The organism is Nostoc sp. PCC 7524, assembly GCF_000316645.1.
In the GTDB taxonomy this organism is placed as follows: domain Bacteria; phylum Cyanobacteriota; class Cyanobacteriia; order Cyanobacteriales; family Nostocaceae; genus Trichormus.
Map to the genome: position 1 here is coordinate 2541200 of NC_019684.1, position 461373 is coordinate 3002572.

General features: G+C 41.3%; 380 protein-coding genes, 2 tRNA genes, 1 other RNA gene, 5 pseudogenes and 2 CRISPR repeat arrays (2 of these 390 only partly in view). Of the genes and pseudogenes, 194 read left to right on the forward strand and 194 right to left on the reverse strand.

Translation table 11 applies throughout. The features are described 5' to 3' along the window. Nucleotides 1–72 carry the 3' end of a protochlorophyllide reductase gene (locus NOS7524_RS10075; RefSeq protein WP_015138372.1) on the forward strand. It extends 912 nt beyond the left edge of the window, so the window shows 72 of its 984 coding nt (coding positions 913–984); the start codon falls outside the window, past its left edge; its stop codon occupies nt 70–72. Between the two features lie 422 nt (nt 73–494). Here the strand turns inward: NOS7524_RS10075 and NOS7524_RS10085 are convergent, their stop codons facing one another. The 5 genes from NOS7524_RS10085 to NOS7524_RS10105 all read right to left on the reverse strand — a co-directional run bounded on the left by NOS7524_RS10085 (nt 495) and on the right by NOS7524_RS10105 (nt 7099). Continuing rightward, complete coding sequence (locus tag NOS7524_RS10085) at nt 495–1106, reverse strand: TetR/AcrR family transcriptional regulator (RefSeq protein ID WP_041555672.1); 612 nt, start codon at nt 1104–1106, stop codon at nt 495–497. Nucleotides 1107–1449: 343 nt separating this feature from the next. Continuing rightward, complete coding sequence (locus tag NOS7524_RS10090; RefSeq protein WP_015138375.1) at nt 1450–1935, reverse strand: GNAT family N-acetyltransferase; 486 nt, start codon at nt 1933–1935, stop codon at nt 1450–1452. An 81-nt stretch (nt 1936–2016) separates the two neighbouring features. After that, nucleotides 2017–4647 carry a trans-splicing intein-formed DNA polymerase III subunit alpha N-terminal partner DnaE-N gene (locus NOS7524_RS10095; protein ID WP_015138376.1) on the reverse strand — a complete coding sequence of 877 codons (2631 nt, stop codon included), beginning with the start codon at nt 4645–4647 and terminating at the stop codon, nt 2017–2019. A 223-nt stretch (nt 4648–4870) separates the two neighbouring features. After that, on the reverse strand, nt 4871–5050 hold the full coding sequence (locus NOS7524_RS10100; RefSeq protein WP_015138377.1) for a hypothetical protein: 180 nt from the start codon (nt 5048–5050) through the stop codon (nt 4871–4873). A gap of 654 nt (nt 5051–5704) precedes the next feature. Further along, a complete protein-coding gene (locus NOS7524_RS10105) occupies nt 5705–7099 on the reverse strand; it encodes a tyrosine phenol-lyase (RefSeq protein WP_041555268.1) in 1395 nt (464 codons plus the stop codon). Nucleotides 7100–7489: 390 nt separating this feature from the next. On the opposite strand from NOS7524_RS10105, the gene NOS7524_RS29945 reads away from it, so the two are divergent. After that, nucleotides 7490–7630, forward strand: a complete 141-nt coding sequence (locus NOS7524_RS29945) for a hypothetical protein (protein WP_015138379.1) — start codon at nt 7490–7492, stop codon at nt 7628–7630. Between the two features lie 3 nt (nt 7631–7633). Here NOS7524_RS29945 and NOS7524_RS10110 read toward each other — a convergent pair whose 3' ends face one another. After that, the gene (locus tag NOS7524_RS10110; RefSeq protein WP_015138380.1) at nt 7634–8770 is read right to left on the reverse strand and encodes a hypothetical protein; all 1137 of its coding nucleotides are present in this window, start codon (nt 8768–8770) and stop codon (nt 7634–7636) included. A gap of 281 nt (nt 8771–9051) precedes the next feature. Then, entirely contained in the window at nt 9052–9549 is a 498-nt protein-coding gene (locus NOS7524_RS10115; protein ID WP_015138381.1) for a hypothetical protein, read from the reverse strand. Nucleotides 9550–10033: 484 nt separating this feature from the next. On the opposite strand from NOS7524_RS10115, the gene NOS7524_RS10120 reads away from it, so the two are divergent. Further along, nucleotides 10034–11284, forward strand: coding sequence for a glycoside hydrolase family 10 protein (locus NOS7524_RS10120; protein ID WP_015138382.1), 1251 nt, complete (start codon nt 10034–10036; stop codon nt 11282–11284). A 73-nt stretch (nt 11285–11357) separates the two neighbouring features. Here the strand turns inward: NOS7524_RS10120 and NOS7524_RS10125 are convergent, their stop codons facing one another. The 4 genes from NOS7524_RS10125 to NOS7524_RS10135 form a co-directional block, all read right to left on the reverse strand. Continuing rightward, the gene (locus NOS7524_RS10125; RefSeq protein WP_015138383.1) at nt 11358–12836 is read right to left on the reverse strand and encodes a site-2 protease family protein; all 1479 of its coding nucleotides are present in this window, start codon (nt 12834–12836) and stop codon (nt 11358–11360) included. A 46-nt stretch (nt 12837–12882) separates the two neighbouring features. Continuing rightward, nucleotides 12883–13068, reverse strand: coding sequence for a hypothetical protein (locus NOS7524_RS29950; protein WP_085999909.1), 186 nt, complete (start codon nt 13066–13068; stop codon nt 12883–12885). 17 nt (nt 13069–13085) lie between these two features. Continuing rightward, nucleotides 13086–14012: an N-acetylmuramic acid 6-phosphate etherase gene (murQ, locus tag NOS7524_RS10130; RefSeq protein ID WP_015138384.1), complete on the reverse strand. Its 927-nt coding sequence runs from the start codon at nt 14010–14012 to the stop codon at nt 13086–13088. Between the two features lie 89 nt (nt 14013–14101). Beyond that, nucleotides 14102–14530 carry a DUF3110 domain-containing protein gene (locus NOS7524_RS10135; RefSeq protein ID WP_041555269.1) on the reverse strand — a complete coding sequence of 143 codons (429 nt, stop codon included), beginning with the start codon at nt 14528–14530 and terminating at the stop codon, nt 14102–14104. Between the two features lie 333 nt (nt 14531–14863). On the opposite strand from NOS7524_RS10135, the gene NOS7524_RS10140 reads away from it, so the two are divergent. Beyond that, complete coding sequence (locus tag NOS7524_RS10140; protein WP_015138386.1) at nt 14864–20965, forward strand: translocation/assembly module TamB domain-containing protein; 6102 nt, start codon at nt 14864–14866, stop codon at nt 20963–20965. A gap of 196 nt (nt 20966–21161) precedes the next feature. On the opposite strand, the gene NOS7524_RS10145 is transcribed toward NOS7524_RS10140, so the two are convergent. Next, a complete protein-coding gene (locus NOS7524_RS10145; RefSeq protein ID WP_015138387.1) occupies nt 21162–21695 on the reverse strand; it encodes a GAF domain-containing protein in 534 nt (177 codons plus the stop codon). A gap of 103 nt (nt 21696–21798) precedes the next feature. Beyond that, nucleotides 21799–23217 (reverse strand): 1-acyl-sn-glycerol-3-phosphate acyltransferase, encoded by a 1419-nt coding sequence (locus tag NOS7524_RS10150; protein WP_015138388.1) that lies wholly within the window; start codon nt 23215–23217, stop codon nt 21799–21801. Nucleotides 23218–23433: 216 nt separating this feature from the next. On the opposite strand from NOS7524_RS10150, the gene NOS7524_RS10155 reads away from it, so the two are divergent. After that, nucleotides 23434–24078, forward strand: a complete 645-nt coding sequence (locus tag NOS7524_RS10155) for a class I SAM-dependent methyltransferase (RefSeq protein ID WP_015138389.1) — start codon at nt 23434–23436, stop codon at nt 24076–24078. A 9-nt stretch (nt 24079–24087) separates the two neighbouring features. On the opposite strand, the gene NOS7524_RS10160 is transcribed toward NOS7524_RS10155, so the two are convergent. Continuing rightward, nucleotides 24088–24160, reverse strand: a tRNA-Ala gene (locus tag NOS7524_RS10160). 72 nt (nt 24161–24232) lie between these two features. Between NOS7524_RS10160 and trhO the strand changes: the two genes are divergently transcribed. Continuing rightward, the gene (gene trhO, locus NOS7524_RS10165) at nt 24233–25150 is read left to right on the forward strand and encodes an oxygen-dependent tRNA uridine(34) hydroxylase TrhO (RefSeq protein ID WP_015138390.1); all 918 of its coding nucleotides are present in this window, start codon (nt 24233–24235) and stop codon (nt 25148–25150) included. 7 nt (nt 25151–25157) lie between these two features. Here the strand turns inward: trhO and NOS7524_RS10170 are convergent, their stop codons facing one another. Further along, a complete protein-coding gene (locus NOS7524_RS10170) occupies nt 25158–25820 on the reverse strand; it encodes a class I SAM-dependent methyltransferase (protein WP_015138391.1) in 663 nt (220 codons plus the stop codon). A 41-nt stretch (nt 25821–25861) separates the two neighbouring features. Between NOS7524_RS10170 and NOS7524_RS10175 the strand changes: the two genes are divergently transcribed. The 3 genes from NOS7524_RS10175 to NOS7524_RS10185 all read left to right on the forward strand — a co-directional run bounded on the left by NOS7524_RS10175 (nt 25862) and on the right by NOS7524_RS10185 (nt 28218). Further along, nucleotides 25862–26296 carry a CoA-binding protein gene (locus NOS7524_RS10175; protein WP_015138392.1) on the forward strand — a complete coding sequence of 145 codons (435 nt, stop codon included), beginning with the start codon at nt 25862–25864 and terminating at the stop codon, nt 26294–26296. A 627-nt stretch (nt 26297–26923) separates the two neighbouring features. Further along, complete coding sequence (locus tag NOS7524_RS10180; RefSeq protein WP_015138394.1) at nt 26924–27781, forward strand: SDR family oxidoreductase; 858 nt, start codon at nt 26924–26926, stop codon at nt 27779–27781. Nucleotides 27782–27960: 179 nt separating this feature from the next. Beyond that, a complete protein-coding gene (locus tag NOS7524_RS10185) occupies nt 27961–28218 on the forward strand; it encodes a hypothetical protein (protein WP_015138395.1) in 258 nt (85 codons plus the stop codon). Here the strand turns inward: NOS7524_RS10185 and mgtE are convergent. Beyond that, entirely contained in the window at nt 28207–29607 is a 1401-nt protein-coding gene (mgtE, locus tag NOS7524_RS10190) for a magnesium transporter (RefSeq protein ID WP_015138396.1), read from the reverse strand. The two genes, NOS7524_RS10185 and mgtE, sit on opposite strands and share 12 nt — an antisense overlap. 1056 nt (nt 29608–30663) lie before the next feature. Here mgtE and NOS7524_RS10195 point away from each other — a divergent pair. Beyond that, on the forward strand, nt 30664–31260 hold the full coding sequence (locus NOS7524_RS10195; protein ID WP_041555270.1) for a hypothetical protein: 597 nt from the start codon (nt 30664–30666) through the stop codon (nt 31258–31260). A 115-nt stretch (nt 31261–31375) separates the two neighbouring features. Here NOS7524_RS10195 and NOS7524_RS10200 read toward each other — a convergent pair whose 3' ends face one another. From NOS7524_RS10200 to NOS7524_RS10210, 3 genes are all read right to left on the reverse strand, one after another. After that, complete coding sequence (locus NOS7524_RS10200; RefSeq protein ID WP_015138400.1) at nt 31376–32926, reverse strand: mercuric reductase; 1551 nt, start codon at nt 32924–32926, stop codon at nt 31376–31378. A 147-nt stretch (nt 32927–33073) separates the two neighbouring features. Next, on the reverse strand, nt 33074–33832 hold the full coding sequence (locus tag NOS7524_RS10205) for a TVP38/TMEM64 family protein (protein ID WP_015138401.1): 759 nt from the start codon (nt 33830–33832) through the stop codon (nt 33074–33076). A gap of 23 nt (nt 33833–33855) precedes the next feature. After that, nucleotides 33856–34608, reverse strand: a complete 753-nt coding sequence (locus NOS7524_RS10210) for a TVP38/TMEM64 family protein (protein WP_041555674.1) — start codon at nt 34606–34608, stop codon at nt 33856–33858. A gap of 153 nt (nt 34609–34761) precedes the next feature. Between NOS7524_RS10210 and NOS7524_RS30635 the strand changes: the two are divergent. Continuing rightward, a pseudogene (locus tag NOS7524_RS30635) lies at nt 34762–34926 on the forward strand (6-pyruvoyl tetrahydropterin synthase); the annotation flags it as partial. A gap of 51 nt (nt 34927–34977) precedes the next feature. On the opposite strand, the gene NOS7524_RS10215 reads toward NOS7524_RS30635, so the two are convergent. The 4 genes from NOS7524_RS10215 to NOS7524_RS10230 form a co-directional block, all read right to left on the reverse strand. Further along, nucleotides 34978–39495 (reverse strand): beta strand repeat-containing protein, encoded by a 4518-nt coding sequence (locus NOS7524_RS10215; protein ID WP_015138403.1) that lies wholly within the window; start codon nt 39493–39495, stop codon nt 34978–34980. A gap of 200 nt (nt 39496–39695) precedes the next feature. Next, on the reverse strand, nt 39696–42050 hold the full coding sequence (locus NOS7524_RS10220; protein ID WP_015138404.1) for a PhoX family protein: 2355 nt from the start codon (nt 42048–42050) through the stop codon (nt 39696–39698). A 411-nt stretch (nt 42051–42461) separates the two neighbouring features. Further along, entirely contained in the window at nt 42462–43871 is a 1410-nt protein-coding gene (locus tag NOS7524_RS10225; RefSeq protein WP_015138405.1) for an LCP family protein, read from the reverse strand. A gap of 327 nt (nt 43872–44198) precedes the next feature. Then, nucleotides 44199–44612, reverse strand: coding sequence for a hypothetical protein (locus NOS7524_RS10230; protein ID WP_015138406.1), 414 nt, complete (start codon nt 44610–44612; stop codon nt 44199–44201). Nucleotides 44613–44722: 110 nt separating this feature from the next. On the opposite strand from NOS7524_RS10230, the gene NOS7524_RS10235 reads away from it, so the two are divergent. Then, nucleotides 44723–45904, forward strand: coding sequence for an AI-2E family transporter (locus NOS7524_RS10235; RefSeq protein WP_015138407.1), 1182 nt, complete (start codon nt 44723–44725; stop codon nt 45902–45904). Nucleotides 45905–46208: 304 nt separating this feature from the next. Here NOS7524_RS10235 and NOS7524_RS10240 read toward each other — a convergent pair whose 3' ends face one another. After that, the gene (locus tag NOS7524_RS10240; RefSeq protein ID WP_015138408.1) at nt 46209–47537 is read right to left on the reverse strand and encodes a serpin family protein; all 1329 of its coding nucleotides are present in this window, start codon (nt 47535–47537) and stop codon (nt 46209–46211) included. Nucleotides 47538–48087: 550 nt separating this feature from the next. Here NOS7524_RS10240 and NOS7524_RS10245 point away from each other — a divergent pair. From NOS7524_RS10245 to NOS7524_RS10305, 14 genes are all read left to right on the forward strand, one after another. Further along, entirely contained in the window at nt 48088–49980 is a 1893-nt protein-coding gene (locus NOS7524_RS10245; protein WP_015138409.1) for a hybrid sensor histidine kinase/response regulator, read from the forward strand. 124 nt (nt 49981–50104) lie between these two features. Continuing rightward, the gene (locus NOS7524_RS10250) at nt 50105–51016 is read left to right on the forward strand and encodes a DUF1338 domain-containing protein (RefSeq protein ID WP_041555675.1); all 912 of its coding nucleotides are present in this window, start codon (nt 50105–50107) and stop codon (nt 51014–51016) included. Between the two features lie 161 nt (nt 51017–51177). Further along, nucleotides 51178–51342, forward strand: coding sequence for a hypothetical protein (locus NOS7524_RS29955; RefSeq protein ID WP_015138411.1), 165 nt, complete (start codon nt 51178–51180; stop codon nt 51340–51342). A gap of 172 nt (nt 51343–51514) precedes the next feature. Continuing rightward, nucleotides 51515–52879 carry a beta-propeller domain-containing protein gene (locus tag NOS7524_RS10255; protein WP_171815365.1) on the forward strand — a complete coding sequence of 455 codons (1365 nt, stop codon included), beginning with the start codon at nt 51515–51517 and terminating at the stop codon, nt 52877–52879. Nucleotides 52880–53316: 437 nt separating this feature from the next. Beyond that, the gene (gene ppsA, locus NOS7524_RS10260) at nt 53317–55821 is read left to right on the forward strand and encodes a phosphoenolpyruvate synthase (protein WP_015138413.1); all 2505 of its coding nucleotides are present in this window, start codon (nt 53317–53319) and stop codon (nt 55819–55821) included. 377 nt (nt 55822–56198) lie between these two features. Further along, nucleotides 56199–59782: a CRISPR direct-repeat array (repeat unit 37 nt; unit sequence ATTGCAATTTCAACTAATCCCTATTAGGGATTGAAAC). A 195-nt stretch (nt 59783–59977) separates the two neighbouring features. Then, complete coding sequence (locus tag NOS7524_RS10265; protein ID WP_015138414.1) at nt 59978–60592, forward strand: Uma2 family endonuclease; 615 nt, start codon at nt 59978–59980, stop codon at nt 60590–60592. 278 nt (nt 60593–60870) lie between these two features. Then, the gene (locus NOS7524_RS10270; RefSeq protein ID WP_015138415.1) at nt 60871–61179 is read left to right on the forward strand and encodes an RNA recognition motif domain-containing protein; all 309 of its coding nucleotides are present in this window, start codon (nt 60871–60873) and stop codon (nt 61177–61179) included. A gap of 115 nt (nt 61180–61294) precedes the next feature. Beyond that, nucleotides 61295–61483 carry a 30S ribosomal protein S21 gene (rpsU, locus tag NOS7524_RS10275; protein ID WP_015138416.1) on the forward strand — a complete coding sequence of 63 codons (189 nt, stop codon included), beginning with the start codon at nt 61295–61297 and terminating at the stop codon, nt 61481–61483. A gap of 393 nt (nt 61484–61876) precedes the next feature. Beyond that, complete coding sequence (locus tag NOS7524_RS10280) at nt 61877–62059, forward strand: hypothetical protein (protein WP_015138418.1); 183 nt, start codon at nt 61877–61879, stop codon at nt 62057–62059. A 92-nt stretch (nt 62060–62151) separates the two neighbouring features. Further along, nucleotides 62152–62547, forward strand: coding sequence for an MGMT family protein (locus tag NOS7524_RS10285; RefSeq protein WP_015138419.1), 396 nt, complete (start codon nt 62152–62154; stop codon nt 62545–62547). A 234-nt stretch (nt 62548–62781) separates the two neighbouring features. After that, the gene (locus tag NOS7524_RS10290; protein ID WP_015138420.1) at nt 62782–64641 is read left to right on the forward strand and encodes an NAD(P)H-quinone oxidoreductase subunit F; all 1860 of its coding nucleotides are present in this window, start codon (nt 62782–62784) and stop codon (nt 64639–64641) included. 142 nt (nt 64642–64783) lie between these two features. Then, nucleotides 64784–66283: an NADH-quinone oxidoreductase subunit M gene (locus tag NOS7524_RS10295; RefSeq protein WP_015138421.1), complete on the forward strand. Its 1500-nt coding sequence runs from the start codon at nt 64784–64786 to the stop codon at nt 66281–66283. 126 nt (nt 66284–66409) lie between these two features. Then, nucleotides 66410–67732, forward strand: coding sequence for a CO2 hydration protein (locus NOS7524_RS10300; RefSeq protein WP_015138422.1), 1323 nt, complete (start codon nt 66410–66412; stop codon nt 67730–67732). A 240-nt stretch (nt 67733–67972) separates the two neighbouring features. Beyond that, nucleotides 67973–70231, forward strand: coding sequence for a hypothetical protein (locus tag NOS7524_RS10305; protein ID WP_015138423.1), 2259 nt, complete (start codon nt 67973–67975; stop codon nt 70229–70231). A 45-nt stretch (nt 70232–70276) separates the two neighbouring features. On the opposite strand, the gene NOS7524_RS10310 is transcribed toward NOS7524_RS10305, so the two are convergent. From NOS7524_RS10310 to NOS7524_RS10335, 6 genes are all read right to left on the reverse strand, one after another. Then, a complete protein-coding gene (locus NOS7524_RS10310) occupies nt 70277–71269 on the reverse strand; it encodes a glycosyltransferase (RefSeq protein ID WP_015138424.1) in 993 nt (330 codons plus the stop codon). A gap of 124 nt (nt 71270–71393) precedes the next feature. Then, entirely contained in the window at nt 71394–72284 is an 891-nt protein-coding gene (locus tag NOS7524_RS10315; protein WP_015138425.1) for a glycosyltransferase family 2 protein, read from the reverse strand. Between the two features lie 15 nt (nt 72285–72299). Beyond that, entirely contained in the window at nt 72300–73577 is a 1278-nt protein-coding gene (locus tag NOS7524_RS10320; protein ID WP_015138426.1) for an ABC transporter ATP-binding protein, read from the reverse strand. 2 nt (nt 73578–73579) lie between these two features. Next, nucleotides 73580–74452 (reverse strand): ABC transporter permease, encoded by an 873-nt coding sequence (locus tag NOS7524_RS10325; protein ID WP_015138427.1) that lies wholly within the window; start codon nt 74450–74452, stop codon nt 73580–73582. A gap of 87 nt (nt 74453–74539) precedes the next feature. After that, the gene (locus NOS7524_RS10330; RefSeq protein WP_015138428.1) at nt 74540–75565 is read right to left on the reverse strand and encodes a glycosyltransferase family 2 protein; all 1026 of its coding nucleotides are present in this window, start codon (nt 75563–75565) and stop codon (nt 74540–74542) included. Nucleotides 75566–75645: 80 nt separating this feature from the next. Beyond that, nucleotides 75646–76950 carry a glycosyltransferase gene (locus NOS7524_RS10335; protein WP_015138429.1) on the reverse strand — a complete coding sequence of 435 codons (1305 nt, stop codon included), beginning with the start codon at nt 76948–76950 and terminating at the stop codon, nt 75646–75648. A gap of 431 nt (nt 76951–77381) precedes the next feature. Here NOS7524_RS10335 and NOS7524_RS10340 point away from each other — a divergent pair, with 431 nt between their 5' ends. Continuing rightward, a complete protein-coding gene (locus NOS7524_RS10340; RefSeq protein WP_015138430.1) occupies nt 77382–78926 on the forward strand; it encodes a flavin-dependent dehydrogenase in 1545 nt (514 codons plus the stop codon). 74 nt (nt 78927–79000) lie between these two features. Here the strand turns inward: NOS7524_RS10340 and NOS7524_RS10345 are convergent, their stop codons facing one another. Further along, nucleotides 79001–79351 carry a Rieske (2Fe-2S) protein gene (locus NOS7524_RS10345; RefSeq protein WP_015138431.1) on the reverse strand — a complete coding sequence of 117 codons (351 nt, stop codon included), beginning with the start codon at nt 79349–79351 and terminating at the stop codon, nt 79001–79003. A gap of 419 nt (nt 79352–79770) precedes the next feature. On the opposite strand from NOS7524_RS10345, the gene NOS7524_RS10350 reads away from it, so the two are divergent. Further along, nucleotides 79771–82362, forward strand: coding sequence for an adenylate/guanylate cyclase domain-containing protein (locus NOS7524_RS10350; RefSeq protein ID WP_015138432.1), 2592 nt, complete (start codon nt 79771–79773; stop codon nt 82360–82362). Nucleotides 82363–82373: 11 nt separating this feature from the next. On the opposite strand, the gene NOS7524_RS10355 is transcribed toward NOS7524_RS10350, so the two are convergent. Both NOS7524_RS10355 and NOS7524_RS10360 read right to left on the reverse strand, forming a co-directional pair. Beyond that, the gene (locus NOS7524_RS10355) at nt 82374–83048 is read right to left on the reverse strand and encodes a hypothetical protein (RefSeq protein WP_015138433.1); all 675 of its coding nucleotides are present in this window, start codon (nt 83046–83048) and stop codon (nt 82374–82376) included. A gap of 754 nt (nt 83049–83802) precedes the next feature. After that, complete coding sequence (locus NOS7524_RS10360; RefSeq protein WP_015138434.1) at nt 83803–84375, reverse strand: DUF2808 domain-containing protein; 573 nt, start codon at nt 84373–84375, stop codon at nt 83803–83805. Nucleotides 84376–84585: 210 nt separating this feature from the next. On the opposite strand from NOS7524_RS10360, the gene NOS7524_RS10365 reads away from it, so the two are divergent. Both NOS7524_RS10365 and NOS7524_RS10370 read left to right on the forward strand, forming a co-directional pair. Then, nucleotides 84586–85074 (forward strand): DUF4149 domain-containing protein, encoded by a 489-nt coding sequence (locus NOS7524_RS10365; protein ID WP_015138435.1) that lies wholly within the window; start codon nt 84586–84588, stop codon nt 85072–85074. 23 nt (nt 85075–85097) lie between these two features. Beyond that, on the forward strand, nt 85098–85733 hold the full coding sequence (locus NOS7524_RS10370) for a hypothetical protein (protein ID WP_015138436.1): 636 nt from the start codon (nt 85098–85100) through the stop codon (nt 85731–85733). Here NOS7524_RS10370 and NOS7524_RS10375 read toward each other — a convergent pair. Genes NOS7524_RS10375 through NOS7524_RS10385 form a run of 3 tightly spaced genes read right to left on the reverse strand, consistent with a single transcriptional unit; the run spans nt 85720 to nt 87031 of the window. After that, nucleotides 85720–86244, reverse strand: coding sequence for a GNAT family N-acetyltransferase (locus NOS7524_RS10375; protein WP_015138437.1), 525 nt, complete (start codon nt 86242–86244; stop codon nt 85720–85722). The two genes, NOS7524_RS10370 and NOS7524_RS10375, sit on opposite strands and share 14 nt — an antisense overlap. A 23-nt stretch (nt 86245–86267) precedes the next feature. Beyond that, complete coding sequence (locus tag NOS7524_RS10380; RefSeq protein WP_015138438.1) at nt 86268–86561, reverse strand: TMEM165/GDT1 family protein; 294 nt, start codon at nt 86559–86561, stop codon at nt 86268–86270. Nucleotides 86562–86611: 50 nt separating this feature from the next. Further along, on the reverse strand, nt 86612–87031 hold the full coding sequence (locus NOS7524_RS10385; RefSeq protein WP_015138439.1) for a TMEM165/GDT1 family protein: 420 nt from the start codon (nt 87029–87031) through the stop codon (nt 86612–86614). Nucleotides 87032–87181: 150 nt separating this feature from the next. Here NOS7524_RS10385 and NOS7524_RS10390 point away from each other — a divergent pair, with 150 nt between their 5' ends. Genes NOS7524_RS10390 through NOS7524_RS10400 form a run of 3 tightly spaced genes read left to right on the forward strand, consistent with a single transcriptional unit; the run spans nt 87182 to nt 88316 of the window. Next, nucleotides 87182–87436, forward strand: a complete 255-nt coding sequence (locus NOS7524_RS10390) for a YlcI/YnfO family protein (RefSeq protein WP_015138440.1) — start codon at nt 87182–87184, stop codon at nt 87434–87436. After that, a complete protein-coding gene (locus tag NOS7524_RS10395; RefSeq protein WP_015138441.1) occupies nt 87429–87860 on the forward strand; it encodes a type II toxin-antitoxin system VapC family toxin in 432 nt (143 codons plus the stop codon). The genes NOS7524_RS10390 and NOS7524_RS10395 overlap by 8 nt, the downstream gene beginning before the upstream one ends. 12 nt (nt 87861–87872) lie before the next feature. Then, entirely contained in the window at nt 87873–88316 is a 444-nt protein-coding gene (locus NOS7524_RS10400; RefSeq protein ID WP_015138442.1) for a hypothetical protein, read from the forward strand. 31 nt (nt 88317–88347) lie between these two features. Here NOS7524_RS10400 and NOS7524_RS10405 read toward each other — a convergent pair whose 3' ends face one another. After that, the gene (locus NOS7524_RS10405; RefSeq protein ID WP_015138443.1) at nt 88348–88698 is read right to left on the reverse strand and encodes a YkgJ family cysteine cluster protein; all 351 of its coding nucleotides are present in this window, start codon (nt 88696–88698) and stop codon (nt 88348–88350) included. 126 nt (nt 88699–88824) lie between these two features. On the opposite strand from NOS7524_RS10405, the gene psb30 reads away from it, so the two are divergent. Further along, nucleotides 88825–88947: a photosystem II reaction center protein Ycf12/Psb30 gene (gene psb30 / locus NOS7524_RS10410; protein WP_015138444.1), complete on the forward strand. Its 123-nt coding sequence runs from the start codon at nt 88825–88827 to the stop codon at nt 88945–88947. 44 nt (nt 88948–88991) lie between these two features. Here psb30 and NOS7524_RS10415 read toward each other — a convergent pair whose 3' ends face one another. After that, nucleotides 88992–91148: a single-stranded-DNA-specific exonuclease RecJ gene (locus NOS7524_RS10415; protein ID WP_015138445.1), complete on the reverse strand. Its 2157-nt coding sequence runs from the start codon at nt 91146–91148 to the stop codon at nt 88992–88994. Between the two features lie 43 nt (nt 91149–91191). Next, complete coding sequence (locus NOS7524_RS10420; RefSeq protein WP_015138446.1) at nt 91192–91617, reverse strand: hypothetical protein; 426 nt, start codon at nt 91615–91617, stop codon at nt 91192–91194. Between the two features lie 260 nt (nt 91618–91877). Between NOS7524_RS10420 and NOS7524_RS10425 the strand changes: the two genes are divergently transcribed. The 14 genes from NOS7524_RS10425 (at nt 91878) to NOS7524_RS10480 (ending at nt 109262) form a co-directional block, all read left to right on the forward strand. After that, entirely contained in the window at nt 91878–92903 is a 1026-nt protein-coding gene (locus NOS7524_RS10425; protein ID WP_015138447.1) for a helix-turn-helix domain-containing protein, read from the forward strand. A gap of 84 nt (nt 92904–92987) precedes the next feature. After that, a complete protein-coding gene (locus NOS7524_RS30640; protein ID WP_235622418.1) occupies nt 92988–93125 on the forward strand; it encodes a hypothetical protein in 138 nt (45 codons plus the stop codon). Nucleotides 93126–93131: 6 nt separating this feature from the next. Next, nucleotides 93132–93245: a methyltransferase domain-containing protein gene (locus NOS7524_RS30645; protein ID WP_268742005.1), complete on the forward strand. Its 114-nt coding sequence runs from the start codon at nt 93132–93134 to the stop codon at nt 93243–93245. Between the two features lie 184 nt (nt 93246–93429). After that, complete coding sequence (locus tag NOS7524_RS10430) at nt 93430–94413, forward strand: helix-turn-helix domain-containing protein (protein WP_015138448.1); 984 nt, start codon at nt 93430–93432, stop codon at nt 94411–94413. A gap of 161 nt (nt 94414–94574) precedes the next feature. After that, entirely contained in the window at nt 94575–97142 is a 2568-nt protein-coding gene (locus NOS7524_RS10435) for a TonB-dependent siderophore receptor (RefSeq protein ID WP_015138449.1), read from the forward strand. An 82-nt stretch (nt 97143–97224) separates the two neighbouring features. After that, nucleotides 97225–98217 carry an ABC transporter substrate-binding protein gene (locus tag NOS7524_RS10440; RefSeq protein ID WP_015138450.1) on the forward strand — a complete coding sequence of 331 codons (993 nt, stop codon included), beginning with the start codon at nt 97225–97227 and terminating at the stop codon, nt 98215–98217. Nucleotides 98218–98571: 354 nt separating this feature from the next. Beyond that, complete coding sequence (locus tag NOS7524_RS10445; RefSeq protein ID WP_015138451.1) at nt 98572–98964, forward strand: DUF1636 family protein; 393 nt, start codon at nt 98572–98574, stop codon at nt 98962–98964. A 140-nt stretch (nt 98965–99104) separates the two neighbouring features. Further along, nucleotides 99105–100100, forward strand: a complete 996-nt coding sequence (locus NOS7524_RS10450; RefSeq protein ID WP_015138452.1) for a helix-turn-helix transcriptional regulator — start codon at nt 99105–99107, stop codon at nt 100098–100100. A gap of 176 nt (nt 100101–100276) precedes the next feature. After that, nucleotides 100277–101842 (forward strand): TonB-dependent receptor plug domain-containing protein, encoded by a 1566-nt coding sequence (locus tag NOS7524_RS10455; RefSeq protein ID WP_015138453.1) that lies wholly within the window; start codon nt 100277–100279, stop codon nt 101840–101842. Then, nucleotides 101839–102870, forward strand: a complete 1032-nt coding sequence (locus tag NOS7524_RS10460) for an iron-siderophore ABC transporter substrate-binding protein (RefSeq protein ID WP_015138454.1) — start codon at nt 101839–101841, stop codon at nt 102868–102870. The genes NOS7524_RS10455 and NOS7524_RS10460 overlap by 4 nt, the downstream gene beginning before the upstream one ends. 211 nt (nt 102871–103081) lie before the next feature. Continuing rightward, a complete protein-coding gene (locus NOS7524_RS10465; protein ID WP_015138455.1) occupies nt 103082–105715 on the forward strand; it encodes a TonB-dependent receptor domain-containing protein in 2634 nt (877 codons plus the stop codon). A gap of 82 nt (nt 105716–105797) precedes the next feature. Continuing rightward, complete coding sequence (locus tag NOS7524_RS10470; RefSeq protein ID WP_015138456.1) at nt 105798–106778, forward strand: iron-siderophore ABC transporter substrate-binding protein; 981 nt, start codon at nt 105798–105800, stop codon at nt 106776–106778. 211 nt (nt 106779–106989) lie between these two features. After that, nucleotides 106990–108285, forward strand: coding sequence for an MFS transporter (locus NOS7524_RS10475; RefSeq protein WP_015138457.1), 1296 nt, complete (start codon nt 106990–106992; stop codon nt 108283–108285). Nucleotides 108286–108512: 227 nt separating this feature from the next. Next, nucleotides 108513–109262 carry a helix-turn-helix transcriptional regulator gene (locus NOS7524_RS10480; RefSeq protein WP_015138458.1) on the forward strand — a complete coding sequence of 250 codons (750 nt, stop codon included), beginning with the start codon at nt 108513–108515 and terminating at the stop codon, nt 109260–109262. A gap of 10 nt (nt 109263–109272) precedes the next feature. Here the strand turns inward: NOS7524_RS10480 and NOS7524_RS10485 are convergent, their stop codons facing one another. Next, nucleotides 109273–109944, reverse strand: coding sequence for an iron-siderophore ABC transporter substrate-binding protein (locus NOS7524_RS10485; RefSeq protein ID WP_083882594.1), 672 nt, complete (start codon nt 109942–109944; stop codon nt 109273–109275). A gap of 62 nt (nt 109945–110006) precedes the next feature. Here NOS7524_RS10485 and tnpC point away from each other — a divergent pair, with 62 nt between their 5' ends. Beyond that, nucleotides 110007–111479, forward strand: coding sequence for an IS66 family transposase (gene tnpC / locus NOS7524_RS10490; RefSeq protein ID WP_015138459.1), 1473 nt, complete (start codon nt 110007–110009; stop codon nt 111477–111479). On the opposite strand, the gene NOS7524_RS10495 is transcribed toward tnpC, so the two are convergent. The 5 genes from NOS7524_RS10495 to def all read right to left on the reverse strand — a co-directional run bounded on the left by NOS7524_RS10495 (nt 111462) and on the right by def (nt 117294). Next, complete coding sequence (locus NOS7524_RS10495) at nt 111462–112259, reverse strand: helix-turn-helix transcriptional regulator (protein WP_015138460.1); 798 nt, start codon at nt 112257–112259, stop codon at nt 111462–111464. The genes tnpC and NOS7524_RS10495 overlap by 18 nt on opposite strands. Before the next feature lie 808 nt (nt 112260–113067). After that, nucleotides 113068–115383, reverse strand: coding sequence for a single-stranded-DNA-specific exonuclease RecJ (gene recJ, locus NOS7524_RS10505; protein ID WP_015138461.1), 2316 nt, complete (start codon nt 115381–115383; stop codon nt 113068–113070). Between the two features lie 161 nt (nt 115384–115544). Continuing rightward, nucleotides 115545–116348, reverse strand: a complete 804-nt coding sequence (locus NOS7524_RS10510) for a PD-(D/E)XK nuclease family protein (RefSeq protein ID WP_015138462.1) — start codon at nt 116346–116348, stop codon at nt 115545–115547. Nucleotides 116349–116514: 166 nt separating this feature from the next. Then, on the reverse strand, nt 116515–116718 hold the full coding sequence (locus NOS7524_RS28510) for a hypothetical protein (protein ID WP_015138463.1): 204 nt from the start codon (nt 116716–116718) through the stop codon (nt 116515–116517). A gap of 12 nt (nt 116719–116730) precedes the next feature. Then, entirely contained in the window at nt 116731–117294 is a 564-nt protein-coding gene (gene def, locus NOS7524_RS10515; RefSeq protein WP_015138464.1) for a peptide deformylase, read from the reverse strand. Nucleotides 117295–117511: 217 nt separating this feature from the next. Between def and NOS7524_RS10520 the strand changes: the two genes are divergently transcribed. The 5 genes from NOS7524_RS10520 to NOS7524_RS10540 all read left to right on the forward strand — a co-directional run bounded on the left by NOS7524_RS10520 (nt 117512) and on the right by NOS7524_RS10540 (nt 120759). Continuing rightward, a complete protein-coding gene (locus NOS7524_RS10520; protein WP_015138465.1) occupies nt 117512–118417 on the forward strand; it encodes a cell division protein FtsX in 906 nt (301 codons plus the stop codon). 117 nt (nt 118418–118534) lie between these two features. Further along, entirely contained in the window at nt 118535–119353 is an 819-nt protein-coding gene (locus NOS7524_RS10525) for a DUF3598 family protein (protein ID WP_015138466.1), read from the forward strand. A 77-nt stretch (nt 119354–119430) separates the two neighbouring features. Further along, the gene (locus NOS7524_RS10530) at nt 119431–119811 is read left to right on the forward strand and encodes a hypothetical protein (protein WP_015138467.1); all 381 of its coding nucleotides are present in this window, start codon (nt 119431–119433) and stop codon (nt 119809–119811) included. A 283-nt stretch (nt 119812–120094) separates the two neighbouring features. Then, nucleotides 120095–120385 carry a hypothetical protein gene (locus NOS7524_RS10535; RefSeq protein ID WP_015138468.1) on the forward strand — a complete coding sequence of 97 codons (291 nt, stop codon included), beginning with the start codon at nt 120095–120097 and terminating at the stop codon, nt 120383–120385. 38 nt (nt 120386–120423) lie between these two features. Next, entirely contained in the window at nt 120424–120759 is a 336-nt protein-coding gene (locus NOS7524_RS10540; RefSeq protein ID WP_235622419.1) for a type II toxin-antitoxin system VapC family toxin, read from the forward strand. Between the two features lie 298 nt (nt 120760–121057). Here NOS7524_RS10540 and NOS7524_RS10545 read toward each other — a convergent pair whose 3' ends face one another. Next, nucleotides 121058–122695 (reverse strand): IS1634 family transposase, encoded by a 1638-nt coding sequence (locus NOS7524_RS10545; protein WP_083882648.1) that lies wholly within the window; start codon nt 122693–122695, stop codon nt 121058–121060. A 442-nt stretch (nt 122696–123137) separates the two neighbouring features. Next, nucleotides 123138–123713, reverse strand: a complete 576-nt coding sequence (aat, locus tag NOS7524_RS10550; protein WP_015138471.1) for a leucyl/phenylalanyl-tRNA--protein transferase — start codon at nt 123711–123713, stop codon at nt 123138–123140. Nucleotides 123714–123817: 104 nt separating this feature from the next. Between aat and NOS7524_RS10555 the strand changes: the two genes are divergently transcribed. Then, on the forward strand, nt 123818–124147 hold the full coding sequence (locus NOS7524_RS10555) for a hypothetical protein (RefSeq protein ID WP_015138472.1): 330 nt from the start codon (nt 123818–123820) through the stop codon (nt 124145–124147). A gap of 55 nt (nt 124148–124202) precedes the next feature. On the opposite strand, the gene rpsN is transcribed toward NOS7524_RS10555, so the two are convergent. The 8 genes from rpsN to NOS7524_RS10600 all read right to left on the reverse strand — a co-directional run bounded on the left by rpsN (nt 124203) and on the right by NOS7524_RS10600 (nt 129728). Continuing rightward, nucleotides 124203–124505 carry a 30S ribosomal protein S14 gene (gene rpsN, locus NOS7524_RS10560; protein ID WP_015138473.1) on the reverse strand — a complete coding sequence of 101 codons (303 nt, stop codon included), beginning with the start codon at nt 124503–124505 and terminating at the stop codon, nt 124203–124205. A 248-nt stretch (nt 124506–124753) separates the two neighbouring features. Then, nucleotides 124754–125437, reverse strand: coding sequence for an endonuclease III (gene nth, locus NOS7524_RS10570; protein ID WP_015138474.1), 684 nt, complete (start codon nt 125435–125437; stop codon nt 124754–124756). Beyond that, entirely contained in the window at nt 125413–126510 is a 1098-nt protein-coding gene (rseP, locus tag NOS7524_RS10575) for an RIP metalloprotease RseP (protein WP_015138475.1), read from the reverse strand. The genes nth and rseP overlap by 25 nt, the downstream gene beginning before the upstream one ends. 68 nt (nt 126511–126578) lie before the next feature. Then, nucleotides 126579–126824, reverse strand: coding sequence for a hypothetical protein (locus NOS7524_RS10580; protein ID WP_015138476.1), 246 nt, complete (start codon nt 126822–126824; stop codon nt 126579–126581). Between the two features lie 33 nt (nt 126825–126857). Beyond that, nucleotides 126858–127208, reverse strand: coding sequence for a Txe/YoeB family addiction module toxin (locus NOS7524_RS10585; protein WP_235622420.1), 351 nt, complete (start codon nt 127206–127208; stop codon nt 126858–126860). After that, nucleotides 127184–127423, reverse strand: coding sequence for a type II toxin-antitoxin system Phd/YefM family antitoxin (locus NOS7524_RS10590; protein ID WP_015138478.1), 240 nt, complete (start codon nt 127421–127423; stop codon nt 127184–127186). Before NOS7524_RS10590 ends, NOS7524_RS10585 begins: the two co-directional genes overlap by 25 nt. Nucleotides 127424–127713: 290 nt before the next feature. Continuing rightward, nucleotides 127714–128994 (reverse strand): serine--tRNA ligase, encoded by a 1281-nt coding sequence (gene serS, locus NOS7524_RS10595; RefSeq protein WP_015138479.1) that lies wholly within the window; start codon nt 128992–128994, stop codon nt 127714–127716. 152 nt (nt 128995–129146) lie between these two features. Beyond that, complete coding sequence (locus NOS7524_RS10600) at nt 129147–129728, reverse strand: DUF3611 family protein (protein WP_015138480.1); 582 nt, start codon at nt 129726–129728, stop codon at nt 129147–129149. 588 nt (nt 129729–130316) lie between these two features. On the opposite strand from NOS7524_RS10600, the gene NOS7524_RS10605 reads away from it, so the two are divergent. Both NOS7524_RS10605 and NOS7524_RS10610 read left to right on the forward strand, forming a co-directional pair. After that, a complete protein-coding gene (locus tag NOS7524_RS10605; RefSeq protein ID WP_015138481.1) occupies nt 130317–130664 on the forward strand; it encodes a PadR family transcriptional regulator in 348 nt (115 codons plus the stop codon). A 52-nt stretch (nt 130665–130716) separates the two neighbouring features. Further along, nucleotides 130717–131244 carry a cofactor assembly of complex C subunit B gene (locus NOS7524_RS10610; RefSeq protein WP_015138482.1) on the forward strand — a complete coding sequence of 176 codons (528 nt, stop codon included), beginning with the start codon at nt 130717–130719 and terminating at the stop codon, nt 131242–131244. 417 nt (nt 131245–131661) lie between these two features. Here the strand turns inward: NOS7524_RS10610 and NOS7524_RS10615 are convergent, their stop codons facing one another. After that, nucleotides 131662–131979, reverse strand: coding sequence for a DUF3155 domain-containing protein (locus NOS7524_RS10615; RefSeq protein ID WP_015138483.1), 318 nt, complete (start codon nt 131977–131979; stop codon nt 131662–131664). A gap of 280 nt (nt 131980–132259) precedes the next feature. Here NOS7524_RS10615 and NOS7524_RS10620 point away from each other — a divergent pair, with 280 nt between their 5' ends. Beyond that, on the forward strand, nt 132260–133591 hold the full coding sequence (locus NOS7524_RS10620; RefSeq protein WP_015138484.1) for a sensor histidine kinase: 1332 nt from the start codon (nt 132260–132262) through the stop codon (nt 133589–133591). A 92-nt stretch (nt 133592–133683) separates the two neighbouring features. Here NOS7524_RS10620 and NOS7524_RS10625 read toward each other — a convergent pair whose 3' ends face one another. Next, nucleotides 133684–134925, reverse strand: coding sequence for an S-layer homology domain-containing protein (locus NOS7524_RS10625; RefSeq protein ID WP_015138485.1), 1242 nt, complete (start codon nt 134923–134925; stop codon nt 133684–133686). A gap of 335 nt (nt 134926–135260) precedes the next feature. Beyond that, nucleotides 135261–135959, reverse strand: coding sequence for a hypothetical protein (locus NOS7524_RS10630; protein ID WP_015138486.1), 699 nt, complete (start codon nt 135957–135959; stop codon nt 135261–135263). Nucleotides 135960–136405: 446 nt separating this feature from the next. Between NOS7524_RS10630 and sbcC the strand changes: the two genes are divergently transcribed. Beyond that, complete coding sequence (gene sbcC, locus NOS7524_RS10635) at nt 136406–139432, forward strand: exonuclease subunit SbcC (protein WP_015138487.1); 3027 nt, start codon at nt 136406–136408, stop codon at nt 139430–139432. A gap of 173 nt (nt 139433–139605) precedes the next feature. On the opposite strand, the gene NOS7524_RS10640 is transcribed toward sbcC, so the two are convergent. The 4 genes from NOS7524_RS10640 to NOS7524_RS10655 all read right to left on the reverse strand — a co-directional run bounded on the left by NOS7524_RS10640 (nt 139606) and on the right by NOS7524_RS10655 (nt 144614). Beyond that, a complete protein-coding gene (locus NOS7524_RS10640; RefSeq protein WP_015138488.1) occupies nt 139606–141183 on the reverse strand; it encodes a peptidoglycan-binding domain-containing protein in 1578 nt (525 codons plus the stop codon). A gap of 531 nt (nt 141184–141714) precedes the next feature. Beyond that, nucleotides 141715–142242: an SH3 domain-containing protein gene (locus NOS7524_RS10645; protein ID WP_015138489.1), complete on the reverse strand. Its 528-nt coding sequence runs from the start codon at nt 142240–142242 to the stop codon at nt 141715–141717. An 87-nt stretch (nt 142243–142329) separates the two neighbouring features. Continuing rightward, entirely contained in the window at nt 142330–143841 is a 1512-nt protein-coding gene (locus NOS7524_RS10650; protein ID WP_015138490.1) for an AAA family ATPase, read from the reverse strand. Continuing rightward, nucleotides 143838–144614 carry a DUF4058 family protein gene (locus NOS7524_RS10655; RefSeq protein ID WP_015138491.1) on the reverse strand — a complete coding sequence of 259 codons (777 nt, stop codon included), beginning with the start codon at nt 144612–144614 and terminating at the stop codon, nt 143838–143840. The genes NOS7524_RS10650 and NOS7524_RS10655 overlap by 4 nt, the downstream gene beginning before the upstream one ends. Nucleotides 144615–144666: 52 nt before the next feature. On the opposite strand from NOS7524_RS10655, the gene NOS7524_RS10660 reads away from it, so the two are divergent. Next, the gene (locus tag NOS7524_RS10660; RefSeq protein WP_015138492.1) at nt 144667–144852 is read left to right on the forward strand and encodes a DDE transposase family protein; all 186 of its coding nucleotides are present in this window, start codon (nt 144667–144669) and stop codon (nt 144850–144852) included. Nucleotides 144853–144854: 2 nt separating this feature from the next. Here NOS7524_RS10660 and ctpC read toward each other — a convergent pair whose 3' ends face one another. From ctpC to ispG, 3 genes are read right to left on the reverse strand one after another with little or no spacing between them, the layout of a single operon-like run. Further along, on the reverse strand, nt 144855–146156 hold the full coding sequence (ctpC, locus tag NOS7524_RS10665; protein WP_015138493.1) for a carboxyl-terminal processing protease CtpC: 1302 nt from the start codon (nt 146154–146156) through the stop codon (nt 144855–144857). Between the two features lie 47 nt (nt 146157–146203). Beyond that, entirely contained in the window at nt 146204–146473 is a 270-nt protein-coding gene (locus NOS7524_RS29380; RefSeq protein WP_041555272.1) for a hypothetical protein, read from the reverse strand. Further along, complete coding sequence (gene ispG / locus NOS7524_RS10675; protein WP_041555687.1) at nt 146458–147684, reverse strand: (E)-4-hydroxy-3-methylbut-2-enyl-diphosphate synthase; 1227 nt, start codon at nt 147682–147684, stop codon at nt 146458–146460. Before ispG ends, NOS7524_RS29380 begins: the two co-directional genes overlap by 16 nt. 108 nt (nt 147685–147792) lie before the next feature. Between ispG and NOS7524_RS30940 the strand changes: the two genes are divergently transcribed. Continuing rightward, nucleotides 147793–147915: a hypothetical protein gene (locus NOS7524_RS30940; protein ID WP_268741992.1), complete on the forward strand. Its 123-nt coding sequence runs from the start codon at nt 147793–147795 to the stop codon at nt 147913–147915. On the opposite strand, the gene NOS7524_RS10680 is transcribed toward NOS7524_RS30940, so the two are convergent. Then, nucleotides 147896–148144 carry a hypothetical protein gene (locus tag NOS7524_RS10680; RefSeq protein ID WP_041555273.1) on the reverse strand — a complete coding sequence of 83 codons (249 nt, stop codon included), beginning with the start codon at nt 148142–148144 and terminating at the stop codon, nt 147896–147898. The genes NOS7524_RS30940 and NOS7524_RS10680 overlap by 20 nt on opposite strands. A 253-nt stretch (nt 148145–148397) precedes the next feature. Continuing rightward, nucleotides 148398–148616, reverse strand: a complete 219-nt coding sequence (locus NOS7524_RS10685; RefSeq protein WP_235622421.1) for a hypothetical protein — start codon at nt 148614–148616, stop codon at nt 148398–148400. A gap of 224 nt (nt 148617–148840) precedes the next feature. On the opposite strand from NOS7524_RS10685, the gene NOS7524_RS10690 reads away from it, so the two are divergent. After that, on the forward strand, nt 148841–149497 hold the full coding sequence (locus tag NOS7524_RS10690) for a glutathione S-transferase family protein (RefSeq protein ID WP_015138495.1): 657 nt from the start codon (nt 148841–148843) through the stop codon (nt 149495–149497). 11 nt (nt 149498–149508) lie between these two features. Here NOS7524_RS10690 and NOS7524_RS10695 read toward each other — a convergent pair whose 3' ends face one another. The 8 genes and pseudogenes from NOS7524_RS10695 to NOS7524_RS10725 form a co-directional block, all read right to left on the reverse strand. Continuing rightward, nucleotides 149509–149934, reverse strand: coding sequence for a type II toxin-antitoxin system VapC family toxin (locus tag NOS7524_RS10695; protein WP_015138496.1), 426 nt, complete (start codon nt 149932–149934; stop codon nt 149509–149511). Further along, nucleotides 149924–150160, reverse strand: coding sequence for a hypothetical protein (locus NOS7524_RS10700; protein WP_015138497.1), 237 nt, complete (start codon nt 150158–150160; stop codon nt 149924–149926). The genes NOS7524_RS10695 and NOS7524_RS10700 overlap by 11 nt, the downstream gene beginning before the upstream one ends. A gap of 64 nt (nt 150161–150224) precedes the next feature. Then, nucleotides 150225–151016, reverse strand: coding sequence for a Uma2 family endonuclease (locus NOS7524_RS10705; RefSeq protein ID WP_015138498.1), 792 nt, complete (start codon nt 151014–151016; stop codon nt 150225–150227). A 150-nt stretch (nt 151017–151166) separates the two neighbouring features. Then, a complete protein-coding gene (ade, locus tag NOS7524_RS10710; protein ID WP_015138499.1) occupies nt 151167–152801 on the reverse strand; it encodes an adenine deaminase in 1635 nt (544 codons plus the stop codon). 250 nt (nt 152802–153051) lie between these two features. Continuing rightward, nucleotides 153052–153363: pseudogene (locus NOS7524_RS31090) on the reverse strand (tetratricopeptide repeat protein); the annotation flags it as partial. Then, nucleotides 153318–153518, reverse strand: coding sequence for a pentapeptide repeat-containing protein (locus tag NOS7524_RS10715; protein ID WP_051039192.1), 201 nt, complete (start codon nt 153516–153518; stop codon nt 153318–153320). The pseudogene NOS7524_RS31090 and the gene NOS7524_RS10715, both read right to left, overlap by 46 nt. A 557-nt stretch (nt 153519–154075) precedes the next feature. Beyond that, nucleotides 154076–155713: an IS1634 family transposase gene (locus NOS7524_RS10720; RefSeq protein WP_083882639.1), complete on the reverse strand. Its 1638-nt coding sequence runs from the start codon at nt 155711–155713 to the stop codon at nt 154076–154078. A gap of 1229 nt (nt 155714–156942) precedes the next feature. Next, a complete protein-coding gene (locus NOS7524_RS10725) occupies nt 156943–158532 on the reverse strand; it encodes a hypothetical protein (protein WP_015138502.1) in 1590 nt (529 codons plus the stop codon). A gap of 257 nt (nt 158533–158789) precedes the next feature. On the opposite strand from NOS7524_RS10725, the gene NOS7524_RS10730 reads away from it, so the two are divergent. Further along, entirely contained in the window at nt 158790–160409 is a 1620-nt protein-coding gene (locus NOS7524_RS10730) for an ArnT family glycosyltransferase (RefSeq protein ID WP_015138503.1), read from the forward strand. A gap of 192 nt (nt 160410–160601) precedes the next feature. Here NOS7524_RS10730 and NOS7524_RS28535 read toward each other — a convergent pair whose 3' ends face one another. Further along, entirely contained in the window at nt 160602–160988 is a 387-nt protein-coding gene (locus tag NOS7524_RS28535) for a hypothetical protein (RefSeq protein WP_015138504.1), read from the reverse strand. Nucleotides 160989–161467: 479 nt separating this feature from the next. On the opposite strand from NOS7524_RS28535, the gene NOS7524_RS10735 reads away from it, so the two are divergent. Then, complete coding sequence (locus NOS7524_RS10735; RefSeq protein ID WP_015138505.1) at nt 161468–163345, forward strand: chloride channel protein; 1878 nt, start codon at nt 161468–161470, stop codon at nt 163343–163345. Between the two features lie 115 nt (nt 163346–163460). Here the strand turns inward: NOS7524_RS10735 and NOS7524_RS10740 are convergent, their stop codons facing one another. Next, the gene (locus NOS7524_RS10740) at nt 163461–163874 is read right to left on the reverse strand and encodes an AbrB family transcriptional regulator (protein ID WP_015138506.1); all 414 of its coding nucleotides are present in this window, start codon (nt 163872–163874) and stop codon (nt 163461–163463) included. A 492-nt stretch (nt 163875–164366) separates the two neighbouring features. Here NOS7524_RS10740 and NOS7524_RS10745 point away from each other — a divergent pair, with 492 nt between their 5' ends. The 3 genes from NOS7524_RS10745 (at nt 164367) to pyrR (ending at nt 166500) form a co-directional block, all read left to right on the forward strand. Then, a complete protein-coding gene (locus NOS7524_RS10745) occupies nt 164367–164810 on the forward strand; it encodes an Rrf2 family transcriptional regulator (RefSeq protein ID WP_015138507.1) in 444 nt (147 codons plus the stop codon). A 72-nt stretch (nt 164811–164882) separates the two neighbouring features. Further along, complete coding sequence (gene cbiB, locus NOS7524_RS10750; protein WP_015138508.1) at nt 164883–165842, forward strand: adenosylcobinamide-phosphate synthase CbiB; 960 nt, start codon at nt 164883–164885, stop codon at nt 165840–165842. Between the two features lie 115 nt (nt 165843–165957). Next, nucleotides 165958–166500 (forward strand): bifunctional pyr operon transcriptional regulator/uracil phosphoribosyltransferase PyrR, encoded by a 543-nt coding sequence (gene pyrR, locus NOS7524_RS10755; RefSeq protein WP_015138509.1) that lies wholly within the window; start codon nt 165958–165960, stop codon nt 166498–166500. A gap of 185 nt (nt 166501–166685) precedes the next feature. Here the strand turns inward: pyrR and NOS7524_RS10760 are convergent, their stop codons facing one another. Both NOS7524_RS10760 and NOS7524_RS10765 read right to left on the reverse strand, forming a co-directional pair. Continuing rightward, nucleotides 166686–170417: a HEAT repeat domain-containing protein gene (locus NOS7524_RS10760; protein WP_015138510.1), complete on the reverse strand. Its 3732-nt coding sequence runs from the start codon at nt 170415–170417 to the stop codon at nt 166686–166688. Between the two features lie 150 nt (nt 170418–170567). Continuing rightward, nucleotides 170568–170864, reverse strand: coding sequence for a TIGR03792 family protein (locus tag NOS7524_RS10765; protein ID WP_015138511.1), 297 nt, complete (start codon nt 170862–170864; stop codon nt 170568–170570). Nucleotides 170865–170999: 135 nt separating this feature from the next. Between NOS7524_RS10765 and NOS7524_RS10770 the strand changes: the two genes are divergently transcribed. The 4 genes from NOS7524_RS10770 (at nt 171000) to NOS7524_RS10780 (ending at nt 172855) form a co-directional block, all read left to right on the forward strand. Continuing rightward, nucleotides 171000–171323 (forward strand): phasin family protein, encoded by a 324-nt coding sequence (locus tag NOS7524_RS10770; RefSeq protein WP_015138512.1) that lies wholly within the window; start codon nt 171000–171002, stop codon nt 171321–171323. 79 nt (nt 171324–171402) lie between these two features. Beyond that, entirely contained in the window at nt 171403–171927 is a 525-nt protein-coding gene (locus NOS7524_RS10775; RefSeq protein WP_015138513.1) for an FKBP-type peptidyl-prolyl cis-trans isomerase, read from the forward strand. Nucleotides 171928–171963: 36 nt separating this feature from the next. Next, the gene (locus tag NOS7524_RS29390; RefSeq protein WP_144050858.1) at nt 171964–172143 is read left to right on the forward strand and encodes a hypothetical protein; all 180 of its coding nucleotides are present in this window, start codon (nt 171964–171966) and stop codon (nt 172141–172143) included. Next, nucleotides 172136–172855, forward strand: coding sequence for a class I SAM-dependent methyltransferase (locus NOS7524_RS10780; protein ID WP_015138514.1), 720 nt, complete (start codon nt 172136–172138; stop codon nt 172853–172855). Before NOS7524_RS29390 ends, NOS7524_RS10780 begins: the two co-directional genes overlap by 8 nt. Nucleotides 172856–172862: 7 nt before the next feature. Here the strand turns inward: NOS7524_RS10780 and NOS7524_RS10785 are convergent, their stop codons facing one another. From NOS7524_RS10785 to gloB, 3 genes are all read right to left on the reverse strand, one after another. Then, nucleotides 172863–175505: a replicative DNA helicase gene (locus NOS7524_RS10785; RefSeq protein ID WP_015138515.1), complete on the reverse strand. Its 2643-nt coding sequence runs from the start codon at nt 175503–175505 to the stop codon at nt 172863–172865. A gap of 140 nt (nt 175506–175645) precedes the next feature. After that, nucleotides 175646–176104, reverse strand: a complete 459-nt coding sequence (rplI, locus tag NOS7524_RS10790) for a 50S ribosomal protein L9 (RefSeq protein WP_041555691.1) — start codon at nt 176102–176104, stop codon at nt 175646–175648. A gap of 260 nt (nt 176105–176364) precedes the next feature. Continuing rightward, nucleotides 176365–177138, reverse strand: coding sequence for a hydroxyacylglutathione hydrolase (gene gloB / locus NOS7524_RS10795; RefSeq protein ID WP_015138517.1), 774 nt, complete (start codon nt 177136–177138; stop codon nt 176365–176367). Between the two features lie 414 nt (nt 177139–177552). Between gloB and NOS7524_RS10800 the strand changes: the two genes are divergently transcribed. The 10 genes from NOS7524_RS10800 (at nt 177553) to NOS7524_RS10845 (ending at nt 188549) form a co-directional block, all read left to right on the forward strand. After that, entirely contained in the window at nt 177553–177783 is a 231-nt protein-coding gene (locus NOS7524_RS10800; protein ID WP_041555692.1) for a hypothetical protein, read from the forward strand. A 216-nt stretch (nt 177784–177999) separates the two neighbouring features. After that, complete coding sequence (locus tag NOS7524_RS10805; protein ID WP_015138519.1) at nt 178000–179034, forward strand: glycosyltransferase family 2 protein; 1035 nt, start codon at nt 178000–178002, stop codon at nt 179032–179034. Between the two features lie 47 nt (nt 179035–179081). Then, nucleotides 179082–180140, forward strand: coding sequence for a glycosyltransferase (locus NOS7524_RS10810; protein WP_015138520.1), 1059 nt, complete (start codon nt 179082–179084; stop codon nt 180138–180140). Between the two features lie 33 nt (nt 180141–180173). Further along, entirely contained in the window at nt 180174–181037 is an 864-nt protein-coding gene (locus NOS7524_RS10815) for a glycosyltransferase (protein WP_015138521.1), read from the forward strand. 4 nt (nt 181038–181041) lie between these two features. After that, entirely contained in the window at nt 181042–182193 is a 1152-nt protein-coding gene (locus NOS7524_RS10820; RefSeq protein ID WP_015138522.1) for a glycosyltransferase family 4 protein, read from the forward strand. 178 nt (nt 182194–182371) lie between these two features. Continuing rightward, nucleotides 182372–184618, forward strand: a complete 2247-nt coding sequence (locus NOS7524_RS10825) for an ATP-binding cassette domain-containing protein (protein WP_015138523.1) — start codon at nt 182372–182374, stop codon at nt 184616–184618. Nucleotides 184619–184664: 46 nt separating this feature from the next. Continuing rightward, nucleotides 184665–185639 (forward strand): glycosyltransferase family 10 domain-containing protein, encoded by a 975-nt coding sequence (locus NOS7524_RS10830; RefSeq protein ID WP_015138524.1) that lies wholly within the window; start codon nt 184665–184667, stop codon nt 185637–185639. Between the two features lie 39 nt (nt 185640–185678). Beyond that, a complete protein-coding gene (locus NOS7524_RS10835) occupies nt 185679–186680 on the forward strand; it encodes an Npun_R2821/Npun_R2822 family protein (protein WP_015138525.1) in 1002 nt (333 codons plus the stop codon). 78 nt (nt 186681–186758) lie between these two features. Further along, the gene (locus NOS7524_RS10840; RefSeq protein WP_015138526.1) at nt 186759–187604 is read left to right on the forward strand and encodes a glycosyltransferase family 2 protein; all 846 of its coding nucleotides are present in this window, start codon (nt 186759–186761) and stop codon (nt 187602–187604) included. A gap of 18 nt (nt 187605–187622) precedes the next feature. Further along, nucleotides 187623–188549, forward strand: coding sequence for an Npun_R2821/Npun_R2822 family protein (locus NOS7524_RS10845; protein WP_015138527.1), 927 nt, complete (start codon nt 187623–187625; stop codon nt 188547–188549). Between the two features lie 71 nt (nt 188550–188620). Here the strand turns inward: NOS7524_RS10845 and NOS7524_RS10850 are convergent, their stop codons facing one another. After that, nucleotides 188621–188992, reverse strand: a complete 372-nt coding sequence (locus NOS7524_RS10850) for a hypothetical protein (RefSeq protein WP_015138528.1) — start codon at nt 188990–188992, stop codon at nt 188621–188623. 59 nt (nt 188993–189051) lie between these two features. Next, nucleotides 189052–190776, reverse strand: a complete 1725-nt coding sequence (locus tag NOS7524_RS10855; protein ID WP_015138529.1) for an ABC1 kinase family protein — start codon at nt 190774–190776, stop codon at nt 189052–189054. Nucleotides 190777–191131: 355 nt separating this feature from the next. Here NOS7524_RS10855 and NOS7524_RS10860 point away from each other — a divergent pair, with 355 nt between their 5' ends. Continuing rightward, entirely contained in the window at nt 191132–192157 is a 1026-nt protein-coding gene (locus NOS7524_RS10860; RefSeq protein WP_235622422.1) for a hypothetical protein, read from the forward strand. Nucleotides 192158–192227: 70 nt separating this feature from the next. Here NOS7524_RS10860 and NOS7524_RS10865 read toward each other — a convergent pair whose 3' ends face one another. Then, a complete protein-coding gene (locus NOS7524_RS10865) occupies nt 192228–194828 on the reverse strand; it encodes a M1 family metallopeptidase (RefSeq protein ID WP_015138531.1) in 2601 nt (866 codons plus the stop codon). A 587-nt stretch (nt 194829–195415) separates the two neighbouring features. Between NOS7524_RS10865 and NOS7524_RS10870 the strand changes: the two genes are divergently transcribed. Beyond that, nucleotides 195416–197107 carry a DUF3352 domain-containing protein gene (locus tag NOS7524_RS10870; RefSeq protein ID WP_015138532.1) on the forward strand — a complete coding sequence of 564 codons (1692 nt, stop codon included), beginning with the start codon at nt 195416–195418 and terminating at the stop codon, nt 197105–197107. Nucleotides 197108–197175: 68 nt separating this feature from the next. Here the strand turns inward: NOS7524_RS10870 and NOS7524_RS10875 are convergent, their stop codons facing one another. Next, entirely contained in the window at nt 197176–197862 is a 687-nt protein-coding gene (locus NOS7524_RS10875) for a hypothetical protein (protein WP_015138533.1), read from the reverse strand. Nucleotides 197863–197990: 128 nt separating this feature from the next. Then, nucleotides 197991–200075 (reverse strand): DUF1565 domain-containing protein, encoded by a 2085-nt coding sequence (locus NOS7524_RS10880; RefSeq protein WP_015138534.1) that lies wholly within the window; start codon nt 200073–200075, stop codon nt 197991–197993. Nucleotides 200076–200557: 482 nt separating this feature from the next. On the opposite strand from NOS7524_RS10880, the gene NOS7524_RS10885 reads away from it, so the two are divergent. From NOS7524_RS10885 to purU, 5 genes are all read left to right on the forward strand, one after another. Further along, complete coding sequence (locus NOS7524_RS10885; RefSeq protein WP_015138535.1) at nt 200558–201553, forward strand: ABC transporter ATP-binding protein; 996 nt, start codon at nt 200558–200560, stop codon at nt 201551–201553. After that, entirely contained in the window at nt 201554–202366 is an 813-nt protein-coding gene (locus NOS7524_RS10890; RefSeq protein ID WP_015138536.1) for an ABC transporter permease, read from the forward strand. A gap of 98 nt (nt 202367–202464) precedes the next feature. Then, nucleotides 202465–204267 (forward strand): GldG family protein, encoded by a 1803-nt coding sequence (locus NOS7524_RS10895; protein ID WP_015138537.1) that lies wholly within the window; start codon nt 202465–202467, stop codon nt 204265–204267. A gap of 77 nt (nt 204268–204344) precedes the next feature. Further along, nucleotides 204345–204983, forward strand: a complete 639-nt coding sequence (locus NOS7524_RS10900) for a DUF4340 domain-containing protein (protein ID WP_041555694.1) — start codon at nt 204345–204347, stop codon at nt 204981–204983. Between the two features lie 64 nt (nt 204984–205047). Next, nucleotides 205048–205902, forward strand: coding sequence for a formyltetrahydrofolate deformylase (gene purU / locus NOS7524_RS10905; protein ID WP_015138539.1), 855 nt, complete (start codon nt 205048–205050; stop codon nt 205900–205902). 20 nt (nt 205903–205922) lie between these two features. Here the strand turns inward: purU and moaC are convergent, their stop codons facing one another. Next, on the reverse strand, nt 205923–206426 hold the full coding sequence (moaC, locus tag NOS7524_RS10910; protein WP_015138540.1) for a cyclic pyranopterin monophosphate synthase MoaC: 504 nt from the start codon (nt 206424–206426) through the stop codon (nt 205923–205925). A gap of 37 nt (nt 206427–206463) precedes the next feature. Between moaC and NOS7524_RS10915 the strand changes: the two genes are divergently transcribed. Continuing rightward, nucleotides 206464–206537 (forward strand) — tRNA-Arg (locus NOS7524_RS10915). A gap of 43 nt (nt 206538–206580) precedes the next feature. Here NOS7524_RS10915 and NOS7524_RS10920 read toward each other — a convergent pair. The 3 genes from NOS7524_RS10920 to NOS7524_RS10930 all read right to left on the reverse strand — a co-directional run bounded on the left by NOS7524_RS10920 (nt 206581) and on the right by NOS7524_RS10930 (nt 209845). Further along, nucleotides 206581–207816, reverse strand: coding sequence for an MFS transporter (locus NOS7524_RS10920; RefSeq protein ID WP_015138541.1), 1236 nt, complete (start codon nt 207814–207816; stop codon nt 206581–206583). Between the two features lie 154 nt (nt 207817–207970). Next, the gene (locus tag NOS7524_RS10925) at nt 207971–208981 is read right to left on the reverse strand and encodes a glycosyltransferase family 2 protein (RefSeq protein ID WP_015138542.1); all 1011 of its coding nucleotides are present in this window, start codon (nt 208979–208981) and stop codon (nt 207971–207973) included. A gap of 162 nt (nt 208982–209143) precedes the next feature. After that, a complete protein-coding gene (locus NOS7524_RS10930) occupies nt 209144–209845 on the reverse strand; it encodes a C40 family peptidase (RefSeq protein WP_015138543.1) in 702 nt (233 codons plus the stop codon). A gap of 22 nt (nt 209846–209867) precedes the next feature. Between NOS7524_RS10930 and NOS7524_RS10935 the strand changes: the two genes are divergently transcribed. Next, on the forward strand, nt 209868–210806 hold the full coding sequence (locus NOS7524_RS10935) for a serine hydrolase (RefSeq protein WP_015138544.1): 939 nt from the start codon (nt 209868–209870) through the stop codon (nt 210804–210806). A 140-nt stretch (nt 210807–210946) separates the two neighbouring features. On the opposite strand, the gene NOS7524_RS10940 is transcribed toward NOS7524_RS10935, so the two are convergent. Next, nucleotides 210947–212164, reverse strand: coding sequence for an HhoA/HhoB/HtrA family serine endopeptidase (locus NOS7524_RS10940; protein WP_015138545.1), 1218 nt, complete (start codon nt 212162–212164; stop codon nt 210947–210949). Nucleotides 212165–212760: 596 nt separating this feature from the next. Here NOS7524_RS10940 and NOS7524_RS10945 point away from each other — a divergent pair. Continuing rightward, entirely contained in the window at nt 212761–213171 is a 411-nt protein-coding gene (locus tag NOS7524_RS10945) for a metal-sensing transcriptional repressor (protein ID WP_015138546.1), read from the forward strand. Between the two features lie 26 nt (nt 213172–213197). On the opposite strand, the gene NOS7524_RS10950 is transcribed toward NOS7524_RS10945, so the two are convergent. Next, complete coding sequence (locus NOS7524_RS10950) at nt 213198–213743, reverse strand: dihydrofolate reductase family protein (protein ID WP_015138547.1); 546 nt, start codon at nt 213741–213743, stop codon at nt 213198–213200. Nucleotides 213744–213844: 101 nt separating this feature from the next. Between NOS7524_RS10950 and menH the strand changes: the two genes are divergently transcribed. Beyond that, nucleotides 213845–214663, forward strand: coding sequence for a 2-succinyl-6-hydroxy-2,4-cyclohexadiene-1-carboxylate synthase (gene menH / locus NOS7524_RS10955; protein ID WP_015138548.1), 819 nt, complete (start codon nt 213845–213847; stop codon nt 214661–214663). A 78-nt stretch (nt 214664–214741) separates the two neighbouring features. On the opposite strand, the gene NOS7524_RS10960 is transcribed toward menH, so the two are convergent. Together NOS7524_RS10960 and NOS7524_RS10965 are read right to left on the reverse strand one after the other, a co-directional pair. Further along, the gene (locus NOS7524_RS10960) at nt 214742–215431 is read right to left on the reverse strand and encodes a glycoside hydrolase family 24 protein (RefSeq protein ID WP_015138549.1); all 690 of its coding nucleotides are present in this window, start codon (nt 215429–215431) and stop codon (nt 214742–214744) included. Between the two features lie 184 nt (nt 215432–215615). Then, nucleotides 215616–216272: an NAD(P)H-binding protein gene (locus NOS7524_RS10965; protein WP_015138550.1), complete on the reverse strand. Its 657-nt coding sequence runs from the start codon at nt 216270–216272 to the stop codon at nt 215616–215618. 180 nt (nt 216273–216452) lie between these two features. On the opposite strand from NOS7524_RS10965, the gene NOS7524_RS10970 reads away from it, so the two are divergent. After that, complete coding sequence (locus NOS7524_RS10970) at nt 216453–217109, forward strand: DUF1997 domain-containing protein (protein WP_015138551.1); 657 nt, start codon at nt 216453–216455, stop codon at nt 217107–217109. A 70-nt stretch (nt 217110–217179) separates the two neighbouring features. Here NOS7524_RS10970 and NOS7524_RS10975 read toward each other — a convergent pair whose 3' ends face one another. After that, the gene (locus NOS7524_RS10975; RefSeq protein WP_015138552.1) at nt 217180–217650 is read right to left on the reverse strand and encodes a DUF4079 domain-containing protein; all 471 of its coding nucleotides are present in this window, start codon (nt 217648–217650) and stop codon (nt 217180–217182) included. Nucleotides 217651–217836: 186 nt separating this feature from the next. Here NOS7524_RS10975 and NOS7524_RS10980 point away from each other — a divergent pair, with 186 nt between their 5' ends. The 3 genes from NOS7524_RS10980 to NOS7524_RS10990 all read left to right on the forward strand — a co-directional run bounded on the left by NOS7524_RS10980 (nt 217837) and on the right by NOS7524_RS10990 (nt 220678). Further along, nucleotides 217837–219120 (forward strand): ankyrin repeat domain-containing protein, encoded by a 1284-nt coding sequence (locus tag NOS7524_RS10980; protein WP_015138553.1) that lies wholly within the window; start codon nt 217837–217839, stop codon nt 219118–219120. Between the two features lie 583 nt (nt 219121–219703). Beyond that, on the forward strand, nt 219704–220135 hold the full coding sequence (locus tag NOS7524_RS10985) for a cobalamin biosynthesis protein (protein WP_015138554.1): 432 nt from the start codon (nt 219704–219706) through the stop codon (nt 220133–220135). A gap of 291 nt (nt 220136–220426) precedes the next feature. Beyond that, entirely contained in the window at nt 220427–220678 is a 252-nt protein-coding gene (locus NOS7524_RS10990; RefSeq protein WP_015138555.1) for a hypothetical protein, read from the forward strand. Here NOS7524_RS10990 and NOS7524_RS10995 read toward each other — a convergent pair. The 7 genes from NOS7524_RS10995 to NOS7524_RS11020 form a co-directional block, all read right to left on the reverse strand. Then, entirely contained in the window at nt 220650–221003 is a 354-nt protein-coding gene (locus NOS7524_RS10995; RefSeq protein WP_015138556.1) for a phage holin family protein, read from the reverse strand. The genes NOS7524_RS10990 and NOS7524_RS10995 overlap by 29 nt on opposite strands. Nucleotides 221004–221090: 87 nt before the next feature. Continuing rightward, a complete protein-coding gene (locus tag NOS7524_RS11000; protein ID WP_041555695.1) occupies nt 221091–222032 on the reverse strand; it encodes a peptidoglycan-binding domain-containing protein in 942 nt (313 codons plus the stop codon). Nucleotides 222033–222094: 62 nt separating this feature from the next. Beyond that, entirely contained in the window at nt 222095–223384 is a 1290-nt protein-coding gene (locus NOS7524_RS11005) for a M16 family metallopeptidase (protein WP_015138558.1), read from the reverse strand. A 195-nt stretch (nt 223385–223579) separates the two neighbouring features. Beyond that, on the reverse strand, nt 223580–224848 hold the full coding sequence (locus NOS7524_RS11010; RefSeq protein ID WP_015138560.1) for a M16 family metallopeptidase: 1269 nt from the start codon (nt 224846–224848) through the stop codon (nt 223580–223582). A gap of 284 nt (nt 224849–225132) precedes the next feature. After that, nucleotides 225133–225316, reverse strand: a non-coding RNA gene (ssrS, locus tag NOS7524_RS28025) — 6S RNA. A gap of 169 nt (nt 225317–225485) precedes the next feature. Continuing rightward, on the reverse strand, nt 225486–226634 hold the full coding sequence (locus NOS7524_RS11015; RefSeq protein ID WP_015138561.1) for a 5-(carboxyamino)imidazole ribonucleotide synthase: 1149 nt from the start codon (nt 226632–226634) through the stop codon (nt 225486–225488). Then, nucleotides 226634–227146, reverse strand: coding sequence for a pentapeptide repeat-containing protein (locus tag NOS7524_RS11020; protein WP_015138562.1), 513 nt, complete (start codon nt 227144–227146; stop codon nt 226634–226636). Before NOS7524_RS11020 ends, NOS7524_RS11015 begins: the two co-directional genes overlap by 1 nt. A 532-nt stretch (nt 227147–227678) precedes the next feature. Here NOS7524_RS11020 and NOS7524_RS11025 point away from each other — a divergent pair. From NOS7524_RS11025 to NOS7524_RS11050, 6 genes are all read left to right on the forward strand, one after another. After that, entirely contained in the window at nt 227679–228002 is a 324-nt protein-coding gene (locus tag NOS7524_RS11025; protein ID WP_015138563.1) for a hypothetical protein, read from the forward strand. 884 nt (nt 228003–228886) lie between these two features. Further along, on the forward strand, nt 228887–230128 hold the full coding sequence (locus tag NOS7524_RS11030) for a response regulator (protein ID WP_015138564.1): 1242 nt from the start codon (nt 228887–228889) through the stop codon (nt 230126–230128). Between the two features lie 319 nt (nt 230129–230447). After that, complete coding sequence (locus NOS7524_RS11035) at nt 230448–230810, forward strand: response regulator transcription factor (RefSeq protein ID WP_015138565.1); 363 nt, start codon at nt 230448–230450, stop codon at nt 230808–230810. Between the two features lie 50 nt (nt 230811–230860). Then, a complete protein-coding gene (locus tag NOS7524_RS11040; protein WP_041555697.1) occupies nt 230861–231334 on the forward strand; it encodes a chemotaxis protein CheW in 474 nt (157 codons plus the stop codon). Nucleotides 231335–231407: 73 nt separating this feature from the next. Continuing rightward, entirely contained in the window at nt 231408–234719 is a 3312-nt protein-coding gene (locus NOS7524_RS11045) for a GAF domain-containing protein (protein ID WP_015138567.1), read from the forward strand. A 128-nt stretch (nt 234720–234847) separates the two neighbouring features. Continuing rightward, entirely contained in the window at nt 234848–238423 is a 3576-nt protein-coding gene (locus NOS7524_RS11050; protein ID WP_015138568.1) for a hybrid sensor histidine kinase/response regulator, read from the forward strand. 158 nt (nt 238424–238581) lie between these two features. Here the strand turns inward: NOS7524_RS11050 and NOS7524_RS11055 are convergent, their stop codons facing one another. Genes NOS7524_RS11055 through NOS7524_RS11065 form a run of 3 tightly spaced genes read right to left on the reverse strand, consistent with a single transcriptional unit; the run spans nt 238582 to nt 241342 of the window. Then, complete coding sequence (locus tag NOS7524_RS11055; RefSeq protein WP_015138569.1) at nt 238582–239688, reverse strand: precorrin-8X methylmutase; 1107 nt, start codon at nt 239686–239688, stop codon at nt 238582–238584. Between the two features lie 3 nt (nt 239689–239691). Next, a complete protein-coding gene (locus NOS7524_RS11060; protein ID WP_015138570.1) occupies nt 239692–240237 on the reverse strand; it encodes a hypothetical protein in 546 nt (181 codons plus the stop codon). Beyond that, entirely contained in the window at nt 240224–241342 is a 1119-nt protein-coding gene (locus NOS7524_RS11065; RefSeq protein WP_015138571.1) for an AAA family ATPase, read from the reverse strand. Before NOS7524_RS11065 ends, NOS7524_RS11060 begins: the two co-directional genes overlap by 14 nt. 133 nt (nt 241343–241475) lie before the next feature. Between NOS7524_RS11065 and NOS7524_RS11070 the strand changes: the two genes are divergently transcribed. The 3 genes from NOS7524_RS11070 (at nt 241476) to nifV (ending at nt 245777) form a co-directional block, all read left to right on the forward strand. Beyond that, nucleotides 241476–243401 (forward strand): heavy metal translocating P-type ATPase, encoded by a 1926-nt coding sequence (locus NOS7524_RS11070; RefSeq protein WP_015138572.1) that lies wholly within the window; start codon nt 241476–241478, stop codon nt 243399–243401. Nucleotides 243402–243742: 341 nt separating this feature from the next. After that, entirely contained in the window at nt 243743–244216 is a 474-nt protein-coding gene (locus tag NOS7524_RS11075; RefSeq protein WP_041555698.1) for a phosphate-starvation-inducible PsiE family protein, read from the forward strand. A gap of 430 nt (nt 244217–244646) precedes the next feature. After that, on the forward strand, nt 244647–245777 hold the full coding sequence (nifV, locus tag NOS7524_RS11080) for a homocitrate synthase (RefSeq protein ID WP_015138574.1): 1131 nt from the start codon (nt 244647–244649) through the stop codon (nt 245775–245777). 124 nt (nt 245778–245901) lie between these two features. On the opposite strand, the gene NOS7524_RS11085 is transcribed toward nifV, so the two are convergent. Next, entirely contained in the window at nt 245902–246741 is an 840-nt protein-coding gene (locus NOS7524_RS11085; RefSeq protein WP_015138575.1) for a DUF6920 family protein, read from the reverse strand. Nucleotides 246742–246920: 179 nt separating this feature from the next. Between NOS7524_RS11085 and NOS7524_RS11090 the strand changes: the two genes are divergently transcribed. From NOS7524_RS11090 to NOS7524_RS11100, 3 genes are all read left to right on the forward strand, one after another. Continuing rightward, entirely contained in the window at nt 246921–247289 is a 369-nt protein-coding gene (locus tag NOS7524_RS11090; protein WP_015138576.1) for a four-helix bundle copper-binding protein, read from the forward strand. 166 nt (nt 247290–247455) lie between these two features. Then, nucleotides 247456–248499 (forward strand): histidinol-phosphate transaminase, encoded by a 1044-nt coding sequence (gene hisC / locus NOS7524_RS11095; protein WP_015138577.1) that lies wholly within the window; start codon nt 247456–247458, stop codon nt 248497–248499. 107 nt (nt 248500–248606) lie between these two features. Continuing rightward, a complete protein-coding gene (locus NOS7524_RS11100) occupies nt 248607–248939 on the forward strand; it encodes a hypothetical protein (protein ID WP_015138578.1) in 333 nt (110 codons plus the stop codon). Between the two features lie 339 nt (nt 248940–249278). Here NOS7524_RS11100 and NOS7524_RS11105 read toward each other — a convergent pair whose 3' ends face one another. Further along, nucleotides 249279–249656 carry a KGG domain-containing protein gene (locus tag NOS7524_RS11105; RefSeq protein ID WP_015138579.1) on the reverse strand — a complete coding sequence of 126 codons (378 nt, stop codon included), beginning with the start codon at nt 249654–249656 and terminating at the stop codon, nt 249279–249281. A gap of 406 nt (nt 249657–250062) precedes the next feature. Here NOS7524_RS11105 and ligA point away from each other — a divergent pair, with 406 nt between their 5' ends. Then, on the forward strand, nt 250063–252099 hold the full coding sequence (gene ligA / locus NOS7524_RS11110; protein WP_015138580.1) for an NAD-dependent DNA ligase LigA: 2037 nt from the start codon (nt 250063–250065) through the stop codon (nt 252097–252099). A 442-nt stretch (nt 252100–252541) separates the two neighbouring features. Here the strand turns inward: ligA and argJ are convergent, their stop codons facing one another. Then, nucleotides 252542–253783, reverse strand: coding sequence for a bifunctional ornithine acetyltransferase/N-acetylglutamate synthase (gene argJ / locus NOS7524_RS11115; RefSeq protein ID WP_015138581.1), 1242 nt, complete (start codon nt 253781–253783; stop codon nt 252542–252544). Nucleotides 253784–254575: 792 nt separating this feature from the next. Beyond that, nucleotides 254576–255370 (reverse strand): hypothetical protein, encoded by a 795-nt coding sequence (locus NOS7524_RS11120; RefSeq protein WP_015138582.1) that lies wholly within the window; start codon nt 255368–255370, stop codon nt 254576–254578. 522 nt (nt 255371–255892) lie between these two features. On the opposite strand from NOS7524_RS11120, the gene petJ (NOS7524_RS11125) reads away from it, so the two are divergent. The 4 genes from petJ (NOS7524_RS11125) to NOS7524_RS11140 all read left to right on the forward strand — a co-directional run bounded on the left by petJ (NOS7524_RS11125) (nt 255893) and on the right by NOS7524_RS11140 (nt 259208). Further along, nucleotides 255893–256225 (forward strand): cytochrome c6 PetJ, encoded by a 333-nt coding sequence (gene petJ / locus NOS7524_RS11125; RefSeq protein WP_015138583.1) that lies wholly within the window; start codon nt 255893–255895, stop codon nt 256223–256225. A 24-nt stretch (nt 256226–256249) separates the two neighbouring features. Then, nucleotides 256250–257269 carry an aldo/keto reductase gene (locus NOS7524_RS11130; protein WP_015138584.1) on the forward strand — a complete coding sequence of 340 codons (1020 nt, stop codon included), beginning with the start codon at nt 256250–256252 and terminating at the stop codon, nt 257267–257269. Nucleotides 257270–257332: 63 nt separating this feature from the next. Continuing rightward, nucleotides 257333–258253 carry a class I SAM-dependent methyltransferase gene (locus tag NOS7524_RS11135; RefSeq protein ID WP_015138585.1) on the forward strand — a complete coding sequence of 307 codons (921 nt, stop codon included), beginning with the start codon at nt 257333–257335 and terminating at the stop codon, nt 258251–258253. Further along, nucleotides 258246–259208: a PrsW family glutamic-type intramembrane protease gene (locus NOS7524_RS11140; RefSeq protein WP_015138586.1), complete on the forward strand. Its 963-nt coding sequence runs from the start codon at nt 258246–258248 to the stop codon at nt 259206–259208. Before NOS7524_RS11135 ends, NOS7524_RS11140 begins: the two co-directional genes overlap by 8 nt. A 269-nt stretch (nt 259209–259477) precedes the next feature. Here NOS7524_RS11140 and NOS7524_RS11145 read toward each other — a convergent pair whose 3' ends face one another. Further along, entirely contained in the window at nt 259478–259678 is a 201-nt protein-coding gene (locus tag NOS7524_RS11145) for a hypothetical protein (RefSeq protein ID WP_015138587.1), read from the reverse strand. A gap of 308 nt (nt 259679–259986) precedes the next feature. Here NOS7524_RS11145 and NOS7524_RS11150 point away from each other — a divergent pair, with 308 nt between their 5' ends. Beyond that, on the forward strand, nt 259987–260475 hold the full coding sequence (locus tag NOS7524_RS11150) for a DUF1392 family protein (protein WP_015138588.1): 489 nt from the start codon (nt 259987–259989) through the stop codon (nt 260473–260475). 71 nt (nt 260476–260546) lie between these two features. Here NOS7524_RS11150 and NOS7524_RS11155 read toward each other — a convergent pair whose 3' ends face one another. Beyond that, nucleotides 260547–260981 (reverse strand): hypothetical protein, encoded by a 435-nt coding sequence (locus NOS7524_RS11155; protein WP_015138589.1) that lies wholly within the window; start codon nt 260979–260981, stop codon nt 260547–260549. Nucleotides 260982–261244: 263 nt separating this feature from the next. Here NOS7524_RS11155 and NOS7524_RS11160 point away from each other — a divergent pair, with 263 nt between their 5' ends. Continuing rightward, complete coding sequence (locus NOS7524_RS11160) at nt 261245–261604, forward strand: VOC family protein (RefSeq protein ID WP_015138590.1); 360 nt, start codon at nt 261245–261247, stop codon at nt 261602–261604. 89 nt (nt 261605–261693) lie between these two features. After that, the gene (locus tag NOS7524_RS11165; protein ID WP_015138591.1) at nt 261694–262098 is read left to right on the forward strand and encodes an NIL domain-containing protein; all 405 of its coding nucleotides are present in this window, start codon (nt 261694–261696) and stop codon (nt 262096–262098) included. Here the strand turns inward: NOS7524_RS11165 and NOS7524_RS11170 are convergent. Then, nucleotides 262095–263162 (reverse strand): DUF3616 domain-containing protein, encoded by a 1068-nt coding sequence (locus NOS7524_RS11170; RefSeq protein ID WP_015138592.1) that lies wholly within the window; start codon nt 263160–263162, stop codon nt 262095–262097. The two genes, NOS7524_RS11165 and NOS7524_RS11170, sit on opposite strands and share 4 nt — an antisense overlap. A 427-nt stretch (nt 263163–263589) precedes the next feature. On the opposite strand from NOS7524_RS11170, the gene NOS7524_RS11175 reads away from it, so the two are divergent. Continuing rightward, nucleotides 263590–264558, forward strand: coding sequence for a CHAD domain-containing protein (locus NOS7524_RS11175; protein ID WP_015138593.1), 969 nt, complete (start codon nt 263590–263592; stop codon nt 264556–264558). 58 nt (nt 264559–264616) lie between these two features. Here the strand turns inward: NOS7524_RS11175 and NOS7524_RS11180 are convergent, their stop codons facing one another. After that, nucleotides 264617–265219, reverse strand: a complete 603-nt coding sequence (locus NOS7524_RS11180) for a helix-turn-helix domain-containing protein (RefSeq protein WP_015138594.1) — start codon at nt 265217–265219, stop codon at nt 264617–264619. A 547-nt stretch (nt 265220–265766) separates the two neighbouring features. After that, nucleotides 265767–265991: a hypothetical protein gene (locus tag NOS7524_RS11185; RefSeq protein WP_144050860.1), complete on the reverse strand. Its 225-nt coding sequence runs from the start codon at nt 265989–265991 to the stop codon at nt 265767–265769. Nucleotides 265992–266751: 760 nt separating this feature from the next. Here NOS7524_RS11185 and NOS7524_RS11190 point away from each other — a divergent pair. Beyond that, nucleotides 266752–267336, forward strand: coding sequence for a hypothetical protein (locus NOS7524_RS11190; protein ID WP_015138596.1), 585 nt, complete (start codon nt 266752–266754; stop codon nt 267334–267336). A 139-nt stretch (nt 267337–267475) separates the two neighbouring features. On the opposite strand, the gene NOS7524_RS11195 is transcribed toward NOS7524_RS11190, so the two are convergent. Together NOS7524_RS11195 and NOS7524_RS11200 are read right to left on the reverse strand one after the other, a co-directional pair. Then, nucleotides 267476–268417, reverse strand: a complete 942-nt coding sequence (locus NOS7524_RS11195; protein ID WP_015138597.1) for an N-acetylmuramoyl-L-alanine amidase — start codon at nt 268415–268417, stop codon at nt 267476–267478. Nucleotides 268418–268876: 459 nt separating this feature from the next. Next, on the reverse strand, nt 268877–269716 hold the full coding sequence (locus NOS7524_RS11200; protein ID WP_015138598.1) for a prephenate/arogenate dehydrogenase: 840 nt from the start codon (nt 269714–269716) through the stop codon (nt 268877–268879). 136 nt (nt 269717–269852) lie between these two features. Between NOS7524_RS11200 and NOS7524_RS11205 the strand changes: the two genes are divergently transcribed. From NOS7524_RS11205 to NOS7524_RS11240, 8 genes are all read left to right on the forward strand, one after another. Further along, nucleotides 269853–270275: a hypothetical protein gene (locus tag NOS7524_RS11205; RefSeq protein ID WP_015138599.1), complete on the forward strand. Its 423-nt coding sequence runs from the start codon at nt 269853–269855 to the stop codon at nt 270273–270275. Between the two features lie 41 nt (nt 270276–270316). Next, nucleotides 270317–272824 carry a tetratricopeptide repeat protein gene (locus tag NOS7524_RS11210; RefSeq protein ID WP_015138600.1) on the forward strand — a complete coding sequence of 836 codons (2508 nt, stop codon included), beginning with the start codon at nt 270317–270319 and terminating at the stop codon, nt 272822–272824. A 445-nt stretch (nt 272825–273269) separates the two neighbouring features. After that, entirely contained in the window at nt 273270–273494 is a 225-nt protein-coding gene (locus tag NOS7524_RS11215; RefSeq protein ID WP_015138601.1) for a hypothetical protein, read from the forward strand. An 8-nt stretch (nt 273495–273502) separates the two neighbouring features. Continuing rightward, entirely contained in the window at nt 273503–273922 is a 420-nt protein-coding gene (locus tag NOS7524_RS11220; RefSeq protein WP_015138602.1) for a PIN domain-containing protein, read from the forward strand. A gap of 21 nt (nt 273923–273943) precedes the next feature. Further along, nucleotides 273944–274315 carry a hypothetical protein gene (locus NOS7524_RS11225; RefSeq protein ID WP_015138603.1) on the forward strand — a complete coding sequence of 124 codons (372 nt, stop codon included), beginning with the start codon at nt 273944–273946 and terminating at the stop codon, nt 274313–274315. A 58-nt stretch (nt 274316–274373) separates the two neighbouring features. Beyond that, nucleotides 274374–274562 carry a hypothetical protein gene (locus NOS7524_RS11230; RefSeq protein WP_015138604.1) on the forward strand — a complete coding sequence of 63 codons (189 nt, stop codon included), beginning with the start codon at nt 274374–274376 and terminating at the stop codon, nt 274560–274562. 58 nt (nt 274563–274620) lie between these two features. Next, nucleotides 274621–274869 (forward strand): type II toxin-antitoxin system VapB15 family antitoxin, encoded by a 249-nt coding sequence (vap15, locus tag NOS7524_RS11235; protein WP_015138605.1) that lies wholly within the window; start codon nt 274621–274623, stop codon nt 274867–274869. Nucleotides 274870–274909: 40 nt separating this feature from the next. After that, a complete protein-coding gene (locus NOS7524_RS11240; protein ID WP_015138606.1) occupies nt 274910–275287 on the forward strand; it encodes a DUF433 domain-containing protein in 378 nt (125 codons plus the stop codon). Nucleotides 275288–275303: 16 nt separating this feature from the next. On the opposite strand, the gene NOS7524_RS11245 is transcribed toward NOS7524_RS11240, so the two are convergent. After that, complete coding sequence (locus tag NOS7524_RS11245; RefSeq protein ID WP_015138607.1) at nt 275304–275678, reverse strand: hypothetical protein; 375 nt, start codon at nt 275676–275678, stop codon at nt 275304–275306. A gap of 207 nt (nt 275679–275885) precedes the next feature. After that, entirely contained in the window at nt 275886–279443 is a 3558-nt protein-coding gene (nifJ, locus tag NOS7524_RS11250) for a pyruvate:ferredoxin (flavodoxin) oxidoreductase (RefSeq protein WP_015138608.1), read from the reverse strand. Between the two features lie 577 nt (nt 279444–280020). Here nifJ and NOS7524_RS11255 point away from each other — a divergent pair. Continuing rightward, nucleotides 280021–280831 (forward strand): annotated as a pseudogene (locus tag NOS7524_RS11255) (IS5 family transposase). Between the two features lie 110 nt (nt 280832–280941). On the opposite strand, the gene NOS7524_RS11260 reads toward NOS7524_RS11255, so the two are convergent. Continuing rightward, nucleotides 280942–281391, reverse strand: coding sequence for an Hsp20/alpha crystallin family protein (locus tag NOS7524_RS11260; protein WP_015138609.1), 450 nt, complete (start codon nt 281389–281391; stop codon nt 280942–280944). Between the two features lie 467 nt (nt 281392–281858). On the opposite strand from NOS7524_RS11260, the gene NOS7524_RS11265 reads away from it, so the two are divergent. Both NOS7524_RS11265 and NOS7524_RS11270 read left to right on the forward strand, forming a co-directional pair. Next, nucleotides 281859–282179 (forward strand): DMT family transporter, encoded by a 321-nt coding sequence (locus tag NOS7524_RS11265; RefSeq protein WP_015138610.1) that lies wholly within the window; start codon nt 281859–281861, stop codon nt 282177–282179. A gap of 676 nt (nt 282180–282855) precedes the next feature. Continuing rightward, nucleotides 282856–287991 (forward strand): nSTAND1 domain-containing NTPase, encoded by a 5136-nt coding sequence (locus NOS7524_RS11270; RefSeq protein WP_015138611.1) that lies wholly within the window; start codon nt 282856–282858, stop codon nt 287989–287991. 143 nt (nt 287992–288134) lie between these two features. Here NOS7524_RS11270 and NOS7524_RS11275 read toward each other — a convergent pair whose 3' ends face one another. Both NOS7524_RS11275 and NOS7524_RS11280 read right to left on the reverse strand, forming a co-directional pair. After that, nucleotides 288135–288905, reverse strand: coding sequence for a hypothetical protein (locus NOS7524_RS11275; RefSeq protein WP_015138612.1), 771 nt, complete (start codon nt 288903–288905; stop codon nt 288135–288137). Nucleotides 288906–288988: 83 nt separating this feature from the next. Then, nucleotides 288989–294760, reverse strand: a complete 5772-nt coding sequence (locus NOS7524_RS11280) for a choice-of-anchor L domain-containing protein (RefSeq protein ID WP_235622424.1) — start codon at nt 294758–294760, stop codon at nt 288989–288991. On the opposite strand from NOS7524_RS11280, the gene NOS7524_RS11285 reads away from it, so the two are divergent. Continuing rightward, nucleotides 294668–295357, forward strand: a complete 690-nt coding sequence (locus NOS7524_RS11285) for an IS1 family transposase (protein ID WP_144050861.1) — start codon at nt 294668–294670, stop codon at nt 295355–295357. The genes NOS7524_RS11280 and NOS7524_RS11285 overlap by 93 nt on opposite strands. On the opposite strand, the gene NOS7524_RS27795 is transcribed toward NOS7524_RS11285, so the two are convergent. Then, complete coding sequence (locus tag NOS7524_RS27795; protein WP_015138615.1) at nt 295354–296736, reverse strand: hypothetical protein; 1383 nt, start codon at nt 296734–296736, stop codon at nt 295354–295356. The two genes, NOS7524_RS11285 and NOS7524_RS27795, sit on opposite strands and share 4 nt — an antisense overlap. 251 nt (nt 296737–296987) lie before the next feature. Here NOS7524_RS27795 and NOS7524_RS11295 point away from each other — a divergent pair, with 251 nt between their 5' ends. Both NOS7524_RS11295 and NOS7524_RS11300 read left to right on the forward strand, forming a co-directional pair. Then, complete coding sequence (locus NOS7524_RS11295) at nt 296988–300524, forward strand: eIF2A-related protein (RefSeq protein WP_235622425.1); 3537 nt, start codon at nt 296988–296990, stop codon at nt 300522–300524. A 496-nt stretch (nt 300525–301020) separates the two neighbouring features. Next, on the forward strand, nt 301021–301650 hold the full coding sequence (locus NOS7524_RS11300) for a TMEM165/GDT1 family protein (RefSeq protein WP_015138617.1): 630 nt from the start codon (nt 301021–301023) through the stop codon (nt 301648–301650). A gap of 117 nt (nt 301651–301767) precedes the next feature. On the opposite strand, the gene NOS7524_RS11305 is transcribed toward NOS7524_RS11300, so the two are convergent. After that, nucleotides 301768–302640, reverse strand: coding sequence for a tetratricopeptide repeat protein (locus NOS7524_RS11305; RefSeq protein ID WP_015138618.1), 873 nt, complete (start codon nt 302638–302640; stop codon nt 301768–301770). Between the two features lie 374 nt (nt 302641–303014). Here NOS7524_RS11305 and NOS7524_RS11310 point away from each other — a divergent pair, with 374 nt between their 5' ends. Then, nucleotides 303015–304079, forward strand: coding sequence for a hypothetical protein (locus tag NOS7524_RS11310; RefSeq protein ID WP_015138619.1), 1065 nt, complete (start codon nt 303015–303017; stop codon nt 304077–304079). A gap of 143 nt (nt 304080–304222) precedes the next feature. On the opposite strand, the gene NOS7524_RS11315 is transcribed toward NOS7524_RS11310, so the two are convergent. From NOS7524_RS11315 to NOS7524_RS11325, 3 genes are all read right to left on the reverse strand, one after another. Next, nucleotides 304223–305392, reverse strand: coding sequence for a homocysteine biosynthesis protein (locus NOS7524_RS11315; protein WP_015138620.1), 1170 nt, complete (start codon nt 305390–305392; stop codon nt 304223–304225). 23 nt (nt 305393–305415) lie between these two features. Then, nucleotides 305416–306279, reverse strand: coding sequence for a DUF4351 domain-containing protein (locus NOS7524_RS11320; protein ID WP_015138621.1), 864 nt, complete (start codon nt 306277–306279; stop codon nt 305416–305418). A 66-nt stretch (nt 306280–306345) separates the two neighbouring features. Beyond that, nucleotides 306346–307863: a phenylacetate--CoA ligase family protein gene (locus NOS7524_RS11325; RefSeq protein WP_041555702.1), complete on the reverse strand. Its 1518-nt coding sequence runs from the start codon at nt 307861–307863 to the stop codon at nt 306346–306348. Between the two features lie 139 nt (nt 307864–308002). Between NOS7524_RS11325 and NOS7524_RS11330 the strand changes: the two genes are divergently transcribed. Together NOS7524_RS11330 and NOS7524_RS11335 are read left to right on the forward strand one after the other, a co-directional pair. Continuing rightward, nucleotides 308003–309697 (forward strand): serine/threonine-protein kinase, encoded by a 1695-nt coding sequence (locus tag NOS7524_RS11330; RefSeq protein WP_015138623.1) that lies wholly within the window; start codon nt 308003–308005, stop codon nt 309695–309697. A 157-nt stretch (nt 309698–309854) separates the two neighbouring features. After that, on the forward strand, nt 309855–311981 hold the full coding sequence (locus NOS7524_RS11335; RefSeq protein ID WP_015138624.1) for a serine/threonine-protein kinase: 2127 nt from the start codon (nt 309855–309857) through the stop codon (nt 311979–311981). 179 nt (nt 311982–312160) lie between these two features. Here NOS7524_RS11335 and NOS7524_RS11340 read toward each other — a convergent pair whose 3' ends face one another. Next, nucleotides 312161–312619, reverse strand: coding sequence for a BON domain-containing protein (locus NOS7524_RS11340; protein ID WP_015138625.1), 459 nt, complete (start codon nt 312617–312619; stop codon nt 312161–312163). Between the two features lie 517 nt (nt 312620–313136). On the opposite strand from NOS7524_RS11340, the gene NOS7524_RS11345 reads away from it, so the two are divergent. After that, nucleotides 313137–314582: a sensor histidine kinase gene (locus tag NOS7524_RS11345; protein ID WP_015138626.1), complete on the forward strand. Its 1446-nt coding sequence runs from the start codon at nt 313137–313139 to the stop codon at nt 314580–314582. 61 nt (nt 314583–314643) lie between these two features. Here NOS7524_RS11345 and NOS7524_RS11350 read toward each other — a convergent pair whose 3' ends face one another. The 3 genes from NOS7524_RS11350 to NOS7524_RS11360 all read right to left on the reverse strand — a co-directional run bounded on the left by NOS7524_RS11350 (nt 314644) and on the right by NOS7524_RS11360 (nt 317151). Next, a complete protein-coding gene (locus NOS7524_RS11350) occupies nt 314644–315228 on the reverse strand; it encodes a retropepsin-like aspartic protease family protein (protein ID WP_015138627.1) in 585 nt (194 codons plus the stop codon). A gap of 305 nt (nt 315229–315533) precedes the next feature. Then, entirely contained in the window at nt 315534–316307 is a 774-nt protein-coding gene (locus NOS7524_RS11355; protein ID WP_015138628.1) for a nucleoside phosphorylase, read from the reverse strand. 106 nt (nt 316308–316413) lie between these two features. Next, entirely contained in the window at nt 316414–317151 is a 738-nt protein-coding gene (locus tag NOS7524_RS11360; protein ID WP_041555276.1) for a phycocyanobilin:ferredoxin oxidoreductase, read from the reverse strand. 339 nt (nt 317152–317490) lie between these two features. Between NOS7524_RS11360 and NOS7524_RS11365 the strand changes: the two genes are divergently transcribed. The 4 genes from NOS7524_RS11365 to NOS7524_RS11380 all read left to right on the forward strand — a co-directional run bounded on the left by NOS7524_RS11365 (nt 317491) and on the right by NOS7524_RS11380 (nt 319577). Continuing rightward, nucleotides 317491–317898: a DUF2267 domain-containing protein gene (locus NOS7524_RS11365; RefSeq protein ID WP_015138630.1), complete on the forward strand. Its 408-nt coding sequence runs from the start codon at nt 317491–317493 to the stop codon at nt 317896–317898. Between the two features lie 33 nt (nt 317899–317931). After that, complete coding sequence (locus tag NOS7524_RS11370; protein ID WP_015138631.1) at nt 317932–318597, forward strand: phosphoribosyltransferase; 666 nt, start codon at nt 317932–317934, stop codon at nt 318595–318597. Between the two features lie 133 nt (nt 318598–318730). Further along, nucleotides 318731–319360, forward strand: a complete 630-nt coding sequence (locus NOS7524_RS11375; protein WP_015138632.1) for an HPF/RaiA family ribosome-associated protein — start codon at nt 318731–318733, stop codon at nt 319358–319360. A 4-nt stretch (nt 319361–319364) separates the two neighbouring features. After that, on the forward strand, nt 319365–319577 hold the full coding sequence (locus tag NOS7524_RS11380; RefSeq protein ID WP_015138633.1) for a hypothetical protein: 213 nt from the start codon (nt 319365–319367) through the stop codon (nt 319575–319577). An 86-nt stretch (nt 319578–319663) separates the two neighbouring features. On the opposite strand, the gene NOS7524_RS11385 is transcribed toward NOS7524_RS11380, so the two are convergent. The 4 genes from NOS7524_RS11385 to rpe form a co-directional block, all read right to left on the reverse strand. Continuing rightward, nucleotides 319664–320929, reverse strand: a complete 1266-nt coding sequence (locus NOS7524_RS11385; protein ID WP_015116159.1) for an IS701 family transposase — start codon at nt 320927–320929, stop codon at nt 319664–319666. A gap of 79 nt (nt 320930–321008) precedes the next feature. Then, nucleotides 321009–321515 (reverse strand): hypothetical protein, encoded by a 507-nt coding sequence (locus NOS7524_RS11390; protein WP_015138634.1) that lies wholly within the window; start codon nt 321513–321515, stop codon nt 321009–321011. A gap of 270 nt (nt 321516–321785) precedes the next feature. Further along, nucleotides 321786–321989, reverse strand: coding sequence for a ChaB family protein (locus tag NOS7524_RS11395; RefSeq protein WP_015138635.1), 204 nt, complete (start codon nt 321987–321989; stop codon nt 321786–321788). Between the two features lie 446 nt (nt 321990–322435). Next, nucleotides 322436–323143: a ribulose-phosphate 3-epimerase gene (rpe, locus tag NOS7524_RS11400; RefSeq protein WP_015138636.1), complete on the reverse strand. Its 708-nt coding sequence runs from the start codon at nt 323141–323143 to the stop codon at nt 322436–322438. A gap of 205 nt (nt 323144–323348) precedes the next feature. Here rpe and NOS7524_RS11405 point away from each other — a divergent pair, with 205 nt between their 5' ends. From NOS7524_RS11405 to NOS7524_RS11415, 3 genes are all read left to right on the forward strand, one after another. Beyond that, nucleotides 323349–324944 (forward strand): S8 family serine peptidase, encoded by a 1596-nt coding sequence (locus tag NOS7524_RS11405; protein ID WP_015138637.1) that lies wholly within the window; start codon nt 323349–323351, stop codon nt 324942–324944. A 551-nt stretch (nt 324945–325495) separates the two neighbouring features. After that, nucleotides 325496–326959 carry an AAA family ATPase gene (locus tag NOS7524_RS11410; protein WP_015138638.1) on the forward strand — a complete coding sequence of 488 codons (1464 nt, stop codon included), beginning with the start codon at nt 325496–325498 and terminating at the stop codon, nt 326957–326959. Between the two features lie 153 nt (nt 326960–327112). Beyond that, a complete protein-coding gene (locus NOS7524_RS11415) occupies nt 327113–327439 on the forward strand; it encodes a hypothetical protein (protein ID WP_015138639.1) in 327 nt (108 codons plus the stop codon). 67 nt (nt 327440–327506) lie between these two features. Here the strand turns inward: NOS7524_RS11415 and NOS7524_RS11420 are convergent, their stop codons facing one another. Further along, nucleotides 327507–327857 (reverse strand): four helix bundle protein, encoded by a 351-nt coding sequence (locus NOS7524_RS11420; RefSeq protein ID WP_015137800.1) that lies wholly within the window; start codon nt 327855–327857, stop codon nt 327507–327509. 32 nt (nt 327858–327889) lie between these two features. Continuing rightward, entirely contained in the window at nt 327890–329596 is a 1707-nt protein-coding gene (locus NOS7524_RS11425; protein WP_015137799.1) for an ISL3 family transposase, read from the reverse strand. A gap of 168 nt (nt 329597–329764) precedes the next feature. On the opposite strand from NOS7524_RS11425, the gene NOS7524_RS11430 reads away from it, so the two are divergent. After that, nucleotides 329765–330025: a PEP-CTERM sorting domain-containing protein gene (locus NOS7524_RS11430; RefSeq protein WP_041555278.1), complete on the forward strand. Its 261-nt coding sequence runs from the start codon at nt 329765–329767 to the stop codon at nt 330023–330025. 228 nt (nt 330026–330253) lie between these two features. On the opposite strand, the gene NOS7524_RS11435 is transcribed toward NOS7524_RS11430, so the two are convergent. From NOS7524_RS11435 to NOS7524_RS11445, 3 genes are all read right to left on the reverse strand, one after another. Continuing rightward, nucleotides 330254–330472: an addiction module protein gene (locus NOS7524_RS11435; RefSeq protein ID WP_015138640.1), complete on the reverse strand. Its 219-nt coding sequence runs from the start codon at nt 330470–330472 to the stop codon at nt 330254–330256. Between the two features lie 138 nt (nt 330473–330610). Continuing rightward, nucleotides 330611–332122, reverse strand: a complete 1512-nt coding sequence (gene ilvA, locus NOS7524_RS11440; RefSeq protein WP_015138641.1) for a threonine ammonia-lyase, biosynthetic — start codon at nt 332120–332122, stop codon at nt 330611–330613. A 143-nt stretch (nt 332123–332265) separates the two neighbouring features. After that, entirely contained in the window at nt 332266–333285 is a 1020-nt protein-coding gene (locus NOS7524_RS11445) for a DUF1350 family protein (protein ID WP_015138642.1), read from the reverse strand. Nucleotides 333286–333652: 367 nt separating this feature from the next. On the opposite strand from NOS7524_RS11445, the gene NOS7524_RS11450 reads away from it, so the two are divergent. The 6 genes from NOS7524_RS11450 to NOS7524_RS11475 all read left to right on the forward strand — a co-directional run bounded on the left by NOS7524_RS11450 (nt 333653) and on the right by NOS7524_RS11475 (nt 344723). Then, nucleotides 333653–335566 carry a GTPase family protein gene (locus tag NOS7524_RS11450; RefSeq protein ID WP_015138643.1) on the forward strand — a complete coding sequence of 638 codons (1914 nt, stop codon included), beginning with the start codon at nt 333653–333655 and terminating at the stop codon, nt 335564–335566. Nucleotides 335567–335836: 270 nt separating this feature from the next. Beyond that, the gene (locus NOS7524_RS11455) at nt 335837–336766 is read left to right on the forward strand and encodes an RnfABCDGE type electron transport complex subunit D (RefSeq protein WP_015138645.1); all 930 of its coding nucleotides are present in this window, start codon (nt 335837–335839) and stop codon (nt 336764–336766) included. Between the two features lie 27 nt (nt 336767–336793). Next, the gene (locus NOS7524_RS11460) at nt 336794–338173 is read left to right on the forward strand and encodes a DUF2330 domain-containing protein (RefSeq protein WP_015138646.1); all 1380 of its coding nucleotides are present in this window, start codon (nt 336794–336796) and stop codon (nt 338171–338173) included. A gap of 203 nt (nt 338174–338376) precedes the next feature. After that, a complete protein-coding gene (locus NOS7524_RS11465) occupies nt 338377–339027 on the forward strand; it encodes a hypothetical protein (protein WP_015138647.1) in 651 nt (216 codons plus the stop codon). Nucleotides 339028–339565: 538 nt separating this feature from the next. Continuing rightward, the gene (locus NOS7524_RS11470; RefSeq protein WP_235622426.1) at nt 339566–342052 is read left to right on the forward strand and encodes a two-partner secretion domain-containing protein; all 2487 of its coding nucleotides are present in this window, start codon (nt 339566–339568) and stop codon (nt 342050–342052) included. Further along, the gene (locus NOS7524_RS11475; protein ID WP_015138649.1) at nt 342039–344723 is read left to right on the forward strand and encodes a CHAT domain-containing protein; all 2685 of its coding nucleotides are present in this window, start codon (nt 342039–342041) and stop codon (nt 344721–344723) included. The genes NOS7524_RS11470 and NOS7524_RS11475 overlap by 14 nt, the downstream gene beginning before the upstream one ends. Nucleotides 344724–344728: 5 nt before the next feature. On the opposite strand, the gene NOS7524_RS11480 is transcribed toward NOS7524_RS11475, so the two are convergent. From NOS7524_RS11480 to NOS7524_RS11490, 4 genes are all read right to left on the reverse strand, one after another. Further along, entirely contained in the window at nt 344729–346789 is a 2061-nt protein-coding gene (locus NOS7524_RS11480) for a ribonuclease catalytic domain-containing protein (RefSeq protein WP_041555706.1), read from the reverse strand. Between the two features lie 219 nt (nt 346790–347008). Continuing rightward, nucleotides 347009–347224 carry a 30S ribosomal protein S18 gene (gene rpsR / locus NOS7524_RS11485; RefSeq protein ID WP_015138651.1) on the reverse strand — a complete coding sequence of 72 codons (216 nt, stop codon included), beginning with the start codon at nt 347222–347224 and terminating at the stop codon, nt 347009–347011. A 2-nt stretch (nt 347225–347226) separates the two neighbouring features. Further along, entirely contained in the window at nt 347227–347421 is a 195-nt protein-coding gene (gene rpmG / locus NOS7524_RS28560; protein ID WP_015138652.1) for a 50S ribosomal protein L33, read from the reverse strand. A gap of 43 nt (nt 347422–347464) precedes the next feature. Next, entirely contained in the window at nt 347465–348022 is a 558-nt protein-coding gene (locus NOS7524_RS11490) for an RDD family protein (protein WP_015138653.1), read from the reverse strand. Nucleotides 348023–348283: 261 nt separating this feature from the next. On the opposite strand from NOS7524_RS11490, the gene NOS7524_RS11495 reads away from it, so the two are divergent. From NOS7524_RS11495 to aroF, 4 genes are all read left to right on the forward strand, one after another. Further along, nucleotides 348284–349558: a molybdopterin molybdotransferase MoeA gene (locus tag NOS7524_RS11495; protein ID WP_015138654.1), complete on the forward strand. Its 1275-nt coding sequence runs from the start codon at nt 348284–348286 to the stop codon at nt 349556–349558. Between the two features lie 61 nt (nt 349559–349619). After that, a complete protein-coding gene (gene rpsO, locus NOS7524_RS11500; RefSeq protein ID WP_041555707.1) occupies nt 349620–349889 on the forward strand; it encodes a 30S ribosomal protein S15 in 270 nt (89 codons plus the stop codon). 12 nt (nt 349890–349901) lie between these two features. Continuing rightward, nucleotides 349902–350372 carry a PAM68 family protein gene (locus NOS7524_RS11505; protein WP_015138656.1) on the forward strand — a complete coding sequence of 157 codons (471 nt, stop codon included), beginning with the start codon at nt 349902–349904 and terminating at the stop codon, nt 350370–350372. A 270-nt stretch (nt 350373–350642) separates the two neighbouring features. Next, on the forward strand, nt 350643–351701 hold the full coding sequence (gene aroF, locus NOS7524_RS11510) for a 3-deoxy-7-phosphoheptulonate synthase (RefSeq protein ID WP_015138657.1): 1059 nt from the start codon (nt 350643–350645) through the stop codon (nt 351699–351701). Between the two features lie 72 nt (nt 351702–351773). On the opposite strand, the gene NOS7524_RS11515 is transcribed toward aroF, so the two are convergent. The 3 genes from NOS7524_RS11515 to NOS7524_RS11525 form a co-directional block, all read right to left on the reverse strand. After that, nucleotides 351774–352370: a hypothetical protein gene (locus NOS7524_RS11515; protein WP_015138658.1), complete on the reverse strand. Its 597-nt coding sequence runs from the start codon at nt 352368–352370 to the stop codon at nt 351774–351776. 212 nt (nt 352371–352582) lie between these two features. Continuing rightward, nucleotides 352583–353437, reverse strand: coding sequence for a helix-turn-helix domain-containing protein (locus tag NOS7524_RS11520; protein WP_015138659.1), 855 nt, complete (start codon nt 353435–353437; stop codon nt 352583–352585). Nucleotides 353438–353552: 115 nt separating this feature from the next. After that, nucleotides 353553–354176: a class I SAM-dependent methyltransferase gene (locus NOS7524_RS11525; protein WP_015138660.1), complete on the reverse strand. Its 624-nt coding sequence runs from the start codon at nt 354174–354176 to the stop codon at nt 353553–353555. A gap of 94 nt (nt 354177–354270) precedes the next feature. Between NOS7524_RS11525 and hemH the strand changes: the two genes are divergently transcribed. Both hemH and NOS7524_RS11535 read left to right on the forward strand, forming a co-directional pair. Next, nucleotides 354271–355437, forward strand: a complete 1167-nt coding sequence (gene hemH, locus NOS7524_RS11530; protein ID WP_015138661.1) for a ferrochelatase — start codon at nt 354271–354273, stop codon at nt 355435–355437. Nucleotides 355438–355700: 263 nt separating this feature from the next. Next, complete coding sequence (locus NOS7524_RS11535; protein WP_015138662.1) at nt 355701–356324, forward strand: hypothetical protein; 624 nt, start codon at nt 355701–355703, stop codon at nt 356322–356324. Between the two features lie 80 nt (nt 356325–356404). Here the strand turns inward: NOS7524_RS11535 and NOS7524_RS11540 are convergent, their stop codons facing one another. From NOS7524_RS11540 to NOS7524_RS11560, 5 genes are all read right to left on the reverse strand, one after another. Then, complete coding sequence (locus tag NOS7524_RS11540) at nt 356405–356968, reverse strand: DUF4126 domain-containing protein (protein WP_041555280.1); 564 nt, start codon at nt 356966–356968, stop codon at nt 356405–356407. 539 nt (nt 356969–357507) lie between these two features. Further along, nucleotides 357508–358803 (reverse strand): adenylosuccinate lyase, encoded by a 1296-nt coding sequence (gene purB / locus NOS7524_RS11545; RefSeq protein ID WP_041555281.1) that lies wholly within the window; start codon nt 358801–358803, stop codon nt 357508–357510. A gap of 51 nt (nt 358804–358854) precedes the next feature. Next, on the reverse strand, nt 358855–359388 hold the full coding sequence (locus NOS7524_RS11550; RefSeq protein ID WP_015138665.1) for a DUF421 domain-containing protein: 534 nt from the start codon (nt 359386–359388) through the stop codon (nt 358855–358857). A gap of 40 nt (nt 359389–359428) precedes the next feature. Continuing rightward, a complete protein-coding gene (locus NOS7524_RS11555) occupies nt 359429–360331 on the reverse strand; it encodes a YihY/virulence factor BrkB family protein (protein ID WP_015138666.1) in 903 nt (300 codons plus the stop codon). 315 nt (nt 360332–360646) lie between these two features. Beyond that, complete coding sequence (locus tag NOS7524_RS11560; protein ID WP_015138667.1) at nt 360647–360883, reverse strand: hypothetical protein; 237 nt, start codon at nt 360881–360883, stop codon at nt 360647–360649. An 873-nt stretch (nt 360884–361756) separates the two neighbouring features. On the opposite strand from NOS7524_RS11560, the gene NOS7524_RS11565 reads away from it, so the two are divergent. The 5 genes from NOS7524_RS11565 (at nt 361757) to NOS7524_RS11585 (ending at nt 366637) form a co-directional block, all read left to right on the forward strand. After that, nucleotides 361757–362758, forward strand: coding sequence for an ATP-grasp enzyme, D-alanine-D-alanine ligase (locus tag NOS7524_RS11565; protein ID WP_015138669.1), 1002 nt, complete (start codon nt 361757–361759; stop codon nt 362756–362758). A gap of 169 nt (nt 362759–362927) precedes the next feature. Next, on the forward strand, nt 362928–363977 hold the full coding sequence (gene fni / locus NOS7524_RS11570) for a type 2 isopentenyl-diphosphate Delta-isomerase (RefSeq protein ID WP_015138670.1): 1050 nt from the start codon (nt 362928–362930) through the stop codon (nt 363975–363977). 112 nt (nt 363978–364089) lie between these two features. Further along, nucleotides 364090–365925, forward strand: coding sequence for a signal peptide peptidase SppA (gene sppA / locus NOS7524_RS11575; protein WP_015138671.1), 1836 nt, complete (start codon nt 364090–364092; stop codon nt 365923–365925). 211 nt (nt 365926–366136) lie between these two features. Then, nucleotides 366137–366349, forward strand: a complete 213-nt coding sequence (locus NOS7524_RS11580; RefSeq protein ID WP_015138672.1) for a chlorophyll a/b-binding protein — start codon at nt 366137–366139, stop codon at nt 366347–366349. A gap of 48 nt (nt 366350–366397) precedes the next feature. Next, on the forward strand, nt 366398–366637 hold the full coding sequence (locus tag NOS7524_RS11585; RefSeq protein WP_015138673.1) for a hypothetical protein: 240 nt from the start codon (nt 366398–366400) through the stop codon (nt 366635–366637). A gap of 154 nt (nt 366638–366791) precedes the next feature. Here NOS7524_RS11585 and NOS7524_RS11590 read toward each other — a convergent pair whose 3' ends face one another. Then, the gene (locus tag NOS7524_RS11590; protein WP_015138674.1) at nt 366792–369953 is read right to left on the reverse strand and encodes a DUF4912 domain-containing protein; all 3162 of its coding nucleotides are present in this window, start codon (nt 369951–369953) and stop codon (nt 366792–366794) included. Nucleotides 369954–370830: 877 nt separating this feature from the next. Continuing rightward, entirely contained in the window at nt 370831–371367 is a 537-nt protein-coding gene (locus NOS7524_RS11595) for a hypothetical protein (RefSeq protein ID WP_015138675.1), read from the reverse strand. A 469-nt stretch (nt 371368–371836) separates the two neighbouring features. Here NOS7524_RS11595 and NOS7524_RS11600 point away from each other — a divergent pair, with 469 nt between their 5' ends. Continuing rightward, the gene (locus tag NOS7524_RS11600) at nt 371837–373825 is read left to right on the forward strand and encodes a S8 family serine peptidase (RefSeq protein WP_015138676.1); all 1989 of its coding nucleotides are present in this window, start codon (nt 371837–371839) and stop codon (nt 373823–373825) included. Between the two features lie 289 nt (nt 373826–374114). Beyond that, nucleotides 374115–377733: direct repeats of the CRISPR family, unit length 37 nt; unit sequence ATTGCAATTAACACTAATCCCTATTAGGGATTGAAAC. Nucleotides 377734–377858: 125 nt separating this feature from the next. Here NOS7524_RS11600 and NOS7524_RS11605 read toward each other — a convergent pair. Together NOS7524_RS11605 and NOS7524_RS11610 are read right to left on the reverse strand one after the other, a co-directional pair. Further along, the gene (locus tag NOS7524_RS11605; protein ID WP_015138677.1) at nt 377859–379355 is read right to left on the reverse strand and encodes an aldehyde dehydrogenase family protein; all 1497 of its coding nucleotides are present in this window, start codon (nt 379353–379355) and stop codon (nt 377859–377861) included. Between the two features lie 111 nt (nt 379356–379466). Beyond that, nucleotides 379467–380171, reverse strand: a complete 705-nt coding sequence (locus tag NOS7524_RS11610; protein ID WP_015138678.1) for a cyclase family protein — start codon at nt 380169–380171, stop codon at nt 379467–379469. Nucleotides 380172–380864: 693 nt separating this feature from the next. Between NOS7524_RS11610 and NOS7524_RS11615 the strand changes: the two genes are divergently transcribed. Then, on the forward strand, nt 380865–381056 hold the full coding sequence (locus tag NOS7524_RS11615; RefSeq protein WP_015138679.1) for a hypothetical protein: 192 nt from the start codon (nt 380865–380867) through the stop codon (nt 381054–381056). A 327-nt stretch (nt 381057–381383) separates the two neighbouring features. Here the strand turns inward: NOS7524_RS11615 and NOS7524_RS11620 are convergent, their stop codons facing one another. From NOS7524_RS11620 to NOS7524_RS29960, 3 genes are all read right to left on the reverse strand, one after another. Beyond that, nucleotides 381384–381785 carry a hypothetical protein gene (locus NOS7524_RS11620; RefSeq protein WP_015138680.1) on the reverse strand — a complete coding sequence of 134 codons (402 nt, stop codon included), beginning with the start codon at nt 381783–381785 and terminating at the stop codon, nt 381384–381386. 274 nt (nt 381786–382059) lie between these two features. After that, the gene (locus NOS7524_RS11625; protein ID WP_015138681.1) at nt 382060–382329 is read right to left on the reverse strand and encodes a YciI family protein; all 270 of its coding nucleotides are present in this window, start codon (nt 382327–382329) and stop codon (nt 382060–382062) included. A 468-nt stretch (nt 382330–382797) separates the two neighbouring features. Further along, nucleotides 382798–382956, reverse strand: coding sequence for a hypothetical protein (locus NOS7524_RS29960; RefSeq protein ID WP_171815366.1), 159 nt, complete (start codon nt 382954–382956; stop codon nt 382798–382800). A 73-nt stretch (nt 382957–383029) separates the two neighbouring features. Between NOS7524_RS29960 and NOS7524_RS29410 the strand changes: the two genes are divergently transcribed. Further along, a complete protein-coding gene (locus NOS7524_RS29410; protein WP_041555283.1) occupies nt 383030–383299 on the forward strand; it encodes a hypothetical protein in 270 nt (89 codons plus the stop codon). A gap of 24 nt (nt 383300–383323) precedes the next feature. Here NOS7524_RS29410 and pheT read toward each other — a convergent pair whose 3' ends face one another. The 3 genes from pheT to NOS7524_RS11645 all read right to left on the reverse strand — a co-directional run bounded on the left by pheT (nt 383324) and on the right by NOS7524_RS11645 (nt 386561). Then, the gene (gene pheT, locus NOS7524_RS11635) at nt 383324–385768 is read right to left on the reverse strand and encodes a phenylalanine--tRNA ligase subunit beta (RefSeq protein ID WP_015138682.1); all 2445 of its coding nucleotides are present in this window, start codon (nt 385766–385768) and stop codon (nt 383324–383326) included. Nucleotides 385769–385932: 164 nt separating this feature from the next. Further along, nucleotides 385933–386322: a type II toxin-antitoxin system VapC family toxin gene (locus NOS7524_RS11640; protein WP_015138683.1), complete on the reverse strand. Its 390-nt coding sequence runs from the start codon at nt 386320–386322 to the stop codon at nt 385933–385935. Next, entirely contained in the window at nt 386319–386561 is a 243-nt protein-coding gene (locus tag NOS7524_RS11645; RefSeq protein ID WP_015138684.1) for a hypothetical protein, read from the reverse strand. Before NOS7524_RS11645 ends, NOS7524_RS11640 begins: the two co-directional genes overlap by 4 nt. Before the next feature lie 250 nt (nt 386562–386811). Here NOS7524_RS11645 and NOS7524_RS11650 point away from each other — a divergent pair, with 250 nt between their 5' ends. Together NOS7524_RS11650 and NOS7524_RS11655 are read left to right on the forward strand one after the other, a co-directional pair. Next, nucleotides 386812–387462: a hypothetical protein gene (locus NOS7524_RS11650; RefSeq protein ID WP_041555284.1), complete on the forward strand. Its 651-nt coding sequence runs from the start codon at nt 386812–386814 to the stop codon at nt 387460–387462. 131 nt (nt 387463–387593) lie between these two features. Then, on the forward strand, nt 387594–388103 hold the full coding sequence (locus tag NOS7524_RS11655; RefSeq protein ID WP_015138686.1) for a GNAT family N-acetyltransferase: 510 nt from the start codon (nt 387594–387596) through the stop codon (nt 388101–388103). 199 nt (nt 388104–388302) lie between these two features. Here the strand turns inward: NOS7524_RS11655 and NOS7524_RS11660 are convergent, their stop codons facing one another. Continuing rightward, the gene (locus NOS7524_RS11660) at nt 388303–389280 is read right to left on the reverse strand and encodes a DUF1517 domain-containing protein (protein ID WP_015138687.1); all 978 of its coding nucleotides are present in this window, start codon (nt 389278–389280) and stop codon (nt 388303–388305) included. A gap of 1208 nt (nt 389281–390488) precedes the next feature. On the opposite strand from NOS7524_RS11660, the gene NOS7524_RS11665 reads away from it, so the two are divergent. Next, nucleotides 390489–391706 (forward strand): glycosyltransferase family 4 protein, encoded by a 1218-nt coding sequence (locus NOS7524_RS11665; protein ID WP_015138688.1) that lies wholly within the window; start codon nt 390489–390491, stop codon nt 391704–391706. Between the two features lie 88 nt (nt 391707–391794). Here NOS7524_RS11665 and thiS read toward each other — a convergent pair whose 3' ends face one another. Together thiS and NOS7524_RS11675 are read right to left on the reverse strand one after the other, a co-directional pair. Next, nucleotides 391795–392007: a sulfur carrier protein ThiS gene (gene thiS, locus NOS7524_RS11670; protein WP_015138689.1), complete on the reverse strand. Its 213-nt coding sequence runs from the start codon at nt 392005–392007 to the stop codon at nt 391795–391797. Nucleotides 392008–392025: 18 nt separating this feature from the next. Then, nucleotides 392026–393138 carry a thiamine phosphate synthase gene (locus NOS7524_RS11675; protein WP_041555708.1) on the reverse strand — a complete coding sequence of 371 codons (1113 nt, stop codon included), beginning with the start codon at nt 393136–393138 and terminating at the stop codon, nt 392026–392028. A gap of 475 nt (nt 393139–393613) precedes the next feature. On the opposite strand from NOS7524_RS11675, the gene NOS7524_RS11680 reads away from it, so the two are divergent. Further along, nucleotides 393614–395419 carry a DUF1565 domain-containing protein gene (locus NOS7524_RS11680; protein ID WP_083882601.1) on the forward strand — a complete coding sequence of 602 codons (1806 nt, stop codon included), beginning with the start codon at nt 393614–393616 and terminating at the stop codon, nt 395417–395419. 75 nt (nt 395420–395494) lie between these two features. On the opposite strand, the gene NOS7524_RS11685 is transcribed toward NOS7524_RS11680, so the two are convergent. Then, a complete protein-coding gene (locus tag NOS7524_RS11685) occupies nt 395495–396697 on the reverse strand; it encodes a DUF4336 domain-containing protein (RefSeq protein WP_041555709.1) in 1203 nt (400 codons plus the stop codon). 139 nt (nt 396698–396836) lie between these two features. On the opposite strand from NOS7524_RS11685, the gene NOS7524_RS11690 reads away from it, so the two are divergent. After that, nucleotides 396837–397529, forward strand: coding sequence for a hypothetical protein (locus NOS7524_RS11690; RefSeq protein ID WP_015138693.1), 693 nt, complete (start codon nt 396837–396839; stop codon nt 397527–397529). Between the two features lie 82 nt (nt 397530–397611). Here the strand turns inward: NOS7524_RS11690 and NOS7524_RS11695 are convergent, their stop codons facing one another. Together NOS7524_RS11695 and NOS7524_RS11700 are read right to left on the reverse strand one after the other, a co-directional pair. Then, the gene (locus NOS7524_RS11695) at nt 397612–398628 is read right to left on the reverse strand and encodes a GGDEF domain-containing protein (protein ID WP_015138694.1); all 1017 of its coding nucleotides are present in this window, start codon (nt 398626–398628) and stop codon (nt 397612–397614) included. A gap of 793 nt (nt 398629–399421) precedes the next feature. Next, on the reverse strand, nt 399422–399622 hold the full coding sequence (locus NOS7524_RS11700; protein ID WP_015138695.1) for a heavy-metal-associated domain-containing protein: 201 nt from the start codon (nt 399620–399622) through the stop codon (nt 399422–399424). Nucleotides 399623–399959: 337 nt separating this feature from the next. Here NOS7524_RS11700 and alaS point away from each other — a divergent pair, with 337 nt between their 5' ends. Further along, nucleotides 399960–402602, forward strand: coding sequence for an alanine--tRNA ligase (gene alaS / locus NOS7524_RS11705; RefSeq protein WP_015138696.1), 2643 nt, complete (start codon nt 399960–399962; stop codon nt 402600–402602). Between the two features lie 63 nt (nt 402603–402665). Here the strand turns inward: alaS and NOS7524_RS30445 are convergent, their stop codons facing one another. After that, nucleotides 402666–403370, reverse strand: coding sequence for a hypothetical protein (locus tag NOS7524_RS30445; RefSeq protein ID WP_015138697.1), 705 nt, complete (start codon nt 403368–403370; stop codon nt 402666–402668). Nucleotides 403371–403710: 340 nt separating this feature from the next. Here NOS7524_RS30445 and NOS7524_RS29420 point away from each other — a divergent pair, with 340 nt between their 5' ends. Beyond that, nucleotides 403711–404781, forward strand: a complete 1071-nt coding sequence (locus NOS7524_RS29420) for an IS630 family transposase (RefSeq protein ID WP_015138698.1) — start codon at nt 403711–403713, stop codon at nt 404779–404781. Between the two features lie 298 nt (nt 404782–405079). On the opposite strand, the gene leuS is transcribed toward NOS7524_RS29420, so the two are convergent. Next, nucleotides 405080–407701: a leucine--tRNA ligase gene (leuS, locus tag NOS7524_RS11725; RefSeq protein WP_041555712.1), complete on the reverse strand. Its 2622-nt coding sequence runs from the start codon at nt 407699–407701 to the stop codon at nt 405080–405082. Between the two features lie 88 nt (nt 407702–407789). Here leuS and NOS7524_RS11730 point away from each other — a divergent pair, with 88 nt between their 5' ends. Further along, nucleotides 407790–408236, forward strand: coding sequence for a gamma-glutamylcyclotransferase family protein (locus NOS7524_RS11730; protein ID WP_015138700.1), 447 nt, complete (start codon nt 407790–407792; stop codon nt 408234–408236). A gap of 152 nt (nt 408237–408388) precedes the next feature. Here the strand turns inward: NOS7524_RS11730 and NOS7524_RS11735 are convergent, their stop codons facing one another. The 3 genes from NOS7524_RS11735 to NOS7524_RS29970 all read right to left on the reverse strand — a co-directional run bounded on the left by NOS7524_RS11735 (nt 408389) and on the right by NOS7524_RS29970 (nt 410718). Then, on the reverse strand, nt 408389–409000 hold the full coding sequence (locus NOS7524_RS11735; RefSeq protein ID WP_015138701.1) for an anti-sigma factor family protein: 612 nt from the start codon (nt 408998–409000) through the stop codon (nt 408389–408391). A gap of 158 nt (nt 409001–409158) precedes the next feature. Then, nucleotides 409159–409815 (reverse strand): sigma-70 family RNA polymerase sigma factor, encoded by a 657-nt coding sequence (locus tag NOS7524_RS11740; RefSeq protein WP_041555285.1) that lies wholly within the window; start codon nt 409813–409815, stop codon nt 409159–409161. 750 nt (nt 409816–410565) lie between these two features. Beyond that, complete coding sequence (locus tag NOS7524_RS29970; protein ID WP_171815367.1) at nt 410566–410718, reverse strand: hypothetical protein; 153 nt, start codon at nt 410716–410718, stop codon at nt 410566–410568. A 272-nt stretch (nt 410719–410990) separates the two neighbouring features. Between NOS7524_RS29970 and NOS7524_RS11745 the strand changes: the two genes are divergently transcribed. Next, nucleotides 410991–411806: a L,D-transpeptidase gene (locus tag NOS7524_RS11745; RefSeq protein ID WP_015138704.1), complete on the forward strand. Its 816-nt coding sequence runs from the start codon at nt 410991–410993 to the stop codon at nt 411804–411806. Between the two features lie 227 nt (nt 411807–412033). On the opposite strand, the gene NOS7524_RS11750 is transcribed toward NOS7524_RS11745, so the two are convergent. The 3 genes from NOS7524_RS11750 to NOS7524_RS11760 form a co-directional block, all read right to left on the reverse strand. Continuing rightward, nucleotides 412034–412573: a late competence development ComFB family protein gene (locus NOS7524_RS11750; protein WP_015138705.1), complete on the reverse strand. Its 540-nt coding sequence runs from the start codon at nt 412571–412573 to the stop codon at nt 412034–412036. A 122-nt stretch (nt 412574–412695) separates the two neighbouring features. Next, a complete protein-coding gene (locus NOS7524_RS11755) occupies nt 412696–413634 on the reverse strand; it encodes a M23 family metallopeptidase (protein ID WP_015138706.1) in 939 nt (312 codons plus the stop codon). A 532-nt stretch (nt 413635–414166) separates the two neighbouring features. Further along, the gene (locus NOS7524_RS11760) at nt 414167–415186 is read right to left on the reverse strand and encodes a S66 peptidase family protein (protein WP_015138707.1); all 1020 of its coding nucleotides are present in this window, start codon (nt 415184–415186) and stop codon (nt 414167–414169) included. Nucleotides 415187–415361: 175 nt separating this feature from the next. Between NOS7524_RS11760 and NOS7524_RS11765 the strand changes: the two genes are divergently transcribed. Further along, on the forward strand, nt 415362–417686 hold the full coding sequence (locus tag NOS7524_RS11765; protein ID WP_015138708.1) for an alpha-glucosidase: 2325 nt from the start codon (nt 415362–415364) through the stop codon (nt 417684–417686). Here NOS7524_RS11765 and NOS7524_RS11770 read toward each other — a convergent pair. Next, the gene (locus NOS7524_RS11770; RefSeq protein WP_015138709.1) at nt 417672–417968 is read right to left on the reverse strand and encodes a hypothetical protein; all 297 of its coding nucleotides are present in this window, start codon (nt 417966–417968) and stop codon (nt 417672–417674) included. The two genes, NOS7524_RS11765 and NOS7524_RS11770, sit on opposite strands and share 15 nt — an antisense overlap. A 436-nt stretch (nt 417969–418404) precedes the next feature. Between NOS7524_RS11770 and NOS7524_RS11775 the strand changes: the two genes are divergently transcribed. Next, nucleotides 418405–419661 carry an RNA-guided endonuclease InsQ/TnpB family protein gene (locus tag NOS7524_RS11775; RefSeq protein ID WP_015138710.1) on the forward strand — a complete coding sequence of 419 codons (1257 nt, stop codon included), beginning with the start codon at nt 418405–418407 and terminating at the stop codon, nt 419659–419661. A 39-nt stretch (nt 419662–419700) separates the two neighbouring features. Here NOS7524_RS11775 and NOS7524_RS11780 read toward each other — a convergent pair whose 3' ends face one another. From NOS7524_RS11780 to NOS7524_RS11795, 4 genes are all read right to left on the reverse strand, one after another. Next, nucleotides 419701–419949, reverse strand: a complete 249-nt coding sequence (locus tag NOS7524_RS11780) for a hypothetical protein (RefSeq protein WP_015138711.1) — start codon at nt 419947–419949, stop codon at nt 419701–419703. Between the two features lie 528 nt (nt 419950–420477). Further along, a complete protein-coding gene (gene petJ / locus NOS7524_RS11785) occupies nt 420478–420810 on the reverse strand; it encodes a cytochrome c6 PetJ (RefSeq protein WP_015138712.1) in 333 nt (110 codons plus the stop codon). Nucleotides 420811–420909: 99 nt separating this feature from the next. Further along, the gene (locus NOS7524_RS11790) at nt 420910–421407 is read right to left on the reverse strand and encodes a GNAT family N-acetyltransferase (RefSeq protein ID WP_015138713.1); all 498 of its coding nucleotides are present in this window, start codon (nt 421405–421407) and stop codon (nt 420910–420912) included. Between the two features lie 126 nt (nt 421408–421533). After that, on the reverse strand, nt 421534–422700 hold the full coding sequence (locus tag NOS7524_RS11795; protein WP_015138714.1) for an RpoD/SigA family RNA polymerase sigma factor: 1167 nt from the start codon (nt 422698–422700) through the stop codon (nt 421534–421536). A gap of 1043 nt (nt 422701–423743) precedes the next feature. On the opposite strand from NOS7524_RS11795, the gene priA reads away from it, so the two are divergent. The 4 genes from priA (at nt 423744) to kdpC (ending at nt 431452) form a co-directional block, all read left to right on the forward strand. Further along, entirely contained in the window at nt 423744–426356 is a 2613-nt protein-coding gene (gene priA, locus NOS7524_RS11800) for a primosomal protein N' (RefSeq protein ID WP_015138715.1), read from the forward strand. A 341-nt stretch (nt 426357–426697) separates the two neighbouring features. Next, a complete protein-coding gene (kdpA, locus tag NOS7524_RS11805; protein ID WP_015138716.1) occupies nt 426698–428380 on the forward strand; it encodes a potassium-transporting ATPase subunit KdpA in 1683 nt (560 codons plus the stop codon). Nucleotides 428381–428475: 95 nt separating this feature from the next. After that, nucleotides 428476–430581: a potassium-transporting ATPase subunit KdpB gene (kdpB, locus tag NOS7524_RS11810; RefSeq protein WP_041555286.1), complete on the forward strand. Its 2106-nt coding sequence runs from the start codon at nt 428476–428478 to the stop codon at nt 430579–430581. A 271-nt stretch (nt 430582–430852) separates the two neighbouring features. Further along, nucleotides 430853–431452: a K(+)-transporting ATPase subunit C gene (gene kdpC, locus NOS7524_RS11815; protein ID WP_015138718.1), complete on the forward strand. Its 600-nt coding sequence runs from the start codon at nt 430853–430855 to the stop codon at nt 431450–431452. A 109-nt stretch (nt 431453–431561) separates the two neighbouring features. Here kdpC and NOS7524_RS11820 read toward each other — a convergent pair whose 3' ends face one another. Further along, entirely contained in the window at nt 431562–432275 is a 714-nt protein-coding gene (locus NOS7524_RS11820) for an ROK family protein (RefSeq protein ID WP_015138719.1), read from the reverse strand. A gap of 213 nt (nt 432276–432488) precedes the next feature. Between NOS7524_RS11820 and NOS7524_RS11825 the strand changes: the two genes are divergently transcribed. Then, a complete protein-coding gene (locus NOS7524_RS11825) occupies nt 432489–433286 on the forward strand; it encodes a creatininase family protein (RefSeq protein ID WP_015138720.1) in 798 nt (265 codons plus the stop codon). 60 nt (nt 433287–433346) lie between these two features. Here the strand turns inward: NOS7524_RS11825 and NOS7524_RS11830 are convergent. From NOS7524_RS11830 to NOS7524_RS11845, 3 genes and pseudogenes are all read right to left on the reverse strand, one after another. Further along, a pseudogene (locus NOS7524_RS11830) lies at nt 433347–433655 on the reverse strand (DUF4351 domain-containing protein); the annotation flags it as partial. A gap of 117 nt (nt 433656–433772) precedes the next feature. Further along, nucleotides 433773–436751: a calcium-binding protein gene (locus tag NOS7524_RS31095; protein WP_015138722.1), complete on the reverse strand. Its 2979-nt coding sequence runs from the start codon at nt 436749–436751 to the stop codon at nt 433773–433775. A 575-nt stretch (nt 436752–437326) separates the two neighbouring features. Continuing rightward, entirely contained in the window at nt 437327–438154 is an 828-nt protein-coding gene (locus NOS7524_RS11845; protein WP_015138723.1) for a sulfotransferase family protein, read from the reverse strand. Nucleotides 438155–438486: 332 nt separating this feature from the next. On the opposite strand from NOS7524_RS11845, the gene cysC reads away from it, so the two are divergent. Next, complete coding sequence (cysC, locus tag NOS7524_RS11850) at nt 438487–439068, forward strand: adenylyl-sulfate kinase (RefSeq protein ID WP_015138724.1); 582 nt, start codon at nt 438487–438489, stop codon at nt 439066–439068. Between the two features lie 598 nt (nt 439069–439666). Next, nucleotides 439667–440170 (forward strand): 2TM domain-containing protein, encoded by a 504-nt coding sequence (locus NOS7524_RS11855; protein WP_015138725.1) that lies wholly within the window; start codon nt 439667–439669, stop codon nt 440168–440170. 191 nt (nt 440171–440361) lie between these two features. Here NOS7524_RS11855 and NOS7524_RS11860 read toward each other — a convergent pair whose 3' ends face one another. Then, nucleotides 440362–441546: an MFS transporter gene (locus NOS7524_RS11860; protein ID WP_015138726.1), complete on the reverse strand. Its 1185-nt coding sequence runs from the start codon at nt 441544–441546 to the stop codon at nt 440362–440364. Nucleotides 441547–441728: 182 nt separating this feature from the next. After that, a complete protein-coding gene (modB, locus tag NOS7524_RS11865) occupies nt 441729–443543 on the reverse strand; it encodes a molybdate ABC transporter permease subunit (RefSeq protein ID WP_015138727.1) in 1815 nt (604 codons plus the stop codon). Between the two features lie 511 nt (nt 443544–444054). Between modB and NOS7524_RS11875 the strand changes: the two genes are divergently transcribed. After that, nucleotides 444055–444354 carry an RNA recognition motif domain-containing protein gene (locus NOS7524_RS11875; protein WP_015138728.1) on the forward strand — a complete coding sequence of 100 codons (300 nt, stop codon included), beginning with the start codon at nt 444055–444057 and terminating at the stop codon, nt 444352–444354. A 220-nt stretch (nt 444355–444574) separates the two neighbouring features. On the opposite strand, the gene NOS7524_RS11880 is transcribed toward NOS7524_RS11875, so the two are convergent. Further along, nucleotides 444575–444952, reverse strand: coding sequence for a DUF760 domain-containing protein (locus NOS7524_RS11880; protein WP_015138729.1), 378 nt, complete (start codon nt 444950–444952; stop codon nt 444575–444577). Between the two features lie 191 nt (nt 444953–445143). Then, on the reverse strand, nt 445144–445593 hold the full coding sequence (locus tag NOS7524_RS11885; protein WP_015138730.1) for a TOBE domain-containing protein: 450 nt from the start codon (nt 445591–445593) through the stop codon (nt 445144–445146). Nucleotides 445594–445691: 98 nt separating this feature from the next. Here NOS7524_RS11885 and modA point away from each other — a divergent pair, with 98 nt between their 5' ends. The 5 genes from modA to NOS7524_RS11905 all read left to right on the forward strand — a co-directional run bounded on the left by modA (nt 445692) and on the right by NOS7524_RS11905 (nt 449290). Next, entirely contained in the window at nt 445692–446489 is a 798-nt protein-coding gene (gene modA, locus NOS7524_RS11890; RefSeq protein ID WP_015138731.1) for a molybdate ABC transporter substrate-binding protein, read from the forward strand. A 56-nt stretch (nt 446490–446545) separates the two neighbouring features. Next, a complete protein-coding gene (locus NOS7524_RS29980; RefSeq protein WP_171815368.1) occupies nt 446546–446698 on the forward strand; it encodes a hypothetical protein in 153 nt (50 codons plus the stop codon). 197 nt (nt 446699–446895) lie between these two features. Further along, nucleotides 446896–447357 carry a VOC family protein gene (locus NOS7524_RS11895; protein ID WP_015138732.1) on the forward strand — a complete coding sequence of 154 codons (462 nt, stop codon included), beginning with the start codon at nt 446896–446898 and terminating at the stop codon, nt 447355–447357. A gap of 7 nt (nt 447358–447364) precedes the next feature. Continuing rightward, nucleotides 447365–447643 carry a hypothetical protein gene (locus tag NOS7524_RS11900; protein ID WP_015138733.1) on the forward strand — a complete coding sequence of 93 codons (279 nt, stop codon included), beginning with the start codon at nt 447365–447367 and terminating at the stop codon, nt 447641–447643. A 963-nt stretch (nt 447644–448606) separates the two neighbouring features. Further along, the gene (locus tag NOS7524_RS11905; protein ID WP_171815369.1) at nt 448607–449290 is read left to right on the forward strand and encodes a PEP-CTERM sorting domain-containing protein; all 684 of its coding nucleotides are present in this window, start codon (nt 448607–448609) and stop codon (nt 449288–449290) included. 557 nt (nt 449291–449847) lie between these two features. Here NOS7524_RS11905 and NOS7524_RS11910 read toward each other — a convergent pair. Next, a pseudogene (locus NOS7524_RS11910) lies at nt 449848–449991 on the reverse strand (IS4 family transposase); the annotation flags it as partial. 128 nt (nt 449992–450119) lie between these two features. Then, nucleotides 450120–450332, reverse strand: a complete 213-nt coding sequence (locus NOS7524_RS11915; protein ID WP_041555289.1) for a hypothetical protein — start codon at nt 450330–450332, stop codon at nt 450120–450122. Nucleotides 450333–450481: 149 nt separating this feature from the next. Here NOS7524_RS11915 and NOS7524_RS11920 point away from each other — a divergent pair, with 149 nt between their 5' ends. Both NOS7524_RS11920 and NOS7524_RS11925 read left to right on the forward strand, forming a co-directional pair. Beyond that, entirely contained in the window at nt 450482–453010 is a 2529-nt protein-coding gene (locus tag NOS7524_RS11920) for a mannose-1-phosphate guanyltransferase (protein WP_015138735.1), read from the forward strand. Nucleotides 453011–453191: 181 nt separating this feature from the next. Then, a complete protein-coding gene (locus tag NOS7524_RS11925; protein WP_041555290.1) occupies nt 453192–454136 on the forward strand; it encodes a hypothetical protein in 945 nt (314 codons plus the stop codon). A 124-nt stretch (nt 454137–454260) separates the two neighbouring features. Here the strand turns inward: NOS7524_RS11925 and NOS7524_RS11930 are convergent, their stop codons facing one another. After that, on the reverse strand, nt 454261–455544 hold the full coding sequence (locus tag NOS7524_RS11930; protein WP_015138737.1) for an ABC transporter ATP-binding protein: 1284 nt from the start codon (nt 455542–455544) through the stop codon (nt 454261–454263). A 125-nt stretch (nt 455545–455669) separates the two neighbouring features. Here NOS7524_RS11930 and NOS7524_RS11935 point away from each other — a divergent pair, with 125 nt between their 5' ends. Then, complete coding sequence (locus NOS7524_RS11935) at nt 455670–456881, forward strand: FAD-dependent oxidoreductase (RefSeq protein WP_015138738.1); 1212 nt, start codon at nt 455670–455672, stop codon at nt 456879–456881. Between the two features lie 56 nt (nt 456882–456937). Here NOS7524_RS11935 and NOS7524_RS11940 read toward each other — a convergent pair whose 3' ends face one another. Continuing rightward, nucleotides 456938–457768, reverse strand: coding sequence for a tetratricopeptide repeat protein (locus NOS7524_RS11940; protein WP_015138739.1), 831 nt, complete (start codon nt 457766–457768; stop codon nt 456938–456940). A 325-nt stretch (nt 457769–458093) separates the two neighbouring features. On the opposite strand from NOS7524_RS11940, the gene NOS7524_RS11945 reads away from it, so the two are divergent. Beyond that, on the forward strand, nt 458094–459047 hold the full coding sequence (locus tag NOS7524_RS11945) for an IS630 family transposase (protein ID WP_015137436.1): 954 nt from the start codon (nt 458094–458096) through the stop codon (nt 459045–459047). A 111-nt stretch (nt 459048–459158) separates the two neighbouring features. Next, a complete protein-coding gene (locus tag NOS7524_RS11950) occupies nt 459159–460085 on the forward strand; it encodes a GNAT family N-acetyltransferase (RefSeq protein WP_015138740.1) in 927 nt (308 codons plus the stop codon). 130 nt (nt 460086–460215) lie between these two features. On the opposite strand, the gene NOS7524_RS29985 is transcribed toward NOS7524_RS11950, so the two are convergent. Further along, nucleotides 460216–460386 (reverse strand): hypothetical protein, encoded by a 171-nt coding sequence (locus tag NOS7524_RS29985; RefSeq protein WP_015138741.1) that lies wholly within the window; start codon nt 460384–460386, stop codon nt 460216–460218. Between the two features lie 520 nt (nt 460387–460906). On the opposite strand from NOS7524_RS29985, the gene NOS7524_RS11955 reads away from it, so the two are divergent. Then, nucleotides 460907–461373, forward strand: the 5' portion of a protein-coding gene (locus tag NOS7524_RS11955) for a single-stranded DNA-binding protein (RefSeq protein ID WP_015138742.1). It continues 67 nt past the right edge of the window; 467 of the gene's 534 nt are visible here — the first part of the coding sequence; the start codon lies at nt 460907–460909; its stop codon lies beyond the right edge, outside the window.

Genomic DNA, 461373 nt, shown 5'->3' on the forward strand with positions numbered 1-461373 from the left:
AAGCGGATGTGGGATTTGAGCGAAGGCTTAGTTGGACTGACACCCGTTAGTTCACAAGCGGTTGCCAGATAGATATACGCCGGTAAAACCCCAAGCGCGGCTAACCATTAAATCTGAACTTTGAGAAAAAACTTAGGGCTGACGATTGAGGAGGTGTCAATCGAAGGCAGAAGGCAGGAGGCAGGAGGCAGAAGGAGGAAAAAGCCACCCACAAGGGGGAGCCAGTCTCGTGGGCGGGTTTCCCGACTTGAGAGAACTGGCGTTGAGCCACTGCGGTGGTGAGGTGGCGCGGTCTTGGGGGTTTCCCCCATGTTGGCGTTAGCCTTCCCGCAGGGTGCGACCACCGAAAGGGTTCCCCGGCATATAGCAAGTGGCGTTGGGGCTTGAACCCAACAAGCAGTTTTCTTCTCTTCTGCCCTCTGCCCTCTGCCCTCTGCCTTTCTTTTGTCACAATCCCTCAATCGTCCCCGCTTAATACCCCCACTCCCCACTCCCTATTCCCCACTCCCCCTTTCAATTCCCCTGACAAAAACCTCTACACAAGTTTCGATATATTCCTCACTGCTATAGCTGTTTTGCTTGAGTTTGGCATTACGGCAAAGCATCCCTGCTAGCAGCATTCCTTTAAACATATCAATGGCTGGTGCTGGATTGATGTCAGTTCTGACAGTTCCTCGCCTCTGGCATGATTCCAGATAAGCCACCAGTTTCTCCTCCAAAGGCTTGACAGCCTCTTCTATAACTTGCTTGGCTGCTTCAGGATGACGTTTGGCTTCGCCAATAAAGTTACGAATTAAGTCTTCTTGGGCTTCCAGCATCGTATTGTACATCTGGGCATAGTGCTTTAAGTCAGTTCTTAAATCCTGTGTCCATGCTTCTGGATGGGCTAGGGCTTCTGTTTGCAGTGCTAAAGCATTTTCAATTACTGCTTTTAAAAGTTGTTCTTTGCTAGCGAAGTGACGAAATAAAGTCACCTCATTCACACCAGCAACACGGGCTATTTCACGGGTAGTTGCTCCTTGAACACCAAAACGGGCAAATACCTGTGAAGCAGCTTCTATCAAACGTGTGCGAGTGAGAGCAGCCGAACGGACAGTTTTAATCATTATTTGATTTTTAGGACTTGTTTGCATTATGGATTTTTTTTAAAGAAGCAATTAATGATTTTCTTAAAATTTGGTTAAATCAAAGTTTGATGTATATCAGAAATATTAACCTTAATTACTGTGTGAGACACTATCGATACTAAAAATACAATATGGTTTTAACGCAAAGGAGCGTGGTGAACCAGCGTTGTAGGAGGGTTTCCCTCCGTAGACGACTGGTGTTAGCGCGGCGTTAGCGACGCTAGGAGCGTCACCCAAAGGGAGGTTCACGCAGAGTAAGGCAGATAGGGGTTTTATGAGAGGTTTGAGTGTCGCATTTGTCTGAAACATGATTGCACTTTCTCTATCCTAATTCTTTGCTCATCTCCATTACTGGTACTACTAACCCACTGCCTAAGTGATGCGGTACTCTTTTGATGGAAGTAAAACCCAGTCTTAAATAGAAACCTTCTGCATAAAGGCTAGCGGTTGTTACTACTCTCTCTACGCCTTGTGTAGTAGCTGTGTGGCAAAAATGCTCAACTAAAGTACGTCCAATTCCTTGCCCTTGATAATGAGGATGGACATATAGGGCAATTAATTCATCAACGATATAACTAGCAAATCCTGTAATCATGTCATGCTCTACTGCCACCCAAACAGTGTCTAATTTCAGATTTTTCAAGATATTAGCCCCATCTGGCTTATCGCGGTAATTGCGCCAAGCTAAGAGTTCTTCGCGGGTGTACCAAGTTGTTGGGAGAGCTTTAATCGCCGCTATATGGATTGCACTTATCGCCCATGCGTCTGTTGCTTGTGCAGTTCGCAGAGATATTTGCTTAGAACTCATGGTTTTTCTTCCTTGTCTCCCTTGTCTCCCTTGTCTCCCCTGCTTACACAGCGATAAAATATGTTTTTAATTGGCAGTCCTTTACTCCGGTAATCCCTGCACTTGTAACAAATCTAATTCACAGGCAAAAATTTCATCAATCGGCAACATTTGCCCATCTTGAGTCATAAATTTATGGTCTTTTGTTGCCCTAATTATTGAACCATCTTCTAAGCAATATTCAAATATTTCTTGTTGTCCGCGATTATGCCATTGAGCTATGGGCTGGGTGTAAACAATGCCATTACTAGCAACACTAAAAACTGTGCATTCAATACCTTTTTCCACAATCTCGCCGATGGGTAAAAAGCCATATTCCACTGTTAAAATTTCTGTGTCATAACTTAAACAATACTCAGCAAACTTCAACATATCATCAAATAGCTTCTCAGCTACCTGCTTTTTCACACCATTCTTAGTTGCACCATCAATAAACTTTTCTTGCTGCTTCTGCATCTCTGATACTTTCTTTTTACCCATAGCACGGCGTAACAAGTCAGCTTGACCTAATGAATAACCAGCCATATCTTGAGCAATTTTCATGATTTGCTCTTGATAAACCATGATGCCGTAGGTTTCATTTAAGATAGGTTCTAAAATCTGGCTTTCATAATCAATATTTTCTCGTCCATGTTTCCGGTTAATAAACTTAGGAATCAATCCGGCATCTAAGGGGCCTGGTCGATAAAGTGCCAAAATAGAAGAAATATCTTCAATGTTAGAGGGCTTTAAATCTCGCACTATCTGCTTCATCCCTGAAGATTCTAATTGAAATATCCCTTCTAATTCACCAGATTCTAAAAGTTCGTAAGTCTTTTGGACATCTTTGGGGAGAGTTTTATATTCACCTTTAGCTAAGATTTTTTGGGCTTTGCGTTCTTGGTTGGTAATTTCATAGGGGTCTATTGTAAAACCATGATTTTCTTGAATTAAATCAATGGTTTTCTGAATCATGGTTAAGTTCTTCAGACCCAAAAAGTCCATTTTCAACAAACCCATTGATTCTAAGTCTTCCATGAAATACTGGGTAATTACAGACCCATCATTATTTCTTTGCAAGGGAACAATTTCATCTAATGGTTCGGCAGAAATAACTACCCCGGCGGCATGAACCCCAAAGGTTTTGTTAGTACCTTCAATTCGCATAGCCATGTCAATCCAATGGCGAACTTTAGGGTCATTATCATATCTTTCTTTAAACTCTGGCTCTGGGGTTTCATTGGAAATCATCACTTTGAGTTTAGTTGGTTTCCCCCGCACCACAGGAATTAATTTCGCCATTTTATCGGCTTCCCCATAGGGAATATTTAATACTCTGGCGACATCTTTTAATACTGCTTTAGAAGTTAGACGGTTAAAGGTGATAATTTGTGCTACTCTCTCTTTACCGTATTTCTCTGTGACATAATCAATAACTTTATCCCGTTGTTCAATACAGAAATCTGTATCGATATCAGGCATGGATTTACGTTCGGGGTTTAAGAATCGCTCAAATAGTAACCCGTGATGCACTGGATCAATATTAGTAATTCCCATTGTGTAAGCGACTAATGAACCAGCCGCAGAACCCCGACCTGGCCCGACAGGAATGTTATTATCTCTAGCAAATTTGATGTAGTCCCACACAACTAAAAAGTAGGTGGAAAAACCCATCTGTTGCAACATTTTTAGTTCATATTCCAGCCTTTCTTTATAGACTTGATCTACTTCGCTGCGCGATTTACGATTTAATTTTTCTAACAGTCCTTGCCAAGCAACTTCTTCGACGTAAGTATCAGCAGTGTGACCAGCAGGAATGGGGTAATTGGGAATGCGAGGCTCACCCATAATTTGGTAAGGCTCAACTTTATCGGCAACTTCTTCAGTGGTAGCTATGGCTTCAGCAATGACATCATCGGGTAAATGATCACGAAATAACAGCCTCATTTCATCGCCAGATTTGAGATATTCTGTGCCGCTATAACGCATCCGGTTATCTTCAATAATCAGCTTGCCTGTTTGAATGCAAAGCAAAGCATCATGTGCTTCCACATCAAAACAAGAAATAAAATGAGAGTCGTTTGTAGCTATAAACTTAATATCTAACTCACGGGCAATTTTGACGATTTCAACATTAACAATGCGGTCTTCTTGAGAACCGTGGTCTTGAATTTCTAAATAAAAATCATCGCCAAAAACATTTTTATACCACTGGGCAACTTTGCGAGCAGCATCTGGTCTACCGCTCATAATTGCTTGGGGAATTTCTCCCCCTAAACAAGCACTGGTGACAATTAACCCTTCATGATACTTTTGTAATAATTCTTTATTAATACAAGGACGAGAAAAAATACCTTTACCTTGTACACCTTTGAGGTGAGAAATTGTAGTTAATTTAACTAAATTTTTGTAACCTTTAGTATTTTTTGCTAAAACAACTTGATGATATTTGGGGCGGCGTTCTTGCTTTTCAATATCGCCGTTAATGATATACATTTCGTTGCCGATAATTGGCTTAAAATTCTTACTGCGGCAGATTTTGAGCAGTTCGACAGCACCATACATGACACCATGATCAGTAACTGCGATCGCTTTCATCCCTAGTTCAATAGCCCGATCAATCAAATCTGGTAGCTGACTTGCGCCATCCAGCAGACTGTAATCACTGTGAATGTGTAAAGGTACAAAAGACATATAGTTCCCCCAGCACAAACCAAACCTTGGTGCGCCAGATTGTATCCAGCAACGGGATACTAGATTAACGCGTTTACAGAATTTTCACTTCCGAAGACCATGTGTCAAGAGATACATTAATCAATAGTTATCCTCTGAATTCCCAATCCCCAGTCCCCAATCCCCAAAACGCAAAAAGCCACGTTCTATAGACGAGGCTTAGTGTGTAGCAGTTGGGCAAAATTTAATGCTGTTGTGGCCCTTTGGCATCACATTCTTTATTCCAACACCGTTTTAAAAGTCCAATTCGCCAGCTATAGGCAAAACGACGAGGATTGAGTTCTAATTTAGAATCACGGCTAAATAAAGGTTGGTTGAGATACTGCCAAAGAGGAAATTTAATTTTGTTGTGTTTATCAGCCATAAGATGAACAAAATAAAATAAAAACAGTGTTGCAACAGTTAGAACTTAGGAAAAACACTACCAGATACTAATTTTCTTGTTAAAGATGCCATGATACACATTCATTTGTCCTGGTGGCAATTGCGGAATTTTACGTAAATATTTCTGCCACATTTGTCAGACTGGCTATTCCGCCTAAAGTTCCCTGTCAGAGTATTTATACTTATAGTAACGGTAGGTAAAATAGATGCTAAGAATAAGTCAAGTATAAAAAACTTAATTTCTGCCCTGGATATACTTATCATCACAGTCGCAATCATAGAAATCAATAGGGTTAACATCAAACTTTATGATGTTGACAGATATAATTTTTGATGTGTTTATGTTTAAAAATTAACCTATTGGTATTAGTTATACGCAGTTGCATTCAGATAGAAATTAGGGAATAGTCAGCAATCATTACTACCCCCTAATACTAAGTTCAAATATAGGAATCCGGTTTGATTACTGTTCGTGTAACGTGGCGTAGCCAAATGATTTGCGTAGGTAGGCAATAGGCACTCTTGCAATAGGCACTCTTGCAATAGGAAAGAAGGGAAGTAGGGGTGTACTGAGTTTTTATGCGCTAGCGCAGGCTACGCCAACAAAAATCAAATATGAGTCCTATAGTTACCGCTACAGTAATTCAAAGCGGGCTTGAAAGAAGCGGAGATATTTTGGCTCGTAAATCATTTGCATTCCACCCAGGCGATCGCGATTGTAATATACTTCATCAACGGCTTCGGCTGTTAAATCCATGTGGGCTTGTGTATAAACACGCCGGGGAATCGTCAAACGCACCAGTTCTAAATCTGGATAGTAATGATCACCAGTATCTTTATTTCGTCCGGCGGAGACAATACCCCGTTCCATTGTGCGAATTCCAGCTTCTACATACAGTTCTGCTGCTAATCGTTGGGCGGGAAATTGATCTTGGGGGATGTGGGGTAAAAAGCGTTTAGCATCTAAATAAATTGCATGACCACCAATAGGCATGACAATGGGAATATTCCAATCTAGTAATTTGTTGCCTAGATATTCGATTTGTCCCACACGGGCCCGAATATGATCGTCTTGTACTGATTCCTCAATACCCCGCGCCATTGCTTCCATATCTCGCCCAGCCATACCGCCATAGGTATGTAATCCTTCGTAGATAACTACGCGATTCCGGGCTTCTTCATAGATATTGGGATCATTGAGAGCTAGCCAACCACCGATATTAACTAGAGCATCTTTCTTGCCGCTCATCGTACAACCGTCAGTGTAAGAGCAGAATTCCCGTAAGATAGTAGCGATCGCCTGATGACGATAACCCTCTTCCCGTTGCTGAATAAAGTAAGCATTTTCCACAGCACGGGTAGCATCTAGAATTACCAAAATACCGTAGTTTTGGGCTATCTGGTAGACTTCCCGCATATTCGCCATAGAAATCGGCTGTCCACCAGCCATATTCACAGTACCGGCAACACTAATATAAGGGATGCGTTCTGCACCGACTTGCCGAATTAAATCTGTCAGCTTTTCTAAGTCGATATTACCCTTGAATGGGTGGAGAGATTTAGAATCATGGGCTTCATCAATAATCACATCGACAAATGTGCCGCCGGCTAACTCTTGATGCAGCCTCGTAGTAGTGAAATACATATTGCCGGGTATGTAGTCACCTGGCTTGATGAGAATTTGGGACAGAATATTTTCTGCACCCCTTCCTTGGTGAGTGGGGACAAGATAACGATAACCGTAATACTTTTGGATATTTGCTTCTAAGTGATAAAAATTTTTGCTGCCTGCGTAGGCTTCATCACCTAGCATCATCCCTGCCCACTGATAGTCACTCATCGCACCTGTACCGCTATCAGTGAGTAAGTCTATGTAGACATCTTCAGAGCGTAATAAAAAAGTATTGTAACCAGCTTCGGCGATCGCCTGCTCTCGTTCCCCACGGGAAGTAATTTTTAACGGCTCAACCACTTTGATTTTGTATGGTTCAGCCCAAGAACGCCGGCGGCGTGGGGAAGTATGCTTCATATCAGTCACAGATTCATTACTCCTATATCCAGACTGGTGTTAGTTGCATACTATTTTGGTGTCCACAATCTCTAGTGGCAAATACTGTTACAAATATTGCTATTACTCTTCATACATTTAACGTATTTTAATTGCGTGAGCCTCACGGGGTTTTGCTCATCTGCTTTTTATCAAGGTTAAGGCAGCATTAAGATTCTTTTCAAAATTGCCAAACTGAGAAACTGTAACATTTTTGTATAAGAAAATAAATATAGGCATCAACAAATATCTTTTTGTAAAGTTTTGTTTTAATCTCAGCTAGAAAATATCTTTATTTCTAGCTGGATTAATTTATCTAATTACAGCGCAATACTTTCACATCTAAATTTAAGCATCATCGGAGGTTATAACATGGCAGTTCGGAATAACCTAGTTACTAATTTATGGCAGAAAGTCAGCCAAGATTCAGTTAGTTGGGGTTCTTTGGCTCTTTGGATTAGTGGTTTAGTTGTCCTTTTACTAATTTTGACAAGATTTTCTCATCTGTATTAGTAATTATTGAGCGGTGCTAAGAAGTTGATTCCAACTTTGAATCACCGTCTGTAAATTCTGCGGTAAGTTATGTTGTGAAATATCGTTGTACTGTACTGTACCCTGACGGCTAGTTAGGGTATGGCTGATATAATCAGCTGCTCCTCTAGGTGCTGGGTAAAGGAGATTTTGAGAATTACTAAATCTATAGCGTTGGAGTAATTGCTGAAACCGCTCGACATCTTGGCGAGAAATGCGGCGCACACTGCGCTCAGAATCATTAGCATCACCCATCCGCACCCGAATCACAACCCCATCATTACGTAACACTGTTTCGTAAGTTCTACCAGCAAAGCCACCACTGGAGATTTCCCGAAATACTACACCTCTATCTAAAGGTGGTGGTAACTCATGGGAGGGAATACGTACTGGTTTAACAGCATTTCTATCACCGATTGTGCCAGCATCTTGACTCAGCTGAATTCGAGAACCATTTTCATTGGTAAAAAATACCCAGTTGCGATTGCCAGCCGCTACATTTACTTGCCAACCAGAAACCACAATTTGATCGCAAGGGTTAGGAAAAGTAACATTGACGCAACCATCAACCCAATCTCTCGGTTGAAACTTGACAATTCTGAGACGACTAATTGGTAATCGCGATACTTTTCTGGCTTCTCTCAAAACGGCATTTCTGACATTTTGAGGCAATTGGCTGTTATTAATTCTGCTAGCTTTTTCATTCAATCTAATTACAGTACCTGTCTGATTGGTATGATAAACCCACCTTTGCCGACGATAAGTAACTGTCACTCGCCAACCAGGAACTAAAGCTTGAGTACAGAGTTCTTCCGGCTTTTGGAGTTCTAAACAACCATTGCGCCAAGTTTGTTGACGGGAATCTGCAATTTTGAGGTTTCTGATAGCAATTCCGGCTCGACGAGATACATCTTGCAGCACAGCTTTAGCTACTCTCTGCGGTAAGCGATTTGATTTGATATTACCTTTGAGCAGCTGATTTGGTGTCTGTGCAGAATAATCAGTAGATAAAGCGGTGGCATTTTTGATGAAGATAAATCCACTACTAACAGATAAAATGCCAGTCAAAATTACAGCAGTCAGAATTCGAGCTTGTTTAGTGTTACGATAAATTTGCAGCATAATTGGTCAGATAAAATTCTGATGAGTAGCAATAAAAATCAATATTGCAAAGATGAGAAGCTAACATCTAGCTAAAAAGAACAAAAGAGAGTTTTCTTCCTAATTTAAGCTAGGTGGGATTGTTTGTTTATCTGTCTTTTGATGCAGATGTGAAGATAGACGCTGATATACTGATTGTTTGTTCCGTATGATTTGTATAGAAATATAGAGCTATATGAAGCGATCGCTCTTTAACCATGAAATATGCCTATTACCTATTGCCTGCTATATCTACAATTGCATTAAGCACTGAGAACGGTATTTTCAACGAACTGAGGATTAGGAACATCGAATTTAATGGTATTGGCTGCCCAATTTTTTAAATCAGGGGCTAACCAGACTAATTTTTGCAGAATTTCCTCATTTACCCACAACACCAAGGGACAATGGAAAGTTTTGCGAAACTCATCGCGCATGATGTTTGCACTGGTAATGAGTTGATTAATTGCTGCTACGGATTCCAAACCCATAATCATTAAAGCTTCAGGGTGATGAGTACCAAGTGTAGTTGTAATTGTGGTGTACAGTGTCTCATCAGTGGGCAACAGCATGATCTCTTGGATATTGACTGATGCAGATTGCTTGAGTGAAGTCAGTATCTGCTGTTGTTTTTTCACAGAGTTACAACAAGCTAATATCAAGGAAAATTCCCCATTAGCCACCGCGATCGCTCTTGCTAGTCTTTTGGTGGCTGCTATAGTATTTGCTGGGTTATCTTGCGGGTTACTTAAACTATTCATGACTAAATCCTGATTAATTTGATCATAACACAGTGAATTTACTTAGCCAACCAGATTTGAGATTTAAGTATCCCCTCAGTAAGTAGATGGAAACTTTTCAATTAGTATTTAGCATAATCCTAAATTTACACTATGAATTCAGTATTAGGTAAACAATTCACATTTAGCAACTAAATATAAAGCTAGTATATTTATACTCACACAGTAGCATCATCAAGTCATACAAGTGATATGCAAAGAATAAATAAACTTTCATTAACTTGTATAAATTAAGTATTAAGAAAAAAGACAGATAATCGGAATTAGTGCTGAACCCTGGAGTAAGAGTCATCAGTTATCTTAAAATCAAGGGTATTACTCACTACTCATTACTCATTACTCATTACTCACTACTTATTACTCATTACATCAACGAGTAATCAAGCAACATCTAGCTGTTCGTAGCGTCATGTTTCATGGTTTTTTGTGCTGCCTGTAACGACTTATGAAAATATTTGTGAAGTGGTGTGTGAAGTTTTTATTGCGGAATAGTTATTACAAAAGTAAGCAGGCATTATTTGCCGTCATGCTGGTTTTGAGCGTAGTAGCTACAGTGATGTTATCGTTTCCTTTAAACGCGCAAATCACCCCGAACACATCTTTGGCATCGGAATTAAGAGGGGTGTGGTTGACTAATATTGATAGCGATGTTTTGTTTGGACGCGATCGCCTAAAAACAGCTTTACAAAAACTAGATGAACTTAACTTCAATACAGTATATCCAGCAGTGTGGAATTGGGGATATACACTGTATCCCAGTCAAGTAGCAGCTAAAGTCATTGGGCGATCGCTCGATCCCACCCCAGGTTTACAAGGGCGAGATATGCTCAAAGAAATCGTTACTGAGGGACACAAACAAGGCTTAACCGTAATTCCTTGGTTTGAATTTGGCTTTATGGCTCCGGCTGATTCTCTACTAGCCAAACGCCGTCCCCAATGGCTGACAAATCGCAGCAATGGTACAAGGATTGTCAAAGAAGGCATACATGATCGGGTGTGGTTAAGTCCCTTTCGCCCCGATGTACAACAATTCATTCAAGATTTAATTGTAGAAATCGTCAAAAACTACGATATTGACGGTATTCAATTCGATGATCATTTTGGCTTACCCTCAGAACTGGGCTATGATCCCTACACCGTCGCTTTGTACAAAAGAGAACATCGTGGGCAAGCACCTTCTAAAAATCCCAAAGATCCCGAATGGGTGAGGTGGAGAGCCAATAAAATCACTCAGTTCATGAAGCGGGTATTTACAGCCATTAAAGCTGTGAAACCAAATTGTATAGTGTCCGTTGCACCGAATCCGCAGCGTTTCTCCTACGAATACTTTTTAGCAGACTGGCAACGCTGGGAACGTATGGGTTTGATTGAAGATTTAGTCTTGCAAATTTATCGGGATGATCTCAACGTCTTTGTTAGGGAATTAGAGTATCCAGAAGTGAAAGCCGCGAAATCACATATTCCCGTAAGTATTGGGATTTTAACTGGCTTGAAAAATAGAGCCGTACCCATGCAACAGATTCAAACCCAAGTGCAGAAAACACGCGATCGCAATTTTGCTGGAGTCTCTTTCTTTTTCTATGAAACCTTGTGGAACTTAACTAAAGAAAAACCCCAAGAACGTCAGACAGCCTTCCAGAACATCTTTTCTACACCAGCCAAATATCCCAATTTGCTAACAGGTTGGAAACCTTAACCATTCAGATTTTCGTAGAGACATTGCATACAACGTCTCTACAAAATTTTGAATATTGAATTTTGAATTGATATTACCCGCCAATTCCCAACCTTCCAGCCAAACCGGGGGTTAATGGTAACAAGGTGGTAATCATCAAGAACAAAACCAATAAACCTAAAGCAGCTCTTGCGTCATCGGGTTCGGAGATTTCGTTTAAACTGGGGCGTTCCAAATCCCGTTGTAGAAAGACAATGACAATTGCCCAATACATCGCCAGAGTATTACCAAGGGCGACCAAAGCTAGGAGAATTAAAGTAGCGATAGTGGCTCTGCTGGCGGTTTTTCTGCCATAAATTGCTTGCACAATCCGTCCACCATCTAATTGTCCGGCTGGCATTAAGTTTAAAGCGGTGATAACTAAACCTAGCCAACCAATCACCACTAGGGGATGGACATTTACTACAGGTGATTGCAACGCGGAACCGAGGACAACCCTCGCCAAACTACCGACTAAAATTGAACCTTGGAAAAACTGATTGGGTAACTGAAACAAACTACCTTGGTGAGAAAGTAGCAAGCCAGCAATCAGCATCAGTAAGGATACAGCACCGCCAGCCACAGGCCCCGCAACCGCAATATCAAATAATGCTGTGCGATTAGGTAATAGCGACTCAAAACGGGTAATTGCGCCAAAAGAGCCAATCTGTACAGCCGGTAAAAAGAAAGGCCAACTCAGGCGCACTTGATAGCGACGCGCTAGTAACCAATGTCCGATTTCGTGAGCGATCAAAATGGCAAATATACCCAAGCCGATGGGTAAAGCCTCTGGTAATCGTGCTGGGGTGCCAAGTAAATCAAAATTGAGTAGTAATCCCGCAGTTTCTAGGCTAGTGGCAATCGTTGCTAAACCCAGAATTCCTGCAAAGGCTTTTTGTGGTAGCGTCGTCGGACGTGGATCGTTGCTGCTAGGCAGAACAATCACCACGGGTTTACCATCAGTATTTTCAACTAAAAACAAGCGATATTGATCACCCAGTTTTTGTTTTAAGCTGGCTGTCAAACGATGATGAATTTCTTGCGGTTCACCGCGCAGATTGCCTTTAAAAATTGCCCCATCTTGGTAGGCGATGGTTTCTGTGGCGAAAAATGTATCAATGCCAAAAATGCTTTTGATCGCACTCAAATCTGCTTCTGGAATTGGCATAATTTCCACAACAACTGCTGGCTGTGGTACAGTTTCTGATGTTTGAGCAGATTCCTCAGCCAGCCTTTGGGTTGCGCGTTGCTTGAGGATGGCATCTTGCCCAGCCGCTCGCAACTGTCTACCTAAGTAGATATACAACCCAGCAGAACCTACCACCAAGAACAAGATACCAACTATATTGATATAAATTCCGGCTGCAAACAAACCGAAGAATAACAGCCAGGGAGCCATTAATACCACCGACTGCAACCAGGCCAAGATTCCCAGTTTTCCAAAAGGTCTGGCGCGATAAAAGCCCCAACCCAAAATGGCGCAAGCTACGAGTAAAATGATTCCCAGTATAGGAGTCTCTGACGAAGTAAACATTTCCAAACCCTTCGCTGTGAAAGACTAAGCCCGAATTAGTCCGGTGTTATAGATACATTACTAATCTATAACGAGGGCTGTAGTCTGCCCAAGGATATTGGGGAATAGTTGACAGGGGATTGGGGAATAGTTGACAGGGGATTGGGGATTGGGGATTGGGGATTGGGGATTGGGAATTGGGGATTGGGGACTGGGGAATAGAAAAGATAATACACACACTGTCACCTGTCACCTGTCACCTGTTTTACTTCAGGACTTTTGATGGCTTTTATAACTAGCGATCGCAGTTTTGAGATTACCTTGGTGTTCTGCTAACAGGCGATCGCCTACTTCTTTGTCTACACCAGTCCAGTGCATGAATAATGCCAGCTTCACCCATTTACCGCTACGTTCTAATAAATAACCTGCGGCTTCTCGACTTAAACCGGTGAGGTCTTGTAGGATGCGTAAGGCGCGATCGCGTAACTTTTGATTTGTTACTGCCACATCCACCATGCGATTGCCGTAAACTTTGCCTAGTTGCACCATCACCCCAGTAGACAAAATATTTAACGTTAGCTTCGTGGCTGTACCTGCTTTCAGACGGGTAGAACCTGCTAACACCTCCGGCCCTGTCAACAGACGAATATCAATATCAGCCTCAAACCTGACTTGCTCCGCAGGAACACAAGCAATGAAAATTGTCAATGCCCCCCGTTGACGGGCTGCATTGATCGCACCGTGGACAAAAGGCGTTGTCCCACCGGCAGTAATTCCCACTACTACATCTAACTGAGTCACATGACGTTGTGCGATCGCGCCATCTCCATCTTCGGCACGATCTTCTAAATCCTCAGAACTGCGTACCAGTGCGCCAGCACCACCAGCGATAATCCCCTGTACCAACTCTGGGGGCGTGCAGAAAGTCGGGGGACACTCCGCCGCATCTAATACCCCCAATCTACCGCTTGTTCCCGCACCAACATAAAACAAGCGTCCACCCTGACGTAAACGTTCTGCTGTGCGCTCAATTGCTGCTGCTATCTCAGCCTTAGCCGCCGCCACTGCTGCCACTGCCTTATGATCTTCACTATTAAACAGTTCCACCAACTCCAAACAACTGAGTTGGTCTAAGTTGAGACTCAAAGGATTGACCTGTTCAGTCAATAAATGCCCGCGTTCCTGCAAATTTGTCATTTATACTAGCCTGCACGTCTGTTTTTGATCTTGGTCAATTGCCATTAACTCTGGACTATTGACTATGGACTATTGACTAAATGACTAAGTTACAACAATCCTTCCAATTTGCGACGAATAGTTTCCAGTTCAGACGCAGAAAATTCAGTTTCTTCTGCGGGTGGTACATCATCATCATTGAAACTGCCATCGCCAGTGTCATTATATTGACCATCAGCTCGCCACTCAGTTTCTTCTACGTTGATTTCTGGCGGAATCACCAAATCACTATTTTCTGGGATCAGTTCCCAATCATAATCCGCACTTTCGCAAAACTCCTTAATTTCCTCAGCGTCAATAGCTTCGACGGTAGGGGTGGGGAAATCTTGAGCTTCCAACATCAAAGCAAAACGCACCGCATCATCTTGGGATTCAAACATGAGAATTTTATCGCGATCGCCCACGCGTACCGAATGAATCCCCTCATTTTCCGTGTGAGCGTTAAAAATCAAAATAAAAACCCGCATTGGCGTAATCATCTGTCTTTTTGTTCTGAGGTCTATCTATTAATTATTAAAGTTCTAGACCGTGTACCTGGGAAAGTCACAGCAATAATTCTCACTTTAATTCAGATTGTTGGGGATTGGGGACTAGGGATTGGGGACTAGGGACTGGGGACTAGGGACTGGGACTGGGGGAGAAAAACTTTTACTTTGTCTTCCACATCTTCCCTCACTTCTTAATTCCTCTACCTACAGAGTTAACTCGAATGTCAAAATCATCGATTGGTTTGTATCCTGGTATTGGCGTAGTAATATGCCCATAGTGCTAGTAGTGTGACCACCACATCCAGCAACAACAAGTGAAATCGCATGATTAAGTCTTCTCCTCAAGATAATCAGTCTCCTAATAATGACCGCAAGCGTTTGTGGTTGCTGATGTTGAAACGTGGTGGCATCGCCCTAGGAAGCATTTTGCTGCTGGGGTTAATCGGCGGTACTTGGCGGTTGTGGATTTTTATCCAAAAAGAGTTAACACCGCTAGCACAAACAAGTCTCACCGATACACTTAACCGTCCGGTAACACTAGGAAAAGTCACAGAATTCTCACTTACAGGCGTAAAGTTTGGTGCTTCTGCTATCCCCGCCACCCCTACAGATCCCGATCGGGTAGCAGTTGATGCTGTAGAAGTCGGTTTTAACCCATTACCGTTAATTTTTAATCGTCAACTAAATCTAGATGTTACCCTAGTCAATCCCGATGCTTACATTGAACAGGATGAACAAGGACGTTGGATTACCACAACCTTGGCACCACCAGGAAAAGCCGGAGCGATTAAGACTGATTTAAATAGTCTGCGTTTCCGTAATGGCAATGTGACACTTGTGCCGCAGGAAAAAGAAGACAAAGTAGAAAATTCTCCCCCCACTCCCCCATCTTCCCTCACTCCCCCATCCTCCCCCACCCCCATCTCCTTCTCCCAAGTCCAAGGAACTGCCGCATTCCTGGAAAACAATCAACTAATTAAATACACTGTCCAAGGTGAAGCAGACAGTGGCGGGAAAATTGCCATTGAGGGAGATGTCCGCCCTAAAACCTTAGTGGCTAATCTTCAACTGCAAGCACAAGACATTCTGGCTAGCAATGTTACCCGCATTGTGAAGTTACCACTAAATTTACAAGCGGGTCGAGTTAATGGCGATTTGCAAATTCAGTTAGCCCCAGAACAACGCCCTATGATATCTGGTAGTGCTGACTTAAATAACGTCACGCTTCAGATCCCCCGTACACCCCAATTATTAACAAATACTCAAGGCAATCTTTACTTCCAGGGAACGGAAATCAAGCTGGAGAATATTAATACTAACTATGGCAAAATTCCTTTAGTAGCGGCGGGGATTATTGACACTCAAGCAGGCTATAAGCTAGCTGGGCGGGTAAATAGTGTAAGTGTCGCTAATGCCCAAGAAACTCTCAACTTAAAACTGCCTGTACCTGTAGCTGGGCAATTACAAGCACAATTGCAAATAGTAGGAACACTTACACAGCCTATCCTTTCAGGCACTGTTAGCACCGTCAAAACAGCCCAAATCGATAAAGTTAATTTTAAGAGTGTTAGTAGCAAGTTTGAGTTTTTGCCTAATGAGGCCTTAGTTACTTTAAAAGAGGTTCAGGGAACAACCACAGTCGGCGGCGCGATCGCAGGTGGTGGTACTATCCAACTGGGAGAAAACCCCCAATTAAATTTAAATTTCACGGCTAATAATGTTGCTGGGGATGCGATCGCTAAACTCTACAACCCCAATCTTGCTGTTAAAATTGGCACGGTTGCAGCTACCGCCCAAGTAACTGGAACTCCTACAAATGCCCAAACATTAGTCAATTTCCAAGCTCCTGGGGCGATCTATCCCACTACTGGTGAAGTGATAGTTAGTGCTAATCGTAACTACAGATTCCGTAATGTGGTGGCGCGGGTGGCTGGTGGTACGGTGCGGGGTTATGGTAGCTTTGTCAATCAACGCTGGCAAGCTGTGGCTCAAGCGTCCGGGGTGAATTTAGCACCGTTTGTTAACCCAGAGCAACTACAAAATATTTCTTTGGCAGGGGCAGCGTTAAACGGTCGTTTTGTAGTCACCGGTACGGCTGAACCTTTTGCCATTGCTAATATTCGCTCCGAGGGGGCTGGGGTGCAAATTGGTGGTGGTAGAATTGTGATCGCAAACATCCAACTCCAAGACCAAAATTTCGCCGCCAGTTTAGCTGCTAATAATGTCCGCTTAGGACGCATCCTCAAAAATGCTCCCCCAGCTTTGGCTAATCCTGTTAATGGCACGTTCCAAGTCGCAGGTAACAGAGAAAATTTCAGCCTGCAAACTCTACAAGCCACTGGTCAAGCTACTCTCAATGTGGCTGGGGGTACGGTAACAGCCTCAAATATCCAAGTAGCTAACGGTCGTTATCAGGCACAAGTCCAAGCTAACAATGTTCCTGTGCAACGTTTGGCTGCTGTCCCGGTTCGAGGTAATTTAACTGGACAATTGGATGTAGCTGGTGTAGTGAATACTTTTAACCCCCAAAGTATCCAAGCTAGTGGCCAAGCACGGCTAAATGTTGGTAATGGCACAGTCACAGCATCGAATATTCAATTGGCTAACGGACGCTATCAAGCACAAGTCCAAGCTAATAATGTGCCTGTACAACGCTTGGCGGCTGTTCCAGTTCAAGGCGATTTAACTGGACAATTCAATGTAGTGGGTGCGGTGGATGCTTTTAATCCCCAAAGTATCCAAGCTAGTGGCCAAGCACGGCTAAATGTGGGTAACGGCACACTCACCGCCTCAAATATTCAAGTAGCTAACGGAAGCTATCAGGCACAAATTCAAGCTAATAATGTTCCTGTACAACGCTTCTTAGCAAATGTCCCAGTCCAAGGTAATTTAACGGGACAATTAAATGTAGCGGGTGCAGTGGATGCTTTTAACCCCCAAAGTATCCAAGCTAGTGGTCAAGCACAGCTAAATGTGGGTAATGGCACACTCACCGCCACCAATATTCAAGTAGCTAACGGAAGCTATCAGGCACAAGTCCAAGCCAACAACGTCCCTGTACAACGCTTGGCAAATGTCCCGCCTCAGTTCCAAGGCGATTTAACTGGACAATTAAATGTAGCAGGTTCAGTTACTTCTATTAGTCCCCAAACCATCCAAGCCAGTGGACAAGCACAGCTAAATGTCGCAGGTGGTAATATCGCACTCTCCAACATTCAACTTGCTAATGGTCGCTATCAAACCGCAGTGGCTGCAACGGGTGTGCAGTTAAATCGCTTGAATCAACAATTGCGGGGGCAGCTGGGCGGACAGTTGCAGTTAGCGGGTAATTTGGGTTCAACTAGATTAGCTGATATAGAAGCGGCTGGTCAGGTGCAGTTATCCCAAGGCTTACCGGGAATTGAACGACCCCTGACAGCCTCTCTCGCTTGGAATGGGCAAAGGTTGACAATTCAACAGGCTGCTGCTCCTGGTTTAAATGTCAGTGGAGACATCTTAGCCAATGCCACAAAACCGGGGATACCAGAAATTACAGCCTTAAATCTCAACGTCCAAGCCCAAGATTTTAACCTGCAACAGTTACCTGTGACTCTACCTAATCAGGTAGCGGTGACAGGCAAGGTGGATTTCGACGGTCGCATCACTGGCAAGTTACCCTTACCCAATGTAGCTGGGCAAATCGGGTTAAAAGACTTAGTTGTGCAAGGCATTGCGTTTGAACCCTTGTTAACTGGCAGGATTCAGACAGGGCAGGGGTTAAATTTAGATTTGCGAGGGAATAATGATCGCATCGCCTTAAATCTTAACGCCAATAATCGCCCGGAATCCTTCCTAGTACAATGGCAGCAAGCCTTTGCCCAAGGTCAAGTCCGGGGGAATGATTGGACGGTGAAAGTTGCCAACTTCCCCTTACAAATTTTGAATTTGTCACCGCCGCCAAATCTGCGTTTGGGTGCGGGGAAAGTCGCTGGATTATTAACCGGAGATTTGCAAGTTAACCAACGCACATTTGCTACAAATGGAAATTTAGCGATCGCTAATCCAGCCATTGGTAGGATTAAAGGCGATCAATTAACAGCTCAGTTCCGCTACAACAATGGTACAGCCACCCTATCCAGTGGTACCTTTATCAAAGGTAGCAGTCGTTACACCTTAGCAGGTAATATTGCTCAGACCCCTAAAGGTCCCCAAATCCAAGGAAAACTCAACGTTAACCAAGGCAACATTCAAGATGTGCTGACCGTAGCACAGATATTTGAACTCCAAGATTTTCAACGTGATCCTTCCGAAGCAAATTATGGTCAAGCTGAGGATCTGATCACGTATTCCCCAGGTTTACCGAATCGTCCTTTACTTGACCAACTCAAGAAATTTGCTGAAATTAACGCTTTAGTAGCAGAACAAGAACAACAGCGCAATGGTTCACCGATACCGGATTTAGCGAATTTACAGGGAACCTTTAGCGGTGAAGTCGCTGTAGATACTACCACCCCTCAAGGTCTAGCAGTACAGTTCAACTTGAATGGTCAAAACTTCGCCTGGGGTAAAGAAACAGATTCTAACCGCTTCTATAAAGCCGATAAAGTAATTGCTGAAGGTAGTTTTACTAATGGCGTTTTACAGTTGCGACCTTTACGGATTGAATCCGAAAATAGCCTGGTAGCCTTCGCCGGCAACATTGGCGGTGAAGACCAATCTGGTCAGTTGCGAGTGAGTAACTTTCCTCTCCAGGTACTGAACAATTTCGTCAACCTCCCCATAGGCATTACAGGCAATCTTAGCGGTTCAGCAGCTTTAGCAGGTAGCATTGCCAACCCCCAAGCTAAAGGCGAATTGCAAATCAACAATGGTACACTCAATCAAAGCCCATTAGAGTTAGCCAACGCCAGCTTCAGTTATGCTAATGGCCGCTTAAACTTTAGTAGTACCGTAGCCGTAGCTGGCCCAGAACCTGTAAATATTAATGGCAGCATACCCTATAAATTGCCTTTTGCTTCTGTAGCTCCCAATAGCGACGATATCAGTCTGGATGTGAAAGTTGAAAATGAAGGGTTAGCACTATTAAACCTGTTAACTAATCAAGTAGCTTTTGAAAAAGGTGAAGGTGTAGTAGATATAACAGTCAGGGGAACCAGACAAAAACCAATTGTTAATGGTATCGCCACTATCCAAGGTGCAACATTTTCTGCTCAGGCTTTACCAGAAAAAGTCAGAGATGTGACAGGTAGAGTACAGTTTGATTTTGACCGTATCTTAGTCGAAAATTTGCAAGGCAGATTTAGCCGTGGCAAAGTAGAAGCTGGTGGAGAAATTCCCATATTTAACAACGACCTAGCAATCAACAATCCCCTGACTGTTAACCTTGACCAGTTAACCTTAAGCCTCAAGGGATTGTATCAAGGTGGCGCAAGTGGCAATTTGCAGATTGTTGGTTCTGCTTTGAATCCAGCCGTGGGTGGTAAGGTGAGTTTGTATGATGGTCAGGTGTTGCTAGCAGAATCTGCCAACGCCAATCCCACAGCCACGAGTAATGCTGGTATAACACTACCAACCCAGAACAAACAGAATAAACAAGACGTAAGCAATGGAAATGCGATCGCTAGGTTTAATGATTTAGAACTAGAATTAGGCAACAACCTCCAAATTACCCGGCCACCAATTTTAAGCTTCCGCGCTACGGGTAATCTCACAGTCAATGGTACTTTTGCCGACCCCATCCCTGTTGGTACTATCCGCTTACGAGATGGCGGGGTGAATTTGTTCACTACCCAATTTAAACTAGCTCGCGGTGCTGAACAAACTGCTACTTTTAGAGCTAGTCAACCCCGCGATCCCGATTTAAATGTCCAGCTATTTGCCAAAGTTTTAGATGTAGTCCAAAACAGTGACTTTAGCGGTAACAGACTCAATCCTACAGGTTTAGCAGCATTAGAGAGTGTGCGTGTGGATGCTGTGGTCAATGGCCCTGCTAGCAGACTCAATGAAAGTCTAGACTTAACAAGTAGTCCATCGCGGAGTGAAAACGAAATTGTCGCCTTATTAGGTGGTGGTTTTGTCAATACCCAAGGGCGTGCTGATAGTACCCTAGGTTTAATTAATATTGCAGGTTCAGCCGTTTTCAATAACTTTCAGTCTGCATTTACCCAAATTGGTGGTGCTTTGGGTTTGAGTGAACTACGGATATTTCCTACTGTAATTTCTAATAATCCCGAAGCAGGTAGAAGCAGTTCTAGTATAGAATTAGCAGCTGAAGCAGGGGTTGATATTTCTACCAAGTTTTCTATTTCCGCCATCAAGATTTTGACAGCCAATGACCCCTTCCAATGGGGGATTAATTATCGCCTGAATGATAAAGTCCGTGTGCGTGGTTCGACTAATTTAGACGATGATAGTCGCGCTGTAATTGAGTATCAAACACGGTTTTGATCTGGGAATTGGGGATTGAAGATTGTTGGAAACAAATCACCCATAGCACTCCTATTTGATGTTTGCGAGAACTAAGTAAGTCGGTGGGAAAAAACAAAACTGAGTTAAGAAAGGTAAACAAAGCTATAACCCTCTTCCCTTCTGCCTTCTGCCTCCTGCCTCCTGCCTTGCCATAGCGATAATTTTTAACACTGAGCTACTTAGATACAACTTGAACGTAGTTAATAACCAAAGGTATTAATTTAGTTTCCAGTTGAGTTACCATAGCACGGTCAGATTGTGACCAAACTCGCTTTTGACTGAAGATACAAGGCTGCAAAATTCCCCAGAGTTGACCATCGTGGCATAAGTGGGCGTGAATCAAGGCTCGATGACCAAAGTTTTGGCGCTCAAATTCTTTGTTAACAATACCAGGATCTGCGGTTTCTACGTCTTCCACATAAATAGATGGCTCAGTCCGCAACGCAGCAGCAAACATCGGGTCTTCTTGTGGTAGCGATGCTGGCTCTAATTTCCAATCTAGTTCTCCAATATCTGGAATATCTTGATGCCGTCGCCAGCAGTGGGTAACTCTGCCAAACTTAGTATCCGGATTTCGTAGGTAGAGGAAGCAGCGATCGCAATCTAATTCTTCTCCCAGTACCGGAAGTAACGCAGACAATAGAGAATCTGGTTCAGTGTGTTGTTCCAGAATACTTTGGATACTTGCAGGTAAAGCTAAGTCAGTCATGGGAAGACAGGTAATGTTCTGGAATATCTTCTCAACGACTGCTATGCAACACATCACTCTAGGGATACAGACGGCACGAGTATGTCACAAAGGCAATGAGAAGTTAAATTGATTGATTAATCAACTCCTCCAATGCCACCTGTAAATCCTGCGTCAATTTACTGACAGCACGTTTAGCTGCTTGACGATCATGCTGAACTTTTTCCCAGCGTTCAGTCACAGAAATTGGCTCACCAACTTTTAGTTCTGCCCGTCGCAAACCTAAACGCGGTCGCCCTGGTAATGTAGATGATTGAATCCGAGATAACATATCAAACATCAGTAACGCCGTTTCTGCAAATCTATCAGCAGTAGGCTGTGCTTGCAGATAAGTAGCATTGACAGCCACAAAACTTTCCACTAGGCGCATATGCTGTACCCGTAAACTTGCTTCTTGGGCTACCCAGTCAGCTAGTCCGCGTTTGAATGGTGGTAAAGCATTAATATCAGGCAAATCATCCCGATAGATATAATTCCAACTGGCCTCTTCTAAACGGCGACAACGGTCAATAAAATTACCCTGTGGTTGCACTCCAAAATATTGCTCTGCGACTTGTAAACCTGTATCTAGTAAGCGATGTAGCCTAGCAATTAACACTTCATTAGGAGTAGCAGATGCTTCAGAAGCGATCGCTTTAGGGATATCTTGATGATAGAAGCGGCGATAAAATTCTTCCATCTCAGTAATCAGATATTCACCCAACCGACAAATACGTTGATAGTAAACTTCCGGTTGATTTGCCCCATCACCAATAGACTGCACCGATAAACCACTATCAGCTTCTAATTTACTCAACAACCAATCCAGTTTTAACCAAGGTGGCTGAATGTAGTGATATTGAATCGAAATCGGCACAATCACCACAGTCTCAGAACGGTTAGCCTTGTGTAAATCCTCCACACACCAAAACCCCATTTGCGCCACCCCAGGCTCCAAGTGACTGACAATACCACTGTGACCATTATTACCACCTTCCGGAGCAACAGCGATGGGTAATTTGCCATGAGCAAATAAATTCCGTGCGGTTTGAATCGCCTGCTTATCTAATCGCCGTCCGCGACGCACCGGTACACCTCCCAACCGAGAAAACAACCATCCCAGCCAATCCCCAGCCCAGATTGTCATCCCCCTGTCAAACAGGAAATGGCTGTGAATAGGAGATTGCAGCTTGATACCTTGCTGACGAGCTACCCGTGGCACAATCCGAGACAGCATATACAACACACACAGGGGATCTTCTACCTCCGGGTGGCGAAATGCCATTAATAGACGAATTTTACCAGCTTGGAATTGTTGATATAGTTCCGCCAACACTTCAGCATTTTCAGCTTCCACACGCACAATCCCCGCAGGTAGCCAAGGACGAGTCCGAAACCGTAAAATCATCGGCAATATCCCGTGCAGTAGCTTGACTACAAGTGGGTTGTATTTGTGGGGAATAAATTGCAGGGGTGGTTGGGTAGATGTGATTGATTTAGGCAAGTGATTCTCCGGGGGATTGGGGACTAGGAATTTTAGATTTTAGATTTTGGATTTTAGATTGAATCCAATCCAAAATCTAAAGGCTGGGAATTGGGAAGACAAGGAGAGAAGCGAAAATAACTATTGCCTATTGCCTATTGCCTAAATTAGTATAAGATGGGCGATCGCTGTTAGTTTAATTATGAAAAACATGGCTAAGTTAGGCTACACAGCTTGATGAACACACCACAAGACGCTCGAAAATACGCACCAGCAACACAGCGCAACCGCGAACCTATTCTGGAAGTGCTGTTACAAGTATTACCTGAGAATGGTACTATCCTAGAAGTGGCAAGTGGTACTGGCGAACACGCCGTCTTTTTTGCTCCTCGCCTCAGTCCACGTCAATGGCTACCTACCGATCCTAATCCAGAATTACGTGCCAGTATTGCCGCTTGGGCAGAAGAATTTCCCTGTGATCATCTTTATCCACCCTTAGAACTTGATGCTAGTCAGCCAGTTTGGCCATTGGAGGAAGATACAGGTTGCAATCACTCTCCCATTGTTGCGATCGTCAATATTAATATGATTCACATTTCGCCTTGGTCAGCCTGTTTAGGACTGATGGCTGGTGCTGGTCGAATTCTACCCCCAGGTGGCATTCTCTATCTATATGGCCCCTTCAAACAAGGTGGAGAACATACCGCACCCAGCAATGCAGCTTTTGATGAGTCCTTACGCGCTCAAAATCCACAGTGGGGTGTACGCAATTTAGAGGATGTTGTCGCAGCAGCCAGCCAACAAAATCTCAGTTTGCAAACAACTTACCAAATGCCCGCCAATAATCTTTCGGTAGTTTTTAAGCGTTCTGGTAATACTTGATATCTGTTATGGAGGTTAGCGGACTCGAACCGCTGACATCCTGCTTGCAAAGCAGGCGCTCTACCAACTGAGCTAAACCCCCGTAAAATTAAAAAGTCTACTATTTTAGTTGACTTTGATAAGTATACCTGAAAGTTGTTATTTTGTTAAAGGGATGAACCAAGAAAATACTCAAATTGTTGCCACATTTTATAAATTTGTCAGCTTACCGGATTTTGCTCTGATGCAAGACCTCTTGTTGTCTTATTGTTCGGCACAAGGCATTAAGGGAACAATTCTTTTAGCCAAAGAAGGCATCAACGGTACGATCGCAGGTTCGCGTCAGGCGATTGACTTAGTTCTGGCTTATCTGCGTTCTGACCAACGTTTCACAGACTTAGAGCATAAGGAATCTACGGCGGAAACACCACCATTTGAGCGCATGAAGGTACGCTTGAAAAAAGAAATTGTTACCTTGGGTTTGCCGGAAGTTGACCCAAATGAACAAGTTGGTAAGTATGTCACTCCTCAAGAATGGAATGATTTAATTTCTGACCCAGAAGTTACCGTCATTGATACCCGCAATGATTATGAGGTATACATAGGTACTTTCCAAGGAGCGGAAAATCCGCAAACTAATTCCTTTAGTGAATTCCCAGAATACGTGCGTCAAAACCTTGACCCTAACAAACACAGAAAGGTAGCCATGTTTTGTACTGGGGGTATTCGCTGCGAAAAAGCCTCTGCTTTTATGCTGGCGCAAGGTTTTAAGGAAGTATATCACCTCAAGGGCGGCATTCTCAAATACTTAGAAGAAGTCCCGGCAGAAAACAGCCTATGGCAAGGCGAATGTTTTGTCTTTGATGAACGGGTAACTGTGGTTCATGGTTTAGAAACTGGTCATCATCAGTTATGTTTCTGTTGTGGACACCCACTTACTGAAGAAGATAAAGCATCACCCAAGTATGAGGAAGGTATTGCCTGCCCTCACTGTTTTGATAGTCTCACCGCAGAGAAAAGGTTACGTCAGCAGGAAAAATGGCGACAGTATCAATTAAAAATGCAACGGGAAACGAGAAAGGTGCGGGAGTAGGGAGAGTTCAATTTTTCAAGGCTAAGGTTAATCCATCTCCAATGGGGACGAGACTGAGGGTAACTCGTTGGTCTTGCAGGAGTTTTTCATTGAAGGCGCGAATTTTTGTAGTGCGGTTATCCTGCACTTGGGGGTCAGCTACTCTTCCTGACCAGAGAACATTATCAATAGCAATCAGTCCCCCCGGACGCACTAATTGCAGCGATCGCTCATAATAATGATCGTAGTTGCTCTTGTCGGCATCGATGAAGGCAAAGTCAAAAGTTGCTGCTTCGCCTGCTGCTAGTAATCTATCTAAAGTCTCCAATGCTGGAGCCATGTGCAGTTCAATTTTATCAGCTACCCCTGCTTGTTGCCAATAACGACGGGCGATCGCTGTAAATTCTTCACTATGATCACAGGCTACTATCTTGCCTTCCGGGGGTAAAGCTAAGGCCACAACTAAGGAACTATAACCTGTAAATACCCCTACTTCTAAGGTTTTCTTCGCACCTAGCAATTTCACCAGCAACGCCATAAATTGCCCCTGTTCTGGTGCAATTTGCATCCTACCCATCGGATGCTGGGCTGTTTCTTGCCGTAATTGGGCTAATATTTCTGGTTCTCGCAAAGAAACCGATAGTAAATATTCATAAAGGTTTGTGTCTAGTCCGAGTGTTCGAGTTGACATTAATATTAAATTGCGTAATCAAAATTACAATTATACAGAAAATGCCCAACTTGCAAGAGAGTAAAGATAATTCTGTGATGCGTGAGGTGTTATCTCAAGCCAAAACGATTGCTGTTGTTGGTCATTCTGATAAACCTCAGCGTACCAGCTATCAAATTGCTCACTTCTTACGGAGTGTTGGCTACATTGTTTATCCCGTCAACCCATTACTCACAAAAATAGACGGTCAGCCCTGTTATTCTTCTCTACAAGAGATACCACAACCGATAGATATTGTTAACATCTTTCGTCGTTCTGAGTACCTACCAGAAATTGTCGAGGCAGCAATTGCCATCAATGCGAAAACTGTCTGGGCGCAGTTGGGTATTTCCCATCAACAAGCAGCACAAAAAGCTAGAGATGCCGGATTTAAGGTAGTAATGAATACCTGTATTAAAGTTGAATATTTGCGTTTATATCACGAATTAAATATATAGAAAATAACATACTTATAAAAGACTCACAAAACGACTGTAAAAAGTTGTGATTTTTATTCCCTAATAATCTGCCTTTTGATTGAAATAATTTATATTTTCTTTCCACCTGTGGATCGATAAATACCTGGAAATTCCTCGGTAATTTTAAAGCAGATGAACGGACATAATCCTTCATCTCAAAGCAAGAGAGTTGTGTACTTGTTTTCCGTGTTCAGATTAGTGCATATAAACCATAGTGTGTGTTGGATGTGAGGAGATTTGATAAATGTTAGTCATATGACTAACATCCGGGGTAAAACAGCCTGATCTTGCATTTGCAAGTGGGAGCAAGAGAAATATTAAGCCTTGGGTTGAATTTTCGATCCAAGGTTTAATTTCTGTGCAAGTAAAATTCTCAAGTTCACTCCCAAAGTTATCGTAAATTTAAGGGTTTAAGACCCCTACGTCTACACGTAGTATCAGTTGAGTTGAGGTTTAAATACCCGACTCCAACTGTGTTTAATTTTGAAGTAATGGGTATTACTCACTACTCATTACTCATTACTCATTACTCATTTAATGCTGTTTTACTAGCGATTTTATAGTTGGTTAATTGCAAAATATTTTTGATGTGTTAGAGGTAATCAGATGCCAGAACAACAAACATTACAACCACCACAAGAACAGGAATTACCAGGTGTTGAATCAAAAATGCAGCCAAGACCCAAGGCAGAAGATGCTCAATATCGGGGTAGTGGTAAATTACAAGATAAAGTCGCCTTAATCACGGGTGGAGATAGTGGTATTGGTCGGGCTGTAGCGATCGCTTTTGCCAAAGAAGGCGCAGATGTGGCATTTGTCTATCTCAAAGAACACAGTGATGCGGAAGAAACCAAAAATCGGGTAGAAGAACATGGACGGCGGGCATTATCTATAGCAGGTGATATTACTGATGAAGGTTTTTGTCAGCGTGTTGTCCAACAAACAGTAGATGAGTTTGGTAAACTCGATATTCTTATTAATAATGCTGCTGAACAACATCCCCAAAATAGCATTGAAGATATTACATCAGAACAATTAGAGCGCACATTTCGCACTAATATTTTTTCCATGTTTTATTTGACCAAAGCAGCAATCAAACACCTGCAAAAAGGTAGTGCAATCATCAATACTACATCAGTTACAGCTTATAAAGGTAATCAACAATTGCTAGATTACTCATCTACAAAAGGTGCAATTGTTGCCTTTACCCGTTCCTTATCACAAAATTTAATTAGCAAGGGCATTAGGGTCAATGCAGTCGCACCCGGCCCAATTTGGACACCTTTAATTCCGGCTACTTTCCCAGCCGATAAAGTTGCCAATTTTGGCAAACAAGTACCAATGGGTAGAGCAGGACAACCAGAAGAGGTTGCACCCAGCTATGTTTTTTTAGCTGCCGATGATTCTTCTTATATGTCTGGGCAAGTATTACATCCCAATGGTGGTGAAATTGTCAACGGCTAAATGGCCAAAATTCTCAACCTAGAATTCAGAAGTCAGAATAAAACCTACCTGATTCATTCTGAGTTCTGAATTCTGAGAGTTTTTGCCTAATTTTGTCTGTCAACAGAGGGATGATTGAGGACAAAACAGTTGCTAATCTAGCTAGGGAAAAACATCTAAAAAGTTAGCAACTAAAGTTTATGGCATCTCCAAAACCATTGCATGGCACAGATTTAGTAGATTGTGCGAGGGCAAATGCCAAACAGGGAATTGAAACTGCTGCTTATCAATGTGGCTATGGTGAGGATATCAATACATTTGCACGAGAACTAAAGCAAGCTTGTCAGCAAATGAACTTACAAGTGAAGGAACTCAACCAACTAATTACTGACCAGGATATGATCCTGAACTTAGGTACGGGAGAGATCATTGCCCCAGAGACATCTTCAGAGCTTTAAAATTATCCGTGCCAAATTGAAGTAAATTAAAACGCCCAAAACATCAACGGCTGTCGTGATAAATGGCGCAGACATCAAAGCCGGATCTAAACGCAGGAATCGAAATAAAAATGGTAGTGCTGAACCGGAAACAGAAGCTAAAATAGAAATAGCTACTAAACTGCTACCGACAGCGATCGCTACTTCCAATCTGCCCTGCAAGAAGAAAGCCCAGACTGTAGCGATAGAGCCTAACATACCTCCTAACAATGCACCAGCGATCGCTTCTCGGCCGATCACCTGCACAGGCCCTAGTGATCTAATTTCTTCAGTATTCATCCCCCGAATTACCACCGTGGAAGACTGAGCGCCCACATTACCACCAGTGCCGGTGAGCAAGGGGATAAATGCAGTTAGTGTCACCACTTTGGTCAAAATATCTTCTTGAGATTTAATAATGGTACCTGTGACAGTATTAGTAATCAGTAAGACGAATAACCACAATACCCGCTTACGGGCAACTTGCAATAAATCCATCTGAAAATAGTTATCACCACCAGACTGTACACCACCACCCACGGCGTAGATATCCTCGGTAGTTTCTTGTTGCAAAATATCAATGACATCATCGACGGTGACAATGCCCACTAATCGTTCTTCTCTATCCACAACTGGGACAGCCAAAAAATCATACCGTTGAATCAATCTAGCAACTTCTTCTTGGTCTGTATCGGTGTGAACAAAAATCACATCACGGGTCATGATCTCACCAATAGATTGCTCAGGCTGAGATGTCACCAACTCTCGCAGCGACACGATTCCCGTTAAACACCTAGCTGCATCAGTCACGTAAAGATAGTAAATCATCTCACTGGCATTAGCTAGGCTGCGAATCCTTTCTAGGGCTTGCGTTACTGTAAAGTTTTCTTTCAGGGCTATCAATTCCAGGGTCATGATCCGCCCAGCCGTACCGGCTTCATACCCCAAGAGTAAAGCTGTAGCTTGGCGTTCTGTTGGACTCAGTTGTTCTAACAGGCGATTGACAATTTTTGCAGGTAATTCATCAAATAATCTAGCTCGGTCATCAGAAGACATTTGATCCACAATATCCCGAACTTCCTGACTTTTTAATTCCTCAATTAGCCGTTCCTGAACGCTGTAGTCGAGATATTCATAAACTTCAATCGCCTCGCTTTTGGAGAGTAAGCGAAACGCTAAAGCGTGCATTGCTTCTGGTAAACCTTCAATCGCCTCGGCAATATCCGCAGGCTGCACAGGTACGAGAATAGCTTTGGCTCCCTGCAAGTCTCCAGCTTCTAATAGCATTCGTAGCTGAGTCCGCACTAAATCTCGCAATTCCCTACGTGACACATCCTGAAGGGCAGAGTTTAAATTGTTCGTCTCCGTCACTTTTCACTTTCCTCGACCAGTGTGAACAAGGTTGCTGCCCCTAGTCTAAGGGATAGTGGGAGATGTGAGGTTAAACTTGTGGTAATTTTTTCTACTTTGGGCATGGTGTCGGGTAAGATGGCTCGGATCTCATGTTCCATACCTCACCCTGAATAGTAGTCATGAACTGCATACACAAATCAGTAAAGGCGTTAATACAGCAGGGAACAGGGTTGGGGAACAGCCTTGAAAGCCTCTTAGTATCTGGTTTTATTCTTCAATTTTGTACCTCATTTACCTGAAATCTGCTGTATGTGTCACCATTGGAGGCTTGCCGAAGAATATCTGTAGTTAGAGTTAAAGTCATCACTAATATTTTTGATCTATTACCCTGGATGGATGTGGAATAATCAATGAAAAATCTACTGTATGTAGAGTAAAAATTACAGCTTTCAATAATGCCAGTCGATAGGTTGATTTTTTATTTTTCCAATTAATCTCAAAAAATAAATTAATCATTTATAAAAATCCGAGTACAAAAATTTACCTGTTGTCATCATGAATCATTCATCATAAGCAAGATACATTGACTTCTTTCAGAGGTGGGGTATCTTTTTGCTATCAATGGGTAATACGGGTAGTGAATTCCGTAAAATTTGTCATATGAAAAACAGGAATATAGAAGCAAATATACGGCTATGGTATAGTGTATAATAGTATATAGTAGTAAAATGTGATGAGTACCGTTAATTACTTCCACTACTGCTAAAACACTATATAAAATCTAGATTTAAGCATCTAAGCAGTCAGTGCGCTAATCCTCTGTTAATGATGAGATTTTAACCGTACCAGTAAATCTACAAGTAGTCTCTGTAGCTAATGCTGGTTGTCAATTAATAATCTCTTGTGTAAATAAAAATCATGCTTTTGACTCTTGCAGCCTAGATAAAGACTCAGTATATACTACAGTTTCTATTTCTCATAGACTCAAATGTTCATAGGTCCAGATTGTAGATTTGATGCGGTTAATTTTTAGAAATCAACACCTAAATGAAACAATCGTTAAATATAAATGTCATGGATAATGCCAATCATAAATCAATTCCTTTGTCACCAAAATTAACAGAAGAAATCATGGAAGAACAGCGTATCCATGATGTATTACTTTTGTTAGAAAATTTAACTTATCGAGAAGAAACAACAGTGAAGTTGATCATAGATTGTTTATATGATATAGGAGCTACTAACTTAATCAATCAAAAACTTCATTCATACTCAATAAATGGTATAGTTAAGAAAATTGCCAGATTTTCTAAACCTGTATGCCGAATGATGGCTTGGCGATGGTTTAAGAAAAACTGCCCACAACTGATTACTAATTGGCTGCATGAGCAAGTGAGTTTTAAAACAGCAATAACAGCACAGCCAGAAATAGTTGTTGAACAGGTAGCATTGCAGAAAGATTTACCGATAATATTGGCAGATAAAAACAGAGAAGTTAGATATCTTCGTTCTCAAGTCAAATTCTTAATTGCGGTTTTTATACTGGCAGTCACTTCATTTGGTGGGAGTTTTTTGTGGCTCAATCATAAATTAGAGCAAGCAAATATACAAACACTAGAACAACTACAAACTCAACTTAAACTTAGAGAAGCAAGTATAAATAAGCCTTAGTAATACCAACTAGGAATTACCAAATCAAAACATATCCAATATGTAGGGTGTTTCAGTTAGAGAAATCCTTGTCATTCCGAGAAATTATTCGTACTGACGCACCCTACTAACTAAATTAAGCAAACTTGGTGAGAAATTCCAAAAGTTTTTTTGTCTTTGGTGTGAGTAGTGTACGACGATAAGCGTCTGCGGCTTTTTTAATGGCTTCAGCTTGAGTGGGATAGGGATGAATCACATTACTTAACTTACTTAAACCAATTTTATTGACAATTGCCGTCGTCACTTCTGAAATCATCTCCCCTGCATGAGTAGCAACAATAGTTGCACCGATAATTTCATCAGTACCTTTTTTGTGGTGAATTTTCAAGAATCCTTCTTCTTGGGCATCAGCGATCGCTCGATCTACACTACTAAAAGGAATCTTAATCGTCACTACATCAATCCCTTTGGCTTTGGCTTGGTGTTCATACATTCCCACATGGGCAATTTCTGGATCAGTATATGTCACCCAAGGCATGACTAAACTACTCAAATTAGAACGTCCCAAACCAAAGGGAGAAAACAGAGCATTTTTAATCACAATTCTGGCAGCCGCATCAGCAGCATGGGTAAACTTCCAATCCATGCAGATATCACCAGCCGCATATATTTTGGGGTTCGTGGTTTGCAAGTAATCATTCACTTTCACGCCGTGGCGCTTGTCATACTCTACCCCCACAACTTCTAAATTTAGTCCTTCCACATTCGACGCACGTCCCGCACCCACTAAAATTTCATCTACCGTCACCGAATCACGATAACCATTGGAAGAAAAATACAACCGCTTCCCCTCGGTGACTGTCACCACTTCTTCTAACTGGCAATTCAGCACCAAGCGAATTCCGTCGCGAATCAAAGCTTGCTGCACAATTTCCGCCGCATCAGCATCTTCTTTATTGAGAACATGAGAACTGTTATGAAACAGTACCACCTCACTACCCAAGCGGCGGAAGGCTTGCGCCAATTCACAACCAATGGGGCCACCACCAATTACCGCTAACCTTTCCGGGCGTTGAATCAGAGAAAAAACTGTTTCATTCGTCAGATAACCGGCTTCTTCAATGCCTCTGATAGCTGGTGGTTTTGCCCTTGCACCAGTAGCAATCACAGCTTTTTTAAACTTGAGGGTTTTACCGCCAACTTCCACCGTATTTTGACTAGCAAAGCGCCCACTACCCAAGAACACATCAACCCCCAGAGATGCAAAGCGTTCAGCCGAGTCATGATGGCTAATTCCCGCCCGCACTCGCCGCATTCGTGCCATTACCGTGGGGAAATCAATATTAATCTGTTGTTTAGGAATATTTACCCCTAGACTTTGGGCATTCCAGATTTCACCAACTACCCGCGCCGAACGGATAATAGTTTTAGAAGGTACGCAACCCACATTCAAGCAATCTCCACCCATGAGATGCTTTTCAATCAAAGCTACTTTCAAACCCAAACCCAAACCAGCTGCACCAGCCGCTACCACTAATCCCGCCGTACCAGCCCCAATCACCACCAAGTCGTAACCATCAGCAGGTTGAGGATTTACCCAATTGGGTGGATGGACATGAGCCACCAATTTCTGGTTATACTCATCCACTGGGCGAACAATCACTCTGTTGATTTCAGAATTTGACATTGGCGGTATCTCCCTCAACAATTTAAATTTCAAAATTTCCCATTCCAAATCAGGAAATCCTACAAAATCAGCATTCGGGCAATTGTTTTGAGGTTCGTAGTTTAGTCCTCTGTTCTCTGCTAAAGGACTAAAGTCCTGACTACCAACTCATAAAACTTCCTCTTCCAAGGCTTTTCGGGCAATACGGGTGACATAAATTGTCACGGCGACGGTTGCGAGAAAACCTATAATCCGAATTGCCCATTGTGCGGTGGGGTTAGTAGGTTGGTTCTCAGTCCCAATCATGGCTAGGTTTCCAGCCAGTGAACCAATATAAACGTACATAATAGTTCCGGGAATCATCCCCACTGAAGCCAGGAAGTAGTCTTGGAGTGAAACGCCTGTAATCCCAAAGGCGTAATTTAATAAGTTGAAGGGAAATATCGGGGAAAGACGGGTTAATAGGACAATTTTTAAGCCTTCTCTACCAACGGCTTGGTCAATAGCGGCAAATTTTTTGTTATCTGCGATTTTCCTGGCAACTAGACCCCTCGCTAAATAACGACCTACCAAAAATGCTGCTGTAGCACCTAGGGTAGCACCAATGAACACATAAATAGAACCCCACACGACACCAAACACCACACCCGCACCCAAGGTGAGAATCGAGCCAGGTAAAAAGGCGACAGTGGCAATAATATAAAGTAAGATAAAAGCGATCGCTCCCCATGTGCCTAAGCTATCAATCCTTTGCAGAGCTTGACGTAATATAGTTTGGGGATGGAAAGAATTGATATTATTAGATGCTTGCGCCCAGGCAACATCTGTATGGATCATGCAGGCGATCGCTACCACCAAAAATGTTAAACTGGCTAATCTCACATTTCTGTTCTTAAATAGATTTCCGATCAGTTGGTTGTTAATCATAGTTGAGTTCAAATACAATTGAGCTAAAGTTCTTGTTTCTCTCTGCTGCCCACCTCCATAACTACACTTGCAGCTAAAGCTTTCTGAGCAATCTTCGTCACATACACCGTCACACCTACAGTTGCCATCAATCCCAACCCTTGCATTACCCATTGCAGAATTTGGGTTTCTGGGGTGACTGGTTGATGATTGAGATCAGCCATGGCCAAATCCGTGGCGAGGGAACCAATATAAACGTACATGACAGTTCCGGGAATAATCCCCAAGGAGCCTAATATATAGTCTTTTAGAGATATCTGCGTCACTCCCAAAGCATAATTTAACAAATTGAAGGGAAAAATCGGAGACAGACGGGTTAAAAGGACGATTTTCCATCCTTCTTTGGCAACAGCTTGATTAATGGCTTGGAATTTAGGATGTTGGGCTATCTGTCGCGCCACCCAATCCCGTGTGTAATAGCGTCCAATGAGAAAAGCCAAGGTTGCGCCAATTGTTGCACCTATTAACACATAAACTGAACCCCAAAACACTCCAAAGAGACAACCACCTTTGAGTGTTAGCAGAGAACCTGGGATAAATAACAAGGTCGCTATATTATAAATAATCATGTAGGCGATCGGCCCTATAATCCCCAGGCTTTCCACCCACAGGACTAATGTGTTGAGAATTGTTGAAAAATTGAATTGTTTCGCAACAATCATCAGGGTGACAACTAGAAAACTTAACAGTAAGAGTTTGAGTTTGCCATTTAATCGCAGTTGATGCTTGGGAATCATGGGATTAACTGAGTTTTGACTGTTTTGATCAGCACTTAAGGGTAATATTGATGACCACATTCAAAAAGCACAAGATTCCTGAACCGCCTCCTTTTTCATCCTCTGCCACTAGGATATGCCACTTATCTGAGAAACAGCTGAAAGCAGGATAAGTATTTTAGTAATTTACTGCGATCGCCCATTCAAAATTTAAGTGCAAAGCTCCACAAAGTCAAACTCATGGAAAGCCCCTATAACTCCTGTGAAATTTACTGCACAGATACAGAATCAAATGCTGTGAATGCAGTGCAGAACCAACCCGTGTTAGCCAGAATCTAAAACTTGTAGAGACGCAAAAGTTTGCGTCTCTCTGGTTTGAAAAATTAGGGATTAGGGAGTCGTAAAGACTTTGCCGTCTTGGGTATTAGTTATCTGATTATCATTATTGATGTTTACATTAACAATACCAGAGCTAAAATTGGTAACGCTAATACCATATCCCTGAATTTGATCAATTACATTGTTGGATACTTCTACTGTTGAACCAGCAGCATCAAAAATTTCAAAATTAATACCGTCAGTAAAGTTGAAGTCTCCAGCATCAGTATCCCTGATATTGCTAATTGTGTTAGTAGCGATTTGGAAAGTAGCTGTACTTGTGCCGTTGAGTTGGAAATTCATGCCATCGCCATTGGTGATAGTGTTGATAGTATTTCCAGAAGCAGTCACATTACCAGCCGCCGCATTATCAAAAGCTTGGAGGTTAATACCTGATGATGTGATACTAGCATCTACCCCTGTAATTTGGTTATTGTTGAGGCTAACACTGGTTAAGTTAGTATTTGCTCCTAACTGTACATCTATGGCAGTACCATTATTAGTGATAGTGTTGTCATTAATTTGTAATGTGCCACTTGTGCCAGATAAACTGACACGAATATCATTAAAGTTTTCCGTCAGTTGATTGCTATTAACAGTTAAATTTGTTGTGCCTGTAGTGTTAGCGATCGCAATCCCATTATTATTGTTATTGCCATTAACAATATTCTGGCTAACGCTGACTGTACCCGTGACTTCCGATAAGCTAATACTTTCTTGTTGAGCATCAGTAATAGTATTGCTATCAACATTGATAGTTCCATGAGCCTTCTCTACTTGAATACCTTGCTCACCTGCATTGGTAATGTTGTTATTAGTGACTTGGGCATTATTGACACCGTTTAAATTGATACCATCTCCAGAAATGTTAGTAATGGAGTTATTATTAGCTGTCAAGTTTACTGTATTATCTGAAGTTTCATTAAAGGCATTAATGCCAGTTCCTTGAATATCAGAGATGATATTTCCACTCACATTAACTATAGCATTAATGTTAGTAGTATCGAAGTTATCAAAAAATTGCAAATCAATACCATTACCTTCTGTAGTAATTTGGGAAATTGTATTGTCAGTAATAGCAATATTTCCCGCATTATCACCACCACCAAACTGCATATAAATACCGTTACCTGTGGGAATTTGGGAAATATTATTGTGAGTAATTGTTACATCAGCTTTGGCATCATCAAATATTTCAAAGTTAATAGCCTCAGTAAAGTTGAAGTCTCCAGTATCAGTATCCCTGATATTGCTAATTATGTTATTAGCGATTTGGAAAGTAGCTGTACTAGCGCCATTGAGTTGGAAATTCATGCCATCGCCATTGGTGATAGTGTTGATAGTATTTCCAGAAACACTCACATTACCAGCCGCCGCGTCAAATGCTTGGAAGTTAATACCTGATGATGTGACATCAGCATCTACCCCTGTAATTTGGTTATTGTTGAGGCTAACACTGGTTAAGTTAGTATTTGCTCCTAACTGTACATCTATGGCAGTACCATTATTAGTGATGGTGTTGTCATTAATTTGTAATGTGCCAGTTGTGTCAGATAAACTGACACGAATATCATTGAAGTTTTCTGTGAGTTGATTGCTATTAACAGTTAAATTTGTTGTGCCTGTAGTGTTAGCGATCGCAATCCCATTATTATTGTTATTGCCATTAACAATATTCTGGCTAACGCTGACTGTACCCGTGACTTCCGATAAGCTAATACTTTCTTGTTGAGCATCAGTAATAGTATTGCTATCAACATTGATAGTCCCTTGAGTATCTTCTATATCAATGCCTTTATCACCTGCACGGGTAATATTATTATTAGTAACACTAGCATTATTTACGTCATCTAGTTCTATACCATCATCAGATACATCACTAATAGTATTACTAGAAATATTGTTATTACCGCTAGCATCCTCTATATCAATACCGTCATCTCCTGTATTGCTAATATTATTGTTGGTAACATTAGCATTATTTACGTCATCTAGTTCTATACCATTATCAGACACATTACTAATGGTATTACTAGAAATATTGTTATTACCACTAGCGTTGTCTATTTCAATACCGTTATCACCTGCACTGCTAATATTATTGTTGGTAACATTAGCATTAGCTACGTTCTCTAGTTCAATACCATCATCAAACACATTACTAACGATATTACTAGAAATATTGTTGTTCCCGCTAGCATCGTCTATGTAAATGCCATCATCACCTGTATTGTTAATATTATTGTTGGTAACATTAGCATTATTTATGTTATCTAAGTCTATGCCATCATTAGATACATTACTAATGGTATTGCTAGAAATATTGTTATTACCGCTAGCGTTGTCTATTTCTATGCCATCACTACTTATATTATTAAGATTGTTGTTTGTCACTGTAGCATCAGTTACTTGACTTAAGTTGATGCCATCTCCAGTAACATCAGTGATGGTATTATTAGTAATAGTGGAGCGAATTATAGCATTATTTGTTGCTGCTAATTGAATACCGCGATCGCTACTATCACCATCACCAATATTTTGGATAGTGTTATTAGCAATAGTTATAGTTGTATCAGCATTATCCGCTACGGCAAAGTCAATACCATCATTATCAGTTCCATCCAAAGTATTCCCTGTGATCACAAACTGAGTGCGGCTATTATTAAACAAATTCACCGCCGGCGATATATTATGATCTGGTAGGAATAAATCAACCTCAATACTACTATCACCAACATTAGTAATAATATTATTAGCAATGATGAAATTACCTTCGGAATTGGCAACGGCATTAATAGAAATACCCTCATCAGGAATATTTGTGATGGTATTATTGCTAATTGTAAATGTACCTTTGCTTAAATTACCTAAATTGATATCAATACCATCACCACCACCGCTAATTTGACCATTATGAATGATTTCGTTATTAGTAATTGTGGCTGTGATACTGGCATTACTAGCACAAGTTTTACTGACAAATAATTCATCTACATCACGGCAAAGGTTAACCTCAATGCCATCTATTCTGTAATCTTCAGTATTAAAATTGGTGATGATGCGATTATCAGTGATAGTTAAATTAGTATCCCCTTGATAATTCCAAACAAAAATTCCACTTTCTAGGCTAGTATCAGTAGCGGAATTGCGGGTATCAGTGATAGTATTTCTGGCAATTTCTACAATCCCTGTGACATTTTCTAGGTAAATACCTTCACTCAAAGCATTAGTAATTTTATTATCTAAAATTCTGACATTACTAATGTTTGTTCCCTTAATACCTCGTGCATCATCACTACCTTGCACCTGAATATCAAACCCAGATAAAACTGTGTTGTTACCCAATGCCACCAAACCATTTCCCGCAGTCACAGAACCAGTAATGACAGGATAAATACCATTCCCAGACAAAGGTAATGTCACCATTCCAAACTGTTGAGTGTTAACTGTTTGCACAGATGCGCTAGATAAAACTTGGACACCATCAGGGATAGTAAAAGGAGCAATAATAGTTGGCGTATCAGCCAGAACGTAAATAATATTATTCGCTTTGGCTATGCCTACTGCGTTAGTGATGCTACCCAATGGAGACTCAAAAGTACCGTTACCAGTGCCGTTATTGGCGACATAGATAATTGTCAGTGGTTGATTATCAGTCCCAGTAGCGACAACTGTATCATTTCTGCGTTCATGAGTTACTAAGATAGCAGATTGGCGATCGCTTGATTCTGCCATCCGCAACAAAGCACTATCTTTCTTAGGTTTAGTTCCCCTACCACTGCTACCAGGAAAATTCGCACCAATTGTAAATACCAAGCGGGTATCAAATAACTCATCGTGCTGTAAAGACAAACCAAAATTCAAAAAGTCAGTCGGACGTGCTTCTACTCTAGTTCTCCAACCAAAGGCTTCTTTCGATTCCCCACCAGAGTAGTAATAAGCACCAACAAAACCCCGCAAATCACCTGCGCCTAATCGTAATAGACGCGTACCAAATTCTGCATCTACCCCAGACATCGCCACTTCAAATGAACGCTGTCTACCAAGTAGAAAGGAATTACCTTGGAAGCCTGAACCTGTATTGATGACGGATACTTGGTTTTCAGAACTACCCAGAGGCAAATAAGCATTAAAGCGAAAATCCCAATTGCCTAAAGTTTCAAAACCTAATCCTAATTGGTTAAAATTGCTCTTGCCAGTGTCACGGGTAGAGTAAGCAATATAACCCCCAACAACACGATTACCCTCTGGGCTAAAAATTCGATGTCCTAATAATATATTGGTACCTAGATTCGAGTCATTGTCTAGTAAAACTTTCCCCTGCAAGAAAGTTAAACTATTTCCTGGAGTTTGGAAAACAGGCAAAAACCCCTCAAAACTGCTAAAAGATTCATATCCCCCACCTTCAGTGGTGTAGCGTACTCCCAAGCGGGGTGTAAATATTGGTGCTGGTGTTTGAGCCATAGCAGTTGAAGCAGAAGCCAACACCCCCAGCAAAGTAATGCAGCCCAAATATTGCAAATTATTCATTAGTTGGTACACCTGGTATATAAATAGAAATGCCAAATTAATCTAGTAATCTGCTAAAGCAACTTTGCTTGGTAAATCAGCTAGTAGTAAGGACTTTAGTCCTTGACTTGAGGGCTAAAGCCCTGACTACGAACTCTGCAAAGTTTACTTGCTGAATTACTAGAGACGTTGCTATACAACGTCTCCCAAAATCCCAAAACTTAGACAAACCTACTGGTAGAATTTTTACGGCGAATCCCAATTACACAAGGACGAGGAACACCCGTAGACTGACCATTTCCACCATCCGCAACCGGAATATTACTAGGCCAGCTACTACCACGGGATACAGTACGAGTTTGATTAAATGTAGTGCCATTCAAGTCCAGCATTTCAATGCTGCGGCTCAACATTGTACCGTCGTTAATCGGACAATCTTCCCCTGGATGCTGCACAGAAATAATCAAAGTATCACCCAAAAAAGTGGGGCCTGTCATTTCACAACGAACTGGCCCATAAGCAAAGGGTATAACCTTGCCAGCATCAGCCCCACTAGTAGGGATGTAGAATAGCCAATTATTACCAAACACACCCGTAAAGTTGGAAACATTACCCGAAACACTGTGATTAATGGTGGTTTGATTACCAGATGCACCAACATTAAAACCATTGTGGGTGCTGGTGGACATATCAGTTACACCCCAAACGTTACCTTGATTGTCAAAAGCCAAGTTATCAACGTTAGCAAAACCAGCACCGCCAATTGAACCAGCTTCCCCACCTTGAGCGAATTTTTGCCATGTAAAGGTTGTACCTGTACCATCAGCACTACCTTCAATAATTTTGTATAGTCCCCCTGATTGTTGGGTGGCGTTGACATTACCGCTTAATTTGGCGACTTGGAAAATACGGGAGTCGGGATAACCATCACTACCGGGTGCGCCGTCGGTATAGGCGATAAATACCTCTTTAGTAGTGGGGTGAACTTCGATGTCTTCAGGGCGAGCGGTGGGAGTTCCCCCAATTAGGTTAGCAGCTAGGAAGGCATCACACAGAATAGCGCCTTGAGTGGGGTAGAAATTCTGTAATGTCTTGTTTCGATAACCTGGGAGTTCATCGACTTCGTTGGTGGTATCACAGTTGAATGCGCCACCGTCTACACTTTGCCCTGCTATTCCATTACGTCTAGGTAAGGGTAAACGACCATTTCTTTGGGCTGAACCTAAAGCAGCAATTTCTACAGAAGCGAGTGTTGAGGGAGGAATGGGATTAGTAGAAGTAGTTAAGAGTAGTGGTATCCATTCCCCTGTGCCATCTGGGTTGTATCTGGCAACGTAGAGAGTACCACTTTCAAATAAAGCACTATTGGTTTTGCTGGTGATTGTGCTAACAGTGCCATTGCTGACAAATTTCCAGGTATGTCCACCCCGTCTGTCATCACCTAGATAAGCAATTAATCTTTTACCTGCTTCTACTCGTAGGGCGATGTTTTCGTGACGGTAACGACCTAACCAAGTGTGTTTTTTCGGACGAAAACCTGGGTCAGCTGGGTCAATTTCTACCATCCAGCCGTATTTTTCTCCAACTAAACCGAAGCTTGCGCCGGTGGTGCCTGAGGTGTAACCTGTCTGTGTGCCATCTGGTTTAACGGCTTCTGTTACACCCACAAAAAATTGGCTACTACCTTGGAAGTTTTCTTCCGCCGATAAGATAGTTCCCCAAGGTGTAGTACCACCAGAGCAGTTATAAGCAGTACCAATGATTCTGTTACCTAGTCCATCAGCACTGAGGTTAAATACTTGCGTAGCGGCTGGGCCAGTACCTTCTAAATAGTTTTGGTCACCTTGTTGATAGCTGCGGCCACCCCAAGCCGTGATACTCTGATATCCATCGTTTCTTTCACTGTTGATGTCTAACCCAGACAACCCATGAATACGGCGATTTTTGGCATCACTAACTACACGAAAACGTTTTTCGATGTTACGGCGAGAAATACGGATGACTGAACCGCCTAAGTTATATAAAAATTCCCCGTCTGATTCTAAGTTTCTGGTAGTGGATAAGGGATATCCAGTTACCGATGTAAATGTAGTTGCTAGTGCTTGCACATCACTTGGTGTTTCGGGTGCTAAACCAGAAATGGGGAAACTCACATACTCATGATTTACCCACAAGTAACCTTCATCGGCAGTTCTACCAATGGGTATAAAGCCTGTATAGTCGCAGTTGTAGCCAACATATTCATCAGAGTTAGGAAATACTTTATCCCCCCAACCCACAATGACATAGCGATCATATTCTGGTGGTACGACAACATCATCAATCACGCTGTAACTAGCTAACTTGACATCAGTGGATGCGTTTACGACTTGTCCCTGGGCAATTCCTGTAGGTAAAAAACTCTTAACCTGTTGGTAAATTGGCAGAGGATGAGGTAGACGCACTGGTGTAAATGTGAGTGTGGTTTGCGCTGAGGTTTGGCTAGAAAGACTATCTAAAATGGCATCTCCCACAACAGCAGCACCAGCACTACCAGCAAAAAATATTAAAATTTGTCTCCGGCTAAGTGTAGACATGAAATTTTACTTTCCTTCCCTGGGTTACAAATTTGTTTGAGCGACTGCTCACCGGTTTATGCAGTTAGAGGAGATAAATTGGCACGAGAAAATAACTAGCGATCGCTAGTGCTGTCATACTGAAATCTCATGCAAAATTTTTTCAGTCAACCCCGTTACTGCATAAAGTTGCGAGTCAATGACCCAACCTTATATCTAGTCAGCTACTCAATATATTTATCTATCTAGTTAATCTCATTTAGTGAAGCAACTAAAGATATGACCGCCTATATCTTAATTGTGTTTTTTCAAACTGTCACTATAGTAAATAATGCTTAAAATATGACTGTTATTAGCTGTCTACCAAAAAAATAAAAAAGGAAAAGGTGTTAAACCTTTTCCCAGTGCCTATTTCCTAATCTTTAGTCCAGATTAAAAATTGCTAGTATCGAATAAGTCTTTCTTTTGCAACCAATCTCGACCTACTTGGATACTGATATCTGAACTAAGACTCCCGGTACTTTCTACGCGTACTTCTCCGAAACCTAAAGTATTGCGAATGGATTCGGCACTATTGCCATCCCCTTGTTGAGCAATAATATTAGTGACTTCTAACGGTTCAGACCAAGGTTTATATATGTAGATATTACGATATCCTGCACTTTCTAAAGTTCTAATCAAAGGACGGAGTTGAGAGCGATCGCTACCTGTGCTATCTTGGATTGCTACCTTTAAAGTGGCTGGATCGGTGGCTTGGTATTCAGAAAATAATTCCAAACCAAATTGTTGCGACATTAGTTTGTTGATACCTCGTTGATTAGGTATCCAATAGCTGGCATTATACTCTCTTTGTTCGCTAAACCGACCAGGCAGCATAAACATTTGCATATTGGCGCGATTGGTTCGCACACCAAATCCTACCAGTGCCACCAGTTCCTCGACGGTTAAGTTAGTGTCAATATTGTCTTTAACTACGTTGAGGATTTTCGGTAATTGAGCTACTGTTGCTGGGTTAAGAGTTTGGTCTATCAAAGCGCGAATTACCATTTGCTGGCGCTGAATCCGACCAATATCACCCAATTCATCATGGCGAAAACGCAGTAACTGTAGTGCCTGATCGCCGTTGAGATGCTGCTTACCTGCTTTTAAATTAATATATAGATGTTGTGAGTCATCTTGATATTTCATATCTTTGGGAACAAAAACTGTCACTCCTCCCAAAGCATCGATCAGTTTAGCAACCCCTAAAACATTAATGCGGATGTAACGATCAATTCCGGCACCGCCTACGAGGTTACTAACAGTTTTGGCAGTTAAAGCTGGACCTCCCTCAACATTGGCAGCATTAATTTTTCTAATCCCATACCCTTCGATTTCTGTGCGGGTATCTCTGGGGATAGAAAGCATGGCGATTTTCTTGCTTTCTGGGTCAAATTGCATCAAAAGCATGACATCAGCAAGACCATCAAAGGAATTTACCTGGGGTAGATATCCCAGATTTTGGGCTTCAGCAGGAGGATTGCGGACATCAGGCGGCAGTACACTCATGCCCATCACCAACAGATTCACGGGACGAGTTAATTCTGAGAAACGTAAGCCGCTACCAGCGATGCGATCGCTATCAAAGACAGCTTCTTCTTGGGGACTCAGTTGGGCTTGCTGTAAAGGTGTGCTACTTAAAGACACCGCCAACAGCGCCCCTGCCGTTGCAGACACCATTGCAATCCCGCTCATACCTACCCAGAACCACAACCAACGTCCAGATTTAGAATTGTGTTTGTTTCTGGAATTAGGAGCTTTTGCTGACTGGTTTCCTTCCGCCGAAGTTCTTTGACTGGTCACAGACTTCCTCACACTTAACTGATTAAATTCGGTAAATTTGCCAACTAACAATAAACAGATAAATCAACCCATAATAGCTAACTTTTAATAAACCATGCTGACCTTTGAATATTGTGTTAACCACAACACTTATAGCAGGATTTTTCCTAGTGTGTGGCAAATATAAAAATGTTTTCTTGAAGTATGACAACAATTCAGTCAGTTTGGCTAGATGTCAAGAGGAAATTATCTGTAAATTGTTAGTAATCAAGTAAAAATACTGCCTAACCTTACCTTGTACAGATTAATGGGGATTGGGAACTAAATGATTGTAAATTTCAGATGAAGTTAATTGCCCAACAATCTATCTGCCAAGGTACTCAACCCTGGTAAGCGGTGAGATTTACCTCGGATGAGTCGCAAAATCAGCCAGATACTCACCAAAAAGTAACCAGATGTACAAAAGGTATTCAAGATTAATAAGCGCAGGGCTAAAAAATCGGTAGTTGCTGCTCCAGTAGCTAACAAGAGATACCCCAATAACCAGGTAAACGCCAGAGTAATAGACAGGCGGCTCACGGCTAGTTGTTCCCGGCTGCCTTGATGACGATAAATAGTCCAAAGGGATGGCAAACAACCAATAATGGGAATCAAATATAAAACTAACTGGATTTTCCCAGTGGTTGAGTCTTTGCCCAGTGCCGATTCCCAGTCCCTAGTATCTATCGTAGGTAAATTTTGGCGCGATTCCCAATTTTCCATATGATATTTGTTGAATCCTAAACTAGAGGGATGAATGACAGTGATGTAGTTAGAGATAATAAGCTATAGATTCAGAATTTTATTAAGTTCTATCCCGCAATCGGCTTAAGATGCAGACACGCAAGCTATTCGACTGGTGGCAGACACTAACACCAATAGCGAGAATTGGGGCGATCGCTCTATTCGCCCCTTTACTGGTTCTCAATGGTTGGGCATTATCCGCAATTTTTGCTTACTTTCATTCTCTGATCGTTATTTTAGTTGGAGCCTCAGTTTTAGCATTTCTGCTCAACTATCCCGTTAGCTGGATGGAGCATCACGGCGCGAGACGAGAGCAGGTTGCTATTTTAGTCTTTTTACTGGCGTTATCGGTACTATTGGCTTTAGGTGTAACTCTGTTTCCCCTAGCTCTTACCCAGGCTCAACAATTGGTGGCTCGGATTCCAGAGTTAATTGACTCTGGACGCTCTCAGCTAATGATGTTGAACGAAAAAGCAGAAACTATGGGTTTACCCATTAACCTTGATGCTTTAGTAGTCCAAATTAACGATCGCGTCAAGGGACAGTTACAAGCGATCGCTGGGCAAGTTTTAAATCTCGCCGTGGTGACATTCACCAGCTTGCTAGATTTCCTGTTGACAATGGTTTTGACTTTTTATCTGTTGCAGCATGGGGGTGAACTCTGGGAAAGTTTAGTTGAATGGTTGCCTACAAGATTTCGTGATCCTTTTTCGCAAACAGTCCGTCTGAGTTTTCAAAATTTCTTTATCACCCAGCTGATTTTATCTACCTGTATGGCTTCAGCCCTCATTCCCACCTTTCTCTGGCTGAAAGTGCCATTTGGGTTATTATTTGGTCTGACTATTGGCATTATGGCGCTCGTGCCATTTGGTGGTTCTGTAGGTATTGCTCTCACCACCTCGTTAGTAGCCTTGCAAGATTTTGGGATGGGGGTAAGAGTTTTAATCGCAGCTGTGATTGTGCAGCAAATTCTAGAAAACTTAATTGCACCCCGAATTTTGGGTAGTTTTACTGGCTTAAACCCGGTTTGGATTTTAATATCAGTGTTGACAGGAGCTAGAATTGGCGGACTTTTGGGGGTGATTGTAGCTGTACCCACGGCTGTAATTATTAAGACTGCTCTAACGGCGTTGCGTCCTAAAGTGTTAACCAGTGAATCAGAGGAAACCGTCAGCAAAATAGAGATGGCTGTATCACCTCCACCAGAAGATTCTCCTAAAAAGGAGACAAAAAACCCCCTGAGTGTTTCCGAACAGCCCACTTTACCATGAGGTCTTGAGGGTAAACAAGGAAAGCAAGGGTGCTTTAGTCAGATCAGGTACTTCCAGATCAGAAATATCCCAACTGTAGGGTGCGTCAGTATGAATAATTCCTTGGTAAAGCTAGGTTTTCTCGCACTGACGCACCCTACTAAGTAAGTCGGTGGGAAAAAACACAACTATGTTAAGAAAAATAAACTAGGCTCAAACCCTCTTCCCTCCTGCCTCCTGCCTCCTGCCTCCTGCCTTGCCATAGCGATAATTTTTAACACTGAGCTACTTAACTAAACGCCATGCTACCGCTAACACGACTCACCTACTGTGGATCATTAATTGCACCCATGAATAAGATGCTACGTGTTTGATTGTCGCGAATTGCACAGAAGAAGGGACGGTTAACAATCATTCTGAATGGTTCTTGTGGCTGTCTTATGGATGTGGCAACTATGCCTACAGATGTAGCTGCACTAGCTTCTGTACCTTCTTCGTTCACTTCCACAAAAGTTTTATGTCTCACCTGGCTGATAGCCAGATTTTTTCCCATAGCAGAAAAGTCTGCTTTGTTCGTAAACGCCTCTCCCATGCCTAAAGCCTTGAGTGCATCATTAAGTGTAATGTCGTACTCTGTCTGAAAGCGGGGTAACTGAATAAATCCTTCTCGCTGGCGAAACTGAGACATCCATTTTCCCCAGTTCTCAGTATTTAAGTTTTGCGTCAAGGCTTTCAGGTTAGTGTTCTCCTTGGGTAAGAAAATATATAAACTCACCCGCCCGTCTTGGCCATAAGGTAAACTTACAGCCTGAAATTGTTCTGTTTCATGGTATTTATAATCACCCGTTTGTGACATCATAGGGTGCTGTTTCTGCTGGCTTGATGAGGTATAAAAGGGTTTGGGAGTTGTTTGGCTTTGATCAAATTTCTGGCTCCATTTCCCTTGAAAGTAGATGGCATTGATCAAAAATAGCGCCTGATTAGGTTCAATTTTGTCAACAATCTGATCTATTTTGCCCTTGGTATTATCTTTTACCCAGTTATTAATGGTATTAGGAGCAGCAGCATCCTGAAAGTCTAAGGTTGTTACCTTTGCTTGATAAAAATCTCTGGTTCTCTGGATAAACTCAGGACGTAGACTAGCACTTTGATTTGCCCATAACGAGTTGGCAATCTGCAATTGCACATCTGCACCAGGATTTTCTAGTAACTTGTTTAATGAGGCGGAAGCAGAGTTAAGTTCTGGTAGACTGATACCCTGTAACTCCAGAGTTTTAGCCATTGCTTGTTGTGTAGAGCCGCTAGCGCCATTGTAGGTCATAGCTAGAGCGATCGCGACACTTGTCGGTGAAACAAAGATATTTTTGGCATTACCGTCTTGATTCAATATTTCTGCAAACAGTTTAAAGCCGAATTTATTGTTAGCATCGACAATTTTTGTATCTTCAATTACTGTTTTTTTTTGCAATGGAGACTCTGTTGGAGATAGTTGGGATTGGGCAAGCGCACTTGTATTATTATTAACTTGGGAACAACCCAAAACGCCCAACAAAACAACGCTAGCTGCTGCTAGAACATAACGTCTTCCCAAGCTAACAGCGTAACGTCTTTGGATGAAATTTCCTTTCACACCGTTGAATTTCAGCCGATTCATTATACTACCTCGCGTGCCAAAGTTTTTATCTGTCTACCAAACTTGACGTTGATGCTGTCTTCATTACTAAATATTGCATTAGCAGCAACTCCAACCCTCGGCGGTTACAGTTTTGGTAACAGTAGTTTTGAGCAAAGAAGTAAAAGGCACTTTTCTCGACTTCTTAAAGACAATTGACTCAAAAAATCGTAGTTTTTACTACATAAAAATAAAATTTAATATCTGAACTGGCTGGCGGAGGAAAGCAATAGGTTAGTAGGGTGCGTCAGTACGATAAAACCTAGCTATACCAAGAAGTTATTCATACTGACGCACCCTACTTTTTAAATATTTTTTATCTGGAAGTCGCCAACTGACTGGCTGAGGAAAGCAACAAGCAATCTTCCATATCTCCAATCTTCTGGTTTTATTCCCAGAGAGGGATTATCAAGTAACCCCAAAGGAGGGTTAATTGTATAATTATCAAAAAAAATTTTGATGCTCTTTAATCAAGCTTCAATGCTAGGGTTGATTTGATTAAATTCACGTATTGCCCAACAAAGATGGCTATATGGACAAAAATCCAATCAGAGTTTTATTAGTTGATGACGACGAAAATGACTACATTTTAACTCGTGATTGGTTTCAGGAATTTCAGGTGGCTGGGTGCGAGTTGGAATGGTTGGATAATTATCAAGCGGCTAAAGCTGCGATCGCTCTGCGCCAACATGATGTATATCTTGTAGATTACCGTCTGGGGCTAGATAGTGGATTAGAATTATTACGCGAAGCAATTGCTAACGGCTGTACTGCTCCCTTTATTTTGCTTACAGGGCAAGGTGACAGAGAAATAGATCTAGAAGCAATGAAAGCAGGTGCAGCCGATTATCTGGAAAAAAGACAATTGAATGCACTGTTACTAGAGCGTTCTATTCGTTACGCCATTGAACGCAAACACACCGAACAACAAATCCGCGAACAAGCTGCTTTACTCGACACTACTAATGATGCGATTTTTGTCAAGGATTTAAACGAGAAAATTTTATTCTGGAATCAGGCAGCAGAGTCACTGTATGGTTGGACAAAAGAAGTAGCTATTGGCAATCACACACAGAATCTCTGGCAGGAGAAGAACTTGCCCCTGTTACAAATAGCACAATCAGAATTGATGCAAAATGGGTCTTGGATGGGAGAATTACTACAAAAAACTGCATCAGGCAAAGATATTATTGTACAAAGTCGCTGGACATTAGTACGTGATTTCCGCAGCCAAACTCAATCAATTCTTGTTGTCAATACAGAAATTACGCAAAAAAAGCAACTAGAAGCGCAATTTCTCCGCGCTCAACGTTTAGAGAGCATTGGTACACTAGCCAGTGGGATTGCTCATGATCTCAACAATGTTTTAGCTCCCATTTTAATGACAGCCCAATTATTAGAATCTCAAATTCAAGAGGAGCGATCGCGGCGACTTCTGCCTATATTAATTAATAACTCTAAACGTGGTGCAAATTTAATTAAACAAGTGCTTTCCTTTACCCGTGGTTTGGAGGGTGAGCGTACCCTATTGCAATTAAGGCACTTAATCACAGAAATTCAGCAAATTATTCAAGAAACATTTCCCAAATCAATAGCAGTTGTTACCCAAATCCCCCAACAACTTTGGACTGTATCTGGCGATGCGACTCAACTGCATCAAGTATTGATGAATTTGTGTGTCAATGCCCGTGATGCCATGCCTAATGGCGGCACTTTAAAAATTGCTGCTGCAAATCTCTTGATTGATGAAAACTATACTAGGATGAATCTAGATGCCCAAGTTGGCCCCTATGTTGTAGTCACAGTTAGTGATACGGGAACTGGTATTAGTGCAGATATTTTAGACAGAATATTTGAGCCATTTTTTACAACTAAAGAACTAGGTGAAGGTACAGGATTGGGACTTGCAACTGTGTTGGGCATTGTTAAAAGTCATGGTGGTTTTCTGAATGTCTCAACGGAAGAAGGTAAAGGCAGTGAATTTAAGGTATATGTACCCGCACAAGACTCTCAGGAAATCGTAGAAGAAGTAGAAAATATAATACCTGTTGGTAACGGCGAATTAATTTTAGTTGTAGATGACGAAGCTGCAATTCGAGATATTACTAAAACCTCTTTAGAAAGCCATAACTACAGAGCGATTACAGCCAGTGATGGAATTGAAGCTATAGCTTTGTATGCAGAACATCAAGACAAAATATCGCTGGTTTTGACAGATATGGTGATGCCGTCAATGGATGGCCTAACAACCATCCGCACATTAAAAAAAATTAATCCCCACGTTAAAATTATTGCCGTGAGTGGACTGGTTACTAACGATAAAGTGAATGCAGTGTATAAAATGGGTATTCAAGCCTTTCTAGCCAAGCCTTATACAGCCAGCCAATTATTGCAAACCATTAGTACAGTTAAACGTGGGAATTAGGGACTGGGGATTGGGGACTGGGGACTGGGAAGATAAGAAAGCAAACAAAGAGATATTTCCTATTGCCTATTGCCTATTGCCTATTGCCTATTGCCTATTAACATTAACTCTAGGAGAAAATTTGATGCAACCTGAAATAGTCTGTCATCTTTGGGAATCACTTTGGCAAGAATACAAAGCTAGAGTTAGTTATGCTCAAATTTATGAACAAATGATTACATCTGCGGGTGGAACTGTCGCCAATGATCATATTGCTTTTCGGTCTTTGCGATTGGTTGTTGATAGCCACCAAGGTCAAGTTAACTTAGGAATTAATCACTTAGGACAAATAGCCACAGCTTTAGGTTATGTCCCATCTGGGGAGTATACTTTTCCTGAAACTCATCTTTATGCTCGTCATTATAGCCATCCACAGCAAGCAGAATTAGACTTGCCTAAGCTATTTATCAGTGAGTTAATTGTAGATGAATTACCTGAGCATATTGCTCAACTTATTTACACAACAGTCTCTACAATAGCTGAAGAAATGACCTCTTTGCTGGCTCCTTTGCAGCTAGAAGAAGAAGACTATCAACCTATTAACCAAAAACTTCAAAAAGTTTTTACTCGCCCTTGGCGCACTCCTCTGCGTTCTGTTGTGGAAGAAGTCAATCAAGTCACTCAATATGGTGCTTGGGTACTGTTACACGGTTATGCTGTGAATCATTTTACGGGCTACGTTAATCGTCAGAATACACCAGCATATCCAGATATAGATACTACTGCTCGTGGTTTGGCTAACTTAGGTGTGCCAATGAAAGCAGAAATAGAAGGCAATGTTAGCTGTGGTTTACGTCAAACAGCTACTCAAGCAGTTAAGGAGATGGTGACAGTCATAGATGATATAAGTGGTAAGGAAATTCAAATTCCTTGGACTTATGCTTATTATGAAATTGCCCAGCGTTATTTAGTGGAGGTAGAGTCAGGGAAGTCTGAACTTTTTGCCGCTTTTTTAGGGAAAAATGCCCAGCAATTGTTTGAAATGACTCGATTATAGCAATTCGATTTGATTTCAGAATTGACTTGTACAGGTGGGGAATAGGGAATCGGGAGTAGGGAGTAGGGAAGAAGCCTGTTTGAGTATAAAAATCAAAGAGGAGTCCTATATAATTGATTAATTGGTGTCTCACCGATAATTGCTACATTTGTTTTATTCTTATGACTGTAGAACTCCAGACCGAAAAAGACAAATTACAGGCAGACACTAATATCAAGATAAATCAAGAAGCCGAAAACGAAAAAATTTTATGTCCTCATTGTCAGCGCACCGCTACGAACGGTATTAAATGTAAAGGTATCTGTGTCGCTGACAGTGACTATTAAGGTATGCTCTGCTACCTCTAACAGCACTGTGTTTGAAAGTTTAAATTAATACTAACAACAGCAATATTAGTGTCCAAGTTGTGGTTATGCTTGACAATCAAGCTTTGTATCCTAGCTAGTTTGCTGCTGCTATATGAATTTGATTAACTTTGAATTTATATTGACTTTTATTTTGCCACAACTGATATATGCAACATTTCTTAGTGCAGTGATTGCAGCTATAGTTGGTGGTATTGTAGGACTAATAACGGGAGCGATCGCTCGTCGCATCAAGCATACCATTATCCCGGCCATGGTGGGTGCTTTCATAGGTACTATGTTGGTAGCCATGACTCCCATTTATGCTAGCCCAGAAACTTATATAGGTGGCCCCTTTGGGGGACTGGCAATATTGTTGAAAATGATGGTTCTTGTACCAGCAGGTTCGATTATTGGGGGTGTGCTTGGTGCTGCTTATGAACAGAAACTTACTTTCCAAGTCAAACGCCGGATAACTTGGATGGGGCTACTTTTCACCTATACTCTGATGGTGATTTTACTTTATTTTAATTTAGCACCTGCTGCTTTTCAGTTTGTTAAATCTAGTGGACAGGAGCCAAACTTTCTCCCCCGCATCGGTAGAATTATTGGCTATGAACAGAAATTTTCGGGATATAACCAGAGAATTAGTAGTTTAGCATTTACTCAAGATGGACAGCAATTAGTGATTGCTAACATCGGTGATATCAGAGTTTGGCAACTAGATACAGGGAAATTAGTCCACACCTTCCCAGGGCCGCCAGATGGTAGTACAACTCTCAATGATCAGATTATAGCGATCGCTATTACTCCAGATAATAAAACTTTAGTTACAGCCGCACCACAACAAATACAACTCCGGGAACTAAAAAGCGGTAAAATTCTCCACAGGCTGGAAGGTTCTGATTACATCAAGTTGGCTCCAGATGCTAAAACTCTCATCGGCTTCAAAAAAGCAGATAACCCTACAGCAGATGTGGGAATATGGGAACTCAGCAATCGCAAATTATTACGTACTATTCCCGCTAACATAGAAACTTTAGGCTCTGGTTATCCTGTGGATATAACTAGCGATGGTAAAACTTTAGTTATTGCCAATAGTTCTTACAGCAACCAGATAGAAATCAGGGACATTAATACAGGTAAGCGTCTGCAATCTTTTGGTGATAATCAAGGTAAGCGCATCAGCACCCTAGTAATCACACCAGATGGTAAAAATCTCATTACCGCCCAGAACAACAATCTACAAATCTGGGATATGAATACAAAAAAAATAGTGAAAACTATTCCCAACGTCGGAACAGTCAATCATTTGCTAGTGACTCCAGATAGTCAAACTCTGATTAGTAGTGGTGATAGGTTGCACATTTGGCAAATTACCACAGGTAAAAAATTGTTAACTTGGCAAAGACCACCTAAAGTTTATACTACTGAAGTCGCACTCAGTCCTGATGGTAAAATTCTCGCCGCTACTGATGATAGAGGGGTGAGGCTGTGGCGCTTGGCTTTGGCTAGATAGTTGATGGAGATGCTCGACTTTTCAAATATAGCAGGTGGCAGGTGACAGGTGACAGGTGACAGGTGACAGGTGACAGGCTTGAAAGCCTCTTTGTACAACGGTTTTATGATTGCTTGATGTCCTAATCTATATGGCGACTGCTATAAGTCGGTCATCTGTTTTTTCACTCATAAACTATCACCAAGCACTGTGTAACAAAATATTAAAATTAACCTCTATCTTTCGATATAAATTGCAGTCAAAAATGAATTGTTTTAACTGCGAAACCAAAACCAATTTTTTTTTGCTATGGTGATCCCAAAGGAAATATTAAGCACTCGACCAATGTAGAAATCACGATATTTCGTGTCTATTGGGCTGGGCATTGCAAGATAAACAAATAAATCCAAAATAAACTGAGTCTAAATAACCAGAGCATCAATTGGGAGGTCATATTTATGGTTACAGTATCTCATCACACTGTGGCTCAATACTCTAAAGAGAAATCACTTGTTCTCTGGTTTGATGAAGTAGGAATTGCGGATATAGGCTTAGTTGGTGGAAAGAATGCCTCCTTGGGGGAAATGATTCAACAGTTAACACCCAAAGGCGTAAATGTCCCTACAGGGTTTGCTACTACTGCTTATGCTTATCGTTATTTCATCCAATCGGCGGGGTTAGAAGCGAAGTTAAGAGAACTATTTGCCGATTTGGATGTGGAAGATGTTAAAAACTTACAAGTCAGGGGAAAACAGGCGCGATCGCTCTTAATGAATACGCCATTTCCGTTAGAATTACAACAGGCGATCGCTAGTACTTATAAAAATTTATGTCAGTTATATAATCCCAATACAGATGTAGCCGTGCGTTCTAGCGCCACCGCCGAAGACTTACCCGATGCTAGTTTCGCCGGACAGCAAGAAACCTATTTAAATGTGGTTGGTGTCGAAGGTGTACTGACAGCTTGTCATCGTTGTTTTGCTTCCCTATTTACCGACAGGGCTATTTCCTATCGCCACACCAAAGGATTTGATCACTTTAGCGTTGCCTTGGCGGTAGGTGTACAGAAAATGGTGCGTTCTGACTTAGCCACCTCTGGAGTGATGTTTTCGATTGACACTGAAACAGGCTTTAAAGATGCGGCTTTAATTACAGCTGCCTATGGCTTAGGAGAAAACGTTGTCCAGGGGACAGTTAACCCCGATGAATATTATGTATTTAAACCCACTTTAAAAACAGGGTTTCGTCCCATCATTGATAAAAAATTGGGCAGTAAAGACTTAAAAATGGTCTACGATGAAGGTTCAAATCTTACTAAGAATATACCTGTATCAAGCGTAGAACAAAATAAATTTGCCCTGAGTGATGAAGATATTTTACAACTAGGGCATTGGACTTGTTTAATTGAAGAACATTATTCCCAAGTCCACGGTAGTCATACACCAATGGATATTGAATGGGCGAAAGATGGGATGACAAATCAACTATTTATAGTGCAAGCCCGTCCAGAAACAGTACAGTCGCAGAAACAAGGTAACGTATTGCGGAGTTATCGGTTGGTGTTGGGGACTGGGGACTGGGTAAAAAATTCCCCCAAATCCCCCTCATCCCCCTCATCCCCCTCATCCCCTACTCCCCACTCCCTACTCCCCCTAACCACAGGTAGAGCAATCGGAGAAGCGATTAGTCAGGGAAAAGTGCGGGTAATTTTGGATGTCAAAGAAATAGAACAATTCCAGGCGGGGGAGGTGTTAGTTACCCAGAGAACAGATCCCGACTGGGAGCCGATTATGAAACGCGCCAGTGCGATTATTACCAATGCTGGGGGGCGTACTTGTCATGCAGCGATTATCGCACGAGAATTGGGTGTACCTGCGATCGTTGGTTGTGGTAACGCCACGGAAGTGTTAAGTACCAGTCAAGAAGTGACGGTTTCTTGTGCGGAAGGAGAAGAAGGTAAAGTTTATGCAGGATTATTACCTTTTGAAGTGGAAGAGGTGGCTTTAGAAAACTTACCTCGTACCCGTACTCAGATTTTAATGAATGTGGGGAATCCCCAAGAAGCTTTGAGTTTATCGGCAATTCCTAATGATGGGGTAGGTTTAGCGCGGACTGAGTTTATTATTGCCAACCAAATCCAAATTCATCCTCTGGCGTTGATTCACTACGACATATTAGAAGATGCACAAGCCAAAGCCAAAATTGCTGCCATCACCGCCATGTATGATGATAAACCCCAGTATTTTGTCGATAAATTAGCCCAAGGGATAGGCAGAATTGCCGCCGCGTTTTATCCCAAACCTGTGATTGTGCGGATGTCTGATTTTAAGAGTAATGAATACGCCAACTTGGTAGGCGGCAGACAATTTGAACCAAAAGAAGAAAACCCCATGTTGGGCTGGCGGGGGGCAGCACGATACTATGATGCAGGTTACAAAGAAGGTTTTGCTTTAGAGTGTCAAGCCATCAAACGGGTACGGGAAGAGATGGGTTTAACTAATGTCATCCCCATGATTCCTTTCTGTCGCACTCCCGAAGAGGGGCATTTGGTTTTGGCGGAGATGGCAAAAAATGGACTCAAGCAAGGTGTGAACGACTTGCAGGTTTACGTAATGTGCGAGTTGCCGAGTAATGTAATTATGGCGGAACAGTTTGCTGCGGTATTTGACGGTTTCTCGATTGGTTCTAACGATTTAACTCAGTTGACACTAGGATTAGATAGAGATTCCGCCTTAGTGGCACGATTGTTTGATGAACGCAGCCCGGCTGTGAAGCAAATGGTAAAAATGGCGATAGAAGCAGCGAAAAAACACAACCGTAAAATCGGGATTTGTGGACAAGCGCCCAGCGATTACCCAGAATTTGCTCAGTTTTTGGTAGAACAGGGCATTGATTCTATTAGTCTCAATCCTGATTCGGTGTTAAAAACTATGTTAGAGGTGGCGAAGGTAGAAAGTAGGTGACAGGGAACAGGTGACAGGTGACAGGTGACAGGTGACAGGGAACAGGGGAACCAGTTTCTGTAGGGATGGGTTTATCAGAAATTTGTCTACCTACAGATTCACTGATTAAACCCGCCTCTACTATCTTTGATTGCAACTCGGTATGGACGAATGCGCGGATGGGTAGGTGTAGAGAAATGCTGTTTTGGAGAAATGGCTGTATTCCTTGTAGGGCAGTCTTTTGCCGAAAAATTAAATTAAAACCATCCGCGCACCTTGCCCAGTCTTGGTTTCAGCAATTTCCCTTAAACCAACTGACGTTTTTGCGTGTTATGATTAACCCATTCGCGAAACTGAACCTTGAAAACCAAATACAGACTAGCTTTCAGGCTGCCGCTATTGCAATTTCAACTAATCCCTATTAGGGATTGAAACCACAACACAAACAGTTCGAGCCTCTGGGCTGGCTTAATTGCAATTTCAACTAATCCCTATTAGGGATTGAAACTTCAGCGTGATTATGTGATCGATCAGTTACGATCCATTGCAATTTCAACTAATCCCTATTAGGGATTGAAACCAAATATAGTAAATGAACTATCTAGCACTCGGACTATTGCAATTTCAACTAATCCCTATTAGGGATTGAAACAAGCCATTTTTACTTTCCGCGTAGACCCCTATTATTGCAATTTCAACTAATCCCTATTAGGGATTGAAACAACTAATCGATTTGTACAGCCACCCGGTTGAGTTATTGCAATTTCAACTAATCCCTATTAGGGATTGAAACTTAGAAATATTCACCAAGTACGGCGGCTCTGCTCAAATTGCAATTTCAACTAATCCCTATTAGGGATTGAAACCACTGATTGATAACTTGGCTTAAACCTCCTATAGTTATTGCAATTTCAACTAATCCCTATTAGGGATTGAAACACTTGAATGTCGTTGTTTGTTTGCTGTGCTGTTTATTGCAATTTCAACTAATCCCTATTAGGGATTGAAACTACCCACCTGATTGGGTAGGTATTCAAGAAATGAGAATTGCAATTTCAACTAATCCCTATTAGGGATTGAAACCGGATGTCACATAGATAGATGATTCATTTGTCGAATTGCAATTTCAACTAATCCCTATTAGGGATTGAAACTCAGGCTGGATAATCCATAAACCTTTACGCTTACCATTGCAATTTCAACTAATCCCTATTAGGGATTGAAACAACTTACTTAAAAGCTTAGATTTTGCTGTAACCGATGCCAGCATTGCAATTTCAACTAATCCCTATTAGGGATTGAAACCTTTAACTTAACTCAGATGCCCTTAGCGGTTAAAGGCTACCAGATTGCAATTTCAACTAATCCCTATTAGGGATTGAAACAATCACGCCAGTGATTGGGATTGGGTACTGGGGAATTGCAATTTCAACTAATCCCTATTAGGGATTGAAACAAAATTTAAAAACTATCCGAGCCATGCGATCACGCCTCAAAGATTGCAATTTCAACTAATCCCTATTAGGGATTGAAACCCGAAGGGTAGGCAATGTGTGCGAAATAGTCGCAGGCACTTGCTTAAATAATTGCAATTTCAACTAATCCCTATTAGGGATTGAAACCCCTTACTATACCGTATCGATTGATGGCAGAGGGGATTGCAATTTCAACTAATCCCTATTAGGGATTGAAACTTCCCCAGAGTATTTACCGCTTCTTGACTCTACAATTGCAATTTCAACTAATCCCTATTAGGGATTGAAACTAAAGCTAAACGCTATATTACTAAATTTGAACTAAATTGCAATTTCAACTAATCCCTATTAGGGATTGAAACCTGCACTTACACCGCCTTGATTAGTGATGCCGATGATTGCAATTTCAACTAATCCCTATTAGGGATTGAAACATCAGCTATGGTTCCCCCGATTCTCGGATTGATGGATTGCAATTTCAACTAATCCCTATTAGGGATTGAAACAGTGGTGAGAGGAATGGAGGGGGAATTAGGAAATTGCAATTTCAACTAATCCCTATTAGGGATTGAAACAAGTAGTTGACAAATGTAAAGCTAGGGACTACAGTTATAATTGCAATTTCAACTAATCCCTATTAGGGATTGAAACGATTTTCGGAATCTACAAAAATTACCATGTATCGTCTAGCGAATTGCAATTTCAACTAATCCCTATTAGGGATTGAAACAATCAGCTATTCAACCTGCTGCACCTGAACAGGCAGATTGCAATTTCAACTAATCCCTATTAGGGATTGAAACTGATTCACCACGGGAGGCAAATTTTTTAATAACGACAAGATTGCAATTTCAACTAATCCCTATTAGGGATTGAAACATCTGGATAATTTACTGCATCCTTAGCTGCACCGAATTGATTGCAATTTCAACTAATCCCTATTAGGGATTGAAACAAGCTGCTCCTCTGCTTTTCGCAGCAATGAAAAGTAAATTGCAATTTCAACTAATCCCTATTAGGGATTGAAACGGTGTGCCACTGGCGGCCAAGTTTTTCACACACTCGCCCCGATTGCAATTTCAACTAATCCCTATTAGGGATTGAAACTAGGGCTTCTCGCAACATTTCAATTGCTTGTTCTAATTGCAATTTCAACTAATCCCTATTAGGGATTGAAACCCCAAAGATACCAACAAGAGCATTAAAATCAATGCTTGCGGATTGCAATTTCAACTAATCCCTATTAGGGATTGAAACGTAGAATTAATCGCAGATAACCCAGATGTAACCCTAGAATTGCAATTTCAACTAATCCCTATTAGGGATTGAAACGAAAATAATATCACCAGAATCAAGGGTGATATGGCAATTGCAATTTCAACTAATCCCTATTAGGGATTGAAACGGGGAAGTCCAGCACTGTGCTGAAGTAATCCACCCACGATTGCAATTTCAACTAATCCCTATTAGGGATTGAAACACGGCGGCGGGGGTGGGGGTAGAGGAGGGACTACAACATTGCAATTTCAACTAATCCCTATTAGGGATTGAAACTTCTCGATACGCTAGCGCAGGCGTTGCTGTTTGCCCTCGAATTGCAATTTCAACTAATCCCTATTAGGGATTGAAACCTAAAGACGCTCAGATGGTGCAGGGGCGGATTAAATTGCAATTTCAACTAATCCCTATTAGGGATTGAAACTTGCGCCATATCGAGCAGGGGGTGGAAACCTACGAATTGCAATTTCAACTAATCCCTATTAGGGATTGAAACACCCACGTATCCAGTGACACGCTCAGTTTCAGAAATTGCAATTTCAACTAATCCCTATTAGGGATTGAAACACGCCAAAAAGGTAGAAGGAACAACTATTGGTAATTGCAATTTCAACTAATCCCTATTAGGGATTGAAACCTGCTGCTAAGGCTTCCCCCATATACTTTTTAATAATTGCAATTTCAACTAATCCCTATTAGGGATTGAAACGTTTAATTGCATAGCAACCTGCAAAACGTCCTCTGCATTGCAATTTCAACTAATCCCTATTAGGGATTGAAACGCTCACATTCCCCGTCACCTCCCCGATGTGGGATAAGGGAGATTGATTGCAATTTCAACTAATCCCTATTAGGGATTGAAACAAGCTAGCCAGTTTTATTGGCGAAAAATGTACTATTTATTGCAATTTCAACTAATCCCTATTAGGGATTGAAACGGGCGACTTCCTCCCCTTGGGGGGAAGTGGTAGCTATTGCAATTTCAACTAATCCCTATTAGGGATTGAAACCTAGCCCTTAGCCCCCGCCAAATTAGGGAGCTAACATTGCAATTTCAACTAATCCCTATTAGGGATTGAAACACATTACAGGAGTTAGTTGAACTCCGTGGGGAATATTGCAATTTCAACTAATCCCTATTAGGGATTGAAACCGGCTGCGCCCAAAAAGATGCTTTGTTCCAATTCCTTAAATTGCAATTTCAACTAATCCCTATTAGGGATTGAAACATTAATGCTAGGATATGATTGGCGTAAAGAAGGATTACAAAAGATAAAGTTATTTTCTGATTTATTATAAATTAAGCAATGGCTGTTTAACAAAATCTTTGCAAATAAATACTATAAAAATCAAACATAATTGAATTATTCCAATAAAAAATATGAAGCTTTTGATAAAGTAAATACAGATATGGAGGTAAGATTATGACCCAATCTTTGCCAAAATTACTGACATTTGATGAATTTATCGAATGGTATCCCAACGATGGTAAACGCTATGAATTACATAACGGAGTAATTTTTGAAATGCCCCCTCCAAGCGGAGAACATGAAAAAGTTGTGGGATTTATAGCTCGTAAGTTAACTGTCGAGTTTGATCGCCTGAACCTTCCTTACACCATACCCAAAACTGCATTCGTCAAAACTCCTACTGCTGAATCTACTTATTCTCCCGATGTCTTGTTATTAAATCTAGACAACCTCAGCAACGAACCACTTTTTCAAAAGCAGTCAACAGTCAGCCAAGCTGCATCTGTGCCATTGGTGGTTGAAGTTGTATCGACTAACTGGCGAGATGATTACTACAACAAACTTAGGGATTATGAAGAAATGGGCATTCCTGAATTTTGGATTGCTGATTATGCGGCATTGGGAGCTAGGAAATTTATCGGTAATCCCAAACAACCTACTATTTTTGTATGTAGTTTAGTTGATGGTGAATATCAAATGATTCCATTTCAAGGTGACACAGCGATTAAATCACCTACCTTCCCCCAATTAAATGTAACTGCACAGCAGATTTTTGATGCAGCTAACTAAAATAATAAGATGAATCGGGTACATAAATATTCCAATATGGCAATATGAACTAATCCCTCTCAGGGATTAAAACTGCAATTCTTAACAAAAGTTTACAAAACTTGACAATACCATTGCTATTTAGCACAATATCTAGTACATATACCCGATGCGTAGATTTACCTTCTATGTCATCCTAGATAATGAGAGTTAATTCGGTGGTAGTGTTTGTTTTTAGTATTCACAGGCTTCTCTCCGAAATTTAAATCTCTACACATTTATGATTTTGGAGATAATCGATGTCAATTTATGTAGGCAACCTCTCTTACCAAGTTACAGAAGAGGATATTAAGGGTGTTTTTGCTGAATATGGTACTGTAAAACGGGTTCAAGTACCTACAGACCGAGAAACAGGTCGTCTGCGCGGCTTTGCTTTTGTGGAAATGGGAACAGATGCTGAAGAAGCAGCTGCCATTGAAGCTCTTGATGGAGCCGAATGGATGGGTCGTGACCTCAAAGTTAATAAAGCCAAGCCTAGAGAGGACAGAGGTTCATCTGGTGGCAACCGGGGAGGATACGGTGGAGGCGGTGGACGTAACCGCTACTAAGCGTTGAAAGCTGAATTTTGAAGAGCGAATTTTCAGGCCAGGCAGAAAATTTATCTTTTTTGTACTGTTAGCGCCTGCTCAGTCCCTTGATAAAGTTGATTTACTAGGAGAGATAATGACCCAAATAGTAGTGGGTGAAAATGAACACCTTGAGTCAGCCTTACGCCGATTTAAGCGAGAAGTTTCCAAGGCAGGAATCTTTCAAGATATGAGGAAGCACCGTCACTTTGAAACGCCGATTGAAAAATCCAAGCGCAAAAAACTTGCCTTGCAAAAGCAGGGTAAAAGACGCTTCCGCCCGTAAAAAATGACATAGATATACGTCAATGCCCTCATAAGCACTATGAGGGTTTTCTTTATGGACTTTAGCAGCAGTCAGCGAAAATTAAGCAATGGTATGGCAGAAGGCACTTTTGCAATAGGCAATAGTAAAATCCATGCCATAAATGAGTTTGGGCTTTTAATCATGTCCTAATCGCCTTGTCTACAGCTATAGTTCTGATCAATCAATTTTTGGCTAAGGGACTTACAAAGAAAAAATATTCCAAATGTAGGGTGCATCGGTGTGAATAATTTCTTGGTATAGCTAGGGTTTCTCACACTGACGCACCCTTGTATATTGAATATGAGTTTTGGCATCTACTATGGCAATGTAGATATTAGGTACAGACTCATATCTCTATTGTAGGAAATACTAATGAATCGCTCGAAAATTGTAGCAATTATTACAGGTGCAATTTCTATCTTGTTAGCTATTGCCTATCTGATCATAGTCCAAATATTGGATTACCGGGATATGCAACCCGCTCCCATCAGCCAACTGCACCAACTATCAACTTTTGTTGCTTGTATCAACTTGGGAAACCTAAAAACCTTCTAGTTGTACATAAATCGTACCGTCTTGTTGTAGAGTGGGAAAAGACAATATCTATGATGTTCTAAAACCCTTATACAACAGGAGGTTTAACATCTATGCCAAAATCTTCAGCATTTATTCAAATCAAACAAGGAGTCTTAGAAATCACCTCACAGATTCCTGTGGGGCGGATCACTACCTATAATGCAATTGGTGAACACCTGAACGTTATGGCACGTCATGTTGCCTACATTTTGGCAACTTTGAACTTTGAAGAACAGCAAAAATTCCCTTGGTATCGTGTTGTTGCTGATCAAGGCATAATCACAGTGGGTAAGCTAAATTCTCGATATCTTGCCCAGATTCAACACCTCAAGCAAGAAGGAATCGAATTGGCGGCTAAAAATCATGTTGAGAACTTTAATGAGTTATTTTGCTCCCCAGTTCAGCTAGTTAGTTGGAATCACAGTACAAAGCATTATCTAGATGATCTAGATGACCTTGATTCATAGAGTAAAGTCTATGGATAAGATATTTTATTTATATATATAAGAATTACTTACAGTAGACATCGTTGATTTATTTTGTTACATAATTCCCTTTTGAGAAATATGAAGGTAAGCTAAATTTAAGAATATTAAGCAAAGATAAATTTCCTGAATCTACGATACTTAGCTTGACTGGGAGCAAAATTAAATTTGCCCCCAGCATAGCTAGTTTTTGCTATCAATCCAGAGGGTAATTTCATGGCTCAGTTTCTACTTGAGACTGTTTGGCTAGTTCCGTGCTATGCGTTAATAGGGGGACTATTGGCTATTCCTTGGTCGCCAGGAATCATTCGCAGAACCGGGCCAAGACCAGCAGGTTATGTCAATATAATAATGACATTCTTAGCGTTGATTCATAGCGCGATCGCCTTACAAGCAACCTGGAATCATCCGCCGCAAGCAGTGTTGATTCCTTGGTTATCAACAGCAGGCTTAAACCTCACCATCACCCTAGAAATATCTTCCATCAGTGTGGGGGCAATGGTAGTAGTAACGGGCTTAAATTTCCTCGCGCAAATTTTTGCCGTAGGCTACATGGAAATGGATTGGGGCTGGGGGCGCTTCTATTCTTTATTGGGATTATTTGAAGCGGGACTCTGCGCCTTAGCGTTGTGTAATAATCTGTTTTTTAGCTATGTAATTTTGGAAATCCTGACTTTAGGAACATATCTGCTAGTGGGCTTATGGTTTAGTCAACCTTTAGTAGTCACTGGTGCTAGAGATGCGTTCTTAACCAAGCGGGTAGGGGACTTGTTTTTACTGATGGGAGTCTTGGGATTATGGACTCTCGCAGGGACTTGGAACTACACAGAATTAGCCGAATGGGCTGCAACAGCTCATGTTAATCCAACTGTCATGACATTAGTTGGTTTAGCATTAGTAGCAGGGCCGATGGGTAAATGCGCTCAGTTCCCTTTGCATTTGTGGTTAGATGAGGCAATGGAAGGCCCTGTTCCCAGCACAATTTTACGGAACTCGGTAGTAGTTGCTAGTGGCGCATGGGTATTAATTAAACTGCAACCTGTATTAACTCTATCGCCTTTAGTTTCTGCCTTCATCGTAGCCATTGGTGCAGTCACAGCCGTTGGTGCTTCCCTAATTGCGATCGCTCAAGTTGATATTAAACGCTGCTTATCTTATTCTGTTAGTGCTTACTTGGGCTTAGTGTTCATAGCGGTAGGCACACAACAAGACGAAGCCGCCTTATTGTTGGTACTCACCCATGCTATAGCCTCTGCACTTTTAGTCATGAGTACCGGCGGTATTGTCTGGAATAGTATCACCCAAGACATTACTCAACTTGGTGGCTTGTGGACACGTCGCCCCATTTCCGGGTTAGCCTTTATTTTAGGAACTTTGGGGTTAATTGGTTTTCCACCCTTGGGTAGCTTTTGGGCATTACTAAAATTAGCTGATGGATTGTGGGAAACTCACCCTTGGTTAGTAGGAATTATCATTGCCGTTAACGCCTTAACAGCAGTTAGTTTAACGAGAGAATTTGGCTTAATTTTTGGTGGTAAAGCTAAACAAATGAGTGAGCGATCGCCTGAAGTTCACTGGCCAATGGTACTACCCATGATGATTTTATTGGGCTTTATTTTACATCTACCTTTGGTATTAGAAAGCTTATCACTATTACCCAATTGGGCAACTCTTAATAAAGATGTGGCACTTTTACTAATTTGGTCGAGTATTTTCGGTTGCAGTATTAGCGGTGTAATTTATCTAGGCAATATTCCCAAACCAGTACGTCTACCTTGGAAACCCTTACAAGACTTATTAGCTTACGACTTTTACACCCCTAAACTCTATCGCATGACCATCATTTTCAGCGTTGCTCAACTGGCAAAATTTGCTGATATGATTGACCGCTTTGTAGTTGATGGCATTGTTAACTTTGTTGGTTTGTTTTCGCTGTTAGGTGGCGAAGGTTTGAAGTACAGCACCAATGGACAAACTCAATTTTATGCCTTCACTGTTCTCCTAGGAGTAGGTGTTTTGGGTGCATGGGTAACTTGGCCATTCTGGGGAGTACAGTTTTTAAGTCTGATTTTTTAATAGTCCTAACTGTTGAACCTCCGAATTTTGGATTTTGGATTTTGGATTTTTTAGTACACCTCTACTTCCTTCTTTTCTATTGCAAGAGTGCCTATTGCCTACCTACGCAGATAATTTTAGAAATCAAATCGGATTGCTATTTATGCTGAGTGCTTTAATTTGGATACCAATTATCAGTGCTATAATTATCGGGTTTTTACCTGGTAAAGTCGTCCCAGCTAGTCGGGTGAGATTAGTTGCTTTAACTATTGCTGGCGTAGTTTTACTCTGGAATTTATTTATTTTGCTGAAATTTGATATCAGCAATCCAGGGATGCAATTTCAAGAGTATTTACCTTGGAATGAAACCTTGGGTTTGAGTTATCAACTAGGAGTTGATGGTTTATCAATCTTGATGTTGGTACTCAATAGCTTACTCACCTGGATTGCAATTTACAGCAGTAGTAAAGAGACTGAACGCCCCAGACTTTTTTATTCCCTGATTTTATTAGTCAGTGGTGGCGTAGCTGGAGCTTTCTTAGCAGAAAACTTACTACTATTTTTCCTGTTTTACGAATTAGAATTAATCCCCTTCTATTTATTAATTTCGATTTGGGGAGGAGAAAAACGGGCTTATGCAGGTATCAAGTTTCTAATTTATACTGCTGTTTCCGGGGCTTTGATTTTAGCAACCTTCTTGGGTATGGTATGGCTAACTGGTTCTACTAGCTTTGCCTTTGATGCTGTATCAACTCAAAGCATCTCCGCCGGTTTGCAATTAGTTCTCTTAGCAGGAATTATTTTAGGCTTTGGGATCAAAATTCCCCTCGTTCCCTTCCATACGTGGCTACCTGATGCTTATGTTGAAGCTTCTGCACCCATTGCGATTTTGTTGGGTGGTGTATTAGCGAAGTTGGGAACCTATGGACTGTTGCGTTTTGGCATGGGAATGCTTCCCCAAGCTTGGAGTGTGGTTGCGCCAACCTTAGCAATCTGGGGAGCGATTAGTGCAATTTATGGGGCAGTGATTGCGATCGCCCAAAAAGATATCAAGCGCATGGTAGCATACAGCTCTATCGGTCACATGGGCTATGTATTACTCGCTAGTGCCTCTAGCACCGCTTTAGCACTGGTGGGTGCTGTTTCCCAGATGTTCAGCCACGGTTTAATTCTGGCAATTCTCTTTCATCTAGTTGGGATTGTAGAAGCCAAAGTTGGGACTCGTGAATTAGACAAACTCAATGGTTTGATGAGTCCTATTCGGGGTTTACCGCTAATTAGTGCGCTACTGGTTCTCAGTGGCATGGCGAGTGCGGGAATTCCTGGTTTAACGGGATTTATTGCAGAATTTATTGTTTTTCAGGGTAGTTTCTCAGTCTTTCCCTTGCCCACATTATTATGTGTAGCCTCTAGCGGCTTAACAGCAGTGTATTTCGTCATCCTCCTCAACCGTACCTGCTTTGGCAAGTTAGATAACTTAGCCTACTATCCCAAAGTTGCATGGGCGGAAAAAATACCAGCCTTAGTTTTGGCTTCTCTGATTATCTTTTTAGGAATACAACCCAATTGGTTAGTACGTTGGAGTGAACCCACAACTACAGCAATGGTAGCGGTAATTCCGCCTCTGGAAAAAACTATAGTTTCTCAAGTGGCTTTGAAGTAAGTAGTAGAGGAGCAGGGGAGCAGAGGGGCAGGGGAGCAGAGGAGACAAGGTAGATTTTTATCCAATCCCCAGTCCCCAATCCCCAATCCCCAGTCCCCATTTTTTAAATTTAATTCACAAAAATATATGGTACAAACTCCAGATAAACCTGTAACTAAAATTCCGCCTTCGCAGCATGAATTTGCTGATATCATATATCGCCTAGAAGCCGGCGGTTCGATGTTGCCAGATACGCCAGAAAATTTAATGCAAATTATCGGTATTTATAAAGCTTACGCCGTACCGATGGATTTCTATTGGCGTGACTTGCTTTATATTGCTGAACAGGTATTTTTAAATCCCTTTTCCTTTTTCAAATACTTCATCTCGAAAGAGTATTTAGAAAGACATAACCATTACGCTGGTGATGATGCTGATTTAAGAATTTGGCGCGGTGAAGCTACAGCCCACCCCGAACTGTTGGCATTTATGGAAAAGGGTGAAACCTTCAAAATACCTAAGTTATTGCATCACTTACTGCACGATCGCATTAACATGGAATTTGCGGAAGCTTGTATGCGGGCTATGCTTTGGCATCGTCATATGTATGCGCCAGTTAATCAATTTGATGCTTACCTCGACTCAGAAGAATACAAAGCTAACGCAGATAAGGCAATTAAAGCTTATTTTCAGGGCAACCCAGTAATGCTGGGAATGTATAAGCTGTTCCCCGATATGTTTTTGGAACAGTGCCGCCAGATGTCATATTATGCTAACCTCGGTCTGTTCTGGGAAGTCATGGCTCCGGTATTCTTTGAAATGTCGGATATCTATGATGAAGGTGGCTTTAAAGGTGTCCCTGATGCCATGAACTTTTTAGTCAATGGGATATTTGCAGTTGCCGGTCGTCCCATTTACCATCATGTGTATATTCGTGGGGAATGCTACGAAATTATTCCCAAGTCTAAAGGATTTACTTGGTTATATGAGGCTGCATTACCCTATGTAGAAGCAGTATTCTACCGCACTGCACCCTTTAGAGGTACAAAATCATATAATGCTCAAGCTGGTCAAGTACCTGATGACCAAAAAGACTTCCACTATGGTATTCTCTACGCAGATGTGTTTCCTGTAGGAACTGCGGGCATTCCACCGACATTATTAATGCAAGATATGTTACATTTCTTACCCCAGTATCTTGTTGATTACTACAAACAATATTGTCGAGGTGAGGAAGATACATTGATTCAGTTGGGTATTAGTTTCCAAAGGTCAATGTATAATGTTACCTCTGCGGTAATTCAGGCGTTGCGAACTGCCCTGTTATATCCTTTAGATGATCCCAATCCCAAACATTTGCAAGCCAACCGCGAGTTTTTTGAAGCCCAACTAAGTCGCTTTACTCGTTCGGAATATGGGATGCGGAATGCTGCCCGTTTGCGAGATGTTCAAAGTCAAGATTATAGATAGTTAGTAGGGGCGCAAGGCTTTGCGTCCCTCTAATTTATCTAAACACTGTGCGATCGCCTGCCAGTAATTTCCTTTCCTCATCGGATCAGCTTTAAGTATCATTACTACACTTAGTATTAATTTTTCTCTACTCAGATTATTGAAAAACTTGATAAACCCATAGCGGGATATTCCGCGTAATAACTACCGAATTGGCTGTATATAACAATGACGCTGCCATGAAAACCGTTATTATTCAGTATGAAAAATTCATATTTCAAGTTTTTTACTTCGACATTATTACTTTTAGTGCTATTTGATACTGTTGGTTTGCCCCTCTTATCCCCTGCAATAGCTCAAACTAGCAATTGTCAACAACAAAAACAGCAAGATGTAGAGCTACAAATTAATCAAGTCATCTCCATAGCTGAACAAAGTATTGCCGAAAGTAAAAATGAGCAAGCTATTACCCAATTTAATCAAGCTATAGCTATTGCTCTAGCAGCCAATAATCCTACAGTCACCACAAATTTACTTAATCGCCTGATAGATAATGACTTAATTGAGTATTCCCTATTGGGTAGAGCAATTAAACAAATAGAACCAAGCCAGAAAAAACAAAGTATCCAATTACTGACATCATTGACACGCTTAACGCAGAGTTTAAATAGTGGTTATAGCTCTATCAAAACTAAAACATTTACCAAAATTGCTAATTATTTCCGCATCATTGACGAACCACAACTAGCTTTATCATCCCTCACACAAGCATTAACGGCTAGTCAATTCATTAAAGGAGCAGAGTTTCAAACTAAAGCTTTAACTCCCATCGCTCAAGAATACCTTGCTCTGAAACAAACAGCCCCAGCCGAAAAAGTTTTGGCGCAGTCACTGCAATTTGCCCAAAAAATAGAAACTCAAAACCCAGTCCGCCGCACTCTGGTATTAGAACCTATTGCTGCTACCTACGCCCAATTAGGTAAAACAGAACGAGCTTTACAACTAGCACCTCAAATATCACACGTTTACTATCGTTCTCGGATGTTATTTGAAGTAGTTAAGCACTTAGCTAAAACAAATCAATTAGAAGCGGCGCAAAAACTAGCACAAAGTTTAGAAACACCAGAGTTTAAAGGTAGGAGTTTAGTAGAAATTGCCCTAGCTGCTGGGAATAAAGGACAAGAAAAGCAAGCGGCACAAGCATTCGCGGCGGCTTTGCAAGCAGTTAACACTGATAGTAGTGCAGTTTATAATCAAGCACTCCTAATCCAAACTTATGCCAAAGGTGGACAGAGAGATGCAGCTTATACAGCAGCACAACCGCTACAAAATATTGAACAAAAAGCTGTGACTTTAGGCATTATCGCTAATGAATATAGTCAAGCTGGACAGATACAAAAAGCTGATAGAATTATTACAGAAATTATCCCCTTAATTCAAACACCGCAGGCTTTAGAACCTGTGGGATATTTGCAAAATATCTTATTAAATTCCCTGAATGCCAAACAGTATAAACTTGCTTTTGACTTATTAAAGCAGACAAAAAATACTGATTTTATGGGTAGGGATAGTTGGTTTCTCCGAATTGCAGATGCAGCCATTAAAGAGGGAAAAATCGACCTGACTTTACAGGCGGCTCAAAGTTTAAATCAAGGGGATGTTGAACAGCGCGATCGCCTATTACAAAAGGTTGGTTATGCCTATGCTAAAAATAAGCAAATAGAACGTGCGATCGCCATCACTCAGCAAATTAGTAATTCTGGTAATTCACCCTATAAAATACAGACATTAGCATTAATTGCCACTGCATCGGGCAGAACATCCCAAAGCGATAAGCTGCTAACTCAAGCAACTAATGATGCCAGAAAATTAGCACCACAAAAGCGTGCTTTAGGTTTAACCAGTGTCGCACAGGCATTTTTCCAACTAGAAAATCAGCCCCAAGGCAAAAAGTTATTAGGTGAAGCTATACAATCAGTTTTCACAGAAAAAGATGCGGGTGTGCGTGATAATAATTTACGCACAATGGCAGAAAATTTGATAGCAGCTAAACAATATACTGCTGCTTTTCAGGTTGCACAAGCTATGTCTACAGAAACACGAGATTACCAATTACCAGACATTGCCAGACTCATAATTGATCATGGTGGGGAAGCAATTGATATTGCTAATACACTATATAAAACTACCAAAACTCCAGAAAATAAAACTAGAGGTTTAACTACTATTGCAGAAGCGTATATTCGCGCCCGTAAAATGCAGTCAGCCAGACAAGTTTTAGACTTAGCATTTGCCGCCGCCAAAACTATCCCTAACCCAGAATCACGGGTTTTGACTTTTGGCAATCCACCAGATATTACAGTTGTAGATGATGACAGTGATAGAGGTAGTTCTTTAGAAAGAATTGCTCTGCTCAGAACGCAAACTGGCGATTACAATCAAGCTTTGGTTGTAGCTCAAGCAATTCAGGATAAAAAAATTCGAGAGCGACTAATGCAACAACTCATCTGTTATAAATAGAAGATATTCCCGATGAAACAGGTTTAGGAATTAGGGGCTAGAGGCTTATGATGTGATTTCTAGTTTTGTTTTTGGAGAAGATAGACTAGAATTCACAAACTTTTTGACGAACAAGATACTACAGGCAACACGTTCAGTTTGTCGAAAGCCTAAAATATCTTGCACTAGCCTATAAAATTTTCTCTTACTATTAGCTTTGAAATCTGGAAACATTACCAAAGCCTCTTCTAAAAACATGATGTATTGGGTATATTCCAAGAACAAAGCTTCTCTAGCCAGTTCAAAATACGACGTAGCTAAAGCCTGACGATAAGCTTGAGAAAGTTGGTTTCTCTCCAACAATTGCTGCTCTACTTTCTTTAATACTAAATGGTGGTTTGTTAACCAACGACTTTTAGAAGCAGTCGAAACTGTCACAGAACCGTACCTTCTATAGATAGCATGACATCCGGGTTGATATACAACTCTAGCTCCAGCCATCACCACTGAGAGAAAAAAATCTCTATCTTGGGCTGCTGATAAATTTTCATCCCATCCCCCACTTTTTTCTACTGCGCTTCTCCTATACATTAAAGCAGCCAAAGCCACCCACCAATTAGCTAGTAAAGCCGCTAAAATATCTGCTTGCGGTTGCGAAACTTCTATCTTCTCTAACAAACTCGAACCATTAGCTAAGTGTCGCTGATGTCTCCAATCTCCATAAATAACATCTGCACCTGTGGTTTCTAAACAACTGACTTGTCGTTCTATCTTTTCGGGTAAAATATAATCATCTGCATCTAAGTATTGAATATATTCTCCATCAGATAAATCAAAGCCGTGATTACGAGCGTAATTACCTCCTTGATGGGGGAAACTCCGCCAGATAATTTGATCACCGTAGCTTTTGATAATTTCTAAGGAATTATCTGTAGAACCATCATCAACTACAATGATTTCAATATTAGAATATGTTTGTTTTAAGCAGCTATCAATTGCTTCTGACACCCACTTTTCCGCATTAAAACATGGTATAATTACAGAAACTTTTTTGAGCATATAGAGTAATCCTAAATAGGGGATAGGTGATAGGGGACAAGAAAGCGATAAATCATCCCGCAATTATGCAGCGCCAGCGCAAGCTACGCCAACAAAAATCAAATATGATTCCTCTATGTAATTACTAATTCCGAATTAAGAGTTTGATTCCCGATTGATAAAATCTAGTAGCAATGCGAGGAACTATGTTTAGTGGATCTATTTGCATAGCCCAACATAAATTGGAGAAAGCTTCTCGTTTTAGACCCATTTCGTAACATTTGCGGGCGTGTTCATAGACAAACTTCGCAAACATTTGCGGATGGACTTGAAAAAGTGATTTATGTTTATTCACTAGGCGTAAAAAGCTTTCTTGGCGAAGCATGGGATTGCGTGAAACTCTTTGCCCCTCGTGGTTAGATAACTGGTAGGTAATGATGGGTAGACCTATAATTGAGCAAGCGGGGTTAAGTCTTAAAAATAATTCTGAATGAACACGCGATCGCATATCATCATCCCAACCCCCAATTTTTTGCAGTACCTCACGCTCAACTACTAAGGTTTGCTTGGTATTGTAAGATTTTCCGGGTTCGAGTTCTTCCAGAAAGAAATGTGCGCCTTTTGGACGGAGTGGTGGTGGTAAACGCTTACTTAAAACCTGACTTTGGGAGTTGACTTCTTCTAAACCGGAGATGACTGCCACAGGTGCAGGTAAGGATGTTTGCGATAACGCCTCTAATGATACCTCTGCCATATGGGGCAGTAGGCGATCGTCATCATCAAGAAATGTTACCCATCGTCCAAGGGCGGCTTCTAGTCCAACGTTACGAGTTCCCGCACCACCATGAGGCTGCGATAGGCGAATCAGCCGTAATTTAGGATGACTGGGTAAATCTATCGGCTGAGTGGAAGCATCATCAACCACAATCACTTCCAAATCTGCCATAGTTTGCTCTAGCGCACTTTTCACAGCTTGAGTTACTAGGTGGGGTCGGTTGTGAGTAGGAATAATGATGCTGAGTAGAGGCTTACTCATTTGCAATACCTGAATTTATTGATGAATCACTTGCCAATTACGTGGCTGATAAAATAAACATCTACTGATAGTTTTATTAGTCTTCACAGTAAATCGAAAGGATTCAACAATATCAAAAGATTTTACACCTCTTCTGATATATATTTTGGCACTATATACACCAGGAGCAAAAGAGCAGTATGGCATATACATACGGATTTCTGATTTTCCTGGTAGGATAGTTAAATCCTCGCGATCGCAGTTAGAGGTTATATACTGAACCAGTCCATTTTCTCCTGATAAAGCTGTTACCAATAAGCCTAAATTTGCTTGGTCAATTTTTTCATAAGATTTGCATTCCACACATAAATAAGCAGGTTCACCAGCCAGTGGTGCTTCTAGTAAATTGCCCTGCTCATCTCTAAAAAATACAGAGGTGATATCTAATCCTAAACTTTCAGACTCTGGCTTTTCAGGTAAAATCAGTCTTCCCAAAGCAATTTCCGTACCACTTAAACATAGGTCTTCTTCATATTTACGAATTACTATTTCTGTTTCACCAGATGTAATTAATTCACCTTTTGATAAATAAATTGATGAATTACAAACGTTAAGAATGCTATGGGAGTTGTGAGAAACTAAAATAAAAGCTGTGCCTTTCTCCCGTAGTTCTGCTAACTTTCTATGGCACTTCATTTTAAATTTGATATCACCTACCGCTAGCACTTCATCAATTAATAAAATATCTGGTTCTACATGAACCGCACAAGCAAAACCCAGTCTCGCTGCCATTCCAGAACTATAGGTTTGTACAGGCGCATCAATAGCATTACCAATCTCAGAAAAATCTATAACTTCTTGAAATCTCTCTTTGATTTTTTTTGTAGATAGACCGAGAATTGCCATATTGGCATAAATGTTTTCTCGTCCTGTCAAAATAGGATTAAATCCTGCCCCTAAAGCAATTAATGGCGCTACCCTACCTCTAACTTTCACACAGCCAGTATCAGGTTTAATCAAACCACTAATGATGCGGAGCAATGTACTTTTACCAGCACCATTTGAACCCACTAAACCAAGAGCTTCTCCCCGTTTAAGTTGAAAGCTGACATCTTTAAGCGCCCAAAATTCTTTGTAGCGCAAAGTATCACTTTTCCTTCTAGCTCCTAATAACTCGGTGGCAATATCTTGCACACCATATAATAAAGACTGCTTTAAATTTCTACAAAACTTTTTAGAAACATGATCAACTGAAATTACTACTTCAGCATCTCTCGGTTGGACAGAAATTTTTTGTTCTATTAATTCAGTCATTATTATGAACTTACTCTCTCAACCACAAAAGGCATAGCTAGACGGAATACAATCCAGGTTAGTAGCAATCCTACCAGAGTAATTGCACTCACAAGCCAAAATCCAAGAGGTTCTGATACAGCACCTGTCGTAGCTAAATCTCGTACTGTTACTAATAAAGGTGTAACCGGATTCAACCTCACTAATAACCCAAAGGTTCCCTCGGTGGGAACTGGATAAATTACAGGCGTAAGAAATAACCAAAATCCTGTAATCAAACTTAGTCCTCTGGAAACATCTTGATATAACACCCCCAAAGGAGCTAATAAAATCCCAATAAATGTTCCTAGCAAGACTAAATGAATTAATGGCACTGGCGTTAAAATTACTGTCCAACTAACGGGAATGCGAAACCAAATAAACAATCCCACTATTAAAATTAGCTTGACCCCAAAATTAAAAAATACTTCTCCGACTTTTGCCAAAATTAATGCTTCCCGTGGAAAGTTTACCCTAGCTAACATGATTTTGGCTACTGTCACCGCTTGTACTGGCCCATTTAAAGCTTCCACAAAGGTCTGCCATAATGCAGTGCTAAACATAACATAAGCTGGATAGGGTAAATCGGTTTTTCCCACATTAATGACTTGAGCATCATTAGCAAGGGTAAAACTAGCAGCCATCACAATTGGCGGTAAAAAAGCCCAAACTATACCTAAAAAGGATTGTCGATATTGGGCGCTGATATCTCGCACCATCAACCGCCAAGCTAGTTCACGGGATGCTAGCAAGTCTCGCCACATTTGCCGCAGTAAGCTGAGGGGATTTCTCAGTTGACTTTCAGGTGTATAAATAATTTCAGGTAGTTGAGCGTTAAGTCTGTGATTTTGCTTCAAGATTTCTCACCCTTTGTCTAAATAGTGGGGATTGGAGATTGGGGACTAGGAAAATTTCCCTTGTCTCCCCTGCTTCCTCTAATCACCCTAATTCATCCCACCGTTCTGCAACGCTGTTTGTGAGTAGCGGCTGGTAATGTAACGGTTAGCTATCTTATCTATCATCTGTAAAATTTTCTTCACCACCCGTGAGCCAAATTTGCCGATGGGCAATTTACCCACTAGGGGATTGATAATTGCCATGTGTCGCCGCCATCCTAAGCGTTTGTATTTATTCTGAAAGTATTCGTCTTCGGTGAGGTTCCACTTTTCGCGTAAGCGTTTGAGGCTGGCTAGTTCCCAAGCATCGCTCCAACGCAGCATATAGTAATGGATATCTGATGCTTCTAATGGTTTGCCTGTGACATAAGTCATTAAAGATTCTGGTTCTAGATAAATACTACCACCAGCCTCAGCAACCAAAATACACAAATCAACGTGTTCTTTGGTGTTGAGCAGTGCTTCATCCAACAGACCAATTTGTTGAAATATCTCTGTGCGTACCATCATGCAGTGAAACTCTGCTAGACCAGTTTGTTGGCGTTGTAACTGAGGTCTGACATCTGTAACTTTCCGTCCTTGTTTATAAATTTTCTCAATCATCCGCTTTCTGATGGTTTCGCCTTTAGTCTCCACCTTGATTCCCGATTCTCCGCCTGCACAATGTACTTCTGCGTGCAGAGGTGTACCCTGACAGATGAGGGGACTAACTATAGTTGCGTCAGTTGCTTCTGCACACTCAACTAAAGGCTTGAGCCAACCAGGGGTAACTATCACGTCATTATCAATAAAAACAACATATTTGCTGGTGACATGACGCAAACCAAGGTTACGCGCATGGTTAGGGGAAAGATAATAATCCGTGCGAATCAGTTGAAATTGCTTTTCTTGTGCTTGGATGGCTAAATAATCTTTGATGTGAATGGGAGAACCGCCATCTATATAAATTAATTTAAAAGGATAATCTGTATGCTCATAAATACTTTCTAGGGCTTCACGGGTGCAACTAAAACGTTCTCTAGGAGAAACAATAATGGTAATATCCGGTTTAGCGATCGCAGATGAATCGATCATATTAATTAATATCCTTTCGTTATCTTAATTTGAATGTGTTTGTAGCTCAATAAAATAAGAGCTAAATAATTTTGGAGAGTTTATTTCATTCCTTGGTACTGCATACTAACGGCTGGAGCTAAGGCTGGCTTTTGGGGTGCTAAATTATGGTTAAGAACTTGGCGATAAATCTTCACTAGCTCATCATTCAGCTTGTTGATATCGTAGTTTGTTTCTACATAATTTCGACCAGCATGACCCATTGCAGACCAAACTTCTGGATGTTCAATCAAATAAGTCAATTTTTCAGCAATAGCATGAGCGTCTCGCTCTGGCACTACAAAACCAGAAACACCATCTTTGACTAATTCAGGAATGCCACCATGAGCCGTAGCAATCACTGGTAAACCCATGAGCATTGCTTCTTTTAAAGTATTAACTGGTGCATCTTGGTTGCCATCTTTAGCTGTCACACTAGGAGCGATAAAAATATCGGTTTGCTCAAGTATTTTGATAATTTCTGTCTGGTTTTTCCATCCTAGTAAATTAACTTTATAATTAAGATTTAATGACTGGATAAGTTGCAGTAAATTTTCCTTTAATTCGCCATCTCCAATAATGTTATATTCAATATTCTCATAAATTCTACTTACTTGAGCAACAGCCCGGATTCCATATTCTATGCCTTTTTTTTCAATGAGACGACCAGTGGTAGCAATACGGATTTTACCTTTAGCATCAGGATTTCTTTGCTGATAAGGAAAACGACTACAATCTATACCTGAACCATGCACTACAACTTTTTGGGCATCACAGCCTAGTTTGATCGCTCTTTTTTGAAAAAATTCACAGTTTGTCAAAAAGAAATCTCCTTGAGCAAATAAAGATTTATAAACATTTTCTCCACGCTGCTGTACAAATAAGCTGATATCATAACCACGGAAGGAAGTGATTAACTTGCCTTTAATTGCATTCATATCACGCAGCATCATGCCTAATAAGCCAAATGTGCCAAACTGACAGTGAATAATGTCATACTTTGGAGATTCTAAAAGGCGGATGGCTAAGTATAGCAACCGTAGGGAAATAGCTGATCTACCATATTTGAAAAAATTGAGCGATCGCAATAACACTAAAGGGGATTTGTGAATATTCGTAATTATTAATCCTACAGCTTTAATCAATCGCCACAAATAGTTCTCTGGAATTCCTGGCTCATTGTGAGTGAACTGAAGCAACTGATACTTTTCTACATCTGGATGTACTTTCACATTATTATTCAGATTGCAATTATCAGTACCATAAATATCTACTTCATGTCCCCTTTCAATCAAACCTATAATTTGATTTACAATAAATGTTTCTGATAGAACAGGGAAACTTCCTACTATGAAGGCAATTTTCATGATAAATCTCACTATTCAGAGTGTTTTTCAAGCTTAATCTATATACTAATTGCCAGCAATTGATATGTTTTCCTATCTTTATTTAAAGAGTTAAGCAACATGAGTGATCATATATTAAAAAATAATATTTATCAAGTAAAAAAAGAATAATGTTTCTCTAGATAGATTTTAATATTTCTGCCAAAATCGTCCTGATCAGCGATAAATCAATCTATGATTTGACATGAACAACTTCTCGGTTTTGAATGCGGATCAAATGCTGAGAAACCTTTGTTCATGATAAACAAAAATAGAATTTATGTAACTTTACAAACAAAGGTTAAATAAAGATTATGTATAAAATAATTTTGGGTTAAAATTGATGCAATAATGAATATACTTTTAAAAAGTTAAAATTAGTCATAGTAGTAACTCTGCTAGGGTAAATGTCTATGCCCCTAACTGAAGAAATTCTCTCTCAACTACCGGGCAATGTTTTAGAAGGCTTGCGTCGTACTGACGACATCCTCAAGTCTATTAGAGAAAACACTGCACCCATACCCGCAGTAGTCAAGGAAAGTCAACAGCCTTTAGGTGCTGTAGATTGGGATGTCATCATCTGTGGTGGTACATTAGGTATTTTAATTGGTTGCGCCTTAGCAGTGCGGGGGTTGCGGGTGGCGTTGCTGGAACGGGGGATTTTGCGGGGGAGGGAACAGGAGTGGAATATTTCCCGCAAGGAGTTAGAAGTATTTGTAGAATTGAACTTACTAACTGAAGAAGAATTAGCCAAGGCGATCGCTACAGAATACAATCCAGCTAGGGTCAAATTTACAGATGGTGGAGAAGTTTGGGTAAAAGATGTCTTGAATATTGGTGTAGATCCGGTTTATTTATTAGCTACACTCAAAACCAAATTTCTGGCAGTTGGTGGAGAACTATTAGAAAACACACCCTTTAGCACAGCAGTAGTTCACCCAGATGGGGTGATAGTCAATCATCAATACAAAGCCAAATTATTACTCGACGCAATGGGGCATCTTTCCCCCATCACCCAACAAGCACGCCAAGGCAAAAAACCCGATGCTTTATGCTTAGTGGTGGGCAGTTGCGCCCAAGGTTTCCCAGAAAACAACTCTGGCGATTTAATCTTATCATTTACCTCTTTGCAGAATCAATGTCAGTATTTTTGGGAAGCCTTCCCAGCAAGGGATGGTAGAACGACTTACTTATTTACCTATATGGATGCCCATCCCCAACACTTAAACCTAGAAGCTTTGTTTGAGGAATATCTGCGTTTATTACCAGAATATCAAGGTGTAGAATTAAGCCAACTGCAATTGCAACGCGCCTTATTTGGCTTCTTCCCCAGCTATCGTCAAAGTCCCCTGCAAACCCCTTGGCATCGCATTTTACCAGTGGGAGATAGTAGCGGTAATCAGTCACCACTAAGTTTTGGCGGTTTTGGGGCAATGGTACGCCATCTCAAGCGGTTAACCATTGGGATTGATGAGGCAATACAAACTGAGCAACTGTCTGCAAAAGCATTGGCACAACTGCAACCATACCAACCGAGTCTGAGTGTGACTTGGTTATTTCAAAAAGCTATGAGTGTTGGTGTCAATCAGACAATTCCCCCAGAGCAAATTAACCAATTATTGTCTGCGGTATTTCAAGAAATGCAGCAGTTGGGTACACCAGTGCTAAAGCCATTTTTACAAGACATAGTACAATTTTCCGCCCTGACACAAACCCTAGTGAAAACAGGTTTAAATCATCCGGGTTTAGTTGCCAAAATTATTCCCCAGGTGGGTTTAATTAACTTATTAGATTGGTTGGTGCATTATGGCAATTTAGGGTTTTATGCTGCTTTCTATAGTTTGACTCCCATTTTAGAAGCTGGGATGAAAAATCTACCCACTACACAGCAATATTATTGGCATCGCTGGGTTGATGCTTGGCAGTTTGGTTCTGGTGCTGATTACTCTGATTTTTAAACCCAGCACCCAACCCCGTGAACGGGGCAGGGCGTGGTTCTTCGGGTTGATTAAGTAATCAAGCAGACGTAATATTACAATCCCACCCAGATATTACCTTCTTCAACACGAGTAGGAAAAACAGAAAGTCCTTTTTCTGGGGAAATCATACCCATCAATTTCCCAATACCAGGGGGAAAGGGAGTCCATTCTTTGGGATTACCGGTAGATAAGTCGAAGGCGCTACGGTGAAAAGGACAGACAATAGCCCCATCATCTGTGATTTTACCTTTCTGCATAGGTAACTTCATGTGAGGGCAAGAATTTTCTACCGCAAAAACTTGGTTGTTATGGTTAATTAATAGGATTTTGCGTTGTTCGACTTTTACCGCTTTACGTCCATTAGGTGGTAATTCATCTTGGGAAAGAACTTGAATCCAGTTCATTAATACCTCTCTTGCTGTTTACAGGATGCAGCATCTTAAATCAATCATTCCATAAACTGATGGTTTTATTGATTCATCCTCAGCAGGGAAATTTGCAGCAAGAGTTGTTACTTTATAGGAATTAATGGGAATCATAGTATGTAATATTCCCACAAGCATAGTTAGTTAACTCAGTAATAGCTTGCGGTAATAGTATACAAATAAACAAAGCTGCCTTTCTGTTAACTCATGGCTGGATGATCAGCTTTGAGTTATTTGATGTTGATAAAAATTGTTAGAGGCTAGGTAAAACAATGATGACAGCAGGATGACGTTGACCTCACAACAGATTAAACTGTGGGTAATGTCAATGGCTATTGGCCTTGAGCAACACTGAGATAAATGCCTAAAATCTAATCCCGCTATATAAAAAATTACCTATGTCAGTGCAACAGCGTAGTTTTGGGGAAACTGCCGATTTGATTATTGGGGTTCACAACCAAGAAGATCAAGGTTTGCCAGTAAATTCTTCTCCTGTGGGAGCTTTAGCTCGCAGGAAAGGTACAATTTCTTCATTTCTGGCTCCCCTGACTCAAGATACTTTTAAACAAGTTGTTACAGGAGTCGAGCAAAAACTACAGATTGTCCATCAAACCCTCTCGATGTTGGATTCTCAGGGGTTTGAAACCATCTTGCAAGAAATGTTGCACTCAATTACCTTAAAAACTGGGGAATTGTTGGGCGCAGACAGAACAACTATATTTTTATTAGATGAAGAGAAACAAGAACTGTGGTCAATAGTCGCCGCAGGAGAAGGCGATCGCTCTCTAGAAATTCGCGTTCCTGCCGATAAGGGCATTGCTGGAGAAGTCGCCACTTTTAAGAAAGTAGTAAATATCCCTTTTGATTTTTATAATGATCCGCGTTCGATATTTGCTCAAGAAAAAGAAAAAATCACTGGCTATCGGACTTACACGATGCTGGCTTTACCCCTTCTAACTGAACAAGGGCAATTAGTCGCCGTCGTACAATTACTTAATAAATTAAAATCTACATACGATCATGATGCCCCACTAGCAGAACGCATTGATACGATAGGCTTTACTGGTGCTGACGAAGATTTATTTCAGGAATTTGCCCCTTCAATTCGCCTGATTTTGGAGTCGTCACGCTCTTTTTACATCGCTACCCAAAAACAAAGAGCGGCGGCGGCAATGATGAAAGCGGTGAAGTCTCTGAGCCAAAGCAGTCTGGACTTGGAAGACACCCTCAAACGGGTGATGGATGAAGCCAAGGAACTGATGAACGCCGATCGCAGTACCCTCTGGCTCATAGATCGCGATCGCCAGCAATTATGGACGAAAATTACTCAAGATGATGGTTCTACTAAGGAGTTACGTATTCCCATCGGTAAAGGGTTTGCGGGGATAGTTGCAGCATCCGGTCATAAACTGAATATCCCCTTTGATTTGTACGATCATCCAGACTCGGAAACAGCCAAGCAAATGGATCAGCAAAATGGCTACCGTACCTGTAGTTTACTGTGTATGCCAGTATTTAATGCTGATCAAGAGTTAATTGGTGTTACCCAACTGGTAAATAAAAAGAAATCCGGGGATTTTCCGCCCTATAATCCGGCTGATTGGCCACAAGCCCCGGAATGCTTCCAAGCCAGTTTTGACCGCAATGACGAAGAATTCATGGAAGCTTTTAATATTCAAGCTGGGGTAGCACTACAAAATGCTCAGTTGTTTGCCACAGTGAAACAACAAGAACAATTGCAAAGAGATATTTTGCGGAGTCTTTCTAATGGTGTAATTTCCACTGATAAGGCAGGGGCAATCATTGCGGCGAATGAAAGTGCTAAACGCTTGTTGGGTTTGGAAGTTGAAGATCGTTTAGAAGGTAAATTAATTAATGAAGCGATCGCCATCAAAGAAGGTAACTTTAGTAAATGGTGTCGGGATGCCTTACAAAGTAAAGACCCCAAACGCCGCCAGCAATATTACCCAGATCGTACCCTTTTAGGCACTGACCCAGAAACGGAACAGCATAGTATAAATTTATCTATTAATACTATTGCTGATGCTAGTGACCCACAACAAGTCCGGGGCGCACTGGTAGTAATGGAAGATATCAGTGATGAAAAGCGCCTCAAAAGTACCATGTACCGCTACATGACTCAAGAGTTAGCAGAAGAACTGCTGAAATTGGATGATGCTAAATTAGGAGGCGATCGCAAGGAAGTTTCAATTTTATTTTCCGATATTCGTGGCTACACCACCTTGACAGAAAATCTGGAAGCGGAAGAAGTGGTAAGTATGCTCAATGAATATTTTGAGTCAATGGTAGAGGCGGTTTTTAAACACAAAGGTACTCTCGATAAATACATCGGCGATGCCATTATGGCTGTGTTTGGTTCTCCTCTTCCCCTAGAAGAACACGCTTGGATGGCGGTGCAAACATCCATAGAAATGCGCCATCGGTTACACGAATTCAATCAACGTCGCCACGCAGTTAATAAACCACAAATCAATATTGGCATTGGGATTAATTCTGATACGGTAATTAGTGGCAATATTGGCTCTAGTAAACGCATGGAATTCACTGCTATTGGTGATGGCGTTAACCTAGGCTCTCGACTAGAAAGTGTCAGTAAACAGTACGGTTGTGACATTATTATTAGTGATAACACTTACAAACCTTGCCAAAATCATATCTGGGCGCGAGAACTAGACTACATTCGTGTCAAAGGTAGAAATGAGCCTGTAGCAATCTACGAATTAGTGGGTTTGCGTTCCGACTCTATTGGCAGTGAGAAACTGCAAGTTATCGAGCATTATCATCAAGGACGAGAGTATTATGTGCAGCAAGAGTTTACTTTAGCTAGAGCAGAATTTGCTAATGTTTTAGCTGTTGATAAGCACGATAAAGCCGCTATGCTACACCTTCTACGTTGTCAGCATTGGTTACAATCACCCCCAACACCTCAAGAATGGGATGAGGGCGTTTGGACTTTTCAGGAAAAATAGATGCTGTGTATCTACCTAATTACAGAATCTATTTTCTGCTTAAAGGGTACAAGATGAGATATTGTGCTAACCTCTCGCAGACTTAGGCGGAAAAAATAAGTAAACCAACTCGTAATGCCGATGAACTTGAATGTATCCTCTACAAAAATGGGGATTCCTTGCCATATTGTATCGGCAACAATAGATAGTGCAAAACACATAAGTGCGGCCAAAATAATTAGAAATTCTGTTTTCTGAATAGTTCTTCTAAATTGGATAAAAAACCTAAAGAAGATGATGAGATAAGTTATATAGACTATACGCTCACTAATGTTTAATTTTGTAGAAATAATTTCATGTAATAGAAAGAAATCATCTAATAATAATAAGGTTGTTAAAAGTCCAGAATACAATAAAAATGAGGTGTATTCTGACAACTTATTTACTGTTTTCAGTATTCGGTAACTGAATAGACAAATTGCTGCACCAGCACACCAAAATAACATACCAATGTTGGAAAATAAACCTATATAGCGAGGTATACCTGCTGCATCTGACTGATCCATCGTCAAGTGATCTAAGTTTAAATCACTTGTTAAAGCAACAACTATTAAAACGGAAGATAATGGAATGATTGTTGCCAAAGCTATCAACAAAACTACTTTTAACTGATGCGTGTATATAGATTGGCTGGTAAATTTGTGCATGATTGTCTAAGTTTCCTATCGAGCTACCTGACCACAGCCTTTTTTATCTTTAGCTGTGCATAATGCTTTCTTTCACCGTATTATGATGAATGTTTTGATACATATAATGATTTACTGATGGGTATAAATTTAATCCATCAGACTGGATGTTTACCATGTCTATCAAGCATTATTTAAACGATCAGAAGGTATGTTTTTTGGTCGCAAAAACTGAAATCTTTGATTTACAAGGCTCCAATATTAAGATAAGGTTAATAAAAGTTTGTGTACATTTGCTGATAGTCTCATATACAAAATTAATATGCAATATCCTAGAAGCTCAATTTGATTAAAATTTTGATGAAGATAACCGTATGCTTCGGATATCATTGTGATACAAGGTATTTTTTATCACATATGAAAGTCTTTAGTATATAATTTAGCTGATACCGTTTTTTTTATCTGAGATGCAATTTATAGGTTGTTGTAGAGACGTTGTATGGAACGTCTCTACAGAATTTATTTGGTGCAGCTTCTCATAGAATTGGGATAAGTAGAAAGACTGGAAAAAACCAAACTATGTTAAGCAATATCAAAATACCAGGATTCAGTTCTTAGTAAGGACTTTAGTCCTTTTCTGTTCCCTGCGGGACGCTCCGCGTTCGCGGAGCGTCTTGCAGAGAGAACTAAAGTTCTTACTACAAACCTTTAATTATTTACCTTGTTTTACTTAAGACAAAAAATTACTTCTATTTGTTTAAAATCATCCCATTCATTACCAACCGTAGGGAAGATAGTTTCTCCTATGATCATAAAAATGTAATCTGCCAAAACCAAGAAACTGACTGTGGGTTTTCTCTCCTTGGGGAAATGCTGTCACTCCAAATAAGTACACACCTGAAACTGCGGGATTTTGCCAGGGTTTCAAACCTATGGTGATGGTTTTCCCTGGAGGTACTGGAGGATCAAAGGTTATAGACACAGTTCTGGTTTTACGATCGCCAGTTACATCTTTCAATCCGATTTTCTCTCCTCTACGTGAGCGCGTACCCTCAAAAGCAAAGCTATTTTTGAGGTCAAAACGAATGCTATCTACTCCCTCACGCTGATTAATCGTCATCTTTTGTAAGGGTTCACCTGCGTTCTCTGGCAGACTGATGGTGAAATAATACTTTGCGCCCCAAGCATAAACTTCATTGTAGGTAGTTGCAGCTTCGACTAGACGCGGGGGTTGAGCAAAATAAACTGTGCCATCTTGTAATTGAATGGCTTGACTCTGCGGGGAAATATATCCATCAATGATAGCTGTAGTGGCGATCGCTGTACCAAATAAAACTGCAAGACGCATGGCTTTACTGAGATAAGTAAATAGACAATAATTATACTTTTGACTATTAGTTCAAACTTCTTTGATAAACTTAATATTTGTTATTAATACCTACTAATAATCACGATTATTTGCTAAAGCTACCAATACTTTGTTAAAGATAATTGATATCTGTTGTCAAGGTTACTATGAAAGTTACAAACTAAAGATACAACACAGGCAATTATTCTTATGGATACTATTTCTAAACTGGAATACAAGCGGCCAAGTTGGCAAGCTGTTGTCTTATTTGCTTTGGGCTTTTGGCTCAGTGCTAGCCTATTGTTAGATTGGGTAGTTATGCCTAGTCTTTATCTATCCGGGATGATGCAACAACCTGATTTCACTACAGCAGGGTATGTGATTTTTTGGGTATTTAATCGCCTGGAATTATTGTTTGCGGCTGTAGTCTTGACTGGTGTACTGGTTTGGAACAAAACTCATGACCAGTGGAATATCAGCTGTGTGATTTTGGGTGTGACACTGTTAGCGATCGCACTTTTTAACACCTATTTATTAACACCGCAAATGTGTGCAGTTGGGGTACATCTCAATTTATTTGACACAGTATCCACAATTCCCACAGAAATGAATCTACTTCACGGTGGTTATTTCTTCCTAGAGGTCATCAAGTTAGTAGCAGGTGGTACATTGTTTATTCGTTGTTGGCAGCAGTCGTAAAGAGTCATATTTTGCAGTTTTTTATGAAAACTAATCGATTTGTTCAGATACTTATAGTATTAAGTTTTATCTCGATTAGTTTTCTCACTTTTTTGCAAGTTAATTCATGGCAATTAAAAGATGCCAAGCGAGTAAAATTTTGTAGTCGTGCTAAACCTCTCACAGCGATCGCAACTGATCAATACGATGTCAACGGAGTTAAGTATCGTGGGGGAACATTATTCCGAAAAATTGCCCTGAAACCTCAAAGAACAATTCCTGTAATTATCTTTCCGCAATCTCTCTCTGCCAAAGTTTGGTTCAAGTTTCCCCAATCGTCTATTTATTACCTGGGTTGGGGTGGTGACAAAAGCTGGCAAGAATGGTTGCAATCTGATAACTTCTACTTGTTAGAAGTTCCCCCACAGGTAAAAGGTTTAGCTTTTGGTAGACTCTGTTATCGCAATGGTGATGTTGGTGTTCACACTATCCACAAGTTAGAACAAATTGCGCCTCAAAAGCTAGTCATCAATGACAAAATCTATCTTTCTTTAGCTTCACCGTTAGCTGAAATTAACTCATCTCATATCATTGTGAATGCGGGAAGCGATCGCCGAGATATTTTAGGAGGCAAAACAGAGGTCTATTTCACCACTGAAGACATGATTATCCCAAATTAAAATCTTCCTTGGTGATGCTATACACTAAAGCTTCTGCACCAAGAAGAGCGATCGCACTTTGCAATTTTTCACCTAATTTTTCAGCTACCCGCCTAGAAGCTTGATTTTCTGGGCGGATTAAGCTGATTAACTCGGTTATTCCCCAATTTTCAAAGCCATAAGCCATTGCCGCCTTTGCACCTTCAGTAGCATAGCCCAAACCCCAGAATTGTCGCCGCAAAGACCAGCCAATTTCTAGTCCTGGCCAGTCTTCTGGTTGCCAATAGCCAATTCTACCAATCATTTCGCCACTGGATTTTTCTTCAACCGCCCACATTCCATAACCCCGCAATTGCCAATGTCCCAGCATCATCGCCAGATTGCGCCATGATTCTTCACGGGATAAAGGTTTTCCATAGCCGATGTAACGCACCACTTCTGGATTACCGCACATATCGGCGTAAGCGTCAAAGTCTTGCTGATTAAATGCCCGCAAAATTAAGCGGGGTGTAGAAAGTTGGGGAATTAGCATTACGGTTGCAGATTTTCAGGAATCTATTCCGATTCTAAGGATTCTTCGTTATTAAAAAACAGTAGACGAACAGCAAGAATAGCAAAACCTACAGCCGCGATCGCTTTTAATAACCGGGTAGGTAATACCTCTGCGACTGCACCCCCAGCTAATGCACCTAAGAAACTAGCTAAGAGTAACGCCGCCGCACTACCAAAGAAAACTGCGCGCACAGATTGACCACGACCAGAAAGTGCGATCGCGGCTAACTGGCTTTTGTCGCCTAACTCAGATATGAAAACTGTAATAAAACTCAGTCCTAAAAGATGCCAATCCATAATTAAGGGGAGTAGGGAGTAGGGAATGGGGAATGGGGAAAGATGGGAAATTAACCTTGTAATACATCCCAGAACAGCATAACGGAGACTAACAGCAACATGACTCCGGCTGATTTGTCTAAGGCTTTGGGACTGAGTTGTTTAGAAATCCAACTTCCTAGCAGTACACCTAATAAGCTGGTGGTGATTAGTGCAGCCGCAGAACCGAGAAATACTACCCAAGGTGCATGGGATTCTGCACTCATTAATAAGGTAGATAGCTGGGTCTTATCGCCAATTTCCGCGAGAAAAATAGTAATAAATGTAGTACCAAAAACAACAATCGGTGAGTCCTGCTTTTTCTGACTGTCAGCACTAGCTACAGGCTGAATCGTTTCAATGGTTGTAGGTTCGGTAGTTGCTGTTAGTTCTGGCTGGCTTGCAGATGCAGATAAGCCAGTTAGGATTACAGGTGCAGAGTCAAGTTTCACAGGCAGTAGTTTTGTTACTAGAGATTTTTCATATTCTTCTCATTTTCTCAGATGATTGTAATAAATTGCAACTCTACTGCAAAAATGCAACTTTCTTGAGAGATATAATAGTTACAGTAAGTGATACCATTAATTGGTGCAATAAATTTTATGGAACGTGAAGCTTTAACAATCCGTTTTCCCTCAGAACTACTTGCCAAAGCCAGGAAATTGAAGGAAAGCAACGAATCCTTCAATGATTTAGTGGTTGAGGCTTTGGAATCTGAAGTTAAACGTAGGAGAGGATGGGCTGCACATCAGCGAATTATTGCGCGCAGCGAAACTATCAAAGCTAAAAGCGGTACACAACAAAGTTCTACAGATATAATTCGCAGTCTCAGAGAAGGTGAAGGAAGACGTGACTAGAGTTTTGTGCATAGATACTAGTGTTTGGATTCCTTACCTTGTTCCAGAAGTTTATCAATCTCAAGCTACAACCTTAGTAACAGAAGCATTGAGCTTGAATATGTGTTTAGTCACACCTGCTTTTACTTGGGCAGAGGTTGGATCTGTGCTACGGAAGAAAACACGATTAGGAGTTATTACAACTGAGGAAGCACAAGGTTGTTTTGAAGACTTTTGTGAATTGCCCCTTGATTATATTGAAGAAGAAGCAATCCGCCTCAGAAGTTGGGAAATTGCCGAGCATTACGGATTGTCAACTCTTTATGATGCAGCATTTCTTGCTTGTGCTGAGATAACGTCTGCCGAGTTTTGGACTGCTGACGCTGCACTGGTTAGACAACTAACACCTAGACCTGCTTACATAAGAGAAATAGGAGAAATATAGAAGCTTGTTGTAGTGACTACAGTGGTTCAGGAGTATGAGTTAAAAACACTCCAACGCCTTAAGGAAGAAGAAAATCAGGGTGCAATTCAGTTTGAGGCAGCAATTGAACAAGGTTTACTCATAGTTGTAGATTTTGAGTCAGAACAAGAGGAAGAATCTTATATCAACTATGCTGCTATTCTTGGTGATGATGGTGAATCTGCTACTTGTGCCATTGCTGTTCATCGTCAATGGGCGATCGCAACTGATGACAAAAGAGCGATATCTTTTATACAAAAGGAAGCTAGCAATATTCAGATTCTATCAACACCAGAAATAATTAAGAACTGGTCAGAAGTCGCAAGTCTTGATAATTCTGAACTACGTAATATCCTCAATTCTATTCGTCTCAAAGGTCGCTATTTACCTGCTAAAACTCATCCTCTACGAAACTGGTGGTTGGGCATTTTAAAATGATGTCTTAGATTAAAATTAACTTAACAAAACTTTAAATCCCGACCGCTTTATCGAAACGTAGCATTTCTAAGCTTCTGTCACCGTAGACCCCTTCAATTTGCTGGCGACAGCACTCTATAGCAAAATCATTGAGTTCTTCTGGCTCAACACCATACATATCCTCAAATACTGCTGGTTCTACACGACAAAAGCGGGGACGATTGGCGTAAATGCGGCATTCTCTTGTGTCATGGTCAAAGTTAATGCACCAACCACCTTCGCCTACCATACTCATGTATAATTCCAGTTCTTCCGGTGTGAGATAATCTTCTATTTCGGGACGATCTGCTGGGTCAAGGTTGCAGCAAGCTCCACATTGTTTCACACATTGCCATGTTGCCATTTTATGTCTTTTCCTATACTTTTATTAAGTAAATTAAATATCACTGGCGATTCCCAGATATCATTGATTGCGGGTGTTGCAACTGAGTAATTAAATTTTTAAGACCATTGGGAGGAATGAAGAAAGATGTTTGATGCTATTGCTAACATTAATTGGGAAGTGATTTTCCAGCTAACCTCTGTTGCATTAATTGTCATTGCTGGGCCTGCTGTGATTTTTGTCCTGGCTTTCCGCAACGGCAACCTTTAGGAGTGCTGAGTGCTAAGTGCTGAGTTAGTTTGCAATTTTCACGCTCAGGACTCAGCACTTAAATTTGATAAGGCTTGAATTGCAGCTTGAATAATACAGTCATAGTGGGGTAATGATAGATCAATTTCTAGGGCATCTTCACGACTAGTCCCTAGTAAACCGATTTTACTCCCTGGTTGCATCATTAACACTTTACCCTCAGAATTTTTGATTCTTAACTCTGGGGGTGAAATATTTTGATAGATCCCACAGGTATATTGACGCTGGTTGTAATGGAAGTTGGTTCTTAAAGGTTTAGGGGAAGGTTGATAGAAAAGTTGCAATGGTGAATCTTTGGCAAGTCTGACTCCTACCAACTCCATCTCAATGGTAGTGTTACCGTTAAAGTGATTTTCGCGCAATTTGTAAGCTATATCTAATAGTGAAGGTAGAGGAAAGTAATCACGCCACCGCCAAGCGATCGCTTTTATTCTATACTCTTGCTGATTAATATTTTGGCTGAGGGTGAGTTTAATGTGACCTTTGCCGACAACTTTTTGCTCGACAACTTTGACGTTAGCTGTCCAAAATACCGGATCTGGGTTATCAATACCGCAGGGATGAAGGGTATCTAATTGTTGGTAAAGTTCTGGGTTGATTTGATTAAAATTCGCCTGAGCATCGATTTGCAGTAATGGCTTGAGGTGTTGCGGTTCAAGACATTGGTTGGCGAACTCACATAAACGCGATCGCAATTCTTGTAAATTCTCAGCAGGTAAAGAAAATCCGCCGGCGGCTTTGTGTCCCCCGAACTTTCCTAGTAAATCTTGGCAATATTCCAACGCTTCAAATACATGAAATTCGGGTATTCCTCTAGCTGAACCGCGAATGTGAGTTTCATTTTCGTAAGTACCGATAAATACAGGTACACCGTAACGTTCAACTAAACGGGAAGCGACTATTCCAATTACACCATGATGCCAATTAGGTTGGACAACGACTAAAACCCTATCTTGTGGAAGAGACGCGATGAATTGAGCCTCTACAAATGCGATCGCTTCTTGCTCGATTTGCTCACATAATTGTTGACGGGTAGTGTTGACTTGTTCGCATTGGATGGCTCGTGCCAGTGCCAATGACATATCATCTGTAGTCAGTAATTCAATCACCGTCTGGGGATCACCAATGCGTCCAATCGCGTTAATCCGGGGGCCGAGGCGGAAACCTATGTCTTCTGGTTTGAGGGTTTTGGGATTGGGGACTGGGGATTGGGGACTGGGGACTGGGAAAGAATAGTTCTCCACTGCTCCCTGCCCCCTGCCCCCTGCCCCCTGCCCCCTAGCCTGTACTCCCCCTACCTGAATCAAAGCCTGCACCCCTGGTAGTTGGGATTTGGGTAAGAGTTTCAAGCCACGTTTTACCCAGCGACGGTTAACGCCGGTTAAGGGTGCTAAATCTGCGATCGTTCCGAGGGTGAATAGTGCTAGCATCGGCTGAATTAGGCCTTTAGTGTTGCCTAATTTTTGCGCTAAAGACACCGCTAAGATGTAGGCTACACCTACACCCGCAATTCCCCGATAAGGTGAAGTTTCGGCTATCAGTTTGGGATTTAAGATGGCGTTGGCTGGGGGTAATTTCTGGGGGATGTCGTGATGATCTGTAATAATCACCTTTAAACCCAGTTCTCTGGCTCTGGCTATGGGTTCAAAAGCGGAAATGCCATTATCTACAGTCAGGATTAACTCTACACCTTCACTCTTGAACTCTTCCACAATTCTTTGATTAATCCCGTAACCTTCGTGCATCCGGCTGGGGATGGCGTAATCTACCTGCGCGCCTAAACTGCGGAGACTCCGCCACAGTAAAGCCGTGCTAGTCATCCCATCGGCATCATAATCACCACAGATGGCTATTTTACTTTGAGAGGCGATCGCAGCTTGCAACAATTCCACACTCAATCCCAAATCTGGAAATTCTGCTAAGGGTGACGGTAAATCGAGAGATTCGGGGTTTAAAAAGGCTTGTGCTTGTTCTAGGGTTTCAATGCCACGATTGATTAGTAATTGGCTGACAATTGGTGATAGATGCGTTGCTAATGCCAATTCTGCGGCAAATTCTGGCTTTTGCGGGTAAATTTGCCAACGCTGATTGGGTAAACGCCTAGGAGATGTGGAAGAAACAAGTCTATCTATCACTGTGGGAGTTATGAGTGGGAAATTCACTATTATTGCTCAACTCATAACTCATCATACTTTCTGTTAACGATTAGAAAACATTTACCCGACCATCATTAAGTATATAAAGAGAGCGATCGCCTGGGTTACGCCAAGTAGGACGAATATCTACGCGTAATGTCCCGAAATTTGGTTTAGAAACCACGGCTTGCAAGGGTGAGCCGGTTTTATCCCAAAAAACCAGGGAAATATTCGGCGTTGTACCGTCTCCATGCTCTAACTGTAATTTCTGTCCAGGTTGCAAGGGAATGGCTCTATTACCTTGGATTTTTTCGAGTTCTACTAAATTAGATGTGTGATTAACTACTTCTAGACGAATACGTTGACCAGGGATAAACTGTAAGGAACGAGGGCTACAATTAGAAGCACAAGTTCCTGCTAGTGTGGTGTTGGGATAATCTATCGATGCCACCAAAAGAGTAGCTGCGACTAATGCGATTGGCAATTTTTTAAACATAAGCTACCGGATAACTACTGATAAAAATGGTAGCCCATAGGTTTCTGATTAAGCCTCAGCAAATCTTCCAGAAGTTTACAACACTATGACTTTAGCTGATTGTGCAATTCATCTCATGATGGGGCGATCGCATCATCAGTACACCCATTAATGAGATAGATTCTTTATTGCTAATATCCTTATGATTGTTGTAAATTAACTATTAATACTTTCACAGTTAAGAATAACTTGCAATTTCTTACTAAAATTGCCGTTAAAACATGACAAATATCCTGACGGAAGAGCAAATCAATCAAATTGAACAGGAAACTCTAGAAAATTTAGAAGTATCGTATAATACCAAAGGATTTGATCAAATTCAGAGAATCCGCAACCGCTTATATGATACCTATTCTCAAATAGTTGAATTCCGTCCCGGATTAAGACTAGAAATCTTTGACGATTATTACTACCAACAATTGAGTTGTAAAATTAATCACTATAGTTTTTATGCACTTACAGCTAAATTTTATTTAGCGGGTAATCATAATGTAATTTGTCCCGGTATTGCAGGAGTTAAGGAAAATTATCAAGAAACTGTAGGAAATAATTACTTATTCTACTTGCCAGATATTGAAGAAACTGAGCAATTTTTTGCAGGCGATCGCATCTATTTAATTAGAATTTGTATAGACCTAGATTTCCTGAAAACCTTCATCAATGGTCTAGAAGATTTACCCAAACAGTTACAGCCTTTCCTAGAAAAAGACTCTCCACCTCTGTTTCACCGTCCAGTGGGTAAGATAACCCTACCCATGCAGACAACATTACAGCAAATTCTCAATGTACCCTATCAGGGCATGATACAAAGAATGTATCTCGAAGGCAAAGTCCTAGAGTTACTAGCTTTGCAGTTTGCTCAACTGATAGAGGCTGACGGAGATAAACAACCCTTGATTAATCTCAAAGCTGGTGATGTTGAGAAAATTTATCATGCCAGAGATATTTTAACCAAAAACTATGATCATCCACCCTCATTAATTGACTTAGCCAAAAAAGTCGGCATGAATGACAACAAACTCAAGTACGGTTTTCGTGAAGTATTTGGTACTACAGTATTTGGATATTTGCGCGACTATCGCCTGGAAATAGCGCGAAAGTTGTTACAGGAACAGAAGCAAAACGTGAGAACTGTAGTCAACACAGTTGGTTATGCTAATCAAAGCCATTTCGCCGCCGCCTTTAAACGTAAGTTTGGCATCACACCCCAAGATTGTCGGTTAGGTCGATTTTTAGAGAAGTGTTAAATGAGATAACAAACGGTAACACTCAGTTTGTAACCTAACAATGAAAAAGTTGATAGTTTTAACTACCGTATAAATTTTAGTAAAATGGTCAAATCTACCTATTACGACAACATTGCTCACCTTTACGACCAAACCCGTTGGTTAACAGAGTCCGTCGCTGAGGAAGTTGCCGATTTTATTCTTAAATTAGTGAATGCAACGCCTGAGACATCTTTTTTATAACCTGGAATTGGTACGGGCTTAAATGTTATTCCTTTCGTCAGACGGGGCTATTCTGTAACTGGAATTGATACTTCTCAAGCAATGCTTGATCAATTAAGACAAAAATTTGACAAAGTTTGAGATATGGGCTTATACAGCAAGCTAATACTAGCTTTTAGGGTACATTAGATGCTAAGAATCTTTTGAGAATAGCGAAAAACTCTTATCTGACGCACCCTACGAATGTGCCGTTTGCGTAAGTCTTAATATAGTCTCTCATTTGTTTCTATTTTCTCAAGTAAACTGTGTAGATAATTCTAAGTAAATGGTACTTATCCTTCAGGAATCAGCAGATTGTTATCAACCATTGACAGAAAATAACAACACTCCGCAATCAACTATCTGGCAAGCTCACATACATGATCCGCAAGGTTTCAGTCATGGTTATAGACAATGGTTTCATTTGCGCCCAGGAATATCTCTGCTCACTGATAACTATCAGTTAAATGACGATTTAATTGTGGAGAAAATATCTTCTCCTAACTGTCTGTGGTTAGAGTTGAGTTTTAGTATATTTGGTAATAATAATAATGAAGATGTCTACTCAGGACAAAATTTCTTATATGTATATAGAGAATTAGGCAAAGCTGGTTATACTAAATGGCAAGCTCAGGAAAGAATTTTAAAGTTTGATATTCATATTGAATATTCACAAATTCAAAAATTACTTGCTCATCAAATGGATGTATTGCCTCTAAGCTTTAGACAAATGTTTGAAAAGAACGATGATGAGCCTAATTATCGGAATTTTGGCATTACCACCCACGAAATGCAAACTGTTTTACGTCAAATTTTAAATTGTCCATATCAAGGTTTGACAAAACAACTTTATTTGGAAGGTAAAATATTAGAATTATTAGCTTTACGTTTAGAATATCTACAAGAAAATCCTAATTTTAATAGAAACACGACTTTGAAATCTCATCAACTTGATAGTATTTATCATGCAAGAGATATTTTAATTAATAATATCAATAACCCACCTTCATTAATAAATTTAGCCCGGCAGGTAGGATTAAATGATTGCACACTAAAAAAAGGTTTTCAAGAGGTATTCGGTACTACAGTTTTTGGATATTTACACGAATATCGAATGGAACAGGCGAAAGAATTACTCTTAGAAAAGAAAATGAATGTGACTCAAGTAGCTCAAATCGTCGGCTACGAAGCACGTACTTCTTTTATCAGGGCTTTCCGTAAAAAGTTCGGTGTGAGTCCTACTGCTTATGTGCAAAAAAATTCCGCTTAGGTAACAGAAAAATTCCCGTTACGTCACACTTAGAGCTTTATTTCTCCGTTTAATTACAGTAAGATTCTTGCTAATTATTACTAATAACAGAAGCAAGTCTCTATGAGATGACACACAATATACACCTCATTTTGACTGTACCTTTCTGTATGTGAGGAGAAATGTTGATTAAACCAGGTTTATTAAATAGTTTGTGCTTGGCGACAATAGTATCAATTTTCATCAGTAATCAAACTGTACGGGCAGAGGTAAACACGACACGCAATAAATCTCCTCAACTGAGTAAAGGTGTCTCAATACTGGTGCAAGCACCGACAAATGAAATTGTAGAAGTAACAGGCGTGAAAGCGAATCCCACAGAAAAAGGTGTGGAGGTGATTCTACAGACTACCTCTGGGGAAAAACTACAACTGGTAAATCGCAGTCAAGGTAACGCATATATTGCTGATATTCCTAATGCACAGTTACGTTTACCTAGTGGTGATAGTTTTACATTCACTTCCCCAAAGCCAGTGGAGGGAATTAGTGAGATCACAGTTAGTAATGTCGATGCTAATACGATTAGGGTGACAGTCACAGGTGAGGCGGGATTACCTGTAGTAGAGTTATTTGATAGTGATGAGGGTTTGATTTTGGGAGTGGCGATCGCAGCACCATCACAGACACAAGTTACACCAACACCAGAACTAGAACAACCAGCAGCTACAACTGATCAGCCTATTGAACTGGTAGTAACAGGACAACAAGATAGCTATCGTGTACAGAATGCTGCGACTGCGACTAGGACTGATACACCCTTGCGCGATATTCCCCAATCAATTCAAGTGATTCCTCGGCAGGTGATTGAGGATCAACGCGCTACCCAGTTGAATGAAGCATTGCGGAATGTCAGTGGTGTACAGCCATCCAACAGTGCGGGGAGAACGCGCGATCGCTTTGTCATTCGGGGATTTGATGATTTCAATTCAGTAATTCGAGATGGGTTTAAAGAAAATACCTCTGTATATAGAGAAACTGCCAATATTGAACGCATAGAAGTGTTAAAAGGCCCGGCTTCTGTCTTATTTGGACAACTAGAACCAGGGGGAGTAATTAACGTTATTACCAAGCAACCCCAGAGAGAACCCTTTTTAACTATGGGTTTAGAGGCGGGAAGTTATGGCTTTTTCCGTCCAACAGTTGATTTTAACAGTCCTCTCAACGACTCTAAAACCTTGCGTTTGCGAGTTAATGCAGCTGTAGAAGTTTCCGAATCCTTCCGTGACTTTGACAAAGAGACTAGCCGCTTTTTTATTGCGCCTGTATTAGCATGGGACATTGGCGATTCCCTTCGGGATAGCTCCGCTTCACGCACAAATTTAGTCTTTGACCTAGAATACTTAAAAGACTCTCGACCATTTGATCGGGGTTTAGTAGCATTAGGCGATCGCGTTGCTGAGATTCCCTTCAATCGCATCTTAGGCGAACCCTTTGATTCTAAAGAAGTAGAAGACTTAAGGATTGGTACTCGCTTTGAGCATGGCTTCAATGATAACTGGAAACTGCGCTCTGCCTTCCGAATTGTCTCCACACAAACATCTAGTTTTGTAACTGAACCCGGTAGTTTGGATGAAGCCACAGGTTTATTATCTCGTGATTTTGGTGTAGATCGACCTACACCTGATGAAACCTACGCTTTTCAAACTGATCTGATCGGTAAATTTAAAACTGGTGGGATTGAACACGAACTTGTAATTGGCTTTGACTTTAACCGCCAAACTAACTTCGTTGACGATCGCCGCAGCGCACCAGCACCCGCTATTGATATTTTCAACCCAATCTATTTGACTGCTAGACCCAATATAGAATCAGATCCGTTTCGGGGTTTATTTGCAGCAGATAACATTGGTATCTATATCCAAGACCAAATTAAACTGGCAGAAAATCTCAAACTCCTCATTGGCGGACGTTACGATTTTGCCAATCAGAGTTTCCTGAGTATTGTCGATGGCGTGAAATTCTTTGATATATCCGATCAAGCATTTAGCCCCCGCATAGGCATAGTATATCAACCAATTGCACCCCTCTCTCTCTACGCCAGTTATAGCCGTTCCTTCGCGCAAAACTTCGGGATTCAACGGGATAACTCACGCATAGAACCAGAACGAGGAACACAATACGAAGTTGGTGTAAGAGGAGAATTTTTAGATGGTAAATTAATTACGAGTTTAGCGGGTTATGAGATTACCAAAACCAATGTTTCCACACCAGATCCCGCAGATTTAAACTTTTCTATTCCCGTTGGCGAAGTGCGGAGTCGAGGGATTGAATTTGATATTGCTGGAGAACTGGTTAAAGGCTGGAATATTATTGCTTCCTACGCCTATACAGATGCCAAAATTACAGAAGATAATACCGATGTGAAAGGAAATCGTCTCAATCGAGTGCCAGAAAATAGTGCTAGTATTTGGACAACCTACGAATTGCAAAGTGGGGCTTTGCAAGGTTTGGGTATGGGTGTGGGACTATTTTTTGTAGGTGAACGCCAAGGAGACTTAAGTAATTCCTTTACCGTTCCCGGTTACACCCGCACTGATGCTGCTTTGTTCTATCGTCGAGATAACTGGAATATAGGTCTCAATTTTAAAAACATTTTTGATGTTAACTATATTGAGTCCACCACATCCCGCGCATCAATTGATGCTGGTATTCCTTTTACGGTTATCGGTTCGTTATCTGTAAAATTTTAATTGGGGACTGGGGATTGGGGACTAATGAATCTCGACAAGTTAACGAAGATCCGATTGCTAGTAGTTGCAGACGACAGTGCAAATGAATACTTGGTTTAAGTATATAAAATTATTGCTAGTATCAGTTTGTACTTGTTTGCTAGTGACAGGCTGTAACAGTAACGTATCAGAATTACCAAGTAATCAGACTACCAGCAATATAACTACAAATTGCCGTGTAATTAATCATGAAGCAGGTAAAACGCAGATTTGCGGACAACCTCAAAAAGTTGTAGCTCTGAGTCCGCCTGTGTTAGATATGATGCTTGCTTTGGGTGTGCAACCTGCGGGTTATGCGGAAGTAGACTTGCTCAATAGTAAAGTATTTGATCGACCCAAAGAGCAAATTCCCTACCTTGGCGATCGCATTACCAGCCAACCGATAAATATAGGCGATCGCGGTAATCCTTCTTTAGAAAGTTTATTGCAACTGAAGCCAGATTTGATTTTAGGTGAAGCCGCTTATAACGAAACTGAATACCAAATCTTAAACAAAATTGCACCGACAATTTTAATAAATCATCGAGATGGTATCACTCCAGCTTGGCAACAAACAATCTCAATTATTGCCCAAGCTTTAGGAAGAGAAGACAAAGTATCAGCAGTTATAGCAGAGTATGAGCAGAAAATATCCCAAGCCAAAACTGCGATCGCTCCTATAGCTCAACACCAGGAGTTATTACTGTTAGCATTTAGGGGAATTACTCTCAACTCATTTACCTTTGGAGCAGAAACCTTTGCTGGCGGACTATTACAAGACTTAGGCTTTAAGCTTGTTAGTCCTAAATCCACAGAATATGAAGTGGCGTTGGAAGTATTACCCAAATTTAAGTCCGATTTAATTGTGGTTATGCCTTCAGGAAATAACAATATAGAAAACGCCAAGCGTCAATGGAGTCAAAATCCGATTTTACAGTCTATATCTGCTCACAATACAAATCGAATTTACTTCATTGATTACCAACTAGCCAGTCGCATTCGCGGGCCGATCGCTGCGGAATTGTTTGTTACTCAAATTTATCAATTGCTGTCTTGATATTATCTCTCAGTATGTTTGATATATCAAATATGACACATTAAATAATATCTGCTTCTTTGGAATTGCAGACATTAACAAACTAATAATAAAATTTATCATTTTGATTTTCTTCACTTAATTTGTGTAGATAATTTCAACCCAATGGTACTCATCCTTCAGGAATCAGCAGATTGTTATCAACCATTGACAGAAAATAACAAATACCTTCTCCGGCAATGTAGGTAATAGGTGACGGTGAAGAAAATAAGAGGAATGTGAACGGCTGATTTCTATTTTTTGCTGTATTTTTCACTATATTACAACACTTAATGATATTATTTATCAATAAATTTTTCTGTTTATATTACTCAGATGACTAAACACACCCTATTCGTTTGCAAATCTTGCCACCGTTCATCCGAAGAATTAGCAGAAAATGAGCGTTGTGATGGCAGTATTTTACTTGACAAAATTACCACTTTATCATTAGAAAGATTCTCAATAGAAGAACTGGAAATTCAGCCTGTAGGATGTTTATGGGCTTGTAGCCGTGGGTGTGTTGTGGCGATTTCCAGCCCTGAAAAGCCAACCTATTTGCTTGTGGATCTACCTCCAGATGCAGAAAATGCCTTAGCATTACTCGAATTTGCACAGATGTACATTGATAATCGCAAAGGGGTGTTTATGTGGGAAAAACTCCCTAAAGAGTTGGAATCTGTCATTTTTGCAAGTATTCCTTCTGTACGGACAAAGCCTGAAAATTAGGTTTGATTTGCAGCATCAAGTTTGGTGCTGCTTACTTGTACCAAACAACATTTGTAACTCTAGATACTACTTTTCTAGATAAATTAATGATAATATTTATCATTAATTTAGTAAATTCAAAATACAAAATCCCAAGTTCCATGACCCTTGTTTTACAAGAATCAGCAGATTGTCACCTTTTAAGTCCGTCAAATCTACGAGATCAGGACTGTGCATTTCAGCCAAAAACTTACGAACTTCAGCTATATGACCCAAGGGAGATGAGTCATGGTTATAGGCGTTGGTTTCACTTGCATCCCGGAATTTCTCTTTTAGTAGATGATTATAAGTTGCAAGAAAACCTAGTTGTTGAAATTTGCCCAACTCAACCTTGTACTTATTTAGAATTAGGTTTTAATCTTTTGGGTCATTATCCTAGTATGGATTTAAAAAGAGGACAAAATTTTATCGGATTAGAACTAGATACTGGCGAAGCTTGTTGGAAGGAATGGGAAGCACAGGAAAGGGTTTTAAAATTAGATATTCATATTGAATATTCTTTATTTCAAAGTCTGATATTTCTTCATTTAAATACATTACCTGTCAATTTTAGGAAACTCATTGAAAAAGCTAATAGCGATGAAATGAATTATCTGCAAATTGGCAGGACAACACCCCAAATGCAAACTATCTTGCAACAAATTTTAAATTGTCCATATCAGAGTTTAACGAGGCAACTTTATTTAGAGGCTAAAGTATTAGAATTAATGGCACTACGTTTGGAAGATTTACAAGATTCAATTGGGTTAAATACTACTATTCTCAAGCCGATACAAATCGATAGTATTTATCAAGCTAGAGATATTCTCATTAGTAATTTTACTAATCCCCCAACATTAATAGCGTTAGCACGGCAAGTCAATCTGAATGATTGCACTCTCAAAAAAGGCTTTCAGCAAATATTTGGTACAACTGTCTTTGGTTATTTGCATAACTACCGTATGGAACAAGCCAAAGAATTACTTTTAGATGCCAAGTTAACTGTCAATCAAGTAGCCCAATATGTAGGTTATGCTAGCCGTAGTGCCTTTATAACGGCTTTCTGTAAAAAGTTTGGTGTGAGTCCTAGCGTTTACTCGCGCAAAAATTCCGTTTAAAGAACTAAAAAATTCCGTTTAGAGAACATCCCAAACTTTAGCTTTTCCCCAGATTCACGTAAGATTACTGAGAATACTTACTAATAAGACTTGCGTTTGTAATTCAAACAATATTGCTAAAGTCATTGTCCGCTTGAGTTACGGACAAATTGTGTTATCTGATGTGGGGAGTTTCGATGAAGTTAGATAAATTATTTCCAAACTTGCTGCTGACAAGTGCGATACCTTTGACAATGGGTATTTTATTCGCCACTCCCACACAAGCCAAGACAGTGGGAGAGGATAAAATCAAACTTTCTGTAACTAATGCTCGCATTTTGGCACAAACTCCAGCCCCCACTCAACAGACTCTGATTCTCATTACAGGAGTAAAAGCAAATTCCACTGCAAAAGGAGTGGAAGTAATTTTAGAGACAAGTCAAGGGGAGCAACTGCAAGTTACTAATCGCAGCACGGGAAATAATTTTATTGCAGATATTACTACAGGGCAATTGCAACTACCCAACGGAGATGCTTTTACATATCGCTCAGAAAAACCTCTAGAGGGAATTACAGAGATAACAGTTGCAAATCTTGACGCGAATACCGTACGAGTTACGGTAGTTGGTGAAACAGCCTTACCTGCGGTTGAGTTATTTGATGATGATGCAGGGTTGATTTTGGCTGTTGAATCTTCAAGCATAGCTACACAACCACCAGAAACACCAACTAATGATACACCTCCAGTAGAACCCACAGCCCAACAAGATGAACCAATTGAGTTAGTAGTAACGGGAGAACAAGACAGATATCGCGTACCCAACGCCTCAACTGCGACTAAAACCGATACGCCTGTGCGCGATATTCCTGGTTCGATTCAAGTGATCCCTCGTCAAATCTTAGAAGACCAAAAAACCACGCGCATACAAGAAGCTTTGGAGAATGTTAGTGGTGTCAACAAACAAGGTAATTATGGTGGTACAGATGCGGGTGGATATAAAATTCGTGGTTTCGATCAGGATGGCAACTTCCGCAATGGTTTTAATGATACTGACTTTTATTCTTTGGTAGACCCAGCTAACATCGATCGCATCGAAGTTCTCAAAGGCCCGGCTTCGGTACTATTCGGTCAGGCTGAACCAGGAGGAATTATCAATGTTGTCACCAAACAACCCCTGAGAACTCCTTATTATGCGGCTGAGTTGAATGTGGGTAATTATGCCTTTTATCGCCCTAGTTTTGATATTTCTGGGCCACTTACAGATGATGGTTCACTGTTGTATCGGTTGAACGTAGCTTATCAAAATTCGGGGAGTTTTCGAGATTATAACTTTCTAGAACGTGTATTTGTCGCACCTGTAATTACTTGGAATATTAGCGATCGCACTTCTTTAACCTTTGACTTAGAATACCAGGACAACGATTATCTCTTCGATCGCGGTATTCCTTCCCTGGGAGATAGACCTGCTCCCATCCCTATTAGTCGCTTCGTCGGTTTGCCACACGTTTATGACGATAGCACTTTTCGGGTTGGCTATCGATTAGAGCATGAATTTAGTAAAGACTGGCAACTGCGTAATGCGTTTTCCTTTGTTTCTGGTAAATCCTCTGGAACTTATGCCTATGGTGGATATGATCTAGTTGATGACCAGTTTGCCCCCATATACGTGAGTCGTGATGAGTTCACACGCGACATCTATACTCTACAAACAGAAGTAGTTGGCAAGTTCAAGACGGGATCGATTGTCCTTGCCGCAACGTGATCGCTTTCTTATATAAATACATTGCCTTGGTTTTACTCACAGCCATCTTGATGGCAGCTTGTCAAGGTGATATTGCTGTTCAACCTAAGTTAGAAAGTAATTTACCACAGTCTTCTGATTGTCGAGTGGTAGAACACGCAGTAGGAAAAACCAAGATTTGCGGTAAACCTCAAAAAATCGCGGTTCTCGAACCTAAGATGCTGAGTCTGGTGTTAGCCTTGGATGTGCAACCTGTTGCTTACGCCGATGCTTATTTAGTGCGATCGCCTAAATTTGATAACCCTAGCCAACAGATTCCCTATTTAGGAAGATTCGTCACCAGTCAACCGATTAATTTAGGCGATCGCGATCGTCCCTCCCTAGAAGCGTTGACTCTACTCAAACCCGATTTGATTTTAGGCATGAACTTTCAGGAAAATCAGTTATTGCCTGCGATCGCCCCAACTGTCTTGATAGATAATGATAAAAACTGGCAGGACAACATTAAAATTATCGCCAAAGCTCTTAATAGTCAGAAAAATATCTCATCAATCATCACCTCACAACAGCAACAGCTAGCTAAAGTCCGCACTCAATTAGCCCCTCTCATCAATACCCATCCGCGAGTGCTAAATATTGTTTGCAGTCAAGCGATGGACTATATAGAGGTTAGATACAATGGAAATACGATTGAACTCCTAGAAACAATAGGCTTTCAGACTGTATTGCCCCCAGGTATAGAACGAAAATTAGGGTTAAGACCACAGATTAATCTAGAAACTCTGGCTCAACTCGACGCAGATATTATTATTGTTAGTACCTGGCTAGATAATTGGAATGGTGAATCTACTTACAAAGTTCCCCTCCAAGAACTCAAGGAAAAATGGGCGAAAAATCCCCTCTTGCACAATTCACAAGCTTGGAGAGAAGGACGAGTTTACTTTGTAGACTACACTCTATGGAGTGGTGTAATTGGCGCACCTATTGCCAATACTCTCATCTTGGAAGAACTACCCGCACTCTTGCTTTCATACACAGCATCCCAATAAGAATACTTCCTGTTGCTGCATCTCCACTTTTGTTGTCAGCTATTGGCTGCTTACTTGCAGGTTCGTGTCAGAACTTAATCATACTCTCCGTCTATGGTTCAAAACTCTCCGTCTACTATATAGACTTACACCTCGTAAATTACATAAACTCATTCCACAGACAGTTGCAAATTATTTGCAATATTGAGCTTGATTTTGTGGAGTGAGGGGTATGGAGTCTCGACCATCGAAAGAAATGATGTCAGCAGGAATTGTGTTGGCATTTGTCTCATTGCTTGTACAACCAGCTGTTGCAGAAACTAAATCACATCATTCTATTAGTACGGCAAAGTTATTACTCGTGCAACAAAATGATGTTTCACCTGTGCAAGTTACAGGTGTAAAAGTCAATCCTACAGATAAGGGTATCGAAGTTTTTTTAGAAAGTACCAACCCAGAAGCACTGCAACCTGTTACTAAAAGTGAAGAAAATAGTTATATTGCTGATATCCCGAATGCGGTTTTAGCACTACTGGAAGGGAAAGATTTTAGCATTGCTAATCCAGTCAAGGGGATTGTCTCTGTCAGTGTCACTCAAGTTGATGCTAACACTGTGCGGGTAACGGTGACGGGTGAGGCGGGTTTACCAACAGCAGAGTTATTTGATAGTGGCGAAGGTTTAATTTTTGCACTTGCACCGGTAGCTGAAGCAACAGAGCCATCACAGCAGCCAGAACAGCCGACAAGTGAAACACCACCAGAACAACCAACAGCCGAGACTGATGAACCGATTGAATTAGTAGTAACCGCTACACGGACGGAACAAGACCTACAAAACATACCACGTTCTGTAACTGTGATTACCCGTGAGCAACTTGAGCAGCAAACTACGGTTAATCGCGATTTGCAAAGTATTCTGAGTAACACAGTTCCCGGTTTAGGAGCCAGTTCAGACTCACAACAAAGTTTTGCTCAGACTTTGCGGGGAAGACCTCCTTTAGTATTGGTGGATGGAGTACCAATTAGCTCTAATATTGATAATGATACATCCGTCGCTAACTTACGTCGGATTGATGTTGAGGCTATTGAACGGATAGAAGTAGTACGCGGTCCGAGTGCGGTTTATGGTGATGGTGCTGCGGGTGGAGTGATTAATATTATTACCCGACGACCTAGTGAAGATAAGGTAGTCTCCAATGCAGAAATTGGAGTACGTTCTGTTGGTAATTTCAAAGGTGGTAGTTTTGGTAACTTTTTAAGCTACGGCATTTCCGGTAAGCAAGGAGGGGTAGATTTTATTGCTTCTTTCACCCGTGATAGCTTTGGAACACCGTTTGATGCAGAAGGCGATCCCATACCATTATTTGGTGATGCGGAAGCTGAAAGTGCTTCGATTAACTTTTTAGGTAAGCTGGGGTTTGAATTAGGTTCGCAACAGCGATTGCAAATTACGGCTAATTACTTTAATGATGATCAAAATCAGTATGGAGATTATGATTTAACTGTAGGAGAAATACCAGGAATTCAAAAAGCACGTCTCCTAGATAGACCAGTTGAGTTTGTTAATTCCTCAGATCCTTTTAACCGAGGAACTGTAATTCAATTTGATTACACCCATAACAATATCCTCAATAGTCAACTGCAAGCACAGGCATATTATCGTCAAACTAAAACAGCTGCAACTTTGTTTGATAACCGCATATTTGATCCAGATAGCATTTTAGATGTTGGTCGTTCGGTCGTGACATCAGAACGATTTGGAGGACGTTTACAGTTTGATACAGCTTTATCAAGTAAATTGAACTTACTGTGGGGTGCAGATTATTCCAGTGAAGATAGTAAAGGAGATTACGATTTATTTGATGTTGACGAGTTTGACAATAGCGGTGGAAGAAGAGCGCGAAAAATCGGCTCATCAATTCGGATCGCTCCTTTTACTATCAAAAACTTGGGTTTATTTTCTCAAGTAAAATGGGAAGCAAGTGAAAACGTATCCCTGAGTGGTGGGGTACGCTATGAAAATATCAATGTGTCAGTTGTTGACAATTGGGTGGATGGAAGCACTGGATTATCTTATCGGGGTGGAGAGAAAACTTTAGATGATGTGGTATTTAATGCGGGTGTAGTTTACAAAGCCACACCAACAATTAGTCTATTTGCTAATTTTGCTCAAGGATTTTCACTTCCTAATATTTCAAGGATAGTACAGCGTCCCCAAGCGGGTTTTAATTTTGCTGAAGATGTGGAATTATCAGCACCGCAAAAAGTTGATAGCTACGAATTAGGAATTCGCGGACAGTGGAGAAATTTTCAAGCTTCCCTAGCTGGATTTTATAGTTATTCGAGTTTAGGTACTACGGTACAATTTGAAGATTTTGGTAGCGATTTTAGAATTTTACGCGCTCCTCAACGCAATTATGGTATTGAATTAGCAGTAGATTGGCAACCGAATGATCAATGGAAATTGGGAAGTACATTAACTTGGAGTGAGGGAGAAAGGGAGGACTCAGAAACAGGTGAATTTGTGGCAATTACTGGCTATGAAATTTCACCTCTAAAACTAACTGCATACTTGCAAAATGAAACCTTACCAGGATGGAACAATCGTCTTCAAGCATTATATATTGGAAATAGAAACCGTGCTTTTGATGCAGGCGTTGACCCGATTGGTATAGATAGTTATTTTGTCATGGATCTAATCAGCAGTCTCAAGCTGGGTGATGGTACGTTGAGTTTGGGTGTAAGGAATTTACTTAATAATCAATACTTAAATGTTACCAACCAACTTAATGCAGGTTTTGACGATTCCTATGCCTTAGCGGCTAGAGGTAGAACCTTTACCTTAAATTATCGTTGGAGTTGGTAATATAAATGGCGGTTTCCACCGCCATTTATATTGGAAATATATCTTTTATAAATCAAAACATAAAGGTTATTCAACACCTATTATGAAAATCGAACAAATATTACTATTAATCATTTTTACATTTATCATAATTACAGGTTGCTATAACTACTTACCCCAAAACAATACAATTTTAAGGTCTAATTCAGACGCATCAGAATGCAAAATCATCAAGCATGAATTAGGAGAAAGTTGCATTCCTTTACAACCTGAGCGTATTATCGCATTAGATGAAACTTCTATGGAAGTGTTGTTAGCACTGGATTTAAAACCAATAGCAACAGCACAACCTAATATTGCAGGTAGTATCATACCAAAGTTTGGTAAAAAAGCGGAGGGTATAGTTTCTTTAGGCAAAGAAAGTCAGCCAAATATAGAAAAAATGGTACAGTTAAATCCAGATTTAATTTTGGGTTTTTCTATCAGCCAGGAAACATACCAGTTATTTTCACAAATAGCACCTACAGTCACTATTGATTACGTTCAAACTGGTTGGAAGGATGCTTTATCAAGCATTGCTGAAATCACAGGTAAAAGTACACAAGCACAAAAATTACTAGAGCAATATCAGCAGCGAGTTCAAGAATTACGCCAAGTTATTAATCATCAACTCAAAAAAACAACAGTTTCCGTTAGCCGATTTTATGCTGGTAATCAAGTTCCAGAGTTTCGCACCAAGTATTCATTCCCTGGAAGTCTACTGATGGAGTTAGGGATACCTCTACCAGAAATGCAAAATCAACTGATAACTAATAAAAATCAGCCTTTATTTTCAGTAAGTTTAGAGCGTTTAGAGTTATTAGATGCAGATGTTTTATTTGTAGCTTTAGACCCAGGTTCAGAAGAAAACTTTCAAAAATATCAAACTAGCCATTTATGGCAAAAGCTAAATGTCGTTAGAAATAACAGAGTGTATACCGTTGATTCAGGTCACTGGATATTTGGTAATATTCTGTCAGCTAATGCCATTTTAGATGACCTGTTTAAATACTTGATAAAAAATCATGTTACAACAAATAACTAACAAAGCAATATATGCAAGAATCTGACTGAGATTATATTCTTTGGCGTTGCATATTTATGGGTGATTTCTCTGACGCAGAGGAGGACACTTGCGTGGGCGGGTCTCCCGACTTGTTCGCTGACAGCGTTTCCGCAGGGTGCAAAGTGTCCGTCGCGCAGAGGCGCAGAGAGTAAGAGAATTTTTATAACACAATAAATTAAATCTATCTAGTATGCGTACTTTTATTATCGTTTGGCTTGGTCAATTAGTTTCTACTATCGGTAGTAACATGACCGGCTTTGCAATTGAAATTTGGGCATGGGAAATTACAGGTAAAGCCACAACTCTGACGCTGGTCGGTTTTTTTAGTTTGTTACCAAGTATTATTATTACTCCCATTAGCGGTGTAATTGTAGACCGATGTAACCGTAAACTTTTAATGATGGTGGGTGATACAGTTGCGGTTCTCAGCACAATTATAATTTTGTTGTTGCATATTACTAATAATCTACAAATTTGGCACTTTTATTTAACAGGTGCGATTGTTGGTACTTTTAATCAATTTCAATCTTTGGCATATTCATCATCAGTATCGCTGATGATTCCTAAAAAACTCTATACCCGCGCTAGTAGTCTAGAATTTTTGTCTGGTTACGGCAGCAATATAATCGCACCTGCATTGGCGGGATATCTTTACACAGTCATTGGTTTTTTAGGGATTTGGCTGATTGATATTTGTACTTTTGCTGTAGCGATTAGCAGTTTATTTTTAGTTAGTATTCCGCAACCACCGCGCACAACAACAAACGAAAGTGTAGTTAATATTTGGCAAGATTTAGGATTTGGTTGGTGTTATATTAGCACTCACAAAAGTTTACTAGCATTATTAGTAGTTAACTTATTATTTTGGCTACCCCATGACATTGGAGATTCCCTATACTCACCAATGATTTTGTCACGTACAGATAATAATACTGTAGTGCTAGGTAGTTTGGCTTCTGCAGCTGGTTTTGGTGGGGTAACAGGTGCGATAATTGTTAGCACTTGGGGCGGTTTTAGAAGGAAAATTAAAGGTGTTTTATGGGGGATGATGGGTGCTGGTATTAGTAAAATTGTTTTTGGTTTAGGTAGAACATCTTGGGTTTGGATTCTGGCTCAATTTTGTTCTTCTTTAAATTTCCCTTTAAATGGTAGTTCTGATAATGCTATTTGGTTAGCGAAAGTATCCCCCGATGTGCAAGGAAGAGTTTTTGCAGCGCGATCGCTACTTTTGCAGATCGGTTCTGCGGTAGGCTATTTAATAGCAGGGCCATTGGCAGATCAAGTTTTTACACCTGCCTTACAATCAGGTGGTGTTCTGGTTGGTCTTCTCGGAGGATTATTTGGAACTGGTACTGGTGCAGGAATTGCGCTGTTATATGTGATTTGTGCGGTGTGTATGTTGCTGGTTGGTTTCCTGGGTTTCTTTGTACCTGTGCTGCGAAATGTGGAAAAGATACTTCCAGACCATGATCAGGTGATTGTTTAGCGAAAATGCTCAATGGTAGTTTTAAGAGTCCTCAAGTATTTCGGTAAAATTGTTACAGAGTCTTAAGCTTACTATCTATTTACCACGGATTGAGATACATTTTTTACGAGTTTTTTATTTCTTTTAGTTTTATGATCAAAATATAATTAATTTTTGGAAATTAAATTAATAAAAACGATATTTGATTTAATACTTTTGCCTATCTTTTTTATAAAAAGTAGTGATTTATGACAGAAACACAACAACAAATCATTGATTTACGGGCATTAAACTTAACACCCAAACAAATAGCCCGAAAACTAGGTATTAAAGTATCAGACGTTAATGCAGCACTTAAAAATCAAGCAGAGCAAACCACATTAGATAGATTGGCAAAGGGGGAACTAGAACCCGTTTACAAGTGTTTAGCAAGCGATAATTTAGTCCATTTATTGCCTAAAGACTCATCAGATAATAGCATCAAAAACCTGCTGTCCAAAATTATACCTGCCAAGAACAAGGGGTCTATTGAGCGCGGTTTAGGACTAGTTGTTATTGCCAGAACTGCTCGGTACAATCAAATCGCAGTTTGCAGTTATCTTTTAGATGTCTGGTGCTTAGGGATTAAAGATGCCACAACACCGCGTACATTAGACAAAAGAGAATTTCAAGAATTTGCAGAACTACTATTCCAGCCATTTCCTGAAAAACCGCAAGAGGTTTCCCTGGAAGTCGCTCAAGGGATGATATTTAGTGCTTATGAATATGCACAAAGCTTAGGATTTCAACCACACAAAGACTTTGAAAAATCACGTTCACACATCGGAAATTGGGATGGAAGTATTCGTATTGAATGCGGTCGTGACGGAAAACCATGCTATGTTAGTGGCCCCTACGATAGCCCACAAAAAATTATAGAAACACTTAAACAAAGCAGAGGTGAAGGTAATTTTGATTTTCTGATTGGTTCAGAACCTATCGATAGTGATTTCTGGTAGATGCAATCAATTATAGTTGTTTTAGTAAATACTTAAATAAATCATCAACTATGGCATTAGCTGAGAGAATACTACCAAAAATCCAGTAACTAGAATCAACGCTATAAACTCGCTGATTCTGAACTACATTCAGAGTTTGCCAAAGACGAGTATTTTGATATTTCTGGAATAAATCCCTAGCACCAGGATCGACAGCCACAAATAAAACATCAGCATCAATTAAGTCTATCTTTTCTAAGCTGAGTGTTACTAAAATATCATCAGGAGTCTTAATTAATTGCCGTTGATGAACTGGCATAGAAATTCCTAACTCCGCCAAAATACTGCCAGGAAAAGAGTATTGAGAACGAAATGCAGGAAGTTTAGTACCACCGTGAAAACGACTCACAGAAACCTCTAGTTGATTGATTTCCTTCCCCAAAGCAGTGCGTAATTTTTCTAGGCGTTGTTGATATTCGGTTAATAATGTCTTGGCTGTTGCTGTTCTATTTACTATGTCAGCAAGACTTATCAAAGTTTCCTGCCATTGACTATGGACATTTTGTAATTTAACTGTAGGTGCTATTTGCGAAAATAAATCATAATTTACTGAATTAATACCATATGTACCAATAATTAAATCTGGATGTAGTTTCAGAGTTGTTTCTAAATTAAACTGATTTTCTTTTCCTATATAAGCTATACGTAAGGATTCAGGTGGTAGAGTATTGACAAAGGTAACACTTGAGGGAGAGTATCACAAATATGAACCAAAACCTGCCTCAAGAATTAGAGCGAGAAAGCTTGAACCAGTTGTCAAAGGAAGAACTGGTAGAGATAATTATTGAGCAGAGCAAGGTAATACGTGAGTTACAGAAAATTATCCTAGAACTAAAGCAAGAAATAGAGCGTTTAAAAGTCAGCAGAGATTTGGATAGTTCTAATTCATCGAAACCACCATCACAAGACATTCACAAAAAGAGCGAAAACAAAAAAGCTCCTCCTCAAGACCAATCAAACGAGCCGAAAAAGAAACCAGGTGGGCAGGCAGGACATCAAGGTAAGACTCGTAAGGGTTTTGGGAGAGTAGATCGTTCTGAAATTTTACGTCCTACAGATTGTGTCTGTTGTGGTCACAAAGCATTTGCTCCTTTTGCATTAAAAGTAGAAAAACACGTCGTAGCGCAATTAGTGGAACGTCCTATTGAAATAGTGGAGTATCAACGCCACACCTGCGTGTGTGAGAGTTGTGGCAATGTACAAGCTTCTCAGTGGCCAGAAGATATCATCCCAGGACAAGATTTAGGAATCTGTTTACAGGCATTTTTAGGGTGGGCAAATAATTACGCACATATGCCCTATGAAAAACAACAAGAAATGTTGTGGGAACTGGGACAGATTGAAATTGGGTTAGGAACTTTAGTCGCCACCAATGAACGAATTACCCAAGCAATAGAACCGACCGTTAGGGAGTTAAGTAGTTGGGTAAAACAGACACAACCTAACATTCATGTAGATGAAACACCTTGGTCTGTCAAGGGAGTGAAAGAATGGTTGTGGGTAGTTGCCAATTCTGATTTCTGCCTGTTTACTGCGGCTGATACTCGTTCTAGAGCCGAACTAGAAACAATTTTAGGAGCTAAATATACAGGGGTACTCAGCAGCGACGATTTTAGCGTTTACAATGGCTATCAAGCTGTAGCCCAGCAGAAATGTTTAGCACATCTACGCCGTCATTTCAAAAAATTAATTCAGCTTCCAGGTCTTCACAACCAAGCCATTGGCGAAACGTTTGTTGATTTAATTGATGAAGCTTTTAGACATTACGCCCTATGGTTTGAGACTCTTGACTGTGCTAGTTACAATGATTGGGTCAATCAATTCAAATCCAAATTGCAACAAACACTCGATTGTTGGATTAACTTAGCAGGGGCTACAGCAGGCAAGCTTTTACGTTCTTTGCGTGATAAAGCACATCAATGGTGGTATTTTCTTGACTACCCTGAAGTTCCCCCTGATAACAATCAGGCTGAACGTTCGCTACGTTTGGCTGTCACGAAACGCAAAGTTAGTGGTGGTTCACGTTCGATGGAGCGATTTCAAAACACTGCTAATTTGTTGACGGTGGTGCAGACTTGTCGCCGTCAAGGTAGGTCTGTAATTGATTTTTTTGCACAAGGTCTAATTGCTGACTCCAATAATACTCAGTCTCGCCCTTCTTTACTTCCGCAATATTAGACCTGAATCCTTACTGTAATCGTTTAATCCTACTTGCCTGGCTAGTTCTAGTAAGGAAGGGGGATTATCTAGATTTTGAGTTAAAATTTCTTTGGCATAATGAATTCTATCGATATCATCTCTTTTTAAAGCAGTGGCTTTTGTAGAACTATGTTCCCTGGTGGCTAATTGTTCTAGTTTTAAGGCAATTAACTCTAAACATTTACTTTCTAAATAAATTTTTTTGGTTAAACCTATAAAGGGACAATTGATAATTTGTTCAAGGGCAACTCGCATTTCTGGAGTAGTATGATCAATTTGAAAATATGGCTCTTGATTAGGTTCAATGAGTTTTTTAAGGATTTGCGGCGATATGGAATTTAAGCCACCTGTAATAAAACTGTGAAGTAATTCAGGGGATTCGAGATGTATATCAACCTTTAAAAGTCGTTGCTGCTGCAAAAATTCTGATTTGTTATTCTGGTAGACACCGCCACCTTGAAAAAAATTCTGTCCGGCATTAGTGTTATTCCAATAACCTAATAAATGAAATCCAAATTCTAGCCCACCGATAAAACTTTCTGGTGATGTTCTTTCTATGACTAAATCATGATGAAATTCAGCATCAATAATTAGTAAACTAATGCCCCGCAGTTCAATCCAACGTTCATAACCACTACCAAATTGTTTAGGACATAAATTAATAATATCAGATGGGTCTGACGGGTCTGGTTGTCTAGTGTTTTGATTGCGTTCTCTCCAAAATTCTTGGTAATCTGCCAGTGCAATAATATTCGCCATGCGCTACCCTACAAAACACCTAACACCAACTAATTGATAATGCTATAGATAAATTTTCTCAAATAGCTTTGAAAGTGAGTGTATCAGAGTGTAACAATCTTGTCTAGAGTTTAGGTAAGCAGCTAACAACTAATGCGACAGTGTAACTATCATTACCACCCTGAGAATGAGAAATTTTGGGGTGTTTTTGCAGAAACTCCTCATCAAATCTTGCTTATCCGCAAAAAGGAGACTTATACCCTTGCTTTAGGGCTGTTTTTACTTGTTTCTGATATTTCTATGGCTGCAAAGGTGTATATAAGTTATTGAATAAAGGATATGGCTTGGTATGTGACTTTAGAGAAAGTGAGGTTTTGAGAGTCTAACCATGTCTGGGCGATCGCTAACTGCCGACATGATAGATTTTACCTCACCAACCCAAGAAGGTAGGGAAGGAGACAACAGAGACACGGATTACCTAAGATCGCATTACCGCATTATTGATTAAAGAGCGATCGCCTCCACAAAATTCAGTTTCGTGACTAAACGATTAGTATTAGTTATCAAAAAATTGCGATTGGTAACGAAACTCTCTTGAATAATTATCAAAAACTCAGATTCGTAACCAAACAATTCGCATTCGTTACCAAAAGATTGGGATTGGTAACGAAACGAATTGCATTTGTTACCACAGACTTGGGATTGGTAACGAAACAATTTGCATTCGTAAATTTAGGAAATGCTTACCGTAACAGAATATTAGGAAACAGAGACGAGAATCTAGAACAGGCAATTTCTGCCTATACTGCGGCTCTGGAAGTATATACCCCTACAATCTAGTAGCGATCGCCACAATAGTAGACAAAGACACTTCCGCAAAATACTGCTGCTGAAATTGTTCTTCACTGACGGCGGCTAAAAATTGTGCAACAGCTACATCACCCTTATTTTCTGAGACAGTGTTGGGATGCCAACTAATTTGTAAATCACGGTCTTGTCTGGTGACAGTGAATCCCCAATATTTTAAAGCTTTGATTCCCAAAAGTAAGGCGCGATCGCTGATCTCCAGTTTCTCTAAAAGCTGTACACGGGTAACTGGTTGATGTGTTCGACTGAGATATTTAGCAATTCCAACTAGAGTCAGCCAAATTTCCATCGGTGGTTGATGGTTGGGTTTAGACCAAGCTAGGACTAATTGTTGATGATTATAGACGGAACGTCGCCACCATGCCCGTAAATCATCCCAATTAGTGGGACATTCTTCAATGATTAGGGACTGGGGACTGGGGACTGGGGACTGGGGACTGGGGAGGTTACGCCAGTCTAGAATATGTGTTGAGTTCTGGATTTTGAGTTCTGCGTCGGCGCTGGGACGGACGGCAATTAATCTGATTTCGTAGCGTTTTTTGTAGGTGTTATAGTCTAATTCTGCAATGCAATCACACCTACCTACAGGTAACTCATCTTTGTAGTGTCCCCACCAAATCCCCGGAAAGGGATTTTTGCTGGAGTCGTCGCGAATGTCAAAATCGGTTTTAATGTACTGTACCTTTTTCCCCTGGGAATCTTGTTGATTGCGATGCCAAGCATTCTCAAACCAGCAGTTTTGAATGAATAATTTTGGTACAGGGTTGCCCATACCACAAGGTTCTAGTAACTTCAGTTCTAAAAATAATTCTTTACCTAAATCTGCAACTGTGACAGTTATATCTGCTTGTACGGTGGGGCTGAGAGTTACACTACCCAGAGATTGCCGTAATTGCTGATTAATCGCATCTCTAAATAAAGGAATATTCTCTACTGGCAAACTCAAACCTGCTGCATAGGGATGTCCACCAAACCGATGTAACAAATAAGCTTGGTCTTTCACCAACTGGTATAAATCAACGGAATTGATTGAACGGGCAGAACCTCTAGCGAGGGGAGTCGGGGGGGAATGTTCATCAGTCCCCTCTGTGCTTAACAAAATCGTCGGACGGCCGGTTTCTTGGGCGACTTGTCCGGCGACTAAGCCTAAAACACCCGCCGGCCATTGGGAGTCTTCTAGGACAATGACGCTGGTGGTTGAAAGGTCTAATTGTGCGAGTTTTTGGGCTACTTGCGCTTGTACATCTTTTTGTAAAGATTTGCGGCGGGTGTTGGCTAGTTCTGTGACTTCCGCTAATTGATGGCAGCGTTTGATATCCCGACTGGTGAGTAATTCGACGCAGAAACTAGCATCGCCTTGGATGCGGCTAACGGCATTGATGCGTGGTCCTAAACCAAAGGAAATATCTGTGGGGCGATCGCCATTTTTCTGGCACAATTCCAATAATCGTCCTACTCCCGGCCTGCGCCTTGCGCCTGGTGGTTGTTGAAAATCGGCTTGCAGTCTTTGAATACCCAACTGTGCTAAATACCGACAATCACCACTCAGCTGTACTAAATCCGCAATTAACCCGACTGCGACTAAATCTAATAAATTCTCTAACGGTTCTTGCGGAACATCAGGTAAGGTTTGATAAAGAGCTTCCACTAACTTATAAGCCACCGCCACCCCAGACAAATGAAATAGCTGATGTTCTGGAGATAAATAACGCGGATTAATAATTGCTGTAACTGGTGGACGTTCAGCAGGTAAGGTGTGATGGTCTGTAACTATGACATCTATTCCTAACTTTTTGGCATAGATAATTTCATCAATATTTGTACTGCCAGTGTCACAAGTAACTATTAATTTACAATCTTGTTGAGCTAAATTATCAATTCCTGCCACATTCAATCCGTGGGATTCTTTGAGGCGATTCGGAATGTAATAAGTTAACTGTTGATGTTGAATAAAAAATTGCCCTAAACCATCCCACAGTACGGATGTAGAAGTGATACCATCAGCATCAAAATCTCCCCAAATGCTTATTTTTTCGCCAGTATTCTTTGCCTGTTGCAAGCGTTGCATTGCTAAGTGCATTTCTTGCCCAAACTCAAAAGGGCTAGCTGGTTGATATGATTTATGGTTAATAAAAGCTGTTAATTGCGATTTATCTTTAATTCCCCGTTGCCATAATAATTGGGCAGCAAATAAACCTGTTGATGCAGGTGTATACTGTTTTACTAATTGGATAAACCACTCCGGTGGTTGTTCGGTTGTTGTTAAAATCCACTGCATTAAATTAATTCAAAATAAATGAAAATGCTTATTAGCTATTAGGCAATAGGCAATAGGCAATAGGCAATAGGCAATAGTATTTATTTCTTCTCCCCCATCTCCCTTATCTTCCCTATCTTCCCCCACTCCCCACTCCCCATTCCCCACTCCCCACTCCCCAGTTAAATTGTTACTTCTTGAATATTGGCGATATTTGGTAAAGAATTTTGGGTTTTTATTTCTTCAGTTTTGGGAGTGCGATCGCACCTCACAACAAACTGACAATAATCACAGGCTTTACTACCTGTTGCTACTTGCGGAAATGGCTCATTTTGTTGATAACGTTCTAACCAAGTAGTTAATTGACTTAACAATTGATTCAGCTTTTTGGCTGTTTGTTGATGTTGAGTATGGCTATAAGTAAATGTAAGATTTTGCGATTTACCTTCAGATTGGACAAACCAGTAACTCATAGAAATATTTTCTGGTAAGTATGTGCTAGTTTCAGCTAATACATACATATAAAGGCGCGTTTGCCAGTTTTGCGCTAATGCGCGTTTATTTGGTGGTTTGGGATAAGTTTTCCAGTCCAGAATTTGAGCTTGTTGGGAATCAGCAATTAATAAGTCATAAATAACTGTCAGCAAATATTCTTGAACTTGTAAGGTACGGTAGTGTTCACTTTCACGGAAAGTTGAATTATCTGTGGCTGTTTTGAGAACCTCTGGCGCAGCATGAGTAAAAGCCGACATCCAACTTTGTAATTGGGTATCTGCTGCTAAAAGACTATCAATAGGTAAACCCATTTCCCGTTGCTGCATGAGCAAGTGAAAGCGACTACCTAAAGTTTGTCGTTCCTCATGTTCAGGATTTGCTGGTGAATTAAGCTGCTCCAAATATGTGTGCTGGAATTTACGGGGACAAGTCTCTAGTAAGTTGAGATGTCCTTGAGACAATCGTAATAGGTGAGAAGGTGTTGTCAGCATTCTCCTATTTTAAAAGCGATCGCAGTAAAAAACTCCACCCCTCGTCCCTTTGCGCTTACCTCAGCGTCCCTAATGCGTTAAAAACTCCCCTGTAAACATGAGAAAAGGGGAAAGAACGAATCTCACTTGTTGACTTCATCCTTTCCCCTTTTTATGTACCTGATGCTTATTTAATGTTAGCCCTTGCGTCCCTAACTGCGGCGACAAAAAATAATCCCGTGAGAGGAATACTCAACGCGAGGATAATCGAAGTTATTTGGACACCTAAATCTGGCTGTCCCGAACTTAATTCAAACACCGAACCAACAGCTGCGATCGCTGTTACACAAGAGCTTCCTAGAAAAAAACCACTTTTTGGAGTTAAATACACTACTAGACCACCCTACCCTACTGGTTTGACTGCTTGATACGAGAAGCCATTTTTAGATAACTCCTGTGCCAAAGTCAAGGAGTTGTCTACACGATCTACAAATACTACACCGTTGAGGTGATCCATTTCATGCTGAATACAGCGCCCCAGCAAATCAGTAGCTTTGAGTGTTTGCGGACGGCCATATTCATCTTTATAAGCCACTTCCACAACTGCGGGACGCTTCACATCCATATATACGCCAGGAATACTCAAACACCCTTCTTGAGCCATACAAATGTCGCGGCTGACTTGTTTGATGGTGGGGTTAATCAATATCAGTGGTGGATTAGCAGGGTTATCGGGTTCGCAATCAATAACGATTAATTGTTTATGAACTCCTACTTGGGGTGCAGCCAAACCTATGCCATCATTGCTGTACATAGTTTGTAGCATTTCGCGTATGAGTTGACGAATTTCATCGTCTACTTTGGTGATGCGTTTGGCAGGTTGACGCAGGACGCGATCGCCTAGATAGTGAAGTTTCAAAGGCGGATTTTTTAACTTTTTCTTCTCAACAGCAATTTCAGAAGGCATGACTCTCGACGGCTAGATTGTGAAAATTCCTACTAATTCAATTCTATCAATCTAGTTAGTAGTCCGTGGTTATTAGCCAACTTGACTCACTACTCAACATATTTTTTACTTCCATCCCATTCAAAACTCTTGCTGTCGAGTATAAAGAGTAGTGTTATGTGACACCAAACTAATTGGTGTACTGGCATTTATTTTAAATTTTTTATTGGGGTGATTTGTGCTTAAATTCCTTACCAAACTTGACTACCTGTTGAAAGAAAGCTTCCTTGGTTTACTGCGTGGCGGTTGGATGAATTGGGCTGCTGTCAGTACCGTCACAGTGTTACTATTCTTATTTGGCTTAAGTTTGCAAACCTCCTGGCAAGTCGAAAAACTGCTGAATCAATTTGGTAGCCAGTTAGAAGTTTCTGTATATCTGGATACTGATACACGCGCCCAAACTCTGGAAACATTTGTTGCACAAATGCCAGATGTAGTAAGTCTGCAAACTATTACCAAAGAGCAAGCTTGGACAAAATTAGTCAAAGAACTGGGGATTTCTGATATTGAGGGTGCAACACAACAGCTAGGGGAAAATCCCCTAGTTGATGAAATGAAAGTGAAAGCACGGAACCCTCAAGTTGTGCCGAATTTAGCTACACAACTAGCTAAATTGCAGGGAGTGGAAACTGTGCAGTACATTGATGAAGCGGTGAAACGGATTGCCCAATTGCACCGAGGGCTAAATTGGATTACTTTGACAATTACCATTATTTTGACATTAACTGCGATCGCGGTGACTACCACTACCATCCGTCTGATAGTGTTAGCACGTCGCCGGGAAATTGAAATTATGCAGCTAGTCGGTGCAACTGCGGCGTGGATTTATCTACCGTTTATTTTACAAGGTATTGCTTTTGGTTTACTTGGTGGTGCGATCGCCTGGAGTTTCATTTCTGTAATTCAGCAGTTTATCGGTAAGCTACTCACCAACCAACCCGAATTTATCCAATTTATCGCCAATGGCTTACAACTCACCCCTGCACAAATTCTACTTTTACCTTTAATTCTTTTAAGCTTTGGTGCAGGTGTAGGATTAATAGGAAGCTTATTTGCCGTTAAGCGTCTCATTAAGAGGGAGTAGGGAGTAGGGAGTGGGGAGTGGGGGAGCAGAGGAGCAGAGGAGAATAACTATTGCCTATTGCCTATTGCCTATTGCCTATTGCCTATTGCCTATTGCCTACTAACTAATGACTAAAATATGAACTCTCAATGGAAATATTTGCTGCAAAATCTTGGTGAATGGCAAGGTTCATTTACTCGATTGTCACCCCAAGGTGAACTTCTAGAAGATATCAAGAGTGTTGTTTCCTTGGAAGGGTTGAACAATAATCAAACTATCCGCCAGATTGTTCGCCGCCAAGGACAAGCAGATTTAGTTTTAGAATACAGTTCTTTAGGAAGAAACACTCTATTTTTTGAGAATGGCGCTTTTTCCCAAGGTTCTATCCAGCTTGCACCTTTTGCTGAGTTTGGTGCAGAACTCGGTTTGATTCACGAAAATCGCCGTTTACGTCTTGTCCAATTATTTGATAAAAACGGTCATTTAGATAAAATAACCTTAATTCGCGAACATTTAGCAGGTAATGAGCCAGTAGAAAATCCCCACTTACAGATAGATGACTTATTGGGAGAATGGCAAGGCGAAGCTACAACAATATATCCTGATTGGCGATCGCCTGATACTATCTCTACAAATCTCAAATTACAGCTTAATGATTATCACCGACTAACTCAGACAATTAATTATCCTGGATGCACCATTACATCCACAGCTACTATCAACGGTTCTACCATTCTCTTTGAGCAAGATCCGCAAAAGTCGGTACAAGTTTTACTACTACCTAATGGTGCTTCTGCTACTTTTCCCCTGAAAGTTCAGCTACGCCAATGCTTCATTTTAGAGATGGGTTGGTTAATTCAACCGAACTTGCGCCAACGCATACTTCGCAGTTACAACGATAAAGGTGAGTGGGTAAGTTTAACTTTAGTTACAGAACAGCGAGTCAAAACTTATTAACTTTATTTCCTGGCAAATCCGAAAAGTAGCAATCTGATTTTGTAGCTGAATCATACAAGCTTTTGGGACTTATTTATATGACTACAAAATCTTTCTCGAAAATCTTAGCTATAGTTACAGGCGCAGCTTCCATATTAACTGCTACTTTAGGAATCCCTAGCTCTGCACTAGCAGCGACAACAGAATTTAGCTGTAGTGCTAAAGATGTCTATGTAGAAGTTTCCCGTCTCAGAAACGGTACACTACGCTATGCAGCCTTCAATATACCTACTACCCTACAACGTCCTAGTCTCCTGCTTAACGGTGGCACAGTCAGACGTAATGAAAATGGAGAGTTAGTTTACAGATTTAGAAACAGAAACTATCTCTATGCTGCCATTAAAGATGAAGGTTACGGCAGAGTTTTAGTTTACAGAAATAATCGCCTAATCGCTACTAAATACTGTGGAGATGTTTAGTTGTAATTACACATTTAAATTGTCTTTAATCTGATTAACCCAGTTCTATTTGAATTGGGGTTTAAATTTTTATATATGGCATTTTCGTATTGAGTAATGTACCGGAAACATAAATAACCAAAGATAAACTATAGATTTAGCAGTGTGTATACACAATTTCACAAAAAAGCTGACTACCAACTGATACCAAGATACATCTGTACGTACCTTGTGCCAATGAAAGCAGAACATACCATAATTGCCTATACAATAAGGTAGGAAGGATTATAAATCAGACATCACTATGACAATCAAAGAAAAATTGCTAAAAGAAATTGAATCTACTTCAGATACTATTCTCGCTGAAACTCTAGACTTTTTACGCTTTCTCAAAACCAAAGAAACTGCAATAAATCTACAAGCAAAAAATGTAGAATCTGCTAACCATACAGCAGTACACTCCACAGGTAATTCACTCCTAAAACATTTAGAAACTATTGGTAAATGGGAAGGTGATGATTTAGAAGAGTGTCTACAGTCAGTTATTGCTAGTCGTGGTAAAGCCAAGTTTGATGACGATAACCCTTTTAAATAATGTACCTTTTAGATACAAATCACTGTAGTCTTGCCATTTTGGCTAATCCAAATGTACTGAGTCACCTTGCAGCGATTGAAAACAGTCTAGTTTCAACCTGTGTCATTGTACAAGGAGAACTTGTAGACATGGCAGAACGCTCTCAAAATATAGAAAATAACTTAGCCATCATTAATAATTTCATGAAGGGTATACAAATCCACAATATTGATGAATTCACTGCTACTATCTACGGTCAACTAAAAGCAGCTTTATTTAATAAATTTGCACCAAAAGAAAAAAACAAGCGGAGAAAAACAACAATTACTGATTTAGGGTTTGGTGAAAATGACATTTGGATCCCACATTCCGCACCCATAAGTATCACAGAGTGAAATAACGGAGAAGAAACATCGAAGTGAGAATAAAAACAGACATACTGAGTGTCAAAAGACATTTGAGTAACAATAAACCAGCAAAAATGGCATCAAAACCTATTCTCAATAAGTACCAATAAGAACTAAGGGAATAGGAAGGAGTGAGAGATAAATAAAAGAAGACGTTGAAGAGGAAAATGATAAATTAGACTCATAAAGCCTGCGAAAAACCTAAATTATTGGCAAAAAGAAAAGAGCTATGAATCAAAGAGATTAGCTCATGATATTGGAGAAATAAAATTAATAGAGAGAAGAGTTAGCTGGCTAATTGATAATAAATTAAACAATCATCAGGTAAAAGATTTAAGATAAAGTCTCTTTCGGGATTCCAATTAGAGATGTGTTTTTCATTCTTAAATTTAACTAAATGAATAGACTGAAAGCATTGAAAAATCCAGCGTAAAGTGGGGCGGTCAGTCGATTTACCTAACTGATTCTTAATTGTTGATTGAGATTTTCTGAGTGTAGTCCTGATTTGACGTTGAGCCAAGGTATAAACTAGCAGACATAAACCCATAATCATTGCCAATGACTCTATTCTCTCTGGACTTTTGAGGAAAATACTGTCGGCAAAAAATAATGGGTCTTTCAGGAAAGCAAATCCTCTTTCACAAGACTGCTGGGCTTTATATTCATTCAACATCGAGTCATTGCTAAGTTCATTTAAATCTAAAACATTAGTGGCAATAATGAAACGTCCTGCACCCAGAACTTCTGTGTTAATTTTACTTTCGTCCTGGGAAACTGTCGCTGATATTTGGTATGCTGTTTCTACTTGATTATCTTGATTTTTGAACTTGATTTCAGTAACTTGGCTCGACTGAATTTGATGGTATTTAAATTGTTTTGATAGTTTGGTTAATGCCTTGACAGCATCAACCTCACAAGCAAATTTATCTTTTGATAATTCTTTTAACTCAAGAACAGCTTTCGATTCAGCTTTCGTAATTTTTTGTGAAAGTTTACGCAGGTCTGATGCTTTTCGCTCTTGACTTTGCACTACCAACCATCTTTGCTCTATTCCTGCATAACTTACAATTTTTGCAGCAAATTTATATCCTGGTAAGTTACTATCAATAAATTCTGATGCTGCTAATGTTGATATTAATGATTGTGCTGCTTTAATGGTTAATGGCACTCGACATAACCAACGTAAATCCGACATTAATTTCAGATTTGATTCTGTGTATAAAGCCGAGTCTGCAACTATGAGACTATCAACTTCTAATTGTTTTTGATACTCTACTGCTATTTGACCAAAGCAGGATGAGTCAGCTTGATTTCCAGATGCTAATTTTAAAAATATTGGTATATCTCCATCTCCCGAACATATTAGTTCTATGATAAATTGTTTTAAGTCTGGTCTATGGTCACGGGAATAGCCATAGGTGATGGTAATCTCTTTTGGTGATTTTACTACTAATTCTTCTGATTCTTGGGTATTTCCTATTTGTTGATTCTCAAATATTACTTCTGGTAATCTGGTGTTGTACTGCCCATGTACGTGCATTGATGACGAATCTAAATGTGATGATGACAGAGATACACCAAATTTTTGGGCAGCTTTTAAGGCAATGATAGAAAATATTGTATCCAGTCCTTTGATAAATAGTTTATCCATGACTCTTCCCAGCTTATCGTCGTTGAGATATTCTGGTTTTACTCCTACTCCCATTAAATGCTCACAGGCTATTGTTTCAAAATATTTGGGAAACATATATAAAGGTTTGGATACAAATCCTAACCCATTCAATATCATGGCTTTGACAACATGACCTGAACTGATTTTTTCTCCTTTTTCAACTCCTATTAATTCATTGATTATTTCTACTAATCCTATCCTATCTATTATTCCTGCTACTATCCCTAGATGGTCTATGTTCTGAATTTCCATTTCTTGGGGTGGCAATTGCACAACAGATTTCTCCACAGCTTCTGTTGTGATTTTCTCATTTATCTTTTTATGAGCAATTAATTTTTTTCTCTGAACTTTTCTTTTCCTTTCTTTTATCTCTGCGGCAAAACTTCACTTTCTCACTCCCCCTGTCGATTTTAATGCAACTTATTCTCATTACCTCTCTTAGCAATTGAATTGACTTTAGTTCTTGTGTACTACTTTGCTGGCTTTGCTTGATGTGTGACAGTTAGGGTGCGGAAGGTGGGTTGGATAGCTGCTATTGCCATACAAAATCATCTCACTATCGTAACGGCTGATAGAGACTTTCAGCGAATGCAACAGGTAATAACTTTATCAATTGAATCTTGGATATAAATTCCTCTTTCCTCTACACTCTTACACCCCTAACCCCACTCACTACTGCCTTTTTCAAGTCACCCTAGACAAGAGTGCAACGTGTTACTAATGCCTGTTGCAGTAGAGTTTGATATTCTTCATCATTAACGCTATAAGCACCAAATCTTTCCAAGTGGGGATTCATCATTTGAGCGTCAAACAGCACAAATCCTTGCTGACGTAATTGTTCTACCAACTTCACCATCGCTACTTTAGAACCTTCAGGAATGCGGTAAAACATCGACTCACCAATAAAAGCACCACCAATAACAATTCCTAAAATTCCTCCAGCTAGTTTGTCACCTTGCCAAGTTTCAAAACTGTAAGCAAAACCAGCTTGGCGCAATAGCAAGTAAATCTCTTGTAATTCAGGGGAAATCCATGTGGTTTCTCGGTTCGCGCAACCTGCAACTACCGCCGGAAAATCACGATTAATCGCCACAGTAAAGCGTTCTTGATTCAAAACACGCCGTAATGAGGTAGGGTAGCGGAATTGCTCATCCAAAGGAATTAAAGTGCGATCGCGACTACTGTACCATCCCAGTCCGTCATCGTCATCAGCCATGAGAAAATAGCCTTGAGCATAACCCTGAACAATAGCAGCGATATCATATTGCATAAATAAAACTAAAGATAAAAAATATCAGAGGAACACAGTTTGATGCCATAAGTCATCCTCTGCACTCCTCTGTAACTTCCTGATAATTACTCTGGTTAACAAAGATGACACAACCAATACCACCTATCACTCTCCCACCATCTGAAAATCCTCACCTTGAAAGTGAATGGTTACAAGAGCGTTTGCTGCGGTGGCTTGATACAGAATTCATCCCAGAAGCAGTCAATCACAATATTGCTCAACGAGCAGCACAAATTTTCATGCGCCAAAGAATGGAAGGAGAGAACGATTTAGGTTCTCTGGTGATTGCCATTGTCACCGAGATGCAGGCGTTTGATTTTTCCAAAAGCTTTTATGGAGAGTTTGCGATCGCTAACGCCGTCAGCGATCTACTCTTAGAAAGTCTGGGTATAGACCGTTGTTGCGGTCAATAAAGTAAAGTCCATAGTCAAAAGTCCATCTTAATGACTAATGACTAATGACTAATGACTACCAGCTAGACTTAACAACTCCAGGCAACAGACCTTCGTGCGCCCATTCCCGCAAAACGTTCCGAGACAGTCCAAAATCACGGTACACGCCTCTAGGACGACCAGTTAACCAGCAACGGTTACGGCGACGAGAGGGCGCACTGTTACGGGGTAGTTGTTGGATTTGGCGGTGAATTTCTAGCTTATCGAGGGGAGACTCTGTTGTTCTAAACTCTTCTAACAGAGCTTCCCGCTTGGCAGCATACTTTTCAACCAACTTAGCGCGTTTTTTCTCGCGCTCAATCATACTCTTTTTTGCCATAAATTATCTTACAAACGTAAAGACAGCATTTTCCATTCTACCTTTAGGAAAGGCTGATCGTCTCTCTTTTCATTTATTTACTTGGGGACTGGGGATTGGGGATTGGGGACTGGGGATTGGGGATTGGGGACTGGGGATTGGGGATTGGGGATTGGGGACTGGGTAAAAGTTTTTCTCCTCTGCTCCTCTGCTCCTCTGCTCCTCTGCCTCCCCTGCCTCCCCTGCTCCCCTCACTCCCCTCACTCCCCTCACTCCCCTGCTCCCACAGCAGTAGGGCATAAATCAGCCAGTTCACAAGCCTCACAAGCCGGAGAACGGGCTTTACAGACGGCACGACCGTGATAAATTATCCGAATTGACCAATTTTCCCAATCTGGCTGGGGTAATAACTTCATCAAATCTTTTTCAATGTGAATGGGATCTGCGTACTTAGTTAAACCCAAGCGTTGGCTGAGGCGCTTAACGTGAGTATCTACTGTCACCCCCGCATTAATCCCGTAAGCATGAGCTAAAACCACATTTGCTGTTTTCCGTGCTACCCCAGGCAGTTTTAACAACTGTTCCATTGTGTTAGGAACTACAGAATCAAACTCACTGACAATCATCCTACAGGCAGCCTGAATATTTTTCGCCTTATTACGATAAAACCCGGTGGAACGCACCAAAGTTTCTAACTCTGCTAAGTCGGCATTCCCTAAACTTGCAGCATCAGGAAACCGACTAAATAAAACTGGTGTAACTTGATTCACTCGCTCATCTGTACACTGAGCTGAGAGAATAGTTGCCACCAGCAGCTGCACTGGAGTCGAATAGGTCAAAGAGCAAGTTGCATCTGGATAAAGTCGCTTCAGGCGAGTCAGAATTTCTAATGCCCGTTGCTGCTTTGATGGTGATTTGCGCTTGGTACTCACTGGAACAATTTTTGCACCCATTCCAACTGTGTAGTTAACTGGGTAGTTTCTTTCACAATCAGAAAAATTCCCAGTCCTAAGAGTAGCATTAAACCTGTTTGCATCACACCTTCTTGAATCCGATTAGGCAAGGGCTTACCCCGCAAACCTTCAATTAGTAAAAATGCTAGTTGTCCACCGTCTAAAGCTGGAAGAGGCAAAATATTGATGATTGCCAAGTTGATGCTAATTAAAGCCGCAAAAAAGAACAAACTACCTGTATCGTTTTGAGCAATGTTAGCTCCAATTTCCACAATTTTAATCGGGCCAGCAACTTGTCCAGCAGTTTCACCAAAGTTAGTAATTAGCTGTCCAAATCCTTTAAATGTCATGGTGACTATGCGCTGAAATTCAGCAGCACCAATACTAAAAGCTTGGACTGGATTAGTAACGGGACGGCGTTCAACTTTGCCGTTAGGTGCAAGCCCAATCCCAATACTGCCTCCTGTGGATTTGGCTTCAGGAACGACATTCACAGATAATGTTTTGTCCCCACGGGTAATTTCTAGTTGAATCTGCTGATTGGGACTACTTTTGATGATGTCTCTTAAACTATCTATTGCCTGTAGGGAAGTGCCAAATTTTTGTCCATTAGCTGCAATAATCACATCTCCGGCTTGCAGTCCAGCTGTGGTAGCTACATCACTCACCTCTGGTGCTAGCTGTTGAATAAGTACCCCTGGCTGGCTAGCTTGTCCGATGCCAATGAAGCTAACTTGAGCTACCAGTAGCATATAAGCAAAAATTAAATTGGCTATTACCCCGGCGCTAATAACGATCGCTCGATCTAAAATTGGCCGGTTACGCAGCAAATTCGGGTCATTGGGAGGAATATCGCTATCGGGATCATCATCAGGAAACCCCACAAAACCACCCAAGGGGAAAGCTCTGATAGCATACTCGGTTTCTGGGCCTTGGTACTTCCACAGAACAGGGCCAAACCCCAAAGAAAAACGGTTGACATGGATACCTTGAGAACGGGCGGCGATAAAATGCCCCAGTTCATGTACCAAGATTAATACAGCCAAGACTGCGATCGCTGCTAAAACTGACATAGAGCAAATTAGTCAAAATATTTGGATATATATTTTTATTGTAGTAGTTAGGGAACGGACGCACAGACTCAACCTATCTCCCAGGGTGAGATGATGCTTGGATTCAGCGTAGCGATTTCATTAACAATAGGACTGACAATATCCCCCAATGTTTTACCTTTGCCAGCAATAGATGCAGGGGGAGTGCGTCGTTTTTTCGGTGCTAAGGTTTCTTCTATGAAGGTAACAATGACACGAGCAGTATTAACTTGGGGTTGTTCCGATACCCATGTTACTTGACCATTTTCATAAATCGCTTCGTAACTTTTTAACATGGCAATCAGGGTTTTATTAACCTTTGGGCTTTCTTAAATTATAGTTGAGGCGATCGCTGGCATTGGGATTAAGCCAATTGAACTTAACTGAAGTATCCCATTACTCATAATGCGTCCCATCCGCAACACTTTTACCGTATTTTCGGATTCAATTACTTCATATACCAACCGATGCTGAATATGTATTCGTCGGGAGTATGCACCTTCTAAATCTCCCACTAACTTTTCGTAAGGTGGCGGATTCTGAAATGGGTTAGTTTGAATGATATCTAATAACTCTTGCGCCTTATCTCTTAAATTGCTAGCAGCTAGTTTCTTGGCATCTTTCTGAGCTTGTTTAGTATAAACTAAATCCCAATTCACCAATCTAACTGGCGATCGCACTCCTCAATCGGTGTTGCAAGTCCTTCGTGAATTGATTCTCGCATACCTGGAACTGAGAGAAGATAGAGGGTTTCCTGTACAGATGCCCAATCTGCTTCCGACAACAAAACTGCATTGCTACTTTTTCCTGCAATCACAATGGATTTATGTGACTGATTCACGGAATCAATTAAATCCTGTAACTGTTTTTGAGCTTCATTAATTGGAATCATCATCCTATATCCTTACTATTAAGCTCTACTACTCATCTCACATATTCTATTTTCTTTTACTTGTTCCCATTCTTGCTTAATTTTTGCCTGTTGCTTCATCTTCAAGGAAGATATCATACCCATCTTTAAATCAAAATAAACACAAATTAGCGGTGTATACCATGCTTTTTTTACACCACGATGGAGCTTATTAAATTCTCATTTTTTATTGCTAATTAACATATTTCTATAAAGTTATAGAAATGTGTAGAGACGCTCAATAAAACGCCTCTACTTATTCACCAGATATCTAATTACAAAGTTTCACGTCCCAAGAAAGGTTGCAACACTTCTGGTATCAACACTGTCCCATCCGGTTGCTGATAATTTTCCAAAATAGCCGCCATTGTGCGCCCCACAGCCAAACCAGAACCATTGAGAGTATGCACAAACTGAGTACCTTTCTTCCCAACTTCCTTGAACCGAATATCTGCCCGTCGCGCCTGGAAGTCTACAAAATTGGAACAACTAGAAATCTCCCGGTACTTGCCAGAAGAAGGTAGCCAAACCTCTAAATCATAGGTTTTAGTGGAAGAGAAACCCAAATCACCACTACATAAATTAATCACGCGGTAAGGTAACTTGAGAGCCTGTAAAATTGCTTCCGCATTTCCTACTAATTTTTCCAACTCATCAAAAGAGGTGCTGGGATGCACAAATTTCACCAACTCCACTTTATTGAATTGATGCAAGCGAATTAACCCCCGCATATCCCGCCCATAACTACCCGCCTCTCGACGGAAACAAGGAGTATAAGCACAGTGGTAGATAGGTAAATCTTCCGCCGCGAGAATCTCCCCCCGGTAAAGGTTTGTCACGGGTACTTCTGCTGTCGGAATTAGCCACAAATCATCATCAGCACATTTAAAACTTTCTTCCGCAAACTTGGGTAACTGGCCTGTCGCCGTCAAAGATTCGCTATTTACCAATATCGGCGGACTGACTTCTACATACCCGGCTTGGGTTTGCATAGTCAGCATCAAGTGAATTAATGCCCTTTCTAGGGCAGCACCAGCCCCGATTAAGTTGACAAAGCGACTTTGGGCAACTTTTACAGCTCGCTCTACATTGAGAATACCGAGCTTTTCGCCAATTTCCCAATGCGGCAGAATATTGGGATTCTGAGGTATGTACTCATCACCCCAACGGCGAACTTCTACGTTATCTTCTTCGCTTTTTCCCAAAGGTGTAGAATCACTAGGTATGTTGGGAATTGCGAGGATAAGTTGCTCAATTTCTGCCTTGAGTGCTTTTTCTTTGGGTTCTAGTTCACTCAATTGGGCTTTAACAGCGTTCCCCTCGTCCCGCAAACTTTGAATTTCTGGGTCTTGCGGATTGATACCAGATTTAATCTTCTGCCCAACCAGCTTACCAATTTCATTACTGCGAGCTTGCAGTTGGCTACGAGTCACTTCTATGTCCCGTTGCTGTCGATCTAACTGTAATATCGGTTCTATGTCGTATTTACCACTACGACTATTCAACCGTTCCTGAATTAGTTGGGAATTTTCCCGTATTTGCTTAATATCCAGCACAGATTTTTCTCAGTCTTTTGCCTACTTCCTGCCAACACATCAGCATATACTGATTTTGACTTGCTATGACAGGAAAAGCAAATACAAAAATTATATAAACAAGGGAGTAGGTAGTAGGGAGTGGGGAAGAATACTTGCCCGTCTCATTTTAGCTACTGTTGTCGGTTGATGCGATTGAGTAGCCAAAGCGAAGCCACCAAACCAGCAAAGTGAGCTGAGACAGTATTGGTGTTGGACTGTACTACTAGCATATCTAGACCACTAATGATTCTGGTGGGGTCAAAAAATTGAGTAGTAATAGCTTGGGGCGATATTGACCTCGCTACCAATGTACCAACGATCGCCTGCGCTCCCAAAAGTGTGACTAGCGTCCCGATTAAATTTATCCATAGTCCTAAACGTAAAACTTGTACTGTTTCCACTTTACGAGGGCGGTTGCTAGGGTTGGATGACATGAGTTGGTTGCCAATTCTGGTGTATCTGAAAGCTATATAAATACCCCCACATAAGATTAGTAGTCCACAAACTGCTAAAAAGACACCAAACCCAGTTCCAGGATTATTACTGGGACTGCCCGCTCTTTGACTAAAAATTGCAAATAGCAGCACAATAATACCAGAAACTACACCTAGCACTAACTGAATCCAAAAGCTAATCCAGCCTGTCAGGCGAAAAGTTTGGGCAATTGTTCGGAGATTAGAAGAAGACGATGGAGTATCGGAGTTTCGTGACATACTGATCACCAACGTGCCAGGCACTTGCTAGTTTTAATCATAATTAAATCCCGTAGGGTAGGGTATAGAAAATTAATCTTGGTGTTTTGCGTCAGTCCTGTCAAGCTCCAAAATTGAGTTTTGAGTATTTTTTTAATCTATCTACAGACTGTGACCCTAGCATTTTAAGTGTCTGAATTTTTGATGATTTGACTAGGATAGTTACTATTACACAAAGTCTTGATTAACTTTTACAGATTTACAGACAAAACGGCATTTTACCTGTAAAATTTTTTCGATGGCATCTTACGTTTAAGCAGTTCTAACCAGCTCGGCATTACTTGACACCAAGAGAGTGGCAAAACCACTGTCTTGATTGCTCCTCACAACACTAATTAGAGCTAGGGTAGGGGCGTATTATTTGGCGCTCCTAAGATTTTTACAGCTGTTCTGCGGCTTTATCCCGTAGGAAATCTTCCCATGTTGACACTTACTTAGGAAATTCTGCCTAAGTAGCACTATATACTTACCCAAATTGGAGTAGCACTATATACTGACTACAAAGATGTAGATTTCACCCTAAGCCATAATTTTAGCCATTCACTAACTATGAAACTTGAGGATATATATCAATTCTTTGAGAATCCTCCGCCAATTTATCTCTGCCAGGAACTAGCAATTTGTTACATTCTTGATGTTTTGCTACAAGGTGAATCCTACGGCACTGAGTTGATTCAGCAACTAGAAACTGAATATCCCACCTATCGCCTTTCAGATACTGTACTTTACAGTGCCATCAAATTTCTCGAAGACCATAGTGCTGTCACTGGGTATTGGAAGAAACTCGAAGGGCGAGGCCGTCCTCGGCGGATGTACCAGATTTCTCCAGAATGGCAAGGTCAAGCCCAGGATTTAGCACGGCTTTGGCAAAACTACATAAATCGGAGGACAAATTAACCAATAATTAATAATGAATAAATCACCTCCAGTTAACCAGTAACAATTAGCTATGGATACCGCTATTTTGCCATCCACGTTGCTGCTAACCTTGTTGTTATCGGTTGGGCTGTTCTTCTTTATTCGGGCTTCGACTAAAGACCGCACACAAACAGCACAACTGATATCTGAGCAAGATGAAGCCGTCTTTATGCCTAAATTGCAAGATTATTTTCAATCTCGGTCTTACCGAGTGGTAGGGATAGACAAAGCACACAACCAAGTAACTTTTGAAGGGTTTGTCAAACCTAGTATCTTTCTAGCTGTGTTTTTAACCCTACTAGCTGCTGTTGGTCTGGTTTGTCTTTCTTTAGTCCTATCGTTCCTTTTTCCCCAGTACAGCAATCTTTCTTTGGGGCTGTTGCTACTGTCGCCTTTGAGTGGTCTTTTTTATTGGCAGAAAGCTGGCAGACTGGAAAAGGTGTTTCTGAAGCTAGAACCAAACCTCAGCCAAAAGCAGCCATCTAGCAAAATTACTGTGACTGCCCATCGGGATGAAATTATTGAGTTGCAGAACGCCCTACAACTAAAAGGCGAATAATTTTTAGTGATTTTGATAATCTCGTGCCACAAAGATGCGGATTTAGGATGGAAGCTGAGTAAATAGATATTAGGCTATCAAGTATTTATTTTCCCTACGATAGAAAATCGTAGGGAAAAGCTTGAGGTGTTGAGAGAGCTTCCTGAGCAATCCACAGGATGAAAGCACAACGTAACTCTCGCTTTTGGACGCTTTGAACTCTATCCTGACTCCCTTGTGCATGATGAGACCAGAAATCAACCCAGATAAACTAAAAGTCACTGGCTGGAAGTTGATTGTCTAATTACTCGGTCTAGCTCTACTGGCAAATCAGTTACAAACTTAAAAAAATTGGAAACTTTGCATACACTGAGCATTTTTGCCAGTTAAATGGTTGTCAGAAGTTGCACTCAACACGGTAAGATATCCATTTGTGACTCAGCGACTGCCCACAGCCACCGGTTCTGAACCTGCGGGAGATTCGAGTATCCGCAGGCTCGGAAACAAGAAATGGTTCTCTTCTACGTATTGAGCGCCAAACAGCCCTTTCTCTGCCCAGAAATAGCGGTCTGTAGTGTGTTCGTTTCGCTTTACGAGTAGCAACGCTGGTGGCAAGATACCTTCAGCTTGAATGAATTTTCTGGCTGCTGTCACAGGTTTTTCTTCGCCGCTTTCGATGCTATATTGAGGCACGTGTTCTAAAATCCGCCGTCCTTCTTGGCGACGACGACTTTTTCTTTTACGTCTCCTTGCCAACCTATTTTCCTCCTCTTTCAAGCTATAGATTGTAGTGATAGCTACAAAATCCGTCGTAATTATATAAGTTCTAGTTCAAAAGATCAATAGTTTTTTAACTTTTGATACAAGGAAATTACTACTATTGACAGTAGATTAATCATAAAGTGAAGCAATAAAGAATTCCTTGGCGAAAACCATTACTAAAAAGATTTAGTTAAGCTTTATAAATGAGTGGGGAAAACAGAGTACCTTATTTAATTTTCCCTCATATTCCGTGATCCTGAGCAAGAGCTGAAAAATGTTAATGTCTGCCAGTTCAGATTTTGTGGCTCTGTGTAGAGAGCAAATCGCGCTACTTACCCAAGGGCTGGGAGCATCTTTAAGTGTGGTTTATTTAACCCAAGAATTGGTGGAGTCTCCTACAGGTGAAGCCAAATTGATTCCTGTGGTCGTTTATCCAGAGACAGCAGTAATCATGCCTGGGGATGAAATTATTGAGGCTACAACCAGGAAACAATTACAAGTAGGAAATGTGTTGATGCTACCTCAGCCGCAAGGAAGGTTATTAACACCAGCACCATCAACAGAAGCATCAGAGGCTGAACAACAGCATTTTCCAGAAGAATTTTTACTCAATGGACACCAATTTGTCTTTCCTCTACTCCATGAGGGTGTGATGATGGGATTATTGGTGACGGGTAGAGACGATCGCCCGTGGAATGAACAAGAACAAAGCCAAATTCAAAATATTGGGCAAACACTAGCGATCGCTTGTATTTTGGATCAGCGTCGCGCCTGGTTGCAACATCAACTACATCAACAGCAAATTTTGCAAGAACAGCAGCGAGATTTGTTAGATAACTTATTACATCAGTTTCGTAACCCGTTAACTGCCTTACGCACCTTTGGCAAGTTGTTATTAAAGCGACTGCGACCAGGAGATCCAAATCGAGATGTGGGAGAAAATATCGTGAGGGAGAGCGATCGCCTCAAAGAATTACTGCAAAAATTTGATGAGGTCATCGACTGGGTAGATGCAGATTCTGAACTACTTTCACTACCAAAAAATGAAATATTTGTAGAAGCAACTGTACAAAGAGAAGCGAAACCAGCATTATTATTACCCGGCACTGGAGAGCAAGAAATAGATTGCTCCTTAGCTGATTTATTAGCCCCACTATTAGTATCTGCTCAAGCGATCGCTCAAGAGAAAAATCTGGAATTGATTGCAGATATTCCCCGAAATTTACCTTTAGTAAAAGCAAATATTAAAGCTTTACAAGAGGTATTGAGTAATATCATGGATAATGCCATTAAATATACACCCCCAGGTGGCAATATTTACATACAATTAGGACGAGAAAAAGCTAATTTACAAGGCATTGCTATTAGTGATACTGGCCCTGGAATTCCCCCAGAAGATTTAGCCCATCTTGGTGAGAGACATTACCGGGGAGTACAAGCGCAAACAGAAATTCCCGGCACAGGTTTAGGAATCGCGATCGCTAAACAATTAATTGAGCAAATGCAAGGTGAAATCGAAGTTTTCAGCCCTGCAATTAATTGGGCGATCGCTTCACCTGATGCGCCGGGAACAACTGTGATTATTTGGTTGCCTATTAGTCAATAGTCATTAGTTATTGGGTTAATGATTGAGAAGTATAGTTGATCGTAGTTTAAAAAACCAATTCTTTACACCAATCACCCTATCTTATCTATTAACTATCTCAATGAAACTTGTAAATTCTGATTAATAGTCATTTGTAAGTCGGTGTCTGGGTCGATAGCGATTAAATCAACGCTATTTCTGCCAAAGAATAAGCCAATTAAACCACCAATAGCAGCACCGCCTAAAACTTCTTCCGTGGCAACGGCGCGATCGCCTGTAACCGCAGATACAGCAGCAGCAGCACCTGCACCTAAAACAGTATTCTTGAGAATTGTACCGGTGCTAGTACCTTTTCTAACGGTTTCTGTTTTGGTAATGACCTCAGAAGTGGCGCTGATGTCGTACTCTTGACCTGTAGTTAAAACCAGTTTGTTAGCAACGAATTGAGAACCACCCTGTGCAGGTCTGAGTTGACCGATTACTTGACTACCAGCCGGAACAACTACAGCACCTTCTTGGGTGATGACATTTTGTTCTACTGTAAGTGTCAAGGGTGCTGTTTCATCTTTTGTCACCAGGATTTTTTCTGCCTTGTCGTACTTCACTGGGATAACTGTTCCTTGAGGAATTGTTACCGCTATAGGTGTAGGGGTTGTGGTTTGAAGAGCCACGATATAGGGAGAGTTAATAGCTGAGGCTTGATTGGAACTAACTAATGCTTGGTAGATAAAAGCTGCTACCTGGGCGCGGGTAGCAGTGGCGGTGGGATTTAAAAACCTGACATTGGGGTAATTAACGACGATTTTTTGCTCTGTGGCGGCAGCGATGGGGCTACGAGCATAACCAGCTATATTATTGGCATCGTTGAAATATTGCAGAGTGCTTTCAACGTTAGCACCGGGATTATATTGTAGTCCGTTGGCGAGGGAAACTAAAACTTGCTGTCGGGGAATGGCTTGGTTTGGTTCAAAGCGGTTGCCGGGATAACCTGACAAGAAACCGATGGTATAGGCTTGCTGAATCGCACTATATCCCCAATAGTTGGTAGGTACGTCTACAAATCTAATAGCTTGCCGTTGTGGTGCTTTTTGGAAAGCTTTATTGACCATTGCGGCAAATTGAGCGCGAGTTACTGGTTCTTCTGGGCGGAAACTACCATCAGGAAACCCAGCAATGACACCACGTTGTGATAATTCTCGAATAAAAGGTGCTGCCCAATAGTTAGATGAAACATCAAAAAAGGTATTTTGAGCAAAGGATGGAGCAGCTACAACAAAAGGTGCGACAGTTCCTGCTGTGACACTTAAAGCCATGAGTGCAGCTGTGCCAGATTGCCAACGATTTAAATTAAACATATACTTTATTGCCTCACACAATTATTTGTTTTCTTGTTAAATCCTTAGACAAAAATATACAATAAAAAGTTTCTACTATATCTATATTGTGGGAAATATTTTTTACGCAAGTATGTCAGACAAAATGAGTATTTATATTATGAAAAATCTGCAATAAGTAATAGAATATTTGCTGATATCAAAGCTGTAAGGTTAATGAAAGAGGTCTAAGGATGTTGGGCTGTTATTTTTGAATAATTAATTGGGCAAAAATTAAGCGATCGCCTACTTACTCTGAGAATAGCGATCGCTGATGGGGGATAATGAATTTCACAACTAAAATTCAGTACGGGTTACTAGCGGATTAAATCCACATTCAAGTTAGTATTTAGTGATAGTCTTAAGTCTTGTTCTGGTCTAATCACGAAGACTTCAGCTTCTTTCCTCCGTAGTAATATGCTAGCTAAAGCACCAGCAGCAGCACCACCGACAGGTTCTAAAATCTCAATTCTGCGATTACCTGTAATCAGTGAAATTGCAGCTGCTGCACCAGCACCAATCGCTGCATCTGTTAATACTTTGCTAGAATCGTTTTTGCTAATTTTCTCGGTTTGAGTGAATGTCTGAGAGTTAGCGTTAATTGTTTGCCTTCTGCCAGAAGCATAAACTAATTCTCTGGCGACAAACCGGACACCTCTGATATTATTTTGATCGTTTCTGTCTGTGGAAAATCTGCCGTCAAAATATACTGGTTCTAGTTGTCCAACAACTTCAGTACCAGCAGGAATCAACACATTTCTATTCCGATCAATGATATTGTTAGCAATTCTCAAGGTTAGCGGTAAGGTTTCTCCACGAGTAACAACGATTTTTTCCTTATCGTATCTAACAGGAAAATTCACCCCAGCCGGGATAATAGTTGTTCTACTTTGCCCAATATTATATTGAGCATGAGCAGCAGGGGCAAAGGCAATCATCGGAGTGATAGCACCTGTAGTCACTGTGATTGCCATGAGTGCGGCGGCTCCAGATTGGCAATAATTCCGATAGTTCATAAATAGCTATGGTATTCATACTGTGATATCTATCAATGACGAGGACTTACTGAGATTGTTTCTGAGTGTTTTGCAACCTGTGCATAAGCATTGTTCCCCACATTGAGGCTTTGAGGGGCAGATGTAGGTTTTTTACGTTCTGCCCAGAAAACCCTGGCTTTAAGGTGTAGGGGATGAAATAATTTAATTTCTGGTAGTTCCTAATCTTTGGAATTCCACAAGTGGAGGAGAGATTTTCACTATGTTTTGATGTTGAGCAAATTGAATTTTCATTTATAGAGAGTAAAAATAATTTGTCTCACCAGAAAAATTCACTCATCAATAATGTAAATTTTTGTAAATTTGCGGTCTTCTAGACTAGAAAGCTGATAAACACCTAGCTAAACTATCAAAGAGTGCATCTGTACTGCTAGTTAAAAAAATGTAGATGTGGCGATATAGCCTGAATGATCCCAGTACAACTTATCCTCAAAAACTTTCTGAGTTACCGTGATGCGACTGTAGATTTTCGGGGTTTGCACACGGCTTGTATTTGTGGTGCTAATGGAGCGGGTAAATCATCCCTGCTCGAAGCAATTACATGGGCAGTTTGGGGTGAAAGCCGAGCTGCTGCTGAAGACGATGTGATTCATTCTGGTGCTAAAGAAGTTAGGGTTGATTTCACTTTCCAAAACAACCAACAAACATATCGCATCATCCGCACTAGAGTTCGGGGTGCGGCTGGGGTTTTAGAATTTCAAATTGAAACGCCCTCTGGGTTTCGTCCCCTGACTGCTAAGGGAGTCCGAGCCACCCAGGAATTGATTTTAGAATACATTAAGATAGATTACGATACTTTTATTAATTCTGCTTATTTGCGTCAAGGACGTGCAGATGAATTCATGCTCAAACGTCCTAGCGAAAGGAAAGAGATTTTAGCAGAGTTACTCAAGCTCAATCAATATGATCAATTAGAGGAAAGAGCTAAAGAATTATCGCGGCAATGTAAAGCTAGAGCCGAAGAACTAGAGCGTTCTTTGGAGTCGATTAAAACTCAGTTACAACAACGCCAGACAACTCAAGCTCAACGGGCAGAATTAGAAGCTGAAATTAACAAACTACAACAAATACAAGCTTTCGACAATATTCAACTGCAAAGTTTGCAAGTTGTCCAACATCAACGTACAAATTGGGAACAACAGCTGAACTTTGTCAGGCAGCAATATCAAAATTTAACTCAAGATTGCGATCGCCTACAACAAGAGCAAGGAGCATTACAAAGTCAAATTGCCCAATTAACAGCCTTACTCAACCAAGAAACGGAGATAAAAAACGGCTACGCCCATTATCAAAATCTGCAATCGGAAGAAGAAGCCTTCGCCCTGAAATTTGAACAACATACTCAAGCTACGGCACTCCGGCAACAAAAACAGCAACAACTCACTAAACAAATTCACGAGTTAGAAAGGCAACTACAACAAGTTCAAGGACAACTGGCAGCTTTACAACAGCAAGAGCAAGAAATTCACCAAACCCTGGCTAAATCCGGGGAAATTGAATCTGCCTTAGCCCAACTCGCCGCCGCCCGTCGTCATCTAGCTCATTTAGATGAACTACAGATGCAAGTTGCGCCTTTATTGCAGCAACGACAAAATTTACAAAGTCATTTAGATCGGGTTCATGCTGGGTTGGTAGCGCGACTAGAACAGCTACAAGCTACAGAAAACCAACTCAAACGAGCTTCGCAACGCCAACCCCAACTGCAACAAGCAGTGATGGAAGTCGCAATGCAGATTGATCAAATGGAGAAGGATCGGGTTTATCTGCAACGAGTTCAGGAAAAAGGACAAGAAAGACGACACTTTATAGAACGTCTGCAAGCTCAACACCGGGAATATGAAAGATTATTGGGAGAGTTAGAGCAGAAATTGCAAATGCTGCGTCATCCCGATGCTATCTGTCCATTATGTGAACGCCCTTTGGATGAACATCATTGGAATCGGGTAGTAGACAAAACCAAAGATGAGTACAAAGAGACTGAGGGGCAGTTGTGGGTATTTCGGGAACAAATGGCGGTTTCAGATAGAGAAATTCAACTATTGAGGCAAGAATACCGGGAAATAGCCCAGAAATTGCAAGTTTATGACACCTTAAGAGAGCAAAGAGGACAATTAGCCGCGCAATTACAATCTACCAGTGACGCAGAACAACAGTTACAGCAATTAGCTGCCGAAAGACAACATCTAGAGCGATCGCTCCAAGCTGGTGATTACGCCTCAGCCCAACAAGCCGAACTCCGACAATTAGAACAATATCTGCAACAACTGAATTACAATGAGCAAGACCATGCTCTGGCGCGAAGCGAAGTAGAAAGGTGGCGGTGGGCAGAAATTAAACAAGGGCAAATCAAAGACGCGGCTAAACGTCAAGCCCAACTAGCAGCCCGTAAACCAGAATTACAAGCCCAAATCACTCAATTACAAACGAGAATCCAGCAAGAGCAAATAGACTCTGACTGTGCCAGACAAATCAAGGCTTTGGAGGCGCAAATCAACGAAATTGGCTATAGTTCTGAGCAGCACAACAACCTCCGCACTGCCCTCCGTCAAGCCCAATCTTGGCAATTACGCTATCAGCAATTGGTATCAGCCCAACAACAATATCCCCAACTCCAAGGGCGATTACAAGATTTAGCAACATCTAGAACCGCCAGATTGCAAGAGCGTGAACAACTAGCTACCCAAATTACCAGCATTGAGCAACAGTTAGCTGCATCTGCCAATCCCATTGAGCAGATTCAAGCTTTAGAGCAACAAATAGCCACCCGCAGACGACAACTTGATGAATGTATCAGTCAGTTGGGGCGTTTAGAACAGTTGGTACTGCAACTAGAAAATCTGCAAACTCAGTATGAGGAACAGCAGCAACAACTGCAATCATGCAAACGACAACATCGAGTATATCAGGAATTAACGCAAGCGTTTGGTAAAAATGGCATCCAAGCTTTGATGATTGAGAATGTGTTACCTCAATTAGAAGCGGAGACAAATCAATTACTTTCCCGACTGAGTGGGAATCAGTTACACGTACAATTTATTACCCAAAAGGCAGGACGACACGGCAAATCTACCAAGAAAAATGCCAAATTAATTGACACCTTAGATATTTTAATTGCCGATGCCAGAGGCACACGCGCCTATGAGACGTACTCTGGTGGGGAAGCATTTAGAATTAACTTTGCAATTCGGTTAGCCTTGGCGAAATTATTAGCACAAAGAGCTGGAGCAGCATTGCAATTATTGATTGTAGATGAAGGTTTTGGGACACAGGACGCGGAAGGATGCGATCGCCTGATTGCTGCTATTAATGCGATCGCCAATGATTTTGCCTGCATCCTCACCGTCACCCATATGCCCCACCTCAAGGAAGCTTTCCAAGCCAGAATCGAGGTGAATAAAAATCAACAAGGTTCTCAAGTTCGGTTGTTAACTTGAGGGGATTGGGGATTGGGTAAAAATTCTACCTTGTCTCCCCTCACTCCCACCCTACGGGAAGCAAGCTACATCTTCCCCCACTCCCCTCACTCCCACCCTACGGGAAGCAAGCTACATCTTCCCCTGCTCCCCCACTCCCCCACTCCCTACGCCCCACTCCCTACTCCCCACTCCTAGAAATACTGCACTCTCGCATCTACACCATTGGAGCGTAACATTCTGGATCTTTGCTCGGCAAAGGAGCGATCGCTAAATGCGCCAGCATTGACATAATTGCCTAAATTGGATCTAGCGACAAAAGCATTGGGTACATAACGTAGCACCTGATTGAGAGTATTGGGATTGGTAATTGGCACTACTACCACATAGCGATTATTGCCAAACTGATTAGAACGATTATCTACAGGAATAGGATTGCTAAAGTTATTGAAATTATTGACAGCGATGGGAGTATTAACGCTATTAAAGTCTAATGCTTGCCATGTTTGCCAATCAACCCTCCCCGTTGGGTTGATTTGATAGGCTTGCTGGAAACTAGCTACAGATGCTCTAGTATATTCGTCAAAGTAGCCGTCTATACTACCATCAAAATAGCCCAACTCTGTTAAACGCTGTTGCACTGCTCTGACATTTTCACCTCTGTCGCCGACAAACAGAACATCTCTACTGAGCTGATTAGGGGATCTAGTTTGCCTGACTCTACGTACTGCCTCTAATATTTGTAAATCAGCAATGCCATCAGCCGCTAGTCTGTTATCTCGCTGAAATTGGATGATAGCATTACGGGTGATATTACCGACAGTACCAGTAGGGTTGGTATTAAAATATCCTAAATCCCGCAGTCGTTGCTGCAATTCTCTGACTTGTGAGGACGACAGACTGTTTCTATTTGGTGTTGAAGAAATACCCTCTAGGGCATTCCACGTTTGACGATTCACAACCCCCGTCGCCGAAAGTCCGGCTCGGCGTTGAAAGGCTATGACAGCATCTCTAGTCAGACCTCTAAAATTGCCCGTAGGTGTAGCATTAAAATATCCCAACTGCCGTAAACGCTGTTGCAGTCTAGTGACAGCTTGTCCACGACTACCTTCAGACAGAACAGGATATTCACCACCAACATTACCTCCATTCACAGCATTACTGATGGCTTGTGCAGTTCTAGAACCAACAACACCATCAGCCGTGATTCCCGAAGCTCGTTGAAAGCGGATAACTGCTTGCTGAGTCTCTGAGCCAAAATAGCCAGTGTTAGGGCCATTAAAATAACGCAACTGCTGCAAATTCCGTTGTAGTTGGGAAACAGCCGCGCCTCTACTACCAAACTGTAATCCGACGCTAGTGTTTCTACTGCCAACTCCAACCTGACAAGCTCTTTGGATAGCTGTTTGTGTACCGCTACCAACTACACCATCAGGCGTTAATCTATTGGCTCGCTGGAAACCAATCACCGCCCTTTGTGTCAAAGTAGCAAATTTACCTGTGACTGGGCCGTTAAAAAAACCTAATCTTTTTAAACACCTTTGAATATTTGCAACTTCAGCCCCACTACTGCCTACTTTCTGAAGTGCTAATGCTTCTTCAGCAATGTTTAAAATCCCTATAGTGAGCGCCACTGATAAAAAACGCATGGCGGCAACACTAGACAATTTCCGCCATTGTAAAAATTGCCAGTTAATCTGGAGCGGAACAAATTCAATGCTTTCAGACGCTTCGTAGACTGAGGCTAGATGCACATAACTAATGGTGTCCATAATTTTCTTGCTACTTTTTGAGTGATAAAAATTCTCTTGTCTGGAATTTGATGTACTAAAAGAGTTCAACCATCGCGGAAACTTTGGGAAAAAACTCCAATTCAGTTAAATTCCAGCAGAGAAGCAAAGAAATTTGGATGCTAGGCGATCATTGACAGGGAAACTGAAAATATACTGCTATTGTCTGATATCAATAGAATAGGCAATAGGAAAGAAGGGAGTAGAGGTGTATTGAGTGTTTTATGCGTTAGCGCAGGCTACACCAACACGAATCAAATAGGAGTCCTATATTAAGTAAGTTGCATTGAATGTTGCAAATATAACTTATATCAAAATATACCACTTTTCTAGGGTGATAATCATAACTATTGACTATTAACTTTCTAATTAACAAAATTTAGGGGTTTAAGTCCCCGACTTCTATCAAGCCCAAGTGTTGTGGTGGGGTCTAAATCCCCTTCATAACACGGAAAAAGCGAATTGCGAATTGCGAATTGCGAATTGCGAATTGCGAATTGCGAATTGGTTTAATCATTCACTCTCACGTCCAATATTACCTGCTCTTACCCAACCTTCTTGTTGGCTAGTTTCGGTGCGAATTTTCACCCAGCTTTTATCTTGGTTTTCTTGCAAAACGATAATTTTTTCGTTAAAACCAACACCGCCCACACGTTGAGCATCTTGAGTGGGTTCAGCCCGTAAGCTTAAGCCTTGATTCCAGGTGACACGTCCTCGGTAGGCTCCTGGCGGTAATGCTTCTGATGTAGCTGTGGGAGAAGGGGAGGGTGAGGGAGATGTGGTTGGACTAGGTGAAGTTGTAGATTGAGGCGTGGGTGTAGGTGGATTTTGTCCGTCAGTTTTTTGGGGAGTTGGGGCTTTTACGGCAGGACTATCATTAGCATAAATCGGTCTGGCAGGTGGGATTGCTGTTCTATTAATGAAATAGAGTGCTACAGCAACACCGCTACCAACTAAAACCGCGATCGCTAATAAAAATCCCAATATAAATTTAAGTAAACCAGAAAGCATATTTATATCCTCATCACCATTAATGGTCATTAGTCAATAGTCCATATTAATCATTAACTGTGAATTATGGACTATTGACCTTGAATTCGCTAATTGTTGCCACTGTATGGGGGTATGTTAGCGGAGCTTACCGAAAGTATCGCTTAAAGGACTTTGTTTGGAAGCTAGACGCGCTCTCCCCGCAGCTGCCCATTCTTGCAGTTTTTGAATTTGCTCAACAGCTGTTCTAGCTAGGGGAATAATCTGACTGGCTGATTCCAAAATATCATCAGTGGTAAAATCTCGGTTTTGACTAAATCCAATGTGCATTGCTTCAATTAACGTTTGCTCAATCTCGGCTCCAGAAAAATCTGGTGTTTCGTATGCTAACCGCTCAATGTCATAATTTTTCAAATTGTGGGGGCGCAGTCGGGATAAATGTACATTAAAAATGGCTTTTCTTTCTTCTTGAGTAGGTAAGCCAACAAAGAAAATCTCATCAAACCTGCCTTTACGCAGCATTTCTGGCGGTAAGGCTTGGATGTCGTTGGCGGTAGCCACCACAAACACAGGGGAGGTTTTTTCTGCTAGCCAGGTGATAAATGTCCCAAATACCCGGCTGGTTGTTCCTGCGTCACCTTTGCTACCAAGCCCCGAAAAGGCTTTGTCTATTTCGTCAATCCACAACACACAAGGGGCTAGGGCTTCCGCCACTTGGATCATTTGGCGGGTGCGAGATTCTGATTCACCGACTAAACCTGCAAATAACCGTCCTACATCTAACCGTAGTAGAGGTAAATGCCAATGATGAGCGATCGCTTTGGCGGTTAATGATTTACCTGTTCCCTGAATCCCTACTAATAATAAGCCTCTAGGATGGGGTAAACCATACTGACGCGCCCGTTCAGTAAATGAACCACCGCGCCGCAATAGCCAATCTTTCAAGTTATCTAGTCCACCAATATCAGAAATTTGCTCTGTGGCGGGGTAAAAGTCGAGGATTTGGGTTTGGCGGATAGTTTGGCGTTTTTCCTCTAAAACTAAATCTACGTCTTCCGGTTGTAATTCCCCGTGGGTAGCGATCGCTCTGGCTAAAACTCGGCGTATCCGTTCCATTGATAACCCTTGGCAAGAACGCACCAAATCATCTATAACTTTCCCTGACAGAGAATTACCAGTGGCTTGTAATAAGCGTTCTACCTCTGTTTTAATTTCGTTACCGGCGGGTAAAGGAAACTCGACAACCGTTAAGACTTCGGTTAAATCATCAGGAATCGCAATGCGGGGCGATAACAAGACAATATTCTTAGGTTGCGACTTCAACAGTCGCGCTAGGTTGCGGAGTTTGCGAGCGATCGCCACATCATCTAAAAACCGATGATAGTCTCGTAAAATTAAAATGGCTGGGGCTGAGGCTGATAATTTTTCCACAAATTCCAAAGCTTGCAGAGGGTTACGCCGTCCAAATCCCTCATCATTGGGGTTTCCTTGGTAGCCATCCACAAAATCCCAAGTATATACAGGGCGATTACCTTGATTGTTAGCTTCTTCTCGAATCGCTGTTTCTACCCGTTCCTCTTCATAGGTGGGAATATAAATTAATGGGTAGCGAGCGCGTAGTAGCAGTTTAAACTCTTCACGAAAGTTCATAGCTGTTGTAATAATGTATTTGCCCAAGTTGCATCAGTTTCTGGAAGGGGTGGAACTGGCTCCTGTGTATAATCTATAGCTAAATCAAATCCGGCGCGATCGTATACACCATCTATTAATACTTTTAAATCTATTATTGGTTCTGTATCACCCCGACGTAAGGGTAACAAAAAAGTGGGAATTTGTTCTTGCAACTCAAAAGGATATAATTCTGCTTTGGGGCGGTATTCACTACGACTCACCAAAATTCGATAGTTTGATGTAATCGGCATTCCCACAATAGGCATAGGTTCACCACTGCGTAATAAGTCAATTTCTACTAGATTAGTGAAGCTACCTAATATTTGCTGACGTTTGCTTTCGTATGCTTTTCTTCCCTCACCAGGACGTTTATTTTTAGGTGAAAGTACCTCAATTGTTGTTACAACTTCCCCTGTTCCCACTTCTCGCACTTGTAGATAGCTTTCCCTAACTTCTTCTGGTATGGGAACGTTAACAGTCACAGGTTTTGCTGGTGGTGAAGCTACAGCAAGTGTAGATTGTTCCTTTTCGGAATTCGTCAGAGAACGTCCAACAACTACATCAGGAATACCAACTAAAACAGAATTTTCATCTGTCATTTGATATACGCGTTTTTCTACTGCTACACGGTATTTTGGTCGCAGTTGAGGAGCGATTTCATCTGCGATCGCAATTATTAATCTACTGTGAACTTCTGGCCAGAGTTCTGGATTTTCCAGGTAGGGGTTCATCCCCGGAAACGGTGAGGGCATGGGTTGGTCATGATAGAGTGCTTAAGGCTAATGCTAGCAATCTGTTAATTCTATGACTACTGCACAAACTTGGTATATTGTCAAGCAAAATACAGGTAATTGTGAAATCGTCCCCAGCGAGCAAGTTGGGGACGATGGTGTAAATATTATTGAACAGTGGGGGCCTTTTAGTTCGCCAGAGGAAGCGATCGCCCGCCGCATCGGATTAATTAGGGCTGGCAAGTGCCAACCCCAGTAAATTTATAATTGGGTGTTTTGATTTGTGTCTGCCGTTGGTGTTCTTTGGGCAGCAATTTGTTTACCCAAGACTTCCAAAGCTTTAGCGAATTGGGGATCTGCTGATGTGCCGATTTTGTCCCGTTCACGTAGCCATAATTCTTGACGTTGAGCATCCGTCAACTCTACTTTGACATCTGGATCTACACCATGCTTGTTAATATCTTTCCCACTGGGGGTATGATACTTAGCAATTGTGACTGCCAAACCTGAACCATCTTCTAGTGGACGTACAGATTGTACTAAGCCTTTACCAAAGGTTTGCGTACCTACTAAGACAGCACGTTTATTATCTTGCAACGCACCTGAGAGAATTTCACTGGCACTAGCTGAACCTTTATCGATCAGGATGACTAAGGGTTTGTTCGTCAAAGCACGCCCATTAGCTACTTCTCGTTCTTGTTCTCCTTTGCGGTCAATGGTAGAAACAATGGTGCCTTTATCTAGCCACATCCGCGCAATTTCCACACTGGCGAATAACAAACCGCCAGGATTACCGCGCAAATCCATTATGTAGCCATCTACTTGCTGTTTTTCTAAATTTCTAATGGCTTGCTGCATTTCTTTGGCAGCGTTGGCACTAAATTGATTTAACCGGATGTAGCCAACTTTGCCTACAGGAGTTTGCTGTTGGGAAAAACGTACGGGATGGATTTCAATCCGCGCCCGTGTGATTTTAAATTCTTTTTGTTGACCGTTGCGCTGGATAGTCAAGACTACTTTTGACCCAGGTTCACCTCGGATTAAGGATACCGCTTGGTTGGTATCCATTCCCTTAGTGCTTTTGCCGTCTATTTTGAGGATGACATCCTTAGAAAGAATGCCTGCCTTAAATGCAGGTGTATCTTCAATGGGGGCAATTACTACCAGTTGCTTGGTTTTTTCATCTTGGCTGATGGTGATACCGATACCTGTGAGTTCTCCAGAGGTATCAACCTGCATATTCTTGAATTCTTGCGGATCCATAAACCGGGTATATGGGTCTTCTAGCTTTTTCAGCATTTCCCGTATGGACTTGTAAGCTTCTTCCTGACTACTGTAGGTCTTGTTTAGGTACTCCTTACGTACAGCTACCCAGTCAACCTGATTGAAAGTTCCGTCTACATATTGGCGCTGCACGATTTGCCAAACTTCGTCTACCAATTCCTTGGGACTAGCTTTGAATAACGCCTGACCGCGAGAGTGAATGCCAAGGCTAGTAACTGCGATCGTGGAGAGTGTTACTGCCGTAGCACCCAAAACAAGCCTACTTTTTGTAATCACCATAATGACAGCTGCGTCAGAGGGAAAAATTTATAGTCAGTATGCTCAATCTAACACAGGGTAAACTGTAACGACCGAGATGTATTTCTAACTTCATCAAAATAATCTATAATCCGGCGACCTAGCTGTTTGCTGTTTACAAAAAGTTTATTAATTGGGGATTGGGGACTGGGGATTGGGGATTGGGGATTGGGGATTGGGGATTGGGGACTGGGGACTGGGGATGGGGCATGAAGAATAAATTCTCCCTCATCCTGCTCATCCTCCTCATCTCCCCTTACTCCCTTATCTCCTCCTGCTTCCTTTAAGGATCTACCCAACGTCCATCTGCTTTGATTAAATTAATCAACTCTTCTACGCCTTGATCCTCTGGCACTTTTTTGATTTCTTCTCTGCCACGATATAAGGAGATGTAGCCTGGGGTTTTGCCTACATAACCATAGTCAGCATCAGCCATTTCTCCGGGGCCATTGACTATGCAACCCATGACAGCAATGTCTAAGCCGGTTAAATGTTTTGTGGCTTCCCTGACTTTATGTAAGACTTCCTCTAGGTTGAATAAGGTGCGTCCACAGGAAGGACAAGCTACGTATTCCACCATTGTTTTCCGCAAACCTAATGCTTGGAGGATGCTGTAACAAACGGGAATTTCTTTTTCTGGTGCTTCTGTTAGAGAGACGCGGATTGTATCACCGATACCATCAGCTAGTAAGGTGGCAATCCCGGCTGTAGATTTAATCCTTCCGTATTCGCCATCACCAGCTTCTGTCACACCTAAATGTAGGGGGTAATCCATCCCTAATTCATCCATGCGCTTCGCCATGAGGCGATAGGCAGCTACCATCACTGGAACTCGTGAGGCTTTCATGGAAATGACCAAGTTACGGAAGTCTAGAGATTCACAGATGCGAATAAACTCTAAGGCAGACTCTACCATGCCTTCTGGGGTGTCGCCGTAGGTGAACAGCATTCTTTCCGCTAGAGAACCGTGATTTACACCGATTCGCATGGCTTTACCTTGATCGCGCAGGGAAACTACTAAAGGTTCTAGAGTTCCGCGGATTTTTTCGCCGATTTCGTTAAATTCGGCTGGGGTATATTCGGTTCTGTTAGCGTTTGGTTTTTCAAACACATATAACCCTGGATTAATTCTCACTTTCTCAATGTGCTTGGCAACTTCCAGGGCGATTTTCATGCCATTGTGATGCACGTCGGCAACAATTGGCACATCTTGGTAAGTTTTAATGAGTTTTTGCTTAATTTCTGCTAACGCTACGGCATGAGCAATACTAGGCACTGTGACACGGACAATTTCACAGCCAATTTCGTGCAACCGACGAATAGCGGCTACAGAACCATCAATGTCTAGGGTGTCTTCATTAATCATTGACTGCACGACTACAGGGTAGCCGCCGCCGATGGTGACATTTCCCACCTTTACCGGACGGGTTTTACGGCGTTTGATGGTGGTATCAAATATGGGTTGATTTGCTGTGGTAGCGGATGTTGCGGGAGTCGGCAGAGTTTGCATAACCTTATTAGGGAGATTTGCTGTAGCTAAAATATCAAAATTCATGAGCCTCTGTCTCTCAGATTGCCATAGGACGGGCTTTTTTGAACCATTCGATCTGAAAAATATATGAATAGCGATCGCTCTATCTATAAAGATAAATGGCGATCGCTCTTTGATGAATACTACGGTGATGCGTTGCTGGTAATCCTTGTCTTTGTTGTCTCCTTCCCTACCTTCTTGATTTGGTGAGCAGCAAACCCACGCCAATAAAAAACACGGTAGCTAAAACACTCAATAATAAAGATGCGTCAAAGGGATGGGGTTGGTTATCAGGAGATATGGCTGCTAGGAGTTGACTGATTTTGTCGATGTGTTGGACGATTACGCCAGAAACAATTGCGCCGCTACCAAAGCCGATACCGAATATTTGAACTGTGCGTTCTAGGGAGCGATCGCTCTCTGCTTGTTCTATTTCCACTATGCCACGAATTGAGTCTATCGCTTTACTTAATAATTCTGAACCGTGGCGAAAATAACCTACATCACCATTGATTTATCGTTGGAAATATGTACAACTCTGGAACGTGCTGATAATTAGCTAATTGGCTCTTGCTCCCCTTCCCTACAAGGGAAGGGGTTGGGGGTTAGGTTTGAGAGAAAGTTGCACACGGCGTTACACTACATTTTTTGTCAAGGATTAACTTTAGACTAACGGTAACAATCAACCTTCCTCAATTTGGATTAAGAACTTGAAATTCCTGGGAGTTTAATGACACCACAATATTTTCCATCTCCACTTGGATGAGCCAACGGTTGGTTGATTGTCCATCTGCAAGCGACTCCCGCCCACAAACTACGCCAACCTTTCCGGCTACATATGCTGGACGTAGAATTAAAACTTTGTCTCCGACTTGAATACTTTTTGGAATATGCAACAGATCTCCTACCAATCCTAATTCTAAAAGAGTGGAGTTATACAAGTAAAACTAGGTATGTTTTCTCATCTTTATTTTAATCAAAATTGGGTTTTTTAATAATCTTCTCTTAACCAAAGTGTATATTCATTTCTTGACTTTCTCATTTTGCCACTTTTACCATCCTCCTGACTGTTGCGAGCTAGAAGAGAACGATATTAGCGTATAGTGAAGAGCGTAGTTGTGAACTTAGGGTGGCAATGCTGAAGTTTTACTACAATCCCATTTCTATCAATGCGCGTCGTGTTTGGGTGGCATTACTGGAAAAACAAATTCCCTTTGAGCCATGTCTAGTAAGTCTAGATGGGGATCAGTTTCAAGAAAACTTCACGGCCATTAATCCCCTCCAGCGTGTCCCTGTGATAGTGGATGAGGTATTGCGCGTGGTGGAATCTCTGGCGATTTTAGATTATTTAGAAGCGAAGTATCCCACGCCATCCTTGATGCCTAGTGAGCCGCAAGCGATCGCTACAATTCGTATGGTAGAAATGATTACACTCAATGAGTTGCAACCTGCTACTATGCTATTAACTCGGCAATTAGTCGAGTTGGACACCGATACTCAAAAGTTAGAGTTTGCCCAACAGCGCATAGCGGCAGCTGTACAGTTTTACGAAAATCTTTTAGGAGAACAAACTTACTTTGCTGGCGAAGATTTCACCCTAGCAGAAGTGGTTGCTGGGACATTAATTCCTTCTTTGCCCATGTTTGGCTTCTCCTTTGAGACGTACCCCCGTTTATTAGCATGGGCAGAACGACTAGAAGCACGGGAAAGTTGGCAAAACACTACTCCCAGCATGGAAGCTGTGATGGCTGCTATCCCCAACATCAAGGCAATTATCGAACGCCGGACTTGATGATATTTTACTCATGAGCAAGTTTCTCGCAGTAAGGCTCGAAATCCCGCTTGTTGAAAATGCTCATTAGCTGTGAGAGCTTCCGTAATTCCACAGAATTGCATCACAATAAAGGATACACAATCAACAAATCCCCACTCTTTGTCAGGGCTTTCACAGTATAACTGGAAAGCTCTTTCATATAATTCCTGAGATAAAGGAACAATTTCTACCTTGGGATCAACGGCTAGAGAATTTAACAGCATGATCGCCTCATAACGATGAGGTTTTTGACACAGGATATTACCTATTTCCAGCATCACTGTCTGTGTCGTAATCAGGCGTGTATCGGCTGTTTCTAACAACTTAGCCAAGTGTACAGCTCGTTGATGCAAATGATCTTGGGGTGCAGCTAAAGCAATTGCAAATGAGGTATCAAGAAACACTTCAGGTTTCATGCAGAATTCCCTGACCGTAAAAATACTTGTCAATGTTAGCAGACAAATCTGGCGGACTCGTCAATTGCAGCGATCGCGCCGTTGCTAAAAACGATACTGTTTCTTGAGCATCAGGTGGTAAAACTTCTATAGTTAAACGTACACGGGTATTAACTGGTAAGGCGATCGCTCCTGTAGGATAAAATGCTTTGCCATCAAACACAGCCGTAATTACTTTTTCTCCCATATTTTTTTCAAAAACGCTTCATATCTATACTATGCGGTTGTTTTAGATTCTTTCTTGGAGATGTCTATTGATCATCAGGTTCAACACCAAGCGATCGCAATTGTGCTATTAGTCTTTCAGCACGTTGTCTTTCCTGTTCAGCACGTTGTCTTTCTTGTTCGGCACGTTGTCTTTCCTGTTCAGCGCGTTGTCTTTCTTGTTCTACAGCAGTTGACACCCAGTTGCCGCTCCTGTCATACCAACGTAACCAAGGCTGTTCGACATCTTGATAGCTACCCTGCCAAACACCCAACCCCAACCCAATTTCTGGTATCCAAAAGCGTGGTTCAGTGAGTTTTATTTCCGAATAACTACCGCCATCTAATTTAAACATCCTAAATTCATATTGATAGCGGTCAAAGATAGCGTAGTAGGGAATTCGCAAACTTTGTTCATACACTTCCCATTTTCCTGGAGGTTGTTCAACATCCCGCAATTTTGTTTGTCCCAAATCTTCTTGTTCAGTACCAGGAGATAGCAATTCCACCACAATAAAAGGATTAACGCCTTCTTGCCAAACTACATAACTTAAACGCAAATTCCGTTGTTCGTAGAGACGGGAAACACCCATAACGGCAAACCAATCTGGTCGTTTATACCACAGAGGATGGCGTGGATCGTAGTAAAGATTTAAATCACTAGCAGTAAATATCTGTTCACTGGGGTAATTTGGCGGACGAAAAGTTTCGTCTAATAGGCGCGGTTGCAACAAATGAAACTGATCTGGCAAACCAGGTTCCTCTGGATCTTCACTCTTGAGATCATACATCGTGGGTAATACTTCTTTTGGGGGAAGTGGCGGGTCAGTTTGATACATGGTGCAGCAGTCCTGACTATTAGACTCTTATATTATGACTGGGGATTGGGGACTGGGGACTGGGGACTGGGTAATTTTAGATAAGTATGTTACATAAGTTGAAATTGATAGATCAGCAGGTTTGTAGTAAGGACTTTAGTCCTGACAATATTAGTTCACCCAAAGTGAGACAAATTGAAAGTCTTTGCTGCTAAATAAGCCTTGGTCACTGAGTTTCAAATCGGGAATTACTAATAAAGCCATAAATGCAAGGGTCATGAAGGGTGCAGACAATGTTGAACCTAGATGTTTTGCCCAAGCATCTAGTTCAGCATACTGCTTGGCTACGGTGTAACCATCAGCCACACTCATCAGTCCAGCCACAGGTAAGGGAAGTAGTTGTACAGTATTACCTTCAGCCACAGCAATACCTCCTTGTGCTTGCATGATGGCATTCACCGCCAGACAGATTTCTCCATCGGTTGTACCCACCGCCACGATATTATGGGAATCATGGGCAACACTAGAGGCGATCGCACCCCGTTGTAGTCTAAAATTTTTGATCAGAGCGATCGCAGGCGCTACATCCTGATAACGATTGACTACAGCTATTTTCAGGATGTCATGTTCTAAGTCTGCGGTGACTTCACCATTGTGAATATGAGCAGGTAAATGTTGTTCAGTGGTGAGTAATTGTCCGTCCCACACCTCAATTACTCTGACAGTTACACCTTTGGCAGGAAGGCGAAAATCTGCTATCTGCTTTGGTTGTGCAGCAAAGTTATTGATAGGTGCAACTTGCACAGATGGTAATAATGCTTGACCTGCTTTTGCTACCAATACACCTTGGCAATAGGTAGACTGCATCGCAAATTCTACTAAGTTATTGACCACAATCAAATCACCAGCATCTCCCACTTGCAATAAACCCACATTCAGGTTGTAGTGTCGCACTGGGTTGACACAGGCGATTTGCAATACCTTCATCACATCATGACCTAATGCTACTGAACGCCGCACGAGTTCGTTAATATGTCCCCTCACCAAATCGTCAGGATGCTTATCATCACTACAAAACATACATTTGTCGGGGTGAGAATCAATTAAGCTGTGGAGGGCGAGATAATTTTTAGCAGCTGAACCTTCACGAATGAGAATCTTCATCCCCGCCGCAATTTTGGTTAAAGCTTCCTCTAGAGTTGAGCATTCATGTTCAGTAGTGATATTTGCCGCCGCATACTTCTGCACAGCTACACCTGAAAGTGCTGGCGCGTGTCCGTCGATGGGATAGCCTAATTGATTAGCCAGCTCAATTTTTGCCATCACCTCAGTATCTTCCGCTAACACACCAGGAAAATTCATCACTTCACTGAGATAAGCAATCCTATGTTGTTGGAATAATTGACGAATTTCCTCGGCTGTGAGTGTTGCGCCTACGGTTTCAAACTGGGTGGTGGGGACACAACTAGGTGCGCCAAAAGCTATCTTAAATGGTGTTTGGGCTGCATTGGCCAACATAAAAAGCACACCAGCAATTCCCAGAACATTGGCGATTTCGTGGGGGTCGGAAACTGTGGCGACAGTACCATGCACCGTAGCTAGACGAGCAAATTCTGACGGTACAAGCATTGAGCTTTCGATGTGGACATGGGCATCAATAAAACCAGGGAGGATGTATTGCTTGTAACATTTTCCCTGTTGATGCTGAATAGAGTGAATGCGCCCGTCTGCAATGGTGACTGTACCCGGAAATATGGTTTTGTGGAGAACGTCTACAATGTTTCCGGAAATGCTAAAGGTTGACATAGCCCACCTCCGCAACTAATGGCGATCGCTCTACTTCATGATATGCCTCTAGAGTATAAATTGAACTAAGTTGTCATATTTCTAGTTAAATTCCACTCATGAGCTGCTGTACTCGCTGCAAGTTAGCATGATCCTGTTTTTGCAAATAGATGTTGATAGCCTGTGCAGAAGCTTGTTTTGCTTCCGGGATTTTTTTCAACGCCAAGAAGGAATTCCCCTTGACTTCATAGGCGACTGCATAGTTAGGATCTCTGTTAATAACGCGATCGCAATCTGCAATTGCATCCTCATATTTTTTCCGGGCTACCCTGGCTAAACTACGCTGATAGTAAGCTTCTATGTAATCTCCATCTATATCTATTGCCCGATCATAATCTTTAGTAGCATCTCTATACTCACCGATGGCGTAACGAGCCAGCCCACGGTTTAAAAATGCCCAAGCCCAGCGATCAGAATGATCAATAGCTTGATCATAATCTTTAATAGCCCCTTGATAGTCTGTTTGAGCAAAGCGGGCTAAACCTCGGTTATTGTAAGCTTTCTCAAATCTGCACCACTTAATTCTGCATTGCTGAGATTAGCATTTGCCAAGTCGGCGCGAAATAATTTAGTCCGAAATAGTTTGGCTCTACTTAAATCAGCATTTCTCAAGTCTGCACCACTTAAGTCTGCACCATTCAAGTCGGCTTGATGCAAGTTAGCTTTGTGAAGTACCACAGGTGCAGCGTAGCGGAACCTGTGGCTTCCTGTCCTGAACCAGGATCCCGGTTCATACCTAGTCTTGCAACTAGCTGATCAGGCGTAGATTTCCCTTCTTCCAAGGGTATTTTTGACTCCGAAAACAGCATCAAATTCAGAGCTGCATTAATGTCTCTGTCCCAAAAACTTTTGCATTCTGGATACTCCCACTCACGAATAGGAAGTGTTAAGTGTTGTTAGAACCCACATTCCGCACCCATAAGTATCACAGAGTGAAATAACGGAGAAGAAACATCGAAGTGAGAATAAAAACAGACATACTGAGTGTCAAAAGACATTTGAGTAACAATAAACCAGCAAAAATGGCATCAAAACCTATTCTCAATAAGTACCAATAAGAACTAAGGGAATAGGAAGGAGTGAGAGATAAATAAAAGAAGACGTTGAAGAGGAAAATGATAAATTAGACTCATAAAGCCTGCGAAAAACCTAAATTATTGGCAAAAAGAAAAAGAGCTATGAATCAAAGAGATTAGCTCATGATATTGGAGAAATAAAATTAATAGAGAGAAGAGTTAGCTGGCTAATTGATAATAAATTAAACAATCATCAGGTAAAAGATTTAAGATAAAGTCTCTTTCGGGATTCCAATTAGAGATGTGTTTTTCATTCTTAAATTTAACTAAATGAATAGACTGAAAGCATTGAAAAATCCAGCGTAAAGTGGGGCGGTCAGTCGATTTACCTAACTGATTCTTAATTGTTGATTGAGATTTTCTGAGTGCAGTCCTGATTTGACGTTGAGCCAAGGTATAAACTAGCAGACATAAACCCATAATCATTGCCAATGACTCTATTCTCTCTGGACTTTTGAGGAAAATACTGTCGGCAAAAAATAATGGGTCTTTCAGGAAAGCAAATCCTCTTTCACAAGACTGCTGGGCTTTATATTCATTCAACATCGAGTCATTGCTAAGTTCATTTAAATCTAAAACATTAGTGGCAATAATGAAACGTCCTGCACCCAGAACTTCTGTGTTAATTTTACTTTCGTCCTGGGAAACTGTCGCTGATATTTGGTATGCTGTTTCTACTTGATTATCTTGATTTTTGAACTTGATTTCAGTAACTTGGCTCGACTGAATTTGATGGTATTTAAATTGTTTTGATAGTTTGGTTAATGCCTTGACAGCATCAACCTCACAAGCAAATTTATCTTTTGATAATTCTTTTAACTCAAGAACAGCTTTCGATTCAGCTTTCGTAATTTTTTGTGAAAGTTTACGCAGGTCTGATGCTTTTCGCTCTTGACTTTGCACTACCAACCATCTTTGCTCTATTCCTGCATAACTTACAATTTTTGCAGCAAATTTATATCCTGGTAAGTTACTATCAATAAATTCTGATGCTGCTAATGTTGATATTAATGATTGTGCTGCTTTAATGGTTAATGGCACTCGACATAACCAACGTAAATCCGACATTAATTTCAGATTTGATTCTGTGTATAAAGCCGAGTCTGCAACTATGAGACTATCAACTTCTAATTGTTTTTGATACTCTACTGCTATTTGACCAAAGCAGGATGAGTCAGCTTGATTTCCAGATGCTAATTTTAAAAATATTGGTATATCTCCATCTCCCGAACATATTAGTTCTATGATAAATTGTTTTAAGTCTGGTCTATGGTCACGGGAATAGCCATAGGTGATGGTAATCTCTTTTGGTGATTTTACTACTAATTCTTCTGATTCTTGGGTATTTCCTATTTGTTGATTCTCAAATATTACTTCTGGTAATCTGGTGTTGTACTGCCCATGTACGTGCATTGATGACGAATCTAAATGTGATGATGACAGAGATACACCAAATTTTTGGGCAGCTTTTAAGGCAATGATAGAAAATATTGTATCCAGTCCTTTGATAAATAGTTTATCCATGACTCTTCCCAGCTTATCGTCGTTGAGATATTCTGGTTTTACTCCTACTCCCATTAAATGCTCACAGGCTATTGTTTCAAAATATTTGGGAAACATATATAAAGGTTTGGATACAAATCCTAACCCATTCAATATCATGGCTTTGACAACATGACCTGAACTGATTTTTTCTCCTTTTTCAACTCCTATTAATTCATTGATTATTTCTACTAATCCTATCCTATCTATTATTCCTGCTACTATCCCTAGATGGTCTATGTTCTGAATTTCCATTTCTTGGGGTGGCAATTGCACAACAGATTTCTCCACAGCTTCTGTTGTGATTTTCTCATTTATCTTTTTATGAGCAATTAATTTTTTTCTCTGAACTTTTCTTTTCCTTTCTTTTATCTCTGCGGCAAAACTTCACTTTCTCACTCCCCCTGTCGATTTTAATGCAACTTATTCTCATTACCTCTCTTAGCAATTGAATTGACTTTAGTTCTTGTGTACTACTTTGCTGGCTTTGCTTGATGTGTGACAGTTAGGGTGCGGAAGGTGGGTTAGAACTTTATTTGTATCTAGTAATTGTTTAATATGTTCTGGGTTTTGAGCATAAACCGGAACCGCTAAAAATATCGGTGTGAATAAAGTAACAATAGCAAAAACAGTTTTAAATCCTCTTTGCTTAGTGTTCAATAGTCTCATTGTTTGTTGCATCAGTAACAGTCTTACATCTTTCTTGAGGAGGAATGTATAAATCTACAACCTCACTCTATAGATTTACAGTTGATTATCTGAAGATTTTTGTTCCTGATTAAAAACTCCTCTCATAACTGAGAGGAGTTTTGTAAATCTTTATTGCTAAAAATTATAGGATTTGCTTTTAGAAAATGCTCATGATTGTAATAATGCTGGCGCTAGTCAACAAGATTAAACCACCCATGGCCATAGATACGCCTAGTTGATTAGGTTTAGAGCTATTCATTTTAGTAAAATCCCTTAATCGAAGATTATTCTTATAAACATATCAATATCGGTATAAATATCTATTAAACGACAGCAAAACTTAAAATACTGTAAATTTTCTTAGTAAATAGTGCAGTGTATGCTAACAATTGCAACTCACAGGTTGAGGATTGTTAAACTTTGGCCAAAGAACCCTGGTTTGAGGGTGTAGGGGTATAGAGTTGAATGGTTTAGAGAATTGAAGATTCTGACGTTGGTTTTATAGTCATCACTGATTGCTTTATTAAACTTAATACTTTGATGCTGTCAGATACTTAGGGAACACCAAAACATAAATTATTCCAAATTGACTGTTAGTAGGGTGCGTCAGTATGAATAATTTCTTGGTACAGCTATAGCTGTAGACAAGGCGATTAGGACATGACTAAAAGCTCAAACTCATTCATGGCATGGATTTTACTGTTGCCTATTGCAAGAGTGCCTATTGCCTTCTGCTATAGGTTTTCTCGCACTGACGCACCCTACATTTTGGATATTTTTTTATTCCCCACTCATCACTCATCACCAGCTTCATGCTTAACACTAGACTTCGGGCGCTTACCAGAATTACGCACATTAATCACCCTACCAATTAACTCAAACCAAAAAGGCGCACCCATCGAAATTGCAACACCACTAATCAGCCAACCAAACACCATAGTTAAATAATGATTGAACAGTACAGGATTCTGATTATCTTGTGTCTGTCCTAGCTGTTGCGCTAAGTTCAATTTGTTCCAACCAAGCGGTAAAGTCTGTTCTTCTAAAATAGTATTAGTCTGTTCCCTCAGTATCTTTAATTCTTCTGGAGAATTAACACTATTTGCCTGCACTATTGGCACCGCATTATTGACAATAGCTGTGCGAATAGTGGCATCTTTAGATAAAATACTCACAATATGAAATGTATCGGCATTGGCAATCACTGCAATGCTAATACCAATTAATAGTCCTACGCCTTTGGCATTACGCTTGTAAACTCCAGAGGCTCGCTCCATTGAATTTTCAAAGGTTTTTTCAATTTCTTTGCGTAGGATATTAATCCCTTCCTCTGTGGTTTGTGCTTGCAGTTGAGCGCGTTGTGCTAGGGCAGCCATATTATTGACTACCGATGGTGGTAGTTGTTTACTAAATTGTTCTAGCCTTTGGCAAACATATTGAAATGTTTGGTAAGCTTCACTATCTTTATCTTGAAATTCCTGTAAAAATTCTTGCTGGACTGCACTGCCAACATTAATTAATTGCACAACTTCGTTAATATTTGGGCGTAACCCTTGTAAACAGATAGTCTGTTCAATATCATCAAAAGTATGTTTCCTGAGTAACTTTAATCGCTGGAGAGATTTCTGGGTTAATTGATGCTCTGGCATATCTAACTCAAAACAATTTATATATCTATCTAAGCTCCTCGCCATGCGATTCATACTGGTAATTAAATCGGTTTTATCTTTTTGGTAATCGCTAATGATAATTTTAAATTCGGATTCAACTATTTGCCTAAAATCCTGATAATTATTCTCTAAAAAAATATGTATATCTGTTTCTTCTGCTAATTCACGTAATTTTAGTAATATACTTTGCATTTCATTTGATAGCTGATTAGCAAAGTTGATTAATCTGGACTCAGTTAACTTTTGTACCAGTTTAGGAATTCCCAAGGTTTCTAAGAGGGTGGTAGCAAAAGTTTCCGCCGGGATGTATGAAGGCGCACTATGTTTTTCGCCGTTGATTTCTCCTTTTTCATTTTTGGCATATCCAAAAATGCTGTTAGTCCGCTTTTTTCCAGATAGAGATAATTTGACTGGAAGAGTGGATATAAACCAAATAAACTTGCGAGGTAAGTTAGTGAGAAAGCCTTTAGCTTCTTGATTGACACTTTTTAGTAAGGGGTGGTTATATAAATCGTTGACGAGTTCGATCACGCTGTCTTCTTCTGATTTGCTACTATCACCCGCAATCAGAATTTCAATGGATTTCTTTAAATGAACAGCACGCCATTGTAATACAGTAGTAATCAGTTCCTGAATCTCTGATGCTAATAAACTTAAAATTAAGTAAATAAATACTAATCCAATTGTTACATCTAATATCAAAGGTAGGGACATTGATACATTCCTTAATGGGTAATTAGCACAACCTGGTTGGCAATATTTGTATCATTTTTAGCAAAAAATAATTGTTAAATAAGTTGAATGAAATCTCAAGCTATTTTCCGAAAAAATTATCGCTGACCAGAGAAAATTGAGCTAGTCTGGGAATTTAGTATTTGTTGAGAACAAAGGTTGTTACTGGGTGGCAACATCAGAGATTTTCTTTGATCTCTATGTAATCGAACAAGCAAGTAAAATGATTAGCATAGAATATGCGAGAAGGAAGCTTTATTTGGAGTCATCTAGAAAAACAGCACCGCACGGCTGAAAAGTGGGTTGATCGGCTATGGCTAGTAGTGTTGCTCATGGCGGCATTGCTACTGTTTAGCGTTAATCTGGGAGGAGTGCCGTTGCAAGATTGGGATGAGGGGACTGTGGCGCAAGTTGCCAAGGAAATTTGGCGTGCGCCGACAGATGCAATGCGGTGGCTATACCCCACCTTCGGCGGAGAACCTTATCATAACAAGCCGCCTTTGCTCCATATCCTCATTGCTGGCGCTTACTCTGTTGGTGGCGTGAGTGAGTTAACGACACGTTTACCTAGCGCAATTTTAACAGCATTATCAGTACCTTTACTGTATTGTCTAGGTCGAGAGATATTTCGCCACCGTTGGGCGGCAATTTATAGCGCCTTGGTATATCTGACAATGTTGCCTGTGGTGCGTCATGGCAGGTTGGCAATGTTAGATGGGGTAGTGGTGAGTTTTTGGCTGATGATGTTGTTGTGCGTATTGCGATCGCGCCGGGATTTACGCTACTGCTTAGGTATTGGACTAAGTTTTGGGTTGATTTGCCTCACTCAAGGTCTAGTTAGTATCCTGTTAGGTGTGGTAGCGATCGCCTTTTTATTTTGGGATACGCCCAGGTTACTTAGCAGTCGCTATCTCTGGATAGCCATTTGTCTGGGCATTTTACCTGTGGGTGGTTGGTACATAGCTCAACTACTGCGCTATGGTTATGCCTTTGCCCAGAATGGCTTACTCAATCAATCTCTGAATCAAGTGGGTATATTTGGCCCTGAGAATGCTGAAGCACCTTGGTTTTATATTATTGAACTACTCAAATGGACTTGGCCTTGGTTAATATTTTTACCACAAACTGCCCGTTTAGTGGGGGAAAATCGCAACCTGAGCTGGGCAAAACTCATCTTAGTCTGGTGCGGAGTTTATTTACTGCTGATTTCCCTGGTTAGCACTAAATTTTCTTGGTATATATTTCCCATTTACCCTTGTTTAGCTTTAGCTTGCGGCGCTCAGTTAGCAGAGATAGAAAACTTACCTTTATTTTCCACCTATCCCCGTAACTGGGTAGCTGGTTTATCAATCTTGGCGCTAGTAGCTTCTGCTAGCAGCATTTACTTTAGTTGGGGTACACAGCCAAAAGTTGACTTGCAGCTAATTTTTGCCACCGTCGCTTTAACTATGACACTAGCAGCGATTTTGGCAGAACGAGGCGATGGACAATTTCTCAAGGTTTTATTTTGGGGAACCTATCTTTCATTGCTATTGTTAATGAAATCTAACTATTGGGCTTGGGAATCATGGCAAACCTATCCGGTTAAACCTGTAGCGGAAATGATTAACCGTGTAAATCCAGGCGTGACAAAAATTTATACATCTTTCCCCCTGCATCGCCCCTCATTAGATTTTTATAGCGATCGCACTATCATTCCCGCTTCCGTTGGTGAACTGCAATATCATTGGCAATACCAGCAACAACCCCACCTACTCATCAAAGCCTCTGACTTCAAAAATCTCAAATTAGATTCTATGAAATTACTTGACGAAGCTGAAGGTTGGAAGCTAATCACCAAAGACAGGAATCGGTTGTGAGGAATTGGGCATTGGGGAGTGATCAGTAATTCTCCCTTGTCTACAGGACTTCTAGAAAATAAATTATCCAATGTTGAGAGCCAAGATGATAAACAGATTCTGTCTCCCTCTGCTCCCCCTGCTTACCAAAGCGATTGGATATTTTTTTAGTTGGAAGTCCCTACCTTGTCTACCCTACTATCTGCTCCCTACCTACTCCCCACTCTCTAATCCCCTCTCAACTTCCTCCGTTCTATTCAACTGTTGCGGTTCATAACTTGTCCTCTGCTGAATCATAGTAATCATGCTGAAGATAATCGTGCTTGCGACTGCTAAAGCGAGCAAAGGACGCTTGCAAAGGATAAAATCTCGTATAATTCTGGCTAAGGGACTGCTTTGACGACGTAGTGCTGAACAGATAAGCATCTGATTCAAAGTAAATGGATCGCGGACATAATGGCCGCTTTGACAAACTACTAATCGTTCTTGGCAATACGGACAAGTAAATAAGCCAATATAAGTTTTAAAGAGTTTTGCCTTAGTATGTCTTTGGCAAATTGGGCAAGTAACGTAATGATTATCAAAGGTGTGTGTATTCATCTACCTTGTCCGTCTAGTCCATTTACTCGCTCTAATATATTTATATAGAATTCCCCAGCCATGCTAAGAAAACAAACCTTTATGTATAACCTTAGTCATTAGTTACACATGGTTCCATCCCTACTGAGGATGAATCAATGGCTACAACGCGAGTATAGCTGTATTGAGGCAAGGATGGTTTCTATTAGTTAGTTGCTTACCTGTGGTATACCACTGAGTTCGCTGTTACTATATTCTCTCTTCTAGGGAATAGGAATAGTAATAACTCATACCTTACTATTAAGCGTTGCTGATTAACCATTACTTCTCTCTCATTTAACCATTATCTCCAGAAAAATTGAGAGTAGCAAAAATTTTTTTAACCAAAACTTTGTAAATTAGGTGAAGCCGATTTACTTGTCTGGTTGATAAATAATGGCTCACAATGAGAAGTAACAGATAAAAATTTAAATTTCTTCTTACATTTACCCCGTTTTTCAATGACTCTATTGCCTCCTGCCGATTTGAGGAAGGCAAAGGAAGCACCTGCCTTTCCTACACCTTCTACCCATTTATTACATCTAGTTCAACAATTTCAATTATCGCCAGAAACCGTTGTGTTGTTTCTAGCTCTACTCATCGGCGGCGGTACTGGGATGGGTGTGGTAACGTTTCACTATTTGATTGATCTGATCCATGATTTGTTACTGGAAGATTTCATGGGTATGATTGGTGTTTGGGGTGCTTGGACATTAGCCTTTGTCCCGATTTTGGGTGGATTGGTAGTGGGGTTGATGCGCTGGCGCACACAAGACTTTGGCCCTGGGCTATCTTCTCTGATTGCTGCCTCGGATGGGATTGAAATTAAACAGCCACTGCGGCCTGTCACTAAAATGTTAGCAGCATCTGTTTCTTTAGGGAGTGGTGCATCTTTGGGGCCAGAAGGGCCGAGTGTGGAGATTGGCGCTAATTTCGGGATGTTGCTCTCTTTAATCCTGCAAGTATCACAAGAACGACAGCGTTTACTTTTGGGCGCTGGGGCGGCGGCGGGATTAGCAGCCGGATTTAATGCCCCCATTGCTGGGGTATTTTTTGCCCTAGAAGTAGTAATGGGGGCGACATCTTTCGCTACTTCGGCGGTGAGTGTGGTATTACTTGCCGCAGTCGTAGCAGCGTTGATTGCTCAAATCGGTTTGGGGGCGCAACCTGCTTTTGCTTTACCTGTATATCAAGTCCGTAGTCCTTTTGAGTTACCTATTTATCTAGGTTTGGGTTTGGGGGCTAGTTTAGTTTCTCTGATTTATCAAGAATCGATTCGTTGGGCAAAAGTTGGCTTTACAGGAGCAATTCCAGGTTTTCAGTTTTTAGGTAGCATCCCTAAACCAATTCATCCCATTATTGGCGGTGCAATTATTGGTGCAGTGGCTTTGCAATTTCCCCAAATTTTGGGTACTGGTTATGGTACAGTCCAAGCCATGCTGCAAGATGTGGAATTCTCGTTGGATGTATTGCTGGCTTTACTGATAGTCAAGCTACTTGTCACTGCCATAAGTGTTGGTAGTGGCTTTGTCGGTGGTGTGTTTGCGCCAGCGATGTTTCTCGGCGCTTCTTTAGGATCAGCATACGCCAAAATTCTAGCTCTCATAGCCCCAAGCATAGGTGAATATATGGCTGCTCCTCCTGCTTATGCAATGGTGGGGATGGCAGCAGTATTAGCTGGAACTGTGAGAGCGCCATTAACAGCAATTTTGATGCTGTTTGAACTCACCCGCGATTACCGAATTGTTCTACCACTGATGGCGGCTGTGAGTTTGAGTGTGTGGCTAGTAGAACGGATCAAACCCAAAACTAACTCTAACTCTAACCTCCAACAAATTGGTCTTTCGGAATTGAAAGATGAACTCTTAGAAATTGTGCAGCAACTTTTAGTAGAAGATGCCATGCTGGCTTGCCCCAAAAAACTACCTGCGACTTTGGGGGTATTAGAAGCAGCAAAAGAAATGATCCGCGATCGCACTCGCAGTGCTTTAGTAGTTGATGAAGCAGAGCAATTAGTTGGTATCATCTCCTTAGAAGACCTCAACCGCGCCCTTTCTCTATGGCAAAATTACCCTAATTCCTCAACTGAAAACCAGGGTAACTTAGCCATGCAAACTATCATAGATATCTGTACTACCGATATTCTTTATGCTTGGCAGGATGAACCTTTATCTGAGGCTTTAGACCGCATGACTTTAAGAGGTTTGCATCAATTACCTGTAGTAGCACGAGACAACCATGAACGTATTTTAGGTTTGCTAGATCGGGAGCAAATAACACTAACGTGTAACTTAGCAGTTACACGCAAAGCAATTTATCAGGTAGTCAATAGCCAGTAGAGACGTTGTATGCAACGTCTGTACAAATCATTAGTCATTAGTCATTAGTCGTTAGCTAACTCACTGATTGTATAACTCTAATATCGTGACTGTGGACTGTGGACTATTGACTATATTATGCTGTTGCTTCCTCAGCTTCTGCACCTAACTTTTCATCTTCATCTACCTGTCTGAGACGAATGTGCTTTTTCCCTAGAGTAATTACAAACTCATCTCCAGGTTTGAGGTTCATCTGTTTTGTGTAAGCTGAACCAATCAACAAGTTACCATTCGATTGCACACTAATTCTATAGCTAGCACTGCGTCCACCACGTCCATTAGCATTGGGTGAGCTGTCTAACTGAATGCCTTCAGCATCAATTAAGGCATTCAAGAATTTCATCATATTGACACGCTCTACACCATTTTTGGTAACGGTATAGTAGCCACACTGCTTGGCTTTTTCTTCTTTGCTGAGGTTCTCTAGCTCTTTAACTTTTGTCAGCAGTTCTGCACCGACTAGGGGTTCAATTTTTTTCTGTTTAGGCATCAACTTAAATCAAAAATCAATGGTTGCAGTAGTTGAATCGATTTTATTTTAGCTGAATTGAGCTAATAGGAACAATATCCTTTAGTTTTTATCTCAGCCTAGCCAAGTATATTACACTAATAACCAAAATTGTTGCACAATTTTCAATATTGGTAAGACAATCTATTTTTTGATAATGCTGGTAACTATATCTAGTTTGTGAATCACTGCTAGACTATATTTATTTAAGTTTTCTAAAGTGGTGCAAAAAAGTTGTCTATTTGCTCACATTGATAATTGAGGCGCAAAATGATAAGCAAAGCTGATCCTTAGTCATTAGTCAATAGCCATCATCTTTGACTATTAACTGACTTAAGTTGCTTGAGGTTCAGGATAATCACTGGTAATGGGTGATCAGTAGGGAACTGCCAATTAAAGAAATGTGCCATTGCTTTGTAAGCAGAAGAAACAGAGAAGAAAAACTATGGACTATGGACTATGGACTAATAACTAATGAAACTAACTACTAGAGGACACTACAGTGTTAAGGCGTTGCTTGACTTAAGTTTGCAGCCAAGTTATGGCCCTGCATCAGTGAAAGCGATCGCTAAACGTCAAGATATCCCAGCTCCATACCTAGAGAAACTACTAATAGAAATGCGTCGTGCTGGATTAGTAAAATCAACTCGCGGTAGCATTGGTGGCTACCAACTAGCAAGAGAACCAATAAAAATCTCCATAGGACAAATTTTAGAAGCAGTTGGTGAAACCATAACTCATCTACCCCATCACACCCCCACCCCAGCCCAAACAGAAGATTGGGTAACATTTACCCTTTGGCAAAGACTCAACCAAAAACTCAAAGAAGCGTTGTACAGTATTACTCTGGCAGATTTATATTACGATGCTCGTAGCTGGCAAGCCTCACTAGGAGAAGAAGCGAGTTTTGTTGTTTAGGCAATAGGCAAATAGGCAAATAGGCAATAGTCATTGGTTTTTCTCCCCAATCCCCAATCCCCAATCCCCAACGTGTTATCAGCGATCGTTTTAGTCATTGCGGCAATTTTAGATTACTTAATAGGTGATCCTTGGGGTTGGCCTCATCCAGTGCGAGTAATGGGGTGGGTAATTTCGCACCTCAGCAAATTTTTTTTGCACCTGTGTCACCACACTCTCACACGCAGAATAGCTGGAATTGTTCTAGCCCTGATCTTAATTATTGGTAGTGGTGGGATGGCTTGGTTAATAGTTCATCTAGCCAAATGGCTGCACCCACTGCTAGCAACTGGGATAGAAAGCATTCTTTTAGCCAGTTGTTTTGCTTTTAGAAGTTTGCGAAATGCAGCCGTTGATGTTTTACAACCGTTAACAGCCAAAGATATAGTATTAGCTCGCCAAACCTTAAGTAACTATGTTGGTAGAGATACAGAGCATCTGTCAGAACCAGAAATTTTGCGAGCTGTTTTAGAAACAGTTACAGAAAATGCTACCGATGGAGTTTTGGCTCCTCTATTTTATGCAATTGTCGGTGCTTGTATCCCAGGGTTAGGGGCAGCTCCTTTAGCTTTAGCATATAAAGCCAGTAGTACCTTAGATTCTATGGTGGGTTATCGAGAAGCACCTTATACATATTTAGGATGGTTTAGTGCGCGGTTAGAAGATTATTTAACTTGGCTACCTTGTCGCCTAACAGTCTTTACTTTAGGTGTGATATCAGGTAAACCTCTATATGTATGGCGCATTTGTCGCCGAGATGCAGTTAATGATCCCAGCCCTAACTCTGGTTGGAGTGAGTGTGTCTATGCAGCAATTTTGGGTGTACAAATGGGAGGTACAAACTGGTATCGGGGAGTTCCCAAGCCAAAACCATTGTTAGGAGATGCTATTTATCCCATCAACCACGCTCATATTTACAATGCTTTGCAACTGACTAGATATTGCTTTTTACTATGGTTAGGAATAGCTATTGGTCTACTCTTGATTCTCTAAATGTGGACATTGGGCATTAGGGAGTTAGAAGTAATTCTACCTTGTCTACCTTGTCACCCTTGTCCCCTCATCTCCCCCACTCTCCATATTCTTCAATACTCAGGGTTATTAGTCTATGGCTACACCTGCCAAAGTAGTTGAAATCCTTTCTTCAGAAGACTTACGTCGTACTGTCACACGTTTGGCTTCTCAAATTATCGAAAGAACACGAGATTTATCTCAGTTGGTATTGATTGGTATCTATACTCGCGGTGTACCGCTAGCAGAAGTATTAGCACGACAAATTGAGGCATTAGAAGGCGTAAGCGTAGCTGTCGGAGCCTTAGATATTACCTTTTATCGGGATGATCTTGACCAAATAGGCTTGCGAACTCCAGCAAAAACCAATATCCCTTTTGATTTAACAGGAAAAACTGTTGTGTTGGTCGATGATGTCATTTTTAAAGGCCGGACAATTCGCGCCGCCTTGAATGCTGTCAATGAATACGGTAGACCAGAATTAATTCGTTTAGCTGTGTTGGTAGATAGAGGTCATCGCGAGTTACCAATTCATCCAGATTTTATTGGTAAGCAACTACCCACCGCTCAAGAAGAGATTGTGAAAGTTTACTTGCAAGATTGGGATAACAAGGATGCAGTGGAGTTAATTGGCTATTGAGGGGATGGGGGATTGGGGACTGGGGACTGGGGATTGGGGATTGGGTAAATATTCTACCTTGTCTACCTTGTCCCCCTTGTCTACCTTGTCCCCCTTGTCTACCTTGTCCCCCTTGTCTACCTTGTCCCCCATCTACCAATACGGTTCGGTTAAGCTCAAAAATGAGAAACTCTCTTGCGAGAGACTTAAAAGTGTAACGTAGCCAACTCTATTAGCCTTTGGTGAGCAAACTCGCGCACTTGCTCATCTGGGTCATGTTCGGCTCGGTCACGCAACAGTGGTAGAGTCTGAGGATGATGAAGATATTGCTCGATAATCGCCTTTAGTGCTACTTGGCGTGGGTTATGTTGAAAGTGGTACTCACGGGTAAAGGGATCATTCACAGCACAGCTGGCGAATACTTCAAAGATTCTAGGGTCATCTTTAAACCCTTTGGCTAATTCTTGCAAAGCGGCTTGGCGCACATCTGCGTATTTGTCAGAGGTAGCACGTTTTGTGAGGATGGAAAATGTTTCCGGTTCATCTTTAAACCCTTTGGCTAATTCTTGCAATGCAGCTTGGCGCACATCGGCGTATTTATCAGATTTAGCGCATTTTTTGAGGATGGGGAGAGTATCCGGGTCATCTTTAAATCCTCTCGCTAATTCTTGTACTGCTGTACGGCGCACAGATTCATTCTCATCAGCCGTTGCCCGTTGTTTGAGAATGGGTAAGGTATCGGGGTCATGTTTAAAGCCTCTAGCCAGTTCTTGCACGGCTGCACGGCGCACATCGGAATATGTATCAACAACAGCACGTTGTTTGAGAATGGGTAAAATATCTGGTTCATCTTTGAACCCCCTCGCCAGTTCTTGCACGGCTACACGGCGCACATATTGATCATCGCTAGCAATGGCACGTTGCTTTAACCAAGGAAGAGTTTGGGGGTCATCTTTAAAGCCTCTAGCGATTTCTTGGACTGCGGCTTGTCGGACATCTGAATAATTGTCAGCGATCGCACTTTGTTTCAAAATAGAGAGGGTATCAGAATCATCTTTAAATCCCCTAGCGATTTCCTGCACAGCTGCTTGGCGCACATACTCATTATCATCACTGGTAGCGCGTTGCTTGAGTAACAGCAGAATCTCCGGGTCGTCTTTAAATGCCCTAGCTAATTCCTGCACGGCGGCTTGGCGCACAGTCCAATCATCATTAGTAGTAGCACATTGTTTCAACCAGGGTAAAGTATTAGGATTTTCTTTGAACCCCCTGGCTAATTCTTGGATTGCTACCTGTCGCACAGTTCCATACTGGTCAACAGTAGCACGTTTTTTCAGCCAAAAAATAGTATTAGGATTATCTTTAAAAGCTCTAGCTAATTCTTGGACGGCTGCTTGTCGTACATATTCACTATTATCAGTGATGGCGAGTTTTTGGATGATAGGAAGAATATCATGGTCATCTTTAAAACCTCTGACTAATTCTTGTACTGCGGCTTGTCGCACCGTCCAATCTTTATCACTGGTAGCGTGTTGTTTGAGCCAAGGGAGAGTTTGAGGATCATCTTTAAAGCCTCTGGCTAATTCTTGCAAAGCAGCACGGCGAACATAATCGTTATGATCAACTGTGGCGAGTTGTTTGAGCCACGGGAGAGTTTCAGGGTCATCTTTCCAAGTCGTAGCCACAGACACAACGGCTTTAGTCCGAATTTCTTGCACTAATTTAGTTTCTTCCTCATCTAAATAGAGTTGATAGGAATAGCTGAGATCATATTTTGCTAAACCTTTGATTTGATGTAGTAATTTAGTGGCTGCTGAGGCAACTAACAGACGATTTCTGACTTCAGCCAGACATTTAGCTGCCAAAAACAAATTAATAAACTTTTCTCTTTCACCATTTTGAGCCATTAAATAATCAATTATTTCGCAAACAAATCTTGACTCAATCATGCCTGTAATTAAGCGCAAAACTTCGTGCCAAGTTTCATCTTGCCAGTGTTTGCCAAATACTTCCTGATTTAGTTCTTTAATTGATAGGGTTTGGGTTTCTTTAAATTGCCAGACAAATTCCCAAGCACAGAAATATTCTAAAAAAGTTCTATGAACAAAAGCATAATAATCAGCGCCCAAAAAACATAACATAAAATTGCGAGTTCGTAGTTGATTCATCATGACTCTCGCAACTTTAGTAGGTTGTTCAAATTCAATATTTTTCAGATAGCGAATGAGAATTTTTTCTAAATCCTTAGCACTAATCAAATTGCCTGCTAAACCTTTAGCACTGGTTTGCATATGGTAGGCAACCTGCCTTAACATTGCCTGTTTGTCTTTATAATCTATCGTTTTGGGATCTAAGCGATAATCTTCTACTAAGGCGCGTTCTACATCCCATTGATGTAACAATACCCGTGATGCTTGTTCATATAGGGTAGCTCTATCTCTGGGCAATTCTTGATTGCGGTTAAGAATTGCCATCATTGTCAACAATAGGGGATTACCAGCAAGTTCAGAAATGGCTCTGGATGTGTCAATTGCTCTTTGTAATCGTTCTTTTTTTCGTAGTCTATCTACCTCATCCTTAAAATTTAACTCATGCCAACGATTAATAAAGTCTTGGATTTGTTCATACTCCAAATCCTGCAACATAAAATGACGAAATTCCGCATCTCTTAATCTTTGTGGTTTATATCCAATGACACGAGAAGTTACAATAACTCGGACATCAGGATACTCATTAGTAAAGCGATGAATGTCTGTAATTACATCATCTCGCTTGCCAATTTCAAATACTTCATCTAACCCATCAAACATTACTAAAGCATTACCAGCTTTGAGTTGTTCATGGAGTTTATTTTGATTGAGATGATGAACTATGCCACTACATTTATGAAAAAAATCCAGAAAGTTATGGCATTCCTGATTTTCTCGTCTGCGGATATAGGTACGCAACTCAATCAACAAGGGAATTGGGGCAGAAATTGCATTATTTAATGGTGTTTCTGCCCAATTCAAAGCTAAAAATTGTAATAAGGTAGATTTACCTGAACCAGGATCACCTAAAATTACAATATATTTATAATGTTGAAAATCATTAATAATATTTAATACGGAAAGGATTGGTTGTTCTAGATAAATTTGCTTGTAGTATTTTAGGTCTTCCAGGTCAATATCTTCGTCTATCTGCTTACTTTCTCGTAGTCGTCTGATGTGTTCTTTAGGTAGTTCATGTACCTGTGTAATGACTTGGTGAACTTCTCGAACATTTTGAGCAATAAACATTCGCCATAACTTCAATTCGTTATAGGCGTAACCAGTAGTATCTAAACTATCTAATTTTAAATTGCCATATCGCTCACGCAGTCCTTCTTGATACATTTGCAGATTAAAACCAGTGGTCATACCAGCGATTTGTTGCAAACTTTCTTGGGCAATTTCTAGATTATAGGAATCAAAAATAGGGCGCAAATTATCTGATTCACGGATAATAGCTTTAACTTTTTTGAGATAACGTTTAGCTAATCTTTCCCAATTAAATCCATTTGGTAGAATCATTAAATTCAATTCATGCCAAGTATTGACTAATACTTTCGCATCGATAAATTGACAATCCGGGTTAAAGGGATTACCTAGAATATCCTTAAGTAATGTATTGCTAATAAATTTTTTTAAAGCTTGATTATATTGTTGTAGTTCTGCTTCTTCTAAGTCTGCATCTTCTAATTCCTGCTGCATCAGTTGTAAAAATTCCTTCAATGCTTTGCCAGCAGCAATTTCAATATCTTCTTTTTGCAGTTGCTGTAAAATGTTACTCGGCATACCTTTTAATAAGTCTTTTGCCCAGTCTTTCGTGGCATCTTTTGCTAAATCCTCAAATATTGACTTAAAAGCAAACCCAACAGCTTGAGTTACACCCCAAACGGCTAACCAATCTATGATCATAACTCGCGTCTGCTTAACATTTGACTTCGAGTATAGACACCAGTTTTGGAAATGGGGCTAGATTTCAGCATCTTTGAAGAAATGCCACATCCGTGGAACCTGGAAGATTAGGGGGATGAGGGGATTCTGTAGGCAATGAATCATGAGCATTCAATACTGTACTTGATACTCTCTTGACTCTACTAAGTTGTAAGTATTCCCCAAGGCTGCGTTAAATTTTTGCTCTATTGCCTGTAAATTTTGTGAAGGGATGGCTTGCCACTGCTCCTTAGTTGCCCAACGAATGATTAATATAACTTCTGTAGGGTCATGGGGATTAATCCAAACTTCTTTGTCTAAAAAGCCGGGATACTCAGCTAAAGCTGTTGTCCAAATTTCTGTATCCTTCTGGATATAATTTTCTCGCATACCAGAAGCAACTTTAAACTTAAGAAATTCTATAACCATCCCTTTTACCCTGTCTCTTTGCCAATCTGCCAAAATAGAGCTGTAGGCTAGAATAACTACGCTTCCAGCATAGCTTGATTGTAGACACTCACAAGCGATCGCCGGCTGGATGGAAACAAGTAACAGGTAAAGAGTATGGACAGCAACAACTGGTTGCAGCAGTTAATGATGCTCGGTATTGGTACAACATCTTTAGTGGCAGACAAACTCAAGCAAGTTAGCGATGAATTAGTCAAAGACGGTAAGCTCAATCCTGAGCAAGCTAAGGCTGTCATGGATGATATTGTACAGCAGTTAAAGTCGGAGCAGGGAACTTGGGAAGTGCAAATGCAACGACAAATGCGAAATATGATGCAGGATTTAGGAGTAGCGCGCCAGTCTGAGGTAGATGAACTCCGGGGGAGAATTGACCGTTTAGAGCGTCAAGTGCGTGATTTAGAAAATAAGCTTTGGCGTTAGGCTCTCCTTGTGATTTAAACTAAATTTTGTCCTGTTGGTAATTTTCATTGCCAGACTACCCCAGTCGGGAGGGCTAATTTTGAAAGCAATTTTACTCAGCGTGGGTTTAATGCTGGTTTGTGTTGTAGTTTTGGTACTGTCACAAATTGGCGGTAAGCAGGAATCTGCTGTAGCTGCGAATTTAACCCAAACTCCACCAGCACCCACAACTGTTACAGAAAACAATACCTTAATAGCGAGCAATATTATGGCTGATGCCTCCAACGTCGTTACTACCGCTTCTGGCTTGAAATACGTGGAAGAAAAGGAAGGAACTGGTGCGACACCTGAACGAGGACAAACGGTGACAGTTCACTACACTGGTACTTTAGAAGATGGTACTAAATTTGATAGTTCACGCGATCGCAATCGTCCTTTCAGCTTTACCATCGGCGTTGGACAGGTAATCAAAGGCTGGGATGAAGGACTTAGCACTATGAAAGTAGGTGGCCGTCGTCAATTAATCATCCCCGCAGAATTAGGTTATGGCGCTCGTGGTGCTGGTGGTGTAATTCCCCCCAACGCTACCCTACTATTTGACGTGGAATTGTTAGATGTGAAGTAGAGGTATAGGGGTGTAGGGAGATGAGGGGGACGTAGCTTGCTTCTCTTACGATGGCGTAAGCCTACCCGTAGGGTGGGAGATGAAAGGGATGAGGGAAATGTAACTTTACCTTCCCGCAAAGTGGAAGATTTTACCCCAATCCCCAGTCCCCAATCCCCAATCCCCAATCCCCAATCCCCAGTCCCCAGTCCCCAGTCCCCAGTCCCCAATGTCTAAAAACCCTTCTCAAAATCGTCTGTTTTCTGCCAATGCTCACTCTGATAAATGGCAACAGAGTTTAGCACAGGTAGCATTGCGCTTTAATAAACAGTATCAAAATCAGTCTTTTGAACTACCAACAGAAGTACAGGCGATGCCCATATTTCAAGAATGGGCTTCTGGATTGTTGACAGGGAGACTGGTTTCACCATTTTGGGAAATTGCTAAACCGCAAAAAAATCAGCATTGTTTAGATATTGGCTGCGGTGTCAGCTTTTTAATCTATCCTTGGCGAGATTGGCAAGCTTTCTTTTACGGGTTAGAAATTAGCAGTGTGGCACGGGATACTCTCAATGCTCGTGGTTCACAGTTAAATTCTAAGCTGTTTAAAGGTGTGGAATTGGGAGCAGCACATCAATTAAATTATTCCATAGAGCAATTTGATTTAGCGATCGCTACAGGATTTAGCTGCTATTTTCCCCTGGAATATTGGAGTATTGTTTTGGGAGAAGTCAAACGGGTGTTAAAACCGGGCGGACATTTTGTGTTTGATATTCTCAATTCACAACAGCCTCTAGCAGAAGATTGGGCAGTTCTAGAAACTTATCTGGGTGCGGAAGTGTTTCTAGAACCTGTGGCTGAATGGGAAAAAACTATTAAAGCTGCTGGTGCTAAGGTGGTGGCTCGGCAATCAGGGGAATTATTTGATTTGTATAAGGTGCGATTCTAATGAAAAATTAAAAATTACCTGATCTGGCTAAATTTTTGAACTTGGTAAATTGCGGATCAAATAATAGCTTAACAGTACCGGTGGGGCCGTTACGGTGCTTGGCCACAATTACCTCTGCAATCCCGCGATCGGGACTGTCACTGTTATAGTAATCATCACGGTATAACATAATTACTAAATCCGCATCCTGTTCAATAGAGTTGTGAACAATAATATTATTCGCAACAAAGTTATGGAAACCAGGAACAGTGAGGTCAAACACTTCTTCTTCTGGATGAAATTCAATTGAAACTATTTCATCCCAATAAACATCACTCTGAGCCAGGGTAATTAATTCTTCTGATTTAACCAACTTCGCAACTTTTAAAGCCCTTTCTCGACTTAAATTTGCCTTATATAATGCTGAACCGCAATAAGACATTTCCAGTTGGGATTGTAATATCCTTGTGGTCAAACCATCAGCTTGCATGGCAGGAACGACGTGTGTGTTCCAAACATCTTTAGGGATGACATCTGTATTAGGGTTATGAATACATTTTTCAAGATGTTCAGAAATTTGTTGTAATGAACTGAGCTTGTATTCACCCACTGCTCCAACCTTTTGAATAAATAACTCAAGGTTGGACTTACCAGTAATTTTTACATGATACTGATTTCTACCTTTACCAACTTGAGGAATTAACTTGAGTGTTGCATTGATACCAAGCCTCAATAAAAGTGTCTGGACATCAAAAGCAAGTCTTTCGCTACTACTTGCATAATAAGCAATTGGTCTTGGCCTTTTACCTCTCAGCAATTTCACTGAACCATCCGTACTCCAAAGGTGTCTTAGAAAGCAAGCTATTAACTCTTGCGGTTGCGAGAACAATTCTTGAGGTACAAATTTTTCATGAGACCTTAAGCCAAAAACTCCGAGAGAGTCTAACCATTTGGCTACAGGGTTTCTCACAGTATGAGTTAGGCGTTGTGCAGCTGACAAGTACACTTGATACCAGGCACGTTCAGGTGAAATTCTAGGAACAATTGCATCTCCAAAAACTTCTTTTGCCAAAAAAGCAACATTTTCAGCTAAATCTATCTCTCTTGTGGTGTACTGTATGGCATGACGTGGTAATGTACAACCGTCGCCAATGAGATGACCTAATAACGCAACTTCAGCATAGGTCATGGTTTGATGACCATGACTAGGTAGATGTCTTGGTAAACACAGATGTTGCTGAGGACGTAATTCATCTAGTCTGCACCAACCATTAATGGTCAAGAATTTGTGATTACCAGTGGCTCGAATTTTCCGCCCTAATCGAGTTCTTAAGGTAAAGACAGGCTTTATACCCGTGGAAAAGGCATGACTGACAATTGCCCTTTCTAGTTGCATTGTGGTTTCATTTAACGCCCAAACTGCAAAACCCGATTTGCCTACTAATTCCCGAATGGGAATTTGTGCGCCGCTATCTGCCAATGTCACTAGACTATCACCAGTTAAACAACCCGACTCTCTTAAATCTGACAACATCGGGCGCTTATTAGTACGTGCTTCTACCCCACGACTTAGCTGTGAGAGTGCAATCACCGGCACAGATAATTCCCGCGCCAAACCTTTGAGAGAACGGGTAATTTTAGATAACTCTTGGACACGGTTATCACCTGCACCTTCCATTAATTGCAGGTAATCTATCACCACTAAACCCAGTTCTACCCCCTGTTCGGCTTGCAGTCGTCTGGCTTGACTCCGCATCTGAGTAACAGTAATGTTCGGCGTGTCGTCAATAAAAATCGGCATTTCCGAGAGCATACTAATGGCACGGCTTAAGGGTTCCCATTGGGTTTGACTCAGCCTGCCACTCCGCAGATAACCACTTTCAATCTGTGCTTCGCTAGCTAATAAACGTTGTACCAGCTGCTCTTTTGACATTTCCAAGCTGAATACAGCTACTGGTAATCTCATTGTAGCCGCGATATTATGGGCAAGGTTTAAGCAGAATGCGGTTTTTCCCATTGATGGCCTGCCAGCCACGATAATTAAATCAGAACGCTGAAAGCCACTGGTCATCGCATCTAAATCATAGAATCCGCAGGGAATACCGGGTAGGGCGATACCTTGATTTCTCTCTTCAATGTCTTGGAAATTATTAATCAGGGTTTCGGCAATATGAACTAAACCTGATTGGGGACGCTCTTGGGTGACACCGAAAACTTTTTGTTCAGCTTGATCTAAAACAATGGGTAACTCGGTTTCTGTCTCGTAACCGAGATGAACAATTTCGTTGCCAGCTTTAATTAATTGCCGTCGCAGGTACTTTTCCATGACTAACCCTGCTAAGGCATCGATATTCACGGCTGAGACTGTACGATCTACTAATGCAGCTAACTTGTTTCTACCGCCGATACGTGCCAGTAAATCATTGTCAGCTAGCCAGCTAGTGATAGAGAGTAAATCTGTAGGTTTACCTTGAGCAGCTAGACGCAGTGCTGCTTGATAGATATCTTTGTGAGCTGTAATATAAAAAGCTTCTGGAGCTAGGCGATCGCTCACTCGACCAAGGGCTTCTGGATCTAGTAATATGCCCCCCAAAATCGCTTCTTCCGCTTCAATATTCTGTGGTGGTAGGCGATCGCTACCACGGGATTCAAAACTTAATTCTTCAGCCATAACCTGTTGATTGGGGATTGGGTACTGGGTATTGGGGATTGGGAATTGGGCATGGGATATTGGATTTGTCTACCCCTGCACACCCTGCACACCCTGCATCCCCTGCATCCCCTGCTTCTTCCTAGTCCCCAGTCCCTAGTTTAGCTGGCCACAACTTGAATATTGATTTGCGCTGTGACTTCAGAGTGCAACTTAATATCTGCTTTGTAAGTACCCAACTTGCCAATATCAGGAATAGTAATACCACGACGATCTATTTCTTGCCCTGTTGCGGCTTGGATCGCTTCAGCAACATCTTGGGTGGTGACAGTACCGAAAATGGCTTCGTTTTCACCAACTTGCTTGGCAATTGTCAAGTTGCCAACTTTTTCTAGAGCAGCTTTTTGCTCTTGTGCTTGTTGTTTGAGTTCTAATTGACGTTGCCGTTCTAATTCCCGACGGCGTTCTACTTGCTTGAGAATCCCTGGAGTTACATGAGTTGCCTTACTCTGAGGAATCAAATAATTTCGAGCATAACCAGGAGCAACTTCCACTAAATCGCCAGATTTTCCGAGTTTGCTGACATCCTGAGTTAAAACTAATTGTATGCGCTTCGCCATTGTTTTCCGTTTTTCCTGTAAAATCTCATTAACTTGGGTGGCAGCTGGATAATCTACATGAGTGTAGCTGTATCCCAAGCAGCTGTTACTATACCCCAAAGCTTACAGATCCTAGCGAAAGGTAGGGGGCGATCGCAACTCTTATCTGCCAAAAATTTTGAAAGTGGGGAGTAGGGGAAGCAGAGGAAGCAGGGGAGCAGAGGAGCAGAGGAGAAAAACTAATAACTATTGCTTATTGCTTATTGCCTATTGCCTATTTCCTAAAACATATCCTTCATTCCTCTAATCCGAGCAAATGTTTGTATTGGATCACTGCTGTTAGCTGCTAGCTGTAGTGCAGGTTGTTCCCAGCGTAAAAAGGGATTGGTTAACTTTTCGATCCCTAAAAGGGAAGGTACTGTGGGTTCTTTGCGGCTGCGTTGTGCTTTTACTTCATTACTACGTTTTTGTAATTCCGTATTATTACCATCTACTGTCAGCGCAAATTGTAAATTTTTTAAGGTGTATTCGTGAGCGCACCAGACACGGGTATTATCTGGTAAAGACCTGAGTTTACTTAGAGATTCCACCATTTGCGCTGGTGTGCCTTCAAACAAGCGACCGCAACCACCAGCAAACAGGGTATCACCACAAAATAACTCTCCTGGTTCGTCGGCTGTTTGGGGAGGAAAATAATAAGCAATGTGAGCGCGGGTGTGTCCAGGAACGAAGATCACTTCAGCTACTCGATCAGCAAACTGGACGCGATCGCCTGCTTCTAAAAACACTTGTTGTCCTGGTATCCTACCTCGGTCTGCGGCACCACCATAAACAGTCAATTGCGGAAATTTTTCCATTAACTGCTGATTACCACCTATATGATCGTGATGGTGGTGTGTATTAAAAACTGCTACCAGTTCAGCTTGCAACTGTGCAAGTTGCTGGCATACTGGTTCCGCCTCTGCTGGATCAACAACAGCTGCAATATTTTGTTGATGGTCATGCAGTAGGAATATGTAGTTGTCTGAGAGTGCCTCAAGACGGATAATCTGCATCGGCTCTACTCCCTCACTGGGTAATATTTTTTATCTATTAACGATTCTTCATCCCAGTAATTAACTAAGTTCTTTGCACAAGCCATATCAACTACTTATATTTTCTTGATTACAACTTAAAGCTTCATCAACCATGATAGTATACAACCGTACTTATACTGAAAGTATACTAAAAAACAACAAAAATTCTATTTATTTATCAGTAAAACTTCTCTGGGAGGAAGTGTAAATGCAGAGCTAGATTTATTATGTTCTTTTTAACACTCAGAGTACTGAAGGATTCTGTATACAGAGGTGCTAATCTTTCTTTTTAGTTAAAAATTTACATAGTTTTTCCATATATCTATGTATCAGCTTAGGTACTAAAAAGGCAAACTATTTGGTTATGAGGTTTTATCTTGAATGGGAAAAATTATGAGTATTTACCAAAATTACGTCTACAGTCATATTGACAATTCATCAGATATCCTAGTCAAGAAAATTGTGGATAAAATTTTACGCTCTGGTAAGATGAGTCCTCAAGACCACGCATTATTGACCTCTACGGCTTTCAATCATGGTGATATTAGTGACGGCAAGCGTCGTCAAATTAATCGGATTTTTGACCATATCCAAATAGGACAACTCAAATTAGTTAACTGGTAGTCTGTGTTCATAGTGATACATGATATTGGTTAAAAATCGCTCTCATAAATAAATGAGAAATAGCTAATGATATGACCAAGATAATATCATCGGGAAATTACACTATGAATGTATACTATCTCAATAATCACAATTATTCAGACAAGCAGACGCTTCCTCTGGATTGTCATAGTGAGTAGCTACTAACAGATCTTGATGGCTAGGAATAATTGAGAAATGGCTCCACTTGTATCAATCATTGTTAATTGCTTCAATCAAGGTCATTACCTTGAACGCTCAGTCAAAAGCGTATTGTCACAAACATATACTGATATCGAATGTTTGATAGTAGATGATGGTTCTACTGATAGCACTCATCAAGTATCCCAGAAATTAATCAGTATTGATCCGCGAGTAAAATATTTTTACAAAGCAAATAGTGGTTTACCATCCTCTCGTAATTTTGGTATCCGACAAGCTCAAGGAGAATGGATCCAATGTTTAGATGCAGATGATTGGATTCATCCAGACAAAATTAAATTTCAATTAAGCCATCTTACAAAAGATAAATTTGCTGAAAATATAATCTTTTATTCCAATTACGAACGTGTTTTGATAGATAATCAAGAAAATTTTGCTAATCGCCAGGAAAATATTATTGGTTCATTAACTAATGAGCAACTAATTCAACGTTTACTTATTCCGGATTTTTTGGCAGATTCCCCTCATCCATGTCTCCAACAAGCTATGCTGATGCACAAAAGTATTGTCAGCAAGATTCAGTTTCCAGAAAATTTGAAAGCTTTGGGTGATAGATATTTTGCAGTAGATATTTTAAAAGCAGGGGCAAATTTTATTTATACTCCTATGATTGGTGCTTATTACACCAAACACCAAACTAATCGTACTAATAACTGGAATTACATGAGAGATTACTATATTTTATTTTATGAAATGGTCTGGCAAAATCATCCAGAACTAAATGATAGTTGCCGCATCGGCATAGAATATTTACTAGAAGAAGCTATTCGAGAAAAACACAAAATTACATTTGAAAGACTAATTAAAATAGTTCCTACACCAGTTAAATTGATTAATAAAAAAATCACCTTAAAACATAAATTTGCTATTAAGTTATTAAATATTTTTAGACAAGCAACTCCCAATTTTATTTTGTACGAAAAGTATCGTGGGCCGCGCTCAAGAAAACTAATATCATTCGCCTATAAAAAAATAGAATTTATCAAAACAAATTTAAAACTATCTCGCTAAACAATCAAGTTTTTAAATTAAAAATTTTAGGTTTATGTGGAAAATAGATGTTTATTTTTTCTATTAAAAATCGATTAAAGAAAATCAAAAGCAAGGTAGAAAAAATCGTCGTTAGACCATTATATATCCTACCTTATACTCTTTCTTATTTAAAGTTTTTGACGAATAAATTGCAGAATCAAAACCATTCAGCAGATAGAGTAGAAGAGTATGATTTAGTGTTTGTAGTCTTAGATTTTGCTAAAGGTTGGATACTCGAAGCCATATGTAGAGAGATTGCAGCTTATTATTCAGGTAAGTATTGCTTCCATTACTCAGAGTTTTCCTTACCACCATCAAAAGCTTACTTTTTCTCTCATTACTCTTTTCTGCCAGTATGTATAAAACTTAACCCATTAATTTGGGAAAGTAAAATATTGGTTTGGTATACCCATCCTCGCAATGATCTTGGTATAAGAGAAGACGAACTAATTTATGCACTTAACAAAGCCAGCAAAGTTATATGCACTTGTTCTCAATTTGCTAGGCTGCTTGTTTCTCAAGGTGTAAACTCCGAGAAAGTAACTTATACATTAGGTGCAGCTGATCCAAATCTCTTTCAACCTCATGAACGTGCCGATGGTGCTGTAGGTTTCTGCACAGCTTTCTATTACCGCAAAGAACCAGAACGAATTTTAAAGATCATTAAAATGATGCCAACGCGTAATTTTATTCTACTAGGTAAAGGGTGGAAGAATTACGAAAAATTTCCAGAAATGGAAGCTTTATCAAACTTTTCTTATATTGAAGCTCCCTATTGTGATTATCCCAAATATTACGCTGCAATGGATGTGTTTGTATCAACTGCAAAGCTAGAAGGAGGGCCAATTCCCTTAGTTGAAGCAATGATGTGTAATGTAGTTCCAGTTGCCAGTAATACAGGATTTGCTCCTGATTTGATAGTTCATGGAGAAAACGGCCTCATTTTTGATGTCAATAGTTCCGTCGAGGAAATTTGTCACCTGATTGAACAAGCTTTTGACATTAAAACAAATGTCAGACAAACAGTTAGTAAATTGAGTTGGGAAAATTTTTCTTTTGCTATCCAAGAGAATTTAAAACTCTAATCTTATTAGACAAAATTAATGAAGGATGAACTAATGAAAGCTGTAGTTACACTTTGTAATAATAACGCATATAGTCTTGGTCAGATTACGCATCCATTGTTAAAACAATATGCTGATAAAGTAGGAGCAGATTTTATAATTATTTCTGAGTCCAAGCTGAATTTAGGTAATCATAATTTTGAAAAATTTCAAATGTATGAATTGTTTCAAAAATACGAACGTATAATTTATTTGGATACAGATATTATATTAACACCACAATGTCCTAATCTATTTGATATAGTTCCTGATGATCAATTTGGTGCATTTCTTGTCAGTGAACATACTTACTTTCACGATGGAGCTATTAAGACTATTCAGGATAAGTTAGGAGATATAGGATGGAAAAGAAAATACTTCAATGCGGGAGTCATGGTAATATCCAAAAGCCATAAAGAAATTTTTAGTCAGGAATATGGATTACTAGAATGGGCTAAAGTAACAGGCTCTTTCTATGATCAGACTCTACTAAATTATACTGTACAAAAACTAAATATACCCATCTATGATATTGGTTATAAATTCAACCATACAACTGATCCAAAAAATACTAATTCTAGATTTGGCCGTAAAATAAATCAGGTAATCAATCTTGCTAATAACTTGTTAAGTTCAGTTTCTCCCAATTATAAAAAATATCGAGAACAACAATATAATAATGAACGTTATATTGTTAGTTATAAAGGCAAAAAACATATTCAACATAGATTTCAAAGCTATATTATTCATTATACTGGTCAAGGACATAGACAAAAAGGGAGTAAAATAGAACAAATTCAAAAAGATTTATCTATTATTAATAATAAATTTTTAGCCTCTACTATTTCTTCTTTGCCATATCTTGAACGGTTTATTTAAAATCATGAAAATTTCATTAATTGTGAGCGATTTATCAGGTGGTGGTAGTGTTCGAGCTTTTTTACTGGCTCAGATTTTGCAATTCCTTCAATATCAAGTAGAAATCATCGGATTTCTTTATGGAAAAGAACTCTATGCGATTCCTCCAGCTAACCTGAAAGTTATTTCTATCTCTGGAAGCAACTATCCCGGTTTTTTTGGCTCTGCTCAAAAAATTTTACAGAAAATAGACGGTGATATTATTTATGCAGTAAAACCTAAACCAACAAGTTTTGGTGTTTCGCTATTTAAGAAGTTTATTACCACTCGCCCTCTACTTTTAGATATGGATGATTGGGAACTCAGTTGGTACGGCGGTGATGAATGGCAGTATCGTCCTAGTTTAAAACAATTGTACAGAGATATTTTCAAGCCTAATGGGGCATTGAGATTTCCAGATCATCCACTGTATCTCCAGTGGATAGAAAAGTTAGTATCAAAAGCAGATGCAGTCACAGTGGATACTCAGTTTTTGCAAAAACGTTTTGGCGGTGTTTATGTACCGAACGGGAAAGATACCGCTATGTTTGATCCTAGTAAGTATTACCCAGAAAGTAGTAGAGAGAGTTATGGTTTGTCTCAATATCGGGTTTTGATGTTTCCTGGCGCACCACGCCCTCACAAGGGGGTTGAAGATGTATTAATGGCTTTAGATTTGTTAAATGAGTCAGATTTCAGGCTAGTGATTGTGGGTGGTAGCCCTTACGATGACTACGATGAGCAACTCATTCAAAAATGGGGACGTTGGATTATTAAGTTACCAAAGTGTCCTGTGGATGTCATGCCAAAAATCGTTGCGGCGGCTCATGTTGTTGTCGTCCCTCAAAGGGATACCTTAACCTCTCGCGCTCAGTTTCCTTTAAAGTTGACAGATGGGATGGCAATGGCTAAACCTGTATTATCAACCCATGTAGGAGATATTACAGAAATTTTAGCAGATACTGGTTATTTAGTTAACCCGGCATCTCCAGAACAAATTGCTGAGAAAATTCAATTGATATTTCAAGATTTAGATGTGGCTAATGAGCGTGGTAGACAAGCTAGAGAAAGATGTGTCGAGAAATATAGTTTAGAGGCGATGGCTGCTACACTCCAATCATTGATTGCTCAGTTATGAACATCGATTCTGGTTGCTACTGACTAGATACCTTAAAATTATTAGTATATTATTTTGCATAACAGTATAAACACGGTTATTTGTATAATATTTTTTTATTAATATTGATGAGACAGGTGAAATATGTAGAAATTACAGAATAATGCTAAAAATAACAGAAGTGTAATTATAAAAACAGATGTCTACCAGAAAACTACTACTAAGATTTGCCAAACCTTATCCCGGTTGGATTTTACTGACAATATTATTGGGATTTTCTGGAGCCTTATTTAATGGGATCAGCACAACTTTGATTGTGCCGATAGTTTTAAGGATAGTAGGTCAAGAAATTGATCTAACTAATGCCCCTCCTATCCTCAAATCGATTATGTCTCCTTTTGATCATATCCAGGATAACTATCGGATCTTGGTGATGTCAGGGGCAATTATATTGATGATTTTTTTTAAAAATTTAGCCGCCTATGCTAGTTCTTTAACATCAAGCTCTTTTTCAAGAAAGTTAACTTCAGATATTCGAGAAGATGGATTAAAATTATTGCTGGAAGTTGATCTAGACTACTATGCAAAAATGAGAGTTGGTGATTTATTCAATAGTCTGGGAGGAGAAATTGGACGGGCAGCAAGTGCTATTAGTAATGTCATTCAATTAATTATTACTGTTATTACTATTTTTGTGTTTGTAGGATTGCTGATATCAATTTCTTGGCAATTGACTATTGCATCTACTGTTTTATTATCTTTTGTAACTTTAATTAATCAGTATGCAATTTCCCGTTCTAAAGTATTTGGACAGCAACTCAGTGATATGTCGAGAGTCTATTCAATTGCGGTACTCGAAATATTGAACGGGATGCGGTTAGTCAAAGCTACAGGTAACGAAGACCAAGAATATCACAAAATAAGAAAACTAATTCGCGATCGCGAGAAGGCAGATTTCAAGTCTCAAGCAAATTCCCAATTGATCGCTCCACTGAGTGAGATCATGGGAATTATATCTTTGCTGTTGATTGTATTGTTAAGCAGAATTTTATTCGCCGAGCAAGTTTCTGCGCTCTCAGCCGTACTACTTACCTATCTATTAGTGCTGCTCAGATTATTACCCTTGGTTTCACAGTTGAACGGCATTCGCAATAATTTTGCTAATATTGCGCCTAGTGTAGATATAGTCACTGAGTTTTTGCGCCGTGATAATAAACCCTTTATGGGTAACGGTGGTGTAATCTACAGCAAATTAGAAAAGGGTATAAATTTTAATTCTCTGTCCTTTCAGTACCCAGGACATGAGAAGTTAGTGTTAAAGGATGTCAATTTATTTTTACCTCGTGGTACAACCTTAGCTTTGGTGGGTGGTTCTGGTGCGGGTAAGTCAACCTTAGCCGATCTATTGCCAAGATTTTATGATCCCACATCCGGTAGTATTACAATTGACGGCAGAGATTTGCGTGATTTTGACGTGATATCTTTACGTAAGCGGATGGGAATTGTTAGTCAAGATACCTTTTTGTTTAATGAGTCGGTACGCGATAATATCGCCTATGGACAACCAGAAGCTACAGACAACGAAATTATTACAGCCGCCAAGCGAGCCAATGCCTATGAGTTTATTAGTAAATTACCACAGGAATTTAATACCTTGATTGGCGATCGCGGTGTGATGCTGTCTGGTGGACAAAGACAAAGATTGGCTATAGCCCGCGCCCTACTGCAAAATCCAGAAATTTTGATTTTGGATGAAGCTACCAGTGCTTTAGATACAGTTTCCGAGCGGTTAGTACAAACGGCGTTGGATGAGCTTAGTCGCGATCGCACCACCTTAGTCATTGCTCACCGCCTATCTACAGTCCAAAAAGCTCACCAAATTGCTGTATTAGAGCAAGGACAGGTAGTAGAAGTAGGAACCCATGAACAACTCCTACAAAAAGGTGGTTATTACGCACGTCTTTACTCAATGCAGTTTAGCGATCGTCCTGAATCTTCTACCAAACGCCATCAAAGTTTAATTCGCATTTCTCACGAAATTCGCACACGTCTCAACTCTATGTTGGGGTTGCTGCGTTTACTTATCGACGACATGGCCGATAATTCCCATGAACGCCAAAAACTAATTGAAGAAGCCTACATATCAGCTTATAGAATCTTCAACACTATGGATATTTTAGAAGATGCTATTAATCTGCAAACTTCAGGTAATTTACTATCCGTTGCAGATACTAACAATACTATCTCTAATCAACTCAACGAGATGCAATACATATCTGAAGAATTCTGCCAGAGCCTTAATCCAATTCTGGGATCTCTTCGGTCTTTGGTAGATAATTTAATAGATGACCCTCAAGAAGAAATAAACATCATTGCAGCGTCTTACCAATCTACTACACATCTTATCAATAAACTAGAAAAATTAGAGGATATGATTAAAGTGTAAATGAAAGATTAGTAATAATTAATCACACAATTAATAAATTAGAAAAATGTCTATAAAAACAGTTGGGATGATTAGCAGCTATCCAGGTCTTGAGCAAAGACCTGATTGGTTGTGGCAACAAACTCCTTACCCTTTTGGAGTCTGGGGAAATATCCAGATATACTGCACACACCCAAATCCAGATTTTATATTAATGTATAATTATACCTCTTTTCCTCAACAGCCACAAAAAAAATCATTATTTTGGTGGAATAACCAAAAAGAACAAACATACTACGATCAGGCACGCGAAAACATTAAAAACAAACTCAAAGGATTACCTAAAGAACGGGTAATTTATTTATTGCGAGAACCACCTTTAGAAGAAATTATTCAGTCTAATAAAAGATTTTATCAGGAGGCTCAGGCTTATTGTGGCTATATTTCTGGCCCAGATGATTTTGCGCCCCATCCAAATTATATGCCTGCTATTTGGTATTTTTCTAACTCATTTCGTGATTTAAATGATTTACCACCACCACCCAAAACCGATGTTTGTAGTTGGGTAACTTCTGGCATTAATCGCACTGCTAATCATCGCCAACGTTTAGAGTTTTTAAAACTATTACGAAATAGTGAAATGCACTTTGATTTGTATGGTCGTGACTTACCAGATTGGTCACAAGCAAAAGGGCAGATAGGAAGTAAATGGTATGCGATGGCTCCTTACTACTACAACTTAGCAATTGAGAACTATGCCGAGAATAATTGGTATGTCAGTGAAAAATTATGGGATGCCTTACTAGCGTGGTGTTTACCGATTTATTACGGGGGACCCGCCGCAGATAAATTATTACCTCCCGGCAGTTTTTTGAGGATACCCAGTTTAGATGAAAAAGGATTAGCATATATTCGTGATGTTACCGCTACACTTGATGCTTGGCATGAAGCTAAAGAAGCCATCAAAGAAGCAAGACAAGTAATTTTACACAAGTTAAATTTGCTAGAATGGCTCTCAAATTATGTAAAAGATTATGCTTGAATTTAGCAAACAATTTCGAGTTTTTAGAGGCTTTTAGCTATGAGTGAAGGTATTTATATACTCGCTAATGATGTAGTTCACAACCAGTTAGTAGCACTGCTCAATAGCATAGAAGTTAATGCTGGTAAAAAATACCCAATCTGTATTATTCCTTATGATAATCGATTGCAGTTAGTCAAAGATGAAATCAAGCAGAGGGATAACGTATCTCTATTTCAAGAGACTGATATTTTGACATTATGGGAAGATTTTTCTACTAAAGTCTGGCAAACTCACCCTCAAGCATTCAAAGTGTGGCAAGAGCATGGTGAACCTGGGGTTTATCGAATGGGAATGCACAGAAGATTTTGTGGGTTTGATGGTATTTTTGATAAATTTATTTACTTAGATGCTGATATATTAATACTGAATTCCTTAGATTATATTTTTCAGCAATTAGATAAAAATGAATTTGTTACTTATGATTTTCAATATAAAGATCCAACTCATGTTTATGATGTCAAATCTACTAAATTACTAGATATTTTTACGGCATCTCGGATTGAAGAAGAAATATTTTGTGCGGGTATGTATGGGAGTAAAAGAGGTATTTTTAATGCAGAACGCCGTGAATATTTATTATCACAATTAAATCAGGGGGACGCAGAAATTTTATATATGAACGCCCCCGATCAAACCATTCTCAACTACATGGTGATGCGTTCTGGTATTTCTAGCTATAATTTTGCCCGCCAACTGCCTCAAACCGCAAGAACTGGTTGTTGTGTGACATCTCCTCATTTTCAAACCAAAGATAATGTTTTATATGATAGAGGTAATCGATTAACTTATCTTCATTATATTGGGTTATCATATCGTTTATTTAACAGCATTTGCGATGGGGAAAATATCAATATTCCTTATCGTGATATATTTTTACACTATCGCTATCTTAAAGAACCAGAAAAGCATCCACAATTTACATCTCAGGCAAAACCTTACAAAAAAAATCCTCCCAGTTTAGTTACACGACTTTTTAAAAGATTAGGATTTACAGTATAAATAGTTAGGTTTTGAAGTATCAATATTATTATTAATGTTGGTAGATATATTCGTTCTCATGGGAAAAGTAAAAATCTTATGTTTGGAGTTGTAGTTAATTATTTTGCTAAACCTGATCATCCAACTTCTGTAAAAGAATCGGCTAAATTTGCAGTATCACTGCTAAAAAATTGTCCAGAGGTAAATTCAGTTATATTGGTAGATGGTTCAAGTGAAGCCGATACTGAATTTCAGAATTATTGTGAATCCATAGGTGTGAATTATCAACACGCGGGTAAACAGATGTCATTTGCAGAAGCATATAACTATGGAGTTAATTTGCTATCTGAAGAATGGATTGTCACAATGGCATCTGATATTTATGTTTTTCCTGAAACTTTTACTAACTTTAAAAATTTTATCGAAAAAAATCAAGATTTGCAGATTGGTTGTTTAATTCCCTATTTATCAAGATGTGATTTACCCATTCAAAGAACTGCTCATAATTTCCAAAAATTTAGTTGTTATGCTCCAATTATGAGCTATAACTTAAATGTTTTTCCCAAAGCAGTGTTTCAAAAAATAGGTGGTTTATCAACAAAATATTCTGGTAATTTTAACGATATTGATACCAGTATAAAACTAAAAGAAATGGGTCTCAATATTTTTATGCTAAATTCATATGTTCATCATTATGGACGGTTGACCCTAAGACATGGTAGCAACGTTGATGCACGCGGTGATTGGCAGCAGTTTTATACAGATTATCCAGAGTTGAAATGTAATAGTGACCTTTGGAATATTAGATTAGATAAATTTCTGCGCCATCCGCTCCTAAAAATAGTATTTCTGATGAATTTAAAAGTAAAAAATAAGGATTTGCGGACAAAGATTAATACATGGATATATGAAAATATTTCCAACTATCAAAGAGTTAAATCGTAAATAGGAGTGGATGAGCGAATGAAGCGAGGAATATATATCATTGCTAATGACAAGGTTACAGATCATGCGATCGCTCTACTCAATAGTATCCGCTTGCGTGATCAAGATATACCCATTGCTATGATTCCCTACAATAGCAACTATAGCAATATAGCAGCACTACTGAACCAGCACTATGGTGTACAAATCTATGACAATTTAAATTTTATAGAAGAATTATCTCAAAAAATATTGACAATTTTTGGTGAAAATTTCTTTGCTCGTCCCAATGTATTACGTAAATTGGCTTGTTGGTTTGGTCAGTTTGATGAATTTTTATACATTGATACTGATGTAGTTGTATTTGAAAAAATCACCAATAATTTTCAATATTTTAATGAATATGATTTTATCTGCTGTGATTATCAACATCTAGGTGGTATTAAAAATGTTTTTACTCAAAAAGTATTAGAAGATAAAATATTTAGTCAGGCTGCTATGGAAGATGTTTTTAATAGCGGTTTTTGGGGTTCTAAGAAAAATTTATTTTCGGAAAATGATTTGTATGAAACATTAGGTGAATGTGCCGCCCATCCAGAATACTTGGACTTTTCAGAAAAAACTTCTGACCAACCAATAATCAATTATATATTACTTAAGCAAATTCCTCGTCGTTTCAATATTATTCGTCGAGAGGGCAAAGCCCCAGGAAATTGGGCAGGCTCAACCCATTTTCAATCCCAAGACAAGATATTATTTGACCCCTTAGTCAATCAACCCCTGCAATATCTCCATTGGGCAGGTATTCGCATTCAACCAGGTTGTCCCTACTGGGAAATTTGGCAATACTACCGTAATCTTAATTCTGCATTACCTACCGCAAATATACCAGCACCTGTAAAACCAAACCAGTGGCAGCAGACACTAAGTAATATCAAACAGCAATTACGGCAATTCAAAATTTAATGAAACCCCCTGGAGTTTTATAGCAAGTAGTAAGACTCCAAAGGGTTTATAAGGAAAATTTATGATTAATCTCAAGAATCTAAATCAAGAGATTGCATTCCTTGGCGTTCTGCAAAAGTCAACATACTATCCAATTGCAACCAAACTAACAAGCAAGTCAAAATACTCAGTGGTAAACCAACTCCTAAAGCCAGTAAGGAAGGGAAGCCGAAGATTTCTAATCCTGAAGCCATAAATAAACAAATTCCACCAGTAATTCCCAGGAAAGGGACGGATAATCGTTGTTTAAATGAAGAATTAGATAAGGAGTTTTCCGTACTATTTTTTTGCCATTTTTGGACAATTGATTTCAGTGTGCCAGATAAAGCTGCACCAGAAGTTATGGCTATAAACAAGCCAACAAATAGGAGAAAATATGGCGGTTGCAAAGGGTAATAGTACATGAAAACTCCCAATAATTAAAAAATGAATGATTTAAGTGAGTTGGTAAAAACTTTGATTGTTACTGTTGATTTTTTGATGCGCTGTCATCAAAAAATACTAAAGATGTAGCTTTTGGTAGGATAGCAGCTACTCCTTCCCTAGATAAATCAGCTAGTAAATCCATTGCTACATCTAACAGACGATTGGGTTGGAGATCATCTTTCACTAGCAACCACAAACGTTGGACTTCCTCTGTGTGGAGGCGATCATCTTCTGTCAGGGCTAGTACCAACTGTCTACGCAAAAATTTACCTTCATCAGATAGGAGATATTGCAACCCCATTCTGGCTGTAGGTAACACATCAAAATTACCATCGGTGCGAGCGATCGCAATCAAATTCTCCAAACGCTGCCACTGAAATTTACCATCTTTAAATAAGATATTCAGTAATCGCCGCCGTAGTTGGGGAGATTCTCCTGTCAACAATCGCCTCGCCACGTATGGATAACTCACCTCGACAATTTTGAAATTAGGATTGAGACTCAAAGCAATCCCTTCCTGCGTCACCAGAGAACGAATAATTAAAGCAAACTTGGCAGGAACGCGAAATGGATATTCATACATCAGTTCTGAAAACTGATCGGTGATGGTTTTAAAGTTAAAGTCCCCGACATTTTTCCCAATGGCATTGCCTAAAACCGCCTCTAATGCTGGGACGATGGGGGCAATATTAGTATTTGGAGTTAAGAAACCAAGATTGACAAAATCGGTGGCTAAATCGGTGTAGTCTTTATTCACCAGATGCACCAAAGCATCTACTAGAGTTTCTTTGGTTTTTTCTTCCAACTGATCCATCATGCCAAAGTCAATGTAAGCCATGCGACCATCAGGCATAGCAAATAAATTCCCAGGATGGGGATCAGCGTGAAAGAAACCGTACTCTAATAACTGTTGTAAGCCAGAGGTGACACCAATGCGGATGATGGCTTCAGGATCTAAACCTGCTTCTCGAATCCGTTTGGTGTCGGTAAGTTTGAAGCCGTTAATCCACTCCAGAGTTAAAACCCGGCTACTGGTAAATCGCCAATAAATACTGGGGACTTTGACTTGGAGATCATTCCGGAAGTTGTGAGCAAATTTTTCGGCGTTACGACCTTCATTGAGGTAGTCAATTTCTTCAAATAACTTGCTGCCAAATTCATCCACAATCAAAGTGAGATCATGACCGAGATTTAAAGGTAGCCAAGGTGCTAGCCAAGAAGCAGCCCATCGCATTAAATACAAATCGAGGCTGAGAACTGGGCGTAAGTAGGGGCGTTGTACTTTGACTGCCACTTCTTCCCCAGTCAGCAAACGACCCCGATAGACTTGACCTAAACTAGCCGCCGCCACTGGGGCAGGCGACAGCTCACTAAAAATCTCGGAAACTGACTTATCTAACTCAGTTTCAATAATTTGATAGGCGATCGCATTATCAAACGCGGGTAATTGGTCTTGCAGTTTGATCAGTTCGTCTAAGAAATCTTTGCGGATTAAGTCAGGGCGAGTTGAAAGGGCTTGACCGACTTTAATAAATGTCGGCCCTAGCTTGGTGAGCAACTCTCGTAACTGGGTAGCGCGTTTTTCTCGGTTCTGCTCGACCCGATTTTGCCATTCATCCCACTTCAGACCGAAAACGAATACAGCAAAAGACCAAGCTATTGTTATTAATCGCCCCCAAACCTGCCAAGGGCGATAGCGATAGTAACGAGCGATCGTGTCTGGATTGTAGCGTCTTAGCTGACCAGGTTGATACTGACCCACGCCTTTGTTTGCCTCTTCTACTACTGGAAAATTTACAATTTCGTTTGTTTTTGGAACCGCAAGCTATTAAACAGCCGAGGATATCAATAATTTTTTATAAAAAAACATATAGGTACTTGAACAGCAGTTTGGCTGGTTGAGCCTATTTCTACCGCTCAAATCTTTTGTATCTTTCTTCTTAATTATACTTTATAAAAGTACAGCAATTTTTGTTGCTTGTTAGTTACCAAACGGAAATGGGAACTGTATGTTTGTTCCTATAATGTCGTAATGATTACAGGCTAGATTCATGTATTTTCTTTCAAAATTCAATAAACATAAGTGGCGGCTAAGTATAATTACTTGTATCATTGGTATGATACTTACAGTTGTGCTTAGTCAGCCAGCAATACCTAATCAACCCACCACACGGGATAAATTTCTTTGGCCGTTTTCATCCACATCAATTTGGAATATGCCCATTGGCTCAGGTGCGCGTTATGTACGGGCCAATATTCAAAAAGCTGGCAGAATTAGACCGGATCACGAATATTTTTACAAAATAAAAGCCACTGACCCCAACCGTCCTGTTTATGCTCCAGGTAGCTGGACTAATCGATGTTCAGGTACTAGGTTTATGAATTTATTCTTACCTATTCCTGATGATTTGATTGTTCCCGACGCTACAATCAAGCCATATAATACTCCGAACAATGCTTCTGCTTTTCTCATGCCAGATGGGAAAACGTTGGTACAGCTAGAGCCGTTAGCTCGTTGTACTAAAGGAGGATCTATATATGGTTGGCGCTATTATCCCAACATCGATATTTATGGTGAGGGAATAGGTGGAGCGCATTTTGGATCAGGACTGTCTTCTATTGGTGGCTCTATTCGCAAGGGTGAACTCACAGGTAGTCAGCCAATTCGTCACGCGATCAAGTTGTTAATATGGGGCAAAAAATATCTTTATTATTCTCCAACTATTCCTGGGTATCGCTGGCCAGCAGACAGATCTGATAAAGATGCAGCAACTAATTATGGTGGTACAAACCCAGCTTTGGTGCAAGGATCACTCTTGGCAATTCTTCCATCTGCAACTGAAGCCAGTCTGCAATTAAAAACACCAGCTGGGAAGAAGTTGTTTCATGCGCTGCAAGATTACGGTGGTTATATAGTTGATGGTGCAGGATGGGACGCGCATTATATAGCTATGGAAAAGGGAGTTAGTGATGAGTTTCGTCAAACTTACGGTTATAACTTTGGTGCCTCAGACGGAGTATTTTACGAAGATGTGACGAAACTGTTTCAATCTCTTTACATTGTTGATAACAATAGCCCAAATAGCATTGGCGGAGGTGGAAGTAAAAGACGCGCTCCTCTAGCTCCGCCGATTGGTAATTGAGTCATGGGACATGGAGCAGGGGGTATTGGATTTTTCCCCTCTGCTCCCCTGCTTCTTCCTAGTTTCCTGTTTAATTTTTAACAGTTTGTGATTTAGCTTCTAAATTCTCCAAACGGCTTTTGAGTTCTTGATTTTGTTGTTTGAGTTGGTCAAGTTCCTCACGCAACTGACGTAGGGCTGTTTCTGTACCTAAGTTTTTCTGAACTTTGGTCATTTGTTCTTCCGCATAGCGAGACACACGCCCATCGGCTGTTTGATCAGCTAGCGATCGCAACACTCCTAATGCTTTGGGTGTCTCCATCTGCCCCAAAGCTGCAACTACTGCCATTTGGGTGAGAAAGAAGGTTTCTTTGGCAAGTTCTGAGAGTTTTTCTATTACCCGTTCTAAATTCGCCGGACTTTGACCTCCAGAAATCTTACCTAATGCCCGAATTGCTGCTAAACGCAATGGTTGGGGTACACCATTTTTGGTGTATTCCAGTAATAAATCTAGGGCGGCTTCTGAAGTTTTGAGTTCCGCTAAACCGCCAATTGCGCCACTGCGGACGACTTCGTTCCAACCTGCTTTTGCTTCTAAAACAGATTGCAGTAACTTGATTACCTTTTCGGCTTTGGGTTTTTCATCTAAATTGGCAGTGGCGATCGCACCTAATGTGCGACAAGCGGCGGCTTCTACGTAGTAACTGCGATCGCCATTTTTCACAACATTTTTCACAGCTTTATAACTAGCACGGGTTTTAATTTGTCCTAGTGCTGCCAATACAGCCCGCCGCACGTAAGCATTCTCATCTTCTAAGCCCTGCACTAATCCCTCAAAGGCTTGGTCTAACTTAATTTCCGCCAATTGATGCGCTATTTCTACCCGCACTCCCCAAAATGGTTCATTTGTCAAGGCTGTGCTTAAGGCTTTGGTAGCTTCTAGTCCGCCTTTTTTCGCCAAGGCTGTGGCTGCATAAATCCGCGAAATGGGGTCAGGGTCAGATACTAACTGCGCTTTTAATTCTGGTATGGGGTACTCCAAAGATACGGTTTTAAGAAAATTATTCCCCACATCAAAGCTGATAAAATCTGGTTTCTCGGCTAGGGGAAAGTAAAAACTCTGTTCCCGTTCATGGACACGCACTGAGAAAGTTTGCAGTTGTGGGGTTTTCCCTGTTGGAGTATAGCCAAAACCAATGGGAATTTTCAGGTCAAATAAATCTTTACTGTGATTGTCTGCTGCTTGGGTTTGAGTGACTGTGACTTTTGCTAACTTCGCTTCACCATCCCAAGTGTAAGCCACTTTAAAATCAGGATGGCCACCACGAAAAACATATTGATCAAACAAGAAAGCCAGATTGCGACCAGTGGCTTTTTCTATAGCTCGTAGTAAGTCAATAGTTTCCACTGTTTGGTGAGCATGATTCTGAACAAAGGTTTGAATTGCTGGCCAAAACAATTCTTCACCCAGTTCCGCCCGAATCATGTGATACACACAAGACCCTTTTTCGTAGATGTGGCGGTCATAAAGTTCAATGGCGGCGCGGTAAATGTGCGTTACCATCGGGCGACGATAACGGCTGCTATCTTCACTCAGGTAACTACGGGCTTCTAATAATCGATAGTATGCCGCTTCTTCTTGGCCATACTCCTGTTCTGTCCACATGACTTCGGAATAAGAAGCCATCCCTTCCTTAATCCAAGCATGAGACCAATGTTTGATCACTAATAAATCACCAAACCATTGGTGTGCTAGTTCGTGAACTACTAGGCTTTCAGGGTTGCGGTTATCTAAAATAGCGCGTTCGTCTAGTAGACATCGGTCGGTTAACAGGGTAGTAGAAGTGTTTTCCATCCCCCCAAAGATAAAGTCGCTGACGCAAACTTGGGCATATTTGGGAAACGGGTAAGCATAACCATATTTGGCGCTTAAAAACTCAATCATGCGGGGAGTTTTACCCATGGTGCGTTGAGCATCGGCTTCTCGCCCCTTTTCTACGTAGTAGGTAACAGGTTTACCTTGCCACTCATCCCGAATTTCCGCAAAATCACCGACAGCGAGGGTCATTAAGTAGGTAGGATGAACCTGTTGCTGTGACCAATGGTAGATTTTGTCATCACCATCTTCTCTAGTTTCAATCAGTTCACCGTTGGAGATGGCGATGAAATTTTTAGGCACACGGACACGAATTTCGGAAGTAGATAATTGTCCGGGGTAGTCGAAGCAGGGGAACCAGAAGCGGGAGTCTTCATCTTCTCCCTGAGTCCAGACTTGGATGGGCTTGTGGGGGTAGTGTGAATCTGGTTGAATAAAGTAAATGCCCCGTTGGGGTTTTTCTACGGAGTAGGCGATCGCAATTAATAACCGTTTCCCCACTTGGGTAGGTTGAGATAACTCGATAGTCAGCTGCTCACCATCGTAATCAAAGTTCTGTGCTACTTCATCTACCTGTACAGATTGGATATTCAAGTTAACCGCGTCTAGAGTCAAGCGGTCAATATCGTTACGAATTGGTGACAGCCGAATACTACAACTACCGTGGTAACTTTGACAGGGAATATCTAAATTCAGGTCGAGAAAAATATGTTCTACCTGCCCTGGGCGATCGGGGTTGTAGTGGGGTTTAGCCCCAGGTAATTCAAAAGATTTACGTCCGTTATTTTCTGTATCAAAAGAATAAGAGTGAGGCATTGATGCTGACTGACCTTTTATACTGAGAATTCTAGTGAAATATATTTTTCAAAAATATATCGCTTATTTGTTGTGTGCAATACACCAGGGTATGGAAAACAGACGCTGATGCTATGGGGTTTCTCGTTTTAGTGAGGTAAATCTCGTTGAGTTCAGAGGCTAGAATGTACCTCTTGTGATTGGGAACTGCTATAAAACCCGTTGAATATCAGTTTTCCCTGACAATTGTGCCTATTTTGCTGATGCAAGTGTCATAAATTTCTCGTTGGGGTAGTCAATAGTCCATAGTTAAAAGCAATAGCTCATCATCCTTAAGCATTTGTATTCTTGTGTTAGTCCTAATAGCTTAGGATAGCTTGTCAGTTTCCACCAAGCTATTTTTTTTGATTTCCAGTATGTCGTTTACGGATTCACTCTAGACACTTTTGAAGTATTTTTTGGAGTAATTGTCTACTGATCGTGCGGAAATTGCATATTTTTACAAATTAACCGTGAAAAATCAGTAGATATAGGGAATAATTCCGAAAACTCTACAATGACGTTTTGACTAACCTCAGTCACAATTTGAGGAAAAGAGGATAACAACAATGCCTGAAACTAAGTCGAAGTTTTTAATTCCTGCGGTGGGTGCTGCTGTAGTTGTAGCAGGAAGTGTAGCTGCCTATATGTATTTCAAAGGCCCGGCTGGAGACGGTTCAGGCGCTTTAGGTAGTGCTAAATTCGTCCCTTCATCGGCATTAATGGCTACCTATATTACCACTGATCCCCAAGCATGGACTAAGTTGCAGCAATTCGGCACACCAGAAGCCCAAAAGTTAGTCACCAAAGGGCTGGAGGATTTTAATAAAGAGTTTTTCACTGACAGTAACATTTCTTATGAAAAAGATATTAAACCTTGGATCGGTGGGGTAATGATGGCTGTCTTACCGCCAAACCCCACTAAACCTGCTCAATTTAATGTGGGCGTGCCAGAAGCACAAACACCAATTAAGTTACAGCAGGAACCACAAATATTAATGGTAGTTGGAATTAAAGATAAACTTAGTGCTTTAAATTTTGCTAATAAATTAAAGGGACAAAAAGGGGTTAAAACTAAAGAAACTGACTATAAAGGTGAAAAAATTACAGAAACTGCTCAAGAAAATGGTAAGGCTACATACAGTGCCGTTTTAAATAATAGCTATATAGTATTTTCTCCTGAAAAACCAGCTGTTGAAAAATCAATTGACACCTTTAAAGGGCAACCTTCCTTTGTGAATAAAGAAGGTGCTAGCAGCATTCTGGCTAAAGGGATAGATGTGAAAAATTCCCTTGCCCAAGTTTATATTCCTGATTATCCGGGCATGATACAGCAAATTGTTGCTGCCAATCCCCAGTCCACCCAGTTGACACCGCAAACATTAAAACAGCTGCAACAGGTAAAATCAATGGTGGCTGCCGTGGGTGTGGATGATGCTGGGGTAAGATTAAAAGCGATCGCTAATTTAGATCCCCAACTCAACAAATTTCAATATCAAAATTCTCCCTCGAAGATAGTCGGGCAATTTCCCACAGATACTTTTGCTTTGATTAGTGGCCAGGGAATCAGTCAAAGTTGGTCAACACTGGTAGAACAATCTCAAGAATATCCAGAATTTAATCAAGCTTTAGAACAAGCACGGGGACAACTGAAATTAGTCGATATCGACCTAGATAAAGAAATTTTTGGCTGGATGAATGGAGAATTTGCCTTGGCTGCCATCCCCTCTAATCAAGGTATATTGGCAAGTATAGGTTTTGGGGGAGCAATGGTGTTTGATACGAGCGATCGCAAAACCGCAGAAGCAACCTTAGCTAAACTGGATAATCTCGCCAAAACTCAAACCATTAATGTCACCACCAGAAATATTGGTGGTAAAGACATCACAGAATGGCAAATACCCCAACAAGGTGCTTTATTTGCCCACGGTTGGTTAGATCAAGACACTGTATTTTTAGCTGTTGGCGGCCCTGTTGCGGAAGCACTGGCAAATAATCAAAATCAATCCCTAGAAAGCAGCGACTCCTTTAAAACCATCACTGGTTCCTTACAAAAACCCAATGGTGGTTATTTCTACCTGGATATGGACAAAACCATGACTTTAGTTAATCGTTTTGCTGCCCAAGCTCAACCCATACCCCCAGAAGCAAATGCCATTCTGAGTTCTATTCGCGGTTTGGGTGTTACTGCTACCAGTCCCGATAAATCGACAAGTCAATTGGAGATGTTATTAGCTCTTAAACCTAGCACTGCAAAATAGTGTTCAACACTGCTGTAATTTGGCAGTCAATACTTACTACAGACAGACTACAGCGATCGCCAACACCGTTAGAGGTGATCGCCTGATATGGCTTTGAGTTTTGAGGTAAAGGATTCTGAGCGATCACTACTGGCTGGGGTAAACTGCCCAATGGGTGGATGATTAACGGATATGGGTAAATTATTTGTCTGTTGGCTGGGTTGAGGAGGTTCTGGTGGATTGAACTGTGATTTCATGGTGGAAACCCCAAAACCCACGCCAGAAGATACCAATATTTTTTCTGCTGGCTGGGTTACTTCTTGACTCACAGATTCCTGCTGCTGGACATTAATCAACTGGAGGGATTCTTCTTGATTAATGTGATCTGGTAAAGCTGGAGTTACTTCAGCTTCCCGATGAGCAATATTGATTTTCTCCAAGACAATTGGTTGATGGATAAAGGGTAGGGCTGTGGGATTGGCATCAATTAAACTTTCCGGGAATTTGCTACAAATTAGACGCTCAAATTCCATATTGAAATGATAGATGGCCTGACCCCGGCGTTGCCAAAATGCCAAGATTTGCTGTACGGAAATACCTTTATAGCGCCCTTGATAAAGGGCTTCAATCACAGCTAGATGCAACCAATCAGGTGGGTATTGTTTTTGCCAACGATGAATTAGCTCACTGGCACTATAGCCACTGAGGTCGAAACTATAGTGAATTAGCAGGGAGTTTGCCAATTTGGCACAGGTTTGGGGTACTGATTTTGACATGGGACTTTTGGCGGCTGGCAAGAGGTATAAACTATTTACCCTTCGGACATGGCCTAGCTTGTTGTTAACTGTAGGATTTGTTACCAAGAGTTGTCAAAGTAATAAGCAGTGTTTTTCATTTTACTTGGTCAACTGCCAGGTGTCGAAATAATATATGGGGAATTAATACTTGGCGCTCGTTGCATGGCTACTAAGGCTTGATAGACCATTGCTGCGACTTCTGCCCGTGTTGCCTCCCGTGTGGGTATTAGCTGTTTGGGGTCGGGATAGTTGACAACTATTTTTTGTTGTGTAGCTGTTGCCACTGCCTTACGGGCATATTCAGGGATGGTATTACTGTCAGTGTAGGTGAGTAAGCTATTGCTATCAACTGCCGGTAGAGCTAGTCCATTGACTAGAGAAACAATTACCTGTAGTCTCTGGACATTTTGGTGTGGGCGGAAAGTGCGATCGCTAAAGCCACTGACAAAGCCACCAGCCGCCGCGATTTGTAAAGCTTGATAAGCCCAGAAATCCTTGGGTACGTCGGTAAAATCGGTGGCAGGTCGTCTGGGAGGAGGATTAAAGGCCACAGCCACCATTGCGGCATACTGGGCGCGAGTCATGGGTTTATTGGGCTGATAGCTACCATCAGCAAAACCATGGGTGATCCCCATGCTAGCTAACCCGCGAATAAAGGTTTCTGCCCAGTGTCCGGCTAAGTCGGTGAAGGAAGGAATATCAACTTCGGGGCTAACAATATAAGGAGAAGCGATCGCTTGTGCTTGTCCACTAGCTACCAAGGCTTGATAAATTAAAGTTGCCACCTCAGCGCGGGTGATATCTCGCAGGGGTTCTATCTCGTCAGTGTGGGGATAGTTGACAACCAGCTGGTTTTGGGTGGCTGTGGCTACAGGATTAGTAGCGTAACTGGGAATTTGGGCGCGATCGCGGTATATATTTAACGCATTGGGACTACCGCCACTCAGTTTTAAGCCATTCACAACGGAAACTATAGCTTGCACCTTAGTTAAATTTTGCCCTGGTCGAAATGTAGCATCAGGGAAGCCACTGATAAATCCCATCTGTGCCGCCTGATTAATCGCTGATGCCGCCCAAAAATCTGATTTGACATCCTTAAATTGCGTTGGCTGATGATTAGTAGGCAAATTAAAAGCCTTAGCAATCACCGCCGCATACTGGGCGCGGGTGATGGGTGCATTGGGGGCAAAAGTCCCATCAGGAAAGCCGCTAATGATGCCTTTGTTGATTAAAGCTTCCACAAAAGCCCCTGCCCAATGTCCTGCTAAGTCAATAAATCTTGTATTAGCTAACTGTGCCGGATTATCTGTGATTGCCGCCAGAAAATCAACCAATCCCTTGACTTGGGTGGGATTTAACTGATTGCCTACAGAAATCAACGGCTGTGTTGTGGTGTTTTGTAAATCAAATACGCCATTGTTGCTGAAAATATTCCCAGCCGCATCTTGAGAACTACCCAAATCCGGGATAGCATTTTCGTTAACTAACAAACCACCTTGGGTATTTTTGGTGATGAGATTTTGACGCAGTACCGGACGGGCATTTCGAGAAAGAGCGATCGCTGTCCGATTTTCAGATAATTTATTATTGGCAACTAGAGGCGCAGCAAAATCACTAATGGCTATGCCCAAGGGGTTGTTTTGCCAAACATTCCGCAGCACTTCCCCCTTACTATTGCGTGCCATGAACAAACCACTGGCAGCATTCTGCACAAATACATTATCGATAATAGTAGGTTTAGCAGTGCCGCTAGTAAATACACCTTCTCGACCGCATTTAGTTAAAGTATTGTTGGCTAGATTGGGCGCTGTAGATTCAATCCAGATACCAGTACCTTTAGCTACGGGATTGGTGACAGTCACACCCCTGAGACTGGCATTATTTAATAACAGTATGGTGACATTCTGCACCCCAAAACTAGGGCTTTTATACTCCCCACTCCCAGAAATCACAATCCCAGCGCCTTTGTTAGCTTCGTTACCTACAACAGTCACCCCCTGGGGAATCACTAGGGGAAAAACTTCCCCACTACTGGCGCTGTAAGTTCCAGGGGCAAGTTGAATAATTGCAGGCGGACTCACTTTTAAAGCACGGGTGATGGTTTTCCACGGACTTGGCCGAGAACCTATATTAGTATCGTTCCCTGTAACGGGGTTGACATAGACTATGGCAACGGGAGTAGTGTTCACCATTGATTGTTAAGCAGCAATTGTCTAAATTACGACCATCATAAACAACACTACGTTATATAGGAATCCGCTTTGATTTTTGTATCCCTTACGGGAGGCGTAGCCAAATTATCTGCGTAGGTAGGGAGTAGGAAAAAACACTTTTCAAGTCTAGAGTGCATGGTTTCACTTTTGCTAGTCTCTTCTCTATTATCTTTAGGTTGGGTTGAGGGAAGGAAAACCAACATTAGATTTTCTGCGCTGAGAGTGATGTCTTTTTTGTTTCACGCATACCGCAAGTGGAACCCGCAGGGTAGGCGCAAAGAGAAGATATTAAAAGTTTAGGAGTCAAAAAGGCGCGTCAGTAGAAGGGCTAAATCCTAATTTCTCCTAGTTTGGCAACTTGTAGAGGGTTTTATGCGTCAACATCGTAGCTTAAGCCAGAGTGTCGGTAAAATGTCACTATTGTTGAGTACCCTTGTCAAGTTACGATCGCAGCGAAACCGATGATTGAAGTTGAACATCTCAGTAAAACTTACGGTTCTACCCCAGCGATTACTGATGTGACTTTTAGTGTGGAACCGGGGGAAATTTTAGGCTTTTTGGGGCCGAATGGTGCTGGTAAGACTACCACGATGCGAATTTTGGCGGGTTACTTACCAGCTAGTGGTGGTAAGGCTAAAATAGCGGGTTTTGATGTCCATGAAGACTCCCTGGCGGTGCGTCAGCGTATCGGTTATCTACCAGAAACGCCGCCTCTGTACCCAGAGATGACGGTGGAGGGATTTTTGCATTTTGTCGCCCATATTAAAGGTATACCCGCAGGCGATCGCCCCACAAAAGTAGACGCAGCCCTCAAACGCTGTAACCTAGGCGAAAAGCGGAGTGTAATTATTCGCAAATTATCTAAAGGATATCGTCAAAGAGTCGGCATTGCTCAGGCGATCGTCCATGATCCACCAGCAATTATTTTAGATGAACCGACAGTAGGACTTGATCCTAGGCAAATCATTGATGTCCGTAATTTAATTAAAAGCCTCGCCGGCACACACACAATTATCCTGTCTACCCACATCCTCCCAGAAGTCAGTATGACCTGTAGTCGCGTCGCCATTATTAATCGCGGTAAAGTGGTAGCGACGAACACACCAGAAACCTTAATGACGCAGTTGACAGGTGGCTCAGGCTATGAAATAGAAATTGAGGGAGAAGTAGCTCTAGCCAAACAAGTCTTGCAAAATGTCGCAGGTGTGAGTCTGGTAGAATCTATGTCCGGTCATCATTCCCCACAAGATAACCGTGCTTACCTGCGGGTGCTGTCACAACCAGGAAGTGAAGCAGGAAAAGAAATTGCTACAACTTTAGTCCGTTCTGGATTTGGTTTGCATGAAATGCGCCGTGTCAGCGCCACCTTAGAAGATGTATTCTTACAGCTGACTACAGAAGAAAAGAACTTAACAAATCTTACCGACTCAGCAGCCAATGAAGGAGAAGCAGCGTAAATGGGTATAGTTTTCAGCAATATTATTGCCATTTATCGCCGAGAGTTACAGAGTTACTTTGTCTCTCCCTTAGCTTATGCGATCGCTGGTGTATTTTGGTTTCTAGCTGGGTTATTCTTAGTGATGATTTTGCTAGGACCAGAGGGGATTTTACCATCAGTTGCCCTGATAGATGCACAAGGACAACAATTAGGCATACCAGTGCCACCAATTGATGTTCCCTATGAGTTTGTCAGAGCATTTTTAGACCGAATGGGTTGGATATTGTTATTTATCCTGCCAATCTTATCAATGGGACTTTACGCCGAAGAACGCAAGCGGGGAACCTTAGAACTGTTAGCCACCTCACCCATCACTAACTGGGCGGTAGCAGTCGGAAAATTATTGGGAGTAGTGACATTTTTTATTACTCTGATTTTACCCTTGCTAGTATTGGAAGCGATCGCTATCAGCGGCTCGAATCCTCCCATGTCTCCCATCATTCCTTTAGTGGGACATTTAGGCTTAATCTTGCTAGCAGCAGCAATTCTTTCCTTGGGAATGTTTATTTCCTCTTTAACAGACAGCACAATTCTCTCGGCGGTGTTCACCTTCGCCCTAGTTTTATTACTGTTATTTGTGGATTTAATCGCTAAAAGTATTGGCGGAAACGTCGGTGAAGCTGTCGGACATTTATCAATACTCAAACATTACAACACCCTAATTCAAGGGATTTTTGATAGTAGCGCCTTGATTTTATTTGCCAGTTATATCTTCTTGGGTATCTTCCTCACAGCCCAATCAATTGATGCACTGCGATTTCAGCGTAATTAGTGATGGGAGTGGGGAGTAGGGAATAGGGAGTAGGGGGTGTAGGGGAAGATCAGGGAAAATTACTATTGCATTTTAACTATTGCCTATTACCTTTTAATATGAAAAATATTCCACAAAAAAAACTTTGGAAATATCTATTTTGGTTAGGCCCGTTTTTCATTGTGGCGGGTTTAACGGCTGGGTTAGTTGCTGAAACATGGGGAGTAATTCCTTTTGTGTTTCTAATTACGGGAATTGTGATCTGTGGGTTGTGGATAGTATGGCAAAGTCAACGTAGTCAATGGTGGCAAAAGCGTTCTACTCAAGCCGGTACTAACGCCATCGTCGCAACTTTGGCTGTACTGGTAATTTTGGGATTAATTAACTTTTTAGGGACTCGTTATCAACTGCGGACAGACTTAACAGAAGCCCAATTATTTACCCTTTCGCCCCAATCACAAGAATTAGTCCGTAACCTCAAACAACCGGTGAAAATTTGGGTGTTTGATGTGATTCAAAATCCCCAAGACCGGGAACTGCTGCAAAATTATCGGCGCAAAAGCTCAAACTTTCAATTTGAATACGTTGATCCCCAAAGTAGGCCAGGACTAGCAGAAAAATTTGGTGTTAAAGATTATGGGGAAGTTTACCTCGAATCTGGAGAAAGACGACAATTAGTACAGGCGGTGAATGTCAATGAACGCTTGTCAGAAGTGAGGTTAACCAATAAATTACAACAAATCACTAGCGATCGCACAGCCAAAGTTTACTTTCTCCAAGGTCATGGTGAACGACCACTAGATAGCGGTGCTGGTTCTATTTCTCAAGCCTTGCAAGCATTAGGTGATAGGAATTACAACTCATCACCGTTAAATCTCGCAGAAAATACTAAAGTTCCCGATGATGCAGATGTGGTAGTTGTAGCCGGTCCCAAACGCGGACTGTTTGACGCTGAGGTGAAAGCTTTACAAGATTATCTCAATCGTGGTGGTAACGCACTGTTAATGATTGACCCTAGTACCAACCCCAATCTCAACAGCTTGCTACAAGAGTGGGGAGTGCGTCTAGATGACCGTTTAGCAGTAGATGTCTCCGGCGCTGGCGTAGGACTTGGCCCGGCTGCACCCATCATTACAGATTACGGTCAACACCCAATTACCAAAGACTTCGGTAACGGGATTTCTTTTTATCGTCTAGCCAGACCCTTGGAAATTACCCCAGTAGCAGGTATTGAATCTATACCTCTACTACAAACTAGACCTTATCCCGATAGCTGGGCGGAAAGTGACCTACAAAGCGAACAATTAGAGTTTAATCCCGAAAAAGACTTGAAAGGACCTTTAACGTTAGGTGTGGCTTTAAGCAGAAAACTACCAGTCACAACTGAAACCTCGGCTAACCCTACACCTACACCGACAGCATCCCCAACACCCGAAAATCAGGCGAGTCCCGCACCTACACCAACACCATCCCCAACACCAGAAAATCAATCGAGTCCCGCACCTACACCAACACCATCCCCAACACCAGAAAATCAGGCGAGTCCTACACCTACTACAACAGCTACTCCTCCAACACCAGAAAATCAGGCGAGTCCTACACCTACTACAACAGCTACTCCTCCAACAGAACAGAAATCTGAACAATCGGCAAAAGAGTCTAGGCTAGTAGTCATAGGAAATTCAGATTTCGCCACAAATAACATATTCCAACAGCAATTAAATGGTGATGTTTTCCTCAACTCAGTTACTTGGCTAAGTCAACAAGACCAACAACCCCTCTCAATTCGTCCCAAAGAACCAAAAAACCGTAGGATTACCCTGTCAACATCACAAGCCAATCTCTTAACAGTATTCTCACTGGCGATTTTACCCTTACTGGGATTTGTGGCGGCTGTGTTTATGTGGTGGAAACGGAGATGAGGAAGATGAGGAAGATGAGGGAGATGTGGGAGATTATATAGCCAATGCACCATGCCCAATGACTAATGACTAATGCCATGAAACTACCAAGAACTACTTTAATTTTGGTTTTACTAGCGTTGGGATTGGGTGGTTTTGTTTATTTCTATGAAATTCAGGGGTCTATCCAGAGACAAGAAGCTAAGGAGAATAAACAGCAAATTTTCTCTTTTGCAGAAGATGATGTGCAGTCTTTGAATGTCAAAACTGAAAAACTCACCCTGAATTTGGAACGGAACCCTCAGTCTACTAACCCTAAATGGTTGCTCAAATCTCCTGTATCTGAGCCAGCCAATGATCCTATTGTTTCTTATCTCATGGATTTGTTGGTTAAGGGTAAGAGCGATCGCACTGTATCAATCCCGGCTAACCAAGCAGGAGACTTTGGTTTAGATCAACCCCAAGCAACTATTAATATTAACCTGAAGAATCAGAAAACCCATCAGTTGATTTTGGGTAAGCCTGACTTTAACCGTCGTTTTGTTTATGCTCAAGTTGACCCCAACACTCAAACCAATGGCAATATCAATGTACTGTTGGTATCTACAGACTTTGAAAATGCCGTAAATCGGGAACTATCCGAGTGGAAACAGCCTGCAAATCAGATTCAGCCAGAATCAACACCAACACCAACACCAACACTAACACCGACACCAAGACCAACAAATAGCCAATAATGCCACCATCGGTCAGGCCAAGCATGATATCTTAATCTTCTTACTTTTGTCTTTTTACTTTTTTATGACTGAACCGACCGCAACTTTACTGATATCTTGTCCTGACCAAAAGGGATTGGTGGCAAAAATTGCCAATTTTATCTACTCTAATGGTGGTAACATCATCCACGCCGATCAACATACAGATTTTGAGGCGGGATTATTTCTTACCCGGATAGAATGGCAGTTAAAAGGGTTTAATTTACCACGAGACTTAATTGGCCCAGCATTTAATGCGATCGCTCAACCTCTGAATGCTAAATGGGAACTCCACTTTTCTGATACTGTACCGCGTATTGCTATTTGGGTAAGTCGTCAAGACCATTGTCTCTATGATTTAATTTGGCGACAACGCGCTAAAGAAATTACTGCTGATATTCCCCTAATTATTAGTAATCACCCTCACTTAAAAACAGTAGCTGACCAATTCAATATCGACTTTCATCACATTCCCATCAGCAAAGATAACAAAGCAGAACAAGAAGCCAAACAATTAGAATTATTGCAACAGTACAAAATTGATTTAGTGGTTTTGGCAAAGTATATGCAAATTGTCAATGCAGATTTTATTAGTAAATTTCCACAAATTATTAATATTCATCATTCATTTTTACCTGCTTTCGTGGGTGCAAATCCCTATCACCGCGCCTTTGAACGTGGGGTAAAAGTCATTGGTGCTACAGCCCACTATGCCACTGCTGAATTAGATGCTGGGCCAATCATTGAGCAAGATGTAGTCAGAGTCAGCCACCGCGATGATGTTGATGATTTAATCAGAAAAGGTAAGGATTTAGAGCGAGTTGTTTTAGCTAGGGCAGTGCGTTTGCATTTACAAAATAGAGTATTAGTTTATGGTAATCGTACTGTGGTTTTTGAGTAGGAATATTAAAGGGTTAGTAATCAATGGGGATTGAGATAATCTCCTGATTTTCCACCTGTTTTACTAATTAGTCGAATTGATTCAATTTGCATCGACTTTTCTAAAGCTTTGGCCATATCATATAAAGTCAAAGCTGCCACAGAAACGGCAGTTAAAGCTTCCATTTCTACACCAGTTTCAGCTTTAGTTTTGACTGTCGCCTGAATTTGATAACCGGGTAGTTCGGGATCAGGTGTAATCTCGACAGTGACTTTTTGTAATGGTAGGGGATGGCAGAGGGGAATCAAAGTAGATGTCTGTTTAGCTGCCATAATCCCAGCTATCCTAGCAGTTGCTAAAACATCGCCTTTGGGTGTGTTTCCGGCTTGAATGGCGGCTAAAGTCGCGCTCGACATCCGCACTTGAGCAGCAGCTACGGCTTCCCTAACGGTTGGCGCTTTCGCTGACACATCTACCATCTGTGCCTGTCCTTGGTTATCCAGGTGAGTGAGGTCGGCAAAATTTTTTGGAAAACTGTCTTGCATTATTCCTGAAAAGAGTGTTACTATATATTTCTTGTAAGGGCGTGTAGCTCAGTGGACTAGAGCACGTGGCTACGGACCACGGTGTCGGGGGTTCGAATCCCTCCTCGCCCGTTATAAAAGCCGAAAGATATTTATCTTTTGGCTTTTATTTTGTTTATTTAATATTATTCAACGAATAGGCATCTTCAGCGCGACCTAAAGCAAAACCTAGGGATTGGTATAGGTTCTTGCTGGAGAGGGTGAGAAAGATGAGCAACCCTAAGAAAGTTAAGACGGCTGTGGAGCCAAACATATGGTTGTACCCTACTTTATCAGCCACAAAACCTAAAATGGGGGCAGCGATCGCAATTCCCAAATCAAAGCCAGCGATACAAATCGCAAACGTCCGTCCCCGTTCATGGGGTAGTGAACGGTCTGCCATCAAAGTAGTAATCATCGACATAACTGTACCACCACCACACCCTTCTGCTAAGGCAGCCAAAATAAAAGTATAGGTACTGTTAGCTTGCCAGAGGATAAGGGAGGCTAACGTATAAGCAACAATCCCAAAGGTGATAAACAAACCACGCCCGAAGCGATCGCTGGCTTTGCCTACAAATAATCGCAGAATAAAACTAGCCATAGCTGCGATCGCAAAAAACAACCCAGCATTAAAATCTACCTGAGTTGATTTGATAAACAGCGACACAAACACATGGACGGAACCAACAGAGATTCCCATTAACAACATGACTAAAGCTGGTACTCTCACCCGTGGACTCAGCAAAATTTGCCAGAATGAATAACTTTCATCCGTAACTTGTACTCTTGCTTGGGTGGGTGGATTAGTGACTTGTGCAGCACTCACAACCCCAATAAAAGCCAAAGCTGCGGATAACAAAAATAAACGAGGGTAGCCAGTTGTGGCTTCCAAATATCCCCCCAGAATTGGGCCAATTGCCAAACCGATGGGAGTAGTCAAACTCATATAACCGATAATTTCGCCACGTATAGCCACAGGAGCTAAATCTGCTACTAAGGCAATGTAGCCAGTGGTAAAAGCCGCTAGGCTAATGCCATGAAAGACTCGCACCAACATCAACAGGGGAATTGATGTAAATGCCAGATAACCAAAGGGTGCTAGGACAGATACCGTTGTACCAATCAATAACAACAGCTTGCGGCCATATTCATCCGCTAACCGTCCTAGGATGGGACGAAATAGCAACAATCCAATGGCAAAACTACCCATGACAATGCCAATTTCTTGCTTGCTACCGCCTACAGTCTCTATGTAGACAGGTAGAGTTGGCAAGAACATAGCCAAACTAGACCAGAATAATAAACCTGCCATGAATAAAATCAGCAGGTTACGTCGGAGACTTACGTCAAAGGTATAAAAAGCTTTCAAGGGAGATGCAAATTAATGCTAGGTGTGTTTAACAAGAATGCAGGAGTCAGAATACTAGGTTACAGGTTACAGGTTACAGAGAATAAACTGTCAGATGTATCTTTTACCCTAATATTTTGAGTTGCGAATTCTTTAATAATTATTGTTACGTTAATTAACTTTTTTTTGCCACTACTTCCCGCACACGGTATATAGGTCTTCCTTGGGATTCGTGGTAGGTACGCATCAGTAACTCTGCCAACAAACCGAAGCAAAATAGTTGTACTCCCGTGACTAGCAGCAGCACTCCCAAAATGAGCAAAGGACGATTACCAATCATCTGGCCTAAAGCCAATTTGATGAAAGTTAAGTAAATTCCTATGCCTGTCCCCAAAACCATAGAAACCAACCCCAACAAACCAAAGACGTGCATGGGGCGGGTGAGGAACTTTTTCATAAACAGAATGGTGAGCAAATCCATCAACACCCGGAAGGTACGCGATATACCGTATTTACTACGACCAAAACGACGGGCATGATGACGGACAGGCATTTCGGTAATTCTCGCACCTTCAATATAAGCCAATGCTGGCAAAAAGCGGTGCAGTTCGCCGTAGAGATTCATGTCTGCCGCCAGTTCCGCACGATAAGCTTTGAGCGAACAGCCATAATCATGAATGTTAACGCTAGTAGTACGACGAATCAGCCAGTTAGCAATTTTAGAAGGAAGCAGTCGATTTACCGCTCCATCTTGGCGATTTTGCCGCCAACCACTCACCAAGTCGTAACCTTCCTCTAGTTTGGCTAACAGAAGCGGGATATCAGCTGGGTCATTTTGCAGATCAGCATCTAAAGTTACAATGGCATTACCCACAGCATATTTAAATCCAGCCGCCATCGCCGCAGTTTGACCGTAATTACGCCGCAGAATCACCGCCTTTAAATCAGGGCGGATTTGGGCTTGTTCTTTAAGAAATGCGGCAGAACCATCAGTAGAACCATCATCTACACAGATGATTTCATAGCTTAACTGACTAGCAGTTAAAGTAGATGCGATCGCCTCCAACAACAGAGGCAAACTTTCCACTTCATCCCGCACCGGCACCACCACCGTCACCTCTGGGACAATCACAGCGATCGCCCCCTCTTCCTCTGATACCCGATCTGAAATCAACCCAGTCCTCATAAGCAATTCAAAATTCAAAATATTTATTGGGCATGGGGTATGGGCAAGGGGCATTGCGTAAACAAAGTTATTCTCCCCTACTTCCCTGTCACCTGTCACCTGTCACCTGTCACCTGTCACCTGTCACCTGTCACCTGTCACCTGTCACCTATCCCCTGTTCCCTATCCCATACCTACGTAACTTCTCACCACTCTCCCAGCCCCTCGTAGTTGCTGGTAGTATGACTTACTTACCGTATCTCCCTGTTCCGAGAGGATGTCAATCCCGATACCATTACGTCCTATCTCTTTGCCAGAACTATGGATATAATGACCATCTCCTAAATGTAATCCGACATGAGTAGCTTTGATAGGAGTACCAAAAAAGACCAAATCCCCTGGTGCTAATTCAGTAATAGTAATGGGTTGTGTGAAAGCTTCTTGTTGATAGGCATCTCTAGGCAACCAAATTCCTACAGAAGCAAAGGCTGCTTGCATTAAACCAGAACAGTCATAGTTTGGCCCCACGGTGCCACCCCAGAGGTAATAATTGGACTGTTGCATGGCTGTTTGAGTAAAAGCGATCGCCTCTGGTAGCAGTTTTTGAATTTCTGCTGCGGAGAGTGACCGAGCCTGATAAATTACAGTAGCAGGTTGTAATAAACCCAAATCATTAAAAGATACCCACCCTGGATAGTCATCCTCACACAAACACACCTCAACTGCTGTATCTTGCTGATTTGATGTTACCCGCAAATGTCGCCCAACTGCTGCCTGAGTTGCCAGACGGGTACATTCGGGAGAATCATATAAGTTTAAATCGGCTAGACACTGGTATTCAGTCACTTCTAGATTTGGGATTTGGGGTTTGGGATTAAACAGCATTCTTTAAGGTGAATAGCTAACAATGGTTTTTTTTCAAAAAGACGAACAATTAGAAAATCTGGGTAATGGCATTTTAGAGGCTACTTGGTCGGAATTTCCGGCTTTAGCCCGTAACCAAGTGGCGCTGACTTGGATTGTTTATGATCCGCCAGTCCCAGTTAATACTGGTGGTGCTTTAACTCCTGATGCTTTTTGGCATCATCCTGTGCGTGGTTTTCAATATCGTGGTGTGGAACGTATTTATCCAGCGAGTGTAGTTAAGCTGTTTTACTTGGTAGCAGCTAACGAATGGATAGAAAAAGGCATGATCCAAACCTCGAAGGAATTGGAACGTGCTTTGCGCGATATGATTGTTGATTCTAGCAATGATGCTACCAGCTTAGTGGTAGATATTTTGACTGGCTCGACATCAGGGCCAGAGTTACCACCAGGCCCTTTTGAAACTTGGCAGCAGCAGCGTCATTTTATCAATCGCTACTACCACTCTTTGGGGTGGGAAGACATGGAAACAATCAATGTCTGCCAAAAAACTTGGGGTGATGGCCCCTATGGACGAGATCGGGCATTTTATGGTGAGATGTTCGAGAATCGCAATATGGTAACTACGAATGCAACTGCTCGGTTGTTACATAGTATTGTTGGAGGTGTAGCGGTTTCCAGTATGCGATCGCAACAGATGATGGCTTTGCTGCAACGCAGTCTCAACCCCGATAATTTACCCCAGGATGTGGAAGAAGACCAAGTAACAGGTTTTTTAGGTGGTGGACTTTCCCAAGATGGCCAAATTTGGTCAAAAGCTGGTTGGACAAGTCAAGTTCGTCATGATGCAGCCTATATCGAGCTACCAAATCAACGCCCTTATTTGTTAGTAGTATTTACTGAAGGCAAAACCCAAGCTCAAAACCGTCAAATTCTACCATTTATTTCTGGTTTAGTCGCTCAAGCAGTTGCCAGCCTTTGAATTTAATAGTCAAGTAAAAATATTGCTGCTAATAAACTCGCCCAGAGGTTTGCGCTTCGCCCATGCTACGCGGACAAATTGTTTGTGTTTTAAAAGCCTACACCGTAATGCTTTGCAGTACGGTGTAGGTCGTTCACTTCCTAGGAAGCATTTTGTAACTCAGCTGTGCGTACAGATAGTTGTTGTACCTGATTACCGCGTTGTATTTTCACCTGTAAAACTTGACCTAGGCGACTATTTTCTACAACATTCTGTAACTGTTCTGCTTTGGTGATAGCTTGGCCATCAACTTGCACAATTACATCCCCGCGACGGATACCAGCACGAGCAGCTGGAGAATTGGGTATAACTCGCATTACCAAAACCCCATTGACTTCTGGAATGGTGAAGGAAGAATTGGGGTCTGTGTTATTTTGTTTTGCTAACTGGGGTGTTAAAGTTACCATTTGCACACCTAGATAGGGGTGAGCAACTCTACCATCTCGTTGCAACTGTTCGGCGATCGCTTTAGCTTTATCTATAGGAATAGCAAAGCCAATACCCATAGCATCAGCCCGAATCGCTGTATTAATCCCAATTACTTCGCCTCTGTCATTCAGCAAAGGGCCGCCGGAGTTACCAGGGTTAATGGCTGCATCGGTTTGGATAAAGTCTAACCGCTTGTCAGAGATACCCACTTGGGCGCTAGAACGCTTGAGGGTGCTGACAATACCCAAGGTGACGGTATTATCAAAACCTAGAGGATTACCCACTGCGATCGCCCAGTCTCCCACCTGTACATTACTAGAAGCACCCAAAGGCGCAACCGGTAAACTGTTACCAGCATTGATTTTTACCACAGCCAAATCTGTAACTTCATCAATACCTTGAACTTTGCCGTCAAAAGTACGACCATCTTTGAGTCTGACAGTCACGCGATCGGCTTTATCCACCACATGGGCATTAGTTAAAATTGAGCCACTCTTATCAATAATAAAGCCAGAACCTAGACCGCGCATTTGTTCAGGCGGTAACTGTCCTTGAAAACTGTCACCAAAAAAGCGCCGGAAAAAAGGGTCTTCCATAAATGGATCAATACGGCGAGTAATAGTGCGTTCTGTATCAATCCTTACTACTGCTGGCCCAACGCGATTAACGGCAGCTGTGACAAAGCTACTGTTACCTACAGCAGTAACTGCTGGTGATTGCCTTTGAGCAATCATTTCTGGCACATCCACAGTTGTAGGAGGATTCGGTGCAGGTTCTGCCTGGGAAGGCAAAACACGCAGACTACTTACTGTTAGCGCAACTCCTAGAATTATGGCTAATACATGGGTGCTGAGTTGGCGTATAGATCGGGGTAGTTTGGTAAATCGCATATTCACAACCTAATCTAGAAGCCTAATTGTTACCTAATAGTGACAACTCTATCTAAGAGGATGTTTGAAAAGTTCCTATTGGTGTAGCAAAACATTTCAGATCCCCCTAAATCCACGACACTTGCTTTAAGCCGGGAAACCCGTCCAACGCAGTGTCTCCCCTTAAAAAGGGGGACTTTGATTCTTGTTCCCCCCTTTTGAAGCAGTAGGGGGGATCTGAATGTACTTAAAGTCACAGCCGAACACTTTTCAAACACGCTCTAAAGTTATTTTGACAAATAGGGGAATAATCCTTGAGTCTTGACGTTGGCTCTCAGCTTCAGGTTTCGCTGTGTCTGCCCAGAGATTTCATCAGTTCATAACGCGAGCCACCTGTAGTTAAAGTTAATTGAAGATTTGTCCTCATAGCCATTATGGCAATTTACCCTTGGAAGGTTCGGATTTTACCCCTTTTTTGGGGATTCGAGACTAGGTATTGGGATCTGAAAATTGGCTAAAAATTCTTCCTCGCCTTCCTCTGCTCCTCTGCTTTTTCCTAACCTCTAAAATCCAGTATTAGGCTAGGATTTTAAGTATTACCAGTGCTTTGATAACTCATGAACGGCTCAAAACGATTAGCGAAAGAATCTTTTCCCGTAACCCAGCCAGCAGAACACTCCCACAGCCATGATCCAGAACTCGATCATCACAACCACATAGATCATACTCATGGGCAGACTGAACATCATCATCCTCACGTCCACAGTGAAGAATCTCTCAAGCGAATTGTCAATCGGCTATCACGTATAGAAGGACATATTCGGGGTATCAAGACAATGGTGCAACAAAGTAGCCCTTGTCCTGATGTGTTGTTGCAAATCGCTGCTGTGCGGGGCGCTTTGGATAAGTTAGCCAGAATCGTTTTAGATGAACATTTAACTGAGTGTATCGCCAGAGCTGCAAAAGAAGGTGATATAGATGTAGAAATTGAGCAACTGAAAGCTGCTTTAGACAGGTTTTTACCTTAAAAAATCAGATATTTTTCAGTCAAGTATTATTCAATACTTTTTATGTTTGTAGACTTGATTTGAAAATCATAAGCAATTTGTAATAACCCAGTATCAAATTTCGTGACATCTTTCAAAATCAGCATCGTCTCAAGAGTGGAATCATGCAAAATTAATGGGATACCACTCCCTAAGATAATGGGATGGATTGAAAGAATTAGTTCATCGATAAAACCATGCTTGAGAAACCAATGAATTATTCGCGCTCCTCCAACTAACCAAATATCACGTCCTTTGGTTTGACGTATTTGATTGATAAAGTCTTGCCAATTACTACTGATAAATTTCACATTGTCATCTTTTTCACTTGACTGGTTTTGAGAAAATACAAATGCTTCCTTACCTGTGTAGGGATATTCTCCAAAACCTAGAATCTGCTGATATGTCTTGTTACCCATGATAACTGTATCAACTTGGTTAAAGAACTCTGTATAACCATAATCTTGATCAGTGAATAGCCAATCTATCTCTCCCGATTCTCTTGCAATATAACCATCAAGGCTAGCAGCGATGAACAAACGAATTTTTCGCATAGTTTTTCTCTTGCAGATTAATTAGTCATTGCAACACATCTTTTATTAGACGCATATCACGTCTCTACAAGGGGTTTATCTGTCGCTTTCTTATGTGATTTATGATTTTGGAAAATTATCAATTTCACTATAATTTAATTAGTAATACAGACAAACCGTTCATCATTTTCTTGCATGGCTTTATGGGTAATATTCATGAATTTGATGAAGCCATAAAATTTCTAGGGGATGATTTTTCATATTTAACACTTGACCTTCCTGGTCATGGCAAGACCCAAGTTTTGGGCGGTGATGAATATTATACAATGGCGAATACTGCCGCAGCTATTATTAGCTTATTACAGCAATTAAATATAACCAAATGCTTTTTAGTAGGTTATTCAATGGGGGGCAGATTAGCGTTATATTTAACTCTACATTTTCCTGAATATTTTGATAAAGTTATCTTAGAATCAGCTTCTCCAGGTTTAGCAACAGAAACAGAACGATTAGATAGAGTTAAACGTGATGCTCAAATAGCAAGAAAGTTAGCTAGGAGTTTAGACAAGAATGATTTTGCAATTTTTCTATTAAACTGGTACAATCAGCCAATCTTCGGTTATGTAAAAAACCATACAGGTTTTAATGATGTGCTAGAAAATCGGTTACAGAATTGCCCAACTGAATTAGCTAAGTCATTGCAATTTATGGGAACTGGTAGCCAGCCATCCTTATGGGAAAAACTTACAGATAATCAAGTTCCTCTACTATTATTAGTGGGTGAAAAAGACGAAAAGTTCATAGATATTAATAAAGAAATTGCTAAAATATGCCAAGTATCACAGCTAAAAATAATTCCTAATGCCGCACATAATATTCACTTTGAAAATACTTTAGATTTTGTACATCACCTCAAATTTTTCTTGAGAGATGACTTATAAACAAGTTTTGGGCTTCTCGTCCTACATAAGAAAATCTAAAGAAATAGAAGATATTCCCTATTCCCTATTCCCTAACTACTAATTTTTTGGCTTGTTTTGAGTGTTACTTTTGGGGGTAGGTGCTGGAGCTGCATTAGCGGCATCTGGTGGTTGAGCTATTTTTAATTCTTCTTGCAGCATTTTCTGATAAATCCTAGGTAGAGAGCTACTAATAGAATTAGTTTCTATGCCATAACCCAAACTTGTCCAAGTAGGGGAAAGTCGCCGCAAAACTTCGTTAATTTTTCCTTGTTGCAATAATTGGGAAATATCAACTCCCCAAACATTGGAATCATTCAACCAACGGTAAACTACTACATCTTGATATTCTGGTTCAAAACTATAAGTAGACCAAAACATCATTTGCGATCGCTTGGGGTGATAGCGAGGAGCGATATGATACCAAGTAGTATTAATGATTTGATATCTGCCAGCCGCAGTGGAACAATTACCTGTGTTTGGTCCTACGGGAATAGTGACGCATATCTCAGGATGCTTACTTAAGTCAGTGATTTGTTGTCCACCATACAAAAGAGAATAGGGACGGTTGCTATTGGCTTCACTGGCTGCAATGGTTCGCATCAAAGCACGGATGTAGGGATCGCCGCCTTGCATCACCAAAGGTGGTAAGTTATTTCTAAAAATGGGATCAGAAGGCGATCGCAAGTCCCCAAACACATACCATTGAAATAAGTAAACAAAGCCGAGAAGCGCGGCTATGGGACCAATAAATTTTTCAACACCTTTGAGTTCAACGCCTTTCAGAGTCTTACTCCTTGCAAATGCTCTCTCTTAGCTAACAACAACAACTGATGCACTCATTTCGGTAAATTAGTGCTGAGTGGCGAGTTCTGAGTGGATATTTTAACTCAGCACGCTGCTCAACGCCCCGCTTCCGCTAACAGCACTATACTTAGCACTGCTGAAATAATTCTGTAAAACTCTTGGGACTAGCTTCAGGTTTAGCAACTATCTCGACAATTTTGTTGCGTGCGGCTGGCTCAAATAGCGCCTCTACACATACTTGGGCAACTTTCTGCCGAGGAATACTACCATCGAATAATGTATCAGCACTTTGCATGACAATAGAATCTGAATTATCTTCATTTTTTAGTCCACCAGGACGGACAATGGTGTAGTTCAGACCACTTTTTTGGAGATATTCCTCTGCTTGCTTTTTCCACACCAAAATTAGCCAAAACAAGTTTAACGGATGAAAAAACTGGGAGACACACAAAGAAGTTACTAAAACAAAATTTTCAATCCCCTTGGCTTTGGCTACATCCACTAAATTTTTAGTGCCTTCATAATCTACCTTGTAAGGTCCGGTAATATCAAAACTTGGTTTTGCACCAGTCGCACACAGCACAACTGTACTATCTCCCAAGGCAGTAGTTAAGCTTTGTGGGTTTAAGACATCACCAACCACTAACTCAGCATCAGGCGGCAAAATGGCTCTAGCCGTCTGTATATCCCGTACCAAAGCACGCACAGGGATATTCCGCGCTACCAACTCTTGTACAATCCGGCGACCTGTTTCACCTGTCGCCCCGGCTACAAATGCTTTCATGATCAACGCTATCCTGAGAAACTAAGTACGTGATTGATTTGTTCTATATTGTAGTGATTTTATGAAGTTCATGACAGATTTATAAGTTTTCGGTCAAAATGGAAGTTTAGTGCTAAGAGACCCAAACAAACTGGGAATCATTAATTTATAGACAAACGCCAAATCAGAGGGGAATGCTTCATGCTTTCAACAAACGGCGAGTATCAATCTTTAGATAGAGCAGAAACAGTTGTACCCGTCGCTTCCAACCTACCAGAAACTGAGGTCAACGCCACAGAAATACCTGTAGGGACAGCAACCAGGTTTTATGGTCGCTACGCCGACTGTATGGAAATGTTCGCCCCAGCCCCTATGGTAGCTGATTATCTCAATACTCATGCTGGCTGGTTTTCGCGCTGTGCTGAACCGATGAAAGTACAACCATTGGGAGAAAACGGTTACGCGCTCATCATCGGACGTTTTGGCTCTTTTGGTTATGAAGTAGAGCCGAAAATTGGCTTGGAACTGTTACCTCCTGACGAGGGAGTTTATCGCATTCGCACCATTCCTATTCCTGACTATCAACCACCTGGTTATGATGTAGACTATCGGGCATCATTACACTTACAAGAAGATTTGGGTGAAGTCACGCGAGTGGAATGGGAATTAGATTTAGTCGTTTGTCTACACTTTCCGCGATTTATCCAGCGTTTGCCCAAGTCTTTAATTCAGTCTACTGGCGATCGCCTATTAAACCAAATCGTGCGCCAAGTTTCCCGCCGCTTAACTCGCAAAGTCCAAGAAGATTTTCACCAATCTCAAGGAATTCCCTTCCCTGATAAGTTCAAGAGAAAGTGATGATTTAGTCAATCGTCCAAAGTCAAAAGTTAATAGTCCATAGAATTAACTATTGACTTTTGACTCTTGACTAAGCCTGAGAAAGAATTCTTTGGACGATTTCTACACCGGTGATAGCCTGCCAGGTAAAAAGTCCTAAAATTGCAAAGTTTAATAAAATGTGAGTTACTCTCGCCCAGTTTGCTCCTTTTTGCATGAAAGGAGAAAGGGCAGCAGAAAATGCTACTAAACCTGTCATACCTAGCCCAGCTAGCAGGTGTGGCCCCACAAATAACTTACCGTTATTGATATAGGTAACAGCCATCCCACCAATTGCACCAGCAACCATCAAAGCTAAAATTAATGAGCCAATTTGGTAGTGTTTGATATTATACTTACCTTTAATCAGTTCCTTCTTTTCTTCCCCTTGTGCGTTGCGAGTACGCTGTACTTGCAACCCTAGGTAAGCAGCATAGAGTGAAAGCGCCAATAACACCCACATCATCATGGGGTGAAAGAAATTCAGCCAATATTTAACCGAGGGAGATAATTCCAGACTCATCGTGTTCTCGCCCAATTCTTAAATCTTAATAAAAATTAGCATAATTCTAAGTACCGTGGGGAAGAAGGGGTGTAGGGGGATGAGGGAGATGAGGGGGAATTTACTCTGCCTCATGCCCAGTCTCTTGCAAAAGTACCTAAAGCATCTGAGACTAAAAAATAATATTTCCCTGCTAGAACCTAATTCATGACTGATAACAAAGATGCTTTGCTGCTTAAGGCTGCCAAAATGGGTGATATGAAGCAGCTGTCTGCGCTACTGGCGGCTGGTGCTAGGGTGGATGTGTGCGATCGCGATGGAACTACGCCGTTAATGTTTGCTGCTAATCTAGGCTATACCGAAATTGTGCGATCGCTTCTGGATGCTGGGGCAAATGTTAATTTAGCTAGAAAACGCTACGGATTGACGGCTTTGATGTTGGCGGCAAGTAGCAATCAGCTTGATATTGTGCAGCTTTTAGTCTCTAGGGGAGCTGATGTCAATACTACTAATGAAGATGGTAGTACGGCTTTGATGGCAGCAGCTTTAAAAGGTTCTGTGGAAGTGGTGCGGGTTTTGTTGGCGGCTGGCGCTGATGTGAATTTATCAGACAAGGACGATGATACAGCTTTGAAACTGGCGGTGAAACAAGGACAGGCGGCAGTAGTCTCGCTGATTTTGCAAAGTGGTGCAGATGCTAACACTCAAGATGAAGAAGGCGAAACACTGTTAATGATTGCAGCTGACTTGGGACATTTACAGGTGGTGCAAGCATTATTAGATGCAGGTGCTGATGCCAACTGGCAAAACCAAGATGGAGGAACGGCACTTTTAGCAGCTGCGGCGGCTGGACATGGGGCGATCGCTTCAGTTTTACTAGATAAAGTAGCTGAGGTTAATCATCAAGACAAAGATGGCGAAACAGCCTTACACCTGGCTGTAGTGGAAGGCCATCTTAATGTAGTAGAAATTTTACTTAACCTGGGCGCAAATGCTCAAATCAGGAATAATCTAGGCGATACACCATTGTTAGTGGCAGCATTACAAGGCCATAGTCAGATAGTGGAGATACTGCTGCGTCATGGTGCAAATCTAAGTGAAAAAAATCTCGGTGAAACACCTTTAACTTTGGCGGCTTCCCAAGGAAACGCTGAAACAGTCAAGGTATTGTTAGACTACGGTGCTGATGCTAACCTCCCAGCAGATGATGGCAAAACTGCTTTAATCAAAGTCGCAGAACGCAACTATCCAGGGATCATTCAGTTACTGTTAAGCAGGGGCGCAAATGTCAATTATCAAGACTCAGCAGGGGCTACAGCCTTAATGTGGGCTGCTGCTAGCGGCTATAGCAAAGCGGTGCAAGTCTTGCTAGAAGTTGGGGCAGATATGAATTTAAAAAATCGGGGTGGTTATACTGCTTTGATGATTGCGGAATTTAATGGTTACAGAAATATCGTTATGAGTTTAAAGCAAGCCGGCGCACAGGAATAATTAAGTTTTGAAAAATCAGATATTTATTGCTATTTTCTCTAGCTTCGAGATTTGATTCATTACCTAAAATTTGAGCAAGAATTCAGCAAAAAAATTCAAAAAAATCTGTTGTTTTTGAAACAAATTTTCTCTAGAATCTAATCATAATCAAAAGTTTTCAAAGACAACTTGACAACTCGGAAAAATTACGGTATTAAATTAAATACTAAGGAGGTATGAGAATTCTGTTTCAGAAATGAAAATTTAAAATAAAAAATATCTGTAGCGGCTTTGTAAAAGACAGCTACAGGAAAGATTAGAAGAAATTGAAACACCGAAGTAGACGAGGTAAAAGACTTGTGCTTCAAGGATACCAATGAAGCCAAACTAAAGAAGTAAGTTTACTTTCTAGTTTTTACCTTGTCCTCCCCCGGCGTTTCCTACTGTGCTAGATATGCTCAATATATAGTTTTTCATTTCTGATAACAGTATTCTAACTATCAGTTTTTAGGTATCTTAGTAAACGCCAAAAACTCATCTATTACGAAAGAACTAGATACTGAATAAATATAAGTTTAAAATTGTACTGATTAATAATTTAGTAGTGAGTCAAAAAAAATCTGAGCAACAGCAGTCACTACAAAGATTGTGGGTAGGAATTGGTTGTCAATCAGGTATTACTTATCAGTTAGTAGATGTAGCAATTCAGTGCGTGTTTAGGGAGAATGGACTTGATGAAAGTGCGATCGCCGGAATTGCCACTCTCGACACCAAGGCAGCAGAACCTGGGATAGTAGAGTTTTGTAGCCGCTCTCAATTGCCTTTAAAGACCTTTCCCGCAGAGATTTTATCTACTGTTGCTGTTCCTAATCCTAACGAAGCGATCGCACAAAAAGTGAGAACCCCAAGCGTAGCGGAAGCAGCAGCAATTTTGGCAGCATCTCACCTGAATTTAGCAGTCAAGCTGTTAGTTCCTAAACAAATTTTCCGCTTACCAGGGCAAATAAAAGCTGTAACAGTGGCTGTTGCTCAATGATTAGAGACAAATAAATTCAAAATTCAAAATACCCTAGAGGTTCACGGTAGCGTCTGTGTTAGCGAAGCATCCCGTAGGGAAACAGAAGACAAGCCTACAAAATGAAAGAATTCTGAGGAAAAGGGGATGCAGAAGATGTAGGGGAGAAAAACTATTGGGGAGAAGCGTGTGTTCAATATTAACTGTGAACAAGCCATCATCCATCATATATGGAATTCAAACTCAAGCATTTTGGCAAGATTCGCTGTTACAATACGACCAGTCTGTTCAACTAAACGAGACACACAGCTTATGATTACTCAAATGATGGTTCAACCTTCATTCTGGGTAGAATCTGGAATCAAACTCAGTCAAGTTAGGAACATATATTTATTTAAATTTACTGAAGAATTACAGTCTCGACTCGAAGAATTGTCTGAGAAGAAAAAAGCCGGATTGCTCACCTCAGAGGAAGATGCAGAATTGGCAGGAATATTAGAACTTGATCGAATTTTTACCTTGCTCAATGCCAAAATTATTCCATTCCTCGGAGAAAGTAGTTAATTACGCTGGAAACGACAGATAACACGATTGATCCTAAAAAAGCAGCGAGAAAACCTTTTATTTCAAACCCATAACCGGGAGTTAAAGCACTTGCTAACCAAAGGGTTAAGGCATTTAGCACAAATGTAAATAACCCAAAGGTGATTAGAGTAATGGGAAAAGCCAAAATACTTAAAATTGGTCTAACAAAGGCATTTACTAGACCGATTACGGCTACAGCAAGCAAAGCAGCAGTAAAATTCCTCACTACAAATCCTGGTACAATATTGGCGGTAATCAGCAAAGCTACCGCAGTACCCAGCCACGTTAATAAAAAGTTTTTCATCTGTGATTACCTGAACAGGAATGAGAGTAGGAGTCAGGAGTCATAAACCTTAAAACTCCCATACTCCTACATTCTTAGTTTTTCAGCCTATCGTCGTTGGGGCGATCGCTGCAACAGAGCTTCCCATGTAGCGCCACCAACTACGCCATCAGGCTCAATACCATAGCGTTTTTGTGCTGCTTTCACGGCGGTTTCCGTTAATATACCGAAATATCCGTCTACACCACCTTTGAGAAAACCAAGCTGGCTCAATCTTTGCTGTAACCTGGTGACTTCAGCATTACTCATCCCCACACGCAAAATCGGCCATCCTTCTGTGGTGTACTGCACACCAGCAATGCGGCTATTGGGTGGAGTCGGGTTAGGGCGAGTTGTCGAGGATGTTCTGGTATTGGTAGGTTTTGGAGCAGGTTTTGGATTAACAACCCGATTGGTAGCAGTTCTAGTATTAGCAGGTTTTGGAGTTGGCTTTGTATTAACAACCTGATTGTTAGCAGTTCTAGTATTAGTAGGTCTTGGAGCTGGTTGTGTATTGACAACTTGATTTGTAACAGGCCTGGTAGTGGTAGCAGGTTGGGTAGGAACAGGAAAACCAGTTGTCATATTAGCTGTTGAGTTTGGTGCTGATACCACAATTGGTTCATTGGGAAAAAGCCTTTGCCAAGTAGCCGCATCAACAATACCATCTGGACTCAAACCGACTGTCTGTTTAAAGCGAGAAACAGCATTGGCTGTACTGTCGTTATAGATGCCATCAACTGCACCTGAGTAAAAGCCTAAAAGCTTCAGAGCTGCTTGCAGTTCCGAGACACGCTCACCTTGACTACCAACCTTGAGCGTAGGACGATTGATCCCAACTTGTTGGGCAATGTGTTGCGGTGCTGCAATTGCAACTATAGCCGACGAACCAATGAAAACAGATGTACAAGAAAACAGTAGTAGCCCATAAAACCTACTGCTACTGAAGTTACAAAATGCCTTTAGTGACTCTAAGTAGTTCACGATACTTGCTTTCAGGCTGCCTTTCATGGAAATTGCTCCCAGAATTTCTGTTGCTAATATTACAGCCGCTTGAGGCTCTTGAGTAGTAGTCAGCACTGACTAATTGCACGATTAATCGCCTCTTCTTGACCGACTAAAGACAAATAAGGTTCCTGTAAATAGCGAGACGCAGCCATTAAAGCATCTTGGGAGCTGACAGAAGCAATCAGTTCTTGAAATTGCCTATCAAAATCTATTCCTAAACCTAAAGTTTCGTACCAGCCGTATATTTGAGCAATTTGACCGTTAGTTTGTTTACCAAGGGCATACTGTCCTAAAATTTTGTTCTTGGCAGCTTGCCAACTGGTTTCAATAACTTCTGTAGTAGAAAGCAACTCGACTTCTGTACGCAACCCTTCTAGGGCTATGGTGGTATTTTCTGGTGCTGTCCCCATATACACTACAAATGAGGCTGGATGTAGCTTCGTTGGGTAAAATGCTGATACTTCGTAAGCTAGACCCCGTTTTTCTCGCAATTCCACAAACAAGCGACTAGATAAACCATTACCTAAATAGGTAGACAGTAATTTCAAAGCTGCATAGTCAGGGGAAGTTACCGATGCACCCAAATAACCAAGCATGACAATAGATTGCTGCGTTTGCACAGGCTTTAACTGGTATTGTGGCTGGACTGGGATTTCTGGTAAATTCAGTTCTGAGAGGGCTTGTTGAGGAATTTGCCAATCACCAAATACTTGTTCTACCAAGGCTAATGCTTCATCTAGGGTGACGCGTCCGGCGATACTTATCACTAGATTATCGGGACGAAAATAAGTTTGGTGATACTGTACTAAGTCAGCTTGGGTAATGCTGCTCATCGTGCTTTCATCTCCTAGCACTGACATAGCGTAGGGATGATTTTGGTACATTACCCGCCGCATCTGCTCCATAGCTAGGGTAAAGGGTTGCTCTTTTTGGGAGCGGATATTATTGATAGTTAAACGCCGTTCTAGTTCTACTTGGGTGGTGGGAAATGTAGGCGATCGCAAAATCCGCCCTGCTAATGCTAGTATGTGCGAAAAGTCTGCTGTCACTGTCTTTAAAGACATTAAGAAATAGTCAGTCGAAGTATCTGCACTCAAACTAGCTCCCATAGATTCAACTTCTTCCGCAATTTCCATGCTTGAAAGTCCATCACATCCCTTAGTGATGACAGATGCTAGCAAATGCGCCAACCCAGCTTTTTCTCGTGGTTCACAGCAACTCCCCGCACGGATAAACATTCGCGCCGCAATAATATCCGCAGCCGGATTTTCAGCTACCAGCACAACAATACCATTGCTTAATACAGTCCGATGGATAGAAGCGTTAGATAAGGAAGGATTCACAGTTTGAGTCATTGTTAGTCACATAGTCACATAGTTAATAGGCAATAGGCAATAGGCAATAGGCAATAGGTAATAGGCAATAGGTAATAGGCAATAGGTAATAGGCAATAGGTAATAGTTATTCTCCTTTGCTCCCCTACTTCTTCCCAATCCCCAGTCCCCAGTCCCCAGTCCCCAGTCCCCAGTCCCCAGTCCCCAATCCCCAACTTAACAAGGTTTCAGGATAGTTACAGCGTAATTTTGGGGTGAAAGATACTGGTTTGCTAATTGTTGCAGTTCTTGGGTATCAAATGAGCGAATTTGCTGTGGATAGGTAACTGATAATTCTGCTTGGGCGATGGTGTTGTAGTATCCATACATCCCAGTTAGTTGATTTGGTGTTTCTGTCGAAAAGGCATACTCGTTACACAGCAATCTACGTGTACGGGCTAGTTCTTGCTCATTAATACCTTGATTCTGTATATCATCCAAATGGCTGAGAATTAAGTTTTCTACTGTTTCTAAATGTTCTGGTTCTAACCAAGCAGTAATTGTAAATAAGCTTGCTTCTCTTTGTAGAGAAAAATTACTACAAATTCCCTGGACTAATTGTAATTCTTCTCTTAAATCACGCACTAGGCGAGAAGTGCGCCCTTCTGCCAATAGCACTGACAACAAATCTAAACCGTAGGCAGCACGGAGGTGTTCTACTCCTGGTACTAACCACGCTATCAACAGCCGTGCCTGTTCTAGATGTGGTAAATACAATTCTTGCCGACGGATGCCGTTAATGACTGGCTTGGCTACTCGTGGGATTTGTGGACACTTGACAGGTTCTGCAAAATTCGCAAATGAGCGATTAACTGCATCCCATGCTTGCTGTTGGTTAATACCTCCTGCAATCACCACCGTCATGTTTTCTGGTTGATAGTGAGCGCGGTGAAAACAGCGCATTGCCTCTGGTGAATGCTGTAGTAGTTCTTCCTCATTTCCCAAAATCGAACGCCCGTAAGGATGATTTTGGTAAACGCTTTCAAGCAAACATTGAAATCCTACCCAGTCAGAATCATCATAACTGGCGCGGATTTCTTCTAGAACTACATCCCGTTCGCGGATAAACTCATCCTCTGGAATTGCGGCGTTGAGTAGTAATTCTCCTAAATGGGGCAGAGTATCTTCTAAATAAGTAGCAGCAGTAGTCAGGGAATAATTAGCGTAATCGTAGCTTGTCGCCGCATTACTAACACCACCCATATTTTCAATCTTATGGTCAAACATTCCAGGCGCTAGGGTGGCTGTACCTTTAAAAATCATGTGTTCTAAAAAGTGCGCCATGCCAAACCACGGTTCTGGCTCGTGGAAAGTTCCAGCCTTTACCCAGACATCAGCTACAACTACAGGAGTTGTGGGAATCTCTTGATGAATAAACGTTAGACCGTTATCTAACCGGAAAACAGAGGCTGGAAATACGGGATGTGTTAATTGCTGTTTTGACAATTTTTGTATTTTTAACTAAGATTTAGTTTAATTTTTTGTTATCTTAACTCTGAATTGCATCTAGTTGAACATCAGTTTATACAGATGTCATCTTTGCAAGTAGGTGCAAGTAGTTCTGAGTTGATTAAAGTTGGCTTAATTTTGTACTAATCCCAAATAATTTTGGTTTAACTTTAGTTTTTAGTGATTACTCCTTATTTTGAATTATTCAATTTTATATAAGAAATATTAATCAATAAAATTAAAACTCCCAAGTTTTAGTTAACTTGGGAGCTAAAATTTTTGAGTTCACCGCAACGCCGTTTTACCTAAGTTTATGACCTGGTTAAACCAGGTGGGTACCGATTTTCCTCGTTTAAAGTTTCCGGGTACTTGCCCGGTCTACTGCCACGAGAGACGTTTGGTTCCCTTTTTCTTAAAGACATAGATCAAAAAACTTGATGGCAGTCACCAACGTCGCAGTGCAACTCACTCATTATAGCTTTCTCGAACAGGTTGTGTACTGACTTGGGAAAATAATTTTTGTGGGGGATTGGGGACTGGGGATTGGGGACTGGGGACTGGGTATGGGACATAGGGCATTCTTCCTCATCTCCCCTCACTTGCTCATCTCCCCTCACTCCCTCATCTCATCGCATCAATACCAAATAGACTCCACACTATGAGCAATTTCAGCAGCTAGGGCTGGGTTATGATTTTCTAACAAAACTGTGACGTGTCCTAGTTTGCGCCCTGGACGGGATTGTGACTTGTTGTACCAGTGAACGTGTGCTTGGGGTATCTGTGCCAGTTTTTGGCGTTTGTCTTGGTAGTCGCTGTGAGAATTTTCATAACCCAAGAGGTTGATCATGACAGCAGTTGCACATTGTAATTGAGGATTACCCAAAGGTAGCCCACAAACAGCTCTAAGATGTTGCTCAAATTGGGAGGTTTCGCAGGCATCTAAGGAAAAATGCCCGGAATTGTGGGTTCGGGGGGCTATTTCATTAACTAAGACTTTGCCTGCTGGAGTGAGAAATAATTCAATGCCAAACACTCCTACAGCTTGCAGGCTATTTAATAGAGTATGGGCGATCGCTTCTGTTTCTGCTGCTTGATGGGGTGTAATATCAGCTGGGGCTATTACTCGCCGACATACTTGTTGTTCTTGTTGTGTTTCTACCACTGGATAGATGACAACTTCACCCTCTACAGAACGGGCAGCAATTACGGCTAGTTCTCGTTCAAAGGGAACGAATTCTTCTACTAAAAATAGACTTTGGCTAGCGGTTGGGATGGTTTGATTCATCGCCAATTTCTGCTGCAAAGTCTCTAAATCATGAATAATGAAAGTCCCTTGCCCGTCATAACCGTGGCGACGAGATTTGAGAACTAAAGGAAACCCTAAATCTGCAATTTTTGAAGTCAGATTTTCCTTTGGTTCAACAGCGAAAAATTGGGGAACTGGTAGCCCCAAATCGCGTAAATAACAACGTTGATGATATTTATCTAATAAAGGCGATAAAGCTTCTAACCGAGGACGGAAGCAGATACCTTGCTTTGCCAACAGCGATAATGCTTCTAAATTCACAAATTCATTTTCAAAGGTGATGACATCACTTTTGGCGGCTAATAATTTTGTTGCCTGAGCATCATCAACTGCGGCTAATACATTATCTTGGGCAATGCTGACAGCTGGGTCTTGATTACTAGGGGTTTGTATGATTAATTCCACACCTAGTTTTTTGGCCGCACCTCCCATCATCCAGGCTAGCTGTCCACCACCTATTACACCTACACGCTTCATTAACATCCTAAAGAATCACGAGTTGCTACGCCTGTTTGAGAATTTACTCCGCTAGCTTTGGTACAAAGTTCTTTGATTTGCGCCTTATCTAAAAGTGCATCAGTAAAGTCTGCACCTTCTATGTTTACATCATTAAAGATGGCGCGGAGTAATAGGGCTTCTTTGAAAACAGCATCACTTAAATCAGCCCCTGTTAAGTTTACCTGATCCACCATTGCATTAGTTAAATCTGCTTTGTGGAGATTTGCTTGTGTCATCACCGAAGCACTCAATACTGCTCCTCGCAAATCAGCACCTGTAAAGTCAGTCATTTCTAAATTGGCGTTAGAAAACTCAGCCGCTTGTAAACTATCACCGGCAAAATCATGTCTGGCTAATTCTGCGTTGCTAAATGATAAAGGATGAGTCCAGTCTGCTAAGGCTGGTGACGGCGAGCAAAAGACACTTATCCCTAACATTAAAGCCAATACTGGCTGCCAAAATATTTTGAAATAGTTAGTTTTGGGTTTCATTTGACATTTTCCCCATCTTCAGGTGTTGTAGATAACTAATAGCTTAACATTTTGTCACAAAAGTCAGTATTTGGAGATAAATATCAGCATTTTATAACTAAATGCTGACAATTTGTGAACTATATCTAACTCTAGATGGTAGAGAAAACATCGCTAGTTATATAAAGTAGTAAGTCAAGCTTTCCAAGTGATGGCTCAATAGTTAATTTACAATTCTTGATGTTTAATGTGGCTTTTGACGATACATATTTCGATTTGATGATCAGCGATCGCCATGTGGTTTACAATTCTTCAATTTCAATTTTTCTAGGTAAAGTTTATTGTCATTTGTGTTTTGCTGGGAATATTGACTGTTAATCTTTAAATCAAGGCGAGCATTGAGCATGATTGATGTTAGCTTTCTGATGCTTAAAAAGCTCTGTAGGGGGAGTATTAACTATATTTTTATAGTGAGTTCTAAACTAAAGATAAATCTGCTCAAAATTTATCGTCGCTAACTAAACAAATTCAACAAGTTACACACGTAATTGCAATGATGACACACTACTCTATTGAATGGATCGAAGCATGGTGCCAAGAAAATGGCTGGACAGAACTATTTGTAGAGCGACGCAATCATTATTGGGCTTTTCCTCCAGGATGTGTGATGCCTGAACCAATTCCGGTTCATGTGCTAAGAGGAATTAAATCGGAAAAGGGACTAACATTTGAAGAAAAATTGTGGTCATTTTCAGCCGTCATTAGCACGATAGTGGCAGTTGTTTCTACCTTGGCACTCAGATGTCCTATGCCATTGGTTTTTGCTTTTGCGTTCAATGCTGTTACAGTGGCTCAACTTGAACCAGAGGATGCCTAGATTATTTAATTGGTTATTACTCCTCTATACTGCTCTCGGCATTACCTTCAGCCAGAGCAGTTTTTAATGTCGATAGTAACTTTTTAGATATAGCAGGTGACAAGTGACAGGTGACAGGTGAGCCACTGCGGTGGACGGGTTCCCCGGCATATAGCAAGTGGCGAACCCCTTTAGGGGTGACAGGTTTAAAAGCCTCTGATGGTAATGAGTTCAGTTAAGAAAATAGTTTGTAGTGTTCGCGCAAGCGTCTTGTAGAGAGGACTTTAGTCCTCATCTAAGGACTGTAGTCCTTACTACGAACTTTTCCTTACTTTACAGACCCCAAATTTTAGCCTTAACTGAACCGTATTGCAATATACGCAGAATTTTAAGCGTGTGATGGAAAATAAGCTTGACTCTATGGTTAATGTTAAAAAATGTTAAGTTTGTAACTAAGTTGGAACTTTCGGAAACAATCCCAAAAAAAATCATAAAAATTGCGGAAAGATTAGGTTTTTATTATCAATAAAAATCAGAATTTCTACGGATATAAATCAAATTAACACTATCTAAAATAGTTACATCAAATCAAATTATCTTAATGTTGGAGTGAGATTGAAATGTAGCAATTTAGTGTGAATAGTGAAAATTTAACGGTAATTGTAACTATTTTGAAAAAATTTTTGATCCTATGCTTGCTTAATCAGGGTTGCTTGCATTCACAGTTACCCAAATGCTTTTCACTTTTCAGTCAAATCTGCTATATGCCCATTCATCCAGAATAAACAGGCTGATATTAACCATAGTTAGCTAAATAAACTGATAAACATTAAGAATCCTGCTAAAAAAATTTCAGCTAGGTTGGGTGTTGAAAAGGCTGATTGATGAAATAAAGGTACTCAAGTATGACCCACCCGGAACTAATGGTATCAGATAACATTTTAAATGAATTTAAAACTTGTACTCAACTGCAATACAACGGACAGTTAATTATTAGTAGCCCCAAAGGACATCGATGGTTTTTTTACTATCGGTTAGGTCGAATAGTTTGGGCGGCTGGAGGAACACATCCTTTTCGGCGATGGCGTAGACATATGGCTCAACATTGTCCGCAGATTGATGTGGATAAAATGCAGTTACGCCAACAAGATATTGCCAATGATTACTGGGATTATCGTCTTTTGGAAATTTTGTATAAAAAGCAAAAACTCCAACGAGAACAAGTTAACGCTATTGTGGAGAACACTTTAGCAGAAATATTATTTGACCTAGCCCAACAGACAAATTTTGTGTCTGTGAGTTGCGATGCCGACGGCACTGCACCCCGTGCAGAACGCAACCAAGAGGTTATCCTAGAAACACCCATGAGTTTCACCAGCGCAGATGTGTCGATGAAACAGATGCAAGACTCATGGAAAAATTGGTCTGATGGCGGCTTGGCGAATGTTTTTCCTGACTTAGCACCAGTAATTAGAAGGCCAGAACAACTGCAACAGGTAGTTAGTCCATCAGTCTACAAAAACTTTGTCAATTTGATTACTGGCAAGCAAACACTGCGAGATTTAGCCATCAGAATGAAGCAGAATGTTCTACCTGTCTCGCGTTCGTTACTTCCTTATATTCTCAAAGGCATTATTGAGTTAGTAGAAGTACCTGACTTACCTTTCGTTGTATTAGAAACTCCCAGCAAGCCTGTATCTGCACAACCAAAAAAATCTCATGCTCCGTTGGTGGCTTGTGTGGATGATAGCCCACAAGTTTGTAAAATCATGGAGGAGATCATTACCTCATATGGAATGAGGTTTGTCAAAATTCAAGATGCTGTACAAGCTTTACCAATTCTCATTCAGGAAAAACCAGATCTCATTTTTTTAGACTTGATTATGCCTGTCGCTAGTGGTTACGAAATCTGCACGCAGTTGCGGCGAATTTCTACTTTTGCCAATACGCCTGTAATTATCTTAACTGGCAATGATGGACTGTTAGATAGAGTCAGGTCTAAGGTAGTGGGTTCTACAGATTTTCTGACTAAACCTGTAGCTACAGACAAGGTATTGAGCATAGTCCGTAAATATTTACCTGTACAACCTAAATCTCAAGTTAATAGCAACTCACATTTAGGAGTAGTTCGTCAAGGTATAGCTTGAGTTGTAAACAAAGCAAAATATTAATCAGACATCTCTGACAAATAATGTAGAGACGTAGCAGTGCTATGTCTCTACAATGATTTACTCATACGAATTTTAAAAATATTTAGAGACGCAATTTATAGCATCTCTAAAATAGTGTTTTTTCAGCATTAATTTAAATATTATTAAATCAAGAAATGTAACACTAAGTATTTTTCCTGAGCCAGTTTTAGCAACAAGGAATCAAAATAATAACAAAATCAAAGCCTGTTTGCATCTGGTTTCAATGGTTTTTGATATGTTTGGTTGACCACTGAAAAAATCCTAGGTAAGTTCTATGACTACTGTTTTAGTGATTGAAGATGGCTTAACTGATATGGAAATTATCAGCCGTTATTTACAACAAGCTGGCTGTTCTGTAATTAGTGCTACAAGTAGTGAAGAAGCTCAAGCCAAAATAGATAAAAATAAGCCAGATTTAATCTTTCTTGATGTGATTCTGCCTGGTAAAAGTGGATTTGAAATTTGCCGAGAATTAAAAAGTAACCCTGATACTAGCAATATTCCTGTAGTTTTTTGTTCTACTAAAAATAGCGATGTAGATAAAATTTGGGGAAATATGCTAGGAGCAGACGCTTATCTTGCTAAACCTATAAATCAAGAAGAATTAACAACAACACTCAAGCGATTCTTTAATTGATCAGTGTTACTAATCTAGGAAATATTGATGAAATCAAAGGACAAGAAGCTTTGGAGAGTCAGCAAAAATTTTTAAGTTTTCATTTAGGAACCAGAGATACAGCAGTAATTTCTTTAGAAAATATCACAGAAATTTTGCCAGTCTCGTTGGGTGATATATGTAGTGTACCTCAGATGCCTAATTGTATTTTGGGCGTTTATAACTGGCGAGATGAAATGCTGTGGTTAGTAGATTTAGAAGAGATGTTAGGTTATCCGCCTTTGCCACAAGCTGCAAATTTGCTCACAAAAATGATGGCGATTGTATTAGAAGAAAATGGTAAGTATTTAGGACTTTTGGTCAGACAGTTGATGGATATTGAGTGGCTAGATACACATCAAATGAAAGCGCCATCTGCTGAATTATTCTCTCAATCGATATCACCTTTTCTACAAGGATATTTTATTAACGATGAAGAGAGAATGATATTTAATCTTGATGCAGATGCAATTATTCATTCTCCCATGTGGGCTACTCATAATTGACGTTTTGGTAATGGCTTGGTGAACTCAGCCATGATCAATTGATTAAACTAATAATTTCCCTGAGGTCTATAAAATGACAATTGCGTATCACAACAGTCATGAAAGTGATGATTTAGTTTCTACGGTAGCACCTTTAGAAAAACCACAAGATAGTGTTAATTTAAGTCATACTTCTCATAATAACGCATTTAGTGCGATCGCTCAAGAATTTAAAACTTGGAGACAGCAATTACAAGACATTACTACCCAGATGCGTCAAGCATCGGATATGGATGCCGTCTTAAAGGTGACTGTAGCTAAAGTTAGAGACAAAATTACTTGCGATCGCGTTTTAATTTATCAATTTAATTCTCCTGATTCTGGCACAGTTTTAGCAGAATCTAGAACTCTGGGTTGGACACCTGCTTTGGGTGAAATTCTCCCAGGAATTTTGTTTGGTTTACATACCAATCAAGACTATGTAGAACCCATCACAATTGATGATGTTAATCAAGTACAACTGACTCCCTATCAAAAACAGCTTTTAGATAAATTCCAAATTAAAGCTAGTTTAAGTTTACCCATTGTGGTAGCAGGTAAAGTTTGGGGATTACTAGCAGTCAATAGTTGTGCTTGTGCGAGACAATGGCAAGAAGTAGAAATTACTCTACTATCTCAAGTTACTACAGAACTAACCTACAGGTTACAAAGCTTTGAATTTCAAAAAGAATTGCAGCTGCAAACACAGTCTAAACAAGCAGTAGCAAAAGTCATAGATAAGATTTTACATATATCTAATATCGATAAAATCTTTCAAACCACCACTCAAGAAATCCGGCAATTATTAAAATGCGATCGCGTCGCAGTTTATCACTTTAACGCCGATTGGAGTGGGGAATTTGTTGCAGAATCTGTAGGTAATGGTTGGGTAAAACTGGTAGGGCCAGGTATTAAAACAGTTTGGGAAGATAGCCACCTCCAAGAAACACAAGGTGGACGCTATCGCCATCAAGAAAGCTTTGTAGTTAATGATATCTATAAAGCAGGTCATTTCCCCTGTCACCTAGAGATATTAGAGCAATTTGAAGTTAAAGCTTACATAATTGTACCTGTATTTGCTGGGGACAAATTATGGGGATTATTGGCAGCTTATCAAAATTCTGGTACTCGTGATTGGCAAGAGTGGGAACTGAGCTTTTTAAATCAAATTGGCTTGCAGTTTGGTGTGGCGATCGCCCATGCAGAATATCTAGAACAAATGCGCCTACAATCTGAGCAATTGATCCAAATTGCCGAACAAGAAAAAGCCTTTACGAAGATAGTTAACCGCATCCGTCAAGCCTCAGATGTTGATACTGTTTTTAAAACCACTACCCAAGATGTCCGCCAATCATTAAGATGCGATCGCGTGGCTGTTTATCAGTTTAAAGCAGACTGGGGTGGAATGTTTGTAGCTGAGTCAGTCGGTCAAGGTTGGACAAAATTAGTCGGGCCAGATATCAAAACTGTTCTAGATGACACCTATCTCCAAGATACTAAAGGCGGTCGGTATGTCAATGGTGAAAACTTTGTTGTTAATGATATCTATACAATAGGTTTAGCCCCTTGCCATATAGAAATTTTGGAGCAATTTGAAGCCAAAGCTTACATCATTGTGCCGATATTTTTTGGCGAAAAATTATGGGGATTATTAGCAGCTTATCAAAACTCCGGCTCGCGTGAATGGCAATCATGGGAAGTTAACTTTTTAACTCAAATCGCCTCACAATTTAGTCTAGCTAAATCACAGATAGACTATCTAGAACAAGTCCGCAGCAAATCTGATAAATTAATTCAGATTGCCGAACAAGAAAAAGCCTTTACCAAGATAGTTAACCGGATTCGCCAAGCCTTAGATTTAGAAGAAATCTTCAAAGTCAGTACCCAAGAAGTCAGGCAATTATTACGGTGCGATCGCGTGGCGGTCTATCGTTTTAACCCTGATTGGAGTGGAGAATTTATTGCAGAATCAGTTGGTCATAATTGGGTGAAATTAGTCGGACCCGATATCAAAACTGTCTGGGAAGATACCCACCTACAAGAAACTCAAGGAGGTCGATATGCTAAAGGTGAAAGCTTTGTAGTGAATGACATCTACCAAGCAGGTCATTTCCCTTGTCACTTAGAGATTTTAGAGCAGTTTGAAGTCAAAGCTTACGTGATTGTTCCTATCTTTTTTAATGAACAATTATGGGGATTATTTGCAGCTTATCAAAATTCCGGTACTCGCGATTGGGAAGAATCACAAGTTACCTTGTTAGCCAGAATTGGCGACCAATTAGGACTAGCACTGCAACAAACTGAATATCTGCAAAAACTGCAAACACAATCAGCACAACTAGCAGAAGCAGCCGCACGAGACAAAGCCGCCACGGAATTACTCCAACAGCGTTCTATTCAACTCCTAAAAGCCGTCAGACCAGCTTTACTGGGGGATTTAACAGTACGTGCGCCGATTACAGATGATGAACTCGGTACAATCGCCGATGCTTACAACAACACCCTGCAAGCATTGCGCCAGATTGTATTGCAAGTACAATCTTCATCGCAAAAAGTTGCCCAAACTTCCAGCAACAGTAATACTTCTCTGGCGGGACTAAATCAGCTAGCAAAACAACAGTCTGACGAAATTACCGGAGCCTTGGGTGAAATTCAACAAATGGTAAATGCTACCCAAGCTGTTGTTAACAGTGCAGAGTTAGTACAACTAGCAGTAAAACAAGCCAACCAAACAGTCGAATCTGGCGATGCAGCCATGAATCAAACTGTGCAAGCCATCCAAGCGATTCGAGAAACTGTAGCTCAAACCAGCAAAAAGATTAAACGCTTAGGTGAGTCTTCGCAAAAAATCTCCAAAGTGGTGAATTTGATTAGTAGCTTTGCTACCCAGACAAACGTATTGGCTTTGAACGCCGCGATTGAAGCTACACGCGCCGGAGAATACGGTAAAGGCTTTGCAGTGGTAGCTGATGAAGTTCGTTCTTTGTCTCGCCAATCAGCAGCCGCGACTATCGAAATTGAGAAATTAGTCCAAGAAATTCAAGAGGAAACAGGGGAAGTTGCAGTAGCAATGGAAACTGGGATTCAGCAGGTAGTGGAAGGGACAAATTTTGTGAATGACACCCGACACAACTTGAATGCGATTGTTTCTGCCACTGCGGAAATTAGCCAGCTAATTCAGCGCATTACGGAAGCCACTCAAAAACAAATGGAACAATCTGTTTCAGTAACTAATTCCATGAAAGATGTAGCAGCAATTGCAAACAAAACCTTTGGTGAATCCCAAGAAATTGCAGCTGTCTTCCAAGATTTATCAAATATGGCGCAAGAGTTATTAACAACTGCCAGTAAGTTCAAAGTGAATTAAAAATTAGGGAGTTGGGAGTAGAAAGTTGGGAGTAGAAAGTTGGAAGTTGAGGAAAACCCAATCCCCATTCCCCAATTCCCAATTCCCATTCCCTATTCCCCATTCCCCATTCCCCACTTCCCCATATTATGATTACCAACACTGAAATTCGTGAACAGGGCTATATTTATTTCCTAGCAGAAGCCCCAGACTTATTAGAAACTATTGAACAGGAATTATTAAGTTTATCGGAAAGTCATTGCATAGCCACAGTACATAACTTAATGCGGGCAACCCATACGATTAAAGGTGGTGCTGCTACTGTTGGGCTAGAGATAATTAAGATGATTGCCCACTCTTTAGAAGATGTGTTTAAGTCTCTCTATAACCCAGATGTCATCATAGATTCTGAACTACAAACGCTGTTACATCAAGCTTATGAATGCTTGAATTTAGCATTAAAAGCAGAATTCTCAGGGGGTGTAATTAATGATGAAGGACTCTTACAACGAGCAACTTCAGTATTTGCCCAAATTCAAACCAAATTAGGTGACGCATTTGGTGATGATAGCCATATACCTACTTCTGAAGAATTGGGATTTGATATTGTACAATCTATATTTGATACTGGTGTTAAACAACGTTTAGAAAGTATCGCTGAGGCTATTAAAAACACCTCAAATCAAACAGAATTCATCGAGTTTTTAACTTCCCAATCCGAGGTATTTCTGGGTTTGGCAGAGTCTTTAAATTTACCTGGTTTTGGAGAAATTGCTCAAACAATACTGGCAGCATTGCAAGCAAATCCGACTCAAGTACACCAGATCGCAGAGATTGCTTTGGCCAATTTGCAGCAAGCAAAACAAGAAATTTTAGCAGGCGATCGCACCCGTGGTGGCGAACCTACTGCGGCTTTACAACAACTCACATTAGCCCCAGAAGCAACAAATACCCACACTGTAAATGCTCCATCTTTAGATAGAGAAGAGGAATTTTATCAATTTTTAACAACATCTGGTAATAATAAAAATGAATGTATTAAACCTATCACAGCTAAATTTTACTTAAAAGTGATTCGCTATATTTTCGGATGGTTTAATCACGAAATGGCAATACCAGAATCAGAATTATCTCTGGATATGTTGATTACCAATCATGAAGGTGAAACTTTTCTAAGTTATGTTGATAGCTGGCTGAATCAATTCCTAGAGTTTATTCGCAGTGATGATGATAGCGAAAGCTTATGTATTTATCGGCAAGGGATGATTTCAATTATCCTTTTGGCAGTTGCTAAATTCCAGTATTCCACTAAAAAATCTGACCATAGTATTCCTTTTATCCAAGCATTACAAAATAAAATTAGTTTACTAGCCGCAGAATATAAAAAACATCCTCCTGTGTCTGCCGAGGAAAAAAATTGGTCTGACAGTCCTGATTTACAAAAACTGTTATTGCTGAAAGAGATAGCCAAACCTCAATCTATGATTAATGACAACCTCCTAGAAACCATCTGGGGAGGAGAAACTAATCAAAACTCATCTGAGGATTTAGAGATTCAATCAGATGAGCAAGTTAATGCTGATGATAGTGAAAAATCTTTAGTTGTTAGTGAGCAAATAAGTACAGAAATCACAGAGACAGCAATTGATGTTGTGAATGAGCAAATAGACGATAAAGAAGAGAAATCTTTATCTTACCAACAAAAGAAAAATCAACAAAGCTCATTAATTCGTGTTGATGTAGAGGGACTCCAACGGATTAATTACCTGGCTGGTGAATCATTAATTTACCAAAAACGGCGCACATTAAATGACGAACAAACACAAGAAATTTTGGAAAGACTTTTGCAGCAACTGAGCAGACATCAAGAAACCTTAAATCAGTTACGTGATTTACCATTACAGATGCACAATCTTACTTCAGAATCTAGCCAAGATTTTGCATCGGTGAAGTTTGATGCCTTAGAAATGGATGTCTATACAGAATTTCATTTAACATTACACGAAGCCATAGAAGAGACACTGCAATTACAAGAGACGACAGAATCAATTGATTTACTTCTTAAGCAAGCTACCCAAATCAATGACAAGCAACAAAAATTGGCTTTGACGATGATCGATAATTTAGTCGAAGCCAGAATGCTACCTTTAGGTAATATTTTAAATCGCCTTCCCCAGATGGTGAAGAAACTGGGTAATGTCTATCAAAAATCAGTGGAATTGCGACTCACTGGTACAGGCTTACTGATAGATAAGGCGATCGCCGAAAAAATTTACGATCCCATCTTACAATTAGTGCGTAATGCTTTTGACCACGGTATTGAATCCCCCCAACTTCGCCGGGAACGCGGTAAACCAGAACAGGGTGTAATTGAAATCTGTGCCTATCATCAAGGTAGTCAGACAGTCATTGAGGTGAGAGATGATGGACAGGGATTGAATTTAGACAAGATTTGCAAAAAAGCTAGTGAACTAAAATTAAATCCAGCAAATGATCGCTGGCAGGAATCAGATTTATTAGATGTCATGTTTGCACCAGGATTTTCTACTGCTGATCAGGTGAGTGAAATTTCTGGAAGAGGAATGGGCTTGGAGATTGTCCGTTCTCAATTGCAAACACTTAACGGCTCAATTTCGGTGCAATCTTTGCCCAATCAAGGCACAACATTTATCCTCAAAATTCCTTTCTCTATGACTACCGACCAATTAATGTTAGTCCAAGCTGGTGGTACTATTTACGCTTTATTACTAGATAGTATCGAAAAAATTGTCATTCCCTCATCGCAACAAATCCAAGAATTTGAAGGCAAAAAAGTTCTGCACTGGCACCCAGAGAATGATGAAACTATGGTCAGCCTCTATCAACTATCAGAGTTAATGTCTTATAATAATTCCTTTCCTCACAGGGTCAATAATCAAAATTTACTACCTGACACTAACACAGAAGTGATGAATAATCCTGTGTTAGTGTTGAGGCGTAATCATGGTGTTTTTGCTTTAGAAGTTGACCAAATTATTGGTGAACAGGAATTAGTCATCAGACCTTTAGGAAATGCGATCGCTCCACCAAAATACATATATGGTTGTAGTAGCTTGGCTAATGGAACCTTAATTTTAGTAATTGATGGTGCTTTATTACTCCAGTCTGTAGAAATGCAAGCCACACTAGATAGTGATGCTTTACCAGGAGATAATTCGGCAAATAATCAAGCCTTACCAGTGTCAGAGTCTACTCTGAAACCAATACCACTATTGGCTGCTTCTAAACCTACAAACCTTGTAAAAGAAGCCCCCAGCCAATCTATAGAAGCGCCTTACAAATCATCAATAGTAGTTTTAGTAGTAGATGATGCTATTAGCCTGCGTCAAACTGTTTCGTTAACACTACAAAAATCTGGTTATCAAGTCATACAAGCACAGAATGGGATAGAAGCTTTAGAACAATTACACCGACACCCTGAGATTCAGATAGTGATTTCAGATTTAGAAATGCCGCGCATGAATGGGTTTGAATTATTAAGTAATATTCGACAAAACCCCAATGTGTCCAAATTACCTATAGTGATTCTCACTTCTCGCAGTGCCGAAAAACATCGTCAACTGGCTCAAGAATTAGGAGCTCAAGGTTACTTAACTAAGCCTTATTTAGAACATGAATTGCTAGCTACAATTGAGAAATTAATGAATACAGTTAAACAGAATTCAAATCAGTTAGTTACTGCGTAGCTATTTAAACAAGACTTACGTAACTGGCATATTAGTAGGGTGCGTCAGACGGCTCGAATGCTGTCAATAAACAGATACTTGATATCTAACGCATCCTACTGGCTTGCCACGCCACTACGCAGATAATTTTAGAAATCAAATCGGATTGCTATATCCTCCTAACTGAGATAACAATGGCAATCTGGCTTGTCGATTAATGACTCAACGAGGGAGTTTAGAGCAGTAGCAGCTAGTAAGCCGCCACCAATAGTCCCTTCAATAGTGATAAAGGGTATATTTTGCTGCGTTAGTTGCCGCTTGGCGGCGGGAGCATGACTAAAGCCTATGGGCATCCCAATTACTAGGGAGGGTTGAATTTTTTGCTGCTGAATCAGTGTACAGACTGTTAGTAATACTGAAGGAGTATAACCAATTACTAATATACAACCTTCATTTACTTGCTCTAATCTGCCTTGCCATTCCTGATGTTGCCAGAATTCTTGTTCGGCTTCTGTGACAGTATTAACGTGGGGATTGTCAATTAAATTTGTTACTTGGCAGCCTAGATGAGCTAATCGAGTTTGATCTACAGCTGCCGCAATGGTGGGAATGTCCACCACTATGTCGCAACCAGCAGCAAGGGCGACTCGACTAGCTGCAATTGCGCCCTGACTGACTCTAACAAAAGACACTAAGCTGACATCACCACAAGCCAAAACTAACTGAGAAATTAAATGTTGTTCTATCTCGGAACGGTTGGATAAATCCGGGAGTAAGTGGTGCAAAGATTCTGCAAACACTTCTGAGTGAGTGTGAACCTCTGCGTCTAAGCCATGCCAAAGTTTTTCTAAACTACCCAATCCAGTTTGGGTTTCTACTTCTAATAACTTGAGTTGGGCTAATACTTCTGCCTGTAGAATTTGACAATGGCGATCGCGCCCTAATAATCCTTCTAAGGCTGCGGCTGTTTGGCGCAGTTGGGAAATTTGCTGTATTACCGCCCGATACTGTTGTTGTAATTGCGCCATTAAATTAGGGTTGGTATTTAATTCTGGTTCTACCTCTAGAATTTGGCGAATGTGGTTGAGTTGGAAACCTTGCTGCTTCAGTGCCATAATCCGTTGCAGCCTCATCACATCGGTTTCGGTGTAGAGACGATAATTACTAGGCGATCGCACTGGCTGGGGCAGTAAACCTAACTCATGGTAATGTCGTACCATCCGGGGTGTAATTCCACCTCCTACAGCTCGTGTCAGTTCTTTAATCGTCAAACAACCAGAGTTCATAATTTACCCTAACAACCCCAAAATTCTTTGTAATTCTCCACAAGCAGCCTGAAGTGATGGCGGTGCATTAGCATCTAAACTTCCCTGACGACATTTATCTGCCAAGTTCTCAACATCGGGTTTACAAGCTGATTCATTATGAGGAAATTTTGCATATACTGTTTCTTCATTAACAGTCTCTCCTTGTAAATAATGAATCCAAGTTTCAATGTTTCTTTTTGGTACAAATATGGCTATAGCTTCATCAGTTTCACGAGATTTTTGTAAATCTTTGATGAGTGCATCGTTTAATTGCTTCAGCCTGTCTTCTACATTTTTTGTATCTGCATCAATTAAAACAACTAACATTCCTGAAATATAATTTTTACTACGAAATGCTTTTACTTCTGCGGCATAGCTTTCTCTAACAAATTGCTCTCCTGCACCTTTTGGACAAAATCTAGTTCTAATATTTCCTGTAAAACCTCTTTGTTTAAGAAAATAACGAGCGAAAACTTCTTGTTGTCTATCTTCACACAAGATAACAATCTGTATCCTACGCTGACTCATGCAGCCATCCCCGCGCAATTAATTCTGAAATTGGCAAGCTAACATCAACAGCAGCTTCATTACTAATTTTTTTCACACGTACAGGAGCATTACTTTGACGCTCAAACCAATAACCTATAGGCGATGCTAGAAGATAATTAATGAGTTCAGGATGGTGAGAGATGAGCAAAGCCTGCATTTTTTTCTCGCTACAAAAATCATAAAGCTGAGTTAACCAAGGTTGAATTTCTGGGAGGGCTAAAAAATTTTCTGGTTCATCTATACATAATGTATAGTCTTCAGATTGAGTACAATAAACCAGCGTATATAAAGCTAACAAAGCTTTCTGCCCATCTGATAATTCTCCAAGGTAATAATCAATTATTGTTTTTCGGTTTTCACTAGATGTAAATTTTAATTTCAAAGCACGATAGTTATCACTGAACTGTTCAAATTTCAAACTTGAAAAATTGTCCAATACATTCTTTAGAACGTTAATTATTTCAGCTACTTTTCCCTGATCTTGTGAAATATAGCGATACCAAGCCACAAAATTTTCCATTTTAGGACTCAAGATTTTTTGTTCTTGATCACTACCATCAAGCATCAACGACGGAATTATTTGTACAATGATAAATCGCTCTATGCGGTATTTGAACCAAGTTAATTTTGTGTTATCATTACGTGGTTGTAATAAAGATAAAACTGACTGGGAAAAATCAAAGGGGTATTTTGGGCTTGGTGAGTAATTATCATCGAATATTTCTACTTCACCTTGTTCATATTTTATTAAAGGTTGCTGCTCATACCATAGGCGTTCATAGTGAATACGGCTTTTGTTTTGATGATGCTCAATTGCTAGTTCATATTTGTAATTTCCTTGATTCCCAGCTACTTCTATCTCAAAACGTTGAATTGATAAATTCTGCCAACGAGTACATTGAAAAATAGGAAAAACTGCTTCTATTTGATGACCACCAATTACAAAAAGTTGCAGTCTCCGCAAAGCGTCAAAAACAGTTGATTTACCTGAACCATTACCGCCAAGAAATAAATTAATTGCATCAAAGTTAAGTTCAAAATTCACCAAGCATCGAAAGTTATCAATATAAATTCGTTTTAACATATACTTTTCCTCCCTATGCAGAAGTTTATAAGAATTTTGTTGTATCTACTACCCTTTTTTCTATATCCATACTCTTGACCTTAACATTAATGTCAAGGTTTAGCGTGAGAGTAGTCGTAATTATGCAACTGTTATGCTCTACCCAAAGCGTTTTAGCCAATTTACCAAAGAACACCCAGATACTTTAGCCGCCTTACTTTGCGGGGTGCTGTTATTTCTGGGATGGTTGACATTGCATCTTGGTTGGTTGGGTTTAGCACTACTGCTGTTACCTGCTGCTTATGTCATCGGTGGTTATGAAAGCGCCCGTGAAGGGCTGACTACCTTAATTAAAGAAAAAGAACTGGATGTAGATTTACTGATGATTGTGGCGGCTGTGGGTGCGGCGGCTTTGGGTTTATGGCGTAGAGAATACTACTTAATTATTGATGGGGCAATTTTGATTCTCATCTTTGCTATCAGTGGCGCACTGGAAGGTTATGCCATGCAGCGAACTGAGAAGAGTATCCGCAGTTTGATGAGTTTGACACCAGATACAGCTAGGGTGTTACACCAGGGAGAGGAAGCAACTGTTCCTATCAGCCATCTCAAAGTAGGGGATGAAATAGTTGTTAAGCCGGGTGAATTAATTCCTACCGATGGCATGATTGTTTCTGGTTACAGCACTATCAATCAAGCTGCAATTACTGGTGAATCTCTACCTGTAGAAAAGACTATAGGTGATGAAGTATTTGCTGGAACAATCAATGGTTATGGTGCATTGCAGCTCAAAGTTCACAAACCAGCCGCCAGCAGTTTGATTCAGCGTGTGATTCGGTTAGTAGAACAAGCCCAAACAGAAGCACCTCCTTCTCAGGAGTTTATTGAACGCTTTGAAAGGGGATATGCGCGAGTCATTGTCATAGCTGGGGTGTTGCTAGCAACTTTACCGCCATTTTTGTGGGGTTGGGAGTGGGAAACCACTATTTACCGGGCTTTGACTTTTTTGGTGGTGGCTTCTCCCTGTGCGTTGATGGCGGCGATTATGCCCACATTACTTTCGGGGATTGCGAATGGTGCTAGACAGGGGATTTTATTTAAGAATGGCGCACAGTTAGAGAAGATTGGTAAAGTCAGAGCGATCGCCTTTGATAAAACTGGTACTCTCACCACAGGACAATTGCAAGTATCTCAGGTGATAGCTACTGGTAATTACTCCCTTGATGATGTCTTGAAAGCAGCCGCAGCTTTAGAATCATCCTCAGAACACCCCATTGGAGAGGCAATTGTGCAAGCTGCTAGTAACTTGACATGGGTACGTGCAGTTGAGGTACAAGCTATACCAGGGCAGGGAATCATTGGTACAGCTAATAACCAAGGGGTAATTGTCGGGAATATGGCTTTTGTGCAGCAGTATGTAACTCAAATGTCAGAGGAGTTATTAGCAAAAGCACAACATTGGCAACAGGAGGGTAACACTGTAGTTTGGGTAGCACAAGCAGGAAGCAGGAAAGAAGAATATGAAATCACGGGTATGATTGCGATCGCAGATATGTTGCGCCCGGAAGCAGCTACAACTATTGCCCGGTTGCGAGAGGTGGGAGTAGAAGAAATCGTCATGATTACTGGGGATAATCAGCGCACCGCCGAGAGTGTCGCCCAAGCTGTGGGGATTGACTTGGTATATGCCGAACTACTACCTGAAGATAAATTAGATGTGATTCGGAGTTTACAGAAAAAGTATCAAACAGTAGCAATGGTAGGAGATGGCATTAATGATGCACCAGCGTTAGCTCAAGCATCCGTAGGGATTGCTATGGGGGCAGTAGGTAGCGATGTTGCTTTGGAAACCGCAGATATAGTATTAATGGCAGACAGACTGGAAAAAATTGCTACGGCGATGCAATTGGGTAAGCGATCGCACAGTGTAGTTAAACAAAATATAGTTATTGCCCTAGGGTTTATTGCTCTGCTGTTAGTTGGTAACTTTCTAGGTAACATTAACCTACCCATCGGTGTGATTGGACATGAAGGTTCTACCGTATTGGTAACTTTAAGTGGATTGAGATTGTTGAAATAGGGCATGGGGCATTGGATTTTCCCCTCTGCTCTAGGCTGACTTTTTCAGGGGTTGAAAATTCATGCCTAATCCTTTCCTTGTTTAAGTAATGAGTAATGGGTATTTACTCATTACTCATTACTCATTACTCATTACTCATTACTTATTACTCATTCTCCCCAGTCCCCAATTTTTAAATAAATCTTCCTATGAAAAGTTAAATTAAATACAGTTATTAAATTGTAATTATTGATCAAATTTGATTGTTAAAAAATCAAGAATAAGTCACAAAATTAAAATGGTTTTTATTTTTCTTATTGTCTATCATGGAACGTAAGAAATTATTATCCTTGCGAGACGATATGCCAAAACGGATCATCACCCAATTAAATACTTGGTTCAATCGAGATAGTATTGTCAGTAATCTCGAAGTTTTTCAAGACATTATTATTATTTCGCTATGTGTTGGTTTGTTCTGTGTGATGTTGATCCGCCTTGTTGATATGTTTTTGTCTTTTTTAAACCCATTAGACTTACGGGAAGTCACTTCTGATATTCTGTTTATTTTGATTCTGGTAGAATTATTTCGCTTGTTAATTGACTATTTACAAACACAAAAGATATCAGTAGGTGCAGCAGCCGAAATTACTATAGTTTCAGCGTTACGGGAGGTAATTATTCGGGGAGTCTTAGAAATTCCCCGTGATCAGATTTTTGGCATCTCTATATTTTTAGTAGTTTTGACAGGTATTTTAGTCGTTGTGCCTTGGATATCTCGCTTTTTTGAACACGTCAGAATTATGCCCGCAGAAACATTATCGGAAGATTTGGAATGACTCTCGAACAACTCGACTGTATGAGTAAATACCCAATTTAATTTAGGTATGATTATGTAAGGTATAGTGAATTATTCATGGTATTACTATTAATGCAAAAAATTTAAATTTATATTATCTATAAACAGTAGATTTGGAATTGTAAGAGGTTGTTTGACAAGTGGTTGGCTGTGATTTCCGGTACTTATTGATCCCCCCTAGCCCCCCTTAAAAAGGGGGGTAAACCTCTTAAAGGCACTCTTTTGAAGCGATGCCCTGAGCTTGCCGAAGGGGGGATTTAGGGGGATATAAAATGTTGTGCTACCAACAAGAGGACTTTTAAAACATCCTCTAAAATTATTTTTTACAAATCCATGTAATTCTTATTTAGGCTATATTGATAACTCGTTATACCCTAGATAAAAATGGGATTCTGATTAAGGGGTGCTAAATGAATCAGGTTGTGATTAATGATACTACCTTACGGGATGGGGAACAGGCGGCTGGTGTTGCTTTTAACCTAGAGGAGAAAATAGCGATCGCTACATTTCTAGATACCATTGGCGTTGATGAAATCGAAGTTGGCATTGCAGCAATGGGGAAAGCTGAACAAAACGCGATCGCCGCTATCTGTGAGTTAGGTTTACAAGCTAAACTCTTGGGTTGGAATCGAGCCGTTATATCTGATATTCAAGCTTCCATTGCTTGTGGCTTACAGCGAGTACATATATCAATACCTGTGTCTAGCATCCAAATTGCCGCCAAATTTCAAGGACAATGGCAAGTAGTGCTACAAAAACTCAAAGATAGTATGAGTTTTGCCGTAGATATGGGGCTTTTCGTCTCCGTAGGTGGAGAAGATGCTTCTAGAGCCGAAGACAACTTCTTGCTGGATGTAGTGCTGTCGGCACAAGAATGGGGCGCATCAAGATTTCGCTTTTGTGACACAGTAGGTATTCTCGAACCCTTCACCACCTACGCCAAAGTCAAACAACTGGTGACAGCTTTAGCCATTCCCGTAGAAATGCACACTCACAATGATTTTGGCATGGCAACAGCCAACGCTCTCGCTGGTATCAAAGCGGGTGCTTTATCAGTTAATACCACAGTCAACGGCTTAGGCGAAAGAGCTGGCAATGCCGCCTTAGAAGAGGTTGTGATGGCTCTCAAACACTTATATCATTATGATTTAAAGCTAGACACAAAGCGGTTATTAGAAATCTCTCGGTTGGTAGCATCCGCATCAGGTTATGGTTTACCACCGTGGAAAGCCATTGTAGGAGAAAATACCTTTGCTCATGAATCGGGTATTCATGCTCATGGCGTAATGAAAAATCCCCATACTTATGAACCGTTTGCACCCGAAGAAGTGGGGAGAGAAAGAAATTTAGTGATAGGTAAGCATTCTGGTAGGCATTTATTATCTAGCGTATTGCAGCAACACGGCATTACTCTCAACCAAGAAGAAACCCAATCGATTTTAGAAGCAGTCAGACAAGAGTCAGTACAGAAAAAACGCAGCCTCACCACACAAGAACTTTTATATTTAGTACAAGCACAGCAGCATTCTTGTGCTAGTTGAATTGGGGATTGGGAAGACGACGAAGAAAATAACTATTGCCTATTTGCCTGTTGCCTGTTGCCTGTTGCCTATTGCCTGTTGCCTATTGCCTATTGCCTATTGCCTGTTGCCTATTGCCTATTGCCTATTGCCTATGATCAAACTCAACTTGTTGGATTGTGGCTTGGAAGAAGTCAAAGTAATTATCTTTACCAAACCACCAGCCAACATTGACTTGATAAGGAATAGTTAAACCGCCAAACGTCTTTTCTGCTTGGCATTTGCCGCCAAAAGGAATGTATGCCCAAGTACCATCCTCAGTATAATTGCTCCAACGGGGTAAAGAAATCTCTAAGAGTTTGCCATCTGCATCAATGACTAGAGTCAGGGTAACGGGTTGATCATCAATCTTTAGACTGGCTTGAATTGTATTGTTAGCGATCGCTGCCCATTCCACACCATGCTGGGGTAACAAAGCCGATGGCAACCAGAGAAATTCACACGCCAGTCTGCCAATGCTGGCGCGGGCAGTATCTTGATTATGGATATTAGCCACAGGCAACAATCCCCACAAGGAAAATTGCACTCCTCCCAAACCATTGATGTAATAGTCACCGCCTTGCAATAGTCCCCGCCCGATATTAGCCAGCCAGACAAAACCCTGTGATGTCAGGATTTCTTGGGCTTGCATTGCTAGCCAGGGTTTATCCTTTCCTAGCCTAAATTGCCCCTGCATATCCAAAGTGACAGAAGTAGGGAGGAGAGTTCCGGGTGCGATCGCGTGTAAAAAATAACGCTGTGTAGGAGCAGGTAAACCAGCAATCATCTCTTCTGTAAAGTATTGCTGTGTAGATGCAGAGTGCTGTGTAGCGCACAATCGCCAAATCTTTCTTACTTCCTGGCTAGTTCTAATTCGCCGGATGACGAGAAATACAACACCGATTAGTAACAAGATGACGATGCCAATAAGAATATTTGCCTTCATCACAAAATCCTCTGAAAGCATGATGAATCATCTTACGAAAATCAACATGAGGAAAGCGTGAGGAAGCCGCCGCTATCACTTTCCATAACGTTAGGTAGAGGTAACTATACCTAGAGATATTTAAGGTAAGGCAAGCAGTATTGCTGCTGGTAAACCTAAACATTGGAAAGGTTGTAATCATGGCTATACAAGAACTAACTTTGAATCAAATTAACCAAGAATTGCAGAATTGTATTCAAAACTGCTTGGACTGTCACAGTATCTGTCTGAATACAATCACATACTGTCTACAAAAGGGTAATCGTCACACAGAGGCTGCTCATATCCAATTACTATTCGATTGCGCTGAAATTTGTGAAACCAGTGCTAACTTTATGCTGCGGACATCTGACTTACATACTCGTACCTGTGCTATTTGTGCCGAAGTGTGCGATCGCTGCGCTCAAAACTGCGATCGCTTTGGAGATGATGCTCAGATGAAAGCTTGCGCTGATATGTGTCGCCGTTGCGCTGAGTCTTGTCGGCAAATGGCAATGGCAAGGGCGTAACTGAAATAGAGTCCGCTTAGTTTAAGGTTTTTGTAGGGGGAAAGGGTAATTTTCTTGCGGTTGTCATTTGTTTCACCCATATTGGCATAGGTGCAGAAAGGAAGAGCTTTCAAGCCAAAACAACCCTGATCTGGTATGTTAAATATCCTGGGCTTTGGAACCGTTTATGTCTTACTTCCGCACCAATGTTGATGCAATGGCTAGCTACGTTCCTGGTGAGCAACCACCACGGGGTACACAAGTTATCAAACTCAACAGCAACGAAAATCCCTACCCTCCCTCCCCTGCGGCACTAGCAGCATTGCAAAATATTGATGGTGAATGGTTGCGACGCTATCCAGAACCGTATGGGGGACAATTTCGGCAAGCTGTCAGTCAAGTTTTGGGCGTTCCCAGTGACTGGATCATCGTTGGTAATGGTAGCGACGAACTGTTAAGCATAGTGATTCGTGCTTGTGCAGAACCGGGGGGAAAGATAGTTTATCCCATGCCAACCTATGTGTTATATCGCACATTAACAGAAATGCAAGCTGCGGAAATTATTGAGATTCCTTACCCAGAAGACTATAGTTTGCCACTACAAGCATTGATAGAGGCAGATGGGGCTGTCACCTTTATTGCATCACCTAATAGTCCATCTGGACACGTTGTACCCAATGATGACTTAAGAAAATTAGCTAATCAATTAACAGGAGTTTTAGTAATTGATGAAGCATACGTAGATTTTGCTGACGAAACCGCTTTAGATTTAGTGCAAGAATATGACAACGTAATTATTATTAGAACTCTATCTAAAGGTTATTCCTTAGCAGGATTAAGACTAGGGTTTGGTATAGCAAATCCACAGTTATTATCAGGTTTATTTAAAGTCAAAGACAGCTATAACATTGATGCGATCGCCTGTATAATTGGTGCATCTGCTATCATCGATCAAGCTTATAAAAATAGTTGTGTTGCTAAGATTAAAGCCTCAAGAAATCAACTAACACAAGACCTAAAAAAATTAGGTTTCCGCGTCTGGGATTCCCAAGCCAACTTCCTGCTAGTCCAGCCTCCCCAAAATAATGCCGAATATCTCTATCAACAACTCAAAGCCCAACAAATACTCATCCGTTACTTTAAGCAACCAGGATTAGACGATAAATTACGAATTACCATTGGCACTGAACAACAAAATCAAACATTACTAACAGCACTTACCAATATCTGATAGACAAAAACTCCGCGTACCTCTATGATTTTCTGCGTTGAAATTCATCCGGATCACTTCAAATAAAACTGAATAATAAATTTACAGTGAATCTATATGCTCAACTTATGCAGATGCCCCAACGCGTATCAGTTCGCTATAAAGACACCAACTACAACACCAGTGAGATACGCTTAAAAACCTTCCGCCTAGGTTTACAAACGTGGGAAGAACAAACTAAACCCAGAAAAACCGAGCTGTATGAGTTTATTTTGTCCTGTATCAAGCAAATAGATCGCCAGGATAGGTTTATGATTTCTCTATTATTTGTAGAGTTAGCAGATATCATCCGTGATTCAGCTTTAGATAGAGGCATGAAAGAGGATCTGATTAAAATAGCCTTTCGAGAATTTGCCTGTGCGATCGCAGACTTTGAAGATGTTGCCAAACAGGAGAAATAGGCGGTATTGGGGATTGGGGACTGGGGATTGGGAGCAGGACATCAAGCAATCATACACCCGTTACACTAGCATTGATATCTTGCACCAGATTTTCATCCCGCCAAGAAATAAATTTCTGGGGTGCATAGCTCCAGTCAGATAAATCTGACTAGAAAAATCTTTCCGTCCGTTTTAGCGGACTTAGGCTATGATACTCTCCATTGATTCCGAGGCGGAATATTGGTTAGGTGCAAGATATGAGAAGTCTGTCACCTGTCACCTGTCCCCTGTCACCTGTCACCTATCCTCTGTCACCTGTCACCTGTCACCTATCCTCTGTCACCTGCCATAAACAAGAACTTATTTATTCTTGTTTTTATTTTTATGGCTTTGCCGTCCTGCTTCGGCGTGTTGCTCCCGTGTACCACCACGAGTTTTGGTTTCTTCACTACTATCTTCGATATCTTCTGTTTCTGTCGTTTCTTCTGTTTCTTCCCTATTTTCCTTCTTGCGTCCACCACCGTGAGAATGTTTACCACCTTCACGGCCGATTTCAGCCATGTGTTCTCTGTCTTGACTTACAGTTTCGCCACCTTTGCGCCCAGCTTCACGCGCTTCTTCAGGGGTGAATTCGTGGGCAGTTCCCTTTTCGTGAGCAGCATGGCCACCTTTGCTAGCAATCTCGCGCTGCTTGTCTTCATCCATAGAAGCGAAACCGCGTTTGCTTGTATCTGACATAATCTTACTCCCAATTAACTATGTGGAGTTGTGGGCTGGTTTTTTAGCCAGTGAAAATTTTTACTGGTTACGTTCTGAATGTAGCCAAGCAAAGACCTGATATTCATTAGCCATTAGTCGGAATCATGGCAGTATAATCCACACCTTTAGATATATAAATTAATTGAGTCTTCTGCTCTGAAATCTGTAGGCTTGTTTTCGTTACTTGCGATAATTGTTTTTAAATTCTGATTCTAGAGACTATCATTTTAGGGTAATCAGCCAACAACAAGCCTGGGAGTAGCAGGTTTTATCATAATAAATCCCTTCTGCCTAGCCTGACGGCTTGCCGCAGGCTACTGCCCTCTGCCTTTCTTTGATAAATTTTTCTACCTGTTATCCGTTAGGTATTTTGCGATTCAGACACATGATACAGATTCAACCAGAAGTCAAGCGCATCGCAGAACTGCGCCAACTGTTACAACAAGCTAGTTATGCTTATTATGTCTTAGATGCACCCATCATGGAAGATGCAGTTTATGACCAACTGTATCGAGAACTGCAACAACTGGAAACTCAATATCCAGAATTGGTAACACCAGACAGCCCTACTCAGCGTGTCGGGGAAAAACCAGCTACACACTTTACCTCTGTGCGGCACAATATACCCCTGTATAGTCTAGAGAATGCCTTTAATCTTGAAGAATTGCAAGCATGGGATCAACGTTGGCGCAGACAATTACCACCAACAGACTCAGCCGAATACGTTACAGAACTGAAAATTGATGGTTCGGCTTTGGCATTAACTTACCAAAATGGCATTCTCATTAGGGGTGCAACTAGGGGAGATGGGGAAATGGGGGAAGATATCACCCAAAATGTGCGGACAATTCGCTCCATTCCCTTACGGTTAAATTTTGATGGCTTAGAAAATATCGAAAGAATAGAGGTACGGGGAGAGGCTTTCTTACCTCTGGAAGTGTTTCAATACATCAATGAACGCAGACAAAAAGCGGGAGAACAATTATTTGCCAATCCTCGTAACGCCGCAGCCGGGACACTGAGACAATTAGACTCTCGCATTGTGGCGCGACGACGGTTAGATTTTTTCGCCTACACCCTGCACATTCCGGGGATGGATGACGCGAGTATTGCCAATACCCAATGGGAAGCTTTGGAATTGTTGCAAAAGTTGGGGTTTCGGGTGAACTCCCAGCATCAGCTTTGTCATTCTCTCGCTGAAGTTGCAGACTATTATAAATACTGGGATACAGAAAGACTCAACTTACCCTACATGACTGATGGGGTGGTGGTCAAATTAAATTCCTATAAGTTGCAAGAACAGTTAGGTTTTACCCAGAAGTTCCCCCGGTGGGCTGTGGCGCTGAAGTATCCCGCCGAAGAAGCGCCCACCCGTGTAGAAAATATTGCCGTGAATGTGGGACGCACAGGAGCTTTAACGCCGTTGGCAGAAATGCGTCCCGTGGAATTAGCGGGAACTACAGTATCACGAGCTACCTTACATAATAGCGATCGCATCGCCCAATTAGACATCCGCATCGGTGATACTGTGATTGTCCGCAAGGCTGGGGAAATCATCCCGGAAGTTGTGCGGGTACTGAAAGAACTGCGCCCAGATCATACCGAACCCTTTGTTATGCCTACCCACTGCCCAGTCTGTGGACAGCCTGTGGTACGGGAAACAGGGGAAGCGGTAACTCGCTGTGTCAATGCTTCCTGTGCTGCCATCCTCAAAGGTTCGATTGAACATTGGGTAAGCCGGGATGCTTTAGATATTAAAGGTGTGGGAGAAAAATTAGTCCATCAATTGGTGGATAAAGGGTTGGTGCATTCCGTTGCGGATTTATATGACTTGACAACAGAGCAATTATTTGCATTGGAAAGAATGGGGCAGAAATCAGCCGAGAAATTAATCGAAGCGATCGCCCAATCGAAAAATCAGCCTTGGTCAAGGGTATTATACGGTTTAGGCATCCGTCATGTCGGCAGCGTCAACGCTCAATTATTAAGTGAAAAGTATCGCCATGTAGAACAGTTAGCAACAGCCAAGCAATCAGATATTGAGGGTATTTATGGCATAGGTGCAGAAATTGCCCAGTCTGTTTATCAATGGTTTCGCATAGATGCCAATCAAATTTTAATAGAGCGTTTACAAGCAGCAGAGTTACAATTTGCAAACACCGAAGAAACACCAACTATTGATAATGCTAATGTCAACCTAGCGGGTAAGACTTTTGTCGTCACAGGAACCTTGCCCACTTTAAAGCGTGATGAAGCTAAAACTTTAATTCAACAAGCTGGTGGAAAAGTCACTGATTCCGTGAGTAAAAAAACCGATTATTTGGTTGTGGGTGAAGATGCAGGTTCTAAATTAACAAAAGCCCAAGCTTTGGGAATTGCACAGTTAACAGAGGCGCAGTTATTAGAAATGTTGGCTAATTAGAGATAAAATCTTTGTTGTGGCTGACTTACTTAGCTCTTTGTTCGCCTGAAGCTAGTTGTGAACAGATTTTAGCACCGCACGAGTGACAAGTCCTCTATACCGCCATTCATTATCAACTTTACCCTCATGCGTAAGTCCTAAATACTTACTTTTATCAATTTTCTTGTTAAGAAAGATGTTTATAATGGATAGCTTCAAAAGGGGGGTGGTTTCATACGAAAAAAGAAAAATCTATAAGTCTTGATTTTTCGTTTTATAGCAGAAATTTTGACCCCTGTCCATAGCTTGCTTTCCTTCGGAACGCTACCGCGAACCCGTAGGGTACCTCTCCCCCACGGGGGGAGAAGCTTTGAAAGTTAGGTTTATTTTTTTCTCTGGTTGTATGAAACCACCCTGCCCTCACCCCTCTTAAAAAGGGGAAAACGTTCCCAGTCCCCAATCCCTAAGTAGTGTATTCAGCGTTAATTTTCACGTAGTCATAACTTAAGTCGCAACCCCAAGCTTTACCACTACCGTGACCATTGCCGACATTAACAGAAATTAAAACTGTATCCTCTTGGAGATAAGCACCGGCGGCGGCTTGCTTTAAATATGCACTAGCGGCGGCGCGGTCAAAGGGTTGGGGTTGACCGTTGTCTAAAAGTAGGAAATCCCCTAGTTTAATTTGCAGGTTGTCTTGTTCAAAGAGTACACCTGCACGTCCGGCGGCGGCGGCGATGCGTCCCCAGTTGGGATCTCTACCAAAGATTGCAGATTTAACTAAGGATGAACCGGCAATGGTTTTGGCGATTTGTCTAGCTGATGCTTCGTCATGGGTTCCTGTGACTTGCACTTCCATGAGACAGGTTGCACCTTCACCATCACGAGCGATCGCTTTGGCTAAATGCTGGCATACTGCTGTTAACATGGCCTCTAATTTTTCGGCTTCTGTACCCATCTCGGTAATCGCTGGGGTGCGGGATTCGCCATTGGCTAGGGCGATTAAACTATCGTTGGTACTTGTATCACCATCAACAGTAATAGAATTGAAGCTTCTATCAGCTGCCCTAGTTAACATCTCTTGCCATAGATGAGGTAACACAGCCGCATCACAAGTCACAAATGCCAGCATCGTGGCCATATTGGGATGAATCATCCCCGAACCTTTGGCAATCCCACCAATGCGGACTGGGCGTTCGCCGATAGTAGTTTCTAGGGCTATAGATTTGGTGATTAAATCTGTAGTGATAATTGCCCCGGCTGCGGCATCGGAACCTGTGGGAGAAAGTGCTGCTACCAGTTTGGGAATACCACTCCGCAGTGCATCCATTTTAATCCGTTGACCAATTACCCCAGTAGAAGCCAAGAGAATAGCATCGGGAGAAATATTTAACTCTTGAGCTAATAATTCCGCACTTTCTTGGGCATCATGTACGCCTTGACTACCTGTAGCAGCGTTAGCTTGTCCGGCGTTGCAGAGAATTGCCCGCGCACCATGTTTAGCCTGCAAGCGTTGGCGACAATAATCTACACAGGCCGCTTTCACTTGACTGGTGGTGAATACACCAGCCGCGATCGCCTCTACATCTGATACTATCAAAGCTAAATCGGGCAATCCCGAAGGTTTTAGTCCTGCCGTAATACCAGCCGCCCGATACCCTTTAGGAGCCGTCACCCCACCAGTAATTTCCTGCCAGTCTGCCATGTCTTTTACCTTTACTACTAATTAGCAGCTTGACTGGCGATTATACCAATTAGTTAATAGTCATTAATCATTAGTTAGTAGGCAATAGTTAATTCCCCCATCTCCCCCATCTCTCACCCTACGGGTAGGCTTACGCCATCGTAAGAGAAGCAAGCTAAATCTCCCCCATCCCCCTCATCCCCTCCATCCCCCCTCCATGAAAAAAGGAGAGCCACTTGGGCAGCTCTCCAGATCATCAGGGTGCATCTACTTAGCACAGTATAGCATTTTTGCCATGAGGAGTAACACCCATTATTTATTTATTTGTATAAATATTGTTAAGAGCTTTCACGTAGGATACTGAACTAAGACAAATCCTTTGATTTTAAGTAACTTTAATTACCAAACCTACAATTTTACTTTTTCTAAAATCATTACTCAATAATGTAAAAAACAATACATTATTAAAATGTATATTAAGTAACGTTCCTGTCTTTGATGTTGGGACAAACTTGATGAAATCTATGATATCAGTATGATTTTAGGCAAGAAATAAGGAGAGCAACTAAGGTAGCCCTCCCATTCATTAGGGTGCATCTACTATACATAGAATACCTTTTCTAGTGTCTAATTTAACTGTCCTTTTCTGTATTTTTGGTAAATATATTGTGAAAAAATGACTGAAAAAATACTGTTACTGAGTTACAGCCAAAGATACAGCAACTAATTGAAAAAAGTAATCAGTAGTGAGTAATAAGTAAATTTCTTACTCATTACTCATTACTCATTACTCATTACCACAGAGACACGAGACTATTTATGAGAAACTTCTCGATCAGCAGGTTCTTTATCTTTAAACAAATCAGCTGTTGCGAGTAGTAAATCTCTGAGAATTTGTTTAATTTGACGCTCTTTTTGAGCAACAACTGTTCCAGCTTCGCCTAGTTTATCTTCTAGTTGCGATCGCTTCTGCTCTACCTGAGTTGCTAAAGCCTCAGCTTGGGGACGAGCTTGATTGTACCAGTTTTTGGCATCATCAAGATAATGCTGCACCTCATCAGAACGTCCGCCGTAGCGTGCAGCTAAGTTAGCGCGAACAATGGCTAATTGTGCTTGTAACTGAGCGTAACGTTTCTTTAATAGTCCTAGTTCTTCACTATTCTTGATAGTATCAATAGCGGATGCGATCGCACTTTGAACGTTAGTAGTTTTTTCTTTACCAGTTTCTTCAATCTCTGCTAAGATCCCATCCACATCTTGCTGAATTTTTTCTTCTTCACTATCTATTTGAGCTTGTAATCTTTCCAATTCTGACTGTGTTTTAACGATAGCTTCGTGTCGTTTAGTATTAACTCCTTCTATCGCCCCTTCTATTGATGCTGTGACTTCTTCTTTCAATTCCGTACCTTTATCTTGTAAGTTATCAATTACGGCTGCAACCGCATCTTTGACAATGGTACGCAATTCGCTAGAACCTTCCTTAACTTCTGAAGATAATTGAGCAACTGCTGATTTTACAATCTCACGGATGCGTTCAGTTCTTAACTGTCCAGTTGATTTTGCTTGTTGCAGATCAGATTGAATTCGCTCTTTGATATTGTTAGCCATATTTAACTCTGATTATTTAGCTAATTTGGATAAAATTCTTAGACATGGTTTTATACGGCCATTATGACGTGGGCTTTTGAACTCAGGCACTGTCTGGAGATAGAACCTTTGGTAAGAGATCAGGTAACACCAAAAAATTAATTATTCCAAATTGACAGTTGGTAGGGTGCGTCAGTGCGAGAAAACCTAGCTGTGCCAAGAAATTCTTCATACTGATGCTCCCTACATCTTAGATATTTTTTATCTGGAAGTCTCTAATTTATAGATAGGATTCCTATTTGATTTGTGTTGGCGTAGCCTGCGCGGACACATAAAATACTCATTACACATCTACCCCCTTCTTGCCTATTGCAAGAGTGCCTATTAGACATCTGGTGAAAAAGAATGTAGAGACGAGAATTCCTACCCCACGGAACGTCTCTACAAGGTTTCAGAAAAACCCATATTTAATTTCTGGAGATGCCTATTTATGAGAAGATAATTATCGGTTGATATCAAGGCTAATTAATAGGTGAAATTTCCGTGACAAAATTATTGGCATTCTTATTGATCATATTGTTGACAACCACTACTTTATCTTTGCCTGCAAATGCAGCAGATATAGCTAACGGTGTCAAAATTTTTGATATTCACTGTGCTGGATGTCATATTAATGGTGGTAACATCATCAGACGAGGCAAAAACTTACATCAGAAAGCACTTAAAAAATATGGTATGGATTCCATAGAAGCAATTACATCGATTGTCACCAATGGTAAAAGTAATATGTCAGCTTATAAAGACCGTCTGACTGAGCAAGAAATTCAAGATGTAGCTGCTTATGTTCTCACACAAGCAGAAACTAACTGGAAATAATTTAAAGTTCTAAAATAGCAGAAAATGATATTACCAGCAGCAAGTCGATTGCAATTAACCTCTGATTTAAACGTTTGTCGGATATTAAATGGAATGTGGCAAGTATCCGGCGCACACGGACGAATTAATGCCAAAGCTGCCATTGAAAGTATGTTCAAATATGTTGATGCAGGCTTTACTACTTGGGATTTAGCAGATCATTATGGCCCAGCAGAAGATTTTATTGGCGAATTTCGTCGTCAATTGGCTGCTAACCGTGGACAAGAGGCTTTATCTCAAGTACAAGCCTTCACAAAATGGGTGCCTCGTCCTGGGAAAATGACCAAAAAACTGGTTGAAGAAAATATTGATATTTCTCGCCAAAGAATGGCTGTAGAATCTCTAGATTTGATGCAATTTCACTGGTGGGAATATCAAGATAAAAATTATTTAGATGCCCTCAAATATATGGCAGAACTACAAACAGAGGGCAAAATTAAACATTTAGCTTTGACCAACTTTGATACAGAACACCTGCAAATTATTACCGAAGCTGGAATTAAAATTGTATCTAATCAAGTGCAATTTTCTTTAGTTGATCGTCGTCCAGAAGTGAATATGCTGAAGTTTTGTCAACAGCATGATATTAAACTTTTGACTTATGGTTCACTTTGCGGTGGTTTCCTCTCAGAAAAATATTTGGGTAAACCAGAACCCAGAGGCTTTGATTTAACTACAGTCAGCTTACGCAAATATAAAAATATGATTGATGCTTGGGGGGGTTGGCTATTATTTCAAGAGCTGCTATCTACCTTGAAGCAAATCGCTGAGAAGCATGGGATAAGTATTGCTAACGTCGCAGTACGTTATATCTTAGACAAGCCAGCCGTGGGTGGTGTAATTGTTGGTGCCAGACTGGGTATAGCTGAACATATAGAAGATAATGCCAAAGTATTTAGTTGGAATTTAGATCCAGAAGATAGCGATCGCATAGACATCATATCTCGTCAGTCACAGAACTTGTATCAGCTCATTGGCGATTGTGGGGATGAATATCGACGCTAACTAGACTGGCATCCGGTGAGTATGTCATAAGTACAATTAGGCTGTTAATTCCAAACTGAATTTATGACTGCTGCTGTAAACACTGCTCCTAGCATAGCTTCCCGCTTGGTGAATGGCATATTAGCCATCAAACCCTTAGCTAACCTAGCCAAGCATCAAGCTCGTCAAATGATGATTAAACGGGCTGAAAAAATTGGTGTACCTTGGACGCAAGAAGTTAAAACCCTACAGGCGCGTGATTGGAAACCAGACTTAGCTCAAATCCAAAATCCCCAACTTTCTTACCCAAACTATTACCTCACCTCCTTCCATGCCTACGAAGAAGGGAACCTCAGTTGGCAAGCTGCTTTTGAAGTAGAACCTGCTGCTTATGCCGTCCATGCTAAGATTTGGCAGGATGCAGAAGCGCAAGGTGATCCGAAACTGCGTCAAAGTTACCACGATATTGTCAAAGCACAAATTCCCCATGCACCGCAAGACATCCTAGACTTGGGATGTAGTGTGGGGTTAAGTACATTTGCACTGCAAGCACTCTATCCCCAAGCCAAAGTCACAGGCTTAGATTTGTCTCCCTATTTCTTAGCCGTCGCCAACTATCGCGCCCAACAGCGTCAAGCAAATATCAATTGGATTCATGCCGCAGCTGAATCCACTGGCTTACCAGACGCTAGTGTTGATTTAGTCTCGATTTTCTTGGTATGTCACGAATTACCCCAGTCAGCCACCCGCCAAATTTTTGCTGAGGTGCGGCGGGTATTGCGTCCGGGTGGTTACATTGCGATTATGGATATGAATCCCCAATCAGAAGCTTACAAGAAAATGCCACCCTACATTTTGACATTGCTCAAAAGTACAGAACCGTATTTGGATCAATATTTTGCTTTGGATATTCAGCAAGCTTTGGTAGAGGCTGGTTTTCAAACACCAACCATCACCCCCAATAGCCCCCGTCACCGGACTGTAATTGCTCAGGTGAGTGGCTGATTTGGATTTAGTTCTGTGGGCAACAATCCCCACACTGGTATTTTTGGGATATTACTATTATCGTGCTACTGTTGCCCCGCCTGTAACACACTTGTTGTTGTTATTTGTGGTTGGGGCAGTATCTGGTTTTGTTGCCCTCGGCTTACAAATAGCTTTTGAAACTATTGCTAATTGGATTGTAGACTGGGAGCGTATTCAGCGATCGCTCCTTGGCATTGCCTTCAGACAACTGGTAGAAATTGGCCCCATTGAAGAAGGTTGCAAGTTAGTAGCAGTCGTTGTACCCACCTACTACTTTCAACGTCAGCATCGCCTACGCGCCAGCAGTATTTTCTTGTTTACCATAGCTGCATCTGTTGGATTTACAGCCGAAGAAAACTGGATTTATCTATTCCACGGTACTGCATCCATTCTTGATCGTACTATTGGTACACCAGTCCATGCAATGTTCTCTGCACCTTGGGGCTATGCTTTGGGACTATATTTTTCTGCTTATGTGCGATTACATCGCTACAAAAATTTGATTTTTCAGGCTTGGATAAATTCTGTGATTTTCCACGCTTTGGTAAATGTGCTTTCTAGTGCTTGGCGTTACTCACCACCTCTACAGTATCTCAGTTATGGTTTATTTCCCTTACTGCTATGGATGTTTTGGCGGATGGAACAGTTATTTAAGAGGGTAGAAGGCAAACCCACTATTAATTTAATATCTGGTCGGACATTTCAGCATCGATACTGGCAAAGGGGTTTAATATTATTTGCGCTCATGCTAGGTGGTAACGCCATTTTTGGTTTATTTCTGTTAGCTAGAATTCTCAGCCCTTTGAGGTTATCACAGATATTTTATCCTGATATTCTGTTGTTTACAGTTAGTCGATTATCCCTAAATTTGGTTTTTGGGATTTTAGCGTGGTTAATTTATTGGTATTTAAGATATTCAGCTAGCCGTCGTTGATATCTTTGCTGTATGTTGCGAAAGTAAGCGATCGCTAATAAGAAGTTGTTTGAAAAGTGCTTGGCTTTAATTTTGAAGTAATGAGTAATAATTAATAGGTATTACCAATGCTCACTACTCATTACTCATTACTCACTACTCATTACTAATTTATTAGAGGAGTAGCATTCTACAAACAGGCCCATAAAGTTAATCTTAACTTTACCTTGAGTAAATACTGCTATCCAGCCCAATGTTAAGGTTGCAAAATTTTTACAATTAGGAGAGTGTTAACTCAGCAGCCTTGTAACCCTCACATCATATTCTGTCCCTTTGGGATGCTCACTTCTAGCTTGACTCCGAGCTATATAATCAGCTGTTTGGATTGATTCTGCGCTAATTTCGTATCGTGAAGTTCCGCATTGATAGGTACTGTTAGTTGTATCGGCAAATTCTTTGATATCAACTAACACCTCGTAAGTATGAACCATTTTGGCACCTCCTAGTGCTAATGGCAACGATGGGAATACAATCCAGTATATGAAGATAGAGAAGTATCTGTGATCTCAGTAATACAATTCTTCATCAAATATGTAGACAGTGAAAAGCAGGGGTGCAGGGCGGTAGGGGTGCTTTCGCACTTTATTGCTGAAAACTACATCAATCTCTTCTGATTCCTCTCATTCTATTGGTTAGTCATTTAGGTATTTTTAAATTACTGAATTAATTAAATAGTTAGTCCTGGGAATACAGATAGTAAACATGAACTTTTACCAGCAAAACAGAGGTATTCAAAGAAATGTTTGACCACATCAACACCTTAGAAAGCTGTTGGTATATTTCTCCTCCTTGGGGTCAAAAAATCCCCATGCCGATATTTGGATTATTGGAAAGAGTTTATCTAATGAAGACTAATATTTTTGCCTACTGTTGCGGGATGCAGTGGGAACAAGATGAATGGAATTATGCGATCGCTGTTGGTAAAAAGATTATATATACATCAAGTAGCGAAATCACCGGTACTGGTCGGCTACACCTTGTGACTCGCGAAAAACCTGTTTTTAGATTGGGGGAGTTAGTTAAGTTTCGCTTTGCTGGTGATAGTCCACAACTGCGTACAGTCCTTGGTATGCAGCTAATGAACCAATCATGGTTTTATGTCATCGAATGGAAATCACCCAGTATTGAAGATACCTTTACCTCTAGCAATGTAAAACTTAATTGTAGTCATTCTTGCTTGAGCGATCGCTTGGCATGGGTGACTGACTACGACTTGGTGAAGGTGTGAATTAGTATGATCCCTCCGGGAATTATCGTGCTTGATGTTTACCGAAGGGATTGTGATTTACATCTGGAACGTTAAGGATTTGGACTGGTGATTGCTGGTGCTGGATTAACAGGTGGAAACTGCTGATATTGAGGCTGTTGATTTGTTGGGAACTCTGTATTTTGTTGTGGGGTTAACTGTTGATTCTCCGTTGGAGATTGCTGATATTGAGGCTGTTGAGGCGCTAAAATTGGAGGATTGGATAAATTATTAGGAGAATTTTCCGTATTTTTACCATCTAGCTCATCTTGAAGCCGATTGACTTCGTTGATGGTACTCCGCACACCCCGGATTGTATTATTCAAATCTGTAATACCCTGAAGGATATCGTTAAAAAATCCAGCAATATTCACAGAATCATTACTATTGTTGGAAATTTTAGCACTGTTTGCAGTCTGGTTAGCGTTTACTACAGAAATGTTAAAAACCGAAAGGTAAATCACTACAGACAGAATTAAGTGTTTCATAAATAACTCCCAAGCTATTAGGAGATGAGTGTACCAAGTTATGTCCAAAATTTTAATTATCAATTCAGCTATAAAAGTTGAGGAAATTCCTAGTAAATACCTGATCAAGACAACAGAAGACAGTTTGTGACTAAAAATTATAATTTTGGGCAGTTAATAATTGGTCTTGTATTAGGAAACCTTGTTAATTCTGATAAGCTACATGAAACAACCTTCGTTTTTCCGAGTTGTTTTACCGACAGCTAGCTAACAGCAAGGTTGCAATGCAAATTCTCAAAGTGCTTATCAGAGTTTATGTTAGTCCAGCAGAATTAGATGATGCGATCGCCTTCTATGAAAACCTATTTGCAGAAAAATGTTGGCTATGGTTTGAATATTCCGAAACTGGTTTGGAACTCGCTGCTGTAGGTTCTATACTTTTAATTGCCGGTTCAGCCGAGACACTCTATCCATTGAAGAACACCCAAGCCACATTCCTAGTTGATTCACTCCATGATTTTCGGGAGATACTCACCCAGCAGGGAGCAGTCATTTTAGCAGAACTGAAGCCAGTAACCACAGGTATCAATATGCGAGCGTTGCATCCTGATGGCACAATTATTGAATATATTGAATTCCCTTGATTCAAAATCTAAAATCTAAAATTGGTATAAGAAATATCCCCAATTCCCAGTCTTAACTATCATTAAGATAAAAGCCTCTGCATAAATCTGTGAAAAAACGAGTTACCCTCACCTTTCCCAAGCGTGCCATACAAATGCCGGTGACTTACGTGCTGGCTAAAGAGTTTAATGTTGCCGCTAACATTATCCGCGCTCAAGTTGCTCCTAATCAAATCGGTAAACTGGTGGTAGAACTATCAGGAGATATTGATCAGTTAGATGCAGCTATTGAGTGGATGCGATCGCGACATATTAATGTTTCCCTCAGCTTGGGGGAAATTATTATTGATGAAGACGTGTGTGTTCACTGTGGCTTGTGTACTGGGGTTTGTCCTACAGAAGCTCTCACTCTCCACCCAGAAACCTATAAACTGACATTTACGCGATCGCGTTGTATTGTCTGTGAGCAGTGTATTCCTACCTGTCCAGTACAGGCAATCTCAACTAACCTTTAACTCAACTGGAAAACATCCGCAATCACACTATCGTCACCCACTAGCCGATTCTCTGCTGGAGAGTCATAAACTACCAATAATGAAGGTACTCCAGAGATATCATGAAATAAAGTCATTCCTTCAGCACGATCATCGCGATCGCCATGAGGAATTTCTTGCACCAACTCTGGAGTATGGAGAGTATTTTCTGGTAAATTCACACCGTTTTTTAAACGATAAACTTGCACTACCCCATCTAAATCCATAGTTGGTCCAGCCAAAATTAACAAGTCTTTCCCATCCCAACATAAGTCTCTAATACCTAAACCATTCAACCAAGTAAAATGCTTTTTGTACCCTCTTGTTTCTACATCTATTTTATTTAGTGTCAATAACCCTAGTTCATAATTTTCTAGTTCAAGTTCTAAAATTATTGCCCAACCCCGCAATACTGGTCCACGCAAACCTAAAAAAACTCTCCCTTGAGCAACAGCTAAACCTTCGATATCTAAACCGTTATCTTTTCCAGGAATTCCTGCTTTTACAAAACAACCTAAATGTGGATCTTCAGCTAAAGCCGCCATTAGTACGTTGTTATCTTTCGTTAACTTTAATTTTGCAGAACTTAACTGCTTACTTTGGTTTTGCGGATGTGGACAAGACTTAATTAATTGTCCATCCACCAAGGGAATTCTAGCTAAAATATAGCGGTTTTTCTCTGATTCAATTTTAGCTAATCTGGCAATATTCTGCTCACCATTTTTATCAGATTTAGGTTGTTTACGCTTATAGCTATGAGAACCAACTAGCCATAAATAATAATCATCATAAGCTAAACCTTCAATATCAATTTCTTCATCTTCCGGTGCTGGTAAATCAATAAATTCTGCTACCCGAAATTGTTGGTGATTGTTAAAATTTTTACTATCCAAGACAGACAAACTCTCAATTGTTGAAGTTTCATCTGAACCCAACCATAAATACTGTTGTTGAGTTAGTATGACTGCGGAAATGTCTTCTCTGTGCGTTTTAAAACTATCGCTAAATCTCAGAGTACATTGATTGATTAAATGGAAATTTACCATGTTTCCTAGCCGCTTTAATAAACACGATATTAATTCTCTTATTGTAATTATTTAAGCTCGATACAAAAAATACCTAAACATAACTTAAATAACTAATATTTTTTTGATATAAAATTTCTATGTAATTTTTGTTGGCGTAGCCTGCGCTGGCGCATAAGAAACTCAGTACACCTCTACTCTCTCCTTTCCTATTGCCTATTGCCTATTGCCTATTGCCTATTGCCTGCCTATGCAGATAATTTTATAAATCAAAGCGGATTACTATATGTGTTACAGCAATTGCTTATATTTCTCAGGTAAACAACTATCTATATTGATATTGATTCTTAATCATTAGGAATAATATAAAAAATAAATTTCAAACGATAGATGGATTTTTCAACTAATGTTATTATGCAATAACCTACGTAAGTAATTACTAATATCTATGGATTTAGCTACAGAACCCGCAGTAAAAACTCTAGAAGAATACGCTTATCAGGCTATTAAAAAGCATTTTAATAAAATTTTAAAGTGGGAAAAACCTGTTAAGAAAGATGAAGATCCAGAAGCATTACACCAAATGCGCGTCGGAATGCGTCGTCTACGCACAGCTATTAGCAGGTTTGATATTCTACTAAATTTACCTAAGCCAGCTAATGATAAAAATATAGGTAAAATTGCTCGTCGCCTTGGTAATCTCCGCGATTTTGACGTATTAAAGCAAAATTTAGAAACCCTCTATCAACCAAATTTACCTCCTAAAGAGCAGAAATCCCTGCAAAAAGCTTTTGATGCTTTAGCTAAACAGCGTGAAGAGGCACTAGCTAAAACCCTGACAACATTAAAAAATGATGATTATAAATCTTTAAAACAAACTTTAGAAGAGTGGTTAGAAAAACCCAGTTATCAACCTCTAGCATCTCTACAAATTCAGCAGGTACTACCGGATTTACTCTTACCTGAAGTGAGTAGTTTCTTGCTACATCCAGGATTATTAGTAGGTACTCATGTTGTTGATGCAGAAGTCAAAATCAACACCGACTCCAAAGCAGAAGAGATAGAACAACAATTGACAACTCAAGGCGAAAGCATTCACGATTTGCGAAAACAGGCAAAGCGTATGCGTTACCAAATGGAACTATTTACTGAGTTATATGGTGAGTCTTACGCAGCTTACATTGCAGATATCAAAAGTATTCAAGACATTTTGGGCAATATTCAAGATAGTATGGTTATGGGTGAGTGGCTGACAAATGTATTCAAGTCAGAAATTCAAACTAAACTACCAACATTAGCTAGTTTATTATCTGCCAATCGTGTCCAATGGTGGCAAGAGTGGCAACCATTACAGGAACGTTATTTACAAGCAGAAAATCGGCATAATTTTCATCTCACAATCCTGCATCCTAATTGAATATTAGATACTTAACTTATACTTAGCATAAGCATAATGTACCACATTTAAAACACAATTAATGTTTATTATTCATTAAATTGAGAGTCCAGAAGAAATGAGAATCACAGGGCGATTGCAAATCAGTAATTGTAATTTCACAATTGTGTTGATCATCAGTTTCTTGTTTAGAGATATGATTTCTTGGTTTAGTAGATAGCCCCATTTGTTTGAGTAGACGGCTGATATGGCGTTCAGTAATTTCGATACCCATTTCTCTTGCTAAATGTTTGCTTAACCATTGTGCAGTCCAGCTTTGAAACGGATAGCCATACTCACGCGGACTATGGCTTACCAAATCTTTCAAACATTTAAGATATTGCTCATTAACACTCTTTGGCCTACCTACTGGTTGCTCCTGCCATTGATGGGCTAAACCAGCTTTTGCTAGACCAATCCAGTATCGTGCCATATGATAGGAACAACCTAAAGTTTTACAAATTTCGGTTTGAGATTTGCCCTGATCTGCCAGTAGCATAATTTCAATACGTCGGCGATATTTTGGTTGCAAATCTGTTTGTAATTTCTTCAGCAGTGATTTCCTTTGAAAAGGCGTTAAACATTTACCGATATTAGATTCTGAGTTTTCAGAATTTTGAAATTGATTAGTATTGTGTGACATACTTGTTGTAAGTTTTTGTTGATTAAAAGAATTGATATATATGAGAAACTATATTCTAATACTTAAAAATCACCTAAATTTATTTTCCGAAACAACCAAGCTATTTAAAATTGCATTTAAATCCAGAAAAAACTTTAAAAAGCTAGTTTTACTATGTTACACTGTTGTTTTTAATTTTTGTTAAGATAATTTTGTCCCAGATATTAATACTTAGTAAAGTAATTCTTTGCAATTTTGATTTTGTTCTATCTTAAGCATTATTTATGATTCAGCTTATTTGTTGACCCTATAACTCATGGTTTATACCAAAAGATTAAACTAATAAAAGGATAAATGCTTGTTACTTTGCAAACCCAAGTATTTTGCAGTAAACCTGAGAATTAATGAATCTATGAAAAATAGAGCCATTAAGTATGCCTATTTTATCATATTTATACTGGTAAGATTGCGTAATTCTCCGCTAATATTTTAATCCGAATAATGGGGTGATCTTAATAGGATTCAGTTGTTGATTACTGAATCCTATTAAGCAACGAATTACAATCTATTAGCCATTATCACCATTGCCATTAGTTCCTGGAGCAGTACCATTGCCATTAGCTCCTGGAGCAGCACCATTACCATTAGCTTGTACACCACCGACAGCAGTATATGTCTTGACGATAGATACAATATTATTTATTGCAAATCCGTTCAAACCATATTCTAGAAACTTCTGACCGTAGCCTAAATATTGCATGAACCCAGCACCTTCTCCGCCTTGCACAGCCATAGCATCTGTATCATTTAGGTCCTGCAGAAAGTTTTCTGAATCTATGAACAGTTCAGAACCAGCATTATGGGATTCAAAAACATTGATGTTTGTCATTTCTTTTTCCTCGATAAGACTAGGGAGAAAACATTCCTATTTATATGAATTAAGCTTGTTTTGCTTAACTCATACTGCAATTATTAGCGAAAAAAAATGGTTCTTCAATAGCTGAAAACGAGTCATTTCGACATAAAATGACTAATAATGTCTGGAGAAAAAGCAACCATTTAATTATTAAAATAGTTTGGGGTTATCTCTAAACTTTAGATAGTTCAGTATGGAAATTACAAAATATCTATTGATATCTAAGTGAAAATTTTAATTAAGAAGCCACAACTAAATAAATGGTAAAAAATGGTCTTTTACTGTGAAAACTTCTCATAAAAGTATGAGACGACTGATCATTTATGACTGTATCCTCAATACTTCAGAGGTTGGCTGTTCTCATTCAGGTGGGGTAAGTTTGAAAGACATAATTAGTCTAATTTTGTCGGAACCTGATAAACTTCCTGCTCCCCGTGGATGCTGTTCATAAATAAATTTAGGGGCTTCTAACCCAAGAATCGGGCAGGATTTTATGACTATTGCCTGTTGCCTATTCCCTATTGCCTGCCCGAAGAGTTTGGTCACTATTTACATTACTTAACAGGTGGCTTGTTATACATTCACCTGAACTGGGATTAATAATGGGATGATCAATTGCGTTGTTTCTATTTAAACTATGCAGTATCCACTAGAACTTACCTTTAAACTATGGGCTTTAGCGCCGCAAATATCTGTTGCTGATCATCAGGGGAATTTGGTTTTCTACGTCAAGCAGAAGCTCTTTAAACTCAAGGAAGCAATTACTATCTTTGCTGATGCCGATCGCACGCGTCCTTTATACTACATCAAAGCCGATCGCATTATTGATTTCTCAGCTCGCTATGACTTTAGTGATAGTAACGGCACTTATATTGGTGGAGTCAAACGGCGCGGCTTAAAATCTCTGTGGAAAGCTCGCTATGATATCTTTGATGGCGATGTGAGTAATTTAACTATCCAAGAGAAAAACCCTTGGGTGAAGATTGCAGATGCTCTGTTGGCAGAAATCCCAATTTTGGGTATGTTTACTGGTTATGTGTTCAATCCAGTCTATTTAGTCAGCCGGGCTGATGGTACAGTTGTTATGCGTTTAGAGAAAATCCCGACGTTTCTCTCTAGGAAATTTATGATCAAAGCTGTTGATCAACTGAGCGATCGCGAGGAAGAGCAAGTTTTATTAAGTTTGCTCATGATGTTGCTATTAGAACGAAATCGCGGTTAGTGGGGAAATTCTTCACTCGGAAGTTTTGAAGACAAAGAAGATAAGGAAAAATTTCTCTCTTGTTTCCCTATCTTCTGACTTCTATTTACTACTAAAAATCCCAGACCTTTGGTTAACTTACTATGTGCTAATAGTTGTACTAACCGATTAATTTTTTCCAAGTCATTGGTCCAATAATTCCATCAGCAATTAAACCATTCTGTCTTTGAAATCTTTTGATTGCTGCTTCTGTTTGTGGTCCCAAAATACCATCTACATCAGCACCTAATCGATGTTGTATATATCTGACTACCGGCCCACCAGCATGATTAATTCTAATGATCCGCTTGGCTAAGATTAGATTAATGACGTTCCAGGTAGTTTCTCCTGCCACACCAGTTTGTTCAACTCCCACAATTCCTTGAAATCTTTCGATAGCAAATTTTGTTTCTGCGGTCAGTCGATTATTTTCAGCTAGAGCTTTACCATTTCTATCAGTAATTTTTAGTCTATTTAAAGCTTTTTGTAGCCTCATTATACTGGTATCTATATTCTGTTCTTCATCTGGAACAGGAGTTACAGGTGTAGTAGGTAATTTACCTGTTAAACCTTTAACAATTGCATTAGCCATTGCTTCTGGCTCAAACAGATTCATATCTTTTTGGGAATCAATGAAACAACATTCTACAAGAATCGCTGGCATATTTGTATTTCGCAACACAAATAAGTGGGAACCACTCTTAACTCCCCGATTAAAAAATCCTAATTTTACAATTTCATCTACAACAGGTTTAGCAATTCTTCTGCCTGTTTCACTAGCTGCAAATACTTCTGTACCATTAGCTTGTCCGTTAAAGGCATTAAAATGAATTGAAACAAATACTTCTACTCTAGCAGCATTAGCTCTATTGCATCTTTGTGAGAGTGAATCTCTAACTGAATTAGCCTTCTCTGGGTTACATACTATTACTTCATGTCCTAAAGCTCTTAATTTAGATGTAACTCTGTTACCTACATCTCTAGTTAAAGTATCCTCAAATTTGATGCCTCTTGCTCCGGTGTCTGGTGGGCAGTTATGACCCATATCAATTCCATATTTCATATATTAACCCTCAAATTACTTTTTCAAGACTTCCAGATACTGCTACTTTTTGATGTCCATTTTGTTCAATTGCTATGGCAGCAAAATTGAACAACATATTGCTGTGAAAAATTTTTATTGACCAAGTTCGTATTGTAACAAAAAAAATAATTTTAGATAATTGCTCAACAATAATTTAGAATAAAAAATATTTTGCATTAAGTCGCAATTAACTGTTGATGAAAACTTGGGAGAGGAATAGGGAACAGGGAATAGGAAAAATAATTCTTTGAATTGGTATAGGATTCCTATTTGATTTTTGTTGGCGTATCCTGCGCTGGCGCATAAAAAAAATCAGTACACCCCTACTCTCTCCTTTCCTATTGCCTATTGCCTATTGCCTATTGCCTGCCTATGCAGATAATTTCAGAAATCAAATCGAATTGCTATATTAACTTTTTTCTGTTCCCGTTTCCCTTGTTAGTCCACAAAACTAGGTCTTGCTTGTTGTGTGGACTGCAACTTTGCTGCTAAAGCTGTCCAATTTTCTTGCTCAATTAAGTTAATTAATTCATCGAGTTGGTAACGATATTGTTGTAATGAACCCAGCAATGCTTGGCGATTATATTGCGCCATCATTACACCTAACTCTGGATTACCCCCACCGACGCGGCTAGTATCTCGAAAGCCGGAACTAGCTAAGTTTTGTGCTAATTGTAAAACTTCTGGGTCAGTTTCACCAAGACAAGCCGCAATCAATGAGGAACTAACCATCACAGGTAAATGGGAAATCCAACTCACAGCGCGGTCGTGTTGTTCTGGCTGACAATAATAGATATTAGCACCTAGCGATCGCACAATTTCTTCTACCACTGCGATCGCACTTTTTGGCGTTTTCCCATCTGGTGTTAATACATAAGGTCTATCCACAAATAAATTTTTTTGAGCTGCTTCTATGCCACTATCTGCGGTTCCGGCCATGGGATGACCACCAATAAAATTTTCCCACATAGGTGCAATGGCTGTGACAATCGGTGCTTTGACTGAACCGACATCAGTCACCACCGTAGTTTTAGGTAAATGCTGAATTAATTGCTCTGCTTGCGGCACAATCAACCCAATGGGTGTACAAATAAACACAACTTCTGTGTCCGCAAATAGGCTCAGATCGACATTAGCCTCATCAACACTACCTAAAGCTACAGCCGTTGCACAGGTTGATTGTTTGCGGCTGACTCCGACAACATAATGACCTTGCGATCGCAGATCATAACCCAATGAACCACCAATTAGTCCCAGTCCTAAAATCCCAATTTTCATTTTTTATTTTGTTGGTTGATTTGTTATGTATTTTCCGCCTCGCCTACTTTACCAAGTTATTACTGACAGATTTTGCTGAAAAAGAAATACGCTAACATGAGCTTGTATAAATAACTGTAATTTCCTGCGTAAATTAATGGATATCGCTTTTATCGTGCAATTACTTGCTCCCTGTCTACCATTTCTGTTGAATAAAGTTGCAGAAGGCGCATCGCTGAAAGTTGGTGAGGATGTTTGGAATAAAGCCAAGGCAATTTGGGGGAAACTTCAGCCTAAAGTAGAGGCAAAAGAAGCCGCCAAAGAAGCTGCTACAGATGTCGCTCAAAGTCCAGACGATGAAGCTTTAAGAACCTGTTTGCAAGTGCAACTCAAAAAGATATTGGATGCTGATACAGCACTGGCGAAGGAAATAGCCAAGATTTTGCAAGAAACAAAATCTAATGATGGCTCTGTTAGCCTCAACGCTCAATCCTACGATGAAAGTATACAGGTCAATACAGCAGGTGATGTTCATCAGCCAATCTACGACCTTAGCAGAAATATCAACAGCCCAAAGTAATTAACCACATTGCTGTTTATGGTACTGCACAGCAAGAAATAGTGGAGTGGCTAGAACGCAGTACCAAAGCAGAATCGCCGGGAGTTCTCAAAGCTGGGAATCCTGGTAAAAGTTTGGCTTATTGGCAAGGACGAACCACAGAAATTGCTCAAATACAGCAATGGTTAACTGATGACAATACTTTTTTAATTGGTATAGAAGGCATCGGTGGCACAGGTAAATCGACGCTGGCGACGAAGATTTATGATGAAATTGCGGGTTTCCCCAAGCGATTTTGGGCTGATGTCAGTAATGGGGCAGGTTTTAGCGATGTAGCCAGAGAAGTATTAGAAAAATTCGGCTTTCCTGTGCCAGAACAAGAAGCGCAGTTAGTAGAGGCGTTAGTTAACTGTTTGCGTTCTGGGCAATTTTTACTGATTATTGACAACCTGGAAAGTTTATTACAATCTGATCGACAGTGGGGAAGTTTATTTTACGGTGAGTTTTTCCAAGCATGGGTGGAATCTGGTAGTAATAGTAAGGTGTTAGTCACCACCAGAGAAAGACCAGAATTAAAAGGCTTTCAATGGCTACCCCTGAAGGGTTTACAAGTAGATGAAGGGGTGGCACTGTTAACAGCATTGGGTATTAAAGGGGATTTAAAAGAGTTTGTCGAATTAGTAGGTGGGCATCCCCTATTGTTGAGATTGGTAGCAGACTTATTAAAGGAAGAATATTCACAAGACCCTAATTTAAGCAGATTAGCAGATTTAGGTTTAGGCAACTTGCGGCAGTTGTTGACAGATCCCCAAGTGGTAGGTGTGCATCGCCGGGAAAATGTGGGGATGGTGTTGGTGTTGGATGCCAGTTTTGCAAGATTGAGTGAGTTACAAAAGGCTTTATTGCTGAATATTAGTGTTTATCGTGGTGCGGTTGACAGTGCCGCAGCAATGGCGGTGTTGCCGGGAAATGCAGAACCAGAGATTGAGGGAGAATTGCGGAATCTGGTGAAGCGTTCTTTGTTGGTAGAAAAACTCAATGGTAAGCGGCGATTTGAGTTTCAGCCTGTGGTGTGGGAGTATGTGCGGTATAAAGCAGGGGAACAGACGGAAGCGCATCAACGAGCCATTGATTATTATCGCTCAATTGCAAAACAACCACCCTGGCAAATAAGGGACGATGTTAAAGAACACTTGGAAATCTTTCATCACTACTATCAGTTGCAAGATTATAACTCTGCCTTTGATAGCGTTCGGGTTTGCGATGAATTTTTAACCTTGCGGGGTCATTACAACGAAAAAGTAGAATTATATGGGCAGCTGGTGGGTAAATGGCAAGAAATGGGCGATAGAGAAAATTGGAAATATGATGCTTCTCTCACTTCATTAGGCAATGCTTACGGCTGCCTGGGAAAGTACCAACTGGCGATTGAGTTCCACCAGCAGTCTTTGGAAATATCAAGGGAGATTGGCGATCGCAATGGCGTTGGTATTTCTTTAAACAATTTAGGCAATGCTTACCGTTCCCTGGGAGAGTACCAACGGGCGATTGAGTTCTACCAGCAGTCTTTGGAAATATCAAGGGAGATTGGCGATCACAATTGTGTTGGTAGTTCCTTAATCGGTTTAGGCAATGCTTACGGCTGCCTGGGAGAGTACCAACGGGCGATTGAGTTCTACCAGCAGTCTTTGGAAATATCAAGGGGGATTGGCGATCACAATGGTGTTGGTAATTCCTTGGGCAGTTTAGGCAATGTTTACCGTTCCCTGGGAGAGTACCAACGGGCGATTGAGTTGTTCCAGCAGTCTTTGGAAATATTAAGGGAGATAGGCAATCACAATGGCGTTGGTAGTTCCTTAATCGGTTTAGGCAATGCTTACCGTTCCCTGGGAGAGTACCAACGGGCGATAGAGTTCTACCAGCAGTCTTTGGAAATATTAAGGGAGATAGGCGATCGCTCAGGTGTTGGTAATTCCTTAATCGGTTTAGGCAATGCTTACGGCTGTCTGGGAGAGTACCAACGGGCGATTGAGTTCTACCAGCAGTCTTTGGAAATATCAAGGGAGATAGGCGATCGCAATTGCGAAGGTAATTCCTTGGGCAATTTAGGCAATGCTTACGACTCCCTGGGAGAGTACCAACGGGCGATTGAGTTTTTCCAGCAGTCTTTGGAAATATTAGGGGAGATAGGCGATCGCAATTGCGAAGGTATTTCTTTAATGGGTTTGGGGAATGCTTATAATCAACTGGGAGAGTACCAACAGGCGATTAATTTTTTCCAGCAGTCTTTGGATATCGCTAGGGAGATTGGCGATATTCGAGGGGAAGCAAACGCTTGGTATAACTTAAGTTTGGCATTAGAAAACGTCAACCGAGAATCAGACGCGCTAGGTGCTTATCGCAATTCTCGTGAACTATTTCAGAAAATGGGACTTGATGCCGATGTGCAAGATTGCAATGATAAAATCGAGCGTCTTTCTCAACCACAAACGCCTGTAGTTACTCGCCGTGGTTTTTGGGCGTGGTTGCGTCGGTTGTGGCGTTGGCTTCGCTCTTGGTTTCGGCGGTAAACAAAGTCCATTCACTTATAATTAATATAAGAGGATGTTTGAAAAGTCTTGTTTTGGGTAGCAAGATGTTATTGATCCCCCCTAACCCCCCTTAAAAAGCTATGCGTTACCCACATCTTTCTTTACAATCTTAAAACCCTTGCTCTATAAGCATCTTAAGGACTGAAACTTTAAGCATACTTGACAAATCATCATTTATTCTTCTCGCTAAAACAGTGTTTTTATTGAGAATGAAAAACGAACGAATCAGGGTTCTAGAGACGTGAGTTCATACTCTCGAAATGTTAAGAAAGATGTTTATAATGGATAGCTTAAAAAGGGGGGAAAACTTCTTCAAGTCCCCCTTTTTAAGGGGGATTTAGGGGGATCAGTAAGTGCCGAAAATCACAGCCAATCACTTTTAAAACAACCTCTCATCTATTAATTTCCAACTTCTTAATCACCTATGCAAAAACTAGAAATAGAACTTGATCAAGAAACATTTGCCAAAATCAACCAATTGGCACAAACTTATAATTGCGAAATTTCTGACATAATCAAAGCAATGATTAAGCAATTAACACAACCAGAAATTCTTAATGATACATTTATCGGTAAATGGGCTGATGAAGCCGAATTAGTTGATAAAATGGTTGCAGATATTTTAAGAGATAGGAATTATAGAGAATAAAGTTAGGTGTGAGAAAATCTTTAATTGATACGGATATTTTATCAGAAATTTGCAAATTAAAAAATCCTAAAATAAATGCTCAAGCCATTGCTTATAGAGGTATATGGCAACAGTACACAATTTCTGTAATTACTGTTTCCGAAATTATCAAGGGATGGAGGAGAATAAATCGTAATGACCGGATTCAAGAGTTTTTAGCAGATTTGTCTCAACTGGAAATATTGCCTTTAGACCAAAGCTGTGCAGAACTTTCTGGTTTGATTCAAGCGGATTTAGAAACAGCAGGACAACCAATCGGATTAGCAGATGTCTTAATAGCCGCTACAGCGATCGCCAATAACTTAGTTTTAGTAACAGGTAATACTAAACATTATCAGAAAATTCAAGCATTAGGATATCCTTTAGTAATAGATAATTGGCGAGAATGACTTTTTTGATTGATGATCATAATGAATCAGATTCAAGATTTACATAAACAAGCAATGGATTTAGCTGAAATGGCACAAGTTGCTAAACTCAAAGGCGACTCTGTTTTAGCTTTACAACTCTCCAAACAAGCATTTGAAAAAGAAAGGTTAGCCGCAGAATTAATTGTCAATAATCTGGCAGCAGAACCTACACGTTCAGTATTACATCGTAGTGCGGCAACTTTAGCGATTGACTGTGGAGAAATTGCAGCAGCAGAACGTTTAATTGCAATAGCTTTATCAGGAAATCCACCTCAAGAGATTGCCGAAGAACTCAAGGATTTATTTGTGCAGATTAACATTGATAAATATTTTGCCCGTCGTGGTATTGAATTTGATTCAGCTAAACTATAATTATAGCTTTTATTGTCTAACGAGGAATTGTAGGATTTTATCATTAACCGAGAATTAAATGCGCTGGGTGCGCGATCGCAATGCTCGTGAACTATGTCAGACAATAGGACTTAATGCCTATGTGCAAGCTTGCAATGATAGAATTGAGCATCTATCTCAACTACAAACGCCTGTAGTTACTCGCCGTGGTTTTTGGGTGTGGTTGCTTCCGTTGTGGCGTTGGCTTCGCTCTTGGTTGCGGTGGTGAAATAAAATGTAAAAATAGTGATGAACATATAATCAAGAATTAAAGAATCTTTGACACTATGTTACAAAATACCTATCAACTACCTTTGACATTTGAGCAAATTCTTACTCTAGTTAAACAATTGTCTGATTCAGAAAAGCTTTTACTCAGCAAAGAGCTAGAAAAAGAAACATTGAATAAGAAGTTAACCCAGTTACTAGAAACATTTCAAACTAATGAATTATCTTTAGACGAAATTACAGAGGAAGTAGAAAACGTCCGTTCTCAAATTTATGCCGGAAAACAAAGCAATCAAGATAATTATTGATACTAATCTCTGGATTAGCTTTATGTGAGATTATAAAACTATGAATACAAATCAAGTTCAAGATACAAAGAATATTGCAGAGTATTTTAACTTTCTCTCTCCTGGAGATATTAGATTAAAAAATTCAAGAATAGGAATTGAAACGATTCTTTATGAATACATTGATTGTGGACGCTCTCCAGAGGAAATTGCTCAAATATATCAATCAATTTCTTTAGAACAAGTATATGCGACTATTCTGTACTATTTGCAAAACCAAGAAAATGTCAGTGCTTACATGAGAAACTGGCTAGAACATGGCCATAAAATGAGAGAACAACAGCGACTTAATCCGCCACCAATATCAGAAAAACTCCGCCAACTCCGAGTTGCAAGACAAGGTAAGAAAGAAATACATGACACTGAAATATCTGATTGATGAAAATGTCAGATTGTTAAATGTTTGAATAATCTGGAGTGCTTTTAGTAGTTAATTCTAAATTTGGAGTGTTTGTTACTCCATGAAGGAATTGTTCAAATAGCTGAAAAAATTTATAAAAAGCATCTTTTTCATCAGTGGAAGTTGAGAGAATAATACTATCCCAACTTTGACTGGACTTAATATTAAATTTACTTTGTATCCATTTTTGAAAATTATCGAAGTTTTTTTCTTGTTCTGTACGCGGTAATCCTAATTCCATTCTTGCTTGACTATAACCGACCAATAACATATTTAATCTAGTAATAGAACATTGTCCTATATACATTCCTGGTCTTTGCTTAATTCTTTCTAATAGATGATAAAAATATTCATTTTTGACATCTAACATATCTCTCAATATCCTTAAAATTTAATTTCTGGAATTTTAAATTGCTGACCAAAATGTACTAAGCCCTGAAATAAAAGATTTGCTATCCAGATACATATCATATTTTGAAACGCAGAGGGGCGCGGAGTAAAGCGCAGAGTTACGCAGAGATTTGTACCTCAGCAGGCTAGGAAACGCTATAGACACAACCCTACTACCTACTAACTATTATTTACTTGCTAAATATTGATACATCTGCCAACGGGCATCAACTTCAGCTTGTGCTTGTTCTAAGAGTTGTTTAGCTAACTCTGGTTTACTCTTGGTGAGCATTTTGAAGCGATTTTCTTGATACATTGATTGCTCTACTGATTGCGTAGGCGATCGCATATCTAATTGTAAGGGATTTTTGCCCTGTTCTTGCAACAATGGATTATGGCGATACAATAACCAGCGTCCTGAGTCTACCAAGGCTTTTTGATGGTTCATCCCTGTAGTCATGTTAATACCGTGGGCGATGCAATGGCTGTAAGCAATTATCAATGATGGCCCGTCAAAGGCTTCGGCTTCTAAAAAGGCTCTGAGGGTTTGATCATCTTTCGCACCTAACGCTACACTCGCCACGTAAACATTACCGTAATTCATTGCCATTAAACCCAAATCTTTCTTCGGTGCAGGCTTACCACTGGCAGCGAATTTGGCGACGGCGGCGCGGGGGGTGGCTTTGGAAGATTGTCCGCCAGTATTGGAATACACTTCTGTATCCATGACTAAAATATTGACATTGCGACCACTAGCTAACACATGGTCAATCCCACCAAAGTCAATATCATAAGCCCAACCATCACCGCCAATAATCCAGACGCTTTTTTTGACTAGGTAGTCAGCTAAGGATTTGAGATTTTGGATTTTGGATTTTTGATTGGAGTCACGAGTTTGGATTTTATCTAGCTGTTGCTTTAACAAGCTTACCCGTTCGCGCTGTTCCCAAATTTCAGCTTCGGTTTTTTGTTCGGCTTTGAGGAGGGAATTGACTAAGTTATCTCCTAGTTCGGTGCTGAATTGTTGTAATAGTTCCGCCGCAAATTCCGCTTGCTTATCTATCGAGAGACGATAGCCAAAACCAAACTCGGCGTTATCTTCAAATAAACTATTCGACCATGCGGGGCCTCTTCCTTCAGCGTTTTTTGTCCAAGGGGTGGTGGGGAGGTTTCCACCGTAAATCGAGGAACAACCTGTGGCGTTAGCAATAACTGCGCGATCGCCAAATAGTTGTGTTAATAATTTTAGATAAGGTGTCTCACCACAACCAGCACAAGCACCAGAAAATTCAAATAATGGTTCTTGCAGTTGTTGTTGGCGAATTTGGTTGAGTTTTAGCTGTCGTCGGTCAGGGTTGGGTAAACTCAAGAAGAAATCCCAATTTTCTCTTTCTTGCTCCCGTAAAGGTAGCTGCTGCGCCATGTTAATCGCCTTTAAAGATGGCTCAGACTTACTTTTGGCTGGGCAGACATTGACACAAATAGAGCAGCCTGTACAGTCTTCTGGGGCTACCTGGATAGTAAATTTTTGGTTAGCAAAGTCTTTATCTTTGGCGTTGACTGATTTGAAAGCAGGCGGAGCATTCAACAATTCACTAGGTGGGTAAACCTTAGCGCGAATTGCACCGTGGGGACAAACCATCACGCACTTACTGCACTGAACGCAGACATTTCCATCCCATACCGGGATTTCTTGAGCCACGTTGCGTTTTTCCCATTTTGCTGTGCCTGTGGGGAATGTCCCATCTGGTGGTAGGGTACTCACAGGTAAGTCATCACCTTGCCATACCATTATTTTCCCTAAAACTTCCTGTACAAATGCCGGGACGCTGCTGGGAAAGGGGTTTTGGGTAGATTGTTCTACGTCTATCCATTTGCCTTTTTCCTCAACAGGGATTTGTACCTGATGTAAATTATCTAGGGTTTGGTCTACGGCTTGTAGGTTCATACGGACAACTTCCGCGCCTTTTTTACCGTAAGTCTTTTCAATCGCTTGTTTAATTTTGGCGATCGCTTGCTCCTGTGGCAATACCCCTGCCAAAGCAAAAAAGCACACCTGCATAATAGTATTGATTCTGCCACCCATCCCACTGTTACGGGCGACTTGGTTGGCGTTGATAACGTAAAGTTGCAGTTGTTTTTCTAAAATTTGCTGCTTGATTTTTGGGGGTAGATGTTGCCAAACACTATCAGCATCGTAGGGACTATTAACTAAAATTGTTGCACCAGTAGCCGCAGCTTTTAATACATCTATGCGTTCCAAAAATCCCCAATGATGACAACCAATAAAATTAGCTTGGTCGATGAGATAGGTTGAACGTATGGGTTGAGAACCGAAACGCAGGTGAGAAACGGTCATTGAGCCTGATTTTTTGGAATCGTAGACAAAATACCCTTGGGCGTAGTTGTCTGTTCCTTCCCCGATAATCTTAATGGAGTTTTTGTTAGCTCCTACAGTACCATCAGAACCCAAACCATAGAACATCGCCCGGACAACATTATCGGGTTCGGTGGAGAAATTGGGGTCAAAATCTAGGGATGTGTGGGTAACATCATCATTAATCCCGATAGTAAAGTGATTCTTCGGCGTAGGTTGAGCTAAGTTATCGAACACAGCCTTCACCATCGCAGGGGTAAATTCTTTCGAGGATAAACCGTAACGTCCTCCAACAACTTTGGGTAACATCTCCCCTGCTTCATGAATAGCAGTGACGACATCCAAATACAACGGTTCGCCTGCACTACCCGGTTCTTTGCTGCGGTCGAGAACTGCGATCGCTTTTACACTATTAGGTAAAGCCTGGATAAATCTCTCTACATCAAAGGGACGATACAGTCTGACTTTGAGAACGCCGACTTTTTCACCTCTGGCGTTGAGGTAATCTACGGTTTCATGGACGGTTTCACAGCCAGAACCCATAATGACAATTACGCGATCGGCATCACTCGCGCCGTGATACTCATAAATCTTGTAAAATCTGCCTGTGCGTTCCCCGAATTTATCCATAATTCCCTGGACAATTTCAGGACAGGCGTTGTAATAAGGGTTTGCGCCTTCACGGGCTTGGAAGTAAACATCAGGGTTTTGGGCTGTACCACGCAGTAATGGGCGTTCTGGAGTCAAGGCGCGGGCGCGATGGGCGAAAATTTTATCTTCATTAATGAGCGATCGCAAATCATTATCTGACAATAACTCTACTTTCTGCACCTCATGGGAGGTACGGAAACCATCAAAGAAGTGTAAAAAGGACACTCGCGCTTCTAAAGTTGCTGCATGAGCTATCAATGCAAAATCGTGACTTTCCTGCACTGAAGCTGAACACAACAGCGCAAAGCCAGTACCACGCGCCGCCATCACATCACTATGATCACCGAAAATAGATAGCGCATGGGTAGCCAAAGACCTAGCTGCAACGTGAACTACAGTGCTAGTTAATTCCCCCGCAATTTTGTAGAGGTTGGGAATCATTAATAAAAGTCCCTGGGAAGCGGTGAAGGTGGTACTCAAAGCCCCCGTTTGTAATGCGCCATGCACCGCACCAGCCGCCCCGCCTTCGCTTTGCATCTGCACCACACTGGGGACAGTTCCCCAAAGATTTGGACGACTTTCCGCCATCCAAGCATCTGCCCATTCACCCATTGCAGAGGAAGGTGTGATGGGATAAATGGCGATGACTTCATTTAATTTGTAAGCTACACGGGCTACAGCTTCGTTACCGTCAATTGTAGCAAAGGCTTTATTCATTATCTTCTAACCTGTCTCAACTTCTATTGGTGGTTTAATTTGGATGCAGAGAACCCATGAATAGAAGCGTTAAAAATAGCCAGAGCCAGGAAGTTTCTTTTTATGTATTTGATTTCAGAATATAAAATTAAACATTAATACTTGGGATTATGCTTAATTATATCAAGATTGATTATGGCTATTGGCTATTAATTTAGCTTGCAAAATACTTCGCATACTATTATCTCATTTACAAACATATAATTGTTCATAAATATTAGTAATGTACTCAACATCTAGAAATACGTATTCATCAGACTTTCAGACTCACTATGATTGAGTGTGGGGTATAGGTTCGGGATGAGTTATTGTAGCATCCCCTCCCTAAGACCAAGAAATACCAAGCAAGAGGCTTTAACTTTTCCCCCTTCCCTACTAAAAAATTCGGAACCCCCATTAAATTGGACTATGCCGAATTTAATGGGGATTAGGGTTAGGGGGTTAAGAGTTAGAGGGTGTTTGAAAAGTCAGGTATGTTGTAAAAAAGCTCTCTCAGTATACGCTGTGAATAGATAATCAACAGCACCGAGAGAGCGACATGAGTAAAGCTTACCCCAGTAACCTGAGCCTCGCACAATATGAATTTCTTAGCGACTTGATTCCAGAAGGGAAACCGGGTGGTCGTAAGCGTGAAGTCGATATGTGGGAAGTCCTGAATGCAATTTTTTACATCCTGCTAGAAGGAGTGAGATGGCGATGCCTACGGCGGGCTACGCCTACGCTACCTGGGGACTTTCCTACGAGAGCAAACAGTGTACACATATTTCCGAAACTGGCGTAAAGACGGGACATGGTTGCACATTCACGATAGTCTCCGAGAGTGGACGAGAATCGAAATTGAACGTCATCCGAGTCCATCGGAAGCGATAATTGATAGCCAAAGCGTCAAGAGTGCGGCAATGGTGAGTCAATCAGTAGGCTTTGATGCTGGCAAGAAAATCAAAGGACGCAAGAGATTTATGACCGTTGATACCTTGGGGTTAGTGCTGCGGGTTTTGGTAACAGCAGCCAATGTCGGTGAGCGAGAAGGAGGCAAACAAGTTCTCCAACGAGTTAAACAGTCTCAGCCACAATCTCGGTTAACCACCATCTGGGTTGATGGTGGCTTTGATGGGGAACCGTTCATGCAGTGGGTCATGAATTTTTGTCGCTGGATTGTACAGGTGGTGCTGCGACCAGAGCAAAGCAAGGGCTTTGTTTTACTCAAAAAACGTTGGGTGGTGGAACGCACTTTTGGCTGGTTCATGGGATGTCGGCGATTGGTCAGAGATTATGAATTATTGCCCGAAACCTCAGAAACTTTTATCTATCTTGCAATGATCCGTATTATGGTGAAGCGATTGGCTTAATTTTTGACTCCCTAAAACTTTTCAAACATCCTCTTAGGTTTCGTGTTAACTTTTCCCCTATAACTTAATCGACTCAAGCCAATGCACCTATCCCATATACTGCTTCAGAGTTAGCCAACTGAATCTAAACTAATCTTGACAACTTTGTGCTTCTCTTCTTCAGCTTTAGGCAGTATTAGATTCAAGATACCATCTTTATATTCTGCCTTGACGTTGGTATTTTGAATACGTACAGGCAAAGGAATGACACGTTGGAATTTACCATAGTGAAATTCACTCTTGATTGTGCCTTTATCTTCCATTTTAGTTTCAGATTTACGTTCACCACTAACATAAACAGCCTTGTCAGTGACTTGTAAATCTATATCTTTGGCTTCCATACCTGGAATTTCTAACTTCAGATGCACTGCATCATCTGTTTCATGAATTTCAGCCGCAGGCACTTTTACTAAGGTTTTATCAAAAACTGTGGTAGGTAGCATATCGTCTTCAAAAAAACGATTGAGTTGGCGTTGCATGGTGTTTAATTCTTGCCAAGGGTTCCAACGTATAAGTGTCATATCACTACCTCCTATCAGGATTATTTGGGGCAATCAGTTAAAGCTTTTGGTTTTTGATTTGTTTTCATAATATTACGAAATAAAAGTATTTTAAATTCGGTTTTTCTCACCTCATAAATGATGATAACCGAACGTAAAAGTATATTTTCAAAAGTACGGTAAACCAGTATTTTATCTGTTCGGTAAACCCTATAATTGGTAGTGGGTAAGTAGATAAGCGTAAATAAGTAGAACGACTAAAAAAAACAAACTATGTGAAGTAATGTAAAAATATTGGCATCTAGTTCGTAGTAAAGACTACCCGTTGGGAAGGCTCCGCGAACAGTCCTTATTAGAGGACTAAAGTTCTACAAAGCTGTCGTCTAAATAGCAGAATTGCTTAGTTGATTACTCATAAGATTTATATTTAGCAAAGGCAATTATCAACTTTGCTGACACTATACAGTTGTCAAGAGTTCACGACAAATATGTTAATCAATTGGGTTTACCTGCTTGCAGCAATTTTATTTGAAGTTTTAGGCACAACCTGCATGAAATTGTCAGAAGGATTTAATAATCTTATTCCTTCTATCTTGATATTTGTCTTTTATGGATGTGGTTTTACCTTCTCTACCCTCGCTCTTGAAAAATTGGACATTAGCTTTGCTTATTCTATTTGGTCAGGATTGGGAACGGCTTTAATTGCTAGTATTGGCATTATTTGGTTCCGTGAGTCTATGTCCTTGGTAAAATTTGCATCCATTGCTTTAATTATCATGGGTGTAATTGGTATAAATGCGAGTAAATAACCCTGGTCATCATCATAGTGATACCTACGGCAACGTGTAGCTTATAGCCTGTGATAAAAAAACCCCATTCATATCATCATGAATGAGGTAAATAGCAGAGGAAATCAACAAAGGTGATAAGTCTAACTTTGCTTTTGAAGACAGGAGAATGTATCGCGATCGCTACCATCAACTATAATGTCAGCAGACTAACTCAATTAGCCTGCTTTTTTGTTAGCAGAAGGAGCTTCAACCTTATATAATCAGGTCTGCAATCACTTTACACTCAATACTCTAACAGAGTTAATTGTGTATTTGTAGCCAGTTTGGCGCTTTTTTATATCCGTAATTTATATGATTGTGCATTACACGAAGTCCTTGTAGAGACGTAGCAATGCTATTCTCTACAAATAAATTGATACACTTTATTAACTTTTTGCGAATTTTCCAATTATGAGACTGTAGACAACAAAGTTCATCCTATTGTGTAGTATAAATGCAGCAATCAGAGACAACGGTATGTCAATATAGTATCTGTAGAGCAATAGCCGATACGAAAATTAATCGGATAAATCACAATTATAACTATATCTCAAGTATCTCCTGACCTAAGATTACAAATAATACACATAACTGTATATTCACACTTGCTCAATTTTGAATTTTAAATTTTGTAGGCAATTTTGAATTTTAAACAATGTCTCCACTCGGTATCACTACCAGTCACTTAACTCATACCCTAAAAACCGGAGAAGCGAAACTTTGGTTGTTGCTAGTGGGAGTCAACCAATATCAAGATGAGAGACTACCATCATTACGCTACTCGGCTGTTGACTGCCAAGGTTTAGCAACAGCTTTAGCCGATGCAACTCAAGGTTTCCCCCACAAGCAAGACTACATTCACCATGATTTTGTGGCTCTACAGCCCCTACTAGCTAAAGTGCGTGAGAGCTTAACTCAAATTACTCAGGCAGCTCAACCACAAGACACAATTTTATTTTATTTCTCCGGTCACGGAATGCTAGAACCAAATTCCCAGCAGGCAATTTTGTGTCTAGCAGATACTCAAACAGACGACTTACTCAACACGGGTTTAGGGTTACAAGAACTTTTACAACTGTTAGGCAATAGTCAGGCACAAACCCAGTTAGTTTGGTTAGATGCTTGTCATAGCGGTAGCCTCACATTCCGGGGTGCAAAAAGTGAAATCACCCCACCTACCCCATCTAACCCAACACCGCAGATTGTAGAATTATTACGCCAAAAAGCCAAACAGAGTAAAGGGTTTTATGCCTTGCTGTCTTGTGACACCAATCAACAATCTTGGGAATTTCCCGAACTGGGGCATGGGGTGTTTACATATTACTTGATGCGGGGTTTGCGGGGTGAGGCGGCTGATAGTCAAGGTTTAATTGATGCTGACGGACTTTATCGATATGTTTATCAGCAAACTAAGCAATATATCGAACAAACCAACCAACAATTAAGACTGATTAATCAACAAAATCGCACCAGAGGAGACACCAAACTTTACTCGGAATATCCATTGCAAACGCCTAAACGGATTGTGGAAGGCGTGGGTGAGGTGATTTTAGGTATCAAACCTGCATCGGTGAAAGTTTCTGATTCTCGCCAAGCACTCATTGTAGAAGGATTGACAACTAATCAAACTACCCTGGCTTTTAGCAAACTTCTGTGTGCTGTTGGTGGATTTGAGATAGAGTATTGGCCAAGAGCCAACACCACCCAAGATTTACAAACTACAATTCAAACCTGTCTGCAAACTATAGAGCCGCCAAACCAGCAACAAAATTTGGCGACAGTCCTGTTATATTTACGTGGACGCTTAGAAACTACTGAAGTTGGAGAACCTGCATTGGTAGTGGCTGAAAATATTCGTCTGAGTCGTTCTTGGTTAAGGCAACAACTCCGACGCTCTCCTTATAGCCAACAAATCATCATTCTAGATTCTCCCATAGGACAGCACGGTTATGCACTTCTACCGGATTGGGTAGAAGATTTACAACTAGGGTTTGAGCAAGGACAGTGTATCATTGCTGCGGCTTCATCACCAGACAACCCAGAACAATTTGCCCAAATGTTACACTCCAGTCTGGAAACAGCTCAAGGGCAATCGAGTTTATCAGCTGCGGTTTGGATTAGCCAATTACAACAAATATGGTGCCAAACTTCCCTACCTTTGCAGATTTGGCTATCTGGTAGTCAAGGGGTAATTGAAATCATCCCCGCTAGTCGGAGTAATAGGAACAATCAGTCAAAAACCACCATTGATTTAGGAATTTGCCCTTATCGGGGATTACAGGCTTTTTGTGAAGAAGATGCTCAGTATTTCTATGGTAGGGAAATTCTCACCCAGCAACTTATCGCTGACTTAGAGAGAAAATCATTTATTGCTGTGGTGGGAGCCTCTGGTAGTGGGAAATCTTCTTTGGTGCAGGCGGGTGTCATGGCGCAACTGCGTCGGGGTAAACAATTACTTGGTAGTCAAGATTGGTGGATAAGAAGCTTTCGCCCTGGTGCCAATCCCCTAGAAGCTTTATCCCGATGTTTGGTTGATAGCGGGACTGAACGCGAAAAAGCCTATCAAAACGCGCAATTGGAAGGAATGTTGTATCAAGGTGCGGCAGGTTTAGCCCATTGGGTGAAGCAGCGTTCCGAACCAATGTTAGTTTTAGTTATAGACCAGTTTGAAGAATTATTTACCCTGGCTCCTCATGAAGATAGGTACAGGTTTTTAGAAATTATTTTAGGGACACTGGAGCGATCGCCAGAAAAGTTTAAACTGATCATTACTCTACGGGCTGATTTTATTGCCTCTTGTTTAGAAGTACCAAAATTAGCCAAGCTGTTGCAGCAGTCAAGTGTCCTGCTACCACCATGCTTAAATCAAGAAGAATATCGTCGCATTATTCTGCACCCTGCCGAACAAGTCGGGTTAACACTAGAGTCAGAATTAGTCGAGGTATTGTTACAGGAGTTAGACTACTCACCTGGGTATTTGCCATTACTGGAATTTGTATTGGAACAGTTATGGGAGTATCGTGAGCAAGGAGTCATTAGTTTACAGGCATACCAGCAATATTTGGGTGGAATTAAAGGCACACTAGAAAAGAAAGCCCAAGCAGTCTACGAAAGTTTAGAACCAGAAGCTCAAGAATGCGCCCGGTGGATTTTTTTAGCCCTGACTCAGTTGGGTGAAGGTACAGAAGATACTAGACGGCGGGTATTGAAATCAGAGCTAATGGTGAAAAAATATCCCGTGGCTTTGGTGGAAAGAACATTGCAGATATTAATTGCTGCCAAGTTGGTAGTAGTGAATGTCGAAGACGACATCATTGAGGGACAACATAGAACCGCCTCCCCATCCCCCACTGCCAACTCCCAACTCCCCACCCCCTCCGTCACAATAGAGGTAGCCCATGAAATTTTGATTCGCCACTGGTCAACACTACGCTGGTGGTTAGAGGAAAATCGTAGTAGATTGCGATCGCTACGTCAAATTGCACAAGCTGCTACTTTATGGCAGCAACATAACCGTCAACCAGACTTTTTACTGCAAGGTGTTAGGCTCGCAGAAGCAGAAGAAATTTATCTCAATTACACTGATGAGCTGTCTTTGGATGTGCAGAACTTCATTGCAGCTGGTTTACAAGAAAGACGACGACAACAGCTAAAAGAACAAAATCGCCTCCGACAAGCACAAAGGGCTGTAGCTATTATCAGCACCCTGGGATTGACGGCTTTTGGTTTAGCTGTGTTTGCTTACCAACAAACCCAAAAAGCCCAGTTACGGGAAATTCAGGCGGTAAGTTCCCTCTCTCAGAATTACCTACTGTCCCATCAGCAGTTAGAAGCATTGTTAGCAAGTGTCCAAGCGGGTAAGGAAGTCCAAAAAATTTATTTAGGAGTCCCCGCAGATATCCGCAATCAAACTACAACTATCCTGCAACAAGCTGTCTACAGTACCCAAGAACGCAATCGCTTTCTACATAATTCCTGGGTAACTAGCGTCAGTTTCTCACCAGATGGAGAGATATTAGCTGCTGGTAGTGCAGATAATACAATTAAAATTTGGCGTAAGGATGGCAATTTACTCACTACCCTCACCAATCACAGCGATGGGGTCAATAGCATCATGTTTTCCCCTGATGGTGAGCTGTTAGTTTCTGGTAGTGCTGACAGTACCATTAAACTCTGGAATCGTAGCGGTCAATTACTCACCACTCTTAACGGTCATAGTCGTGCAGTTAATAGTGTCAGCTTCTCCCCAGATAATAAGATTATCGTCTCTGGTAGTGCTGATAATACCGTCAAACTTTGGACGCGTGACGGACAGCTACTACTCACCCTCAACGGACATAGTGGGGAAGTGAATACCGTCAATTTTTCCCCAGAAGGGGATACTATCGCCTCCGCCAGCGATGACGGCACAATTAAACTATGGGGTGTAGATGGCCGTCTGTTAACTACTATCCCAGCCCATACCAAAGAGGTGCGGAGTGTGAGTTTTAGCCCTGATGGTAAGACAATTGCTTCCGCTAGTGCCGACAATACCGTAAAACTGTGGAGTCGTAACGGTACTTTACTCAGAACTCTGGAAGGACATCAAGAAGCTGTCTGGCGAGTGATTTTTTCCCCCGACGGACAGATGATTGCTACAGCTAGTGCTGATAGAACCATTAAACTTTGGTCAAGGGATGGTAATGTTTTGGGAACATTCCTTGGGCATAACCATGAAGTCAACAGCCTCAGTTTTAACCCAGACAGTAGCATTCTAGCTTCAGCTAGTGATGATAATACTGTCAGGCTATGGAATGTAGATAGAACAATACCCAAAACTTTTTATGGGCATAAAGGCAGCGTCAATAGTGTGAACTTTATCAATGATGGTAATACCATTACTTCCCTGAGTTCTGATAACACCATGCGGCTGTGGACTTTGGACGGGCAACTAACCAAAACCTTAACTTCTCCCATTCCTGATGTCACCAGCGTCAGCTTTAGTGCTGATGGTAATACAGTAGCATTAGCTAGTGCTGATCAAAGTATTCAAATTCGCGATCGCGATGGCGCTTTGCTGCACACCATGCAAAGTCATAGCCATTGGGTAACAACCATGAATTTCAGCCCAGATAATCAACTCCTCGCTTCTGGTAGCGCCGACAAAACCATCAAACTCTGGAGTGTAGACGGGCGCTTACTCAATACCCTCTCAGGACATAACGGTTGGGTGACAGATATCAAATTTACCCCCGATGGCAAGAGAATTATTTCTGCTAGTGCTGATAAAACTATCAAAATCTGGAACCTCAACGGCAAACTCCTCAAAACCCTACAAGGTCACAGTGCCAGTATTTGGAGTGTTAACATTGCTCCTGATGGTCAAACCATTGCCTCCGCTAGCCAAGATGAGACAGTTAAACTCTGGAACTTAGAGGGTAAATTACTCCGCACCCTGCAAGGACATAATGATTTAGTTTTTCATGTCAATTTCTCACCCGATGCTAAAACTCTCGCCTCCGCTAGTGATGATGGCACCATTAAACTGTGGAATGTTGCCAACGGTACTGTGTTAAAAAAAATTCAAGGACATCAAGGTGGTGTGAGGAGTGTGAGTTTTAGTCCCAATGGTAAACTATTGGTTTCTGGGGGACAGGATGCCACAGTCAAACTGTGGAACTTAGAAGGGATAGAACTACAAACCCCCGACTTAACTCAACTACTCAATCGAGCTTGCGATCGCCTAGCTGATTATCTCACCAATAGCCCCAGTGTCACTACAGAAGACTATCAAATGTGTTTTGGGGAGTAGTTATTGGGCATTGGGCATAACTGGCTTTTTGAGTGTGGGGAGAGGGGGAAGAGGAGGAGAACGTTCTCCCCACACCTCCCACACCCTACCCTGACGAGGTTTCAGCTTTACAAGCGTGCCATTCGTCCCCTACACCTCTGACATTAAAAGTAACCTTTTTGACGTTGTTGTAATTTCTGCAATACCAGCAAACCAAATGCTGCACCTAAACTAAGAGTCATAGCTGGTTCAGGAACAGTCCGGGTAATATCAGACTGAAGTTTCACATCACCAACAAGTAGCGCAGATGTCACACTGGTATCAAAATCATCAACTATGGCAAAACCTAAAAGGTAATTGCCAGCTGCTAGCGGTTGAGATTTGAAGATATTCATTCCTGTTTCTGCGAGGAAATCTAAATTAGTGCTAGGGGAACCAAACACACCGTTAGTATCTCCTAAACCAATCACAGTAGATATAGCTGAGTCAAGATTTTTCAGGATAACAAAAGCCGCATCATTAGTACCGAATACATCTGGTGTTTCTTCATTAGTTAAGAATTTCCAGTTCAAACTTAAAATATCCCCAGCTTGAGCTGTAAATGTTTGCTTGAGGGCAGAACCTTCAGTGGCATATTCGCCTAAATCAAAAGGGTTAACACCAACAAAAGTTTCTAAATCACCGATATAACTTACTTCTGTACTGGAGAAATTGAACTTGCCAGCAGGTTCAGGAAAATCATCTTCCAGAGTCGAGGATGCGTTTGTTAACAAAGCCTGTCCTTGGAAAATACTGACATCTCCAGTAGTTTCCCATTGACTTAAACCATTGCTAAAGCCACCGTTGAGAATAGCAGCTTGAGCAGGAGTCACCCACCCCAAAACACTAATAATGCTAGTCAAAATTGCGCGGTTAGTGAATGTAGAAAGAGTCATTAAATTCCACCTTTGTAAAATATTTTTCCACAACAGTTAAGACATTTTGAGCCAAAAGGAAGTGCTTTTGGCTCAAATCAGCACTAGAAGATAAAGTTATTGGGATTATTCAATGTATTGGTATTAATACCTTCGCCTTGAACCAAAATAAACGGACGGAACACACCATCTGTATTTAAGGTGATTTGCGTACCTTGCGCTACATTATTAAACCCAACATTGGCGGAACTAATACCCAAGTTACTCAATAGTTGGCTCATGTCAATCTGGTCTTCACCCAAGGTAAAGTCAGTAATGATATCTCCCCGGTCTGTTAAATTAATGTAGACAAATCGGTCGTATCCACGGCCACCAGTGAGGATGTCTTGACCTTGGAGTCCAATAATCATGTCGGGGCCATCTGTGCCGACTAGAGTATCGCGGCCTGGTGTACCCATGATTCTATTAAACTCATCATTATCCTCAATTTCTACCGTCAGGTTAGAAAGTGGTAGTTGATTGTAGCCAGAGTCATTACTGCTGACATTGAGAGTAATCGTACCAGTGTGATCTCCCTCTATAATCAAATCATCTACCGCCGTGACACTGACAAACTGCGGATTTAAAGCATTTTGTGGCGTAAATATCAAGGTGATTGGGTTGTTGCCTCCTTGACCTAAATCTAGCTGTTTATCTGGGTCAATGGTAATAGTGACAGTATCTGTAGGTACAGATTTCAGTGCTACCAAGAAGCCATCCACTTTACCACCTTCTGCCACACTCAAACCGTCTTCACTGCGTGTGGTAATAGATACACCCGGCATCACTGTGACAGAGGGATCAACTGTTCCCAATGTGCCAGCTTTCAAGAACACAGCCGAATCTAACAAACCATCTCGGACATCTTTGACAGTCACAACTAAGGTATTTTTCTCATTGGGGATGGTGGGGCCGACAAAGGTTAATACCTTGGTGTAACCATCAAGCTTAGTTTGCTCACTGGCTGGGCCTGTTCCGACTGGATTATAGATAAAGTCTGGGTGATAACCAAAGGGAGTGGGAGCGAGATTGTTGATTGTAACTGCTTCGCCATCACTTAATAAAGCCAAATCCAGACCGTTCAACTTCAAGCTGAACTCGTCATTAAACTGACTACCGCCAAATTCAACAAACTCTTCAGAACCGAAGACAAACTGGAAGTAAACTAATGGTGCTGTGGGGTCAGCGACAAACTCGATTTGCATCGAGATAGTGTCATTGGCTGCCCCTGGTAGACCAAAGTCGGTGCTGAGGTCGTTGAGTCCACTGAGGGAGCGATTGGAAACAGAAATATTTCCGTCTAAATTTTCACCATTGTTACCAGCTTCAGCAACGTAAAGATACAGAGGCTGTCCGGGAGATACAGCTGATGTGAGGTCAAATCCTACTTTGCCATTAACACCTAAGCTAGCAAAACCCTTGGGATTGCTAACTGAACCAGTGCCATCAAAGCTCCCTAGGGTAGCACTTCCATTATGGATGTAGCCGTTAATAGTACCAACCAGATCACCTATGAAATTTGGGTTATTAGTAGGAGACTGATCTCCTGGAATAAAGGTAGTTCCTAAAGGACTAAAGTCAAAGACATTTAACCCAGGTAAAGCTTGAACCTGTGCTGCTGAGGTTACAAGAGTGCGACTAAGTTTGATTGCATCCAGGTCAAATCCACTAAATATACCAGGGCTGCCACCAGGGCTACCTGAGTCACCTATTGTTAAAGAACGCAGATCAAATCCTAGATTAGAAAGGTTAGCGACAAAAACAGCCGAGCCTGGTTGATTGTTGCTGGTATCACCTGCCACACCAGGCAAACGGGTAAAGTTGAGAGGCACACTAATACCAGGAGAAAAGTCCCCATCAGCTGTGTTACCACTTGCTAAATCTTGGACTCTGCCCGTACTTAAAACTACCCCAGAACCTAAGCCAAAGGGATCATCTTGGAATGTCCCAAATGCTCTGCGATCGCCTACCAATTTAATGCTAAAGTCACTCAGTCCCGCAGTATCACCTAGTAATGTGCTTAACAAAGTAGAAGCATCATTAGTTTGGGTAACAGAGAAGTTGTCATCCAGATTTTCCAGAACATTTGCGTCTTCTACTTCGAGTAGATTAGTGGCTGGTTCCTCCACTGGGGAATCAACTGACAAAACCTGGGGTTCGTTGTCTTCTGTGAATAAACTCTCTATTGTTGAGAAATCATCACTTGTAGCATCATCAGACAAAATGATGATAGGTGGGCGACTAACATATCTGATATAACTTGCACCTAGGTCAAAGTCAGTTACTCCTTGAACAATGCCGATGAGTTCTCTATCAGGGAATTCAATGTCGGTTGTGGTGATACGGAAAATTTGTGTAGAACCGTTAGCAACTACTGTGGTGTAGTTACTACGAGTACCGTTAAGTTGAATGATGTCGCCTTCATTGGGATTTAAGTCTGTAATTAGGGCATAGTCTGTATTACCATCCCTAAAGGCCACAAAATCGTTGTAGAAGAAATAATCTTGATTACCTAGCCAGAATTCATCTGCTCCTGCACCGCCTGTTAATACATCTATCTCGCCGACAGAACGTCCAGAAGAGTTGATGTAATCAACACCGATCAAGATATCATTACCATCACCACCATTGAGGGTGTCACTACCTCTACCACCAATGAGAGTGTCGTCACCGTCTCCGCCGCTTAATTGGTCATTGCCACCATTAGCAAAGATAGAATCATTACCACCATTACCAATTAAAGTGTCCTGTCTATTTCCACCTATAATCTGATCATCTTGGCTAGTGCCTGTGATTCGGAAACGTTCAACATTACTGAAGGTAACTTGGTCAAAGATAGCACCAGCAGTATCTCTGCGATATAAGCGTCCACCGAAAGAAGCATTCAAGCCCTGCAAGTCTGCATATTGGATACCTGTACCAATATCTCCCACGGAGTAATCGACAATTAGCAGGTCATCATCTTGGATACCACCAACATCATCGCCACCAGGTTCTATACCACCGCCACCATCGACAATATCAATGCCTAAGCCCGAATTGATGATGTCATCCCCGGCACCAGTGCGGAAAATATTATCTACACGCCCTAATTGAGTCAGTCTGTCATTGCCAGCACCAGTTTCAATATCTTGGAAAACCTCAAACCGAGTAATGGCACTACCATCTGCAAGTCTCAAGGCTTGATTGGGATTTTCTTGTAGAGGATCTAGGCTAACTAAGACGATATTATCTGGCTTACCTGATAAATCAATTGATAGGGTATCAATTCCTCTGCCACCATCTAAGTAAATAAAACTATTGGCGGCAGGAGTACCGGCAAATCCTAAGTTAATATCATTTTGGTCTGTAATAACATCATCACCGTCATCAGCCAAAATCACGTTACTACCACGACCACCATAGATAGTGTCATCTCCAGTACCACCTAAGAGAATGTCATCTCCAGGGCCACCTCGAATCTCATCGTCTTGAGTTGTACCAATGACTGTGAGATGTTCAATATTGCTGAAACTAACAGAATCGAGAATGGTGTTATTGTTATTGCTGACATTTCGGTATAAGTACCCAGCACTGGTCAAACCCGTGAAGTAGCCACCGATAATGCCAGTACCGATATCATTGCGGGAATAATCGATGATCAAGCGATCGCTACCACCGTTACCATTAACAGTATCAAGAACACCATTGCTTAAACCAGGGTTAATGATATTGTTACCGTTATCTCCAATCAGGACATCGTTAAAGTCAGACCCTAATAAATTCTCTACCGTGGCTATTTGCCCATTGTGAACGAAAGTATCACCTTCGCCATGACCACCAGTATTAACCGCACCAGGAAGTAAACTTACCCTCACCCCAGATGGTGACTCGCTATAGTCTGCCCAGTCAATACCGGTACCACCATCGAGGACATCAGCACCTATACCACCAATTAAGGTGTCATTACCAGCATTGCCTCGTAATGTGTCATTACCAATAAGTCCTCTGAGGATGTTATTAGCAATATCACCCTCTAAGGTGTCGCTGAAGTTGGAGCCTTCCAGGTTTTCAATTGAGCTTCTATTAGCAATGGGATCACCATTCGCATCACTAGCTCGCTCAATCACATCCCCAGCCGCATATCCACCACTGTTGTTATTGGTCAATAGACTGACATTCACACCTGCATTAGAGCGTCTGTAAGTCACCCAGTCACGACCATTGCCCCCATCCAGGTTATCAGCCTGAGCGCCAGCGACGAGAATATCATCGCCATCCAAACCAGATACATTCCCAGCTGCATCACTAGCCACGAGAATGTCGTTATAAACTGAACCCTGGACATTCTCAACATTAAAGATTCTGTCGCCGTTAGCCTCACCCCCAAATCCTCGATTAGCAGGTAGACTGGTCAACACTTTATCTATGGGGGAGATAAAAGTTACATTGCTATTGGAGACGTTGACATAAACTCCAGCTTTGGAACCAATGTAGGTGATTGTATCTTTACCCTCTCCACCATCTATATAATCAGCCCCGGCTCCTGCTAGTAGTACATCATCACCACCTAATCCTAATAGGGTATCGTTACCGTTGTCACCCTGAAGCACATTATTTTCATTGTTGCCAACAATGGAGTCGTTGAACCTTGAGCCAACAATATTTTGAATATTGATGAGAGTATCCTGAGTACCATACCCATCATTGCTAGCCTGTCCTAAAGCCAGGTTAACTACAATCCCGCCTGGGGAATCGCTATACTCAGCCGTGTTGCCACTCTTATTCTTAGCACCACCATCAATGATGTCGTTACCAGCACCACCAGATATAAAGTCATCGCCCAAGCCACCAAAAATGCTGTCATTACCATTACCGCCTTTGATTTGACCAGGGGCAATCACACCGTTAATGAAGCGAATTTCATCATCCCCATTACCAGCATCAATAACTACCAACTTGACATTTTGATAGCGTTTAGGTTCTGGGTCTAAACCTCGAACTTCAACAACTTCATTGCTGGCATCACCAGAGATGTGTTCGACGATGATAATGTCATTACCATCAGTACCTGTACGAATCACCACCCCAGCATCATTTAACTGTTCGGCTAGGGGTGAATCGGGAGCGGGTTCTCTATCAATGACGTTATAGTATTGATCGGGATCACCAATGCAAAAGTCTTCAAAGTCTTCTGGTGTAAAGCTGATGAGTTTAATGTTGGCTAAATCTAGTTTGCGGGAGAAACTGAAGAAGCCAAAATCTAGTTCAATTTGACCAAAGACAATAAAGGTTAATTCACCACTGGGATTGAACAGACACAGAATATTTTGCCCCTGCTCTATGGTGTTTAATATTTCACTGCCGCGAACTGTATAATTGTTGGACTCATCACCCAAGTCCATGAAGACTGTTAGTGATAAACCACCGCCTATAGATGCGTTCACAGCTTTGGTGTTTAACTGTGCTTCAGCAGTAATTAAACCACCCAGTTCGAGGTTATGATCTCGCTCACCATCTTCATCTTTATCTCCGGTGGGTCTGCTGGCGTAAAATCCATCTAAAAGTTTGCTGGCATCACTAAAACCACCTTGGCGATATTCTATGAACCCTTGGGTATCATAACCGACTGCGATCGCAGCATTAGCAAAGACACCTCCTTTAAACTGTAGGGATACTGGGCCAAAAATGGGAATGGCTGGAGGTTCAAATGTATAGGAAAATGCGGCGTTGCATAATATAGGGAGGAATTGAGGTAAACTACTGTGCATTGTCCATACTGTGAGTCTACGGAGATCAGAAAAAATGGTAAACGTCGAGGTAAACAGAATCACATCTGTGTGAGTTGTGGTCGCCAATTTATCGATGTCTATAGTCCCCCAAAAGGGTACTCAGATGAAATCAAACAAAGTTGCTTGCGCTCGTATGTCAACGGCATGGGATTTAGAGCGATTGAACGTGACAAAGGGGTTCATCACACAACTGTCATTAATTGGGTAAAACAAGCAGGCGAAAAACTCCCAGATGCGCCACCAATTGAACAAATACCACTGGTTGGCGAGCTTGATGAATTAGAGACTTTTGTCGGGTCAAAAAAACAAAATCTGGTTGTGGACGGCAGTAAATCACTTCCAAAAAATATTTTAGCTTGGGTCTTGGGAGACCACAGTGCAGAAACCTTCCAACCTTTATGGGATATTGTTTCTTTATGGCAATGCTATTTTTATGTCTCTGATGGATGGCCGGTCTACGCGAGTTTTATTGACTCAGGAGACCACATTATTAGCAAAACATACATGACCAGAGTAGAAGGAGAAAATACACGCGGCAGTCATTATTTAGCACGTCTACATCGCAAAACGTTATGTTATTCCAAATCAGTAGATATGCTTAAATATTCAATTCGTTTATTACTCCATTATCTCAAGTATAGACGAATACCTGTATTTAGTTAACTCATCCCGCATTTATGCAACGCCAGAAATAGTTTAATGTCTGCTTCAACGGTGAGTGGGTCAGCGTCAATTTCTAGACTCTCTAAATTGTTGAACCTGACTCGACCATTACCATCGACATTGCTACCTGCTTCTAGTGTTAGGTCAGCCGCAAAATCAGCTGTCAGTATACTCCCTCTGTCAGTAGCCTCGATTTGCAGAAAGCCCAAAGTACCATCTAAAATCAGGGGTTGATCACTGTCATCAACCAATTTACCGACAAATTTCGCTTGGAATTCTTTAGCAACTGAGGTTTCTAAAAAGATGGCATTTTGATCATTACTGAAATTGTCAACCCCAAAGCCAACGCTTAACTTAATGTCTAAATCACCCTTGAGTCCACCGCCGAGATTTAAACCTAAGTTTGGTGAACCCAGATTTTCGTCTAGGGAAATATCAGGATCAAGTTTGACCCCTACGTCAAATTTGAAGGCAATACTATTAGCATCCTGGGGTGTCTTGATGTCGTTGATACTAATGTCGTCACCTTCATCATCGGAATCTAACAGGATACCTGCGCCGTTCAAGGCATCAAATAGTGCTTGCCGGATAGTGTCAACTGCATTATCTTGAAGGGTTTCCAGCTTACTTTTAATTTCGGTTTCAACTTGGTTAACAAACTCAATTACACGGGATTTGAGGTCAAATTTATCACCTACAATTGGCAGATTGGCGGTGTCTGGAATATTTTGCTCCAGAATCGTCCTAATAGAATTGAATAAGTCTGTAATTTTACCCGGTAAAAATTGCAGATTATCGGCTGGGTCTGTATTCGCTTCTACTTCTAGTGTTTGACCATCAATTGTAATGTTAATAACATCATCTGCTGATTTCAGTTGTTGTAATTCTGGCTCAGAGAGGGTAAGCCCTTGAACTATCTTGGCAAAGATTTTGCCTTCGTCTCCTCGCGAATCTTCTTGATTAATCTGGGAATCGATAAAGTGACCTATTTCTTCAAGTAAAACATCCTTAATTAAGCTAGAATCTTCACGCAACAAATCTGCTGATACATAGACTGTGTTGGTACTGCGAGAAAAAGCAGCCCTTGCACCTCCAAGGTCTGCGGCTGAACGAACTTCAAATTTTGGCAACCCGGAAAAATCACTGGTAGCCCACTGTTGACGCAGGGTTTCTAATTTTTCAGGATTGAAATCATTACCAAAGGCTGGTGTGATTGCTGTTGAAAAGTCAATACTAGATACAGAGGCAAAATTATTAAGAGTGGTGAAGATAGATAAAGATGTATCAGTAGCGACAAACTTGAGTGATATGTCGAAGTTTTTCAGCAATGTTTCAATGGTCTGAAATTCGCGAGGCAATAGGGAATTACGTTTACTCATGTTGATTTTTCCTAAACTTGATGCTTAGTCTCGTGGAGTACATTATTTCTGGTGTAATTTATGACAATGCAGACTTATAACAGCGAAAAAGTTTATAAAAGCAATGGATAGCGCCAAAAAGGTTAATTGCTTTACTAATTCGTTAAAAACTAGCTCATTCTCATTAAATCTTGATGATGACTAAGTTTAAGACTGAGAATATACTGACTTGTGACTGACTTTAGAGTAAGATCATCTAAGTGTATTAAGTATTGTTACGCAGAATTTTCCTGTATCGTATGTCGCGATCGCTCAAAGTTAGTCCTCAAAGTCTGGAAAACGTGAGAGCATCTCTCAAACGCAATGGTTTTTCCAGCCAAAAAAGTCTTGCCCAAGACATGGGAATTGCTTTGGCAACTATCAGCAAGTTTTTAACGGGAAAACCTGTAGATTACGGTTATTTTCTCGAAATATGCTTAAAATTGGGGCTTGACTGGCAAGCGATCGCAGACTTAGGTGATCCACTTCAACCAGAGCCTGAACTCTTTCCCATTGAGATCATCTCCACACGCTCTGACTGGGGGGAAGCAATGGATGTTTCCACCTTCTACGGACGAACATCAGAACTGGAAACATTACAGCAATGGATTATAGAAAATAACAGCCGACTGGTGGCAGTGTTGGGAATCGGAGGGATAGGTAAGACAGCCCTAACAGTACGATTAGCCCAACAAATACAACCAGAGTTTGATTATGTCATTTGGCGCAGTCTCCGCAACGCTCCACCTTTAGACACATTGTTAACTGATATAGTGGCTTTTATTTCCCATCAAGAAGAAACCACAGCCGAAATTAATAGATTAATTCATTACCTCCGTTCCTCACGTTGCCTAATCATCTTGGACAACTGGGAAACTATTTTCCAAGAAGGTGATTATGTTGGTAAATATCGTCCAGGCTATGAAGGATATAGCGAACTCTTGAGAATCATTGGAGAAGTAGCCCATCAGAGTTGCTTAGTGCTTACCAGTCGAGAAAAACCAGCCGAAATTGCTACCTTTGAGGGTGCAGATATGGCTGTGCGTTCTTTATTAGTGCGGGGTTCACCAGAAGTAGCACAAGCTGTAGTAGAAACTAAAGGATTATCGGGAAGCGAGAAAGAAAAGCAAGAATTATGCGATCGCTACAGCAATACTCCCTTAGCATTAAAAATAGTCGCCTCCTCAATTCAAGACCTCTTTGATGGACAAATTAGCGAATTTTTACAACAAGATACAGTAGTTTTCAACGGCATTCGTCGTTTGCTTGACCAACAGTTCCAACGTCTTTCTTCCTTAGAGGAAAGCATTATGTACTGGCTAGCAATTAATCGAGAATGGACAAGCATCAAAGAGTTACATCAAGATATTATCCCTGCGGTTTCCAGAGCCGACTTATTAGACGCACTAGAATCTTTGAGTTGGCGTTCTTTAATTGAAAAAAAAGATAGCAGTTATACCCAGCAACCTGTAGTCATGGAATACGTGATGGAGCGATTGCTCAAGCAGGTTAGCACTGAAATGGTAGAAGAACAAACAATTTCAACAGAAAATTTTCCCCTGTGGCAAACTCATGCCTTACTGAAAACCACAGCTAAAGATTATGTCACAGAGACTCAACGCAGGTTAATTTTAGAACCAATAGTCCAACAAATCCGGCGCAAATTTTTTTCCCCACTAGCAATTGAACAGCAACTGCAATTGATGCTGAGGAGATTAAAAAGCAAGTCAAGGAAATTCTCAAGTTACGGTGGTGGTAATTTAATTAACCTTTCTTATCACCTGCAAATTAACTTAACAGGATATGACTTTTCCTATTTACCAATTTGGCACGCCTATCTACAAAAAGTAAATTTACATCAAGTTAACTTTGCCTACTCCGATCTCACTAAATCTGTTTTCACTCAAACCATAGGCGGATTTGTCTCCGTTGCATTTAGTCCCAATGGTCAATTTCTCGCTACAGGGAATACTAACGGCAATATTTGCATCTGGCAAACTGCAAATAGTCAACCAATTTTGAACTGTGAAGGGCATCAAAACTATGTGCGAGCAGTGATTTTTAGCCCAGACGGACAAACCCTCGCCAGTGGTAGCGATGATCAAACTGTAAAGTTGTGGGATCTTCGCACAGGCCAATGCCTCAATACCTTAGAGGGACATACGAGTGCAGTTAACTCCGTGGCATGGAGTCCAGACGGACAAACCCTCGCCAGTGGTAGTGATGATCAAACTGTGAAATTGTGGACTTTCCCCACAGGAAAATACCTCCACACCTTAACAGAGCATACGAGTGCAATCACCTCCATAGCCTGGAGTCCAGACGGACAAACCCTTGCCAGTGGCAGTGATGATCAAACTGTGAAGTTGTGGGATACCAACATATATCAATGCTTCCACTCCTTGCAAGGACATACAGGTATGGTCGGTTTAGTCGCATGGAGTCCCGACGGATGTATCCTTGCCAGTGCTAGTGCTGACCAAACCATCAAGCTGTGGGATATCGAAACCAGTCAATGCTTAAAAACCTTGCAAGCTCATAAAAATTGGGTATTTTCATTGGCATGGAGTCCCAATGGACAAACCCTTGCTAGTGGTAGTGCTGACCAGACTATCAGATTGTGGGATATCAAAACCAGTCAATGTTGGAAAATCTTACAAGGACATACGAGTGCAGTAGCTGCGGTGGCATGGAGTCCAGATGGACGAACCCTCGCTAGTGCCAGTTATCAACAAGCAGTCAAGTTGTGGGATACCAAAACTGGTCAATGCCTCAACACGTTGCAAGGACATACCAATGTAGTATTTTCACTAAGATGGGGTTTAGATGGACAAACCCTTGCCAGTAGCGGCGGCGACCAGACCGTAAGGTTGTGGGATACCCACACGGGTGAATGTCAGCAAATATTACACGGTCATGCTGATTGTGTTTATTCAGTGAGGTGGAGTCCCGATGGACAAACCCTGGCCAGTGGTAGTGGTGATCAGACCGTGAGGCTGTGGGATGCCCGCACTGGTGAATGTCAACAAATATTACAGGAGCATAGCAATTGGGTATATGCAGTAGCATGGAGTCCCGACGGCCAAACCCTCGCTAGTGGTAGTTGCGATCGCACAGTGAAACTATGGAATTCCCATACTAGTAAATGTTTACAGACATTGCAAGAGCATAATAATTGGGTACTGTCCTTATCATGGAGTCCCGATGGCAACACCCTTGCCAGTAGCAGTTTTGATCAAACCATTAAGTTATGGGATACCCGCACAGGTCAATGCCTCACTACCTTGACAGATCATAATCACGGTGTATATTCCGTGGTATGGAGTCCTGATGGCAAAACCCTAGCCAGTGGCAGTTTTGATCAAACCATCAAGTTATGGGATACCAGCACGGGTCAATGCCTCAACACTTTACAAGGACATACCCATTGGGTATTTTCATTATCATGGAGTCCCGATGGTCAAATGCTTGCTAGTACATCTGGTGATCAAACAGCTAGACTGTGGGATGCTCACACAGGTGATTGTTTGAAGACATTAGACGGGCATCACAATATGGTTTATTCAGTAGCATGGAGTCCCGATAGTCAAACTCTTGCCATTGGCATTGCTGATGAGACTATTAAACTTTGGGATATTAAAACAGGTAAATACTTGAAAACCCTCAAGACTGGTGGCCCTTATGAGGGGATGAATATCACTGGAGTCACGGGAATTACAGAGGCTCAAAAAGTAATGCTGAAAGCTTTGGGAGCAGTTGAGGAAAGTTAGACAAATTCAATGCCCTATGCTGCTTACGCCCAGCTTTGTTAACAGCACTCAAAATTATTGTAATTGAGTGCGATCGCTGCTGTAGTCATTGGAGTCTCCAGTTTGTTTTCAGATGATACTTCATCAGCCTTGGAGGAAAATTTCCTTGATTGTAATATCAATTTCCCAAAATATTTGTGACAGGATAATTCTTGACCCTCCGAATTTTAGATTTTGGATTGAATCTAAAATCTAAAATCTAAAATCCAAAATTGATTGACTCATACCTGCAATAGATGTAAGATTTACCTATAACAGAAGGGGAGTAGCTACTGGCAAAAAGTTTCCCAGCCAGTACATCTGAATCAACACACTGGCGATAAGCCTGGTTCAGATGACAAATATTCAAGATTTGGTAGCGAGACCTTCACTAAGTTCACAAAAAATGTGAGCTTGGTGAGGTCTTTTGGCTCTCTTCAAGCTCACATGACACACGATTCTTCAGGAGCTTGAAAGAGTGATAACAGCTTTTACCGCCGGCTTATTATTAATTACAGTTTCAGAATTAGGGGATAAAACTTTTTTTATTGCTGTGATTTTGGCAATGCACCATTCACGGCGATTAGTATTTGTGGGAGTGGTAGCTGCTTTAGCTGCAATGACAATCCTGTCAGTGTTATTTGGACAAGCAGCATCTCTACTGCCAAAAGTTTATATTCATTATGCTGAAATCGGATTATTTTTAGCCTTTGGTATTAAGTTGTTGTATCAAGCTAGTAGGATGACGGCTGCGGTTGCACAAGCCGAAATGAACGAAGAAATTGCAGAAGCTAAAGCCGCAGTAGAAAAAGCCGATTCCCAGCTACCAAAACAAAAAACTCCCTTATCGATTGTCATCGAAGCCTTTGTATTGACCTTTATGGCAGAATGGGGCGATCGCACCCAAATCGCCACCATAGCCTTAGCCGCCGGAAATAACGCCATTGGTGTCACCATAGGAGCTATTTTAGGTCATGCCATTTGTGCTGCGATCGCAGTCATTGGTGGCAAAATGATTGCCGGCAGGATTTCCGAGCGTCAACTCACCTTTGCAGGCGGATGCTTGTTTTTGATTTTTGGCGTTGTTGCCGCTATAGAAGGAGCCTGAGAAAGATAAGGGGATGAGGGGGATGAGGAGGATGAGGGGGATGAAGTAAATAGAAATTCTTCCCCATCTCCCCCCACTCCCTCATCTCCCCCACTCCCCACTCCCCACTCCCTCATCTCATTGCGGAGGAGTGCTTTCTGTCGTGGGTACAGGTGCAGGTGCAGGTGCAGGGGTTGCAGTAGCGGCTTTGTTAATTTCATCTTTGTATTGGGCTGGAGCTAAAGCCACAGCACTATCAAACAAAGGTTTGGCTTCTGCGGCTTTACCCTGTTCCTTCAACAGCATCGCCTTAGCCAAAACTGGGCGGAAATCCTTGGGGTCTTTTTTAATGGCTTGATCAAAAGCAGAAACAGCTTGAGGATAGCGTTTTTGGTTAGCGTGAACATTACCTAGTAATACCTGTACAGCCACTACATCAACACTTCCAGGCTGAATTGTGTTTGCTTGAGCCGCATTAGTGAGGGTATCTTGCAGTAAACCAATAGCTGCTTCTGGGCGTTGTTGATCTAACAACAGAGCCACCATTCCCTGCAAAGCCTTTAAATCTCCAGGTTTCGTGTCCAAAATTGTCCGATAAGCCTGAGCCGCTCCTTCCTTATCACCAATTTGCTGTTTGGCTTGAGCTAATAGCACACCGTATTCTGACTGATCGGGATTGAGTTTAGCTAGCTTTTCTAAAGGTTCAATGACCCCTTGAATATTACCTTGCTTTAAACTTAACAGTTGTAGTCGCGCTTGTAATAGACCCTTGAGTGCTGTTTGATTTTCTGGTTCCCGTTGCAAAACCAGTTCATAACCCCGCACAGTGTCTTGCAATTTTGTTTTCTGCTCAGAGGCGGCAGAATTGGTACTGGGGCTAGCAGGATTCTGATTTGAGGATGTCGTATTGTTGATAGCACCAATAATGGGAACTACAGAAACACCTACAAAAGTCAGAACTGCCAGTGCTAAAATAATTTGAACTATCCAGCGATTGCGCGGTTGAGACACGATTTTGTCCCTCTCCAAAACTCTAATCTCATTATTATTGACACAAATTAGAAAGTTAAAAATTTCCAAAACCGTGCGGAGAACAGCCAATTACCTGTGAATTTTATAACAAATGATTATCTGCACTGCTAAAGTAAGTGATGACTTTAGGGAGAGCCATCAGATTTGAAGCTATGATATGCTTCCGAAACTAGAGTAAAGACGCTAAATTACACATTTAGATTCTGAATGACCAATTTAGCGTCTTTACAATTGTATAGAGTGTTCTGATGTAATTTTGGAAAAAGCCAATATACTTTCATCTGTATAAACGCTCTTTCCGTCTGCCTTAGTAAAATCCCACAATGGGATGTGTCTCCGCCCAAGGAGTTTTTATGAATTCCGACCTGATGCCTTCGCCTGAATCCTCTAACTCTTTTCCTTCCCAGGAACCTCAAACTCAAACAGAGGCAGCTGCTCATGTTCATGTAGCAGCAACCCAGCCCTCTAAGGTTGAGAATCCACCTGTCCAGTCCAGTGAAACCAACTCAAATGAAAACTTAGCCGATCACCTACAGTGGGGCGAAGCCCATCGCCAACAGCCGATTCCGCCGCCCAGTGAACCGATGCAGTACCGAGCCATCGGATTAGTTCGGGGACGCTATCGAGCCAGTGATGACCAATTTACTCAAGGCATCTTACTGACCGCAGATGGCGTAGAACTAAATGCTGTCCTCCTAGGTCGGATTATGAGCCTAGTGAAAAATCACCTAGACCTAGAAAAAGATCATTTGTGGGTAGTTTATCCCCGCACCAGACAAGAAAATGACAGCTTACACATTCAAATTGTAGGGGTCTGGGAGCCAGAAAGTCTGGCCAAAAAGTCAACTGAAGAAAACGAGCCAGATTTGGAGTCACAAGTATTACAGACACCAGATGAGAGTTCAACCGATCAAAATCAAGCAACTACAAACCCCCCAGTACCTTCATCTGGTATTCCCGATGGTGGTTTTTCTGTGCGTGGCGAGGTAGTTTACCAGTCTTTCGACGAGAAGAGCTTGGTTGTCAAAATTAAGCAGGCTCCACGTAAACCGACTGACAAACCCAAATATTTCAAATTAAAACTGCGCGGTGTGTTAACCACCAAAGCTGTAGGCAAGTTTTGGGACTTCCAAGCCAAGCGAGAAGCCGACGTATTAGTAGTAGAAACGGCGGAAGCGATCGCTGACTTACCCAAAAAACGTAGACCTCCATTCAAAGGTGGTGGTGGGCCTCGTGGTGGTGGCGGTGGCAGAAGACCATTCCCTCCCAGACGGCCAGGAGAAACTCCACGCCCCGTCAAGAGAGCAAGCGGTGAATCCTCGTCATTTCCCAAACCCTTGCCAAAATCGCCCTCGCCCTCGCCGTCGTCTACACCCATCCCGAAACCTGTAAAACGACCAAAGCCGACTCAAGAGTAGGGATTGGGTATTGGGGATCGGGGATCGAGGATTAGGTATTAAGGATTAGATATGGTAAAAGGGATGTTTTTACACCCAGTCCCCAATCCCCAGTCCCCAGTCCCCAGTCCCCAGTCCCCAATCCCCAGTCCCCAGCCCCCACCCTAAAAGTCTGTCCAACGGTCTTGAGGGAGAAAAGAACGTTCCATCGGTATCGGGGCTACTGGTTCTGTGAGGGTAAAACTGCCTGCTGCAATCCATTGTTTTAGCTCTAGGGCAACTTGCCGAGATAAAAACACACTTGCCAAAGGGGCGGCTCGCACTGTTTTCCCCTCAATGGTGATACGCCCGGACTTCAGTTGGGCGTAACTCACCAAACCAAATGTCGGACGCACACGCCGAGGAATGGAAAAATCAACTATGGGCGCAACTAATTCTTGATCTTGCACTGCACAGTGTTCTACTACTTGTTCATTCAATATGGGGATTGGTACACCCACGCCCAACATTAACGAAGGCCCATAATTTTTAAAGTAACAACCTCGTACCCATCGGGCATCCATTTGTTTAGCATCACCAATTAACGCTAAAGTAGCAGCCGGGCCAATCGGTGTTTGATTCGCTAACCGCTTCTGTAAAGGAAAGTGTTGTGTACCTTCCCAAGCGACATAACCAACACCGCCGCCTAGAAAAATTCTGGTGCCAATGCCGATAAGTTGTAAATTCGGGTCATTAAATAGGGGAGAAATCGCACCAGGGTTAGAATAAACCGCATTACCCAAACGCGGTTGTAGAGGGCCGAGATAAGTATGAAGTTGGCGATCGCCTCCATTCACCCCCACGATAAAATTCTGATAAAGATTGCGCGGATTAAATAAATAAAACTGATTAATAGTGTCGCGGGTAATAGAAGTTTCAAAACTAGCTCTGGGATAACAATCTGTAACTTGTCCTTGCGCTCTGACGTGAACAGGTTTACCTGCGATTAAATCCTCTATCACATGACCGCCACCACGCTCCCGAACTTCTTCCCCATCCATCGTATCCACAGCACAGCTAGCACCCAAATATAAATCAACTGCGCCAAAACCACTGTATGCGGGAACGCCATCCACCCAACAACGGCGAATTTTGATTGGCGGGTCAGTATGTCCCAGGTTAATAATTGCACCACTTGATTCCATCGGCTCAAAAGTGCCAGTGGTGACAACATCAACCTCTTGGGCAACTTTACTCACACCGACTTCTAAAACTCGTGCTTTAAATTCTTCAGATGTTAACACCACCGCAGTTTGACGGTGAATTTTCTCGTTAATTTCCGCAATAGTTCGCATTGTTTATGTAGCGGATTGACATCCTAATCCTGGGTTGATATTTCTGCTAAGTAATTGATTAAATCAGTTAGGCTAGAAAAATCTAAGAGTGCTTCTGCTAAATTTTCTAATTGATTAGTTGATAGCTCATGAATCCTCTGTTGTATTTGAGGATCAAGATTACCAAATCGACGATGAAGCTGACGGATAATCAACGTTGCTTCCCCTTCCTGTTTTCCTTGTTGTAGTCCTTGTTGTAGTCCTTGTTGTAGTCCTTTTTGCAGGATATCCTGATAAATCACAGATTCTTGCATAATTTCCTCACGAAATAGTTGTCGGATCAAATTTTGCTCAAAGCGCAACCCGGCTATCACTTGTACACAAGCTGAGATATTGATTCGCTCATCTGTTTCTTCAATCATATCGACATGGGCTGCAACTTGCTCTAGGAGGGTATTGGGTGAATTAGTTTTAGCTAAAGTTGCTAAAGGTAAAAGTGCCGGGTTAGCTAGCAGTGGCGTGGGATCTTCTTCCCAAATCCGAATCACTCGATATTCATGTCTGGTTTTAGTGTCTACATACTCGGTATGAAAAACTATTTCTGCTGTACTCGGTTGCAGAAATATTACCACCTGCTCAATTTGACACCAGTATTGTCGTTTCAATCTGGTGTAGTAATCCAGCATCCGAAAGTTAATTGGAGGATTGGATGTGGGTAAAGTTTGAAATTCTAGATGCAGAATTTGATTGGATATTTGTAGAAAAGTAACAGCATCAGCTCGAATGGGTTCAAGACTGAGTTCTGTTTTTAGTACCTGGATGTCTGAAGTTTCAGATGAGAGTAACCATCTAGAGAATTCAGCAGGATAGTTTTCTGCTAGGTATTTGCAGATATTATCGTAAGCCAAGGGCGATCGCGTATCAGTAGAGTCAGTAAAATATTATCCCTAATTCTGCGGTAAATTAAAGACTTCTTACTGGCGTGTGTAGCGATGCTTGACACCGATGGGGAAATATTCGCGATCGCCCATTGGTGCTAACATCACTTGGGGTGTTTGGTATTCCTTCGGGACGTAATTGGCGAACTCGCTGTTCAGTCGCAACAGTTGGGTGAGAATTGAATTAGCTATGGCTTGGTGTTTATCTTCACTACCTTCTACCTCTGGTGCTAATTCCACCACTACAGATAAAAATCGATTTTGATCGGCATCTTCTTTTACCTGCAAGACAAACTTACCTGTTACCCATTCTTTAATCACAGGTTGCTCTAACCCTACTGTGACATTTTCGGGGTAGATATTTGCGCCAAAGTAGGAAACTGTAAAATTAGAGCGTCCAAAGACGTAGACGAAGGGTAGTTTGCGAATACCTCTTGGGGAATGGGGAGTAGTAGAAGTCAGATTTTCCAGTGGGTTGAATCCCCAGTTTGCTAAAAACTGAAGCATAGCATCATAGCTGATAATTCCCCCAGTGTCTAAGATGTTATACCGGATTAGGGGAATACCGTTATTGCCAGAAAATAATAATTGCCCATCTTGCACTTCAAAAAAGCGGCTCACTGGATCATACTGCACCAGTGTAGGTAAACGGGATTCTCCAAATAATGCTTTAGCGGCTGTGGGGTTTTGTGCCAAAAAACGCCGAATACAAATACTCAAAGGGGTTTCATTGCCTAATACTCCCGCATCGGCTGTACCGTAAAGTGATGCGGAATCATAGCAGGGATGTTGAGAACCTACCCTTTCGCCTACTAAACTCCGCCATTCTTCGCTAAATACTTCACCTGCCATCACAAATTTAATCTGATAGCGTGGCCATTCCACACCACGAACAATTCCTGTATCAATTACATCTTTCAGAAATGGTGGATATCCTAATAAAACCACCTGTTCAAAATTGCCACCTAGTTCCTGCACTACCCTGAATATTTCGTCTTTATTGTTACCGGGTGTAATCACAGTGATGGGGTAGCCTTTGCTGGCAAGATAGCGACAGCAATTTGTAGTGAACATCCCACCAACCCAAGTACCGAGGGTAAAACAAATTACTGCGAGGGTGCGTTTGGTATCGGCGGCGAAACTGTCGTAAAAAATTTGCTCAAAGCGTGTAGCAATTTGTAATTCATCGGTGAAGAACCGAGGCCAAAATGTCGGCTTACCTGTAGAACCGGAGGAAGCCGCAATCATATCGCAACCTTCTAGCTGCCCGTTGCGACATAAATTAGTTAGAGGATAACGCGAGATATAATTTTCTTTAGCGATCGCTGGAAGTTTCTGAAAATCCGCAAAAGTTTGGATACTATCGGGATTAATTCCTTTCTCTGCTAAGAAAGCTTTGTAAGCAGGCACATCAGCAGCTACATCATGAAATAAATCCAAGACAGCTGATTCACTAGCAGTGTTGATATGCTGCTGTAATAATGCTTCTAGAGGGGTAGATACAAAATCTTCCCATGCCTGGATTGCTTGCTGCCCTCGTAATTTGTTGTTCATCATTAGTTAGTCAATAGTCAATAGTTATTATCCTTATTTCCTTCCCAGTCCCCAATCCCCAATCCCCACTCCTTACTCCGTAAATTAAACTGTATTAGTTGTAGTAATTTCTAAAAACCCTCATCTATCCTTCAGCGCCATGCAGGTATATTGCAGTAAACAACACGCAAATAATAGCAGTAATCGTTTTTGCATTCATTGCGGTGAACCTTTGGCTCTTGCTGTTGGGCAAGTTGTAGATAATCGTTATCGGGTGATACGGCAATTAGGACAGGGTGGGTTTGGACGGACTTATTTGGCTGAGGATACTAAGAAATCAAATCAAACCTGTGTGCTGAAGGAATTTGCTCCCCAAGTTACTGAGAAACAGGATTTACAAAAAGCTAAGGAGTTGTTTGAGCGAGAAGCAAATGTTCTCAAAAAACTTCACCATCCTCAAATTCCGAGGTTTCACGCTTCGCTACAGGTGAAAATCGGCAGTCGGGATTTTTTCTTTTTGGTACAAGATTATATAGAGGGTGATAATTTTGACCAAATCTTAGAACAGCGTCAAAGTCAAGGGAAGACTTTTAGTGAAGAAGAAGTAATTACTTTAATACAACAGATTTTGCCAGTTTTATCTTATATTCACTCTCTAGATGTAGTACACCGTGATATTTCTCCTGATAATTTGATTTGGCGGCGTGGTGATAATTTACCTGTGCTGATTGATTTTGGTGGGGTGAAGCAATTACCAGCTTCTGAGGGCTTCTGGTTTACTAAATTGGCTGTTAATCACACTTTACTAGGTAAAAAAGGTTACGCACCAGAAGAACAATTACGACAGGGAAAGGTATTTTTTAGCAGTGATTTATATTCTTTGGCGGTGACAGCTTTAGTTTTACTGACAGGAAAAGAACCGCAAAAACTATATGACAGCTATCAAGGTGTTTGGCGTTGGGGTAGAGAAATCAATGTTAGTACAAAACTAGAGTCGGTGTTAAAAAAGATGCTGGCTTATAAACCAAGCGATCGCTATCAAAACGCTGATCAAATTCTCAAAAATTTACCTTCACCATCTCTCACTCAACCGCCTGTCACCCATCTTACCAAGATTAAGACAATGGTAGTTGCCCCCGGACGCAAGGCAGCAGGCGCGATTGTCAGTAAATTACATAACAAAACTCAAGCCGTTGCCCAAAAGTTACCCTTCCCGGTTTGGTTGCGTCCTTTTGCAGTGAGTTTTGGCGGGACAGCTTTAGTGGTTTTGACTGGTGCAGGTACTTGGGCTGTAGTCAATGCCGTAGTTCGTGGTGTATCATCAATTACTTTGCCATCAATCTCCTTACCCCAAATCCCATCCTTACCCAATCCGATTGCTCAACCAGTCGGGAGTAAAACCAAAATTAGTCTGAGTGACATTCTCAGCCGTCGTCAACAATTAGAAATTCCGGAAGTATTTTTTATTCGGACGGTAGATGGCTTATTCTATGCCCAAAAACCGGAACTTAAAGGACGAAGCCTCACTTCTAAACCGGAGGATAAAGCTTTACGGGATGAGTGGCAGACTATTGCTGGGGATTTATTGAATAAAATAGAACAAGCTAACCTCAGTACCGATTCACGCCGGAATTTAGGCAGCTATACTGAGCAAGATTATCAAAGATGGAGAAGACAAGCCCGTTCTGGACAACTGGGAAAATACACAGTTAATGATCTCAATAGAGATACCAATCAAAAATTTGATCGGTTGTTTCCTGGTCAACAGCGTGGGAAACTGAATCAACAAACTTTAGGTCAAATTTGGTATGCGATCGCTGCTGATCAAGTTAATCAAGCCAAAAGCGGGAGATAGGGATTGGGGATTGGGGATTGGGGATTGGGGACTGGGGATTGGGGACTGGGGATTGGGGATTGGGGAAGCAGAGGAGCAGAGGAGCAGAGAAGTAGAGGAGAATAACTATTGCCTATTGCCTATTGCCTATTGCCTATTGCCTATATAACTAATAACTATGTATTCTCTTTATTGTTCTAAAGGACACGAAAATTCTGCGGGGAGTCGCTTTTGTCTCCAGTGTGGTGAGAAGTTGGTGGATCATCCCCAAAGTTCTGGTATTCAACCGGGGCTAACTTTAAGCGATCGCTATGTAATTGTACGTCAAGTTGGTAAGGGTGGGTTTGGACGTACCTATTTGGCTGAAGATATTAATCGTTTCCGTGAACTTTGCATTTTAAAGGAATTTTATCCTCAAGTTCAAACAGAATACGTTCTCCAAAAAGCAGAAGAATTATTTCAACGGGAAGCTAGCGTTCTGTATAAACTACAGCACCCCCAAATTCCCCGCTTTCGAGAACTGTTCCACACCAACCTCGAAGGTAAAGAATATCTATTTTTAGTTCAGGATTATGTGGAAGGGGAAACTTATAATGCCCTATTAAATGCCCGCAAACAACAGGGTTTAAGATTTACAGAAGCAGAAATTCGCCAACTTTTACAGCAAATTTTACCAGTGTTGGATTACATCCATGCTTTGGGTGTGATCCATCGGGATATTTCGCCAGATAACTTAATCCTTCGCAGTGTTGATCAATTACCAGTATTAATTGACTTTGGTGGTGTCAAACAAGTAGCAGCTGTTGTTGTTTCCCAATATTATCAACCTGGGGCAGCTGTGCCGACTCCAGCCGCCACTCTACTGGGTAAGGTAGGATTTGCGCCACCAGAACAAATGCAAACTGGCTCGGTTTATCCTCACAGTGACTTATATGCTTTGGCTGTTACCGCATTGGTTTTACTGACTGGTAAACAACCCCAAGAATTACTCGATACTTACACTCTGGCTTGGCAGTGGCGACGGGACATTAGCCTAAGTCCAATTCTAGGGCAGGTGTTAGATAAAATGCTAGCTCCTAGACCCGGCGATCGCTACCAATCAGCCCAGCAAGTTTTACAAGCACTCAACCCCACACAAACACCGATATATTATCCCGCAACTCAAGCACCAATTCCCACATCTCCACCCACAACAGCCCCCACATCCGCCACCCTGGCTGTCTCCCCCACTCCCCCATCTCCCCCTACTTCCCCCACTCCCCCACCTTCCCCACCCAAAAAATCGTGGACACCCACAAAACTTTTCTTAGCTGTAATAGCATTAGTTGGTGTTGGCGGATTAGCTTGGTGGGGATTGAATGGGAGAGGAGATGATCCCATCGTAGTTAACCCCACGCCGACACCAACTATTACCCAACCCACCAATCCCTTAGATAAATATTCGCCAGCAGAACGACGACGCAAACAAAGATTAAGCGATCGCCGTCAACAGTTAGGTATAGACTTTAATTTCTATGTGAATTTAGTGAATCAACGCTTTTGGGAGCAAAATCCCAGTTTACGGGGACGCACCCTCAGCGATGAACCAGCAGATGAAAGTTTACGGGCAGAATGGGATCAAATTGCTGCACAATTATTAGAAAAACTGGCCCCCTTGAGTACCAAAGCCAGACGACAATTAGGAACTTACACAGCCGCAGAACGCGATCGCTGGAAAGTAGAAGTTAATCAAATCAACGTTAGTAGTCGGGCTTTATATGACTTGGGTGATGCAGCTTTCTTTAATGCTTTCCCTGAACAAAAAGGTCAAGATTTTCTTAATCAACCCATCGGACAAATTTGGCACGCCTTTGTGAGTGACAAACTTAATGCACTCTTAGCTGGTAGTGCTTTACAAAGAATTGTTTTTGCTCCAGGTGCTACCAGTAAAACCGTCAGTGGTACTCTCAAACCTGCTGCGGGCAGAGCTTTTATTGCTGATCTTGGCAAAGACCAATCTTTAGATTTAAAGTTACAAGCAAATTCCAAAGTTTTGTTATCAGTTTATTCTCCTTCCGGCAAAATCGTATTTTTAGAAGATTCTCAGCAACGCAATTTATCCACTGAACTACCAGAATCAGGATTTTATGAGTTCGTTGTGGTATCTACTGCATCCACACCAGCAGATTATCAACTTAGCCTGACAGTAGAAAGTCCTACCTCACCGTCAGAACCTACATCAACGCCCACAGAAACCACCACACCCATACCCACACCCACCGAAACCCCAACCCCAGATCCGACACCAACAGTAACACCTGAATAAAGGTAGTCATATTCAAAAGCTTACGCAAATGTCAAAAATAATTTAATCTCCAAAATTAGGACTAAAGTCCTCACTACTAACCTCAAATAATTATCAGTGGAATAAGTCTGAGATAAATAAAAAACAATCGCTTTGGAATCAAGCGATTGTTTTTTATTTAATTTCTAAAACCTTTACTTTTAAGATTTTTTCTGATCTTCAAGTTCTGCTTCTACTTTGACGTTGTTAACTCCCTTCACCTCTTTAACTAATTTTTCAGCTTTTTCTAGTTCTTCTTTAGAAGCAGCCTTACCTTTAAGGGTAATTTCACCTTTGTTATTTTCTACTTCTAACTTATTTCCAGGTAAACCTTTCTGTAACTTTTTAATAACAGCATTTTTTAAATCTTGTTCAGATGTTGTGGCTGTATTATTTTGTTTATCAGTTTTGAATTTACTATCTGGAGTAGTTGTTGATTTCTCAGTAGATTTGAGAGTTTTATCTGTGGGTTTTGTAGTTTGAGTAGCTTGTTTTTCAGGCGTTTTGGCTGTTCCATTTGTAGGAATAGGCGTTTCGGAAGTATTTTTTACAGCTTCTTGACAGCCAAATGTACCAACTAATAAACAAGCACTAACTACGAAGGTAACTAGCTTTTTCATGTTTATCTCCAGATTGAATTATTGCAGCGAGTAATTGACCTGTGTATCTTGCTGAGGAGAAAGTTTAAATCAAAATAAAGTTTGAAATAGTAAATCTTAAAAGCAAGAAGCACAAGATCACTGACACTAGAAACTCTTACTACTTGTAAAGGCTAAAATCCGCTAGCCACTTTTTAAAAGTGTCCACTCAATTTTTATTACACTTACATATATTTGGCGTTGCGGTAGTCCATAGTTAAAAGTAATACTAATCACTATAGGAATCCGCTTTGATTACTGTTCGTGTAACGTGGCGTAGCCAAATTATTTGCGTAGGGAGGGAACAGGGAACAGGGAACAGGGAAGAAGAAATAAAAGTGTTAGGCAGCGAGGCTGGTATTGTCACAGGGGAAATTGCGCCTATTTTGTTCGGTTATACGACTGTTATTAGAGCGTAAATGACTATAACCTCTAAAGTAGTAGTGAAACTTTAAATCTCAAAGCTGCTAATCGCTCTTGAACCAAGGGGTGAAAGTCTGTGTACGAATGGATATTGCCAAGTCTGAGTGAAGTGCTAGCCGAAAGTCAATCAACTTTGGCTGAATGCTCAGTCACCAAAGCAGAGCAGCAATGGCGGATGAGTTTAGCAGCGACAGAACAGCTGCTAATTAATACGTTAGCCACTGCCGCAATTGATGCAGTCCCTGGATTGGTTTTGGCTGCACCAGCACCCCTATTTAGTCAGCCAATATTAACTCAAAAGTTGCAAAAAGTAACTTTTACAGCCAAACCATTTAACCCCTTGGCGTTAATGCCGTTTCAAATGCCAAGTGCGATCGCTATTTCGGAAGCAGCAAATACTCCTGGCGAGTCGGTACTACCTTTACTACCAGCTGATCCCTTAGCATCAGAGCAGTTTTGTCTGGTATTTACAAATAAATTTAGCTTAGTGTTGGTTTTAGCAACCCACCCAGACGGACAAAAAACCTTTTCATTTTCCTTTGAACCAGAGATAGTACAACAAGCATGGCGATCGCTAGGTGCGCGAGTCATGCTCACTAATCCCGATTTTTTTACTGAATTGGACGCACTGGTACAAAACTATCCCGTAGTTGCACCAGATTACCGTACTTTGCTTCAATTTAGTCAGTTGTTGCTCCAAGCCGTACCAGAATCAGAAGCGATTAAAGAAGACTTCTCCCAGTACCCAATTTCCCATCCCCCATCCCCAATTCCCAATCCCCAATGTCCACTCCCCAATCACTCCACCCCAAACCCTGATGTAGAATTACTCCAAGCCTTTGCTCACGAAGTCCGCACTCCACTAACAACTATTCGCACCATGACTCGCCTATTACTCAAGCGGCGAGATTTGCCAGCCAATGTGATCAATCGCTTAGAAATTATCGATCACGAGTGTACTGAGCAAATTGATCGCATGGAGTTGTTATTTAAGGCAGCAGAATTAGAAACTTGTACCTCAAGCAAGGCTGCTAACACCTACTTGACTGCAATGTCTCTAGATCAGGTGCTACAACAAAGCATTCCTCGTTGGCAACAAGCTGCACAACGTCGCAATCTAACTTTAGATGTGGTTTTACCGCAGCAATTGCCTACGGTAGTGAGTAATCCAGCCATGTTAGATCGGGTACTCACGGGTTTGATGGAAAACTTCACCCGCAGTTTGCCAGCTGGTAGCCATATTCAAGTTCAAGTCATTCCCGCCGGAGATCAATTGAAGTTACAACTGTCGCCTCAAACTCTCTGTCAAGAGACAAATAAAGTTAGCGCACCTGCAACTCCTCCCATCCGTAAAGCCCTCGGTCAGTTGCTGATGTTCCAACCAGAAACAGGTACTATTAGTTTAAATATTGCTGCTACTAAACACCTATTTCAAGCGATCGGCGGTAAGTTAATTGTCCGTCAGCGTTCACAATATGGGGAAGTTTTGACTATTTTCTTACCCTTGGAAGTGAGGGGTTAGAGATGGGGGCAGGGGAGCAGAGGAGCAGAGGGGCAGAGGGGCAGGGGAGAATAATTATTGACTATTGCTTACTTCTAGGATGAAATTCTACGGTTTTTTCTAATATTTTAATGTCGTAGTTATCAAAAAAGTCGTGACCTAGTAATCCAATGGGTGCTTGAGGTGCGATCGCTACTTCTACGTTGTTAGCTATAGCTCCACCTGCTGTCATCAAATTTACTGTCCCTGTGGGGAATTGAATTAGGCTACCGTCAGCAATTTGTGCTGCCATTACTCCTGTAGGTTTGATTTGTAAAGCATTTGCTATTCCCATAGTAATTACAGTATTGTTAGCACCCGTATCAACAATCATCTCAAAGGTTTTTTTGTTATTAAAGGTGACATCAATTACAGGAGTTCTACCCAGGCGGCGCTTGATAGGAACTCGAAACACTTTTTTTTCTGGTTCTGGAAATTTCTTGATCTCACTGGAATTATGACAAAGCTTATCTAACTTAATCGTTCTCCCAGAGGCGGTAATCATAAAACAGTCGCCTGGAGATTGAGCAGTAGTACGATGGGATAATGCTAAAAACATTAGCATTGATATGGCTATAATTCCAGCTAAATTAATACTTGCAATCCTGCACTTAACCATATTTTTCATATTCTTTATTTCTCCAATGTTTTCTATAAATTTGAGGATAAAAATACTAATTTTTTAAAAAATAGAAAATTTTTACATCATTATTAGCTTGTGTATATTACTTCTTCAATTACTTAAATATTTCAGGTTAAATACCTAATTGTTTTAGGTATTTACTTGATACTAATAAATATAAGCAATAGTAAATTATGGTTTATTTATATATATTACAGTAGATTTACTGACAACAAATAAAGTTTAAGTAAAGACTAAATAAAACTACTAAAAGCAAATAAGATTTTGATTAATCTAAGAATTTTGCTATTTTAATTACAGTTTTTTGCGGCATATATAGCAGTTGCGATCGCATTGTTCACTGCCATATCCTTTTGAGATAAGATAACTTCTTCAGTAATAGTGCGTTGCGCCACTACACCACAAACAGCCGCAGCTGCAAAGCCATAGACTCCAGCCATTTTAAACAGTGTGCCGCATTCCATCTCGTAGTTCAAAATATTTAAACGCTGATATTCTCTGGTGATACCATGCAGCGATCGCATTAAATAAGGGTTAGCAGAATCGGTACGTTCTTGCCCTTCATAAAAAGTATCTACCGAAGCCGTAATTCCCATGTAATACTCAACCTTTAATGCTTGCGCCGCCTTCACCAAAGCTACAGTCAGAAACGGATCGGCGGTGGCTGGATATTCCACAGGAGCAATATCATTGGCTGCACCTTGACGACATAATGCCGCACTACTAATAACTATGCTACCGACTGGTATATGAGACTGGATGGAGCCACAAGTGCCTATGCGGATAATTTTTTTAATACCTACCTGCACTAACTCATTCACCACAATACTTAAGGAAGGCGCACCCATACCACTGGTAGCAGATAAAATTGGGCAACCATTGGGTAAGTATCCTAAATAGCTATTCAGTCCCCGATGCTCTGAAAGTAGGCAGACATCCTGTAAATAAGTGTGAGCGATCAAACGCGCCCGTTCCGGATCGCCAGATAATACAGCCATACTAGGAGGTGAAGCTCCCAGATCATCTGGACTAAAACCAATGTGATAGAAGTATTTACTAGCCAATGTCTAATTACTCCAAACCCATTCTATTTAGTAGAAGTAGGGGAAGTAGGGGAAGTAGGGGAAGAAAAACCCAGTCCCCAGTCCCCAGCCCCCAATCCCCAATCCCTCACTCTGGTAAATCAAACAATACTGTAGTCATGTAATTTTCTGCCCATTCGGAACCGAAGGCTTTTTCTAGTACCCGGCGGGTTTTATCGTTCTGTTGCTGTTTGGTGCAGTAATTGCGTTGTCCGGCGAGAATTTGCTGCATCTTTTCAGACTCAACAGGACTAGATGCGATCGCTGCTTGGCAATGAATTTGTAAAAACTCCCCCACCCGTCCTAAAAACATAGTTTCTTCGTCGGGAGAACTGGGACGCACAAACAGACAAAAATCTGAGAAAATTTTTCCCCATTCTGGTAATTCACGAGGTTGTGAAAAGTCTAGAGATGGAAGAGATGACAATTGAGTGTCATAGGTTGCTGGTAAAATCCGCTCTGGGTTCACAGGAGACAAGTCTGCGATCGCGGCACTAATTTGACCTCTACCCCCCACTAAATCACACCCAAACATCGGTAAGTCATATTCTGGACGGGGAAACATCACACAATGCAAAATGTCCAACATATTTCCCACCCTAGCCAGTTCCAAGTGCATTTTCCGAAACTGGGGTGTTTGATAGCAGCGATTTTCAATGATGAGTTTTTCACCTTCTAGCCTTCCTTCCACATACCCCAACTCAGCAGGCAAGTGATAAGGTGACAAATCCAGATTTTGATGCCAAACCGCTTCAATACAGTCAGCTAGTTGGCGAATTAGGGGATGTTGTTGCTCTCGTAGCGAGGGCATGGAAGTTAATGACATAATCTATCTGACAATGCTATCTAGATGTCAGTCTACGGCCTGCCATGCTCATTCTGTTATGGCTTGCAATATAAGCAAACATTTAGGACTTGGGGCAGGGGGTAGGGTGCGTCAGTGAGAGAAAACCTAGCTGTACCAAGAAATTATTTATACTGACGCACCCTACATTGTGGATATTTTTTTATCTGGAATTCTTTAAATTCATCCAATAGGCAGACTGACATAGTAAAGATGTCGCCTCGTTAGTCAGAGGACATTTAATCTTTCGCTTTTTACAATCAAACAACGGTAGCAAAAAGTTAAGTAACACTCAGGCATTAAAACCTACCTGGAGGTAATATGCAACACGATGAGTTTATCGGACAGGTACAACATCGCGCACATCTCAGTTCAAGGGGTGATGCTGAAGTTGCAACTCGTGCTACTTTAGAAACATTAGCCGAACGCATAGCTGGCAACGAACCTCTCAATGCTGCGGCTCAACTACCAAAAGGCATTGCCCAATATCTGCAACACCAATATGCAGGTGCTGGTACACGCTTCTCTCTAGATGAGTTTTTTCAGCGAGTTAGCCTTTTAGAAGATGTAGACCTGCCAAAAGCGGTGCATCATGCCCGTACAGTCATAGAAGTATTGACAGAAGCTATTAGTCCAGGGGAAATCAACGATATTCGTTCCCAATTACCATCAGAATTTGACCCGTTGTTTGAGTCAGGAAGTCAAGGAAAAATGTGCGTCAACACTTAACCAGTAATTGTGATTTTGCAGGAGCGTGACACCATGCTATTTAAAGACCGCACAGCCGCAGGCCAAGCTCTGGCTAGTCACTTAGCAGATTATGCTAACCAGTCAGATGTGCTAGTATTAGCCCTACCTAGGGGTGGTGTTCCCGTTGCCTTTGAAGTTGCTAAAGCCTTAAATGCACCCTTGGATGTCTTGATAGTACGTAAACTTGGCGTACCTGATAATACAGAACTGGCAATGGGAGCGATAGCTTCCGGTGGTGTCCGCATCATTAATCAACAAATTGTTACTGAAGTTAATATTCCTGATGAAGTAATTGCCAGAGTTGCAGCCCAAGAACAACGGGAATTAGAAAGACGCGAAGCTATGTATCGCGGTGATGAACCTTTTCCAGAATTACAGGGACGCACAATTATTTTAGTAGATGATGGTTTAGCAACTGGTGCAACCATGTGGGCTGCTGTACTTGCTGTGAGACAAAAGCAACCCAAAGAGATTGTGATTGCTATACCCGTTGCTGCATCTGAAACCTGTCAACAGTTGGAAAGCAAGGTGGAAAAAATTGTTTGTGCTGCCACACCTAGCCCATTTTATAGCGTGGGTATGTGGTATGAAGATTTTCCTCAAACTACAGATGATCAAGTCCGCGAGTTACTAATTCAAGCGAATAATCATCAATCATTATCTACTGTTGGGGATTAGGGATTGGGCATATAAATTCAAAATACTCCTGCAAAGAAGCAAACTACAAAATTCAAAATTGAATAAATTTTGCCTCCTGCTCCCCTACTTCTTCCTAGTCTCTAGCTTATAACCTTTAAACTCTAACTTTCACATGAAAATACCACTAGAAATTACTTATCGCAATCTCGATAAAACAGATGCGATTGATAACCTTATTAAAGAAAAAGTTGCCAAGTTAGAACATATTTGCAGTTATATCAATAGCTGCCATATTGCTGTTGAAAAAATACACGATCGCCCGCGTAGTGGTTCGCCCTATCGTGTCAGAATTGATCTGACTGTACCACCTGGACATGAACTTGTAGCCGAAAGTAATCCTGATCACGGTGTGCAGTATGAACCACTGGATGCCGTCATCCGTGATGCTTTTGATGCAGCTCGTCAAAGGTTGATTAAACTGACTGAGCGTCAACAACAAAGCGATCGCGCCCAAGATCAAGAAGCTATTGGTGCCAATATCGGACTTGTCACCAAACTGTTCCGCGATCGAGGCTATGGCTTCATCAAAACCTTAGAAGGCAGAGAAATCTACTTCCACAGAAATAGCGTCTTACATCACGATTTTGACCGCTTAGAAATTGGTACTGGTGTACATTTCACTGTGGAGCAAGGTGAAGAAGGACCGCAAGCAACCACCGTCAAAATAGTTGATAAACCCGGTGCGCGTGCAGGTAAATCGGATCACATTGTTATTGAACCGCCCTTAGACTGGAGAGAATAAACCCGTGAACAGTCAACTACAACAAACCGCATCTCAATTGTTAGCAGCCATGTTGTCTAACCCTCATATATACCCCCAAGTCAGCGATGAGGGAGGCTGTGGCAACATGGAACAGAAATTGATTTTGATAGCCCTAGAAATGGCGGAAAAATTAAATCAGCAAATTGAAGAAGCTCATCCTCAAACTGAAAAAGAACTACAGCCAACAAATCAATAGGAAAATACATAATTTCTCACGAATATATATTTAGAGACGTTGCAGTGCAACGTCTCTAAAATCTGTTAACGGGACTTAGACAAAAATCAAGCCCAAATGTAACCCAAACTAGCTTTGTAAGCAGCAAACACGTCACGATTTAAGTTCAACCAATCAATAAATCGAAAAGACATGGCTGTTCTGAAAGCTTCTAAAGCTTCAGTAAAAGTATTTAAAGGTTTGTTTGCCCACCGTCGTCTTAATCCTCCAGTTAACTGATGCCAAAGAATAAAAGTATAGGCACAGAAAACCAAAATAAAATGGCGCAGTAAACTCCTTTTATCACGAACTTGATATTCTTTAAGTCCTAACCATCCTTTAGCTTCCCTGTAAAAAACTTCTACCCAATTCCTTTGAGAATATGTATCAACTATCCATTGTGGTGTAACAATTGATGAAGATATATTAGTGATGAAGTAGTCAATATCGGTGGCTGCTGAGAAAGTAGAAGCATTCATGACGATAGCAATATTTCGCTTTCCAGTTAAACTTGATATTTCCACTTCACAAGTTACTACCCATAATGTTTTGGGTTTATCCAAATCTGTTTGAATTTCTGTGAAAGCCTCTTTGGGTAAGCTCTGGGCTAATTCATCTAACCGAATTGTTTGTTGAATATTATCTGTTTGATTAACTGTTACTTTTCGATTTTTAGCTAATCCTCCTAAATATTTTAATTGCCGTTTTTCCAACTCTAATAAAAATGATGTATTGTTGCCATATCCAGCATCTACAATTACTATCCCAGGTTGATATTTTCTGTTTAGGGCTTGATCTATTAACTTGATTGCTAGTTCTGGTTTTTTCTCAAATAGAGGATCTTGTTTTCCTTGAGCTAAAGAATCAGCGTGTTGATATAACTCTATATCTAACGGTAAGCTTTTTCTGCCATCATATAAATGCGTTGTTACTACTACGATTCCATTATCTGTTTTGCCAATTTCTCCAATATACTGTCTCCCCACACCAGCAGTAAAATTACCACTTTTTCTATGACCAGAATCATCAATTATTAAGCTAAAACCTCTACTAATTCTCGTTTGACTGCACTTATTCATGATTTCCAATCGACGCTCATTCACCTGCCCACTAGACCAAGGTGCTTCGGTCAAAAAGTGATGTAATCGGTGGTAAGTTACACCTACAGCATTATCCGCCATTTGAAACAGGTTTTTTCTCTCACTTTCCCCCAGTAATCCCCCTATATAGTGTCTAAACTCTCTTTTTTGAGCTTTATGAGTAAACACATCATCAAATCTTTGACACCATCTTTCAAAGCACGGGGGCATCGCTGTGGGAGTGGTTTCTTTCATGAGCTTTTTCTAACGTGAAAGCTATGTTAGTTAAGCATTATACTCTTTTTGGGCTTAATTTTTGTTTAAGTCCCGTTAATTAAACATTTACGTAACCTTGAATATTTTCTGGTTCAAATTGACGCAATACACGAGTAGCTTCCCGAATTATTCCCTCATTCCCTTGAACGATAATTAAATATTTACCAGCATTCAGACGGTTACGGTAAGACAAAGCATCACCACTCCCAACAGTTAAACCAACTAATCTACCTACAACCCAAGCACCTAATGCACCAGATGCAGCTCCTAATAAACCGGCAATTAACTGATTACCAAATGCTGTCGCTTGCGGTAAAATCTCAATGCTTGTCAACACATTAAAAGCATAACCAGCAATAAATCCAAAAGGAATCAGCCAAGTTAAAAGCCGATTTACTTGTCTGCGGGCTGGTTTTTCAGGATTAATCAAACCAAATTCATCAGCACTTTTATAACCCTGTCCCAAAATATTAACTTGTGATTCTGATAATCCTTGTTGTTCTAAAGCAGAGTACGCTGCTTCTGCTGTCGTTTTTTCGGGTAATACTGCAACTAGATAATTCATACTAATTCTTAGTTTGTAATTTGTAAGGCGTAATTATTTATATAGTTATATGATGAGCAGATATGTAATTTGATCTGCATCCAGGCAATAATATATATCTGAAAAATAAATTGGGAATTTCTCAAACTTTTAGCTAATTTGTCTTAATATTTCAGACTATTATCTGTCGGTTTGATAATTCCCAAGATTTTAATTACTACTACTGCTAGTAAGCAGAATAACTGTTATGATTTTGATTTTCTTCTAACTAAAGAAGGAAATTACATACAGCTATTCTGGCTTTTTGTGCCAATTACCATCATCACCTTTTTCGTAGTCACGCTTAACAGCACTCCAAGCAACACGAAAGGCGCGTTCTTCTTCACTATATTCTTCTTCAGCACTGTTAAACGCTGCTCGAAAAATCTCTTGGGCGTGTTGGGGTAAATGTGATTTGACCGAATTTGGTAAGTCTTGAATCTGTTTGTAAGGCATTAATTCAACTCCTTTACTGGCTGGTAAAGAGAGTCATGCTGTTTTCCGTATCAAGTTAAGTTAGTGTACATAGTCAAGTAACATTTTAAAAAACAAAACTCACCCAAGATAGAAAAATTTCAAGTCTCTCTTAGACTAACTATGTAAAATTAATACTTAATATCCGCTTGAATTACTATATAGCCAGGAATTTAAACAAAAAAAGCATCTTTTTATTAAATTTTTCATTTTGTATTGCTAAAACCTTTTCATGCCAATTGTTTTAGCCCATTTTTATTATTAATTTATTATAATTAATCTGGGAGAGCCAATTTCAACAACTCAACTCACCCTATCTTCCATTTGATAATTTTTTGATAAAAACCAAAATCCCCACTCTCTATAGGGTGGGGATTTTCGCATAATTGGTGAAACAAATCTTAATAAAAGACTATTAAGTTACTGGTTTACACCTTCGCCAGTTCGGGCGCAGGGCATTTGCTGTTGCGAATATTGGTAATTGCTTCAGCGTAATCCTTAGCGTTAAATACAGCAGAACCAGCAACGATCGCATTTGCACCTGCTTCTAACACCTGCCAAGTATTATTAGCTTTGAGTCCGCCATCTACTTCAATCCAAGGATCTAAACCGCGTTCATCACACATCTGACGCAGCTTACGGATTTTAGGCAACACCCCAGGAATAAAGCTTTGACCACCAAAGCCGGGGTTAACGCTCATAATTAATACTAGGTCACACAGTTCTAGAACATATTCAATTAGTTCTAGAGGAGTACCAGGGTTAAGAACAACTCCCGCTTTTTTACCTAGTTCTTTAATTTGTCCCAGAGTACGGTGCAGGTGTGGAGAAGCATTATGCTCGCAATGTACAGAAATAATATCAGCACCTGCTTTAGCAAAGTCTTCTACATACTTTTCTGGTTCCACAATCATCAAGTGGACATCCAGAGGCTTAGTTGTAACCGGACGAATCGCCTCCACAACCAGAGGGCCTATCGTAATATTAGGTACAAAACGACCGTCCATTACATCAACATGAATCCAATCAGCCCCAGCCGCGTCTACAGCACGAATCTCGTCACCTAGACGGCTAAAGTCTGCTGATAGGATAGATGGAGCAATAACAATGGGTTTCTCAGATCGGTTTTGGGTCATGGCTAGTGGGTTTTTAAGCGTCCTCGTCTGTAAGCATTGTAACAAAATACTGTAACAAAATATTGAGAATTTTGGATATGGGGATTGGGGACTGGGGATTGGGGACTGAGAGAAGATGGGGGAGATGGAGGAGAAAAACTATTAGACTATTAGACTATTGCCTATTGCCTATTGCCTATTGCCTATTGCCTATTAACTATTAACTATGACTAAAAAACTAACTTGGATAATTTGGGGTTTAGGTGCTTCCTGTTTGAGTTTGCCGGTGTTGGCTTCGGCTGTAAAAACTTCTTTGGGAACTTATGGTATTGATGTTCTGAAGTTACATCAACCTCCTTATAATTTGCTCGGTCGGAAGATTGCTATCGGTCAGGTAGAAATCGGTCGTCCGGGGATGTTTGGTTGGGATAAGGCGGTGTCTAAAAATCGTGCTGTGTCTTTGGCGGCGGTTTTTTTACGCAATGGGCCTGCTAAGTCTAATAATGGTGTTGACTCCCATGCTTATAATGTGGCTGGCGTTATGGTCAGTAGGGATAAAGCTTTACCTGGGGTTGCACCACAAGCAAGATTATATTCTTCTGCGGTAGGTTCTACAAAAAATACGGGTCAACCAGAAGAATGTTTGTCAGCTCAACACATAGCTTTACAAAATAGTGGTGATGTTCGTGCCATTAACTTTAGTTTTGGTGAACCTCTCAACCGTGATCCCCGACCTGATGCTGTTTTAGATGGCAATGCTTTGTTAACCCTATGTGTTGATTGGTCTAGTCGGGTTCATAATGTTTTGTACGCGATCGCAGGCAATCAAGGTAAAGGTGGCATTCCTATTCCTACAGATAATTTTAATGGCATTAACGTGGCTTTTTCATCCCGACGGGAGGGGATTTTTAATAAAGTCGATGTTTCCAATCTGGCGGGTCTAAATCAAGGGGTAAGTGGTCGGTTGGCTGGCAAGGAATTCAATTTGGATGGGCGACGCGCTATAGGTATAGTTGCACCAGGTAGTAATATTTCTTTGCTCAATCCCGATGGCAAATTGAATAAAGTTACGGGTACAAGCTTTGCAGCGCCTCATGTCACAGCTACGGTGGCTTTACTCCAAGAATTTGGCGATCGCCAACTCCGCACCAAACAACCACGCTGGACTATTGATAGTCGCCGTCAGCAAGTGATGAAAGCTGTCTTACTCAATTCCGCCGAAAAAATCACAGATAGTGGTGATGGTTTACGCTTGGGAATGACTCGCACCCTAATTGATAAACAAAATCAAGACTGGCTAGCTTCTGATGCTTACCAAGACCCAAAAATTCCTTTGAATGCTCAAATGGGAACAGGTCATTTAAATGCTTTTCGTGCTTATCAACAGTTTAGTGCTGGTCAATGGCAGCCAGATGCGCCTGTGCCGGCAATTGCTTGGGATTATCGGCAAGTAGATGCAGGTAATGCTGTTGACTATGGGTTAGCAAAACCGTTAAAGCAGGGTAGTTTTGTCTCTATTACTTTGACTTGGAATCGTTTGGTGGAACTCAATGATGACAATAAAAACCAAATGTATGATGTAGGTGAGAAATTTAGCGATCGCGGTTTGAATAACTTAGACCTCTATCTTGTCAAAGCTGATGCTCAAAAACCCGATGCTGGGGTAATTTGTGCTTCCATTAGCGAAATCGATAGTGTAGAACACATTTTCTGCCCTGTTCCCGCTACTGGTAACTATAAAATTCGGGTGCAATTTCGTCAGAAAGTTAATGAAGCAAGTCAGCCCTATGGTTTAGCTTGGTGGACTGTTCCTGTTAAATGAATGGCTATTTATTGGTTGTTCATGGATGCTTTTTTGGCAATTTATGTAGGTTATTAACCTACATGATATTCTCATTTTTATCAGTTTTATGTAATCAATAACTCATATCATTTTTTGTTAGTTGTTTACAGAGGACTTCTATAGGAATCCGATTTGATTCGTGTATCCCTTACGGGAGGCGTAGCCAAATTATTTGTGTAGGGAGGGAACAGGGAACAGAAAAGAAGGAATTTAGAGGTGTACTTTTCATCCACCCCTAAACACGCCACTTGGCTCAAGTTGGGAACCCCGCCCACGCCAGTGGCTCTCCTATACCCTTACCGGAGACGCTCCGTCTCTGGCTCCGCACCCCTACACCCTACTCTCATCCTGCCTAGAAGCTAGAGGATCTGAAATTGTGTTTTCAAGAGCTGAAGATCATTACCTCTAATGGCTAAAATGCTTGTGACAGATAATTTGGCGGACTTTAGCAAGCAAATCAGCCTGTTAAGGCGTGTTTAGAATGAAATAGCTAGCAGCTGATTCTACACACAGAGCTACAGAGGAACGCAATGCTAATTTTTGAGGAACACTTTCAAGATAATCGCTGTAGCTGGGTAACACGGGATAGTTCAGAGTGCAGTCTTTACATGGAAGTGGGTCACTATGTATTTGACCACAAACGTCCAGGTGATGCTTATTGGCTATCGTGGAACTCGGCCGAATTCTTTTATGACAGAACTGATTTTCATATTCATATAGTTTTAGAAAAAGCTGCTGGTGTAGATGATCATGGGTACGGTTTTGTCTGGGGACTGTTAGATGATCGCAATTTCTTTGAGTTTGTGATTTCTGGTAATGCTTGTTATCGCATTGCTGAAGCTAGAAATGGTAGTTTTGTCAATTACACAGATTGGAAACGCTGCGATCACATTCAACGTGGTAATGCTGTTAACTTACTAGAGATTTGCCGTGTAGGTAACTGGGTAGAATTTTACATCAACAGTACCCTTGTAGATAAGTTCCCCGCCGAAAAGTTAATGGATGTCCCAGGCAGAAATTTTGGTTTCATCATCCATGACACCATCAAAATGAAAGTTCATAGCCTCATGGTAAGTGCGCCAGATACGGAAAAGGACTTCAGTGAGGGCAATTCGGAGCTTTATGACTCCAGATGTGAAACCAAAGCTTCCTTCATTGAGCATGAGCCACCTGATGATGATACCTTAGAGCAAGTGTTTGCAGACTTACAGGCGTTAATTGGGCATGAACGCACCAAGCACCAACTTTTTTCTTTAGCTAACTTCCTCAAAGTCCAAACCGCACGTCAACAAAGAGGACTCAAAACCGTAGAAACATCACTACACCTGATGCTGTACGGGCCACCAGGAACCGGGAAGACAACAATAGCCCGCTTAGTTGGGCGTTTATATAAACAATTGGGATGGCTTGAGCGTGGACACGTTGTGGAAACTGATCGCGCAGGTATTGTCAGTGGATATATTGGACAAACGGCATTACGAGTAGAAAATGCTGTTCAGCAAGCCCTTGATGGTGTATTGTTCATCGACGAAGCCCACGCTTTAGTTCCCGAAGATAGTCCCAATGACTATGGTAAAGAAGCATTGCAGATATTAATTAAACGCATGGAAGATAACCGCGATCGCTTGGCGGTAGTGATCGCCGGGTACACGGAGGAAATGGATCGTTTACTCGAATCCAACCCTGGTTTTAAATCCCGTCTCCATCGTTTATTTTATCTGGATCATTACACTCCCCATGAGTTGTTATTAATTTTTAAGAAATTCTGTCACGACAATGGCTACACCCTTGATTCATCAGCCCATATCATCTTACAAGCCACCTTTGAACTTGCTTACGCCAACCGCGACAAAAGTTTTGGTAATGGACGTTTTGCCCGCGCCTTATTTGAACGCAGCATTGAAAAACAAGCCAACCGCATCGTCCATGATATCCACACGCTAAACGATTCTCAGTTAATACTGATTACTGCTGAAGATTTATCTGGAAATTAGGAATTTCAGATAAATGAATTTAGGGGCTTGTACCATCAAGAAATTATTGCTCAAAAAATATCTGAGATTTAGGGTATCAATTTAGGAACCATCACTTTCCGAAAAGATACCAGGCAAGGTTGTATTTTTACATCAGCATACTGTAGAGAAAATATGATGTTGAAGCCAATCAAAAAACTATCTCATTTAATTGCTGGAGCAACCCTAATTGCTGTGGGAACTATTGGTATTACACAACAATCTGAAGCTGCTTCTGTAACTTGGAATTTAAACAACTTCATATTTACAGATGGAGCCAAAGCAACAGGCTCTTTTGTTTGGGATTCTGATGTTAATTCTGTTTTAGACTTTAATTTTTTCATTACAGATGGGACAAATGATGACTTTTCCGCCATTAACTATTCTCGAATTAATGGTGACTCGGCAACAATATTCAGTGATGATGAGGACATTTTATCGGTTCTTGGCAACTTTTGGTGATCTTAGCCGGGGGAAGGCAGAGGGCAGAGGGCAGAAGGCAGAAGTCGGAAGAGTAGAAGTAATAATTTCAACCCTTGAGTTTGTTTAAAGTAGCAACTAATATACTTTGCATTTCCTCAACTTCATTTAATACGGGAGTGAAAAGGTCTTTATCAGCTAAATCTACTTCTTTGGCAATGATTAATTGCGTATCAAGTTCTCTCAAAGAACCTAGCGCAATATGTAAAAACTGGATATATTCTGGTTTGGAACGCCTACCATAGCCTTCAGCTATATTAGACGCTACAGATACGGATGAACGGCGTATTTGACTAGTTAAACCGTACAATTCTGACTGAGGAAATAGGCGGGTAAATTTATAACAATTGATAGCAAGTTGAACTGCCCTTTGCCAGATAAACTGATTTCTATAACTCATATAATCAAGTGTAAATTGTCAAAATTTTCTTTTCAAATAGCCAACAGAAATCGTCGTTCTAGTAAGTCTATCTTGGCGCGACCATACATCTGCCGTTTTAACATTTTCAGTCGATTAATATGCCCTTCAACTGGGCCATTACTAACTGACATAGTTACACCTGCTTTCACAGCATCGTAGTCAGACTCTAAACTAACAGCAAAGGAGCGCAACAAAGAAACCAAGCTGTTTTTAGCTTTGTTTAACCAAGCATCGAGCTGCTCAGGCAGGCGTTGACGCACAAGAGATGCAAACTGTTGTGCTAGTTCAATAGCTGACTTCAAATCCGAATGGGCTTTTTGTAGTTGAGCGATGACTTCACGCTCATTAGGCTGTATTAATTCTGGTCGTCGCAAGACTAAAGCTGTGACGCGACTGGGGGTGAGAGGACGATGGGCGCAAGAGCTAACCCTGGGGGAAGCGTTTTTTCTTGAACCTTTTGCTGGCTCAAATCCGGGCAAGGTCTTGAGATAACGAGTGAAGCGAGCGACCGTGGCATAACTACCGGTATAGCCGCAGGTGCGAATTTCTTCAAACAGTTCTTGGGTGTTGTGGTTCCCGCTATTCCAGCGACTGAGGAGGTAATCATGATAAGGGTTGAGAAGACTCAGACCGTGGTCGCTACGTTCACGACGTTCGGTAAAAGTTGAGCTACGCAAGTAATTGAATACGGTAGTTTTAGAAACTCCCAGCTCTTGAGCGATTGCTAGCCCTGATAAGCCAATAGACCGCAGTCTCCAAACTTGCTCATGGATTTCTCTGCGTCTATCCCGTGCTTTGGCGGATTGAACTTTTCTTTTTAAAGATGTGTTTTGGGGAAACCTTGGCACAACTGGACTCTTATTAGTCTCAGCAATCATGGAAAGGTTGTTTGCTGTTTCCACCTCTAAATGCACTTTAGTATCAGTATTAAAGACTTGTTTTTCCACTTCTTTTAGTGTTTTGGCGTGATTACCAAAGACTTGATAAAGCGTTTGAGATAAGTTCTGCAATAGATGAAAGCGGTCTGCAACTTGAATGGCTTCTGGCGCACCTTGGCGAATACCACTTTCATAAGTTTTTGACCGATCTCGTGAGACGACTTTGACACCAGGGTGAGCTTTTAACCATTCTGCCAAAGTTTCAGCCTTTGCATCTTTGAGTAGAGCAATTGGTCGTCTGCGTTCGAGATCAATTAGTGCTGTGCCGTAAGTTTTACATTTACGAAAACAAAAGTCGTCTACCCCAAGAGTATGTGGCGTTACGATGGGTGGTAGTGGAATTGAGCGGACTAAATTTAATAGCGTGTTGCGAGAAACTTTTATCCCCAAGTCCTGTGAGAGTCTTACCCCTGCTGCACCACCATTAGCTAAACCAATCGCACTCAGTCTTTGAGCTAAACGTAGAGTTCTTCTCGCCCAAGGTGCGGTAACATTGGTCAGCCTTTCTGCAAAAATGCGCCGTTTACACAATTTATTAAGGCAAAAAAACTTCCGCACCCTTAACTGTAAAGTAATGCTGTAATCAGCCCAGGGTAAATCTGCTAACTTTCGCTCATAGCGACTATGAATTTTATGAGTTGGTTGGTTACAAACTGGACAATTAACTACTCTATTGATAGCAGAAACAATCAACTTTATCTGAGTTTTTATCTCGTCAAGAATGCAATTTTCAAGTTTCAGGTTTGCTGAATCTGGTAATAGATAACTTAGCACTGACATAACCAAGCTGAGGCTTATCCCTCAAATGTTTGATGGAGTGAAGTTTGACGTATCTCAATTATATCTTTCTAACTTCTGCCTTCTGCCTTCTGCCCTCTGCCTTCCCCCAACCAAGATCACCAAAAGTTGCCAAGAACCATTTTATCATTCAGTTCTCCAAGAAATGCCTTGAGTAGTAGACCGAGAGAGTTCCGTATTAGTATTGCCTCTTTTGACCTGTTAGATATTCCATCTGCCTCACTCGGTTTAGTTGACAGTCCCTACGCTCGCAACGGTTTTACGGAGTGTTACAATTGCGCCCCATTTAATGCCGGTCTCCCTGGAGCTTTCTTATCTTCTATTCCTGTTTCTGTTCCTGAGCCTGCCAGTATTGCCGGATTGGCATTGATCGGAATTGCCATTACAACTACACGTCGCAAACTACAGTAATACTACAATGGTGAATATTAAGTAGGGTGTGTTACGGCTATGCAAGGATTTCGGAACGTAAGAGAGTGAGAATTAGCCGTAACGCACCAACCACCGATCGCTCTGATATTTCCTAGCTACAATACCTGATGTTAAATTTCAAGATTTCTTTGTTTCCAGTAATTTGGTTTGCGCTTACCATGAGCTATTGCTATAATCCAAATCACTTCTTCAAGCTCCGTATAAACTTCACGAATACTTTTCTCGTAACTCTTCAAAAACTTGATATATTGGCTCTCCAATAACTGTGTTGCAATTAATATCTTCCAACCTTTTACTTAATTCCGTATCCCAAACAGTTTCTAAATCATCATCTAGAGAATGAATTAAAAAGTAAGCAATTTCAGCACGTTCTTTTGCAGAAAGCTGAGAAAGTTCAAGTTTAAGTTTTTCGGCAGTTTCACTCATATTTTGGAGTCTTCCCAACAATTCTAATTATAAGCTCAACTATCCGAGCATCACTGATTTAGGAAACTCTCAAAAATACATTATTCCGCTTCAAGTCATTGAGTGGTAAACAATAGTAATAGTGTTCCACCAACTTCCTCAACCCAAAAACAGTTTATACGCCGGATTTTGGCTTTCATCCCAATACTGGTAGCCAAGGGTATCTAGAAACCCTTGCCATTCCTCCATTTCCTGGGGTGGTACTTGCATTCCTACCACAATGCGTCCATAATCTGCGCCGTTGTTGCGGTAGTGGAACATACTAATATTCCAGTTGGGACTCATGGAAGCTACAAACTTCATTAATGCACCGGGGCGTTCGGGAAACTCAAAACGGTAGAGTAATTCATTATGTGCCAGGGGAGAATGTCCGCCAACCATGTGCCGTAGATGCAGTTTTGTCAGTTCATCATCGGTTAAGTCGATAGTTTGAAAACCACAATTTTCAAAGGTTTCTACCATCTTGGCTCTCTCAGCACGGTTTTGAATTTGCATCCCGACAAAAATATGGGCGATTTTCTCGTCAGCGATGCGGTAGTTAAACTCTGTCAGGTTGCGTCTGCCAATACATTCACAAAATTTATGCAGACTGCCTGGTGTTTCGGGAATAGTGACTGCAAAGATGGCTTCGCGGCGTTCTCCAAATTCGGCTCGTTCAGCAACAAAGCGCAAACGATCAAAATTCATATTTGCACCGCAGGCGACGGCTATTAAGGTTTGTCCTTGGATTTGCTCCCGTTCTACGTAAGCTTTAGCGCCGGCGATCGCCAATGCTCCGGCAGGTTCTAAAATTGAACGGGTATCCTCAAACACATCTTTAATCGCGGCACAGGTGTCATCTGTATCCACCAAAATAATGTCGTCTACATATTCTTGACACAACCGAAAGGTTTCTTCCCCAACTTCCCGCACAGCGACACCATCAGCAAATAAACCCACCTGCGACAACCTTACCCGTTTGCCTGCTTTTAATGATTGGTGCATGGCATCAGCATCTACTGGTTCTACACCAATAATTTTGATTTCGGGGCGGATGCGTTTGACATAAGCCGCAATCCCAGCAATTAAGCCACCGCCACCAATAGCTACAAATATGGCATGGATGGGTTGCTGATATTGGCGTAAAATTTCCATGCCAATAGTTCCCTGCCCTGCAATCACATGAGGATCATCAAAAGGGTGAATGAAGCTTAAACCCTTTTCTGCTTCTAGTTGTCGGGCGTAGGTATAGGCATCATCATAGGTATCTCCATGCAAAACTACCTCGCCGCCTCGTGCTTTGACTGCATCCACCTTGACTTGAGGCGTAGTTACAGGCATGACGATAATGGCTCTAGTTCCTAACCGCTTTGCACCCAAAGCCACACCTTGAGCATGGTTGCCAGCCGATGCGGCAATTACACCTTGTGCCAGTAAATCTGGTGCTAGGTTGGCCATCTTGTTGTAAGCACCGCGCAGTTTGAAGGAAAATACAGACTGCATATCTTCGCGCTTCAACAAGAGTTGATTATTCAGTCTGGCAGAAAGATTAGGGGCATATTCCAGAGGGGATTCCTGGGCAACATCATACACACGAGCAGTCAGAATTTGTACCAGGTAGTCGCAAAGCATGGGGTAGAACAAATGAGCAATTGCTGGATAAACCCTAATTTTACGTTAATTGTGTCCCCATACTGTCGTGTTTATGAGCGATCGCTGACAGATAATCATCTTCTTGTAGAGACGCGATTCATTGCGTCTCCCACAGTATGCGTTTAAATCTTGCGTTTTTTGTCTAAACCCTGGAGCAATTTACCTACGTACAATTCAAATTCGCTGGTGCGTCTTTGTTTAGATTGAATAATCTGCCAGCTATCGGGGAAATTAATCACAAAATTACCGATTTGAACACCCAAAGGTTTTAAATGTCCTCCGGCTAAGGTTTCCTGAAAATCTACCGGTGGTTTGTGGAATTTATTAATAAACCAATTAACAGTTTCTTTGGCAATTTTATCAGAATTAAACTGCACTAATCCTAATAAATTAAATAGATCCGTAGCTTTGATTAATTCGTAAGTTTCGTCAGGGCTAGGTTTAACACCCCATCCTAATTTATCAATAAAGTTGGCTAAAATTGGGGGAATTGCGCTATCAGTTCCGCTATTTACGGGAGCTAACAGTATAGAAGGCTGACCTTTGATGAACGGGCTGGAAAATATATTAGCTTGTTTTTTACCAAGATAATAACTAATTAATTGGGTAGCTTTCTTATCTTCTGCCTCAAGTTCATGAATTAGGTTTTTAATGTCTGAAACAATGCGCTGAATTTTAGCCTCGTTTTTGGCTTTGTCTGATGTATTGCTGGTTGCTAATACCATCTGCCGAATCCTTGCTTCTAATTGTTCAGGCTTTTCGGCTAAGTCGGTAAAACCTTCTAAAAGAGCAATATATTTACAACCTATACTATGCCCCATCCAAAAGAAATTTTTATCGTTGAGATAGATGTGATAGTCATAGTTGGCTAACTTCGCCATTCTGACAAGTTCTGGTGTGATTTCGTATTGTTCTTTGATGAGAAATCCCGCTTCTACATAATGGTTAAAAGTAAAATTGAATGGTAAAAGGATAATAGTATATCCACTGTTAAATAAATATTGCAACAAATAACGGTAGAAAAACATGGGGCCAAAAGTACCAAAGAAAGCCCCACCAATAAATTGAATTACCCCTTTGGGTTGGGGATGTAAAGCTACCCAACTATGAGAAACAGGTTGAAATCTCAGTTTTTGATTCATAATTTTCTATGCCTAAAAATTTTTCTCATTTGCTTTGTCAATTCCCTGATGTTTCCAGCTATGTTTCTCGATGATCACAAGTAGCGATCGCCTATGGGCTGAATAACTTCACAGAACTGTGATTAGAACAAATACTGATACAGCACCTAAGCTGACAGTTCCAGAAATGTACTTATAGTAGGTGACAGGTGACAGACTTGAAAGCCTTTGAGTGTAACGGTTTTATGATTGCTTGATGCCCTAATCTATAAGGCAACTGCTATTTTTGCTGAAAAATAGAAAGTGGGGAGTAGGGAACAATGCCCAATGACTGCTACTAAAGCGAAAATAGCAATATCAGCAGTCTAGCTAAAGCAGGTATGCAACAATGGTGCGTTTAAATCTGTGGCAGTGGGTAGTTTTGGCAACACCAATCGCCGCCATAATCATTTTCTTAGTGGTAGCGGCTGGAATGCAGATCCATGAGTGGGGAATCAATTGGATCTGGGGTGTGTTCACTCTGGTATTTTTAGGTTGGCGTTGGTTGTTGGTGCGGTGGACTCAACCTGTAATTACACAAGTAGAAGCTGCATTAGCCGAAGTCAGAGTAGAACTAGAAACTCAAATTGAGAATCCTACCACACCAGTCAGTGGTGATATGACAAAGCAAGCAGAAGCCGCATTGCAAGAAATTCTCACCGTGGCTCAAAGCGATCGCCCCATTTGGGAAGACTGGCAAACTTTTTGGCAACGCTGTCAAGAGTTAGTAGTGGCGATCGCCCATATCTACCATCCAGAGGTGCAGTATCCTTTACTTAATATCTACGTTCCCCAAGCTTACGGACTAATTCGGGGTACGGTGGATGATTTAGATCAGTGGATGCAAAAGTTATCACCCGCTCTTAATCAGGTAACGGTAGGGCAAGCTTACCAAGCCTACGAAGTCTACCGCAAGTTAGAACCATCTGTACGGAAGGCTTGGCGGGCGTGGAGTTGGGCGCAGTGGCTATTAAATCCTGTGGCGGCAGTAGCTAACCGTGCTACTCAAGGGTACTCCAATCAAGCTAATCAGCAATTATTGGGGAATTTGGGGCAATTACTGCGAGAAGCGGCGTTGCGGAATTTGTGTAGACAGGCGATCGCTCTCTACAGTGGTGCAACCATCCCTGTGGAAACGCCCACAGTTTCTACACCAACCTTACCTAAAACTAAAACCCAAACTCTGCAAAACATTCTCGCTCAAGCTGAACCAGTAGAAAAGGTTGAGCAAAAACCAATCAGTATTCTTTTGGTGGGGAGAACGGGAGCCGGGAAAAGCAGCTTGATTAATACTTTATTTCAGGGCGACTTAGCAGCAGTTGATGTTTTACCCAGCACCAACCAAATTCAAAATTATCATTGGCAAACCCAAGACGGTGAAACCCTGCATCTGTGGGATACACCAGGATACGAACAAGTCAAACGGGAGGATTTGCGCCAACTGGTGTTAGATTACGCCACTAACGCCGATTTGTTGCTGTTAGTTACTCCTGTGCTTGATCCCGCCCTGCAAATGGATGTAGATTTTCTGCAAGCCATCAAAGCCACCATTGCAGATATCCCAGCGATCGCTGTCGTCACCCAAGTAGATCGACTGCGCCCGATTCGAGAATGGCAACCGCCTTATGATTGGCAATGGGGCGAAAAACCAAAGGAAATCGCCATTCGGGAAGCTACAGCCTATCGTGGGGAATTGTTGGGTGATTTTTGTAATTTAGTCTTACCTGTCGTCACCAGCGAACTCTCAACAGGTAGAATTGCCTGGGGAGTTGATGCTTTATCCTTGGGATTAATGGAGGCGATCGCACCTGCCAAACAACTCCGCCTAGCCCGCTTTTTGCGTAACCAGGAAGCCCGTACTGTGGCGGCTGCCAAAATTATCGATCATTACACCTTCCAAATGGCAACCACCCAAGGATTAACAGCACTGCTCAAAAGTCCTGTGCTTCAGTTCATTGCTACATTATCAACTGGCTCTCCGACTTTGGCATACATACTAGCCGAGCAAATCCCCGTAGAACAGTTACCGATTGTCATAGGTAAACTCCAGATGGCTTATGATTTATTCTCGCTGTTGCGTACAGAAGACTCTAATCCACTCAAATTTGACTTATTATCTCTGTGGCCACTACTTGTAGAAAACCCTACCACACCCGATCGCAATGCTTGGGCATTTGGCCACGCCCTTGTAGAATACTGGACACAGAATTTAACTATAGAACAACTCCGGCAACGCTTTGACTACTATTTGCAACAGATATGAATAAATATCCAAAGTGGCTTTACTGACATCAATGCCTACCCACTGAGCAGTATTTTCCATATTTCACCCTCACAGATAACCTGAATCTTGGTAGATTTTTACAAGGGTGTGTCAGTGCGGGAAATCCTAGCTATACCAAGAAATTATTCATACTTACGCACCCCAATACTCATCATTAGTTGTAACAAATTCTGTAACAGCAACATTGTTTCAGGTTCCACTCGTTTAAATTGATGAAAAATCTACAGGGAATCCCTGAATAAAGAGTTAATGCTGCTCAAAGATATACGGGATTATCAAATTCTTTTTCTTAGCTTGTTCCTGATTTTAGGAATTGGAACAAGGGATTGGACACTGCGACCAGAATTAATTGCAGTAGCGATCACCACCTGTTTGGCTACTCAGTGCATCTTGTCATTAGTGAAAGCCAGAGGCAGCAGGGGAGCAGAGGCAGCAGAGGTGAAAATTTCAATGCCCAATGCCCATTCCCCAATGCCCAATCCCCTGAATATCCGCAGTGCTTTAATTACGGCGTTAGGACTTAGCCTACTATTACGGGCTGATCATTGGACAACGATGGCTTTAGCCGCAGCTAGTGCGATCGCTAGTAAATTTTTCTTGCAAGTCAACAATAAACATTTCTTCAATCCAGCGAACTTTGGCATTATTTCTGCCTTGGTGTTCACCTCTGATGCTTGGGTTTCTCCAGGACAGTGGGGTGAAGAATGGTGGTATGGGCTGTTATTTGCTGGTGCTGGGGGCATGATTTTGCAACGCATTGGCCGATGGGACACGACAGCCGCCTTTTTGGGTGCTTACTCATTACTAGAGGCTATGCGTAATCTCTGGTTGGGTTGGACTTGGGACGTTTATTGGCATCGGTTAATGAGTGGTTCTTTGTTGCTATTTGCCCTGTTTATGGTGACAGATCCTCGCTCAATTCCCAATGCACGACTTGGACGCATAGTGTGGGCAGTCTGTATTGCCATCTTTACCTTTATTCTGCGGAATTACTTCTTTATTCCCACCGCAGTTTTTTGGGCATTGTTTATATTTGCACCGTTAACTATCCTGTTTGATTTTCTCTATGCAGCACCCCAATTTTCGTGGGTGAAAGTTAGGAAAAATCAGCCAGATGAGCAATTAGAAACAGACAGTAACAATACCAACAACTCACCACTCACTACCCACTACTCATAACTCAGCACTTTAAACACGAGGTATAAAATGCAGCGTTTTCGATTTATTCTTCCATTGTTTTTGTTATTAATATTTGTATTGTGCTTTGCACCGACAGCTTGGGCATTTTGTGGATTTTATGTTGCCAAAGCTGATGCCAAGCTATATAACAAAGCTTCTCAAGTGGTGATTGCCAGGGATAGCGATCGCACCGTCTTGACTATGGCGAATGACTACCAAGGCGAAGTCAAAGATTTTGCAATGGTTGTCCCTGTTCCTACAGTGATCAAAAAAGAGCAAGTGCGCGTCGCTGAACCCAAAATGATCGAACGTTTGGATGCTTTTAGCGCACCGCGTTTAGTAGAGTATTTTGATGAAGATCCTTGCGCCCCAGTCGCCCGAAGAAGATCTGCATTTTTAGCTGTACCCTCAGCCGCAGTTAATGAAGCAGAAAGTACCAGACGCGATCGCAGTTTGGGTGTGACAGTCGAAGCACGGTTTAATGTAGGTGAATACGATATTGTCGTATTGAGTGCCAAAGAATCCGGTGGCTTAGAAACTTGGCTCAATCGCAATGGTTACAAAATTCCTAGAGGTGCAAAACAGTTACTCAAGCCATACATTCGTTCCTCAATGAAGTTTTTTGTCGCCAAAGTTAATCTAGATGAATTTGAAAAATCTGGTTATCAGTTTCTTCGTCCTCTACAAATTTCCTACCAATCACCCAAGTTCATGTTACCGATTCGCTTAGGGATGATTAACTCCACCTCTGAGCAAGATTTAATTGTCTACGTCCTCTCACCCAAAGGACAAGCTGAAATCACCAACTACAGGACTGTCAAAGTTCCTTCTAATGTCAACATTCCTGTATTTGTCAAAGAAGAATTTGGCGACTTTTATAAATCCACATTTCAAACCGCTTACACCAAAGAAGGTAAAAAAGTCGCCTTCTTAGAATATGCCTGGGATATGAGTAACTGTGATCCTTGTGCAGCTGATCCCTTAACATCAGAAGAATTGAAACAAGCCGGTGTATTTTGGCTAGATGGCGACTCCCCAAGCAACGCACCCATACCCCCAAACTTTCGTCGTTCCTTTCCAGTCAGTAACGTCTTCATTACTCGCTTGCACGTCCGCTACACCCGCGACAAATTCCCCGAAGACTTGATGTTTCAAGACACCTCTAACCGTGAATCCTTCCAAGGACGATACGTTTTGCAACATCCCTTTACAGGAGAAGTTAAATGTCAAGCAGGTAAAGAATATAAGCGTTCCTTACCAAGACGCTTTGAACAAGAAGCCCAAACCCTAGCCAAACTCACCAACTGGAACATCCAAGACATCCGGCGCAAAATGCGATTGACTATAGGTAATCTCACCAGTTCTTGGTGGGAAACGTTATTTTCCTGGCTGGGGATAAGGATGTAGTGGGAAGGTGAAGCAGGGAGATGAGGGGGATGAGGAAGATGAGGGGGAAAGAATAACGCTTATATTGACCAAATTTCACTACTAATTCTCGACTTCCCCATCTCCCCCTACTCTCAACTCAACGAATCTTGGAGGAGAGTGACACGTAATACTAATATATTCTTGCTGATGCTTATAACTTCTTGCCTTTTGTCCTGCCTATCATGGTTGAATTCGATGAACAGCTACGTAACTTAGTTTCTCAAGTCTGTGGACACCCTCCTGGTAGTCCTCAACGTCAGAAGCTACTTACACAAATTATTCGTCTGAGTTCTAAGAAACTTTGGCGAGAAAATACCCCCTACTATCAAGACGCATTACAACAAACTTGGTTATATTGCTGCCGCAATATTTGTGAAGGTTTGACAGGGCAAAAATATGATCCTACCTATGGTAGTGTTGTGACTTGGCTAAATGCTTATTTAAAACGCAGATTACAAGATTTTTATATCAATCAAAATAAAGAACAGGCGATAACGGTATCGTTAAGGATTCGCCAGTCTAAATCGGGTGATAGTAGCGAAACTATTGATCCTGTCGAAAACTTGGCGGCTACCCCTGAAGCACCACCAATTTTAGAAGAGTTAGAAACTTGGATCAAAACAGATCCCACGGGAGATTTACGCAGCACTCATATTAAAGGCCGTCCTGATGTCAACTGTCAGGTGTTAATTCTCAAGCGCCTACCTCCGGAAGTGAGTTGGAAAGAATTGTCTGAAGAATTTGGGTTAGCGATTCCCACCTTAAGCAGTTTCTATCAACGCCAATGTTTGCCACGTTTGCGTAAATTTGCTGAGTCAGAAGGTTTGATTTAAAGACAGATAATGAAAATTGAGCGATCGCAGTTGTTCTAGCGATCGCTTTTAAATCAGCTTTTACTAAAAAAATTATAAAAACCACGAAAAAGCAGTAACTTTTTCCAGCCAAAAATTAGATATTACTTATAGTTAATACCAATAAGGTAAGTAGCTCAGTGTTAAAAATTATCGCTATGGCAAGGCAGGAGGCAGGAGGGAAGAGGGTTTGAGCCTAGTTTATTTTTCTTAACATAGTTGTGTTTTTTCCCACCGACTTACTTAATACCAATTCAAAGATTATTTGCAATACCTCAATCATCTGTAGGAGTGCAAGGCCTTGCGCCCCTAAATAATTTATTGGCCACATTCTTTTTTCAATTGGTATAAAAATCATGAATTAGGCGAATCTTATATATTCTTCACCTAATTTTGATTTCAATTAAACAAGCATACAAGATATGAAATAGCAACAGATTAAGTTATTAGGTGGCTTAATGTGTCTTCATTTATATTCAAAATAAAATCAAAGTTACAATTCTGTATCTGGATTAGTAGCTTGTTATTTTTTTTCTTAGATTCAAAATCAACAACAGCAGAAATAATTCCAGATACAACCCTACCCATAAATTCTACTGTCAGACCATCAGGAAGCATCAGAATTATTGAAGGGGGTACTCAAAGAGGAGAAAATTTATTTCATAGCTTTCAAGACTTTTCTTTCTCTGTGCTGACAAGAAATCGCACAGGAAATACAGCCTTATTCAATCATGATTTAGGCGTAAAAAATATCATCACTAGAGTCACAGGCAGTTTACCATCTAGGATTGATGGCTTGATTCAAACTCGGCCAGGTAGCACAGCAAATTTATTTTTAATTAACCCAAGAGGTATAATTTTTGGTGCCAGTGCTATTTTAGATATTGGGGGTTCTTTCATAGCGACGACAGCTAATAGTGTCAAGTTTGCTGATGGTATAGAATTTGGTGTTAGTAACTCTGAAACATCACCATTATTAACAGTAAGTGTGCCTGTAGGTTTGCAATTTGGCAATAATCCAGGTACGATTACACAGCCAATTTCTGACTTTATCCCTTTAGGTTTAGAAGTTTCTGAAGGTAAAACTTTAGCATTAATTGGCGGTGATGTTTCTTTAGTAAATAGCTTTTTGGCAGCCCCAGGCGGCAGAATTGAGTTAGGAAGTGTGACTAACAATAGTTTTGTTAGCCTCACGAAAATTGAGCAAGGTTACGCTTTAGGATACGCAGATATTGGTAGCTTTGGAGATATTCAACTGACAGCAGGTACAATTGTCGATGCCAGTGACTTTCCTCGCCTCAATCGGGGTGGTGCTATCCAAATTCAAGGCAGAAATATTACTCTGGATGATTCTCTAGTTTTTTCTGTCACCTTCGGCTCAAGCACAGGTGAAAATTTGGTAATTAATGCTAGGGAATCGTTGAGATTAAATAATAGTTCTAACATTGCTACGGCGGCTCAAGGTGCAGGTAAAGCCGGAGATATTTTGATCACAGCCCAAGATACTGTACAACTAGGCGCAACATCATTTATAAGTTCACAAGTTTGTCCTTTGGGTGGAAACTGTGAAACCGTTACAGGGAATGGTGGTAACGTGACAGTTGCAACTAGACAAGTGTTGCTGACAGATGGTGGAGGTATAGAAGTTTCCACCTTTGGACAAGGAAATACAGGTAATATCCTAGTCACAGCTAGAGAAAGCATCAATCTGATTGGGGAAACTCCAGATGGCAATATTCCCAGTGGAATTTCTGCTCAAGTTGATCAAGATGCCATAGATAATCCAGGTAATGTCGGGAATATCACCCTCGAAACCACAAATTTAACTATTCAAAATGGGGCGCAAATCTCTAATGCTGCTAGGTATTCGGGTAAAGGGGGAAATATTACAATCAACGCCGCAGATAATATCTTGATTAGTGGCGCTTCACCATTTGCCACAACTTCACCTGTAGATATTTATCGTAGCGGTATTTTTGTCTCTGCCCAACCCGGTGCGACGAATAACGTCGGTTCATTGGATATCAATACTCAATTGCTGACTGTAGAAGATGGCGGGAGAATCACAGCCGATAATTTTGGTGCAGGTGAGACGGATATACAACAGTTAAATGTCGGTAAGTTGGTAATTCGGGATGGGGGAGAAATTAGAACAGGTGCATTTGGCGCAGGTGCTAGTGGAACTTTGATTGTCAAGGCTAGGGATGGCGTAGAAGTTACGGGTTCTGGAAGAATTGCTGAGAGTAATGTTGCTAGTAGCTTGTCTAGTAGAACTGAAGGTGACGGTAAGGCAGGCAACTTAATGATTGATAGTAAAAGTCTATTAATTGCAGATGGTGGAGAAGTTGCTGTTAGTAGTCAAGGTAATGGTGAGGTAGAGAATTTAGAAGTTACAGCTCGTGATGTGAAATTAGATCAAGGTAAGATCACTGCATCTGGAGGTGCTAATATCACGTTTAACCTCAGAGGTTTATTGCTACTGCGTAATAATAGTCAAATTTTGACTAGGGCAGGTGGCAAGATTGCCATTAACTCACCGTTTATCGTGGCTTTCCCTCAAGAAAATAGCGATATCACCGCTAATGGGGAAGGTGGGAAAGTGACAATCAATACCAAGGGCATTTTTGGTTTAGTTGTACGTAGTCGAGAGGAACTTGAGCAACTTTTGGGAACTACCGACTTTAGTCAACTTGATCCTCAACGTCTACCAACTAACGACATTACAGCCTTCTCTCAACCTATCCCATCATTAAATGGCTTATTCACTATCAACTCCCCAGAAGTGGAACCTAGCCAGAGATTAGTCCAACTACCTACAGATATTCATTTATCCCAGCAGATGACTATAAGTTGTAACCCTGCCTCTGCTGTACCTAATTCCCATAAAATTGTTGAAGCTCAGGGCTGGATGGTCGATGCTCATGGCAACATTGTTTTAGTTGCTCAAAAAACAACTAATCATCTACACCCTTGGTTGCCATCTGCTGCTTGTCATGTTCATAAATAAATTTTTGAGAGTCTTTTGTCATTATTTATTAGGTAAAAAGCCAAAAATAAAACTCAGTTTATTTATATACTTTCTGGTTGGTTTAGTCTTGACAATCAATATCCCTGTACTGGCTGGCGAGGGTACACTGGGAACTTCTAAACCTGCGGTGAGTATGTCACTGGCTGCGTCGCAGTTGGTGAATACTGACAGTGACTTGTTGATAGAACAGGGTAAATCTTTATACGATGCTGGACGGTTTGCTGAGGCGGTACAGGTATTACAACAGGCAACCCAAGCATATAAGCAGCAGGGAGAAAGTCTGAAATTGGCTGCCACTCTCAGTAACTTGTCTTTAGCCTATCAACAACTTGGGGACTGGCAAGCAGCAGAGGCAGCCATTAAAACCAGTCTGGAATTACTCCAAGCTCAAAAAAATGACAAAAACCTGCAAGTATTAGCCCAATCTTTGGATATTCAAGGACGTTTGCAATTGGCAATGGGCAAACCAGAAGCAGCCTTAGCAACTTGGCAACAAGCAGCAGAAATTTATCAGCAAGCTAAAAACCCTATTGGTGAAGTGCGATCGCGCATCAATCAAGCCCAAGCTTGGCGCACTCAAGGATTTTATCGTCGGTCTGTACAAATTTTGGCACAAGTCAATCAAAAATTACAATCACAACCAGATACTCTAGAAAAAGCAGTAGGATTGCGATCGCTTGGTGATGCTTTAATGGTAGTCGGAGATTTAACTCAGTCGCGTACTATCCTAGAGCAAAGTCTCACAGTCGCCCAACGTTTACAACTGCCAACGGAGACAGGCGCTAGTTTATTTAGTTTAGGCAACAATGCACGAGCTAGACAGCAAATACCAGAAGCTATTGACTACTATCAACAAACAGTAGCCAAATCCGCCTCACCCCTCACCAAAATTCAAGCCCAACTTAATCACCTCAGCCTGTTGATTGACAATCAAAAATTCTCAGAAACTCAAACTTTAATTCCCACCATTCAAACTCAACTTAACCAACTCCCCGCCAGTCGTGCTGCTATCTACGCTCAAATTAATTTCGTTCAAAGTCTAATGAAAGTTTTGAGTTCTGAGTTGCCAGTGCTGAGTAAAAATTCTCATTCAGTATTAGGAACTCAGGATTTAGCGTTGTTACTTGCCAAGACAATCCAACAAGCCCGCAGTTTGAATGATAAACGCGCCGAAGCTTACGCGCTGTTGAGTTTGGGTAACTTGTATGAGCAAAATCAGCAATGGCAAGAGGCACAAAGCCTGACTCAGCAGGCGTTAGTGTTAGCTCAAGGTAGCAATGCAGCAGATATTACCTATAAGTTGGAGTGGCAATTGGGGAGGTTATTCTGGGCGCAGAATAACATATCAGGTGCGATTGCCACTTATGATGCGGCAGTAGAAACCCTGAAATTTCTCCGCAGTGACTTAGTAGCAGTCAATCAAGATGTGCAGTTTAATTTTCGGGACAGTGTTGAACCAGTCTATCGGCAATCCGTAGAGTTGCTGTTACAGTCCCAATCGGCAGAAATTACCGAAAAAACTTTAGATAAAGCCCGCCAACGCATGGAAGCCTTACAGTTGGCAGAGTTAGATAACTTCTTTCGGGAAGCGTGTCTGCAAGGTGAAGCTGTACCAATAGATACAATAGTAGACCAAGATAACCCCACCACAGCTATCCTGTACCCGATTATTTTACCGGAACGGTTTCAGGTAATTGTTAAACTGCCTAATAAACCCTTACGGCATTACAGCACTCCAGTTAGCCAGAAACAAGTAGAAAAAGTTCTCAGCGAACTGAGACGAAATTTGGTAAATCCCACTGCTACCAAAGCGATTAAAACCCAATCACAACAAGTTTATAACTGGTTACTCAAACCCATTGAGGCAGAACTCGTTGCCAGTGGAGTGAAAACATTAGTATTTGTACCTGATGGTGGGTTACGAAATTTACCAATGGCGGCACTTTATGATGGCAAACAGTATTTAGTGGAAAAATATGCGATCGCTCTTAGTGTTGGTCTGCAACTCCTTGATCCCAAACCCCTAGAGCGTCAAGAACTCAGAGCTTTAACGGCTGGACTCACTCAGCCCCCACCAGAGTTTCCCAACTTTGCGCCCCTACCCGCCATCAAATCAGAAGTCAATCTGATTGCCAGTGCCGGAGTTGCCATTACCAGTCTTTTAGATCAGCAATTCACCCGCGAAGCATTAGAAAGAGAGGTGAATACTGTGTCATTTAACGTTGTGCATTTAGCAACTCATGGTCAATTTAGTTCTCGTGCCGAAAACACCTTTATTTTGGCGGCTGACGGCCCGATTAACGTCATTCAGTTCGACACCCTACTTCGCAGTCGCAACCAAAACCAACCGGGCGCAGTAGAACTATTAGTATTAAGTGCCTGTCAGACAGCAACCGGAGACAACCGCGCCGCCCTAGGTTTAGCAGGAGCCGCAGTTAGAGCCGGCGCACGCAGCACCGTCGCATCCCTATGGCAAATTGATGACGAATCAACAGCCTTGTTCGTTGGTGAATTTTATCGAGAACTGAAAAGCCGCAAAGTTACCAAAGCTGAAGCACTCCAACAGGCTCAACTCAAACTACTACGACATCCCAACTACCAAGCACCTAGCTTTTGGTCTGCCTATGTGTTAATTGGGAATTGGTTGTAAACTACCTAATTCGCTGCTGTCTGGGCTTCTTGATAAATAATTTCTTGGAATTGAATCATATCTTTTCGTGGGTCAGAAAAGCTGACTTTGACTAACACTTGTTCGCCCAAGCTAACTGCACGTCTGAAAATCATCGGTAACTGCAAGCCTAAATCTTCTAACAGTATGAGTGCTAAATTACTATCTTCTCGCAACCACATTAACACTGTTACTTGCCAAATTTGCTCAGGATGACGGCGTAAATACTCTAACGCCCAATATTTATTGGTTTGCCGTTCTACCATTGTTAATTCTTGAGTGGTACTGGTGACGGTCATCATCACTTCTTTGAGTTGTTCGGCGGAAAAGGGCGGTACTTCCCCCCGTAAATGGGCTTTGAGTTGAAAATGGGTGAGTAAATCACTGTAGCGCCGGATAGGAGAAGTCGCCTGAGTGTAAGTATCCAAGCCTAAACCAGCATGACGCACAGGAGTAATACTCATTTCACTCTTGGGCATACAACGCCGCATTGCACAGGCGCGGACAAATCCCGCCGGTAGCTGGAGTAATTCTTGTTCTGGGGGTAATTCTGGCTGTGGTTGTCCACGAAAGGGTAAGGGGATGTTATGTTTTTGACCATAACGCGCTGCTACTTCACCAGCGAGAATCATCATTTCTGCTACTAACTGCCGCGATGGGGAATCATCTAAGATGTCGATGCTGATGTCGTCATCTTTAACTTTAATCATCGCCTCTGGCATATTAATACTGATCGCGCCTTGATTATACCGCCAAGCTTTACGCTTAGTTGCCCAATTGGCGATCGCTTCAATTTCTGGTTCTGCTTCTACCCCTAATTCCAGCATCTCATCTACATCTTCGTAGGTGAGGCGGTAGGTAGGTTTAATTAAACTCGGATGAATTGTAAAGTCTTCTACTGCCCCATCTGCATCTAAAATAATCCCAAAGCTCAAGGCACAACAGATTTTTCCCTGCACCAAACTCATCGGTCCAGTTGCCAAGACTTCGGGGAACATGGGAACCATCCCTGTAGGCAAATATACTGTACTACCCCGCTTTCTAGCCTCTAAGTCTAAATCATCTTCTGGCGCTAACCAACGAGTGGGATCAGCAATATGTACCCACAGTCTATCTCTACCATCAGAAAGTATTTCCCAACTCAGACCATCATCTATTTCTGTGGTACTTTCATCATCAATGGTGTAGACCTTGAGGTGAGTCAAATCAAGACGATTTGTATCTGAGTCTATGGGGGGGTAATCTAAACGCTGTTGCGCCACTTCTAATACCTTGCTAGGAAACTGAACTGGAATTAAAGAACGACGCAGGAATAGGTTCTCATTCGTACTCCACCACCCCAAGTCTACCAATAATTGAAAAGCTCCTTGGGGTGTAGCGTGTCGCCCCAACATATTCATTGTTTCTAAAACTGGTGCTGGAGGAGGATAGGCACGGGCCAGCGAGTCATAATTTACTCCTGCTCGCACGATATCCGCCAACAGTGCTGCATACTTTTCTAATGCTTCTAGACGTTGGCGATCATGGCGCTGCCATTCTACTACTTCCCCTTGGAGTGCTTGCTCTACACGCATCAAGAATTCTTGCTGTTCCCTAGCTTTCAGAGCTTCTACTTCTATTTGGTGCTTGCGTTCTGCTACCTGAGTTGTCGTTCTCGGTTCGTAAGTATCACCTTTTTGCTTAAAGTAGAGTTTGTCATCTGAGAGTAAACAATGGGCGGCGTAACAAGGCGCTGAGTCTGATTCAGAAAACAGCAAATTTGCCATTTGGGACGGCGTGACTGTTTCCCCTTCCTCTACCAATAATTCCCAAGCTACTTCTAAGCTTGAAGGGTCTAAATAAGGCTTGACCTGCTCTAAAAAACTGGCAATGTCAGATGGTTTGTAGGTCTGACCGTTAACCGTATAGGTCATTTGTCTAGGCGCGAGGCTGTGGGATTGACCTCGTTCATCGATCACAAACCAACGGGTCTTTCCGTCTGGACGGTCTACTACCCCCAAACGGCGATCGCCTTGAACCCTAAATTCAACTAGCGTCCCCTTCTCCACAACTCTCGCACTTATGATTGGTTGACAAATAAATTTTAGATTTTGGAGTTCAATAATGGCTACTAAATCCAAAATTCCATGATTTTCTAGATGTAGAACAAGTTTCCCTGCTAACTGAGATTTTAGATTATGGACTCAGACAATCGAAAGCCACATATCATCATCTATGCAGCTTCTCCCGTTTATCCAAAATCTAAAATGCTCGGTAACAACTTGCTCTTAACCTTCGGCATTGATAAATGGCAATAATGCCACAAGACGAGCGCGTTTAATTGCTAATGTCAAGTCTCGCTGTTGTTTAGCAGTTAGCCCCGTAATCCGACGTGGTAATATTTTACCCCGCTCGGTAATAAACTTACGCAACAAGTCAACATCTTTGTAATCAATTGGTTCTCCAGGCTTAATTGGAGACAAACGACGACGGTAATAGCTCATCTTTACTTGATTTCCTTGTGAACAGTATGTTTATTACAATGGGAGCAGAACTTGCTTAGTTCTAAGCGGTTGGTGGTGTTACGACGGTTCTTAGTCGTGGTATACCGGGAAACACCAGGGGATCGCTTATCTGGATTCGTTCGACACTCAGTACATTCTAGTGTCACTACAATACGGACACCTTTACTCTTAGCCATAATCTTACAAACGCTAAAGCCTGAAGAGAATTAACACAAATAACTATCTTCTCACATTTCGCCGCAAAGTTTCAACTAATCGTTTGATTTTTATATCTAACGAGTAGCCCCGACGCGACGAAACAATGAAAGTTCCAGCATAACGGTCATGCAAAGTTTGCCGCATCTGCGTATCAGATAAAGCAGCACCACAGTCAATTGCTAGGGGAATCACTAGCAGTATAACAGTAGGATTGGCGCGAATATTGCTCAAGGCAATGGACACCAAAATTGCACCAAAGCCAATTATAGCCTCTCTTTTCAAGAGTACCTGCAACTGGGGAATTCTGCCGACCACTTGCCCATTCTGTACTTCTAGCACTTTCAAGTCAAACGCCCAACGTCCCAAACTTTGACCTTGATTGTTATAAGCCAACAGCACCCGCAAAATTAGCCAACCAAAGATAAAAACTAGAATTTGGATGAGTTGAAAACCGATTTGATTACTTCCCAATAGAGAACTGACTAGCCAAACAACGATAAAATCCAATCCCAAAGCCATACCGCGCCGATTAATCTCAGCTTTAGGATAGTGTTGTTGGGGAACTCGTTCGATAGTCATAACAATGGGGATTGGGGATTGGGGATTGGGGATTGGGGATTAATTAGAACTTTCCCTTGATCTCCCTTGTTGCACCTTGCCTTTATTCTAAGTATATTTCCTATCTCAGTTTTGAAAGCTACCGCCAGAACAGGGAGGAAAAATCCCCGCGATCGCTCTGAGTGCCTACACTAGAAAGAGTGATCAGCAGCATATGTCTAAGCCAGTTGACTTATTTGAACTAGCTCAAGTGATTACCAGTCTATTAGAACAAAAATAACTATGCTATCAGTCAGGGATGCAGCAGATATTATTTTTAATTTAGTCCAGCCATTAGATCCCCAACAAGATACAGAAGTTGTAGATTTATTCGCCGCCAACGGACGTATTTTAGCAACACCAGTCACCAGTCCTTTAGATTTTCCTCACTGGGATAATTCAGCGATGGATGGCTATGCGGTACGTTATGAAGATGTTCATAATGCTAGCACTGAACAGCCAGTTAATCTAGAAATTGTCGAAGAAATTCCCGCAGGATATCAACCAAAGTTAACCTTACAACCAGGACAAGCCGCACGAATTTTTACAGGTGCGGTAATTCCCCAGGGTGCGGATACTGTAGTCATGCAAGAGATGACGCACCGGGAAGATCACCGCGTTTTGATTCTCACTACACCCCAACTAGGGGAATTTGTCAGACGCAAAGCCTCTTATTATCAAGCAGGGACACAATTGTTACCCGCAGGTATTAAGTTAACTGCGGCAGAAATTGCCGTTTTAGCTGCATCTCAATGCCCTCAAATCAGGGTTTACCGTCGTCCCCGTGTAGCAATTTTTTCTACAGGAGATGAATTAGTCACAGTTAATCAACCTTTACAACCAGGACAAATTGTTGATTCTAATCAGTATGCCTTAGCTGCTTTAGTGCAGCAAAACGGGGCAGAAGCGATATTATTAGGCATTGTCAAAGATAACCCAGAAGCCTTACAACAAACTATTAAGCAAGCCATCACCAACGCCGATATAGTAATTTCTTCCGGTGGTGTTTCCGTTGGTGATTATGACTATGTAGACAAAATTCTTGATGGGTTAGGCGCAAAAATCCACATCCGCGCTGTAGCAATGCGTCCAGGAAAACCCCTAACCGTCGCCACTTTCTCTAATTTCTACTCCCCAGTCCCTAGTCCCCAATCCCCTATATATTTTGGTTTACCAGGAAACCCGGCGGCGGTGTTGGTGACTTTTTGGCGATTTGTGCAGCCAGTTATCCAAAAACTAGGGGGAATTGCTGAGGGTGGGAAACCGGAATTTATGAAAGTGCGATCGCGTGATGAGCTGCGATCGGACGGTAAGCGCGAAACTTATATTTGGGGACGCTTACATTTAATTGATGGAGTTTACGAATTTCACAAAGCTGGAGGTAGTCATAGTTCCGGCAACTTAATTAATTTAGCTCAAACCAATGCTTTAGCCGTGCTACCAGTAGACACAACATTAATTCCACCAGGCGAAAAAGTAGATATTTTGCTATCCCAAGTGATGTCACACACAACTTAAGGGCTGTGATATGATGGGAGACTGCTGCATACATTTAGAAAAAATCGAAATTAAACTAATCATGGCTCTGACGCAACAGCGCAAACAAGAAATCATTTCTAGCTACCAAGTTCATGAAACTGACACTGGCTCTGCTGATGTCCAAATCGCTATGCTAACTGCACGTATTAACCGTCTGAGCGAACATCTCCAGGCTAATAAAAAAGACCATTCTTCCCGACGGGGATTGTTAAAGCTGATTGGTCAGCGCAAGCGCCTTCTGGCATATATTCAAAAAGATAGCCTGGAAAAATATCAAGCCTTAATTCAACGCTTAGGTATTCGTGGATAGGGACTAGCATTTATGCCTGCTGAAGAATCGGAACGCAGTCGTTTGCCATTTGAACCAAAAACCAAACGCCAAAAACCTGCAAAAGCTAAAAGTAATCCACCAGTAAAATCGAAAGAACCTGAAAAACAGGAAAAACAGCAGCCACCTTTTACTAAAGAAGAGATGGCTATTCCCCAGGTGGTGAGCCAGCGTATGATCCGCCGAGTAGCGGCTTTTTGCGGGATTCCCACAGCCCTGGGTATTTCCGCTTTAGTTGTCAGTTATCTACTTGCCACCTACTCTGATATCCAATTGCCTCCCATTGCTGTCTTATTAGTGAATATGGGACTTTTTGGTTTAGGTGTGCTAGGGATCACCTATGGTGTTCTCTCTGCCTCTTGGGACGAAGAAAGAGTTGGCAGTCTACTAGGTTTTGGTGAATTTACCACCAATTGGGGACGAATGGTAGACGTTTGGCGCGAAACTCGGCAGAACAAAGCATGACAAACGGCGCTCAGGTATTTACATAACTGTGATTTTGGGCCAATTTTTAGAGTCAATGTTGGAGTTTACACATGATAACTTCAACATTTCTAATGAAAAATTTATATTTTTAAGATTTAAACCCAATATGCAGTGATCAAAGCACCGAGCGCCGAATTTTGTTACGTATAAATATCTATTCTTAGTTTCTCATTACTACACTAAATATATAAGAACCAAGATAACCGCCTACTTGTTTGCGCTTTTACGCAATTAAACAGGAAAATTATTATGATTGTAGTCATGAAAGTTGGTTCCCCAGAAGCGGAAATTAACCGGATTAGCGAGGAACTAATTAATTGGGGTTTAACACCAGAAAAAATTGTTGGTAAACACAAGGTAGTAATTGGTTTAGTAGGTGAGACTGCCGACTTAGATCCATTACAAATTCAAGAAGTCAGTCCTTGGATTGAGCAGGTATTACGAGTAGAACTGCCTTATAAACGAGCTAGCCGCCAATTCCGTCACGGCGAAGCTTCGGAAGTAGTGGTTAATACGCCAGATGGTCCAGTTGTATTTGGTGAACACCATCCTTTGGTAGTGGTGGCTGGCCCCTGCTCCGTAGAAAACGAGGAAATGATTATCGAGACGGCGCAGCGAGTCAAGGCAGCCGGAGCTAAATTTTTACGTGGCGGCGCATACAAACCCCGGACATCACCATACGCCTTCCAAGGACATGGTGAGAGTGCTTTAGGATTATTAGCCAAAGCACGAGAAGTCAGTGGTTTGGGGATTATTACAGAAGTGATGGATGCGGCTGAACTGGAGATCATCGCCGAAGTGGCTGATGTGGTTCAGGTAGGCGCAAGAAATATGCAAAACTTCTCCCTATTGAAGAAAGTAGGAGCGCAGCCTAAACCCGTATTGCTGAAGCGAGGAATGGCAGCTACTATTGAAGATTGGTTAATGGCTGCTGAGTATATTCTGGCAGCAGGCAACCCCAATGTAATTTTATGTGAGCGGGGCATTCGTACCTTTGACCGCCAATATACTCGCAATACCTTAGATATATCCGTAGTGCCAGTCTTGCGGAAGTTAACGCACCTACCCATCATGATTGATCCCAGTCATGGTACAGGTTGGGCGGAATTTGTGCCGCCAATGGCTATGGCTGCGATCGCAGCTGGCTGTGATTCCCTGATGATTGAAGTTCACCCCAACCCCAAAAAAGCCCTATCAGACGGGCCACAATCTCTAACACCAGAGGCTTTCGACCACTTAATGCAAGAATGGGCAGTGATTGGTAAAGCTGTAGGGCGTTGGCCACAACCAGCCGCAGCTTTAGCGTAAAAATAGGGAGAGGGGAGTGGGCTAGATAAATATTAGTATTCTCCCCTGTTCCCTGCCCCGCTAATGATTTGTCTAACTGGCTAACTTTCTTGTTTTTCCCAGAGAAATTAAGCGAAGCATCATTGCTAAAACTAACAAGGCGAAAAAAGGTAAATAGGTGGGAAGAGACTGGGGAAGTTTGAGACTAAATTCTACTGTAAAAGCTAACCAAAAATAGTACATTCCAGTGGTGTGTAATATCTGCCACCATCGTTTACCTAACAAAGTTGCTGAACGACGAAAAGAAGTTACAGTCATGGCAAAGAGGAAAACGTAACCTAAAATTGCCAGGAAGCCAAATTTGGGGCTATTGCCAGAGGTAACAACCCAGAGTCCAGTCCAGGCGATCGCATGATAAGTATGGGATACTGCCATTGATACTCCCCAATAGCGGCGATTGTGCAGAAGCCATGCAGTATAAGGTGTTGACCAAATTTTGTGTAAGGCAGAGGCGACAAAAGCGCCGAGAAATAAGATACACGAGGTGCGGGCTGTGGCTCTAATCGCCATTCGCATTCCTAACTCATCCATACCATTAAATAGCCAAATTACAGCTAATATCGCCCCAATCACCAGGGTAGAAAAACCAACGATACCCCATCCTTGAAAAGAAATTCTAGTACCTCTCATCTGGAGAAAATCCTTCAACCAAAATTGCTGATATAGCAGAAGGCAATAGGCAATAGGCAATAGGCAATAGTAAAATCCATGTCATGAATGAGTTTGAGCTTTTAGCCATGTCCTAATCGCCTTGCCTACAGCTATAGGTACTGAGTTTAGCGATCGCCTGCGGTTGCTGTCTTGCTGATTCTTCCGAAAAATGTTCTTATCTTCCGAAAGTTTTAAAGAAATTTTCTATAGGCATTGGGTGTAGTTGAGGTATGTTGGCGAAATACTCTAGTGAAATGACTTTGATTTTGAAAGCCGACTCGCTGACAAATTTCTACCAGTGTTAACTCATGTCTGCGAAGCAGTTCCTTGGCTTTTTCAATTCGGCATTTTGTCACATATTGATAAGGCGTAAAACCTGTAGATTGCTTGAATAAACTAGCAAAATAATGTGAACTCATGTGAACTGAGGTAGCAATTTTGTCCAAAGTCAAATTTTGGTCTAAATGTTCATGGATGTAGGCGATCGCATCCTTGAGCTTATACTTAGGTAATCCGCCGTTACACTCTGGAATTTGCTGTGGGTGTGAGGCATATCGCCGCAATAAATGTGCAGATAACGCCGTTGCCATTGATTCCGCATACAGCTTACTGTCGGCTTTGCCTGCTTGCAACTCAGCCATCAATGCTAATCCCATATGTTCAATCAAAGGATCACGTAACTGCAACTGTGGTACGATCTCGATTTTGTCTGCGTCCACAAATTCATAAGTAACACCAGCCAGAGTCGCAGGTTCTAGAAATAGTTCAACTAATCCCACTTCACAAGATACCTGCGCTCTAGGAAACATTTGATCAGCAGGAAAAATCGCAATATCACCCTTAGTATAATCAACATACTGCCAACTATTGTTGAGCCTCCAGCCAACACGCACATCTTCAAGGCAAATCACAATGAAATGCTGTTGCAATAACATTTCTGACATTTCGTCAGCAGGCTCTCGCTCATAAATCAGGTTTAAGCCATTCCATCCCAGTTCATAGCTTGAGAGTAAATGTAAATGCTCTGGAATTTCGTTGTCAGACACGGTTGGTATTGACGTTGGTTGACTGTTTTTAATTTACCAGTAAGTAGAAGCCAGAAGGTAGGAGGCAGAAAAACAAGGGAGAAAACTATTGCAAGAGTGCCTATTGCCTAAAAATTCATTTTTTCGCTTGAATTACTTGCAAACTACCACCTGCATACAAAGTTGGCTGATTGACATCAAACCCAATCTTAGTTAACAAATCAACTAAATCAGTTTTAATTAACTGCCAAGCTGTTTCTGTCTCAAACAAGAGTAAAAATATCGATAAACCTGGCCAAAATATGAGATTAGTCGGAGCATGAAAATCTACTAATGTAAACACGCCTCCTGGTTTTAACACTCGGTAAACTTCTTGAATAATTGCTTGTAATTGTTCTGGTTGCATTTCATGTAAAGCTGCACTGGTATGCACCACATCAAACTGATGATCTGCAAAAGGCATTTTTTCCGCAAAAGCTTCTACATAAACCGCTTCAGGGACATTCTGTCGCGCTCGTTGTAAAGATAATGGTGAGGCATCAAGTCCTGTTACATTTTGTGAATATTTAACTAAAAATTGCGTTGCTTGCCCACTACCACAACACAAATCTAAAATGTGAGTGTCTGAGTGAATTGTTAACCCTTGCAAAGCTAATTGGCGAAAACGGGCTTCTCCGCCGACACTGATAGCCGCTACACGAGCGATCGCATCATATAGCCACTGATAACGATAACTTAAATCTCGTAAAATTGTTGCCATTGCACCTTTGTGAACTGTTAAGCTTTATATTTAATAAAGATATATTGTTAACAATAGTAAAAAAAACTGAAAAGGTTGGGGGAAAATAATAGCTATGGGTCGTGTAGGCGTTTTATTACTCAATCTCGGTGGTCCCGATAAGTTAGAAGATGTAGGGCCGTTTTTGTATAACCTGTTTTCAGATCCGGAAATTATACGCCTACCGTTTCGATGGTTGCAAAAACCCCTAGCTTGGTTCATTGCCTCCCGGCGTACTAAAACATCACAACAGAACTATAAGCAAATTGGTGGTGGCTCTCCCTTGCGGCGGATTACGGAAGCTCAAGGAGAAGCTTTAAAAGCACAATTGAGTGATTTGGGGCAAGCAGCCAATGTTTATGTAGGAATGCGTTATTGGCATCCTTACACCGAAGAAGCGATCGCGCTCCTCACTCAAGATAAGATTGACAAGCTGGTAATTCTGCCATTATACCCGCAATTTTCCATCAGTACCAGTGGTTCTAGTTTCCGGCTGCTTGAAAGACTTTGGCAAGAAGAGCCAAAACTGCAAAGTCTTGATTACACCGTTATTCCCTCCTGGTATAAACAACCGAGTTACTTACAAGCAATGGCGGAACTGATTAGGCAAGAACTGGAACAATGCCCTAATCCTGATCAGGCTCATGTCTTCTTTAGCGCCCACGGCGTACCTAAGAGCTATGTAGAAGAAGCAGGCGATCCCTATCAGCAAGAGATTGAGGAATGTACTGCGCTGATTATGCAAACCCTCAATCGTCCTAATGCCCACACCCTCGCTTACCAAAGTCGTGTCGGCCCGGTAGAATGGCTGCAACCCTATACAGAAGATGCCCTCAAAGAATTAGGCGCACAGGGAGTGAAAGATTTAGTTGTCGTCCCTATCAGCTTCGTCTCCGAACACATCGAGACATTACAAGAGATTGATATTGAGTATCGGGAAGTCGCCGAAGAAGCAGGAATTCACAATTTCCGTCGTGTACCCGCACCTAATACCCATCCGGTATTTATTAGAGCCTTGGCAGACTTGGTGATTGATGCTCTCAACAAACCCAGTTTCAAGCTGTCACAAGCCGCCCAAATGAAGAAAAGGGTGAAAATGTATCCCCCTGAAAGTTGGGAATGGGGTATGACTACTAGCGCGGAAGTTTGGAATGGTCGAATTGCCATGCTGGGCTTTATTGCTTTGATTATTGAGTTGATTACAGGTCAAGGTTTGCTGCACATGATTGGACTTTTGCAGTAAGGGGCTTTCAGATAAAAAATATCCAAAATGTAGGGTGCGTCAGTGAGAGAAAATCTAACTATACCAACAAATAATCATACTGACGCACCCTACTAACCTGATCTTCAAGTTGTGATTGTCACCTCCCTCCCTGGGGAGGTTTTTGTCTTTAGATGTAGTATTTTGATATCTTTGTGCTTCCCATAATAAGTAGATGTAACTAGAGAAAAATTGCGAGAACATCACCAGTAAAGATGGAATTTTTGATTTACTGGCGGTGAACAATGAAAAAATTAATTTGGTTTTCTACTTTAAGTCTAGCGATCGCAGCAACCAGTTTACCTGCTCTAGCTCAAATACAACCAATCCAGCCCAGACAACAAATCCCACCTGGACAACAAATCCCACCTAGACAGCAAATCCCACCTGGACAACAAATCCCACCTGGACAACAAATCCCACCTGGACAGCAAATCCCACCCGGACAACAAATCCAGCCCGGACAGCAAATGCAACCAGAACAACGCAGCCAGTTTGAGCGCACTGCTCCCCAAATTAGCAGTACGACTGGTTTCCGTGATGTTCATTACATCAGTGTGTATACGGGAGAGCAGCCGTTATCCTATATTGCAGTTCGTCCACCTGAAATCGTTAACATTGGCGAAGGTGGCATTGAGATCACAGATCAGACTGGTCAGCGAATCGATGCTAATGTCTCTAGAGACGGTGACATAATTAGGATTAATTTTTTACAACCAGTACCTCCAGCCTCCAGTTTACAAATCGCTTTTAGAGATTTGGGGCTAGATATTCCAGGACGCAACTTTTATCTATATGAAGTTGCTGGTGGGCATATTGGTTATCGCCGAGAAATACCTTATGGTTTTGCTCAAGTTCAGGTTTTTTAAATTAACACAAGACTGGCTCCCCCTTGAGTGTGGCTTGCTTTTCCCCAATGCCTATTACCTCCGCTTCAAATCCCCTTAATTTATTGATGGGGATTTCCCTGTTTCCTCTTAATGTGGTGATACCAGTCATACCACTCTTTAGCACTACGCAGGGCAAACCAAAGGAGGATTAAAGCAATTAATCCTCCTTGCCAGGGAGCATCAAAGGCAAATAGCACTAGAGCAATACACAAAGTATCTTGCAGAAAAACTGCCCACAGTGGCAAACCCCGCAAGCGATAGAACCAACCAACCTGCACCAAATGGAGTACCAAAGCGAATAAACCGCCAATGATAGCAATCAACCAATGGGGTGTTGCTGTGGCTGAAGCTACTGCTAAACCCATGATTGCCCCCACGAGGGGAGACAATAATAACTGAATAATTTGTAAAATTCTTTGTCCCCAAACTTTTTTTGAGGCGCACAATTCCAGGAATGACAAACTGCTCAGACAACCTAACAAAACTGCTGGGGATATATGAGATAAAACAGGAACACGTGACCACAAATCACTACCCTGCAACAGTCCAATAATTAATAAGGGTACGCCTATTCTCAAGCCTGCTGCCGCCGAAGCCGAAAGTAAGGCTAAAATTTCCATAATTTCAGACTAAAAACGTGAATAAATCAACAAATATCTGCTGTTTAGACTACCCACGACTGACGGCAAGTACAGCACCATCTACGGCGCTTGAGCAATACAATACCCATTCTTTTCAGTAACTTTACATTTTTTAGTAAATGAACTACCCCTGGCTAACTTCGTTTGAGCCAGGGGTTTCTACATCCCCCAGCGTAGCCTGAGATTTTTGACGCTTCCTCTGACCCAGTTTCTTCATGCTTCCAGCAGTTTTGCGGGTACGTGAAGTAGAGCTAGAATCATCTGCGCCTACTAGGTTCGTTCCAAACCCAGGTAGTTGGTTTGAATGCCAAAGCAACATCTGCGCCACTAGAAATAGTCAAACAATATATCCGTTCTCAGGACAAACCCGAAAGATCATGTTGTCAAAAGCTCAACTGTCCCATTGCTTGTTTTACCTGTGGTCAAAATTACCAATAGGACGTTTCGCTTTTGACCCGCTTACATCCCCTCCCTGCTAAAAGCTGCGGAAGGGGAATTACGCGGATTTTGTTAAATTGGTATTAAATCCCCAATCTTTGGTAAACCTGATCTAAGTGACGCAGATGTTGCTGTGGATCAAAACATACGGCAATTTCTGCTGGTGAGAGATTTTGAGTTACACGGGAGTCTTGAGTAATCAGGTCGTGGAAGTTGCCTTCTGGCTTGTTCCAGGCAGCGTGAGCGTTTTGTTGGACGATCGCATAGGCTTCTTCGCGGCTCATGCCCTTCTCTACTAAAGCTAGTAGCACTTTTTGGCTGAATACTACCCCACCATAGCAGTTGAGATTTCGCGCCATGTTTTCTGGATACACCAACAGGTTTTTCACCAAGTCGGTAATTTCTACCAGCATAAAGTGCGTCAAAATACAAGCGTCTGGCAAAATCACCCGTTCTACAGAACTGTGAGAAATATCCCGTTCATGCCACAAGGCGACATTTTCTAAAGCTGCACCGGCATGACTTCTAACTAGCCGCGCCATTCCCGTCAACCGTTCGGAACGGATGGGGTTGCGCTTGTGTGGCATTGCACTAGAGCCTTTTTGTCCTTTCGAGAAGAATTCTTCAACCTCTAGAACGTCGGTTTTTTGCAGATTGCGAATTTCTACAGCAAAACGTTCTATAGAGGCGGCGACTAGGGCTAATTGCTGCACATAATCGGCGTGGCGATCGCGGGAGATGACTTGTGTAGAAGCGGTATCTGGTTGCAGTCCGAGTTTTTGGCAAGCGATCGCTTCTACTCGTGGTTCAATATTGGCATAGGTTCCCACCGCGCCGGAAATCTTACCTACAGCAATGGAGGCGCGGAGAATTTGCAGTCGTTGTTGGTGGCGCAACATTTCAGCTAACCATCCCGCCAGTTTAAACCCAAAGGTGATGGGTTCGGCATGAATCCCATGCGATCGGCCAGCCATGACTGTATAACGATGTTCTCGTGCTTTTTCGCGGATCACCTGAATTAAATTTTCCAGGTGTTGGGCTAACACATCCAGACTAGCAATCATTTGCAGTGCTAAAGCCGTATCTAGCACATCGGAACTGGTTAAACCCAAGTGAATGTAACGTCCAGCATCGCCTACATATTCATTGACATTAGTCAAAAAAGCGATGACATCATGGCGGACTTCCGCCTCTATCTCCAATACTCGCTGTGGATCAAAATTAGCCTTGGCTTTGATTTCCTCAACAGCCGCAGCTGGAATATAGCCCAGTTCAGCTTGGGCTTCACAAACTGCAATTTCTACCTGGAGCCAGGTTTTGAACTTATAAGCTTCAGTCCACAGGTTGCCCATTTCGGGCAAAGTATAACGCTCAATCAACGTTCGCGGCAGAATACAACTGTCATATTCTACAGTCTAATTAGCACATCTTCAGTCTAATTTTTGTGGTGCTGTGGTATTAGTTTTTGGCTCATAAGTGATGATACTGATGCTACCGTCAGTTTCCATATACGCCAACTTGACTTCATCTAACAATTCCACACCTTGCTGGCGTAACTTACTCATCAACTCATCTTCTGTAATCAGTTCTTGTTGCAGATGCCGTCTGATGATTTTACCGTTTTTGATTAACAAGATGGGGGGAGGATTCAGAAATCTCTGTACAGCAGGTAGTTTGTAGCCTAACCAGTTAAGAAAGTAGCTCCAAAAAATTACTGTTGCAACTAAAATTGCCCCTTCAGTAATTGATGTATAGTTACTGGCCATGGCATTTTGGGCGGCTTCGGCAAATAACACCACTACAAGCAAATCCGTAATTCCCAGTGTGCCAAGTTGTCGGCTAGGCAGTAAACGCAACACAGAAAATAGTGCTAAGTAAACTAAAGAGCCACGTACCACTAATTCTACAATGCTGATACTAGGAACAAAAACTGCACGCCAATCAATATAAAACCATTTATCCATGTCAAGAAAAAAATTATTCCTCACTCCCTACTCGCCATCTCTACTTTCGTGGATTAGTCGCATTTTTTCCATTGATATATGTGGCGTGGCGTGATGGGACAATGCGTTTGCCGTGCTTCCTGGCGTAAACCTGGGTAAACTCAGCCCCAAAAAACAGAATTTGGGCGGTATAGTAAACCCAAGCTAAGACAACTACAACTGAACCCGCAGCACCGTAAGCTGACGCAAAACCAGTATTAGCTAAATATTGTCCTAATAATAACTGACCTAGAACAAATAACACTGAGGTAATAGTAGCACCGATCAAAACATCACTCCAAGCCAGTCTCACATCAGGTAGGACTTTAAAAACTAGCCCAAATATGAAGGTAGCGATCGCCAAAGACAAGATAAAGTTAACTATCTGCCACAGGAAAGGAATACCTGGGATTAAAGCACTAAAATAATTTACCAATGCTGTTAATGTTGCACTGGCTATCAGGAAAGCTAAAAGCAAAACGCCAACACCCACTACCATGGCAAAAGATAACAAGCGTTTGCGAATGATGTTTTTTACACCACTTTCTGGACGTGGTTGTACATCCCAAATGGTATTGAGAGAATCTTGTAGCTCGGCAAATAGACCAGTGGCACCTAATAGCAATACTACGATACTAATTAGAGAAGCTATTGTTCCAGCTTGTGGTCTGTAAGCATTTTTGATAGCTAGCTCAATAAATTCTGCACCATCTTGACCGACTAAACTTTGAATTTGGGAAACAATTTCTCCCCGTGCTGCTTCTTGACCAAATACTGCACCTGCGATCGCAATTACAATAATCAGCAATGGTGCGATGGAAAAAATTGTGTAGTAAGCTAAAGCTGCTGCCAAGCGCGAGGCTTTATCTTCACTCCATTCTCGAAACGCCTCTTGAAAAAGCTGCCCAATTTCCCGCAAATTCATTTAATTATTCTCCCTACAGGAAAGATACCGCGTCTTCACCTTGATATATTTGATACTGATTTATTCAGTAATCGCATCTTTCCTAGGGTACTTGTAATGCTTCCTCAAGAGAGAATTTACTTGGCTCAGGATTTAGGCAAGTGTCATCAATGTTTCGTTGCGGTAGGCAATAGTCATTCTCCTCTATTCACCCTGCTTGCCTTCATGTAGCAGTCGTGGAATGCTTGAGTATTAGGGTTAGGGGATGACATTCATCACGTCTGCACCCTGTACTACCCATACCCCTATACCCTTAGCGATACCCATACCTCAAGCTTAAATAGCTGCTTCTTCACGGTGACAATCAAAAACAACCATGAAAGAAGCATTTGGTACTACTTGACGCAGATGTTGCATATAACCATCGGCATCAGAACGACTGCGAAAACGAGCCACAATTTCACGACTGGTATCAGGAAGTAAACGGGCGATCGCCCAAGAATTTAGCCTTTGTTTGTAACTGTTTGGCTGCGTTTCCGAGATTGTTGCTGTGTGATCAGTATTTTGTGGCATGATTATCTTAACCGTATTAAGTTTCAGTCAGGGTGTTAGTGACTGTCTCAGCAGAGAAGCACTAGCCCTTTTTTTATGATTCTGCCACCTTGTTATTCGATTATTTTTAAATTGTCAACACCGAGTGATATATTTTAGACTAACTAAGTTATAAATTCAGTATTTAGTATTATCCTCAAAACCTGGCAATGGCAATTGGTAGCAAGAATAATCAGACTTAGCAATAAATCTCAGTCACTCTTGCATTGAGACTCTCAGTATAAATTTGCCTAAGCTAAAAACATTACCAGTATAGGTTTTCTCTATTTTTAAATAAATACTTATTAATACTTAACACAAGTAATCTGACAAAAATATCTAGGACTGGTGTAGATGTAATTAAAATAATTAAAGCCATAAATCATCTTTGAAGAATTTGGTTTTCATGGACAATATAAATATTTAATTAATATCAAGATTTTTATCTCAGTAGAACGACTTCAAAAAACAAAACTATGTTAAATAATGTAACAACAATAAGATTTGGTTCGTAGTAAGGACTTTAGTCCTTTTTTGTTCCCTGCGGGACGCTGCGCGAACGCGGAGTGTCTGTCTACAACACGCTATGCGTTGGCGTAGCCTCTGTCTACGACACGCTCCGCGAACGGAGAGAACGCAAAGAGAACTAAAGTTCTCTCTACAAACCTTTAATTATTTAACCTGTTCTACTTATATATTTAAATATAAATTTAAATTCTCTTATCCCTTTGGATTAATTGCAAAGATGAGCATAAAAAATGATATTGTAATTAACCTAAATAATCAGTTTTTTCTCTTGACCAATCCTTGCAGTTTAGATACAATCTTTGCAATAAATTATACTTTTGGACAAAAATGCCATTAGTAACGTCAATCATTCAAAAAATAGCGCCCCAAATAGGTGCAGTGGTTGTTATAGACCCAGAATATCAATTAGTGGGACATATTACTTTTAAAAACGGACATAAAGCTTTTTTTAGTGCCACCAAATTAAATATTAATGGTTTCGGTTCAGCAGAAATTGCCAAAGATAAGGGTTATTCAAATTTTTTTCTCAAGCATTTTGGTTATCAAGTGACTGAGGGGCAAACATTTTTTAGTCAAAAAGTCTGTGAAAAAATAGGTAATAACCGCAATATTGATGCAGGATTTGAGTATGCTAAAAGCTTAGGATTTCCTGTGATTGTTAAACCTATCAATCTCAGCCAAGGGAAATTAGTCACCAAGGTTCATCATAAAACCGAGTATTACCAAGTAGCTAAAAAAATATTACGATTCAATTCAGGGCTAATTGTTGAAAAATTTTATCTGGGCAAAGATTATCGAGTTGTAGTTATAGATGATGAAATTATTGCAGCATATCAAAGGCTGCCTTTATCTATAGTAGGTGATGGTAAATCTAGTGTTTTGCAGTTACTCTACCAAAAACAAGACCAATTAATTCAAAACGGTAGAAAGAAAATTATCGATTTTGATGATTTTCGGATCAAACGCAAACTCCAAAGACAAAATCTCAATTTTGAGAGTATTATTCCCAACGGTAAGATTATTTATCTTTTAGATAATGCGAATTTATCCAGTGGTGGTGAGGCAGTAGATGTCACAGAAACCATCCATCCTGACTTTCAAAAACTAGCGTTGAATGTCGCCAAAGATATGGGGTTAAGATTAGTAGGTTTGGATATTATTACCCATGATATAACTAGACCATTAGTAGATTATGTAATCATTGAAGTGAATGGCTCGCCTAGTTTAACGCACTATGCAGCAATTGGAGATGCACAAACAAAGAGAGTCGAAGATTTATATCTGAAAGTTCTCAAGGCGCTGGAACAAGATTACAAGTACAAAAATTGATCAAAACAAAGGCAGTTCCAATGTAACGAGTTTCAGAGCCAAGCATGAAAGAGGGACTGAGGACTGCCTTGTGCTTTCTTCAATCAACGTAACTTAATACGGACTTAACACCACAAAATATCTAAGTCTGTAACAATAGTGAAGCCAATGCTTTGATTGTTACCCATCCGTGAACGCTTCTACTAGCAACTCAGCCCAAACCCAGTCACGCAAAGCAGATCATATTCGTATCTGCTTAGAAGAAGATGTACAGTTCCGCGAAACTACCAACGGATTAGAACGCTATCGTTTCACCCACTGTTGTTTACCAGAAATAGATCGCGACGATATTGATCTCAGTACCATTTTTTTAGGTAAACACCTAGGCGCACCCCTATTAATCTCCTCCATGACTGGGGGAACTCCACAAGCGGGAATGATTAACCAGCGTTTAGCAGAACTCGCCCAACACTACAAATTAGCAATGGGTGTTGGTTCCCAGCGAGTGGCGGTAGAAAAACCCCAGGTTGTTGATACTTTCGCGGTTCGCAAATATGCGCCAGATGTTCTCTTATTTGCCAATGTCGGCGCTGTGCAACTCAACTACACATATGGTTTAGATGAATGTATGCAAATCATCGATATGCTAGAAGCCGACGCTTTAATTTTGCATATTAACCCCTTGCAAGAATGTATTCAACCCAGAGGTGATGTTAATTTTCGGGGATTACTTGACAAGATTGATAAGTTATGCAATCAATTATCAGTGCCAGTGATTGCTAAAGAAGTAGGCAATGGCATTTCCGCAGCGATCGCAGAAAAACTCCTAGCTGTTGGAGTGACAGCCATTGATGTCGCCGGTGCTGGTGGTACTTCCTGGGCAAAGGTAGAAGGTGAACGGGCAGAAAATACTTTGCAACGGCGTTTAGGTAGAACCTTTGCAGATTGGGGAATACCCACAGCAGAGTGTGTTAAAAGTATTAGAGCGATCGCTCCCCATATCCCCTTGATTGCCTCTGGTGGTTTGCGTCATGGCTTGGATGTCGCCAAAGCGATCGCCCTCGGAGCAGATATCGCCGGGTTAGCAATGCCATTCCTCCAAGCCGCAGTTGCATCAGAAGCAGCACTGCAAGATTTAGCTGAGGTATTAATTGCAGAAATCACCACAGTTTTATTCTGCACTGGCAACACTACTCTATCTGAGTTGAAAAATTCCGGCAGTTTGCAAAGAATACAATAAGTGGGGGAGCAGGGGAGCAGAGGAGCAGAGGGGCAGGGGAGAAAAACTATTGCCTATTACCTATTGCCTATTGCCTATTGCCTATTACCTAATAACTATTAACTAAAAACTAATGAATAACTTCTTAAAACAAACTGTTGCCAGCCTAGTAGGTACTGTATTAGGACTAATTATTTTCTCTGGTATTGGCACCACAACACTATTGTTTTTGCTGTTTGTGGCTGCAAGTTCTAAAGATCCAGGCCCCGTAGTCAAAGATAAGTCAGTTGTCGTTTTTGACTTATCGATGAACATCACAGATAGAGAGCCTACTTCTAGCGAAGTGCTGCAAAATACTCTTTCAGGAGTGGAGCAAGAAAGAATGACGCTCCGTAGTGTCCTCGACACCATCGCCAAAGCCAAGGATGATTCGCGGATTGTGGGTATCTACCTCGATGCAACACGCAGCAGTGGTACAACTAACTTGGGTTTTGCTTCCCTCAAAGAAATCCGCAAAGCCTTAGAAGAATTCCGTGCTACTGGCAAAAAGATTATCGCTTATGGCATGGAGTGGGGAGAAAAGGAATATTATCTCAGTTCTGTAGCTGATACCGTTGTCGTGAATCCTGTTGGAGCAGTGGAAATCAATGGTTTGAGTAGCCAACCCATGTTTCTCGCCGGAGCATTACAGAAGTATGGTATTGGTGTACAGGTTGTGCGTGCAGGGAAATTTAAAGGGGCAGTTGAACCTTTGGTATTGAACAAACTCAGTCCCGAAAACCGCACACAAACCCAGAAATTATTAGATGATGTTTGGGGAGAGTGGCGGACTACGGTTGGCAAGAGCCGGAAAATTACGCCCCAACAATTACAAGCGATCGCAGATAATCAAGCATTATTAGAAGCACCTACTGCTAAAACTAATGGTTTAGTGGATCAAGTCGCATACCCTGATCAGATAGTTGCTGATTTAAAGAAATTAACAGATAGCGATCAAGATGATAAAACCTTCCGCAAAATTAACCTGACTGAATATGCAGCAGTACCAAACAAGTCTTTACCTGTAGAACGCAGAGCCAAAAATAAAATTGCTGTGGTGTATGCCGAGGGTGAAATTGTTGATGGTAAAGGTGACACTGGACAAATAGGAGGCGATCGCTTTGCTGCTATCTTTAACAAAATCCGGCAAGATAAAAATGTCAAGGCCGTTGTCTTAAGAATTAATAGCCCTGGAGGTAGCGCCACAGCCTCCGAAGTTATGCAGCGAGAAATCAAACTCACCCGCCAAGCCAAACCCGTAGTAGTATCTATGGGTGATGTCGCCGCCTCCGGTGGTTACTGGATAGCTACCGACTCCAACCGCATTTTTGCTGAACCCAATACGATTACAGGTTCTATTGGTGTATTTGGGGTGTTACTGAATGGGCAGAAGCTAGCCAACGATAACGGTATCACCTGGGACTCTGTAAACACAGCCCGTTATGCCGATAGTCAAACCTTTGCGCGTCCCAAATCACCCCAAGAATTAGCCCTCTATCAACGTAGCGTTAATCGCATTTATGATCTATTTCTCAATAAAGTTGCCCAAGGACGCAAATTACCAGCGCAAAAAGTAGCAGAAATTGCCCAAGGTAAAATTTGGTCTGGTGTAGCCGCTAAACAAATTGGTTTAGTTGATGAAATCGGCGGCTTAAATGCAGCCCTAGAATATGCAGCCAAGCAAGCCAAACTCGGTGAAGATTGGCAATTAAAAGAATATCCCCAAGAAAGCACACTGGGAGAACGCTTTTTTGGGCGAGCCGTGGAAGAAATAAGTACAGCTGTAGGAGTGAAGAAAACCCGAACCATACCCCCTAATCTTTTCACTGCTGAATTTCAAAAGTTGCAGCAGGAATTAGCAATTCTGCAAAGAATGAACGATCCTCAAGGGATTTATGCGCGTTTGCCTTTTAATTTAAAAATTGAGTAACAACTCCTCCCCTTAATATGCAAGGGTGCGTCAGTGCGAGAAAACCTAGCTGTAACAAGAAATTCTTCATACTGACGCACCCTACTAACCATCAATTTGGAATAATTTCGTTAGGTGTTATTATCAACATCTATTTATTTTGTCAATACCTTGCAAAAAATATTTACATAATGTTATATTCAGTTACATAACCCAGCAAAAAAATAAAAACATGATAACCAAAGGCTTTACCATGAACGAACTTGGTCAACTCAACAACTTTGCAATTGAACCAAAAGTTTATGTAGATCAAACCCCAAGAGTGGGTTTCACTAAGTATGCAGAAAAACTCAATGGACGCTTGGCTATGATTGGCTTTGTCTCACTCATCGCTGTAGAAGTAATTACAGGACAAGGCTTGATTGGCTGGTTGACAAACTTCTAGATGATTTTGAATACTTCAGAATTTCGCGCAATTAACTAAGGAAAAAATATGAAAACTGATTTTGATTTCCCCAAAAAAGATTTAATTGGCCCTGTTGTTTTTCGCCCTGACTTTAATAATTTTGAAACTATCAATGTCAACCAAGCTTGGTCATTATTTTTCAGTGCAGGCCAAGATGATAAAGGACTAGGGGAAGAAGCTGAATTAGGCAGATTTTTCACCAACTTCTTAATTGCTGTAGGAGTAACAGGAACTCTGTGGGCAGCTATTTTCAGCAATTTGGGATAAAAAATTGGATTTGGCTTGTCAATTAAATCACCTAATTTGAAGTCTTGGTTCTCAACACTAAGACTTCTTTTAATTTATCGAAACCAATATAAAAGGGAGACGTAGTTTAGAGAATACTTTCCTGTGTCTCCCCATAATCTTTTATCCAAAGATATTAGCCTTCTAAAGTTTCTTGAGAAAACTTTTTGTGAATGCTTGTAGTTTGCTCTCCATTGGCAGTAGATACAGTGATGAGATACTCAATTAACTGTTCTGAGAAGGGGATACGCAAATGGAATGTCCCATCGGATTTGAGGGTGATAGGTTTACCGGCAATATTCACTGTTGCGCCTGGATCTGTGGCTCCGTGAATAATCAATTCGGCATCGGCGACAAACCAAAAATCTCCGTGGGGACGACTGAAGATACGGACAATTGTGGAACAGGCTATAGTCATCCAACGATCGCCTTCTAAATAGCCAATCTCCACCATATAATCGCGATCGCTATGGGGAATAGCTATATAGCGATCATGGGTAATCTCCTCACATTCATATTGCTGCACCATTTGCGGCTTTTGATAACTCAGATCAATATTAGTCACGTCATAAAGCCGCAAAGTTAACTGGGAAATGCCAGCATTTTGCAGCATTTGTTGACGCGTCTCAGAAATTTGCCAAGAGATATAAGCCCACTTAGAAGTTCGAGGAGTGAAGAGAATTTGGCTTTGTGCATCTACTGTTAAAGCATCTGCAAGTATACCTTCTGTGTAGGGACGATTGAAGATATGTACAATGCTTGAACGGGCTATTTTCATCCAGTTATCATCTGTGGTGACATAGCCAATTTCTATCATGTAGTTGCGATCGCTAGCCGGAATAGACACATAGCGATCGGTTGTGCCTGGTTCACATTCATACTGCTCTACCAGATGCGGTAGTTGATAACTCAGATCAATCTCGGTGACATCATAAAGTCGCAATCCTAACTGAGAAATCCCTGCCTGATTAAGTTCTTGCTGATCACTGAGAGAAACATACCAAGTTACAAAAGCCCACTCAGGATTACGAGGACGAAGAACAATACTACTCTCCTCATCAGAATTTTGGTAGTCGGCAGATATTGTTTCCACTGGTGCTAAATTTTCCTCTGGGGAATTTATGGTATTAGCTTCCTCTGGTGCTTCTAGTGGGGCATTGTCTTGAATGCCATAAATATTCGCCCAGTCTCCGATTCCGGCTGCTGCTAAAGCTGCATCATCAGCCAAATTCCCTAAATTTATATCTTCTGTCTCCTCTAATATCTCATTATCGGACGGTTCGGCTGCGTCGGCTATCAAATTTAATGCTTCTTCAGAAATATCTGTAAATTGGGGCGCTGTCGAAGGCTCTTCTTCCAGTGGGGGTAAATCTAGCTCCCATTCTGATTCATCTGGGAGGAACTCAATAGCGCCATTGATTTCAGTTGTCGCTTCCGGCTCCTCAACCAGAGAATTTGCATCGGTTGCTTCTGGAAGCACATTGATTTCAGTTGTCGCTTCCGGCTCCTCAACCAGAGACTCCATACTGGGTGCTTCGGGCTGGGGTGGTTCGGCTGTCAAATCACTGGCACTTGTGATTTCTGCCTCTACATGACTCGATTCATTTTGGGAAACATTTGGTAAACCAGGAAGGATGGCTGTTATGTCTGGTGTAGGCAATTCAGCTTCCCCTGTCTCCTCAGACTCCTCAATCATTGCCCAGATACTGGCTATAGTTGCTGCTGGGGTGACATTTTCCGGTGATTCGGCTGTCAATTCCTCCTGGGACTCCATGCCACTATCATTTTCACTAGATATGACTATGGCAGTATTGGGTAATTCCGAATTTTCATTGGCGATATCCGTTGTTTTAGGTTCCTCATCATGAGTTGTAGTTTGAGGAACTTCTACTATTGGGGGATAGGACGTATTGACGATAGTCGCTGGTGCTTCCATATCCCAAGGAGATTGTTCTAACTCAGGCGGTAGTGGGATGGGGGAAGGGGTGGGTTTTTCTGGCTGTTGATCATTTAACCCTAAATGAGTGGTTGTATCTTCAGTAGTGTCAGTTACCACTGGCGACTCAGAACCAGAAATTGCGTCCTTAACACTATCTAAATCATTAGTTTCCCCAGATGCTGATGGCCGTCTCATAAACCATAATAATGAGCCAGCGATCGCCCCTACAGGTAAGAGCAACCACCATAGCAAATCTCGCCCCACCACATTGGGATTTTCCGGAGTAGCGATCGCTGATGGCTGGGTAAGGTTAGTGACTGTCGCATTGCTGGCAGTTGTCGCTGTGGGAGAATTCGCCACTTCAGGAGTCGTTTCTGCATTGGGAGTAGTATTTACCCCAGGCGTAACTTCTGCCGTAGGGGTGGTATTGGCAGCAATCAATTCTGGTGATTCACCTTTAGCGATCGCTTCTGCTTCCGCTACTCTGGCGGCTTCGATTGCTTGCTGTCCTTGGGGTGCTAGAGCAAATCCCAAAAAAGCGGCTACACCAGGGCTGGGATTTTGCTTGTGAACGTAAACTAAAGGTTGTGAGAAGGGATATTTAGGATCATCTGGCAAGGTTTCATGCAACGGCAACACTCGCACACCCGACAGTTTTAAGACATGATTAGCTCTAGCATAGCTGATGCCGTCCTTACCCAATTGTTTAACAATTTCTGCGGTGTTATCTTCTGTTAACTGAGTGGCATTAGAGCCTGTGGCAAATTTTGCAGCCCGAAACACTGGATAGTTGCTCAATGCTTCACGAGTACCGCTATTCTCCGGGCGATCGATTACCCGAATCTTAGTATCTGGGCCTCCTAATTGCGACCAATTGGTGATTCTGCCCCGGAATATCCTGGCAAATTGCCTATCAGTCAAACTGCCCTTAAAAGGGTTGTCTGCGCCGACAATGATTGCAATCTTTTCTCGGTGCAACCGGACTTGTGCTAACCCTTGGGCTTTTTCTTCGGGAGTGAGGCCACGGCCGATCGCTGCTATATCAATTGTCCCCTCTTGCACAGCTTTGAGTGCAGCCTCTGTACCATTAGTGGCAACTTCCACCTTAGAACCAGAGAACTGTTGCTCAAAACTCTGTTTCAAATTTTGATTAAAAACAGCCAAGCCATTCGCGCCATCAATCCGCACCGTCGTTCCAGTGGCCACAGTTGGCGGTGCTGTAAAAGTCGTCGTCTCAGTTTCAGACTGGGCTAACACAGGAACAGACATCAACAGGTTAGCTACCGTCGGACTGGTAGCTAAAGCCAACAGTAAAGCCAAATTTACTATCCCACTATCTTTTTGCTCTTTTTGCCACATAATGCTCCTCATCCGGGTACAGGAAACAGAAAGCCGATTAGTTTGAAATTCATATTTTTATGCAAGAGGAGACGCGCTAATTATACATCTGGTGTCCATTTTCTTTTCAGTCCTTAAAATATTATTTTTGTATAATTTAATACTATTGCTGATTAACACAAACTCAATCAAGACTGTTTATGAATATATTGATTGAGATTTAGTACCACTAATCACAGTAAAAATCTTTCATAAAATGATTGATTAAATTCCTATACTAAATATTTAAATAATTACTTGGCATTGAAGCAGATAATAAAATAGAAAGTGGAAATAATAAATTAATCATTATTACTCACTTGATTTAATTGTATAAATACAGGAAATAATTCTGAGCATTTTGATTATCATAGTTGCCATATTGTTTTAATCCAAGCTTTTTAGCGGCTTATTATTACAGATTAATAAGTATTTTTTAATTATTAAATTTAGTAAATAATTAATATTTTTAAATAAGAAAAATAGAGATTAATTAAGAACATACACAAGAATGTATGAAAGGTAATCAGACAACATCCACCGGATACTAGGTAAACATAGTTGATACGGCAAGTGCTTCAGCAAGATAAGTATATTTTTGGGGATCGGTATAACTTCAATAGCAGAAAATGATATTGTAAGTGCGGAATAGCTTTAAAGTATAAAATTTATATTTTTTTTAGATTTTTGCGAGATAGGGAAATCGGCAACCTGAGTAACCAAAATTTACATATTTACGGAAGTGATAGCGATCGCCAATAGATTAGGACATCAAGCAATCATCAAAGCATTACACTAAAAGGCTTTCAAGTCTGTAACCTGTAACCTGTAACCTGTCCCCTGTCACCTATCCACGCTACTAGCGCAGACTTCTTTCCATCAACATTTGAGGTTCCACATTCTCCACATTCGGGAGTGCTGCTAATTGCGAAATTCCTGTCAAAGCAGCGTCAATTTCACCTGATTTAGCACGTAACCATGCCGCATGAGGAGCATAAGCGAGACTTTCAGCGATTTCATACCCTGCTTGATGAATTGCTGCTTGCTGTGACTCCACCTCAACGTTTTCAGCAAAGCGAATAAATACTAACCCCGTGGGAACAGCCAGTAAACCCCCTGGCATTCTGTAAACTGGACTAAGTAAATCTGTAATTGCTGCTTCTGGTTCGCCGGAAAAAACGGCAATTTTCCCCTCATTCAATACTAAAACCGCTTGAGACGCTGTTGTGTTAGGTTGTTTGTAGTGTACCGCGTAGTATCCAGGCTGGCGACTATAGAAGAGGGCAGCATCTTTACCAGTCCGAACTTGTTGAGGATATTTATTAAAGTAGTCTGCTGTAAATCTCACTTCAGCAATTGGGGGTAGAGAATAAGCATGGAGGATAAATTCTATCATCTTGACTCAATTGTAATAATTTGTTCGTAGTGAGGACTTCAGTCCTCATGGTTTCTAGGACTAAAGTCCTCACTACAAACCTATCGTCCTTAGACAGCGAAAAATTGGCTCAAGTTGCTGTTTACTTACATTTTGTAACTTCTACTACCTTGCTTCTGGAAAAATTGCAGGCAGGCTTGTATCTACTGATGAAAGGCAATAGACACTCTTGCAATAGGCAACAGTCAAAACTCAGCCGCCCACCTTCTCTTTGTTCCCTGCGGGACGCTTACGCGTAGCTTGGTTCTCCGAAGGAGTACGGGGCAAATTCTTCCTCTATTGCCTATTTGCCTTCTTGCCTATTGCCTCGCCCCGCAGGGGCTTTGTTAAGGTTAAATTCTCTCTAAGCTGCGGCTTTTGGGTGTTTCATTTCAGATAAACACACGACGGGCAGAGGCTTAGGATCAAATTTATAGCAGGAGATTCAGTTATGGTTCAAGTTCGCTATGGCGGTGAGAATGGTGAACAGTATGAACTTGTCATCAGTGACAATCACATTGTAGTTCGTACTCACAACCGCAGTGTGCTTATAGGTGATAGACCGTTTGAAGTTGCATCTGTATCACCCCAAGCGCATAACATCCTCAATCAATTTGAGGTAAAAGTAGAGTTTCATCAAGCAGGTGTAGAAATTCTGCAAGCTAAAGTCCCAAGTCAAGATAGTGTTTTGCGTGATCAAGCTAGGGAAGTTTTAAATCAGGAACCAGAAATCCAATTTGCAGGGCGGGTACTGGTTGATCCTGTATCAATGGAACCAGTTATCTATACGGAAAACTTATTTGTTAAGTTCGATGATGAAGCAGAAGTCACCACCTGCCATGAAGTTTTGGGACGTTACGGTTTAAGGATCAAACGTCAACTGGAGTATGCCCGCAATGCTTACTTTGTCAGCGCACCTGAAAATACTGGTTTAGCTGTTTTTGACATTGCCGAAAGACTCTTACATGAAGAATCTGTAGAATTGTGCCATCCTGAGCTAGTAAGGGAATTTCGCCAACGTCAAGCTTTCCCTCAGCAATGGCATCTCAAGGAAACAACTATTAATAGTAAAACTATCAATGCTCACGCCAACGTGGAAGCTGCTTGGAAGTTAAGCGAAGGCGCAGGAACAACTATTGCTATTGTTGATGATGGTGTAGATATCGAACATGAAGAGTTTCGTTCTGCGGGCAAGATTGTTGCCCCAAGGGATGTGACACGCAAAACTAATGATCCCCGCCCAGGAAATTGGGATCATCATGGTACAGCCTGTGCTGGGGTGGCTTGTGGTAATGGTAACTTCGGGGCATCGGGTGTAGCACCAAAAGCCAAACTCATGCCGATTCGGTTTGTCTCAGCGTTGGGTTCACAGGATGAAGCTGACGCTTTTGTGTGGGCGGCGCAAAATGGTGCAGATATCATCTCTTGTAGCTGGGGGCCACCGGATGGGAAGTGGTGGGATGCAAATGATCCAGCCCATAACAAAAAGGTGCCTTTACCTGACTCGACACGGTTAGCGATGGATTATGCCATTAATAAAGGTCGTAATGGCAAGGGATGCGTAATTTTATTTGCAGCTGGGAATGGCAATGAAAGTGTAGATAATGACGGCTACGCTAGCTACTCGAAAGTGATGGCGATTGCTGCTTGTAACGACTTTGGGACTAGAAGTGCTTACAGTGATTTTGGTAATGCCGTCTGGTGTGCTTTCCCTAGCAATAATGGTTATAGTTCTCAAACTCCTGGCATTTGGACAAGCGATCGCACTGGTTTAGCTGGTTACAATTCCGGTAATATTACCCTAGGCGACCAAGCAGGCAATTACACTAATAGTTTCGGTGGTACTTCTAGCGCCTGTCCTGGGGTAGCTGGTGTAGCGGCGTTGATTATTGCCCGTAACCCGGATTTACGTTGGGATGAAGTGCGAGACATCATTAAACGCTCATGCGATCGCATTGATGTAGCTGGAGGTAATTATAATGCTGATGGCCGTAGCCCTTTTTATGGTTATGGTCGGGTTAATGCCCTCAAAGCCGTAGAATTAGCATTACCAGCCCAACCCGAACCAGTGGGGATTTTCAAAGTTGTGCAGGATGTCCCCATTAACGATTTGCAGACATCTCAACTTAGTTTAGCGATCGCTAACACCAAACCCATAAAATCTATCAAAGTTGAGGTAGACATTGAGCATACTTACATTGGTGATTTAGTTGTCTCTATCAACCCCCCTCAAGAATCTGGTGTATTACCGATAATTCTGCACAATCGCCAAGGCGGAGCCACAGACAACATCAAAAAAACCTATGATGAGGTCAATACCCCAGAACTAACTCAACTCAAAGAAAAAAGTCCTCAAGGAAACTGGACTTTGGAAGTGGCAGATAAAGCCCAAGTCGATACAGGCAAAATTCGCAGCTTGACTATTGAGATTGGCTTTTAACGAGAAACGGAACAATATTAGGACTAATTCACTCGGAGAAAAATCAGATTCCTAATAGTCCTATGCGCGGATGGGTAGGTGTAGAATTTCCCTGGTGTGGAGAAATCGCTGTATTCCTTATCGGACAATCTTTTGCAGCGCAATTAAATTAAAACCATCCGCGCACCTTTCCCAATCTGGGTTTCAGCAATTTCATGTAAATCAAATGACTTTTTCCTGTGTTATAATCTACCCATCCGCGAAACTGAACCTTGAAAAGCAAATACACACTAGCTTTCAGGCTGCCGCTATTGCAATTAACACTAATCCCTATTAGGGATTGAAACTAGACGATTCGGAACTACTCATTTACTCCCCCTGATTGCAATTAACACTAATCCCTATTAGGGATTGAAACGTACCTTTTGTAACGAGTGCCGGGCTTTTGGTTAAATTGCAATTAACACTAATCCCTATTAGGGATTGAAACCTAAATATCCCAACTTCAAGTCTAAACATGGTAAGATTGCAATTAACACTAATCCCTATTAGGGATTGAAACCGCTGTCTTCTTTTGCTTCTATCCATTCCCCTACTATTGCAATTAACACTAATCCCTATTAGGGATTGAAACTAATCTCTAATCTTCTAATCCTGCTAGGTGTGAAATCGCGCATTGCAATTAACACTAATCCCTATTAGGGATTGAAACAGCAAACAAGTTGAAACTAGATACGCTGACAGATTGCAATTAACACTAATCCCTATTAGGGATTGAAACGTTCTGAGCTATCGCATTCTATTTCTTGAAAAGATTGCAATTAACACTAATCCCTATTAGGGATTGAAACCTGGAATGATTGGATTTGTAGAATGTTTCCGGCTGATAGAGATTGCAATTAACACTAATCCCTATTAGGGATTGAAACTTAGTATTGCTCTTATTTCTTCTTGGTCGTTCTCGCATTGCAATTAACACTAATCCCTATTAGGGATTGAAACACCATCAGGCATCGGCATCGGTACCCACGCGCATTGCAATTAACACTAATCCCTATTAGGGATTGAAACAGCAGTACCGATTAAAAGTGAACGTCTCCCCCTCTTTAATTGCAATTAACACTAATCCCTATTAGGGATTGAAACGCCTTAATCCTAGACACGGAGATTAATCGGCTGATTACTAATTGCAATTAACACTAATCCCTATTAGGGATTGAAACTTGCTGGGCGAAGCTCTGATGATTTGGCAATAATATCAGCATTGCAATTAACACTAATCCCTATTAGGGATTGAAACGCATCTTAAACGCCAAATCAACAACAGTTAGTTATTGCAATTAACACTAATCCCTATTAGGGATTGAAACAATAAGTCTACATAATACTCAAAAGCATTAGCATTATTGCAATTAACACTAATCCCTATTAGGGATTGAAACTTCATACTTGGGGCGAAAACTTGTGCAGACTACCTGGATTGCAATTAACACTAATCCCTATTAGGGATTGAAACGATATCCCTTTGGCAGATAAACCAGCCTGATCAACCATTGCAATTAACACTAATCCCTATTAGGGATTGAAACGATTAGCTGGTAGATGGGAGCATCAAGGCAGTATTTTCATTGCAATTAACACTAATCCCTATTAGGGATTGAAACAAGGAATTTTTAATCGCATTTGCCATTTTACAGGATTGCAATTAACACTAATCCCTATTAGGGATTGAAACCATGACTCTGATAGATACCCTGAGACTGAGATTACAGAATTGCAATTAACACTAATCCCTATTAGGGATTGAAACCTAGGTTAACCCGTGTGAGGTTGATAACATCCGAGGGTACATTGCAATTAACACTAATCCCTATTAGGGATTGAAACATGGATTCAGTTCTAGTTACTTAAAAGAACCTTGGATTGCAATTAACACTAATCCCTATTAGGGATTGAAACTGGAAGTAAAAGTTTTAACAATAGACGGAGACGAGGAATATTGCAATTAACACTAATCCCTATTAGGGATTGAAACTTATACATACTGCACTTACAGGTAAAGAACTCATTATTGCAATTAACACTAATCCCTATTAGGGATTGAAACTATCAGCCCACTGCGCGATCGCTTCCAGTTGAGGAATTGCAATTAACACTAATCCCTATTAGGGATTGAAACGGGTATTCCATCTAGAAAACTGAATGAGAGAATAATTGCAATTAACACTAATCCCTATTAGGGATTGAAACAATCATTGCTCGCTCTCCTCAAAAATTACAGTTAAAATTGCAATTAACACTAATCCCTATTAGGGATTGAAACAGAGCCTGGGGCAATGATGCCGATGCCCTCGCCGCATTGCAATTAACACTAATCCCTATTAGGGATTGAAACTTTGCTCGTTTCTAGTATCTAGTGGATCTTCCCAATTGCAATTAACACTAATCCCTATTAGGGATTGAAACTTCCTTGACCTTTGCAACCTTCTTGGGTGCAGGTATTGCAATTAACACTAATCCCTATTAGGGATTGAAACCAGCAGCATTAACACTGTTCCGCTCACAGGGACAGCAATTGCAATTAACACTAATCCCTATTAGGGATTGAAACGGCATTGTCCCTCAAGGTATTTGACTTAGCTAGTCGCGATTGCAATTAACACTAATCCCTATTAGGGATTGAAACCAATTCCTTCCTTGGGATGCAGTTGAGTCTGACATATTGCAATTAACACTAATCCCTATTAGGGATTGAAACACCCCATCTTTAAATGCTTTGAATTCGGTTTGGCAATTGATTGCAATTAACACTAATCCCTATTAGGGATTGAAACCGGGTTGAAATTTGTAGGGCGAATTTCTAATAGAAATTGCAATTAACACTAATCCCTATTAGGGATTGAAACTAGCTATAGCCATAGCAGGGGTTGGAATTTTAGGTCAACGTATTGCAATTAACACTAATCCCTATTAGGGATTGAAACAAAAAATTCTTAGAGGATGAAAATCATGAAATTTGATTGCAATTAACACTAATCCCTATTAGGGATTGAAACAGGATGAATTGGTACAAGGGTGACGAAAATGTTTCAAGATTGCAATTAACACTAATCCCTATTAGGGATTGAAACAACCTCTGTACTAGCACTAGCACCGCTTGCGGAAAGGGATTGCAATTAACACTAATCCCTATTAGGGATTGAAACTTACCACTGCCACGCCTGCCTAAAAAATAAGGATTGCAATTAACACTAATCCCTATTAGGGATTGAAACTTAATGTGGGTTAGTACGTATGTTTCAGTCCATTCCTTATTGCAATTAACACTAATCCCTATTAGGGATTGAAACAATTCCAGGCTTCATTCCCACTGACTCGGTAATTGATTGCAATTAACACTAATCCCTATTAGGGATTGAAACCAACCAGCATTAACACGCATTGAATCAAAAGTTGAATTGCAATTAACACTAATCCCTATTAGGGATTGAAACCAAACAACTAAATTCATAGTAACAACGTTGGTATAATTGCAATTAACACTAATCCCTATTAGGGATTGAAACATTTGATTTTTGTATTCTTCAAACTTCATTTTGTACACCATTGCAATTAACACTAATCCCTATTAGGGATTGAAACAAGCCAGGGGCGAAGGAGAAGCTAGAGGCGATCGCATTGCAATTAACACTAATCCCTATTAGGGATTGAAACTGACATACACCCGATGCCGCAGCCGATACGGTTTGATTGCAATTAACACTAATCCCTATTAGGGATTGAAACTCTACCAGCCTTGAAATAACTCCCAAGACTTGTGATTGCAATTAACACTAATCCCTATTAGGGATTGAAACTTCAACGTACCGAGGCACAGGCTTATCTGCGTCAGATTGCAATTAACACTAATCCCTATTAGGGATTGAAACATAGAAATTTCCAGATATCCAAAATTTAGGGTGCGTCAGTGCGAGACTGTAGCAAGAAATTATTCATACTGACGCACCCTACTAACTGATTTTTAATCAGGAGAGTGTCAACGGAATTGCCGCCTTCACTGACGATTATCTATTTGGGCGCGTTGCAAACTACCTGAAAAATCAACATAAACACTTTTCCATTCAGTGAAGACATCTAAAGCGGTAGTGCCGGCTTCCCGGTGTCCATTACCAGTTTGTTTCACACCGCCAAAGGGTAAGTGTACTTCTGCGCCGATGGTGGGGCCATTGATGTAGGTGATTCCGGCTTCGATATCGCGCATGGCAGTAAAAGCCCGGTTGATATCACGGGTATACACTGAGGAAGACAGACCATATTTAGTATTATTGAGAATAGCGATCGCTTCCTCAAATGTACTCACCTCCATTAATGCCACCACAGGGCCAAAAATCTCTTCCCGCGCCACCCGCATATCAGGCGTAACGTTATCTAGAATAGTTGGCTCAAAGAAATAACCCTCTTTGAGTGTGCCTGCTGTAGCAATTTCTCCACCTATTAAAATTTTTGCGCCTTCCTCACGGGCAATTTTCATATACTCATGTACCCGTTGTAGTTGTCTGTGGTTAACAATCGGCCCAATATCTGTATCAGGCTCATAACCAGCACCCAAGCGCAACTTACTGGCACGCTCAGATAACATCGTGGTAAATTTTTCCTTGATGTCACGATGTAAAATTAAGCGACTGGTAGCGGTACACCGTTGACCAGTAGTACCGAAAGCTCCCCATACTGCCCCATCAAGAGCCAATTCTAAATCTGCATCTTCCATCACCACTTGGGCATTTTTACCCCCCATTTCCAAACAGACGCGCTTGTGAGTGCGTCCGCAAGTAGCGCCAACAAAGGCACCAGTTTCAGAAGAACCGGTAAACGAGACTAAATCTACATCAGGATGCTCAACTAAAGCCTTCCCCGCTTCTTCGCCTACCCCATGTACCAAGTTAATTACTCCTGGTGGTAAACCTGCGGCGGCAAAAATCTCAATTAATTTAGTCGCGCAAGCGGGGGTATCTTCTGCCGGTTTGAGAATCACTGTATTGCCGCATACCAAAGCTGGCATCGCTTTCCAGCAAGGGATAGCTACGGGAAAATTCCAGGGAGTGATTAAAGCACAGACTCCTATAGGCATCCGTACAGTCATAGCGAACTTATTGGGCATTTCTGAAGGTGTGGTTTGCCCAAACAAGCGCCGTCCTTCACCTGCACTATAAAAAGCACAGTCAATACCTTCCTGCACATCACCCCTAGCTTCTGTTAAGGGCTTACCCATTTCTCGGCTCATTAACTGAGCTAGTTCTTCCTTATGTTCAGCTAATAATTCCCCAACCCGAAAGATATATTCGGCTCTAGCTGGGGCAGGAACTTTACGCCAACTCTTATAAGCTTGACGGGCTGCGGCTACGGCTTGGTGAACATCCTCAACTTGAGAACGGGGAAAAGTAGCAACAACTTCGGTTTTGTTTGCAGGGTTATGACTAGCAAGGATATTTTCTGCTGTAGCATCCAACCACTGATCATTAATGTAATTTTGACAGGTGAGCGTAGTTGTCATCTATCAGACCCCCAGCTGAGATTCCGTTTGAGTGCAATTAGTTTGACTTGCCTTCTACGTTATCGTCAAGTTTGGAGAATCGTGGGGAGATAGTCAAGACAGATACAAAACTTAAGGGACTAATGCTAACACTCCCACAGGCGAACCCGAACCACGGCGTAACCTTAAAATCCCAATAGCTAGGGTAGTACCTTTGGGTGGTAGTTGGTCTAAATTGGTGAGATTTTCTAACACAATGCCTTGTTGTGCTAATACCAAGCGATTGGTAGTAAAACTGTGATCTCGTCCGGGGTCTACACCATGAGTATCAATGCCTACACCAGCAATCCGTCGTTCTTGCAGCAAGAACTGAGTCACATCACGGCCAAAACCAGGAAAGTGCATAGTTCCTTGAGCATCCTGGTTGAAGAAGGCATTTTTATCAGCCCATTTATGTTGCCAGCCAGTATATAATATGACGACAGAACCAACAGCAATCTCACCGTGTTGTTCCTCCCACGCTATCACATCAGCAGTAGTGAGAGTATAGTCAGGATTGACTGTAGCGGCTGTACTGCTATCTATAACTACCGCAGATACAATCAATGACTGAGCAGGATATTGGTCAATGCCCACACCATTTTGATAAAAACTGTTAGGTGCATTGATATGGGTGGCGCTATGTTCACCTATAGAAAAGCGCCGCAGATGGTAGCCATCATCTTGCAGCTCGGCAACAGGGGTAAACTCAACTGGAGGGTCGCCTGGCCATTGGGGAATATCTGTGTCAATTACATGACTCAGATGAATAACCCGTGAGAAATTGATAGTATTCAAGCTTGGCACTCCTCAACGAAGGTAGGGGAGCAGGGGTAGGGGGGATCAATAAGTCTCTAAAATCACAGCTAAACACTTTTCAAACAACCTCTCAAGCCGAGCAAGCTAATTAACTACTTGCTACTAAATGGTATTGTTACTGAATCAGGTTTCATTATGGTAGCCACCAGAGGCTGGAGAGGCAACCAGGAAGCAGGAAAAAGTAATATACAAATTAAGAATACTGTGTATCTCTTTGTTCATTAATTTGACTGGCTTGTATTGAGATTATATTTTAGTAAGAGATATTTCTGTTACTCATATGGTAACAAGTGTAGCAAGGTAGAAATATCTATCCAATAAGTTTTATCTCGAAAGCTTGATATGTCAGGGCTTATTGCTCTAGCTGGTACAGGTAAGTTACTCTACATTGATTAGGGAAAGTATGCTTGTAATCCATCTAGATATTTAAGCATAAATTAATAAGTTACACTCAAATTACTATAGGACTCCTATTTGATTTTTGTTGGCGTAGCCTGCGCTGGCGCATAAAACACTCAGTACACCTCTACTTCCTTCTTTCCTATTGCCTATTGCCTACCTAAGCAGATAATTTTAGAAATCAAATCAGATTGCTATATAAGCTATAAAATAGCTACATGATGGAGTAATACTTATGTTCAATTTTGTCATTTACTAACGGAGTTGATGGCGATGCCTAAGTTAATTATTTTTGCCTTAATCGTGGTTTATGTCGGTGGCGCTTGGAAGTTTTGGAATGGTTTCAGAAGAACTAACTTTACTCCATCTTTGCCCAATCGGATGATTTTAACTTTGTTATGGCCTGCTTTATTTATTGTTAATAAAGCATATCGCAATAACTTTAGAAAGGCGTTGAAGGGTTAAAAATTAATTTTTACATTCTTAGTAGGGTGCGTCAGTACGAATCATTTCTTGGTATGTCAAGGAGTTCTCTGACTGATGCAGCCTATGTATTGAGTATTTTTTTGGAAGTCCATAATTGAAGACCACCAAGTACAAAACTGGGTGGTCTTCAATCTGTTTATCTTCTATTTATGCACACAGAATTTATAGCTGTAGACAAGGTGATTAGGACATGACTAAAAGCTCAAACTCATTCATAGTATGGATTTTACTATTGCCTATTGCAAGAGTGCCTATTGCCTTCTGCTATATGATGAATTCTGGGCTTTGATGTCGATAAACTCCTACTTATCTTTTTCTATTGCGATAGATATGAATTGCTGCACCGGCTGCCCCACCATTGATAGCATTATTGAGGGGTCTTCTACAACCACCAGTCACCACGCCAGCCAATGTCCCAGCACCAGCGCCGACAACAACATCTTTAGCCAAGTTACGGTTTCTGCGATTTCTCCTGAGACCATTAGCACCATTTACAGCCGCGCCAGCCGCAGCACCGTTAGCAGCATTATTTAATACAGAACCGCATCTGGTAAAAACGCCAGTGACTGCACCAACACCAGCACCAATCAAAGCATCTTCAAGCACTTTGTCGTCAGCAGCAGCAGGTTGAACCGGAAGCAAGGTAGCACTGGCTAAACTTGCAGCCATCAAGCTGGGTAGAAATGCACGTTTGAGGATTTTTTTCATATGTTTCACCTTGTGAAAACATCTACAATGCAAGCCAAATAGTGATTTTTGTCGTTGCAGATGTAGTAGATGTTGTTATTTTTAGTGTAGACAAATGAGATTATTTTAATGTAGTCACTGTGTCATAGTGGCATTAACAAAATAGCAATTTTATCTATTGGAAGCTAGAATATTTAATATTTACTTAAAGAATATTCCTAGTATGGCTAGACAATAAAAAACTGGCACATGAGAAGATGTTTATGTACCAGTTATATAGTTAGTGATGCTGGAATTAAAAAGCCTGAATCCACTCTTTCACAGAGTATTCAGTCCAAATACCATTTTGCCAGTAGGGGTCATTTTCAATTAACTGGCGGACAGTGGCTTCGTCTTCTGCTTCGTAAATGCCAAAAACTTTAGTAACATCTTTGGTGGGGCCAATTGTAATTAGTACGCCGGATTCCTTTTGTTTGGCTAAACCGTCTAAATGTGCTTGACGGTGAGGGGCGCGTTTTTCGAGAACGTCTTCGCAGTAAGTTCCCCACATCACATATTTGGGCATGATGAATTTTAGATTGATTAACTACCTGTTGTCATCTTAGGAGAAAATGACGTTTGGACGAGTAGGCTGTTGATATAGCAGGTGACAGGTGACAGCTGACAGTCAAATGTAGGGTGCGTCAGTGTGAGAAAATCTAGTTATACCAAGAAATTATTCATACTGACGCACCCTACTAAACTACTAATTGCAGTTGGTCGATAATTGGTTGAACGTCATTACGAATAAGATTTGAATTGATAAGTTTTGCTTAAGCGGTGGTAACGACAACATAAGCATTTGCCACAAATGGATAAGCTGTTGTAACGACAGAAGTTAGTGATCTAACGACACAACAAGTTGTCGTCACGACAGAAGTTAATGATCTAACGACATAACAAGTTGTCGTCACGACAGAAGTTAGTGATCTAACGACACAATAAGTTGTCGTGACTAACGAACAAGTTTACTGCTGCCTGCCTACGGGTGTAGTCATTCAGATGTTGTGAATGCAGCAGTTGCACCAAGACGGCGATCGCATCTTGATTGTCTGTGCCGATTTGGCTGATTAATCAATGTTTCCCTGTGCTGCAACGGGTTAAAGGTTTGGAGGATGAGGAAGGAAAGGGTAATAGGTAATGCTGTGTGCAACTTTCTCTCAAACCTAACCCCCAACCCCTTCCCTTGTAGGGAAGGGGAGCAAGAATTAATGTAGAGACGTTGCATGCAACGTCTCTACAATTGCAGGCTACCATGTACACACAAGAGAGTTAATCGATACGTTGACGATGTTGGGCGATACGTTGACGATATTGGGCAATACGTTGGTAATGTTGGGCAATACGTTGGTAATGTTGGGCAATACGTTGGTAATGTTGGGCGATACGTTGGCAATGTTGGGCGATACGTTGACGATGTTGGGCGGTACATTCACCGATTTTTTTCTACAGCTTTGGCCAAGATACCCGACTTGTTGAAGAAGTCGGGTATCTGAATTGGGCAAATCTCAAAATTCAGATTAACTTCTGAGGTTAACGCCGAATTTTTCTACTAAGGCTTCGCGGACTTTGTTGTGAACTGGCTCAACTTCAGTATCGGTGAGAGTGCGATCGCTTGCCCGATATACTAGACGAAAGGCTAAACTGCGTTGTCCTTGGGGGACATTTTCGCCCCGGTATTCATCAAACAGTTCCACAGATTCTAGTAACCCTTTACCAGCTTGGGTAATGGCTTTTTCTAGTTCGGCGACGGAGACTTTGACTGGGGAAAAGAAAGCGATATCGCGATCGCTCGCTGGGTAGGTAGAATAAGCTGTGAAGGTGGGAACCAGAATTTCATCTTGGTCTAAGGCATTCAACAGCACATCCAAATCCAACTGGAACAGGTAAACCGATTCTGGTAAACCTTTGTCACGGCGCTGTTGGGGATGGAGTTGACCGAAAATCCCTAATCTATTACCTCGAATCCATAAAGAGGCGGTGCGTCCTGGGTGCAGACGTTCATCACGGCAATCAGGCTGATATTCTACTTGCACTCCCATTTGCTGGAACACACTTTCTAAAATGCCTTTGGCTTCAAACCAAGTCATTGGTTGTTCCCGTCCACCTGTTGACCATTTACCAAGGCTTCTATCTCCGCCCATAATCCCGGCTACTGCGTCGGCTTCTCGCAAACCTTCTTCTTCTTGCCAGAAAATCCGCCCAATTTCAAAACCATTGAGAGAACCGTTACCCTGTTCTAAGTTGTATTGAAACGCGTCAATCAACCCAGTCAACAAATCGGTACGCAATGCAGAATATTCAACAAATAAGGGGTTACTTAAAACTATCTGTCTGTCTTCCCCAGGTTTGACTAAGGAGTATTGCATTAACTCCGTTAAACCTTCTGCCCGCAACGCCGCGCGTAACTTGCGAGTCTGTTCTTGGTCTATGGTTAAATAACCAGCTTCTGTTTTATCTGGTAAGGTATCACAGAAATTATCGTAACCGTAGAGACGGGCAACTTCTTCAATTAAATCAATTTCCCGTTCTAAGTCGCGGTAACGATAAGGTGGAACTGTCACATTCCAAGTGCGTTCTTCCGTGGGAGTTAACTGACAACCTAGTGCTGTGAGGATTCGTTCTACATCTTGCGTTTCGATTTCTCCAGTTTCTTCACCCAAAATCACTGGCCCCAGCACTTCATTTAATCGGTCTAAACGCAGTGCAATTGAACGACTCCAGGTAGAGGGGTCGGGACGGGTATCGGCAATTGCTTGATGGACAATTACACCCCCAGCCAATTCCGTTATCAGGGATAAAGCCCGGCGACAAGCGACTTCTAACTCTGCACGGTTAACGCCGCGTTCATATCTCCCAGAAGATTCGCTACGTAAACCTACACTGCGAGAAGAACGGCGAATGGCGACGGAATCAAATAATGCTGCTTCTAAAACTAGGCTTTGTGTACCGTCATGAACTTCTGTTTCTTCCCCACCCATCACACCGGCTAAAGCCACGGGTTTATCGTTAGCAGTAATTAATAAGTTTTGGGTTGCTAGGTTGCGAGTCTGTCCGTCCAGGGTTTTGAGGGTTTCCCCGGAGTTGGCGAAACGTACACCAATCTGTAAAGACGTTAAATTTAATGTCTCTGCAACGTTTGTTAAACGGTCTTTGTCAAAAGCGTGTAGTGGTTGTCCCCATTCCAACAATACATAGTTAGTAATATCCACCACATTATTAATAGGTCTGACACCAGCCGCACGCAAGCGTTGTTGTAACCATTCTGGGGAAGGGGCAATTTTTACTTGGTCAATTACTGTACCAATGTAAGCCGGACAAGCTTGGGTATCAGCAATTTTTAAGCTTAAGGCCTCTGCATTTTGAGGAACTGAGATTTCCCCAGATGCTGGAATGCTTAATTTTGCACCAGTCAAAGCTGCCACTTCCCGCGCTATCCCTACCATACTTAAAGCATCAGCACGGTTAGCGGTAGCGGTGACATCTAAAATTACATCATCCAAACCCAACAAAGGACGGACATCACTACCCAAGGGGAGATTGTCTTGGGGGAAAATATGAATGCCATCGACATCAGCAGGTAAACCCAGTTCTTTTAAAGAACAAATCATGCCCTGAGATGGGACACCGCGCAGTTTAGCGGGTTTAATTTTTAAATCGATGTTTGGTAAATAAGTTCCTGTTGTCGCCACCGGCACATAAATATCTGCCCGGACATTAGGCGCACCACAGACAATATTTAAAGTCTCAGCTGCACCGATATCGACTTGGCAAACACTCAGTTTATCAGCGTTGGGGTGGGGTTGACGCTCAAGCACTCTGCCCACAACAACGCCGTTTGCCCATGTGCGACGGTCTTCTATATCTTCAACTTCAAACCCTGCCATTGTCAGGGTATGTGCCAGTTCTTCGTGGCTTAGTTTTATCTCTACCAGTTCCCGCAGCCAATTCAGAGAGATTCTCATGGAGTGTGCTTGTTTTCAGATTCGTCTTTTGCTCTAATTTTAGGTTGCCTCAATTGTTTTGAGGTTTTCCCGTTCACCATCCTACTACGTTGGCTGTCAGGAAGCAGTCCTCATGAAACCAGGCGATGTATTTTCTATCTCAATCAAAGACAAAGTAAATAGCACTACTTCAGAGTTTGCACATCGGGATAGTTAAGAATTTTCTCATCCGCAGTTAGCAAAGGACAATCATAAAATCTGGCTGTAGCCACAATCAGTTGATCAAATGGGTCGCTATGAAAGCCGCTTAATTGAGTTGAATCTATGACTATCGGCAAAGACAAATTTAATAGTTGTACACCAGGATACGCTAAAGCAACTTCTAGCCATTCATCAATGGCTAACGGTAAAATTAGTCTTTTTTTCTCTACCAGTTTGGCCACTTCCCAACAAGAAAGAATGCTAACACCTAAACCGTCAGACTCGTAATCTTGTAACCATTGTCGTTGTTGTTTGGTCAATCGTGAATCGTTCTGCACCCACCAAACCCAAATATGAGTGTCAACTATAATCATTGCAAAACTTCCCAGTCTTCTAAACCGACTGGTTCTGTAGGGTCATCATAACTGTATGGTTGGGTGTTATGCAAAGGATAAGGATTTGCATCTGTTTGCGCTGTTTGTGATGCTTGCTGTTGTTGAGTTGTAGTTTCCAAAATAATCACTTCCACAGCATCCCCTGCATGAAAGGGTAAACCTAGTAGCGTCAAAGTTCCATCTTCGGTTAAAACAACTTCTACTTTATGAGCATTCATATTCAACACAATCGGCTGAGTTTTCAGACTTCTCTACAATTAGAGTAGCAGTACCTTTGCAGGGATGAGGTTAGTGGACAGTGACCAAACATCAAGTTGATAGAGCTTTAATCAGATGATCGCCTATGGCTATCGAATAATTTACTACACGTATAGGTAAAAGCTACCTGAGAGGACTTACGAAAATTGTTTGATAGCTGGTGAAGTTATAAGCACTATATTGTGTAATCGGCTAAGTTCCCAGGAGAGAATGATGAAAGTTGACTACAAGCAAATCCAAAAGTGGATTGTACAACCAGTTTTGATAGGTGTGGTGACAGTAGGAGCGATCGCTTATCAAGCAGAGGTGTCTTTTGCTAGTCACGGTGCGATCGCTGCATCAAAGTCTACACCAAAACCTGTGTCGCAAAATCAAGCCATTTACCGGAGCGATCGCTTTCGGTTTCAATTTAGCTACTCTGTTCAAGATTTCGCCATAGATAATCAGCTATCCACACCCAGAAATAACGTTAATTCTCCCTTGGCTACTATTGATATCTGGACGAAAAACCACGCTCAAAAAATCCGTGCTGGTGAATATGAAGGAGGTACAGAATACCCAGCCAATGTTCATATAACTATTAATAATAATCCGCGTAAGCTATCTTTACAGAATTGGGTAAAGCAGAGTAATCAATTCAGTGCCACCCGGAATTTTCAATCTGCTAGAATGGCTGGACAAAGAGGCATTAAATTTCAATCTAGTGGCTTATACGAAAACGAACACGTTGCTTTTGTAAGCCCTAGAGATTCGCGAATTATTGTATTAACCTTATCCAAAACTGGTTATGGCAATAATGATGCTATCTACCGCCAAGCATATCAACAAGTAATCAATTCCTTTGCATTTTTCAATAGATAGCAAGTTTCATATTTGGTGTTGTTTTGTGAATAAAATCTTCGCTTAATTCCACATTTCTAGAACTTTTATTTTTGTTGGCGTAGCCTGTGCTGGCGCATAAATATTCATTATCAAATCGAATTACTATACTTATGCAGCAACTCAAAGAAAACTGTACAAAACATCTCAAATTTATCCAAACTACAGATATTGTAGATTTTGTTCCTCTTTTAAAAGAGTTGGAATTTGGTGATCAATTTAGTTTAGCAATGCTCAGATGGTGTGGTATTGGTAAGCCTGATGAATCGATTACATTTTGGCAAGTTTATCTAGTTAAGTTAGCAGCAGAAACAATAGGAGTTATGGGTCTGTATCAAGTAATTGATAGTCCCTCAGATGTGGTTTGGGTAGGATGGTTTGGTTTGCGTCCTAAATTCCGCAGATTAGGTTGTGGTTCCATCATGATGGAACATTTAAAACAATATGCCAGCCATTTTGGATATCAGCAACTTTGGGTATTTACAAATTACGATAATTTAGCCGCTATCTCTTTTTACGAAAAGTTAGGTTTTGTAAAACTAGGTGCTGCTGCTGAACTGTGTCCTGGAAAAACACATGAGCTTTCAGATGTGATTTTGAAATGTATAGTAGGTGACAGGTGACAGGTGACAGGTGACAGGTGACAGGTGACAGGTGACAGGTGACAGGTGACAGGTGACAGGTGACAGGTGACAGGTGATGCTATAACTTAAAATCCCACTCATAACGTAGGAGGCAGTAGAACAAAACTACTACCTCCTGGCTTGAAAATACTACTTTGACCAATGCGGTTAAACTTGTTTTATGGGGACTGGCTTGTTGTTAAACCAGTTTCAAATCAGGATACTCGGCTAACAAATCATCAGAGGTGAGAGTATCACCTTCAGCTTGGGGTGTCCACAGCACTTCCAGCGCCAACAGTTTATCAGCAGGGATGCTACCCATTTGCCGTAAAGCCTGACGCAAATCATCAATATTGTTAACGGCTGGGAGTTCCCACTTGCCTAATGTCGCCGCTAATAAGGTGACAATAATGTATTCCCCAGGGCCTTCACTAATTAAACGGGTGGGGTTTTCAAGTTCACCAGATGAGGGCAAAGCATCTTTTGCTAAGGCAGCTTTTAGCTGGTTGTTGACGTTAGACAGAGTTTCTTCGCTAAACTTGCTACGTTCTGCTAATGCTAGGCGGTTGAACTGGCCTTCAGCAGAATTTAATTTGGCTTGTTGTGTACCAACACCTGCATATACCCAATATTCAGGGTGACGTAGCAAGGCTAGACTGGTTTCTTGCACCACTTGGGCGCGTCCTTCTGGGGAATTGGTATCAGCCGCTTCGGCGATGCGGTTTAGTTCGGGTTGCAAATCACGGGCTTGTGCTAATAATCCTACTTGCAAACGAGCTACGCTCACAGTAGGGTTGCTGCTATAGCCGACTTCTTCACCTTCACCACTGGAGACACGGCGGAAGGTTTGAACTAAGAAATTAGCGATCGCAATAAAGATTAAAATTGTAAACAGACCACCAAATCCTCCCCCAATACCCCAGAAAGGAATTAAGAAAGGAAAGCCAAAACCACCACCAGGATAAGGCGCATAGTAGCCGCCACCGCCGGGAGGTGCATAGGTACGTGGGTTATAAGTGCGGCTAGAAGGTACTCTGAAGGAACCACCACCAATTCTGCCACCACTACGGGCTGCTAATGCACCTTCAGCGTGGCTAAATACCAATGTCAACACCAATCCTAGGGTTAAGAAGGTTTTTAACAGTGGTTTGATAGTTTGTTGTATTTTTTTAGGCATAATCACAGTCGCTTGAAAAACGGTAGTGCTTAATTATTTTTTCTTTAGTCAGAGCGTTGAGGTGGGGATATGATACCAGCCCGTAATTCGCAGTCAGTCTTTGATTGGTAGTAGCTTTGTGTACGCTCATTTTTTTGGCTACAGATCCAATCTACCGCGTCTTAGCTTGGGTAAGCAGCAAACCCCAGGGGGATTTCTGTAGTGGATAACCGTACCTCAAAATTTATTCCCTTTGAAGGAACTTTGGAATGAATTAATGATTACCTTTCCAGCAACACAGGGGACAGGTTACAGGTTACAGGTGATAGGTTACAGGGGACTAAGAATAAGCCTTTGCTAGTAGGGACGAGTTTACCAATATCACTATTAGTAATTGATGATAATTTTCAACCCGCTCCTAATGAATTTTTATGCGCCAGCGCAGGCTACCCCAACAATAATTAAATAGGAGTCTCATACCATTTTAGATTCAGATATCAGCTAATAACTGGGAAATTATTAATAGGAAGGATGATATTGGAGATTAATCAAAATAATCTTTGAATAACGGCAACTTTTTGTGCTTTTTACAGCATTTCTCATTTGTTCACTACAGATACAATCATCAGCTTTTCGGATAAAATTTTCAACCAAATTGCCTAAACTTGATCCATAAAAGACTAAAACATACAATTAACAAACACTTCATAGAATTAACAAAGAAGTTTCTATATTTCATCTTTTAAAATATAGATATCACCTATTGAAGGCACTCTCCCTTAGAGGACAACTTAAGGCAACTGTCGTCGGCTATGCCGACTTGTGGCAAGTGGCTTGGATTTAGGGGGATCTGAAAGGATTTGGTACATCACCAGGGACTTTTCAAATAACCTCTTACAACCATCAACAATCATGCTCTTCACAGCTAGGTACTACAGAGTGTCAAGTCAGGCTGCAAATATCTCAACCATGATCGGTTTCATGAAGAATTGTAAAAATTTCTGACAAATAATGGGTAAATACTTATTTTTCAGTTTTTATTGTTGGCTAAAAATAAAAAAGGGGAGAAAATTAGATACTAGCGTCAGTGAATTCCTCAGTAAAAATTTCTGTGTAATTACTTACAGGAGGTAGTATTTATAGCAACCAGCCAATTCTGATTAATTACTTTGCCTTAGTTGCAGTTTGAAAATTGAGAACTTATTTGCAGTCAATTACAAGAAACTAACATGGAACACGTCTCACAACTAGCAACACCAATTAGAGAAACAACTGCATCCCCGGACATTTTAGTAATATCACGGCTTTTTCTACCCAAAGAAGCTGTAATTGGAGAATATCTCTACAATCGTTGTCTTCAAGATCCGGAGCGAGTCATTGTTTTGGCGGCTAGTTGTGCGGGTGATCAAGTTTTTGACCAAGCACAACAGTTTCCCGTGTATCGCTGGACAAATCCTAAAGATTGGTTAGGTAATTTTATCGGCAGTTATTTGCAGCCTTGTTGTCATCTCATCTTGTCATTTGTCTTAGCAATTAAACTTTATTTTCGCTATCGCTACCGCTATATTGAATGGGGTCACGGCTACGATTTTCCTTCACTGTTGTTATTGAGTTATATCTTACCAGTGCGCTTTTTTATTTACTTGCACGGTAAGGATTTAGTTTGTGCTATCCGCAATCCCCTATGGCGATCGCTCTTTAAACTTACCCTAAAACGAGCCGAAGGCATTGTCTGTAATAGTTCTTCCACCCAAGATTACCTGAGAAATACCTTCCGCCTGCAAACTCCTACCCACCTCATTCATCCAGTAATCAGGCCAGAAAAATTTGGTTTAGGAAACCACACGAGAAATTTAGATGAGTTACGCGATCGCATCCGTCAGGCTTACAATATTCCCTCGACATCTATAGTGATTCTCTCCGTAGGACGCTTAGTCAAGCAGAAAAGCTTTGAACGGGTGATTGAGAACTTACCACTACTTTTGACTATTGGCGTTGATGTTCATTATCTCATTTGCGGTGCAGGCCCCTGTGAAGCGGAACTAAAATCTCTAGCGCAACGCTTGCGTGTAGATCAAAGAGTACATTTTGCTGGCTATGTACCTCATCAGGAATTAGCAGGCTATTATGCAGCTTGTGATATCTTCGCCATGCTAACTATTGCAGATAAAAAAGCGAGAGGTTTAGAAGGGTTTGGGGTTGTCTATTTAGAAGCTAGTTACTTTGGTAAGCCTGTAATTGCCTCTCGTCATGGTACGTTACTTGATGTAGTGCGCCATGAAGAAAACGGCCTATTGGTGAATCCTAAATCTGGCTATGAAGTATTTCAAGCCTTCAAGCAATTGTGTCAAAACCAACAACTACGCGAACAACTTGGCCGTCAAGGTAAAGAATTAGCTAACCGTAGAACTATGCACCGTTTGTTATATGTGGGGAGTAGGGAGTAGGGAGTAGGGGGAGATAGGGAAGATGAGGGAGAAAAAATAAATACTGACGACTATTGCCTATTGCCTATTGCCTACAAAAGTGCCTATTTCACCCTCCACCGACAATCGTCACCACTTCTAGACGATCGCCTGATTGTACTGTAGTTTTTTCCCAGAATTGACGATGTAAAATTTCCCCGTTGTACTCTACGGCTACTAAACGAGGATTAAAACCTAACTGTGCTAGTAAATCAGGTAAAGGGGTTGAGGATACACAATGATGAGTTTCCCCATTTACCTGAAGGGTAATCTCATGAGACATAAACCGGATTTTTGCAGCTTAAATGGATTTTTCTGGTTTGACGCGATTGAGCTGGGAGAGCAAATATTGGGTGACTAAAGTCGGTTGTTCGGCTTGCATGAGCGATCGCACTACTGCTACCCTTTCTGCACCTGCATCAATCACATCATTGATATTATTGACATCGATGCCCCCAATGGCAAACCAGGGAACTGAACTATTTTGTTCGGCGTAACGAACATATTCTAAACCCGCAGCCGCTTTTCCAGCTTTTGTGGGAGTTTCATATACAGGCCCCACGCCAATATAATCTGCACCTTCAGCAATTGCTTTGTGCATTTCTTCGGAGTTGGTAGTGGAACGGCCAATTAAACGTTGCGGGCCGAGTAATTGCCGGGCGATCGCAATGGGCATATCTTGCTGTCCCAAATGTACCCCATCTGCATCTACAGCTAAAGCTAAATCTACCCGGTCATTGATGATAAATAAAGCACCGTAAGCATGACATAGTTGCTGTAACTTTGTGGCTTGTTCTAGACGCACGGTGTCGTCCGTATCCTTATCGCGGTACTGCACCAAAGTCAATCCACCTTTGAGCGCAGATTCGACAGTAGCCAATAAATTCTCTGATGGGGATGTTACCAAATATAGACGCGATCGCCACAACAGCTGATGACGCTCATACCCCATTAACTCTGTCTCTAGGGTGTAAACCTGATAGCGCATCTGCTTAAAAGCTTTGCCCATATTGGGATGATAAAGCTTACCATACTCCTCCACCACCCGCAGAGCTTCTTGGACACGGCAAAAGTTAGCTTGTAATAATGACTTGAGACTAGAGCGTTTTTCCTCCTGGGGATGACTTAACTCAGTACCGGGATCACCTGCTGTATCTCGTGCAGCGCGTAATTCCGCCGTGTGCCAAATCGCCACCTCTTGACGGAGGTGCTTAAATTCCCCGGACATTTGGGCATTATTTAACCCAAAACGACACCATTCTTCAATAATCCGCAAACCCTCACGAGCGCGGTCTAAATTAGCATCTAAAATGCGGTAGACAACCTGCTGTATTTGCTGTTGTTGGCTGTATGGCTCGACCATTACAACACTCCCATTAGTGATGCTTTCATCGTAATAGCCAGCCTCTTTCATAGTTGCAATGTGCTTTGCATAGTCGATTTGCATAGGATTGGGTACTGGGGATTGGGTACTGGGGATTGGGTACTGGGGATTGGGTACTGGGGATTGGGTACTGGGGCATTAGGGAAATTTTTTCCCAGTCCCTTTGAGTCCCTATGCCCTTCCAGTCCCTACTCCTCCGAACTTCTGATCGGAGGAAACCTCCGCTTAGAGTTCTCTCTACTCCCTACTCCCCTACTCCCTCTATATAATTACTTTGTATTTAAAATAGCCAATTGGTCAATAGAGCGGATAACATTATCGTCATACTGAATATTGGAAGTATGAAAAATTATTATTACTTCTAAGGAGTGGTGTGAAGTTGATTTCCCTCATTTTTTCACCAAAATATCGTAGATTAAACAACTTGCAATCTCAGCCAACTTCTTTGGCAGTTACAAGGTCTCCAGTTTCGGGCTGCTTATTATGCACTCTAGGTATAGTCAGCATGACGTTACTGAGTACAAACCTTGGTAGCGTCCTTGCTCAAGTACCACCTATATCAAATCAGATGCTCCTGGGTGAATCAACACTCTCCCAGGTTAATGTACTATTTGTCAACCCCAGTATCGGAGATGACACGTCCGGAAATGGCAGTGAAAATGCCCCTTGGAAGACGATTACCCAAGCATTACAAGTTGCCACCCCTAATACAATTATTAAGCTGGCTCCTGGTACTTATAGTGCGGATACAGGAGAAGTATTCCCCTTGATGCTCAAACCAGGTGTTGCTATTCAAGGTGATACCGAGAATAAAGGACAGGGGATCATCATTCAAGGTGGTGGACAATTCCTCAGTCGGAGTTTTGGCGGGCAGAATGTCACCATTGTTGGTGCTAACAAAGCCGGCTTAAGTGGGGTAACGGTAACAAATTCTAACCCCCGTGGTTACGGTGTCTGGATAGAATCAACTAATGCGGTAATTGCAGACAATACCTTTACGGGCAATACCCAGGATGGTGTGGCTGTGGCTGGTAACAGTGCTAGCACCATTACTAAGAATTACTTTTATCGCAATGGCGCGAACGGCATCACCATCAGTGGTAATTCTCTAGCCCAGATCCGAGAAAATGTGTTTGAACAAACGGGGTTTGGAGTCAATGTTACCCAAACTGCTGCGCCAGTGGTAGTAAGCAATGTCATTAAAGACAACCGTGCTGGGATTATCGTCCAAGCTAAATCTCGTCCCATTTTACGAAATAATTTAATTCAAGGGAGTAAAGAAGACGGTTTAGTAGCGATCGCTCAAGCAATGCCTGACTTGGGTAATGCGACAGAAGCAGGTGGTAATGAATTTCGCAACAATAGCCGCTATGACATTAATGCTGGTGCGGCTAAACAGGAAATTGTGGCGGTTGGCAATACCATCAATCGTCAACGCATCGCTGGTAAAGTCAATTTAACTGCGCCAGTGGCTACCCCAGCCAATCAAGTCCTTGAGCAGACACCGGCAAACGGCGAAATTGTCTTTACTGCTCCTGGTGTGTCGGACACTAACACCCAACCCCGGCAGCCTGTCAGTAATCAAAGCCGCAGCCAATTGCCACCACTGACATCAGCCAACGCACCTCTGACTGTACCTAGACTCAATCAAATACCATCAGCCCCCGTTGCCAACAGAACGGCAAACCGAAACAGAGCCATCACAACTCGCCCAGCCTCTCCTAGAAAACCCACGGCATTACCACCTGTTCCTCCTCAAACGGCACAGCTCAATTTTGTGCAAATCGATCGCAACACCATTGAGTTTGTTGCACCCCAGGAAGAACAATCACAGCCAACGATGACTACTCAACAGCAGTCATGGCCATCTAATCTCTCACCATTACCGACAGGAGTTAGGCAACAACAATCAAACCCCACCCTAAAAGTAAGTCCGGTTCCGGGTAATGATGTTGTAGAAGTTACTGCTGCCAGGAGTAATGAGCTGTTGCCTGTTCCTAGTGGTGAGATTCCTCTAGGTAATACCCGCAATATGCGAAGGATTTCAGCACCGCAAACTTATACAACTAGCTATGGAGGAAATTATTTATCTTCTCATACAGCAGGTGTACGCTACCGCGTAGTTGTAGAAGCAATAAGTGACAGAGAGCAGGAGTTAGTTAAATACTTAGCTCCTGGTGCATTTCCCACCGTTTGGCAAGGGCGTAGAGTTATGCAAGCTGGAGTGTTTAGTAGTCGTGATAACGCTGATGAAATGTTGCGGATACTCAATAGCAATGGTTTAAGGACTATAGTTGAACCATTGAATTGATTAGCCAACTGTGATTAATTCAAAAAAGCGATCGCCTACTAAAATTTCAGGCGATCGCTTTTTTGGATTCTCAAATTAAACTTTTTCCTTGGCGGGTGTAGCAATGCCTCGCTTGACGAAATGACTCTCTAATTCTTTGATGAATTTCATCTCTTCATCTAACAGAGATTGATTGCCATCAATAGCAGAGTTCTTTTCTAAAAAAGAGAAGGCTTGGCGAAATTGCTGGGGAGTGGCTGTAAATGGTGAATCAAAGTGACAGGAAATAATCTGTTGAAAATCCCATTTCGCCACTTTTTCAGCCCAATTGATAACTTGTTGCGGGGCTTGGGGCAGAATCAGGGTTTGCAGAATGGGGGCTACAAATGGTCTACCATTACCCCGTAGAGTCGCAAAGGACTGCTGCCAATTTTCTTGCCATCGGAAGGGAAATAAACCAAAGTATGCTTTTGGTGAATGATGTGGTGCTTTGATCGCATCGCGCAACATCTCACCCCATCCAGTGATTTCCATTGCCCTAGGACGAAAATAAATGGCAAACAGGGAAATACGTTGCCATCCTTGGCGACGGTTGGCTGGATGATCTGCAATGGCTTGGCGTGCGTTTTCCCTCGCGTGAAACAGTAAGGGGTAGGGATCTAATTGAAAGATTTCTGGTGGCTCTTCTGGTACAGATAACACAGTATCAGTCACCAGTAGAGTGTGCGATCGCCTATGATACATAGCCACTTCTACAAATGATCCCCGCCCCAAATTAATATCTAAAATTGCATAGTCCAACTCATCAGCAAAGGGGGCTTGGCTACTATCTTCTGGTAGTATCTGGGTGCGTTTGTGGGGAAAACCTAGCCAACTGAGGGGCAAATTGTAGGGGAAACTCCACTGGTGGGGAGCAACAAAAACCTGCGATTGGGGAAACTGTCTCGCAAAGGGGCCGACAAAGATTTTATGCTCTAAACCAGAACTGGTAGGCAGAATAATATACTTAACTGCTCCGTGCTTGGCTACTAAATTATTAACTAGGCGTACACACTCAACAGTCGGAGCCACAGGTGCATACACCAACAAACCACCTGTATCAAGCTTGATCACCGTCATCCGAATCGGCACTATGGTGTAGAGGATGCCGTGGAGTTGATCAAATGTCCAAATCTTATCCTTGACTACTTCTCGGCAAAGTGTCCGCCGTCTGCTGTAGGGATAAACTGGTAAAGCCAGCCAGAACGGCCATAACCAATCTCTGGGATTATCTCGCTGCGACTCTACCTGTGAGTTCATCATCGTACAACCATCTACTCCTTTCCAATTTCTAACATTGGGCATAGAGCATGAGATATGCAGCATTGATTAATATAATTAAGAAACATTAAGCTGTAATCAAAATTTTCTTCCCCTACCCTCTATTTTCCCGACACAAATGAGTCAAACTGCCCTAAATCTAGTTGCAATCTCTGTTTTTATCATGACTTTATCGGCTCTATTGGGACCTTTAATTAACTTATCTCCTACAGTTCCAGCAGTTGCTACTTTCACTATTTTGGGCATAGCGACTTTTGATAGTTTTAGTTTACAAGGTAAGGGCGGCACTATTGTTTTAGATTGGATTGCTGGCTTTTCACCACAACACCGCGATCGCATTATTCATCACGAAGCTGGACACTTCCTTGTGGCTCACCTTTTAGGTATTCCCGTCACAGGCTACACCCTCAGTGCTTGGGAAGCTTGGAAACAAGGACAGCCAGGGCAAGGTGGTGTCTCCTTTGATGATGAAGAGTTAGCATCTCAATTACAGCAAGGTAAACTCAGTACGCAGATGTTAGAGCGTTACTGTACTGTGTGGATGGCAGGTATTGCTGCGGAGAATTTAGTCTTTACTCAAGCTGAAGGTGGTTTTGATGATCAAAGTAAACTCGCAGCCGTTTTAAAAACTGTGGGTTTTTCTGAGTCTGCTTATCAGCAAAAACAAAGGTTTCACGTACTCCAAGCCAAAACCCTTTTACAAGAAAATTGGTCTAGTTATCAAGCTTTAGTAGTAGCAATGAGACAACGGGCTACAATTGGCAACTGTCAGCAGGCGATTGTTGATGGCGGAGTGGGGAGTGGGGAATAGGGAGTGGGGAAGATGGGGGAGCAGGGGGAGCAGAGGAGAATAACTATTACCTATTGCCTATTGCCTATTGCCTATTCCCTTCTTAAGAAACTGCTTCGAGTTCTGAGACTTGAGATAATTGATCCCAACTAATGAATCGGTTGCGTCCGGATGCTTTAGCTGCTAATAGACATTGATCAGCATGGTGTAATAAGCTGATTCCCTTGTCATCATCATTTGCTTGCAGACACGCCACACCCAAGCTAATGGTGATATTAAGAGTTAATTTACTGTTAATAGCAAATGCTTGCTCTCTAACTACCCGATTGAGACGTTCTGCGACTTTTTGCGCCTCTTCACCGTTGGTATGAGCTAAAATTATCACAAATTCCTCACCGCCATACCGGAAAGCAGTGTCTTGAGAACGCAGATTGTGGCGTAGGCGACTACATAATAATTGCAAAAGGCGATCGCCCACTAAATGTCCATGCTGATCGTTGACTTTCTTAAAATAGTCCACATCTAGAATAATCAAGCTTAAGGGAATATTTTGACTACGGGCTTTAGTAATTTGTCTAGGTAAATCCCACTCCAAGGCTCGCCGATTATTTAAGTCGGTTAAGGAATCGGCTAAGGCGATCGCTGATAAGATATCGTTTGTATTCATCAAATCGCGATACTTTTGTGCTTTCCGCAAACCAACTTGTAATTGACCTAAAAGTAAGTTGTTAATTGCTAACGTACTTGTTAGATTGTCTGTTTCTTCAGTTAATAACCAAATATAAGCATCTGCACCCTGGTTGAGTGCATTAGCTGTCATCTCAAATTCCCATTCCCAACCGCGTTGACTTCTCGCCAAGATTTGCTCTTGACGATCTTCTACAAGAATACAATGTATCCAGGATAGCTGGCTTTGCTGTTTTAACCAGCTACAAAGTTCGACACTGCCCTGTAAACTTGCTTGCACAAATATGACATCGGGCAGCACAATTTGGAGATGCGACACTACCTGATTAAACTCAGTCATCACTTTTAAATTAAAAGCGTTGGCATCATGGATCTGATCGGGAAGTGTAGCAAGAAAGTTAAGACTCCCAAAGACCAGAATGCTTATCTTCATTGCTGTGGTTTTTGCCTTTCTGATTGCAAAGATTCAAGTTTATTTTTCCGTGTATTTATATAGTTAATGTGTGTTTGAGACACTTCTCTATGTTTGTATAGTCTTACTCTTAAATAAACAAATAACTAAAATTTTAATATCCTCTTAATACATTTAGCAGTACATATAAAATTTGGATAAATTAAAGCTCTGATGATAACTCTCCCCTTTATATCTATATATAGATTTAACAGTGAAAATACGTAATATTCTATATTAACAACATATTATTACTGTAATTCCCATGTGATAATTATTGAACTTAAGCAAAATAACTAATAATTTGCTTTACTGGTGTTAAGAATAAATATCATTTTACTTATATTTATTCTTATAAAAATCATACTTTTTTATCTACAGTATAATTGACTATAAAAAATAAAAATTTTTTATGTTGTATACTTTATTTTTCTAAGTATTTTCTCGTAAATAAGAACTGTCATAGCTGAATTTACTCAAATTAGCGAAATATAACAGCGTAAATAGCTATACTGATACACTGATTCTTAATTTGGGGGTTATTAGCCCAAAAATATTGCTAAAACTATCTATAACTATGTGGCTATTAAGCAGATTCCTTAGATAACATCCATAAGATGTAGAGAATAATTCTATTTACATTATTAGTAAAATTATTCTCTACAAAACTAATGATTTTTGCTGTTTTGTTCTTTAATTGGCATTAATTCTGCCATTAAATATGGGTCAGATGTAGCCACATTGAATTTAAGATGATGAAGAAATGAGTTGATTATTAATAGCCTGCTATCGAATAACCAGCAGCGACAATTACTTGCTTAATTGACTCTTCAGATGCGGCTGATTCTACCGTAACTGTTTTATCTTTAACATTGACATCAACTAGGGCATCTGGCTCCATAACATGAATAGAATCGGTGATCTTTTCTGCACAAGCATCACAAGCAATATCGGGAACTTTTAATTTCAGAGCCATTACTGACCTCAATACTTATTCTGAATCAGTTAAATATATTAAATGAGCTAGCGATCGCTCATCTGACTAAAGATAGGTAATTGAAACATTACATACAAAGAAGTGCATCAGCATCACATAGAACTGCACATAGGCATAAATTCCTGGCAGTAAAGGGAAACAAAATGCAAAAATATATAGAGCTACTTATGAAAAACACTTAGTAGATATGCGTCCCAACAGCATCTATCTCATGGCATAGATGACTGCTATGGGGACAAACTTTGTCTGCACTAGAGACAAAAGCTTGTGTGCAGATGTTCCCTAGTTTATTTACACTACTTTTTACGTTCGACCCATGTCTTTAAACCCGCAGCAACTCAGTGGTAACGAAATTCGTACCCAATTCCTTAACTTCTTTGCCCAACGGGGACACCAGATTCTGCCCAGTGCTTCCCTCGTGCCAGAAGATCCCACCGTGCTGCTGACGATCGCGGGGATGCTACCATTTAAACCGATATTCCTGGGGCAGCGCACACCAGAATTTAACCGGGCGACAACTTCCCAAAAGTGCATCCGCACCAACGATATAGAAAACGTCGGACGCACCAAACGGCATCATACATTTTTTGAGATGCTGGGTAATTTCAGTTTTGGTGACTATTTTAAAGAACAAGCGATCGCCTGGGGTTGGGAAATCTCCACAACAGTTTTTGGTTTACCCAAGGAACGCCTAGTTGTCAGCGTCTTTGAAGAAGACGACGAAGCCTTTGCTATCTGGCGGGATCAAATTGGTGTACCAGCAGCCAGAATTAAACGCATGGGTGCAGATGATAACTTCTGGGTATCCGGTCCCACTGGACCCTGTGGCCCTTGTTCCGAAATATATTACGATTTCCACCCAGAACGGGGCGATGACAATATAGATTTAGAAGATGACACCCGGTTTATCGAGTTTTATAACTTGGTGTTCATGCAATACAACCGGGATGCAGAAGGTAACTTAACACCCCTGCAAAATAAAAACATTGATACCGGCATGGGTTTGGAGAGAATGGCGCAAATTCTCCAACAAGTGCCAAATAATTATGAAACAGACTTAATTTTTCCGATTATCGAGACAGCCGCCAAAATCGCGGGGATCAATTACCACGACAGCGACGAGAACACCAAAGTTTCTTTAAAAGTCATCGGGGATCACGTCCGTTCCGTTGTCCACATGATTGCTGATGAAATCCGCGCCTCCAATGTAGGGAGGGGTTACATATTGCGGCGATTAATTCGGCGGGTGGTGCGTCATGGGCGATTAATTGGGATTACAGGGGAATTTATTAACCAAGTTGCCGAAACAGCGATCGCTCTTTCGGAATCAGCATACCCCAATGTGCGCCAACGGGAAGCAGGTATTAAAGCGGAACTGCAACGGGAAGAAGCGAATTTCCTCAAAACTTTAGATAGAGGCGAGAAACTTCTAGAGGAAATTATCCAACAGGTGAAACAGCAAGGGCAAACCCAAATTAGTGGTGAAAGTGCTTTCACCCTGTACGATACCTACGGCTTCCCCTTAGAACTCACCCAAGAAATCGCTGAGGAAAACCACCTCACCGTTGATGAAACTGGCTTTAATATCGAGATGCAAAAGCAAGTCGAACGCGCCAAAGCTGCACACGAAACCATCGACTTAACAGTACAAGGTTCTCTCGACAAACTCGCAGAACACATCCACGCCACCGAGTTTATAGGTTATGAGCAACCAGCAGCAACAGCGCAAGTCGAAGTTTTATTAGTAGGTGGTGTTTCCCAAGAAGAAGCCGAAGCCGGAACAGACGTGCAGATAGTCCTCAACCAAACCCCATTCTATGCGGAATCGGGGGGACAAATAGGCGATCGCGGTTATATTTCCGGTGATGGTGTGGTTGTACGCGTGGAAGATGTGAAAAAAGAATCCGATTTCTTTGTCCACTTCGGACGCATCGAACGCGGTACACTGCGCGTAGGCGATACCGTCACCGCCCAAATTGATAGGGCTTGTCGTCGTCGCGCCCAAGCTAACCATACAGCAACTCACCTCCTCCAAGCAGCGTTAAAGAAATTTGTTGATGAGGGCATATCTCAAGCCGGTTCTTTGGTATCCTTCGACAGATTGCGCTTTGACTTCAACTGTCCCCGCGCTTTAACACCAGAAGAAATCCAACAAGTTGAAGAACAGATTAACACCTGGATAGCCGAAGCCCACTCCGCCAAAGTCGAAGTATTACCCTTAGCTGAAGCGAAAGCTAGAGGTGCTGTAGCCATGTTTGGGGAAAAATACGGTGATGAAGTCCGCGTGATAGATTTCCCTAGCGTATCTATGGAATTATGCGGAGGTACGCACGTAAGTAATACTGCGGAGATTGGCGTATTCAAGATTATCACTGAAGCTGGCGTAGCTTCTGGGGTGCGGCGGATTGAAGCGGTATCCGGGCCGGCAATTTTAGATTACTTGAATGTACGGGATAAAGTGGTTAAAGATTTAAGCGATCGCTTTAAAGTCAAACCCGAAGAACTACCAGACAGAATCACCACCCTGCAAACCGAACTGAGGAATGCGGAGAAGCAATTGGAAACACTAAAAGGACAATTGGCGATCGCTAAATCCGACAGCTTACTTCAAACAGCGACAACTTTAGGCGACCACAAAATTATAGTTGCCGAATTAGAAGGCGTTGACCCCGAATCATTGAAAACCGCAGCCGAACGCCTACTGCAAAAAATCGGTAACGGTGCAGTGGTAATGGGTTCAGTTCCCGAAGAAGGGAAAGTTAGCCTAGTTGCAGCCTTCAGCCCCGAAGTCAACAAGAAAGGCTTACAGGCGGGTAAATTTATTGGTGCTATAGCGAAAATCTGCGGCGGTGGCGGCGGCGGTAGACCAAACCTCGCCCAAGCCGGAGGACGCGACGCAAGTAAATTACCAGCAGCCTTAGAACAAGCTAAAAACGATTTACTTTTGGCTTTAAGCTAAGACCCATATTACATCAGGCGGGTATCTTACCCGCCTCAAGACTCAAGTTTGCCATCATCTTGTTCAGGATGCTTGTTTTTTGGGCTTTAGTCCTAATTTTACCCCCAATGTACCAAATGCCAATAATCCTAATATAGAACCAGGTTCGGGAACAGACTGGACTGTTTTGACTGCAACAGCATTGACATCAAAGCCATCTCCACTTGTAGCTTTTTCTGTGGCTGTTTGTGTTGCTTTTGTTGGTGAAACATCAACCAGTTTGAGATATTGGAAGAGTGTTGTGGCAATATTTTGATCCTTAGCCTTAATAGTTGCACCCCCTGGGTTGATGTAAGCGCCATCATCAATATTCTCGATTATGCCAAGAGATATCCAGTTTTTTAGATCATTTCCCACAAAAACCTCCACTTTTTCATTGTGGTAGTTCTGATCTCTTTTGGCTGTACCCCCCCAAGTAGTTTCCCACAAAGTCACTTCAGGTAGAAATTTTCCTCCAAATTCAAAGATAGCCGATCCTCCTAAACCTAGGCTGAGGAAGTTTTTGTTACTATTATTGCTTGGATCCGCTTGGGGCGTACCTAGCGCATTATTTGTATTTGTTCTAAAACTTTCCTGAATACCTGCACCTGCGTTGTATTCCAAAACCTTAGTAGCATAGGATAAATCTGTATTGTTGGTTGCTGCTACTGCTAACGAAGGAGCAGCTATTAAAGTGGTTGTAGCTAGAGATATAGGTAATGCAATTGCTGCCACAATAGCTATTTTCATACTTTTGAAAATCCTTGATGGGTAACTAAATTTGTTGCGACAAATTCATAATGTCACAGTTTTTTAAGTATGAATAGCTCGTTTATAGTATCTTTTTAATCAAAGTAATTTTACGTAAAAAGTAATAATTAAGAGCATCCGTCATTTTTCGATAGCTGCAAACCTTTATAAAACAAGGCTTATAGTTTTAAGAGTCTCATCGGAAAACTAGATGGACTTGGGAGTTGATGTCTACTTGTATAAAATAAATGTAAACTGACAGCGATTAACAGTGAGAACTGATACCAATTCACGAAAAGTATGATACAGATAAATAAGGAATAAATATTAACGAGCAAAGATGGCTGGAGTAACCAAAGTAGAAATAAAAGAGTCAGTAGAGGAATTACATGAGTTGCTCTTAAAACAAAAAACAGCATCAAGTTTTGAACGGATTCAAGCTTTGTATTTGCTGAAAATAGGACAAGTGAAAACAATACAAGATGTAGCGGTGGTAGTAGGAAGGGCAAGGGTAACGGTACAAAGATGGTTAAAAAATTATCAAGAGTCGGGAATCAAGGGTCTATTAACAACTCTAAAGAGTCCAGGGCGACCTGCAATAATTAGCTTACAAGTAAGAGAGCAGCTAGACAAAGAGCTTCAAGAATCGGAGGGATTCAAAAGTTATGAGGAAATCCGAACATGGTTAAAAGCAGTAGAAGGGATAGAAGCATCATATAAAGTAGTACATGATACAGTGCGCTATCAAATGAAAGCAAAGCTAAAAGTGCCGCGAGCAGTAGGTATTAAATACGATAGCGAAGCAGAATCAGAATTTAAAAAAACTGCCACAATACCTAGAAGTAATAAAAAACACGTCATAGCACCAGTAGATAGGCAAAAAACAATGAGATATTGGTGTGGGGACGAAAGCCGTGTGGGATTGAAGACTGAAGCTGGGAGACTAATTACTAAAAAAGGAGTCAAGCCCATCGGCATTATGCAATGGAAGCGGGATAATTTTTACTTATATGGATTAGTGGAACCCTTAACTGGAGAGTATTTTATCTGGGAATTCTCTCATTTGAATACAGCCTGTTTCAATATTTTTTTAGAAAAATTTTCCCAGACTTATGCTCAAGATATTCATATTCTTCAGTTAGACAATGGGGCTTTTCATTTAAGTCAGCATCTGAAAATACCAGAAAACATAGTTTTGTTATTTCAACCTCCACATACACCTCAAGTTAATCCAATAGAAAGATTGTGGGAAGAAGTTAAAAGGCATCTAACTTGGGAAAGCTTCTCAAATTTAGATGAATTAAGAGAATTTATCTGGAAGCGATTGGAACAATTAAACACATCAGTTGTTGCTTCTATCACAGGTTGGGATTTTATTCTTGATGCTTTATTTGTATCAGGCTTTTCGTGAATTGGTATGACATCTGGGTCAATTTATTGGTGCGATCGCACTCAATACAGTTCGGTTACGGCTAAAAATCAAAATGTGTAGTAGCGCGTCAGCTTTAAAAAGTTGAGTTCAAAGAATCTTGCAAGAAGCATTTAAAGCAGAATGAAAATTTTTTCTTCTCTCTATGCCTTTGCTCCTCTGTGTGAGCTTTTAAAAAATCTTTTCAGCAACACCAAAGTATTGAAGCAACAATCTATTAACCCTTAAAAAACAAAGGCATGAGAGCCAAAACTTCACCCAGCCCTCATGCCTTTAATTCTTAAACCACTACAAAATTAACCAACTTCCCAGGCACAACAATCACCTTCTTAATTTCCTTACCCTCAATGTAACGCTGAGTCACCTCAGACTCCAGAGCAAACTTCTCTAAAGCCGCCTTATCAGCTTGCGCCGGCACTTGAATATCAGCCCGCTTTTTACCATTAATCTGAATCACCACAGTCACCTCATCAGCAACTAAAGCCTCTGGGTCAAAACTAGGCCAAGATTGCGTATGCACTGATTCCTTGTTACCCAATAAATGCCACAATTCATCAGCAATGTGTGGCGCAAAGGGAGCCAGCAATACTACCAGCGTCCGCATACCTTCTGCATAAATTGGTGAATTTTGACAGTTGGCATCAGTGATAGCATTACTCAACTTCATCAATTCCGAAACGGCTGTATTGAATTGATACTCATCTTCTAAATCTTCAGTCACAGCTTGGATAGCTGTATGAATTGCCCGTCGTAATTCTTTTTCTGGCTTACTTAAATTATCAAGTTGTGCTTGCTTGCGACATACTCCAGCTGCAACATACTCCGTCACTAAACGCCAAACTCGATTTAAAAAGCGGAATTGTCCTTCAACATCAGCTTCATCCCACTCCAAATCTTTTTCCGGGGGTGCTTTAAATAAGATGAACATCCGCGCCGTGTCTACACCGTACTTAGCAATGACATCTTCCGGCGCGACACCATTACCCTTAGACTTGGACATGGTGGCGTAAAGACGCTGCAATGGTTCGCCAGTTTGGGGATCACGCGGATCATTGGGGTTAACTAATGAGGACGGAATCCATTTATCTTTACCGCCTTTGTTAGGGTTCATGTAAGTTAAACCCTGCACCATCCCTTGAGTTAACAAACGCTCAAAGGGTTCATCAAAATTCAATAAACCTCTATCCCGCAAGACTTTGGTAAAGAACCGCGAATACAACAAATGCAAAATCGCGTGTTCAATCCCACCCACATATTGATCTACAGGCATCCAGTCATTAGTTTTGCCTAATTCAAAAATCTGCTGCTCATTTTGCGCGTCAGGATACCGCAAGAAATACCACGAGGAATCAATAAAGGTATCCATTGTGTCAGTTTCCCGTTTGGCTGGAGTGCCACAAGTCGGACAAGGGACATTCACCCAGCTTTCCAACTGCGCTAACGGTGAACCACCCCGCCCAGTAAACTCCACTTCCTCCGGTAACTGTACAGGCAAATCTTTATCTGGTACTGGTACTATCCCACAGTTGGGGCAGTGAATCACTGGAATGGGTGCGCCCCAATACCGTTGCCGGGAAATTAACCAATCCCGCAAGCGATATTGCACCCGTTCTTTACCAAAGCTATTTTCCTCAGCATATTTAGTGATTGCTTGTTTGGCATCTGTGGAATTGAGGCCTGTAAAAGCACCGGAATTAATTAAAATTCCTGGTTCAGTATATGCGTCGTTGTACTCAATCTGTACAAGTTGTGTCACTTCCTCCCCATCGGATGTTGGGGTTAAGTCAAACCCTGCGACATCTTTGGGATCAGCGATGACAAAATCAATGGGCAAATCATATCTTTGAGCAAATTTGAAATCCCGTGCATCATGGGCAGGTACACCCATCACCGCCCCAGTACCATATTCATACAGTACATAGTCAGCAATCCAGATAGGTACTTCTTCCCCTGTAAATGGGTTGACTACTTTGCCGCCTGTGGGAACACCGCGCTTAGGTTTGTCTTCGGCGGTACGTTCCAACTCACTTTGATTTGTCACCTCATGAATAAAGGCTTCTACTGTCGCTTGTTGGGCTTTGCTGGTGACTTGCTTGGTTAAAGGATGTTCTGGTGCTAACACTACGTAGCTGACACCAAACACAGTATCAGGGCGGGTAGTGTAGACAGCGATTTTCTCACTGCTGCCAACAATGGGAAATTCCAAATACGCCCCTGTGGATTTCCCAATCCAGTTAGCCTGCATCAACTTGACTCTTTCCGGCCAACCTGTCAATTTATCCAAGTCATTGAGCAATTGTTCGGCGTAGTCGGTAATCTTTAAAAACCACTGCCGCAATAATTTGCGCTCAACTTTCGCACCACTGCGCCAAGAACGTCCTTCACTATCAACTTGTTCGTTGGCTAATACAGTTTGGTCAATGGGGTCCCAGTTAACGGCTGCTTCTTTTTGGTAAGCTAACCCCATTTGCAAAAATTGCAAGAAAATCCACTGTGTCCACTTGTAATAATCAGGTGAACAAGTAGCCACTTCGCTGTCCCAATCAATAGATAAACCAAGACGCTGTAATTGCTGCCGCATTTGGGCAATATTTTGATAAGTCCACTTAGCCGGCGGTACACCCCGGTCAATGGCAGCGTTTTCTGCGGGTAAGCCAAAGGCATCCCATCCCATTGGATGCAGCACCCGATACCCCTGCATTCGTTTGAGGCGGGCAATCACATCAGTAATTGTGTAATTACGGACGTGACCCATGTGTAGGCTACCTGATGGGTAGGGAAACATAGATAGAGCGTAGAATTTGGGCTGATTGCTATCTGTGGGGGTCTTATCTAAGCCAAGTTCTGCCCATGCTTGTTGCCATTTTTCCTCAATTGCTGCTGCGTTGTATCGGGAATCCACCGAAAATTCTCCTACTGGCTCTGTAATCTTGTCTGCCTCCATATTGTAGATGATGGTAGGCAATTGAATAAGTTGGATTAAACAAGGGATGGCTGAATTAAATACAAAAATTTCTGGCAGAGTGCGAGTTTTTGTTTACGGCACACTCAAACCAGGCGAAGCTAATTACCAAAAATATTGTGCTGGTAAAGTAATAGCAGCTCAAAGAGCAATGACTTTGGGTAAACTGTTTGCTTTACCAATGGGCTATCCAGCTATGACCATTGGAGAAGAAGTTGTTCAAGGATACTTACTCTCTTTCGCCTCATCTGGAATTTTAGCTGTCCTAGACGAGCTGGAAGACTACCACCCCACACGACCAATGTCAGCAAACCTCTACAATCGGCAACATATGGAAATTTACAATCTGCTGGGATCATCCTTGGATTGGGCTTGGGTTTATCTGATGAACCCAGAACTGGTTCATAAATTAGGAGGAATTTTCCTACCTGATGGTTGGTGGAGTGGCTGCGGTTTGGGAGGGAGTAGGGAATAGGGAGTGGGGGAGAAATTTTTACCCCAATGCCAATGCCCAATCTCTATTACATTTTGAATTTTGAATTTTGTAAGCGTAAGCCTTCCCTACGGGACGCTACGCGTTGGCGTTAGCCTCTCGTAGAGAAGCCGTAGGCTATTTTGAATTTTGAATTAATTAAAACCTGGGTCAATTTCTCCTGGCTGTAGTATCTTCACTGGCTGTTCTGAAGATGATACTGCGGCTTTGGGTATTTCGATGACTGGGTTATTTATGGCCACCATTAGAGGTGAGGACGGAACTGTCGGTTCTTGTGCAGTTTGGGCAGGTTGTATCTGTGGTTGTTGTGCTAGTTGTGGTATGCCAGATTCTCTTCCTGGTAACCAGCCAGATACCGCGCCAATCACACAAGCAGCGATCGCCGCACCACCAAAAGTCCAAGTTAGCCGGGAACGACGATTAACACGGTCAAATACTTTCTGGGCTGTAGTTTCCGGCGAATGTTGTGGTGCTGGTATGGGCATAGTCCGGAAAGCTTGCCTGAGCTTTAATAGTCTGGCATACAGACGTTGAACTCCGGCATCATTGGCTAACCATTCCTCTACTTGCTGACGTTCGGCTGCCGTCACCTCACCATCTAAATAAGCACTCAATAATTCAAAGCGATCGCGCTTCACCATATCCATAGCACCCGTTGCTTTGTTGGTATGCTTTGCCATCTCATTTGGTAAATCTCTCGGAAGTTGCCACCGACAACGGTCATTAAATTGAGAATCAGTAGTCATACTAACATTATTACCAATTCATCCACGGGTAAAAGGAGTGGTCAATCCTAAGAGCATAATTAAATTTTTCTCCTGATGGCAGAAGCACGATCCACATTCCTCACAATTCTTAATCAATGCTTAAATTCTGCCATAGGGCAGAGTGAAGATACTGTAAATTAGGTATCAAGATAGGTTTGCAATTGGCTTTGCAATCTCGATCTGGCTCTAGCTATTCTCGATTTCACCGTTCCTAGGGAAACTCCTGTGATTTCGGCAATTTCTTCATAGGCCATGCCTTCGATTTCCCTGAGAACAATGGTAGTGCGAAAGACTTCCGGTAAGTCCGCGATCGCCTCACGCAATTGCTCGTAAAATTCTCTAGTTGTCAGTTCTTCCTCTGGCCCTGGAGTATCTCCAGCAATTTCCCAGTCCATTTCACCATCATCTACTGAGCGGGGAGCATCCAGTGACAAAGGGCTAACAACTCGCTTGCGCTTACGCAACTCATCGTAAAACAAGTTAGTCGCAATGCGGCTTAACCAGCCCCGAAATTTAGATGGTTCTTGTAATCGGTTAATATTCCGATACACTCGAATCCAAACTTCTTGAGCCAAGTCAGCTCTGTCAGGCCAATCTGGAGCTAGGTGATACAAAACCCTATCAACTTGGGTTTGATAGCGGCGCAAAAGTTCTGCAAACGCAGCACGATCCGGGCGCAGTCCCATTTGACAACGCAAAATTAAATCGTGGTTAGAGAGTTTGTCAACTTGCACCGATGCTTCTGAATACCTCGCATCAACCGTTGACCAGGATACAGTAATCGATTGACTCATAGATCGTACTGGCTGTAAATCATCCCTATCTATTAGACCCGTTAATTGACAAGTTGTTCCAGAATAAGTGACGGATTTGAGACTGGAACACTGAGTTATATAAGTTTGGGTGCATTTTTGTGGATGCAAAATGTCTCTTTTACTAATGAGTAATTGCCTAGTAACTTTTGTGGACGATTGTTGATTACCTGTTAGGCTACAGCAGTGTTACAAACACTGTGTGCAGATCATGGCATCTGACTATCTAAGCTTGACAAATGGTGTATTGTATGTATCAGAATGATAGCTGCTCAAAATTTCTTCAGGTTACAGTTTAGCAGTGGAGTTAGAATAATTCTAATTTTTGTAAGAAAATTGGTAAATTTTATCTGACACTCTTAACTTTGCCAGTAATCTTGATTACCTAAAAACATAATGCTTTACCTACACTACTACCAAAAGTAAGATTTTGATGAGGCTAGACTCAAATGAAGTTAAATATTTTTTACAATAGATATTTTTTAGATGTTTATTTCAGATATTTCTTACGTTCCCTGAGTTACTTGATAACTTAATAAGTAAATCCAAAACTCAGTCATCTGGCAGACAGAAACTTAGTTGATGAGCATTTATTTTTAATATTAAATAAGAGTTATAGAGGCAATTTTACTATTGTAAATCTATAGTTTTGCCTCTCAGGATAAACTCTTACTTAGTGGTAGCTGATTTTTCTAAAAATGACTGAAGTATCAGGACTTAACACCAAAGACTTTATTTTGTTGTTCTTTTGACTAAAATTGTGGCAGATGGTTCTGTGTATAGTTGATAACTAGCACCAGAATTGGCTTGATGAGGGACACGAACTCGAAAAAAGAAATTGAGGGCAAATGTAATCGTGACTGCTAGCAATAGTTTTTCAAACATCGTCTTTCTCCCACCCACACCATTAAAAATTTACTGTTGCACTACGGGAGTTCCACTGATAAATTTGAAGTTCAAAAGTTTATCTTGGGAACTCTGGATAAACACGGGGTTAATCCAGAAATTTTTTAGCTGGAATGCCCTTATAGCCTTAGTTTGCCCAAGGGTATGAGCATATATATGAGGAAACAGATAAGAATTGATAAATTCTTGATAATTAAATCATTAGTTCGTTCAATTAATTAGCTGAGTATGTCAGGGATAAACAAGAAGCGATGGCAATGGTAAGAAATGAATCTGTAGCGCGTAATGTAATGTTTATCTGCTTTGGCACAGCCATCTTATCGCTAGCTGTCCATTGGCGCATTACTACAACGCACGGGCAGTTTAAAAAACTAGCCTCCACCACAGCTAGTCTTCCTGGGGGTGTTTACACAGGAGGGTTAGGAGAAACTGCATTTGGCGCATCTACACCTCCAGAGGAAAACACTCAAAGGGCTTCCCAGCCACAGTCTTCGTCTCTCCAGTCTCATAATAATTCGGATACTGTTAGCGAAAATGTAGCTTTAGCAACTAACATACCTAAAAAATCAGATTTAGTAACGTCAGAACCAAAACCAAATTCCAATTCTGCTGCTCGGCCCCAATCAATCCTGGCTAAGATTTTCCCCCAACAACAATCTTCTAATGCAGCAGAAAATACAGATAGACAAGTAGTGGTAGATTTAAGCGATCGCCGCACTTACGTTTATGCTGGAGATTTAGTTATAGCTAGTTACCCAATTGCTGTAGGTAAGCAGGGTTGGGAAACACCTACAGGAACTTTCCAAGTCAAAGATATGCAGCATGATCCGATTTGGCAACACCCCATCACAGGCAAAGTTTTTCCCGCCGGTGTGGATAGTCCTTTAGGAGAAAGATGGATCGGTTTTTGGTCAGATGGACGTAATGAAATTGGTTTTCACGGCACACCAGATATCCACCTGTTAGGAACTGCCATTTCTCACGGCTGTCTGAGAATGCGTAACTCTGATGTGCGCTTACTCTACGATCAGGTAGGTTTAGGTACAACGGTAGTCGTGCGTGAATAATAATCAAGAGTTTAGGTTATAGCAGGGGACAGGGGACAGGTGACAGGTGACAGGGGACAGGTGACAGACTTGAAAGCCTTTTAGTGTAATGGTTTTATGATTGGTTGATGTCCTAATCTATATGGCGATTGCCATAAAAGGGAACAGACAAATCCCTATAAACAAAACAGACGCGATGATACTTTACATCTACGCGTCTCTATTGCCTATTGCCTATTGCCTATTGCCTATGAAGATTTTTGCTCATAGCTAGGTGCATAGACTTGCAGCAAGCTACTAACTTGGCGTAATACCTCATTACCAGTAGTTTTACCTATAACTGGTGTGCGATTATCGTTAGGTTGAACAAGGTTACGGTTAATGGCTTCATGAACTTGCTGAGAGATTAATTCTTGCAGTTCCGCTTTGGCACGTTGACGCTGGTAGTTGGCACCTTCTTCTGTGGTGGCGTATAGGGGTGGGAGACGGTTGAGGGCATAGGCAGCTATATCACCTACATCTATGGAACTTTCACTGGTGGCTTCAATTTCAGCAACGCGGGCGATCGCTTCAGTCAACACTAATTCTTCCATGACGTTAATGAATTGTTTGCGAGGTACCGCCACTACCTCACCAGTTAATAATGCTCCCATCAATTTATCCAACGCCATATACTCTTCGATGGAGAGTTCCGAGGCGTTATCACAAATGCGTCCAACTTCTGCTTCCATTGCTGGTGTGAGATAACCATCCTGGAGAGCTTGTTCTACAATTTTTTCAATACTCATAACGCTCATGTTAATTTAAGCTACCCAAGCAAGGTAAGGACGGTACCGAACAAATTTATTGTGCTTATATTATCGACAAAAAACAGCAAAAAATAACGGACGAGGCGATAATTAAGCCTCTACTATTCAAATTTCTGCGTTTTCCAAGGTGTGGGATCAATAGATTGACCATTTACATACAAACCCCAGTGCAAATGGGGACCTGTAGAAGCACCTGTTGAACCTACTGTACCGATTAATTGCCCAGCTTTCACAAAATCACCTTCTTTGACATTAATCCGACTCAGGTGCAGAAAAACACTGATTACACCTTGACCATGATCAATGCCAACTGTGTTGCCATGTACCCGAAATCCTTGTGATACTGTACCTACTAAAGCAACTTTGCCTGCGGCTGGGGCAACCACAGGGGAACCAGCTGCACCAGCGTAGTCCAGCCCACGATGGTAGTAATCATTGGCAAATTTACCATTATAGTAGCGACGAACACCATAAATAGTGCTGATTCGCCCTTTATTGGGTCTAAGAAATTTGCCATTCCAATATTTTTGCGGGGTTTGTAAGGCTTTAAACTCTGCTACTCGATTGAGTTCATATTGAGTAGCTCTACTGCCAGCTTTTCCTGGTGGTAAAGTGATCCGTTGTACAGGAAACTTACGATTACTGACTGCTACAGCCAAGTTCCTTACCTGACCATCACCAGAAACTTTTAGTATTCTATTACCAGGCTTTTCTAGGGGAGTTGTAGGTATAAGCACCCGGTATTGGTTGGGTAAAATTTGGTATGCTGGGTAGTTTTTATTCCCCACAGACACCTCTGGTGTAACTCCATTGCCTGAATTATCTAGATTGATTAATACAGATAATGTATCTCCCAACCGAGGTTTAGCTGGAGTCACCTGTACTTGCAAAGCTTCTACAGGTAATGCCAAAGTAACTGGTAAAGAAGCACACAAGCCAATGAATAAATTGATAGCACTATGAAGATTTGGTTTCTCTCCTTTGATGCTGCAACACAGTAACTGCTTTGGGAAATTTAAAGTGCGCTCTTCGGTATTCATAGAACTTAATAACAATCCTGAAATGCTGCTGAGAAACAGACTAACTGATGATTGCTAGTGTTTCCTCATAACAGCAAATATATTTGGACAAAAAATATTGTCTTAAGTAATTCCCTAGGGTCTAAACTATACTAACCGTAATATCTAAAATTGCAAATAATGCTTATTCTAATTTGACAAATTCAGTATAAAAAAGTTGTTTTGGCTTTTTTTCTGGGTTAAGATGCCGAGATTCCTAGAGGACTTTTATTTGATTTCTGACAAAATTCAGTAAACTTCATATCCCTTGTTCTCGGTTCTTTAGGGACTTACAGAAAATAAATTATTCAATGAGTCAGAGCAAATATGATCATTGGATTTTTCCTCCCCTGCTTCCTCCGAAGTTCCGAGCGGAGGCTTCCTCCGCTCGGACTTCTCTCTGCTCCCCCAGCCTCCCCTGCTCACCAAAGCGATTGTAGATTTTTTTAGTTGGAAGTCCCTTATTCCCTGTTCCCTATCCCTTGTTCTCTCCCTAGGCTTAACACTGGATAATTCAGGACACAGCCGCCTCTAATAACTTTATTGTCCCCACAGTGGCATCGACTTCCACAGGCATACCAATGGGCAAAATAAATTTATCTTGAATATGACCTATCATCGCTCCGTACCAAGCGGGAATTTTTAAAGGTAGGATATGGTCTTGTAATACCTGCATTAACGTTAGTGATGGTTCGTCACCCTGACTACAATTGCTACATTGCCCAAAAATAAACCCAGAAATTTGATTAAGTATCCCAGCGTTTTTTAACTGCGTTAACATTCGGTCTACTCGGTAAATATCTTCGTTGGTGTCTTCCACAAACAAGATGCTTTGATACCAAGAAGGTAAGTATGGTGAACCTACCATTGCAGATAACACTGATAAGTTACCTCCCAGCAATTTACCTTTAGCTGTTCCTGGTGCTATGGTTTGTACTTGCCCTTCGGGAGAATTGGTATTTTGCAGTGTTACCGCTTCGCCATTAAATAGGATGCGCTGGAGGTAATTCAACATAAAGGGAGTCCAGGTAGAGGTAGCAACTGGCCCGTGAAAAGTCATAATCCGACTGCGGGCATTAATTGCTAACAATAAAGATGTGATATCGCTGTATCCCATCAAAATTTTTGCATGGGAGCGCATCAGAGGGTAGTTAAGCAAGGGCAAAATCCGATTACAGCCCCAACCGCCACGTATAGCTAAAATTGCTTTGACTGACTCATCAGCAAACATATCATTGACATCGCGGGCGCGGTCAGCGTCTTTACCTGCTAAATAGCCATAGCGGTCTAAGATATGCTTTCCTAACTTAGTTTTTAACCCTAATTTTGTCAGATACTGCTGTACTACTTCAATATACTTAAGCTCGAAAAGACCGGCTGGGGCAATTAGTCCCACTGTATCGCCCACTTGTAAACGTGGGGGTTTAATTACTGTGTTAGGAGATAGTTGACCTTGAGCTGTGAGTAGGGGAATTTGAGTAGCTAAGGTTGCTAGACCACAAGTTTTCAGAAATTGGCGACGCTTGATTTTCATGATGGAGTTTTGGGAGCAGAGTGAGGAATTAGGGGAGATGAGGGAGATGGGGGAGAATGTTACCCTCATCCCGAATGCCAATACCCTACCTCTTGTCAATTGGTATCAAATTATATACAGAGTTTAGTGATATTCAGTTGGTTATATTAAAATCTAGTTTTAATTGGTAAAAGTGATGAAAGCTACTTGGCAATCTTCGTATCCAATTAAGTACCCTGAGTACACTGTTGCTTGTAGTGGTTGGGTGGTGAAGCGGCTGTTGCGATTCTTAACAGAACCACTCAAACAACTCAGCCGTTGGCGTTTGATTTCAATTGGTCATCTTTCCACTTCTGTACCGAGTCAAAGTTTTCAATTGGGAGAATTTACGATCGCTTGGCAAGGTAGCGATACAAATAGTCCTTATTTACAAATTACCCATCAAAGTAATTTAGCAAAGATATTATGGCAGTCATCGCCTGGTTATAGTTTTGTCAGTGGCGGTGATATTAGTCTCAAGATTATTGAGGAACGAGGTTCGATAGAAATTGACGAACACAAAAATGCTGATTTTCCTAATCAAATTGTGGATGGGATTAAACAAGACGGCGATACGCTGGTAATTTATGGTCGTCTCCAAGGTCGTACCTCTGCTAGTGTTGAGCCTGAATATTTCTTGACATTGCAACCTGTGGGGGCAAAAGCCCTTGATTTTCGCCTGCAAATTGTGGATGGGAATGTGAATGAGACACAGTTGCAATTTGTCACATCTCCAGATGAGCATTTTTATGGTTTTGGAGAACAATTTTCTCACATTGACTGCAAAGGTTATTGGGTGCCGATTATCTGTGAGGAGGGGGGAATTGGCAGAGGCGATCGCGGCCCGAAAACCCTGAAAATTCTAGGTGTAGCTGGCCATAGATTTTCTAGTTATGCCCCTACCCCCTACTTTGTAACTAACAAGGGACGCTCAATATTTCTCACCAACACCGAACTCTCAGTTTTCAACTTGCGCGATTCCCAAACGGCAACAATACGAGTGGCATCGAGTTGTATGCAGGGGCGCATCCTTTGCGGTGAGACACCTCTAGATATTATTGAACTTTATACTGATTATGTGGGACGAATGCCACCGCTTCCCGATTGGCTACATCGTGGGGCGATTGTTGGGATGCAAGGTGGGACGGAGTTAGTCCGGCGAGTATGGTCACAATTACGCGACTTTGATACACCGATTGCGGGGTTTTGGCTTCAGGATTGGGTCGGTCAGCGCCGTACCATAGCTGGGAAACAGTTGTGGTGGAATTGGCAACTTGATGAAAGTACCTACCCAGGTTGGCAGCAGTTAGTCTCTGACTTTGCAGCAGCAGGAATTGCGGTTGGGGTATATGTTAATCCGTTTCTGGTGGATCTGCCGAGCCAGTCAAACCCAGGCAGGCGTAATCTCTATCAAGAAGCCATGCAAAAAGGCTTTTTAGTGGAAAATCAAGAAACTAAACCTTACCACATCGAAAGCACTGATTTTTCTGCGGCTTTGCTGGATTTATCTAACCCAGATGCCCAACATTGGTTTAAAGGTGTCCTCAAGGACGAAGTGCTAGGTCAAGGTGCGAAATTCTGGATGGCTGACTTTGCTGAAGCTGCACCCTTTGATGGAGTCTATGCTACCAATTCTGGATTTATTTATCACAACCAATACCCCGTAGATTGGGTCAAAGTCAACCAGGAAGCGATTCAGGAAGCGGGTAAAGCAGGGGATGCTTGGTTTTTCAATCGTGCCGGGTTTTTGCAAACTCCAGCGTACAGCACGGCTATGTGGTTAGGTGATCAGAATACTACTTGGGGTGAGAATGATGGTATATCAAGTGCTTTGAAAGGTTTGATCAGTGGTGGCTTTTCTGGGTTTAGTATCAATCACAGTGATATTGGTGGGTATACAAGTATTGCTAACCCGATTTTAGAAGCTTTGGGTGTAGGATTTAGGCGATCGCGGGAACTACTCTATCGCTGGATGGAAATGAATGCTTTCACACCCATCTTCCGCACCCACGAAGGCAATCAGCCGGATGCAAATGTGCAATTTTATACGGATAAAGATACTCTAGAAACTTTTAGTTATTGGGCGAAAGTCTATGCAGCTTTGGGTACATATCGCCAGCAGTTGATCACAGAAGCAACCGAGAAAGGATACCCCATTGTTAGACACCTGATTCTACATTATCCTGATGATCCCAATGTTTACAAACTCGAAGATCAGTTTCTCCTGGGTAGTGAGTTATTAGTTGCACCAGTGCTGAAGCCAGGTAAAAATAGCGTCAACGTGTATTTTCCGGCTGGCGAGTGGGTTCATTTGTGGAGTGGTCAGATTTATGGCAGTTTGACAACAGGTATACAGCAAATAGTACCTGCTCCATTGGGACAACCTGCTGTATTTTATCGGCAGGGTTCTCCAGTCGTGCCATCCATCGTGGAGGCTTTAAAAGCAAATAACATCCTGACTTCCCACTCATTCCCAGGTTGAAACGTCCCGTAACAAATCAGGAATTTCTCCTTGCGATAGGGGAAATTCCAATATGGTTTCTCGATAACCCAAATATCCAGATTCTGCAAAAGATAACAGCATCCGCGCTAGTGCTAACCAAACCTCTCGTTCATATTCCCAATCACGATAACGCGAAGCTTGGCCGGCAATAGAACGCAGCGCCCAGAAGTAAGAATTCCTAACTACAGAACCGCCCTTCTTAAACTCTGGCAAATCTTCCCGATGTATTAACAATACTTGGTTTTCAATTCTAGCTCTCATATACAGGACTTACGTAGGTGTCACACTCAACCTATCTTGTAGGGTGCGAGAGATGCCAAAAATCTGTTGAGAATCACGAAAAACTCAAATCTGATGCACCCTACGAATGGCCAGTTACATAAGTCCTAATATATTCAAAAATCAAATATAGCAGAAGGCAATAGGCAATAGTAAAATCCATGCCATGAATGAGTTTGAGCTTTTAGTCATGTCCTAATCGCCTTGTCTACAGCTATATCTAAAAAAACTCGGAAAAGTCTTTAAAAATACTCTTCCGATTATCGAAAATTTGGGTTGAAAACCCCGTCGTTCTACGACGGCTTTATCCTTTTGTGGTAGCATAAGAATGTGGTTAATTGGTCGTACCACTTTGTCGTTCGCGCTAGCTTTGGGTAGCAAAGCAATCTACGCGGAGCTTCTTTGCCAGGAGAAAGCCATGATTGTTTACGAGTTTAAGGTTAAGGGTAAAGAAAAGCAATATCAGGCAATAGATGAAGCAATTCGTACCAGCCAATTCATTCAAAATAAGTGCTTGCGCTATTGGATGGATAATAAGGATTCAAAGGTAGATAAGTACGCATTGAATAAATATTGTGCTGTATTAGCTGCGGAATTTCCTTTTGCTGACGAACTCAACTCAATGGCTAGACAATCGGCGGCGGAACGTTGTTGGAGTGCGATAGCTCGGTTTTACGACAACTGCAAGAAAAAAGTCAAAGGTAAAAAGGGGTTTCCTAAATTTAAAAAAAACTGCCGTTCAGTTGAATACAAATCAACGGGATGGAAGCTAACTCTTAATCGTAAGTCGATAACTTTCTCAGACAAGAAAGGGATTGGAACTCTGAAATTAAAGGGGACTTACGACCTAAATTACTACGACATCAAGCAAATTAAGCGTGTCCGTTTGGTACGTCGTGCTGATGGGTACTATGCCCAATTTGCGATTGACGCTGATGCAAGGATAGAAACTCAACCCTCACATCAATTAGTGGGTATTGACTTGGGATTGAAGTATTTCATTGCTGACAATAAAGGCAATGTAGAACCATCCCCCCAGTTCTACCGCAAATCAGAAAAACAGTTAAACCGTGCAAATCGCAAAAAGTCTAAAAAGTTCAGCCAAGAAAAGAAGAAAGCTCACGCAAGGCAATCCAACAATTACCACAAAGCTAGAAATAGATATGCCCGTAAGCATTTAAGAGTAAGTAGGCAACGAAAAGAGTATTGCAAGAGATTAGCATACTCCGTCATCCAATCTAATGATTTGGTAGCCTATGTTCGGCGAAGCCGTTGCCGAAGGCTAGACTTGAATGTGAAAGGGTTGGTACGTAACCCGCAACTGGCAAAATCAATCTCTGATGCTGGTTGGTCAACTTTCCGAGAGTGGTTAGAATATTTTGGTCAGAAATATGGGAAAGTAACAGTTGCTGTTCCTCCCCATAATACAAGCCAAAATTGTTCTAACTGTGGTGAGAAAGTGCAAAAATCTCTGTCTACAAGGACTCATGTTTGTCCACATTGCGGATATGTGGAAGACAGAGACATCAACGCAGCAATCAACATTTTGAGACGAGGACTCAGTACGGTAGGGCATACCGGAACTTACGCTACAGGAGATTTGCCCTCTTGGGCTATTGGCTGCGGCCTGTCGTCTAACGGCGAGTCTGTGAATGTAGAATCCCCACGCCTTTAGGCTGGGGAGTGTCAAAAATATAAACACATCTGCTAAAAATTAATGGTAAGACCTATGTCCGTAACCATAGCCGTAGCCATAACCTCCTGAATAGGAGCCAGAGAAAGAATTAGACGAGCCTGTGGAATAGGAATTGTAAGAACCAAACCCAAAAAAACCACTATACCCACTATAAGCACCTGCAATCATTTCTATTGTCTGATGAGTCATTTCATTGAGAAAACTTTCAGAATCTTGAAAGAAATCATAACCTGTCAGATGTAGTTCATCAATTTTAATGTTAGCCATCCAAATTACTCCTTGTTTTTGATAAATAAATGATGTTTGACAGCGAAATTAGTTAGATTTTATTGAGTCTAGATAGCGTGCATAAATAATTGAATCAAAAGAATCATCGTGTCAACAATATAAGACTTGATGCAAATCAGGTTAAATATTTTGTCTAAATCTAACTTAATTATGATATTGACAAATATTATCTAGTGAATCAAGTGTAAAACACAAAATAATCAGACACAAACTTCTAATTTATGTCTGATTATTTTGTTAATTAAGCAATTTTAATTAGAATTCTTATTCAGTTCTTATCTATTGCCTATTACCTATTCCCCATTGCCTACTTATGCAGATAATTTGGATATGCCTCCCGTAAAGAATACAGTAATCAAATCGGATTCCTATATATTGACTAAATAATTTTAGCTATAATTTCTTGAGTTTTGTCTTAAGAATAAGCATTTATATAAAGTATTTTAAATACAAAAATAGCGGGTTAATACCCACTATTTTAGTCAGTTAAATTTAACTGTTTGGCTACTACCAACCTTTATCTGCTTGTTCCAGGACGTAAGCAGCTACATCTTCAATTTGGTCAGATGTTAAACGACCTTTGAAGGCAGGCATGGCATTTTTACCGTTTGTTACTTGGGCAATAATCGCGTCTGCTGAGTACATACCAAACTGTTCTAAGGCATCTTTCTTCAGGGTTTTATTGGCTTGTACCAAATTCTTACCGCCTGCATGACAAGCAGCACAATTAGCACTAAATACTTTGGCTCCACTGGCGCTGTCAGCAGCCAAAGCGGGATTACTGAAGGCAAAGGTGAAGATTGTTATGCCCAACAGTAGTAGTGAAAAAAGTTTCTTCATTTTGTGTTCTCTCTGCAAAAAAGGCTCATTCAGCCAGATATCTTCCTCAATAATTTTCAGTTGAGCAATGGAATGCGTCAAATGACAAGCTGTCAAACTTTAAGATTCTTTAGCTGCTAACTGGATAATTGACTCTCCGGTAACACGACAAATTCGCCAGTCGTCTAAAATTGACGCTCCCATGCTGCGATAAAATGCTTGGGCTGACTCATTCCAATCAAGAACACTCCACTCTAACCTGCCGCACCCTCTAGCGACGGCAATTTTAGCGACTTTCGAGAGGAGTGCTTTGCCAATCCCTTGTCGCCGATATTCTGGTAAAACAAACAAGTCTTCGAGATAAATACCTGGTTTGGTGAGAAAGGTTGAGTAATTATGAAAAAACAAGGCAAAACCTACAGCTTTGCCTGCATATTCTGCCAATATTGCCTCTATGTATCTTGGAGAGCCAAATAAATGCTCCTGAAGTGCTAAAGCATCCCCAGTTACAGCATGAGATAGTTTTTCGTACTCTGCCAGTTGCTTAATTAAGTCAAAAAGCGTTGTGCTATCGGCAGGTTCAGCAAAACGCACGGTTAAATCATTACGCACAGTCATGAGTCTATGGTCAAGAGTCCATAGTCATTAGTCCATAGTTAGTAGGCAATAGGCAATAGGCAATAGGCAAAGTTATTAGTTTTTCTCCTCTGCCCCCCTGCTCCCTTGCTTAACCTACCTGCTACTTTAAATCAACCACCCTTTGAGGCGCTTGGCTATGTGAGGACGGCGTAGTTTTCGCATGGCTTTACTTTGGATTTGCCTGACTCTCTCACGGGAGAGATTGAACATATTCCCTACTTCTTCTAATGTGCAGGGTTCACTGGTGGTTAAACCGTAGCGGAGAGAGATGACATCTTTTTCTCGTGGTGTGAGGACATCACCTAAGACTTCCCAAATCTCCTGGCGCATCATGTTTTCGTTCATTTTGGCTTCAGGAGAGAGGTTGTCTTCGTCTTCCAACAAATCCATCAGTTCTGTGTCTTCTTCTTTCCCGACACGGTGGTTGAGGGAAAGGGCTTGTCTTCTGAGTTGTTGCAGTTGGCGTAGTTGTTGGACGCTCATTTCCAAAAACTCTGCTATTTCTGCTTCGGAGGGGTTACGGCTGAATTTCTGTTTGAGTTCTCTTTGAGCTTTTTTAAGTTTGTTAAGTTTTTCTACGATATGTATAGGTAGGCGAATGGTTCTGGCATCATTAGCGATCGCTCTGGTTATCGCTTGTCTAATCCACCAGTAGGCGTAAGTAGAAAATTTATATCCTTTATCGGGGTCAAATTTTTCGGTGGCACGATTTAAACCCATTGCACCTTCTTGAATTAAATCTAGGAAAGGAACTCCCCGATTCAGATATCGCTTGGCAATGGATACTACTAATCTCAGGTTCGAGCGAATCATTTTCCGCTTGGCAACTCGACCTTGATATAAGCGATTTTCTAATTGTTTTTCTGTTATTTCAAATTTATCTGCTATCTGGGCTTTGGTAGGTTGCTGTCCTAATTCCAATTCCAAAGCTTCTTGTAAATCTTTTACGTCTTCTAAAAATCTGACTCGTTTGGCTAACTCTACCTCTTCATCTGGTTTGAGTAACGGATAGCGTGCCATTTCTTTAAAAAAGGCACCGACAGCATCATCATGCTCAGTCTTATTATAACCAGATGGTCTAGCAGCTGCCATCGCGTCCCCATCCCGTTCGTCTGATTCTAGATTATCTGGTATTGGGGCTTCTTCTTCTATGATTATTTCCAGACTTTCAAAAGTTTCGTCTTCACTTTCAACATGAGTCTCGATTATTTCCATCGTTCCCAATTCAGCAATATTCATAGTTTCCTTGAGGGGTTGCTTTGTTTGGTACATAATTTAATGACAGCTATTTACTACTGAGAATTGGCAGTTTACTTAAGCAATAATGCACCTGTTGAATTGCAGAATACAGGTATGTGTGAAGTATTTTATAGAAGTTCAAATTATTTTTTCGTGATTAGTTCTTGGCGGCTGGTAACTTAAACTTCTAAACAAGATTGGTTTTTGCACCTAAATTTTATTTTCCCAGTTGCCCACAGATATATTCTTTATTGTTTTATTAAACTCCGAATCTGTCAAACTCCCTAAACTATGATCCAACGCAACAATTACAAAAAATACAGTTAAATCTCCCTTGATTTTTAATAATTATATACTTTTATAAATTTTTTCATTTTATTGGTGGATCTTCATAACAGCAATCATAATATTTTTTGGTCTGGTGTTATTAGTTGCTTATAAAATTTATTAATGGTAATAATTGGGCAATTTACATTTCTAAAAAAATGTTTGTATAAAAGCATCTCATAGATACAAAGGGTTGAATATCTATCAATAGACGGAAAAAGGCTATTCCCTATTTAGTAGATGGACAAACTATTTCATAAATAGGTAGTGAGATGGCTTGATTATAAAAATTGAGAACTCAATGATTATCAGTCATAATTTATCTGGGTTTCGTATAATTAACAGCCTCATTCGTCTCATTATCTACAGACTATTATTGCCGTATTTCTTCTACTGTCTTCTGTGTGTTGGCACTGCTGAACGAAGATACACTGGCTTGGTAAGATGCTCCGGTGAGGGGAGGGACTAGAGAGTAGAGTTTGTATCTGAGGGAAGCAAACTATAGATTTATTTCAGATTCTGACATTCGGTTTTTAATTGGGGGCTGCAAATATTTATTGCACGTAAGGGTAGCATCAATTTGTCGGGTTGATTACATAAGAGGAAACTTATCAAGTATTATGAGTGATAAAAGTATTGGGAATTACAATTTACCTCTGGAGAAGGAAATTTTATAGTTGAGGACATTAAGTAAATTTTGCACCTCCAATTAGGTGAGTAAGAATATTTAACTTTAAAATTCAGAGACTATGTATATTAATGAAGTAAATTCACAAAATTTAGTGGTTAATGAGACTAGAGAATTTTACCGAACAGTCAGAAATGTGAATCGCTACGTTGAGGTGTTGGTGGATTGTCCAGGAAATTCCGGATTGTTTACCTATCGATTGCCAGAGCAGTTAGAAATTCAACCTGGGGATATATTAAGTGTACCGTTTGGCGCTCAACAGTTGGGAGCGATCGCCATTCGATTATTGACAGAACCGAATATAGATTTAGCACCAGAAAAAATCCGGACAGTAGAAGATGTTGTGAGTTCCGGTTTTTTCGCCAGTGCTTATTGGGAATTGTTAAATAGAGTAGCATCCTATTATTATACACCTTTAATGCAGGTAATTCGCGTAGCATTACCGCCAGGATTGTTAGGGCGATCGCAACGTCGTGTCCGGTTAATCACTAAAGAAAAAGACCAAATACCTCAGACTCAACTATTAACTACCACTACTTTTTTAAGTCCCACAGCACAGCAAATCCTCCAACTTTTACAAACCCAACCAGCAGGGGATTATAGTTTCGCTTATTTACAACAAAAAGTCAAATCTGCCTATCGAGGCGTGCGGGAATTATTGCGAATTGGCTTAGTAGAAAGTTATTTAGAACCGCCGCGAACAACTCGACCCAAAAGACAAAAAGCAGTCATATTAATTGACACAATTGACCGAGATTTAACCACTCGCCAAAGAGAAATTTTAGAAGTATTGCGAAGACGAGGCGGTGAGTTGTGGCAAAGTGAATTATTGCAAATTACTAATACCAGTTCCTCTACCCTCAAGGCGATGGTAAACAAGGGTTATATTGCCATTGAAGAAAGAGAAATCTTACGCACAGAATCAGGGCAAGCATTAGATGCAGACAAACCAAAATCATTAAATCCAGACCAAGCCAATGCTTTAGCAACTATGCAACAGCTAGAGGGATTTAATCAAGTATTGTTGCATGGGATCACAGGTTCTGGAAAAACAGAAGTATATTTGCAAGCGATCGCTCCACTACTCGCAAAAGGAAAATCAGCCCTAGTTTTAGTTCCAGAAATTGGACTCACACCCCAACTAACTGATCGTTTTCGCGCCCGCTTCGGTAGTAAAATCAGCGTTTATCACAGCGCCCTCTCTGAAGGGGAACGTTACGACACTTGGCGACAGATGCTGACAGGCGAACCCCAAATAGTCATCGGCACCCGCAGCGCCATTTTCGCCCCTTTACCCCACCTTGGTTTAATCATCCTCGACGAAGAACACGACTCTAGCTTTAAACAAGACTCACCCATTCCCACCTACCACGCCCGCACCGTTGCCCAGTGGCGGGCAGAATTAGAAAACTGTCCCTTAGTGTTGGGTTCAGCGACACCTTCCTTGGAAAGTTGGGTGAATGTGGGGATGAGGGAGATGGGGGAGATGGGGGAGATAGGGGAGATGGGGGAGATGGGGGAGATGGGGGAGATGAGGGAGACGATATTTTCCCAGTCCCCAATCCCCAGTCCCCAATCCCCAGTCCCCAATCACTACCTCTCCCTCCCTCAACGCATCAATTCCCGCCCTTTACCACCTGTAGAAGTGGTGGATATGCGGCAAGAGTTACAGGATGGCAATCGTTCTATATTTAGTAGATCACTTCAACAAGCTTTAGAACAACTGCAACAGAGAAAACAACAGGGAATTTTATTTATCCATCGTCGGGGACACAGCACTTTTGTTTCTTGCCGCAGCTGTGGTTACGTATTGGAATGTCCCCACTGTGATGTGTCCTTGGCTTATCACCAAACAGAATCAGGTGCGCCGCAATTGTTGCGTTGTCATTACTGTAATTATGTGCGATCGCATCCCCAAAACTGCCCCGAATGTATGTCCCCTTACCTCAAATTCTTTGGTAGCGGTACTCAACGAGTCGCCCAGGAATTAAGCCGACAGTTCCCTGATTTAACTTACATCCGCTTTGATAGTGATACCACTCGCAACAAAGGCGCACATCGTACCCTACTGACTAAGTTTGCTAACGGGGAGGCAAATTTATTAGTAGGAACACAAATGCTTACCAAAGGATTAGATTTACCCCAAGTAACACTGGTGGGAGTTGTGGCAGCTGATGGCTTGCTGCATTTATCTGATTTTCGTTCCAGCGAACGGGCATTTCAAACCCTCACCCAAGTAGCGGGGAGGGCTGGCAGAGGTGATGATCCCGGTAGAGTGATTATGCAAACTTACACCCCCGAACATCCCGTGATTGAAGCGGTGAGACATCACGATTATCACTCTTTTGTGCAAGCGGAATTAGCTCAACGGCAAGATTTGAATTATCCCCCTTACGGCAGGTTAATCTTATTACGGTTGAGTAGTCTTGATCTCATCCAAGTACAAAATACAGCCCAAATTATTGCTACATATTTAAGTGCTAAGGAAGGATTTGAGATATTAGGCCCCGCACCAGCTAGTGTGATGCGAGTATCAAACCGTTATCGTTGGCAGATATTGCTGAAATTTGATCCCGACACCTTACCCGAATTACCCGATTGGGAACAAGTGCGATCGCTCTGTTGTGATACCGTTAGCTTGACGATAGATGTAGACCCAATAAATATTATGTAGGGGTGTAGGGAGATGAGGGGGCAGGGGAGGCAGGGGAGCAGAGGGGCAGAGGGGCAGAGGAGCAGAGGAGCAGAGGAGAGTTATTATTCCCAGTCCCCAATCCCCAATCCCCAGTCCCCAGTCCCCAATCCCCAATCCCCAGTCTTAAAATTTAATGACTCTTGATGGAAACTTTAAAGATTAGTTAGAAAATTATCAAGACTGAAAACCGTAACCATAGCTAAATGAATTGGGTGGTGTGAAATATTGCCAAATTGCTCACACTCCTCTAGATAAGTAGGTTATTTTTTATCTCTAAGCATTAGCTGAACAGTATTGGCTGAAAGTTGAGCGCGAAATCAATGGGACAAGGTTTATTACAAATTGCCTTAACGCTATGTATTGTGATATTAATCACACCCGTACTGGGCAGATATATAGCGCGTGTGTTCTTAGGAGAAAGGACACTATTAGATCGTTTCATGAATCCTATAGAACGTAGCTTCTACGTACTAGCTGGGATTCGCCCTAAAGATGAGATGACTGGTTGGCAGTATATACGAGCAATACTATACACTAACCTGTGCATGGGGATTCTCGTGTATTCACTGTTATATTTTCAAAAATTATTACCCTGGAATCCCAATGGCTTTGGTGCGCCTAGATGGGATACTATTCTACACACGGTTATTTCATTTGTTACTAATACTGACCAGCAACACTACATTCCTGAGACAACCCTCAGTTACTTTTCCCAAGTTGCGGCTTTAGGATTTTTAATGTTTACCTCGGCTGCTACTGGGATAGCGGTGGGTATTGCTTTTATTCGGGGATTAACAGGCAAAAAGCTAGGTAACTTTTACATTGATTTTATCCGTGCTATTACTAGGATATTATTACCCATTTCGGTTGTTGGTGCGATCGCTTTAGTTTTTCTCGGTGTACCGCAAACAATCAAACCACCTTTAGATGTCACCACCCTAGAGGGAGGAACTCAATACATCGCCAGAGGGCCAGTTGCTTCCTTTGAGATGATCAAAATGTTGGGTGACAACGGCGGTGGCTTCTTTGCTACTAATTCTGCCCATCCCTTGGAAAATCCTAATGGTGCTACTAACTTCATCGAACTCATCGCCATGATTGCGATTCCCGCCGCCATGATTTACACCTATGGTGTGTTTGCGAACAATATGAAACAAGCTTGGCTGATGTTTTGGATGGTGTTTGTGGTGTTTGTTTTGCTAGTGTGGGTAGCTGCGGGTGGAGAGTTAGAAGGTAATCCCCTCGTTTTTAACGCTCTAGGCTTAGAACAGCCCAACTTGGAAGGGAAAGAAGTCCGATTTGGTTGGGCAGAGACGGCACTATGGGCAGTAATGACAACTGCTACCATGTGCGGTGCAGTTAATGGAATGCACGATTCTTTAATGCCCCCAGGACTATTTTCGACTTTATTTAATTTATTTCTGCAAATTATCTGGGGTGGACAAGGCACAGGCACAGCTTATCTATTTGTTTATCTAATTATCACCGTTTTCTTAACAGGATTGATGGTGGGACGCACACCAGAATTTTTTGGACGTAAAATCGAAAAGCGCGAAATCATCCTCGCTAGCGTTGTCTTAATTATTCATCCCGTATTAGTCTTAATTCCTAGTGCCATTGCCCTAGCTTATCCGTTTTCTCTTTCCGGGATTACTAATACTGGCTTTCATGGGATTTCCCAAGTTGTTTATGAGTATGCCTCAGCTAGTGCCAATAATGGTTCTGGTTTAGAGGGGCTGGCAGATGATAGCCTGTGGTGGAATTTAAGCGCCAGTTTTAGCATTTTGGCAGGGCGTTATATTCCGATGGTTGCTATCCTCCTGTTAGCTGATAGTATGTCTCGTAAACAAACAGTACCCCAAACCTCTGGCACCCTCAAAACAGATTCGCTAATATTTACCACTGTCACAGCTGGCATCGTGCTGATTTTGGGTGTGTTGACTTTCTTCCCAGTCTTGGCATTAGGGCCGATTGCTGAAGGTTTGAAAATAGGAGGCAGTTAGAAGATGGATGAGACAAGGTAGACAAGGTAGAGATTCCTGATATTACTTCTCACCTCCCTCTAATTTCCTATCTACCCAACATTACATAATATTCAATAAAGACAGTGGCACCTACCTTTAAAGTCAAAACATCCCGTTCTCGTGCAGGCGATCGCCGTCGAGTCAGCAAAAAAGCCAAAATCAATACTAGGAAACTCTATCTCAGAGCAATTTGGGATGCTTTTCTCAAACTTAATCCCAAATCTGCCATCCAAAACCCGGTAATGTTTTTGGTATGGTTAGGGACTCTCGTCACCTTAGCACTTACCATCAATCCCAATCTGTTCGGCCCCACACAACAACAAAATCCCCAACTTTTCAACGGTATTTTGACGGGGACTTTGTTCTTTACAGTTTGGTTTGCTAACTTTGCGGAAGCCGTAGCCGAAGGACGAGGTAAAGCCCAAGCCGATGCTTTACGCTCAACTAAATCAGAAACGCTCGCCAAAAAACTCTCGCCTGATGGCTCAATTACTGAGGTTCCTTCTACTAGCCTCAGACAAGGGGACACTATTTATATAGTGGCTGGTGATGTCATTCCCGCCGATGGGGAGGTAATTATGGGTGTGGCTTCCGTGGATGAATCCGCCATCACTGGGGAATCAGCACCAGTTTTAAAAGAATCAGGCTCAGATATTGCCAGTTCCGTCACTGGTGGTACACGTATTCTCTCCGATGAATTGATTGTACGGGTGACAGCCGACCCCGGCAAAGGCTTTATTGATAGGATGATTGCCCTAGTAGAAGGAGCAGAACGCAGCAAAACCCCCAACGAAATTGCTCTAAGCGTCTTATTAATAGTTTTAAGCTTGGTGTTTTTATTTGTGGTGGCTACCTTACCTGCCTTTGCCTACCATGCCCAAACTCCCGTCAGCATTCCGATTTTAATCGCCCTCCTTGTAGCTTTGATCCCCACCACCATCGCCGGGTTACTCAGTGCCATTGGCATTGCTGGCATGGATAGAGTCGCCCAATTTAACGTCATCGCTACTTCGGGACGAGCTGTAGAGGCTTGCGGTGATGTTAACACCTTAGTTCTGGATAAAACAGGCACAATTACTTTAGGTAATCGCTTGGCAGAAGAATTTATCCCTATCAATGGCCACTCAATGGCAGAAGTTGCTAGTGTAGCTTGGGTGGCGAGTGTATTTGATGACACACCAGAAGGTAAATCAATTGTCCGTCTAGCAGAAAAGTTGGGTGCAAGGTTTGATTTTGACTTCAACCAAGCCCAAGGCGTGGAATTTTCCGCCAAAACCCGCATGAGTGGAACTAATTTACCAGGGGGAAGAGAAGCCCGGAAAGGAGCAGTAGGTGCGATTAAAGGATTTGTCCGTTCACGTAATGGCCAAAGTCCCCCAGAATTAGATACTGCCTATGAACAAGTTTCTCAACAGGGGGGGACACCTTTAGCGGTGTGCTTAGATAACGAAATCTATGGAGTGATTTATCTGAAAGATATCGTCAAACCCGGTATCCGCGATCGCTTTGACCAATTGCGCCGCATGGGAGTACGTACTATCATGCTCACAGGCGATAACCGTATTACCGCAGCCGTCATTGCTCAAGAAGCTGGCGTTGATGAATTTATCGCCGAAGCTACACCAGAAGATAAAATCACCGTCATTCAACGGGAACAAGCCCAAGGTAAACTTGTAGCCATGACTGGTGATGGTACTAACGATGCCCCAGCCCTAGCGCAAGCCAATGTGGGTTTAGCCATGAATACAGGTACGCAAGCCGCCAAAGAAGCTGCCAACATGGTTGATTTGGACTCAGATCCCACAAAATTGATTGATATTATCAGTATTGGTAAACAACTGCTAATTACCCGTGGGGCATTAACAACCTTTTCTATTGCTAACGATATTGCTAAATATTTTGCGATTATCCCAGTCATTTTTGCGGCTGCCAATCTGCAAAGTCTCAATATTATGAATTTGACCAGCACTAATTCAGCTGTGTTATCAGCTTTGATTTACAATGCCTTAATTATTCCCGCATTAATTCCCTTAGCTTTGAAAGGCGTAAAATTTCGACCCCTAACAGCTAATCAGTTATTACAACGCAATATTTTAATTTATGGTTTAGGCGGAGTGATAGCACCATTTATCGCCATTAAATTGATTGATATGTTGATTACTGCCGTGGGATTGGCGTAAATAGGGAATGGGCAATAGGCAATAGGAAAATTTTACTGGTTTGAGCGGTTATTTAGTCAGAAGGTATGAAAACAGAAATTGATGGCTTTAGTCCGAGCATCATTAGTCATTCACCAAAAATACAAAAAATAGTCTCTTTCCCTATTCGCTCTCACCTGTAACCTGTCACCTATCACCTGTCACCTATCACCTGTAACCTGTCACCTATCACCTGTCACCTATCACCTGTAACCTGTCACCTATATTTCTGAGATTAACTGGAAAATTATATATGTCTTTTATTAGAGAAATCACCAGAGCTATTCGCATTACCCTGTTACTGTGGTTAGTGACAGCAATCATTTATCCTCTTGCTGTTTTAGTTATTGGTCAAGGTTTATTCCCATTTCAAGCTGATGGTAGCATCATGCAAAACATAGATGCTCAACCAATTGGTTCAGCTTTAATTGGACAGGTATTCATTTCCGAAAAGTATTTTCATAGTCGTCCTAGTGCTGTGAGATATTCTCAAGGTAGAAAAGCCAAACCAACTGGTATCTCTGGTGCTAGCAATCTTGCTCCTAGTAATCCAGAACTTATCAACCGCATCATTGAACAAGCAAATAAACTGCAAGAAGAAAATATTCAACCTTTAGCAGATTTAATTTATACTTCTGGCTCTGGTTTAGATCCTCATATTTCCGTGAAAGCAGCGCAACAACAAGTAGAGCGAGTAGCTCGCGCCCGTGATGTCAAAGAAGATGAAATCTTACGTCTAATGAATAAATATACTGACGGGAGATTTTTAGGGATTTTTGGGGAACCAGGGGTTAATGTTTTGCGGTTAAATTATGCTCTGGATTTGCAAGATATTAACCGTCAACCAAGTTAGGGATTGGGGACTGGGGACTGGGGATTGGGCGCAGGATTTTTCTTCCTCTGCTCCTCTGCTCCTCTGCTCCTCTGCCCCCCTGCCCCCCTGCTCCCCTGCCTCCTCCCCCCTACCTCTCATCTCGCCACAAAGCGATACCACCTAATAACCCAGTAATATTTGGAATCAGTCTCACATTTAAAGGTAACTGAAAATTTACTCTGACGGCTTCACCGCCGCCAATATACAGGTAATCATAATTAAACAACCTCTGCAAAGATGCGATCGCCTTTTCTAAACGACGATTCCATTTTTTCTGCCCAATTCTGTCTAAGGTTGCTCTTCCTAGTTGTTCCTCGTAAGTTTCATTCTTGCGAAACTGATGATGTCCCATTTCCATGTTCGGGACTAATTTCCCATCGACAAACAAAGCCGAACCAAAGCCTGTACCTAAAGTAATTACCAACTCCACACCCTTACCTTTAATTGCCCCAAACCCTTGCATATCTGCATCGTTAATTACCCGTACAGGTTTATTTAACCTTTGCAATAGTGCTGTTTCTAAATCAAACCCAATCCAATCGGAATGTAAATTTACTGCTGTTTCCGTCACACCAGAGCGCACTACACCAGGAAACCCTACGGAAACTCGATGAAACTCACCTTGAGCCGCCGCTAACACCATGATGGCATTGATGACTACTTCTGGTGTTGCAGGTTGGGGTGTATCAACCCGCGCCCTCTCTGTGACAGCGTTACCTGTGATATCTAACACCATTGCTTTGACACCACTACCACCAATATCAACTGATAAAGTGCGAATTGAACCATTATCCTCGACCATTGATTATCCTCCTAGTAAATGTTTAAGATTTGGTTATTATGCGCTGAAGTGGGGACTGGGGGATAGGGGATACTAAAGAAGCAGGGGGAGCAGGGGGAGCAGGGGAGGCAGGGGGAGAAAAATTTCATGCTCAATTCCCCGCTAAGATCACAATGATGCGATAGTAGTAAGCGAAAGCTGCGTTCTTTCATTTTGAATTTTGAATTTCCCAAAATGCACAGTTTTATTCCCCCAGAACGGTTTTTTCCCTACCTTACCTGGACTGAGATTCAGGCTATGCCGAATAAGGAAAATGTGGTAATAATTCAACCAGTGGGGGCAATTGAACAGCACGGGCCTCATCTACCACTGATTGTTGATGCTGCTATTAGTGTGGGAGTTTTGGGAAAGGCTTTGGCAAAGCTGGATGCTCATATTCCTGCCTATGCTTTACCCCTTCTTTATTATGGTAAGTCTAACGAACATTGGCACTTTCCGGGGACGATAACTCTCAGCACAGAAACACTCACAGCCACAATAATGGAAGTGGCAGAAAGTATCTACCGTGCTGGATTTAGAAAGTTGGTATTGATGAATTCCCACGGGGGGCAACCCCAAGTTATGCAAATGGCGGCGCGGGATTTACACGTTAAGTATGGCGACTTTGCTGTATTTCCGCTTTTTACTTGGCGTGTACCACATATCACTAAGGAGTTGCTGACACCAAAGGAAGCAACCCAAGGTATGCACGCAGGTGACGCAGAAACTAGCATTATGTTGGCAATTCTACCTGATCAAGTGAGGCTAGATCAAGCTGTGGCAGAGTATCCCCCAGAACAGCCAGAAGGTAGTTTGTTGAGTTGGGAGGGGAAATTACCTGTGGCTTGGGTAACAAAAGATATTAGTAAAACTGGTGTGATTGGTGATGCGACTACAGCTACTAAAGAAAAAGGCGATCGCATTTTAGAATCAGTCTCTGATGGTTGGGTAGCAGTAATTAAAGAAATTTATAATTTTCGCCAGCCTGCTTAAGATTATGGGATGCAGCCTACGGTGGGGTGTATCCCATCGCCTCTAGAGATGTCTATTGGGTCAATTTTTGATATTTTGTTCTAGCCAAGCTACTAAATCAGATACATTCGTAAAATCTAAAAATTCTTCTCCTAATACTTCCAACTGTTCCGTAGATAACACCCTCAGACGCTCAATTATGGATGAATCTATTTCTCCAAATCGCCGATTTAACTGACGCTGTAAGAAACGAACAGCTTCTTTCTTTTCTCCTCGTTGCTCTCCCTTGAGCAAAATATCCTGATAAATGACTGATTCCTGCATCATTTCCTCGCTCAATAATCGACGAATAAAATCTTTCTCAAACTTTAACCCTGCTAAAATCTCTGTGGCTGATTACCACCAGCTATCAAAGGTAATATACCAGAAGCGATCGCCTTGAAGTGTGGCGTAAGCGCATCGCTTCTGGTATTGAAAGTACAAATTAATATTTAAGTTGGCAAAGATTTAGACAACTTGAAAACTAGCATTAGTTAAAGCTACTCGATTGGAGAACAGTGCAATTTGCACTTGGTTAGCACCACCCACACCGTCAGCATCATAGAACAATTCGCCTTTAGCTTGATTATAGATGAAGCGATCGCTTGCTTGTGTCGCATCTATTCCCAAGGAGAACAAACTTGCATCTAATGTTGTTCCTGCACTCAGTCCAAATTCATCTCCAGATAGATGAATAATATCATCTGCTAGATTGAAATCCACCACAGTATCAAAGCCACCAAAGAGAACACCAGTTAAATCAAAGATATCTGCACCCCGGCCACCTACTAATCTATCAAAACCTAAACCACCGATGAGTACATCATCTCCATTACCGCCAGATAGTTGGTCATCACCATCTAAACCTAATAGGAAATTGTCAGCATTATTACCGTTGATTCGGTTATCTGCATCGTTACCTATACCAAACATAGCTTGATTACCCACCAAAGTCAGGTTTTCCAGGTTATCACCTAAATTCCAATCAATCACAGAGATGACTGTATCTATCCCAGCATCTGGGGCTTCGATAATCTCATCTAGTCCACTATCTACTTCGTAAATATCATTACCCAGACCACCCTCTAATCTATCATCACCAGTACCACCGTCTAATCGGTCATTGCCGTTACCACCAATGAGAATATCATCACCACCTCTACCCATCAGCCAATCATTACCATCTCCACCATGTAAAGTGTTAACGGCATTATTACCGACAATGTGGTTATTCAAGGCGTTACCAGTACCATCAATAGCAGTACCAATGAGGGTGAGGTTTTCTACATTGGCGCTATTGTTCAAATCCCAAGTAATGGAAGAGTTAATTTTATCAGTTCCTTCTCCCTCTAATTCAATTACTTGGTCGTTAATGCTGTCTACAGTGTAAATATCATTGCCAATACCACCTGCTAAGGTATCATCACCTGCTCCACCATCGAGGTTATCGCCGCCTTCACCACCGTTGAGGGTATCATTGCCGGCACCACCATAGAGGAAATCATTACCATCTCCACCACTGACACTATCATCACCTTCACCACCGAAGACGTAATCCGTACCAGTACCACCATCTAGGGTATCATTACCATCTCCGCCAAAGATGTAATCATTGCCGTCTAAGCCGTTAATGGTGTCGTCGTTGTTTGTGCCTCTGAGGATGTCTTTGCCTGATGTCCCTTGTGTTGGTGGATTAATGGAATCGTTATCAGTAATGCTGACATTAACCGATGTAATGCTGATGCCGTTGTAGTTGCTATCACTGCTAGTGGCTGTGTGCTGGATAGTGCCTGAGTGATTACCTTCAGCTACGGTATCATCTACGGCGGTGACTGTAACTACCTGAGCTATGTTCCAGTTTTGGGGTGTGAAGGTGAGAGTTGTGGGACTGGTTGTGAGTTGAGAGCCAGTATTAATATTGATGGTGACATTGCTTGTTGGTTGCCCATTCAGGACAACTGTATAAGTATCAGTTGCTCCACCTTCGGTAACATCAGTGCTACGGCCGCTTGGAGTGATGGTGACACCTGCATTATCGTTGTCGGTAATAGCAACGTTAAGGGGAGAAGAGGTGATACTGTTGTAGTTGCTATCGGTGCTAGCGACTGTGTAAGTGATACTACCTGAGTGATTACCTTCTATTGTGAGATCATCTACTGCCGTGACTGTAACTGTCTGGGGTACGTTCCAGTTTTGGGGTGTAAAAGTGAGAATTGTAGGACTGGTTGTGAGTTGAGAGTCAGTATTAATAGTGATGATGACATCGGCTGTGGGCTGAAGAACATTGAGGACGACTGTGTAAGTATCAGTCGCACCACCTTCAGTAACATTGGTACTGCCTCCAGTGTGAGTGATTTTTACGAGAGTATAAACATTATTAGTTGCAGTATCATCAGCCGCAAGATTGCCGTTGAAAGTTGTTCCCGTAGATGAGACTGTGGGTAAAGTAGATGGCATGGACTGGTTATTGCCGTTGGTGTTAGTGGTGGACTGCATGATAAATATCCCGCCACCTAAACCCTTACCATTATTAAAACCTGTACCACCTGTGGCCGTGTTGTTATTAAAAGTGGTATTGTTCAGGGTCAATGAACCACTACGCATAAATATACCGCCACCCATCCCAGCACCGCCGCCGCCGTTGCTGCTTGTGCCACCACCGTTGAGGCCATTGCCACCGCCAAAGCCACCGATAGTGCCACCTGCTCCTTCTCGACTGCTGCCGCCACCGCCGCCGTAGCCGCCAGCACCGCCGACGTAGCCACCATAGCCACCACCAGCACCGAAGCCGCCGTTGCCTCCTGTGTGGCCAGCACCGCCACCACCACCGCCGAAGCCGCCAGAGTTGCGGTAGTTGCCGCCACCGCCGAAGCCACCGTTGCCACCGCCACCATAGTTGCCATTGCCACCATAGCCACCAAAGTCGTTACTGCTATTTCCAAACAGACCACCGCCGCCGTAGCTGACGCTATTACCGAACATCCCAGCACCACCGAAACCGCTACCGCCACTGCCAGTACCACCTAGTGCTTTGTTATTGCTAAAGGTGACATTAGTTAACGACACGCTGCCATCATAGATAAACAAACCGCCGCCCATACCAGCACCGCCGCCACCCCTTCGACTATCTCCCCCTTTAGCCATGCCATTGGTGATGGTTAAATTAGAGATGTTCACCGTGCCGGACAAGATAAACAAGGGACGAACATCACCAACATCAGTAACACCATTGTTATTGGCATCACCGCTAATACTATTACCATTCCCAACAATAGTAATGTTGCTGTTAATTAGAGTCTTCATGACTCCTGTAACTCGCACATTATTAGCCAGGGTAATGGTGTCATCTCCCGCTAGTTGATTCGCTTGTAAAATAGCCCAACTCAAAGTATTTGCTTGAGAGCCAGTACCATCATCAGTTGCTTGGTTGACTACAAAATCTGCCATATAATTGCTCCCTTGATTGTGGTTGTATAAGTGATACAAATCCCGATAGAGATTTGTCCTCAATCAAGTGCTTGAAATCGTCACAGCACTTAATTCAGGTTTAATCACACTGAGTTAATGTTTTACAGTCTTCTTGTTAGTAGCAAAACGTTTTAGATCCCCCTAAATCCCCCTTAAAAAGGGGGATTTAAATTCCTGTTCCCCCCTTTTTTAAGAGGAACTTAAATTCTTGTCCCCCCCTTTTTCAAGAGAAACTTAAATTCCTGTCCCCCCCTTTTTAAGGGGGGTTAGGGGGGATCAAAACGATACGCAACAAGGTGATCAGATTTGTGATTACACCGTAGCTTTTCAAAGGGGGGGTAGGGGAATCTAAATGATGCAGGATCAGCTAATCAGATTTGTATGTAAACGTTCAAACATCCTGTTAGAGGGTGTTTGAAAAGCGTTCGGAAGTGATTTAAGTATATTCAGATCCCCCCTAACCCCCCTTAAAAAGGGGGGAATAAGAATCAAAATTTATTTTGAATTTTGTAGGCGCAAGCCTTGCCGTAGGCTATTTTGAATTTTGAATTGACTCATAAAGGCTGGGCAACAATCACATTCGCCTGACTATTACTTAATTCTGTCCAAAAAGATAAGTCGTAAAACTTAGTAAATAAATCAGGCGGTAGAATAGTTTGTCTGGGGCGGAACTCAACTTTTTCTCTTACTTTATGTAACCCTTGTGTACGAAGACGCTGATCAAATTCCGGCTCATCATACTGCACATGATCAAAATCATGGGCAAAGGGTTCTTCCTCTAGAAATTGATAAATAAGTGATATTGTCTTCTCCGGGTTTTGGCTTAATAAGTCATAATCAACTAACAGTAAAGAATGACTATGTTCACCATAAAAAGCTTCCTTTAAGGCATTATAAGACAACCCTACTAATCGCCCTCCTTGACTCAAAGCTTCAGTCCGACTATACACATTGGCGCGTTCCAGGGAATTATTAAATAATTTAGAAATATCAAAAGCATTACGCTGCACTAGCCTTTCAATACTATCCATAATCCACGCAATATTTCGCACGCAGCAAATGACTTTTGAGGTGGGGAATAGTTCATGAATTAGGGATAGTTTGCTACACCACAGGCGATTAGTGTCAAATATAACTTCTTTGTCTGCCTGGGGCTGATAGTATGCAGAGAAAATACTCAAAACCAATGCCCGTTTTTGCTCTGGTGAAATAAAGAAAGAGTATTCATTGTCTTCACTCATCCCGTCTAGTATTCGATTAACCAGTCCGACTACTGGGCTAGACATACTGGCATGAAATCGAGGATTTTGTCTGAGTAAAGCACCAAGCAATGTAGAACCTGAACGTGGTAGCCCTGAGATAAAGTGAATTTTGGGAGACATTTAAAAATTTATCTTTTTTGCTGGTTAAGCATGGTTTTACAGCCAGAGATGTTAGCTAAAATAATTAATCATCATCATCAGTAATTTTACTGATGATGTATGCAGATAGTAGGGATGAAGGAATAGGTAAAACTGGTAGGGGCGGGTTAATTGAGAACATTATTTATTGAGGAGAGGACTATGATATACCTCATGTGATGAGAAAACGCTATATTTTAAGAATGGTTAATTTTAAATTGAGATTTATAAATATCTAGTCAAAATCAGGTTTGATAGTTTACTAATGTAGTCATTTAGTTTTATTAGATGAATATAGTAACCTATAAAAGATTATGAGTAAAAATTTGGGTGTAACTGTTTTATTAACCGGATTAAGTGGTGCTGGTAAATCTACTATCTGCCAAGTTGTAGAGCAAAAGTTAAGACTTATTGGACGTAAAGTAGAAGTTTTAGATGGTGATCAAGTACGTCAAAATTTGACTAAAGGGTTAGGTTTTAGTAAAGAAGATAGACAAGAAAATATTCGCCGTGTGAGTTTTGTCGCTCACTTACTAACCAGAAATGATGTAATTGTTTTAGTGCCATTAATTGCACCATACCGTGAAATGCGTGAGGAAATGCGTTGTTTAATCGGCAATTTTATTGAAGTTTATGTTAATGCACCTTTAGCAGCTTGTGAACAGCGAGATGTCAAAGGTTTATATAAACAAGCTAGGTTGGGGAAAATTCAGCAGTTCACAGGTATTGATGATCCTTATGAAGTACCGCTTTATCCAGATGTTGAATGTGACACAGTTCAAGAGAGTATTGCTGAGAGTGCCAACAAAGTGTTAATCAAGTTAGAAGAATTAGGTTACATCTCGTATTCTCGAAGATTTGTAGATTTTCCCGAAGAATTAACGGTAAGTCGTTAACATTCTCCTGACTCGCTAGTAGGAGACTGACAAAACACCAAAATGAATACGTAATCTACTGAAATGAGTAAGCATTTACGCTAAATGAGTTAACAAACTGCTGTTTGCTTGCTGAAAACACCAAAATGAATACGCGATCTACTGAAATGAGTAAGCATTTGTGCTAAATGAGTTAACAAACTGCTGTTTGCTTGCGGAAAATACTTAAATGAGTAAGCAAAAGGGTATTTTGAATAAACAAAAAGATTTTTTGCTTATTCAAACTCATGCTCGTTAATTGATCAGTAATATATAGATAGCACTTACACAACTGGCACATTCGTAGGGTGCGTCAGATTTGGGTTTCTCGCTATTCTCAACAGATTTTTGGCATCTGACGCACCCTACAAGATAGGTTGTGTGTGATACCTGCGTAAGTCCTGATAGAGTTAAAGGAGCGATCGCACAATAATTATGTTCGGTGTAGAACTGTCACTGATTTCGGTACACCCGCAAATATTTGCTAATGTAGAGGTAATGCAACAGCTTGAGTGATGCAATCTAGCTGACAGCTAGCGGGCGATAAATTTGCATGAACAACACCTAAGAGATAGCAACTATGACGGCCTTTGATCCTCAAAACCACCGTTCCTATAGCCAAGACGATATACAAAGAATTTTACAGCTGGCGATCGCCCGGCAAGCTGACGACCAAGATAAAGAGTTTAGCTATGAGCAAATCTTAGAAATTGCCCAGGAGTTAGAAATCTCTCCTGAGACTTTAAAGTTAGCAGAAAAAGACTGGCGATCGCAAAACTACGAAATTCAGCAGCGTCAAGCCTTTAATACTTACCGTCTCACCAGATTTAAGAAACGTTTGGGCAATTATGCCATTGTCAATGGTTTTCTTGTCTTGGTTGATTTTGTTGGTGGTGCAACTATTTCTTGGTCGCTATACCTGTTACTATTCTGTGGGTTAGCAGTCGGACTGGATGTTTGGAATACCTTTCTGATGAAGGGTGAAGAGTATGAAATGGCTTTCCAAAGATGGAATCGCAAACATCAATTTAAACAAACTATTAATACTTTTGTTAATAAGTGGTTTAAAGCCCTACAGATTTAGGGATTGGGGACTGGGGATTGGGGATTGGGGACTGGGGACTGGGTAAAAATTCTACCTTGTCTACCTTATCTCCCCTCACTCCCACCCTACGGGAAGCAAGCTACATCTCCCCTCACTCCCCTCACTCCCCCATCCTCCCCTGCCTCCCCTGCTCCCCTGCCTCCTCATCCCCCTACATCTCTAGATCATAATTAATTTGTCAGTGGTATATTGCTGCTTTTAGATTGCAATTTTACCCAGGCAAAAAAGACTATTGCTAATAGTTGTGTAGCAGAAGCAAAGACTATCAACATAGTAATTGTGTGGTCATATAACACACCCATTAAGGTACTACCTAAAAACCAAGCTAGACCATAACCAGTGCTGAAAATACCGTAGGCTGTGGCGCGTTTGTGCTTGGGAACCATGCCAGCGATCGCAGCTTTTAAAACTGATTCTTGCGCTCCCATCCCAATGCCCCAAAATGCTATACCTAATAGTGCTAATTGGGTATTTCCTAAAAATACTAATGGTGCAAATAAGGATGACAAAAAAGCGGCAATAATTAACACAAAAATCCCAATTCGGTCAAATAGATAGCCAAATATTAGTGCTGCTACTGCATCTACACCCATCGCTAAGGCATAAAACAAAGGTATAGTTTGCCCAGTGGCAATACCTGCTTTTTGAAAATGAAAAGCAATCAAAGGGAAGTCTGCATAACCGGCGGCGATAATAGCTACAGCACCCAAATAAATCCAAAATATACGCGGCAATCCCTCTTCTTGGGGACTCTCTTCAGTTTCTTCCTCAAAATCACTAGGATTGGGATAGATAAATTGCAAAACTCCCAACACAATCAATCCCAAAACCGCAGGCACAATCAATACTGTAAAGCCGTTGCGATACTCTCCCTGAAAATAAACCATTGCCGCTACCGCCAAAGGCCCCATGACGGCACCAGTTTGATCCATAGCCTCATGTAAACCAAAGCCAAAGCCTCTGCCAATTTGACTTACACCGTGGGAAAGCAGCGCATCCCGTGGAGGAGTCCGAATCGCTTTACCGGTGCGTTCAGCCATCATTAAACCTGCGGCTACTTCCCACCTGCCAGCTAATGCTAACAGTGGCACAACGGCAGTATTAATAAAGTAACCTAAAGTTGTGATTCCCCAATATTTACCTGTTTGATCACTGAGATAACCAATCACTAAGCGAAAGCCATAGCCAATCAGTTCTCCAAAGCCAGCTACCAAACCAACCACAGTGCCGCTAGCTCCTAAAACTTCTAAATAAGCCCCTGTGATACTACGCGCTCCTTCATAAGTAGCATCGGCACAAAGGCTAACAAAACCCAACAAAATGACAAACCTTAAAGCGGCTGCTTTCTGCGGCATACTCCATCAAATCCTTAATAGCTTTCATATTGAAGCACAGGATATGGGGAAGGGAGTAGGGAGTGGGGAGTGGGGAGTGGGGGAGATGGGGGAGATGGGGGAGATGGGGGGGAATAACAACTAACTATGGACTTGTAGAGACGTTGCATGCAACGTCTCTACAAATGAAAAATGCCTAATGACTAATGACTATTCATTAAAATTAGACGCAGGGGATCTAAATGTACATACCAAGGGAAAGGTTGATCTTTGATATTTACCCATTTCTCTTTGAAAACTTCGGCTTGTATATGGTAATCCTGTAAATCATTGGCGGGGGAATTGAGTTTTAAAAATAGCGTCATGCGGTGCGGTGTTTCGCTGGTTCGCGCTAACCAACAGGGAAAGGTGTTGGTTTGGTGAGAATCTTTGGTAAATATCAGATGATGGGCGCGGATGCCAACGTGGGTGACTTCTTGGGGCATTTCTGCCATTATTTGCAACTGACAACCCCAATCAGGTGCTTCTATCTGTTGCGGTGAATGAACGATCGCACTAGAGAAGTTTTTGCACCCGGTGATTTGGGCAACACTGACAGTAGCCGGATGCTCAAAAATATCGTATTTAGAACCATGATGTACGGCTCTACCGTGTTCCATGACAAGCAAATTAGGACAAACGCGGTAAGCTTCTTCCATATTATGGGTGACAAATAGTGTCACACCTGGGTATTGGGCTAGAGTTGCACTCATTTGCTGTTCTAGTTGGCTACGCAGATGTGTATCAAGTGCTGAAAAAGGCTCATCTAACAGCAAGGCTTCTGGTTGACTGGCTAAGGCTCTGGCTAAAGCTACCCGTTGTTGCTGTCCTCCAGAGAGTTGGTGAGGGTAGCGATCGCCTAATCCCTGTAATTGCATGGCTATCAATAACTCTTCTACCTGCGATCGCCCTTTCCCATCTGCTATTCCTTTGGGTAGTCCAAAAGCAATGTTTTGCGCCACTGTCATATTCGGGAACAGGGCATAATTCTGCACTAAAAAACCCATGTGGCGATCGCGGCTAGGTAAATTAATTCCTTTTTCTGAATCAAATAACACTCTGCCATTTAAAACTATCCGCCCTCTTGTGGGTGTCTCAATGCCCGCAATACAGCGCAGAATCATACTTTTACCTGCACCCGAACCCCCCAATAATCCCAAAGGTTGCTCATCAGTATTAAATGCCACCTTGAGATTAAAACTGGGTAATCGCTTCTCAATATCTACAAACAGCTTCACTTCAGCAGGCACAGCCGATAACAAAGAAATATCTCTCCCCTGCTCCCCTGCTCCCCTGCTCCCCCGCTTACTTTCTCCTCTTCTCTCCCTCTGTTCTTGCCAAAAGTTGACACCAATAATCCCCGATAGGGAGACAATCATAATAGCCAGCGACCAAAACCAAGCTTCATCCGTTGCCCCAGCTTCCACAGCAAAATAAATTGCCATCGGGATTGTCTGGGTTTGTCCGGGAATGTTACCAGCTAACATCAAGGTAGCACCGAATTCTCCCAAGGCACGGGCAAAGGCGAGGCTTGTACCTGCTAAAATCCCTGGAAATGCTAGGGGTAAACTAATCCGCCAAAAGATAGTGGCTTCGTTCGCACCAAGGGTTCTAGCTACCTGCAAGAGATTGCCATCAATCTGTTCAAAAGCCCCCAAAGCGGTTTTATACATTAAGGGAAACGAGACAACTGTAGCGGCGATCGCAGCCCCGTACCAAGTAAATACAATACTGATATCAAAAGGCTGCATCAGTTGCCCCATTGGGCCATTTTTGCCGAAAAACAGCAGTAACAAAAAGCCTACCACCGTAGGTGGTAAAATCAAGGGAGCTACAAATAACCCCTCAATCAAAGATTTGCCCTTACCTCGATATCCCAACATCCAATAAGCAGCCGCAATTCCCAAAAAGAAGGTAATGAATGTAGCAAATACCGACGTTTTCAGCGATATCCAAAGGGGTGACAAATCCAGTGGCATAGTTGTAATAACGAGAATTACGGGGCAACAGGCTTTCTCAGCAAGATTTCTCTTAACTTCCAATTTACCAACTTAATAATAATAAAGTTGGTATATAACAACAATTTACCGGATTATCTCTGAATAATCTAGTTTCTCCATCACATCCAAGACTGATTTCCATCTGCTTTCGACAAGCACAGCAGTATTTCTTTTATGGAGCAGTCTTTGTTTAAAATATTGCCTAAGCAGTTAATATTCAGTATTATTAACTACATTTTTTGTCCAAAAGATTCTATGCAGATATCACCTAAGCCGATACAAGCTCTGGACATTCCCAAGATTAGTATGTTTTTTTGTAAATTTTTTTTAAATTTTTCATTCATGCCAGGCTTTATGTGTAACGATGAGGCGTGAGACTTAATTCGGCGATAGTGTTTGTTTTTAGTATTGATAGGCTTTTTCCTCTTGGTATTTACAGACTCTCTCCGAAATCTAAATCTCTGCATACTGATGATTTTGGAGAATATTAATGTCAATTTATGTAGGTAACCTCTCTTACGAAGTTACACAAGATACCCTCACTGCTGTATTTGCAGAGTATGGCACTGTGAAGCGGATTCAAATTCCTACTGATCGTGAAACAGGTCGCTTACGCGGCTTTGCTTTTGTGGAAATGGAGTCAGAAGCAGAAGAAGCAGCAGCTATTGATGCGCTTGATGGCGCTGAATGGATGGGTCGTGATTTGAAAGTCAACAAGGCTAGACCCAAAGAAGACAGAGGCTCCTTTGGTGGTAATCGTGGCGGTGGCTACCGTAATAACCGTTATTAATTTTAATTTACTGAATTAAATTTAACAAAGGCTCAAGTATTAACACTTGAGCCTTTATTTTTGGGACTTCCAGAGAAAAAATATTCCAAATGTAGGGTGCGTCAGTATGAATAATTTCTCGGTGTAGTTAGGTTTTCTGATACTGACGCACCATCCTAAACTGACGCACATTTAATTACCGGAGATGTCTATTGTGTAAGTCCTGGCAATATTATTCCGATCATTCTTCTGTTTGAGAGTTTTCTATCATAGGATAGATATTCAAGTTAGTTTCATGATTGTTTGGTAAAAATCTCTTCTCCAACTCTAGACGCTGTTCCGCGTTACGCAAAAAATACCCATCTACCATTGCAGAACCTAAAAGCTTGCCTAACTCATCACGGCTAGTTGTGATAGTTGTATTAAACCTATCGCTGGGTAAATTACCCAAAGTTGCCATAACAGCACGTTGAATTAAATAAAGAACTTCTCGTGACGCTGGTTTAGATAATTCCTTAACAGTTTGGGGATTCAGAGATTGCACATATTCCCACAGCCGATTATGATTCATGACTTCAGTTAAAGAACTTTCTGGATTGCGATGGGAATCATTACTCATAGCAATTATCTCAACTGTTGCTCAACTATCAATTAATTTAGCAATTTAATTTTTATCAGCAGTTCGCATAACCGAACTATTTTAGAGAGGTTGTCCGGCTATTTTGTGGGAGTGGGGAGTAGGGGGAGATGAGGGAGTGGGGGGAGAAAAGGCTATTACCTATTGCTTATTACCTACCCCAAAACTCGTCTTCATTCTCTAGCTATGACAATATCATTCGATTTGATGACTGCATAAGCTTCTGCCCCCTCAATCAGTTCTAACTCTTCAGCTGACATTCTAGTGATAATCGAGGTTAGCTCTACTTTGTGAACAATCTCTAGAGTCACTTCACTATTAACAGCGCCAGCGACAACCTTTTTCACCACACCTTTGAGAATATTACGAGAGCTAACTTTTAGTGGTCTTTTAGAACTACTAACTTCCAGCCCAGAGGTATTAGAGAGAACTTCTGTTTCCACCTTGTCTACCTTGGTGGTTGGTAATGATGTCGGTGGTGTAGAGTGCTGATGAAGACCACGCACGAGTTCCCGCAAAATCTCAGTTTTGGTGCGCTGAGACTGCTGACAAAACTCTTCCAGAATCTTGCGCTCCTCTTCCGATGTTTGAAAAGTGATCCATCCTTGTTCTTTTCTTGGCATAATGTTACCAATTTGGTTGGTAAATATTGTGGTGTTCTCAATACACTCCTACCAAGCCTCAATCCTTGGAGAAGAATCTATCTAAGCCTAATTTTCCTATGAAACGAAGACAAATCCTTGCTTTTATTGGTGCGGCAGTTGCTAGTTGTTTGATAGCAGTTGGCTTGTCATTTATGACACCTTCCCCTGTAGTCGCACAATCTAATGTCAATTTACTGGTGTCTGCTGCTGCTAGTTTGAAAGACGCACTCGAAGAAATTAAGCCTCTGTATCAAAAAAGTAAACCCAATGTCAACATTAGTTATAACTTTGGTGCATCTGGTGCTTTGCAGCAGCAGATTGAACAGGGTGCGCCAGCAGATGTGTTTATTTCTGCCGCTAAAAGACAAGTAGATGCTTTGGAGCAGAAAGGATTGTTACTTCCTGGTACACGAGCGATCCTAGCAAAGAACCGCCTTGTTTTGGTTGTCCCTAAGAACGCCAGAGGTATTACTAGCTTCTACAATTTGAGAGATGCCAACATTAAGCGAGTCGCTATTGGTGAACCAAGGAGTGTCCCCGCAGGACAATATGCTGACCAAGTTTTGCGTAAACTCAAGTTATTACCTCAAATTCAGCCGAAATTAGTCTATGCCAACAACGTGCGTCAGGTTTTAGCTGTGGTAGAAAGTGGTAATGCTGATGCAGGTTTAGTTTATGCCACCGATGCTAAAATTTCTGACAAGGTAAAAGTAGTAGTAGCTGCTGATGAAAAATACCACTCTCCAATTATTTATCCTTTAGCAGTGGTTAAAAGCAGTAAAAACCCTGATGCGGCTAAGGAGTATGTCAAGTTTTTAACTACTGACAACCAAGCCAAGGCTGTACTGCGGAAGTACGGTTTTATTTTGCCGTAGTTATTAGAGGTGAGGAGGGAGATAAAAATATCTACTACTTCTCTTAATATACAAAGGTGCGTCAGTATGAATCATTTCTCGGTGTAGTTAGGTTTTCTCACACTGACGCACCCTACTGGCTGAAGGTAGGGACTGCGGAAGTACGGTTTTATTTTGCCGTAGTTATTAGGGCTGATGAGGGAGATAAAAATATCTACTACTTCTCTTAATATACAAAGGTGCGTCAGTATGAATCATTTCTTGATGTAGTTAGGTTTTCTCACGCTGACGCACCTTACTGGCTGAAGGTAGGGACTTTCGCATTACGTTAATATACAAAGGTGCGTCAGTATGAATCATTTCTTGGTGTAGTTAGGTTTTCTGACACTGACGCACCCTACATTTGGAATAATGGAATTGTATTGCCATGCTATCTAGTACCAACGCCCTAAATAGTAGCCTTGCACCGGGTAATCTGCGGAAAGTGCATCACATTGCCCTCAATGTGAAAGATATGCAAGCTTCTCGATATTTCTATGGCAATATCTTGGGGTTGCATGAGTTGACTGGTGATGAAGTACCAGCAACTTTGGTAGAACTGGTAGCATCTGGGAAAGTCGCTAATTTCATCACTCCCGATGGGACGATTCTGGATTTATTTTGGACTCCTGATTTAACACCACCTCATCCCAACCCGGAACAGAGTTTTACAAGAGCCTATCACTTAGCTTTTGACATCGACCCGCAATTATTTGAGCAAGCGGTGGCAGTTTTGCGAGATAATCAAATTCACATTGCTCATGGCCCTGTCAGTCGTCCTACTGGTAGGGGTGTGTATTTTTACGACCCCGATGGCTTTATGATTGAAATTCGATGCGACCCACAATAGTATGTCAATGCAGATATTTAAAGTCATTGAAGACGTAATCACTAAGCCACCGATTCCCCACGAACCACATAAGCAATCATTAAAAGCCTGGGCAATGTATTGTCTGCGGGATAGAGGTTTTATTGTTGTCTATGCTCAAAATGCTGATTTTGCTATTGAACCTAGGGGGGGAAATAAGCTTTATTTTAAGGTGACGACTAATCCATCTGAGGTAGATAATTCTTGTAATTGGATAGTTTGGGATGGTGTGAATAAAACCGCCAGTCTGATTGCACAGCAGGGTTAGATGATGTTTGAAAAGTCTCTCATGATGGATTAAGTAGCTCAGTGTTAAAAATTATCGCTATGGCAAGGCAGGAGGCAGGAGGCAGGAGGCAGGAGGGAAGAGGGTTTGAGCCTAGTTTATTTTTCTTAACATAGTTGTGTTTTTTCCCACCGACTTACTTAAATAACGCGATGTGCAACTTATTTTTGAAACCCCTCTCCAAAGACGCGGAGCGGCTTCTCGCTAGAGTACCTCTCACGCCAGTTTGCTCAAGTCGGGAAACCCGCCCACGCAACTGGCTCCCCTGCAAGGAGAGAGGCTTTGATTCTTGCTCCCCTTCCCTTGTAGGGAAGGGGTTGGGGGTTAGGTTTGAGAGAAGGTTGCACACGGCGTTAAATACTTTTAGATCCCCCTAAATCCCCCTTAAAAAGGGGGACTTTGATTTATTCTAGTTCCCCCCTTTTTTAAGGGGGGTTAGGGGGGATCAATTAGTATATAGAATCACAGCCAACCACTGTTATAACAACCTCCAAGAAGTATTCAAGCAATGGCTTTGCAGATTTGCTGGGTGATTTTGATGGTTTCGTAGGGTATTTCGCTTCTGGTATTTTCGGGCAGGCATTCAATATCAATAAATATAATGATACCTATCAATTAGTCCTGTATTAGTTGATGGGATTTTTATTTTTTCTTAAAAAGAAATCTACACAGATTTTACTTTTAAAAACTAATAAAACCAAATATATATTTCTTGCAAAGTTTTGGTGAAGTACGAAGCCGGGTATTGTAAATTAATTATGACTCTGAAATGATTAAACTTACGTATACTGGTATCTACTTCTACAATTTCAGCAAATATCATGTTACTTGCATGGCTGATATTGACCGGGGAATTGAGGGTGAGTTGCTATCAGTGTCGAAAATAACTTAACAACCGACAGGAATCTTATGAACAAGTTTCAATCTTTATTCCTTGGGGCAACTATGGCTGCAACTACAATGACAGCAGTTGCCTTCGCTCCTTCTGCTGCAATGGCTGTTTCAATTACCTTAGATGGGGAGATATCGTTTGGGACTATAAATGATTTAGGTATTCCATCAAATCTTAATAATCCTACAGAGTATATTTTTTGGACTAATCCCGGCACTATTGGTGAGACGGATGGTGATTTTGCGACTGCTATCCCTCCTATTACTTCAGTTATCCTACAAACTTTAAAATTGACTCAAACAACAAGTGCAGGTGACGTAGCTACATATACCGTGGATGAGTCTGATCCTCTAACTGATTTTGCTAACTTCGGTTCAGTTACAATTAATGGTGAGACAGATGTATTGAGCTTTAATGTTACAGGCGGTCAGTTGACAAGAACAATACTTAGAGGTATCAACAACAGCCCTGTTGGTATTAATATAGGTACCCATCCGACTGATATTGTGGAGGGAATATTTAAGTTTAAGGGTCAAACTGTTGCTAATGGAACATTTGTCTTAGCTGATTTTGGGAATCTAGGTGGTGGTTTTGTTATTCTAACAACTCAACCACCCGATGGGGGTGAACCAATTCCCGAACCCCTAACAATGGGTGGACTAGCAGTAGGTGCAGGCTTCGGTGCATTTCTCAAAAAACGCTATGCTAAAAAAGAAAAGCAATTAGCGAAAGCTTAAACTTAAACACTTAAGCTAACTTAACATCAAATAACAACTATCAATTCTATTTTGTGTCCCAGTGGGAATCGCGCTAAATGCAAAACTCTAACTCAAGTTTTGCATTTGACAGTGATTTGACTTTCCTAATTGAAAAAACTAGGAATCAGAAAGGCTAGAGTTCAGTTTTCTTAATGTGTTTCTATAAAAAATCTGAGTTGTTTTAGAGGATGTTTGAAAAGCCCTTCATGGTGTATCAAATACTTTTAGATCCCCCTAAATCCACGCCACTTGCTACAAGTCGGGAAACCCGCCCAACGCAGTGGCTCCCCTTAAAAAGCTATCCATTAGTCACATCTTTCTTAACAAAAGCTAAAAACTAATTCTCAACAGGATTGGAGACGATGATGACAATAGGAGGACTAAGTAAGTCGGTGGGAAAAAACACAACTATGTTAAGAAAAATAAACTAGGCTCAAACCCTCTTCCCTCCTGCCTCCTGCCTCCTGCCTCCTGCCTTGCCATAGCGATAATTTTTAACACTGAGCTACTTAGACAAACAGCAGAAAGTATGAGTGTTAGAGTTGATGGGCTAATTTCCAAGTGGCAGCAATATCATGTAATCGCCGTAACCCTTTCCAAATAGTTTTCACACCAGGTTCTCCATCACCTTTACGACCAAGAAAACCACCAAGGCTAGCAATCATACGTACTGCTTCTCTAGGACTCGTATTTGATTTCTGTTGGCGTAGCCTGCGCTAGCGCATAAAAAACTCAGTACACCCCTACTCTCTCCTTTCCTATTGCCTATTGCAAGAGTGCCTATTGCCTACCTACGCAAATCATTTGGCTACGCCACGTTATACGAACAGTAATCAAACCGGATTCCTATAATTGCTGTTACGCCTGCTGGTGGTTTTTCTTCCTCTGCTAAAATTACCTGTAATTTGACTGGCTTTATTTGCGAACGGCCAATTTTATTTCTGGGTACTTCGATTTCTATTGTTTCGTATCTAATGGTGAGTTTTGCTATCCGGGCGGGTCTTTCTGGATTACGTTTCACAAACTAGCGTAAAAAATAATTATACTTATTCCTTGACGGATGTCTCTTGTGGCAGTTCCTGATAAATCAGGGTTTATAGGAGACTAGAGGAAAACACAATATACTCTGATCTCAAAGCAGTAAAGACTGCAAAAAGTTAAGGAGGATTTATGCGTGCAGTGCTGATGGCAGGCGGTTCCGGAACGCGACTTCGCCCGTTAACTTGCGATCTACCTAAACCGATGGTGCCGATTCTCAATCGCCCGATCGCAGAACATATCATTAATTTACTCAAAAGACATCACATCACGGAAGTGATTGCCACATTGCATTATTTACCTGATGTTTTGCGAGATTATTTTCAAGATGGCAGCGATTTTGGCGTACAAATGACCTATGCCGTGGAGGAAGACCAACCTTTAGGAACAGCAGGGTGTGTCAAAAACATTGCTGAACTTTTAGATGAAACTTTTTTAGTAATTAGTGGTGATAGTATCACAGATTTTGATTTATCAGCAGCGATCGCCTTTCATAAACAAAAACAATCAAAAGCTACTTTGATTTTAACTAGGGTGCCTAACCCCATTGAATTTGGGGTAGTTATTACTGATGCCGACGGTAAAATTAAACGCTTTTTAGAAAAACCTTCTACCAGTGAAATTTTTTCTGATACCGTCAACACTGGTACTTATATTCTCGAACCTGAAGTTTTAGAATATCTGCCAGCCAACACAGAAACCGATTTTTCTAAAGATTTATTCCCCTTACTCCTGGCTAAAGATGAACCCATGTACGGTTACATTGCCCAAGGGTACTGGTGTGATGTTGGTCACTTAGATGCCTATCGTGAAGCTCAATACGATGCTTTAGAACGGAAAGTCAAACTCGACTTTGCTTATCCAGAAGATACCCCAGACTTATGGGTGGGACAAAATACTTATATTGACCCCTCAGCTCATATTGAAGCCCCAGCCATGATTGGCAACAACTGCCGCATCGGTGCAAGAGTGCAAATTGAAGCGGGAACAATTATTGGCGATAATGTCACCATTGGTGCTGATGCCAATCTCAAACGGCCGATTATTTGGAATGGGGCAATTATTGGCGAAGAAGCCCAATTAAGTGCCTGCGTTATTTCCCGTGGTACTCGTGTAGATCGCCGCTCCCATGTCCTAGAAGCGGCTGTAGTTGGTTCATTATCTACAGTTGGCGAAGAAGCCCAAATTAGCCCCGGTATCCGGGTTTGGCCGAGTAAAAAAATTGAATCTGGGGCAATTTTAAACATTAACCTGATTTGGGGTAATACTGCTCAACGCAACCTGTTTGGACAACGTGGTGTCCAGGGATTAGCCAATATCGACATCACCCCAGAATTTGCCGTGAAATTGGGAGCCGCCTATGGTTCTACCTTAAAACCTGGCTCTAAAGTAGCGGTATCCCGTGACCAACGCAATGTCTCGCGCATGGTGACTCGCTCATTAATTGCAGGTTTGATGTCAGTGGGTGTAGATGTACAGAATCTGGATGCAACAGCAATTCCGATTGGGCGTACAGTTATACCGACAATGAAGATAGCAGGTGGTATTCATGTGCGGGTACATCCCGATCGCGCCGATTATATCTTGATTGAATTCATGGATGGCAAGGGGATTAATATCTCCAAAGCCCAGGAAAAGAAAATTGAAGGGGCTTTCTTTAAAGAAGATATGCGCCGGGCGTTGTCCCATGAAATTGGTGATGTTGCTTACCCCAGCCAAGTCATTGACCTTTACTGCACAGCTTTTGAGAAACTGTTGAATGTTTCTGCACTGCGTAACAGTCGGGCTAAAGTGGTAATTGACTATATGTATGCAGTGTCTGGGGCAGTATTACCCCAAATGTTAGATAAATTTGGTGCAGATGCCGTTGTTCTCAATGCTAGTTTAAATAAAGCTGCGGTATCTACCACTGACCGGGAAGCACTACTGAATCAGTTAGGTCATGTGGTGGAAGCATTAAAAGCTAACTTTGGCGTGCAGGTATCAGCCAACGGTGAACAGTTGATTTTAGTGGATGAATCAGGGTATCCCATTCGGGGTGAACTGTTAACAGCCCTGATGGTAGATATGATTCTCACCTCAAACCCCAGAGGAACAGTAGTTGTACCTGTGCATTCATCCAGTGCTGTAGAACAAGTAGCGCGTCGTCATGATGGGCGAGTGATTCGCACCAAAGCTAACCCAACCGCTTTAATGGAAGCTTGTCAGAAAAATCCCAATGTGGTGCTAGGGGGTAGCGGCGATACTGGCTTTATTTTCCCACATTTGCATCCGGGTTTTGATTCCATGTTCTGCATTGCGAAACTGATTGAAATGCTGACTATCCAGGAGCGATCGCTTGCTACTGTCCGCTCAGAATTGCCCCGTGTCATTCACAAAACCCACACCATACGCTGTCCTTGGTCCGCTAAGGGTGCATTGATGCGCTACTTAGTAGAAACTCACCCCGCCCAAAACCTCGAACTCATCGATGGGGTAAAAATTCGGCAACCCTATAATGACAGTTGGCTGTTAGTTCTGCCTGATGCCAGTGAGCCATTAGTACATTTGTATGCTAACAGTAACGAACGCGACTGGGTAGATGAGATCGTCAGAGATTACCGCTCTCGTGTGCAAACTTTTGTGGAAAGGCAGCAAGAACAGCATCCAGCAGAAGTTTGAATATTTAACACTCTGGTGAAAATATTGTAGAGACGTAGCAGTGCTAGGTCTCTACAAGGATTTCAGAGAATGCGTAATTAATGTCTGGAGATATTTATTCCTTATTCCTAAGTTTTGGTTTTTAGTGTGCTACGAGTTTTTTATTCATGTAAAATATGCGTTAGAGTCAAAACATCAGCTAATGACTAGGTTTCCCTACGACCAGTTTGCCAAAGATTATCTGAAAGAATTATTACAACCATTGGGAGAAGTGGAAACCAGTCGGAAAGTTCCGGCAGAAATCAGAGAAATTGATATTTATTTTGCACCTGTAGCTCCATCAACCAGCGATACAATAGATTTAGGGTTGTTAGGAAGAATGGCGGCTGAACCTGCATTAATTGAACCCTTTAGAAATGCCGCTACAATTGCAGAAATCCGCAGTTGTATCAACAAGTTATTTGATATATTTGCTGAAATCAAGCGTCAAGCCAAAGGTGATAATAACCGGATTTCTGAATCAGAATTACCTCGATTGTGGATTTTATCACCCACTGCCTCTGAATCTATCTTAAATGGTTTTAGAGCTAGCTTAGATACAGAAAATTGGGAAGTAGGAGTACATTTTTTAGCTGATTATTTGCGAACAGCAATTGTAGCAATTCACCAATTACCACGCATTGAAGAAACATTATGGTTGAGAATTTTAGGTAAAGGAAGAGTCCAGCAACAAGCGATAGACGAACTACAAGCACTTCCCCCAGAGCATCCCTTACGTAGCAAAGCAATTGATTTATTATTGAGTTTAAAGGCTACTCTAGAAGTAAATCAAAACATAGACGAGGAGGATAGAGACTTAATTATGCGCTTATCACCTATTTACGAGCAAAGACTAGCAGAAGCTAAACAAGAAGGTATTCAAGAAGGTCTTCGAGAAGGTCTTCAAGAAGGTCTTCGAGAAGGTATTCAAGAAGGAATTAACGCAGAACGCCGTAAAGTTATAGAAAATTTGTTACAAGTTAGATTTGGTACTTTAGATGCTGAATTAAGAGAGATTATTGAACCTTTATTAGCTTTATCTCCTGAAGAATTTACTCCTTTATTACTACAAATGTCGCGGGAAGCATTATTAGATAGGTTTCGTTAGGTAAATTCAGCCATTTGAATTCATACGAATTAGAAACAAGAATGCAACAGCATATATTTAATAAGGGCGCACAGTTTTGCACCCTTAAATGAATTTCTAAGTAAGAGACTGCTTACTGATTCAGCTATGGAAAAATAGCTAATTCAGTGTCTGGGTCGAAAAAGTGAATTTTATCTGGGTTTAATGATAACCAAAGTTGCTCACCCACACTAACTGATCTTTCTGGTGGAACTCTTACTTGTAGAGGATTGGTGATCTGAGCAAATCTAGACTCATCCTCAATTAGTGTGGCCGTGATAAAAGCATCGTTACCCAGGTTTTCTACTAAATCTACTTGCACTGGCAAATTCTTAGTAGCAGGTACACTTAAGCTTAAGTGTTCTGGACGAATGCCCAAAATTAGGGTTTGCCCATCATATTTTTGCAACGGACTAGCCCAATCTTCTGGGAGGGTAAACCGGAACTGAGAATGGGTAATTAACAAAGGTGCATGAAATTCTACCGGAATAAAATTCATCGGTGGTGTACCAATGAATTCCGCAACAAAGCGGTTGTTGGGGTTGTTATACAGTTCCAATGGAGAAGCAACTTGTTGAATCTGACCTTGATTCATAATCGCAATGCGATCGCCCATTGTCATCGCTTCAGTTTGGTCATGGGTAACGTAAATTGTTGTTGTCCCCAATTGGCGTTGTAATTTGACAATTTGAGCGCGGGTTTCTGCCCGTAATTTTGCATCCAGGTTAGAAAGCGGCTCATCCATTAAAAATACTTGGGGATTGCGAGCGATCGCCCTACCCAATGCTACCCGTTGTCTTTGTCCCCCAGATAGCTGTTTTGGCAACCGATGCAGCAGCATTTCAATTTGCAACAACTCAGCCACACCCCGCACCCGTTGATCTACTTCTCGCTCTTTCCCAGAGATATAACGTAGTCCTTTAGGTAGCTTTTTTGTTGTTCCCACCAGGAGATTTTCTGCCCAATCAGGGAGTTGGGAGGAGTGATTTTCCCCATGCTCTAATTCCCGACGACGTAATCCAAAGGCAATATTGTCATATACACTCATGTGGGGATACAAGGCGTAATTTTGAAACACCATTGCAATGTCCCGTTCCTTGGGTGGTAAGTCATTCACCAAGCGATCGCCCACCCAAATATTGCCGCCTGTCATTACCTCTAAGCCAGCAATTAACCGCAATAAGGTACTTTTCCCACAACCAGAAGGCCCCACCAATACCATAAATTCCCCATCAGGAATAGTGAGGTTAATTCGTCGCAAGACATTAATATTTCCTGATTGTTCTGTTGCTATATCGCTTTTCTTGCCAGATGCGGTTGGTGAAACCACATTTTCCCCACGACGGGGAGGGAAACTTTTATAAACGTTTTCTATAAAAACTTGCGCCACAGGTTTTAGTGATTAATCAATAGTTAATGGTCATTAGTCAATAATCAAGAGTTAGCATAACAGTAAGCTAATTACGAATTCCAAAAAAACTGTCCCCACTCCCCAGTCTCCAATCCCTTGACTTTATGACTACCCATGACATTGTAGACGTACAAACTACAGATTGTTGCATTGTTGGTGGTGGGCCGGCTGGTGCGGTTTTGGCGTTGCTGTTAGCGCGTCAAGGGGTTGCTGTGATGCTATTGGAAGCACACAAAGATTTTGACCGGGATTTTCGCGGCGATACGATTCACCCATCGGTAATGGAAATTATGGAAGAATTGGGATTGAGCGATCGCTTGCTGCAATTACCCCATGCTAAGATGCGCCAAATTCGGGTGAAAACGCCTCAAGATACCGTGACTTTGGCTGATTTTAGTCACCTCAAAACCCGCTATCCCTACATTACAATGCTGCCCCAGGTGAAATTCCTCGAATTCATCACCCAGGAAGCACAACAGTATCCCAGTTTTCAATTACTTATGGGGGCAAATGTCCAAGAACTCATTGTAGAGGACGGCATAATTCAAGGTGTGCGCTATCGGGGAGGCGGTGGTTGGCATGAAGTCCGGGCAATCCTGACAGTTGGTGCAGATGGTCGCCATTCCAAATTACGACAGTTAGGTAATTTTGCCTCCATTGAAACCTCGCCACCAATGGATGTGCTGTGGTTCCGCCTACCGCGTCAGCCAGGAGATAGTGAGGGAGGAATGGGGCGCTTTGCTCCCGGTCATATTGTAGCGATGCTTGACCGTGGTGATGAATGGCAACTTGCCTATGTCATCCCCAAAGGAGGCTATCAAAAGTTACGTGCTGATGGTTTAGCAGCCTTGAAAACATCTGTAGTAGAAGTTGTCCCAGAATTAGCCAACCGCATTGATAATTTACAAGATTGGTCACAGATCGCTTTTCTCTCTGTAGAATCTAGCCGTGTGCGACACTGGTATCGTCCGGGATTATTACTCATTGGTGATGCAGCTCATGTGATGTCACCTGTTGGCGGAGTAGGAATTAACTACGCCATTCAAGATGCTGTGGTGACTGCGAATGTGTTAACTAAACCTCTGCAAAATCACCATGTAGATTTGAAAGATTTGGCTAAAGTCCAGCATCGGCGCGAATTACCCACACGAATTATTCAAGCATTTCAGACTTTGATCCAAAAACGAGTATTTGCCCCCATCCTCACCTCTAACCGCACCTTTCAACCCCCAGCTTGGTTACGCTTACCCATTTTGCGCGATTTGCCAGCAAGATTGATTGCCTTGGGTGTATTTCCAGTTCATGTGAGAGAGTAGTATTAGCGGTAGCGCACCACGCAAATAATTTTAGAAATCAAATCGGATTGCTATATCTATGTTTTATTTTTTGAGCTATTATTTATCTGTCTAATTCTATTTATAGCCGCTTGGGATTTAGCTGTTTCACCTTGTTGTTGAAATAATTCGGCAGCTTTCTGTAAATCAGCGATAGCTTTCTTAACATCTCCTAATTGAGAGTAAGCGATACCGCGATTTTTATATGAGTCTGCATTGTTAGGATTAATCTCTAAGGCTTGATTAAAATCCTCAATTGCGCTTTTTAAATCTCCTTCTAGTGCGCGATTAACACCGCGATTGTTGTAAGCATCAACATAGTTAGGGTTTATTCGCAAAGCCTGGTTAAAATCTTCAATCGAGCCTTTTAAATCTCCTGAATTGTCCCGTGCAACGCCTCGACTATAGTAAGTATCTGCATCATTAGGGTTAATTTGCAAGGCTTGGTTAAAATCAGCGATCGCTCCTGGCAAATCTCCCGATAATACGCGAGCTTTACCTCTATTTTTATAGGCATCAGCATCATTAGAATTAATCTGTAAGGCTTGATTAAAATCAGCGATCGCTCCTGGTAAATCTCCTGATAATGCGCGAGCTTTACCTCTATTGTTATAGGTATCTGCATCATTAGGATTCATTTGTACAGCCTTGTTGAAATCAGCGATCGCTCCTGATAAATCTCCTGATAATGCACTATCCATAGCTCTTTGTTTATAAAATTTATAATCTTCTTTGTTGACTTCTGTTAGCAATAATACTGGTTGTGTAGCTAGCTCTGAAGTATTAGATACATCTATATTGTTTGCTTTGAAGCCATACGTTATTACCCCTAATCCTATCGCTATAATTGCCCAATTCAGTCCTTTCATAAACTTATTCTCTTGTACGTAATAATTAGGTTTTTGAGTTGAAATAAGATTTACGCAAAGACAATTTGCAGCAGCTTAAAAAAACTTGCTACCAACACCATACCCTTAACCATAACAAGCTATTAATTTCTGACAAACATTTTTAAATGGTGTTGTTTTATTTGATAAATATATATAATCTATTATTGTGCTTTTAAGTTAAAAGAAAATTATCAATAGTTAAAATATTAAAAAAATTACCAGTAATTAAATTTAGATATAGCGTTTACCGGTCTAATGAAGTACACTAAATCAAATAAAACTGTACATCTTCGCCAGGGTAAAAATGAAAGCATATTCGCTCGATTTACGCCAAAAAATACTTGATACATATAAGACAGGTGGAATATCACAACGTCAGTTAGCCAAAAGATTTTGTGTAACTTTAAGCTTTATTGAGAAATTACTTAAACAATATAGAGAAACAGGAAGTATCGCGCCTAAAGTCAGGATGCAACAAACTCCACCAAAGCTAAATGAAGAACAATTGAATGTTCTTTTTGAAATAGTAGAAGCCAAGAATGATGCCACTTTATCAGAAATTCGTGAGCAACTCAAAGAGAAGACAGGGATAACGATTGGTATTTCCACAGTAGACAGAATGTTACAGAAGATGGAAATCAGCTTAAAAAAAACATTGCACGCCGCAGAAAAGGAAACTGAGAGAGTTCAATTATTAAGAGTCCAGTTCTGGCTCTTAATTCAAGGAATACCTGCTGATCATCTGATTTTCCTTGATGAAGCTGGAGCTAATCTATCTTTGAGCCGACATTCTGCTCGTTCCCCTAAAGGTAAAAGAGCGCATGGTTCTCGACCTCAAAAACGCAGTAAAAATGTTTCGATAATTGGTGCAATTGGTCTGAGGGGTGTGATTAGTCAATATAGCATTTTAGGTGCAACTGATGGGCTGACATTTGAGGCTTATATTGCTCAAAAATTAGTTCCTAAACTTAAGGAAGGTGATTATGTAATCATGGACAATTGCTCAATTCATCAAGGTGGAGATATTGAAGCACTCATTGAGGCTGCCGGAGCTAAGTTGATTTATTTACCACCATATTCTCCTGATTTTTCCCCTATTGAAAATTGTTGGTCGAAGCTGAAGAACATACTACGTTCTCTTGGTGCTAGAAGTTATCCAGATTTAGCAAAAGCAATTGAAATGGCTTTTAACCAAATCTCTTTAAATGATATTTATAATTGGTTTACCCACTGTTGCTACTGTACTTCACCAGACTGAGAAACGCTATAACCAGCCAAAACTAAAATAATTATGTCCCGAAAATTATTTTGAAGTACAAGTCAGAAGCTTCAATTCCAGCAGTATTTGAAAAAATATCAAACTTACCCAATGCTAGAGCCAAGCCTAAACCAACAAGATAACCAGACTTCATATAAGTTTGTCAAACTCAGCAATGCAACAGCTATCTTTTATGAGAAGCTGACATATCCTACTTTCCGCTCACGCCTGAAAAATTTAGATGCTGATCAATCTATAGTTGCTTTAGGAGTACATCAAGGTTCACAACCTGTAGGGTTAATTTTAGCTGAAGCTTCCTCCAACCCAAAAATTGCAGAAATCCTTTCGTTATTCGTAATACCAGAACATCGGGGATATGGACTAGGTAAAACTTTGCTTTCATATCTTGAAGAAGAACTTTCCCAAAGTAGTTTTTCTCAGGTCAATTTAGTTTACGTGCCTAACGCTACAACTCCATATTTGGAAAAAGTTCTCAAACAATGTAATTGGTCTACCCCTCAGCTACGTATGTTAGTTTGTTCTGGACCAATAATTAACATCAAAGATGCTTCTTGGTTAAAACTTGCTGATGCTCTACCTCTTGGGTACAGCATATTTCCTTGGGTAGAAATAAGCACACAAGAGAGAGAATCCATTCAAGCACAACAAGCAATCTCTGCATGGTATCCTGAAATTCTCTCCCCTTGGACAGAACCAGAGATAATTGAGCCGCTCAATAGCTTGGGATTACGCTATGAAAACCAAGTTATTGGCTGGATGATTACACACCGAGTTGCAAGAGATACAATCAGATATACCAAACTTTTTGTGAGAGAAGATTTACAACGTTTAGGTCGTGCTATTCCCTTATTAGCAAAAGCTATTAAGCTTCAGCTAGAAACACAAGAGGATAGCCAAGCAGTATTTACTGTATTAGCGGATAACACCCACATGGTTAAGTTTCTCCAGAAAAGATTAGTTCCTTATCAGGTATTTGTACGCCAATCTTGGGGAACAACAAAAGTATTTGAAATGTGAGATAAATCTAAGGATTAATCTAATAGCAACTTTAAAGAGTGTATGAAGTATAAAAAATAAATACCTTCTTCTGAATGTTGAAGAAGGTTATTTCTTGAATTAAGTTTTATCAGATAGTTCTAATCAAAATTTAGAAACTGAACCTAACGCCTGCCTTAACATATGCGCCGTCTTTCTGATTGTAGCCACCTTCAGCATAAACTTCACCTTTTCCTCCCATGACTACTTCTAGTTCGAGGTCTGATAGTTCGGAAAATTCTCCTTCAACTGGATTTAAATCAGAGATTATAATGTTAGCCATGATAATTTTCCCCCTAAATTTATATGGTATTTAATGAGAGTGTTTTATTTGTCTCATTCTGTAAAATATAGTCTTACTTTTGGCGGATAAATTCAATGTTTTGGAAATCAAATATCGTGCCAAAACTGATGCAGTTATGAAGTTATTGAAAATTTCTTAGTAAGTTATTAACCCAAATAATTTAGGGGCTAATGTATGGATAGCATTTTGCACTCTTGGCTATTAACTATTGCTTATAATCATCCGTAATTCCTGTGTTAGTTTACTCAACACTTAGAACTTTCCACTGAGTATGGACAATTTTACGGTGCTACAAGTATTTTTTACGTTAAAACATGGTACAATTATACTACTCATGCAAGATTCAATGCTCGTTTTAGTCAGGCGAAAGCGTTCAGCAGTGTTATGACTGTTGTACAACGTGATCGCTTGGCTTTTATGCTAGGAATAAAGCAACATGAACAGTCTATAAATTAAATTCATAATTACGAATTACGAATTATTAAACCAGGAGGATGTCATGAACAGCTGCGTTTTAATGGCGGAAATTATTCAAGAACCGCAATTACGCTATACATCAGATAACTTAGCAGTCACAGAAATGCTAGTGCAGTTTTCCAATTCCCAGAAGCCGGATGATGCGCCGGCGACTTTAAAAGTTGTGGGCTGGGGGAATTTAGCAACAGAAATCCAGCAAAATTATCACCAAGGCGATCGCGTGATTATTGCCGGACGTTTAGGAATGCACACAGTTGAGCGTCAAGAAGGTTTTAAAGAAAAACGTGCTGAATTGACTGTACAACAAATTCAATCTTTAAGCAGTGCTTTTACACCATCGTCAGCACCAGCCAGAACTCCAGCCGTCACAGAAACTCTACCACCACCCCCACCAGCAAATAACGTTCCTAGTTACGAGCCTCCACGCCCAGCTGCTACTCCTGTTGCCAGTCCCGTGAATGTCACACCCCAGGTGAACACTTACGAACC

Bases quoted from the DNA above. Each gene is read 5' to 3' on its own strand.
- NOS7524_RS11425 (WP_015137799.1), bottom strand. From the start codon at position 329,596: ATGTCAGTGCTAAGTTATCTATTACCAGATTCAGCAAACCTGAAACTT.
- NOS7524_RS10760 (WP_015138510.1), bottom strand. From the start codon at position 170,417: ATGATCATAGATTGGTTAGCCGTTTGGGGTGTAACTCAAGCTGTTGGG.
- NOS7524_RS11620 (WP_015138680.1), bottom strand. From the start codon at position 381,785: ATGAAAAAAATCCTCAAACGTGCATTTCTACCCAGCTTGATGGCTGCA.
- NOS7524_RS10735 (WP_015138505.1), top strand. From the start codon at position 161,468: ATGACTCTATTGCCTCCTGCCGATTTGAGGAAGGCAAAGGAAGCACCT.
- nifJ (WP_015138608.1), bottom strand. From the start codon at position 279,443: ATGAATAAAGCCTTTGCTACAATTGACGGTAACGAAGCTGTAGCCCGT.
- NOS7524_RS11525 (WP_015138660.1), bottom strand. From the start codon at position 354,176: ATGGCAACAATTTTACGAGATTTAAGTTATCGTTATCAGTGGCTATAT.
- NOS7524_RS10300 (WP_015138422.1), top strand. From the start codon at position 66,410: ATGGTACAAACTCCAGATAAACCTGTAACTAAAATTCCGCCTTCGCAG.
- NOS7524_RS11050 (WP_015138568.1), top strand. From the start codon at position 234,848: ATGATTACCAACACTGAAATTCGTGAACAGGGCTATATTTATTTCCTA.
- NOS7524_RS11260 (WP_015138609.1), bottom strand. From the start codon at position 281,391: ATGACACTTATACGTTGGAACCCTTGGCAAGAATTAAACACCATGCAA.
- NOS7524_RS11180 (WP_015138594.1), bottom strand. From the start codon at position 265,219: ATGTCACACAATACTAATCAATTTCAAAATTCTGAAAACTCAGAATCT.
- NOS7524_RS11120 (WP_015138582.1), bottom strand. From the start codon at position 255,370: ATGGCTAACAATATCAAAGAGCGAATTCAATCTGATCTGCAACAAGCA.
- NOS7524_RS10725 (WP_015138502.1), bottom strand. From the start codon at position 158,532: ATGTCCCTACCTTTGATATTAGATGTAACAATTGGATTAGTATTTATT.
- NOS7524_RS10310 (WP_015138424.1), bottom strand. From the start codon at position 71,269: ATGCTCAAAAAAGTTTCTGTAATTATACCATGTTTTAATGCGGAAAAG.
- NOS7524_RS11695 (WP_015138694.1), bottom strand. From the start codon at position 398,628: ATGAAGATAAGCATTCTGGTCTTTGGGAGTCTTAACTTTCTTGCTACA.
- NOS7524_RS10820 (WP_015138522.1), top strand. From the start codon at position 181,042: ATGAAAATTTCATTAATTGTGAGCGATTTATCAGGTGGTGGTAGTGTT.
- NOS7524_RS11090 (WP_015138576.1), top strand. From the start codon at position 246,921: ATGGCTATACAAGAACTAACTTTGAATCAAATTAACCAAGAATTGCAG.
- ispG (WP_041555687.1), bottom strand. From the start codon at position 147,684: ATGCAAACTCTGCCGACTCCCGCAACATCCGCTACCACAGCAAATCAA.
- NOS7524_RS10900 (WP_041555694.1), top strand. From the start codon at position 204,345: ATGAAACTACCAAGAACTACTTTAATTTTGGTTTTACTAGCGTTGGGA.
- NOS7524_RS11455 (WP_015138645.1), top strand. From the start codon at position 335,837: ATGCTGCTCAAAGATATACGGGATTATCAAATTCTTTTTCTTAGCTTG.
- NOS7524_RS11685 (WP_041555709.1), bottom strand. From the start codon at position 396,697: ATGAACTCACAGGTAGAGTCGCAGCGAGATAATCCCAGAGATTGGTTA.
- tnpC (WP_015138459.1), top strand. From the start codon at position 110,007: ATGAACCAAAACCTGCCTCAAGAATTAGAGCGAGAAAGCTTGAACCAG.
- NOS7524_RS11790 (WP_015138713.1), bottom strand. From the start codon at position 421,407: ATGACTGTGCGTAATGATTTAACCGTGCGTTTTGCTGAACCTGCCGAT.
- NOS7524_RS11495 (WP_015138654.1), top strand. From the start codon at position 348,284: ATGCTATCAGTCAGGGATGCAGCAGATATTATTTTTAATTTAGTCCAG.
- NOS7524_RS11625 (WP_015138681.1), bottom strand. From the start codon at position 382,329: ATGCCCAAATATGTGATGTGGGGAACTTACTGCGAAGACGTTCTCGAA.
- NOS7524_RS11660 (WP_015138687.1), bottom strand. From the start codon at position 389,280: ATGCCTAAAAAAATACAACAAACTATCAAACCACTGTTAAAAACCTTC.
- NOS7524_RS11755 (WP_015138706.1), bottom strand. From the start codon at position 413,634: ATGAATACCGAAGAGCGCACTTTAAATTTCCCAAAGCAGTTACTGTGT.
- NOS7524_RS10940 (WP_015138545.1), bottom strand. From the start codon at position 212,164: ATGCGATTTACCAAACTACCCCGATCTATACGCCAACTCAGCACCCAT.
- NOS7524_RS11105 (WP_015138579.1), bottom strand. From the start codon at position 249,656: ATGTCAGATACAAGCAAACGCGGTTTCGCTTCTATGGATGAAGACAAG.
- NOS7524_RS11270 (WP_015138611.1), top strand. From the start codon at position 282,856: ATGTCTCCACTCGGTATCACTACCAGTCACTTAACTCATACCCTAAAA.
- NOS7524_RS30940 (WP_268741992.1), top strand. From the start codon at position 147,793: ATGAATAGCGATCGCTCTATCTATAAAGATAAATGGCGATCGCTCTTT.
- NOS7524_RS10600 (WP_015138480.1), bottom strand. From the start codon at position 129,728: ATGTCACGAAACTCCGATACTCCATCGTCTTCTTCTAATCTCCGAACA.
- moaC (WP_015138540.1), bottom strand. From the start codon at position 206,426: ATGCAAGACAGTTTTCCAAAAAATTTTGCCGACCTCACTCACCTGGAT.
- NOS7524_RS31095 (WP_015138722.1), bottom strand. From the start codon at position 436,751: ATGGCAGATTTTGTAGTCAACCAAGCAACTGATGATGGTACTGGCTCT.
- NOS7524_RS10610 (WP_015138482.1), top strand. From the start codon at position 130,717: ATGGATACCGCTATTTTGCCATCCACGTTGCTGCTAACCTTGTTGTTA.
- NOS7524_RS11075 (WP_041555698.1), top strand. From the start codon at position 243,743: ATGCCAAAACGGATCATCACCCAATTAAATACTTGGTTCAATCGAGAT.
- NOS7524_RS11650 (WP_041555284.1), top strand. From the start codon at position 386,812: ATGATGAAAGTTGACTACAAGCAAATCCAAAAGTGGATTGTACAACCA.
- NOS7524_RS10450 (WP_015138452.1), top strand. From the start codon at position 99,105: ATGACCCTTGTTTTACAAGAATCAGCAGATTGTCACCTTTTAAGTCCG.
- NOS7524_RS10530 (WP_015138467.1), top strand. From the start codon at position 119,431: ATGACTACAAAATCTTTCTCGAAAATCTTAGCTATAGTTACAGGCGCA.
- NOS7524_RS11795 (WP_015138714.1), bottom strand. From the start codon at position 422,700: ATGTACCAAACAAAGCAACCCCTCAAGGAAACTATGAATATTGCTGAA.
- NOS7524_RS10495 (WP_015138460.1), bottom strand. From the start codon at position 112,259: ATGGCGAATATTATTGCACTGGCAGATTACCAAGAATTTTGGAGAGAA.
- NOS7524_RS11330 (WP_015138623.1), top strand. From the start codon at position 308,003: ATGCAGGTATATTGCAGTAAACAACACGCAAATAATAGCAGTAATCGT.
- NOS7524_RS11190 (WP_015138596.1), top strand. From the start codon at position 266,752: ATGCAGTATCCACTAGAACTTACCTTTAAACTATGGGCTTTAGCGCCG.
- NOS7524_RS11655 (WP_015138686.1), top strand. From the start codon at position 387,594: ATGCAGCAACTCAAAGAAAACTGTACAAAACATCTCAAATTTATCCAA.
- NOS7524_RS10340 (WP_015138430.1), top strand. From the start codon at position 77,382: ATGCCCCTAACTGAAGAAATTCTCTCTCAACTACCGGGCAATGTTTTA.
- NOS7524_RS11150 (WP_015138588.1), top strand. From the start codon at position 259,987: ATGTTTGACCACATCAACACCTTAGAAAGCTGTTGGTATATTTCTCCT.
- NOS7524_RS10965 (WP_015138550.1), bottom strand. From the start codon at position 216,272: ATGAAAGCATTTGTAGCCGGGGCGACAGGTGAAACAGGTCGCCGGATT.
- NOS7524_RS10230 (WP_015138406.1), bottom strand. From the start codon at position 44,612: ATGGAAAATTGGGAATCGCGCCAAAATTTACCTACGATAGATACTAGG.
- NOS7524_RS10290 (WP_015138420.1), top strand. From the start codon at position 62,782: ATGGCTCAGTTTCTACTTGAGACTGTTTGGCTAGTTCCGTGCTATGCG.
- NOS7524_RS10525 (WP_015138466.1), top strand. From the start codon at position 118,535: ATGAACTCTCAATGGAAATATTTGCTGCAAAATCTTGGTGAATGGCAA.
- NOS7524_RS10455 (WP_015138453.1), top strand. From the start codon at position 100,277: ATGAAGTTAGATAAATTATTTCCAAACTTGCTGCTGACAAGTGCGATA.
- NOS7524_RS10470 (WP_015138456.1), top strand. From the start codon at position 105,798: ATGAAAATCGAACAAATATTACTATTAATCATTTTTACATTTATCATA.
- NOS7524_RS29410 (WP_041555283.1), top strand. From the start codon at position 383,030: ATGCAACGTCTCTACAATTGCAGGCTACCATGTACACACAAGAGAGTT.
- gloB (WP_015138517.1), bottom strand. From the start codon at position 177,138: ATGCAGATTATCCGTCTTGAGGCACTCTCAGACAACTACATATTCCTA.
- NOS7524_RS10320 (WP_015138426.1), bottom strand. From the start codon at position 73,577: ATGACTGAATTAATAGAACAAAAAATTTCTGTCCAACCGAGAGATGCT.
- NOS7524_RS10475 (WP_015138457.1), top strand. From the start codon at position 106,990: ATGCGTACTTTTATTATCGTTTGGCTTGGTCAATTAGTTTCTACTATC.
- NOS7524_RS11600 (WP_015138676.1), top strand. From the start codon at position 371,837: ATGGTTCAAGTTCGCTATGGCGGTGAGAATGGTGAACAGTATGAACTT.
- ilvA (WP_015138641.1), bottom strand. From the start codon at position 332,122: ATGCTTTGCGACTACCTGGTACAAATTCTGACTGCTCGTGTGTATGAT.
- NOS7524_RS11070 (WP_015138572.1), top strand. From the start codon at position 241,476: ATGCTCTACCCAAAGCGTTTTAGCCAATTTACCAAAGAACACCCAGAT.
- petJ (WP_015138712.1), bottom strand. From the start codon at position 420,810: ATGAAGAAACTTTTTTCACTACTACTGTTGGGCATAACAATCTTCACC.
- ade (WP_015138499.1), bottom strand. From the start codon at position 152,801: ATGTCAACCTTTAGCATTTCCGGAAACATTGTAGACGTTCTCCACAAA.
- priA (WP_015138715.1), top strand. From the start codon at position 423,744: ATGTATATTAATGAAGTAAATTCACAAAATTTAGTGGTTAATGAGACT.
- recJ (WP_015138461.1), bottom strand. From the start codon at position 115,383: ATGCAGTGGATTTTAACAACAACCGAACAACCACCGGAGTGGTTTATC.
- NOS7524_RS10180 (WP_015138394.1), top strand. From the start codon at position 26,924: ATGCCAGAACAACAAACATTACAACCACCACAAGAACAGGAATTACCA.
- NOS7524_RS10780 (WP_015138514.1), top strand. From the start codon at position 172,136: ATGTCTAAAAACCCTTCTCAAAATCGTCTGTTTTCTGCCAATGCTCAC.
- NOS7524_RS10990 (WP_015138555.1), top strand. From the start codon at position 220,427: ATGATTACTCAAATGATGGTTCAACCTTCATTCTGGGTAGAATCTGGA.
- kdpC (WP_015138718.1), top strand. From the start codon at position 430,853: ATGTCTTTTATTAGAGAAATCACCAGAGCTATTCGCATTACCCTGTTA.
- NOS7524_RS10840 (WP_015138526.1), top strand. From the start codon at position 186,759: ATGTTTGGAGTTGTAGTTAATTATTTTGCTAAACCTGATCATCCAACT.
- ligA (WP_015138580.1), top strand. From the start codon at position 250,063: ATGATACAGATTCAACCAGAAGTCAAGCGCATCGCAGAACTGCGCCAA.
- NOS7524_RS10240 (WP_015138408.1), bottom strand. From the start codon at position 47,537: ATGAATCGGCTGAAATTCAACGGTGTGAAAGGAAATTTCATCCAAAGA.
- NOS7524_RS10445 (WP_015138451.1), top strand. From the start codon at position 98,572: ATGACTAAACACACCCTATTCGTTTGCAAATCTTGCCACCGTTCATCC.
- NOS7524_RS11350 (WP_015138627.1), bottom strand. From the start codon at position 315,228: ATGAAAAATATGGTTAAGTGCAGGATTGCAAGTATTAATTTAGCTGGA.
- NOS7524_RS11595 (WP_015138675.1), bottom strand. From the start codon at position 371,367: ATGATAGAATTTATCCTCCATGCTTATTCTCTACCCCCAATTGCTGAA.
- NOS7524_RS11690 (WP_015138693.1), top strand. From the start codon at position 396,837: ATGAGTCAAACTGCCCTAAATCTAGTTGCAATCTCTGTTTTTATCATG.
- NOS7524_RS10305 (WP_015138423.1), top strand. From the start codon at position 67,973: ATGAAAAATTCATATTTCAAGTTTTTTACTTCGACATTATTACTTTTA.
- NOS7524_RS11860 (WP_015138726.1), bottom strand. From the start codon at position 441,546: ATGCCGCAGAAAGCAGCCGCTTTAAGGTTTGTCATTTTGTTGGGTTTT.
- NOS7524_RS10875 (WP_015138533.1), bottom strand. From the start codon at position 197,862: ATGTCAAAATCAGTACCCCAAACCTGTGCCAAATTGGCAAACTCCCTG.
- NOS7524_RS10135 (WP_041555269.1), bottom strand. From the start codon at position 14,530: ATGATTACGCCAATGCGGGTTTTTATTTTGATTTTTAACGCTCACACG.
- NOS7524_RS10370 (WP_015138436.1), top strand. From the start codon at position 85,098: ATGAAAACTAATCGATTTGTTCAGATACTTATAGTATTAAGTTTTATC.
- NOS7524_RS10100 (WP_015138377.1), bottom strand. From the start codon at position 5,050: ATGGCTGATAAACACAACAAAATTAAATTTCCTCTTTGGCAGTATCTC.
- NOS7524_RS10145 (WP_015138387.1), bottom strand. From the start codon at position 21,695: ATGACTGACTTAGCTTTACCTGCAAGTATCCAAAGTATTCTGGAACAA.
- NOS7524_RS11215 (WP_015138601.1), top strand. From the start codon at position 273,270: ATGCAAAAACTAGAAATAGAACTTGATCAAGAAACATTTGCCAAAATC.
- NOS7524_RS10805 (WP_015138519.1), top strand. From the start codon at position 178,000: ATGGCTCCACTTGTATCAATCATTGTTAATTGCTTCAATCAAGGTCAT.
- NOS7524_RS11200 (WP_015138598.1), bottom strand. From the start codon at position 269,716: ATGAAAATTGGGATTTTAGGACTGGGACTAATTGGTGGTTCATTGGGT.
- NOS7524_RS10360 (WP_015138434.1), bottom strand. From the start codon at position 84,375: ATGCGTCTTGCAGTTTTATTTGGTACAGCGATCGCCACTACAGCTATC.
- NOS7524_RS10440 (WP_015138450.1), top strand. From the start codon at position 97,225: ATGAATACTTGGTTTAAGTATATAAAATTATTGCTAGTATCAGTTTGT.
- purU (WP_015138539.1), top strand. From the start codon at position 205,048: ATGACTGAACCGACCGCAACTTTACTGATATCTTGTCCTGACCAAAAG.
- NOS7524_RS11030 (WP_015138564.1), top strand. From the start codon at position 228,887: ATGACCCACCCGGAACTAATGGTATCAGATAACATTTTAAATGAATTT.
- NOS7524_RS10950 (WP_015138547.1), bottom strand. From the start codon at position 213,743: ATGCGAAAAATTCGTTTGTTCATCGCTGCTAGCCTTGATGGTTATATT.
- NOS7524_RS10155 (WP_015138389.1), top strand. From the start codon at position 23,434: ATGAACACACCACAAGACGCTCGAAAATACGCACCAGCAACACAGCGC.
- NOS7524_RS11275 (WP_015138612.1), bottom strand. From the start codon at position 288,905: ATGACTCTTTCTACATTCACTAACCGCGCAATTTTGACTAGCATTATT.
- NOS7524_RS11085 (WP_015138575.1), bottom strand. From the start codon at position 246,741: ATGAAGGCAAATATTCTTATTGGCATCGTCATCTTGTTACTAATCGGT.
- rpsR (WP_015138651.1), bottom strand. From the start codon at position 347,224: ATGAGCTATTACCGTCGTCGTTTGTCTCCAATTAAGCCTGGAGAACCA.
- NOS7524_RS10590 (WP_015138478.1), bottom strand. From the start codon at position 127,423: ATGATGATTCCAATTAATGAAGCTCAAAAACAGTTACAGGATTTAATT.
- rpe (WP_015138636.1), bottom strand. From the start codon at position 323,143: ATGACCCAAAACCGATCTGAGAAACCCATTGTTATTGCTCCATCTATC.
- NOS7524_RS10880 (WP_015138534.1), bottom strand. From the start codon at position 200,075: ATGGTGAACACTACTCCCGTTGCCATAGTCTATGTCAACCCCGTTACA.
- NOS7524_RS11515 (WP_015138658.1), bottom strand. From the start codon at position 352,370: ATGAGAGGTACTAGAATTTCTTTTCAAGGATGGGGTATCGTTGGTTTT.
- NOS7524_RS10375 (WP_015138437.1), bottom strand. From the start codon at position 86,244: ATGCTAATTCCCCAACTTTCTACACCCCGCTTAATTTTGCGGGCATTT.
- NOS7524_RS10365 (WP_015138435.1), top strand. From the start codon at position 84,586: ATGGATACTATTTCTAAACTGGAATACAAGCGGCCAAGTTGGCAAGCT.
- NOS7524_RS10140 (WP_015138386.1), top strand. From the start codon at position 14,864: ATGATTAAGTCTTCTCCTCAAGATAATCAGTCTCCTAATAATGACCGC.
- NOS7524_RS11645 (WP_015138684.1), bottom strand. From the start codon at position 386,561: ATGAATGCTCATAAAGTAGAAGTTGTTTTAACCGAAGATGGAACTTTG.
- NOS7524_RS10640 (WP_015138488.1), bottom strand. From the start codon at position 141,183: ATGGACACCATTAGTTATGTGCATCTAGCCTCAGTCTACGAAGCGTCT.
- NOS7524_RS10580 (WP_015138476.1), bottom strand. From the start codon at position 126,824: ATGTTAAAAAGTTACGAAGCGATTTATGAAAATGGTCAAGTAACATGG.
- NOS7524_RS11045 (WP_015138567.1), top strand. From the start codon at position 231,408: ATGACAATTGCGTATCACAACAGTCATGAAAGTGATGATTTAGTTTCT.
- NOS7524_RS11335 (WP_015138624.1), top strand. From the start codon at position 309,855: ATGTATTCTCTTTATTGTTCTAAAGGACACGAAAATTCTGCGGGGAGT.
- NOS7524_RS10200 (WP_015138400.1), bottom strand. From the start codon at position 32,926: ATGTCAAATTCTGAAATCAACAGAGTGATTGTTCGCCCAGTGGATGAG.
- NOS7524_RS10335 (WP_015138429.1), bottom strand. From the start codon at position 76,950: ATGAAAATTGCCTTCATAGTAGGAAGTTTCCCTGTTCTATCAGAAACA.
- NOS7524_RS10250 (WP_041555675.1), top strand. From the start codon at position 50,105: ATGCAACCTGAAATAGTCTGTCATCTTTGGGAATCACTTTGGCAAGAA.
- NOS7524_RS11465 (WP_015138647.1), top strand. From the start codon at position 338,377: ATGGTTGAATTCGATGAACAGCTACGTAACTTAGTTTCTCAAGTCTGT.
- NOS7524_RS11740 (WP_041555285.1), bottom strand. From the start codon at position 409,815: ATGAGTCAATCGATTACTGTATCCTGGTCAACGGTTGATGCGAGGTAT.
- NOS7524_RS11015 (WP_015138561.1), bottom strand. From the start codon at position 226,634: ATGAAGCGTGTAGGTGTAATAGGTGGTGGACAGCTAGCCTGGATGATG.
- NOS7524_RS11590 (WP_015138674.1), bottom strand. From the start codon at position 369,953: ATGTGGCAAAAAGAGCAAAAAGATAGTGGGATAGTAAATTTGGCTTTA.
- ppsA (WP_015138413.1), top strand. From the start codon at position 53,317: ATGGTTACAGTATCTCATCACACTGTGGCTCAATACTCTAAAGAGAAA.
- NOS7524_RS11185 (WP_144050860.1), bottom strand. From the start codon at position 265,991: ATGGCTGTGCAAGGCGGAGAAGGTGCTGGGTTCATGCAATATTTAGGC.
- sbcC (WP_015138487.1), top strand. From the start codon at position 136,406: ATGATCCCAGTACAACTTATCCTCAAAAACTTTCTGAGTTACCGTGAT.
- NOS7524_RS10085 (WP_041555672.1), bottom strand. From the start codon at position 1,106: ATGATTAAAACTGTCCGTTCGGCTGCTCTCACTCGCACACGTTTGATA.
- NOS7524_RS10825 (WP_015138523.1), top strand. From the start codon at position 182,372: ATGTCTACCAGAAAACTACTACTAAGATTTGCCAAACCTTATCCCGGT.
- NOS7524_RS11820 (WP_015138719.1), bottom strand. From the start codon at position 432,275: ATGGTCGAGGATAATGGTTCAATTCGCACTTTATCAGTTGATATTGGT.
- NOS7524_RS10800 (WP_041555692.1), top strand. From the start codon at position 177,553: ATGAGTATTTACCAAAATTACGTCTACAGTCATATTGACAATTCATCA.
- NOS7524_RS11340 (WP_015138625.1), bottom strand. From the start codon at position 312,619: ATGAAAAAGCTAGTTACCTTCGTAGTTAGTGCTTGTTTATTAGTTGGT.
- thiS (WP_015138689.1), bottom strand. From the start codon at position 392,007: ATGTCTCATGAGATTACCCTTCAGGTAAATGGGGAAACTCATCATTGT.
- NOS7524_RS10295 (WP_015138421.1), top strand. From the start codon at position 64,784: ATGCTGAGTGCTTTAATTTGGATACCAATTATCAGTGCTATAATTATC.
- NOS7524_RS11750 (WP_015138705.1), bottom strand. From the start codon at position 412,573: ATGAGTATTGAAAAAATTGTAGAACAAGCTCTCCAGGATGGTTATCTC.
- NOS7524_RS11775 (WP_015138710.1), top strand. From the start codon at position 418,405: ATGATTGTTTACGAGTTTAAGGTTAAGGGTAAAGAAAAGCAATATCAG.
- NOS7524_RS10555 (WP_015138472.1), top strand. From the start codon at position 123,818: ATGACACAACCAATACCACCTATCACTCTCCCACCATCTGAAAATCCT.
- NOS7524_RS10655 (WP_015138491.1), bottom strand. From the start codon at position 144,614: ATGCCCTCACCGTTTCCGGGGATGAACCCCTACCTGGAAAATCCAGAA.
- NOS7524_RS11360 (WP_041555276.1), bottom strand. From the start codon at position 317,151: ATGTCATTAACTTCCATGCCCTCGCTACGAGAGCAACAACATCCCCTA.
- NOS7524_RS11845 (WP_015138723.1), bottom strand. From the start codon at position 438,154: ATGTCTCCCAAAATTCACTTTATCTCAGGGCTACCACGTTCAGGTTCT.
- vap15 (WP_015138605.1), top strand. From the start codon at position 274,621: ATGTTACAAAATACCTATCAACTACCTTTGACATTTGAGCAAATTCTT.
- NOS7524_RS11735 (WP_015138701.1), bottom strand. From the start codon at position 409,000: ATGACTACTGATTCTCAATTTAATGACCGTTGTCGGTGGCAACTTCCG.
- NOS7524_RS11005 (WP_015138558.1), bottom strand. From the start codon at position 223,384: ATGACTCAAACTGTGAATCCTTCCTTATCTAACGCTTCTATCCATCGG.
- NOS7524_RS11885 (WP_015138730.1), bottom strand. From the start codon at position 445,593: ATGCCAAGAAAAGAACAAGGATGGATCACTTTTCAAACATCGGAAGAG.
- NOS7524_RS10330 (WP_015138428.1), bottom strand. From the start codon at position 75,565: ATGATCGATTCATCTGCGATCGCTAAACCGGATATTACCATTATTGTT.
- NOS7524_RS10740 (WP_015138506.1), bottom strand. From the start codon at position 163,874: ATGCCTAAACAGAAAAAAATTGAACCCCTAGTCGGTGCAGAACTGCTG.
- NOS7524_RS10830 (WP_015138524.1), top strand. From the start codon at position 184,665: ATGTCTATAAAAACAGTTGGGATGATTAGCAGCTATCCAGGTCTTGAG.
- NOS7524_RS10895 (WP_015138537.1), top strand. From the start codon at position 202,465: ATGAAAAATATTCCACAAAAAAAACTTTGGAAATATCTATTTTGGTTA.
- NOS7524_RS11615 (WP_015138679.1), top strand. From the start codon at position 380,865: ATGCCTAAGTTAATTATTTTTGCCTTAATCGTGGTTTATGTCGGTGGC.
- NOS7524_RS11560 (WP_015138667.1), bottom strand. From the start codon at position 360,883: ATGCCACAAAATACTGATCACACAGCAACAATCTCGGAAACGCAGCCA.
- NOS7524_RS10645 (WP_015138489.1), bottom strand. From the start codon at position 142,242: ATGACCATTAATGGTGATGAGGATATAAATATGCTTTCTGGTTTACTT.
- NOS7524_RS11035 (WP_015138565.1), top strand. From the start codon at position 230,448: ATGACTACTGTTTTAGTGATTGAAGATGGCTTAACTGATATGGAAATT.
- NOS7524_RS11900 (WP_015138733.1), top strand. From the start codon at position 447,365: ATGCAGATATTTAAAGTCATTGAAGACGTAATCACTAAGCCACCGATT.
- NOS7524_RS11025 (WP_015138563.1), top strand. From the start codon at position 227,679: ATGATGACACACTACTCTATTGAATGGATCGAAGCATGGTGCCAAGAA.
- NOS7524_RS11415 (WP_015138639.1), top strand. From the start codon at position 327,113: ATGATGTTGAAGCCAATCAAAAAACTATCTCATTTAATTGCTGGAGCA.
- NOS7524_RS11765 (WP_015138708.1), top strand. From the start codon at position 415,362: ATGAAAGCTACTTGGCAATCTTCGTATCCAATTAAGTACCCTGAGTAC.
- NOS7524_RS11550 (WP_015138665.1), bottom strand. From the start codon at position 359,388: ATGGATAAATGGTTTTATATTGATTGGCGTGCAGTTTTTGTTCCTAGT.
- NOS7524_RS11460 (WP_015138646.1), top strand. From the start codon at position 336,794: ATGCAGCGTTTTCGATTTATTCTTCCATTGTTTTTGTTATTAATATTT.
- NOS7524_RS10270 (WP_015138415.1), top strand. From the start codon at position 60,871: ATGTCAATTTATGTAGGCAACCTCTCTTACCAAGTTACAGAAGAGGAT.
- NOS7524_RS11170 (WP_015138592.1), bottom strand. From the start codon at position 263,162: ATGGTAAATTTCCATTTAATCAATCAATGTACTCTGAGATTTAGCGAT.
- NOS7524_RS11680 (WP_083882601.1), top strand. From the start codon at position 393,614: ATGACGTTACTGAGTACAAACCTTGGTAGCGTCCTTGCTCAAGTACCA.
- NOS7524_RS10660 (WP_015138492.1), top strand. From the start codon at position 144,667: ATGACTACTGCACAAACTTGGTATATTGTCAAGCAAAATACAGGTAAT.
- NOS7524_RS10535 (WP_015138468.1), top strand. From the start codon at position 120,095: ATGACAATCAAAGAAAAATTGCTAAAAGAAATTGAATCTACTTCAGAT.
- NOS7524_RS11410 (WP_015138638.1), top strand. From the start codon at position 325,496: ATGCTAATTTTTGAGGAACACTTTCAAGATAATCGCTGTAGCTGGGTA.
- NOS7524_RS10695 (WP_015138496.1), bottom strand. From the start codon at position 149,934: ATGAAACCTGAAGTGTTTCTTGATACCTCATTTGCAATTGCTTTAGCT.
- NOS7524_RS29945 (WP_015138379.1), top strand. From the start codon at position 7,490: ATGGCAGTTCGGAATAACCTAGTTACTAATTTATGGCAGAAAGTCAGC.
- NOS7524_RS10850 (WP_015138528.1), bottom strand. From the start codon at position 188,992: ATGTACTATTACCCTTTGCAACCGCCATATTTTCTCCTATTTGTTGGC.
- NOS7524_RS11905 (WP_171815369.1), top strand. From the start codon at position 448,607: ATGGCTGCAACTACAATGACAGCAGTTGCCTTCGCTCCTTCTGCTGCA.
- NOS7524_RS10935 (WP_015138544.1), top strand. From the start codon at position 209,868: ATGGTTTTTTTTCAAAAAGACGAACAATTAGAAAATCTGGGTAATGGC.
- NOS7524_RS11940 (WP_015138739.1), bottom strand. From the start codon at position 457,768: ATGAAAGGACTGAATTGGGCAATTATAGCGATAGGATTAGGGGTAATA.
- NOS7524_RS11205 (WP_015138599.1), top strand. From the start codon at position 269,853: ATGGATATCGCTTTTATCGTGCAATTACTTGCTCCCTGTCTACCATTT.
- NOS7524_RS11135 (WP_015138585.1), top strand. From the start codon at position 257,333: ATGACTGCTGCTGTAAACACTGCTCCTAGCATAGCTTCCCGCTTGGTG.
- NOS7524_RS10945 (WP_015138546.1), top strand. From the start codon at position 212,761: ATGAACGGCTCAAAACGATTAGCGAAAGAATCTTTTCCCGTAACCCAG.
- NOS7524_RS10970 (WP_015138551.1), top strand. From the start codon at position 216,453: ATGCTTTCAACAAACGGCGAGTATCAATCTTTAGATAGAGCAGAAACA.
- NOS7524_RS11605 (WP_015138677.1), bottom strand. From the start codon at position 379,355: ATGACAACTACGCTCACCTGTCAAAATTACATTAATGATCAGTGGTTG.
- NOS7524_RS11585 (WP_015138673.1), top strand. From the start codon at position 366,398: ATGAAAACTGATTTTGATTTCCCCAAAAAAGATTTAATTGGCCCTGTT.
- NOS7524_RS11555 (WP_015138666.1), bottom strand. From the start codon at position 360,331: ATGAATTTGCGGGAAATTGGGCAGCTTTTTCAAGAGGCGTTTCGAGAA.
- cysC (WP_015138724.1), top strand. From the start codon at position 438,487: ATGAGTAAAAATTTGGGTGTAACTGTTTTATTAACCGGATTAAGTGGT.
- NOS7524_RS11450 (WP_015138643.1), top strand. From the start codon at position 333,653: ATGGTGCGTTTAAATCTGTGGCAGTGGGTAGTTTTGGCAACACCAATC.
- NOS7524_RS11020 (WP_015138562.1), bottom strand. From the start codon at position 227,146: ATGAAACCCAAAACTAACTATTTCAAAATATTTTGGCAGCCAGTATTG.
- NOS7524_RS10115 (WP_015138381.1), bottom strand. From the start codon at position 9,549: ATGAATAGTTTAAGTAACCCGCAAGATAACCCAGCAAATACTATAGCA.
- NOS7524_RS29970 (WP_171815367.1), bottom strand. From the start codon at position 410,718: ATGTTTGAAAAACTATTGCTAGCAGTCACGATTACATTTGCCCTCAAT.
- NOS7524_RS29955 (WP_015138411.1), top strand. From the start codon at position 51,178: ATGACTGTAGAACTCCAGACCGAAAAAGACAAATTACAGGCAGACACT.
- NOS7524_RS11145 (WP_015138587.1), bottom strand. From the start codon at position 259,678: ATGGTTCATACTTACGAGGTGTTAGTTGATATCAAAGAATTTGCCGAT.
- menH (WP_015138548.1), top strand. From the start codon at position 213,845: ATGATTTTGGAAAATTATCAATTTCACTATAATTTAATTAGTAATACA.
- NOS7524_RS10215 (WP_015138403.1), bottom strand. From the start codon at position 39,495: ATGAATAATTTGCAATATTTGGGCTGCATTACTTTGCTGGGGGTGTTG.
- NOS7524_RS11365 (WP_015138630.1), top strand. From the start codon at position 317,491: ATGCAACACGATGAGTTTATCGGACAGGTACAACATCGCGCACATCTC.
- NOS7524_RS11745 (WP_015138704.1), top strand. From the start codon at position 410,991: ATGGCAATGGTAAGAAATGAATCTGTAGCGCGTAATGTAATGTTTATC.
- NOS7524_RS10625 (WP_015138485.1), bottom strand. From the start codon at position 134,925: ATGTTTAATTTAAATCGTTGGCAATCTGGCACAGCTGCACTCATGGCT.
- NOS7524_RS10890 (WP_015138536.1), top strand. From the start codon at position 201,554: ATGGGTATAGTTTTCAGCAATATTATTGCCATTTATCGCCGAGAGTTA.
- NOS7524_RS11265 (WP_015138610.1), top strand. From the start codon at position 281,859: ATGTTAATCAATTGGGTTTACCTGCTTGCAGCAATTTTATTTGAAGTT.
- NOS7524_RS29985 (WP_015138741.1), bottom strand. From the start codon at position 460,386: ATGGCTAACATTATAATCTCTGATTTAAATCCAGTTGAAGGAGAATTT.
- NOS7524_RS10185 (WP_015138395.1), top strand. From the start codon at position 27,961: ATGGCATCTCCAAAACCATTGCATGGCACAGATTTAGTAGATTGTGCG.
- aat (WP_015138471.1), bottom strand. From the start codon at position 123,713: ATGCAATATGATATCGCTGCTATTGTTCAGGGTTATGCTCAAGGCTAT.
- NOS7524_RS11580 (WP_015138672.1), top strand. From the start codon at position 366,137: ATGATAACCAAAGGCTTTACCATGAACGAACTTGGTCAACTCAACAAC.
- NOS7524_RS10090 (WP_015138375.1), bottom strand. From the start codon at position 1,935: ATGAGTTCTAAGCAAATATCTCTGCGAACTGCACAAGCAACAGACGCA.
- NOS7524_RS11950 (WP_015138740.1), top strand. From the start codon at position 459,159: ATGCTAGAGCCAAGCCTAAACCAACAAGATAACCAGACTTCATATAAG.
- NOS7524_RS11175 (WP_015138593.1), top strand. From the start codon at position 263,590: ATGGATTTAGCTACAGAACCCGCAGTAAAAACTCTAGAAGAATACGCT.
- NOS7524_RS10380 (WP_015138438.1), bottom strand. From the start codon at position 86,561: ATGGATTGGCATCTTTTAGGACTGAGTTTTATTACAGTTTTCATATCT.
- NOS7524_RS30445 (WP_015138697.1), bottom strand. From the start codon at position 403,370: ATGAAAATAGCTATTGTGGCAGCAATTGCATTACCTATATCTCTAGCT.
- NOS7524_RS10870 (WP_015138532.1), top strand. From the start codon at position 195,416: ATGCCTGAAACTAAGTCGAAGTTTTTAATTCCTGCGGTGGGTGCTGCT.
- NOS7524_RS11435 (WP_015138640.1), bottom strand. From the start codon at position 330,472: ATGAGTGAAACTGCCGAAAAACTTAAACTTGAACTTTCTCAGCTTTCT.
- NOS7524_RS10390 (WP_015138440.1), top strand. From the start codon at position 87,182: ATGGAACGTGAAGCTTTAACAATCCGTTTTCCCTCAGAACTACTTGCC.
- argJ (WP_015138581.1), bottom strand. From the start codon at position 253,783: ATGGCAGACTGGCAGGAAATTACTGGTGGGGTGACGGCTCCTAAAGGG.
- hemH (WP_015138661.1), top strand. From the start codon at position 354,271: ATGGGTCGTGTAGGCGTTTTATTACTCAATCTCGGTGGTCCCGATAAG.
- NOS7524_RS11945 (WP_015137436.1), top strand. From the start codon at position 458,094: ATGAAAGCATATTCGCTCGATTTACGCCAAAAAATACTTGATACATAT.
- NOS7524_RS11770 (WP_015138709.1), bottom strand. From the start codon at position 417,968: ATGAGAGCTAGAATTGAAAACCAAGTATTGTTAATACATCGGGAAGAT.
- NOS7524_RS10885 (WP_015138535.1), top strand. From the start codon at position 200,558: ATGATTGAAGTTGAACATCTCAGTAAAACTTACGGTTCTACCCCAGCG.
- NOS7524_RS10285 (WP_015138419.1), top strand. From the start codon at position 62,152: ATGCCAAAATCTTCAGCATTTATTCAAATCAAACAAGGAGTCTTAGAA.
- sppA (WP_015138671.1), top strand. From the start codon at position 364,090: ATGAATAACTTCTTAAAACAAACTGTTGCCAGCCTAGTAGGTACTGTA.
- NOS7524_RS11565 (WP_015138669.1), top strand. From the start codon at position 361,757: ATGCCATTAGTAACGTCAATCATTCAAAAAATAGCGCCCCAAATAGGT.
- NOS7524_RS11315 (WP_015138620.1), bottom strand. From the start codon at position 305,392: ATGCGAACTATTGCGGAAATTAACGAGAAAATTCACCGTCAAACTGCG.
- NOS7524_RS10975 (WP_015138552.1), bottom strand. From the start codon at position 217,650: ATGAGTCTGGAATTATCTCCCTCGGTTAAATATTGGCTGAATTTCTTT.
- nth (WP_015138474.1), bottom strand. From the start codon at position 125,437: ATGGGTGCAAAAATTGTTCCAGTGAGTACCAAGCGCAAATCACCATCA.
- pyrR (WP_015138509.1), top strand. From the start codon at position 165,958: ATGGCTACACCTGCCAAAGTAGTTGAAATCCTTTCTTCAGAAGACTTA.
- NOS7524_RS10720 (WP_083882639.1), bottom strand. From the start codon at position 155,713: ATGGAAATTCAGAACATAGACCATCTAGGGATAGTAGCAGGAATAATA.
- NOS7524_RS11535 (WP_015138662.1), top strand. From the start codon at position 355,701: ATGAAAAAATTAATTTGGTTTTCTACTTTAAGTCTAGCGATCGCAGCA.
- NOS7524_RS10280 (WP_015138418.1), top strand. From the start codon at position 61,877: ATGAATCGCTCGAAAATTGTAGCAATTATTACAGGTGCAATTTCTATC.
- NOS7524_RS11855 (WP_015138725.1), top strand. From the start codon at position 439,667: ATGACGGCCTTTGATCCTCAAAACCACCGTTCCTATAGCCAAGACGAT.
- NOS7524_RS11100 (WP_015138578.1), top strand. From the start codon at position 248,607: ATGCAGATGCCCCAACGCGTATCAGTTCGCTATAAAGACACCAACTAC.
- NOS7524_RS11310 (WP_015138619.1), top strand. From the start codon at position 303,015: ATGAATTCCGACCTGATGCCTTCGCCTGAATCCTCTAACTCTTTTCCT.
- NOS7524_RS10700 (WP_015138497.1), bottom strand. From the start codon at position 150,160: ATGGGAGAAAAAGTAATTACGGCTGTGTTTGATGGCAAAGCATTTTAT.
- rseP (WP_015138475.1), bottom strand. From the start codon at position 126,510: ATGTCAGTTTTAGCAGCGATCGCAGTCTTGGCTGTATTAATCTTGGTA.
- NOS7524_RS10345 (WP_015138431.1), bottom strand. From the start codon at position 79,351: ATGAACTGGATTCAAGTTCTTTCCCAAGATGAATTACCACCTAATGGA.
- NOS7524_RS11390 (WP_015138634.1), bottom strand. From the start codon at position 321,515: ATGAATTATCTAGTTGCAGTATTACCCGAAAAAACGACAGCAGAAGCA.
- NOS7524_RS10120 (WP_015138382.1), top strand. From the start codon at position 10,034: ATGAAAATATTTGTGAAGTGGTGTGTGAAGTTTTTATTGCGGAATAGT.
- NOS7524_RS11730 (WP_015138700.1), top strand. From the start codon at position 407,790: ATGGCTGAATTAAATACAAAAATTTCTGGCAGAGTGCGAGTTTTTGTT.
- NOS7524_RS11055 (WP_015138569.1), bottom strand. From the start codon at position 239,688: ATGAACTCTGGTTGTTTGACGATTAAAGAACTGACACGAGCTGTAGGA.
- NOS7524_RS10510 (WP_015138462.1), bottom strand. From the start codon at position 116,348: ATGCTGACAACACCTTCTCACCTATTACGATTGTCTCAAGGACATCTC.
- NOS7524_RS29420 (WP_015138698.1), top strand. From the start codon at position 403,711: ATGGCTGGAGTAACCAAAGTAGAAATAAAAGAGTCAGTAGAGGAATTA.
- NOS7524_RS10705 (WP_015138498.1), bottom strand. From the start codon at position 151,016: ATGTATCAAACTGACCCGCCACTTCCCCCAAAAGAAGTATTACCCACG.
- NOS7524_RS11155 (WP_015138589.1), bottom strand. From the start codon at position 260,981: ATGAAACACTTAATTCTGTCTGTAGTGATTTACCTTTCGGTTTTTAAC.
- NOS7524_RS10930 (WP_015138543.1), bottom strand. From the start codon at position 209,845: ATGCTGTTTAATCCCAAACCCCAAATCCCAAATCTAGAAGTGACTGAA.
- modB (WP_015138727.1), bottom strand. From the start codon at position 443,543: ATGCCACTGGATTTGTCACCCCTTTGGATATCGCTGAAAACGTCGGTA.
- alaS (WP_015138696.1), top strand. From the start codon at position 399,960: ATGTCTTTAAACCCGCAGCAACTCAGTGGTAACGAAATTCGTACCCAA.
- NOS7524_RS10315 (WP_015138425.1), bottom strand. From the start codon at position 72,284: ATGAGTAAGCCTCTACTCAGCATCATTATTCCTACTCACAACCGACCC.
- NOS7524_RS10175 (WP_015138392.1), top strand. From the start codon at position 25,862: ATGCCCAACTTGCAAGAGAGTAAAGATAATTCTGTGATGCGTGAGGTG.
- NOS7524_RS10745 (WP_015138507.1), top strand. From the start codon at position 164,367: ATGAAACTAACTACTAGAGGACACTACAGTGTTAAGGCGTTGCTTGAC.
- modA (WP_015138731.1), top strand. From the start codon at position 445,692: ATGAAACGAAGACAAATCCTTGCTTTTATTGGTGCGGCAGTTGCTAGT.
- NOS7524_RS10815 (WP_015138521.1), top strand. From the start codon at position 180,174: ATGAAAGCTGTAGTTACACTTTGTAATAATAACGCATATAGTCTTGGT.
- NOS7524_RS10110 (WP_015138380.1), bottom strand. From the start codon at position 8,770: ATGCTGCAAATTTATCGTAACACTAAACAAGCTCGAATTCTGACTGCT.
- NOS7524_RS11130 (WP_015138584.1), top strand. From the start codon at position 256,250: ATGATATTACCAGCAGCAAGTCGATTGCAATTAACCTCTGATTTAAAC.
- NOS7524_RS10605 (WP_015138481.1), top strand. From the start codon at position 130,317: ATGAAACTTGAGGATATATATCAATTCTTTGAGAATCCTCCGCCAATT.
- NOS7524_RS10860 (WP_235622422.1), top strand. From the start codon at position 191,132: ATGATACTTACAGTTGTGCTTAGTCAGCCAGCAATACCTAATCAACCC.
- NOS7524_RS11880 (WP_015138729.1), bottom strand. From the start codon at position 444,952: ATGAGTAATGATTCCCATCGCAATCCAGAAAGTTCTTTAACTGAAGTC.
- NOS7524_RS11065 (WP_015138571.1), bottom strand. From the start codon at position 241,342: ATGTTAAAACGAATTTATATTGATAACTTTCGATGCTTGGTGAATTTT.
- NOS7524_RS10125 (WP_015138383.1), bottom strand. From the start codon at position 12,836: ATGTTTACTTCGTCAGAGACTCCTATACTGGGAATCATTTTACTCGTA.
- NOS7524_RS11000 (WP_041555695.1), bottom strand. From the start codon at position 222,032: ATGAAAGGCAGCCTGAAAGCAAGTATCGTGAACTACTTAGAGTCACTA.
- NOS7524_RS10105 (WP_041555268.1), bottom strand. From the start codon at position 7,099: ATGAAGCATACTTCCCCACGCCGCCGGCGTTCTTGGGCTGAACCATAC.
- NOS7524_RS11875 (WP_015138728.1), top strand. From the start codon at position 444,055: ATGTCAATTTATGTAGGTAACCTCTCTTACGAAGTTACACAAGATACC.
- NOS7524_RS11935 (WP_015138738.1), top strand. From the start codon at position 455,670: ATGACTACCCATGACATTGTAGACGTACAAACTACAGATTGTTGCATT.
- NOS7524_RS10465 (WP_015138455.1), top strand. From the start codon at position 103,082: ATGGAGTCTCGACCATCGAAAGAAATGATGTCAGCAGGAATTGTGTTG.
- kdpA (WP_015138716.1), top strand. From the start codon at position 426,698: ATGGGACAAGGTTTATTACAAATTGCCTTAACGCTATGTATTGTGATA.
- NOS7524_RS11475 (WP_015138649.1), top strand. From the start codon at position 342,039: ATGTTCATAAATAAATTTTTGAGAGTCTTTTGTCATTATTTATTAGGT.
- hisC (WP_015138577.1), top strand. From the start codon at position 247,456: ATGTCTTACTTCCGCACCAATGTTGATGCAATGGCTAGCTACGTTCCT.
- NOS7524_RS10835 (WP_015138525.1), top strand. From the start codon at position 185,679: ATGAGTGAAGGTATTTATATACTCGCTAATGATGTAGTTCACAACCAG.
- NOS7524_RS11325 (WP_041555702.1), bottom strand. From the start codon at position 307,863: ATGAACAACAAATTACGAGGGCAGCAAGCAATCCAGGCATGGGAAGAT.
- NOS7524_RS11405 (WP_015138637.1), top strand. From the start codon at position 323,349: ATGACTAAAAAACTAACTTGGATAATTTGGGGTTTAGGTGCTTCCTGT.
- NOS7524_RS11780 (WP_015138711.1), bottom strand. From the start codon at position 419,949: ATGGCTAACATTAAAATTGATGAACTACATCTGACAGGTTATGATTTC.
- NOS7524_RS27795 (WP_015138615.1), bottom strand. From the start codon at position 296,736: ATGAGTAAACGTAATTCCCTATTGCCTCGCGAATTTCAGACCATTGAA.
- NOS7524_RS10630 (WP_015138486.1), bottom strand. From the start codon at position 135,959: ATGAACTATCGGAATTATTGCCAATCTGGAGCCGCCGCACTCATGGCA.
- NOS7524_RS11490 (WP_015138653.1), bottom strand. From the start codon at position 348,022: ATGACTATCGAACGAGTTCCCCAACAACACTATCCTAAAGCTGAGATT.
- NOS7524_RS10210 (WP_041555674.1), bottom strand. From the start codon at position 34,608: ATGATTCCCAAGCATCAACTGCGATTAAATGGCAAACTCAAACTCTTA.
- NOS7524_RS10195 (WP_041555270.1), top strand. From the start codon at position 30,664: ATGGATAATGCCAATCATAAATCAATTCCTTTGTCACCAAAATTAACA.
- NOS7524_RS10220 (WP_015138404.1), bottom strand. From the start codon at position 42,050: ATGTCTACACTTAGCCGGAGACAAATTTTAATATTTTTTGCTGGTAGT.
- NOS7524_RS10425 (WP_015138447.1), top strand. From the start codon at position 91,878: ATGACAAATATCCTGACGGAAGAGCAAATCAATCAAATTGAACAGGAA.
- nifV (WP_015138574.1), top strand. From the start codon at position 244,647: ATGAATCAGGTTGTGATTAATGATACTACCTTACGGGATGGGGAACAG.
- NOS7524_RS28535 (WP_015138504.1), bottom strand. From the start codon at position 160,988: ATGAATACACACACCTTTGATAATCATTACGTTACTTGCCCAATTTGC.
- NOS7524_RS10650 (WP_015138490.1), bottom strand. From the start codon at position 143,841: ATGAACTTTCGTGAAGAGTTTAAACTGCTACTACGCGCTCGCTACCCA.
- rplI (WP_041555691.1), bottom strand. From the start codon at position 176,104: ATGGCGAAGCGCATACAATTAGTTTTAACTCAGGATGTCAGCAAACTC.
- NOS7524_RS11395 (WP_015138635.1), bottom strand. From the start codon at position 321,989: ATGCCTTACAAACAGATTCAAGACTTACCAAATTCGGTCAAATCACAT.
- NOS7524_RS30640 (WP_235622418.1), top strand. From the start codon at position 92,988: ATGGTCAAATCTACCTATTACGACAACATTGCTCACCTTTACGACCAA.
- NOS7524_RS10480 (WP_015138458.1), top strand. From the start codon at position 108,513: ATGACAGAAACACAACAACAAATCATTGATTTACGGGCATTAAACTTA.
- NOS7524_RS10810 (WP_015138520.1), top strand. From the start codon at position 179,082: ATGTTTATTTTTTCTATTAAAAATCGATTAAAGAAAATCAAAAGCAAG.
- NOS7524_RS10620 (WP_015138484.1), top strand. From the start codon at position 132,260: ATGTTAATGTCTGCCAGTTCAGATTTTGTGGCTCTGTGTAGAGAGCAA.
- NOS7524_RS10265 (WP_015138414.1), top strand. From the start codon at position 59,978: ATGACCCAATCTTTGCCAAAATTACTGACATTTGATGAATTTATCGAA.
- NOS7524_RS10765 (WP_015138511.1), bottom strand. From the start codon at position 170,864: ATGGTTATAGAATTTCTTAAGTTTAAAGTTGCTTCTGGTATGCGAGAA.
- NOS7524_RS11370 (WP_015138631.1), top strand. From the start codon at position 317,932: ATGCTATTTAAAGACCGCACAGCCGCAGGCCAAGCTCTGGCTAGTCAC.
- NOS7524_RS10925 (WP_015138542.1), bottom strand. From the start codon at position 208,981: ATGAGGACTGGGTTGATTTCAGATCGGGTATCAGAGGAAGAGGGGGCG.
- NOS7524_RS11445 (WP_015138642.1), bottom strand. From the start codon at position 333,285: ATGAATCAAAAACTGAGATTTCAACCTGTTTCTCATAGTTGGGTAGCT.
- NOS7524_RS10095 (WP_015138376.1), bottom strand. From the start codon at position 4,647: ATGTCTTTTGTACCTTTACACATTCACAGTGATTACAGTCTGCTGGAT.
- NOS7524_RS10435 (WP_015138449.1), top strand. From the start codon at position 94,575: ATGTTGATTAAACCAGGTTTATTAAATAGTTTGTGCTTGGCGACAATA.
- NOS7524_RS11920 (WP_015138735.1), top strand. From the start codon at position 450,482: ATGCGTGCAGTGCTGATGGCAGGCGGTTCCGGAACGCGACTTCGCCCG.
- psb30 (WP_015138444.1), top strand. From the start codon at position 88,825: ATGTTTGATGCTATTGCTAACATTAATTGGGAAGTGATTTTCCAGCTA.
- NOS7524_RS11760 (WP_015138707.1), bottom strand. From the start codon at position 415,186: ATGAAAATCAAGCGTCGCCAATTTCTGAAAACTTGTGGTCTAGCAACC.
- NOS7524_RS10730 (WP_015138503.1), top strand. From the start codon at position 158,790: ATGCGAGAAGGAAGCTTTATTTGGAGTCATCTAGAAAAACAGCACCGC.
- NOS7524_RS10545 (WP_083882648.1), bottom strand. From the start codon at position 122,695: ATGGAAATTCAGAACATAGACCATCTAGGGATAGTAGCAGGAATAATA.
- NOS7524_RS10690 (WP_015138495.1), top strand. From the start codon at position 148,841: ATGCTGAAGTTTTACTACAATCCCATTTCTATCAATGCGCGTCGTGTT.
- NOS7524_RS10205 (WP_015138401.1), bottom strand. From the start codon at position 33,832: ATGATTAACAACCAACTGATCGGAAATCTATTTAAGAACAGAAATGTG.
- NOS7524_RS10865 (WP_015138531.1), bottom strand. From the start codon at position 194,828: ATGCCTCACTCTTATTCTTTTGATACAGAAAATAACGGACGTAAATCT.
- trhO (WP_015138390.1), top strand. From the start codon at position 24,233: ATGAACCAAGAAAATACTCAAATTGTTGCCACATTTTATAAATTTGTC.
- NOS7524_RS11230 (WP_015138604.1), top strand. From the start codon at position 274,374: ATGCGCTGGGTGCGCGATCGCAATGCTCGTGAACTATGTCAGACAATA.
- NOS7524_RS11665 (WP_015138688.1), top strand. From the start codon at position 390,489: ATGGAACACGTCTCACAACTAGCAACACCAATTAGAGAAACAACTGCA.
- NOS7524_RS10170 (WP_015138391.1), bottom strand. From the start codon at position 25,820: ATGTCAACTCGAACACTCGGACTAGACACAAACCTTTATGAATATTTA.
- NOS7524_RS10350 (WP_015138432.1), top strand. From the start codon at position 79,771: ATGTCAGTGCAACAGCGTAGTTTTGGGGAAACTGCCGATTTGATTATT.
- rpsN (WP_015138473.1), bottom strand. From the start codon at position 124,505: ATGGCAAAAAAGAGTATGATTGAGCGCGAGAAAAAACGCGCTAAGTTG.
- NOS7524_RS11420 (WP_015137800.1), bottom strand. From the start codon at position 327,857: ATGAGTTATAGAAATCAGTTTATCTGGCAAAGGGCAGTTCAACTTGCT.
- NOS7524_RS11825 (WP_015138720.1), top strand. From the start codon at position 432,489: ATGCACAGTTTTATTCCCCCAGAACGGTTTTTTCCCTACCTTACCTGG.
- murQ (WP_015138384.1), bottom strand. From the start codon at position 14,012: ATGACAAATTTGCAGGAACGCGGGCATTTATTGACTGAACAGGTCAAT.
- rpsO (WP_041555707.1), top strand. From the start codon at position 349,620: ATGGCTCTGACGCAACAGCGCAAACAAGAAATCATTTCTAGCTACCAA.
- NOS7524_RS10355 (WP_015138433.1), bottom strand. From the start codon at position 83,048: ATGCACAAATTTACCAGCCAATCTATATACACGCATCAGTTAAAAGTA.
- def (WP_015138464.1), bottom strand. From the start codon at position 117,294: ATGCCTTCTGAAATTGCTGTTGAGAAGAAAAAGTTAAAAAATCCGCCT.
- NOS7524_RS11160 (WP_015138590.1), top strand. From the start codon at position 261,245: ATGCAAATTCTCAAAGTGCTTATCAGAGTTTATGTTAGTCCAGCAGAA.
- NOS7524_RS10995 (WP_015138556.1), bottom strand. From the start codon at position 221,003: ATGAAAAACTTTTTATTAACGTGGCTGGGTACTGCGGTAGCTTTGCTG.
- rpmG (WP_015138652.1), bottom strand. From the start codon at position 347,421: ATGGCTAAGAGTAAAGGTGTCCGTATTGTAGTGACACTAGAATGTACT.
- NOS7524_RS10420 (WP_015138446.1), bottom strand. From the start codon at position 91,617: ATGTTTAAAAAATTGCCAATCGCATTAGTCGCAGCTACTCTTTTGGTG.
- NOS7524_RS11060 (WP_015138570.1), bottom strand. From the start codon at position 240,237: ATGAGTCAGCGTAGGATACAGATTGTTATCTTGTGTGAAGATAGACAA.
- NOS7524_RS11895 (WP_015138732.1), top strand. From the start codon at position 446,896: ATGCTATCTAGTACCAACGCCCTAAATAGTAGCCTTGCACCGGGTAAT.
- NOS7524_RS11245 (WP_015138607.1), bottom strand. From the start codon at position 275,678: ATGTTAGATGTCAAAAATGAATATTTTTATCATCTATTAGAAAGAATT.
- NOS7524_RS10430 (WP_015138448.1), top strand. From the start codon at position 93,430: ATGGTACTTATCCTTCAGGAATCAGCAGATTGTTATCAACCATTGACA.
- rpsU (WP_015138416.1), top strand. From the start codon at position 61,295: ATGACCCAAATAGTAGTGGGTGAAAATGAACACCTTGAGTCAGCCTTA.
- NOS7524_RS10245 (WP_015138409.1), top strand. From the start codon at position 48,088: ATGGACAAAAATCCAATCAGAGTTTTATTAGTTGATGACGACGAAAAT.
- NOS7524_RS10980 (WP_015138553.1), top strand. From the start codon at position 217,837: ATGACTGATAACAAAGATGCTTTGCTGCTTAAGGCTGCCAAAATGGGT.
- NOS7524_RS10845 (WP_015138527.1), top strand. From the start codon at position 187,623: ATGAAGCGAGGAATATATATCATTGCTAATGACAAGGTTACAGATCAT.
- NOS7524_RS10785 (WP_015138515.1), bottom strand. From the start codon at position 175,505: ATGGCTGAAGAATTAAGTTTTGAATCCCGTGGTAGCGATCGCCTACCA.
- NOS7524_RS10235 (WP_015138407.1), top strand. From the start codon at position 44,723: ATGCAGACACGCAAGCTATTCGACTGGTGGCAGACACTAACACCAATA.
- NOS7524_RS10405 (WP_015138443.1), bottom strand. From the start codon at position 88,698: ATGGCAACATGGCAATGTGTGAAACAATGTGGAGCTTGCTGCAACCTT.
- ctpC (WP_015138493.1), bottom strand. From the start codon at position 146,156: ATGGTGATTACAAAAAGTAGGCTTGTTTTGGGTGCTACGGCAGTAACA.
- NOS7524_RS11675 (WP_041555708.1), bottom strand. From the start codon at position 393,138: ATGAAAGAGGCTGGCTATTACGATGAAAGCATCACTAATGGGAGTGTT.
- NOS7524_RS11640 (WP_015138683.1), bottom strand. From the start codon at position 386,322: ATGATTATAGTTGACACTCATATTTGGGTTTGGTGGGTGCAGAACGAT.
- NOS7524_RS11505 (WP_015138656.1), top strand. From the start codon at position 349,902: ATGCCTGCTGAAGAATCGGAACGCAGTCGTTTGCCATTTGAACCAAAA.
- NOS7524_RS11240 (WP_015138606.1), top strand. From the start codon at position 274,910: ATGAATACAAATCAAGTTCAAGATACAAAGAATATTGCAGAGTATTTT.
- NOS7524_RS11195 (WP_015138597.1), bottom strand. From the start codon at position 268,417: ATGAAATATGGAATTGATATGGGTCATAACTGCCCACCAGACACCGGA.
- NOS7524_RS11700 (WP_015138695.1), bottom strand. From the start codon at position 399,622: ATGGCTCTGAAATTAAAAGTTCCCGATATTGCTTGTGATGCTTGTGCA.
- NOS7524_RS11375 (WP_015138632.1), top strand. From the start codon at position 318,731: ATGAAAATACCACTAGAAATTACTTATCGCAATCTCGATAAAACAGAT.
- NOS7524_RS10770 (WP_015138512.1), top strand. From the start codon at position 171,000: ATGGACAGCAACAACTGGTTGCAGCAGTTAATGATGCTCGGTATTGGT.
- pheT (WP_015138682.1), bottom strand. From the start codon at position 385,768: ATGAGAATCTCTCTGAATTGGCTGCGGGAACTGGTAGAGATAAAACTA.
- NOS7524_RS11925 (WP_041555290.1), top strand. From the start codon at position 453,192: ATGACTAGGTTTCCCTACGACCAGTTTGCCAAAGATTATCTGAAAGAA.
- aroF (WP_015138657.1), top strand. From the start codon at position 350,643: ATGATTGTAGTCATGAAAGTTGGTTCCCCAGAAGCGGAAATTAACCGG.
- NOS7524_RS11385 (WP_015116159.1), bottom strand. From the start codon at position 320,929: ATGAAAGAAACCACTCCCACAGCGATGCCCCCGTGCTTTGAAAGATGG.
- NOS7524_RS11225 (WP_015138603.1), top strand. From the start codon at position 273,944: ATGAATCAGATTCAAGATTTACATAAACAAGCAATGGATTTAGCTGAA.